This is a genomic window from Cytobacillus oceanisediminis 2691 (assembly GCF_000294775.2).
Taxonomy (GTDB): Bacteria; Bacillota; Bacilli; order Bacillales; family Cytobacillaceae; genus Cytobacillus; species Cytobacillus pseudoceanisediminis.
In genome coordinates this window covers 498,872-960,244 of record NZ_CP015506.1, presented here as the reverse complement: position 1 = coordinate 960,244, position 461,373 = coordinate 498,872, and the positions used below count along the sequence as shown (strand labels likewise).

General features: G+C 41.4%; 480 protein-coding genes, 13 pseudogenes, 4 riboswitches and 4 other annotated features (1 of these 501 running past the window's edge). Of the genes and pseudogenes, 114 read left to right on the top strand and 379 right to left on the bottom strand.

Annotated features, from left to right (window positions below; genetic code table 11):
* The 4 genes from A361_RS04995 to A361_RS04980 all read right to left on the bottom strand — a co-directional run.
* Nucleotides 1-1,050: the 5' portion of a cbb3-type cytochrome c oxidase subunit I gene (locus A361_RS04995; protein ID WP_019382619.1), read on the bottom strand. The gene continues 417 nt to the left of window position 1, outside the view; 1,050 of the gene's 1,467 nt are visible here — the first part of the coding sequence; its start codon is at nt 1,048-1,050; its stop codon lies off the left edge, out of view.
* Complete coding sequence (locus tag A361_RS04990; protein ID WP_019382620.1) at nt 1,043-1,594, bottom strand: hypothetical protein; 552 nt, start codon at nt 1,592-1,594, stop codon at nt 1,043-1,045. The genes A361_RS04995 and A361_RS04990 overlap by 8 nt, the downstream gene beginning before the upstream one ends.
* Nucleotides 1,595-1,723: 129 nt before the next feature.
* Complete coding sequence (locus A361_RS04985) at nt 1,724-2,524, bottom strand: GNAT family N-acetyltransferase (RefSeq protein WP_019382621.1); 801 nt, start codon at nt 2,522-2,524, stop codon at nt 1,724-1,726.
* On the bottom strand, nt 2,505-3,002 hold the full coding sequence (locus A361_RS04980; RefSeq protein ID WP_019382622.1) for a DinB family protein: 498 nt from the start codon (nt 3,000-3,002) through the stop codon (nt 2,505-2,507). The genes A361_RS04985 and A361_RS04980 overlap by 20 nt, the downstream gene beginning before the upstream one ends.
* A 141-nt stretch (nt 3,003-3,143) precedes the next feature.
* On the opposite strand from A361_RS04980, the gene A361_RS04975 reads away from it, so the two are divergent.
* Entirely contained in the window at nt 3,144-4,658 is a 1,515-nt protein-coding gene (locus A361_RS04975; RefSeq protein ID WP_019382623.1) for a glycine betaine uptake BCCT transporter, read from the top strand.
* A 39-nt stretch (nt 4,659-4,697) separates the two neighbouring features.
* On the opposite strand, the gene A361_RS04970 is transcribed toward A361_RS04975, so the two are convergent.
* The 4 genes from A361_RS04970 to A361_RS04955 all read right to left on the bottom strand — a co-directional run bounded on the left by A361_RS04970 (nt 4,698) and on the right by A361_RS04955 (nt 9,917).
* A complete protein-coding gene (locus A361_RS04970) occupies nt 4,698-5,561 on the bottom strand; it encodes an AraC family transcriptional regulator (RefSeq protein WP_019382624.1) in 864 nt (287 codons plus the stop codon).
* Between the two features lie 381 nt (nt 5,562-5,942).
* Nucleotides 5,943-8,030, bottom strand: coding sequence for a catalase (locus A361_RS04965; RefSeq protein WP_019382626.1), 2,088 nt, complete (start codon nt 8,028-8,030; stop codon nt 5,943-5,945).
* 135 nt (nt 8,031-8,165) lie between these two features.
* On the bottom strand, nt 8,166-9,443 hold the full coding sequence (locus A361_RS04960) for an MFS transporter (protein ID WP_019382627.1): 1,278 nt from the start codon (nt 9,441-9,443) through the stop codon (nt 8,166-8,168).
* On the bottom strand, nt 9,444-9,917 hold the full coding sequence (locus tag A361_RS04955) for an ArsR/SmtB family transcription factor (RefSeq protein WP_019382628.1): 474 nt from the start codon (nt 9,915-9,917) through the stop codon (nt 9,444-9,446). It abuts the gene before it with no gap.
* Nucleotides 9,918-10,178: 261 nt separating this feature from the next.
* Between A361_RS04955 and A361_RS04950 the strand changes: the two genes are divergently transcribed.
* Nucleotides 10,179-11,438: a sensor histidine kinase gene (locus A361_RS04950; protein ID WP_019382629.1), complete on the top strand. Its 1,260-nt coding sequence runs from the start codon at nt 10,179-10,181 to the stop codon at nt 11,436-11,438.
* 37 nt (nt 11,439-11,475) lie between these two features.
* Here the strand turns inward: A361_RS04950 and A361_RS04945 are convergent, their stop codons facing one another.
* The 7 genes from A361_RS04945 to A361_RS04915 form a co-directional block, all read right to left on the bottom strand.
* Nucleotides 11,476-12,072, bottom strand: a complete 597-nt coding sequence (locus A361_RS04945; RefSeq protein ID WP_019382630.1) for a histidine phosphatase family protein — start codon at nt 12,070-12,072, stop codon at nt 11,476-11,478.
* A gap of 88 nt (nt 12,073-12,160) precedes the next feature.
* Complete coding sequence (locus tag A361_RS04940) at nt 12,161-12,394, bottom strand: hypothetical protein (RefSeq protein ID WP_019382631.1); 234 nt, start codon at nt 12,392-12,394, stop codon at nt 12,161-12,163.
* A 48-nt stretch (nt 12,395-12,442) separates the two neighbouring features.
* A complete protein-coding gene (gene lepB, locus A361_RS04935) occupies nt 12,443-12,964 on the bottom strand; it encodes a signal peptidase I (protein WP_019382632.1) in 522 nt (173 codons plus the stop codon).
* On the bottom strand, nt 12,961-13,500 hold the full coding sequence (locus A361_RS04930) for a DinB family protein (RefSeq protein WP_019382633.1): 540 nt from the start codon (nt 13,498-13,500) through the stop codon (nt 12,961-12,963). Before A361_RS04930 ends, lepB begins: the two co-directional genes overlap by 4 nt.
* Before the next feature lie 58 nt (nt 13,501-13,558).
* The gene (locus tag A361_RS04925; RefSeq protein ID WP_019382634.1) at nt 13,559-14,383 is read right to left on the bottom strand and encodes an MBL fold metallo-hydrolase; all 825 of its coding nucleotides are present in this window, start codon (nt 14,381-14,383) and stop codon (nt 13,559-13,561) included.
* Between the two features lie 94 nt (nt 14,384-14,477).
* A complete protein-coding gene (locus A361_RS04920; protein ID WP_019382635.1) occupies nt 14,478-14,876 on the bottom strand; it encodes a GNAT family N-acetyltransferase in 399 nt (132 codons plus the stop codon).
* 66 nt (nt 14,877-14,942) lie between these two features.
* Nucleotides 14,943-15,335 (bottom strand): DUF3139 domain-containing protein, encoded by a 393-nt coding sequence (locus A361_RS04915; RefSeq protein ID WP_019382636.1) that lies wholly within the window; start codon nt 15,333-15,335, stop codon nt 14,943-14,945.
* Between the two features lie 137 nt (nt 15,336-15,472).
* Here A361_RS04915 and A361_RS04910 point away from each other — a divergent pair, with 137 nt between their 5' ends.
* A complete protein-coding gene (locus A361_RS04910) occupies nt 15,473-17,161 on the top strand; it encodes a membrane protein (RefSeq protein WP_019382637.1) in 1,689 nt (562 codons plus the stop codon).
* Between the two features lie 41 nt (nt 17,162-17,202).
* Here A361_RS04910 and A361_RS04905 read toward each other — a convergent pair whose 3' ends face one another.
* The 5 genes from A361_RS04905 to A361_RS04885 all read right to left on the bottom strand — a co-directional run bounded on the left by A361_RS04905 (nt 17,203) and on the right by A361_RS04885 (nt 23,412).
* Nucleotides 17,203-18,048, bottom strand: coding sequence for an STAS domain-containing protein (locus A361_RS04905; protein WP_019382638.1), 846 nt, complete (start codon nt 18,046-18,048; stop codon nt 17,203-17,205).
* A gap of 78 nt (nt 18,049-18,126) precedes the next feature.
* Nucleotides 18,127-19,434 (bottom strand): MFS transporter, encoded by a 1,308-nt coding sequence (locus A361_RS04900; protein ID WP_019382639.1) that lies wholly within the window; start codon nt 19,432-19,434, stop codon nt 18,127-18,129.
* Between the two features lie 296 nt (nt 19,435-19,730).
* Entirely contained in the window at nt 19,731-21,020 is a 1,290-nt protein-coding gene (gene dctP, locus A361_RS04895; protein WP_009335063.1) for a C4-dicarboxylate transporter DctP, read from the bottom strand.
* A 123-nt stretch (nt 21,021-21,143) separates the two neighbouring features.
* Nucleotides 21,144-21,830, bottom strand: coding sequence for a response regulator (locus A361_RS04890; protein ID WP_009335064.1), 687 nt, complete (start codon nt 21,828-21,830; stop codon nt 21,144-21,146).
* Nucleotides 21,820-23,412, bottom strand: coding sequence for an ATP-binding protein (locus A361_RS04885; RefSeq protein ID WP_285856349.1), 1,593 nt, complete (start codon nt 23,410-23,412; stop codon nt 21,820-21,822). The genes A361_RS04890 and A361_RS04885 overlap by 11 nt, the downstream gene beginning before the upstream one ends.
* Before the next feature lie 89 nt (nt 23,413-23,501).
* Between A361_RS04885 and A361_RS04880 the strand changes: the two genes are divergently transcribed.
* Nucleotides 23,502-24,557, top strand: coding sequence for a TRAP transporter substrate-binding protein (locus tag A361_RS04880; protein ID WP_019382641.1), 1,056 nt, complete (start codon nt 23,502-23,504; stop codon nt 24,555-24,557).
* A gap of 51 nt (nt 24,558-24,608) precedes the next feature.
* Here the strand turns inward: A361_RS04880 and A361_RS04875 are convergent, their stop codons facing one another.
* The 3 genes from A361_RS04875 to A361_RS04865 form a co-directional block, all read right to left on the bottom strand.
* A complete protein-coding gene (locus A361_RS04875; protein ID WP_019382642.1) occupies nt 24,609-25,802 on the bottom strand; it encodes a class I SAM-dependent rRNA methyltransferase in 1,194 nt (397 codons plus the stop codon).
* A 105-nt stretch (nt 25,803-25,907) separates the two neighbouring features.
* Nucleotides 25,908-27,440 carry an acetyl-CoA hydrolase/transferase family protein gene (locus A361_RS04870; RefSeq protein WP_019382643.1) on the bottom strand — a complete coding sequence of 511 codons (1,533 nt, stop codon included), beginning with the start codon at nt 27,438-27,440 and terminating at the stop codon, nt 25,908-25,910.
* 132 nt (nt 27,441-27,572) lie between these two features.
* A complete protein-coding gene (locus A361_RS04865; RefSeq protein WP_019382644.1) occupies nt 27,573-28,217 on the bottom strand; it encodes a LytTR family DNA-binding domain-containing protein in 645 nt (214 codons plus the stop codon).
* Nucleotides 28,218-28,356: 139 nt separating this feature from the next.
* On the opposite strand from A361_RS04865, the gene cbpA reads away from it, so the two are divergent.
* The gene (cbpA, locus tag A361_RS04860; protein WP_009335070.1) at nt 28,357-29,001 is read left to right on the top strand and encodes a cyclic di-AMP binding protein CbpA; all 645 of its coding nucleotides are present in this window, start codon (nt 28,357-28,359) and stop codon (nt 28,999-29,001) included.
* Between the two features lie 36 nt (nt 29,002-29,037).
* Here the strand turns inward: cbpA and A361_RS04855 are convergent, their stop codons facing one another.
* The 20 genes from A361_RS04855 to A361_RS04760 all read right to left on the bottom strand — a co-directional run bounded on the left by A361_RS04855 (nt 29,038) and on the right by A361_RS04760 (nt 48,675).
* The gene (locus A361_RS04855) at nt 29,038-29,493 is read right to left on the bottom strand and encodes a hypothetical protein (protein WP_009335071.1); all 456 of its coding nucleotides are present in this window, start codon (nt 29,491-29,493) and stop codon (nt 29,038-29,040) included.
* 60 nt (nt 29,494-29,553) lie between these two features.
* Entirely contained in the window at nt 29,554-30,762 is a 1,209-nt protein-coding gene (gene lhgO, locus A361_RS04850) for an L-2-hydroxyglutarate oxidase (protein WP_019382645.1), read from the bottom strand.
* Nucleotides 30,763-30,780: 18 nt separating this feature from the next.
* Nucleotides 30,781-32,046 carry a (Fe-S)-binding protein gene (locus A361_RS04845; RefSeq protein WP_019382646.1) on the bottom strand — a complete coding sequence of 422 codons (1,266 nt, stop codon included), beginning with the start codon at nt 32,044-32,046 and terminating at the stop codon, nt 30,781-30,783.
* Nucleotides 32,039-33,454: an FAD-binding oxidoreductase gene (locus A361_RS04840; RefSeq protein ID WP_019382647.1), complete on the bottom strand. Its 1,416-nt coding sequence runs from the start codon at nt 33,452-33,454 to the stop codon at nt 32,039-32,041. Before A361_RS04840 ends, A361_RS04845 begins: the two co-directional genes overlap by 8 nt.
* Nucleotides 33,451-34,170 carry a FadR/GntR family transcriptional regulator gene (locus A361_RS04835; RefSeq protein WP_019382648.1) on the bottom strand — a complete coding sequence of 240 codons (720 nt, stop codon included), beginning with the start codon at nt 34,168-34,170 and terminating at the stop codon, nt 33,451-33,453. Before A361_RS04835 ends, A361_RS04840 begins: the two co-directional genes overlap by 4 nt.
* Before the next feature lie 13 nt (nt 34,171-34,183).
* Entirely contained in the window at nt 34,184-36,148 is a 1,965-nt protein-coding gene (locus A361_RS04830) for a TRAP transporter permease (protein ID WP_019382649.1), read from the bottom strand.
* Between the two features lie 13 nt (nt 36,149-36,161).
* Nucleotides 36,162-37,178 carry a TAXI family TRAP transporter solute-binding subunit gene (locus A361_RS04825; protein ID WP_009335077.1) on the bottom strand — a complete coding sequence of 339 codons (1,017 nt, stop codon included), beginning with the start codon at nt 37,176-37,178 and terminating at the stop codon, nt 36,162-36,164.
* Nucleotides 37,179-37,415: 237 nt separating this feature from the next.
* Nucleotides 37,416-37,913, bottom strand: coding sequence for a GNAT family N-acetyltransferase (locus A361_RS04820; RefSeq protein WP_009335078.1), 498 nt, complete (start codon nt 37,911-37,913; stop codon nt 37,416-37,418).
* Between the two features lie 18 nt (nt 37,914-37,931).
* Nucleotides 37,932-39,215, bottom strand: coding sequence for a M20 family metallo-hydrolase (locus tag A361_RS04815; RefSeq protein ID WP_019382650.1), 1,284 nt, complete (start codon nt 39,213-39,215; stop codon nt 37,932-37,934).
* Between the two features lie 194 nt (nt 39,216-39,409).
* A complete protein-coding gene (locus A361_RS04810) occupies nt 39,410-39,862 on the bottom strand; it encodes a hypothetical protein (protein WP_009335080.1) in 453 nt (150 codons plus the stop codon).
* Entirely contained in the window at nt 39,855-40,676 is an 822-nt protein-coding gene (locus A361_RS04805; protein ID WP_009335081.1) for a DUF3100 domain-containing protein, read from the bottom strand. Before A361_RS04805 ends, A361_RS04810 begins: the two co-directional genes overlap by 8 nt.
* Nucleotides 40,677-40,702: 26 nt before the next feature.
* Nucleotides 40,703-41,563, bottom strand: coding sequence for an NAD(P)-dependent oxidoreductase (locus A361_RS04800; RefSeq protein ID WP_019382652.1), 861 nt, complete (start codon nt 41,561-41,563; stop codon nt 40,703-40,705).
* Between the two features lie 11 nt (nt 41,564-41,574).
* The gene (locus A361_RS04795) at nt 41,575-43,071 is read right to left on the bottom strand and encodes an aldehyde dehydrogenase family protein (RefSeq protein WP_019382653.1); all 1,497 of its coding nucleotides are present in this window, start codon (nt 43,069-43,071) and stop codon (nt 41,575-41,577) included.
* Between the two features lie 108 nt (nt 43,072-43,179).
* On the bottom strand, nt 43,180-44,766 hold the full coding sequence (locus tag A361_RS04790) for a helix-turn-helix domain-containing protein (protein WP_019382654.1): 1,587 nt from the start codon (nt 44,764-44,766) through the stop codon (nt 43,180-43,182).
* A 72-nt stretch (nt 44,767-44,838) separates the two neighbouring features.
* Nucleotides 44,839-45,222, bottom strand: coding sequence for a MazG nucleotide pyrophosphohydrolase domain-containing protein (locus A361_RS04785; RefSeq protein WP_009335085.1), 384 nt, complete (start codon nt 45,220-45,222; stop codon nt 44,839-44,841).
* 56 nt (nt 45,223-45,278) lie between these two features.
* Nucleotides 45,279-46,484: a benzoate/H(+) symporter BenE family transporter gene (locus A361_RS04780; RefSeq protein ID WP_019382655.1), complete on the bottom strand. Its 1,206-nt coding sequence runs from the start codon at nt 46,482-46,484 to the stop codon at nt 45,279-45,281.
* Nucleotides 46,485-46,589: 105 nt separating this feature from the next.
* Nucleotides 46,590-47,375, bottom strand: coding sequence for an STAS domain-containing protein (locus tag A361_RS04775; protein ID WP_019382656.1), 786 nt, complete (start codon nt 47,373-47,375; stop codon nt 46,590-46,592).
* Nucleotides 47,362-48,006: a cobalamin B12-binding domain-containing protein gene (locus A361_RS04770; protein ID WP_019382657.1), complete on the bottom strand. Its 645-nt coding sequence runs from the start codon at nt 48,004-48,006 to the stop codon at nt 47,362-47,364. Before A361_RS04770 ends, A361_RS04775 begins: the two co-directional genes overlap by 14 nt.
* Before the next feature lies 1 nt (nt 48,007).
* Nucleotides 48,008-48,373, bottom strand: coding sequence for a hypothetical protein (locus A361_RS04765; RefSeq protein ID WP_019382658.1), 366 nt, complete (start codon nt 48,371-48,373; stop codon nt 48,008-48,010).
* Nucleotides 48,370-48,675: an antibiotic biosynthesis monooxygenase family protein gene (locus A361_RS04760; RefSeq protein ID WP_009335090.1), complete on the bottom strand. Its 306-nt coding sequence runs from the start codon at nt 48,673-48,675 to the stop codon at nt 48,370-48,372. The genes A361_RS04765 and A361_RS04760 overlap by 4 nt, the downstream gene beginning before the upstream one ends.
* A 1,066-nt stretch (nt 48,676-49,741) precedes the next feature.
* Between A361_RS04760 and A361_RS04755 the strand changes: the two genes are divergently transcribed.
* Nucleotides 49,742-52,801 carry an efflux RND transporter permease subunit gene (locus A361_RS04755; RefSeq protein ID WP_019379349.1) on the top strand — a complete coding sequence of 1,020 codons (3,060 nt, stop codon included), beginning with the start codon at nt 49,742-49,744 and terminating at the stop codon, nt 52,799-52,801.
* Nucleotides 52,802-53,217: 416 nt separating this feature from the next.
* On the opposite strand, the gene A361_RS04750 is transcribed toward A361_RS04755, so the two are convergent.
* On the bottom strand, nt 53,218-53,772 hold the full coding sequence (locus A361_RS04750; protein ID WP_009335093.1) for a CBO0543 family protein: 555 nt from the start codon (nt 53,770-53,772) through the stop codon (nt 53,218-53,220).
* A gap of 169 nt (nt 53,773-53,941) precedes the next feature.
* Between A361_RS04750 and A361_RS04745 the strand changes: the two genes are divergently transcribed.
* The gene (locus A361_RS04745) at nt 53,942-54,115 is read left to right on the top strand and encodes a hypothetical protein (protein WP_157888524.1); all 174 of its coding nucleotides are present in this window, start codon (nt 53,942-53,944) and stop codon (nt 54,113-54,115) included.
* Nucleotides 54,108-54,251 carry a hypothetical protein gene (locus A361_RS30210; protein ID WP_019379352.1) on the top strand — a complete coding sequence of 48 codons (144 nt, stop codon included), beginning with the start codon at nt 54,108-54,110 and terminating at the stop codon, nt 54,249-54,251. The genes A361_RS04745 and A361_RS30210 overlap by 8 nt, the downstream gene beginning before the upstream one ends.
* A gap of 46 nt (nt 54,252-54,297) precedes the next feature.
* Here the strand turns inward: A361_RS30210 and A361_RS04740 are convergent, their stop codons facing one another.
* Both A361_RS04740 and A361_RS04735 read right to left on the bottom strand, forming a co-directional pair.
* Complete coding sequence (locus tag A361_RS04740) at nt 54,298-55,059, bottom strand: MerR family transcriptional regulator (protein ID WP_009335094.1); 762 nt, start codon at nt 55,057-55,059, stop codon at nt 54,298-54,300.
* Between the two features lie 163 nt (nt 55,060-55,222).
* Nucleotides 55,223-55,594, bottom strand: coding sequence for a hypothetical protein (locus A361_RS04735; RefSeq protein WP_019379353.1), 372 nt, complete (start codon nt 55,592-55,594; stop codon nt 55,223-55,225).
* A 134-nt stretch (nt 55,595-55,728) separates the two neighbouring features.
* Here A361_RS04735 and A361_RS04730 point away from each other — a divergent pair, with 134 nt between their 5' ends.
* The gene (locus A361_RS04730; protein WP_009335096.1) at nt 55,729-55,986 is read left to right on the top strand and encodes a DUF3949 domain-containing protein; all 258 of its coding nucleotides are present in this window, start codon (nt 55,729-55,731) and stop codon (nt 55,984-55,986) included.
* 97 nt (nt 55,987-56,083) lie between these two features.
* On the opposite strand, the gene A361_RS04725 is transcribed toward A361_RS04730, so the two are convergent.
* Entirely contained in the window at nt 56,084-57,697 is a 1,614-nt protein-coding gene (locus A361_RS04725) for an acyl-CoA dehydrogenase family protein (RefSeq protein ID WP_019379355.1), read from the bottom strand.
* Between the two features lie 92 nt (nt 57,698-57,789).
* Here A361_RS04725 and A361_RS04720 point away from each other — a divergent pair, with 92 nt between their 5' ends.
* The 4 genes from A361_RS04720 (at nt 57,790) to A361_RS04705 (ending at nt 61,630) form a co-directional block, all read left to right on the top strand.
* A complete protein-coding gene (locus tag A361_RS04720) occupies nt 57,790-58,179 on the top strand; it encodes a MerR family DNA-binding protein (RefSeq protein ID WP_009335098.1) in 390 nt (129 codons plus the stop codon).
* 29 nt (nt 58,180-58,208) lie between these two features.
* Nucleotides 58,209-59,693 carry a class I adenylate-forming enzyme family protein gene (locus A361_RS04715; protein WP_019379356.1) on the top strand — a complete coding sequence of 495 codons (1,485 nt, stop codon included), beginning with the start codon at nt 58,209-58,211 and terminating at the stop codon, nt 59,691-59,693.
* Between the two features lie 49 nt (nt 59,694-59,742).
* Complete coding sequence (locus A361_RS30205) at nt 59,743-60,006, top strand: hypothetical protein (RefSeq protein WP_162271999.1); 264 nt, start codon at nt 59,743-59,745, stop codon at nt 60,004-60,006.
* A gap of 745 nt (nt 60,007-60,751) precedes the next feature.
* Nucleotides 60,752-61,630, top strand: a complete 879-nt coding sequence (locus A361_RS04705) for an aminoglycoside 6-adenylyltransferase (RefSeq protein ID WP_019379358.1) — start codon at nt 60,752-60,754, stop codon at nt 61,628-61,630.
* Between the two features lie 26 nt (nt 61,631-61,656).
* Here the strand turns inward: A361_RS04705 and A361_RS04700 are convergent, their stop codons facing one another.
* Nucleotides 61,657-62,964 (bottom strand): uracil/xanthine transporter, encoded by a 1,308-nt coding sequence (locus A361_RS04700; protein WP_019379359.1) that lies wholly within the window; start codon nt 62,962-62,964, stop codon nt 61,657-61,659.
* A 285-nt stretch (nt 62,965-63,249) separates the two neighbouring features.
* The gene (locus A361_RS04695; protein WP_019379361.1) at nt 63,250-64,476 is read right to left on the bottom strand and encodes a DUF819 domain-containing protein; all 1,227 of its coding nucleotides are present in this window, start codon (nt 64,474-64,476) and stop codon (nt 63,250-63,252) included.
* A 206-nt stretch (nt 64,477-64,682) separates the two neighbouring features.
* Between A361_RS04695 and A361_RS04690 the strand changes: the two genes are divergently transcribed.
* Together A361_RS04690 and A361_RS04685 are read left to right on the top strand one after the other, a co-directional pair.
* Nucleotides 64,683-65,372 carry an ABC transporter ATP-binding protein gene (locus tag A361_RS04690; protein WP_019379362.1) on the top strand — a complete coding sequence of 230 codons (690 nt, stop codon included), beginning with the start codon at nt 64,683-64,685 and terminating at the stop codon, nt 65,370-65,372.
* Nucleotides 65,369-66,706 carry an ABC transporter permease gene (locus tag A361_RS04685; RefSeq protein WP_009335104.1) on the top strand — a complete coding sequence of 446 codons (1,338 nt, stop codon included), beginning with the start codon at nt 65,369-65,371 and terminating at the stop codon, nt 66,704-66,706. The genes A361_RS04690 and A361_RS04685 overlap by 4 nt, the downstream gene beginning before the upstream one ends.
* Before the next feature lie 40 nt (nt 66,707-66,746).
* On the opposite strand, the gene A361_RS04680 is transcribed toward A361_RS04685, so the two are convergent.
* From A361_RS04680 to A361_RS04655, 6 genes are all read right to left on the bottom strand, one after another.
* On the bottom strand, nt 66,747-67,199 hold the full coding sequence (locus tag A361_RS04680; RefSeq protein WP_019379363.1) for an SRPBCC family protein: 453 nt from the start codon (nt 67,197-67,199) through the stop codon (nt 66,747-66,749).
* On the bottom strand, nt 67,196-67,540 hold the full coding sequence (locus A361_RS04675; protein WP_019379364.1) for a MerR family transcriptional regulator: 345 nt from the start codon (nt 67,538-67,540) through the stop codon (nt 67,196-67,198). The genes A361_RS04680 and A361_RS04675 overlap by 4 nt, the downstream gene beginning before the upstream one ends.
* 244 nt (nt 67,541-67,784) lie before the next feature.
* Nucleotides 67,785-68,714 (bottom strand): iron-hydroxamate ABC transporter substrate-binding protein, encoded by a 930-nt coding sequence (locus tag A361_RS04670; RefSeq protein ID WP_019379365.1) that lies wholly within the window; start codon nt 68,712-68,714, stop codon nt 67,785-67,787.
* Between the two features lie 198 nt (nt 68,715-68,912).
* Nucleotides 68,913-69,161, bottom strand: a complete 249-nt coding sequence (locus A361_RS04665) for a hypothetical protein (RefSeq protein WP_019379367.1) — start codon at nt 69,159-69,161, stop codon at nt 68,913-68,915.
* An 86-nt stretch (nt 69,162-69,247) separates the two neighbouring features.
* Nucleotides 69,248-69,427 (bottom strand): hypothetical protein, encoded by a 180-nt coding sequence (locus A361_RS04660; RefSeq protein ID WP_019379368.1) that lies wholly within the window; start codon nt 69,425-69,427, stop codon nt 69,248-69,250.
* A gap of 292 nt (nt 69,428-69,719) precedes the next feature.
* Entirely contained in the window at nt 69,720-70,451 is a 732-nt protein-coding gene (locus tag A361_RS04655; RefSeq protein ID WP_019379369.1) for a DUF1836 domain-containing protein, read from the bottom strand.
* 175 nt (nt 70,452-70,626) lie between these two features.
* Between A361_RS04655 and htpX the strand changes: the two genes are divergently transcribed.
* Complete coding sequence (gene htpX / locus A361_RS04650) at nt 70,627-71,508, top strand: protease HtpX (protein WP_009335112.1); 882 nt, start codon at nt 70,627-70,629, stop codon at nt 71,506-71,508.
* 255 nt (nt 71,509-71,763) lie between these two features.
* Nucleotides 71,764-71,997, top strand: a complete 234-nt coding sequence (locus A361_RS04645) for a DUF378 domain-containing protein (protein WP_009335113.1) — start codon at nt 71,764-71,766, stop codon at nt 71,995-71,997.
* 32 nt (nt 71,998-72,029) lie between these two features.
* On the opposite strand, the gene A361_RS04640 is transcribed toward A361_RS04645, so the two are convergent.
* The 6 genes from A361_RS04640 to kynU form a co-directional block, all read right to left on the bottom strand.
* Nucleotides 72,030-72,617 carry a class I SAM-dependent methyltransferase gene (locus A361_RS04640; RefSeq protein WP_009335114.1) on the bottom strand — a complete coding sequence of 196 codons (588 nt, stop codon included), beginning with the start codon at nt 72,615-72,617 and terminating at the stop codon, nt 72,030-72,032.
* 73 nt (nt 72,618-72,690) lie between these two features.
* Nucleotides 72,691-73,527, bottom strand: a complete 837-nt coding sequence (locus tag A361_RS04635) for an STAS domain-containing protein (RefSeq protein WP_019379370.1) — start codon at nt 73,525-73,527, stop codon at nt 72,691-72,693.
* Between the two features lie 203 nt (nt 73,528-73,730).
* Nucleotides 73,731-75,074: a sodium-dependent transporter gene (locus A361_RS04630; protein ID WP_019379371.1), complete on the bottom strand. Its 1,344-nt coding sequence runs from the start codon at nt 75,072-75,074 to the stop codon at nt 73,731-73,733.
* 80 nt (nt 75,075-75,154) lie between these two features.
* Entirely contained in the window at nt 75,155-76,006 is an 852-nt protein-coding gene (gene kynA / locus A361_RS04625) for a tryptophan 2,3-dioxygenase (RefSeq protein WP_019379372.1), read from the bottom strand.
* A 306-nt stretch (nt 76,007-76,312) separates the two neighbouring features.
* A complete protein-coding gene (kynB, locus tag A361_RS04620) occupies nt 76,313-76,942 on the bottom strand; it encodes an arylformamidase (protein ID WP_019379373.1) in 630 nt (209 codons plus the stop codon).
* Nucleotides 76,939-78,207 carry a kynureninase gene (gene kynU / locus A361_RS04615; protein ID WP_019379374.1) on the bottom strand — a complete coding sequence of 423 codons (1,269 nt, stop codon included), beginning with the start codon at nt 78,205-78,207 and terminating at the stop codon, nt 76,939-76,941. Before kynU ends, kynB begins: the two co-directional genes overlap by 4 nt.
* Before the next feature lie 117 nt (nt 78,208-78,324).
* Here kynU and A361_RS04610 point away from each other — a divergent pair, with 117 nt between their 5' ends.
* Nucleotides 78,325-78,942 (top strand): TetR/AcrR family transcriptional regulator, encoded by a 618-nt coding sequence (locus tag A361_RS04610; RefSeq protein WP_019379375.1) that lies wholly within the window; start codon nt 78,325-78,327, stop codon nt 78,940-78,942.
* 144 nt (nt 78,943-79,086) lie between these two features.
* Here the strand turns inward: A361_RS04610 and A361_RS04605 are convergent, their stop codons facing one another.
* The 6 genes from A361_RS04605 to A361_RS04575 form a co-directional block, all read right to left on the bottom strand.
* On the bottom strand, nt 79,087-79,785 hold the full coding sequence (locus tag A361_RS04605; RefSeq protein ID WP_019379376.1) for an ABC transporter ATP-binding protein: 699 nt from the start codon (nt 79,783-79,785) through the stop codon (nt 79,087-79,089).
* Nucleotides 79,786-79,799: 14 nt separating this feature from the next.
* Nucleotides 79,800-81,260, bottom strand: a complete 1,461-nt coding sequence (locus A361_RS04600) for an ABC transporter permease (RefSeq protein ID WP_019379377.1) — start codon at nt 81,258-81,260, stop codon at nt 79,800-79,802.
* A gap of 13 nt (nt 81,261-81,273) precedes the next feature.
* Nucleotides 81,274-82,152, bottom strand: a complete 879-nt coding sequence (locus A361_RS04595) for a peptidylprolyl isomerase (protein ID WP_009335123.1) — start codon at nt 82,150-82,152, stop codon at nt 81,274-81,276.
* 14 nt (nt 82,153-82,166) lie between these two features.
* Nucleotides 82,167-83,366, bottom strand: coding sequence for a S1C family serine protease (locus tag A361_RS04590; RefSeq protein ID WP_019379378.1), 1,200 nt, complete (start codon nt 83,364-83,366; stop codon nt 82,167-82,169).
* 300 nt (nt 83,367-83,666) lie between these two features.
* The gene (locus A361_RS04580) at nt 83,667-85,220 is read right to left on the bottom strand and encodes a vanadium-dependent haloperoxidase (RefSeq protein WP_019379380.1); all 1,554 of its coding nucleotides are present in this window, start codon (nt 85,218-85,220) and stop codon (nt 83,667-83,669) included.
* 422 nt (nt 85,221-85,642) lie between these two features.
* A complete protein-coding gene (locus tag A361_RS04575; protein ID WP_019379381.1) occupies nt 85,643-86,038 on the bottom strand; it encodes an MmcQ/YjbR family DNA-binding protein in 396 nt (131 codons plus the stop codon).
* Nucleotides 86,039-86,229: 191 nt separating this feature from the next.
* Between A361_RS04575 and A361_RS04570 the strand changes: the two genes are divergently transcribed.
* From A361_RS04570 to A361_RS30785, 3 genes are read left to right on the top strand one after another with little or no spacing between them, the layout of a single operon-like run.
* Complete coding sequence (locus A361_RS04570) at nt 86,230-87,603, top strand: PepSY-associated TM helix domain-containing protein (protein ID WP_019379382.1); 1,374 nt, start codon at nt 86,230-86,232, stop codon at nt 87,601-87,603.
* On the top strand, nt 87,596-87,829 hold the full coding sequence (locus tag A361_RS30790; protein WP_236887990.1) for a hypothetical protein: 234 nt from the start codon (nt 87,596-87,598) through the stop codon (nt 87,827-87,829). Before A361_RS04570 ends, A361_RS30790 begins: the two co-directional genes overlap by 8 nt.
* Nucleotides 87,830-87,878: 49 nt before the next feature.
* Complete coding sequence (locus A361_RS30785; protein WP_236887988.1) at nt 87,879-88,094, top strand: FixH family protein; 216 nt, start codon at nt 87,879-87,881, stop codon at nt 88,092-88,094.
* Between the two features lie 35 nt (nt 88,095-88,129).
* On the opposite strand, the gene A361_RS04560 is transcribed toward A361_RS30785, so the two are convergent.
* From A361_RS04560 to A361_RS04550, 3 genes are all read right to left on the bottom strand, one after another.
* Complete coding sequence (locus A361_RS04560) at nt 88,130-88,369, bottom strand: DUF3951 domain-containing protein (protein WP_019379383.1); 240 nt, start codon at nt 88,367-88,369, stop codon at nt 88,130-88,132.
* A 232-nt stretch (nt 88,370-88,601) separates the two neighbouring features.
* A complete protein-coding gene (locus tag A361_RS04555) occupies nt 88,602-89,723 on the bottom strand; it encodes an NADH-dependent flavin oxidoreductase (RefSeq protein ID WP_019379384.1) in 1,122 nt (373 codons plus the stop codon).
* A gap of 222 nt (nt 89,724-89,945) precedes the next feature.
* On the bottom strand, nt 89,946-90,395 hold the full coding sequence (locus tag A361_RS04550) for a GreA/GreB family elongation factor (protein ID WP_019379385.1): 450 nt from the start codon (nt 90,393-90,395) through the stop codon (nt 89,946-89,948).
* 695 nt (nt 90,396-91,090) lie between these two features.
* Here A361_RS04550 and A361_RS29835 point away from each other — a divergent pair.
* Nucleotides 91,091-91,240 carry a hypothetical protein gene (locus tag A361_RS29835; RefSeq protein ID WP_019379387.1) on the top strand — a complete coding sequence of 50 codons (150 nt, stop codon included), beginning with the start codon at nt 91,091-91,093 and terminating at the stop codon, nt 91,238-91,240.
* Nucleotides 91,241-91,346: 106 nt separating this feature from the next.
* On the opposite strand, the gene A361_RS04540 is transcribed toward A361_RS29835, so the two are convergent.
* Nucleotides 91,347-91,790 (bottom strand): SRPBCC family protein, encoded by a 444-nt coding sequence (locus A361_RS04540; protein ID WP_019379388.1) that lies wholly within the window; start codon nt 91,788-91,790, stop codon nt 91,347-91,349.
* An 89-nt stretch (nt 91,791-91,879) separates the two neighbouring features.
* Nucleotides 91,880-93,067 carry a multidrug efflux MFS transporter NorA gene (norA, locus tag A361_RS04535; protein WP_019379389.1) on the bottom strand — a complete coding sequence of 396 codons (1,188 nt, stop codon included), beginning with the start codon at nt 93,065-93,067 and terminating at the stop codon, nt 91,880-91,882.
* 99 nt (nt 93,068-93,166) lie between these two features.
* Between norA and A361_RS04530 the strand changes: the two genes are divergently transcribed.
* Nucleotides 93,167-93,994 carry a MerR family transcriptional regulator gene (locus A361_RS04530; RefSeq protein WP_019379390.1) on the top strand — a complete coding sequence of 276 codons (828 nt, stop codon included), beginning with the start codon at nt 93,167-93,169 and terminating at the stop codon, nt 93,992-93,994.
* A gap of 247 nt (nt 93,995-94,241) precedes the next feature.
* Here the strand turns inward: A361_RS04530 and A361_RS04525 are convergent, their stop codons facing one another.
* Complete coding sequence (locus tag A361_RS04525; protein WP_009335135.1) at nt 94,242-94,442, bottom strand: cold-shock protein; 201 nt, start codon at nt 94,440-94,442, stop codon at nt 94,242-94,244.
* 573 nt (nt 94,443-95,015) lie between these two features.
* Here A361_RS04525 and A361_RS04520 point away from each other — a divergent pair.
* Nucleotides 95,016-95,549, top strand: coding sequence for an MEDS domain-containing protein (locus tag A361_RS04520; RefSeq protein WP_009335137.1), 534 nt, complete (start codon nt 95,016-95,018; stop codon nt 95,547-95,549).
* A gap of 91 nt (nt 95,550-95,640) precedes the next feature.
* On the opposite strand, the gene A361_RS04515 is transcribed toward A361_RS04520, so the two are convergent.
* The 3 genes from A361_RS04515 to A361_RS04505 are packed head-to-tail and all read right to left on the bottom strand — an operon-like array spanning nt 95,641 to nt 98,765.
* Nucleotides 95,641-96,009, bottom strand: coding sequence for a GtrA family protein (locus tag A361_RS04515; protein WP_236888057.1), 369 nt, complete (start codon nt 96,007-96,009; stop codon nt 95,641-95,643).
* 22 nt (nt 96,010-96,031) lie between these two features.
* Entirely contained in the window at nt 96,032-97,069 is a 1,038-nt protein-coding gene (locus A361_RS04510) for a glycosyltransferase family 2 protein (protein WP_019379392.1), read from the bottom strand.
* 16 nt (nt 97,070-97,085) lie between these two features.
* Nucleotides 97,086-98,765 carry a DUF6044 family protein gene (locus tag A361_RS04505; protein ID WP_026041525.1) on the bottom strand — a complete coding sequence of 560 codons (1,680 nt, stop codon included), beginning with the start codon at nt 98,763-98,765 and terminating at the stop codon, nt 97,086-97,088.
* A gap of 123 nt (nt 98,766-98,888) precedes the next feature.
* Between A361_RS04505 and galU the strand changes: the two genes are divergently transcribed.
* Entirely contained in the window at nt 98,889-99,749 is an 861-nt protein-coding gene (gene galU, locus A361_RS04500) for a UTP--glucose-1-phosphate uridylyltransferase GalU (RefSeq protein WP_019379395.1), read from the top strand.
* Here galU and galE read toward each other — a convergent pair.
* The 6 genes from galE to A361_RS04470 form a co-directional block, all read right to left on the bottom strand.
* The gene (gene galE, locus A361_RS04495) at nt 99,744-100,736 is read right to left on the bottom strand and encodes a UDP-glucose 4-epimerase GalE (protein WP_019379396.1); all 993 of its coding nucleotides are present in this window, start codon (nt 100,734-100,736) and stop codon (nt 99,744-99,746) included. The genes galU and galE overlap by 6 nt on opposite strands.
* Nucleotides 100,737-101,325: 589 nt before the next feature.
* On the bottom strand, nt 101,326-103,188 hold the full coding sequence (locus A361_RS04490; protein ID WP_019379398.1) for an FtsX-like permease family protein: 1,863 nt from the start codon (nt 103,186-103,188) through the stop codon (nt 101,326-101,328).
* Nucleotides 103,163-103,927: an ABC transporter ATP-binding protein gene (locus A361_RS04485; protein WP_009335144.1), complete on the bottom strand. Its 765-nt coding sequence runs from the start codon at nt 103,925-103,927 to the stop codon at nt 103,163-103,165. The genes A361_RS04490 and A361_RS04485 overlap by 26 nt, the downstream gene beginning before the upstream one ends.
* An 87-nt stretch (nt 103,928-104,014) precedes the next feature.
* Nucleotides 104,015-105,016 (bottom strand): sensor histidine kinase, encoded by a 1,002-nt coding sequence (locus A361_RS04480; RefSeq protein WP_009335145.1) that lies wholly within the window; start codon nt 105,014-105,016, stop codon nt 104,015-104,017.
* Nucleotides 105,017-105,030: 14 nt separating this feature from the next.
* Nucleotides 105,031-105,720 carry a response regulator transcription factor gene (locus tag A361_RS04475; RefSeq protein ID WP_009335146.1) on the bottom strand — a complete coding sequence of 230 codons (690 nt, stop codon included), beginning with the start codon at nt 105,718-105,720 and terminating at the stop codon, nt 105,031-105,033.
* A 74-nt stretch (nt 105,721-105,794) separates the two neighbouring features.
* Nucleotides 105,795-106,262 (bottom strand): hypothetical protein, encoded by a 468-nt coding sequence (locus A361_RS04470; RefSeq protein ID WP_019379399.1) that lies wholly within the window; start codon nt 106,260-106,262, stop codon nt 105,795-105,797.
* A 189-nt stretch (nt 106,263-106,451) separates the two neighbouring features.
* Here A361_RS04470 and A361_RS31180 point away from each other — a divergent pair, with 189 nt between their 5' ends.
* From A361_RS31180 to A361_RS04455, 4 genes are all read left to right on the top strand, one after another.
* Nucleotides 106,452-106,610 carry an aspartyl-phosphate phosphatase Spo0E family protein gene (locus A361_RS31180; RefSeq protein ID WP_019379400.1) on the top strand — a complete coding sequence of 53 codons (159 nt, stop codon included), beginning with the start codon at nt 106,452-106,454 and terminating at the stop codon, nt 106,608-106,610.
* A 123-nt stretch (nt 106,611-106,733) separates the two neighbouring features.
* Nucleotides 106,734-107,186 (top strand): hypothetical protein, encoded by a 453-nt coding sequence (locus tag A361_RS04465; RefSeq protein WP_019379401.1) that lies wholly within the window; start codon nt 106,734-106,736, stop codon nt 107,184-107,186.
* Between the two features lie 492 nt (nt 107,187-107,678).
* The gene (locus A361_RS04460; RefSeq protein WP_019379402.1) at nt 107,679-108,425 is read left to right on the top strand and encodes an ABC transporter ATP-binding protein; all 747 of its coding nucleotides are present in this window, start codon (nt 107,679-107,681) and stop codon (nt 108,423-108,425) included.
* A complete protein-coding gene (locus A361_RS04455) occupies nt 108,422-110,377 on the top strand; it encodes an ABC transporter permease (protein ID WP_019379403.1) in 1,956 nt (651 codons plus the stop codon). The genes A361_RS04460 and A361_RS04455 overlap by 4 nt, the downstream gene beginning before the upstream one ends.
* 6 nt (nt 110,378-110,383) lie before the next feature.
* On the opposite strand, the gene A361_RS04450 is transcribed toward A361_RS04455, so the two are convergent.
* The 17 genes from A361_RS04450 to A361_RS04375 form a co-directional block, all read right to left on the bottom strand.
* Complete coding sequence (locus tag A361_RS04450) at nt 110,384-111,379, bottom strand: sensor histidine kinase (protein ID WP_009335151.1); 996 nt, start codon at nt 111,377-111,379, stop codon at nt 110,384-110,386.
* Nucleotides 111,376-112,050: a response regulator transcription factor gene (locus A361_RS04445; protein ID WP_019379404.1), complete on the bottom strand. Its 675-nt coding sequence runs from the start codon at nt 112,048-112,050 to the stop codon at nt 111,376-111,378. Before A361_RS04445 ends, A361_RS04450 begins: the two co-directional genes overlap by 4 nt.
* A gap of 122 nt (nt 112,051-112,172) precedes the next feature.
* Nucleotides 112,173-112,652 carry a hypothetical protein gene (locus tag A361_RS04440; RefSeq protein ID WP_236887986.1) on the bottom strand — a complete coding sequence of 160 codons (480 nt, stop codon included), beginning with the start codon at nt 112,650-112,652 and terminating at the stop codon, nt 112,173-112,175.
* Nucleotides 112,653-112,715: 63 nt separating this feature from the next.
* Nucleotides 112,716-113,057 carry a hypothetical protein gene (locus tag A361_RS04435; protein WP_019379405.1) on the bottom strand — a complete coding sequence of 114 codons (342 nt, stop codon included), beginning with the start codon at nt 113,055-113,057 and terminating at the stop codon, nt 112,716-112,718.
* Nucleotides 113,058-113,163: 106 nt separating this feature from the next.
* Entirely contained in the window at nt 113,164-113,649 is a 486-nt protein-coding gene (locus A361_RS04430; protein ID WP_019379406.1) for a nitroreductase family protein, read from the bottom strand.
* A gap of 51 nt (nt 113,650-113,700) precedes the next feature.
* The gene (locus tag A361_RS04425; protein WP_019379407.1) at nt 113,701-114,954 is read right to left on the bottom strand and encodes a multidrug effflux MFS transporter; all 1,254 of its coding nucleotides are present in this window, start codon (nt 114,952-114,954) and stop codon (nt 113,701-113,703) included.
* 40 nt (nt 114,955-114,994) lie between these two features.
* On the bottom strand, nt 114,995-115,384 hold the full coding sequence (locus A361_RS04420) for a hypothetical protein (RefSeq protein ID WP_009335157.1): 390 nt from the start codon (nt 115,382-115,384) through the stop codon (nt 114,995-114,997).
* Nucleotides 115,385-115,544: 160 nt separating this feature from the next.
* Nucleotides 115,545-116,192 (bottom strand): DUF3231 family protein, encoded by a 648-nt coding sequence (locus A361_RS04415; protein ID WP_335582805.1) that lies wholly within the window; start codon nt 116,190-116,192, stop codon nt 115,545-115,547.
* A 56-nt stretch (nt 116,193-116,248) separates the two neighbouring features.
* Nucleotides 116,249-116,590 carry a DUF3231 family protein gene (locus A361_RS31370; protein WP_335582804.1) on the bottom strand — a complete coding sequence of 114 codons (342 nt, stop codon included), beginning with the start codon at nt 116,588-116,590 and terminating at the stop codon, nt 116,249-116,251.
* Nucleotides 116,590-117,480, bottom strand: a complete 891-nt coding sequence (locus tag A361_RS04410) for an EamA family transporter (protein ID WP_009335159.1) — start codon at nt 117,478-117,480, stop codon at nt 116,590-116,592. Before A361_RS04410 ends, A361_RS31370 begins: the two co-directional genes overlap by 1 nt.
* Nucleotides 117,481-117,572: 92 nt before the next feature.
* A complete protein-coding gene (locus A361_RS04405; protein ID WP_009335160.1) occupies nt 117,573-118,265 on the bottom strand; it encodes an AraC family transcriptional regulator in 693 nt (230 codons plus the stop codon).
* A 195-nt stretch (nt 118,266-118,460) separates the two neighbouring features.
* Nucleotides 118,461-119,339, bottom strand: a complete 879-nt coding sequence (gene vanY / locus A361_RS04400) for a VanY-A/VanY-F/VanY-M family D-Ala-D-Ala carboxypeptidase (RefSeq protein ID WP_019379408.1) — start codon at nt 119,337-119,339, stop codon at nt 118,461-118,463.
* 89 nt (nt 119,340-119,428) lie between these two features.
* Entirely contained in the window at nt 119,429-120,559 is a 1,131-nt protein-coding gene (locus A361_RS04395; RefSeq protein ID WP_026041526.1) for a sensor histidine kinase, read from the bottom strand.
* On the bottom strand, nt 120,552-121,247 hold the full coding sequence (gene vanR, locus A361_RS04390) for a vancomycin resistance response regulator transcription factor, VanR-F/VanR-M family (protein ID WP_019379410.1): 696 nt from the start codon (nt 121,245-121,247) through the stop codon (nt 120,552-120,554). The genes A361_RS04395 and vanR overlap by 8 nt, the downstream gene beginning before the upstream one ends.
* A gap of 107 nt (nt 121,248-121,354) precedes the next feature.
* Nucleotides 121,355-121,783, bottom strand: coding sequence for a DUF4181 domain-containing protein (locus A361_RS04385; protein ID WP_019379411.1), 429 nt, complete (start codon nt 121,781-121,783; stop codon nt 121,355-121,357).
* 156 nt (nt 121,784-121,939) lie between these two features.
* Complete coding sequence (locus A361_RS04380; protein WP_019379412.1) at nt 121,940-122,437, bottom strand: methylated-DNA--[protein]-cysteine S-methyltransferase; 498 nt, start codon at nt 122,435-122,437, stop codon at nt 121,940-121,942.
* Nucleotides 122,427-123,002 (bottom strand): bifunctional transcriptional activator/DNA repair enzyme AdaA, encoded by a 576-nt coding sequence (locus A361_RS04375; protein WP_009335166.1) that lies wholly within the window; start codon nt 123,000-123,002, stop codon nt 122,427-122,429. Before A361_RS04375 ends, A361_RS04380 begins: the two co-directional genes overlap by 11 nt.
* Before the next feature lie 119 nt (nt 123,003-123,121).
* On the opposite strand from A361_RS04375, the gene A361_RS04370 reads away from it, so the two are divergent.
* On the top strand, nt 123,122-124,042 hold the full coding sequence (locus tag A361_RS04370; RefSeq protein ID WP_019379413.1) for a DNA-3-methyladenine glycosylase 2: 921 nt from the start codon (nt 123,122-123,124) through the stop codon (nt 124,040-124,042).
* Between the two features lie 127 nt (nt 124,043-124,169).
* Here A361_RS04370 and A361_RS04365 read toward each other — a convergent pair whose 3' ends face one another.
* Nucleotides 124,170-124,364 carry a hypothetical protein gene (locus A361_RS04365; RefSeq protein WP_019379414.1) on the bottom strand — a complete coding sequence of 65 codons (195 nt, stop codon included), beginning with the start codon at nt 124,362-124,364 and terminating at the stop codon, nt 124,170-124,172.
* 88 nt (nt 124,365-124,452) lie between these two features.
* Nucleotides 124,453-125,061 carry a YitT family protein gene (locus A361_RS04360; RefSeq protein ID WP_019379415.1) on the bottom strand — a complete coding sequence of 203 codons (609 nt, stop codon included), beginning with the start codon at nt 125,059-125,061 and terminating at the stop codon, nt 124,453-124,455.
* A 78-nt stretch (nt 125,062-125,139) separates the two neighbouring features.
* Here A361_RS04360 and A361_RS04355 point away from each other — a divergent pair, with 78 nt between their 5' ends.
* Complete coding sequence (locus A361_RS04355) at nt 125,140-125,649, top strand: GNAT family N-acetyltransferase (protein WP_019379416.1); 510 nt, start codon at nt 125,140-125,142, stop codon at nt 125,647-125,649.
* Nucleotides 125,650-125,723: 74 nt separating this feature from the next.
* Here the strand turns inward: A361_RS04355 and A361_RS04350 are convergent, their stop codons facing one another.
* Both A361_RS04350 and A361_RS04345 read right to left on the bottom strand, forming a co-directional pair.
* Nucleotides 125,724-127,613 (bottom strand): Xaa-Pro dipeptidyl-peptidase, encoded by a 1,890-nt coding sequence (locus A361_RS04350; RefSeq protein ID WP_009335172.1) that lies wholly within the window; start codon nt 127,611-127,613, stop codon nt 125,724-125,726.
* A gap of 272 nt (nt 127,614-127,885) precedes the next feature.
* Nucleotides 127,886-129,148 carry a YeeE/YedE family protein gene (locus tag A361_RS04345; protein WP_033196442.1) on the bottom strand — a complete coding sequence of 421 codons (1,263 nt, stop codon included), beginning with the start codon at nt 129,146-129,148 and terminating at the stop codon, nt 127,886-127,888.
* Between the two features lie 169 nt (nt 129,149-129,317).
* Here A361_RS04345 and A361_RS04340 point away from each other — a divergent pair, with 169 nt between their 5' ends.
* Complete coding sequence (locus A361_RS04340; protein WP_019379418.1) at nt 129,318-130,748, top strand: polysaccharide deacetylase family protein; 1,431 nt, start codon at nt 129,318-129,320, stop codon at nt 130,746-130,748.
* Nucleotides 130,749-130,783: 35 nt separating this feature from the next.
* On the opposite strand, the gene A361_RS04335 is transcribed toward A361_RS04340, so the two are convergent.
* Nucleotides 130,784-131,266 (bottom strand): GNAT family N-acetyltransferase, encoded by a 483-nt coding sequence (locus A361_RS04335; protein ID WP_009335178.1) that lies wholly within the window; start codon nt 131,264-131,266, stop codon nt 130,784-130,786.
* Nucleotides 131,267-131,452: 186 nt separating this feature from the next.
* Between A361_RS04335 and A361_RS04330 the strand changes: the two genes are divergently transcribed.
* From A361_RS04330 to A361_RS04320, 3 genes are read left to right on the top strand one after another with little or no spacing between them, the layout of a single operon-like run.
* Nucleotides 131,453-132,787, top strand: coding sequence for a spore germination protein (locus A361_RS04330; protein WP_019379419.1), 1,335 nt, complete (start codon nt 131,453-131,455; stop codon nt 132,785-132,787).
* Nucleotides 132,777-133,856: a GerAB/ArcD/ProY family transporter gene (locus tag A361_RS04325; protein ID WP_019379420.1), complete on the top strand. Its 1,080-nt coding sequence runs from the start codon at nt 132,777-132,779 to the stop codon at nt 133,854-133,856. The genes A361_RS04330 and A361_RS04325 overlap by 11 nt, the downstream gene beginning before the upstream one ends.
* Nucleotides 133,843-134,925 (top strand): Ger(x)C family spore germination protein, encoded by a 1,083-nt coding sequence (locus tag A361_RS04320; RefSeq protein WP_019379421.1) that lies wholly within the window; start codon nt 133,843-133,845, stop codon nt 134,923-134,925. Before A361_RS04325 ends, A361_RS04320 begins: the two co-directional genes overlap by 14 nt.
* 289 nt (nt 134,926-135,214) lie before the next feature.
* Here A361_RS04320 and dnaB read toward each other — a convergent pair whose 3' ends face one another.
* The 4 genes from dnaB to A361_RS04300 form a co-directional block, all read right to left on the bottom strand.
* Complete coding sequence (gene dnaB / locus A361_RS04315; RefSeq protein WP_019379422.1) at nt 135,215-136,525, bottom strand: replicative DNA helicase; 1,311 nt, start codon at nt 136,523-136,525, stop codon at nt 135,215-135,217.
* A complete protein-coding gene (locus A361_RS04310; RefSeq protein WP_033196444.1) occupies nt 136,525-136,866 on the bottom strand; it encodes a hypothetical protein in 342 nt (113 codons plus the stop codon). Before A361_RS04310 ends, dnaB begins: the two co-directional genes overlap by 1 nt.
* On the bottom strand, nt 136,859-137,611 hold the full coding sequence (locus A361_RS04305) for a conserved phage C-terminal domain-containing protein (protein ID WP_019379424.1): 753 nt from the start codon (nt 137,609-137,611) through the stop codon (nt 136,859-136,861). Before A361_RS04305 ends, A361_RS04310 begins: the two co-directional genes overlap by 8 nt.
* A gap of 180 nt (nt 137,612-137,791) precedes the next feature.
* Nucleotides 137,792-138,232 carry a GNAT family N-acetyltransferase gene (locus A361_RS04300; RefSeq protein WP_019379425.1) on the bottom strand — a complete coding sequence of 147 codons (441 nt, stop codon included), beginning with the start codon at nt 138,230-138,232 and terminating at the stop codon, nt 137,792-137,794.
* Nucleotides 138,233-138,529: 297 nt separating this feature from the next.
* Here A361_RS04300 and A361_RS04295 point away from each other — a divergent pair, with 297 nt between their 5' ends.
* Entirely contained in the window at nt 138,530-140,497 is a 1,968-nt protein-coding gene (locus tag A361_RS04295; RefSeq protein ID WP_019379426.1) for a M6 family metalloprotease domain-containing protein, read from the top strand.
* A 74-nt stretch (nt 140,498-140,571) separates the two neighbouring features.
* Here the strand turns inward: A361_RS04295 and A361_RS04290 are convergent, their stop codons facing one another.
* The 9 genes from A361_RS04290 to A361_RS04250 all read right to left on the bottom strand — a co-directional run bounded on the left by A361_RS04290 (nt 140,572) and on the right by A361_RS04250 (nt 149,021).
* Nucleotides 140,572-141,072 carry a hypothetical protein gene (locus A361_RS04290; RefSeq protein WP_019379427.1) on the bottom strand — a complete coding sequence of 167 codons (501 nt, stop codon included), beginning with the start codon at nt 141,070-141,072 and terminating at the stop codon, nt 140,572-140,574.
* On the bottom strand, nt 141,069-141,695 hold the full coding sequence (locus A361_RS04285) for a DUF5957 family protein (RefSeq protein ID WP_019379428.1): 627 nt from the start codon (nt 141,693-141,695) through the stop codon (nt 141,069-141,071). Before A361_RS04285 ends, A361_RS04290 begins: the two co-directional genes overlap by 4 nt.
* A gap of 225 nt (nt 141,696-141,920) precedes the next feature.
* Nucleotides 141,921-142,610, bottom strand: coding sequence for a response regulator transcription factor (locus A361_RS04280; protein ID WP_009335192.1), 690 nt, complete (start codon nt 142,608-142,610; stop codon nt 141,921-141,923).
* The gene (locus tag A361_RS04275; RefSeq protein ID WP_019379429.1) at nt 142,595-143,701 is read right to left on the bottom strand and encodes a sensor histidine kinase; all 1,107 of its coding nucleotides are present in this window, start codon (nt 143,699-143,701) and stop codon (nt 142,595-142,597) included. Before A361_RS04275 ends, A361_RS04280 begins: the two co-directional genes overlap by 16 nt.
* A gap of 249 nt (nt 143,702-143,950) precedes the next feature.
* Nucleotides 143,951-144,151, bottom strand: a complete 201-nt coding sequence (locus A361_RS04270) for a hypothetical protein (RefSeq protein ID WP_019379430.1) — start codon at nt 144,149-144,151, stop codon at nt 143,951-143,953.
* Nucleotides 144,148-144,348 carry a hypothetical protein gene (locus A361_RS04265; protein WP_019379431.1) on the bottom strand — a complete coding sequence of 67 codons (201 nt, stop codon included), beginning with the start codon at nt 144,346-144,348 and terminating at the stop codon, nt 144,148-144,150. The genes A361_RS04270 and A361_RS04265 overlap by 4 nt, the downstream gene beginning before the upstream one ends.
* A 93-nt stretch (nt 144,349-144,441) precedes the next feature.
* A complete protein-coding gene (locus tag A361_RS30200) occupies nt 144,442-144,621 on the bottom strand; it encodes a hypothetical protein (protein WP_019379432.1) in 180 nt (59 codons plus the stop codon).
* 6 nt (nt 144,622-144,627) lie between these two features.
* The gene (locus tag A361_RS04255; protein ID WP_019379433.1) at nt 144,628-148,458 is read right to left on the bottom strand and encodes a S8 family serine peptidase; all 3,831 of its coding nucleotides are present in this window, start codon (nt 148,456-148,458) and stop codon (nt 144,628-144,630) included.
* A 341-nt stretch (nt 148,459-148,799) separates the two neighbouring features.
* On the bottom strand, nt 148,800-149,021 hold the full coding sequence (locus tag A361_RS04250) for a hypothetical protein (RefSeq protein WP_019379434.1): 222 nt from the start codon (nt 149,019-149,021) through the stop codon (nt 148,800-148,802).
* 195 nt (nt 149,022-149,216) lie between these two features.
* Here A361_RS04250 and A361_RS04245 point away from each other — a divergent pair, with 195 nt between their 5' ends.
* The 4 genes from A361_RS04245 to A361_RS04230 all read left to right on the top strand — a co-directional run bounded on the left by A361_RS04245 (nt 149,217) and on the right by A361_RS04230 (nt 152,632).
* The gene (locus A361_RS04245) at nt 149,217-149,402 is read left to right on the top strand and encodes a hypothetical protein (RefSeq protein WP_019379435.1); all 186 of its coding nucleotides are present in this window, start codon (nt 149,217-149,219) and stop codon (nt 149,400-149,402) included.
* Nucleotides 149,403-149,426: 24 nt separating this feature from the next.
* A complete protein-coding gene (locus A361_RS04240; protein ID WP_420480831.1) occupies nt 149,427-150,077 on the top strand; it encodes a pyridoxamine 5'-phosphate oxidase family protein in 651 nt (216 codons plus the stop codon).
* A 162-nt stretch (nt 150,078-150,239) separates the two neighbouring features.
* Nucleotides 150,240-151,802 carry a histidine kinase N-terminal 7TM domain-containing protein gene (locus tag A361_RS04235; RefSeq protein ID WP_019379437.1) on the top strand — a complete coding sequence of 521 codons (1,563 nt, stop codon included), beginning with the start codon at nt 150,240-150,242 and terminating at the stop codon, nt 151,800-151,802.
* On the top strand, nt 151,799-152,632 hold the full coding sequence (locus A361_RS04230) for an MBL fold metallo-hydrolase (protein WP_019379438.1): 834 nt from the start codon (nt 151,799-151,801) through the stop codon (nt 152,630-152,632). Before A361_RS04235 ends, A361_RS04230 begins: the two co-directional genes overlap by 4 nt.
* A 54-nt stretch (nt 152,633-152,686) precedes the next feature.
* On the opposite strand, the gene A361_RS04225 is transcribed toward A361_RS04230, so the two are convergent.
* The 3 genes from A361_RS04225 to A361_RS04215 form a co-directional block, all read right to left on the bottom strand.
* Nucleotides 152,687-153,289, bottom strand: coding sequence for a hypothetical protein (locus A361_RS04225; protein ID WP_019379439.1), 603 nt, complete (start codon nt 153,287-153,289; stop codon nt 152,687-152,689).
* 176 nt (nt 153,290-153,465) lie between these two features.
* Nucleotides 153,466-154,125: an NAD(P)H-binding protein gene (locus A361_RS04220; RefSeq protein WP_019379440.1), complete on the bottom strand. Its 660-nt coding sequence runs from the start codon at nt 154,123-154,125 to the stop codon at nt 153,466-153,468.
* A gap of 56 nt (nt 154,126-154,181) precedes the next feature.
* Nucleotides 154,182-154,367: a hypothetical protein gene (locus A361_RS04215; protein WP_019379441.1), complete on the bottom strand. Its 186-nt coding sequence runs from the start codon at nt 154,365-154,367 to the stop codon at nt 154,182-154,184.
* Between the two features lie 250 nt (nt 154,368-154,617).
* Here A361_RS04215 and A361_RS04210 point away from each other — a divergent pair, with 250 nt between their 5' ends.
* On the top strand, nt 154,618-155,106 hold the full coding sequence (locus tag A361_RS04210) for a pyridoxamine 5'-phosphate oxidase family protein (protein ID WP_019379442.1): 489 nt from the start codon (nt 154,618-154,620) through the stop codon (nt 155,104-155,106).
* A 517-nt stretch (nt 155,107-155,623) separates the two neighbouring features.
* Here A361_RS04210 and A361_RS04205 read toward each other — a convergent pair.
* Together A361_RS04205 and plsY are read right to left on the bottom strand one after the other, a co-directional pair.
* Nucleotides 155,624-156,103, bottom strand: a complete 480-nt coding sequence (locus tag A361_RS04205; protein ID WP_019379443.1) for a DinB family protein — start codon at nt 156,101-156,103, stop codon at nt 155,624-155,626.
* 95 nt (nt 156,104-156,198) lie between these two features.
* Complete coding sequence (gene plsY / locus A361_RS04200; protein WP_019379444.1) at nt 156,199-156,774, bottom strand: glycerol-3-phosphate 1-O-acyltransferase PlsY; 576 nt, start codon at nt 156,772-156,774, stop codon at nt 156,199-156,201.
* Nucleotides 156,775-157,057: 283 nt separating this feature from the next.
* Between plsY and A361_RS04195 the strand changes: the two genes are divergently transcribed.
* Nucleotides 157,058-158,194: a Ger(x)C family spore germination protein gene (locus tag A361_RS04195; protein ID WP_236887984.1), complete on the top strand. Its 1,137-nt coding sequence runs from the start codon at nt 157,058-157,060 to the stop codon at nt 158,192-158,194.
* Between the two features lie 253 nt (nt 158,195-158,447).
* Here the strand turns inward: A361_RS04195 and A361_RS04190 are convergent, their stop codons facing one another.
* The 3 genes from A361_RS04190 to A361_RS04180 form a co-directional block, all read right to left on the bottom strand.
* Nucleotides 158,448-158,714 carry a hypothetical protein gene (locus A361_RS04190; RefSeq protein WP_019379445.1) on the bottom strand — a complete coding sequence of 89 codons (267 nt, stop codon included), beginning with the start codon at nt 158,712-158,714 and terminating at the stop codon, nt 158,448-158,450.
* Nucleotides 158,711-159,586, bottom strand: coding sequence for a helix-turn-helix transcriptional regulator (locus A361_RS04185; RefSeq protein ID WP_019379446.1), 876 nt, complete (start codon nt 159,584-159,586; stop codon nt 158,711-158,713). The genes A361_RS04190 and A361_RS04185 overlap by 4 nt, the downstream gene beginning before the upstream one ends.
* Nucleotides 159,587-159,836: 250 nt before the next feature.
* A complete protein-coding gene (locus A361_RS04180) occupies nt 159,837-160,283 on the bottom strand; it encodes an Lrp/AsnC family transcriptional regulator (protein WP_019379447.1) in 447 nt (148 codons plus the stop codon).
* Nucleotides 160,284-160,401: 118 nt separating this feature from the next.
* On the opposite strand from A361_RS04180, the gene A361_RS04175 reads away from it, so the two are divergent.
* Entirely contained in the window at nt 160,402-160,956 is a 555-nt protein-coding gene (locus tag A361_RS04175; protein WP_019379448.1) for a cysteine hydrolase family protein, read from the top strand.
* A 107-nt stretch (nt 160,957-161,063) separates the two neighbouring features.
* Here the strand turns inward: A361_RS04175 and A361_RS04170 are convergent, their stop codons facing one another.
* The 11 genes and pseudogenes from A361_RS04170 to A361_RS31440 all read right to left on the bottom strand — a co-directional run.
* A complete protein-coding gene (locus A361_RS04170) occupies nt 161,064-161,591 on the bottom strand; it encodes an AAA family ATPase (protein WP_019379449.1) in 528 nt (175 codons plus the stop codon).
* A 307-nt stretch (nt 161,592-161,898) separates the two neighbouring features.
* Complete coding sequence (locus A361_RS04165; RefSeq protein WP_019379450.1) at nt 161,899-162,414, bottom strand: DinB family protein; 516 nt, start codon at nt 162,412-162,414, stop codon at nt 161,899-161,901.
* A gap of 1,150 nt (nt 162,415-163,564) precedes the next feature.
* Nucleotides 163,565-163,759, bottom strand: coding sequence for a hypothetical protein (locus A361_RS04160; protein WP_019379451.1), 195 nt, complete (start codon nt 163,757-163,759; stop codon nt 163,565-163,567).
* A 153-nt stretch (nt 163,760-163,912) separates the two neighbouring features.
* A complete protein-coding gene (locus A361_RS04155) occupies nt 163,913-164,644 on the bottom strand; it encodes a class I SAM-dependent methyltransferase (RefSeq protein ID WP_019379452.1) in 732 nt (243 codons plus the stop codon).
* Between the two features lie 225 nt (nt 164,645-164,869).
* Nucleotides 164,870-165,282 (bottom strand): annotated as a pseudogene (locus tag A361_RS04150) (NUDIX hydrolase).
* 143 nt (nt 165,283-165,425) lie between these two features.
* Nucleotides 165,426-165,766 (bottom strand): annotated as a pseudogene (locus A361_RS04145) (HAD hydrolase family protein); the annotation flags it as partial.
* Between the two features lie 13 nt (nt 165,767-165,779).
* Nucleotides 165,780-166,291: pseudogene (locus A361_RS04140) on the bottom strand (DinB family protein).
* Between the two features lie 239 nt (nt 166,292-166,530).
* Nucleotides 166,531-166,926: a DinB family protein gene (locus tag A361_RS04135; RefSeq protein ID WP_306576524.1), complete on the bottom strand. Its 396-nt coding sequence runs from the start codon at nt 166,924-166,926 to the stop codon at nt 166,531-166,533.
* 9 nt (nt 166,927-166,935) lie between these two features.
* The gene (locus tag A361_RS30780) at nt 166,936-167,088 is read right to left on the bottom strand and encodes a hypothetical protein (RefSeq protein WP_019379455.1); all 153 of its coding nucleotides are present in this window, start codon (nt 167,086-167,088) and stop codon (nt 166,936-166,938) included.
* A 75-nt stretch (nt 167,089-167,163) separates the two neighbouring features.
* Nucleotides 167,164-167,295, bottom strand: a complete 132-nt coding sequence (locus A361_RS29260; RefSeq protein WP_019379456.1) for a VOC family protein — start codon at nt 167,293-167,295, stop codon at nt 167,164-167,166.
* 215 nt (nt 167,296-167,510) lie between these two features.
* Nucleotides 167,511-167,576, bottom strand: a pseudogene (locus A361_RS31440) (ABC transporter ATP-binding protein); the annotation flags it as partial.
* A 199-nt stretch (nt 167,577-167,775) separates the two neighbouring features.
* Here A361_RS31440 and A361_RS29830 point away from each other — a divergent pair.
* Nucleotides 167,776-167,937, top strand: a complete 162-nt coding sequence (locus A361_RS29830; protein ID WP_019379457.1) for a hypothetical protein — start codon at nt 167,776-167,778, stop codon at nt 167,935-167,937.
* A 210-nt stretch (nt 167,938-168,147) separates the two neighbouring features.
* On the opposite strand, the gene A361_RS04130 is transcribed toward A361_RS29830, so the two are convergent.
* The 4 genes from A361_RS04130 to A361_RS04115 all read right to left on the bottom strand — a co-directional run bounded on the left by A361_RS04130 (nt 168,148) and on the right by A361_RS04115 (nt 174,167).
* A complete protein-coding gene (locus tag A361_RS04130; protein ID WP_019379458.1) occupies nt 168,148-169,308 on the bottom strand; it encodes a hypothetical protein in 1,161 nt (386 codons plus the stop codon).
* Nucleotides 169,309-169,385: 77 nt separating this feature from the next.
* Nucleotides 169,386-170,144 carry a YiiX/YebB-like N1pC/P60 family cysteine hydrolase gene (locus tag A361_RS04125; RefSeq protein ID WP_019379459.1) on the bottom strand — a complete coding sequence of 253 codons (759 nt, stop codon included), beginning with the start codon at nt 170,142-170,144 and terminating at the stop codon, nt 169,386-169,388.
* 447 nt (nt 170,145-170,591) lie between these two features.
* Complete coding sequence (locus A361_RS31435; RefSeq protein ID WP_157888569.1) at nt 170,592-170,834, bottom strand: condensation domain-containing protein; 243 nt, start codon at nt 170,832-170,834, stop codon at nt 170,592-170,594.
* A 285-nt stretch (nt 170,835-171,119) separates the two neighbouring features.
* The gene (locus tag A361_RS04115; RefSeq protein ID WP_019379461.1) at nt 171,120-174,167 is read right to left on the bottom strand and encodes an efflux RND transporter permease subunit; all 3,048 of its coding nucleotides are present in this window, start codon (nt 174,165-174,167) and stop codon (nt 171,120-171,122) included.
* A 130-nt stretch (nt 174,168-174,297) separates the two neighbouring features.
* Here A361_RS04115 and A361_RS04110 point away from each other — a divergent pair, with 130 nt between their 5' ends.
* Together A361_RS04110 and A361_RS04105 are read left to right on the top strand one after the other, a co-directional pair.
* Complete coding sequence (locus A361_RS04110) at nt 174,298-174,642, top strand: PadR family transcriptional regulator (protein WP_019379462.1); 345 nt, start codon at nt 174,298-174,300, stop codon at nt 174,640-174,642.
* Nucleotides 174,643-174,646: 4 nt separating this feature from the next.
* On the top strand, nt 174,647-175,162 hold the full coding sequence (locus tag A361_RS04105) for a hypothetical protein (protein WP_019379463.1): 516 nt from the start codon (nt 174,647-174,649) through the stop codon (nt 175,160-175,162).
* 48 nt (nt 175,163-175,210) lie between these two features.
* On the opposite strand, the gene A361_RS04100 is transcribed toward A361_RS04105, so the two are convergent.
* The 9 genes from A361_RS04100 to A361_RS04060 all read right to left on the bottom strand — a co-directional run bounded on the left by A361_RS04100 (nt 175,211) and on the right by A361_RS04060 (nt 202,200).
* Entirely contained in the window at nt 175,211-176,707 is a 1,497-nt protein-coding gene (locus A361_RS04100) for an aldehyde dehydrogenase family protein (protein WP_019379464.1), read from the bottom strand.
* Between the two features lie 2 nt (nt 176,708-176,709).
* Nucleotides 176,710-178,077: a 4-aminobutyrate--2-oxoglutarate transaminase gene (gene gabT / locus A361_RS04095; RefSeq protein WP_019379465.1), complete on the bottom strand. Its 1,368-nt coding sequence runs from the start codon at nt 178,075-178,077 to the stop codon at nt 176,710-176,712.
* Nucleotides 178,078-178,256: 179 nt separating this feature from the next.
* A complete protein-coding gene (locus A361_RS04090) occupies nt 178,257-178,469 on the bottom strand; it encodes an MbtH family protein (RefSeq protein WP_019379466.1) in 213 nt (70 codons plus the stop codon).
* Nucleotides 178,470-178,491: 22 nt separating this feature from the next.
* Nucleotides 178,492-180,141, bottom strand: coding sequence for a cyclic peptide export ABC transporter (locus tag A361_RS04085; RefSeq protein WP_019379467.1), 1,650 nt, complete (start codon nt 180,139-180,141; stop codon nt 178,492-178,494).
* Nucleotides 180,138-187,457, bottom strand: coding sequence for a non-ribosomal peptide synthetase (locus tag A361_RS04080; RefSeq protein ID WP_019379468.1), 7,320 nt, complete (start codon nt 187,455-187,457; stop codon nt 180,138-180,140). Before A361_RS04080 ends, A361_RS04085 begins: the two co-directional genes overlap by 4 nt.
* Before the next feature lie 14 nt (nt 187,458-187,471).
* On the bottom strand, nt 187,472-190,594 hold the full coding sequence (locus tag A361_RS04075) for an amino acid adenylation domain-containing protein (protein ID WP_019379469.1): 3,123 nt from the start codon (nt 190,592-190,594) through the stop codon (nt 187,472-187,474).
* Nucleotides 190,595-190,609: 15 nt separating this feature from the next.
* Complete coding sequence (locus tag A361_RS04070) at nt 190,610-191,632, bottom strand: TauD/TfdA family dioxygenase (RefSeq protein ID WP_019379470.1); 1,023 nt, start codon at nt 191,630-191,632, stop codon at nt 190,610-190,612.
* Between the two features lie 15 nt (nt 191,633-191,647).
* A complete protein-coding gene (locus A361_RS04065; protein ID WP_019379471.1) occupies nt 191,648-197,629 on the bottom strand; it encodes a non-ribosomal peptide synthetase in 5,982 nt (1,993 codons plus the stop codon).
* A gap of 14 nt (nt 197,630-197,643) precedes the next feature.
* Entirely contained in the window at nt 197,644-202,200 is a 4,557-nt protein-coding gene (locus A361_RS04060) for a non-ribosomal peptide synthetase (protein WP_019379472.1), read from the bottom strand.
* 553 nt (nt 202,201-202,753) lie between these two features.
* Here A361_RS04060 and A361_RS04055 point away from each other — a divergent pair.
* Both A361_RS04055 and A361_RS29820 read left to right on the top strand, forming a co-directional pair.
* Complete coding sequence (locus A361_RS04055) at nt 202,754-204,028, top strand: helix-turn-helix domain-containing protein (protein WP_019379473.1); 1,275 nt, start codon at nt 202,754-202,756, stop codon at nt 204,026-204,028.
* An 8-nt stretch (nt 204,029-204,036) separates the two neighbouring features.
* Nucleotides 204,037-204,192, top strand: coding sequence for a hypothetical protein (locus A361_RS29820; protein ID WP_157888523.1), 156 nt, complete (start codon nt 204,037-204,039; stop codon nt 204,190-204,192).
* A gap of 50 nt (nt 204,193-204,242) precedes the next feature.
* Here the strand turns inward: A361_RS29820 and A361_RS04050 are convergent, their stop codons facing one another.
* Entirely contained in the window at nt 204,243-204,965 is a 723-nt protein-coding gene (locus tag A361_RS04050; RefSeq protein WP_019379475.1) for a thioesterase II family protein, read from the bottom strand.
* 50 nt (nt 204,966-205,015) lie between these two features.
* Nucleotides 205,016-205,735, bottom strand: coding sequence for a 4'-phosphopantetheinyl transferase family protein (locus A361_RS04045; protein ID WP_157888522.1), 720 nt, complete (start codon nt 205,733-205,735; stop codon nt 205,016-205,018).
* A gap of 296 nt (nt 205,736-206,031) precedes the next feature.
* On the opposite strand from A361_RS04045, the gene A361_RS04040 reads away from it, so the two are divergent.
* Entirely contained in the window at nt 206,032-206,964 is a 933-nt protein-coding gene (locus A361_RS04040) for an arginine deiminase family protein (protein WP_019379477.1), read from the top strand.
* A 387-nt stretch (nt 206,965-207,351) separates the two neighbouring features.
* The gene (locus A361_RS29255; protein WP_236887982.1) at nt 207,352-207,582 is read left to right on the top strand and encodes a tyrosine-type recombinase/integrase; all 231 of its coding nucleotides are present in this window, start codon (nt 207,352-207,354) and stop codon (nt 207,580-207,582) included.
* Nucleotides 207,583-207,942: 360 nt separating this feature from the next.
* Here A361_RS29255 and A361_RS04035 read toward each other — a convergent pair whose 3' ends face one another.
* From A361_RS04035 to A361_RS04005, 7 genes and pseudogenes are all read right to left on the bottom strand, one after another.
* Nucleotides 207,943-208,401: a DinB family protein gene (locus tag A361_RS04035; protein WP_236887980.1), complete on the bottom strand. Its 459-nt coding sequence runs from the start codon at nt 208,399-208,401 to the stop codon at nt 207,943-207,945.
* Between the two features lie 505 nt (nt 208,402-208,906).
* Nucleotides 208,907-209,305: a GyrI-like domain-containing protein gene (locus A361_RS04030; RefSeq protein WP_026041533.1), complete on the bottom strand. Its 399-nt coding sequence runs from the start codon at nt 209,303-209,305 to the stop codon at nt 208,907-208,909.
* 164 nt (nt 209,306-209,469) lie between these two features.
* Complete coding sequence (locus A361_RS04025; RefSeq protein WP_019379480.1) at nt 209,470-210,147, bottom strand: GNAT family N-acetyltransferase; 678 nt, start codon at nt 210,145-210,147, stop codon at nt 209,470-209,472.
* A gap of 331 nt (nt 210,148-210,478) precedes the next feature.
* Nucleotides 210,479-211,435, bottom strand: coding sequence for an ATP-grasp domain-containing protein (locus A361_RS04020; RefSeq protein WP_019379481.1), 957 nt, complete (start codon nt 211,433-211,435; stop codon nt 210,479-210,481).
* Nucleotides 211,436-211,450: 15 nt separating this feature from the next.
* Nucleotides 211,451-212,500 (bottom strand): LLM class flavin-dependent oxidoreductase, encoded by a 1,050-nt coding sequence (locus A361_RS04015; protein WP_019379482.1) that lies wholly within the window; start codon nt 212,498-212,500, stop codon nt 211,451-211,453.
* A 110-nt stretch (nt 212,501-212,610) separates the two neighbouring features.
* Nucleotides 212,611-212,714: riboswitch (SAM riboswitch) on the bottom strand.
* A 117-nt stretch (nt 212,715-212,831) separates the two neighbouring features.
* Nucleotides 212,832-213,815, bottom strand: coding sequence for an ABC transporter permease (locus A361_RS04010; protein WP_026041534.1), 984 nt, complete (start codon nt 213,813-213,815; stop codon nt 212,832-212,834).
* Nucleotides 213,816-213,822: 7 nt separating this feature from the next.
* A pseudogene (locus tag A361_RS04005) lies at nt 213,823-214,750 on the bottom strand (ABC transporter ATP-binding protein).
* 107 nt (nt 214,751-214,857) lie between these two features.
* Between A361_RS04005 and A361_RS04000 the strand changes: the two are divergent.
* Nucleotides 214,858-215,628, top strand: a complete 771-nt coding sequence (locus A361_RS04000) for an SGNH/GDSL hydrolase family protein (protein WP_009335226.1) — start codon at nt 214,858-214,860, stop codon at nt 215,626-215,628.
* A gap of 111 nt (nt 215,629-215,739) precedes the next feature.
* On the opposite strand, the gene A361_RS03995 is transcribed toward A361_RS04000, so the two are convergent.
* The 12 genes and pseudogenes from A361_RS03995 to A361_RS03930 all read right to left on the bottom strand — a co-directional run bounded on the left by A361_RS03995 (nt 215,740) and on the right by A361_RS03930 (nt 225,971).
* Nucleotides 215,740-216,489 (bottom strand): ABC transporter permease, encoded by a 750-nt coding sequence (locus A361_RS03995; RefSeq protein ID WP_009335227.1) that lies wholly within the window; start codon nt 216,487-216,489, stop codon nt 215,740-215,742.
* A complete protein-coding gene (locus A361_RS03990) occupies nt 216,490-217,251 on the bottom strand; it encodes an ABC transporter ATP-binding protein (RefSeq protein ID WP_009335228.1) in 762 nt (253 codons plus the stop codon).
* Nucleotides 217,252-217,423: 172 nt separating this feature from the next.
* Nucleotides 217,424-217,765: a DUF1048 domain-containing protein gene (locus A361_RS03985; RefSeq protein WP_009335229.1), complete on the bottom strand. Its 342-nt coding sequence runs from the start codon at nt 217,763-217,765 to the stop codon at nt 217,424-217,426.
* A 72-nt stretch (nt 217,766-217,837) separates the two neighbouring features.
* Nucleotides 217,838-218,158 (bottom strand): PadR family transcriptional regulator, encoded by a 321-nt coding sequence (locus A361_RS03980; protein WP_019379484.1) that lies wholly within the window; start codon nt 218,156-218,158, stop codon nt 217,838-217,840.
* Between the two features lie 245 nt (nt 218,159-218,403).
* A pseudogene (locus A361_RS03975) lies at nt 218,404-218,747 on the bottom strand (VOC family protein).
* Nucleotides 218,748-218,846: 99 nt separating this feature from the next.
* Nucleotides 218,847-219,494 carry a type A chloramphenicol O-acetyltransferase gene (catA, locus tag A361_RS03970; protein ID WP_009335232.1) on the bottom strand — a complete coding sequence of 216 codons (648 nt, stop codon included), beginning with the start codon at nt 219,492-219,494 and terminating at the stop codon, nt 218,847-218,849.
* A gap of 478 nt (nt 219,495-219,972) precedes the next feature.
* On the bottom strand, nt 219,973-220,590 hold the full coding sequence (locus tag A361_RS03960) for an alpha/beta hydrolase (RefSeq protein WP_009335233.1): 618 nt from the start codon (nt 220,588-220,590) through the stop codon (nt 219,973-219,975).
* 173 nt (nt 220,591-220,763) lie between these two features.
* On the bottom strand, nt 220,764-221,840 hold the full coding sequence (locus A361_RS03955; RefSeq protein ID WP_019379485.1) for a copper resistance D family protein: 1,077 nt from the start codon (nt 221,838-221,840) through the stop codon (nt 220,764-220,766).
* A gap of 1 nt (nt 221,841) precedes the next feature.
* Nucleotides 221,842-222,372 (bottom strand): copper resistance CopC family protein, encoded by a 531-nt coding sequence (locus tag A361_RS03950; protein WP_236887978.1) that lies wholly within the window; start codon nt 222,370-222,372, stop codon nt 221,842-221,844.
* A gap of 538 nt (nt 222,373-222,910) precedes the next feature.
* Complete coding sequence (locus A361_RS03940) at nt 222,911-225,046, bottom strand: heavy metal translocating P-type ATPase (RefSeq protein ID WP_082919362.1); 2,136 nt, start codon at nt 225,044-225,046, stop codon at nt 222,911-222,913.
* Nucleotides 225,039-225,407, bottom strand: a complete 369-nt coding sequence (locus A361_RS03935; RefSeq protein WP_019379488.1) for an ArsR/SmtB family transcription factor — start codon at nt 225,405-225,407, stop codon at nt 225,039-225,041. The genes A361_RS03940 and A361_RS03935 overlap by 8 nt, the downstream gene beginning before the upstream one ends.
* 183 nt (nt 225,408-225,590) lie before the next feature.
* Nucleotides 225,591-225,971 carry a FixH family protein gene (locus A361_RS03930; RefSeq protein ID WP_019379489.1) on the bottom strand — a complete coding sequence of 127 codons (381 nt, stop codon included), beginning with the start codon at nt 225,969-225,971 and terminating at the stop codon, nt 225,591-225,593.
* Between the two features lie 201 nt (nt 225,972-226,172).
* On the opposite strand from A361_RS03930, the gene A361_RS03925 reads away from it, so the two are divergent.
* Both A361_RS03925 and trmL read left to right on the top strand, forming a co-directional pair.
* Nucleotides 226,173-226,670, top strand: a complete 498-nt coding sequence (locus A361_RS03925) for a PCYCGC motif-containing (lipo)protein (protein ID WP_269465762.1) — start codon at nt 226,173-226,175, stop codon at nt 226,668-226,670.
* Nucleotides 226,671-226,813: 143 nt separating this feature from the next.
* On the top strand, nt 226,814-227,284 hold the full coding sequence (gene trmL, locus A361_RS03920; RefSeq protein ID WP_009335240.1) for a tRNA (uridine(34)/cytosine(34)/5-carboxymethylaminomethyluridine(34)-2'-O)-methyltransferase TrmL: 471 nt from the start codon (nt 226,814-226,816) through the stop codon (nt 227,282-227,284).
* Between the two features lie 393 nt (nt 227,285-227,677).
* On the opposite strand, the gene A361_RS03910 is transcribed toward trmL, so the two are convergent.
* From A361_RS03910 to A361_RS03895, 4 genes are all read right to left on the bottom strand, one after another.
* A complete protein-coding gene (locus A361_RS03910; protein ID WP_009335242.1) occupies nt 227,678-227,965 on the bottom strand; it encodes a hypothetical protein in 288 nt (95 codons plus the stop codon).
* Nucleotides 227,966-228,124: 159 nt separating this feature from the next.
* Nucleotides 228,125-228,748 carry an FMN-binding negative transcriptional regulator gene (locus A361_RS03905; protein ID WP_009335243.1) on the bottom strand — a complete coding sequence of 208 codons (624 nt, stop codon included), beginning with the start codon at nt 228,746-228,748 and terminating at the stop codon, nt 228,125-228,127.
* Nucleotides 228,749-228,769: 21 nt separating this feature from the next.
* The gene (locus tag A361_RS03900) at nt 228,770-229,288 is read right to left on the bottom strand and encodes a GNAT family N-acetyltransferase (RefSeq protein ID WP_019379492.1); all 519 of its coding nucleotides are present in this window, start codon (nt 229,286-229,288) and stop codon (nt 228,770-228,772) included.
* Nucleotides 229,289-229,300: 12 nt separating this feature from the next.
* Nucleotides 229,301-229,726 carry a MarR family winged helix-turn-helix transcriptional regulator gene (locus A361_RS03895; RefSeq protein WP_009335245.1) on the bottom strand — a complete coding sequence of 142 codons (426 nt, stop codon included), beginning with the start codon at nt 229,724-229,726 and terminating at the stop codon, nt 229,301-229,303.
* Nucleotides 229,727-230,005: 279 nt separating this feature from the next.
* Between A361_RS03895 and A361_RS03890 the strand changes: the two genes are divergently transcribed.
* Nucleotides 230,006-231,781, top strand: a complete 1,776-nt coding sequence (locus A361_RS03890) for a dihydroorotate dehydrogenase (protein WP_019379493.1) — start codon at nt 230,006-230,008, stop codon at nt 231,779-231,781.
* Nucleotides 231,782-231,842: 61 nt separating this feature from the next.
* Here A361_RS03890 and A361_RS03885 read toward each other — a convergent pair whose 3' ends face one another.
* Complete coding sequence (locus A361_RS03885; protein WP_009335247.1) at nt 231,843-233,363, bottom strand: DHA2 family efflux MFS transporter permease subunit; 1,521 nt, start codon at nt 233,361-233,363, stop codon at nt 231,843-231,845.
* Between the two features lie 61 nt (nt 233,364-233,424).
* On the bottom strand, nt 233,425-235,761 hold the full coding sequence (helD, locus tag A361_RS03880; RefSeq protein WP_009335248.1) for an RNA polymerase recycling motor HelD: 2,337 nt from the start codon (nt 235,759-235,761) through the stop codon (nt 233,425-233,427).
* 465 nt (nt 235,762-236,226) lie between these two features.
* On the opposite strand from helD, the gene A361_RS03875 reads away from it, so the two are divergent.
* The 3 genes from A361_RS03875 (at nt 236,227) to A361_RS03865 (ending at nt 240,147) form a co-directional block, all read left to right on the top strand.
* Nucleotides 236,227-237,849 (top strand): ATP-binding protein, encoded by a 1,623-nt coding sequence (locus A361_RS03875; RefSeq protein ID WP_009335249.1) that lies wholly within the window; start codon nt 236,227-236,229, stop codon nt 237,847-237,849.
* Nucleotides 237,846-238,541 (top strand): response regulator, encoded by a 696-nt coding sequence (locus tag A361_RS03870; protein ID WP_009335250.1) that lies wholly within the window; start codon nt 237,846-237,848, stop codon nt 238,539-238,541. Before A361_RS03875 ends, A361_RS03870 begins: the two co-directional genes overlap by 4 nt.
* A gap of 280 nt (nt 238,542-238,821) precedes the next feature.
* Nucleotides 238,822-240,147: a CitMHS family transporter gene (locus A361_RS03865; protein WP_009335251.1), complete on the top strand. Its 1,326-nt coding sequence runs from the start codon at nt 238,822-238,824 to the stop codon at nt 240,145-240,147.
* A 128-nt stretch (nt 240,148-240,275) separates the two neighbouring features.
* Here the strand turns inward: A361_RS03865 and A361_RS03860 are convergent, their stop codons facing one another.
* The 7 genes from A361_RS03860 to A361_RS30690 form a co-directional block, all read right to left on the bottom strand.
* Nucleotides 240,276-240,602 carry an antibiotic biosynthesis monooxygenase family protein gene (locus A361_RS03860; protein ID WP_009335252.1) on the bottom strand — a complete coding sequence of 109 codons (327 nt, stop codon included), beginning with the start codon at nt 240,600-240,602 and terminating at the stop codon, nt 240,276-240,278.
* Nucleotides 240,603-241,050: 448 nt separating this feature from the next.
* Nucleotides 241,051-241,614, bottom strand: a complete 564-nt coding sequence (locus A361_RS03855; protein ID WP_180321091.1) for a DUF402 domain-containing protein — start codon at nt 241,612-241,614, stop codon at nt 241,051-241,053.
* Between the two features lie 38 nt (nt 241,615-241,652).
* The gene (locus tag A361_RS03850; protein WP_019379494.1) at nt 241,653-242,129 is read right to left on the bottom strand and encodes a GNAT family N-acetyltransferase; all 477 of its coding nucleotides are present in this window, start codon (nt 242,127-242,129) and stop codon (nt 241,653-241,655) included.
* A gap of 107 nt (nt 242,130-242,236) precedes the next feature.
* Nucleotides 242,237-242,860: a class I SAM-dependent methyltransferase gene (locus A361_RS03845; protein ID WP_009335255.1), complete on the bottom strand. Its 624-nt coding sequence runs from the start codon at nt 242,858-242,860 to the stop codon at nt 242,237-242,239.
* A 258-nt stretch (nt 242,861-243,118) separates the two neighbouring features.
* Nucleotides 243,119-243,535, bottom strand: coding sequence for an NUDIX hydrolase (locus A361_RS03840; protein WP_019379495.1), 417 nt, complete (start codon nt 243,533-243,535; stop codon nt 243,119-243,121).
* A 293-nt stretch (nt 243,536-243,828) separates the two neighbouring features.
* A complete protein-coding gene (locus A361_RS03835) occupies nt 243,829-244,899 on the bottom strand; it encodes a flavin-containing monooxygenase (protein WP_157888568.1) in 1,071 nt (356 codons plus the stop codon).
* A gap of 160 nt (nt 244,900-245,059) precedes the next feature.
* Complete coding sequence (locus A361_RS30690) at nt 245,060-245,587, bottom strand: CueP family metal-binding protein (protein ID WP_180321086.1); 528 nt, start codon at nt 245,585-245,587, stop codon at nt 245,060-245,062.
* Between the two features lie 182 nt (nt 245,588-245,769).
* On the opposite strand from A361_RS30690, the gene A361_RS03820 reads away from it, so the two are divergent.
* A complete protein-coding gene (locus tag A361_RS03820; RefSeq protein WP_019379499.1) occupies nt 245,770-246,723 on the top strand; it encodes an arsenic resistance protein in 954 nt (317 codons plus the stop codon).
* Between the two features lie 115 nt (nt 246,724-246,838).
* On the opposite strand, the gene A361_RS03815 is transcribed toward A361_RS03820, so the two are convergent.
* On the bottom strand, nt 246,839-247,378 hold the full coding sequence (locus tag A361_RS03815; RefSeq protein ID WP_019379500.1) for a PadR family transcriptional regulator: 540 nt from the start codon (nt 247,376-247,378) through the stop codon (nt 246,839-246,841).
* A gap of 135 nt (nt 247,379-247,513) precedes the next feature.
* Nucleotides 247,514-248,746, bottom strand: a complete 1,233-nt coding sequence (locus A361_RS03810) for a cytochrome P450 (RefSeq protein WP_019379501.1) — start codon at nt 248,744-248,746, stop codon at nt 247,514-247,516.
* A gap of 547 nt (nt 248,747-249,293) precedes the next feature.
* Between A361_RS03810 and A361_RS03805 the strand changes: the two genes are divergently transcribed.
* The gene (locus A361_RS03805) at nt 249,294-250,136 is read left to right on the top strand and encodes an alpha/beta fold hydrolase (protein WP_019379502.1); all 843 of its coding nucleotides are present in this window, start codon (nt 249,294-249,296) and stop codon (nt 250,134-250,136) included.
* A gap of 364 nt (nt 250,137-250,500) precedes the next feature.
* Here the strand turns inward: A361_RS03805 and A361_RS03800 are convergent, their stop codons facing one another.
* The 12 genes from A361_RS03800 to A361_RS30395 all read right to left on the bottom strand — a co-directional run bounded on the left by A361_RS03800 (nt 250,501) and on the right by A361_RS30395 (nt 258,225).
* Nucleotides 250,501-251,073 carry a hypothetical protein gene (locus tag A361_RS03800; RefSeq protein ID WP_019379503.1) on the bottom strand — a complete coding sequence of 191 codons (573 nt, stop codon included), beginning with the start codon at nt 251,071-251,073 and terminating at the stop codon, nt 250,501-250,503.
* A gap of 120 nt (nt 251,074-251,193) precedes the next feature.
* The gene (locus A361_RS03795) at nt 251,194-251,640 is read right to left on the bottom strand and encodes a 3-deoxy-8-phosphooctulonate synthase (protein ID WP_236887976.1); all 447 of its coding nucleotides are present in this window, start codon (nt 251,638-251,640) and stop codon (nt 251,194-251,196) included.
* 22 nt (nt 251,641-251,662) lie between these two features.
* A complete protein-coding gene (locus A361_RS03790) occupies nt 251,663-252,001 on the bottom strand; it encodes a hypothetical protein (RefSeq protein WP_019379505.1) in 339 nt (112 codons plus the stop codon).
* A 42-nt stretch (nt 252,002-252,043) separates the two neighbouring features.
* Nucleotides 252,044-252,250 carry a hypothetical protein gene (locus A361_RS03785; RefSeq protein WP_019379506.1) on the bottom strand — a complete coding sequence of 69 codons (207 nt, stop codon included), beginning with the start codon at nt 252,248-252,250 and terminating at the stop codon, nt 252,044-252,046.
* A 186-nt stretch (nt 252,251-252,436) separates the two neighbouring features.
* Nucleotides 252,437-252,799, bottom strand: coding sequence for a hypothetical protein (locus A361_RS03780; protein ID WP_019379507.1), 363 nt, complete (start codon nt 252,797-252,799; stop codon nt 252,437-252,439).
* 250 nt (nt 252,800-253,049) lie between these two features.
* Nucleotides 253,050-253,355, bottom strand: coding sequence for a TIGR04104 family putative zinc finger protein (locus A361_RS31430; RefSeq protein ID WP_157888521.1), 306 nt, complete (start codon nt 253,353-253,355; stop codon nt 253,050-253,052).
* Between the two features lie 538 nt (nt 253,356-253,893).
* Nucleotides 253,894-254,190 (bottom strand): hypothetical protein, encoded by a 297-nt coding sequence (locus A361_RS03770; RefSeq protein ID WP_019379509.1) that lies wholly within the window; start codon nt 254,188-254,190, stop codon nt 253,894-253,896.
* 332 nt (nt 254,191-254,522) lie between these two features.
* Nucleotides 254,523-255,254, bottom strand: coding sequence for a hypothetical protein (locus A361_RS03765; RefSeq protein ID WP_019379510.1), 732 nt, complete (start codon nt 255,252-255,254; stop codon nt 254,523-254,525).
* Between the two features lie 70 nt (nt 255,255-255,324).
* Nucleotides 255,325-255,813: a hypothetical protein gene (locus A361_RS03760; RefSeq protein ID WP_019379511.1), complete on the bottom strand. Its 489-nt coding sequence runs from the start codon at nt 255,811-255,813 to the stop codon at nt 255,325-255,327.
* A gap of 511 nt (nt 255,814-256,324) precedes the next feature.
* The gene (locus A361_RS03755) at nt 256,325-257,206 is read right to left on the bottom strand and encodes a PhzF family phenazine biosynthesis protein (RefSeq protein WP_019379512.1); all 882 of its coding nucleotides are present in this window, start codon (nt 257,204-257,206) and stop codon (nt 256,325-256,327) included.
* Nucleotides 257,207-257,385: 179 nt separating this feature from the next.
* Nucleotides 257,386-257,622 (bottom strand): hypothetical protein, encoded by a 237-nt coding sequence (locus A361_RS03750; RefSeq protein ID WP_019379513.1) that lies wholly within the window; start codon nt 257,620-257,622, stop codon nt 257,386-257,388.
* Between the two features lie 456 nt (nt 257,623-258,078).
* Nucleotides 258,079-258,225, bottom strand: a complete 147-nt coding sequence (locus tag A361_RS30395) for a hypothetical protein (RefSeq protein WP_019379514.1) — start codon at nt 258,223-258,225, stop codon at nt 258,079-258,081.
* A 169-nt stretch (nt 258,226-258,394) separates the two neighbouring features.
* On the opposite strand from A361_RS30395, the gene A361_RS30195 reads away from it, so the two are divergent.
* Nucleotides 258,395-258,556 carry a hypothetical protein gene (locus tag A361_RS30195; RefSeq protein WP_162271998.1) on the top strand — a complete coding sequence of 54 codons (162 nt, stop codon included), beginning with the start codon at nt 258,395-258,397 and terminating at the stop codon, nt 258,554-258,556.
* A gap of 1,277 nt (nt 258,557-259,833) precedes the next feature.
* Here A361_RS30195 and A361_RS03735 read toward each other — a convergent pair.
* The 3 genes from A361_RS03735 to A361_RS03725 form a co-directional block, all read right to left on the bottom strand.
* Complete coding sequence (locus tag A361_RS03735) at nt 259,834-260,046, bottom strand: hypothetical protein (protein ID WP_019379518.1); 213 nt, start codon at nt 260,044-260,046, stop codon at nt 259,834-259,836.
* A 287-nt stretch (nt 260,047-260,333) separates the two neighbouring features.
* A complete protein-coding gene (locus tag A361_RS03730; protein WP_009335291.1) occupies nt 260,334-261,362 on the bottom strand; it encodes a DUF3231 family protein in 1,029 nt (342 codons plus the stop codon).
* 201 nt (nt 261,363-261,563) lie between these two features.
* The gene (locus tag A361_RS03725; RefSeq protein WP_019379519.1) at nt 261,564-262,496 is read right to left on the bottom strand and encodes a D-2-hydroxyacid dehydrogenase; all 933 of its coding nucleotides are present in this window, start codon (nt 262,494-262,496) and stop codon (nt 261,564-261,566) included.
* A 444-nt stretch (nt 262,497-262,940) separates the two neighbouring features.
* On the opposite strand from A361_RS03725, the gene A361_RS03720 reads away from it, so the two are divergent.
* On the top strand, nt 262,941-264,353 hold the full coding sequence (locus A361_RS03720; RefSeq protein ID WP_019379520.1) for a PQQ-dependent sugar dehydrogenase: 1,413 nt from the start codon (nt 262,941-262,943) through the stop codon (nt 264,351-264,353).
* Nucleotides 264,354-264,420: 67 nt separating this feature from the next.
* Here the strand turns inward: A361_RS03720 and A361_RS03715 are convergent, their stop codons facing one another.
* From A361_RS03715 to A361_RS03645, 16 genes are all read right to left on the bottom strand, one after another.
* Nucleotides 264,421-264,981, bottom strand: coding sequence for a hypothetical protein (locus A361_RS03715; protein WP_009335295.1), 561 nt, complete (start codon nt 264,979-264,981; stop codon nt 264,421-264,423).
* A gap of 179 nt (nt 264,982-265,160) precedes the next feature.
* Nucleotides 265,161-265,538 (bottom strand): cupredoxin domain-containing protein, encoded by a 378-nt coding sequence (locus A361_RS03710; protein WP_009335296.1) that lies wholly within the window; start codon nt 265,536-265,538, stop codon nt 265,161-265,163.
* Nucleotides 265,539-265,718: 180 nt separating this feature from the next.
* The gene (locus A361_RS03705) at nt 265,719-266,609 is read right to left on the bottom strand and encodes a mechanosensitive ion channel family protein (protein ID WP_019379521.1); all 891 of its coding nucleotides are present in this window, start codon (nt 266,607-266,609) and stop codon (nt 265,719-265,721) included.
* A 579-nt stretch (nt 266,610-267,188) separates the two neighbouring features.
* Entirely contained in the window at nt 267,189-267,668 is a 480-nt protein-coding gene (locus A361_RS03700; protein ID WP_019379523.1) for an SRPBCC family protein, read from the bottom strand.
* 231 nt (nt 267,669-267,899) lie between these two features.
* Nucleotides 267,900-268,226 carry an RNA polymerase alpha subunit C-terminal domain-containing protein gene (locus tag A361_RS03695; RefSeq protein WP_420480830.1) on the bottom strand — a complete coding sequence of 109 codons (327 nt, stop codon included), beginning with the start codon at nt 268,224-268,226 and terminating at the stop codon, nt 267,900-267,902.
* A gap of 360 nt (nt 268,227-268,586) precedes the next feature.
* Complete coding sequence (locus A361_RS03690; RefSeq protein ID WP_009335300.1) at nt 268,587-268,880, bottom strand: antibiotic biosynthesis monooxygenase family protein; 294 nt, start codon at nt 268,878-268,880, stop codon at nt 268,587-268,589.
* Nucleotides 268,881-269,069: 189 nt separating this feature from the next.
* Nucleotides 269,070-269,582 carry a DinB family protein gene (locus A361_RS03685; RefSeq protein WP_019379525.1) on the bottom strand — a complete coding sequence of 171 codons (513 nt, stop codon included), beginning with the start codon at nt 269,580-269,582 and terminating at the stop codon, nt 269,070-269,072.
* Between the two features lie 208 nt (nt 269,583-269,790).
* Nucleotides 269,791-271,338: a glycine betaine uptake BCCT transporter gene (locus A361_RS03680; RefSeq protein ID WP_019379526.1), complete on the bottom strand. Its 1,548-nt coding sequence runs from the start codon at nt 271,336-271,338 to the stop codon at nt 269,791-269,793.
* A 722-nt stretch (nt 271,339-272,060) separates the two neighbouring features.
* The gene (locus A361_RS31175; protein WP_019379528.1) at nt 272,061-272,186 is read right to left on the bottom strand and encodes a hypothetical protein; all 126 of its coding nucleotides are present in this window, start codon (nt 272,184-272,186) and stop codon (nt 272,061-272,063) included.
* Nucleotides 272,187-272,305: 119 nt separating this feature from the next.
* Nucleotides 272,306-273,511: a PLP-dependent aminotransferase family protein gene (locus tag A361_RS03675; protein ID WP_019379529.1), complete on the bottom strand. Its 1,206-nt coding sequence runs from the start codon at nt 273,509-273,511 to the stop codon at nt 272,306-272,308.
* 50 nt (nt 273,512-273,561) lie between these two features.
* Nucleotides 273,562-274,878 carry an MFS transporter gene (locus tag A361_RS03670; protein WP_019379530.1) on the bottom strand — a complete coding sequence of 439 codons (1,317 nt, stop codon included), beginning with the start codon at nt 274,876-274,878 and terminating at the stop codon, nt 273,562-273,564.
* 100 nt (nt 274,879-274,978) lie between these two features.
* Nucleotides 274,979-276,367, bottom strand: a complete 1,389-nt coding sequence (locus tag A361_RS03665; protein ID WP_019379531.1) for a PLP-dependent aminotransferase family protein — start codon at nt 276,365-276,367, stop codon at nt 274,979-274,981.
* Nucleotides 276,368-276,465: 98 nt separating this feature from the next.
* Nucleotides 276,466-276,921 carry a VOC family protein gene (locus A361_RS03660; protein ID WP_019379532.1) on the bottom strand — a complete coding sequence of 152 codons (456 nt, stop codon included), beginning with the start codon at nt 276,919-276,921 and terminating at the stop codon, nt 276,466-276,468.
* A 166-nt stretch (nt 276,922-277,087) separates the two neighbouring features.
* The gene (locus A361_RS03655) at nt 277,088-277,888 is read right to left on the bottom strand and encodes a peptidoglycan-binding protein (RefSeq protein WP_019379533.1); all 801 of its coding nucleotides are present in this window, start codon (nt 277,886-277,888) and stop codon (nt 277,088-277,090) included.
* A 193-nt stretch (nt 277,889-278,081) separates the two neighbouring features.
* Nucleotides 278,082-278,465, bottom strand: a complete 384-nt coding sequence (locus tag A361_RS03650; RefSeq protein ID WP_026041539.1) for a VOC family protein — start codon at nt 278,463-278,465, stop codon at nt 278,082-278,084.
* Between the two features lie 111 nt (nt 278,466-278,576).
* Nucleotides 278,577-278,855 carry an ArsR/SmtB family transcription factor gene (locus A361_RS03645; protein WP_019379534.1) on the bottom strand — a complete coding sequence of 93 codons (279 nt, stop codon included), beginning with the start codon at nt 278,853-278,855 and terminating at the stop codon, nt 278,577-278,579.
* A gap of 96 nt (nt 278,856-278,951) precedes the next feature.
* Between A361_RS03645 and A361_RS03640 the strand changes: the two genes are divergently transcribed.
* Nucleotides 278,952-279,170 (top strand): DUF3231 family protein, encoded by a 219-nt coding sequence (locus tag A361_RS03640; RefSeq protein ID WP_009335311.1) that lies wholly within the window; start codon nt 278,952-278,954, stop codon nt 279,168-279,170.
* Between the two features lie 98 nt (nt 279,171-279,268).
* Here A361_RS03640 and A361_RS03635 read toward each other — a convergent pair whose 3' ends face one another.
* Nucleotides 279,269-279,967 carry a hypothetical protein gene (locus tag A361_RS03635; RefSeq protein ID WP_019379535.1) on the bottom strand — a complete coding sequence of 233 codons (699 nt, stop codon included), beginning with the start codon at nt 279,965-279,967 and terminating at the stop codon, nt 279,269-279,271.
* A 6-nt stretch (nt 279,968-279,973) separates the two neighbouring features.
* Nucleotides 279,974-280,156, bottom strand: a complete 183-nt coding sequence (locus tag A361_RS30770; RefSeq protein ID WP_019379536.1) for a hypothetical protein — start codon at nt 280,154-280,156, stop codon at nt 279,974-279,976.
* Between the two features lie 211 nt (nt 280,157-280,367).
* Between A361_RS30770 and A361_RS30390 the strand changes: the two genes are divergently transcribed.
* Nucleotides 280,368-280,520 (top strand): hypothetical protein, encoded by a 153-nt coding sequence (locus A361_RS30390; RefSeq protein WP_009335315.1) that lies wholly within the window; start codon nt 280,368-280,370, stop codon nt 280,518-280,520.
* Nucleotides 280,521-280,933: 413 nt separating this feature from the next.
* On the opposite strand, the gene tatA is transcribed toward A361_RS30390, so the two are convergent.
* From tatA to A361_RS03620, 3 genes are all read right to left on the bottom strand, one after another.
* Nucleotides 280,934-281,170, bottom strand: a complete 237-nt coding sequence (gene tatA / locus A361_RS03630; protein WP_009335316.1) for a twin-arginine translocase TatA/TatE family subunit — start codon at nt 281,168-281,170, stop codon at nt 280,934-280,936.
* Between the two features lie 72 nt (nt 281,171-281,242).
* Entirely contained in the window at nt 281,243-282,691 is a 1,449-nt protein-coding gene (locus tag A361_RS03625; protein ID WP_033196443.1) for an alkaline phosphatase PhoX, read from the bottom strand.
* Between the two features lie 422 nt (nt 282,692-283,113).
* On the bottom strand, nt 283,114-284,154 hold the full coding sequence (locus A361_RS03620; RefSeq protein ID WP_019379539.1) for an NAD(P)-dependent alcohol dehydrogenase: 1,041 nt from the start codon (nt 284,152-284,154) through the stop codon (nt 283,114-283,116).
* Between the two features lie 244 nt (nt 284,155-284,398).
* Here A361_RS03620 and A361_RS03615 point away from each other — a divergent pair, with 244 nt between their 5' ends.
* Nucleotides 284,399-284,809 carry a MerR family transcriptional regulator gene (locus tag A361_RS03615; protein ID WP_019379540.1) on the top strand — a complete coding sequence of 137 codons (411 nt, stop codon included), beginning with the start codon at nt 284,399-284,401 and terminating at the stop codon, nt 284,807-284,809.
* On the opposite strand, the gene A361_RS30190 is transcribed toward A361_RS03615, so the two are convergent.
* The 12 genes and pseudogenes from A361_RS30190 to A361_RS03560 all read right to left on the bottom strand — a co-directional run bounded on the left by A361_RS30190 (nt 284,799) and on the right by A361_RS03560 (nt 293,463).
* Nucleotides 284,799-285,026, bottom strand: coding sequence for a hypothetical protein (locus tag A361_RS30190; RefSeq protein ID WP_026041540.1), 228 nt, complete (start codon nt 285,024-285,026; stop codon nt 284,799-284,801). The genes A361_RS03615 and A361_RS30190 overlap by 11 nt on opposite strands.
* Before the next feature lie 61 nt (nt 285,027-285,087).
* Nucleotides 285,088-285,705 carry a nitrite and sulphite reductase 4Fe-4S domain protein gene (locus A361_RS03605; RefSeq protein ID WP_019379541.1) on the bottom strand — a complete coding sequence of 206 codons (618 nt, stop codon included), beginning with the start codon at nt 285,703-285,705 and terminating at the stop codon, nt 285,088-285,090.
* Nucleotides 285,706-285,810: 105 nt separating this feature from the next.
* A pseudogene (locus A361_RS29240) lies at nt 285,811-286,029 on the bottom strand (glutaredoxin family protein); the annotation flags it as partial.
* A gap of 80 nt (nt 286,030-286,109) precedes the next feature.
* Entirely contained in the window at nt 286,110-286,925 is an 816-nt protein-coding gene (locus A361_RS03600; RefSeq protein ID WP_019379542.1) for a hypothetical protein, read from the bottom strand.
* Between the two features lie 22 nt (nt 286,926-286,947).
* Nucleotides 286,948-289,365, bottom strand: coding sequence for a heavy metal translocating P-type ATPase (locus tag A361_RS03595; RefSeq protein ID WP_019379543.1), 2,418 nt, complete (start codon nt 289,363-289,365; stop codon nt 286,948-286,950).
* 112 nt (nt 289,366-289,477) lie between these two features.
* Entirely contained in the window at nt 289,478-289,693 is a 216-nt protein-coding gene (gene copZ / locus A361_RS03590; RefSeq protein WP_019379544.1) for a copper chaperone CopZ, read from the bottom strand.
* Between the two features lie 65 nt (nt 289,694-289,758).
* Nucleotides 289,759-289,932, bottom strand: coding sequence for a metal-sensing transcriptional repressor (locus A361_RS30765; RefSeq protein WP_236888053.1), 174 nt, complete (start codon nt 289,930-289,932; stop codon nt 289,759-289,761).
* Between the two features lie 266 nt (nt 289,933-290,198).
* Entirely contained in the window at nt 290,199-290,504 is a 306-nt protein-coding gene (locus tag A361_RS03580; protein WP_009335325.1) for a metal-sensing transcriptional repressor, read from the bottom strand.
* 243 nt (nt 290,505-290,747) lie between these two features.
* Nucleotides 290,748-291,497, bottom strand: coding sequence for a phosphotransferase family protein (locus A361_RS03575; protein ID WP_019379546.1), 750 nt, complete (start codon nt 291,495-291,497; stop codon nt 290,748-290,750).
* A 152-nt stretch (nt 291,498-291,649) separates the two neighbouring features.
* Entirely contained in the window at nt 291,650-292,129 is a 480-nt protein-coding gene (locus tag A361_RS03570; protein ID WP_019379547.1) for a GNAT family N-acetyltransferase, read from the bottom strand.
* Between the two features lie 84 nt (nt 292,130-292,213).
* A complete protein-coding gene (locus tag A361_RS03565; protein WP_019379548.1) occupies nt 292,214-292,771 on the bottom strand; it encodes a GNAT family N-acetyltransferase in 558 nt (185 codons plus the stop codon).
* Nucleotides 292,768-293,463, bottom strand: a complete 696-nt coding sequence (locus A361_RS03560) for an RNA polymerase sigma factor (protein ID WP_019379549.1) — start codon at nt 293,461-293,463, stop codon at nt 292,768-292,770. The genes A361_RS03565 and A361_RS03560 overlap by 4 nt, the downstream gene beginning before the upstream one ends.
* Nucleotides 293,464-293,552: 89 nt before the next feature.
* Between A361_RS03560 and A361_RS03555 the strand changes: the two genes are divergently transcribed.
* Complete coding sequence (locus A361_RS03555; RefSeq protein ID WP_019379550.1) at nt 293,553-293,963, top strand: VOC family protein; 411 nt, start codon at nt 293,553-293,555, stop codon at nt 293,961-293,963.
* 77 nt (nt 293,964-294,040) lie between these two features.
* Here the strand turns inward: A361_RS03555 and A361_RS03550 are convergent, their stop codons facing one another.
* The gene (locus A361_RS03550) at nt 294,041-294,550 is read right to left on the bottom strand and encodes a hypothetical protein (RefSeq protein WP_019379551.1); all 510 of its coding nucleotides are present in this window, start codon (nt 294,548-294,550) and stop codon (nt 294,041-294,043) included.
* Between the two features lie 198 nt (nt 294,551-294,748).
* On the opposite strand from A361_RS03550, the gene A361_RS03545 reads away from it, so the two are divergent.
* Complete coding sequence (locus tag A361_RS03545) at nt 294,749-295,528, top strand: ABC transporter ATP-binding protein (RefSeq protein ID WP_019379552.1); 780 nt, start codon at nt 294,749-294,751, stop codon at nt 295,526-295,528.
* 2 nt (nt 295,529-295,530) lie between these two features.
* On the top strand, nt 295,531-297,174 hold the full coding sequence (locus A361_RS03540) for a hypothetical protein (RefSeq protein ID WP_019379553.1): 1,644 nt from the start codon (nt 295,531-295,533) through the stop codon (nt 297,172-297,174).
* Nucleotides 297,175-297,590: 416 nt separating this feature from the next.
* On the opposite strand, the gene modA is transcribed toward A361_RS03540, so the two are convergent.
* Nucleotides 297,591-298,400: a molybdate ABC transporter substrate-binding protein gene (modA, locus tag A361_RS03535; protein WP_019379555.1), complete on the bottom strand. Its 810-nt coding sequence runs from the start codon at nt 298,398-298,400 to the stop codon at nt 297,591-297,593.
* A gap of 637 nt (nt 298,401-299,037) precedes the next feature.
* Between modA and A361_RS03530 the strand changes: the two genes are divergently transcribed.
* A complete protein-coding gene (locus A361_RS03530) occupies nt 299,038-299,415 on the top strand; it encodes a hypothetical protein (protein WP_236887974.1) in 378 nt (125 codons plus the stop codon).
* Between the two features lie 545 nt (nt 299,416-299,960).
* Here the strand turns inward: A361_RS03530 and A361_RS03520 are convergent.
* The 10 genes from A361_RS03520 to A361_RS03480 form a co-directional block, all read right to left on the bottom strand.
* Entirely contained in the window at nt 299,961-300,737 is a 777-nt protein-coding gene (locus A361_RS03520; RefSeq protein WP_236888051.1) for an SDR family oxidoreductase, read from the bottom strand.
* A 174-nt stretch (nt 300,738-300,911) separates the two neighbouring features.
* A complete protein-coding gene (locus A361_RS03515; RefSeq protein WP_033196451.1) occupies nt 300,912-301,472 on the bottom strand; it encodes a DUF4256 domain-containing protein in 561 nt (186 codons plus the stop codon).
* Nucleotides 301,473-301,690: 218 nt separating this feature from the next.
* The gene (locus A361_RS29810) at nt 301,691-301,834 is read right to left on the bottom strand and encodes a hypothetical protein (RefSeq protein WP_157888520.1); all 144 of its coding nucleotides are present in this window, start codon (nt 301,832-301,834) and stop codon (nt 301,691-301,693) included.
* A 291-nt stretch (nt 301,835-302,125) separates the two neighbouring features.
* Entirely contained in the window at nt 302,126-303,388 is a 1,263-nt protein-coding gene (locus A361_RS03510) for a cation:dicarboxylate symporter family transporter (RefSeq protein WP_009335337.1), read from the bottom strand.
* 128 nt (nt 303,389-303,516) lie between these two features.
* Nucleotides 303,517-303,666, bottom strand: a riboswitch (cyclic di-AMP (ydaO/yuaA leader).
* 269 nt (nt 303,667-303,935) lie between these two features.
* Nucleotides 303,936-304,184 carry a hypothetical protein gene (locus tag A361_RS03505; RefSeq protein ID WP_051005523.1) on the bottom strand — a complete coding sequence of 83 codons (249 nt, stop codon included), beginning with the start codon at nt 304,182-304,184 and terminating at the stop codon, nt 303,936-303,938.
* 233 nt (nt 304,185-304,417) lie between these two features.
* Nucleotides 304,418-305,047, bottom strand: coding sequence for a dienelactone hydrolase family protein (locus tag A361_RS03500; RefSeq protein WP_019379563.1), 630 nt, complete (start codon nt 305,045-305,047; stop codon nt 304,418-304,420).
* A 141-nt stretch (nt 305,048-305,188) separates the two neighbouring features.
* A complete protein-coding gene (locus tag A361_RS03495; RefSeq protein ID WP_026041542.1) occupies nt 305,189-306,160 on the bottom strand; it encodes an NAD(P)H-dependent flavin oxidoreductase in 972 nt (323 codons plus the stop codon).
* Between the two features lie 173 nt (nt 306,161-306,333).
* Nucleotides 306,334-306,546, bottom strand: coding sequence for a hypothetical protein (locus A361_RS03490; RefSeq protein WP_019379565.1), 213 nt, complete (start codon nt 306,544-306,546; stop codon nt 306,334-306,336).
* Between the two features lie 307 nt (nt 306,547-306,853).
* Complete coding sequence (locus A361_RS03485) at nt 306,854-307,453, bottom strand: hypothetical protein (RefSeq protein ID WP_019379566.1); 600 nt, start codon at nt 307,451-307,453, stop codon at nt 306,854-306,856.
* Nucleotides 307,454-307,574: 121 nt separating this feature from the next.
* Nucleotides 307,575-308,300 (bottom strand): DUF421 domain-containing protein, encoded by a 726-nt coding sequence (locus A361_RS03480; protein WP_009335343.1) that lies wholly within the window; start codon nt 308,298-308,300, stop codon nt 307,575-307,577.
* A gap of 256 nt (nt 308,301-308,556) precedes the next feature.
* Between A361_RS03480 and A361_RS03475 the strand changes: the two genes are divergently transcribed.
* Entirely contained in the window at nt 308,557-309,090 is a 534-nt protein-coding gene (locus tag A361_RS03475; RefSeq protein WP_009335344.1) for a GNAT family N-acetyltransferase, read from the top strand.
* A gap of 88 nt (nt 309,091-309,178) precedes the next feature.
* Here A361_RS03475 and A361_RS03470 read toward each other — a convergent pair whose 3' ends face one another.
* The 10 genes from A361_RS03470 to A361_RS03430 all read right to left on the bottom strand — a co-directional run bounded on the left by A361_RS03470 (nt 309,179) and on the right by A361_RS03430 (nt 315,129).
* A complete protein-coding gene (locus A361_RS03470; protein WP_009335345.1) occupies nt 309,179-309,601 on the bottom strand; it encodes a VOC family protein in 423 nt (140 codons plus the stop codon).
* A gap of 71 nt (nt 309,602-309,672) precedes the next feature.
* Nucleotides 309,673-310,695, bottom strand: coding sequence for a hypothetical protein (locus tag A361_RS03465; RefSeq protein ID WP_009335346.1), 1,023 nt, complete (start codon nt 310,693-310,695; stop codon nt 309,673-309,675).
* The gene (locus A361_RS03460) at nt 310,679-311,233 is read right to left on the bottom strand and encodes a sigma-70 family RNA polymerase sigma factor (protein WP_009335347.1); all 555 of its coding nucleotides are present in this window, start codon (nt 311,231-311,233) and stop codon (nt 310,679-310,681) included. Before A361_RS03460 ends, A361_RS03465 begins: the two co-directional genes overlap by 17 nt.
* Before the next feature lie 244 nt (nt 311,234-311,477).
* The gene (locus tag A361_RS03455) at nt 311,478-311,927 is read right to left on the bottom strand and encodes a hypothetical protein (protein ID WP_009335348.1); all 450 of its coding nucleotides are present in this window, start codon (nt 311,925-311,927) and stop codon (nt 311,478-311,480) included.
* 128 nt (nt 311,928-312,055) lie between these two features.
* Complete coding sequence (locus A361_RS03450; RefSeq protein ID WP_019379568.1) at nt 312,056-312,289, bottom strand: hypothetical protein; 234 nt, start codon at nt 312,287-312,289, stop codon at nt 312,056-312,058.
* 77 nt (nt 312,290-312,366) lie between these two features.
* Nucleotides 312,367-312,540 carry a hypothetical protein gene (locus tag A361_RS30385; protein ID WP_009335350.1) on the bottom strand — a complete coding sequence of 58 codons (174 nt, stop codon included), beginning with the start codon at nt 312,538-312,540 and terminating at the stop codon, nt 312,367-312,369.
* A 46-nt stretch (nt 312,541-312,586) separates the two neighbouring features.
* A complete protein-coding gene (locus tag A361_RS03445) occupies nt 312,587-312,883 on the bottom strand; it encodes a DUF5316 family protein (protein WP_009335351.1) in 297 nt (98 codons plus the stop codon).
* A 323-nt stretch (nt 312,884-313,206) separates the two neighbouring features.
* Nucleotides 313,207-313,506, bottom strand: coding sequence for a hypothetical protein (locus A361_RS03440; protein WP_236887970.1), 300 nt, complete (start codon nt 313,504-313,506; stop codon nt 313,207-313,209).
* Nucleotides 313,507-313,799: 293 nt separating this feature from the next.
* Complete coding sequence (locus A361_RS03435; RefSeq protein ID WP_019379570.1) at nt 313,800-314,453, bottom strand: lysozyme inhibitor LprI family protein; 654 nt, start codon at nt 314,451-314,453, stop codon at nt 313,800-313,802.
* A 226-nt stretch (nt 314,454-314,679) separates the two neighbouring features.
* On the bottom strand, nt 314,680-315,129 hold the full coding sequence (locus A361_RS03430) for an NUDIX hydrolase (protein WP_009335354.1): 450 nt from the start codon (nt 315,127-315,129) through the stop codon (nt 314,680-314,682).
* Nucleotides 315,130-315,280: 151 nt separating this feature from the next.
* Between A361_RS03430 and A361_RS03425 the strand changes: the two genes are divergently transcribed.
* Nucleotides 315,281-315,490: a hypothetical protein gene (locus A361_RS03425; RefSeq protein WP_019379571.1), complete on the top strand. Its 210-nt coding sequence runs from the start codon at nt 315,281-315,283 to the stop codon at nt 315,488-315,490.
* A gap of 48 nt (nt 315,491-315,538) precedes the next feature.
* Here the strand turns inward: A361_RS03425 and A361_RS03420 are convergent, their stop codons facing one another.
* Together A361_RS03420 and A361_RS03415 are read right to left on the bottom strand one after the other, a co-directional pair.
* Nucleotides 315,539-316,069 (bottom strand): GrpB family protein, encoded by a 531-nt coding sequence (locus A361_RS03420; RefSeq protein ID WP_009335355.1) that lies wholly within the window; start codon nt 316,067-316,069, stop codon nt 315,539-315,541.
* Nucleotides 316,070-316,224: 155 nt separating this feature from the next.
* A pseudogene (locus A361_RS03415) lies at nt 316,225-316,785 on the bottom strand (DUF6434 domain-containing protein).
* Between the two features lie 174 nt (nt 316,786-316,959).
* Between A361_RS03415 and A361_RS03410 the strand changes: the two are divergent.
* Entirely contained in the window at nt 316,960-317,523 is a 564-nt protein-coding gene (locus A361_RS03410) for a restriction endonuclease (RefSeq protein WP_019379573.1), read from the top strand.
* Between the two features lie 130 nt (nt 317,524-317,653).
* On the opposite strand, the gene A361_RS03405 is transcribed toward A361_RS03410, so the two are convergent.
* Together A361_RS03405 and proS are read right to left on the bottom strand one after the other, a co-directional pair.
* Complete coding sequence (locus tag A361_RS03405) at nt 317,654-318,211, bottom strand: cysteine hydrolase family protein (RefSeq protein ID WP_009335358.1); 558 nt, start codon at nt 318,209-318,211, stop codon at nt 317,654-317,656.
* Between the two features lie 296 nt (nt 318,212-318,507).
* A complete protein-coding gene (gene proS, locus A361_RS03400; RefSeq protein WP_009335359.1) occupies nt 318,508-319,947 on the bottom strand; it encodes a proline--tRNA ligase in 1,440 nt (479 codons plus the stop codon).
* Nucleotides 319,948-320,008: 61 nt separating this feature from the next.
* Nucleotides 320,009-320,225, bottom strand: a binding site (T-box leader).
* A 198-nt stretch (nt 320,226-320,423) separates the two neighbouring features.
* On the opposite strand from proS, the gene A361_RS03395 reads away from it, so the two are divergent.
* Nucleotides 320,424-320,840: a DUF1284 domain-containing protein gene (locus tag A361_RS03395; RefSeq protein WP_009335360.1), complete on the top strand. Its 417-nt coding sequence runs from the start codon at nt 320,424-320,426 to the stop codon at nt 320,838-320,840.
* Between the two features lie 145 nt (nt 320,841-320,985).
* Nucleotides 320,986-321,453, top strand: coding sequence for a DUF3291 domain-containing protein (locus A361_RS03390; protein ID WP_009335361.1), 468 nt, complete (start codon nt 320,986-320,988; stop codon nt 321,451-321,453).
* A gap of 42 nt (nt 321,454-321,495) precedes the next feature.
* On the opposite strand, the gene A361_RS03385 is transcribed toward A361_RS03390, so the two are convergent.
* Nucleotides 321,496-322,050 (bottom strand): TetR/AcrR family transcriptional regulator, encoded by a 555-nt coding sequence (locus A361_RS03385; RefSeq protein ID WP_009335362.1) that lies wholly within the window; start codon nt 322,048-322,050, stop codon nt 321,496-321,498.
* 172 nt (nt 322,051-322,222) lie between these two features.
* On the opposite strand from A361_RS03385, the gene A361_RS03380 reads away from it, so the two are divergent.
* Nucleotides 322,223-323,683, top strand: a complete 1,461-nt coding sequence (locus tag A361_RS03380) for a DHA2 family efflux MFS transporter permease subunit (RefSeq protein ID WP_009335363.1) — start codon at nt 322,223-322,225, stop codon at nt 323,681-323,683.
* A gap of 86 nt (nt 323,684-323,769) precedes the next feature.
* On the opposite strand, the gene A361_RS03375 is transcribed toward A361_RS03380, so the two are convergent.
* From A361_RS03375 to A361_RS03345, 7 genes are all read right to left on the bottom strand, one after another.
* Nucleotides 323,770-324,252 carry a DUF523 domain-containing protein gene (locus A361_RS03375; protein ID WP_009335364.1) on the bottom strand — a complete coding sequence of 161 codons (483 nt, stop codon included), beginning with the start codon at nt 324,250-324,252 and terminating at the stop codon, nt 323,770-323,772.
* A gap of 131 nt (nt 324,253-324,383) precedes the next feature.
* Nucleotides 324,384-324,584, bottom strand: a complete 201-nt coding sequence (locus tag A361_RS03370) for a hypothetical protein (protein WP_009335365.1) — start codon at nt 324,582-324,584, stop codon at nt 324,384-324,386.
* A 203-nt stretch (nt 324,585-324,787) separates the two neighbouring features.
* Entirely contained in the window at nt 324,788-325,756 is a 969-nt protein-coding gene (locus tag A361_RS03365) for a DUF4822 domain-containing protein (RefSeq protein WP_009335366.1), read from the bottom strand.
* Nucleotides 325,757-325,785: 29 nt separating this feature from the next.
* Complete coding sequence (locus A361_RS03360; protein ID WP_009335367.1) at nt 325,786-326,493, bottom strand: ankyrin repeat domain-containing protein; 708 nt, start codon at nt 326,491-326,493, stop codon at nt 325,786-325,788.
* A gap of 190 nt (nt 326,494-326,683) precedes the next feature.
* A complete protein-coding gene (locus A361_RS03355; RefSeq protein ID WP_009335368.1) occupies nt 326,684-327,370 on the bottom strand; it encodes a response regulator transcription factor in 687 nt (228 codons plus the stop codon).
* The gene (locus A361_RS03350) at nt 327,367-328,815 is read right to left on the bottom strand and encodes a sensor histidine kinase (RefSeq protein ID WP_019379575.1); all 1,449 of its coding nucleotides are present in this window, start codon (nt 328,813-328,815) and stop codon (nt 327,367-327,369) included. Before A361_RS03350 ends, A361_RS03355 begins: the two co-directional genes overlap by 4 nt.
* A gap of 187 nt (nt 328,816-329,002) precedes the next feature.
* Nucleotides 329,003-329,617 carry a flavin reductase family protein gene (locus A361_RS03345; RefSeq protein ID WP_009335370.1) on the bottom strand — a complete coding sequence of 205 codons (615 nt, stop codon included), beginning with the start codon at nt 329,615-329,617 and terminating at the stop codon, nt 329,003-329,005.
* 93 nt (nt 329,618-329,710) lie between these two features.
* Between A361_RS03345 and A361_RS03340 the strand changes: the two genes are divergently transcribed.
* A complete protein-coding gene (locus A361_RS03340) occupies nt 329,711-330,406 on the top strand; it encodes an ArsR/SmtB family transcription factor (RefSeq protein WP_019379576.1) in 696 nt (231 codons plus the stop codon).
* A gap of 300 nt (nt 330,407-330,706) precedes the next feature.
* Here A361_RS03340 and A361_RS03335 read toward each other — a convergent pair whose 3' ends face one another.
* From A361_RS03335 to A361_RS03310, 6 genes are all read right to left on the bottom strand, one after another.
* The gene (locus tag A361_RS03335) at nt 330,707-331,468 is read right to left on the bottom strand and encodes a class I SAM-dependent methyltransferase (protein WP_019379578.1); all 762 of its coding nucleotides are present in this window, start codon (nt 331,466-331,468) and stop codon (nt 330,707-330,709) included.
* A 258-nt stretch (nt 331,469-331,726) separates the two neighbouring features.
* A complete protein-coding gene (locus A361_RS03330; protein WP_019379579.1) occupies nt 331,727-332,125 on the bottom strand; it encodes a cytidine deaminase in 399 nt (132 codons plus the stop codon).
* Nucleotides 332,126-332,276: 151 nt separating this feature from the next.
* Nucleotides 332,277-332,573, bottom strand: a complete 297-nt coding sequence (locus tag A361_RS30185) for a short-chain dehydrogenase (RefSeq protein ID WP_236888049.1) — start codon at nt 332,571-332,573, stop codon at nt 332,277-332,279.
* 108 nt (nt 332,574-332,681) lie between these two features.
* Complete coding sequence (locus A361_RS03320; RefSeq protein ID WP_019379581.1) at nt 332,682-332,906, bottom strand: hypothetical protein; 225 nt, start codon at nt 332,904-332,906, stop codon at nt 332,682-332,684.
* Nucleotides 332,907-333,148: 242 nt separating this feature from the next.
* Nucleotides 333,149-333,352, bottom strand: a complete 204-nt coding sequence (locus A361_RS03315) for a hypothetical protein (protein WP_019379583.1) — start codon at nt 333,350-333,352, stop codon at nt 333,149-333,151.
* Between the two features lie 148 nt (nt 333,353-333,500).
* On the bottom strand, nt 333,501-333,962 hold the full coding sequence (locus A361_RS03310) for a GNAT family N-acetyltransferase (protein ID WP_019379584.1): 462 nt from the start codon (nt 333,960-333,962) through the stop codon (nt 333,501-333,503).
* A 220-nt stretch (nt 333,963-334,182) separates the two neighbouring features.
* On the opposite strand from A361_RS03310, the gene A361_RS03305 reads away from it, so the two are divergent.
* The 4 genes from A361_RS03305 to A361_RS03285 all read left to right on the top strand — a co-directional run bounded on the left by A361_RS03305 (nt 334,183) and on the right by A361_RS03285 (nt 339,607).
* Complete coding sequence (locus A361_RS03305) at nt 334,183-336,342, top strand: YhgE/Pip domain-containing protein (protein WP_019379585.1); 2,160 nt, start codon at nt 334,183-334,185, stop codon at nt 336,340-336,342.
* A gap of 67 nt (nt 336,343-336,409) precedes the next feature.
* Nucleotides 336,410-336,644, top strand: a binding site (T-box leader).
* Nucleotides 336,645-336,684: 40 nt separating this feature from the next.
* Nucleotides 336,685-336,918, top strand: a binding site (T-box leader).
* Nucleotides 336,919-337,243: 325 nt separating this feature from the next.
* Nucleotides 337,244-338,443 carry a threonine--tRNA ligase gene (gene thrS, locus A361_RS03295; protein ID WP_019380255.1) on the top strand — a complete coding sequence of 400 codons (1,200 nt, stop codon included), beginning with the start codon at nt 337,244-337,246 and terminating at the stop codon, nt 338,441-338,443.
* Nucleotides 338,444-338,596: 153 nt separating this feature from the next.
* The gene (locus tag A361_RS03290; protein WP_009335375.1) at nt 338,597-339,085 is read left to right on the top strand and encodes an SRPBCC family protein; all 489 of its coding nucleotides are present in this window, start codon (nt 338,597-338,599) and stop codon (nt 339,083-339,085) included.
* A 165-nt stretch (nt 339,086-339,250) separates the two neighbouring features.
* Nucleotides 339,251-339,607, top strand: a complete 357-nt coding sequence (locus tag A361_RS03285) for a cyclic-phosphate processing receiver domain-containing protein (protein ID WP_019380254.1) — start codon at nt 339,251-339,253, stop codon at nt 339,605-339,607.
* Nucleotides 339,608-339,792: 185 nt separating this feature from the next.
* Here the strand turns inward: A361_RS03285 and A361_RS03280 are convergent, their stop codons facing one another.
* The 5 genes from A361_RS03280 to A361_RS03260 all read right to left on the bottom strand — a co-directional run bounded on the left by A361_RS03280 (nt 339,793) and on the right by A361_RS03260 (nt 345,168).
* A complete protein-coding gene (locus A361_RS03280) occupies nt 339,793-340,968 on the bottom strand; it encodes a M20 family metallopeptidase (RefSeq protein WP_019380252.1) in 1,176 nt (391 codons plus the stop codon).
* 3 nt (nt 340,969-340,971) lie between these two features.
* On the bottom strand, nt 340,972-342,234 hold the full coding sequence (locus A361_RS03275; protein ID WP_019380251.1) for a Zn-dependent hydrolase: 1,263 nt from the start codon (nt 342,232-342,234) through the stop codon (nt 340,972-340,974).
* Nucleotides 342,235-342,252: 18 nt separating this feature from the next.
* The gene (locus A361_RS03270) at nt 342,253-343,461 is read right to left on the bottom strand and encodes a hypothetical protein (protein ID WP_019380250.1); all 1,209 of its coding nucleotides are present in this window, start codon (nt 343,459-343,461) and stop codon (nt 342,253-342,255) included.
* A gap of 247 nt (nt 343,462-343,708) precedes the next feature.
* Nucleotides 343,709-344,230, bottom strand: a complete 522-nt coding sequence (locus A361_RS03265; protein WP_026041589.1) for a GNAT family N-acetyltransferase — start codon at nt 344,228-344,230, stop codon at nt 343,709-343,711.
* A 107-nt stretch (nt 344,231-344,337) separates the two neighbouring features.
* Complete coding sequence (locus tag A361_RS03260) at nt 344,338-345,168, bottom strand: glycerophosphodiester phosphodiesterase (RefSeq protein WP_019380248.1); 831 nt, start codon at nt 345,166-345,168, stop codon at nt 344,338-344,340.
* Between the two features lie 609 nt (nt 345,169-345,777).
* Here A361_RS03260 and asnA point away from each other — a divergent pair.
* Nucleotides 345,778-346,740 (top strand): aspartate--ammonia ligase, encoded by a 963-nt coding sequence (gene asnA / locus A361_RS03255; RefSeq protein ID WP_019380246.1) that lies wholly within the window; start codon nt 345,778-345,780, stop codon nt 346,738-346,740.
* 161 nt (nt 346,741-346,901) lie between these two features.
* Here the strand turns inward: asnA and A361_RS03250 are convergent, their stop codons facing one another.
* Both A361_RS03250 and bla read right to left on the bottom strand, forming a co-directional pair.
* Complete coding sequence (locus A361_RS03250) at nt 346,902-347,756, bottom strand: manganese catalase family protein (RefSeq protein ID WP_019380245.1); 855 nt, start codon at nt 347,754-347,756, stop codon at nt 346,902-346,904.
* A gap of 529 nt (nt 347,757-348,285) precedes the next feature.
* Nucleotides 348,286-349,227, bottom strand: a complete 942-nt coding sequence (gene bla, locus A361_RS03240) for a class A beta-lactamase (protein WP_019380243.1) — start codon at nt 349,225-349,227, stop codon at nt 348,286-348,288.
* 245 nt (nt 349,228-349,472) lie between these two features.
* Here bla and A361_RS03235 point away from each other — a divergent pair, with 245 nt between their 5' ends.
* Together A361_RS03235 and blaI are read left to right on the top strand one after the other, a co-directional pair.
* Nucleotides 349,473-351,254 (top strand): BlaR1 family beta-lactam sensor/signal transducer, encoded by a 1,782-nt coding sequence (locus A361_RS03235; protein ID WP_019380242.1) that lies wholly within the window; start codon nt 349,473-349,475, stop codon nt 351,252-351,254.
* A gap of 34 nt (nt 351,255-351,288) precedes the next feature.
* The gene (blaI, locus tag A361_RS03230; RefSeq protein ID WP_019380241.1) at nt 351,289-351,675 is read left to right on the top strand and encodes a penicillinase repressor BlaI; all 387 of its coding nucleotides are present in this window, start codon (nt 351,289-351,291) and stop codon (nt 351,673-351,675) included.
* Between the two features lie 267 nt (nt 351,676-351,942).
* On the opposite strand, the gene A361_RS30380 is transcribed toward blaI, so the two are convergent.
* The 4 genes from A361_RS30380 to A361_RS03215 all read right to left on the bottom strand — a co-directional run bounded on the left by A361_RS30380 (nt 351,943) and on the right by A361_RS03215 (nt 355,205).
* Nucleotides 351,943-352,101 carry a hypothetical protein gene (locus tag A361_RS30380; protein ID WP_009335387.1) on the bottom strand — a complete coding sequence of 53 codons (159 nt, stop codon included), beginning with the start codon at nt 352,099-352,101 and terminating at the stop codon, nt 351,943-351,945.
* Between the two features lie 244 nt (nt 352,102-352,345).
* The gene (locus A361_RS03225; RefSeq protein WP_019380240.1) at nt 352,346-352,906 is read right to left on the bottom strand and encodes a sugar O-acetyltransferase; all 561 of its coding nucleotides are present in this window, start codon (nt 352,904-352,906) and stop codon (nt 352,346-352,348) included.
* Between the two features lie 21 nt (nt 352,907-352,927).
* Nucleotides 352,928-354,154, bottom strand: coding sequence for an MFS transporter (locus A361_RS03220; RefSeq protein WP_019380239.1), 1,227 nt, complete (start codon nt 354,152-354,154; stop codon nt 352,928-352,930).
* A 13-nt stretch (nt 354,155-354,167) separates the two neighbouring features.
* Nucleotides 354,168-355,205, bottom strand: coding sequence for an ROK family transcriptional regulator (locus tag A361_RS03215; RefSeq protein WP_019380238.1), 1,038 nt, complete (start codon nt 355,203-355,205; stop codon nt 354,168-354,170).
* A 319-nt stretch (nt 355,206-355,524) separates the two neighbouring features.
* Between A361_RS03215 and A361_RS03210 the strand changes: the two genes are divergently transcribed.
* Nucleotides 355,525-356,040, top strand: coding sequence for a hypothetical protein (locus A361_RS03210; RefSeq protein WP_009335391.1), 516 nt, complete (start codon nt 355,525-355,527; stop codon nt 356,038-356,040).
* A gap of 298 nt (nt 356,041-356,338) precedes the next feature.
* Here the strand turns inward: A361_RS03210 and A361_RS03205 are convergent, their stop codons facing one another.
* From A361_RS03205 to A361_RS03135, 15 genes are all read right to left on the bottom strand, one after another.
* Nucleotides 356,339-357,268, bottom strand: coding sequence for a bifunctional helix-turn-helix transcriptional regulator/GNAT family N-acetyltransferase (locus tag A361_RS03205; protein WP_026041587.1), 930 nt, complete (start codon nt 357,266-357,268; stop codon nt 356,339-356,341).
* A gap of 166 nt (nt 357,269-357,434) precedes the next feature.
* Nucleotides 357,435-357,644 (bottom strand): hypothetical protein, encoded by a 210-nt coding sequence (locus tag A361_RS03200; RefSeq protein ID WP_009335393.1) that lies wholly within the window; start codon nt 357,642-357,644, stop codon nt 357,435-357,437.
* Between the two features lie 156 nt (nt 357,645-357,800).
* On the bottom strand, nt 357,801-358,508 hold the full coding sequence (locus A361_RS03195; RefSeq protein ID WP_019380236.1) for a DNA alkylation repair protein: 708 nt from the start codon (nt 358,506-358,508) through the stop codon (nt 357,801-357,803).
* Between the two features lie 49 nt (nt 358,509-358,557).
* Nucleotides 358,558-359,253 carry a peptidase E gene (locus A361_RS03190; protein ID WP_019380235.1) on the bottom strand — a complete coding sequence of 232 codons (696 nt, stop codon included), beginning with the start codon at nt 359,251-359,253 and terminating at the stop codon, nt 358,558-358,560.
* A gap of 118 nt (nt 359,254-359,371) precedes the next feature.
* Nucleotides 359,372-360,616: an MFS transporter gene (locus tag A361_RS03185; RefSeq protein ID WP_009335396.1), complete on the bottom strand. Its 1,245-nt coding sequence runs from the start codon at nt 360,614-360,616 to the stop codon at nt 359,372-359,374.
* A gap of 384 nt (nt 360,617-361,000) precedes the next feature.
* A complete protein-coding gene (gene xylF / locus A361_RS03180; protein ID WP_019380234.1) occupies nt 361,001-362,104 on the bottom strand; it encodes a D-xylose ABC transporter substrate-binding protein in 1,104 nt (367 codons plus the stop codon).
* Nucleotides 362,101-363,642, bottom strand: coding sequence for a response regulator (locus A361_RS03175; protein WP_019380233.1), 1,542 nt, complete (start codon nt 363,640-363,642; stop codon nt 362,101-362,103). The genes xylF and A361_RS03175 overlap by 4 nt, the downstream gene beginning before the upstream one ends.
* Nucleotides 363,639-365,078, bottom strand: a complete 1,440-nt coding sequence (locus A361_RS03170; RefSeq protein ID WP_019380232.1) for a sensor histidine kinase — start codon at nt 365,076-365,078, stop codon at nt 363,639-363,641. The genes A361_RS03175 and A361_RS03170 overlap by 4 nt, the downstream gene beginning before the upstream one ends.
* On the bottom strand, nt 365,075-366,052 hold the full coding sequence (locus A361_RS03165) for a sugar ABC transporter substrate-binding protein (protein WP_019380231.1): 978 nt from the start codon (nt 366,050-366,052) through the stop codon (nt 365,075-365,077). Before A361_RS03165 ends, A361_RS03170 begins: the two co-directional genes overlap by 4 nt.
* Before the next feature lie 212 nt (nt 366,053-366,264).
* Nucleotides 366,265-367,440 carry a sugar ABC transporter permease gene (locus tag A361_RS03160; protein ID WP_019380230.1) on the bottom strand — a complete coding sequence of 392 codons (1,176 nt, stop codon included), beginning with the start codon at nt 367,438-367,440 and terminating at the stop codon, nt 366,265-366,267.
* 12 nt (nt 367,441-367,452) lie between these two features.
* Nucleotides 367,453-368,973: a sugar ABC transporter ATP-binding protein gene (locus A361_RS03155; protein WP_019380229.1), complete on the bottom strand. Its 1,521-nt coding sequence runs from the start codon at nt 368,971-368,973 to the stop codon at nt 367,453-367,455.
* 81 nt (nt 368,974-369,054) lie between these two features.
* Entirely contained in the window at nt 369,055-370,167 is a 1,113-nt protein-coding gene (locus A361_RS03150; RefSeq protein WP_019380228.1) for a sugar ABC transporter substrate-binding protein, read from the bottom strand.
* Nucleotides 370,168-370,399: 232 nt separating this feature from the next.
* Nucleotides 370,400-371,173 (bottom strand): TerC family protein, encoded by a 774-nt coding sequence (locus A361_RS03145; protein WP_019380227.1) that lies wholly within the window; start codon nt 371,171-371,173, stop codon nt 370,400-370,402.
* Nucleotides 371,174-371,308: 135 nt separating this feature from the next.
* Nucleotides 371,309-372,166, bottom strand: coding sequence for a manganese catalase family protein (locus A361_RS03140; protein WP_009335405.1), 858 nt, complete (start codon nt 372,164-372,166; stop codon nt 371,309-371,311).
* Between the two features lie 46 nt (nt 372,167-372,212).
* A complete protein-coding gene (locus tag A361_RS03135; RefSeq protein WP_019380226.1) occupies nt 372,213-373,421 on the bottom strand; it encodes an erythromycin esterase family protein in 1,209 nt (402 codons plus the stop codon).
* 168 nt (nt 373,422-373,589) lie between these two features.
* Here A361_RS03135 and A361_RS03130 point away from each other — a divergent pair, with 168 nt between their 5' ends.
* Both A361_RS03130 and A361_RS03125 read left to right on the top strand, forming a co-directional pair.
* The gene (locus A361_RS03130) at nt 373,590-373,913 is read left to right on the top strand and encodes a DMT family transporter (protein WP_019380225.1); all 324 of its coding nucleotides are present in this window, start codon (nt 373,590-373,592) and stop codon (nt 373,911-373,913) included.
* Between the two features lies 1 nt (nt 373,914).
* Nucleotides 373,915-374,262 carry a DMT family transporter gene (locus A361_RS03125; protein WP_019380224.1) on the top strand — a complete coding sequence of 116 codons (348 nt, stop codon included), beginning with the start codon at nt 373,915-373,917 and terminating at the stop codon, nt 374,260-374,262.
* 49 nt (nt 374,263-374,311) lie between these two features.
* On the opposite strand, the gene A361_RS03120 is transcribed toward A361_RS03125, so the two are convergent.
* From A361_RS03120 to A361_RS03090, 7 genes and pseudogenes are all read right to left on the bottom strand, one after another.
* Nucleotides 374,312-375,151 (bottom strand): MurR/RpiR family transcriptional regulator, encoded by an 840-nt coding sequence (locus A361_RS03120; RefSeq protein WP_019380223.1) that lies wholly within the window; start codon nt 375,149-375,151, stop codon nt 374,312-374,314.
* 158 nt (nt 375,152-375,309) lie between these two features.
* Nucleotides 375,310-376,002, bottom strand: a complete 693-nt coding sequence (locus tag A361_RS03115; protein WP_009335410.1) for an N-acetylmannosamine-6-phosphate 2-epimerase — start codon at nt 376,000-376,002, stop codon at nt 375,310-375,312.
* Between the two features lie 24 nt (nt 376,003-376,026).
* Nucleotides 376,027-377,557, bottom strand: a pseudogene (locus A361_RS31120) (PTS transporter subunit EIIC).
* Between the two features lie 408 nt (nt 377,558-377,965).
* Nucleotides 377,966-378,508 carry a GNAT family N-acetyltransferase gene (locus A361_RS03105; RefSeq protein WP_026041585.1) on the bottom strand — a complete coding sequence of 181 codons (543 nt, stop codon included), beginning with the start codon at nt 378,506-378,508 and terminating at the stop codon, nt 377,966-377,968.
* Nucleotides 378,509-378,693: 185 nt separating this feature from the next.
* Entirely contained in the window at nt 378,694-379,812 is a 1,119-nt protein-coding gene (locus A361_RS03100) for a sensor histidine kinase (RefSeq protein WP_019380221.1), read from the bottom strand.
* Entirely contained in the window at nt 379,802-380,485 is a 684-nt protein-coding gene (locus A361_RS03095) for a response regulator transcription factor (RefSeq protein ID WP_019380220.1), read from the bottom strand. The genes A361_RS03100 and A361_RS03095 overlap by 11 nt, the downstream gene beginning before the upstream one ends.
* A gap of 20 nt (nt 380,486-380,505) precedes the next feature.
* Complete coding sequence (locus A361_RS03090; RefSeq protein ID WP_019380219.1) at nt 380,506-381,069, bottom strand: VanZ family protein; 564 nt, start codon at nt 381,067-381,069, stop codon at nt 380,506-380,508.
* 261 nt (nt 381,070-381,330) lie between these two features.
* Here A361_RS03090 and A361_RS31425 point away from each other — a divergent pair, with 261 nt between their 5' ends.
* Nucleotides 381,331-381,603: a hypothetical protein gene (locus A361_RS31425; RefSeq protein WP_026041584.1), complete on the top strand. Its 273-nt coding sequence runs from the start codon at nt 381,331-381,333 to the stop codon at nt 381,601-381,603.
* Entirely contained in the window at nt 381,543-382,445 is a 903-nt protein-coding gene (locus A361_RS30680) for an IS3 family transposase (RefSeq protein WP_420480833.1), read from the top strand. Before A361_RS31425 ends, A361_RS30680 begins: the two co-directional genes overlap by 61 nt.
* Before the next feature lie 109 nt (nt 382,446-382,554).
* Here A361_RS30680 and A361_RS03075 read toward each other — a convergent pair whose 3' ends face one another.
* Nucleotides 382,555-382,755 carry a hypothetical protein gene (locus tag A361_RS03075; RefSeq protein ID WP_009335416.1) on the bottom strand — a complete coding sequence of 67 codons (201 nt, stop codon included), beginning with the start codon at nt 382,753-382,755 and terminating at the stop codon, nt 382,555-382,557.
* A gap of 159 nt (nt 382,756-382,914) precedes the next feature.
* Here A361_RS03075 and A361_RS03070 point away from each other — a divergent pair, with 159 nt between their 5' ends.
* Nucleotides 382,915-383,385: an SRPBCC domain-containing protein gene (locus A361_RS03070; protein WP_009335417.1), complete on the top strand. Its 471-nt coding sequence runs from the start codon at nt 382,915-382,917 to the stop codon at nt 383,383-383,385.
* A 45-nt stretch (nt 383,386-383,430) separates the two neighbouring features.
* Here A361_RS03070 and A361_RS03065 read toward each other — a convergent pair whose 3' ends face one another.
* From A361_RS03065 to A361_RS03050, 4 genes are all read right to left on the bottom strand, one after another.
* Nucleotides 383,431-383,634 carry a ChaB family protein gene (locus A361_RS03065; protein WP_009335418.1) on the bottom strand — a complete coding sequence of 68 codons (204 nt, stop codon included), beginning with the start codon at nt 383,632-383,634 and terminating at the stop codon, nt 383,431-383,433.
* A 112-nt stretch (nt 383,635-383,746) separates the two neighbouring features.
* Nucleotides 383,747-384,073 (bottom strand): hypothetical protein, encoded by a 327-nt coding sequence (locus A361_RS03060; protein ID WP_019381061.1) that lies wholly within the window; start codon nt 384,071-384,073, stop codon nt 383,747-383,749.
* A gap of 12 nt (nt 384,074-384,085) precedes the next feature.
* Nucleotides 384,086-384,904 carry a hypothetical protein gene (locus A361_RS03055; RefSeq protein ID WP_033196542.1) on the bottom strand — a complete coding sequence of 273 codons (819 nt, stop codon included), beginning with the start codon at nt 384,902-384,904 and terminating at the stop codon, nt 384,086-384,088.
* Nucleotides 384,905-385,119: 215 nt separating this feature from the next.
* Complete coding sequence (locus A361_RS03050; RefSeq protein ID WP_009335421.1) at nt 385,120-385,596, bottom strand: Lrp/AsnC family transcriptional regulator; 477 nt, start codon at nt 385,594-385,596, stop codon at nt 385,120-385,122.
* A gap of 208 nt (nt 385,597-385,804) precedes the next feature.
* On the opposite strand from A361_RS03050, the gene A361_RS03045 reads away from it, so the two are divergent.
* Entirely contained in the window at nt 385,805-386,734 is a 930-nt protein-coding gene (locus A361_RS03045; RefSeq protein ID WP_019381064.1) for a DMT family transporter, read from the top strand.
* A 95-nt stretch (nt 386,735-386,829) separates the two neighbouring features.
* On the opposite strand, the gene A361_RS03040 is transcribed toward A361_RS03045, so the two are convergent.
* The 5 genes from A361_RS03040 to A361_RS03020 form a co-directional block, all read right to left on the bottom strand.
* Nucleotides 386,830-388,383 carry a BCCT family transporter gene (locus tag A361_RS03040; protein ID WP_019381065.1) on the bottom strand — a complete coding sequence of 518 codons (1,554 nt, stop codon included), beginning with the start codon at nt 388,381-388,383 and terminating at the stop codon, nt 386,830-386,832.
* Nucleotides 388,384-388,734: 351 nt separating this feature from the next.
* The gene (locus tag A361_RS03035) at nt 388,735-389,826 is read right to left on the bottom strand and encodes a tartrate dehydrogenase (RefSeq protein ID WP_019381066.1); all 1,092 of its coding nucleotides are present in this window, start codon (nt 389,824-389,826) and stop codon (nt 388,735-388,737) included.
* Nucleotides 389,827-389,844: 18 nt separating this feature from the next.
* Nucleotides 389,845-391,293, bottom strand: coding sequence for an aldehyde dehydrogenase family protein (locus A361_RS03030; RefSeq protein ID WP_019381067.1), 1,449 nt, complete (start codon nt 391,291-391,293; stop codon nt 389,845-389,847).
* The gene (locus A361_RS03025; RefSeq protein WP_019381068.1) at nt 391,286-392,371 is read right to left on the bottom strand and encodes an aromatic ring-hydroxylating oxygenase subunit alpha; all 1,086 of its coding nucleotides are present in this window, start codon (nt 392,369-392,371) and stop codon (nt 391,286-391,288) included. The genes A361_RS03030 and A361_RS03025 overlap by 8 nt, the downstream gene beginning before the upstream one ends.
* A 31-nt stretch (nt 392,372-392,402) precedes the next feature.
* Nucleotides 392,403-393,422 (bottom strand): NAD(P)/FAD-dependent oxidoreductase, encoded by a 1,020-nt coding sequence (locus A361_RS03020; RefSeq protein ID WP_019381069.1) that lies wholly within the window; start codon nt 393,420-393,422, stop codon nt 392,403-392,405.
* Nucleotides 393,423-393,602: 180 nt separating this feature from the next.
* Between A361_RS03020 and A361_RS03015 the strand changes: the two genes are divergently transcribed.
* Complete coding sequence (locus A361_RS03015) at nt 393,603-394,988, top strand: sigma-54 interaction domain-containing protein (protein ID WP_019381070.1); 1,386 nt, start codon at nt 393,603-393,605, stop codon at nt 394,986-394,988.
* Nucleotides 394,989-395,021: 33 nt separating this feature from the next.
* Here the strand turns inward: A361_RS03015 and A361_RS03010 are convergent, their stop codons facing one another.
* The gene (locus A361_RS03010) at nt 395,022-395,897 is read right to left on the bottom strand and encodes a hypothetical protein (RefSeq protein ID WP_019381071.1); all 876 of its coding nucleotides are present in this window, start codon (nt 395,895-395,897) and stop codon (nt 395,022-395,024) included.
* Between the two features lie 595 nt (nt 395,898-396,492).
* On the opposite strand from A361_RS03010, the gene A361_RS03000 reads away from it, so the two are divergent.
* Nucleotides 396,493-396,930, top strand: coding sequence for a cell wall hydrolase (locus A361_RS03000; RefSeq protein WP_009335446.1), 438 nt, complete (start codon nt 396,493-396,495; stop codon nt 396,928-396,930).
* Nucleotides 396,931-396,999: 69 nt separating this feature from the next.
* Here the strand turns inward: A361_RS03000 and A361_RS02995 are convergent, their stop codons facing one another.
* From A361_RS02995 to A361_RS29670, 4 genes and pseudogenes are all read right to left on the bottom strand, one after another.
* Nucleotides 397,000-397,596 carry a hypothetical protein gene (locus tag A361_RS02995; RefSeq protein ID WP_157888519.1) on the bottom strand — a complete coding sequence of 199 codons (597 nt, stop codon included), beginning with the start codon at nt 397,594-397,596 and terminating at the stop codon, nt 397,000-397,002.
* A 331-nt stretch (nt 397,597-397,927) separates the two neighbouring features.
* Nucleotides 397,928-398,410, bottom strand: a complete 483-nt coding sequence (locus tag A361_RS02990; protein ID WP_019381074.1) for a hypothetical protein — start codon at nt 398,408-398,410, stop codon at nt 397,928-397,930.
* Nucleotides 398,411-398,456: 46 nt separating this feature from the next.
* A complete protein-coding gene (locus A361_RS30180; protein WP_236887968.1) occupies nt 398,457-398,798 on the bottom strand; it encodes a hypothetical protein in 342 nt (113 codons plus the stop codon).
* A 102-nt stretch (nt 398,799-398,900) separates the two neighbouring features.
* A pseudogene (locus A361_RS29670) lies at nt 398,901-398,987 on the bottom strand (ATP-binding protein); the annotation flags it as partial.
* A 181-nt stretch (nt 398,988-399,168) separates the two neighbouring features.
* Between A361_RS29670 and A361_RS02980 the strand changes: the two are divergent.
* The 3 genes from A361_RS02980 to A361_RS02970 are packed head-to-tail and all read left to right on the top strand — an operon-like array spanning nt 399,169 to nt 401,109.
* Nucleotides 399,169-399,489, top strand: coding sequence for a PadR family transcriptional regulator (locus tag A361_RS02980; protein ID WP_009335451.1), 321 nt, complete (start codon nt 399,169-399,171; stop codon nt 399,487-399,489).
* Complete coding sequence (locus tag A361_RS02975; RefSeq protein ID WP_019381076.1) at nt 399,486-400,022, top strand: DUF2812 domain-containing protein; 537 nt, start codon at nt 399,486-399,488, stop codon at nt 400,020-400,022. The genes A361_RS02980 and A361_RS02975 overlap by 4 nt, the downstream gene beginning before the upstream one ends.
* 13 nt (nt 400,023-400,035) lie before the next feature.
* Entirely contained in the window at nt 400,036-401,109 is a 1,074-nt protein-coding gene (locus A361_RS02970) for a hypothetical protein (RefSeq protein WP_019381077.1), read from the top strand.
* Between the two features lie 59 nt (nt 401,110-401,168).
* On the opposite strand, the gene A361_RS02965 is transcribed toward A361_RS02970, so the two are convergent.
* The 3 genes from A361_RS02965 to spxA form a co-directional block, all read right to left on the bottom strand.
* Nucleotides 401,169-401,498 carry an IDEAL domain-containing protein gene (locus A361_RS02965; RefSeq protein WP_009335454.1) on the bottom strand — a complete coding sequence of 110 codons (330 nt, stop codon included), beginning with the start codon at nt 401,496-401,498 and terminating at the stop codon, nt 401,169-401,171.
* An 83-nt stretch (nt 401,499-401,581) separates the two neighbouring features.
* Entirely contained in the window at nt 401,582-401,995 is a 414-nt protein-coding gene (locus A361_RS02960; protein ID WP_009335455.1) for an RrF2 family transcriptional regulator, read from the bottom strand.
* 79 nt (nt 401,996-402,074) lie between these two features.
* Complete coding sequence (spxA, locus tag A361_RS02955) at nt 402,075-402,470, bottom strand: transcriptional regulator SpxA (protein ID WP_009335456.1); 396 nt, start codon at nt 402,468-402,470, stop codon at nt 402,075-402,077.
* A gap of 767 nt (nt 402,471-403,237) precedes the next feature.
* Here spxA and A361_RS02945 point away from each other — a divergent pair.
* A complete protein-coding gene (locus A361_RS02945) occupies nt 403,238-404,671 on the top strand; it encodes a PLP-dependent aminotransferase family protein (RefSeq protein ID WP_019381081.1) in 1,434 nt (477 codons plus the stop codon).
* A gap of 317 nt (nt 404,672-404,988) precedes the next feature.
* Here A361_RS02945 and A361_RS02940 read toward each other — a convergent pair whose 3' ends face one another.
* The 10 genes from A361_RS02940 to A361_RS02895 all read right to left on the bottom strand — a co-directional run bounded on the left by A361_RS02940 (nt 404,989) and on the right by A361_RS02895 (nt 410,126).
* Nucleotides 404,989-405,429, bottom strand: coding sequence for a GNAT family N-acetyltransferase (locus tag A361_RS02940; RefSeq protein ID WP_009335459.1), 441 nt, complete (start codon nt 405,427-405,429; stop codon nt 404,989-404,991).
* A 108-nt stretch (nt 405,430-405,537) separates the two neighbouring features.
* Nucleotides 405,538-406,278: an ABC transporter permease gene (locus A361_RS02935; RefSeq protein WP_019381082.1), complete on the bottom strand. Its 741-nt coding sequence runs from the start codon at nt 406,276-406,278 to the stop codon at nt 405,538-405,540.
* Nucleotides 406,275-407,186, bottom strand: a complete 912-nt coding sequence (locus A361_RS02930) for an ABC transporter ATP-binding protein (RefSeq protein WP_019381083.1) — start codon at nt 407,184-407,186, stop codon at nt 406,275-406,277. Before A361_RS02930 ends, A361_RS02935 begins: the two co-directional genes overlap by 4 nt.
* Before the next feature lie 18 nt (nt 407,187-407,204).
* On the bottom strand, nt 407,205-407,618 hold the full coding sequence (locus A361_RS02925) for a DUF3021 domain-containing protein (protein WP_019381084.1): 414 nt from the start codon (nt 407,616-407,618) through the stop codon (nt 407,205-407,207).
* On the bottom strand, nt 407,615-408,073 hold the full coding sequence (locus A361_RS02920; RefSeq protein ID WP_019381085.1) for a LytTR family DNA-binding domain-containing protein: 459 nt from the start codon (nt 408,071-408,073) through the stop codon (nt 407,615-407,617). The genes A361_RS02925 and A361_RS02920 overlap by 4 nt, the downstream gene beginning before the upstream one ends.
* 183 nt (nt 408,074-408,256) lie before the next feature.
* A complete protein-coding gene (locus A361_RS02915; RefSeq protein WP_009335463.1) occupies nt 408,257-408,694 on the bottom strand; it encodes a YfmQ family protein in 438 nt (145 codons plus the stop codon).
* A 22-nt stretch (nt 408,695-408,716) separates the two neighbouring features.
* Nucleotides 408,717-408,908 carry a hypothetical protein gene (locus A361_RS02910; protein WP_009335464.1) on the bottom strand — a complete coding sequence of 64 codons (192 nt, stop codon included), beginning with the start codon at nt 408,906-408,908 and terminating at the stop codon, nt 408,717-408,719.
* A gap of 163 nt (nt 408,909-409,071) precedes the next feature.
* Nucleotides 409,072-409,302 carry a hypothetical protein gene (locus A361_RS02905; protein ID WP_019381087.1) on the bottom strand — a complete coding sequence of 77 codons (231 nt, stop codon included), beginning with the start codon at nt 409,300-409,302 and terminating at the stop codon, nt 409,072-409,074.
* 10 nt (nt 409,303-409,312) lie between these two features.
* A complete protein-coding gene (locus tag A361_RS02900; RefSeq protein WP_019381088.1) occupies nt 409,313-409,705 on the bottom strand; it encodes a hypothetical protein in 393 nt (130 codons plus the stop codon).
* Nucleotides 409,706-409,853: 148 nt separating this feature from the next.
* On the bottom strand, nt 409,854-410,126 hold the full coding sequence (locus A361_RS02895; RefSeq protein WP_019381090.1) for a hypothetical protein: 273 nt from the start codon (nt 410,124-410,126) through the stop codon (nt 409,854-409,856).
* A 119-nt stretch (nt 410,127-410,245) separates the two neighbouring features.
* On the opposite strand from A361_RS02895, the gene A361_RS02890 reads away from it, so the two are divergent.
* Entirely contained in the window at nt 410,246-410,722 is a 477-nt protein-coding gene (locus A361_RS02890) for a VanZ family protein (RefSeq protein WP_019381091.1), read from the top strand.
* A 38-nt stretch (nt 410,723-410,760) separates the two neighbouring features.
* On the opposite strand, the gene A361_RS02885 is transcribed toward A361_RS02890, so the two are convergent.
* Nucleotides 410,761-412,215 carry a serine hydrolase domain-containing protein gene (locus tag A361_RS02885; RefSeq protein WP_019381092.1) on the bottom strand — a complete coding sequence of 485 codons (1,455 nt, stop codon included), beginning with the start codon at nt 412,213-412,215 and terminating at the stop codon, nt 410,761-410,763.
* Nucleotides 412,216-412,698: 483 nt separating this feature from the next.
* Here A361_RS02885 and A361_RS02880 point away from each other — a divergent pair, with 483 nt between their 5' ends.
* The gene (locus A361_RS02880; protein ID WP_019381093.1) at nt 412,699-413,310 is read left to right on the top strand and encodes a cupin domain-containing protein; all 612 of its coding nucleotides are present in this window, start codon (nt 412,699-412,701) and stop codon (nt 413,308-413,310) included.
* A 47-nt stretch (nt 413,311-413,357) separates the two neighbouring features.
* Here A361_RS02880 and A361_RS02875 read toward each other — a convergent pair whose 3' ends face one another.
* The 5 genes from A361_RS02875 to A361_RS02855 form a co-directional block, all read right to left on the bottom strand.
* Nucleotides 413,358-414,065 (bottom strand): DNA alkylation repair protein, encoded by a 708-nt coding sequence (locus A361_RS02875; protein WP_019381094.1) that lies wholly within the window; start codon nt 414,063-414,065, stop codon nt 413,358-413,360.
* A gap of 297 nt (nt 414,066-414,362) precedes the next feature.
* A complete protein-coding gene (locus A361_RS02870) occupies nt 414,363-414,965 on the bottom strand; it encodes a hypothetical protein (protein WP_019381095.1) in 603 nt (200 codons plus the stop codon).
* Between the two features lie 15 nt (nt 414,966-414,980).
* The gene (locus A361_RS02865; RefSeq protein ID WP_019381096.1) at nt 414,981-415,934 is read right to left on the bottom strand and encodes a DUF2268 domain-containing putative Zn-dependent protease; all 954 of its coding nucleotides are present in this window, start codon (nt 415,932-415,934) and stop codon (nt 414,981-414,983) included.
* 120 nt (nt 415,935-416,054) lie between these two features.
* Nucleotides 416,055-416,825, bottom strand: a complete 771-nt coding sequence (locus tag A361_RS02860) for a class I SAM-dependent methyltransferase (protein WP_019381097.1) — start codon at nt 416,823-416,825, stop codon at nt 416,055-416,057.
* Nucleotides 416,826-416,836: 11 nt separating this feature from the next.
* Complete coding sequence (locus A361_RS02855) at nt 416,837-417,040, bottom strand: hypothetical protein (RefSeq protein ID WP_019381098.1); 204 nt, start codon at nt 417,038-417,040, stop codon at nt 416,837-416,839.
* Between the two features lie 392 nt (nt 417,041-417,432).
* On the opposite strand from A361_RS02855, the gene A361_RS02850 reads away from it, so the two are divergent.
* The 3 genes from A361_RS02850 to A361_RS02840 all read left to right on the top strand — a co-directional run bounded on the left by A361_RS02850 (nt 417,433) and on the right by A361_RS02840 (nt 420,113).
* Nucleotides 417,433-417,687 (top strand): YiaA/YiaB family inner membrane protein, encoded by a 255-nt coding sequence (locus A361_RS02850; RefSeq protein ID WP_009335475.1) that lies wholly within the window; start codon nt 417,433-417,435, stop codon nt 417,685-417,687.
* Between the two features lie 100 nt (nt 417,688-417,787).
* Nucleotides 417,788-417,995: a binding site (T-box leader), on the top strand.
* Nucleotides 417,996-418,086: 91 nt separating this feature from the next.
* Entirely contained in the window at nt 418,087-419,820 is a 1,734-nt protein-coding gene (locus A361_RS02845) for an aromatic amino acid hydroxylase (RefSeq protein ID WP_019381099.1), read from the top strand.
* Nucleotides 419,817-420,113 (top strand): 4a-hydroxytetrahydrobiopterin dehydratase, encoded by a 297-nt coding sequence (locus A361_RS02840; RefSeq protein ID WP_019381100.1) that lies wholly within the window; start codon nt 419,817-419,819, stop codon nt 420,111-420,113. The genes A361_RS02845 and A361_RS02840 overlap by 4 nt, the downstream gene beginning before the upstream one ends.
* Nucleotides 420,114-420,144: 31 nt before the next feature.
* Here the strand turns inward: A361_RS02840 and A361_RS30175 are convergent, their stop codons facing one another.
* Nucleotides 420,145-420,309 carry a hypothetical protein gene (locus A361_RS30175; RefSeq protein ID WP_019381101.1) on the bottom strand — a complete coding sequence of 55 codons (165 nt, stop codon included), beginning with the start codon at nt 420,307-420,309 and terminating at the stop codon, nt 420,145-420,147.
* Here A361_RS30175 and A361_RS29220 point away from each other — a divergent pair.
* Nucleotides 420,262-420,414 (top strand): annotated as a pseudogene (locus A361_RS29220) (DUF1259 domain-containing protein); the annotation flags it as partial. The gene A361_RS30175 and the pseudogene A361_RS29220 sit on opposite strands and share 48 nt — an antisense overlap.
* 61 nt (nt 420,415-420,475) lie before the next feature.
* On the opposite strand, the gene A361_RS02835 reads toward A361_RS29220, so the two are convergent.
* On the bottom strand, nt 420,476-421,603 hold the full coding sequence (locus tag A361_RS02835) for a bifunctional cystathionine gamma-lyase/homocysteine desulfhydrase (protein ID WP_019381102.1): 1,128 nt from the start codon (nt 421,601-421,603) through the stop codon (nt 420,476-420,478).
* Nucleotides 421,600-422,527 (bottom strand): annotated as a pseudogene (locus A361_RS02830) (PLP-dependent cysteine synthase family protein). The gene A361_RS02835 and the pseudogene A361_RS02830 overlap by 4 nt, the downstream one beginning before the upstream one ends.
* A 248-nt stretch (nt 422,528-422,775) precedes the next feature.
* Between A361_RS02830 and A361_RS02825 the strand changes: the two are divergent.
* The 4 genes from A361_RS02825 (at nt 422,776) to A361_RS02810 (ending at nt 424,991) form a co-directional block, all read left to right on the top strand.
* A complete protein-coding gene (locus A361_RS02825) occupies nt 422,776-423,411 on the top strand; it encodes a class I SAM-dependent DNA methyltransferase (RefSeq protein ID WP_019381103.1) in 636 nt (211 codons plus the stop codon).
* A 158-nt stretch (nt 423,412-423,569) separates the two neighbouring features.
* Nucleotides 423,570-423,998 (top strand): MarR family winged helix-turn-helix transcriptional regulator, encoded by a 429-nt coding sequence (locus tag A361_RS02820; RefSeq protein ID WP_019381104.1) that lies wholly within the window; start codon nt 423,570-423,572, stop codon nt 423,996-423,998.
* Nucleotides 423,999-424,034: 36 nt separating this feature from the next.
* Complete coding sequence (locus tag A361_RS02815; protein ID WP_019381105.1) at nt 424,035-424,670, top strand: nitroreductase family protein; 636 nt, start codon at nt 424,035-424,037, stop codon at nt 424,668-424,670.
* A 21-nt stretch (nt 424,671-424,691) separates the two neighbouring features.
* A complete protein-coding gene (locus A361_RS02810) occupies nt 424,692-424,991 on the top strand; it encodes a putative quinol monooxygenase (RefSeq protein WP_009335484.1) in 300 nt (99 codons plus the stop codon).
* 241 nt (nt 424,992-425,232) lie between these two features.
* Here the strand turns inward: A361_RS02810 and A361_RS31365 are convergent, their stop codons facing one another.
* The 5 genes from A361_RS31365 to A361_RS02800 form a co-directional block, all read right to left on the bottom strand.
* A complete protein-coding gene (locus tag A361_RS31365; protein WP_335582803.1) occupies nt 425,233-425,409 on the bottom strand; it encodes a hypothetical protein in 177 nt (58 codons plus the stop codon).
* Between the two features lie 249 nt (nt 425,410-425,658).
* Entirely contained in the window at nt 425,659-425,799 is a 141-nt protein-coding gene (locus A361_RS30375; RefSeq protein WP_019381106.1) for a hypothetical protein, read from the bottom strand.
* An 82-nt stretch (nt 425,800-425,881) separates the two neighbouring features.
* Nucleotides 425,882-426,043, bottom strand: a complete 162-nt coding sequence (locus tag A361_RS29800; RefSeq protein WP_019381107.1) for a hypothetical protein — start codon at nt 426,041-426,043, stop codon at nt 425,882-425,884.
* Nucleotides 426,044-426,049: 6 nt separating this feature from the next.
* Nucleotides 426,050-426,217, bottom strand: coding sequence for a hypothetical protein (locus A361_RS30370; protein ID WP_009335485.1), 168 nt, complete (start codon nt 426,215-426,217; stop codon nt 426,050-426,052).
* Nucleotides 426,218-426,240: 23 nt separating this feature from the next.
* On the bottom strand, nt 426,241-426,693 hold the full coding sequence (locus tag A361_RS02800) for a GNAT family N-acetyltransferase (protein WP_019381108.1): 453 nt from the start codon (nt 426,691-426,693) through the stop codon (nt 426,241-426,243).
* A gap of 254 nt (nt 426,694-426,947) precedes the next feature.
* Between A361_RS02800 and A361_RS02795 the strand changes: the two genes are divergently transcribed.
* Nucleotides 426,948-427,217 carry a hypothetical protein gene (locus tag A361_RS02795; protein WP_009335487.1) on the top strand — a complete coding sequence of 90 codons (270 nt, stop codon included), beginning with the start codon at nt 426,948-426,950 and terminating at the stop codon, nt 427,215-427,217.
* Nucleotides 427,218-427,291: 74 nt separating this feature from the next.
* On the opposite strand, the gene A361_RS29120 is transcribed toward A361_RS02795, so the two are convergent.
* The 11 genes from A361_RS29120 to A361_RS02740 all read right to left on the bottom strand — a co-directional run bounded on the left by A361_RS29120 (nt 427,292) and on the right by A361_RS02740 (nt 436,977).
* A complete protein-coding gene (locus tag A361_RS29120) occupies nt 427,292-427,447 on the bottom strand; it encodes a DUF1540 domain-containing protein (protein WP_019381109.1) in 156 nt (51 codons plus the stop codon).
* Between the two features lie 58 nt (nt 427,448-427,505).
* Nucleotides 427,506-428,024, bottom strand: coding sequence for a GNAT family N-acetyltransferase (locus A361_RS02790; protein WP_009335489.1), 519 nt, complete (start codon nt 428,022-428,024; stop codon nt 427,506-427,508).
* Nucleotides 428,025-428,477: 453 nt separating this feature from the next.
* Nucleotides 428,478-429,671, bottom strand: a complete 1,194-nt coding sequence (locus tag A361_RS02780) for an ABC transporter permease (protein WP_019381111.1) — start codon at nt 429,669-429,671, stop codon at nt 428,478-428,480.
* On the bottom strand, nt 429,668-430,360 hold the full coding sequence (locus tag A361_RS02775) for an ABC transporter ATP-binding protein (protein ID WP_019381112.1): 693 nt from the start codon (nt 430,358-430,360) through the stop codon (nt 429,668-429,670). The genes A361_RS02780 and A361_RS02775 overlap by 4 nt, the downstream gene beginning before the upstream one ends.
* Nucleotides 430,357-431,475, bottom strand: a complete 1,119-nt coding sequence (locus tag A361_RS02770; RefSeq protein ID WP_019381113.1) for an efflux RND transporter periplasmic adaptor subunit — start codon at nt 431,473-431,475, stop codon at nt 430,357-430,359. The genes A361_RS02775 and A361_RS02770 overlap by 4 nt, the downstream gene beginning before the upstream one ends.
* Complete coding sequence (locus A361_RS02765; protein WP_019381114.1) at nt 431,476-432,141, bottom strand: Yip1 family protein; 666 nt, start codon at nt 432,139-432,141, stop codon at nt 431,476-431,478.
* A 125-nt stretch (nt 432,142-432,266) separates the two neighbouring features.
* Nucleotides 432,267-432,998, bottom strand: a complete 732-nt coding sequence (locus A361_RS02760; RefSeq protein WP_009335494.1) for an ABC transporter permease — start codon at nt 432,996-432,998, stop codon at nt 432,267-432,269.
* Nucleotides 432,999-433,709, bottom strand: a complete 711-nt coding sequence (locus A361_RS02755) for an ABC transporter permease (protein ID WP_009335495.1) — start codon at nt 433,707-433,709, stop codon at nt 432,999-433,001.
* The gene (locus tag A361_RS02750; RefSeq protein WP_009335496.1) at nt 433,706-434,617 is read right to left on the bottom strand and encodes an ABC transporter ATP-binding protein; all 912 of its coding nucleotides are present in this window, start codon (nt 434,615-434,617) and stop codon (nt 433,706-433,708) included. The genes A361_RS02755 and A361_RS02750 overlap by 4 nt, the downstream gene beginning before the upstream one ends.
* A 333-nt stretch (nt 434,618-434,950) precedes the next feature.
* On the bottom strand, nt 434,951-436,312 hold the full coding sequence (locus A361_RS02745) for a sensor histidine kinase (RefSeq protein ID WP_019381116.1): 1,362 nt from the start codon (nt 436,310-436,312) through the stop codon (nt 434,951-434,953).
* Nucleotides 436,309-436,977, bottom strand: a complete 669-nt coding sequence (locus A361_RS02740; RefSeq protein WP_019381117.1) for a response regulator transcription factor — start codon at nt 436,975-436,977, stop codon at nt 436,309-436,311. Before A361_RS02740 ends, A361_RS02745 begins: the two co-directional genes overlap by 4 nt.
* 233 nt (nt 436,978-437,210) lie before the next feature.
* Between A361_RS02740 and A361_RS02735 the strand changes: the two genes are divergently transcribed.
* A complete protein-coding gene (locus tag A361_RS02735) occupies nt 437,211-437,393 on the top strand; it encodes a hypothetical protein (RefSeq protein WP_019381118.1) in 183 nt (60 codons plus the stop codon).
* An 86-nt stretch (nt 437,394-437,479) separates the two neighbouring features.
* Here the strand turns inward: A361_RS02735 and A361_RS02730 are convergent, their stop codons facing one another.
* The 5 genes and pseudogenes from A361_RS02730 to A361_RS02710 all read right to left on the bottom strand — a co-directional run bounded on the left by A361_RS02730 (nt 437,480) and on the right by A361_RS02710 (nt 442,222).
* Entirely contained in the window at nt 437,480-438,586 is a 1,107-nt protein-coding gene (locus A361_RS02730; protein ID WP_019381119.1) for a serine hydrolase, read from the bottom strand.
* Between the two features lie 80 nt (nt 438,587-438,666).
* Nucleotides 438,667-440,121: a PH domain-containing protein gene (locus A361_RS02725; RefSeq protein WP_019381120.1), complete on the bottom strand. Its 1,455-nt coding sequence runs from the start codon at nt 440,119-440,121 to the stop codon at nt 438,667-438,669.
* On the bottom strand, nt 440,118-440,612 hold the full coding sequence (locus tag A361_RS02720) for a PH domain-containing protein (RefSeq protein WP_019381121.1): 495 nt from the start codon (nt 440,610-440,612) through the stop codon (nt 440,118-440,120). The genes A361_RS02725 and A361_RS02720 overlap by 4 nt, the downstream gene beginning before the upstream one ends.
* A 16-nt stretch (nt 440,613-440,628) precedes the next feature.
* Nucleotides 440,629-441,533 (bottom strand): annotated as a pseudogene (locus A361_RS02715) (ATP-binding cassette domain-containing protein).
* Nucleotides 441,533-442,222 carry an ABC transporter permease gene (locus A361_RS02710; RefSeq protein ID WP_019381122.1) on the bottom strand — a complete coding sequence of 230 codons (690 nt, stop codon included), beginning with the start codon at nt 442,220-442,222 and terminating at the stop codon, nt 441,533-441,535. The pseudogene A361_RS02715 and the gene A361_RS02710 overlap by 1 nt, the downstream one beginning before the upstream one ends.
* Before the next feature lie 151 nt (nt 442,223-442,373).
* Between A361_RS02710 and A361_RS02705 the strand changes: the two genes are divergently transcribed.
* The 3 genes from A361_RS02705 to A361_RS31170 all read left to right on the top strand — a co-directional run bounded on the left by A361_RS02705 (nt 442,374) and on the right by A361_RS31170 (nt 445,396).
* Nucleotides 442,374-443,090, top strand: coding sequence for a response regulator transcription factor (locus A361_RS02705; protein WP_009335504.1), 717 nt, complete (start codon nt 442,374-442,376; stop codon nt 443,088-443,090).
* On the top strand, nt 443,077-444,795 hold the full coding sequence (locus A361_RS02700; protein WP_019381123.1) for a sensor histidine kinase: 1,719 nt from the start codon (nt 443,077-443,079) through the stop codon (nt 444,793-444,795). Before A361_RS02705 ends, A361_RS02700 begins: the two co-directional genes overlap by 14 nt.
* Nucleotides 444,796-445,264: 469 nt before the next feature.
* Complete coding sequence (locus A361_RS31170; protein ID WP_019381124.1) at nt 445,265-445,396, top strand: hypothetical protein; 132 nt, start codon at nt 445,265-445,267, stop codon at nt 445,394-445,396.
* Between the two features lie 26 nt (nt 445,397-445,422).
* Here the strand turns inward: A361_RS31170 and A361_RS02695 are convergent, their stop codons facing one another.
* Nucleotides 445,423-445,782 (bottom strand): hypothetical protein, encoded by a 360-nt coding sequence (locus tag A361_RS02695; RefSeq protein ID WP_009335507.1) that lies wholly within the window; start codon nt 445,780-445,782, stop codon nt 445,423-445,425.
* A gap of 141 nt (nt 445,783-445,923) precedes the next feature.
* On the opposite strand from A361_RS02695, the gene A361_RS02690 reads away from it, so the two are divergent.
* Nucleotides 445,924-446,301 carry a VOC family protein gene (locus A361_RS02690; RefSeq protein WP_019381125.1) on the top strand — a complete coding sequence of 126 codons (378 nt, stop codon included), beginning with the start codon at nt 445,924-445,926 and terminating at the stop codon, nt 446,299-446,301.
* 50 nt (nt 446,302-446,351) lie between these two features.
* Here A361_RS02690 and A361_RS02685 read toward each other — a convergent pair whose 3' ends face one another.
* From A361_RS02685 to A361_RS02650, 8 genes are all read right to left on the bottom strand, one after another.
* Nucleotides 446,352-446,855, bottom strand: a complete 504-nt coding sequence (locus A361_RS02685) for a VOC family protein (RefSeq protein ID WP_019381126.1) — start codon at nt 446,853-446,855, stop codon at nt 446,352-446,354.
* Between the two features lie 127 nt (nt 446,856-446,982).
* A complete protein-coding gene (locus A361_RS02680; RefSeq protein ID WP_019381127.1) occupies nt 446,983-448,002 on the bottom strand; it encodes a MoeB/ThiF family adenylyltransferase in 1,020 nt (339 codons plus the stop codon).
* Nucleotides 447,999-448,766, bottom strand: coding sequence for a thiazole synthase (locus A361_RS02675; RefSeq protein ID WP_019381128.1), 768 nt, complete (start codon nt 448,764-448,766; stop codon nt 447,999-448,001). Before A361_RS02675 ends, A361_RS02680 begins: the two co-directional genes overlap by 4 nt.
* Before the next feature lies 1 nt (nt 448,767).
* Nucleotides 448,768-448,971, bottom strand: a complete 204-nt coding sequence (thiS, locus tag A361_RS02670; RefSeq protein WP_019381129.1) for a sulfur carrier protein ThiS — start codon at nt 448,969-448,971, stop codon at nt 448,768-448,770.
* The gene (thiO, locus tag A361_RS02665; RefSeq protein ID WP_019381130.1) at nt 448,968-450,107 is read right to left on the bottom strand and encodes a glycine oxidase ThiO; all 1,140 of its coding nucleotides are present in this window, start codon (nt 450,105-450,107) and stop codon (nt 448,968-448,970) included. Before thiO ends, thiS begins: the two co-directional genes overlap by 4 nt.
* Nucleotides 450,104-450,715, bottom strand: a complete 612-nt coding sequence (tenI, locus tag A361_RS02660) for a thiazole tautomerase TenI (RefSeq protein ID WP_009335526.1) — start codon at nt 450,713-450,715, stop codon at nt 450,104-450,106. The genes thiO and tenI overlap by 4 nt, the downstream gene beginning before the upstream one ends.
* An 87-nt stretch (nt 450,716-450,802) precedes the next feature.
* Nucleotides 450,803-450,908: riboswitch (TPP riboswitch) on the bottom strand.
* A 29-nt stretch (nt 450,909-450,937) separates the two neighbouring features.
* Nucleotides 450,938-452,722: a phosphomethylpyrimidine synthase ThiC gene (gene thiC / locus A361_RS02655; RefSeq protein ID WP_009335527.1), complete on the bottom strand. Its 1,785-nt coding sequence runs from the start codon at nt 452,720-452,722 to the stop codon at nt 450,938-450,940.
* Between the two features lie 126 nt (nt 452,723-452,848).
* A riboswitch (TPP riboswitch) is annotated at nt 452,849-452,963 on the bottom strand.
* Between the two features lie 187 nt (nt 452,964-453,150).
* Nucleotides 453,151-453,435 (bottom strand): hypothetical protein, encoded by a 285-nt coding sequence (locus A361_RS02650; RefSeq protein WP_009335528.1) that lies wholly within the window; start codon nt 453,433-453,435, stop codon nt 453,151-453,153.
* Nucleotides 453,436-453,588: 153 nt separating this feature from the next.
* Between A361_RS02650 and A361_RS02645 the strand changes: the two genes are divergently transcribed.
* Together A361_RS02645 and A361_RS02640 are read left to right on the top strand one after the other, a co-directional pair.
* Nucleotides 453,589-455,223 (top strand): bifunctional metallophosphatase/5'-nucleotidase, encoded by a 1,635-nt coding sequence (locus A361_RS02645; protein ID WP_019381132.1) that lies wholly within the window; start codon nt 453,589-453,591, stop codon nt 455,221-455,223.
* 104 nt (nt 455,224-455,327) lie between these two features.
* The gene (locus A361_RS02640; protein ID WP_019381133.1) at nt 455,328-455,564 is read left to right on the top strand and encodes a hypothetical protein; all 237 of its coding nucleotides are present in this window, start codon (nt 455,328-455,330) and stop codon (nt 455,562-455,564) included.
* A 16-nt stretch (nt 455,565-455,580) separates the two neighbouring features.
* Here the strand turns inward: A361_RS02640 and A361_RS02635 are convergent, their stop codons facing one another.
* The gene (locus tag A361_RS02635) at nt 455,581-456,117 is read right to left on the bottom strand and encodes a DUF3267 domain-containing protein (protein ID WP_019381134.1); all 537 of its coding nucleotides are present in this window, start codon (nt 456,115-456,117) and stop codon (nt 455,581-455,583) included.
* A 98-nt stretch (nt 456,118-456,215) separates the two neighbouring features.
* Nucleotides 456,216-457,433 (bottom strand): MFS transporter, encoded by a 1,218-nt coding sequence (locus A361_RS02630; protein ID WP_009335531.1) that lies wholly within the window; start codon nt 457,431-457,433, stop codon nt 456,216-456,218.
* Nucleotides 457,434-457,684: 251 nt separating this feature from the next.
* On the opposite strand from A361_RS02630, the gene A361_RS02625 reads away from it, so the two are divergent.
* On the top strand, nt 457,685-458,104 hold the full coding sequence (locus A361_RS02625; protein ID WP_019381135.1) for a hypothetical protein: 420 nt from the start codon (nt 457,685-457,687) through the stop codon (nt 458,102-458,104).
* Between the two features lie 38 nt (nt 458,105-458,142).
* On the opposite strand, the gene A361_RS02620 is transcribed toward A361_RS02625, so the two are convergent.
* From A361_RS02620 to A361_RS02605, 4 genes are all read right to left on the bottom strand, one after another.
* Nucleotides 458,143-459,012: a cation diffusion facilitator family transporter gene (locus A361_RS02620; RefSeq protein ID WP_009335533.1), complete on the bottom strand. Its 870-nt coding sequence runs from the start codon at nt 459,010-459,012 to the stop codon at nt 458,143-458,145.
* Between the two features lie 231 nt (nt 459,013-459,243).
* Nucleotides 459,244-460,032 (bottom strand): DUF2935 domain-containing protein, encoded by a 789-nt coding sequence (locus A361_RS02615; protein ID WP_009335534.1) that lies wholly within the window; start codon nt 460,030-460,032, stop codon nt 459,244-459,246.
* A gap of 133 nt (nt 460,033-460,165) precedes the next feature.
* Nucleotides 460,166-460,726 (bottom strand): hypothetical protein, encoded by a 561-nt coding sequence (locus A361_RS02610; protein WP_009335535.1) that lies wholly within the window; start codon nt 460,724-460,726, stop codon nt 460,166-460,168.
* Complete coding sequence (locus A361_RS02605) at nt 460,723-461,355, bottom strand: SCO family protein (protein ID WP_009335536.1); 633 nt, start codon at nt 461,353-461,355, stop codon at nt 460,723-460,725. The genes A361_RS02610 and A361_RS02605 overlap by 4 nt, the downstream gene beginning before the upstream one ends.
* Between the last annotated feature and the right edge of the window lie 18 nt (nt 461,356-461,373).

Genomic DNA, 461,373 nt, shown 5'->3' with positions numbered 1-461,373 from the left:
GATTGCTCCTGCCACCCATCCGAACATGGAAAGGAAAAACAGGCTTGATGTAAAGTCCCATTTCATCCGCGAGCGGTAGACAATCATCAGCGCTCCGTAGGCTGTAACGACCATAACGGGCAAGCCGTTTGCATAGGAAAACACCTGCCCGATGATGAGCATCCATTTTGGCACCGCAAAGTCCATCAGTAAATGGTGCGTATAGATCATTAAGGTAAAGAGTGTCGAGCAGTTCCACGCAATTAAAAAAACCTTGTTAGCTTTCCACGGTCGTTTTGTATATTCTGAGAGGACCTCATAGACGGCAATAACAGCCATATAGATGGTGCAATTGGCAAAGATATGGCCGAACGCATACGTAAGATGCTTGGCAAGCAGGGGGTCCATCGTGACGGCCGGGTTGATAATATTTACGAGGGATGCCGCCAGCACCGTGGCTCCTGCCAGCAGTGCAGTCGAATTGGTTATGATGACCATGGCAGTCGCCACGACAGCAGCAGGCGGACCATATCCTTTTTTCCCCCTGAAAATGATATCCCATCCGAGTGCCTTTCCAAGGCCCCCATAAACTGCTGTCAGTCTCGCAGCCAGGTACATGTAAAGAATTAAAAAACCAAAGCCAAGAACCAGCATGCCCGATAAGAAGAATACCGCACCTGCCGCCCCATACATTTTGGCTGACTGAGCAGGAAGCGGATATAAAAATGTCCAGCCATCGGAAAAGTCAAAGACAAAAATGGCGATGAGAACCATCGAGACTCCGGTTAAAAAAAGGACAAAGTTTACAATGAGGATGGAAGGGTTCAGTTTTACGTATTTAGACAGGAAGTACCATAAGATGGCCGTTCCTCCCAATGCAGCGATGCCGACCATGCCTGTTCCGTGCGCAGTCATGATTTTATAAAACCACTGCGGCGTGATGCTGATCATTTCACCCTGATTCATCAGCATAATAACACCAAAGATCATCATAAGAATTAAGACAAGTGAAGTTACAGCCAGATGCCAGACCACTGTTTTCCTGGCTAATGGGTGAATCGCTTCATTCATCAGAAGCTCCCCCTTCCGGTTCGACAACAATTTCTTTAACCATCACATGATGTCCGGCTGAACAGTATTCAAGGCATAATATTTGATAAGTTCCAGGTTCTTTAAAAGTATAATAAACTGTATTCGTATATCCAGGCATTGCCTGAGTTTGTGCAACAAGCTCCATATTCTCATTGTATAAGCCAAAACCATGGGTAACATCCGAAGCCGTCACATCAAATTGGACCTTGTCCCCTGCTTTAAATGTTTCCTCACTCATCTCCCACGCATATTGTATTCCAGTTACCTTCACTACTATCCCTTCATTTAAGCCTTCCGCTTCGGCCTGATTGCTGTCGTACGGCAGCCTGCCAAGCGTCATGACAGTGGCAAAAGCCATAATGGCAATTAGCCCGAGAAAATAGAATTTCCTGATTTTATATCCTTTTTCCTGGATGGTGCTATACTCTCCGCTGCGCTTGGATTCTCCGTAGACAAACGCAAATGCCAGCGCCAGCAGGAACACAAAGAAAACAGTCGCATACATGGCGATTTGCTGATACATTCCTACCCCTCCAATAAAATTTTCAAATCCCCCCAAACTTTATTTTATGGAAGCTCATTATTTAATTCGGTGATATATGTCCTATTTGACGATTTTTTTGAAATATTCCCGCAAAAAAAATGCCCTGGATCAGGACATTTCCTTTTCTATCGTGTACATCATCCAAAAACCGATATCTTCAAACCCGATGCGTTTATAGATGGTGCCGGCAGCCGGATTATCATAAAACAGACATAGTTCTTTATGCTCCGAAAGAAGCTGGCGGCAGAGCTTGACCATGCATTGGGTGGCATAGCCTTTCTTTTTGTAATTACGATCTGTTGCGACGCCGACGACCATGGCAGAAAGGGAATTTTCGGCTGCAGTTGAAGCGGTGCTGACCATTTTTCCCTCCTCTGTAATAAAAAAGGAACGGGATGAGCCATCCTTTAGACCCCTGCGTTTTCGTTCAACAGTAATGGCTGAATCGCTGAATTCAGGAATGCTGTTCAGAAGCTCCACCAGCTGTTCAGCATCTTCAGGGCCAGCCTGGCAAACTGCTGATGCATCAATACCTTCGTCCGTTATTTCCACGCACTTTGCATAATAAGTTTCCCGTTTTCTTTTTATGCGATTTGAAAGATGAGGTTCAATTTTTGCAGTTACAGCTTTTAGGCCAGACATCATCCCAAGATTCGGGTCCCCGAGCATGATCTCCGCAAACCCCCTGGCATTAAAATCTCCTGCTGCAAAGGGGATGTAATTTTCTTCATATTTTAATAAAACTGCGATTAAATTTCCGCTATCATCGAACTCTCCCCACACCTTTTGGAATTCCTGCTCATAGCCGTATGCTTCAATATCTCCAATAATAAACAGATTCTCAGCCGGCTGCTGCTTTAAAAAGCTGAAGCAAATTTCATCGTCTAGTTCAGTTAGCCTTCTGATCATTTTCCATTCCCCTTATTTGATTTAAATCTCTTCCTATCAGATTGGCTGATATCGGCGTTAGATTCATCTCTCTTGCCCATACGGACAGCTGGCCGATATGATGGATTTCATGGGCAATGACATGGTTCAGGATATCTCCCTTTTTATATTGCCTCTCCATCCATGGCGGTGTAACAAACTCATTATATGGAACCGGCCATTCCTCCTGAAAAAAACTTTCTAATTCCCTGCGGTATTCTTCAGAAAGTGCCCTTACTTTTTCCAGTTCATCATAGTCGGAAAACAGGGGGTCTTTCACTTCCTTGCCCTGAATGGCACAAATCCAGCTGTATTCTACATCCACGATATGAAAAAGGGTTTCCAGAATGCCCCCAACTCCTCCAGTCCGATTGGCATTCAGCTCTTCGGCTGAGAGCTGGCGGCACCATTCAAACCACTCATCGCGCACTTGCCAGTTATAGCGAAATAATGTCAGCATATTCTCTTACCTCCTTGTCCAGATACCTATGGAATTTCGTCAGCATATGGGAATTTCCTGCAAATTTCTTTTTCCTCCGCATAATTACTTGCCATATATTTAATCCTAATGGAAGCGGCATGAGAAGAAAGGGGATTGTATGTGAAGAAGAACTTAATGGTTTTCTATATATCGGTGGGCATATTATTATTGCTTGTTTTATTCGGTGTTTTTGTCCCGGATTCGCTGGAGAGAGTGACCGCAAATGTACAGGCTTTTATCACCGATAAATTCGGCTGGTATTATTTAATTCTTGTATCATTTATCGTTATTGTTAATTTGTACTTTTTAATAAGTCCATTAGGCAGAATTAAGCTTGGGAAGCCGGATGACAAACCCGAATTTTCCCGCCCTACTTGGTTTGCGATGCTGTTTAGTGCGGGAATGGGGATCGGCCTGGTTTTCTGGGGTGCAGCTGAACCGATTTATCACTATGCAGTTGGGTCTCCAACTGGCGGAGAGGTAGGGACTGACCAGGCCATTAGGCATGCCATGAGATATACTTACTTCCATTGGGGAATCCATGCATGGGCGATTTATGGAATTGTGGCGCTTGTTTTGGCTTACTTTATTTTCCGCCACGGGGAACCCGGTTTGATCAGTGCCACTTTAAAGCCGATTTTAGGCGACCATACACAGAAAGCAACAGGGAAGACCATTGATATTCTTTCAGTGGTTGCGACTGTGATTGGTGTGGCAACGACACTTGGGTTTGGGGCTGTGCAGATTAACGGAGGGTTGTCTTATCTTTTTGGCATACCGGTTAGCATTACAGTCCAGTTCATTATTGTGGCTATTGTTACGGTTCTTTTCATGATATCCGCATGGTCTGGACTTGGCAAGGGCATCAAAATCTTGAGCAATGCCAATATGATTTTAGCAGTGATTCTATTTTTGCTCACTTTTTTCCTGGGACCTTCTTTGTTCATCTTAAACCTGTTCACCAATACACTTGGGTCTTATCTGCAGAATTTGCCTGGCATGAGCCTCAGAATTGCGCCGTTAAATCCAGAAGTCAGGGAATGGATTAATGCCTGGACGATTTTTTACTGGGCCTGGTGGATTGCCTGGGCACCCTTCGTAGGGATTTTTATCGCCCGTGTTTCAAAAGGGAGAACCATCCGGGAATTTGTTTTTGGGGTCCTCCTTGTGCCATCGCTAATAGGCTTCATATGGTTTGCAACTTTTGGCGGGACAGCAATGATGCAAGAGCATAACGGTGTTGCCAAAATTTCCGAATTGGCTACTGAGGTAGCTTTATTTGGTGTATTTTCCAACTTGCCGATGGGAACGATCCTTTCAGTCATCGCCATTCTGCTCATTTGTACATTCTTTATTACCTCTGCCGACTCCGGCACATATGTCTTAGGAATGATGACCACAAATGGCTCACACCATCCTGGCAATAAGATAAAAATGGTCTGGGGAATATTGCTTGCTGCCATCTCATTGGTTCTGCTTTATTCCGGCGGGCTTCAAGCACTGCAGAATACGATGATTGCAGCAGCTCTTCCTTTCTCCGTCATCATGGCATTAATGACCTTCAGTCTGATCAAGGCTCTGCAGAAAGAAGCGAAGGAGCTGGGGATAGGAAAAATCCCGAAGAAGAAAGTGTAAAACAAAACCTGCAGATATGGCGTCTGCAGGTTTTCCTGTTTATTTTACCGGGATCCAGATCTCTGAATAATAATCAGAATTGGAAGCATCACCTGCCGTATAGACTTCCAGCTCCGGTGCAGCAGCATGTTCATAGCCGCTGGATGGAAACCATTCTGAGAAGATTTTTTTCCAGGTGTTTTGCATGGCATGCGGCATGGCGCCATGTACTTCAAATACCGCCCATTTGGAGGCCGGAACTTCCAGGCACTCGAAGCTGTCAGGCTTTTCGCCTTTAAAGCTTGCCCCGATCCAATAATCCATGCTGTCAGGCTTCTTGCTGCGGTTATCGACACACACACCGAGAACTCCTTTAATTTCGCCATTATTCAGCATAAATAGCTTGTCAGCAGTCCCGTTGCTATTCACTTCATCCCACATTTTCGGGATGCCGGCCAGATTCTCTTCATTGCACAATGAGAACTCCTTTTTGATTCCTGCTACTTGGAAAGCTTCTTTTTTGACAATTGCATATTGCATTGGTTCTGCCCCTTTCAGACTCACCTGAATTACCAGGCGGTTATATGATTTCAGCTTTCCGGAGAAATTTCTTGCTTCAGTCGGGGTCATGCCATGCTGCCTGCGGAAAGCCTTAGTAAAAGCCTCGGGAGTGTCATAGCCGTATTTATAGGCAAGATCAATCACTTTGCGGTCTGTTCGGACCAGTTCCTGTGCTGCGAGGGTCAGTCTTCTTCCCCGTATATATTCGCCCACCGGCATATCCGTCAAAATGGCGAATGTACGCTGAAAATGAAATACGGAGGAGTTGGCTTCACCCGCGGCTTTCCCGATGGAAAGATCCTCATCCAGCAAATGCTCCTCTATATAATCAATCGCCTTCTGCAGCGATACGATCCATGACATTACTGATCACTCCCTTGATTATATCCTACCTTTTTCTCTTTTTGTCTTCCTGTCATTTTTTGCTTTGTTTTGGCAGGTTTGTATTAAAGAATTCTTATTTTAGAAGGGGAATACCTGCATGTTGGGAAAATTTTATGCGGCTGCTGGCAGACCGGAGCAGAATTATGAAAATAGCGGCCAAAATGGGGGATTTACCGGCCTATTTTGCCGTTTCACCGGCCAAGTTTAGGAAAATACCGGCCAAAGTGGGGAATTTACCGGCCAAAATCACTTCATCATATTTATGGCTCAGTTTCCAACTATATCGGTCAGTCCTTTATCTATCAAGAAATCAGAAAAAAGCCAGCCTCCCCATAACGGGCAGCTGGCTTCGATGGCACCTTATATGGCACGTCCCCAGTGCCGGTGCATGGCAATGTTATTAATTAAATTTTCGCTTGCGGATGCATCGCCGGCTTTGATTTCGACGATTCCCATTTCCGATAGGGTTTGTGATTGCCCCAGCGTGTTCATTGCTTCTGGAGGCAGCAGTTCGGCTCCTTCGCCGCCAAACGCAATGGTTTTAAAATGCTTGTAGGCTTCGCTGACGAATTCCTTGGCCTGCGGCACCTTCTTCAGGGCTTCAGCACTTTCTTTTCCTCCTGCCACATAGATGCCGTCATACATTACTGAGTGAGAGGTCAGGAATGTTTTCACTGCTTCCAATTCTCCGCCGTCTCCTTTGATCATGCCCAGGTTTTTGCTGACAATCTCCGGCATGATTCCAGCACCTTTCAAAGCTTCCATCACGCTTTTGACTTCAGAATAGTTGAATCCATTATCAGCGAGAATGGCGACTTTCCGGGTCTTAGGTGATTTAGCTGTGTTCATTTGGCTAAGAGCAGGAGAAGAGAGCGTCACTTTGGATTCATTCGCAGCATCCGGCACTTTTACGCCAACTCCGAGGGCAATTTGCTCGGCAAGGAAGCTATCCACATTGCTGAACATGTCTACAACCTGCTGCTTCACATCCTTGTTCATCACCTTGCCCACTTCAAAGCGGAACGCCTCGATCATATGCTGCTTTTCCACTTCAGACATGCTGTTCCAGAACATTTTCGCCTGGCTGTAATGGTCTTTGAAGCTGTCGCTGCGCTCGCGCACCTTGCGTCCTTCGACTTTTTCCTGGTAATGAACATAGCCGCCCTCTTCTGCTGTGGCAGGGCTTGGATCATTATTCTGCATCGAGTTTTTATGATAGGCAACCGGCCCTTTATTAATCGTCATGCGATGGTAGCCGTCATACTGATTATTGTGGAACGGGCAGACCGGACGATTGATCGGGATCTCATGGAAGTTCGGACCGCCAAGGCGGATCAGCTGGGTGTCGGTATAGGAAAATAAACGTCCCTGCAGCAGCGGGTCATTTGAAAAATCAATGCCAGGTACGACATGTCCCGGGTGGAACGCGGCCTGCTCTGTTTCAGCAAATACATTATCCTGGTTACGGTTCAGGGTCATTTTCCCGATGATCTTAACCGGGACCATTTCCTCCGGCCATAGCTTTGTTGCATCCAGAATATCAAAGTCAAAGGAGAATTCATCTTCCTCCTCAATCATCTGAACTCCAAGCTCAAATTCAGGGTAATTCCCCATTTCGATGGCTTCCCAAAGATCACGTCGGTGGAAATCCGGATCCTTTCCGGCAAGTTTTTGGGCTTCATCAAAAACCAGGGAATGTGTGCCCAGAACAGGCTTCCAGTGAAATTTCACAAAACGTGCCTTGCCCTGCTCGTTCACAAATCGGAACGTGTGAACGCCAAAGCCCTCCATCATGCGGAAGCTGCGCGGGATGGCACGGTCTGACATTGTCCACATGATCATATGGGCTGTTTCAGTATTGTTGGCGGCAAAATCCCAGAACGTATCATGGGCCGTTGAAGCCTGCGGCATTTCGTTATGCGGCTCCGGCTTGAATGAATGAACCAGATCAGGGAATTTGATGGCATCCTGAATGAAAAACACCGGAATATTATTGCCGACTAAGTCGTAGTTGCCTTCTTCGGTATAAAACTTCGTTGCAAAGCCGCGGGCATCACGTACAGAGTCTGCCGAGCCGCGGGAGCCTGCAACTGTGGAGAAGCGAACAAAGACCGGGGTTTTCACAGATGGATCCTGCAAAAACTTTGCCCGGGTATATTCTGCCATGGGTTCATACACCTGGAAGTAGCCATGTGCGCCAAAACCGCGGGCATGGACAACCCGTTCCGGGATGCGCTCATGGTCAAAATGCGTCATTTTTTCCCTGAAGTGAAAGTCCTCCATCAAGGTCGGGCCGCGGGAACCAGCTTTTAACGAATGCTCATCCTCCGAAACCTTGACTCCCTGGTTCGTCGTAAGCTTCTTTCCTGTATTATCCATGCGAAACTCTTCAAGCTGCCTGTCCTTGCTGTGCTCATTTACACCTTTGTTTTCCGGATCTTGTTTCAAATGATTTTCCTCCTTATATATAAGAAGCAATTGCTTCTGGGCTACGATTCAAACTATGTATCTATATGTTGAAATACCCCAGAACTTAGGCGATAAACGGCAAAATAAAAGAAAGCAGCGGAAAACTGCTTTCTCTCAGGCTTGTGGGCTAATCTCTGTTTTAGGCTGATCTGCATCTCTCAGCAGCTGGATAAAGGTTCTTTTTTGCAGATGATACAGGATGAGCACCAGAATACAGCCTCCGCATGCAGCCATCAGGATCCAGACAGGCATTTTTTCAAGCAGGAAGCCAAAAAAGATAAAGCCGAGTGGTGTCATGGCACTTGCTCCTGTTTCAAGGAGTGACATAACCCTGCCCCGATAGGCATCAGGCGTGCCTTTTTGCAGTAAAACCATCACCGGAATATTGATTACCATGATAACTGATGATAACAGCAGGACCATACCAATTAAAAAAGGAAACATGATGCTGTTTGAAATGCCCATTAAGCCAGGAAAATTCGGGATGCCAAGCAGTGCAATGATGAGGGACATGGCCATTACGCCCCCAAAGATGGTTACTTCTTTTCTCTTTACCTCGGGACGGGCAGATAGAACGACCGACATAATCAGCATCCCGACGGAAAAGGCCCCTTCAATAATACCCAGCTGAAGGGAACTCATTTCCCGCACAGTCAGAACCAGATAAGGCATCGCAACGGGAAAAACCGCGAACCAAAAATTCAGCCAGATGCTAATGATAATGAGATTTTTAATGAACGGCTGATTTTTCACATATGAAACGCCCATTTTCAGATCGTAGATCATACTCTTTTCTTCTAGTCTTTCTTTTTTCTCTGCAAATAGATTGTATTGAATTAGTAAACTGGTGATGCCGGAGACTGTGAAGGCGATGATGTTGATAAGCATGAAGAATGATAAATGAAAGATGCCAAAGAAGACGCCCCCAAGAACAGGTCCCAAGATGGCGGATGATGAAGCTGCGGCCTGATTGAGTGACATCGCTTTTTGCAGAGTATCAGGACCGACCATGTTGTAAATCGCTGAAGTGACTGCCGCTGAATAAAAGGTATTCAAAATGCTTAGAACAGCTGTGGCTGTGTAGAGGAGCCAGATTTCCTGTGTGACAAAAAGATACAGCAGCAAAATGGCAAGCAGCCAGACTGCACAGGCAAAATCGGAAATAATGATGATTTTTTTGCGGTCCCACCTGTCACTGAGGGCGCCCGCAACAGGGGAAAGCAGAATTCTTGGCAGTGCACTAAGAATGAGGGTTATGGCAAAGTTCAGACTGGATCCAGTTTCTGCAAGGATATATAAGCCAATGGCAAAACCGTAAATGGAGGAACCGAGCACTGCTGTCATTTTCCCTGTCAGAAAAAGTGTTATATTTTTTTTAATCTGGGTTTCCATCTAATCTTCCTCCTCGGAATTAAGCAATTTGAAGCTGCAGGAGATTTCATATGAATTGCGCTTTATAGCCCCCTTTACGCTTTTTTCCATGTATTTAACCATCAGATCATACAAATCGTCCTGAAAATCCTTTAATTCATCATCTGTGAGGGAGATGCTTATTCCCATTGATCTGCTGGATCCTTTTTCCTGCCCTTTCTCTTCTTTCAAGTTGAATTGCGTCGCTTTTGAACGGTAATACTTCTCGATAATTCCCCTGTTTTCTTTCGTTTCCTCAATCTCCAGTATTTCGCCTTTATAAAGCTGCTGAATATGGTAATGAATGCTTCCTGCAGACTTCCCTAGCTCTTCAGCAACCTGTTTGGCTGTCATGGCTTTTTTAGCGAGGAGGTAAATAATTTTTATCCTTAGCGGGCTGGATATCAGCTTCTGCTGTTCCAGATTAATCTCCATCGTTTTTTTGATTAAATCCAAAGAGGATTTCACCCTTTCTAATCTATTTATTTATTTTAATTTTATTATATGTTCTAAAAATTTAGAATGATACATCTTTTTAAAATAAATAACAAAGAGGTTTCGGCAAACCATATTTCACTCGCATTGAAATATTAATCTTCACCCTCGACAATTTTGTATTTTCTGACAATATTATATAAAAAAAGCAAATGAGTATTGTCATAAATAGTAAAACAATATAGAATTTTCTTATAACCTCACAAAGAGGCAGGTGAAACGGTGGAAATCACAAAGCATTTTTTCTTTAATCTATCGCTCTTGATCGTCATCTTGTTTATTGTGCTGGTATGGGCGGAAAAAAGCTCTAAATTCCGGTTTTCCAAAGGCTGCTCTTTTATATGGCTTTTGTTCATGATCTGGATATGCTTTCAGTTTTCCTATCAGCCAAGCCCGCATTACTTTTTTGATTTACGATTGATACCTGTCATCATCGGCGGTTTATATGCGGGAATCGGCCCCGCATTGGCCGGGTCTGTGATTTTGATGAGAAGTTTTTATGGAGTAGAACCTGGGTTTTATTCTAATATTCTTTTATATTTGCCCCTCGGGATTATTCTTTGGAGACTCTATCCTTGGTTTTGGAAGCAGGTGCCGCGAAAAAGGATTCGCCTTTCGATTATCATAACCCTGATTTTAAGTGTGCTGACCGTTGTCGTTATGGAACTATCGGTGCCGCCACAGAACCGGTTTGATGCCTGGTTTGCCTACCTGGTGATTCCGCCATTGGGTGTCTTCATGATTTCATATGTATTCGAGTTTGCCAAAAGAAATCTGGATATCCGTGAAAATCTCGTAAGGGCAGAAAAGCTTGAAGCTGTGGAGCAAATGGGAGCAGCCATCTCACATGAAATCCGCAACCCCCTGACGGCTGCAATTGGATTTGTACAGCTATTACAGGAACAGCGGCTGCCGCCGCGAAAAAGGGTTGAGTATTTGGGCATCGTGAAAGCAGAACTCGAATCGGCGGAACAGGTCATTCAAAATTATTTAACCTTTTCCAAGCCTTCCTTAGATAAGATCGAAGAAATTAATGTAAAAAAAGAACTAATGCAAGTCATGAATATATTAAAACCGACCGCCAATCAGAATTCCGTAGAGATTAATGCCCATTTTGCCCTCCTCGGATCGATTAAAGGTGATCGGCAAAAATTCCACCAATGCTTTCTGAATGTAATTAAAAATTCAATCGAGGCCATGCCGCGCGGCGGGCAATTATACATAGAAACACACTATAGCAGCAGCCAGATCACCATCGAAATAAAAGACACCGGTGTCGGCATGACGTCCGATCAGCTTCAGCGTTTAGGTGAACCCTACTATTCTACAAAAGGCTCCAAAGGGACCGGTCTCGGTATGATGGTCGTGTTCAGTATTGTAAGGGCCATGGATGGCAGTGTTCGCGTCAAAAGCGAAGTGGGTAAAGGCACTGTTTTCAGGTTTACATTTCCGAACTTTAAGTCGAAGATACATAATGGATAAAAAAACAGCAGCGGCAGCCTGCTGTTTTTTTACTGGCTTAACATGATTCTATCTGCTTCACCTCAAGATGCTTCGTGCAGTTATACAGCTCACAGATCCACTGGCTATCTTTGATCAAAAGCTTTGTGATGGATGTGTTTTTCAGCGGGGAGGACAGATCCGTGTGCGGCACAAGTTCCCTTAACAGATGGCGGATGAAGGAACCGTGGCTTACGATCAGCACGTTTTCGCCCGGGTGCTTATCTGTGATTTCCTGGAGGAACTCAAGTCCTCTATGAATGATGCTTTCTTTCGGCTCAAAACCGAGGTCCATTTCCCGCCAGTCTTTGCCCCATTTTTCAAGACGCTCTGCTTCGGTTGTGCCTTCAATCATCCCGCCGCCGACTTCCCTTATTCGGGGATCGAGGTGAAGGGGAATGGAACCGGTTTTCTTCTGGATGGCTTCCGCAGTCTGCTTTGCCCTCAGGAGATTGCTTGAATAAATCACATCCCAGCTTTCTCGGCCAAGCCGTTCTGCCAGGCGTTCCGCCTCAGCCAATCCTTCTTCATGGAGAGGAATATCCGAGCTTCCCTGTGCCCGTCCCTCCTTATTCCAGGCTGTAATTCCGTGCCTGATCAATCCGATTTTTGTCATCTATAACACGTCCTTTCTTTTCACTTGTTTCGGTATTTAATTAAAATAGGCAATTTCCTTTTGGAGGATGCAAATAGAAGGGCAGCTTTCATAAATAGAATGTCGAAATCTGCAAATAGAATAGTGGCTCCAGCATACAGGCTTCACCCTCATCATCTGCCGAACAGAAATATCCGCTCAGTATTAAGAAGCTGATCAAAAAGATAAAGCTCTTGTGCCTTAGCGCGTATTTTCCAGCCGGTTTTCTTACTCCGCCGAAAAAGAAATAAAAAGACCCGGCAGCAAAGATAAAATAGGCAGCTACCTGAAGAAACAATTCCACAAGATCCCCCCTATTATGTAAAAGGAGCGGTGCCTGCCGCTCCTGAAGCTAATCTACTTTTCTTACGTTTGAAAAAGGATACCAGACAAATTCGCTGACGCCGATAATCCGCTCCTTCTCGATGTATCCGAGTCCATTACGGCTGTCCAGGCTGACAAGGCGGTTGTCGCCCATCACAAAATAGTGATCTTCCGGAACAGTTAGGGGGCCGAAGTCACCGGTCAGTTTGTTGACAATTCCTTCTGCTGCTTTGCGATTTTCTGAGAGATAGTCTTCATCCCACTGCTTGCCATTTATATACAGATGGTCATCTTTCATCTCCAATTCATCGCCGGGGAATCCTATTAATCTTTTAACATAGTTTTTTTCTTCGTCCTTGATGATGACAATATCGCCTCTGTCCAGTTCTTCAAATTTATTTACGAATATTTTTTCCTCGTCATGAAGGGTCGGATCCATGGAGGCTCCTTCCACATAGTAAGGTGAAAAAAGGAAGACCCTGATCACCATAGCGATTCCAAAGGCAATCAGAAGGGATTTCAGCCAGCTCACTATTTCATGCTTATTCAATGTGTTCCACCAAAGCCTTCTGCACCCATATACCTGTCTTTAATGAAGGTGCGGTGATGAAGTTCATGGCCGGCAATAATATAGGCGATGGCCCGGGCGGTTACTTCCGTGCCGTTTGCATTCCCTCTCCTTAGCAGTGACTCATCATCCATGCTTTTTAGTAGAGCAATCGTGTTTTGGCGTACATAGGACAGCTGCTCTACCAGTTCCCGGATGCTGAAACGGTTGAATTGCCCATTCTTCACATACTCATTATCATCATAGCCAGGCAGCTTGGCCATCTCCCCTCTGCCAATGCAAAGCAGGCGGTAGCTCATGATGCGTTCGGTATCTGTGATATGGCCGATAACTTCTTTAATGGTCCATTTTTCCGGAGCATAACGGAATTGAGCCTGATCTTCATTCAGGTCTTTTACCAGATTCATCGTTTCCTTTATTTGCACATCGAGGATCTGCAGCAGGTCCCCTTCCGGTACGGAGCTGACATATTTCTCATAATAGGGTGCATATTCATTGGATTTAGGTTTTTTTAACATCGCGTTCCCTCCCATTCTATTACCTTATTTTACTAAATATCTATTTACAGAGCCAATATTAGGTTTGAAAAAGCTCGCCCCGGACTGCTTTTATATAGCGTTTAGCTGACCGCTGCACTGCAAGGTCTGCCTCTTTTTCTATAACTCTGTGAAACGCGTTGTAGATCCGGTCAAATGATAGCGTTTTTATTCTGCCAGCCATTCGTTCTACCGTTTCAGCCGGAAGAGGGATGAGATTCGGGTAGCTGTACATGAAGCTGACCCACCCACTATCTGCGACAACCTGAATGATGTCGCCGGTGAGCAGAACGCCTTTGCCCTGGCTCCCATTTTCCCAATGAAGGACAGCACCGCCTTTAAAATGTCCGCCAAGGCGGTGGATGACCAGGCCATCTTGAACTTTGAGCGATTCTCCGCTCCAGAAAATAATGTGTTCACTGTCCCTCATCACCCATTCCCTGTCGTCTTCGTGTATATAGATCGGCACATTGAATGTTTCCGCCCATTCCGCCTGAGCTGAATAGTAATGAGGATGGGACAGTGCGATTGCGTCTAATCCGCCTAGATCTTTTATGGTGTCAATCGTGTGCTCATCGAGATAGGTAATACAGTCCCACATCAGATTAAAACCGTTATGCTGAATAAGATAAGCTGTCTGGTCGATGGCAAACTCCGGCACTGTTTTCATGCTGTAAAGATTGGATTCCTCCTTCTGTATTTCATTTATATAAATTTGGCTTTCCGTCATTTCATGTAATGTTGTCCATTCCTGGCCACGGGGTCCAACGTACTGGCGCTCTTCCATGCAGATCGGGCAGCTTTCAGGCTGATGGACCGAAGGCGGAAATTGCGTTCCGCACGTTTTGCATATATATTTTTCCATTAGAATTGCCTCCGTTTCTCATATTTTACATTACCCATTTTAATGCTGGAAACTTTATGCTAAATCGCCGTTCTGACTGAAAATGACTACAACTTTAGCCTGAAAACTTATACTTCAAGCCTAAGGTAAAAACCTCAAAGTCCAGCTTTTCATAATAGCCCGCTTTCTCTTCCTCAGCCATCAATTGCACATGCAGCCGTGCCTTCGAGCACTCCACTGCCAGCCTGCGCACCATTTCCTTTCCGATGCCCTGGCTGCGATAACCTGGATCAACGATTAATCCGCAAAGATAGGCATTAATCACTCCGTCTGAAATAATGCGCCCTGTCCCGATCAGGCAATCTCCATCATAGGCACTGATCACCAGCCAGCTCTGCTCCATCGCCTTATGCAGTTTTTCTTTCGGCAGCTTCAAAAATTCATTCCAGCCGTCATTTTCATATAACTGAAATAATTGATCCTGATCCGGTAAGGCAAATTCATATTTGATCATAAAAAATCTCCTTAAGTATGTAATGCTAAACCTATTCTGGTTCAAGGCGGAAGAATCCTTTTTCTTTTAACGGTTATCCAGCATCGATACACAGACTTCTTCACTATGTTCCGTATTCCCCGTTACAAACTCATATGTGGAAGCGTCCTCTTTTTCACAAAACTGAACAACATCCCCAAACCACTTCTTTTTGCCATAGTAATAGATTATGTTCGGTTCATCTTTGAAAATGACATAATAATGGGTATGGTAAAAATCATGATTGATGTCCATCTTAGGTATGCTATAGCTGTGTTCCTGAAAATCACTTTCGTCATAGTCTGTTCCATCCAGATGCTTCTTCACCTCATGGGTTATCCACTTGTTCATGATGGGATTGCCATTATTTAATACATAAAGAAAAAAGACGGGTGTAGCCAGAATTAACAAGCCTGCTATAATCAACAGTAATTTTTTCATGTATTTGTCACTCCCAACCGTTTATATAGTGTAATTTTACACTACAAGTAACTTGGAGTGGTAGTTTTTTCTATATGAAACTTTTTTGTCTGCCGTCCGTATTAAATAGTAAAGAACTTACTTTAGGAGAGATTCTTATGGGAAATATTTTTATTTTTTCACTGATTGCCGGACTGGCGGTTGCTATCCTGCTGATTCCGTTCAGCTATAAACCGAAGGCAAAGGCAAAGGAAAAAGAAGGCAGGAAACTGGGGACCGGAATTATGGCCGGCACCGCCGCTGTATCTGTGCTGCTTGTTTTTGCCGTGTATTATTTCACCAATCTGGACCGGAACTTGACCAGCTTATGGCTGTTTGCGGTTATCGCTTCATTAATTGGAGCTGTTCTTGCGACAGGCAGGGAACGAATGATAAAAACAGGTGTGTTTGCCGTCAGTCTGATTGCAGGGATTTTCTTTCTGACAGCTTTTCTATTCAACGCAGATGATAAATATGAAAGTGCCAAAATGAATGAAAAAACGGAGATTGAGACGTTTGATGAAAAAGAAACACCGGCAAGCGTGCCGCCGCAGTTTGCACGCAATAAGATGAAGAAGGCTTTCGGGCAGGTTCCGAATACGAGCTATTATGAGCTTGGCAGCCTGCAGATCCAGAAAGTCAATGGAGAATATGTTTATATAGCGCCTGTAGAGTTTTCGGGCTTTTTCAAATGGTGGAATGGAGATAAAACACCTGGCTATTTTACAATCAGCGCAACTGACTCCTCTGCCAATCCAAAGTTTGTGAAAAGTGATATGGTGTATACACCATCCTCTTATTTTAATAAAAATATTGAGCGCCATATTCGGATGCAGTATCCGCAGGCCATTTTTTACGGAGATGTGCAGCTGGAGGTGGATGACGACGGAAAGCCGTTTTATATCCGTTCATATGGAGAGTTTATTTCGGCGAGAAATGGCTTTGATGTTCAAGGGGTGGTCATGGTTGACCCGCTGAACGGACAGACGGAGTCCTATAAACTTGCGGATGTGCCGGCCTTTGTGGATGGAGCTGTTTCCCCTGAAACTGTCAGTCTGCAGAACAGCTATTTCGGGAATTATGTCCACGGCTTCTGGAACAGCAAATTCGGAAAGTCAGATGTTAGGCTTCCATCGGATGAAGGAACAGAAGCCAATGTGAGTCCGATTTTTGATGAAAATGGCGATATGTATTACTTCACAGATTTTACAAGTCCCAAAGAAGGCGTCGATTCGATGCTTGGCTATTCTCTGACAAATTCAAGGACGGGCGAAGCGACCTTCTTTACAGGTAATCTTGAGGAATCTTATATGGATTCGCAGGGTGCCCTCCAGATTATCGAGAAGAAATTCATCGAGAAAAAATGGAGCGGTGAAATGCCTGTTCTGTATAACTTCTACGGGGAAGCGAGCTGGCTGACGCCTGTGCTTGATGCCAACGGATTCCTGCAGAACTACTTTATTGTATCAGCTGCCAATCCGGAAATATCTGCTTACGGGACAACGCCAAATGAAGCATTGCGTTTATATAAAACCGCATTGCAGCGAGGCGGAGGCACGGTAGACGGAAGCTCAAAAGCAGAGGAGAAACAGGTGAGCGGCACTGTACTGCGGGTGTACAAGGAGAAATCCGGCGAATTCACCGTCGTATCATTCCTCCTGGATAACCGCCAGAGCTATGTGGTTTCATCTGAAACCGTGCCGATGGCCATTTATCTGAAGGAAGGCGATCAGGTGGACGTGAACTATCTGGATACAGGTGAGGCATTCCTGCCTGTGAAGGAAATGACCATTAAAGGATTGGAATAGACGCAAAAACACGATGAAGGCATCCTTCATCGTGTTTTTTATTACCCTGCTATTATGTTTGCTGATTTAATGGCACTGGATAGTGTGGATTTGATGCTGACATGATCAAATGTCAAACCGAGCTGTACTGCAGTCTGGGCAATTTCCGGCCTTAAGCCGGAGATTGTCGTCTTTACGCCGATCAGGCTTAGCGCTTCTATCAGCTGGAAAAGCTGATGGGCTACCATAGTATCAATCATGACTACGCCTGAAAGGTCAAGGAACAGCTGGCTGACACCTATTTTATTGCACTGCTGAAGTGTATTTTCAAGCATGATTTTCGCTCGTGCTGTATCAATATCCCCGACAAGAGGAAGAAGTGCGATATCTTCTGTCAGGGAAATGACCGGGGAACTTAGTTCAAGGATTAAAGCCTGCTGTGCCTGCAGCCTCTTCTGGGAATGGTTATTATACTCCTCCGTGAACCAGGTAACCACCTCACCGATGGTTCTAATGATCATCCTGCGCCATAAGGCAATTTGTTTTTCATCATATTGACCCTGGCTGATTTCAACAAACTGCTCAAGCAGGTTCAAATACTGTTCCTGGGTGTTAAAGAACTCCTGCAGGATCATCTCCAGAGGCGTACGGAGGTGTTCATCATCCTGCGCCACTTTGACAATCCAGCTTTCCAGCTCACGAAAGAAAGCTTCTTCTTCTTTATGGAAGACTTCGGAGAACTGCTTGTGGAATTCGTAATTTTGCTTCTTTACTCGTTCAATCACAGCGGGATCTTCTGATGTATATATCCCGCCGCTCTCTTCTTTGTCCACATTTTTATACCATTCTTCTGTTAAGTCCCAGGTTTTTTCAAGGAAAAATTGATATAGATCATGATTACGATGCATGCCTGTCTCCCCTAACCGAACTGTTATTTCAATATTAATATTTTAACCGATGAGAAATAAAGTGTCGATTTTAAGCTCCTAACGATTTTCCGCTAATTCCCTGCTGTTCGCATACTGATAGTCTGCTCCTGGTCTCGGAAGCATTATGCTTAAGGCGGATGCCAGAACAAGAAGAATGATGGATGCAATGAAAGAACTGTCATAGCTCCCTGTCAGATCAAATATGACACCAGGGACGAAGGAACCAAGAGCAGAACCCAGCTGATGGCTCAAATAAATCCAGCCAATCACCGCTCCGGCGGACAGATGCCTGAAATATTCCGCAGCCAGTTTCATGGTCGGTGCGACAGTGGCAAAATTGACAATCCCAAAGCTGATGGCAAACAGAATCAACAAATGGGATTGAGTGACGAAAAAGCCAAACAGGGAAGCATCATTTACGATGATGAGCAGAAGAACAATGGTCAGGGCCCGTACTCCGTAGAGAAAGGCAAGGATCCTTCTGCAATTCCACCTATCTGCAAGAAACCCGGATACGACTGTGCCGAGAATGTTGAAGCCGGCCAGCAGACTGACAGCGGCTCCGGTAACGCCAGGCGTAAATCCGCAATACTGGGCAAAGGGAATAAGATGGGTATCCATCAGGCCTGTAGTGGTGACGCCGCACACGAAAAACGGGAGCATGAGAAACAGGAATTCTTTTCGCTTTAAGAGCTGGAATATAGATAGCGTTCCTTTTGGTGCTTCCTTTTGCCTTCCCTTCTCATTATCACTCACCCTCGCTCCATAAGCCTCGATATGGAGATCAGCCGGGTTCGAACGGATAAAGAGCAGAAGAAGCGGAAAAATGAATACAATCAAAAAGCAGCCGAGCACGAGCACAGTTGTCTTCCACCCGAGCTGGTCAATTAGGAATAAGGACAGCGGGACAAGAATAAGCTGTCCTGCTGCAGTGCCTGCAGACATCAGTCCCATGGCCATACCCTTTTTATCGGCAAACCAGGTCGCCACCGCCATCGTTCCCGCAACATTGGATGCACCTCCAAAACCAACCGAGGCGATTACACCATAGATGATAATCAGCTGGACGGCATTAGTGGTGAAAAAGGTGAGAAGTGTTGAAAAACCGATCACCAAAATGCTGCAGGATAGAATATAGCGGATGCCATATTTGTCAATCAGCCTGCCAACATACGGCTGTGAAATGGCAAAAACAATATAGCTGACGAAGGCAATGAAGGATATGACACTGCGATTCGCAGAAAACTCATGCTCCCATGGCGCCATGAACGCCCCGAACGACAAACGTACACCCTGTGCAGCCAGCAACGCCAAGAACGTCAATATTAAAATAATCCACGCATAATGAACCTTAAGGCGCTTCACGATGTGAACCTTCTTTCGGGTGACAGGCACCTATACCAGTTAGCTTAAGTGGTATAGGCGCCTATCACTTTTTTAAGAATAATCATATCATATAATTTTTATAACTTTCTAAATTTTGTCTGTTTTTCGCGGTAATTCAACAATTTACTTTTCAATCAAACGTTTGATTGAAAAGGCAGACAACCCTTCTTATACTTGATTTTTTCCCGGGAAATAGGTGCAGGAAATGTCGTCAGCTTAGGAAAGTTTTCGACAATGAATAAAGCCATTTCCTTGTTGGAAATGGCCTTTACCTTTTATACTGCCTGTTTTTGCTGTTCCTGCTTCATTAATTTCATTTCACTAATGGCTTTTTTAGCCTTATTTTCATCAAATTCATTTTCGCTCTTTGCTACAACCATCGTTGCGATTCCGTTTCCGATCAGGTTCACTATTGCTCTTCCTTCACTCATGAAGCGATCTACACCAAGAAGAAGCGCCAATCCTTCAAGAGGAATAACCTGCAGGGCGGCAAGCGTCGATGCCAATACAATAAATCCGCTGCCAGTTACTCCCGCGGCACCTTTTGAAGTCAGCATGAGTACTAATAGAATGGTAACCTGCTGGCCGATTGTCAGATCCACTCCGAACACTTGTGCAAGGAAGACAACTGCCATGGACAGGTAAATGGATGTACCGTCCAGGTTAAAGGAGTACCCTGTTGGAATGACCAGACCCACAACCGATTTGGAGCAGCCGATGCGCTCCATTTTATCCATCATTCTCGGAAGCACTGATTCTGATGAACTTGTGCCTAATACGATTAAAATTTCATCTTTGATGAACTTCAAATAATTCCATAAGCTGAATCCGTACATTTTGCATATAATATTTAAAACAACAAAGATAAATAAGAACATCGTCACGTACACAGAAATCATCAGTTTGCCAAGCGGAACAAGTGATGCCAGTCCGAAATGCCCGATTGTATAGGCCATGGCTCCAAATGCTCCAAGCGGGGCTGCCTTCATTACATAGCCGATGATTTTAAAGAAGACCAATGATAGCTTATCCAAAAATTCAATGACGATTTTGCCCTTTTCACCAAGAGCAGCCAAACCGACACCAAATAAAATAGAGAAGAATAAAACCTGCAGGATATCCCCTTTTGCAAAGGCATCCACCATGTTGGAAGGAACAATATGTGTTACAAACTCAATCCAATTGATGCCCTCTCCGCCATTGGCTGTATACTGTGAAACATCTCCTTTTTCCAATTCATTAAAGTTCAGGCCTGCACCTGGTTTAATGACATTAACGACGATCAGACCGATCATTAAAGCAAGTGTAGTAACAACCTCAAAATAGATAAACGCTTTGCCGCCAACCTTGCCGACTTTTTTCATATCACCCATTTTGGCGATTCCAAGGACGATAGTCAGGAAAATAATCGGGGCGATGACCATTTTAACTGCGTTGATGAAGGTATCGCCTACCGGCTTCATCTCTTTTCCGACTTCCGGCCAAATCAGTCCGACCATAACACCGATAAAAATAGCCGTTAACACCTGAAAGGTTAAATTTTTATAAATCCGCTGCTTCTTCACTTTGATCTCATCTCCTTTTTTCTAACTATTCATTCTATTAGGAATGATAGCGTTTTCAGATAAAAGCGAGAAGTTTATGGTCATAACGGATGTTTTGTTCATTTTGGTCTCGAAATATAATAACTAAACTATGACATACCGATTGACAGGCCTGCCCACTCCTCCGTACTGCACATCCAGCCGGATTGCTCCGCTTTTTTCAAGGTAATCAAGATAGCGGCGGGCGGTTACTCTGGCAATGCCGATGCCGTTGGCAACTTCTTCGGCAGAGCGGGGTTCGGTCTGCTGCTGCATAAATGCAGTAATTTCATTTAAGGTGAATTCATTCAGCCCTTTTGGCAGACTGTTTGCTTCTTTCTTCGCCTGCTTTGCATAAATCAGGGCATCCAGCTGCTCCTGTGACAGTGTGCCTGATTCCTTCAGGCTCTCTCTGTAATGGCGGTATTTTTCAAGAGCCTGCTGAATTCTGTTCAGCTTAAAAGGTTTAATGATATAATCTCTTGCGCCATTTTGAAGCATCAGCTTGATGGTTTCCTTATCCTTTGCAGCGGAAACGACGATGACATCAGAATCGAGGTGCTGCTTTCTAAATTCCTGAAGGGTTTGAATGCCATCTTTTTTCGGCATAAAAATATCCAAAATAACCAGGTCAGGCTTCAGTTTTTTCGCAAGGCTGATTCCTTCCTCACCATTTCCGGCTGCCGCAATGATCGTGAATCCTTCCACACTTGCAATGAATTCTCTATTCACTTCCTGGACCATTGGGTCATCTTCAATCAGCAGCACATTGATTTCTTCTTTAACCGCCATATGCCTCTCCCTCCGCTTCCATTGGAAAAGTGATCGTAAAGGAAGCTCCTTCATCCCGGCCTGTTGAAACCTCGATCGCTCCTCCGCCTTTTTCTGTAATTTGTTTGACAAGGTAAAGCCCATAGCCTGTCCCGCCTGATTTATTGGCAGTAAATCCTTTTTCATATAGCTTCGGCAAAATCGCTTCCTCTATCCCGCTGCCGTTATCTTCCACCAGCACCGCACAAATCTCATCAGTCTGCTCAATACTGATATCTATTTTTCGATCTTCACGTTCACTATGCTCAAAAGCCCCAAACGCATTTTCAATCAGATTGCCCAGCAGCAAAACAAAGTCATGGTGGTCCAGGCGGCTTGGAAACTCCTCCAGATTGCTGTTTGGGTCGATGACCACTGTGATGCCCAATTCCTTTCCGCGCCGCACTTTGCTTAATAATAGGCCTGCAATGGCATCGTTCCTGATTTTATCGCTGAGGAAATTCGAGAGGTTTTCCTGCTCTTCAGACGCATCGAACGTCAGCTTTAAAGCTTTGTCTGCTTTCCCGAGCTGAATCAATCCGGCAATGGTGTGAAGCTTGTTCATATGTTCATGGTTCTGCACTCTCAGCGCCTCAACAAAGCTTTTTACACCGGTCAGCTCTTCGGCTAGCTTCGTGACTTCCGTGCGGTCCTGGAAAATAGCTACCGCTCCGATCATTTCGCTGTCTTTCCGGATGGGAATTCTGGTGCTTAAGATGACCTTGCCGCTTACAATGATTTGTTCATTATAAACTGCACGGCTGCGCTCCACTATTTCAGGGAGCCTGGTGTCTTTTAAAACAGATCTGATTTTTTTGCCGGCGACATCGCCAGTTACGTTAAAAATTTTCTTTGCCTTTTCATTGAAAATCGTAATGTTTTCCTGGTTATCGATCGCGATTACGCCTTCATTGATCGAATGAAAGGTGGCTGTCCTTTCCTCCAGCATCCGTTTGATTTCATGGGGCTCCAGCTGGAACATCTGCTTTTTAATATGATTGGCAAGCATCAAAGAACCGATCAGTCCAAATATGAGCGTCAGCAGGACAATAATGCTGATTTCGCCGGCCAGATCAGCGATAATTTCCGTAATCGAAGGGATCTTATTGCCGACAACGACCACACCGATTTGATTGAGGCTTTCATCTTTAATCGGGATGAATGCGCGGATAAAGGTACCGACGTCTCCCTCTGCCTTGGAAAAATAAATATGTTCGGCAAAAGCCGGTTTCTCATCCTCACCTGCAGATGGCTGGCCGATCAGTTCCCTGACCGGATGGGAATAGCGGATACGCTCCATATTCATGATTACGATATAGTCTGTTTCATTAATGATCCGGATTTCCTCTGTGACTTTATTAACCGTCTTCCAGCCCTGCGGCTGGAGGATTCCTTTTTTTACATCTGACAGCTCTGCCACCGTTCTGGCTGTATTCATCGAGCGTATCCTCAGCTCTTTTTCTTCCTGCTCCTGGATGTTTGCAATAACCACCATTCCGCCAATCAATAAAGAAAAAATAACGACTGCATAAGACAGGATGGTAATCTTCCAGCGGATGGGCATCTGATTCACAAGGGACCCTCCCTTCTGTCTTTACGGATAGAATTCTTGTAAGTATGATAACATTAATAGTTTTAAAAAGGAGGATTCAAATGAAAAGCGCCACAGGCTATATTCTCCTTGCCGGTATGGTTTTGCTGCTGGCTGCCTTCTTTGGCTATCAAAGCTTTTTTCCAAGGGATGCGGTTCCCTACGATGATGACCAGGAAGGGCTCAAGGATCAAATTGTCTTCAAGTTCAGCCATGTGGTGGCTGAAAATACCCCGAAGGGCCTTGCAGCCCAAAAGTTTGCAGAGCTTGTCGCCGAAAAGTCGAATGGCCATATTAAAATAGAAGTGTTTCCAAACGGCAGTCTCTATTCCGATATTGAAGAAATTAATGCTCTTAAAGAAGGACAGGTTCACTTTATTGCCCCCTCCACATCCAAGCTTGGCATGCTTTCACCGCAATGGGGAGTGCTGGATCTGCCTTTTGCGTTCCCTTCGCGTGAAGCTGCTATGAAAGGCCTGAACGGGAAAATCGGCGAGCAGCTGCTGAGATCCCTGCAGGGGGACGGCATTAAAGGGCTCGCCCACTGGCCAAATGGATTTAAGCAGATCACTTCAAATCAGGGTCCCATCCAAAAACCAGGGGATCTGAAAGGGCAATCCTTCCGGATTATGCAAAGTGATGTGATATCTGCCCAATTCAGCCGCCTGAAGGCAAAGGCAGTTCAGGATTCATTCAATTCCACTTATAAACTCCTGGAAGAAGGCGATGTGGATGGTGAAGAAAACACCATTTCCAACATCTACTCAAAGAAATTTTATAACCTGCAAAAGCATATGACAATCAGCAATCATGGCTATCTTGGATATGCAGTGATGATGAGCGAGAAGGTCTGGAATGAGCAGACAGAGGAAACAAAGAAGATTCTGCTCGAGGCAATGGAAGAAACAACCGCCTGGAACAGCCGGATGGCTTTTGAAATGAACGAAGAACTGCTTGAAAAAATCAGGCAGAATTCCTCCATTCAAATTCATGAGCTTACATCTGAAGAAAAACAGAAATGGCAGTCTAAGCTGGATCCTGTCTATGAAGACTTTTCACAGGAAATCGGGAAGAAACTTGTAGAAGAGATGAAGGAACTGCGGGCTAAATATCAATAAAAGGTGACAGGCACCTATACCAATTGGTATAGGTGCCTGTCATTCTTTTATTTACAGCTTCTGTATGAATGCTACTTTAAGATAGTCTCCTTCTTTGAATTCCTTAATGGTGCGGAAGTCTTCAGGAAGGGTGAATTCCTCAAGGATTTTGTAGCGGTCCCCTGTTTGTGCGAATGCTTTTTTGATAAAGTCTTTGAATTTTTTCATGTTGAATGTGCTGCAGTTTGATGATGCCACAATGATTCCATTCTTTTCTGTGATTTGAATGGCCTGTGCGAGCAGTTCCGGGTAATCTTTTCTGGCGCTGAATGTATGCTTTTTGGAACGGGCAAAGCTTGGAGGGTCAAGGATGACCATATCAAATTTCAGCTGCTTCCGAACGGCGTATTTGAAGTAGTTGAACACATCTTCCACAATAATATCCTGTGCCTCAAAATCAATGCCATTGACGCTGAACATTTCGATGGTTTTGCTTTTGCTGCGGTTGGCAAGGTCGACACTGGTTGTTTTCACTGCTCCCCCTAATGCGGCTGCCGCTGAAAAAGCGCCCGTATAAGAGAACGTGTTCAGTACCGTTTTTCCTTTAGCATACTTATCCCTGATTGTCTTCCGGACATGCCTCTGATCAAGAAATACACCTACCATGGCGCCATCATTGAGATAAATGGGAAAGCTGATTCCATTCTCCTTCACCATCAGCGGAAAAGATGCCCGTTCCCCTGCTGCGAAATCATCATCCTCTATATAGGTGCCTTTTACAGCAAACCGTTTCTTTTCATACAGGCCTTTGACATCAGCACTGTTCATCAATGCCTGAATTACTGTATTTCTGAAGCTGTAAACCCCTTCACTGTACCAGCTGATCACGTAAAAGCCATCGTAATAATCAATCGTGATGCCTCCGATTCCATCTCCTTCTCCATTGAAAACCCGAAAAGCGGTTGTTTCTGGGTCATGGAATAGAGCTTCCCGCCTTTTTAAAGCTTCTTTAAATTTATTTGCAAAAAACGCTTCGTCGAAGGTTTCCTGAGGATTACGCGAGAGAATCCAGCCTCTGCCTTTATTCTGCTTTCCAAAATACCCTTTGCCGATAAACCGCCCGCTCTCATCAGTCAGTTCAATGACCGCACCCTCTTCAATCCCCTTCGGAATCCGCTGCACCGATTCCTCCGTTACCAGGGGATAGCCATCCTTAAACCCATTCTTATATTTAGAAGCCGCAATTAATTTGATAGCTTTACTCATATTTCCACCCAATCATTTTGTTAGTATAGCATCATTGTAACATTAAAAGTGCCAGGCACCTATACCAGCTGGGTGAAGTGGTATGGGTACCTGGCACTGCCTGCTTTAGCAGAAGCTCCACTGAGTAGCAGCTGCTGCTGTTTCTTTTAGCATGGTTCCATTCCTGGTGAAGTCTGTGTGCCAGGAAAGGGCTTTTTCCAGTACGTGCGGAGTCTGTCCCCCTCTTGTGAGGGCTTCCCGGTAATATTCGCGAAGCTGGTCGCGGTACAGAGGGTGTGCGCAATTCTCGATGATCAGTTCGACGCGCTGCCTTGGAGCCAGCCCTCGCAGGTCTGCATAGCCTTGTTCTGTCACAATGACATCGACATCATGCTCAGTGTGGTCGACATGGGAAACGAATGGGACGATGCTTGAAATCTTGCCGTCTTTGGCAATTGATTTTGTCACGAAGATCGCAAGGCGCGCATTTCTGGCAAAATCACCGGATCCGCCGATGCCGTTCATCATTTTCGTTCCAAGCACATGGGTGGAGTTCACATTTCCATAGATATCAAGCTCCAATGCTGTATTGATCGAAATCAAGCCGAGGCGGCGGATGATTTCAGGATGGTTGGATATCTCCTGCGGACGCATGATTAAACGGTCCCTGTATCGGTCAAAGTTCTTGAAAACCTGTTTCATTTTTTCATCTGATAGAGTGATAGAACAGCAGGAAGCGAAGTCCACTTTTCCGGCATCCATCAAATCAAATACCGCATCCTGCAGCACTTCTGAATAGACTTCCAGATTCTCAAACTCAGAGTCGAGCATTCCATGAAGCACGGCATTCGCTACGGACCCAATACCCGACTGCAGCGGTGCCAGGCTATTTGCCAGCCTGCCTGCTTCAATTTCCCCGCGGAGAAATCGAAGCAGATGCTGTGCCATGATGGCAGTTTCTTCATCCGGCGGCACGATCGTCGACGGAGAGTCCTGCTGATTCGTGAATACGATACCCCTCACCTTATCCAAATCCACTTTAATTCCCGGAATGCCGATCCGGTCGCCGGCTTTCGTCAGCGGAATCGGATTCCGTTCCCCCTGCCTGCCAGGTTCATATAAATCATGCAGGCCTTCCAGCTGCGTGGATTGGGCAAGATTGATTTCAATGATGATATGTCTGGCATTTTCAGCGAAAGATAACGAGTTTCCTATTGAAGTAGACGGAATGATCAGCCCATCCTCCGCAATAGAAACCGCTTCCAAAATAGCGAAATCAATAGGATCCATGACCTTCGCGCGCACAAGCTCTGCCGTGTGGGATAAATGCTGATCGATAAATAAGAAATCCCCCTGGTTAATCCCTTTTCTCATGGTCGGATCGGCCTGAAATGGCAGCCTTTTTCCCAAAATTCCTGCTTCCGCAAAAAGCTTATCCACATCAGATCCCAAAGAAGCCCCAGTATACACATTCACTTTAAAACTCTCATGCCTGGCACGGTCAGCCAGCGCGAATGGCACCGCCTTCACATCGCCCGCACGTGTAAAGCCGCTTAGCCCCAGAGTCATACCATCCTGAATCCAGGATGCTGCTTCTTCAGGTGTAACTACCCGGTCATGCAGGCGGCTGTCGCGAATCCGATCTAAATTTTTCTCCATGTTGCTCCTCCCCTTTGCCATGATATATATAATCATTTTACCCGGATAAAGAGGGAGCCAGGACTTTTCCGATAATCTTACGGAAAATTCGGATAAAACAGCAAATTATAAAGCTGAAACAGAAAGAATTTTCTAAAAACCAAGCAATTTCCGGAAATAGCTGGAGTAAGACTGGCTGACAGGCACCCGGTCCCCATTTTTCATGACGAGGAGAAAGGTGGAATGCGTGTCAGGAAAGATTTCCTTGATATGATTGACATTTACAATGTAGGAGCGGTGACAGCGGATAAAACTGTCCTTCGGCAGCGAATACTCAAAATCCTGAAGCGAGTATTTATGGGTGCCTGAATTGCCGCCAGTATGTACATAGGTCTTCTTATCCTTTGCCTCAAGGTAGACAACCTCGGAAAAAGGAATCGGAATCCAGCCATCATTCGTTTTCATTGTCACAACCGATTTGCCGTCCGTCAAAGCCGGAAAAATAGCGGTTACGCAGCCTTCAAGCTTTCCTTCATGCAAAAATGGAACCGCCATGCCGTGGTACGGAACACCGAATACATCGCGATCAATAAACTCCGACACTCTTTGCTGTGTCCCTAAAGCCTTATAGGCGATGGTTCCTTCCTTCACCCTGTCACCCGGCCTGATTTTCAAATCGATGCGCTTGCTCGGCCGGTAATAAATATATTCACTTGTATTGGAAACCGCTATGGAAATCTCATCGGAAAACAGTTCTCCAATCACATCCAGCAGCGACACAACTGTAATGCTTTCCACGTTCTTTTCAGCACCTTTCCTGATGATGGCTTTTTCTTATTTTACAAGTTTTCGCAGGGGGATTCACTTAATTTCTTATCATTGCCAAAAAGGCACCGGCATAGAATAGAGAAGGTTAGGGGTAAAGGAGGATGCTGGAATGCTGATTCGCCATCAGATGGTAGAGAAAAGAGATGTCCGGTTTTGTGATGAAACCTTTAATTTGGAACAGGCGCTGCAGTTTCTAAACGAAACTGGTTACCGCTGTGTCCCTATTCTGGATGCCACACATACAAAGTTTGCCGGCAACATCTATAAGGTTGATATTTTAGAATATAAGGAGAATCATTCTTTGGATGAACCCATTACGGCTCTGGCTAAAGACCAGCAGACCGTAATTGATGAGGATGACTCTTTCATGAAAGCCTTTTTCACGCTGAAGAGATATCCTTATCTGCCGGTTGAAAATGAAAATGGGCAGTTTGTCGGTTTGCTGACACATGCGGCCGTACTGGAACTGCTGGAGGAAGCGTGGGGACTGAACCGCGGAAGCTATACCCTGACTGTGGGAAGCTATGGCACACAGGGAACACTGAAAAAGATAAGCAGCATCATCAGTAAATATAGCGATATACAGGGAGTCATTTCACTGGACTCATCCAACTTCCATGTCAGCCTGATCCGCCGTATCCTTTTTACATTGCCGAAGGATACGACAGAAGAAACCTTGGATAAAATCAAGAAAGAACTGGATGCAAATGGCTTCCGTGTGATCGGGGTCGAGTGTCATAATGGAGAATGCTAACGAGAAAAGCCGTTCCATGATGGAGCGGCTTTTTTCTTATCTGTGGTTCCGATGAAAAAATTCCTGGTATCCATAAATAATCCATGCGTAGGTGGTGAAGAACAGGAAAATATAGATGGGCTTAAATTTGACCAGCTTATATAAGTTAAATTTTTCATACAAATAATTAAGCGGATAGGCGAATAGAAAATCCATGATAGCGTTGACAGCCAGATAACGCTTAAAGTTTCCGAAGGTAAAATGAAAAATCCATAAGGTCCCGATAAAAAACGGGCCCAGTATGAAGGTTAAATCATTGAGCAATTTCTTGAAGTGTCCTCCCTCCACTGTCCACCATTTAAAAGGAATGGCCAGGATGCTCATAATGAACACTAAAATTCCGGCAAAAACCGAGACGGTGGAAAATTTATTGAAGGACTTTTTAGGCAGAAAAAATATGGTCAGCCAAGGAATGACCAAATGAAGCAGCCTGATCACTGTAGTAGCTTTCATGTAAAAATCCCCTTTCTTCCATATTATGGTTCAGGGGATTTTGAATTATTCTCCAATTACTTAAACAGCTGATTCCATCTTAAACATTCCGTCCATCTTCCTGACGATTTCTTTTCCAATTTCAATGGATGCCGTAGCGGCCGGAGATGGTGCATTTAGAACATGAATGGAGCGTTTGCTCGGCACAATGAAAAAGTCATCGACTAATGAGCCATCATCCTTCAAGGCTTGCGCTCTGACACCGGCCGGCCCGGGAACAATGTCATCCTTCTGGATGTCCGGCATGAGCTTCTGGACATTTTTCATGAAGAGCTCCTTGGATGCTGAGCGGATCATTTCTTCCACTCCCTCTTTCATATATTTCTTTGCCAGCTTCCAGAATCCTTTATAAGCCACAACTTCCATAAGGTCTGCCACATTGAGATCCGTCTTTTTATAGCCCTCCCGCTTAAAGCTTAGAACGGCATTTGGGCCAACATCAATGGCTCCGTTAATCATGCGGGTAAAATGGACCCCAAGGAACGGGAAGTTGGGATTTGGCACAGGATAGATCAGATTTTTGACGAGGCTGCTTTTCTCCGGTTTGAGCATGAAATACTCGCCCCTGAATGGCACTATTTTGACATCCGTTTTCAATCCGGCAAGCTTGGCGATCCGGTCTGACTGCAGGCCGCCGCAGTTTACATAGTATGCTCCCCTTACCTCTCCCATGCTGGTCTGGACGATTACTTCCTGAGCCGTTTCGTCAATGGCTAGTACTTTATGATTCAGCAGGATGTCCCCGCCTTTTGCTGTGATGATCTCAGCCATTTTTTCCGAAACCTGCTTATAGTTGACAATGCCAGCCATTGGCACATGAATTGCCTTTTTTCCATTCACGTGCGGCTCGATTTCATGGAGCTCGCCATGGTCAATCATCCGGATGCCAAGACCATTGTCTAAACCGCGCTGATATAGATCGTCCAATAGCGGGAGCTCGAAATCTTCGCTCGCGACAATGACTTTTCCGCAGATATCCACTTCAAGACCATGCTCCCGGCAAAATTCCGTCATGGATTCACTGCCTTTTTTGGCAAGCCTGGCTTTATAGCTTCCGGGTTTATAGTATATTCCGGAATGGATGACGCCGCTGTTATGGCCCGTCTGGTGGGCCGCTACATGGCTTTCCTTTTCCAGGATGGCCACTTTTGCTGAAGGAAACCGGCTCAGCAGCTCCATTCCTGTTGACAAGCCAACAATGCCCCCGCCAATAATGATGTAATCATACATGATCCTCCACCCTTTCTCTTATTTATGATCAATCCCGCAGGCTTCTGCCAGTAATTCAATAATATGGACAACACGGACCTTGTCTTCAAGCCCTTCGCGTTTAACCCCGAGGCCCATCTGCAAATGGCATCCAGGGTTGGACGTGACGATGATGTCCGGCGAGATCTTTTGGACATGTTCCATTTTGGCATCAAGGATTTCCATGGATTCTTCGTAGTGGACAATATTATAAATCCCCGCCGATCCGCAGCACATATCCCCTTTCGGAAGCGGAACATATGTAATGCCTGGTATGCTTTCGAGGAGCTGAACGGGATCGTCCGCCACCTTCTGCACATTTAACAGATGGCAGGATGGCTGATAGGTCACAGCACCTGAGAGTTCCCGGCTGAAACTGATTCCGAGTTTGTTCAGTATTACACTTACATCCTTATTCTTTTGTGCGAACACCTTGGCACGCTCTGTCCATTCCGGATCATTTGCGAGAAGGTGATCATATTCAACGAGCATCGCACCGCAGCCGCCAATCGCATTAACCACATAATCAAAGTTCCCTTTTTCAAAAGCCGCAATATTTTCCTTCGCCAGTTTCCTGGATGTTCCCGTATCTCCGCTATGGTTCTGCAGCGCGCCGCAGCAGGTCTGTTCCTTGATCACAGTGACTTCACAGCCAGCATGCCTCAGCAGCTTGATGCTGAGGTCATTGATCTTGGCAAAAAACACATCCATAATGCACCCTGTAAAAAAAGCGACGCGGGCTTTCGGCTCACGCCGAAGGCTATGGCTGCCTGTTCTCAGCTGTTTATTTGGCATTTCCACAGGAGGTGCTATTTCTTCAAAAGCACGAAGCTGTTCGGGAAGAATGCCTAGCACCTTGCTTTTGCGGGCCAACGTGTCCATACCCGTTTTTTGATAGGCCCGAAGTGAAGCTCTCATGGCTGACAGCAATTTTTTATTCGGCAATGCCTTCTGCAGAGCCAAGTTCTCCATGAATGGAGCTGGTGCTTCGGCAGCCTTTACTTCCTTAAATGATTCGAGAATTTTTCCATATTGCACATTCGTTGGGCATGCCGTCTCACAGGCGCGGCAGCCAAGGCAGAGCTCCATCGATTCTGTCATTTCATCGATGGTTATTTTCCCTTCCGCCGCCATTTGCACAAGATTGATCCGGCCCCGTGGAGAATGACTTTCTTTCCCCATGCTGGCGTATGTGGGACATGCTGGAAGACAATAGCCGCATTGGACACAGTCGAACGTTTCTTTATAGGCAAGCTGGCTAGTCATGGACTAACACCAGCTTTTGTCCTTTTGTCTCGGGAAAAATCTTGCCCGGATTCATAATGTTGTTCGGATCCCACGCTTTTTTCATTCGTTTCATCATGTCCAGTCCCGCTTCCCCAAGCTCCATCTCCATAAACGGCGCCTTCATGGTCCCGATTCCATGCTCGCCTGAGAGGGTTCCACCCAATTCAATCGCTGCTGTAAAAATCTCCTCTACTGCTTTTTCCACACGCTTCATCTCTTCTTTATCCTGCTTATCTGCAATGATATTCGGATGCAGATTTCCATCACCCGCATGGCCGAATACGACTAAGTCAATTTCATATTTTGCTTTGATTTCCTGAAGCCTTCTGAACATTTCAGGAATCTTGCTTCTTGGAATGGTAGCATCCTCGGAAATTTTCGTTGGCTTTTTCCTGACAATCGCAGGGGAAACGAGCTTTCTCGCTTTCCACAGGTTCTCGGCAGATTCCTCATCCCTAGCAATGATGGCTTCCCTTGCCCCGACGTCCAGGCACACCTGCTTCACCTGTTCGCTTTCATCCCTTATGGCAATTGGATGGCCATCAAGCTCAATCAGGATAATGGCATCCACATCTATTGGAAGACCGATCGGCTGAAACTCTTCCACCGCCCGGATGGAAGCCTGATCCATGATTTCCATTTTGGAAGGCAGGATGCCGGAAGTGAGCACAGCCGAGATCGCTTTTCCGGCATCAATAATGTCATCAAATATGACCATCATCGTCTGGGTGGCCTGCGGCCTTGGAATCAGCTGAAGGGTGGCCTCTGTGATGATGCCCAGCGTCCCCTCCGACCCAACGATCAGCTTCGTCAGGTCATAGCCTGTGACGTTTTTGACCGTCCGCCCGCCTGTTCGGATAACGTCCCCTTCTGGCGTGACGATCTCGAGGCCCAATACATAATCCTTCGTAACTCCGTACTTTAAACCGCGCGGCCCGCCGGCATTCTCGGCAAGGTTCCCTCCAATTGTAGAAACATGGGAACTGCTTGGGTCTGGCGGATACATCAGCCCATGCCGCTGCGCTTCACGGTCAATATCAGCTGTGATGACTCCGGGAGATACAATCGCAACGGTATCCTCCGGATCAATGATCAGCTTCTGGGCCCACCTGGAAAAATCAAGGACCATCCCGCCATGGACAGGGAGCGGGCCTCCACTTAGACTTGTTCCCCTGCCTCTTGGATAGACTGGTATTTTCATGTCATTGGCGAGCTTTACTATGCCTGCCACTTCCTCAGTCGAAACTGGCTGCAGGATGATCTCCGGAATATAGGCTCCAAATGAGCCATCGTATGAATAAGAAACCAGGTCTGCTTTTTCAAGCAAAACGCGATTTTCTGATCCCATGATGCTTTTCAGCCGCTCAACAATTTGTTCGGTGATCACAATGGCACCTTCTTTCCTTCCCCTTCGTTCACCTTCAATTTCTTTGTAACATTCTCAAGATGCACTCGCATCGCCTTTGCCGCTCTTTCTTCATCCTGTTCTTTAATAGCTGTAAAAATGCTCATATGCTCCTGAAAAACCTGTTCGCGCTTTGCCGGAAGACCCACATTCTTCTTAAGGGAAAAGGCAATTGCTTTTCGGTACAGATCATCGATATTTTCCATTACCTGTATCATGAAACGATTTTTCGTTGCTTCGATCAGGTGTTTATGAAAATTAACGTCTGCCAGATCGCCTACCGCTTCAGGATTCGTCAGCGTAATCTCAAATTGATCGAGCGCCAGTTTCATTTTTTCCAGATCGGCCTCATCACGACGCAAGGCAGCAATAGCTGCTGCCTGTGTCTCCATAATCCTCCGCATTTCCAATAGCTCAAAAATCTGTTCCACGGGGATATATTCAATCGCTAACGAACCAAGCATGTCTGCCATATTAACTTCTTTGACGAAGCTGCGGCCGCCTTGCCTGGATTCAATAATCCCGCTGGCAGATAATACGCTCAATGCTTCTCGAACAGGCGCACGGCTGACGCCAAACAGTTTGGCCAGCTCATTCTCGGATGGCATCGGCTCATTTGGCGGGAACTTGCCGTCTTTTATCATTTCCTTCAGCTGATCCAGCACCTGGGCCGAGATTTTTTTTCGTTCGATTTTCATGGATGTTAGCTCCTTATATGGTGATTTCGACTGAACTGCTTTTCTTTACTCTGATGATGTGGAAGAGAATCGCAAACACACAAAGCCCAAGTCCGGCAATATCTGTGATCATGCCTGGTTTAATCAGCATTAATGCCCCTGCAAACATTAGGAATCTTTCAAGTATCGTCAGCTTAGCATTCAGGTAATTTCCAAGCGAACTTGCTAGGGCGTAAATGCCCAGTGTGCTTGTGATGACCACTAATGCGACTGATAATATGGATACCGTTTCTCCCTCTGCTGCCTGAAGCAGAATAATAGGGTTATAGGCAATCATGAACGGGATGATAAAGCCCGGAAGTGAAATTCTAAGCGCCTCCCATGATGTCTGCATCGCATTGGCGCCGGCCAGTCCCGCTGCGGTATATGATGCCAGAGCCACAGGCGGCGTAATGTTGGACAATGCACCAAACCAGAACACAAAGAAATGGGCAGCGATTGGATTAACGCCAGCCTCCACAAGTGCAGGAGCTGCCGTAACCGCAACGACGATATAAAGAGCTGTGGATGGGAGCCCCATACTTAAAACGATGCAGGTGAGCATGACGACGATTAAAATCAGCCAAAGCTGACCACCCGTTAATTCAACAATATTATAAGCTAATGTAGATCCAATTCCTGTCATGGTGACAACGCAGATGATGATTCCGATGGCGGCGCAGGCAATCCCGACTTGAATCGTCCCTCTTCCGCCTTCAATGAAAGCTTCAATTGTTTTAGAGATCGTGATTCTTGAAGATTTATCCTTTGCCAGCCAGCTCGCCACAATGACTGCACCGATTCCGGCAAATCCGGCAAATAGAGCTGTCTTTCCCATTAATAGTGTTGTGATGACAACGATGATTGGAATAAGCAGGACACCGCGTTCCTTCAGGATTTGGACGACATCCGGGATATTTTCTTTACTGATGCCTTTCAGGCCTTGCTTTTTCGCTTCAATATCAATGGCAAAAATCAGTGCGATATAGTAGAGAAAGCTTGGAATGATCGCTGCCAGGATGACCGTTGTATAAGAGATTCCAAGGAAACCGGCCATAATGAATGCGGCAGCGCCCATAATCGGCGGCATGATCATTCCGCCTGTTGAAGCAGCCGCTTCTACGGCACCGGCAAACTTAGGCTTAAGACCAATGGATTTCATCAATGGAATCGTAAAAGCTCCTGTTGTCGCGACGTTGGCCACTGCACTTCCGCTCAATGATCCTGTCAGTGCACTGGAGATGACCGCCACTTGGGCAGGGCCTCCACGCTTTCTGCCTGCAATGGAAAGAGCGAGATCATTGAAAAGCTGGGTGGCACCGCTGACAGACAGGAAGGCACCAAACAGGACGAACATGACGATGAACGTGGAGGCCGTCGATAGTGTTAACCCCAGCACGCCCTCCGTCGTCATATAAAGACGGTACAGCAGGCGTTCCAGTGAAAAGCCGGCATGCCCGAAAATCCATGGGAAGTAGGTGCCAAACAGGGCGTATACAATAGCGCCTCCACACAGGATCGGGATAAAGATCCCAACTGCCCGTCTTGAAGCTTCCAGGAGGACGATGATCGTTATGGCTCCAAAGATATAATCAATCATAATCGGCTGGGAGCCCCGGTCCACATGAATCGTTGTGTAATTCAGGAGCAGGTAGCCAAGACCTGCAATGGCAAGCGCCGCAAATACGTAATCAGGGGCTGTAAACCTTTTTTGATTGGAAGATTTTCCGGCCGGATAATAGAAAAAAGTCATAACCAGCAGGATGCCCAGGAAAATCAGGTTTCTATAAATCTCTTGAATATTGGATAATCCATTCGAATAAATAGCAAAAACAGAAAACAGAACAGCAATGATGGCAGCCGCTTTTTTGTATGGACCCTCCAGCAGCCGCATGCCGCCGCCTGCTTCTTTATCCAGATCGGCTGGCTGTACAATGGGTTCGGTTGTTGATTTTGTCATCGATTTCCCTCCTTTATTTCGCTTCCGGCGGAATTAGATTTTCAGGTATATCAAGACCTGCTTCTTTAAAATATCTGTAAGCTCCGGCATGCAATGGAACAGATACTCCATCAAGGGCGGTTTCCAGTGTCATTTCCTTGGCAGAGCTATGTACCTCATACATTTCATCCAGATTTTCATAGAGCGTTTTGGTTAAAACATAGATTGTTTCTTCGTCCATTTCTTTTGTTGTGGATAAAAGGTTCGGCTGGGCAATGGTGTTGATATCTTCGTCAATACGCGGATATGTTCCTCCAGGAATCACATAGCGGTACCAGCTGTCAGATACTGCATTAATGGCATCCAGCTGCTCGTCAGTTACTTCCAAAATCGATGCTTTCACATTACTTGCATACATATCTGTTACAGCGGAAATCGGAATACCTGCCGGAAGGGAACCTCCATCCAATCTCCCGTCGCGCATCGCGGAAACCGTGTCACTGTAGCCAAGATACTCAGGAGAAATATCCTTTTTCGTGAGCGCAAGGCCTTCCATCATCACGACTGTAGATTGCTCCGTACCGCTTGCCTGCGGCCCTACAGAAAATTGCGTTCCTTTTATATCGTCGATAGTTCCGCTTTCGATCTTGCTGTTCATCAGCACAAAATGCTCCACATTTGGCCAGAGCATGGAGATCGTGCGCAAATCCTCATAGCGCTTACCTTCAAAGGAGCCATCACCGGCATAGGCCTGGGACGAAATTAACCCCTGAAGAATGGCGAGCTGTGCTTCCCCTTCACGAAGCAGTTCAATATTTTCAATGGAGCCGGCTGAAGACTGGCCGCTCGCCTGGATTTTCTCTCCTTTTAAATGGCTGCTCCAAATATTAGCCATTCCAACCCCAATCGGATAATATGTACCTCCTGTTGAAGCGGTGGCAACGGATACGAACTTTTTATCCTTGTTCTCGGCCGCTGTCCGCACGCCAACAATGGCAATGAAAACAAGTGTCAGAACCGATATGATAATCTTCCACTTTTTTTGAATCATAAAATCCTCCCTTTCCATTAGAAATGTAAGCGCTTTTTCAAACTTGTATTACAAGTATACAAGATTACAGGATTAGAATTCAATTAAAATTCTGATTTTTTGTTTTATTCCGTGAAATTTTATGGGCCCTTCCCTTGATATTTCAGGGTTTTTAAATGTTAAAATAGGATATTTTACCTGGCAGAAGTACAAAAAAAAGAAAGGCCCATTTTCTGTGTTCAGAAAATGGCCTTTCTTTTATAACAGCTTACCCATATAGTATTCATCGACAAATTCACCGTTTATCAAAAGCGAATGTTTCTTAGTGCCTTCAATCTGGAATCCCGCCTTTTTGTAAAGGGCGACTCCTGCCTGATTACGGATAACAACTGTAAGTTCCAGCCTGTGGATATCGTGTTTACGCGCCCAGCGGTCAAGCTCTTCAAACAGCTTGGTGCCGATGCCCTGGCCTCTGTGTTCGCTGAGGATACCGGCAACGAGATAGGCTGAGTGCTTATTTCTCCTTGCCGCACCGCCAATTGCCATTACAAAGCCGATCAATCGGCTATCTTTTTCCGCGACGATGATGGTCGAATGATCTTCTTTTTGAATGGCTTCAATTCTTTTTCCTTGTGCCTCGGCTGAGGTCTTCCTTTCACCTGGCTCGAAAAGCATGTAGTCTGATTCGTTTTCTGCTTGTGTGATCAGGCCGGCCAGCGCCTCGGCGTCTGCTGGTTTTATATGGCGGATAATCATGGGGATTTCTCCTTTTTACTATTTTTTCATAAGCCCTTCAACAAAATCTTTCAAAACATGTACACCATGTACACAGTCATTTAATGATGTCCATTCCCGCGGATTGTGACTGATGCCATCCCTGCTGCGGACGAACAGCATGGCGGCTGGCATTTCCGTGCCGACGATCATCGTGTCATGGCCGGCTCCGCTCGGAATATAAACAGGATTAATATTGAACTTAGTCAGGGATTCTGCTATACCTGCCTGCAGACTTTCATGAATTGGAAGAGGTTTGATTTTGGCATTCAGCTTCATTTGCACATCAATACTTCGTTCCTCTGCTATTTTCACCGCTTTGGCCTTAATTTGATCAAGCAGCTGATCCCGGGTTTCTTCAAAAATATCCCTGATATCAACGGTTAGTATTACTTTCTGGGCAATGACATTGAAACCATTTGGATGCACGTTCAGCTTGCCGACAGTGGCAACAGCTGTATCACTGACCTGCTTTGGAAATTTCTCAATGGCAGCTACAAACAATGAGGCAGCCACCAGCGGATCTTTTCGTCCAGCCATCGGCGTATTTCCTGCATGTCCAGCTTCTCCTGTAAAGGTAACCTCCAGCGAGGCTGGCCCTGCAATGCCTTTTACCACTCCAACTGGCTGATTCTCTCTTTCCAGCACCTTCCCTTGCTCAATATGGACTTCCACAAAGGTTTCGATTTCACGTCTGTTTTCTCCTGCCTTTAAGCACGCTTCCGCACTGCTTCCATATTCGTTCAATACGTCGCGAAACGATTTGCCATTCTCATCCCGCAGGCTATCCATTTCTTCCGGCTTCAGTTGACCCATAAATGCCCGGCTGCCTGTTAAGCTGCTCTTGAATCTCGAACCCTCTTCATCTGAGAAAATCACAATCTCATACGGCTTCTCTAGTATGTATCCTGTTTCTTTCCATGACTCTACGACCTCCAAAGCCGAAAGAACACCCAATGGCCCATCAAAGTGCCCTCCATTTGGAACACTGTCAACATGGGAACCCGAAGCGATTGAAGGTCCTTCCGTGTTTCCTTCCAATCTGCCGAATACATTTCCTGCTCCATCTGCCGTCACAGTAAGACCAGCGTTTTTCATCCACTTGATTACTAGCTCTTTTGCTTCTTTCTCTTCGGCAGAATAGCCTGGGCGTGTCACCCCGCCGCTATCCAAGAGGCCTATCCTTGAAAGCTCATCAAGTCTTGAGGCCAATCTTTCACCGTTTACACCTGAGTGGGTTAGTTCCTGGTCATAATCTTTTATTAACTGTCCATAAAGGTTCATGCTATTCACTCTTTCTTATTTGTTTTTTTCTCTGTGAGATTAATAGATTGTTGATGGAACGCGAAGTAACCGATATATCGGAAAACCGGCCGATAAAATGGCATTTTTGACCGATATATTTTGAGGCAGTGCTAAAAAATGACAGATGCAGAGCAAAAAGCCCGGCAGATATCCGCCTGCCAGGCCGCAATTCATTAAATAATTCCCTGCATACGTAAAATAATCTCGGCAATAACTGCAGATCCGATGAAGGTTCCGAAAAACACGAAGACTGCAACAATAATGCTTCTCCAGCCCAGCTTGGAAAAATCAGCCCAGTTCTTTCCGATTGAGATGCCTGCATAAGCCAGAATTGGGGTAGCAAGAGCCAAAATATTGACCTGGGTTGTCCATTCGACAACATATTCAGATCCTGGTACTCCTGGAATGGAAACGATGATTCCGATAATCCCGATATATCCGACGCTCGGGATATTGCCTGGCAGCACTTTTTCAAGAATCAGCCCGAGCACACTGATGACAATTAATACAAGCATGCCTGGAATGGCTGCAGACGGCAGGATATCGTAGCCTACCCAGTTGCCTATCAGCGCCGAAAGACCGAATATGCCTAAAATCAGGAACCACTCTGTTATGTTTTTAAGCATGGATATCTCCCCCTTTTTCCGCAGCCTTTTTCTCTTTACGCTTCATCATGATGCTGTACAGCTTTTCAGTAAGAGGCAATCCAATGAAAATACTTGCATACAGCCCTGTAGAAAGTGAAAGCAGGTTACTGGCGCCTGCGAAGGCAACAATCTGCGCCTCCATTTCAGGGAAGGCAGCGACAAGCGATCCACTGGCAGCAGCCATCATGCTGCCGCTTCCCACCCCTGATGCCATCGCGAAAGACAGCGGATGGAGCGGGGTAATGGTGGCCAGAAATCCGGAAATCAATCCCAGGAAGGCAGCACCAAACACAGTACCGAAAATATAAATTGCCATTACTCCTCTGCCTTCTGGCGAATCAAATCCGTATTTATTCATAATCAGCCCGACGTTCGGCTCCCGGCCAATCGAGTGGGTCATGCCAATGGCTTCTCTTTTAAAGCCAAGAAAAATGGCCACTGGCAGTGCAAATAAGATCGTTCCCAAGTTACCAAGTTCCTGCAGCAATAATGATGGCCCTGCCGCAATGATTGCCTCGATTTGCGGCCCAATTGTTACGCCAATTTTCGCAATTAAAAGAGTAACCCCAAGCACGATGAGGGGCTCTGCATTTTTAGCCTGTTTTTCCTTAATAAGCGGAGTGAAATAAAGACCCAGCCCCAGGAAAAAAGCATAAAGCATAGGCAGCAGCAGAATAACCCCTGCGCCAACTTTAAAGCTGATCTGTCCAATCGCTTCGGTGGCCGCAACCAGAACCAGCACAACGGCATGCAAGCGCCAATCTTTTAAAATTTCTGTCTTTTCGTTTTTCATGTTCTCCCCCCTGGATTAAAAGATTACTAGATAGATCCGCACACGGCGGAAGAATCAAGCTTGCCCTTCCCTTGCTCCATCGCCTTTTCATAGATATCGCACACCAGCTGGCCCAAAGGAGAATCTTCGCTATAAAATTCAGCTGTGTCTTTGTATAAGTGAATATCCTTATTCATGTGCTCCAGGCTGAACAGCACATTCTCGTATGTATGCTGAAGGATATTTTCACCGAATACGGTCAGCACGCGATTATGCGCAGACCCGCTTTGAATAACTTCCGCCAGCTGAGACCGGCTGACACCTGCTTTCTCCCCCACTGCAAGGACCTCACCCAGGCCTGCAGTCGTTAAAGCAACCAGCATATTATGGCACAGCTTTGCCACCTGGCCTGATCCTGAAGGGCCGAGCAGAAAGATATCCTTTCCTACGCTCTCCAGGACTGGGCGAATGTCCGGCAAATATCTATCGTCTCCCCCAACCATTATGGTCAGCGTACCGGCATCAGCACCCTTAGGTCCCCCGCTTAACGGACAGTCATAAAAATGGATGCCTTGCTCCTTTGCAGCCTGATTCAACTCTTGGGCTGTTTTTGGGTCAATGGTGCTCATATCCAGCACGAAACTGTGAGGCTTTAAAGCAGGAAAGACTCCGCTTCCACCCATCATAACATCTCTCACAATACTTGGTCCAGGCAATGAAGAAATTACTAGATCCGCCTGTCTTGCTGCCTCGAATGGAGAAGGCTGGGGAATGGCCCCCAGCGTCTCACATTTCGCCAGTGCATCCTGACTTGGATCATAAGCAAACACCTTATACCCGTTTTTGATTAAATTTTTCACAATACCCTTTCCCATGGCCCCGCAGCCAATTACTCCTATGTTTTTCATCCTCTCCCTCCTTAAGGTTTTATATAAACTGTTTTTGTATCAAGCCAGAAATCCAATGCGGTGCTGCCCTGTTCACGCGGCCCAATGCTGGATGTTTTTTTGCCGCCAAACGGGAGCTGGTTTTCATAATGGTTGGATGGGATATTCACATGCGTGACCCCTGTTTCAATTTTCCGGACAAAATCGAATGCCTTCTGAAGGTCATTTGTAAAAATGGCGGATGACAAGCCAAATTCCGTATCATTTGCAAGCTCAATCGCCTCTTCGTAAGAATCCACTTCCATCACAGCCACAACCGGCCCGAAAATCTCTTCCTGGGCGATTGTAAAATCCTTCGTAACCTTACTGAAAACAGTCGGAGCGACGAAATAGCCATTCGCCATATCGCCATCTGTCAGCTGCTTTCCGCCATATTCGAGCACCGCTCCTTCTTCGATGGCGCTATTCACATAATGGAGATACGTATTCAATTGATGCTTATTCGCAACCGCACCGTTGTCATTTCCTTCCCGAACCCCATCGCCAACCTTTACTTGCTTCGCTTTTTCAACCAGCAGCTCAATGACCTTTCGGGAAATGGACCGGGGCACAATCACGCGGCTGGTTCCCGTACAGCTTTGGCCGTTATTATAAAACCCGCTGATGACCACGCTCTGGACAGCCTCTTCCAGATTGGCATCCTCCAGAATAATTGTCGCATTCTTCCCGCCCATTTCAGCCTGCATTTTTCCGGCATGGGCTGTCACAAGCTTGCCAAGATGGATGCCGACATCGGAGGAGCCTGTAAACGAGACTGCCTTAATTTCCGGATTGGTTCCAAGCTCTTCTCCCACGACAGAACCCGGGCCCGTGATCATATTCAGCACGCCCGCTGGCATTCCAGCCTTTTCAAACAGCTCGACTACCTTCACTGCGATTAGAGACGTATCGCTTGCAGCCTTATAGATGATCGTATTTCCAGCCAGCATGGAAGGTGCAATTTTATAAATGGCGATTCCGAGCGGAAAATTAAATGGCGTAACAACAGCCACCACTCCCAGCGGCTCCTGTATCGTGCAGGCAAAGGTTTTCGGATCAATCGCAGGCACGGTTTCACCTGAAATCCGATTCGCCTCGCCGCTGAAATGCTTCAGAGCCTGAACCGTTGCATCCACTTCCTTTCGGGCTGCCCCGATCGTTTTGCCGACTTCCTTCGTAATGATTTCTGCTAATTCCTCTTTTTCCTGCTGGATGAGAAAAATCAGTTTAAAAAGGATGTCCCCCCGGCTGATTGGAGATGTATTTTTCCATTCGGGAAAAGCCCTCTTTGCACTCTCGATTGCTTTTTGCACATCAATCTCATTCGATTTCTGAAAGTAACCCAGTACCTCATCTGTATTGGCTGGATTCACACTCGGATACGTTTCCCCTGTCACTGAAGGAACCCATTCCCCGCCAATATAATTGTAAAAAGTTTCTGCACCGGCATTGACGGCCACTGTTTTCTGGCTATTAACCTCTGTACTCATCCAATCTCTCCTTATCATAAAAAGTTTAGGTTATTATAATATTTTGAATATTCGATGTACATGTGCCAACAGCCAAATAATCCTTCTTTTCTTTGTGACTAGCACCAATTATGGGTTTAAAAAATCAAAGATCTGGAATGCCAGGACCACTGTAATCCAATCTTCTTTCCGGGAAAAATCCAGCTGCAGTTCACTCTCGATTTTTTTAAGCCGGTAGGCAAGGGTATTGGGATGAATATGCATCTCTTCTGCTGTTTGTTTATGGCTTTGATTATTTGCCAGAAAGGCTTGCATCGTTTTTAAGTATTCAGGCTCCATTTTTAAAAGAGAGCCTATTTTATCGGAGACAAATTTATTCAGCAAGCTGCGGTCGGTGTTGAGCCACAGTCTTTCAGCACCAAGCTCAGAATAAGTGATGTAGGTTTTGTGCTGATGGTTTTTGGCAAATGATAAAGCCTCGGCAGCTTCCTGATAAGTATCTGTCATATCTGTTAAAGCAACCTCTCTGCCCAAACCAATGACAGCTCTGCTCACTTTTCTCTGAATATCATCAGCTAGAGACTGGTCATACCGTTTTCGACCATTCACTAGAAGTGCAATGATTTGGTTTGATTTCGTAAAAACGATTGAGGTTTCACAGTATTTCATGATGATCTGCTCAATCGAGCGGATGAGTTTTTCTTTTTGAAGGATGGAGGCTGCATCCCATAAAAAACCAGACTTGCAGTCCACCATCATACAAGCGATGCTGCTTTTCTCATTCATGCGGAACTTTTCCAGAATCCTTGCATTCAGGCGTCCGCCATTGATCAAATCATGAAAGGCCTCTTCCCTTAGGTGCATTTCCTTTTCAAAAAGCGTATTCTGCCTGACAAACTCCAGTGACAAAGCCGTTGAAGCATGCTCAAGAGCAGCCTTCTGGATATTCGTCAAACGTTCAACCGGCCCATCAAGAAGGAAATATCCGAAAAGCTCGTTGGAGTTTATAATCGGAAAAGAACTGGATGGATTTATTGGTGACTCTGCAAAGATGACAGTGGAGCCCAAAATGTGACTGATGGTATCCAGGATATACGAAGTCCCCCTTCCCTCCAGCAGAATCTTCGTAAATTTCCGGTGGATATCAAGGGATTGGCTCAGTTCCTCATTTTTCCGCCTTACTTCTTCGTAAAGCTTCGAGTTCATGATGGCAATAGCCGCCTGGTCTGCCACCACCTCCAGCACTTGAAAGTCAGCTTCAGTAAACTGTACATCCTTGTCGAAGTTATCCACCACAAGCACACCGATGCAATTCTCCTTATAAACCAATGGGACAACGATACCGCTCTTTACTTCACGCCGGTAGACTCCATTAAAAAAATGAACATAATTTGTCTCAGACATACGGCTCATATGCTCCCTGAACTCAGGTCCTGATGCAATGACGCCCTTTTTAGTCAGAAATACCTGTCCCGTCAAGGATTCACCAGACTCAAACTTCACCTGGCTCATAAAGCCTGTCTCCACCCCAACCCCGCTGGAAAAATGCAATAATCCATCTTCCTTTAACGTGTATAGAATGGTCGTGTCAGCATGGTCTACTAAATCAAAGGCAGCTTGCACCAGCCTCTTTAGAATCTCTTCCAGGTCAAGAGACTGGGTTAAACTGCGGTTTATTTCCAGAAGGCTTGTGATTTTGTCCTGCATGATGGTCATGGCTGTTCTCCTATCTAATAAGTTTCGTGAAATTCACTCAAGGACATTACAATCTATATTGCTGCAAACTATCTATTTTTCAGCCAAACTCCCATCCTTATTCCTTCTTTTCCTGACTTCATCCATTTTCCCGTAAAAACTCTCCTCCAAGTCAATGCCAAAGAAGTTATAGAATTTAATCAGATAGGCCAGGCAGTCTGCGAGTTCTTTGCCAAGTTCTTCTTTTACTTGATCACTAGCTAATTGAAAGGCCAGTTCTTCATCCATTCCTTCTTCGGCATATTCGCGGACAAGGTTAAAGGCCTTGCGCAGCTCTTCAGCAACCTCCGCTACTTCGGTTGTCAGCAGCATATAGTTATTTAATAGGGAATCGCGGCTCCTGGCATAATTCTCATCGCTGATCTCCCAGCCCATCTCTTTTTGATACTCTCTCATAAAGCTTTGCAATTCTTTCAATCTATTAACACCTCTTCGATATATTCGCCAGATTTCGGGTGGTGCCTGTCAACCACTTATCTTTCTATTGTCCGGGCCAATACCGCCCCGGCAATGAGTCCCCAAACGGGTGCGCTGATATGGAGAAAGCTTATGCCTGACAAAGTGACGATGAAGGCTGCGAGCGCGCTTAGCCGGTAGCGGTTTTCGGAGAAGCCCATTTGCAGGCTGGAATGCAGGACGCCGATCAGAGCGAACCCGGCCAGCAATGAAACGAAGGCCTGCGGAAGCGATTGGATAAAGGGCACGATTTTCCAGGCAAATATGCCGAAAACAATCGTAATAGCACCTGAAACAACAGCTCCCATATACCGCTTTTCCTTAGGCCCTGAATCCGGCCCGGCACAGATGGCGCTCATCATGCCGGCGATATTGGCACACTGGCCGCCAAAGAAGCTGGTGATTATGGAGAAGGCGCCGCTTGACGAGACGATTTTACGAATAGGCGGCTTGAAATCCTCACTTTCCAGTGCCCCAATTCCTGGCGCAGCGTCATTGCTCAATATCAGCATCGCAAGCGGCAGGGCAATCGTCACAAACCCCATCCAGCTGAATTCCGGTACTTGAATAGATGGCAGGAAATAAGCAATCTCCTTAGCCGGATTTAAATCAGCTGTCAAATACAATACCGCAAAGGCAATCGCGACGGCCGCGAGCACAGGCGGGAACTTCTTCACATATCTCGTAAAAAGCAGAAAACTGATTAAAGCCGCTCCCCCGATAACAGGCATTTCCTGGATGGCCGGTACGAGCTTCACGACATAGCCGGCAACCAATCCGCCAAGCATGGATGCGATGACTTCTTTCGGCACCCAGCCAATGATTTTTGTAAACAGCCCTGAAATGCCAACCAGAAAAATCAGCAGCCCGGACATCACATACCCGCCTATCAGTTCCGGATACGAATATTGGGCAGTCACAGTCGCCAAAAAGGCCGCTCCAGTAATCGAATGCCCTCCTGTAATGGGAATCCTATATAGAAGCGGCAGGAGGATGCTGTATACACCCCCGAAAAAATAAACCGCAAACATCCAGTTAATCGTCTGCTGATCAGTAAATCCCCCTGCTGACGCAGCCTGTAAAATGATCAGGGCCGGCCCCGTCATAACCAGTGTGCTTGCAATGATTCCAGATGAAATGTTTTCCGCTGTCAGATCCCTTAAGAACGAACCCTTCTGTACTTCTTGACTGTATCCGCTATGCCTTTCCTTCGGCAAACCCATTTTTCCTGCCCCCGACTTCCGATTATTTTACTTACTATCATGATTTTAAATAAGGTAATTGTCAAACTATTTCGCATTCAGAAGTGTTGACAAAAAAAGGACCTCCTAAGTGGCCCCTAACTCATTCCGATTAAAATAAACATTTAAGACTTGCTTCAGGGATTGATCGATCTGCACCCATTCATCCAGCTTATAGGTATTCAGCACTTTTGCCAGGTTTGGCTTAATGCCAATCAATTTGATGATGCTGCCTGTCATGAAGTTGAGCGTTTTAAGCAGCTGGGTGAATTTCTCAATGCCTTTTCCTTCAATTTCCCCAACCGCCGTCAGATCAAAGAGAATTTCTTCATATTCGCCGGCAAAAACGGCTTTGAGACAGCTTTCGGAAATAACGTTTATTTTTTCTGCTGTAATATCCCCAAATAAAGGAATCATGCAGAGCGTTTCCGACAGCGGAATAAACGGCCCGGACAGCTGATTTAAGCGGATCAGCACCTGCTCCAGCTCTTCTTTTTTCTCCAGAAGTTCAAAGTCAGTTGAGGACAGGCGCTGCTGCAGCTGCATCAGCTTATCCATCAAGTTTTCATTAGAGCTGTCTTTTGGCAAGAATAGCATATTGGCATAACCCTCGCTGTCCCATTGAATATGGACCTCAAATAAAGATAGCGGTGTTTCCCTGGTCTTCATATTCAGTTCCAGCTTCACAGGATCCAGCCCAGGCTCCCAGCTGTACTGAATCAGCTTTTCTATGCTTTCCTCATCGATGATTCCTTTTAAATGCCCCTCGCTCAGGTCAAAGCTTTCCCGTGCTATGCCAGAGTAGCTTACTATTTTTCCGTTCCTGTCAGCTTTTAAAAACGCAAGCGGAAGCGGCTGATCAAAATATTGCATTTTGCTGTCCTCCCGCTTCATTGTTTTGCAGCCATTCCTTTGTTTCCGGCAAATCCTTTAGAATGACCGTATGATCGGAGCAATAAGGAAGCAGGTCATACTTCCCGGCTAAGCGCCCGCCAAGAAGAACAGCCGGCTTATGCGTCAGCTTGGCAAAGGCTTCGGCATATTCCTTCAGCTTCGGCAGGTGATAGACGATGCTGACCGATAGACCGATTACACTCGGCTTCCAGTCCTTTGCCGTTTTCAGTGCATATTCCAAAGGAAGGCTCGGGCCAAAGTACTTTGTCTCCCAGCCGTGCTCTTCAAAAAGGCTGTTGACCATTTTCAGGCCAATATAATGCTGTTCCCCATCCAGGCAGAGAAACATGGCTTTTTGGTTTGATTGTCTTTTTTCCTGCCGGTATGCGAGCTTTGAGAGGACAAAATCACATGTTGCTGTTGCCAGATGTTCATCTGCCACAGTGATTTGATTCGTCTCCCATAGGTGGCCGATGTGCTGCATCGCAGGTGTAATCAGATTTTGATAAACTTCAAGGCGCGATAGCTGCGGTTGCTTTTGAATGTTCTCCCAAACTTTCGCAGAATCACCTTGAAGCAATAAGGAAGCGAGTGTTTCAGCGTGGTTCATCTTACACTCCTCCCTTAACAGGTTCACCTTTCAAAACAGCAATGGCTTCCGCCAGATAAAGATGGAATCTCTCTGCCTTTTCAGGAGAATCGTTATCTTCAGCCAGCACAGCCTGAATGATTTCGAAATTGTCGATCAGATGCCGGGTATTCATCCCATGCTTCTTTAAAATGCCATCAAGCCATACGGCATAATCAGTGAAAAAAGCAGATTGGTTCAGCTCATACGCTGTCTCGAGATGCTTCATATGATGATGGTTATCTTCGCGGCACTTCTCTTTTCCTTGTTCGCCAAACCGCTCCAGCAGGAAAGGCTCGCGTTCATAGATCTTTTCGGTTACATGGTTTACGATCTTTTCAAAGCTCACTTAGCCACCACCTTGAATTGCGAAACTTTTGGAACCACTGCTGCCAGTTCCTGATCCGGATACTTTTTCTCTAAATCATGGATTCTCTTAAAATCCTCGCTGCGAACCCAATTTAAATAATTTTCCTTTGTATCAAAGATGAGCTGCACCGTCAGTTCGCCAGGGCGCTTATCATTCTGCAGCAGCAGAAAATCGATAAACCCCTCCGCCTGATCGACCGACCGCGAGCGATTTTTATATATGCTAATGACTTCCTCCGACTTTTCGTCGGGTACGTCAAATGTTGAAAAGACTGTATACATTAACTCTCCTCCAAACTTGGGAGTTTTCTGTTTTTTTTTCAGTATAACATACTGATTGGGATTGTCATTTTGGAAGGGTTATAGGGAATGGCTGAAGTTTTTTGTTTGCTGGAGGAATAACTGAAGCTTTTTCGTCGTTATTTTGGATGATTAACTAGCATTTTCTCGCTGCTCTCCACGTTTTCGTCGTTAATCCGGTTGATTAGCTACCATTTTTCTACCTCTCTCCACGTTTTCGTCGTTAATCCGGTTGATTAGCTACCATTTTTCTACCTCTCTCCACGTTTTCGTCGTTGATCCGGTTGATTAGCTACCATTTTCTCTACTCTCTCCACGTTTTCGTCGTTAATCCGGATGATTAACTACCATCTTCTCTCCTCTCCCCACTTTTCGTCCTTAATCCGGATGATTAACTACCATTTTCTCTACTCTCTCCACGTTTTCGTCGTTAATCCGGATTATTAGCTACCATTTCTCCTACTCTCTCCACGTTTTCGTCGTTAATCCGGTTGATTAGCTACCATTTTTCTACCTCTCTTCACGTTTTCGTCGTTAATCCGGATGATTAACTACCATCTTCTCTCCTCTCCCCACTTTTCGTCGTTAATCCGGTTGATTAGCTACCATTTTTCTACCTCTCTCCACGTTTTCGTCGTTAATCCGGTTGATTAGCTACCATTTTCTCTACTCTCTCCACGTTTTCGTCGTTGATCCGGTTGATTAGCTACCATTTTCTCTACTCTCTCCACGTTTTCGTCGTTAATCCGGATGATTAACTACCATCTTCTCTCCTCTCCCCACTTTTCGTCCTTAATCCCCCTTCTTCTCAGCCTCAAGCCCGATGCCAAGATATGTCTCTGGCTCGTTATGACTCGAGTTAATCCCGGTTAAGATAGTATTTGTAAGAATTGTTAAGTTTTTCCTGCAAACAAGATCATATTTTGCCGAATTAGGTCGGTCGAATTATTGGAAAATTAAAGAAAGAGCAGTTATTAATACCTATTTTCCTCTGTATAAATAGGTCTTGGGTGCAAATTTTCACTATTAGGGAGTAAGGAGACTGTTTATGAAATTATTAAAAATGATTGTGCAGAGAAAGATTTTGGTTGCCCTTATGACGGTGCTGATTTTGGCCATCGGCAGCTTTTCCATTATCGAATTGGATAAAGAGCTGATGCCGCCGGTAACGATGGATGGCGCTTATGTGGAGGTCAATGCCGGTGAAATGGCAGCTATTGAAGTGGAGCGATCGATAACCAACCCCCTGGAGCAGCAAATCAGGGGGATTGAGGGAGTAGAATCGGTTGACTCCACATCGGCGATTGGACGGAGCTCACTTCAAATTACGTTTGAACAGGGTCGGGGCGATGAACTTTTTAAAGAAGTAGAAACGGCTGCAAACGCCGCTAAAGGTGAGAATGCCGCGATCACGGATGTTACTTCAGGGCAGTATGGGACCACGCAAAGCTATGAATTCTATATGGATGTATCCGGCGGCAGCATGGAGGATATGACCGCTTTTGCCAAAAAGGTTCTTGAACCGCGCCTGGAAGCATTGCCGGAAGTCCGCGACGTATCGCTTGCAGGAGTTCAGGAGCACGAGGTAATCATTGAACTGGACCGCAGCAAATTGGCTGAAAAAGGGCTGGATTCTACAGCTGTGATTGGTGCGATTCAGCAGGTTAACAGCGAAGCCACACTGGGAGAACTCAGCAGGGATGCCAGCTCTCCTTCCCTCCGCTGGAATACGAAGCTCGAAAATGTGGAGGATGTACAGAATATTAAAATCCCATCACCAAATGGATTTGTTGATTTGAAAGATGTTGCAGATGTTCAATTTCAGCCGATTGAAAGCTCATCGTTCGTCTGGAAAAACGGAACAAAGGATTTCATCTTTGTCCAGGTTGGCCGTGCTGCTAATGCCACGCAAATTGAAATGGCAGCTGCGGTCCGCGATGAAGTGAAAAACATCCGCGAAGACGGGCTGGTAAAAGGCTTTGAGCTGAACGAAATGGTGGCACAGGCAGATTATGTGCAGGAATCAATTGATGGCGTGACCGGCAACATTTTAACCGGCGGCGTCATTGCCATTGCCATTCTTTTAATCTTTTTGAGGAATGTAAGGGCCACCTTTATCATCGGACTGTCGATCCCCACTTCCATCCTTCTGACGTTTACGGCGATGTGGGTTTTTGATTACAGCTTTAATATCCTGACCCTGATTGGGCTTGGCCTGGGGATCGGGATGATGGTGGATTCTTCGATTGTCATCATTGAATCCATCTATCGAAAAAAGGAACAGGGACTTGGCAGGCTTGAGTCCGTTTTGGAAGGAACGAAAGAGGTTTCATCAGCAGTTATTGCTTCGATGCTCACTACGATCGTGGTATTCCTGCCGATCGGCCTCATTGGCGGCGATGTGGGCACATTCATGATCATGCTGTCTGCAGTTGTAGCCATTACACTCATCAGTTCGGTTATAGTCTCGTTTACTTTGATCCCTTCGCTTTCAGAAAAATTGCTGAAACTGCGCAAGCCGAAGAAGGAGCGCAAAGAAGGGCCGATTATGCGCCTTTATAGCCGGATTGTGGCCTGGACCATCCGGAAAAAGCGATACAGTTTTGCAGTCATTGCGATTATCTTCCTGATGTTTGCCGGTTCATTAACGCTTGTGACGAAAATTCCGATGACGATTATGCCGGATATGTTTAACCGCTACACAGAGCTGATGGTTGATCTGGAAACAGGTATATCTGTTGAAGATAAAGAAGATATCGCTCAAGGAATCAATCAGAAACTGCAGTCGATTGAAGATGTAGAGTCCAATTATGTCATGGACAGCGGCGGCATGTTCTATACGATCATCAATATGACAAAAGGCGATGACATTTCAAGAGAGCAAAAAGATGTCAATGAAGATATTATGAAGCAACTTCGCAGCCTATCGGATTCCCTTCCGGTTAAAAATGTCCAGAGTGCGATGTCGGCTGGCGGCGGATCACCGGTCCAGGTGAATATTACGGGCGAAAATTTTGCAGATCTGCAGAAGCTTACCGGTGATTTTTCTGAGGAGCTCGAAAAGATTGACGGCATCGTCGGTGTGACCAACTCAATGGAGCGTACGTCTGAGGAGCAGGTTGTTGTATTAAAAGAAGAAGCGATTGAAACGGCAGGCTTAACCCAGCTGCAAATCAGGCAGTTTATTGAGCAGGCGTTCATGGAAATGCCTGTCGGGGAAATGTCCATGAATGAAGAAAATGTGCCGCTTGCCTTGAAATGGGCTGAGAAGACAGATTCCAGGTCAGATCTTCTGGATTTAAAGGTTCCAACTGCCCAGGGCGAGAAAGCATTATCTTCCTTTATTGAATTGAAGAGTGTAGATACACCAAATGAAATTTCCCATCATGACGGGGAGCGCTTCATCTCCATTTCTGCTGATATTGAAGGCAAGGACCTTGGTGCCGTGAACCGGGATGTCCAAAAGCTGATCAATGATTTTGATGCACCTGCTGGCTATAGCGTGGCAGCTGCCGGGGATCTTGAACAGCAGCAGGAATTAATCATGGATATGGTGTTTGTTTTAGCAATTGCGATTTTCCTTGTGTACCTGGTGATGGCTGTCCAATTTAACCACCTTGGCCATCCGTTGATCGTCATGTCTGTCATTCCGATGACCATCGTCGGCGTCATTCTCGGTTTGTTTCTGACACAGATGGAGCTTAGCGTAATGTCAGGAATGGGAATTGTGATGCTGATTGGGATTGTGCTCAATAACGCCATCCTGCTGATCGACCGTACGAATCAGCTCCGCCTGGAAGGCTTCTCTGTTGAAGTGGCCCTTCTGGAAGCAGGCAAAAACCGGATCCGGCCGATATTCATGACTACCCTGACAACGGTTGGCGGAATGCTGCCCCTTGCCCTTGCATCGGGAACTTCCGGCAACTATCAGGCGCCAATGGCAACGGTCATTATTTCCGGCCTGCTGTTTGCGACCTTTATCACGCTGCTGCTGATCCCGGCGGTTTACCGCTTGTTCACCACATCCAGCCTCCGCTTTGGCTGGCTGAAGAAAAAGCAAGAAAAGAAAAGCAGCGATGTTAAAGTGATTCCTGAGACCGTTAATTAACTTACTTCCGCCCCCTCAATACTTAGGGGGCTTTTGCGGATTTTTAAGCACTATGGACAAGGGCTCTTTCCTTCTGTTTTTTCCTTCATATATTAGTAGGAGAGAAAGGAGTGAATCCCATGTGCCAATATTGTGTTGAAGAATATTATTATAAGAAGAAAGTCTGCTGCAAAAAGAAGGACAAACATGAACATCACGGCTGTAAGAAATGCACGAGTGATTTTAAACCTCACTGTCCCTGTAAAAAATGCTCTGATGAGCATAAAAGATGTTCCTGCCAAAAATGTTCACCGGAAATTCATCATTGCCCTTGCAAGAAATGCTCATTCGAACACCTGCATTTTTGCTGCTGTAAAAAATGTTCCCATAGATATGACTATTAATCCAGTAAAACAGCGGCCAGCTTTGCTGACCGCTTACTTTATTTTTTCTGCCGCACGCTTTAAGGAAACCATTAAGAGGCGGACGCCAAGAAAAAAGATGATAAAACCGATGAAGGAATAGGTGTGCTTCCAATTGATAAGGACAAACATATTCAAAAAGCTGAATAACGGTTCAAAGATATAAGCAAACAGGATTCCAAGGCCTACCGCTGCAGCTGCATAGCTTTTCCACGTATTAAAATACTGATAAATCAGCATTCCCGATATGGGTATCACCACAAAATCTGCAGGCACTAACGGCGGAATAAAATGGAACAGCTTATCCGGATATCCCCACAAAATAAAGTTCAATCCTACAACATCAAGAAAACAGGCGAAGATTGCACATAGCAGCCCGAAAGCAAGTATTTCAAAGAACCGGCCCTTATCCACCAGCCTCCACCAAATAAAAAACGGCAAAATGCTCGCAGCCAGCAGCAGCCACCAATTAAAGCTGAACAAATCCTCATTCAGCCAATGCTCAAAAGAAACATCTCTTAACTTTTCCCTTAGGTTTTGCTCATCTTTATATGAAGGAATGCGGCTCATCTCATCACCTGCCTGCCCGAGTTGGTATCATGTTATTCATCTTTCCCCATGCAGTGAGTTACATACAGTAAGCCGATGGTTTTAGTGAAATATTGGCGGGTTAGTGGGATTCCACAAATATTCTGCTGGCGGGCGCAATTGTTGATTGAATCGGCATATATTTGGTGTGATGGCACAATTACAGGTGATGCATACGCATTTAATTTGGCGGAAGTTCGGATCGGCGCATTTATTGGATGAAGCGGCGCATATCTGGCATGATGGCGCATTTAATGGTGATGTTGACGCATTTTACTGGGCGAACGGCACTATCACGTTGCGGGTCGGCGCACATATTGGATGAAGCGGCGCATATCTGGTATGATGGCGCATTTAATGGTGATGTTGATGCATTTTACTGGGCGAACGGCGCAATCATAATGCAGAATAGCGCAATGATCCACCAAAACAACGCAATAATCAGCAGCAGCGGCGCATAAAGTTTTCACACAAAAAAGCAGCTGGCAGAGCCAGCCGCTTTCATTTCTATTGCTGTCCAGTATAAATGTTAATCGCATCTCTTAAAAACTCGGCCGCACCTGGGCGAATTTTATCATAATAGGCTTTAAACCTTTCATCTGCCACATACATTTCCGCAAGACCGGCGTGGGCCTCTTTGCTGTATTCACTCCAGTAGAAAGTGATCCACTGCTTGTGCAGATCGGCTGCTTTTTGTGCAAGCTCGCCTGCCGGATCGCCAGTTTGCATGGCTTCGGCTAGAGCAGTGTTCACCTCTTCAGCCAGTTTCGTTACGGCCTCATGCTCCTCCTGGGTCATGTTCATGAGTTTGGCATTGGATTTATCAACCGTCTCATCACCATATTTCTCACGGATTTCTTTTCCGTATTGTTCCTCATTATCTTCAATCATTTTCTTTTTAAATCCTTCAAACTTCTCTTTGTCTGACATGGTCGTTCTCCCTTCAGCTGACGCTATGGTTTTTTCTACATTCGTAATAAGCAGATCGAGCTGCTTTCTTTTCTCAAGGAGTTTCTCGCGGTGCTCCTTCAGTGCATCGGCAGCATCGAAAGCGGGTGCTGAGATAATTTCCTTAATTTGATCAAGGCTGATGCCAAGTTCTCTGTAAAACAGAATCTGCTGCAGTCTGTCAACTTCCTGCTGGCCATAAATCCGGTATCCTGACGAATTGGTTCTTGCCGGCTTAAGAATGCCAATTTCATCATAATACCTGAGGGTTCTCGAGCTGACCCCGGCCATCTGCGCAAGCTTCTGCACTGTGTATTCCATGCGATTGCCTCCTTTCAAGAAAAGCGGAAGCGCCTTGCACAGTAAGACGAAAATACTGGTTAGGCGCTGCAGCTAGACATTGAAAAATCTAGAAAGTACTTTCTGTTTATTACGATACACCTTTACGCAGCGTGAAGGTCAAACACTTTTTATAAAAAAATGATTAATCCAGCTTTTTAATCAGGAGAGCTGCGGTCGTCTTGGAAATTCTGCATCCTTCCAGGTCTGACTCCTTAATCAATCCCAGATCCACAGCGGATTTTATTTTCCCTTCATCAGGTCGCTTTTGAATCAGGTCGAGAAGATTCAGCTCCTCCAGTTTGCTGACAGTTGGAGCGGGGTCGAATTTTTCTGTCCTTCTAATCTGCCTCTGCAATTTGTAGCTGTCAATCTTCACTTCTCCTTTTTCATTCTGTCCCACTGCTGTATCGAAATACTGGTGGAACATGTCTTTAAGTTTATCGAGTTCGGCTTCCAAATCTTTCTTCCTGCGGTTCAGCTCATCAAAACGGACCAGCATCTCTTTTGTAATCATGTGGATCGCCTCTTTTCTTGGATGATATTTCATCTTATTTTGGAAGAGGGAAATTTATGCATAAACAAAGAACATACGTTCCTGAATACAAACACAAAAGATTTGGTGTAAAATGGAATTAAATAGGAGGGGACATGATGCTTTTAAACATTTTTTGGGGAATACTCGGACTTTATGTATTGCTATCTCTCCTGATCCTGCCGATGCAATACCGCTATTTAACCGCTATAAAAAAAGAAGAAGCTAAAAATAAGGCGAAGGGGAAAAGACAGGGAGAAATGTATGACAATATGAGAGCGGGCGAACTGGTTCTGCATGAAAACATTCAGGGAAACCCGGTCTTTTTTCTGGCTAATTTCCTGGCATCGGTTATCTATCGGATTAAGCATTGACCGGTTTCCCGGATAAGATTTAGATTTCGCGTTTATATTGAAAATTTCGCGATTAAGTACTCAAATAGCCTGGCGGGCTTCCGCCAGGCTTCTCTTTTTACTGCAATTCTTCCAGCGCAATTTTCTGATACGCTTTAAAAATGGAATCACAGAACACATCCCATTCTTCAGCCGCTTCCATGGAAGCTTCGCTGACTCCCCCGCACACCGGTCGCTGGAGCAGATCTGTCAGCTGCTCGGCAAATCGATCAATCGTTGCCTGAGATGCACCTTCCAGCACGTTCGCAACAAAATCAGCTGGCGGATACCAGTCTGTCACTCTCTGAATATCGCGGTAAATTTGCGTCAGCAGCAGATTGCGCGGGCCTTCCCACTGTTCATTGACAACAATATCGCGGAAAATGCGCGGCAGTGAGGAGAATTCCTCCATGACGCCATGGCCGGCAAAGACGGAGATGGCATCGCGCAGCACCTCTGCTCCTTCGTTTGTTGCACAGATTTTCTGCAGAAGCACAAGCTCCCTCAGGTTAAACAGCTGTTTTCTCAGTTCAATTGGCTGATCAACCGGAATACCGGCATTCAGCGGCTGATCAAGAAGCAGGAATTGATCATAGATTTTAAAAGCGCCTGCCGCTGTGCGGTGTGCAGCGTTTTCAATTTTCTTCAGTGTTCTCGCTGATAGCGGATAATCTTTTACCTTTTTGCCAAAAACAGTCCGGAAATTTCCATACAGACTGGCTTCACGTGCTGCCCGGAGCATGAATCCTGCGCAGGCAATGCCAATTTCAAGGCGGGATAGTGTCAGGACGATACCGACCGCAACGGCCACCCCTTTTCCTGCCGGGCCAACCGGATAAGCAAGAGCCCCATTATACTGGAATTCCCCTGTCGGAAGCTCGGCCGTTCCCATTTTCCACTTGATCCGGTTGATTTCATACCCATTGCGTTTTTCTTTTTCTTTATCTCCCGGAAGCCAGGACGGAACAATAAATGTCGATACTTTATCAGTGCCGGAAATTTTCGCAGTGACCACCGAATAGTCGGCATGGGCAACCGAACAGAAAAATTTATTGCCGTAGAGGCGATAGATTTTTCCATCTGGAACAGCCTCAAGTACATTGGCAGGCAAATCCGATCCTCCCTGGATTTCTGTCATGAATTGGGCACCTATCGCAAAGTCCCCACCCAGCCCCTCTTTCGTATGCTGTAAAATTTGCTCCAGCTCTGGAATATCTTCATTCGGATATTGTTCAAGGAGTGCAATTAATCCAATCGTGCATGTCAGCGGGCAGGCGACACCGGCTTCCCCCAGCTGATGTATCAGCATCCGCTTGGCAAAACTTTCCCAGGCTGGCATTTTGCTTGAAAAGAGACCTGTACTGAACACTTCTTTTTCCAGCTGATGTGTTTCCATTGGACGGATGACACGGTCAATGCGGTGATTGAAGGCATCAAAATGAAGCAAATACGGACGGACTTCCGGCCTTGCCGCTCTTTCTGCAAGGGTGCTCCATCTGGAAGAAACAGCAGGAGAAAAATGCTGCAGCTCAATATGTATCTGTTCATATTGTGAGCCTGCATATTTCTTTAAGGCCTTTTGCAAAAATGGATCATCCTTATACCAATCCAGATTGTTGCGCTTCTCTAAAAATTCATCAAATGTGTATGAATTCTTTCCTCTTATCTGCTGGTCCTGGGAAGTTATCGTCATGGAAAAATCACTCCTTTTTTGATTGACAAATACTAATTTTCAGAATTATTATAAAACTAAGCTAACGTTAACGTCAACTAGGAGGATACATAATGACAGTAGAAAAGATTTTCACCATCAGCGAGCTTGCGACGATGTTTGACATCAGCTCAAGGACGATCCGCTATTACGAGGAAATTGGCATGCTGACTTCGGAAAACCGTGACAGCATGACTAAACAGCGCAGCTATACGAATCGTGAGCGCCGGCGGCTGAAGATGATTCTGCGCGGAAAAAAACTAGGCTTCAGCCTTCAGGAAATCAAGGAAATGATTGATCTTTATGAATTAAATCCGGAAGGTGAAGCGGAAAAAAGCAGGATTATTGCATTCGCTGACAGCAAGCTAAAGGAAATTGAAGAGCAGATCATGCAGCTGCAGATGCTGCGGGAAGACATTCTGACTTACAAAGAAAAGTATGAAAACAGCCGGGTGAAAACATAAAATTATTCATTTAAAAGGGGCTGAGCTAAGTGGGAGCAACGATTCACGGAGTATTGGAGAGAAATGCAAGGAAGTTTCCTGAAAAGGACGCCTTTATTACGGCGTCGAACCGCCTTACTTACGCAGACATGAACCGTACATGCAACAGACTGGCACGATATCTTCAGGGTGAAGGTATCCGGCGGGGTGACCCGATTGCAGTGATGTCCCGCAATAATGAGCACTTCTTTTATGCTTTTTTTGCCTGCATGAAGATCGGCGCCATTCCAATGCCGATGAATGTCCGTCTGACACCGAAGGAATTGGGGGCTATTTTTCAAAACGCGAGTGCTGCAGGGGTTCTGTATGAGGATGAGCTTACTGAAACGGTGACGGCGTTAAAAGAGAATTTGAATTTCTATGTTTCGATCCAGGATGCGGTTGAGGCTTCAGCTCATCTTTCTGACGGCAATCTCAATGTGCCGATTGATTCACGGGATGTCTGCGAGATTCTTTTTACATCCGGAACAACCGGTACGCCAAAGGGAGTTGTGTTTAACCATGAACGCATACTTTCGATTGCCGCCGCGGTTTCGGTTAATTTCAGCTTATCGCATAGTGATTCCCTGCTTACCCTAATGCCGCTCTCCCACTCTGCTCCTTTGAATACTTTTTTCATGAGCGGGTTTTACTGCGGCGCCTCTCATGTAATTGGGGACTTTACGCCTAAAGGGTTCCTGAACTGGATTCAGCAGGAAAAGACGACCTTCTCATTTGCGGCTCCGGTTGCCTATTTGCTTGCGGCAAAGGATCCGGATTTGGCTTCTTATGATTTATCCAGCATGCGTGTTTTTGCATATGGCGGCGGTCCGCTGGCACTTGCCTCCTATCATCATGTAAAAAAAGCATTTCAGAACGAAAACTTTTATCAGGTTTACGGGTTGACGGAAGCGGGCCCGAATGGAATTTTATTATATCCGGAAGAGCATCTGGAAAAGGCGGGAAGCATCGGCAAAAATCCGACGGTTAATATGGAAATCCGGGTCGTCCGTCCGGATGGCACCGATACGGCTCCCAATGAATACGGCGAGATTCTTCTGACAGGTGACAGCCTCATGCTGGGGTATGACAATAACCCGGATGAAACAAATGCCGCGATGAAGGATGGCTGGCTCTATACTGGCGATATTGCCTATCGGGATAAGGATGGCTACTTTTACATCGTCGACCGTAAAAAGGATGTCATCATCTCGGGCGGCGTCAACATTTATCCGCGTGAAGTCGAAGAAGTACTCGCGAAGCATGACGCGGTTTTGGAATCCTGTGTGGTCGGTGTGCCGCATGAAGAATGGGGCGAAACCGTTAAGGCTGTTGTCGTGCTGAAGGGAGATGCTTCAGAAGAGGAATTGCGCGCATTTGCTGCTGAACATCTGGCTGAGTTTAAATGTCCGCGGATATATTCCTTTGTGGATGAATTGCCGCGGAATGCGAGCGGGAAGATTTTGAAGCAGCAGGTGAAATTGGTGCATGCTTAATTGTATTGGGGATCAGGAGCTTAGGAAGGCGCCTGGTTCTTTTTTGTTTATGGAGGATTTATGGCGGCTGTTTTTCTGGCTCTGGCTCCTTTTTCGGCTTCATGAGAGCTTCATGGCGACCATTTTTCTGGCTCAGATGCCTTTTTCGGCTTCATCGGCGATTCATGGAGACCATTCTTCTGCCTCTGGCTCCTTTTTCGGCTTCATGAGAGCTTCATGGCGACCATTTTTCTGGCTCAGATGCCTTTTTCGGCTTCATGAAGGCTTCATGACTACCATTCTTCTGGCTCTGGCTCCTTTTTCGGCTTCATGAGAGCTTCATGGCGACCATTCTTCTGCCTCTGGCTCTTTTTTCGGCTTCATGAGAGCTTCATAGCGACCATTTTTCTGCCTCTCGTGCCTTTTTCGGCTTCATCGGCGATCCATGGCGACCATTCTTCTGCTTTTGGTGCCTTTTCGGCTTCACGAAGGCTTCAAATTATTTAATCTCAAGGTATAACGACAAAAAGGGAAATCCATCCATGAGGAATGATCGTTAGTCCATGCTATTAACGACCAAACAAGAGATACACCATGAAATATGGGAGTTAATCCTAATCATTATCGACCAAACAAGAGGTGCCACATGAAAAATGGGAGTTATTCCGAATCATTATCGACCAAACAAGGGTGCCACATGAAATATGGGAGTTAATCCTAATCATTATCGACCAAACAAGAGGTGCCACATGAAATATGGGAGTTAATTCTAATCATTAACGACCAAACAAGAGATGCCACATGAAATATGGGAGTTAATTCTAATCATTAACGACCAAACAAGAGATGCCACATGAAATATGGGAGTTATTCCTAATCATTATCGTCCAAATGAGAGATACACCATGAAATATGGGAGTTATTCCGAATCATTATCGGCCAAATGAGGGATTCAGCAGAAATACTGAAGCCCTTCCCTCCCACTCAGTTGCCCTTTTTCGGGTTTATGATGAAAACAGGAGGAATTCCCCCATAAAGAAAGTATCTTAATAGTATAACCAAACAATCCAGGAGGCCACATGAAATCAAGAACCGAAACCGAGATGATGAATCTGATTTTATCAACAGCCCGGGAAGATGAACGGGTGCGCGCGGTTATTCTGAATGGCTCGCGCGCGAATCCGAATGTGAGGAAGGATATTTTCCAGGATTACGATATTGTGTACATAGTTAGGGAAATGGAGTCCTTTACCTGTGATCATAGCTGGGTGGATGTATTTGGCGAGCGGGTTATGATGCAGATGCCGGAGGAGAAGGTGCTGCCGCCTGCCGATGGGCACGGACGCTTCCCCTATTTGATGCAGTTTATGGACGGGAACCGGATTGATCTGACTTTGATTCCGGCTGACGAGATGGATGAGCTGCTGGAGCCCGACAGTCTGAGTGTGCTGCTTCTTGATAAGGATGGACTGATTGGGTACCTGCCGCCAGCCAGTGACCGGGATTATCTGATCAAGAAACCGGATGCCCAGGAATTTGCAGATCTCTGCAATGAATTTTGGTGGATCACGATGAATATCAGCAAAGGGCTTTGGCGCAGGGAGCTTACTTATGCGATGTTTATGCATGAGCAGATCAACCGCAATGTGCTAATTACCATGCTCGAATGGAAGGTTGGCATCACAGACGATTTTACAAAGAGCGCAGGCAAAGCCGGCAAGTATCTGCCCGATTTTCTTCCTGACGAGGTATGGGAGCAGTTCGAATCCACCTATTCAGACGCCGATTTTCATCACATATGGGAAGCCCTTTTTACAATGTGCTCCCTTTTCAGAGAAACGGCCGTCGAGGTCGCAGAAAAGCTGGGCTTCGAATACCCGTTTGAAGATGATAAGCGTGTAACTGCTTTTTTAAAGCATGTCCGCATCCTGCCTGCCAATGCATCATCCATCTATTAAAAAAATCCCCTTCACAGGGGATTTTTCTAGTTATTCTTCAATTCCAGCTGTTCGAACGCAGACCAGTTCACCATTTTTTCAAGAAGAATGGAGATCAGGACGCCCATCAAAAGCCCGTTGGATAGGAATGGCTGAATCAAAACCGGCAATTCTGCGAATACCGCGGCCGGTGTATTCATCAAACTGATTCCGATCAGGACGGGTGCGGCTAAACGGAATATTGTGTCTGAGTTGAACACTTTTCCGCTTAAGCTGTTGAAAGCTGTCCCGAATAACTGCAGATATGCTACAAACAGCACGGCGTTCCCGACTGTTACCGGCATGCCCGCCAGCCATGACCCGAGATGCGGAATCAGGCCAATGACCGTCAGGAGCGCGCCGCCGATGAAGAATGGTGTTCTCATCAATATTCTCGTGCTTTGCAGAAATCCGATCGATGAGGTGAATGGCGTATACGGCACGAGACCAAACCCGCTTCCCATCACTGTGAAAACTGCGGTGATAAAAATCGATCCGCGGTATTCGCGTTTCCCGGATTCTTTTTTAAATAAACGGTCACTGGAGCTGATGGAAGCGACTGTGTTGCTCAGGTTCATCAGACTGGCAAAAAAGGCGACGGCCACAATTCCGATTTCGAGGTTAGGCTGTCCCAGCGGAAACAGTGTAAAGCTCACATCTCCGGACGCTGTCCCCTGCATCGCTTGACCGGCAAACAGGAGATCATAGCCTATCCATCCTGCCAGCAATCCTATTAAGATGGAAAAATTGCTGATGACGGCGTTCCCTTTTAATTTTAATAAACTCACAAAAATGACGAGTGCAAAGGAATAAAGGGTGATGGGAACATCAATGGTGCCCTGTTCACTGACCTTCATCATGCCTTTGAAAAAGATGAAAATCAGCTGGAAGGTTAATAGGAACAGGTAAACGGACATCACCATCGGGCTGAATATCGATTTTAGCAGAGAGATGCCGTTGAAGGCTGCTAGAATTAGAGTGACAGCCGAAGCGAGCAGTACGCCTGTCGCAATTCCGCCCCCGATTTCCGTATAGCTCATGCCAAGGGACGATGCCGACAGTCCAAGGTTTAAGATGACTCCCCACAATAAGCCGGAATGGCCTTCCATGAGCGGATACCGATGCCCTTTCCAGCCTTGAAAAATGGTTGCCAGCCCCGTAAAGATAAGCGAGGCTCTCAGCATCATCGCAATCGTTTCTCCCGGCAGCCCGAAGACTGTTCCAATCGAAATTGGGACCATCACTGTATTAGCAAAAATAAAAAATAGCCATTGAACAGAAGAAAATATCGTTACGGTACCAAACCGTTTATCCAAGGTATCAACACCGCTTTCTATTATTTCGTTTCTCTAAAAATAAACCAGCTATTATTATAGTACAAATCGCGAAAAATTTCTTTGGATTTTTCTTGCAGAAGGATGGAATTTGGAAGAAAGCGGAGCTGGAGCCTGGAATATCGGCGGCTGAGCGACATATTGAAAAGCTGACCGATAAAGTGAAATTTTAACCGTTATCCATTAATTGACCGAAATACTAGAGATGTTAACGGCCATGCAAAATAGAAAAAACCCGCAAAATCCATTGCGGGCGCTTCTCCATTTTTACATAAACCCCGAAAACCACAGTCCGAGCGCGGTTCCAACGTAGTTGCCGATGATATAGCCCAGCGTTCCGACGACGAGTATGGGTCCGATCAGATCCTTCCAGCCTTTGGCGATGGCCATGGCGGCAGCGGTAGTCGGGCCGCCGACATTGGCATTGCTGGCCAAAAGGATTTCTTCGAGGTCATATTTTAGCAGTTTGCCTGCTGTTAAAGATACAGTCAGGTTCACTACGACGATAATGAACACAAACACCAGCAGCAGCGGGGCATTTTCGATAATCAGCGGAATCGATGCCGGGATGCCGATCACGACAAAGAACAGGTAAATCAGGAATGTGCCGATTTCCTGGCTTCCGTTAATAGACTCGAAGTACCTCGGAAACATGGCCAATACCAGGAACGTCAGAGTGGTCAGCATCAAATACTTGTCTCCAAACAGCCCGTTTACGAGATTGATAAAGAAAGAAACGTCATCCCCGGAAGGAATGGCTGAGTCCAGGAATTCAGCGACTTTAAATGAAACAATCACCAGCAAAAAAGCTGTTCCGACGGATAACGCGATATCCTTTAAGGAGATGTCCTTTCGCTTCCAAAAGCTTTCCGCAAGTGTCTTCCCCTCTTCTCCTATACTGCCGCTTTCCACCTGGTCTACATGCGGCGTTTTAAACCGGCGCCGGAAAAAGCCAATGGCCGGTACCATCATCAGAACGACGAAGTAAATGGCCATCATTAAATTATCGGCGACAACTGCGGCTGATACCATTTCTCCAGGCGTCTTGAACTTTGCTGCCATGGCCGCGAAGTTTACCCCCCCGCCAATATAGGACGCGCTGAGCATCGCGCCTAGTTTATCAAGGACAGGTATATGATCTTTCAGCAAGAAGAAGCTGATGATCACCCCTGCCACTGTCCCGATGGAGCTGATCAGAAAGATAATCAGCAGACGGCCGCTTTCCTGCCAGATTCTTTTAATCTTCACATGAAAAAGAAGCAATGGGATCGCAAGCGGAATGATAAAAGTCCAGACTGCATCGTATACAGGCGATGCTGTCGGAATAATGCCGGTATTGGATAGAATGATGGCGCCAATCAGGGCAACAATCGCCCCTGAAATTTTTGCTGCCCAGCTGTAACGCTGCTCCAGATAGATGCTTGCCGAGGCCCATACCACAATAATTCCCCATAGTGTTACATAATCATCAGCTTTAATAAGTGTCTGCTCCAATAACATTTCCTCCTTTTTTACAGTGTCACTACTACTCATAGTAGCTCTATCTCTTTTAAAATTCAAAATATTCAAACCGGACGGAATTGATTCAACAAAATTCGGGTGGTGCCTGTCACCAAAAATTATTTTATATTTTTTTGAAGCCGAAAGTGCCCTTTCGTACGTCTAGATTGCAGACACTTTTTTAGAAGGAAGGTTATTGCGTGATAGAAGTTAGAGAATTAAGCCATGCGTTTGAGATTGGCAAAAAAGAAAAGAAGACGGTAATTCCGGTATTGGAGGATGTTTCTTTTTCAGTGGAAAAAGGCGAGATTGTCACGATTGTGGGCAGGAGCGGATCCGGGAAGTCGACGCTCTTGAATATCATCAGCGGTTTTATTAAGCCAAAGCATGGGGAGGTCTGGATACAGGGGGAAAAGGTCAGTGACTATAACGAAGGCAAATTCGCTGATTTCCGCCTGGCGAATCTCGGATTCATTTTCCAGAGCTTTCAGCTGATTCCGAGCATGACGGCTTACCAAAATGTCGAGCTCCCTCTCATTCTCAAAGGGATGACTGAAAAGGAAAGACAGCAGAAGACGGAAGAGACGTTAAAGCGGGTAGGCCTTATCGAATATAAAGATCATTATCCAAGTGAGCTTTCCGGCGGACAGCAGCAGCGCGTCAGCATCGCCCGGGCGCTTGTGGTAAATCCTCCCCTCATTTTGGCAGATGAACCGACAGGCAGCCTGGACAGTGAAACAGAAAACGAGCTGCTGCAGTTCATTCAAGAGCTGAACCGGGATCTGGGCATCACGTTTCTGATTATTACGCACGACGAAAAAGTGGCAGCCATCGGCCATAAGACAATTGAAATCACAGATGGAAGGGTTATGGAGGGTGTATTGGCATGAATTTAAAAGATCAATTCAGATTTGTAAGGCAAAATATGAAAAAGAATAAAACAAGGCTGTTTATGACGATTTTAGCCACAGCGATTGGATGTACCTTTCTGATTGTGCTGGCATCGGTCGGATTCGGGCTTCATAAATCGATCATCCAGGATGTAATGGAAGACAGCCTTGTTACGGAAGTCCAGGTTCACGGCAAGGAAGCGGGCGAAGGAAATTTCCAGGGCATCAAAGATGAAGATATCAAACATTTTCAAGAAATCACCGGGGTAAAAGCAGTTACCCGCAGGCAATCTCTGCAGCAAAGCCCGATCTTTAAAACAGGGGATTATACCTCTCAATCAGAAGCTGTTTCGGCCTATTTCCCGGAAGAAGTGAAAGCAGGATTCGAGCTTTCTGAAGGAAGACTCCCGGAAAAAGGGAATGAAGTGGTGGTTGGCTCCTCCTTTGCGGATGGTCTGTCTCTGGAGCCGAAAGAAGGAGAGAATGCCTTTAATGAGGATGGAACGATAAAAGAAGAATACGCCTACAAGGGTGAGTTAGTCGGAAAGACGATTGAAATGGAAGTTATCAAAATGGAGGATGGCAAGGAAATCAAAAAGTCCATTCCCCTAACCATAACCGGGGTCACGAAAAAGCCTTCTAAAGAATGGATGCAGATCCGCACGGTCTTCATTTCCGAAGATATTTTTAAGGAAGTGGAAGCATTCACCGGTACACCTGCCGGCAGTCCGGAGCAAGTGGAGGGAGCTTCCGAGGATACTGGCCGAATATACGATACTGTCAGCCTTTACGCTAAAGATGTCGAGGCTGTCACAGGCATCAATGACCAATTGAAAGACGGCAATTATATGGTTTATTCCATCGTGAACGAGATGAAGCAGATTAATATGGTTTTTACGATTTTAAAAATCGGTCTTCTCTTCATCGGTACCATTGCTTTGATCATTGCCTCCATCGGCATTTATAATACGATGACGATGGCCGTTACGGAGCGCGCCCCCGATATCGGGATCATGAAAGCGATCGGCGCCCATCCGAAAACGATTAAGCGGATCTTTGTCCTTGAAAGCAGCTATATCGGCCTGCTTGGCGCCCTGTTTGGGACGATTGTTGCTTATGGAATCAGCTATGCGGTCAACCTGGCCCTTCCGCTCGTGCTGGAAAGAGTATTTGAGGAAGCCCCGCCTGAGGGCCTCATGCTTTCCTACATTCCGTGGTCCCTGACATTGATCAGTGTGGCGATTTGTCTGACAGTTACCATCTTCTCAGGCTGGCGTCCGGCCAAGCGCGCGACACAAGTGGATGTGCTGAAGGCAATGAGACGGGAAGTTTAATAGATAAAACATCGCTGGTATGAGCCGGCGATGTTTTTTATTATAACTTGAATGCTTCTTCGCGAACCTTCTGCAAAAATTCTTCAACCACTTTCAGGTTGTTTTTATCGCCGCCAAGCTTCAGCATGGCCCTTCCTACGAAGTTAACCCCTTTATTTTCCCCTTCATAAATAAACCTGGTATGGGAGTCATCGATTTTGACCAGCGTAAATGAGAGGGTGATTTCAAAGGCCTTTCCCAATACAAAATGGATCTGCTTATGCTTTTTATCCTCTGCATTCTCATATGCCAGCGTTTCGACAATATAAGTTTCCTGGCGCTTGCCTTCTCTGTAGGTTTGCCTGTGCTTTGCCCCTGCTTCATGTTCCCTTTTTTCGATCAGGGTGTGCTCTTCGACCTTGGGCATGATTTTCTTTATGTGCTGGTCGGAAAACAACCTCCACACCTTTTCAATATTCCTTTCAATCATGATTTCTTCTTTCCATTGAATCACGATTCTTCCTCCTTCCCCGATTCCAAAAAGGCATCGATTTCATCTATTTGGCCTTGAAGCTCTTCCATTTGTTTCTCGATCAGTTTTCTTTTTTGCAGCAGCAATGCTTCCAGATTGGCGAATGATTCATCCTCCATCACGGAAATCATTTCCTGAATGGTGAAACCTAGTCTTCTTAGTTTTATTAACAGAATAGCCAAAAAATAGCTGCCGTCATCGTAATACCGGTAATTGTTTTTTGAGTCAATAAAAGCAGGCTCCAGCAGCTTCACTTCTGCGTAATATCGCAATGTTTCCTTCGTTAACCCGGTCATTTCCGAAAACTCGCTGATCTTGTACATCGCTTCCTCCCATTTATCTTAAACTGTGGGGTGCACCACACGGTCAATGCTTTTTTAAATAATATTTTGTATTATGTATATCACAATGCACATCCGATAGAAAGAGATAGAAGAAGCCTCAGGCGGCATGAACCGCTGAGGCTTTATTCCGTTATAGATTTCAACCAGGGAGCGAATCGCTTCCTCTTCCTATTCTTATTTTGCATACTCGCCAATATAGGATTAATCGATTGGAATGCCGCTATTATTTTCCTTTAGTTAATTCATTCACTATAAATTCCAGCTGATTTTCAAGGGAAATGGCATCGTTAAACCAAAATGATTCGGAATCAAATTCTATCACCTTGTTGTTTTGTACAGCAGGTATTTCCTGCCATACGCTTGTATCCATAAAGGATCCCTTCCCTGTTTCATCTCCTGTTCCAACAAACATAATGTCACCGGCGTATTCTGGGATTAACTCAGTCGATATGGATTTATAGCCGGGTCCAAACACATCCTTTTCTACCTTATCAGGTGCCTGAATTCCAAGGGCCTGATAAATGATTTCCGTTCCCCGTCCCCAATTCTTTCCGTAAATATATGTTTCTTTTCCCATTGTTTCGAGTACTGTTACAGTTACATCCTCACCAATGGCAGCTCTTACCTTTTCCTTTTCTTCTTTAGCTTTTTCAGTCCATTCTTCTACCCATTTTTCTGCTTCATTTTCTTTCCCTACAATTTTCCCAATTTCAATATGCTGCTGTAAATAATCGTACTCTGTATTTGTCAGGGCAACAGTTGGAGCAATTTCCGAGTATTTCTTTAGATTCTTATCAGAGGAAAAAGCAATAATTAAATCTGGCTCCAATTCTATTAACTTTTCGATGGACCCTTCCGCAACAACTTCTGTATTTTCTAGTTTATCCCCGAAAAATTTGTTTCCTTTTACCCATTCATTCACGGCAACAGGGGTAATTCCAAGCTTCAATACATTCCCCACATAGATATGTGCCAATACCGCCACCCTTTTAGGCTTGGCAGGAACCTGGACATCTCCATCTTCTCCATGGTATGTCCTTGTGCCAGAGTCAGCGCTTGCCCCTGATGTTTTGCCTGAGCTTTCTCCGCAGGCAGATAAAGTACACGCTAACAACAGTGTGATGACAATTAATATAAACTTTGTTTTTTTCACTGGTTTTCATCTCCATCATATTTTTCTATCAACATCAAGTGTAAATGATTATCATTATCAATAAGAATAAAACAGTTCAGCTCGTTTTTCAATTCATTTTTATCATATATTTTATTTTTGATAGAATTTGAACCGCATCTATTCTCCATTTAAATATAAAAAACCTCAAAAGCAACAACCGTTAAGGTACTTGTACTTTTATGGTTTTAACACAAATCTCAAAGACCTGCTTAAAGCGGCAGGCACTACAGAGATATGGTTTTTTTCCCCCTCGGCGATATCCAGCATAATATCAAGCCGTGAATCCTTCAAGAGGGTTAAGCGCTCTGCCAATTCCTTTACATCCTCCACCATGAATCGTTTTTCCTGAGCTCCGGCTGAAAAATAGATTTTAAGATTGCCATCTCTCAATCGGTCTATGAATTCGGTTCCAGCTCCAAAATACATTGCTGATTCCACCAAATGGTTGGGCTGCTAATCATATAGCTATGAAAAGCTTCCGGCTTTGTAAAAAGCGCATACAGACCAAACAGTCACCCTAAGGAATGGCCAAAGAAGATGTGCCTCGCAGGATCAGCCTCAAACATTTCATTCACCTTCGGCTTCAGTTCCTGTTCAATAAATTGCAGGAATTTCCCGCTCCCCCGCTCCTTGGCCATGGCTTCCGGAGAATCTTCTGTGATTTCAAAAGTGAACTCCGGCGGGGAATCCAATATCCCTTATTCTCCTTAAACCGGAAGCGGTCCTTTTCGATCGTTAAATCTCCCGCTCCGTTCACAACGGCGAGCAATATATGCTGATTGGTAAACTGATCCTCCAGCTGCCACTGCATTTCTTCTTTTATATTTCTATTTTTCTCAGCCTGAATATGAGGTCTTCTAACGCAAAGCAATCAGTATTTATTTCTAACACTCCTGTTCTTTCTATCAATAATGATCATCAATATCACTTTATAAAACAAGAGCACAAAAAAACATCGCCCTCTAGTTGCGATGTTTTCTTGGCTTACCCATTTAAAAATAAGGTAGCTGTTACATATTTCTTTGTCAGCGACTTGTAGTAGGCCGATAAAACTGTCAGTGAAGCCGTTACAAGAATATTGGAAACGATGTCTTTCTGGTTTTCAGTAAAATCCTGGAAACTCTCCATTGTTTTCAATGCTTCTTTTTTGATGCACTGTTCTGTCTGATCGTATATGCTTTTTTCGGCACCATTGTGCTGATGGACTTTTTCAAAAATGGCCGCGTAAGCAGAATAAAAAGGGATCGGCCCAATCAGGTCGTCTGTGCGGTCATCCAGATCATTAAAAAGGAGGGCAAGAATTTTTCGGATCGAATCGAAATCAAGCGTCGCTTTCAGATCCTCCACGATAAAAAGCATGGCAGCCTGGTCGGCCGAATATTTCTTGCCGAGCTGCGGACTGCCTATCAGGTCCTTAACATCCCGCTTCACCCAGTTTTGCACAGCAGTCGAAGATAGATGGGTAAATTCAATCTGGTTTCCCAGTGCGACAATTTCATTGATGGAAAAGCCGATTTTCTGCAAATCTGCCCGCAGCAACTTTTCAAATATAGCCGGCATTTTGGTATCCAGAAAAGCTTCCGTTGATATTCCTTTCTTTTCATGAGCGGCCCCCCATGCCTGCTGGAGAATTTGTTTGGGTGAATGCCCCCCTTCCCCCTTCAGCGACAGAAGGAAATCAGCCATGCTTTTCCTCGATAGCTGGAATAATTCCAAGATAATCAGCCCCTGCGTTCTCTTTTCGATGCTTTCATCCTAATGGTTTACATGATAACAGTCAACGTCTATTTCCTTACCGCCTAGTTTTTACTTGTCATTTTAATCGAAAAATTGTATTATATAGTCAGATGACAAGTTCATATGAACTCAAAATAGATTAAAGGGTGAGGAAATGGGTAAACGTATTTTTTACTTTTTATTGACGAACGTGCTGGTTCTATTGACCATCAGTATTATTTTCTCGCTGATTGGCGGAGGTAATTACATCAATGCCCAGGGCGGCATTGATTTCGGCGCATTGCTTGTGGTCAGTGCCGTAATTGGTTTCACTGGCTCCTTCATTTCCCTGTGGATGTCCCGCTGGATGGCCAAGAGAATGATGAATGTTCAGGTGCTGGATCCGAATAGTTCCCTTTCAGCAGCTGAACGCGACATCGTGGAAAAAGTTCATCGCCTATCAAGAGCAGCAGGCTTAACACATATGCCTGAAGTGGGAATCTACCATTCCCCTGAAGTGAACGCTTTTGCAACAGGTCCTACGAAAAAACGCTCTCTTGTGGCGGTTTCAACTGGATTGCTCCAGGAAATGGATGACGATGCCATTGAAGGTGTCATCGCCCATGAGGTCGCACACATCGCGAACGGAGACATGGTCACCATGACCCTTCTCCAGGGGGTTGTCAACACATTCGTTGTCTTCCTTGCTCGAATCGCAGCCTGGGTGGCATCCCGTTTTGTCAGAGAAGAAATGGCGCCGATTGTACACTTTATAGCTGTAATCGTGTTCCAAATCGCCTTTTCAATCCTTGGAAGCCTTGTGGTCTTCGCCTACTCCCGCCACCGTGAGTTCCATGCGGACCGCGGGGGTGCTGACCTTGCCGGCAAAGACAAAATGACACATGCCCTGCAGATGCTGAAGGCCTACTCCAGCCGCATCAAGGGTGAAGAGCAGACAGCGATCTCCACTTTGAAAATTAATAACAGAAGCAAAGCTTCACTGTTCTCGACGCATCCGGATTTGGATGAGCGTATCAGACGTTTGAGTGCGAAGTAAGCAGAAAAGCGCACGCGCCTTGTCCACCCCGACACTCGAGGGGGAGGCTGCTTGTGTTAGACATATGAAAAGGGTGCCCTGGATGGGGCACCCTTTTCATATTCTTTCATCTCTAACTCTCTGAAAATTGTTTGTCCCCTCAATATCCGGGTAATCTCCTAATAGACAGCAGGAAAAGCATCGGGACTAAAGCTGTGACGGTTTGTCCCGATGCAGCACCCTGGAAAATTTTTTTTACACGAGGAGGCTATGAACATGAACGGTTTCCAGCGCATTGCACTTGTACTGACGATTATTGGAGCCATCAATTGGGGGCTGATTGGGTTTTTCCAATTTGATTTAGTTGCCAGCTTATTCGGAGGACAGGATGCAGTTTTATCAAGAATAATCTATGGTTTAGTGGGAATTGCCGGATTGATCAATCTGGGACTCCTCTTTAAACCGAGCCGTGAATATGAAAGAGAACCGGAATCAAGGCCTGTTCGATAAAAGAAATTCCCCCTCCAATATGGCTGGGGGGTTCAATCAAACGTTTGATTAAACCGATAGACCAAAAAACGCTCATTTTCATCGCCCTCGAGGACCACCTCTTTTATCAGCTCAAACGGGGTGCTGTTTTCCAGATAAAAAATATAATCTTCTGAAGGGTAGTATAAGATGATGTCCATTTTGCGCGGGTTCTCTTCGGCTGAGAGCAGGATGCTGTTGACGACTTTCATAAAGATCTTCACCGAAAACGGATTGAAAAAGTAAAAGTGGCTGTCCTGCGGTGTTATTTCATACTCCTGAGCCAGGATGCACTGAAAGCTGATTCTGGCTTTTTCTCCTTTGTAAGTCTGCAGGTTTTCCAGTGCCTCACGGTAAAAGTCCTCACTCATCTCCACGCCGGCAGCAGATGCCCGAAATGTATGGTGAATATAAAAAGGCAGCCTGCCTTTGCCGCAGCCGAAATCCACCAGGCGGTCGCTGCTTCTTAACCCGTATTCACTGAACAGTTTTTCCAGGCCTTGATATGGAGTTGGCTCGTAGCGGTGGTAGTGGAAAGATTTATGGAATCCTATTTGGTCACCGCTTGTATGGATGTTAAGTATTTCATCAAAATTTTTCATGCTGGATTCCTCCGCTAAAAAATGCCTGCCGCCATCCCAATTGGACAGCACCAGGCATTGTGATATGTTGTATTTATTTCGATTCATTCCCTAGATATTCTTTTAAAGTCTGCTGCAATGTTCCCTTTGTTTCCGCCTGATTTTCGAATGAAACGCCGGCATGGATCATTTTTCGGACAAGTTCAGCACGAAGGCCTGTAAGAACCGCCTCGCATCCCATCATTTTGATGCCGCTGAGGATCTTTTTGAAGTGTACAATGACATCGATTTCCATATCGGCAATTCCGGAGAGATCCATGATTAAGGTCTGGATTTTAATGGATGAGATATCCATCAGAACTTTCTCTTCAATCGTCTGAATCCGGTAAGAATCAATCATGCCAATCAGCGGCAGAACAGCAACAGAAGTGCTGACTGGGATAATCGGCACTGACAAATGCTCAACCAGTTTGCGCTGTGATTTAAGCATCTCATCTTTATAATCAGAGTAGCTGATGAAGAAGTTATTTAAAAATTGGTCAACATGGTCATTTACATTCTTTTCCAGATTATAAAAGTCCTCTCCTACTCTATTCCTCCCTTTAATTTTGTCGTATTGGAATAAGAAGTGCCACAAAGTACGCCGGATCGCCTGTACCCATTCCAGCTTAAATGAAAGTGTCAGGGAATGCTCGGCCCAGGCAACACCTTCCTGCCTGGCAAAGGCAATCAGCTCTTCTTCTACATTTTCGACAACATATAAAGCCAGCCTCTCGGCATTTTTTAAAAGATCGATATTGCCTCTTTGCAGGATTTCATTGATTTTAGAGGCAACATTTACAGCCTCGGACAGTAATTTCGCCTGAAAATTCTCACGATTCACAACAATAAATTCTGCTATATCCTTAGTTTCTTTGTAAGTTGCTTCCATTTTAAGCATACGCCCCTTTGTTTTATATACTATACACTTTCGGTTTAATCACGGAAAATCCTTCTTGAACTTAATATGGAAGATAATAGCACCCTTTTATCAGACCCCAAAATTTTAATACCCTTTCTAATTTGCCCATAAACCTTTAATTTGATTTTTTTTTAAAATTACTGAAAAAAAGCGCCAGGACTTGGCGCTTCTTTTTAAAAAATTCCGGATGTGCTGATAAACACAACAACAATAGTAGCAGGAACCAATACTTTCATAAGGATGTTCCACGCTGTGTACATGGCTGGAGAAATATCGCTGCCGAGCAGAAATTCCTCTTTTACTAGCTGTTTGTCCATTCTTAAAGAAATAAAGAGGGCAATCAGCAGGCAGCCGAGAGGAAGAAGGATGTTGCTGACAAGGTAGTCGGTTGCATCAAATATATTTTTCCCGAAAATGGTGAAGTCCCCAAGCAGGCTGAACGACAGCGCAGCAGGAATCCCGGCGGCGAACATGACAATGCCGGAGATCCAGGAGATTTTTTTCCGGGAATGCTTTCCGTTCTCGATGAATGCAGAGACGATGATTTCCAGCATGCTGAACGATGATGTCAAAGTGGCAAATAAGAAAAGCAGCAGAAAGATTGCCAGAAACATTTCCCCTAATGGGATCTGTGAAAAGACGGCCGGCAGGACCATGAAAAGAAGCCCCGGGCCTTCCGCCGGTTCAAAACCGAATGCAAACACAACCGGGAAAATCGCCAATCCTGCCAAAACAGAGATAATAATGTTCATGATGACAACAGAGCCCGCTGAATTTGGGATGCTTACTTTTTTATCCAGATACGAACTGTAAGTGACCATGCATGAGAAGCCGACTGCCAGTGCAAAGAACGACTGTCCCAATGCATAAAGAGCCGATTCCCCAGTGATTTTGCTGAAGTCCGGGTTCAGGAAGAACTTGACTCCTTCCATCGCACCATCCAGTGTCAGTGCGCGTACCACAAGCACGATAAAAAAGATGAATAATAGCGGCATCATATATTTGCTTGCAGCTTCAATCCCATTTTGGATTCCGAATGTGATGACCACAATGTTAATAAGCAGAAAAGCTGCCAGCCCCATTAGAGTCCAGCTTGGCGTGGATGTAATCATGCCAAACAGTTCCGGATAGGCTGCGCCCGGCGTAATGATTTGGCCGCCAATCGACAGGACTGTATAAATCAGCACCCAGCCCCCAACAACCGAATAAAAACTCAGCAGCAGGAAGCAGCCGACAACGCCAAGCTTGCCGGTAATGGTCCACGGACTGTTTGGAGCCAATTTATAATAGGCAGACACTGCTTCTTTCTGTGCCCCGCGTCCGATAATAAACTCTGAAATGAGCATCGGAAGACCAATCAAAATCGTAAACGCGATAAACATCAGCAAAAAGGCGCCTCCTCCGCTCGTTCCGGCTACATACGGGAACTTCCAGATCGCTCCCAGGCCAATCGCGGCACCGGCCGAGGACATGATAAAGCCGAATTTAGAAGACCATTGCTCTCGATTTGTACTCATAGTACCCCCCTGTTCTCTATTTTTATGCAAGGCCCGATTCAGGAAGACTTTCGGGCCCCGATTCCCCTTTAAATCCTAGATTATAACTCTGTGCGGATATCCCAAAGTTCAGGGAAGAAGCGCTGATCCAATACTTTTTTCAAATAACCGACACCGGATGAACCGCCTGTTCCCATCTTGAAGCCGATGATTCTTTCCACCGTTTTCATATGGCGGAAGCGCCACTGCTGAAGCCAATCTTCGATATCCACAAGTTTTTCCGCAAGCTCGTATAACTCCCAGTACTTTTCAGGATTTTTATACACCGTCATCCAGGCTGCGCGGACCGAATCATTTTCTTTATATGTTCTGGTTACGTCTCTGTTCAGAATGTCTTCATCAACTGGCAGGCCTGCTTTATGAAGCGCGCGGATGGCTACATCGTATAGGCCCGGCTTTTCGAACGCTTCCGTTAACTTTGCATGCAGATCCGGGTCTTTTTGATAGATTTTCAGAACATGCTCGGTTTTATAGCCTAACGCAAATTCTACCATACGATACTGGTAGGATTGGAAGCCAGATGCCTGGCCAAGTGAATCGCGGAACTCCATATACTCGGATGGCGTCAATGTGGACAGCACATCCCATGCCTGAATAATCTGCGATTGTGTCTTCGAAACGCGCGCCAATCGCTTCTGTGCTGTGGATAAATCATTGTTTTCAATCGATTCAATGGCTGCACCCATTTCATGAAGAATCAGCTTCATCCACAGCTCGCTCACCTGGTGGATGACGATAAACAGCATCTCATCATGATGTCCGGAAAGCCTGTTTTGCGCGGATAGGATTTTGTCGAGCTGCAGGTATTCACCGTATGTCATGTTGTTGGTGAAATCTGTATGGATGCTCTTTTCAGAGGTTGTCGCGTTTACGTCCTGGTGTGTTTCTTTCATGTTATGTCCTCCTTGAGATTTGTTCTTGTAGTTCCCGATTCGGGCCGTGCCTGTTATTTCAGCGACTGACCGATATATTGGGAAAGTGACCGATATATCTGATGCGGATTGCAGCCGGACTTCATTTGGCCGGTAAACCCGCATTTTGGCCGGTATTTTATCGAAATTGGCCGGTGATTGTACGTTTTTGGCCGGTATTTCCTTCAAATTGGCCGGTAAAGGCTATTTCTGCTGGCTGCTGCACTTCCAGCAAGGCAGAAGTTTAGCGTTTGGCCGATAAATTCGAGGTTTTGGCCGTTCCCCCGCTTAAATTGGCCGAATAACCGCCCGCACCGGGCTGCCATCTCCGTCTTTTATTGGGAGCGGCAAGGCAATTAGCTCGTAATTTCCTTCTTCTATCTCATCCAGCATGATATTTTCCAGAATATGAATGCCATTTCGATATAAAGCATGGTGTGTTTCCATCTCTTTGCTGTCGAGCGCATCGACGGATGGCACATCCACTCCGAGCAGGCGCACCCCTTTACTGCCGAGGTAGTCTGCCATATCCTCGGTCAGTTCAGGGATCTGATTCGGAAACACTTCCGAATGATTCGGAACCGAGGTCCTGAGCAGAACACGTTCCACACCTTCGAGATCAAATCCTTTCAGAACTTCCGAATCCACCGTTTCATAGGCTGATACATCTATCACACACGCCGGCCCGATATACAGCTCGATATCCAGGTCCAAGATCTTTTCGCCTTCGTCATTAAAATGGAACGGTGCATCGACATGGGTGCCGGTATGCAGGCTGGTCGTAATCCTGCCAATATTGACAGAGCCGGTTTGTTCTTTTGTAAAAGCTGTTTCATAGCTGAATGGCGTATCTCCGGGCCAGTGGGCAATGGCATTAGTCAGCGGCTGTGAAATATCGATCCATCCCTTTTTCATCATGCTACGACTCCCCGCTTATTTTCGAATTGCTTGTATTTTTCTTGATCCATAATACCTTTAAGGATCTGAACTGTTTTCCAGACATCTTCAAACGTATTGTACAGCGCTACCGGAGCCAGACGGATTCCGTTCGGGGCACGGAAATCCGGGATAACTCCCTCTGCCTTCAGCGCCTTGCAGATCCTTGCTGCTTCCGGGTGCTCCAGATAAATATGGCCGCCGCGCCTCTTTTCATCAAGCGGGTTGCGCAGGATAAATCCGTGTCCGTCAAGCTCATGCTGAATCAGCTTAATCATATAGCCAGTCAGTTTAAGTGATTTTTCGCGGATTCTTTCCATGCCAGCTTCATTAAACATGCTGAGTGATCCAATAATTGGCGCCATGCTAAAGATATTCGGAGTTCCAATCTGATATGCGCCTGCATCTTCAGCAGCAGTCAGCACATGTTCCATATCAAACTGCTTATCCTTGCGGGAGCTGAACCAGCCGGCAAGTCCCGGCACTTGGCCAAAATGGCGCTTGTTCACAAACAATCCGCCCGTCGAGCCAGGTCCGCCATTCAGATGCTTATAGTTGCACCAGAACGCGAAATCCACATCCCAATCACTTAGGGAATGCGGGACAGATCCAACCGAATGGCATAGGTCAAAGCCAATCTCAATCCCGCGCTTATGTGCTTCTGCAGTCAGATACTCCATATCCAGCACCTGGCCGCTTCGGTATAAAACACCCGGCAGGACAATCAGCGCGATTTCATCTGTCATCTCAGCGACAATGTCTTCTTCCTTCAGCGTATGGCCATCCGCGCTTTTTACCTGGACAAGATGCTCATCAGGATCATAGCCCTTCAGCTTTACCTGGCTTTGCAGCGCATAAATATCGCTCGGAAAATTCAATTCATCCGCCAGTATCTTCGTTCTTTTTCCTTGCGGCTTATAAAAAGTCGAGACAAGCTGATGCAGATTAACGGTTGTGGAACCGCTTACAATAACTTCCTCCGGATGTGCTCCCACGATTGGCGCCAATTCTTTTCCTAGTTTTTCAGATAAATAGAACCAGGGATTGTCCCCTTCTGTCCAGCCATCAATAGCATGGTGCTTCCAGGAATCCAGCAGGTCAAGGAGTGACTTTTCCGCACGCTTTGAAAGCAGTCCAAGTGAATTGCCATCCAGATAAATTCCGTCTTCTTTTATATAAAACTCTTCCCGGTAGGACAGCTCATTCCCAGCATCCAGTCCGATTGCATACTCTCTTGTAAAATCCATAGATTTCCAACCTTTCAGAATATTAATTATTTACGAAAATTATATGGTTTGATTGACACTATGTCAATGATATAATGTCAGTATAGTTGCCAGAAACTGAACGAAGGAATGAAATAAATGAAGAATCCGATCGATCAATTGCCGGCAAGGCAGCAGCAGGCCCTGAAAACACGCCATAAGCTTCTCGAGGCCGGAAAAGAAGTTTTTCTCGAAAATGGCTTCCAAAAAGCAACCATCTCCCAAGTGATCAAAAAAGCAAATACAGGCTACGGCACGGCGTACGTCTATTTTAAGAATAAAGATGAGCTTTTCATTACCTTAATGGAAGATCTCATGAACCAATTTTACGAAGTGGCAGAGATGCCCTTTAAGCCGCAGGCCAAAGAAGAGGCCTATGAAAATATTAAGAAGCAGGTCAGGCTGTTCCTGCGGCTGGCTTTGGATGAGCGGGACATGATGAAGGTCGTAAAAGAGGCAATCGGCGTCTCACCTGAGATAGAGGAAAAATGGTACGGAATCCGCGAACGCTTCATCGAGCGGATTTCAGTCGATATCCGCTACGCACAGGCGCAAAAGCTTGCCAAAAAGCAACTCGATCCGGCCCTTACCGCGAGAGGCTGGTTTTATTCAAATGAGATGTTCATGTGGGAGCTGGTGATGAATGAGGAAAAGTATCAGATGGATGACGTGATTGTGAATCTGACCAGAATGTATACGGGCGGGCTGTATGATTAAAGACTCATGTCCCACTTGTCATGATTTGTGTGCCCCTCTTCCATTTTACAATCAAATTTTGCTCATTAATGCGCCACTTCCCATTCCACCGTCTGTTTTAAAATTTAAAAAAGGTGCCTCCTCCCTCAGGAAAAGGCACCTTTTTCAATTCGAAACCAGCTCGGGGTCATTCGCTGTAACCGTAATACTCCCTTTTGAAAGCTTCACAACCACATCCGAATCTCTCGCAATGTCGGGATCATGCGTAACGACGATCACGCATTTCCCTTCTTCATGTGCCAGTGCCCGTAAAAGACCGACAATCTCCTGGGCCGTGTCTTCGTCCAGGTTGCCGGTCGGCTCGTCCGCGACAATCAGTTCGGCGTCACAGCACAAAGCCCGGGCAATGGACACACGCTGCTGCTGGCCGCCGCTTAAAGTAAGCACTTTTTGCCGGGCCTGGATTTCAGAAATCCCGACCCGCTTCAGCATCTCCACAGCAATCACCTTTTTATTTTTCGCAGAGGATCCGGTAATCTCCATTGCGGTCAATACATTCTGCAGAGCCGTCATATACGGAAGCAGATTATAAGATTGAAAGACAATGGAGACAAACTTATTTCGGAATCTCGTCAGCCCAATTTTCCGGATATCCTTTCCTTCGTACAGCACTTCTCCGTCCTTCGGAACATCCAGGGCACTGGCCAGAGCAAGGAATGTCGTTTTCCCGGATCCGGACGGCCCGATTATGCTGTAAAAATTCCCTTTTTCAAAACTCACATTAATATTATTCAAGATATCGTGTTTTTTATTTTCATGTTTATACCAGTAGCTGATATTTTTGAATTCCAGCAATGAACTCATTTTTCCATCTCCTTTTAATCCTGCTTGCTTAGAATGGCTTTTGGCTGAAGGCGCAATACGGTTAACGAAGGCAATAGTGCCGACAATGCCGCAATCAAGAGGCCAATTAGTGCAAGGAAGCCAAGATCTTCTCGTGTCACCTGAACATTCATTTCATCTACCGTCTCCACTGTTTCCTGAGTCTGCATCATACCCGGACCGAAGCCGCCCATGCCCCTTCCTCTGAAGGACTCCGGTGCATTCGTCTGTTCTGCTGATGCCAATTCCTGATTCAGGAGCTGGTCGCCAAGCTGGCCCGCCACCACATTGCCGCTTGCTGTGGCAATGCCGAGCGATAACACAGCCACTACTAAAATTTCCGCCATAAACTGGCCTGCAAGCTTCCACCTTGTTTCCCCGATCGCCAGCAGGACGCCCATTTCATACTTCCGCTCACGGATTAACATCATGACGATCAGACCCAATATGACTGCTCCGGCAATGGATACCAGGTACACAATATTTTTCGAAAATCCGGCTACATTCTCAATCGGGCCGACCATCTGCTGATAAAGCTGGTCATCGGCATCAAGCTTGAACGTTTCGAAATCGATGCTGCTCTCTGCTTTTGCCTGATCGATAAAGTCCTGCATATCGGCAGGATCCTCTATGTAGTAGATGGCGCTATCGATTGTATTTTCATAGTCAGACCCCTTTAGTGCTGCAGCAGCAGTGTATGGAACATACAGCTTGTTATAAGGATTCAGTGCTGTAAAATCCATTGCCTGATCAGATCCGGCAGAAGCTGTCTGATAGATTCCGATCACTTCAAGCTCCATTTCAGCCGTTTCATCACGCGGGTTGATGACGGTAATCTTATCGCCAACTCCCAGCTCGTTTTCTTCCGCCAATGTCTGTTCAATCAGCGTGACATTTTTACCGATATGCTCCTCTGTGATCCCGGTTCCTTCAACCATCGATGAGGTCCCATCCATAAACTCCGCAACCGCGTCTGTAAATGCAACCCCCTGCAGGCTCACATCCCCCTGCATCATTCCGCCCGGCATGCCTCTCCCAGGCTCCTGCCCTTCACCGCTTTCCTCAGATGTGTCAGAGGCAGCCGAGTCGCTTTCAATCGGATCAAAACCGAAGGCCAGCCCAGTGGTGGATGAGTAGAAATTATAGCCTTTAATCTGGTCATAAGAAGCCAGTTCCTCTGCGGCATCAAGCGGGACAGGAACTGACTGGAAACGCATCCGCTCCCCTCTGCTCTGCTGCCGGGACATCGCCTGCTCTCTCAGTTTTTCCATATCAGCCTGCAGGGTGACATCTGCCCCCAGCTTTTGGCGGGCGAGATCTCCCGACTTTTCGGCAGCTGTCTGGATCGATAAACCTGCCAGCACTAATACACAAATCACGGTAAATACGAAGATCTGCAGAATGCTTTTCCCTTTTCTGGCCTTCACGCTTAAAAACGCTCGTTTTAAAAAATTCATCTCAAGTTTCCCCTCAGCCCTCTAAATAGTTCTTAATCTCATATTCTTCAAATTTTTCTTCCAGCCAAGCCGTATATTCTGTTTGCATCTCTGTTTCAAATAATGTATTTTTAACCTCTTCTTTCACATCTTCATAGGCTGCTTCTTTGGCTTCCTGCTTTTCTGCCACTTTGATTACGTGATAGCCATATTCGGTTTTAACAGGATCGCTGATTTTTCCCGGTTCCAGCGAGAAGGCGACCTCTTCAAATTCCTCGACCATATCTCCCTTTCCGAAAAAGCCGAGGTCCCCGCCAGCATCTTTGTTGCTTTCATCGGTCGAGTATTCAGCCGCAAGCTTCGCAAAATCACCGCCATCATTCAGTTTTCCGATGACTTCCTTTGCCGTTTCCTCATCCTCTACTAAAATATGGCTCGCTGATACCTGTTCCTCCTGGGCAAAACTTTCTTTGTTTTCGTCAAAATAGGTTTTCATAGCTTCTTCTGAAATCTCAATCCTTGGTTCCAGCAGCTTCTTGGTTGCCAGGTAGGATTCGATATCCTCCTCAAAATCAGCCATTGAGAGGCCGCTTGATTCGAGCGTCTGCTTTAAAGCATCCTCACCGCCGTATGACTCCGCATATACAGCCTTTTCCTCATCAATTTCTTCCTGTGTCACTTTCACATTTTCTTTCTTCGCTTCCTGATCAATCACTTTCTCGGTGATCAGCGAATCCAGAAGCTCCTGCCCATACTGGGCAACGAGACGCTCATGCAGCTCATCCCTGCTGATTTCTTCCCCGTTTACGGTCGCAGCAGCATCATCCTCCTTTATTGTAAAAAAGATGGCTGCCGCTGCCCCGATCGTTACTACACTGCCTAAAATCCAATAGATAACTTTCTTATTCTTCATCCTGTTCCCCTCTCCTAATTCGCTTTCTGGTTGCTTGTCAGCGTGACTTCCGCCGTTTTCAATTCGCCGCCGCGGTAAAATTCGATTTTCACCTTATCGCCAATCGAAAAACCGCTGTATAAATGCTTGCGCAAATCTCCGGAATTCGTGATTTGCTTTCCGCCAATGCTGACGAGAATATCCTCTACCTTAAGTCCGGCTTTGGCAGCGGCCGAATCCGGATCAACATTCGCCACTATTGCCCCGCTAGTCACGCCATCAGGGAGATTTCTTAAATATTGAGGCGGCACTTCTTCAAAGCTCGCCAGGCCAACACCAAGATACGGGCGGACCACTTGTCCATTTTCAATCAGCTGATCAATCAGTGTTTTCACTTCATTGCTTGGGATGGCAAATCCAAGGCCTTCCACCCCGCTATCCGCGATCTTCAGGCTGTTGATCCCGACCAGCTGGCCGGATGTATTCATCAATGCGCCGCCGCTGTTGCCCGGGTTGATCGCTGCATCTGTCTGAATGACATTTAAGTTCCATTCCCCTGCAGACGTGCTGACTTGAATCGAGCGGTCGACCGCACTCACGATTCCCTGAGTCACTGTTCTGGATAAATCCAGGCCAAGCGGATTGCCGATCGCCAGCACCTGATCACCAGCTCTCAGCTTGGAAGAATCGCCAAACGTCATGGCTTGAGCGTCTACATCCCCTTTGATTTTCAGCACCGCAATATCTGTCAGCGCATCGGTTCCAATCAATTCTGCCGTTGCCTTCTCACCATCATGCAATGTCACCTGAATCTCACTCGCATTTTCAATCACATGGTTATTGGTCACAATGTATGCCGCATCATCTGTCTTTTTAAAAATTACACCCGAGCCCGTACCGCTTTCTGAAGCTTCACTCGACTGGCTGAACGGATTATTGTTTTGCTGCTGCATATTCACAACGCCAACAATCGCTTTCGATGCCTGCTCAATTGTATCCGCCAGGGATTTGGATGAAGAAGATACTGGCTTCACATCGAGATTGGATGAGCTTTCAGCTTGTCCAGTTTCTTCCGGAACGCTTGCCTGCGGCGTATCCTCCTGGAAATAAGGAACGGCTGTCAGCGTAAGCGCCGAACCCAGCACACCAGCCGCCACGGTTGACAGGAACCCTTTCCAGACCGGTTTTTTGGCCGCCCGATTTTCCGTTCTGCTTTCTTCGTTAAACTCTGTCATGATTAAACACTTCCTTCTTATCTATTTTGAATTTGAATAGTTTTCGTTTGCCTTACAAGTCATACTTTAAAGGCCCAATGTGTCAGGAAAATGTCAAAGGAACTTTTTTCGAAAAAAACTTGTCCCACTCTTGATAAATAGGGATTGGGCTCTACAAGACGCTTCTGAGAATTTCCGCTCCCATCAAATAAATGACGAGCCGGAATGGCAGATGCCAGGATCAGGATTTTTATCCAGATCCCCTTTCTTATTGCACAAAAAAACACATGGCGCTGAGGCTCGCACATGTGTATATAATGCTTAGATAATCGTTACTTTTTTTCCGTCAAATTTGGTTAGCGTAAAACCGTTAAAATGCTCATTAAAGGATGAGCTGTAATCCCGCAGGAGCCCAATGGCCACTGCTTCACCAAGCTTTAGCCCTTCTATGCCATCAGAGCGCCAATGAACACCTGCTGTGTCTCTGCCCAGGGAAATATTCACACCAAGCTTATTAAGCTCCCCTCCTGCTGTCAGAGGTTTGCCCGGATAAGGAAGCAGTGAGAGTCCATCCAAACTTGCTTCCACCGGATCCGGAATCACAAAAGATTCGTTGAAAAATGCTTTAAGGATCGTAACCCCTGCACCGGCTATGCACGCATGACCTGCAGGATAGGCAGGATGGGTCGGGCATCCTTCCGGATAGGCCATAGGCAGAAGATAAGAGCCATATTTGCTGAATACTTTAGAAAGGGCTTCAGATTCAAGAAGCTCTGAGTGGATCGGGTATTTAGCCGCTCCATTCATATGGTTATGAACACGCCCGCCAAATTCTTCTGGACGGAGCCTGCGGTGGACGAGAAACTTTTGGAACCAGGAAGCTTCCAGTGCCATCCTCCCTGCTTTTGTGACCATGTCCAATATATGAGCAGCCCCGAAGGTAATGAAACCTCCCTGGGTAGCCGACTTAAGATAAGGGTTGTTCCGATCGAGAGCCTCAGGCCCATAACTAAGCAAAATTAAGCAGGCCGATAACGGACATTGAAATGAAAAATCATAATGTACATACTCACCTAAGTCACGCCCGTTGCGGATATAACGGGGCACCGGATCTTTTATCGATTCTCGGGGTAATGAACCATTTTGGATGTCCAGCCATTCTTCATAAGAAGTCATATAATCAGACCCAGCCAAAGCGGTGCGGTATTTCTGGGGAATGACTGCAGAACCAAATGGAATGTCCTTCCAGAGGAACTGTGAAAGATAGGGACCTGTAAGATTACCTGGAAACTCACTGCGGAACAAGGTTTCAGGAGTGACCTTTCCGTTATCTTTCGGTCCCCGAAAATCAGAAAATCCTGATAGGTCACCAGCAGCCTCGGCAATCAGGGGATCACTTTCATAAGCCCGGAAAGGAATATCCCTGGTAAGCGCCTGCCAGTATAACTCTGCCATTTCTCCCGCCTCCAAGGCGCTGCTGAAAGCTGGAGGCTTGGACAGATTCAATTGATGGCAATCAGGACCTATTAAATCATACACATAGGAAGCCTGGGGATTTGAAAGCTTCACCTTCCCACCCATTGGGATCGATTCAAAATCTTCTGGATTTCCGGACTTTAAAGCTTCCATATACTGTTCATACGCCTCGGATACAACTTCTCCAAGAGAATTATGGGGAAGCCCCTTAGAGTAGCTGCCTATTTTCCCGGGAAGCTGTTCATCTCCATTGCATGAATGTTCTTTTGGCGGCACAAGCAGGTGAGAAGCAGCAGACATAAGACGGATGCAAAAGGCTGCCTTCATTCGCTTCCACCCTGTTTTAGGTGCTATTAAGCAGCCCTTTTCCTTATGATAGTAAATTTTCTTTTCTTCCATATTAGCTCCTCTGTAACTTCTATTTGTTATTTCATGATGATTATTTCATTATATTCACAGGCTAGTTGTAAGCTTGGGCATCAAACTAGTAACTCCTAACCATTTTATTCGTCCTCCTCCTAACTAGCCGGAAAAAAAGAGTTTGGGAATGCTATGCCGGATGAAGGAGAGAATGGGAATCTCTTTCCATAAAAAAATGCGCAGAGAAACTTTCTCTGCGCATGACATTTTTTCAATCCCAAATCGTACTATAAATATAACTAACTAAAAGTGAGGTGTGAAAATGTTTATTAGACTTTTTCATAAATCAGACCGCACAGGCAAAATCGCCATTCTATCAAGTACCATTCTTTTATTAATAGGCGGATTGACTGCGCTTTTCCTTTAGCTGAATCATGACGGTTTGTGTCGGTTTTATGCTACTAGGATGGACTCCCCCCTATTTTCAAGTTTTTCAGGATGGATTTAGGCGCCGTCCGCAAATAAGCTTCTTTTATCAAGCCTTCAACCTCAACCCACTCTAGTTCATGATCACCTAAAATCGAGGTCCAGCCATGCTGTCCAATATAGGGTGTCTTGAAAAAACGGCTGCCTTCCTGCACTAAAAATTCCTGTGTTTCTTTCGATGTTTTCATGGCAATGGACGGAATGCCCTCTTCGTTCTCTCCCAAAATAACAAAAGGCTTATCTTTTACTCTAAATGAAGTATGTCCAAATTTATCAGCCTGTTCGGCGGTTTCAGGAAAACCAATGGCAATCTCCCTTACCTTTGTCAGAATCTCTATGCTTTTTTGTGATTTTAATTGTTTATGGATCATCTTAACACTCCCTTGCCAGTTCTTTCATGATAATATTCAACACTATATTTAGAAACCCTTGTCTAAAAAAGAGAGTTTCTGGCTGTTATGACAGCTTTTTGCCAAAAAACTTTTTTCAAAACTTCATTCATTTCTCACATTCCCCTTTTAAGATATGAAAAGAAGATTAACGAAGAGGAGTTTTTGATGACATGGAAACGGTTAAAGAAACGGCTGATATACAGAAACCACCGCAGACTAACACCTCTCTATACAGAACGGTTTGGAGATGGCACTTTTATGCGGGCATAATTTTTGCGCCATTTCTTTTTATTCTGGCGGTAACCGGAGCAATCTATTTGTTTAAGCCGCAAATCGAGGGTGTCCTCTATCAGGATTATTATGAAGTCACCCCTCAGGATGAAAAAATTTCAGCTTCACAGCAGATTGAAGAAGTGAAGAAGCAATATCCGGTTGCAGCAGTGACGGTGTACCGTCCCGGGGAAAGCGCCGATCGTTCAAGTGAAGTCGGCATTGTGAATAACGATGAATCGCTTACTGTTTTTATCAATCCTTATACAGGTGAGTCCCTCGGGGCCTTAAACAGCGAGGACCGGATTATGGATAAGATAGAAGAGTTTCACGGGGAACTGATGGCCGGCACGCTGGGAGACCGGATCGTAGAGCTGGCGGCCTGCTGGGCAGTTGTGCTCATTGTAACAGGACTGTATTTATGGTTTCCGAAGAAAAGGCCTGGCATGGGCGGCGTCCTTTTTCCCCGGCTGAATAGAGGGAAAAAGACTTTCAGAAGAGATTTGCATGCAGTGCCTGCCTTCTGGGTCACTGCTGGGATGCTCTTTTTAATCATGACAGGATTGCCTTGGTCCGGATTCTGGGGCACAAACTTTCAATCGATGGCAACCAATACCGGGGAAGGATATCCCCCTAGTGTCTGGGTTGGAAGCGGACCCCAGTCAACCATCCAGACGAAAGACATTGCCGATGTTCCATGGGCTGCCGAAAATCTGGACGTGCCTGTGTCAGACCTTCAGGGATTTATTCCGCTTTCGATTGATGATGTGGTTTCTGCTGCAGAACGTGAAGGCGTCCATCCCAGCTATTCCATTTATATTCCACAGGATAAATCGGGAGTGTACACAATTTCAGCCTTCCCGCCAAAAGCGCAGGATGAAATTACGATGCATGTCGATCAGTATACAGGTGCGGTTTTAACAGATTACCGCTATGACCATTACGGGTGGATCGGGAAACTAGTCGCATGGGGAATTACGCTTCATAAAGGGACACAATTTGGCCTGATTAACCAATTAATCAGTTTATTCATCTGCCTTGGCATCATCCTTGTGGCGGTAAGCGGCTATTATTTGTGGCTCAAACGCAAGCCGAAAAAAGACATGGGCGCACCAAAAACAGCTGGGTTTAACAACACAAAGGGATTCTTCCTTCTGTTAATTGCCATGGGAGTCCTCTTCCCATTAGTCGGCTTAACGATCATCGCTGTTTTGATAATTGACTTTTTCTTAATCCGGAGAATACCAGCGTTGAAGAGGTTTTTAAATGCGTAAGTTTATGATAGGGGAGTCTAATGCCGTGAAAAAATATGTCTTTATGATCCTGCTGCTGTCTTTTCTGAGTGCATGTTCACTTAATGAGAATGCAGCAGAGCTTTACAAACAGGAAACTCCGCTGAAACTGGAAATACAAACACCGGACACTTTTACAGCCGGAGAACAGGAAACAGTTAAAGCCACTCTCACACAGGACGGCAAACCGGCTGATCATACTGATTGATTTTGTTCATTTCGAAATTTGGAAGCAGGACGGCACTGTCCACTATGGGATGGAGGAAGCAGACAATGAGGGAGGGGGCGTCTACAGCATCAGCAAGGATTTTGACAAGGATGGCCTTTACTTTGTAAAAGTGCACGCCCAGCAAGGCGGCAGCCTGATCATGCCGCAAAAGCAGTTTATTGTGGGAGAGCTGTCGAAAAGCGACGTGGAATTCCTGCAAAAAGGAACAGGCAAGCAGGAAGCGGGGCAGGGTCATCATCATTAATTTAGAACAAAAAGGATAGAGTTTGTCAGGAGAGGTTACCTGCTATCTATCCTTTTTCTTCTCTCCTGCTTCTTTTTATTTCCCTGAATTTCATCTTCAGCCAGGATTTCTTGTTCTTCGTGAAACTCCACTTCAGATTGACCTGTAATTTCATCAAATGGGGTATAGAAAGGCTGAACACTTTTCTTTTTTACAAACACTTTATAAAACCCTATAAGCACTAGTATGACTATGGCTGCTGGGAAACCGGCTGCCATAAAATCAATCAGGTTCATTTGCCCTCCCCTTTTCATATGGATATCTGGTATATGTTTATAGGTTTCGTTTGCAGCTAACCTGCCCTGTTAACTTCAATAAAGAAGGCGTTTATTCCTGCTTGAGCTCGAAGCACTAATGACTGCTGCTCTCCAACAATTTATGGCCACCACTGATAAATAAAGAAAAGGGACTTCAGCAGTCCCTTTTCAAATATTTTCTTAATATAAGCGCTCAATCCTGAAGACATCCTCAATCTACAACCGGAAACCACCCCGGAGTGTTTACAATTGCCTGCCAGAGCGGATCAGGGATGACCAGCTTTTCCTGATCCTTCTTGGATAAAGTGGTGGCAATTTCAGACTCTTTTCCTTCCTGCACCTTCTGCACCCAATCCGGCTCCATAATCAGTTCCCGGCCAAGGGCGACCATGGCCACTCCCGTTTCCAGTGCTTTTACAGCTTCATCAGGAGTATGAATGGACCCTACTCCGATAAGCGGCAGGCGGTTATTCATTTTTTCTAACAGATGCTGAATTCTTGGCTTAGCATCATCAGCCCCGCGTCTCGGTTTGGACCAGAAGTCCATCAGGGAGACATGAAGATAGTCCAGCCCTTTATCTGACAGTACATCGACCAATTGAAGAGTATCTTCCATGGTGATTCCTGGCTCAGTAGGCTCTTCCGGTGAAAAACGGTACCCCACAATGAATGGCTCTTTCGCATGTTCTTTTACCGCTTCTTGGACTGCGTCCACCACAGCAAGAGGGAACGTCATGCGCTTTTCAAGGCTTCCTCCGAATCGGTCCTCACGGCGATTTGAATGCGGAGAAAAGAATTGCTGAATTAAATAGCCATTGGCTCCATGGATTTCAACGCCATCATAGCCTGCCTGGATGGCCCGGCGGGTTGTTTCGCCGAAAGCGGCAATGATGTCCTCCACTTCCTTTTCCGTCAGTGCTCTTGGAGTGTTCCCGCTTCCTTCAGAAGCAACCGCACTGGCACTGACTGTTTCGCCATTTGGAACGAGCTCTGGAGGGCATTCCCTTCCGCCATGAAAGATCTGGAGTATTGCTTTGGCACCCTGCTCTTTAATGCTGGCTGCCAGCCTCGAAAGACTTGGAATCATCCCATCGTGATCGCCGCCAAATTCACCATGGAATCCTTTTCCGTTTGCTGTCACATTTGTACAAGCCGTAATCACCATTCCTACCCCTTTGGAGCGGTGTACGTAATAATCAATCTCGGCATCTGACACGGTTCCATCCGCATGGGATGAGAAATTGGTCATCGGAGCCAGAACCACTCTGTTTTTTAACTCCACATTATTCTTTATCTTAAGAGATTCTAATAGCGGTTTATAGCTTGGATTCACAAAAAAACACTCCTTTTTATAACCTTTCAAACCTAGTTTGTTATTTATTTCTTCTGTTTACGCATAGTAAACTGCGCAAATTGAGAATTACCCTGCAAGAAGGCAGCGAAAGATTACTGTAATGTTATATGTTACAGTTTAAGAAGTCAATTATTTGAATCGGAAGCTCTCTCCGCCTGGGACAAAGGGACAAATTTGTCCCTCCGCTCCAAATAATATCCGTTAACCTATCTCCTTGTCCCAGTATGATATTTTTTCGATAACTACATCCAGCTGGCCGCTTGGGATAATCAGGGATGTTTGTTCACCCATATTTTTTAACAGAAGCTGCCTGCCAACCGGGGATAAGAATGAAATGCAGCCATTATCAGGGTCAGACTGATCGGGCAGACAGATATGATAATCCTCCCTGTCATCCTCCCCGTCGAATAACACAGTTACCTTTGTTCCAATCAATACTTTTCGCAAAGGGGGTTCTGCTGGAGCTTGATTACAAAGTGTAATGTATTTCTCCACTTCACTTACATAATTACTAAGGAAGTCCTTTTTCCTCTCCTTGAGCGGAGTGGAAGATAAATAAAGGCTATTCAGATCCTGATAGTTATCATCAATAAACGTCAGCTGCTTAATAAAGTACTCTTTTTCAGTGAGGGCGGGGATACTATGGTTCATAGTAGATAACCCCCCTGCTGGGATCAAACACCTTGCAAAACTTCATTTCTACTGTCATTTCCATGCACCATCCTTCTTTTGAATATATAAAAAGCAGACCTTTCCCGTTTATAAAGAAAGGTCTACTATATATTTACAACATAGCATATATGTACCTGAAAAGCCAGCTAACTTGTGGGTCATTGGCAGGCTTTCGGAGGATTTTATTGTCGAATTGAACATTTGTACATCCGCCAAAAAAACCACTCCTTCTCCCAAATAATTCTCTTTTTGTATCATTTTTCCTTTTTATCTAAGCCGCCTTAGGCAAAAAAAGCCCTCCTGCTTTTGCAGGAACGCTTTTTTGCACATGCCAGAATTTATGTGTCGGGTTCGGACTCCTTTACTCGGATTTGTCCTTCTTGTGTCCGAAGGTCCACTAACTTCAGACTCATCCATTTGGTTTTCCATCTATCTTGTCCGAAGGTCCGCCAACTTCGGACTCTTCCCCTAGGATTTCTACCTAATCCGTCCGAAGGAAAACCCGCTTCGGACTCCTCCAACCGGATTCCCTCCGGTCTTGTCCGAACAGTAAAAAGAGGGACAGATGTCCGGTCCCTCTTATCAAATATCGCTCCAGCTACACTTCTCCTCATCCCACTTGAATAGTTTCACAATTATTAAGCAATCTAAACTGTGTATGGGAGGTGAAGATATTGTCACATCAGAACGGCAAGTCAGAGAAGCAAGCAGCGAAACCCTCAATTGAAAATCGTCAAGGTTCAGGTTCAGAATACGAAAGAGAGCGTGCTGGGAAAGTAGAAGGGTACGGTCAGCCATACCCGGATAATGGTGCTAAAAGTTAATAATAGGCTAAGAGTGAATTAGACGTTAATTCACTCTTTTTGCTTTAAGCATGCAAGCCTCCCAATCATTACGCCTGGTACAGTCGATAACAGAATCGAAATCTTATTAATGGATTAAAGCTGCTCTCAAATCACTAATGCCATGTTCCAAATAGCCCTTAAGGCAAGTCAGCATGTAGATCCAGCCTTCTTTTTGTCCCAGCATTTTGCTTACGGCTTCAGGGTCATTTTCGTCAAGACCGGATTCGTTCACCTCAATGATGGTACTCAAATGATTCGTCTCATTCAGTGTAATGGCAACAACTGTTTCTTCATTCGTTTCTACGCCCCATGAAAACACGATTTTCTTATTTTCCTCAAAATCTAATACATTTAAAATGCCTTCTGCGCCATATTCATCATATTTCACAGTAATGGACTTGCCTTGTGCCCATCTTTCTGAACTCGATGAGAACCAGAAATGACCGATTTTAACTGGGTCAACGATGGCATCAAACACCTCGCTGGCTGGCTTATTTATTTTTAATTTCGCAGTTATTTGAGTATCCACAATAAATCAACTCTCTTTCAGGTAATCAATATTCTTTTATTATATCCTGAACTCTTTTATTTTTGTGGAATGAGTATGTTAATTAGCTGCTATACTGCTTTCACCACTTTGGATGCCTTCTCTGCAGGCTTTTTCCAGAGCAGGGTCAGCCCAATCCCCAATGCCATTATGACCGTCGCAAAATAGTATGGGTAGTTAATATCGATATCAAACAGCATCCCTCCTATAATAGGTCCGCTGATATTCGCCAGACTTGTAAACATCGAGTTCATGCCGCCCACGAAGCCTTGTTCATTGCCGGCGATATTGGAAAGATAGGAAGTGACAGCCGGACGGAATAAGTCGAATCCTACAAACACAATGAATGTTACAAGTAAAATCGCGAAGTAGGAATGAACTACAGTCATTAAAAACACAAGCAGTCCGGATAGTATTAGGCTGTAGCGGATCAGTTTGATTTCTCCCCAAATACGGGTCAGGCGGTCAAACAGCAGAATTTGCGATACAGCTCCGAAAATGGCTCCGCCTGTAATCACAATGGCGATATCTGATGGTTTGAAAGCAAACTTGTGATCCACAAATAAGCTAAAGAATGACTCAAACGCAGCCAGCCCAAATGAGGCAATGAAAATCAGAATAAAGGCCAGGAAATATTTTGGCTCCATTACGCGTCTGAAGCCGCTTCTGCCCTCTGCAGCCCCTTCTTGATTTTCTTCTTCACTTCGTTCAGGCTCAGATAATAAAATCATCGAAAGCACAGCTGCCAGTGCACCCATTGCTCCTGCAAAGAAGAATGGCACACGCGTTCCAAATTCCGCTAAAAATCCGCCGATGCCGGGACCGATAATAAATCCCGTACTAATGGCCGCTGACATATACCCGAGTGCCTTTGGACGGGTATCCGTCGTCGTGATATCCGCGATAAAGGCTGTCACGGCCGGCATAATAAAGGCCGCACTAATTCCGCCCAAGATCCGGGAAACGAATAGCACCTCGATCTCTTGGCCGATCCCGAATAAAAACTCCGATAAACCGAAAATAAATAGGCCCGTGACAATCATGATTTTCCTGCCCCATTTATCGGCTGCTCTCCCTGCAAACGGGGAAACAATAAGCTGAGCCAATGCAAATGCGGCTGTTAAATACCCGATCGTTGTGCCCGTTATGCCCAATTCATTCATCAATGTAGGCAGAACAGGAATGACCAGGCCAATTCCCAGAAAGGCTATGAATAAATTCGTCAATAATAAACCTAAAGTGATTTTTTGTGTCTTCATCTATATCATGCTCCTTACAAAACAGTCAAACTTGATTTATTTATACGTTTTATCCTAGTGTATATAGTAACTATATAGTCAAGGGCGGTGATGTAAAAAATGAGTAAAAAAGATGGCAAATATTTAACGACTGGCGAATTCGCAAAGCTTTGCAAGGTTAACAAGCAGACAATCTTTTATTACGATCAAATCGGGATTTTGTCCCCTGTAAAGAAAAGTGAAAAAGGCTATCGCTATTATTCCATTCATCAATTAGAGTTATTTTTTGTGATTGATTTATTAAAGGATCTTGGCATGTCGCTTAACGATATTCAGCAGTATATGCAAAACAAATCGCCCGAAAGCTTTTTATCCATCATGTACCGGAAAAAAGAAGAGATTATAAAAAAACGGCAGGAGATCGAAATGAAGGAGAAAATGATCGAGGCCAAAATCGGATTAATGGAAGAAGCTTCCAAGCTTGATTTTAATCGAATTGCGCTTCAGCCATTGCCGGAAGCAACCCTCTATCTAAGCAGGAACATCCAAAATATATCTGATGAAGAATTTGGGGAGGTCATCTCGGATTTCATTAATGAATTGCAGATCTCACAGCTTGATTCAGGGTATCCGATTGGAACTATAACGAAGCGGGAACAGGTGCTGAAAGGGGAATTCTCCAATTACAGTTACTTGTATATCGAGCAGCCAAATCCAAAGGAAGGACATCCGTATTTTCGGGCTGTAAAAGGTGATTTTCTCATCGGCTATCATGTTGGGAGCGAAAAAACCATCAGCCATACATATAAGCGGTTTTTCTCAGAGATGGAGCGGCTGCATTTAACCTTAGGGGAGCATGTTTTTGAAGAGTACATTTATGATACCGTTGTACAGAATAATAAGGAGCAGTTTGTCACTAAAATTATGATGCAGGTTATCAGGGGATAGGATTTCCGTCCATCTTTATCAAAGGTGTTAGGAAAATTCACAATAATATGATACACTTTGTTTACCATTTGATTTACTGTGTACATGTGCCCTGCTCATTCGTGAGCGGGGTTCCTTATTAGAAAAGCGTAACGCCTTGTCCACCAGCTGGAGCTAGACAGTTATCAACGTTCAAAATTAATACTTCCTTATTTTCACATACAAAAAAACAGGCCCATAAAGAGCCTGCCCTGAGTTTTGGTTTTAATTAAGCTTTACGCACGTTAGCTGCTTGAGCTCCACGCTGACCTTGCTCAACATCGAAAGTCACTTCTTGACCTTCTTCTAAAGATTTATAACCTTCGCCTTGGATAGCTGAGAAATGAACGAATACGTCTTCTCCACCTTCGCGTTCGATGAATCCGAAGCCTTTTTCACTGTTAAACCATTTTACTTTACCATTTTCCATTTTTGTTGCCTCCTTGTGCGTATAAACACACATTGTGTTACTATCCTTGCTCTCAGTGATCATCAAGACGTAAAGTTTTACTCAAACTATCCTTTACACCGAACAAAAATAATTCATATTTAGTTTAACACTTTTCTGAATTATATGCAAGAAAACACAAAAAGGAAAACATTATTTCTCCATGCGGGCATGCAAAAGCTTCGAAATTAACCATAAAAAAGACTGCTATTTCATAGCAGTCATGGATAGTGCCTTAAGAAGTAATAGAATATCCTGATGAATGCTGTTGCGTACTTGATCATCGCTACAGTTCTCAAAATCAGCCTGTAAACGTCCAAGTTCTCTAATGAATAGTAAGTTTTCTTCCTTACTAAGCATAGTGTATTCGCTCCTTTTTACATAGGGAAAAACACTATGTCGTTTCAGGGTAACACTATTGCATTTGATTTACAATCAATCAACAGGGCTCTTAATAAGCAGAGTTTCTCCTTTCGCTGGTGAACCCTTTCAATATCAAAGTATGATAAACTAAATTTGCAGGCATAAAATGACAAAATTCAATGGGGTGCAAATTTGGAAAGTTTACATTTAAAAGAAGTCCATGAAATTCAAGACCTTACTAAGGGACATGTATTATATTTTTTCAAGAATCCGGACCACTATATTTCAAATGTCATTGAATTTGTTCTTTCGGGCTTAGAACGAAATGAATACTGCATCATTATAGAAAATGACCGAATGACTCCATTGATTAAGAAAAGTCTCACAGAGAAATTGAATAATAACTGTCTGAAAAAAGTAATGTTCGTCAATAATTATGACTTCTATTATGCCAAGGGGGACTTTAGAGTTAATTCTATTTTCGATTATCTTCCGAACTTAATTGAAGGTTATTCAGAACAGGATTTAGCTGTCAGAAGCTGGGCTCATGTCGAATGGCGTGAAGAACCGGAAGTCTGTAAAAAATTATCGGTATCTGAAAAAGAAGCGGATCTAATCGTTGCCAAAACAAAACTTCTATCCGTTTGTGCCTACGATTCAGAAAGGGTTAGTAATGAATTAAAAGAAAGTCTCCTATCTTGCCACAATTTTCTTGTAAATGAATGATAAAATTAGTCTCACCTTTAATAAGTGAGACTAATTTAGCTCCCCTGTGAACCTTCTCCTAAGAACCTGCTCTACTGGCAGTTCACTTTCTCTATTTAGTAAAAACGAGGTATTTTTGTCCGATATAGTTAGTTAATGTGTAAATGCCAGCTCCTAAAAGAACCGCAAGCTCTTCAGGTGAAACATCATGCCTGAGAATCGTAACAGTCTGCATAAATTCTGCAGCCATGCCGCTTATGGAATAAGAAAGAATATAGCACAGAAACAAAATAAGAATGAAGCGCACCGCACTGCTTTGAAGGCTGTCCCTGCTCCTGAAGGTGAACGTTCTGTTAAGGAAATAACTGACCGCTGCCCCCATACTGTTCCCCAGAAATGTTGCAGTCCAATACGTCAGCCCCGCTAAATCCAGCAGCATAAATATCATGGATAGCCCGACAATTGTATTGACTGTTCCCACAAGCAAAAATCGAATAAAGGTATTAGTTCGTTTCAGATAATGTTCCAAAATGAATGTCCGCGTGCTCATCATCATGGTCTCCGTCCGTAATCAAATGGCGGGAAATCGGCAGATTAAACGCATCTACTTCAATAGAGAATTTAGGTCTGCGTTTCGTTTCTTTATAGATCTTCCCTATATATTCCCCCACCAGGCCAATGGCTGTCAGCTGAAGTCCCCCCAGCATCCAAATCGAGGTGATTAACGAGGTCCAGCCGGTTTCGGTTTCACCATAATAACGCAATCCAAGAAAGTAGAGGCCAAAAAGAAAGCTTATACAAAAAGAGCCGATGCCCAATGCCAATACCATTCGAATCGGTGTAACGGAAAAAGAAGTAATGCCTTCAAAGGAAAAGGCCAGCATCTTTTTCAGCGGATACTTTGTTTCCCCGGCAAGACGCTCTTTGCGGTCATAATAAACATTGGCCGTTTTAAAGCCCAGCAAAGGCACAATTCCGCGCAAAAAAAGATTGGTTTCCTCATAGCGCTGCAGTTCTTCCAACGCACGCTTGCTCATCAGGCGAAAATCAGCATGATTATAGATAAGATCAACACCCATTTTCTTCATTATTTTATAAAATCCCTGTGCCGTGTTTCTTTTAAAAAACGTATCACGGTCCCTCTTTTTTCTTACTCCATAGACAATGTCATATCCTTCGCGGAATTTCAGGATAAACTCCCGGATCACGGCAATATCATCCTGAAGATCGGCATCGATGGACACCGTGCAATCCGAAGCCTTCCCTGCAGCTGTTAAGCCCGCAAGCAGAGCATTCTGATGTCCCGCATTTCTGGCAAGCTTCAGCCCTCGCACTTTGGGGTTATTCAGGCTCTGCTTATAAATGATCTGCCAGGTCCGGTCCCTGCTGCCATCATCTACAAACAAAATTTTGCTTTTATCAGAAACAAGTTCATCATCCAGCAATTCTTCAAGCAGCCCATTCAGCTGATTAATTGTATCCGGCAGTACCTCCTCTTCGTTATAGCAAGGAACTACGATGGTGAGTACTGGGTTGGTCATTCTTAATTCCTCCTGCTTATATGGCTTTATAAAGGTAGATTTTCCACACAGAGCTTTTTGATTCAAAAACCTTCTCCAGCCGAAGCAGATTCTCTTCCGCATTATCGATCGGTACAGATGAAAAAAGATAGGAACCGCCCATGGCCTTAAAGGCTTCTGTATTTAACTCAAGATTCTTCAGCCTTTTTTTCGTCCGCTTTTTAAACATATAATGCTTGCCAAGCTCGTCCGTGAAGAGATAGCATCTTCCGCCCCATTCATCAAAATAAATTCGGAGTGTTTTATTTTTTTCCAGCTCTTTCTCAATGATTTTCCTAAACTGATATTTGTATGTTAAGGGGTAGAAATTATTATACGAATCCAGCGTGTAAAAGCCATTATACTGGGCAATGGCCGGATGAAGCCCAATGCTTGCCACCCGGTAATCCTCCTGCGGAAGTCCAATGTATTCTTTAATAGCCGAGAATTGTTCTTCTGCGTAAAATTGCTTGACCGTTGGCTTATCCTGAAAAAGAATTTCCTCGTTGAAAAAGGAAACGGTCATGATCTGTGCAAGCACAAAAACCGGAACAAGGCGCCTCCAGAACGGTCCATGAGACCAAATGATTTTCAGGGTCAGCGCGAAAAGCAAATAGATAACCAGCGGCCTCAAAAAGTGATACCTGGCAAAGTTGAAGGTATCAAGAACATGAAAACGCTCTGTCAGAGGCAGCCAGCCTTTATAAAACCAGAAGGCATACCATGCTGATAGGGCAAAGTTAAGAAGAAACAGGAACAAAAACACCTTGTCCTTCTTCCCCTTTTTCTGCCTTAGCGTCATAAAAAGAGCTACAAACATCAGCGGAAGAATGACCAGAGTATGCATCGAGGCAGCATGGTGGTGCCCCAAAGCAAAGTTCTTGAATGTCAGCCTGACGCAATGCCAGAAAGTGAGCCTCGCATGGAAGTACTCATCCCGGCTGTTTGGCTCATCGTCAAAAAGAAAGGAATAAACCAGCCTGTATTCCACGATGAAAAAAATTCCGGTCATATACACAATCGATAAAAGAAATGGCCAATTCCATGCTTTTTTCCTGATGACGTCCGTCAGCCAGAAGATCCCCATCGCGCTCAAAAAAAAGAAAAACCCAAGGACAATGCTCGCATAAAAAGGCAATAGGGTTAATACAAGGACATTTTTCCACGACCTTTCCCCCTGCCTGATATTTAAGAAGGCCCACAGAGCAAGCGGCATCCCAAGCGTGCTCAGCATACCGGAGGGCCAGAATGGCGTGAAGGCAAAAGCAAGGGCTGTCCCAATCGTAATGGGAGCCCACTTTTCTTCTTTAAGAAAGTGCTTTTTCAAAAGCAAATACATACCGATAAAAGCAAACACCCTTGTGATCGTCTGGCTGAGTGCATAAGCAATCATCGGCGGAAAAAGGGCATACAGCCAAACAATTAATGTGAATTCCGAGCCAAACGCATTGCGGGACAAATTTCCGTTCATAACTTGTGGAATGACAGCGTCAATCGGTCCTCTCAGCTGTCCGCTTTCAGCAAGGACTTTATACCATGCCAGATTGCTGTCAAGATTATCATGAACGCGGATATGCGCGTCTTCACCTAATATGTATAGGGGGGATACAAACAGGACCAGGGCAATAATGGCCAGAATAAGGAGATTTTTCTCGGCTTTATTTTTTTTCAAAAGCAATCTCTACACCTCTGGGTTCAAGATTATTTACAATTTTAGGGTTCACGAACAGGGGCAAAATATTCAGGAAGGGATAATACAACCCTCCACCTACATAAAAATAGAGTGGAAAGGGGGATTTTTATGATTAAAAAAGCGGTCATTCCCGCCGCAGGCCTCGGAACCCGTTTCCTGCCTGCCACAAAGGCACAGCCAAAGGAAATGCTCCCCATTGTCGATAAGCCCGCCATTCAATATATTGTGGAGGAAGCTATTGCTTCAGGGATTGAGGATATTATCATCATAACGGGGAGAAACAAACGGGCCATTGAAGACCATTTTGATAAATCGGTTGAAATGGAGCTGCTCCTACAGAAAAGCGGAAAGCTTGAAATGCTTGAGGAAGTGCGCGAAATAACCAATCTGGCTGATATCCATTATGTCAGGCAAAAGGAGCCGCTCGGATTGGGGCATGCCATTTTATGCGCGAGAAAGTTCATTGGCAGGGAGCCGTTTGCCGTCCTCCTTGGCGATGATATTATTGATGGGGAACCTCCTGCCATGCTGCAAATGATTGAGCAGTATAACCAAACGGGGGCAAGCATCCTCGGATGCAGTGAGGTCCCCCTGTCTGAAGTCAATAAGTATGGAATTGTCGGCTATTTAGAACAGAGGGGCCCATTATATAAAGTGGATAGCCTCGTTGAAAAACCTCCTGCTGAAAAGGCACCTTCTGCGCATGCAATTATTGGCCGGTATATCTTAACACCTGCAATCTTTGACATGCTTGAAAACGGAAGCCCGGACAGCAAAGGAGAGCTGCAGCTGACAGATGCCCTCGATGCTTTGCTTCGCCGGGAAAGAATTTATTCGTACCTGATCCAGGGAAAGCGTTATGATATTGGAGATAAATTCGGCTTTCTTAAAGCTTCGATTGATTATGCCCTGCAAAGACCTGAACTGAAGGAAAAGCTTTCACTATACTTAAGGCAAGCTCGCTTATGATTTACGATATCCGTCAGGATGGGACCTGTGCCAGCTCCAGGCATCCTCGACGATCTGGCGGATACTTGTTTTTTTCGGCTTCCAGTTCAGCAGTGACCTTGCTTTTTCTGATGAAGCAACCAGTTCTGCCGGGTCTCCAGACCGGCGGGGAGCAATCGTCACTTTAAAGCATCTGTTTGTTACCTCTGCAGCGGTTTCAATCACTTCTTTTACAGAGATCCCTTTGCTGCCTCCAAGATTAAAGACATTGCTTTCCCCTCCAGCTTCCAGGTAGCGGAGTGCCAGCAGATGGGCTTCAGCCAAATCCTCTACATGAATATAGTCCCTTATGCAGGTACCATCCTTTGTTGGATAGTCATCTCCAAAAATGGAGACAGATTCTCTTTTTCCAAGTGCCGCCTGCAGGATAATCGGGATCAGGTGGGTCTCGTTCTGATGGTCTTCGCCAATTTCCCCTGAAGCTTTTGCCCCTGCAGCATTAAAATAACGGAGCGACACGAACCTTGCCCCTGATGCCTGCGCCCACCAATGGAGCATTCGTTCAATGGCAAGCTTCGTCTCGCCATACGGGCTTGCCGGTTTGAGGGGCGCGTCTTCCTGTATAGGCTGGCTGTTTGCCTCACCATATACGGCTGCAGTTGACGAAAACACGAGCTGTTTCACCTTATGCGTGTCCAAAGCCTTTAGAAGGTTAAGAGAACCAAGTACATTATTATCATAGTAATGTAACGGATTTTTCATCGATTCCCCTACCAGGGATGAGGCCGCAAAATGAAAGACTGCCTCTATTCGCTCGCCTGAAAGGACACTATTCAGAAAATCCTGTGATCTGATATCCCCCTCATAGAAAGCTGCCTTTGGATGGACCGCCTGCCTGTGGCCCGCAGCCAAATGATCAACTACCACTGTTTCATACCCTTTTCGAATGAGAAGATCTACTATATGTGAACCAATATAACCTGCTCCTCCTGTAACCAAGATTGCCATTCCATCACTCCTGCATAGATTTACTTTCCCTTTTCTATATGCAGGTGTGAGGTTGAGTATGATAAAACTGCGGAGTCCCTCCTTCCCCGAATGAGTATCAGGTTCGGCTCTTCTGTTCGGATTCTCCTTCTCCTGTCCGAAGTGGGTCTAGGTTCGGACTGCTCCGCGCGGGTTTCTCCATCTCCTATCCGAAGTTGCATCAGGTTCGGACTGCTCCGACCGGCTTTCCTCTTCTCCTGTCCGAAGTTGCTCTAGGTTCGGACTGCTCTGAACGGGTTTCCTCTTCTCCTGTCCGAAGTTGCATCAAGTTCGGACTGCTCTGAACGGATTTCTCCTTCTCCTGTCCGAAGTTGCATCAGGTTCGGACTGCTCTGAACGGGTTTCCTCTCCTCCTGTCCGAAGTTGCTCTAGGTTTGGACTGCTCTGACCGGATTTCTCCTTTTCTTGTCCGAAGTTACATCAGGTTCGAACTACACTGACCGGGTTTTCTCTTCTCCTGTCCGAATCAGCACCAGGTTTATTCTATTCCCCTCTCCCCTGTCATTAAAAAAGGGCCAGATTCATCTGGCCCCCACAATTCTAATTAAATTTAAATCGATGCCTTTATCTGCTTCGTATAGAAAAAGCGCACTATAAAGAAGTAAACAACCTGGATGGCCAGGAAAACACTCAGAACAGCAACTGATTCCTTAAACAGGTTAAAGTAGAACAGGTTCGATAACGCTGTCAGGGCTACAGCACCATGGATAAGAGCGACGAGGATCGGTGCGAAAAACAGAATCATGGTCTGTCTGTTTAAAACCTTTTTCAGCTCTTTCTCGGTTAACCCCATCTTGGAAATCGATCTGAATTTTTGTTTATCTTCATCCAGGTCCATGTAGAGCCTGAAGTACAGGAAGCTGCCGGCTGATACAAAAAAGACAATCCCGATAAACAGACCGACAAATAAAATGGGCCCGTAGCCTTTCATAATCTCATATATTTCGTAGTCTACTGATGTAATTTCATATCTTGGCAGTTCCTTGTACAGCTTTTCAGAGGCAGCCATTACCCTTTCCTCTCCATCTGTTGCCTGCCAGGCGTAATAGCTTTCCTGAAACTCTGGTTCAGGAAGCTTTTGATAGTCTTCATCTGACACGATAAAATAGGAATCTGTTGCCGGCAGTGCTTTCGAATGAATGACTTCCTTTGGCTTTAAAACAGTGCCGGACTTCAGTGTAATCGTTTCATTCAGGAGTTCCTTCGTTTGCCCGAAGTTGGTCCCTTCAAACTCAACTGTCATTACTTGCCCGTCTTTTAAGTCAATCGGATCTTCGTCAATGAGCGCGGCAAAGCGGTTAAAATCGGATTGACCCGCAATCAGAATGGAATCCCCGCCAACTTCAAAGTAGCGTAAAATAGTATGCTCCGAATCCGCTTCAATCTTTTCTTCCTTTAACGTTTGATTGATAAACTCAACATTCTTCACTTCATTTTCTTCAGAAGTTTTATAGGAAAACGTTGTGGAATTGACATTTTTTATGTTTGAGGTCAGCACGGTTTGAAAACCGAATAAAGAACCAATTGCACTGAACGCAACTGTTGAAACCATCGCAACCATGAAGAAGGTTCGCGCATTATCCTTCATGCGAAAGGCCAGATCTGAAAACAGCAGCATATTGGTCTTAAACCAAAAAACACGTTCATTCTTCTTTAATCTTCTAATAATATAAACACTTAATTGCGTAAATAACAGGTAGGTGCCAATGCAGACAACGATGATCACCGGCACCATTGCCGCTACAACGACTAACCCTTTTGCGATTAGTGCAACAGCATACCCCGCACCTAATAATAGGACAGCCAGCATCGTTAAGAAAAGATTCGCTTTTGGCTCACCCTTTGACATTTTATTTCCCTTAATTAATTCAATCAGCTTTTTGCTGCGCAGAACATACGTCACAAATAAGGAGATAAAGAAAAATAAAATAATAAAAGAAATGAAGGTGATCAGGATGGCCTTCACTGGAAAATAAAAAGACAGTGCCCGCTCAATAATCAGCACATTTTCAGCCAGCAGCAAAATCGCCTTTGCAAATACAACACCGAGGAGGATTCCGCTTAGGGTTGCCAGGAAGCCAATCAGCATATTTTCCAAAAACACCATGAGACGAATCTGTTTCATGGACATGCCCTGCATCATTAATAACCCAAACTCTTTTTTCCGGGACTGCAGAAAAGAACTCATAGAATATAAAACAAAAAAGAACGAAAACACATAGATAATGCCTGCTGCTGCATTCATTCCCTTCGTTACAGTTGAGTTCATGCCATCCCCGCTTAATGCTGGATGATTCGCAAAAATCGAGAAGGTAAAGAAGACCATGACTGTAAATAAACTGCTGAGGAAGTAGGCTGCATATAAGCGTTTGTTCCGTATGACGTTATTAAACGCGAACTGACGAAAGGTCATGTGCATCCCCTCCAAGCAAAGAAAGTGTATCGATGATCTTCTGGAAAAAGGCCTGGCGGTTATCACCGCGGTGAATCTCCGAATAGAATTTTCCGTCGCGGATAAAAATGACCCTGTTGCAATAGCTCGCGGCCTGCGCATCATGTGTGACGAGCATCATGGTTGTCTTCTCAGTCTTATTAATCGACTCAAGCATTTCCATTACATCTTTGGAAGACTTGGAATCCAAATTCCCTGTAGGTTCATCCGCCAGCAGCAGCTTCGGCGTATGAATCATCGCTCTAGCCACAGCGGCTCTTTGCGCCTGTCCGCCTGATATTTCATACGTCCGCTTTTTCATAATGCCTGTAATTCCCAGTTTTTCAGCGATTTCGTATGCCTTGTCTTTCATTTCCTTCACTTTTTTCCCGTCCAATGTTAGCGGCAGGACTATATTTTCTTCAACCGTCAAGGTATGAAGAAGGTTGAAGTCCTGGAAGACAAATCCTAATTCACGGCGGCGGAATTGGGCCAATGCCTCTTTTTTTAAGACATGGGGATTTCTTTCATTGATCAGGATTTCCCCTGTTGTCGGTTCATCAATGGTGGCAATCATGTTCAGCAGTGTCGTTTTTCCGCTTCCCGAAGGACCCATGATTCCGACGAACTCACCTTCATCAATGGTTAAGTTAATATCTGTTAACGCACGATAGGCGATCTTTCCTTCATAAATCTTGCTTACTTGCTTCACTTTTAGCATCACAAGTTCTCCTTTCACATTCAGTTGACTTGTGATCAGTATATCTACTATACCCATTTCAAAAAATCGATTTCTCTTTCACTTACCTTACAAGGCTGTAAGGTTCTGTGTTTTTCCAAAGATCAGCCGGAAAAGAGACCCTTCCCCCATCTTGGATTCCAGCTCAATGCGATGGCCAAGGTGATCGGCTGCCTCCTTCGTCAAGTACAGCCCCATACCTGTGGATTCTCTGAATTTCCTTCCATTTTCACCCGTATAAAAAGGTTCAAACACACGGCGCTTGTCTGCTTCCGGAATCCCGGCGCCAAAGTCCTTCACTTCTAAAACAGCTTCTCCGTTTTTTTCAAAAATGGAAATATCAATTCGATTGCTCTTCCCTCTGGAATACTTGACCGCATTATTGATCAGCTGAGAAAGCATAAAGAAAAGCCATTTCTCATCTGTCTCCACGATCATGTCCTGCTTCTCCTGCAGGAGATTTGGATACACCCCGTTCCGGATATAAAGCCGTTTGTTTTCTCCATTCACTTCATGAATGATTTGGGATAAGTGTACAGGTTTGATATGAAAATCCTGTTCGATCGTCCGGAGTCTCGCCATATAGAGGATGGTGTTCAAGCCCGTTTTCATCCGGTCCGTCTCTTCTCGAATACTGGAGGAATCAGGTTCATCCAAGTTTTGCGCAATCAGTTCAATGACAGAAAGCGGGGTTTTCATCTGGTGGACCCATTGATCCATAAACTTAAGATGCTCCTCCTGCCTGGATTCCAGCTCTTTAATTCTCGTCTGGTAATGTCTGTACTGTTCCTTAAGCAGATGATCCAGCGCCTGTGAAATCGGTGAGTTCTCTGTTGTTTGAAAGGAATCGTCAAGGGAAGCAAGTTCCTCCGTCAGCCTCTTATAAAACTTGCGGCGGCTAAAATAGTGGTATGTCAGATAGGCCGTGAGAAAGAATAACCCGAGAAAGATGCCATAGAGGGCTGGCAATAGATGACGATAGCCATCCAGCCAGTAAATGGCCAGAATTATAAAAAATTGAACGACCTGTACAGCGATTAGTAACGCATGCTCTTTAAGGAATAATTTCATGTTTCTCCAGCCTTTCACCAGGTAACGATCAAACGGTAGCCTGCGCCTCTCACTGTTTCGACCGCTCCTGAAAGCCCGATTGCCTCAAATTTTTTTCTTACCCTCGCCATATTCACATTCAGCGTATTTTCATCCACATAGACCTGTTCATCCCACAGCTTTTCCAGCAAGTCTTCACGACCGGCCACACGCGGGTACCGCTCCAGTAAATTCTCAATAATATCAGCTTCTTTTTTGGACAGCGGAACGGTTTTATCACGGAAACACAATTCCAGCCTTTCCGGAAACAGCTTCAATCCCTCTGCCTCGAGAACTCGTTCCTGGGCCTGCGTGGCATATTCCCCGTAAGCCCGCCGAAGCTGGCTGCGGATTTTCGCCATCACAATTTCCGGATGGAACGGCTTGGTGATGAAGTCATCGCCGCCATTCTCAAGCGCCATCACCTGGTCCATCTCCCCTACCCGTGCGGAAATGAAGATAACCGGACAAATCGACTCCTTCCGGATTTGCCTGCACCAGTAATAGCCGTCAAAGCTCGGGAGATTAATATCCAGGAGCACAAGATCCGGTTTATGCTTATGAAATTCCCCCATCACATTATCGAACTGTTTCGCAGCCGCAGCTTCATAGCCATATTTCACTAAGTGTGACTGCAGGTGCTCCGCGATTTTCGGATCATCCTCAATAATGAATACTTTCTGCATCCTCTCACTCCTTTGTCTTAGAAAATTATGCCATAAGGAGAATAGGAAAAAAAGAGCTGCCTCAGCAGCCCTTTTTAGACACAAGCTTTCTTTTCTAATGCACTAATCCATTTGTAATACACTATTAGTATCGTTAATAAAATCGGATTAACAATGGCAGAATGCCATATACTCCACCATCCATAATGAAAGAAACCAAATGGATGAGGCAGCATGGCAGCAGCTTCATAGCTCAGGAAAAAGATTTCCCAAATAATAAAGTAACGTATCTTTTTCATAAAAGAACCCGTAAAAGGATACCAATTGATAAACATCAAATTTACTGGCGGGACTAAGATTGTGTAAGCAGGAAATGCTACCCAATCTATCTCTTGTGTAAAGTACCAGTATCCTTTGTATTTCAAATCGATAAAAATATCAAATAATAATTGGAATGCAATAGTAAAAATCCAAATATGGACAATTTTATTGGCTGATATCCCCTTAATGGTCTTATATATAATAAAATTAAACAGAACAACTGAGGTAATTTGTAAGATCATTTTCCACTCCGGAAAGTTTTTTAGATATTATTTGCATTTATTGGGAATTTAATCCTTCTAAATCACTCTCTGACCTTTTATTCATAATTTTTTTGTCAGTTAGAGACTAGTTTTGTCGAAATGATTCAATGTTTTTCCTTTGTTTGCAATAATAGTTCCTGGACTTTTATTATTTAAAGGAGTAAATCAATGTGTCATTTTTGCAGTGAACTTAGAAAAAAGATTCAACTTTTTAGAAAAACACTTATTGAAACTGGAATAAAGAAAGGATTAGAGCATCCTGAGACTATAAAAAACAGTCAGATATTGGATCAACTTATCTTTAGGTTCCAGTCCAAATGTAAATAGGACTCATTATCGTAAAAGATATACTTTTAATAGAAGCTCACTTCACCGCCAAATAAGCAGATAAAATTCTAAAAGAGGGCAAGATAGATAAGACATAAATATATAAAAACCCGGAGAATCTGTATGGTCTATATCTATACAATTACAACACTTGCTATCAACTCCATATTGCTGTTCATTATTCCGTTAAAATTAACCCGGCAGGAGCTTTACACAACCTGGCTGGCTGTCACTGTAAATGTGCTTCTTGCAGATTTAATTTTTGGCCACGTTTTAGACCTATACGACTTAATGGATTCAGGCCCCCAGCCATTTGATTTGTTTATTGAAATCACCTTGCCAGCAACATTTGGAATCCTATATGTAAACTTCATGCCTAAACCCAGGAAGAAATTTTTGCTTTACCTTTTGTTTTGGGTCGGTTTTTCTGTATGTTACGAAGTCCTCTCCAGTTACTTTGGCTACGTAGTTTATAAGGGCTGGCATGTATGGTGGTCAGCCCTCTATTATATTGGTGCCTGCCTTTATATGCGCTGGCATTTTCGTTTTATGAGGAAAGAAAAAAAGCCACTATAAACAAGGAGTGGTACACAGTCAAAGTTACGCAGAGAAACAGTATCTCAAAAAAATGCATATAAAGATCAATGCAAAAACAAGCAGTACACACTAATGTGAACCGCTTGTTTTTCTTCATTTTAGGCTGTTTCGCAAGATGTGTTACATTTTGTATATTATATGCTGAGTTGATTGTAGCGAAAGGTACGAGATCCTCGAAATGCTATCGCATACTCCTCGTGCGGTGTTTTTCCGAGGAAGCTTATTCAATGTCCTGCGGGAGTAGCGGGGACAAGTGAGACCCCGCGGAAAGCGGGCAGCCTAGAGGAAATCAACGGACAACATTGATAGGCGCAAAATACCATTATGTAAGCAAAGAGCCTTATTTTATATTGGACACGTTTATGCCGATTCTTCCCCCAACATGACAAAATTGTCACTTTAGATCCTGTTACATCGATGGTTCGCGGGAAAAATAGCCGATATAGTATGGTAGTGAAGGAGGTCGAAACCATGACTAAAATGATACAAACCAAGAACTTATCGAAATCTTATGGAAAAACACAGGTCTTGAAAAATATTGATTTGACTGTTGAACGAGGGGAATTCACTGCCATTATGGGTCCCTCCGGCTCTGGAAAAACGACGTTAATGAATACCCTATCAACCATTGATGCCTTTAGCGGGGGGAATGTTTGGATTGAGGGAAATTCCCTTTTAGATATGAAAAAGAAAGCCCTGCGGGAGTTCCGCCAAAAAAGAATGGGATTTATTTTTCAAGACTATAACTTACTGGATACCTTAACGGTGAAGGAGAATATCCTCCTCCCGCTCTCGCTGCAAAAAACACCTGTTGCAGAAATGGAAAAGCGATTAGCGAAATTGATTGATGCCTTAAATATTGAATCAATTTTACATCAATATCCTTCTGAAATTTCCGGCGGACAGAAACAGCGCACGGCTGCCGCGCGGGCGATTATTACCAGCCCCGCAATTGTATTTGCTGATGAACCAACGGGTGCACTCGATTCCCGATCTGCTACTCAGCTGCTGGAACAAATTCAATTGCTCAATGAAACCTTCAAGACAACCGTTCTGATGATTACGCATGATCCGTATGCAGCCAGCTACTGTCAGCGCGTAGTTTTTCTCCGTGACGGAAAAATCGTCAATGAGATGTTTAAAGGCGAGCAGACGGAAAAGGAATTCTTTGACCGCATCCTGACGATCCAAAGTGCTATAGGAAGTGACTGGCGATGAACTTAGTAGATTTATCATGGAGGAACATGAAGCGGAACTTCCGGCTGTATACCATTTATTTCATTTCCATGTTTGTCGGGGTTGTCATTTACTTTACTTTTTCTGGTCTAATGTTTAACAAAGATGTAGTCGCAGCCATTCAAAATAAAGAAAACTACAAAATGGTCATTTCCCTTGCTTCGGTAATTGTCTTTTTGTTTATAGTATTTTTTATTTTGTACGCGAACTCCTTTTTCATGAAGCAGCGAAAAAAAGAATTCGGCATGTATTTACTTTACGGAATGAAGGAAAGACAAGTTGCTGCAATGGTCTTCTTTGAAACATTATTCTTGAGCGCCATTTCGGTCTTCAGCGGTATATTAATCGGTGGCTTGCTATCGAAATTTTTCGGTGCGGTATTAATGAACTTAATGCGCTACAATGAGGACATTTCTTTTGCTTTTCCACTGGAAGCCATTGTATCAACAGTTCTGTTATTCGCCTTATTAATCATCATTATTACAATTCAAAGTTATTTTAACGTCCGGCGTGTCCAGTTAGTGGAATTGTTTCATGCAAAGGAAAAAAGGGATAAACCGTTTACATTTTCTTTTGGCCTGGCGTTATTGTCCATTATATTGATTGCCGGGTCTTACTATATGATTACCATAGGAGATACGGACATCTGGAAAGATCATTTTAAAGAAACATTAGCAGCTGTAACAGTGGCTCTGATTGCCGGGACGTATTTATTTTTCCGCCAGTTTTCCGGCTGGATGTTACAAAAGCTGAGTCAAAGGAAAAACTATTTTATTGGCAGTAAGATGTTATGGATCTCCTCTCTCCGTTTTTCTATTCGAGGAAATACAGTCAATTTTACATTCAATTCACTGATTAGTGCGATTGTCATCTTTACAGTCGGATTTATTGCTGTAGATTACGCTGTGAAAGGCGAGGTTGTGAAAAAAGAATTTCCAAATCATATTGCCTTTTCGACCCAGGATGATGCAACTCAAAGACAAATTGAACAGCTGATGAATGACTCACATCCAATCATTGATCATGAAACCATTACAGGGATTCAAACAGAAAAAATCCAGAATAGAAACGCATTTTTTAGCCATCCCGAATATTACACCGAAGAGTTTTACCTTTTTCCGGAGTCCCAATTAAATGCAATTGTTGATTTGCGCAAAGCTGGTGAAAAAGCAGATTTAGAAGGTGAAGAGGCAATTGTATTAACAAGAGGAATTGATGAACCGGAAAAATATAAAAGTTCTCAGCCTGAAATGACCGTATTGGAAGACAATACATTTCGTGTAGTCGAAAAAATACGATACCCGCTGTTAAGCATCCCAACGAGCCCTGGCGGAAATACCCAGCCCCAGCCTTCTGTACTCATTATTTCAAACGAAGCTTTTGAGAACTTAAGAGAACATCACACCCTTTCTTCATTTGAAATTTATCAAATCGAAGATCCTAAAACATCCAATGATGTATCACGGGAAATATACGGCCTCGTTATGAAAACAGAAGGAGCCTATTATTCGGCCTATATTGATATGTATTCCCTTGATACGGAGTCTTCTTCTTTAATCTTGTTCTCCGTTGCCTTTTTTGCCGTTATTGCATTGTTTGCATTAGGGAGTGTCATTTACTTTAAACAGCTGCGAGAAGCTACAGAAGAGCGGGAGCACTACGCCATTTTACGAAAAATCGGTGTGGACGACAAAGAAATGAAAAAGATTATCCGAAAACAATTGCTGTTCGTATTTTTGCCGCCGCTCCTGCTGGGGTTGCTGCACAGCTGGTTCCTTTTATATTACACAGTCATCCTGGTGATAAAAGATTTGCCTTCTTTAACGGCGATTATTTTTTCAGTCATGGGACTATATGTGTTAACGTATCTAATCTTTTACATTTCATCCGTATCTATTTACTACAAAATTGTCAGCGAAAAAAACACACGATGAGTTACATTACTCATCGTGTGTTTTTTGCATTATCAAAAACGGATCGCTATCGAGCGGGAAGTGAACGATAAATTGGGTGTACTCTCTCACATTCGACGTACAGCTAATGTAATGCCCTAACTTGTTGCTTAACTGCTGGGCTAAATATAATCCCATTCCGGTCGACTTCGAATACAATCGCCCCGTTTCTCCGGTAAAACCGCGATTAAATACCCTCGGAAGATCTTTCTGGCTGATGCCAATCCCATTATCCCGAATCAAGAGCTGTTTTTCTTGTGGGGTTTCCGATATGGAAATGGTGATCTCTCCGCCAGGTTCTGTATATTTCAAACTGTTTGTCAGAAGCTGATTGACGATGAACTGGAGCCATTTAGGATCACTTTGAACCTCCAGCATATCTGCCTGAATGTGGATGCGGATATTTTTTGAAATAAAGGTTTTGGAGTGAGACTTTACAATATCCTTAAGAATCTTGATAATATCACATTTCTGGATATCGTAATCCTGATTAAAGCTGTCTAGTTTAGCGTAATAGAGTGCTTGATCAACATAATTCTCAATTTTTGTGATTTCTTCTCTTAAACTGCCTGCGTCCATATCGGTTTGCTGCAGCAGGCGAAGAACAGCAATCGGTGTTTTTATTTCATGGAACCAGGAGACGATAAAATCGTAATGTTCCTTCTGCCTGTCCTGAATCCTATTCATTTCACGTATATGTTCACGCTTCAGCTCATCGATGTGGGTTTTAGCGAACTCTCCTTCCAGAGACAGGCTGTCATAATCCGCCCTTTCCAATTGCCTAATCACGCGCAGGTTTTGCTGGTACCGATATAATAAAAACCCGATCAATACAATCGAAGATAAGGCGAAGGCATAAAGGAATGTCCCCCATGCCAGGCTGCCATTGATATCAGTAAAAAAGATCGCTGCTGAAATCAGGAAACTGATCAGATAGAGGACTATATAAGGTTTTTCATAGGATAGAAAACTAAGGAAGTTCATTCAATTAAATACCCTAACCCTTTCCGAGTGACAATGAAGTCCTCTAGTCCAATTGCTGCAATTTTCCTGCGCATCCGATTCACATTCACGGTAAGTGTATTATCATCGACAAACTGTTCCTCATTCCATAGTGCCTGCATTAAGTCATCCCTCGAGACAATTTTCCCGATATTCCGCATCATCAATTGCAAAAGGATGAATTCATTCCGGCTTAGCTCATTGCTTTGTCCATTAAATTCAATCGTTGAATTGGTCACATTTAATTTCAGGCCGCGATGGATAAAACGGATATTCTCATCTTCCTGATAAGTATACTTCCTGCGGATGAGCGCACTGATCCTCGCGAGAAGGATATCCAAATCAAAGGGCTTCTGGATAAAATCATCCCCGCCCATATTAATGGCCATTATTATATCCATATTTTGATTTCTGGAGGAAAGGAAAATGATCGGCACTTTTGAAACAGAGCGTATTTGCTGGCACCAGTAGTATCCATCAAAAACGGGAAGATTGATATCTAATAAAATGAGGTGTGGACTTGTCTGCTCAAATTCCGTCAGCACCTGGTCAAATTGGGTTACCTCCACCACATCATATTGCCATTTTTTTAGCGTATCAGCGACAATCCGTCTTATTTTAAGATCGTCTTCTATCATCATGATTCTATACATAAATATCCCTCTTTACTGGAATAATGGTCACGTCATTCATTCTGGCACAATTTTTTTAAGTCTTAGGCTAGGGCAGTCTCTATTATTCCACAAGCAGTATATTTGAAATGATCTTTTTTCCATTAGTGATTAAACTCATCAATGGTCTTAAAAATTCTCGAATACACATCATGAATAGATTCATCAGTCATTTCGTCATTATACAACCCATACCCCCAACTATGAAATGAATCATTTTCTTTGGATTTAAGAACTCCCACAGCATAGCTTTTACCGGCTTCCCATTTCCATGAATCATTATATTCTGGGTCTTTAACAGTAAACGGGATATAACTGCTGGCTGATATAAAAAAGAATGGAATGGATGAATCTGAATATGTATCTGCATATTTGGCTTCAGCTGCTTTAGGAAGATTTTCTTCCGTCATTATAACTGCATCATAAGAGCTCAATTCCTCATTTGTAAGTTCATCAAAAGAAATTTCATGAAACTTCACTTGTTCTTCATTTTCTTCTGGCGGTTCTCCAACTACCGCAATCCTTAATGCCCTTCCATCATACGGCTCGAAGTCAGGGGTTTGAGTACAAGCTGTTAGTAACATGGGTAGAATTAGCAATATATAAGAAATCTCTCTCGTCATTCTTGTCATACTCATCACCTCTGCCTAGATACTATAAACAATTGTGCCAATTATCCCAACAATCATTAAGGCCAGGCCCTTTATAACCTTCCTCTGTCTGAAAGCAGCCATACATCCTGAAACAAAGCCGATGAACACTAAGCCTGCACCTATATGCTGAATGATTTTGATTTCTGAAATGCTGCCGGTAATAAAGACTTGAAAACCAATGCAGCCGCCTACAAAAATCAGGAGAAATGAAGGGTTTTTCAACTCGTCTCTAGCATCCTGCTGTTCTTCTTTTTCCATTTTTTTATAAGTTTTTATAAAAAGGAAAATCGGAATCGCCCATATTAAAATGATTATAATAGCCTGAAAGATCATCATATGAACCCCTCCGGTAAGATATAAATCTATTACTTCAAAATCATACCATATTCTAACAAAAACAAAAAAGAGCACCATCCATTGGATAGGCGCCCTATAAAAATACTTATGATAAATGCCTTATTTTCCTTTCAATCGGTGTACGCTCCTTCGCTTCAGGTACCTCCTCAGGAAAGCCTACTCCTAAAATACCAACTACATCATAATCATCCGGGACATTTAAAGCAGTTCTTGCTGCAGCTGAAACCCCCAGGGAAGACCAGAATGTCCCTACTCCTGAGTCCCACGCCATCAGCATGAAGTTCTGAATAAAGCATGATACTGCAGCCATATTCTCAGTTCGTTCCAGGTCGGTTGCTCCATGCCTGGACAGGATGGCCAGCACGACTGGCGCCTGGCAAAAATCGGTTTTGTGATTCAGCTTTGCCCTTGTTTCCGGACCAACAAATAATATCTCCCATGGCTCCGTCATTTTATGGTTGGGTGCCATGCTCGCAGCCTCTAGCCAGGAGGTGATTAAACTATGCTCCACTTTATCAGATTTGAACTTTTTTATGTTGCGGCGAGTCGTGATTATTTTCTGTATATCCACTGTTAATTTCCCCTTTCATTTATAACTCATTTTACTAGATTAATAGGTTATTTACATGGCAGCTTTCTCATTATCAATGGATTTCCCACTGGGCCGGGCTGCCAGGAACATATAGGACAGTACAGCCCCGGTACTTGCACATGCTATGACAATCCCCATCGATATCGCCGGTCTGTCTCCTAAGCCAACAAGGGGAGCCACACCTCCTCCAAAGATTAAGGATAGTACTCCCAGTAATGCGGAGGCACTCCCTGCCGACTTGCCCTGATTTTGCATGGCAAGCGAGAAGCCTGAAGTACTCACCACCCCAATACTTGCAACCACAAAGAATAACGGCGGCAAAATAGCGTACAAGCCTGCATCTAAAAGAAGCATGATTAATAGAGCAATAGCTCCAATGAAAGAGATGCATATGCCAGCCGTAAAAAGCTTCCTTTCGCTGATCCGCCCCGCCAGCCTTCCCGTGATTTGACTGGAAATGATGATTCCTAGACCGTTGATGGCAAATATCAGGCTGAACATCTGCGGGGAGGCCCCATACATATTCTGAAGGACGAAAGGTGAGCCGGATATATACGCAAACATGGCAGCAAACACCAGTCCTTGAGACAATGCATACCCTATGAAACTTCGATCAGATAAGAGCTGCTGAAAGGTGGTTAATGTGTTTTTTATACCGCCCTGTGAACGGGAATCTTCAGACAGCGTCTCTGGCAGACCGAATAGTACGACAAGAAACATCACCAAGCCGATTACACTCAAAACGATAAACACTCCCTGCCAGGGAGCAATCCGCAATAACTGGCCGCCAAGTATAGGAGCAAGGATGGGGGCCACACCATTCACTAAAGCCAGCAGAGAGAAAAATTTAGTCAGCTCAGTGCCTGAGTAAAGATCCCGGACAATCGCACGGGAGATGACAATTCCTGCTGCCCCGGCCAGACCCTGAATAAACCTCAGCCCAATCAAGCCCCAGATGGACTGGCTAAAGGCGCACAAGAGAGAAACAGCAAAATAAATCAATAGCCCTATAAGAAGCGGCTTCCGGCGTCCGCGCACATCACTGAGCGGCCCTGCAAGCAGCTGGCCTAGGGATAGACCGAGCAGGAAAAAGGTTAAACTAAGCTGGACCAGGGACGGCTTGGTATGCAAATCATTAGCTATATCAGGCAGAGCCGGCAAATACATGTCGATGGATAACGGGGCAAACGCAGCTAAAGTACCAAGTACGATCGCCATCCATAATCGCCTTGACTTTGAAGGTGCACCCGGGGCATTTCTTATATTTCCTAAAGAATCATTCATTGATTGTCCTGCCTTTTCTTATGATTTTTGGACTTTAAGCTCAAAGGTTATGGATAAGAATCCGTATGGCTTCTGAAACATCCACCTTTTTTTCCTGGCAGAAATGATTCAGCTTTTTGAACATTTCTTCATCCAGCCGGACATGGATGGAATGCTTAAGCTTTTGGCCTTCAGGCTTCTTGGGCCGGCCCCTTCCAATTTTCCGCTGCCCTGTTTCGTCCCTCCAGACGGCTATGGTCACATACCCGTCTTTTTCCAGCCATTTCTGAAGATCGTTTTCCTTCCAAATACGCGCTGCATCATTCTCATGTTTTTTCAGATATTCTGCAAGACCCTCACCTTCCAGACCTTTCCTTTTTGCTTTATAAATCATCTTATTTCTAAGATACTCTTCATATTGTTCGAATGATGTAAAGGTTTGTTCTTTCATAAACCCTCCGGATTATTTTTTGTTCTACAAAAAATAATAAAGAATATTAATTCACAATGCAATCTTTTTTGTAGAACAAAAAATACTATGGAGAAATAAGCATAAAAAAAGCCTAACTCTCTCCGGCACATCAGGAAGAAATTAGGCTTTCATTATATTTTTATACATCCATCCGCGGTGCTTCCTCAAGCCACCCATTGGAAATCATGATCTTTACACCTTCACGTATATACTCAAAAACCTCAATTCCAAATTTACCAAAATTCATATTTAGATCATTGCGAAGGCTGAAGCCGATGCCAAATCCCTGTCCGCCAATACTAAACCCGCATAAAAGATAGGTGCAAAATATCATTAGCTTATCCGAAAATGGAGCCTCTGTTGAATTTGTCACTGTTCCCCCTGAAGTGGCAGGCGGCTGGATATCGTTTTGAAGGAGCTTTTCCCCAAACTCTTTAATAATTTCTTTCGAAAGCTCTTTCCCTTTTAAAAAATATTTTCTAACTTCTTCTCCTTCTGCACATTGAGCAAATCCAGCCATCAGCTGCATGCCGGTGATGTTTGTTTCAATCCCGTGATACAGCAGCCCAAATTCCACCGTATTAATGGGGCGCTTCTGACCAAGAATATTAGTTCCTTTTAAATAGTTATTACTGGTTACAAAATCAGCTGATTTAGGGAAGTTTATAAAGGTGGGACTTGGAAGCAGCCCTTCATCCAAAAGAAATTGGGTAAATTTACCATAATATTCCTGAGTTAAATCGGTCATGTCCCTATAAAGCTTAATAATATCCTTTCGATAAGCCATGGTTAAATGGAGGACATACATGCCCATGCTAATTTCCTTTAAGATCCGGCAAAACATTATATCAAATCCGTTCTCAAACAATTTAAATTAACGTCCTGATCCGTAAAGCCGTTAGGGACAGCCGCCCCCTCATTTTGCAGCAGTTTTTTTATTTCAACAACTTTAGGATGAAGTTTTTCCCTCAATCCTGACATCAAATTTTTCGCTTTTGGGTTTTTCGATTTCTCAATAAAATATTCTAATATACGAAGAATCATCGTTTTTTTTTGATACGTCATCCATAATGCACCCAGTTCGGATGAACTGATTTTAGATTTTTCAGGCATAAGAACACCTCCATTTTGACTAAATAATAGTATGTGTTCTTTTGGAGTTTTTATACGATGAATGGTTTCCATTAAGACTCTGCTGCTCTTATTTTGCGGCCCGAATTTTGAGATGAACCGATTAATACCCCTATCCCCATCATTATGAGGAATATCCCTAGCCAGGAAACTGCGGTTAACGATTCTCCCAATAGGAAAACTCCTAATAATGCTGCAGTTAAAGGCTCCGCCAGCGCAAGTGTGACAGCCGTTGAAGAGGAAACATGGACAAGCCCTTTTGAAAAAAGAAAATAGGCAATTCCCGTAGCCAGAATCCCCAGGTGCAGGCTGACAGTCAAACCCCGAACACTCCCAAGCCAGGACATGTCAAAAATAAATAAGAATGGCGAAAGAAAGATGGCACTTAAGGTGAAAACAACGGCCACTACTGACAAGGATGAATAGTTTTCAACCAGGTCCCTGCTGACAAGCGTATAGCCTGCAAATGTTAAACCAGCCCCCAATGCCAGTAATAGGCCAGCCGGGTCCATATGAACCGAGTTTTTGTTCATGAATAGCAGGACACAGCCCAAAATGGACAGGAAGGTAGAACACCACCAAATGGCAGAGGGGCGTTTTTTCAAATAGAGCCATTCAAGAAGACCCGATAAGACCGGTGCACTCCCGATCGCTGTCACAGTCCCAATGGCTACCCCTGTAAGAGTGACCGCTGAAAAGAACAATGGCTGGTACAGGGCCATACAAAGTGATGCCATCAAGGTGTTCTTAATAGGCCAATTTTTCAGGTCCAGTTTCCCCGCCAGAAAAACCATGCATAATAAAAATAAACCGCCTGCCGCCAGACGGGCAGCCCCAATGGCAATCGGGTGTGCGCTTTCCGGCGCAAATGCCTGCGTGGTACCCGTAGTCCCCCAGAGCACTCCGGCAAGCAATATGAAAAATGGAGCCGTTTTCCCGTTCATGTTATCACCTCAATAAAAAAAGATAAAAGGAATCATTAAACTTATCTTAGAAAATTCCCTGAGAATTTTCTTTACCAAGTTTAATATCCCTTTTATCCATTCTTAAGGATTCTGTATTTTTGTGGTGCTATTCCTTCACAGCGGGTAAACCACCGTGTAAAGGAGGAAGAATTTTCGAAGCCTAATTCCCCGCTGATCACCGACATAGACCAGGAGGTTGACATTAATAAATGCTTCGCCTCTTTCAAGCGCAGATCAGATATATAGCCTTTTGGGCTTTTCCCGGTTTTCTTCTTAAACCATGCGGAATAATAGGCAGGATGATAATGTTCGATTTTCGCTAGACCCTCCAATCGGATCGACTCCTTATAATGCTTATGAATATAATCAATCGACGGAGGCTTGGCGATTTGCAGTTTGCCGGCCACAAACCTGGTCAAATCAGCCAGGGAGGATGCATTCCCCTGATTCCCCGCCTCTTCCAGCAGCAAATAACGGATCGAAGACCATTGCTGATCCAGCTGAATGTACATACTGCTGGACTCCTCCGGCAAATAGGCCGTCGGGATATCCAGGATCAAAAACTCATTCCGGTCCATCGACCGATAGTTATGATCAGACCCTGGCGGAAGATAAAAACAATAGTCGGGGTCAAGCTTGATATCCTGCCACTTCGTCTTGATATCCAGGGAGCCCTGCAAGGGGAAAAGAAACTGGCCAAACTCATGCTGGTGCGAATGAAACTCTCTGGAATAGGATCTTTTTTCGCAGGTGATGCTTTGCATTTTACTCCCCCCTCATCATGCTTTGAGTATATTATCATTCTAATGAAATAAAGGTGAAAGATGAAGCTAAATGATAAAAATAACTCCCATTAAGATGTTTATTTTAGCCTGGGATTTCCAGCGAAAAAAAGGTTATTTCCACATTCTTGCCTCTCGCACCCCTGTCGGCAACTGCTCCGAATCAGACATTAATTTTCATTCTTTCACGGTCACTATGACTCCATCCATATTGTTTCCTGAAATTTCAACATGACTATGAGCCGGTACGTTAATCGTCTTGCTTTGAGAAATTGGATAATAGGCAATATTGTATTTTTCGCCATTCATACTCATGGAAATGTGTGTTTCTTTCTTTAGGTAATCCAAATATTCTTCTAAAGCAAAATTCTTTTCCTTCATAATTGCACTATGCGGAAAACCAACATAGCGAATATGCCAAGGTTCATATTGAATTCCTGTTACATCCGTTTTATCCTTTGGATAGCGTAAAATAAACCCGTATTTCCAGGCGTTTTGTTCGATCCACTTTCCTTCGGGTGCTTCAGCCATTCTCATTTGAGTGGAGCCTACGTCAAGCGATAGACCCAGATTATGTTCGCTATAGCCGGCTGGCAAGGCATAGTCAGAACCCATTTCCTGATAAAGTGCATTCTGCTCGTCAAAGTCCCGAAATCCACTCGTAATAGAGAAATTGCGAACTTCTTCTTCTTCTGCAGCAGCCATCATCTCTGAAAATCTGTGTGCTATATCCTCTGATAAATAAATTTCACTGCCCAGCAATCCGTAACCCTGTGTCAATTCACCGTGAGCAGACAGATTGATGATATCCGATTTAACACTTTCCGGCTGTACCGGATAGCTGCTGTTGACCAAAAGCAGATTTCCCAAATAGATTTGATCTTCTGTTATCTCTTTTTTTGAGCTGTTACTTTCAGTCCTCTCATCTTCTTCCTGATCAGGTTCATATTGATTATATTGTTGTATCTCTATTTTTGGCTCAAAAAGAGAATCCATATTTATATAAGATAATCCCAAGCACAAAACTAGCAGCAATAAAAATCCCCACTTCTTCATTTTCAGTTTCCTCCTAAATCTTATTTGATTAAAAGAATAGGAAAAACTATTAAAATAAAGAGTAGGGAAAAGATTAAATTTTTCTTAAATCATGTAATGGAAGTTACTAGTTCTTTCGTATCCAGTTCATTGTCTTTTGGTAAACGGACTTCAAAAACGGTCTGAATGACGCTGCTCTCAGCCGCAATCGATCCATCATGCTGTTCCACAATATTTTTCGCAATGAACAATCCAAGACCTGTGCTATCTTCTTGATGAGTTCGCGCTTTGTCACCGGTATAGAACATATCAAATAGATAAGGCAGTTCATTCGAAGGAATGCTATCTCCATAATTCACAATTTGGACGACTACTTCCTCCGCCTCTATATACCCGTTAATATCAACATACTGTCCTTCATACCCATAGCGGATTGCATTCGTCATAAGATTTTCAAAAACGCGTGCGATCAAATCTCCATCACCAAAAATCGGCAAGTGGGGCTCACTATTCATCCGTGCAATCAAATGATTTTTTTCGAATACAGGGTACAATTCTTCCTTTAATTGATTAAGCAGATCTGTTAAATTGATTCTCTTTTTTTCTAGAGGCAGCATTCCATAGTTCATCCTGGTAATCTCGAATAATTCATCAATCAGCCTTTCTAATCGTTGAGATTTAGTAAAGGCAATGGTTAAGAAATGTCTGACTTGTTCTTTTGTCAGGCTTTCATCCTTAAGGATCAAATCCAAATATCCTAAAACGGATGTAAGAGGGGTCCGCAAATCATGAGCTAAATTAACAACCAATTGATCCTTGCTGCTTTCCGAAAAGTCCCCCCGCTTAATTGCTTCCTGCAATTTTTCACTTGCCAAATTAATGTCCAGCGCAATATCCCTGAATTCATCATTTGACTGGATATGCACCTTGTGTTGAAAATCACCCCGAGCAAGATAACGAATGCCGCTGGAAATCTCATTAAAATAAGCAGAATAGGGCTTCGTAAGGAAAAAGAAAAAAAGGAAAGATAGTAAAATGAATAAGATGAAAAAAAGATTAAAATCCCCGAATCTCCCCAAAAAGATGCGGAACTGAGCCATAGGATCCTCATACTGCACCATCGTGTGATAATAGTATTGCAGTCCTTTGAAGATTAGATAAGTTACGAGCCCTGAGAGGAGCATACTCAAACTGAATAACAGCACCATTTTTGATCGAAAACTGCGCATTATCTTACCCATTGAAGGTATACCCTACTCCCCATACAGTCTTGATCCATTTGTCTTTTCGTTTGTCTTCCTCAAGCTTTTTTCGAAGCGTCCGTATATGGACCATAACGGTATTTCCGCCTTCAAAATAAGCTTCGCCCCACACCTGCTGAAAGATATTTTCCACATTAAACACCTTCTTTGGATGGCTCGCCAGTAAATACAGAATATCAAATTCTTTCGGTGTCAGGTCGATGGTTTTTCCATAAAGAGTGACTGTACGCTGATCAGGAGTAATCACTAATCCGCCATATTCCAGGCTGGTTTTAATATCTGCTTTGGGCTGATTCAGCTTTATAAAACGCCGGAGCTGGGCATTTACACGAGCAACCAATTCTATGGGGGTGAATGGTTTCGTCATATAATCATCTGCTCCAATCACGAGGCCCTGCACTTTATCAAAATCAGATGTTTTCGCACTCAAAAATATGATCGGCATATTATGCTGTTCGCGAATGCGGCGGGTTACTTCATATCCATCCATCTTCGGCATCATAATATCCAAAACCAGCAAATCAATCGACCGAGTCTCAACAATACGTACGGCCTCTTGTCCATCCGATGCTTTAATAACATGGTACCCTTCTTTTTCTAAATGAATGGCAATCAGATCAGCAATCTCCTCCTCATCGTCCGCAATCAATATCGAAATATCTCTCATCATTCCACTCCTAAATAAAGTTAACCAAAAGCAATAGACTGGGTCCTATTCATTTTCTATTATTTCCTATTCTTTTTCAAAAATTTGCTGACGCCTGTTTAGCAGCTCTACAGCAGCCAGAAAAAGTCAGTCTTAATAACAATGAATAACAAAAATAAAACAAAGGCCAGGTGTATAATCGTTACAAGATAAGCCTTGCGATTTTCTGCATATTTCCACTCCATAAAAGCTCGGGCCGTTTCGGAAAGAACAATAAAAACAATCAGCAGAACCGCTGGCTCCAAATACCATATAAATTCCATCGGGTACCGCTTCATGTTAATAACATATCCGGCCAAAAGGGTAACTAAAAAGCCAATCCGAATGGTCCAATCCACCTTTTTATGTTTATCATTGATATGGTTATAAGAAAAAAACTTCTTCTTCTCCACTTTCAGCCATTTTCTTAAACCCAATTCGAAAGAATAGATTAATACTCCAACAATCGTTATTAAAAGTAAAAGCTTTGGCCAGAACATGGGATCAATTACATACATCTTTTTCTCCTCCTCTGCCTTTACGCGTACGCTGCGTTCACTTACCTTTTTCTACGGTTACTGGAGGAAAAAGTTCCCTTTACTGTCATTGCAGAATCCAATTAAACGCCCAAGCTGGTTAAAGCAAATTAAAAATAGCCGAAGAGGACCATCTCTTCAGCCTTGTTTCTCCAATTCAAGTAAATGATGCTTCATTTCTATGCCCCCGCGATAGCCGGTTATCGCTCCATTTTTTCCAATGACACGATGGCATGGGACCGCGATTAACAGCGGATTGGCACCGATTGCTTTCCCTGCTGCCCGGACTGCCTGCGGCCTGTTTATTTTCTCTGCGATGTCCGAATAGGAGACAGTTTTACCGTAAGGAATCTGAGTTAATGCCTCCCAGACTTCCTCTTGAAACGGAGTGCCTTTCACATCCAGGTCCATTGAAAAAATTTGTCTTTTCCCGAGAAGAAATTCCTGTAATTCCATCATGTATGGCTGCAGTGCTGCTTTATTTTCTACAAGCACTGCAGCTGGAATATATTTTTTCAGTGACCTTTCAAAATCCTTAAACTCCGGGTCAGAGCCTATATAGCAGAGACCCTTTTCTGTTCTAGCGAGATACAGGCTCCACTCACCTTCCTGCATGTTCGCCCATTCAATGTTCATTCTTCCGCTCCTCCCTTGTTTTGTTTCGATATGCTGCAGGTGTTGTGCCCAGCTTCTTTTTAAATAAAGAGATAAAATAAGGGGTGCTGGGGAATCCTGCTGATGCACCGACATCGGCTATCGATTGCTCACCTGCCTCCAGCATATGAACGGCTTTTTCAAGCCGGATATCCTGAATATACTCTGTGGGCGACTTCCCGGTAACCCGTTTGAACACCCGCTGCAGATGATAGGGACTTCCATGAAACAGGTCCCCCAATTGATGCAATGTAATCGGGGCGCAATAATGCTGATCGATCCACACAGTTATTTGCTTAATCCATTCTTCTGCAGGCAGGCTGAGCCCTTCCGGTTTGCAGCGCTTGCACGGTCTGAAATTTTCCGCCAGTGCTTGAGCGGCATTTTGAAAAATAGCGACATTGCCGATATTCGGGACTTTCGACCGGCACGATGGCCTGCAGAATATCCCTGTCGTTTTAACACCATAAAGAAAAAGATCATCATAGGATTTGTCGCAATCCTTTATCGCGTTCCAATATTCTTCCGGAATCTGTTCATAAGCCACCTGCGCTCACCTCTGCTAAAAAGTATACACAAAAAATGTTCATCATCAGCGATTTCCTAAATATAAACGCAAGATAACGTAATCCTGAGGATTTACAATAAAGAAAAGGAGGAATCCAAATGAGCTCTCATACTGTTAATTGGAAAGAGGATGAAAATGGCCTGGTCCTTTTCACTCCGCATGAATTCAGCTTTTCCGAAAACCTGCGATACTTATCAAGATCGGCAAACGAATGCCTTTATGAGATTTCCGGCGAGACCATTAGACGTGCCCTTTCCTTTGGGAAGGATAAGCTGCTGCTTGAAATAAGTGGTGAGTCAGATCAGTTCCTATCCGTCAGTATTCATAAGCCTGTCACGCATCAATTGAAAGCAGAAATTGCGGCATATGTTCATGATTGGTTCGACCTTGGAGCAAATCTGAACCCATTTTATGAGATGGCACAAACAGATCCCTTGCTGCAAAAGCCCGCGGAGCAATTTTTCGGGCTCAGAGTGATGGGAATTCCCGACTTATTCGAGGCTCTTGCGTGGGGAATCCTGGGGCAGCAGATCAACCTTACATACGCATATACACTAAAACGGCGGCTCGTTGAAAAATATGGGGAGTGCCTGGAATACGGCGGGAGCAGATACTGGCTCTTTCCCGCAGCGAAAACGATTGCCGGGTTTACTATCGAAGATCTGGCCGACTTAAAAATGACCGTTAAAAAATGCGAATATCTCATTGATGTGGCAAGCTTAATTGCAAATGGCAAGCTTTCAAAAGAGGACTTGCTGAAAGAGGGAAATGTAAAAGCTGCAGAAAAAAAGCTAACGAGAATACGCGGGATCGGCCCATGGACCGCCCATTATGTCCTCATGCGGTGCCTGCGCTTCCCGAATGCTTTTCCAATCGATGATGTCGGCCTTCATAACGCAATCAAAGGGATCACAGGCTCTGAAAGAAAACCGGCCAAATCGGAAATCTTGAATTATTCGGCTGCATGGAAGAATTGGGAAGCGTATGCTACTTTTTATTTGTGGAGAGTATTATATTAAATTATTTTCACCATGACATCTTTGAAAAGCTAATGTGGAGCGGAGTGGCCGATAAAATGAAAATCCGTCCAATATCCATAACATCTTGGCCGATAGATCTGGTAGAGGACAGGTTCCCCTGTCCTTTCTATGTCAGAAAAAAATATAGTGGTGTCATCACAAGAAATAAAGCCTGAAAAAGGCATCCGCCGGCACAGCCAAGACAGCCCTCATCCGCCAGCTGCTCCCCTGCTTCATACGTATTCTCGCCTACATCCCAGCCATTATCCTCTTCTTCATTATTCTTCTTGCTATTCTCCTTATCTTCTTGCAGCTGAATCATTGTATCCCCGCTTTCCTGTTATTAACCTGGAATAGTAGTAAATTATTTTTTTTCCATTAAAAAGAAAAGGCCTGCACGGCCCTTTCTTTTAGTAATGAATTTTATATTTCTCCGCAAGGATTTTTATATCAACCTTGTAAATAAGATCAATCATCCGCGTCCCAATCATCTGGCAGATCACCGCATAAACAATAACCTTCCAGTCCACGACAACCCCTGTAAGCAAAAGCAGACTGCCATTTATGTAAAATAACGTCCGTCCCGGCGCACTTCCCCTTGCTTTGGAAATGATTAACGCGAGGATATCCATGCCTCCTGACGAAGCGCCCATCCGGAATAAAATGCCGACTCCTGCTCCAAAGACTACCGCTCCAAGCAAAAGATCCAGGAGAACCGAATTCAGCGGTTCCGTTATGTATGGTGTCAGAGAATCAATCGTAACCGAAGTAACCGAAACACAAAACAGCGTCCAAATCACACTGCTTTTCCCGAGCCATTTGGCCGCTGCCAGCAGCAGGCCCGCATTCAAAACCCACAATGTCACCGAATAGGGCGTGTCCAATAGATAATTGAATAAAACCGCCAGACTTGCCGCACCGCCGGACGGGATAAAATGCGGAAACAAGAAAAAGGTCATCGCGATCCCCTGGATGCTGGCGGCCATTCCCAAAATCAAAGATTTATAGAGTACATGCATGACAAAAACTCCTAACGTTTTTCCTTACTCTATCTTATAATATTTTCATAGAAGAGAAAACCGCACGAGGTGAATAGAATGACCATTCCTTTTGAAACGGATCGGCTCCTGCTCCGGACCATGCAGGCCGATGACCTGGATGCAGTTTATGAGATTTGGGGCAGCCCGGAGGTAATGAAATACTGCGGCGGCGCCAGCACAAAAAGCCAAATCCAGCGCTCCATCAAATTTTACCGGCGGCTGCAGAATGAAAAAGGCTACTCTGTTTATACTGTTTTGCTAAAAGAAAACTCCTCCATCATCGGGGTTTGCGGGTTTAATCCGGCAGAAAATGAACACGAAGCCGAGCTCCTCTATCATTTTAATCAGCTTTGCTGGGGAAAGGGATATGCAGCTGAAGCTGCCGCTGCATGCGTGGCCGCTTTAAGGAAAAATGGCCCGAACGTCCGGAAAATAATCGCGGCTGTGGATCCGGCCAACCCTGCATCCGGAAAAGTGCTCAGGAAAATCGGCATGACTGCGGCCGGAATGAAATGGTTTGAAGATACACAGCAGGAAGAACTTTGTTATGAAATGGAACTTGCGTAAACAATTATCCTTCTTATTTTGCTGAGAAAAAAAAACGAGTCTGCTCTTGCTGCAGACCCGCCTCTTCTATTCTATTAAAATCCAACTGCCTTTTTTCCGCCCACAACAGGCAGGCTGATATAACTTTGCCCAAGCTTTACTTCAAACGTGGCCCCTGTTGTTGATGGAATCGTACGTCTTCGATCGCTTCCAGCGATAATGATGCCGATTCGGTGACCTTCCTTAAATACGTAGTCTTCAGGCAATACATCCCATTCAAACTTATAGCTCTTGCCTACTTTTAAAGGGTCATCCTTCTCAATCGTTTTCCAGTTCTGCGGATCAAACCATCCTCTTGTCACGACTTCATATGGTGCTGTGTGAGTGGTTTTTTCTGTTTCTTTGTAACATCCATCATCTGTTGAAATACTTTCTCCCCAACAGCTTTCTGTATTCAGAGTTCGGACTCCCTCTCCCGGGCCTTCATGATGAATGCGGGTATCCTCTCCATAATCGACAATGAGAACTGTCAAATTAGAGTCTTCTTTATTGACCTTTGCCCGAAGTGAAATTTCAGGTATGCCGCTCAAACGGACATCTTCTTCAAGCTGTGGAGATAAAAATGCCAGGCGGTCGCTTTTGACAGCCGTTTCATTGGTTACCATCTGCTGCTCGGTTTGTGTTGGGTTATCTGTAAAGGATTGCTGAAAATTCCCCTTTACAGGCCCTGTGGTCAGCATGCCATTTGTCTGATCATTCTCGCCTGGCGCTAATCGTATTTTAACATTTGCCGCATTTTGATCCGGCCATGAGGACTGGGTTTCCCAATTATCCGCACCTCTTTCAATATCAACAGCAGGCTCGTCCATAATGCCATTCTCGATATCCATCAGCCAGTAGTCGAACCAGCGATGCAGTGTATCAACCCACTCTGCTCTGCGGAAGTCAAATGGATCGACATGGCCAGTTTGGGTGAGCCAAAGTTTTCTCGGAACCTCTTCTTTGGATAGGGCTAACCACCAATCCGCGAGGTGATTCATTTTCACATTGAAATCATTTAATCCATGGACAGCAAACACACTTGCTTTTACATTTTTTACGTCCTTAACGTAATTTCTTTCATCCCAGAACTCATTATAATCTCCTGATGGATCATCCGCTTCCGCATTCAAGCGATCGAACACGGGCTTACAGACATCTTTGCGGGAGCTGCTGGCAACTCTGCTGGCCAAGCCTCCTGGTCCGTTGTTGTAATATGTAAGTCCCTCATAGCGGTAATAATTGTACCAGCTGCTAATGGCTCCAATTGGAACAATTGTCTTTAAGCCTTCTACGCCTGTAGCCGCTACCCCATTAGCCAGCGTGCCATCATAGGACTTTCCGATCATTCCGACATTCCCGGTTGTCCAGTCTGCTTTCACTTCATTATTATCTTGATCCCAAGCTTTTGCCCTGCCATTCATCCAGTCAATCACGACCCGGATGCTTTCAATTTCCTCATATCCGCCTGTTGTCGGGCAGCCATCCGAATTGTTCGTTCCAACCATCTCTGGCAAAGCGACTGCATACCCTCTTGGAACAAAATAATTATCATAAAATAGAGGAAACTTCTCATTAATGCCATCCTTGTCCCGGTCTTTCACTTCACTTTCATTTCCACGCCCCATGCTTTCATAATATGGACTCGCATCCATGATTACGGGAACCTTCAGGCCTTCTTCTGTTTCCTTCGGACGGATGATATCCACAGCAATCCTATCTGCTTTTCCGTTTTCATCCGAATCAAGTGTGGATTCGACATACACAGTCTCACGAATCGCCTCCTCATATGAATAGATTGGCTGAGACTTTACATCCTCAATTTGTGCTGTCTGTACCGGTTTTTCTTTCGCTGCTGCATTTCCGGGTGTGTAGGCAAGTGATGATAGAGTCATAGAAATGACAGCTAACACAGCTGCAGGTCTGAGAAGTTTTTTCTTTTTCATATAATCCCTCCTCTACTATTTGCCACTCATTATATTTCGAGTATGGAAATATTAATAGATTACTTTTTCCTAAAATTCAATATTTTTCAAAAAATGTTACTCGGTTACTAATAGTAGGAAAGTCTGGGGAATAGCGGGATTCCTATCAACGGAACGGTAAAAGACTAGTCGGGGATTTCCAGGTGCAGCTGGAGAGTAATCATTTATGGCAGCAGAAACTAATTACTTTGCAAAAAAAAAACTGGCACTCATTGAGAGTGCCAGGCTTTCCATTAACAAACCGAATCAGTAGATTTCGGGTTCTTCAATCCAAACAGCGGACGGATGAACAGCGCCACGCCCGTTCCAAGCATGGCCATGATGGCCCATACCCAGCCGTGCAGGCTGAAAGATGCGATTCCGCCGAAGTAAGCGCCGATGTTGCAGCCGAATGCAAGGCGGGAACCATATCCCATCAGCAGTCCGCCGACAATCGCAGCACCGGCAACACCAGGCTTGATTTTCCCAGGCTTGAACGTTCCCTGTAATGCCGCTGAAATAAAGGCACCCAGGATGATACCGAAGTTCAGAACGCTTGTAGAATCAGCCAGAACGGTATTTTTTAATGCGGCTAAGTTCGGTTCAGTCGCAAAATAACCCCATGATGTTACGTCAATGCCCATTGCCATCAATGTTTTACCGCCCCATAATGCGAATGCGGATGTGATGCCCCAAGGCGTTCCACGTACAGTCAGAGTCAGTGCATTCAGCAATGCCAACACAATCGCTGCTGCAAACAATGGCCAGGATCCTCTCAGGATTTTTTTCCATCCGGCTGTTGTAGGCAAAGCTTTCATCATTGGTGCTTTTCGCTTTTTCGCGATTTGCAGAGTTACCCAATAGATTAATGCAAATAGAGCAAGCTGCAGAACCAATGCTCCGCCATAGCCGAGTCCCGTAGATGTAGCCAGGGAGATTGGCGGCAATGCCGGTGTTTCTTCCATCCAGAATGAGAAGTGGTACGCCCCGATCGTGGAACCAGCGATGAAAGAAATCAGTGTCAGAATCATCGAGGATTGTCCTCCGCCTACCGAATACAAAGTACCGGACGCACAGCCATTCCCAAGCTGCATCCCGATCCCAAAAATAAATGAACCAAACAGGACGCTAACTCCTACAGGAGACACATATCCTTTAGGCTCGATTCCTGTAAAACTAAAGCCAGTGCTTAAAATAACCGCAAATAGGGCTGAAGCAACTGCCAGCATCAGCATATGCGCCTGCAGCCCCTGCCCGTTTCCGACGCTTGCGAAGCGCCTGAATGCAGATGTGAAGCCGAAGCGGGCATGAAGCAAGGTCATGCCGAGTGCAATTCCAATAATAAATAGAACTCCCTGTGTCATGTTCGCTGCATTTATAATGGAAATGAACAAAATGATAGCTGCAAGAACGCCAGCTGCAACAAAAGGCTTTTGAATTGGATTTAAGTTTGAAACAACTGTTGTTGGTGCTGAAACCCATGATTTGCTTTTAACTTCTACTTGAGCCAACCTCATTCACTCCTTTTCTTATCTTTTTAGTCGGATTAAAGTGTTATTTTATACTATATTTTTTTAAAAGTAAATGGTGAATTTTTCACAAGACCGATGATTTTCCCTTTTTCACCTGATATAATTATATATTTGGAGAGTCATAATTTTACAGACAGGAAAGGAAAGGATATCATTGCTTAAGCGGTTAAAATGGCCATCATGGGCATTATTTTGCATCTTCATTGCAGGCATCTATTATTTCATCAGCTCTGGAGCTGACACCAGCCTGCAGGCTTTTTCCAGAACAGAAACCACTTCCCCGGCAGCTTTCCCCGGATTAAACCTTGAAACCCGGACAAAGGAAACGAAATCTTATACCCTTGCGATCAGTACTCCGATCACTGAAATTGAGAATTTGAACAAACCCATGAAAGAATGGATTCAGGCGCAGGAAATGGAATTCCTGGAACTTGTGAAGGCAAACCGGCAGGTGCTGGACAGTGAAGAATTCCGTGCCCATCTTAATATCAAGGCGGAGCCGAAAAAAGTCTCCGATACCATGTACACCCTAGTATTTGAAGCCTACCAGTACACAGGCGGCGCAAATGGGCAGGCTGCGGTCAAAACGTTCACTATCGACCTTGCGAATCAGAAAATGGTACATCTTGCCGATGTGATTCGTATGGATGAGGAGTCCCTGGCGACTCTCAGGCCGTTGATAAAAAAACAAATCGGCGAGAAAGAAGAACTCCAGGACTATCTGTTTGAGGACCTGCTTGACGAAGCGCTGGAAAATCCGTCGAGCTGGAAATGGGCACTGAGCGGCAAGAATTTCACCCTTTATTTTAACGAATATGAAATTGCGGCCGGTGCAGCCGGAGCGGTCAAAGTGAAAATTCCAATCGAACAGATCCGTCCCCTCTTAAAGGATGAAATCGCCCAGCACTTGAAGCTTCCTGACATTCAGCTTCCTGAACCGGAAGTCAAGGAACCAGAAGCGGCTCCGCTGGATCCAAACGGCAAGTATATTGCCCTTACCTTTGATGATGGGCCACACCCGAAAGTCACACCGCTTATTCTGGATATTCTAAAAAAACATAACGCAAAGGCTACCTTTTATATGCTTGGCAGCCAGGCACAATTCTATCCTGCCCTCGCAAGCCAAGTGGCTGAAGAAGGTCATGAAATCGGAAATCACAGTGACAGCCATGCGGACCTTTCATCCCTCGGTGAAATCGAAATCCGCAAAGAAATGGAAGAAGCCAGCACCAAAATCAAAGAAGCAAGCGGCCAGCTTCCAGCAACCGTCCGCCCGCCTTATGGGGCCATGAATGAAGATGTGAAAAAAGTTGCCGGAATGGCCCATACACCGCTTATTCTATGGTCGGTCGATTCACTGGACTGGAAAACACTTAATGCCGCGGCTATTCAAAAAATCGTGAAGGCCAATGCAGTGCCAGGCGCAATCGTTTTGATGCACGATATCCATAAGCCAACTGCTGAAGCACTTCCAGACCTGCTGACCTATCTTGAAAAAGAAGGCTACGAATTCATTACCGTCTCCCAGCTTCTCTCCTTGCAGGAGCAGGAAGTGACCGGTACGTTCTTTGGAAAACGGCAATAATCATTCAACAAGACGCTCAGGAAATTCCTGGGCGTTTAGTTTTTGTCGTTCCTGCTCGAAGATGCGCCAGTATCCTTTTCATATAACTTAATGGAATCCCCGCTCGCCCCGTACACCTCTCCGCTATGTGTCCAGCCGTATTTTTCATAATACCCTTGCAAATCCGTCTGGAGATGGAGCTTCTTAAATCCAAGCTTCGCCGCTTCTTCAATAGCATGATCAAGCAGCCGGGCGCCAAGCTTCTTTCCCCTGCTGCTGGGATCAACGTACAGACATGCCAGCCACGGATGCAAATCCTGCCGGCTATTGAGGTCATTGCGGATTAACGCATACGTGCCTATGATTTCTTCATTCTCGATCCCAACATAAAACCTCGGGATGCCGTCCCCCGATTTCCCTGAATGGATCATGCAATCCTCATAAAAGCGGAAGTTTTGCTCATTCCCCCACTGTTCCCAGAAAAATTGGACTGCGCCCTCAACTAAATGCGGATGTTCGTGAACTGCGATAATTTTCATTTAACTTCCCCCCCACATTAACTATTCCTCTCGAGTTTTTTGATAATTCCTGGCTGAACTCTTGTTCAAAGACGAAAGATACCTCTTTAGCCGAGGTTTAAAACGCCAGATAAAGTTTATAGGAATAAAATTTTCCAGCAAGCGAAACTTAATAATATTTATGTCTTTATAAAGGGGTAACCCGCAATGGATCGATTTGTTATTGAAATAAAAGCAGAGCTTGGAAACAATGGCGATTTTCATCTTCAAAGGGACTATCTTGCGGATGCTGCCGTGATGCTGATGGGATTTAATACACTCATTGATTTTATCAAAACGAGAACGGTGCTTCACAAGCATGCGGAGAGCATCCTTTCGCAGAATCAGCCTTCTGAGGATTTATGGCGGGCCATAGGGGAAGTGATTGAAGGCGATGTCCGGAAAGCCATTTCATCCATATATGAAGGCAAACTGATTATCCATTTTGAAAACACCTCCCGTTTTATCATTATGGAGCCTGTACCTGCTATGCTCGATCGTTCGATTGATACGCCAACAAATGAAAATGTTATTAAAGGAGCATTGGATTCGTTTACAGAAGGTATTGATGCCAATATCGGCATCGTCCGAAAACTGGTGAACTCGGAGGAAATTAGAATCGATTCTTTTTCGGCCGGACACAGCCGCAAAAACAAACTTTCCTTGCTTTATATAGACGGCCAAGCGGATATGGATCTAGTTAATAGCATACGTGATAATATTAAAAAAAATATCCAAATGGAAGCATGTGATCTTCAGGGGCTGGCTAAAATGCTGGGGTTTCCATCATGGAATGCTATTTCAAAGTTTAATACGACCGAGCTGCCCCATCATGCGGTTCAGAATCTGAGAAAGGGAAAAGTGGTTCTATTCGTGGATCGCTTGCCTTTTGCGCTCATTCTTCCAAGTCTGTTCTGGGATATGTTTGCTATTGAAAATGACCGGAATTTTCCCCTGCCCCTCATGTTAGCCATTCGGTTAATTAGAATCATCGGCATTTTAATCACGCTGATAACACCAGGGCTGTATGTGGCTCTGGTTTCCGTAAACCCTGAAGTCTTGCAGCTCCAGCTTGCTTTATCAGTTGCCCAAAGCCGTGAAGGAGTTCCCTACCCGGCATTGGTGGAAATTTTCTTCATGCTGCTTATTCTGGAATTAATCCTGGAAGCCAGTGTAAGGCTGCCTAAATCCATTGGCCCCACCATTACCATGGTCGGGGGAATTATCCTGGGACAGGCTGCCGTGGAAGCGAAATTAGTCAGCAACCTGCTGATCATCATTCTAGCCGCCACTACCATTGCCAACTCAACCATCGTCGGCTTTCAAAATTCTGTTTCCATTCGGCTGTTCAAATATGCCATTGTGGTCCTGGCAGCAATTTTTGGCATTTTAGGACTGGTTGCCGGTTTGGTTTTCGTAGGCGCTTACCTGGCAAGCCTCAATACTTATGGCAAGTCCTATCTCTACTTAAATTTAAAAGGGAATGAGAGCAATGGCGGATAAAAGTTTGCATGTCATGCTGATGTACGTCATCAGTCATTTAGGCCTTATTTTCTTTATGTATCCCGGCAATGTTATTTCAAGCACAGAGCAGGGCCATTGGCTTCCTGTTCTGGTCGGTGTGGTCATTCATTTCATTTTTATTACTATTTATATGAAGGGGCTAAGCTATTTTCCGAAAAAAGACATCATTCGCATCTATGCAGGAATCGGAAAAGGGACAGCTATCCTTTTTATTGCCCCTGTTTTCTTATATTTCTGCATGATTTTATTGATAACACTCCGGGCTTATTCAGAAATTATTACGATTGTCTTTTTATCAAACACACCATTATGGGCCATCATGCTATTATTGATATCCATTTCGACCTATATAGCAGCCAAAGGAGCCGAAACCATTTTTCGCACCGGTCTTCTTCTATCCCTTTTATTTCTTCCCATCATTATCTTTATTTTCTTCACTTCTTTTCAAAACGTGGATTGGAGGTACGTGGTTCCTTTAGATGCAGATTTCGGATTTATTATAAAACGAACATATTTGGAAAGCTTTTTTGCTTTCTCCGGAGGCTTTTTGTTTCTGGGTTTTGTTCAGCCTTATTTCTCCTATAACAGAAAATATATATTATGGGCCGCTGCCTTCCTTATTCCCTTTTTCCTTTTTTCAGTCTATATTCCCGTGCTGACTTTTGGGCAGGCCACCTCAGCCACAACCTTCCTTCCATATGTTGTGGCCGTGGACGCCATCAATATTAATTGGCTGATGTTCGACAGGGTCACGATGTTTTTTCTATTGAGCCTCATCTCCTTTATCATGCTTTACCTTGCCCTTGTGTCCTGGAAGACAATCCGTATCTTAACTCATTACCTTCCTTCCATTAAACCGGTAAAATTGTTGCTAGCCCTATCTGCCGCAGTCTATCTTTCATGTTTCTTCATCCAGGACTGGAAGGATGTCGAGAAATTATTTTGGTGGAATACGTTTCTGAGGTTTTACATTTTGATTGCAGTCCCATTTTCAATCTTTTTCTTTGGACGCCGCATAAAGAGGAAGGGTAAAAATGAAACCAATTAATCTAAAATCTAAAGCCCCTATTACGGTCTGTCTGCTTCTGGCAATGATGACTTTAACCGGCTGCTGGGACATTAGGGATATCAATCACCGGACACTCCCCGTTGTCCTTGGCATTTCTACAGATGAAGATGGCAAATATAAGGTTTTCTTGAAAATCGTTGAGCCCATCGAAGATAATTTGGAAGTGAAAGTCGTTACGGGAACTGGAGAAACTATCTCCCACGCCGTCGATGTGATCAGCCGAAACATGGAGACCAGCGTAGACCTCCTTCATGTAAAGGTAATTATGATTGAGCGGAAAACGGCTGAGGAAGGCATGAAGGACATTATTGCCGGTTTCATGAGATCCCGGGAAGTTTCACCCAAAGTGCTAATCGCCATTTGTGACCAGAACATGGATGAGTTTTTTTCAATACTTACAGAATCAAAGGAGCTTCACGGAACCAACATGTTCGATTACTTCGAAAAAAATGCAGGCTGGAATCCGGAAATTGCCCTTACAAGGATATGGGAAGTCTACCGAAGCATTCATTCCTATACACGCGATGTAGCCATCCCCCTGTTAATGACGGGAGAAACGACAACTTACAAGCAAGTTGGCTCTGCTGTTATCAAAAACGGAAAGATGGTAGAGCAGATCAGCAATGACGAAACCCTGCTATTCAATGCATTTAATAATGAAAGCACCCATGGACAAATCGAAGTCCTGGATCACGCAAGTGTCATGATCATCGGCAACTCCATGGACCAGCATATTGAATTGACTGATAAACAGCCGTTTTTGGAAAGCCGAATCAACCTGAAGGTTGTCGTCCTCGAAACACGGGGCAAAACATCCAGTGCCATGATCAAGAAAGAATTAAGCCATCTCCTGTCAGGCCGATTCAGCAGCATGTTAGCCAAACTCCAGGAAAGCGAAGCAGATATTCTGGGCTTGGGACAATTGTATCGCACTAAAATCGATCGAAACGAGCTAAAAAACTGGAGATCCATTTACTATCCAAATTTGAAATCTGATATCCAATTTCAGATAGACATTCAAAATGAAGGGTATTTAAAAACAACCTGATGGGACAGTGAACCTGTCCCTTTTCCGGTTACGCGTTTAATAAGTGTGACAATTAATTGTGCTTGATGCCGGTTTGCTTTATTTGAGGGTACTTTTCAGCTCGATTAGTTCCGTTCATTATCAATTTTTCATTGCGAAGGGAACGATTTCACCCAATTCGTGCGCTCCATTTTTCCGCACAAGGGGTATGATTCCACCTCATTCGTGCCCCTCATCAACAACTTCCCCACCCAAAGGACGATTCCCTTATTCGTCCCGCTCACAACTCTCTTCCCTAAAAAGCAGCAGCTCACCCAAACTCCCCCGGCGGCAAATCCCCAAATTTCCCTATTTCCTTCATAAAAGCCAATCTTACTGTCCCAATCGGTCCATTCCGCTGTTTGGCGAGAATGATCTCAATTGTATCCTTGCGGTCGGATTCCTTATGGTAATAATCATCTCGGTACAAAAACGCAATCACATCCGCATCCTGCTCAATCTGCCCGCTTTCCCGCAAATCTGAAAGCATCGGCCGCTTGTCCTGCCTGCTTTCCACACCCCTGCTAAGCTGAGACAAGGCAATGACTGCTACATTCAAATCCCTTGCCATTGTCTTCAGCTTCCGGCTGATCTCGCTTATTTCCGCCTGGCGGTTCTGATGCCTGGGATCACCCGCAATCAGCTGCAGATAATCAATCACCACCAGTATCCGTTTACCCTCGCCGTACTTCCTGCGAGCTTTCCGGACCTTGGACCAGATGTACTGAATATCCATTCCCGCCTGATCGAAAATATGCAGATTCACCTCGCCGAACGCTCCCATCACACCGGATAAATGAGCCCAGTCTCCATCATTAAAATACCGCTTCGGGTTCCTCATTTTAATCGAACTGATCTCCCCTTTGCAGCTGATCATCCTTTTCAGGAGCTGCTTTTTGGACATTTCCAGTGAAAATATAAGGGCCGCTTCCTGATCAGCCGCGTTCAAGGCCATATTCAGAGCAAAGGCTGTTTTCCCGACACTTGGCCTCGCTCCGACAATGACCAAATCAGACTCCTGAAACCCGCCGGTCAGCCTGTCCAGGTTCCTAAAACCAGACGGAATCCCAGTCATTTCGCCAAGATCCATTTCCGCCTCCCCGTAAAGCTCAACCAAAGCAGGCATGATCTCGCAAAAGTCATCATCCCCAAGATGATCCTCAACCTGCATGAGATCATGGATGCCATCCCTCAAAGTGGAGGCAATGTCGCCATTCTGTGCATGTTCCTGAATCCGCCCCGCAATTTCTACCGCCTTGCGCTTCTGGTAATATTCAAGAACCGTGTCCTGATAAAATGTAAAGTTCGCCACAGTCGGCACACTTCCGGCAAGCTGGGTGATATAGCTGCTTCCACCAATGCTCTCAAGATTGTGCTGGCCCGCTTCCTCCACAACCGAAATCACGTCAACAGGCTTCCCCTTCGCATCAAGCTGCAGAATAAGCGACATCAGCCGTTTTAGTCTGGCCAAATAAAAGTGTTCCGGCCGCAGCGTGCAATCTTTAATAAGCCCATCCTCCAAAAACAGCGCTCCCACTGTCGCCTCTTCTGCTTCCTGGCTGTAAAGCCCGTACCCCTGCATCAGACTTCCCCCCTGACTATGCCGAGAATCTGCCGCATTTTCGCCAGTTCAGCCTGAACCACTTCCTCGCTTGCCGGCTTCCAGGAAATCGGAACAATAAAGGCCGAATCCCTACAATCTGGAATCGCTCTCGAAACAGCCGCAGACTTTCGCATCAGATCCGAAATCTTCGGAGGATAAGGTGACACCTCCACATGCTGAAGCAAATTCTGCCGCAGGTCTTCAACCTCATGATGCCGCAGCACCTCATGCCAGTAATCAATTTTTTGCTGATTCACCTCAAACTGCTCGTAATAAACGGCAATCAGCGCAAGCAGCGTATACGTCTCCCGTTTAGTCATCAAGGTTAAAATCCTCCTCCCGCATCCGCTTACCAAGCGGCTTTTGATTCAGGTACGATTCAAAGCGGGTGCCAAACAGCGTCTCCGGTCTCAGGAACTTCCTCCAATACGGATCATGCAGCCATTCCTCCGACTTCAGGTCGATCACTTTTTTAAAATCCTCGAGCCTGAATCCCTCCAGCCACCGTGCCCGGATCAGCTTCTTCGTTTTCTTCGAGCCTGTCCGGTATGCTGAATGGGTTTGGCTGTTCAGGTATTCGATAACCGCAGCATAAGCAATATCTTTTTTCTCTGTTGCAGTCTCTGCAGTAGTCTCTGATATTGGTTGTTCCGACCCGGCATCCTCCATAGGGCGTTCTGGCTGGCTCGACAGTTCCATCTGACTGGTTCCAGATGCCAGAAAGTAATCTTGGCAGCCCTCCACCTCAGCAGCAAGCTTCTCATAATCAATCGTGTACCATTTTGTCTTATCCATCTTTGAAAAATTAAAATTCCCCGATATCAAAAAGCCTTGATCTTCAAGCGAGCGAATCGTCCGCTTAATGGTCGTCTCAGACCAAAATGTCATTTGCTTTTTCCAATCTTTATATGTATTAAAAATCCAGGTTCGTTCTTCTATTACATGCTTGCTGTTCAACAGCCAATAATGGATCTGCTGAAGCATCACAGCTTCATTGAAACCAATCTTTTCTGCCAGAGAAGGCAGAATCATAATTGGATTCTCCTTCACCAAAAGTTTGCTCATCTTAACCCCTCCACCCGTTTTTTGTTTTTGCACCGTCCGCAAATTCTTTTTGGAATTACGATTAGATCACACTTATAAAATCGAAATTAACCATTAAAAAAGGCAGGGTTTATAAATATTTTTAATTAATTATGAAGATTTCGTGAACAAACAAATAAAGGCTGCCCATTTTCGGCAGCCTCAAGTATGTAATCGTTTCTCCAGCACTATCTTATGCAATCCTTTTACATCCGTATAAGTTTCAATCACATCAAATCCATGCTTAATATTTAAAATCAGCATGCTTCGCCATTTGTTCATCGTCTTCGTCCTGACCACTTTATAGCCCTTTTCTTTTAGGTATCCGTGCTGCTTTTCCATCAGCATGGAAGCAATCCCACTTTTCCTGTAATTAGGGGCCACCCCGCCAAGCCAGCTATAAAACGTATCCTCATCAATGGCATACCCCATTTTATACCCGATCACCTTTTCTCCATCCATAGCCGTCAGCACCAGTAATTGGGGTTTGCTTTTCATTTTGCTCACCAAATCATCAGAATCACCGAATATGTTTTTATGAAGTTCTAAGATTCCATTTAATATGCCAGCATCTGGCATCGTGCAAAAGATAGTTATTTTCATTTGTGCCTCCAGCTTTTATCAATGATATATATATTTTTTCAACCAAATTCTCACCAGACCTTCTTTCTATGTAAAATTTCTCAAATTCTTCCCCGCTATTTTTTTAGGTTAGCAACTCTATTAACTAAAGAATACCCCTGCTTCCAGCAGGACCTTTTCGACAAATTTCGGGAGGTGACAAGCACCAATTTTAGGACTTCTCTATCATTTTGAATATTTTAAATATTTTATATTTTTAAAAACGAAATAAAATTGTATAATTTACCAGAATGCTAGAATTAAGGGAGGCGAATTAAGTTGAGGCAATTGAAAAGGTCCTTTATCATGCTAGTTACATTTCTTTTACTGACAGTCTCTTCTGCAGCATATGCAGAAAAGCCAGGTCTCGAAGACTTCCCGGATCCTGCAGATGCGCAGTCATGGGAACTTCCTGAAAATATGACCTGGGAAGATTACCGGCCAGTTCCGGGAATTGACTGGCGCACGGCTGATATTGAACCTGAAAGAGTATTAAGGGGAGCACTTGTTATTGTCGATTTTCCTGACAGGGAGTTTATTTTAAGTCAGCCTGAAGGTTCTGAAGTAGCAGGCAACCCCATTGGCACCGGCAATATCCCACGGGATGAAATCGGCCAGTTCTGGGTGGATTTCCTGAACAAACCGCAGCCATTGAATAATTACCGGACCATAAATGAATATTGGAGAGAAAATTCGTATGGCAAATGGGCTGTAGAACTGGATTCATTTGGAACTTATCGGATGGATCACAATGAATTCCAATACGGACTTAACGAGTTTGGACAGCAAGGCAATATGCCAGGAGAGTACGAAGCAAAAAATTTAAGAACTGAAGCTATGGAGAAGGCGAAAGCTGATATTGCAGCTTCAGGAAAGAATTATGATTTTACCTTCATCCTGCATGCCGGATATGATGAGTCAGGTGTCTGGCAGGAGTTTGGGGAAATGATGTTCCAAACCGCAGAGGATGTAGCAAAGGAATTCGGCCCGCCTTTTGAAGGGTTCCCTAATTCCGCCAATACACGCTATGTTCCCTGGACTTCATGGCTTGCTGCGAAAAGCATCTGGTCAAGTGCCAGCCGAGGGGTTTCGATCCAAGGCGAAAATGATGGAATGGGCACCTTCGCTCATGAATTTGGCCATATTATGAATTTAGGGGATAACTACAACAATCCATATGGAGAGCCTGTATCCCGCTCCTATTCCGGACCTTGGGAATTAATGAGCCGCGGAAGCTTTAATGGGCCTGCAGGGCCGCATACGCGCTGGATGGTACTCCCTACTCTAGGCGGGTCAGCGCCGTCCCATCATATGCTCCGGAACAAGATCAAGCAAGGCTTCTTATCGGAAGACCAATACCTGAACATCAGCCGGGAAGAATTGGCTGAATCCGGACCTGTGTTTGCGGATATCCTTGCACGTGCCGTACCCGCTGGTGAAGAATTTGGCCGTAGTGCCCTTCACGGCATTAACATCAGCATGGAGGATCTGACTCCGAAAAACTCGCTTGAGGACGACTGGCGTGCTGATATGCAGCGCGGGGAAAAATGGTATAACAACTATACTGTTGAAGTTGTTGACCGAGTAGGATTCGACTCTTTCACTCCAGATTCCGGCGTTCTTCTTGCAAAGACAAAAAATTCTGAATCAGCACCGAACATTTGGGTCATTGACTCGCATGCGGAAGATATTAACCAGGTTGACTTTAAACGTCCTGACGGAACAGAAGCCATGTATTCCAAAGGGGATTACAGGCAGCTTTCCGATTCCCTCTTTAAGGCAGGTACTGCAGATGGTGTTGTCAGCGAATATAAGGACGAGCATAACCGGCTTCACTTTTACATTTTAGATAAAAAGCTCGATAATCAAGGGGCACTCTCCTATCGAATCGCTGTACGACATATGGATGACTCCGGCTCGTCTATGAGGGGAGTTGCTGCAGAGAACAGCAAAGTCCAATTTGCCGCTCCTGGCAGGGTTGCAGCCTATTATTTCAAGGTAACCAATACGGGCAATGCAGCGGATCTTATCCGCCTGGATGCAAAGACAGAAGCTGGATGGGAGCTCATGCTCGAGCATAATGTCATTGAAGTGCAAGCCGGCGAAACCGTGGAAGTTCCCGTTTACGTGAAAATTCCAAAAACCAAGCCTGTTCCGACAAACCTTACATTTACAAGTACATCTGAAACAGATCCCGCCAAAAAAGATACTGCTGCACGACGGGTTGGTCCAGGGGCAGGGAAATAATCTATGGGGGGACACTCTTTAGTGTCTCCATCTAAATGAAAAGGGACAGGCCCCGCCTGTCCCTTTTCATTTGCCTACTCACTATAACGCAATCTGCACTGATAGAATTTCAAAAATCCGACAAACACCATGATTGCCCCGAACGAGTTGCATGCAACCCTTATCCAATTGATCATCAGAAATTCACGCGCTGTCTGTTTCAGAAATTGAACTGAATGGACAGTCTGCCCCTCAATAAACATAATTTCGTTTCTCGGCCATTCAAACACCATGGATATGACACCTAGCAGAATCATGACAAGGATACTTCCCAGAACCCAGTTACGGGCAGATTTCATTTTCCAAACCAGGAGCAGCGCCCCGGCTCCAGTGACCCAGCTCGCAAAACCGAGCGGCGGGAAAAAGGTATGGGGACTTGCGGCCTCCATAAAATCCATCGATACTTCAAACGATTTCGGGATGTTATGAAAGATATTCGGATAAACCATGAACACCTCCAATATAAAGGCACCCAGCATAATGAACGTGATCCATAAATACGCAGCCATAAAGAAAAATGTCAGTTTTTGTTTCATTCCTTTTCCTCCTCCATTTTGCGTCTCTTTTTTAACTGCAAAACCGGCAGAAGCACTGCGGAGCATGCAGCCAGATAGAACGGCAGAAATTTAATGCCCATTGGTTTATCGAATAAAATCAAGCCAAAAATCCCGATTAAATTGGACAAAATGACGCCCGCCGTTAATCCGCCGGCTGCACCTGCCAATGCCCAAATCAGCATCCCTTTGTTCTTTTCTTTTGAGTGGCCTGCCTCCCGATGCCCCTTCAAGACCTTCCAAACCGCTGCCGCGCCTGCCCCCAGCAGCAGAACCCCCGCAATCGGGTGAAAAGCACCCAGCCAGCCGACTCTCCAGCCCATGTTTGCCGTGAAATACATGGCAAACAGCAGCAGGAAAATGACCATGATCTCCTTATAGATCAGCGTGAAAAACCCTCCTGCCAGCGCAGTTATGATCATCAGCACTGGAATGGCATAGCCAAACATATGCACAAAAAGTTTATGGGCGGCCCACTTGGATGGATCCTCAAAAATCGACATGCCCGCCAGAAAAAATTGAATCAGCAGGCAGCCCAGATAAATCATACCCAGTCCTATATAACTATTTTCAGCCAATGTTCTTTTTGGCAATTTCTCCTTCATTTCGTTCCCTCCCCGCTCTTTTCTTGAAAGTTGAACTTTATGAAACACTCATGGCGACCATTTTCGGCCTTCTCCTCGAATTTTCGGCTTCAAGAAGCTTCATGGCGACCAGATTTCCTTTACAAAACCTATTCTAAGCGGGGGTTCTAACATCACTCTTATCAATTTCTTACAAAAATATTAAATCCGGGAATATAAAAAGAACGCATAGAAATCTATACGCTCTTACCGCTTAAATCGATAGCCCACACCCCAAACGGTTTCAATATAATCAGGATCGGACGGGTCTTTTTCAATTTTCTCCCTCAGTCTTCTGATATGAACTGTAACGGTTGTCACATCCCCATAGAAATCAAATCCCCACACCTGCTCCAGCAGATGCTCTTTGCTGAAAACCTGGTTCGGTGATGAAGCCATAAACAGCAGCAGGTCAAACTCTTTGGCCGTAAGCACTTTTTCCTGGCTGTTCACAAAAACTTTCCGGGTCACCGGCTGAATATGCAAACCCCTGATCCTCATGTCTTCTTCTTTGTTTTGTCCGCGGGAAACCAGCCGGTCAAACCTTGCTATGTGGGCCTTCACCCTGGCAATTAATTGATTGGGATTAAAGGGTTTTGCGATATAATCGTCCGCTCCGCGGCCCAATCCCCGAATCATATCAATTTCCTCATTCTTGGCCGTTACCATAATAATCGGGATCTCTGAAATCTCCCTGATTTGCCTGCAGATTTCATACCCGTCCATATCCGGAAGCATCAGATCCAATAGAACCAGCCGGTAGGAGCTCTGCTTTAATCGCTCCAGCCCTTCCTGTCCTGTTGCAGCAATGTCGGCTTCATAATGATTCAATTCGAGGTAATCCCGTTCCAGCTCGGCAATATTAAGCTCGTCTTCTATAATTAAGATTCTTTCCAATCGTTACCCCCCTTTTTTAACGTGAACCATATACTCAGTCCATGTCCGGTGCCTCCTCTTGCCCAAATGGTCCCCCCATGGCCTTCAATGATCTTTTTCACGATCGAAAGCCCCAGCCCGGTGCCTCCTGTAGCAGAGTTTCGGGATACATCTGTACGGTAAAAACGGTCAAATAAATAGGGCAGCTCGTCCTTTGAAACACCTGCTCCATTATCCCGAATTTCAACTATGACTTCCTCCGCTTTTGACGACAGCCTGAACATTAATTCTTTCTTTTCCTCATTCATGTATTTCAAGCTGTTTTGAACAATATTGGCAACGACGCGATTCAATTTCCCCCTGTCCGCATGCACCCGATAGGATTGATTTGGCTGACACTCAAGGCTTAGACTGACATTTTGTCCCGCAAGATTAAAACGCAGCTCCTCCAGATAATGATCAAAATAGGACACTAAATCCATCTCCCTCATATCATAAGGCACATTTGGCAAGTCAAGCTTAGAATATAATAAAAGCTCAGAGATTAAGGATTCCATTTCATCCGATGTTTTTTCAATCGTGCGGATATATCGATCCATTTTCTCTGGTGTATTGGCCACACCATCTGATATTCCTCTGATATAGCCTTTAATGCTCGTTAACGGCGTTTTTAAATCATGGGAGATGCTCGCAATCAATTCCTTCTGATTTTTTTCATATTGCATTTGTATGTCAGCGGCTTCCTTCAATCTCCCGCGCATGATATCAAATGCCATCGCCAATTCGTTCAGCTCATCCTTTTTCCCGGAAACCTCTATTTTTGTATCCAAATTTCCTCTGCTGATATCGTTAGCAGCTTCTTTCAGCCTGAGGAGCGGCTTAATAATGCTTTTTGAAACAAGGTATGTTAATAGCCCGTTTGTTAAGACCAGCACCCCAACTAACAAATAAATCCGTATTGACCGAAAAAAAATGAGATCCTCCTGATCCACCTCGCCTTTCACAGGATAAAACAATAGATATCCAATAAACATTTCCAGTACTAAAAATAAGACAACAGGAAGCAGAACCATCCCTATATTCGATAAAAGCAAACGTCTTTTTATGGACACTCTGTCACCCCAATTTTTATAAAAATTGACTATCGCTCCCAGCCAGGCACTCTTTATTCTTTACATCATAGTCTAGGAATAATAAGTGTAACCAAAGGTTCTAACCAAATCATTATGTAGTTATTACATTTTTCTTAACAAAAAGCTGATATAAAAAGATTGATGATCGGGCTGCTTTCAACTAAAAAAGTGTACAGATTTCTTTCTGCACACGAACATTCGGAAAGCCATTTTTCATTTAATTACCTTCTACCCATTCTTCTCTTCCATTTTCAAAAGGAGATGATCGATTTTTTCCTCCATACGCTTCAGTCTGTCGTTTCTTCTCTTGAAAATGAAAAATAAAATAACGAGAATCGCCGGAATCGTCAGTAAAAAGACAAAAGCCATCAGCTGAAATAAAATATCGCCAGCATTAAATCCAGCCTGAGCCAGTATTAAGAAATTCATGAAGATTCCCCTTTCTGAGATGCCATTGTCAAATTATATAAATGCCTGAGGGATACAACGAGAGCAAAAACAGCCAGAGCATTAGTCACGGAAAAGAATTCTATACCCGTTATCATGTTTCTAATCATCAATAATATGGCTATTACAGAAATGATGATGGCCGAGTAAAAATCAAACCTGCCGCTATTTTCTTTCAAAACTACTCCCCCTTTTATGATAGTTTACGATTTTACTGAAGGGAAAGTTTCATGACCAGTTCTAAAAATGCCCGGCAAGCTGCAAAATCTTATTTACAAAACTACTATTTCAGGATCGGGGACTCTATTTGCAGGTTCAACGTTTCTAATTGCAGGTTTCCCCATCCTATTCGCAAAAACAGTCGATCTATTTGCAGGCTGCCCCTTCCTATTTGCAAACCACTCCCCAAAAAGAAAACCCGGCTCCTCTGAAAGGAATCCGGGTTTCTCCAAACCTATTTATTTATCTTTCTTCCCATTCCCTTTCCCAGGCTTTGCCGGGCCATCAGGGGTTTCATGATTCTGGGGTGGCTGCTCGCCTTTTTTCAGCTTATACAGTTCGACTGTTTTGGTCGTTTTATTTCCTGCCAGGTCCTCAGCTTCGAAAGTAAAGACATTTAAGCCTTCTTTCAATGAGAGTTTAATGTTATTGAATTCTTTTTCAATTCCCCTCATTGCATACGGTTCCTGGAATTCCTGGTAGAATAGCTCGCTGCCGTCCTGGTAGAAGCGAAGCTGGTCAAAGTTATCTGTCACGGTGATATTGATGACAGGGTCTTTTTTGTTGTGCTTAATGTACTTGCTTGAAGGAAGTCCATCGATTTCGACAGTTGGGCCAGTCGCATCGACGATGATTGTGCGCTTGAAGGAAATCGCATTATTCGCAGTATCCACCGCTTTCACTTCCAGGCTGTGAACGCCATCTTCAAACGTCATCGTTGTTTCAAATTCATATTCCCCTTTTGCTTCATTGTAAGTAGTCTCAATAGGAGTTCCGGCAATGGTGAATTCCTTCATGCCAGACTCTTCTTTGATCGTGCCGCTGACATTCAGTTCATTTGTGTTGTACACTTCAAGCGCTTCAGGCTCTACGAGGTACACGTATGGAACTGTCTTGTCATTGCTCACTTCTCCCACTTCTACAGTTGCTTCTGAAGAGTTTCCGGCAAAGTCATAGGCTACAACCTTAACATTTGTGCCAGCTTCTAATTCTTCCGGAAGTGTAAATTCTTCTGTATCGCCGCTTAGCGCTTCATCCAAAATAGACTCTTCATCTACGAAAATATCAATATACGAAATGCCCGAACCTTCAGGGTTATCAGCAGCTTCCAGCTTTAAGGCTGTGTTTCCTTTGATAAGTTCAGCCTGAACACTTGGCGCTGCCGTGTCCACTTTCACAGGGATTTTCACGGACTGCCATTCAGCCCCTGCATAGTCGATAACAGATTTGATCTCAAAATAGTACTGTCCATCCTGTGCAAGCTGATTGCTGATTTTTCCATCCCAGCCCCAATTCGGGTTAAGCGTATAGTTCGGACCAAGTCCTCCATCGTAATAATGCTTGCGAAGACTGTTTTCCGTGCGAAGCTTTCTTAGTGTTTTTCCATCTTCATCTGTAATCGCGAATTCTATCTGTTTAGCATTTCTCAGGAATGAAAGAACCGGGATCAATTGATCCTGAACTTTGTCTCCGTTCGGAGAAATGGCAATCGCGTCACCGCTGAATGTGTCATTTACCGGATCATATCCTAAATAAGAATAGCCCTCGGCCGTTTCAGAAACAGCTCCTGCCATTCCGTAGAATGAACTGTCATCATATTTCATGCCGTCAAGGATCGGAGCTTTATCCCAATCACCCTTGAAGCCTACATAAGGAACCGTTAATTCCGGGTTCACATCAGAAGAATCTGTCAAAGTGACATACCCTTCAACAAAGTATCCGTTCGGGAATACATCGTTAATGTTGACAGGTGTTTCCCAGTTTCCTGTTTTCGAAGGATCTACCACTTTTGCATTGCTGACATCCACACTTACTTTAAAGCTTACAGATCCATTCGCAGGAACGGTTACCTCTGCTGCATCCTGGCCATCCACTTTTACAGAAGCATCTAAAATCTTCTGAGCTTCAAGCTCATCTGCTGCCCAGCCCATCTCTCCATAGGCTGCAAAATCAGTCTGCAGATTTGCTGCCACATCATAATCCACATCTTCATCACTGAAGTTTTGTGCTTTTAACGTGAATTCAAACGTATTGCCAACCTCTTTTAAAGCCACTTTCCCTTCATTCGTTGAAGCCTCCGTTACGATAACAGGAGAAGATAATGCCGAATGAAGCTGCATGATGCCGGAACCCTGGCGGCGTGGAGAATAAGGGATATTCCATTCAAATGCACTGTTTACGGTTCCTTTATCCATGACCGGCGCCGCTGTATTCATCATCAGGTTCTTCGCAACGTTAACACGGTCAAAGCCGGTTACGCCAAATTCTGTATCCACTCGCTCAAGAACAAGTGCCGCACCCCCGGAAACATGAGGAGCTGCCATGGATGTACCGCTCATCATTCCGTACTGGTTATTCTCAAGAGTTGAGTAAATTTGTCCGCCCGGAGCTGTAATTTCAGGCTTAAAGTCCAGGTTAGGCGTTAATCCCCAAGAAGTGAAGGCGCTCATTTTGCCTGCTTCAGGGTTTGCTGATTTTGTCTTTTCCCCGTTAAAAGAAAGCGTGACTGTCTGGCCACCCTGTATCGCTGCTGCCAGCTTGTCTCCGTCTGTCTTCAGCATGAACAGCTGCGGGATTGTAATGGACGGATCGCTCGCCATGTTGACATATCCGTCAGCATTATTGTAAATTATGACCCCAAGGGCTCCAGCTGCCTGGGCATTAATGGCTTTATCAACAAATGCCAATTCCCCCCGCTGAATTAATGCATATTTTCCAGCAACACCGGACAGCTCTTCAGGCTTGCCCAATCCGCCGTAGGCCACTTCAAATGTTTTCGTCTCAACATCGTTCGGGTGTACATTTCCAGCTGACAAGAATGCAGCTTTTCCAGACTCTTCACCGAATTGGTAGTTGACTGCATCCAGATCCATGAAAGTATTCTCAATGGACGCTACCTGAAGAGAATCATAGGAAACACCAGGTGATCCGGAAACACCGATATCCGGGTTTTCACTGCTTGGATTTGCAAAACCATTTCCAAAGTGAGCAGAGTTCCCTGCAGAAATAGACATTAAAATACCATTTTCCACAGCTCTGGCAATTGCTTTTTGCTCAGCTGATTCAGGGCTGACAAACCCGGCTGTAGAACCAAGGCTCATGTTCAGCACGTCTGCACCAAGGATAATCGCATCATCAATCGCCTTTACATAAATATCACTGTATGTAGAAGGCATATTCGGATCATTTCCGAATACTTTAAGCGCAAGGATCTGGGCTTCAGGAGCTACCCCTTTAATGCCTCCATTCTCCTCATCGCCATTCGCTCCGACAGTACCGGCAACGTGCATTCCATGCATAGAGGCATCCGGACCGATATCGCCGATGGTGTCATTTTCATCCATATAGTTGTATCCATATGGCACTTTTTCAGAATAATATTTCCCAAGAAGGCCATTGTCTTTCTTAAATTTGGAGATTTCAGCCTTCGTTAATTCCTTTTCCGTTTCCTCTGCTAATACCATGTCGCGATGGGAAGGATCCATACCGGTATCGATGACACCAACTACCATTCCTTCACCTTTAAAGCCGTAATCACGCCATGCTTCCTGAGCTTGTACGAGCTCTTTGCTGTAAAGCATATCCGGTTTTTCCTGTGGCTTTTCGTACTCGTTCACCACTTGTACTTCGGCCACTTCCGGCATTTCTTTTACAAGCTCAATGTCTCCATACATCATCTCAGCACTGAAACCATTTACTATTGTAGTAAAGCTTTCACGCTCAATCATCTTAACTTTATTCTTTTTAGCGCGATCCTTTACCTTCTGCTGTTCAGACAGCTTTTCAGTTTTCAGCTTCTGCTTCGTTGCTTCCGGAAGTTCTTTATACTTCTTTTTCTGCTTTTGGGCATAAAGGACAGACGGCTCTGTCTTCATCTCCACTATGACCCTGACTATATCTGTTTTGCTGTACTGCTTGTCCAATTCACTTTTCTTTATTTCCTGGATGGTCTTGCGGTTTTCTTCTCCCTTGGTGCTCGGTGACTTTTCGGGTAAAACGGCCCCTGACACCGAACTGGAGAACATTAGCATGAACATTAATAAGGCCACTGCTGATCTTTTAAACCTCATCCCCTACCTCCTAGTTATATTATTCAGAATTTTTCTAATACACTATAAAGGTATCAAATCCAAATTTTTCATATAAGGATCAAAAGACCTAATTAATACTTCGACCAACGGTGAAAAAGTCCTATTTTTAACGAAAAATGCTGTTGAAAAATTTCATATTTTAACAGAATATGAGATTTAACGGGACAGGTGAACAGGTTCTTTGTCCCACTAAAGGATCCAGTCATGAACAAAGAAAAAAAGGCATAACCAGACAGCAGCCCTGCCTGACCATACCTCAGCCAGATTGATTCTAGTTCCGATATTCCGTTTCAATATCCGGTTTCGTCTGGCGGTCTTTGTCAGCTTTCAAAGGCATACAATATAATCTCAATCCCGCTATGTGTCTTACACCAATCATAAACGACCAGTACGCTCTTATCTGTCCTGTTTTCCACTTCAGCCTTAAATCCGTTTTTAATCTCCTCGATAATGATTCTCTTATCCTCATACTTTCCTGAGATTACTTGCCTTCGATCATCATAAACAATTGCATAGTCTAATAACTTGTTAGAAATATTCATTTACTCCCTCCTTTAAATATGGATATTTATGTTAAAATATAGTTTACAGCCTTTCTTTATTCTTTAATTCATCCAGAATCTCATGATTTAATTTTGTGATATATTCCTGCTCTTTCTTCATTTCATGCTGCCTATAGGCAACGAATATGAAAAAACGCACACACAGATTTTTATAGATTTGAAGGCGGTGAAAGTTTGACTAAATCGCAGCGATTTTTATTAACCCTATTAGCCATCATTTTGAGCTTTGCCCTATTTGTTGTTGGAATACTATTTGCTGAAAAAGTGCCTTTCCTGACTGTGCTGGGGATATTGGGGCTTAGCGGGGTTTATTACTTTGTTTTCCGTATTGTCAAAAGATCACCTAAGACAAAACATTAAAGATACCTATTCCAATAGAAAAAGGTGAAATTTATGAGGTCAAAATATACAGATATTATCACTACCAAGGAAGAATTTGCATCTTTTCGGGAAGAAATCGGCCAGCCCAGTGCGCGTGCCGCCAGCAAAGTCATTACTTTCATCGATGAGCATTGCAGTGATTTTATTTCCAAATCCCCTTTTTTAACCTTGTCCACTTCAGATTCTGACGGAAAATGTGATGTTTCTCCGAGGGGGGATTCCCCCGGATTTGTGACGGTTCTTGACGAGCAGCATCTTTTTATTCCGGAACGGCCGGGCAATCGAAGAATGGATTCCGCTCATAATATCATTGGAAATCCCAATATTGGACTCCTTTTTCTCATACCCGGGCTTGGAGAAACGCTAAGAATAAATGGCAAAGCTTATATTTGCCGTGACCCTGAGCTCTTAGAGAAGAGCAAGGTTAAAGGCCGAGCTCCTTTATTTGGAATTTTAGTAGAGGCAGAGGAATGCTTTATCCATTGTGCGAAAGCATTGATCCGATCGGGATTATGGAACGGGGAATCATGGCTTGCGAAAGAAGCCCTTCCTTCTGCCCCTGCAATGCTGGCAGCTCATGCAAAATTGCCGAATGATACATCCGAACAAGTGGCGAAGGACCTCAAGGATAGCTATAAAAATAGATTATATTAAGGCAGCCTCCAGAAAAGAGCGGCTGTCCTGGCACTTGGCGCTGCTGCTGCAATGAAATGACCTTTCCTGAAACGCAATGAGCCCCTATATCTAATAAAGCTAGTTTTATAGAAAAAGGAATTATATAATAGGAGAAAAATATTTTCATTGGAGAAAACTTATATGGGGCAAGAATTATGGATGTACATCCTCATTCTCACTTTTTCAGGGACACTCAGCTTATCGCTTTGTCTCTTTGCACATTTTAAACTAAGGAATGCACCGGGTGCCGGACCTTATAAGATCTTAACACTGCTGTCCGCAATTTTTGCCTTTTCTTATGCATTCGAACTGTCGGGCTCCACTTTAGCAGAAATTCAATTCTGGCTGGGCATTGAATATTTGTTCATGCCATTCATTCCTGTTTTCACTTTATTGATGTGTCTGGAATATGCCGGACACAAGCTGGGCAAGCGCCTGTATTTTTCCCTGTTCATCATCCCGATTTTAACCATCTTTATGCATCATACCAATAAGCTCCATCATTTCTACTACTCAGCAGTCAGGCTGAGAGAGAATACGCCATTTCCCGTGTTGGATCTGGAATATGGATTCTGGTTTTACGTGCACGCCATTTTCCTGTTCGTGTGCCTGATGTTCAGTATGATCATCCTGCTTCTGCGCTTAAGAAGACCCTTCTGGCGTTTCCGAATGCAAATCCTTTTGATGACCGCCGGACTGGCTGTTCCGATTGTCGCCAATCATTATTATCTGAATGACCTGAGTCCCTACGGCATTGATTTAGGCCCTGTATCCATGAGTATTTCCTTCATCCTGCATGGCATAGCGCTCTTCTCATTCCAGATGTTCAATCTCGCTCCAATAGCAAGGGACACGGTTTTTGAAAGCATGAAGGAGGGTGTCATCGTTCTCAATCAGAACGGGGCAATCGTGGATTATAACCAGGCGATGCTGCCTGTTATGCCTGATCTGAAGCAATCTGCCATCGGCAAGCATATTCATGATGTTCTGCATGGAAACAGCACGCTTAGAAAAGTTATCTGTTCTGGAAAGAATGGGGATTATGTATGGGAAAATGAGGGGGAGCAGGTCCATTTCCAAGTACAATTTTCACCCGTCTATTCCCTGAACAAAGACCCCATTGGACGAATTATCTCATTGGCTGATGTAACTGAAAAAGTAAATATGCAGAAAACCCTTAAACGTTTGGCCAGCATTGACAGCTTAACCCAGATTTATAATCGGGCCTATTTTTTAAGTGAGATGGAAAGCTCCCTGAGCACCCTATCTCCAGGTTCGGATGTTTCACTTATTATGTTTGATATTGACCACTTTAAACATGTCAATGATACATATGGCCACGAAGCTGGCGATCTCGTGCTGGTTCAGATTGCAGGCCTCGTGAAAAACAGCCTTCGAAAAAGGGATATCATCGGGAGATATGGCGGAGAAGAATTCATGATTTATTTGCCTGACACGCCTGCACACGATGCACACCTGCTGATCGAAGCGATCCGCCTGGATATTGCCGGGAGCCCGATCATTGTGGATGATAACAGAATTTCCATCACCTCAAGCTTCGGCCTGTCACATACAAACGTCTCAGCGGATAATCTGGATAATCCATCCAAAACCCTATTGAAGCACGCCGATCTCGCACTTTATGATGCAAAAAGGAATGGCAGAAACAATGTACAGCGTTATGGCGAAATACTTCATGCATGACCCTGATATCAGGAAAGGAGCTGAATGTTTTGTTTGTTAAGAAAAAGGCATCCACGGGAGAGAAACACGGTGTTTCCTACCTGAATGGCCAAATTAAGTTTCAGGGTGTTTCCTTAAATGTCTATAGCTATTTAACGGATGGAATCTTAATTGACACTGGCGCCCAGTCCTTACATACATTTTTCCAGCCATTTATGGATGAAGGCGATTTTGACCAGGTCATGATCACCCATTTTCATGAAGATCATACAGGCTGCGCGGCATATGCTGAAAAAACAAAGAAACTGCCTATCTTTTTAAACGAAAAATCTATCATTTCCTGTGCTAAAAGGGCAGATTACCCTTTATACAGGCAGCTCTTTTGGGGAAGAAGAAAGCCATTCAATGCCCAGGCCATGCCTGACTCATTTTCATCCCGTAAAGCACAGTGGGATGTCATCGACACCCCCGGCCACGCTTCCGATCATAAAGCCTTCTTAAACAGGGAAACAGGCCAGCTGTTTACTGGCGATTTATTCGTCAGCGAAAAGACCAAGGTCGTTTTAGCGGAAGAAAGCATACCGGAAATTATCCGATCACTTGAACGCGTTCTCACTTACGACTTTGAAGATGTATTCTGCAGCCATGCAGGCTATGTAGAAGATGGACGCGCAGCACTCAAGCGAAAGCGGGATTATCTGTTATCTATCCAGGATGACGTAGCCGACGCGATTCAGCAAAAGCTTTTTCCGAAAAGATATCCGATCGTCAAGTTTTCAGGCGGGGAATGGGATTCACGGCATATTGTCACATCAATACTGGAGGAAAGCAGCACACGACACCGTAAGTGAACTCGCCAGGGGGCGAGTTTCTTATTTGTTTGATCCACTGAGTCACACTTTTTCTTAATGAGGAACCTTTTCCACCAGTGTAATTTCTTCAACCCTCCACTTTTCCTCACTGTCATATTGTCCCGGCGCCTTGGCCATAACAAATTGGTAATCCTGTGTAACTTCTTCTGCTGTTTGATAGGTGAGGCGGATTTTATCTTGTTCGATTCTAAACTCTTTAAGATCAAGAACGGAATTGGGTATCCATTCAAACCCCTCACCATTGAATATAAACCCGCAATGGCACTTGCCGGATCTTTCTCCTGCATAGTATCCCAATCCATCTATTCTGGCTATAAACGCATTCGCCTCCTTAAATGATTGTGCTGCCTTGTAGGATTCAATCGTCTTTATCGCTGCTAAAAATTCCCTATATTCAATAGCAGACCTTAAAGATTCGATTTCCTTCTTCAATTCAGCAGTCTCCTTCCTTGCCACATCCAGCATTTTAGCATTATTTTCATATTCTTCTTCGAAACTTGCGGCTTTCTCAGCTAATCTATCTCTTTCTTTTCTCAGCTCCTCAGCCGCATTTGAATTATTTAAACCGTCCATGATAGCCAAAATGGCAATCATCAATAGAACGGCAAAAGCATAAGTTATGTAGTTTTTTTTCAATCAAATCCCTCCTATCCCAGCCAGAAATTCTGGCTTGCACCGCCATCCCGCATCATAACTATATTCCCAAATATCACCTAAAACACCATATAAATCCCCTGTTCACTTTATAAAAAAATAACTTTGACCTTTTTGTCCAAAGTTATTAGTATCTTACTCTATGAGGTACATATTGATTACTCGATATTATTTAGCCCTGCACATTCCCAAATCGCTTTGCCTTCTAGTGTGAAAAATCCGTTATCCATTGTTTTAGCGGAATGGATCATGGCTTCCGCCAATATTTCTGTCGGCAGAGGCTTTTGAGAACGAAGTATTCCAAATTTATTAAAAAACTGTATGGCTTTCAATCCGGCAACTTCCATTGTTCTATCACTATTTTTTCGTATCAATACAGGCGGCTTGAAGATTGATAGCTTTGGGAATCCTAAAGCCTTTACAGCCTCTTCTAACTGCCCCTTCATCCTTGTATAAAAAATGGGAGAATCAGGCGAGGAAGAACCTGATGATACTAATACATAATGACTCACATTATTTTCTCTGGCAGCTTCCGCAAACTGGTATTGATAATCGTAATCAATTTTCCATTGAGCTTCTTTACTTCCCGCAGCTTTTAGTGTAGTTCCCAAACAAGAAAACAAAACATCCCCCTTCACCAAATGCTTCCATTGTTCCGAGTTGTCAAAGTCAATCACATGCACCTTTAATTTTTCATGCTGGATATGAAGATCACGCCTGGCAAAAATATCAACCCGATGAAAAGAATCATCCTCCAGCAATATATCCAGCAAGTCCTTGCCAGTTGCTCCCGTTGCTCCTATTAATAATGCGTGCATTTTTTTCTCCTTATATTTTATATAGTCTATTTGAAATTATATACCACGTTCGTTCTTTATTTGTCATTATCTAAATCACGATCAAGAAATGAATCCCTTTTCTTATTAATCCCATACTTTGTTTCGATCAATTGACCCGCCACAGACTTGTTAATACCATCCCTGACTGCTGCGGAAATGACTATATACAGAATAAATATTCCAGCAATCCAAAGAATGATAGAAAATAAGAATGAACCCAAACCATTTATACCTCCTCCTGACTTTTAAGCAATTCGCTTTCAATCCGCTTTCTTTCCTTAAGTATGTAATGCTATTTATTTGACTTCCTTGTTCGATTACCCTGCCTCTATGTTCAAAAAGAAAAAAAGTTGCCAAGCAGTGGTCTGAACACGGTTTTTCGGTTTCACTTTGAATATAGTTAGGCTACACCTGAATAATAGCAGGAATGAAGGGTAATATACCTCTATATAACTTTAACGAGGTGATGGAATGTCTAATATGATAAATCAAGAAGAAATAGAAACATTAAGAGAGTTAATCAAAGACATAGACACGGCCATGCTGACAACGGTAACTGAAGAAGGGCTTGTGTCTCGGCCCATGAAAACACAAGAAGTAGAATTTGATGGTGACTTATGGTTTTTCACTAAAAAAGAGACTAATAAATATGATGAAATTTTACATGATCAAGATGTTAATGTAGCCTATGCGGGTAAATCCTATGTTTCCGTCCGTGGAAAAGCGGAAATAGTTGAAGATTTAGATAAGAAAAAAGAATTGTGGAGCAAAGCATATGAGGAAATTATGCAAACTTCTTATGATGATCCAAACGTTGTCCTGATAAAAATAAAAGCAGAAGCAGTCGAATATTGGGAAACCGGTAACTTTACGAAGAAAGTAGCCTTTCTCTTTAAACGCATGACAGGGCAAAGTTCTAAATCGACAGATGTAAATGAAACGGTTGAATTGAATAAATAACAGCAAAAATGGGTTGTCTAATTATAGGACAACTCATTTTTGTTGTGTAATTGCTGATCCATTTGTTTCTATATTAATCTCTGGGTTTTCTTTAGCTGATTTTTAATTTAGTACTTTTAAATACTGAAAAGTAGACTGCCTTTGTCATTCCTTATCAGACTAAGCCTAGCCCCATCTATTTAACAAGCACTATTTTCACTTGAAACCTTTCGCAATAGTTCATCTTGTAAAAAAGACCCCTGCTATGACGACCCAGGTTTAATTTAATAAAAGTATATAGAAGAATGAATTGGAATCAACGCCTCAGCATGTTTAATGCTTTCGTTTTAAGTTCCTAGGTGTTTACTAATTCCTCTGTAGTTAACCATAACACCTCAAAACAAGCTGCCTTGTTGGCAATTGCTCATAAATTTACTTTACATCTATTTCGCTAACCTGCCCTAATCTTGAATAAAAATGATTGGCTTAGCTGCTGAATATTTTTTCTTTTGATACTTTCGAAACCTCATTAATTATCTTACTTATTTTCCCAACTCCTTTGCAGTTTCCGGACGTAAATGATTTGTCCTATATGGTAGGCGTTATGAGTGGATAGATTCCCAAGTATTGCCCACCACTCTGCAGCTTCGGGGAAACCCTCAATTTCACTTTCCAGTTTTTCTTGGGAGAGCAGTTCCTGCCACTGCAAGAGTACCTCTAATAGCTGTTCTTTTAAGTCAGTAAACTTTGCATTTTCCGGAATTATAAAGCTTTCATTATTATCAGCTAGGGGTGGAACAGCATTTACGTGAGATTTTTGATACCTCTTTTGCCAGGTTTCATTCCAATAAAGCAGATGCTGAACAATTTCTGCGATGCTATTGCTCTCCTCATTGGGTTTCCAAAACGCATCTTCCTCTGATAAGTCTGCAACTGATTCTGAAAATGGAATGTACCAGCTAGGGTCATTTGCATTTGCTGACAATTGATCGGCCAAAACATCGATAGCATGAGACATATTCGCCACGCTCCCTTTGATTAGTTACTATTCAGCAATCTCTAAATCCAATTATTTTTTGCCTTTGCCGAATACCTTGTGTTTTTTGAATATCATTACCATAGTTTGTTTTCAGTTCCTGTTATCAATCTTTTGATATTTTGTCTATGCAAAATGATCACTAATACACTAATAAATAATGAAAGAGCAATAATGACTTTATCCTCAAATATAAGGCTGTAAATAAATATGGCTATTCCAGCTAACATTGAACTTAATGAAACATACTTAGATAGTATCAAAGTTAATAGAAATACAACAAAGCCAGTTAAAGTACCGAAGGGTGTCAAAAATAATAAGACACCGGTTGCTGTCGCAACAGCTTTCCCGCCTTTAAACCCTGCAAAAATAGGGAATACGTGGCCCAATATGGCCAATAAACCACAGATAATGGGATTAACCGCAGAATTAAGGATTTGAGGAAGTAAACAAGCAAATGTACCTTTTAATAAATCAGCAATTGCAACAATTAGTCCTGCTTTCTTTCCAAGAACCCTATAAACATTGGTTGCACCAAGGTTCCCGCTGCCGTAACCTCGAATATCGGTTTTATAGAAAAGTTTACCGATAACTAAAGCAAATGAAAATGAACCAATCAAATAACTTAAAAATAGAGTTAAAATATTGAGCATGCTATTCCTTTCTTACTTAGCTTATGTATATGGGTATTCCAGTTAATAGCCTTATTTTCCTTCCTTCATGTTCAACTATTTCTGCCCCTTTCGCACAAAAAGCTGTAACCGATCTGCTAAACCTTTATAGAGAAGCCAGCCCCCTAAAGCGTCTACTTTCATCTTAATAACTAAAACCCCTTATTCAGGAATCCCCTTATTACGAATATTCTTCCACACAAAGATTCATACTAATTTTGTACTTATTTTCATTGAAGGCAGTAACCATGACATAGTTATGATCATGCCAATAGCAATTGGCATAGCGATTCTAATTATGTTGAATGGAATCCGTATTGCCAATATTAAAGGTGAAGCAGAAATGAAAAAGCTTATACTAATATGCCTGTTCTTGCTGCTTTCGGGCTGTGTTGATAAAGAAATCATTGATGATATAAATATTGAAGTAGGTGTCGGCTACGATTTAGCAGAGGATGAGAAAGATAAGTTTAGAGGAACTGTATTATTCCAGGAATTCCAGCCAGATCAAAGTGTAATTAACAGAACATTTTCTGGAAATGGAAAACTTGGGCAGGACGTACGTCTCGATGTTTCTAAACAAACATCAGAACCAGTAGTCACAGGTGGATTAAAGCTGGCTATATTTGGACCTGAAATTTCCAAAAAAGGAATTTTCGACTTGATAGATTCTTTTCAGAGAGATGCAAGTATGGGGGCACGCGTATTTGTTGCAACCGCAGAGGGAAAATCAGAAGAATTGTTAAACGGCGATTATGGAACCAGGGGAAACGCTACGTATATCTCTAATTTGATTCAGCATAATATTGAACATCGCGATATTCCAATAACCAATTTACATATTTTTTCCCGTGATTACTATCAGGATGGTAAGGATCCCTTCTTGCCCCGACTAAAGAAAGCCGGGAATGATAAGGTGAAGATAACTGGAATTAGTCTTTTCCAAAAGGATAAAGAAGTGGCCATCCTCCCTGTGAAGGACATGTTCTTTTTTAAATTGCTGGTAGATAAATATAGCGAAGGAAACTTCGATGTTAAGTTAAAAAAAGAAGCATATGCTGCTGTAAAGAGCATTAAATCAAAGAATAAAACAAGGGTGACTAATAATCATGCCGCCATAACCATTAATCTTGAAGGTATTATTGATGAATATACGGGAGATATTTTAACCCCACAGATTGTTGGAGAGGTTGAAAAGAAACTGGAGAAAAAAATTGAAAAGGAATGCTTAAGATTATTACTGCAATTTCAGGATCTCGGAATAGATCCTGTTGGCCTCGGTCAAAAGAAAAAAAACCGGAATCGGAACTTTGACTTTAAAAAGTGGGAAGACGATTACAAAATGTTAAGCTTCGATGTTAAATGCAATGTAGTAATTGAAGAAACAGGCGTTCTTGAATAAGAGCGGACCATAAGTCTGTATTCCCAGCTTTCCAGGTTGAAAAAATGGTTTTTTAAAATAGATAGAAATAAAATTGAAATGGTCGAAAGAATGTTGTTGAAATACAATCTAACACTCTTTTTTATCGATCTGTTATTTAATCCATCCCCTCAACCTCTTTTAAATGACAACTTAATGGAAGGCGCTTCCTTTATTTCAGAAAAGCGCCTGATTGCTGACGTCTGTTACATGCCATACTCTTGCACCTGATTGTTTAAGTGTAATCTTTAAAACGCTGATTAACTAACGAGACAAATTTCTTCTTTTCTACTACGCTTTTTAAATTTAGACTTAGAACTAACTCTGCCAGGTTATCGTCAGTTTCAAAAATTCGTTGATTGTGCTGATAGCATTGCAGCATATTAGGATACTCTTCACCTAGTTTTTCCATTTTCGTTTGAATTTTATATTCCTTTGTCCCAAAGCCTAGTGATGAATAGAGTGTAAAAAATAAATCAATAACTAAATCAAAAATAATCAATCTTCATCAAATCCTAAATTAATCGGCTCTAATGGTAATTTATCCTGTGTAAGCATATTTGATGATGCAACGGATAAATCTGCTTCTTCAAACTTAAATCCATCAACCCAAACCTTGCCTGTTCCCGTTAATAGGATACCAAAGTGAATAGAAGCACTTTCTTTTGGAACATCTAATACAATCGAATAATAGTTCCAGTCCGTTGTACCGTGAATCGGACGATTATCCATATTATCAAACTGAATCACATCGCTTGAAGCATTATCTACTCGACACCAAACTCCACATTTTACGACTTCCTCTGTCTTTAAGAAACAAGACACTTTAATGCGTTTTCCTTTCCAGTTATTTGCTGAAAAGCTTTGCATCATTGTCCCGAAATGTTCTTCACCTGCATCCGTTTTTGAAGTCAGTAAACCTGATTTCGTACCCGTATGAAATACTTGTCCATCCGTTTTCATTTCATAAAAAGCTGGGTGATAACCACTCAAAATCCAGCCTTTGATTGCTTCAAAATCACTCATGTTTTTTTCCTCCATCCCTTGAAGAGTTCGCATTTGTTTGCGATATTTTCCAGGCGGCATATTATATAGCTCTTTAAAAGAACGTGTAAAAGCTTCTTGTGATTGAAAATGTAATTTAAACGCAATGTGAATAATCGATTCATCTGAATGTAATAAATACATTGCTGCTGTGGCCAGTCTTCGTTTTCGAATATATTCGCTTATCGTCAATCCAGTTTCCTGTTTGAAAATACGTGATAAATGGTATTTCGAATAACCAATTTGCGATGAATAATCATCTAAATGCCAATCATCTAATAAACTTTGTTCTAAAAAATAAATTACATCTTGAGTTACTTCGCTATACATATTGCTCACCTCACTTACTAATTTTAGAGGAATTATAAACGATTTTTTTGATATCATTTGCTATTTTTACTAATATTCTCATAATATCTAATCTCAAAGGCAGCTATGGTGTAAAATTAAATTCCTTATTCCACTAACCTGCTCATTTGTAAGAAAATAAAAAGCCGCCTAGTTTGGCAGCTGATCTTGAGCATATGGACCCGTTAGCTTAAGTACAAATCATCACAATCTGTGTTTTTCATTAAGATTCCTATTGTATTGCAGCAGTCAATGGGTGAAGCTGTTTTATCTCTTGTATTGATAGGTGTAAACTATAGTTTCCATGTTCGAGAAGTTTATTAAGAAAAAGATTTAATTGTTCTTGGGATTTAACTTTTATTTTTAAATGGTAACAGCCTTCTCCAGATACTCGGTGAGCTTCAACTACCTCTATTCGACCTTGAATAAAACGGATAAACGCATCATGATTAGCTGTTTTCATATGAACAATGACAAACGCTGTATAAGAAAGCCCTAGTTTCAGTTCATCGATTATAAGGGAGTAGGCTTTAATTACACCACTTTCCTCAAGCTTTTTAATACGATTCCCTACTGCCTGGCCAGTCATATGAATTTGTTCTCCTAAGTCCTTCCATTGAATACGTGAATTTTCAGTTAGTAACCGGAGGATCTGAAAATCAATTTGATCAATATCCATAATAAAATCCTTTCACCGTGAAATTATTTGATATAAAAGTCTTTCATCAAAGTATCGATAAAAATGAAGATATTATTTATCATTTTATTATACTGAATCTTTAAATGAGGTGGAAAAAATGAGCACAGCTTTAATCATTGTCGATATTCAAAATGACTATTTTCCTAATGGAAAGATGGAATTAATCAATCCTGAAAAAGCAGCCGCTAATGCTGCTAAAGTTCTCAATTGGTTTAGACAGAATAACAAAGATAATATTTTCCATGTGCAGCATATCGCAAGTGATCCAGGGTTAGGCTTCTTCCTTCCGAATACGGAGGGAGTTAAACTAAATGAAGCTGTTCTGCCATTAGAAAACGAAAGCATTATTATTAAAAATTTCGCTAACAGCTTTTTAAAGACACAATTAGAAAGCAAATTAAAAGAAAAAGGAATAACCAAGTTAGTGATCACAGGTATGATGACACATATGTGTATTGATGCAACAGTAAGAGCTGCTGTGGATCTAGGCTTTGAAACTACATTGATAGAAGATGCGTGTGCGACAAGAGACTTATCTTATCAAGACAAGGTCGTGCCAGCTGAACAGGTTCATTATGCGTTTATCAGCGCACTTAACGGTATGTATGCCAATGTAATTTCGACCGAGGATTTCCTGCAGCAGAACAACTAATTAAATTGAAATGGGAGTTTGTTTAAAAACAAATTCCCTTTTTGGCTGTTGTTTATAGAGTACAAACCTGCTCAGTTAATTGAATAATTTTTTCCTTTTTGATAGGTCTAATTATCAATCACCATTTCTCCTTCACCATTTGGTATTTCAAAACCATTAAGGTAAGAAGTTAAGATTTCTTCTGAAATAGGGAACGCGTTTGCATCAAATCGTTTGTTGCGTAACTTAAGCCGTTCACGTAAATCATTAGGCTGAACTTTTAAATAAATAAGTTTCCATTTACCCCCTGAATCCTCAATAAGTTTTTTATATTGGTACCTTCTTGCCCGATCCCAAAAACTGAAGTCGATTACCACCTGTTGTTTATCGTGTATTAACTTTATTAAACGATTGCGTAAATTTTTTTCTGCATCTTTCTTGTATTCCTCAATTTTTTCAATTGGGAAATCAATCCCATAACGACCATTAACAGCCCATATTTCTTCATCAATAGAAAGACGTACAAAACCTTCTTTTTCCAATTTTTTTGAGAAAGTAGTTTTCCCAGAACCAGCCACGCCACACATCATCACCACTAATGGGGTTAAATTATTTCGTTCACCATAAATCAAGTCAAAATTAAATTTTCCAAACACCTTTATATCCCCCATTCAATTAGGAATTCCTTCCTTACCTTTATGGTAAATGCCCCTTGCTATATTTAATGAATCGAATCAAGAACCAGCAGGATTATTTTTTAATCGTTCTCTTTTATCTTCAGGCGTTTCAGTAACAATAGTTTCTACAGTGAATATATTCTATATTTTATCGTCTATACCTTTTAAAGCTAACCTGCCCCTGTAGTTAAAAATAAAAAGCCGCCTAGTTTGGCTGCTGGATCTTAAATCGGTTATTATGTCTTTCTATATTGATTAAACCTACTTACAATAGTGGCTCTAGAGTTTAATTAAATAAAGTTTGTCTAGGTTCAGCCATTCCAAATTGTGCCCATTCTTCTTTTGAGGGACCATAAATCCCTGGAACACTAAGTCCTGCTTGTCTCATTAGTATAGTCATTTGTCCCCGGTGATGAGTTTGATGTTGGTTTAAAAATAACAACAGACTTCCCTTTGTCATTTTCATGCCAAAGAAATCAATTTGTTCCAACAGGGTCTCATCGGCCCATTGAGTTTCCAACGCCTCAATTAGGTTATTTGAAGCATTAGTATAGCTCTCAGCAATGAAATTAGCTGAAGATGGAACAGACCAGTCTTCACTAGGAGCTGCAAACCTTAAACCTGCCTGTGAACTAATCACTTTAATAGCAGTGACGGTATGCCACGCTATACGCCCTAAAGACCATTGATTTGAAGTGACTTCCTGCTTTAATGATTCATCTGTGAGATTCTTAAGAACCCTGCTTGTAGCCCCAGCCTCAAATTCCCAGGATTTAAAAAAATCGCTTAAGCTATGATACATTTTCAGACTCCTCTCAATTTATACTCATATTAACATTCTCTCTCATACTTAAATTACCTCCTCTTTTTTCATGGCTGCACCCCAGAAGTTTGGGATTTCCAATCATTAATTGCCTCGTATTTTTAATTAACTTAAAAAGTAAAGTACATAATTTTTATACCTGCTAATTAAACTAAGAAAAAAAGTGGTGAATCCGAATGGCTAATTCAAGAACTAACCGACTGCTTATTGGAAGTACAATTTTATCTAGTGCTCTTAGTATCACAATTATTGCTTTAACAATATATCACCATTTTACAATTCAAGATAAAATCGATGAACTGAAGAAGGCTTAGGAAACTAAGCCTTCTTTAACTACTTGCCCCTTTTTAACCAGCAGCAATCATAGTTAATCGGGATGTATTACGACGAAAAGGACGGGGATCGAGGGGAAAATGTAGTTAATCGAGAGGAATAACGACGAGAATAACATGGAGCCAGGGAAAATGGTAGTTAATCGGGATGTTTAACGACCAAAAGGACGAGGGTCAAAGGAAAATGGTAGTTAATCGAGAGGAATAACGACGAAAATGACATGGGTCCAGGGAAAATGGTAGTTAATCGGGATGTTTAACGACGAAAATAACATGGGTCCAGGGAAAATGGTTGTTAATCGGGAGGTTTAACGACCAAAAGGACGAAGGTCCAGGGAAAATGGTAGTTAATCGAGAGGTTTAACGACGAAAATAACATGGGTCCAGGGAAAATGGTTGTTAATCGGGATGTTTAACGACCAAAAGGACGAAGGTCAAAGGAAAATGGTAGTTAATCGAGAGGTTTAACGACCAAAAGGACGAGGGCCAAAGGAAAATGGTAGTTAATCGGGATGTTTAACGACGAAAATAACATGGGTCGAGGAAAAATGGTAGTTAATCGAGATGTTTAACGACGAAAATGACATGGAGCCAGGAAAAATGGTAGTTAATCGGGATGTTTAACGACCAAAATAACATGGGTCGAGGGAAAATGATAGTTAATCGGGAGGTTTAACGACCAAAAGGACGAGGGCCAAAGGAAAATGTAGTTAATCGAGAGGTTTAACGACGAAAATAACATGGGTCGAGGGAAAATGATAGTTAATCGGGAGGTTTAACGACCAAAAGGACGAAGGTCAAAGGAAAATGGTAGTTAATCGAAATGAATTACCAGATTGATTAGTAAAAGAACAAATTAAAACCCCGGATTTTTTCAATTGCTGTATTGACTCTGCAACATCGGAAAACAATTTAAAGTCTCCTGGATAAATAACACTGCCACTTCCACCGATAGTTCCATCCCTATCCATAAAAACTGCTTGTAAAAACATAAAATAATTCCTCCGAAATACCTGTAATTTTTAATAAATTATTCTGTATTAATTAAAGGAATTCCTGTATTTTGGAAAATACTGCTTTAACTAACCTGCATCGCCTGTTAAATAAGAAAAACGTCCTGCATTTGCGCAGGAACGTTTAAACAATTACTTTTCTGCTGAGATAATTAAGAACATAGGTCTACGGAGTTCATCTTTCATTTCAGGAATACTGATTAACATTTCCTCAGAGGGAATAGGTTCCTTAATTGTCCTTATATTAAATCCAGCATTAACTAAGGCATTGATATAAGTTGAAAATGTGCGATGGTATTTTATAACGTTTTCAGTTAGAAATGTTGTTTCACGTAATCCTTCCAATTGGTAATTGTCAACTGCCCAATGCAAACGATACCCTTTGTCATCATGATGCCAATCTTGTTCGTTCCGAGAAGTGAAGATTGGATGTTCAACTGAAAAGACAAAAGAACCTCCAGGCTTTAAACAATCATAGACCTTCTTACAAATTGCTTCAAAGGACTTAATATAATGAAAAGCCAATGAGCTGATGACAACATCAAATGGAGAGTCTGAAAAATCAATGTCTTCAATTGGCATTTTAATGTATGAAATGAAGGAATCATGAGTCATTTCACGAGCTTGGTCAAGCATTTTTTCAGATATATCTACTCCAATAACAGACCTTGCCTGCTGTTCACGAGCATAACGGCAATGCCAACCGAAACCGCATCCCAAATCTAGTACACTTTTGTTTCGGAGCTCGGGTAAAAGTTCTTTTAATACATGCCATTCTCCAGCAGCTTCAAGTCCTTTGACTGAACGTGCCATTTTTTTATATTCAGAAAAGAAATTCACATCATCATACTTGTTTTGCTTCAATTTATACAACTCCTAAAATATTCGTTAGCCTCCTAAAATTAAAACAGCATCTAATTCAGGAGGCTATCTTTCTCCTTCTAATCATTTCTTTCACCTCATTAAAAATTTCACCTAATATAACACAATGCTTCTTAAACAAACCTGCCCTGTTTATTTAAGAAAACAAGCGGCCCCGTATGCTGCTGAGCCTAGCCAAAACACCCTTTTGCAAAGAAAATCAAGTGACTATGATTGAATAGTGTAGGCAGAAGACGATTTAAGCAGACCTTCTACACCGTTTGGAAAGTAGGGCATTAATTTATTTGCCCTTTGTAAATCAACCCATTTTATTTCTGTGATTTCCTCTTCATATCTAAATTCACATTCTCCCTCCAATATATTTGCTTCAAATGTAATAAATAAAGCGTGATGACCTTTCTCCTGAAAAAATGCTTCATTAACTGCTAAAACATTTCCTGCCTTAATAGTTAGTCCTGTCTCCTCTTCGACTTCACGAACAACAGCTTGTTCTAAGCTTTCATTTTTTTCAACTGCACCACCAGGAAGTGACCAACCTTGTCCTTTATTATTAACCATTAAAATTTGTTCACTATCTTTGTTGTAAATTTAAGGGCGTAAACGACATCAACTCTTACCATATTATCCTCTTCACCTCTATCTATTGGTTTAGATAGCACTATTAGTAAAAACATATACCTTCTTAAACAAACCCCTTTTGCCTAATAAGAAAAACAGCGATATTCTAAATTGAACGATCGCTGTCCGGTCCAGGGCTTAATAATTAAATAATTCCATACTTTTTTAATACATAGCCAATTCCATCTTCACTTGATTGTTTAGTGACAAAATCGGCAGCCTTTTTCAAATTTTCGTTTCCATTCCTCATTGCTATATCTAACCCCGCCAATTCCAACATATCAATATCGTTTTCACCATCACAAAAACGATAGCTTCCGATTTATCGATTTCAAAGAAATCTAAAGTTTTCATAATAGCTAAAGACTTTGAAACATCCTCATGCAAAACATTTAACACATAAGGATGCCATCTTTTAAATGTTAGATGTGGAATCTTTAGTTCATACTTCTCAACTGTTTCATCATTTGCAAACAAACACAACAAGAATATATCTTCATCATGAAGTCTCGGGCATGAATAGGTAAAGTCCATAATCCTGCATCACGGAGGTGTGTCCCATTTGCCGTAACATGGTAGCTATATTGCCACGATGATAGGATCCGTGAGTAACAACATGCAGCACCGTTTCAGAAACAGAAGTTTCAAGTAATCCAGCATAGGGGTTATCAACCACTATCACCTTTTCAATATTTTCCTGGCTGTTCAAAAGTTCTTTGTAACGTTCAGATAACTCTAAAATGGTCTTTTTCATTTCTTCAATACTTTTTGTTTCTACCTGCTCTTTTAATTGTTCTGCATACGCCAATGCTTCTTTCATATTTTCTCCTGAGATAATATTGAACCATGTGTAATCTGTGGTATAAATGTGAGTCAGCACCTTTGATATTGAAGAAAAACCTGTTTGAATTTCCTTATGATAAATGTCTTGGGAAGTTCTTTTAAACGGTCAATTATAACTCCATTTGCCCATACGTGGTAATCGTACATTTTTAATACGGGATGCGTCATTTTAAACCCCTCCTTTTTTCGATCATGCTTTATTTTCAATTGATTTTCTAAGGTAAATTGCCTGATGTTTTTTAAACACCTTTATTAGTGAACAGTTTCTGTTTTTGTATTTCAATTATCTATGCTTTTCTCCTGCTAACCTGCCCTATGCTCAACAGAAAAAAACTCCTCGATTGCCAGTTGAATCTTTAGCACTTGTTCTTTAACCGTGCTTCTCCCTAAAAGCCTTTTTTACTCTTTCAATTTGACCGATATGTCCTTGTATATGGTTCGACTCGGAGTTCCAGTAATTCTTTGAATGTAAATCGCAAAGCATCAGCATACACTCCAACTCTTTCAAGTTGTTCAGCTTTCAAATTATGGAGGATAGGAAGCATACTGGAGAGAAGCATTTTAAACAGAAGAAGGTATTGTTCACGGTCTAATTGATCATAATTCAATGAATTCACCAAAGCGTCTTGGTCAGGCGATGTTAAAAGCGGTTCAGGTTCTGACATAACTTTTTTCAGTCTATGTGTAGACACCAATTCAGAATCTGTTATATGAATAATAATTTGGTGTATACTCCATTTATCCTTTCCTGGCTTGAACCTAATCTCTTCCCCAGACAACTCTCTAATGGATCCTCTTAACATCTTATGTCCTTAACTGTACTCTTCAATTAACTCCTCCATTTGTTCCTCCTTGATATAAATGTAATATAATTCATTTACTTTGTAAGTGATCCCATTTAATTGGTATTTCACTGCTTCAATGAATTTTCTCCAATTCTTCTTTACTTGTCTTATAGACTTCATCTTGTCTACAAAACCTATTTCATTGCCATCTAAATCTAGTGTTCCATTATTGCAAACATTGCTTCTCCTTCATGCTCAAAATGTATATATTTGGATTTCCCGGGGCCAGGAGTCTCCAACAGAAAAGCCTAAAACATCTTTATACCACTCCAAAGCTCTGCTTAACTCTTTAACATTTGCTCGAACATGTAATAGTCTTGTTTTCATTTTCGCTGCCTCCCTAACCACTATCAATATTAAAATGGTTATGTAGATTTAATTCATCAAATATATAGAAAATCCTTGTTCACCTATGTTTGTCCTGTAACATAAAATTTAGTTTAATTGTCTGCTTTCCCATTGTTTAATTCCATTACTGAATAAAAAAGGACCGGCTGCAATTACAGCCGGTCTTAAAAAAAGAAAGAATTTCTCCATATTTTCTACATAGATATTATTTTTGTAGCAACTGTTTGTTGAAATGCCTGATCATGCTCAACAATAACCATTTCTTTCTTAAGATGTTTTTTAGGCGCAAGGCGATGCTGACTCGAATGAATTAAATAAATTTTTTAATAAGCGCAATTTTTCACTGTTTGATAACTATGTGAAACTGGGTATCAATATAAATTTAAAGTATGTTGTATTTTCTGGAAATTAGATTTAGTCTATTAATATATAGTAAATCTTTAAAGAGGAGCTGTCAGGATGGAAAATTGGAATAAATTAATCGAAGATATCAAAGACCAATATTCCCCAGAGGAAGTAAGAAGAATATTGTACGTATACAGTGTTTATAAAATAATTGATGAAGAATCTAAGGACGTATTTGGAAAAAGGATTATGGAAAGTGTAGAGATGAAAAACTGAAAAGAATAATATAGGATTAACATAATAAAAGCCCGCTAGCTTATAAAACTTCTTTATAATTTTTTAGACTGCCTGAGAATAATAAATTCCACTTAAGAAAGTCCTTCTTATTGCTGGCAATGTTTTTTCTTATTAAAAATTCATTAGTCTCCTATTTTACTTAAACTTACTTTGATAAACAATTAATTTAACAGAAGACCTGAAACCGGTTCATTTCAGGTCTTGTAACATAACAAAATCATACAGATACACCTTTTTATTAAAAGTATTCAGCTCTGGAAAATGCTTTATCAGCATTTCTCCTGATTTCCTTCCTTCAGGAAGACTGTACTGCTCAATTTTAGCAGAGTTATCTTCATGATTAATAGAAAAAACATAAAGATTGCCGTCCCGATAAAAAGTTTCTAAGCTTCCTGCCATACTATCTTCCGATAGAGAAAAGACTTTAACGCTTTCTCCAGACCCTGTTTGAATTCGATATACATCACCAAAACCGTCTATAAAATAAAGATCTTCATTATGAAGAAAAACGCATCGTTTAAAGCTAAAAGGTGTCTGTTTATACAGGGTTTCCTCATCGTTGGAATAGGAAGCTACTTTTGTAAAGGTTTTCTCCCCTGTCTTTCGGTCAACTTTCACCATTTCAGTTATATTTCCTGTCTGTCTGATGAAATACAGATTTTTCTCATCTGCCTGTAGCTGGCCGAAAGTTGTACTATTCTCATTCTTTTTTATCTCAAAAAGTGTCTTTGGAGGCGTTTCTTCTCCAATTTTCACCTCGCTGATCTTATACGTTTTTTCATCTTCTGAAGATGAGAGTGTATAAAGAGTACCTTTATGCATAACAGATGCTTCTATAAAAAATGGAATAACACCTTTTTTAAACTCTCCATCCTCTTCCCAGTAATAATCAGAGCGGTATCCGCCTGACTCTTTATCATAACCGGAATTATAAAGAGCATAGAAACCATTCTTTTGGTCTAGATAGCCAATATGGTCTCCTGTATGCTGATATTCCTCTTTCCGAATCTTCCTAAAGCCATTAGCAATACTATAAAAATTCTCTTTGTCTTCTAGAAGGACTTTCCCATCTTTCACACCAATGCTACCCAGTTCAAGCCCCTTCATCTCAAAAGTATTTGGGGTTCCCATCTTATCGAAAAACACGGCAAAACTTTTCCCCTTGCCATCCATATCCTGATCAGCAGTAGTCGAGAAATACACAGCAGCTTTCTTATCTTCTAGAAAATCCTTCTGATCCATATCGTTTTCGCTTGTCTGCCCAAAAGAGTCAGAAAAAGCGAAGAACAAACCGATCAACAGCGTTAGTACAAAAAGGCACCCTGCAAGTACCATCCAACTTTTCCTCATAATAATCCCTTCTCACTTTATAGTAAGAACAAGAAATACACTTATGAATATCCTATCCATAAGTGTATTACGGTTCTTTAATTGATTGTAGCAATCGTACTAGTGTAGGATGAGGCAGTAATATCGCGCGGATATACTCCAAGACCACCATTGTTGTCAATATCTATGTTTGCTTTAAGTGTAAACGCGGACCAAAGCAGCTTTGAGCAGTTTTTGTCTCCATCATGGCCTGTTAACCTATTTGTTGCAAAGTTAAAAGAATAAGAGTCTCCTACCTGGCTAACCGCCCAATCCGCTGCATTGCTTTTTTGGGTGGAGGTTACATTAACTTTTTGAATAATGCTGTTTTTTTCAACATTACGTCCATTATATTTAATCTGCCGAACTCCATCACCCGGAACTGCCTCTACAATTTTATCGGAAGTAGAATACATACCAACATGCCCATGGTTATAATAAGCTGTATAGGAATCTGTATAATAGATGTTTCCTTTACTACTCATCGGCAGAGTATAAGAGCCAGCAGATCCTCCAAAAATGACAATATTCTCTTTGTCGTTGCCATTTTCCTTGGCAACTTTGTCGCCTTCTTCTTTATCTCGTATCAGCTCGGAGTGGACCATTTTTATAACCTCATCTTTTGATAGTTTTTGAGATTTGGCATACTCAGTGACAGATTCAAGAATTTCTTTTTCTGTGGTACCTGGCTGAAGTTTAACTATTTCTTTGAGGTAAGTACTGATCTCTGAGGATTTAGCAAAGCTTGAAGGTGAGAACGAAAGTGAAAGTCCTAAAGTTACTGCAAGTGCTACTAAGGCTTTTTTACTTTTTTTCATACCTTTCTTTCCTCCTTTTTAGGAATATTATGATAAAAATGGAATTTTTATCTATTTATATTGTAGTCTAGAGTAACCTTACCTGTGTATTGAGAAATAACATGTAAATAACCACACCTATACCTGTATTTTTTTTCTCTTTTTTCAATAAGATGTTGTTATTTCTTAATGCCATTTTCTATAGGAAAAGATCAAGTTCCTTAAGTTCCTTAGTTGCAATTATTAAGTTTAATTCCATATATAAATAACAGAAGGCTTCATGCCATCTGCTATTCTAGTTAATCTTTAGATTATTAATAAATCGAATTCAGTTTCAGAATCTTGAGTATTTTGAATAATAACAACGGACTCGAATTAAACTTAAAAGCCAATTGAGTAGTCTCTTCAATCCATGCTTCCGCCGTATCTTTAGGGTCTAATTGGCTACAGAAATCCAAGAGAGGGATATCAATAGGAACATTTTTTGAATGTAGTTTTTGGTAGACTCCTTTCTCTTTTTGTATATGTTGCACAATTTGAATCATTCTCTTCAATAAATTGGTGAACAGCTCTTTTTAATAAGGCAGGGTAAACTTTGGATGAAAATCTTACAGATCCAGCTAAGTTCATAAGCCCTGAACCAGGATACATTTTTTCAATAAACCAGACCCTTTTTTGAGCATTAGTTAAAGGGTAAAGTGTTTGATTAATCTTGGATTATAATCAAAAAGGAAATAAAAAGCATTAGTTGTGACTATATGGTTTCCCTTAGTTAAAAGTCACAACTCATTTAGGTGACTTTATTAAATGCAGGGAATTAAATTGTGTAAGACTAATTAAATCTTATAGGACCTTTACTGTACTTTGTAAAAAAAAAATCCATACATTTAATCAGTGTTCATCAAATGGGGAATATTCCATTATTTCAACTTAAATATTTGTTTTAAGTCAATAACAAAACCCCTATACTTTTAGCAGTACAGGGGCTTTTGCATATTAGATAGATGTTTTTTCATCCTCTATATCTTCTGATACAGAGTGACTTTTCTTACTTATAGTTTTTTTAATTTTGTTAACAGCATCTTCAAACAATACGTACACAACTGGTACAAACATGAGTGTCACGAACACTGAGAAAGATAATCCAAAAATTAAAGCGATTGCCATTGGTTTCTGATATTGTCCAGCATGACCTGTTGTAATTGCAAGTGGAATGGCACCAAAGACTGTTGTAATAAAAGTGATTAAGATAGGTCGAATCCTTTCTTTACATGCTGTTTTAATACTCTCATAGCGCGGCATATCTTTTAGCCTCAGCTGCTTTATGCGGTCTATCAATAGAATGCCGTTGTTGACTACAATACCGATTAGAATTAGCATACCCATAGCCGATAGGAGGTTTAGCTCTGTCTGGGTGATAAATAGTCCGATTAAGACCCCTGTCAGAGTCATTGGTATCACAAACATTACAACTATAGGATGAATCAGGCTATTAAACTGAATAGACATTATCGCAAACACTAGTAGCAGTGCTAAAGCTAGAACCAGATACATCTCGTTAGAGCTTTCCTGTTGCTGCTGAATACCGCCACCTAATTCAATAGAGTATCCAGGGGAAAGCTGAAATTGGCTCACAACTTTTTCGATTTCGTTGCTAACGGCACCCATGTCCCTACCTTCAATGTCACCTACAACCTGAATGGTTCTTTCGCCATTTTGATGCTTAATTTCATAAGGAGAAGAAACACTTTCATAACTAACGTATTTACTTAATGGCTCATCACCATTTATTGTAGTGATGGTTACATCCTCTAGTACAGCGGGATCCTCTAAATCTGTACCAAAAGACAGATATACCGGCAACTCATTTCCTTCAGTCGTAATACTTCCAAGCTGTTTATTAACAGAGAGGAGCTCCAGCTCTTCCTTTATATCCGCTGGTGATAGTCCATCCCCCAGAAGATTAGACCTATTAACTCTTACAATTTTTTCTTCCTGGCTGTTTTCCAGTGTGCTCGTAAGCCCCTGCACCCCATCAATTTTGGAAAGCTCCGTTATAACGTTTTCGGTGATTGATTGAATCTGATTAAACTCCAAGCCTTTGATACTTATTTGTATCGGATAGGTGACAGATCCAGAAGACGTAACAGGGTACTCGTCGGACATCCTTTTTAAATTTTCATGAATACTTTGGTTTATTTCATCTTGGGACTTCGTTGCTTGTTCTTCTGGGGTCATTTTCACATAGATGTACATGCGGTTTCGGTCAAGTTTACGAACATTATAACCCTCAACATCAGGCGTATCAGTTAAAAAATCTGATATTCCCTGCGCTACTCTTTCGCGTTCTTCAGGTGTTGTATTCTGTTCAAGCCCTACATAAAACTCGGCCTGTCGGTTGTAGAAATCTGGGACGAGGGTAACTGGTACTGCAAAAGTCAGCAAAAGTGAACTGGCTGCTACAAGAATGAACAGAAACATTACGCCCAACTTTCTCTTGGCATTCTTGCTTATCCAGTCAATATACTGATTATATTTAGTAAAAAGTTTGTTTTCCTTTTCCTTTTTTTCCTTCTTTTTCACTTTCAAGAGCTTTTCAGACAGCACCGGGATAAGTGTAAAAGAAATAATTACAGAAGTTATCTGGCTAAACACAATGACGATTGATAAGATTTTAGCAAATTCCCCAATCTCTCCACTTATCAAGCCAATTGGCAGGAAGACGGTCATAGTTGTCATTGTAGAAGCGAGAACAGGTGTGAATACTTCCTTTGTTCCCTGTAGAGTAGCTGTTCTGTCATCTAGCCCCAACTCTTTTTTCTTGTATATAGACTCAAGTATTACAATGGATGAGTCTACAATCATTCCGAGCGCAATCCCCAACGCAAGAATACTTATCAAGTTCACACTGAGATCAAACAGAGCCATCAATAAGAATGTCAAAAGAACCGTAACCGGAATACTCATTCCGATAATAGCAGTTGCTCCGAAGTTGCGAAGAAGGAGCAGGAGAACCACCACAACTAACACGCCCCCGAAAATCACGTTTGTTTGGAGGCTACCAATAGAATCTTTGACAAAATCGGACTGTACAATTGTCTCTTCTATTATGAAGTCTTCCGCTTGGCCTTCTCCTTTGATCTTGTCCAATTCAGCACGGACGGCCTCAGTCATTTCTGCTTGTGTAACATCATTCGTGCGGCCAATGGATACCCAAACATAATTTGCATTTCCGTCCCGCCATAGTTCCTGGCTGTTTCTGCTCTCCTCCAATGTGACTTCTGCGATATTATCCAGATAGACGATTCCCCGTCCAGCCGGTATGATTATGTCCTCAATTTCTTCCACTGTCTTTAGCCTAGTATCCCATCTTAAAGTAGGGAGGCTACCGTTATCATCACTTTTTCCTAAAGAAACGTTGGTATTCTGCTGTGTTAATACTTTCTCGACAACATTGAAATCTAGATTGTACCTTTTCATCTGCTCATGATCTAATTTAATTTGAACTCTTGTTTCATTTTGTCCTACAATTCGCACCTTCAGGACTTCAGGCAATGCTTCTAGTCTTGGTTTTAAGGTATTTTCTGCAAATGCTGTCATCGAGCTAAGTTTCCCGCCATGTAAATCCATGAACATCTCATAGAATTGGGCAGTGGTGCTTCGAGTAGTCTCCAGTTCACTCACCTTTGGAAGATCCCTTTGAATTTCGCTCATGGCCTCTTTTAATTGGTCATATGCTTCATCCCCACTGTTTTCCTGGAAGGATACTTCTATAGTACTTAGACCTTCTGAAGATATAGACTCGTAGCTTTTAATCCCTTCAAGCCCTTCAATCTTCTCTTCAATAGCAAAAGTAATCTGTTCCTCCACATCGAGTGCCGGCATATTATCGGCATATGCAGAGATTGTGGCTGTGTCATAATTGATTTCTGGATAGAACTGGTTCTCAAGCTTATCAATAAAGACAAAGCTTAAAATAACAAGGAGCAGGAGAGAAAATCCCACAATTAATTTTCTTTCTAATAACAGCTTTAGCCAACCCATAGTGTCCCTTCTTTCATGAAATAATTTTAAAATATGTAAATAGTTTACAACACACAACTACTTAAAACAATTATATTTTTTAAAAAGATATATATTTGACTGAAGTATATAGTTTGGTTATAATGAGATCATGGATAGAATAACGATTATAAAAGGCAGCCTAGAAATTTGTGTTTTAAGTATTCTTTACAAAAAAAGGAGCTATGGTTATGAAATCATGAAAGAATTAGAACAATTCAACATCAAATTGAAAGGAGTAGGAAGTATTTATCCCATACTCACCCGTATTAAAGAAAAACAGCTTGTAAATGTTTACAAAGAATTTGGTGATGACGAAAGACCGCGTATTTATTATGAGCTTAACGACTTAGGAGTTGAGTTTCTCAGGCGGGAATTGAATGAATGGTTCGAAATCCAGCATGACATACAAGCTCTACTAGCTAAGAATGCAAGTAATCTTAAGGAGGAAAAGTAAAATAATGAAATCTGACCTAACTGTCCAGGAACAGCAATATGTAAATCAAATCCTTGATATTTTAAAATCCAGCGGAGTCAGTCCATCTTATCGAGAGGATGCCAAGATTCAATTAATCGAGCATATCCGCGAAGCCCGATTACATAATGAAGACTTCCGTAAGGATCTCGGCTCCCCCGAAGATTTTGCTCTTCATTTTATGGATACTGCAATCACAAAAGAGGAACTTCCAGGACATCGGATAGAATACCCATCTTCTTCTTACAAAAAGCCCGTCTCCTTTAAGACTCCTTTTGCTTTCATTCTGCTTGCTGGCTTCTATTATTTTGGACTTCAGTTTATAACTGTTTTGGCTTTTACACCTGTATTGGCTCCAGGAATTGGCTCTGAGTTTCATTTGTTCAAAGTCTCAGATTATCTTTGGTGGAATCTTTTGGTAATTGGTATAAATGCGCTCCTTGCTTTAGGACTTAGCGGCATGACTATGAAACTTCTAGGCAGGCGTTACCGTTTTTCCTGAGTATCACCTGAAAGGGGTGTCCGCCCCCGGCACCCCTTTCATATGCTACTAGTTTTTAATCATACTGCTTAACAAATTCTCTGTATCAATCTGGGCTCGCTGCAGCCGGTCACTGTAGTCAACATAAATGCTTTTCCATTCGCTGAATGCATCCAACGCAGCCTGCCCGGCTTCTCTTAATCCGTTCCCAGTATCTTTTGTACCGCCAAACGGCAACTGAATTTCTGCTCCCGTCGTTCCATGATTTATATAAACAATTCCAGTATCTATTCCGCGAATACCCATAAATGACTTATTTACATTTCCTGTGAATAGAGCTGCTGAAAGACCATAGCGACTGCTATTATTAATTTGGATTGCATGCTCAAAGTTATCAGCTTCAATAACACATAGTATTGGGCCAAAAATTTCCTCTCTTGCTAGCTTATGCTCAGCACTAATGGGTCCGAGAATTGTGGGCTTGAAGAAGTATCCTGTTTTGTCTTCAAATCTTTCTCCCCCATACAAAACCGGAATTCCAGATTCTTTTGCCTGATTCACATAGGACTCCATTTTCTGAACAGATGCCTCATTTATAAGAGGACCAACGTTAACATCGTTGTGACTTCCATTACCAACTTTTAAATTACTTGTCCTTAAAATAATCTTTTCCAATAGTTCATTATAAATTTCTTTTTCTACTATTACGCGGCTAGCAGATGTGCATCTTTGTCCGCTTGTTCCAAATGCAGCCCATACTACACCTTCTGCAGCCAGATCCAGGTTTGCATCTTTCAATACAATGACGGCATTCTTTCCGCCAAGTTCAAGCGAGACTCGTTTTAAGTTTCGTGCTGCCTGCTCATATACATTTCTTCCGCTTTCAGTTGAACCCGTAAAAGAAATATGAGCAACTCTCGGATCTTCAACAATTATCTCTCCGATTTCTTTGCATCCAAGAATAAGATTTACAACTCCTGGTGGTAATCCTGCTTCTTCAAAACAGCGGATAAACTCATTTGCAATAGCTCCTGTTTCAGGTGAAGGCTTCCATACTATAGTATTTCCAAGTATTATAGCCGGTAATATTTTCCACGAAGGGACAGCTACAGGAAAGTTAAATGCGCTAATTGCCCCTATGACTCCCACAGGTTCCCGAATAGTCATTGCCCATTTATTCGGCAACTCAGAAGGAATTGTATTGCCATACATTCGCCGTCCTTCTCCGGCCATATAATAAGCCATATCAATAGCTTCCTGGACCTCTCCTTCAGCCTCGATATTCGTTTTGCCAATTTCTTGAACAATGATATTAGCAAGCTCTTTTTTTCTTTTTTTGATAACATCTCCAATTTTGTAGAGAATCTCACCTCTTCTTGGAGCAGGAATCTCTTTCCACTTGTAGAAAGCGCTTTGCGCCTTTTCAATTGCCTCTAATACATCTTCCCTAGAAGAAATTTCTCCTGTAGATATTTGTTCTAATGTAGCTGGATTGCTGTTGATGAACTGACTTCCTCCAGTTCCACTTTTCCATTTCCCGCCTATATAATTCTCACACTCTTTCATTCCTACACACCTGCCATACTAAGCCTGTTTGAATAGAAATTCTCGGTAACTTCCATTACTGATTCTTCAATAATATCTAAAGCCTCTTCCAGTTCCTTTTCGGATATAACCAAAGGGACAAGAAAGCGGATTACGTTATTATAAAGACCTGCTTTAAAGAGAATGACTCCTTTTCGCAGACATTTCTGAATAATTTCCGAGGTTTCAGTATCAGCCGGCTCAAGAGTGTCGTGATCTCTTACTAGCTCAAATGCTAACATTGCCCCAGCTCCCCGAATATCCCCAATGAGAGTGGATTTATCTTTCATAGCCCTTACTTTTTCGAATATCTGATTACCTATTTGCTGAGCCTTTTCTCCTAGCTTTTCTTCTTCATAAATATCCAGAACTGCAAGCCCAGCAGCACATGAAATCGGATTACCAACAAATGTTCCACCAACGGCTCCATCACCTGCTGTGTCCATTATGCTTTTCCTACCGATAACAGCCGATAATGGAAGTCCTCCAGCAATAGATTTCCCGAGTGTAATGATATCTGGCTCAATGCCAAAATAATGTGAGCCTAGGAATTCACCTGTCCGACCATAGCCCGTTTGAACCTCATCAGCAATAAATATTATTCCAGTTTCATTGCATATTTTCTGTAAAGCCTTCAGGTAGCTAGCCGGCGGAGTAATAAAACCAGCCTCTCCCTGGATAGGTTCAATAATTAGGGCGGCCACTTCACTAGGAGGTATCTGTGTTATAAAGAGATTTAACAAAGCTTCTATCGCTTGTTCTGAAACTTCCTCCGGGTCATTTGTACCCATCCAGCGGTAGGGATTCGGATAAGGAATACGGTATATATCATTAAAAAACGGACCCATTTTCTCCTTATAAGGTTTTACTTTGCTTGTCAGTGAAAGTGAAAGCATTGTTCTTCCGTGAAATGCCCCTTCAAAGCAGATAATACCTCTTTTTCCGGTTGCCTTTCGTGCAATTTTTATGGCGTTCTCAACCGCTTCTGTTCCTGAGTTGAAAAAGGCAGCTCTTTTTCTTTCTTCACCCGGCATCATTCTACATAACCGGTCTGCAAGCTCAATGTAAGATTCATAGGGTATAACAGTAAAATCAGTGTGTGTAAAACGCTCGGCTTCTCTCTGAATGGTCTGAACCACTTTTGGATGGCTGTGACCGACATTGAGGCATCCAACTCCACCTGCCATATCCAGAAATACATTTCCATCCAAATCCCACACACGGGCTCCTTTGGCATAATCAACAATGGAAGGGACAAAAGTTCCGAATGCACGTGCCACAGAACCTTGTTTTTCCAATATTTTTACGGATTTTGGTCCTGGTAGATCTGTATGAATCTTCGCAAAAGCCATATTATCGCTCCTCTTAAACTGTATTCTTTTTCTAACGATTTTCCCTATTGTATTTTGAGATTTGTTTTTGAAAATCATATTCCGCTCTGCATATACATCCTCGGTGCCGGTGGCTTTACTGATTATACAGGTCCGTTTACTAATACTTAAAACGTGTTATGGTTTTACAGATATTTAATTTATTTAACTGCATAAACAGAAGAAATAGCGTTACGCAAACTAAGAGGTCTCATGTCAGTCCAAACTTTCTCAATGTGCTGCAGGCAAACCTCCTTCTCTCCTACTGTGCCTTCTTCCGTCCAGCCTGGTGGTGTATTTTTGTGCGCTGGCCAGATGGAATATTGTTCTTCATGGTTAAAAACAACTTTGTATAAAAGCGATTCCTGAGTCATCTTTCTCACCTCCTTAAAAAATTTAATATTCAGCCACTAAGTGGCGGTATTTACTTGATTCCATCCGTTCATCACTGACAATCCGTCCGTAATCGACATTAATAACTCTTTCGGCCAAGTGAAAATACTGGTCATCATGCGAAATAACTAGAATTGTTTTCCCACGTTCTTTAAGATCCTGGAGAAGATGCGTGTAAAAAATCTCCTTAAATACCGGGTCCTGATCTGCAGCCCACTCGTCGAACACATAAAATGGCCTGTCTTCAAGATAAGCTGTCAAAAGAGCTAGTCTTTTTCTTTGCCCTTGAGACAGCCTCGTAGTCGATAGCTTCCCATTTCGGATAGTAACTTTGTGGTCCAACTGTAACAGTTCCAGATAATGTTGAGCCTCTTCCTGTTGTTTTTCTAAGTCTATTCCCAGAAGATTATCAAATAGATAAAAATCACTAAACACGACGGAGAAGAGTTGACGGTAATGGTCTATACTATCTTTTGTCACTTCTTCGCCATCAAGAATAATAGACCCAGAGTCTGGCAGATAGAGGCCGGTAAGCATTTTCGCAAGTGTGGTCTTACCGCTTCCGTTCCCACCGACAAGAAAAACAATCTCTCCTGGTGTAAAAGTTAAGTTATCTATTTTCAAAGTGAAATTCAGGTCTTCTTTTTCTCTGTAATACTGATGAGTGAGCCCTTTAAATTCCAACTTCTCATAACCTCTTTTTTCCAGGTTGTTTTCTGTCAGTACATCGTCTCCAAGGGATAGGCCAAGGCTGTCTATTTTCTTCAGTGAGATATTTGCCCGTCCAAAGTTTGGCATAATGTTTAAAATAGTTATAAGCGGAGTCATCATATATAAAATCGCCAATGTATACCCCACCAAAATTTCTGAACTGACCGAACTGAAGACAGGACCCAGAAAGAGTACGAATCCTATGAAGAAGAGAAATAGCAGCTGCCCCCAATTTCCAGCAAATGTATACAGTGTCATCCCACGGACTGTACTTTGGTAAACTCCATGTACCGTTGGCTCTAGTTCATCCTGAAAGAAACTCAGTCTTCTTTTTTTATTGGTTTTGAGCTCTTTTGTACCCTGGGTAAGGGCATTAAAATGATTAAACAGCTCATCTTGTTTCTCCCTAGCCTGAATCAAATACTTATTGGCGAATTTCATCAATAGCTGGTAGCTTAGAAAAGCTGCCAGCATAAAACCGAGACCAATGCCTAAAACAGGCAGGGAGAGAAAACCCATATACCCAAGACATCCAAGGACAATTACCAAATTGGTTATGAGCATAGGGCTAACACTAACTGCATTCATAATCGCTGCTACGTCATCCGTAAGACTAGCCAAGAGTCTATGAGGACCTTTTTCTTCCAGAACGCGAAGAGGTGTAGAAAGAATCCTTTTGCTTAAATCTAGTCTTAACTCGATGATCGAACCTTGTGCAAGACGTATTAGGAGGTAGCCAGACACAAAACTAGTCAGCAACATAGCTAGGCATAGACCCGCGAACCCCAAAATAATACGGAGCATACCAGGATTCTCTAGTGTCAGAATATGATTGACCAGAGCAATTACCAGAGTACCGCTGCCTCCAGAGATAATGCCAGCAACAATGGCAAGTACTACATTTACCTTTGAGGTGCTAAATAAGAATTTAAATATTTTCATAGTTCGTTTCTCACCTGTTCCTGGTAGGAATTCTTTGGTTTGACCAGCTTTGTCTTTAATCCCTCAAGATGTAGAGGAGAAAATCTAATAGTATCTTTTGGCAATTCTTCATACATAACCTTTCCTTCTGTTAAACTTGTCCAGAAGTTTCCTTCCTTGGCACCAGAAGTAAGGATAAGAAGATTAGAGCGTACTTTCCCAGGAAAACCACTATTCCACAATTGTTTTTTTATCTGTCTATTGAAATGGTCAAGCTGGAATATAGTATAAATATCCTGGTATTGGACTTCTTCACTAATCAAATCCTGGTCAACAAGAAGCTCCCTTGTTTTTTCCCATATTTCATCTTCCGGTAATTCCTTTAAGGATTGAGGATAGCTTTCATCCCCTCCTGTCTTGCTGATTGCCCTCCGGAGGAATTCTTCCTTCACTAAGGGATCGTCTGTTTCTCTCTTTAACGGTTCCGAAATAGCGTTATCTTCTATTAAAAACAGTGTCTCTATCTCTTCTCCTTCAATCTCCAGAATCTTCACAACCTCTAATGCAAGCAAGCATCCTGTTGATTGCGCACCGATTATAAATGGCCCTTGCGGTTTAAATTTCCTGATTCCATTTACCGTTAGTTGCGCTATTTCTTTTAGGTTTATATATGGTTCAGCCAATTCAACTTTTAAGGTTCCCACTTTTCTTAAGTCTGCCTCTTCAAGATCTTTCAGAAATGGAGGTGGCTGGATAGCAATTATCCGGTAATCTGACCCAATTGCCTCTGCGAGATCTGTTGCTTGAGGAATCATTGAAGACGGGTATATGGCTTCCATCTCTGATATAAAGAATAGCGTTGGACCCAAATCTGTCACTTCAGTAAACAATTCACCATGCCTACTAGTAAGTTCATTCTTAGTAAATGCATTAATTCGGCCGACAATGGAGTTTCTTCCAGTCGCTTCTTCCAAAATCTCATGAATAGTCGGCTTTTCATAAATCACATCTAATGGAATTTTTTGACCAAGCAGCTTTTCAATCTGCCCCATTAAGTGAACAACATTTAGGGAATTTCCCCCTAGTTCAAAGAAGTCGTCGTGTATTCCGATTTGGTCCACTCCGAGAATTTGCTGAAAGATTTTCACCATTTTTCTTTCCATAACAGTAGTAGCAGGTGTTATGTCTCTCTCACTTACAGTTCCAAGCATCGGTTCTGGCAGCTTACTTCTGTCCAACTTTCCATTTGGGTTTACTGGAAGCTCTTCCATCAAAATGATCCTCTCTGGCACCATAAAGCGTGGAAGACCTTTTCTCAGAACTCTTTTGGCTTCTTTTTCGTTTAGTTGCTCTCCATTTTCAGGTATTACATAAGCAACCAACATTCCATAAGGAGATAAATCATCTTTACGGTAGATAACCACACCTTCTTTAAACTCAGGCTGTTCTCTTATGATAGATTCAATCTCACTTAACTCTATTCGCAGGCCTCTCATCTTCACCTGACTGTCTTTACGGCCGATATATTCAATTTCTCCTTCGGGGCTATACTGAGCAAGGTCGCCAGTTTTATACAAACGTTCTCCTAATGAAGAGAAAGGATTTGGGATAAAACTCTCAGCTGTTAAACTTGGTTTTCCGTGATAAGCAGCAGCCAAGCCAAGTCCTCCGATATAGATTTCTCCAGGTACTCCAATTCCAGAAGGATGTAAGTTATCATCCAATATATATATTTTTGTATTGGACATCGGTCGTCCAATCCGAACAACTGCATCCTCTCTCCTACAAGCAAAAGATGTCACTTCAACTGAAGCCTCAGTTGGTCCATATTGGTTGTAAAGTTCAGCATCAAACATTCTAAAAAATGAATCTTTTATTTGTGAAGTTAAAGGTTCCCCGCTGCACATTACTCTTTTAATCGTAGTAATAGAACCAGCTTCCAGTGCCTTCAGGAACTCCTGTTGCATTGTTGGAACAAAAAACAGTGTAGTTATTTGGTGCTCTTTAATCAGGCCGGCAAGATAGCTGCTGTCTTTGTGGCCTTCAGGCTTCGCAAGTACAAGAGCTCCTCCTGTGCAAAGTGTACTGAAGATTTCAAATACGGAATAATCAAAGCTTAATGGCGTTTTGTGAAGTCCCCGTTCTTCCTGTGAAATCCCGTAGTGCTTTTGCATCCAGAGAATCCGGTTAACAACCCCTTTGTGGGCAACCATTGTCCCTTTAGGCCTTCCTGTTGATCCCGATGTATAAATCATATAAGCAAGCTTTGGCGCTGATTTTTGAATAGGAAGCGAGCGAGATGCATGCAGTATATTTTCTATATCGATAAGGCTGTCAGTGATTCCTTCAAGCTCTGCTGAGCGTTTTTCTGTAGTAAGGGTGCACTTTACTTTTGAATCCTTCAGCATATATTTGATTCGGTCTTCGGGATAAGAAGTGTCCAAAGGTACATAAGCACAACCAGATTTCAATATCCCAACCAAACCTGCGATCATTTCAGCTGAACGATCCATATAGATACCGATAAAATCATTGGTCATTCCCCTACTTTGCAAGTAAGCAGCTACTTTATCACTTTCTCGGTCAAGCCATTGATAAGTGTACTCCTTGTTCCTTTCAATCAGTGCCACCCTGCCTCCATCCTGTTTTTGAATAAGCTCATGAAGGGAAAGGTGTTCATCATTAAATGTTTCTTCATTTGAGTTCCAACCAAACACTACTTTTTCATAAATATCATCAGGCAGAAAAGGTCGATCATTATGCGGTTCTTCTGGGCATTCCGCAATGGACTTCAGAATAGTATGATAAATCCCTGCGATCAAATCCATTTGGCTTTCTGTAAATGTACTCTCATCGTAGGCCAGCGTTAGACGAATTTCATAGTCTGGCGGATGGTTCGAGAATGTGACCATTAATTTAAAATGGGTATCATTAGCTGAATGGCTGTTATATCCTTCAACCTGTATTTTGTCAGAAGTCAGCAGTGGCTCCATTGAATGAAAATACACATAATTAAAAGCTGTATCAAAGAGCGTAGACTGGTTAATATGACGTTGTATCTCCGGCAGAGGAAGTCTCCTGAATGGTAAGATCTTTTGCTCTGTTTCAAAAATCATCTTCATATGATCAATCCAGCTTCCTGAAAATACCTGCTGCCTGAATGGCAGTGTATTTATAAAAAGACCTTTGACCTTTTCCCCGTCTTTTTCCTCCATTCTGCCGTTAGAGACCATTCCTGTTACTATATCGCTTTGGCCCGTGATAGACTGCAGAGCTTTGATATGCGATCCAAGCAACATACTTTTTACAGGGATTCGATATTCCTCTGAAACTTGCTTTAGTTTTCTGGATGTTTCCTTTGACAGTTCTACAATCCTTCTTCTCACTCTAAAAGTGCCTTTTTGCTTCCGTTTTTCTTCATAAACCGGGAGCTTAAGAACTTGACACTCCGCTAAAAATTCTTTCCAAAATTCAATGTGCTCTGCACTATTAATAGCTTCCTGCTCAAGATAAATAAAATCCCTGTAGTCAATGGCCAGTTCTTCCCTGTTGGCTATTTCTTCCCCTTCCAGCAAATTGAAGTACACCTCAAAGATCTCAGCAAGTGTTGAAGTCAGGCTCCAACCATCAAAGATAAGATGGCACTCAGTTAAGCTGAACTGAAAAGTTTCCTCTGAACGCTGATGAATAAAAAAACGGAGCAGGCTTGGCTTTGTCAGGTCAAAAGTGTTCTTCTTCTCTTCCTGCACATATTCATCAATAATATTTTCCTGATCCGGATGGTCTAAATGTCTTATATCCATAAAGCCAACAGGCAGAAGTGCATTCTCGTGAACCATCTGCATGGGAATGCTAAAATTCTTAAGATCAAACGATGTACGAAGCATCACATTCCCAGCAACCACTTTCTGTACCGCTTTTGAAAATAAGGAGTAATCAAACTTCCCTTTAAGCAGCACGCTGTCAATATTATGATAAAGAGGCTGTTCAGGATATTGTTCCATGTGAAAGAACATTCCTTCTTGAACTTTTGCGAGAGGATACACATCCTTGACTCCTTCAGGAATAAGAGTCTTTTCTTCTTCAGGAACAAGAGCAAATGGTTCAAGAGAAGCTTTTCGGTTCACTTGGCGACCGGGCTCATTCAACAACTGGACAAGCTCTTCTATGGTTTGATTTTGAAACAGATCCTCTAGAGTGAAGAGGTATCCGACCTCTTCCGCTTTTGATATCACTTTTAGGCAGCGGATACTGTCACCACCTAGAGAGAAAAAATTATCATCGAGGTATACCTGTTTTTTGTTTAATATTTCCTGCCAAATGCCTGCAAGTGTTTTTTCCTTGTTAGTTTCCGGCAACCTGGCCGTTCTTCCAGGATGTTGGCCGCAGAGTTTTAGCAGCGCTGCCTTATCCGCTTTTCCGTTAGTCGTTAAAGGAATTGAATCAACAGAATGTAAATGTGCAGGGAACATGTACTTCGGTAAATCGTGAAGAAGCCTTTGCCTCAGTCCTTTAATTGCTATGTCATTAGCAAGTTCTTTAAAAACAACAAAAGCCGCTATTTCTTTTTCATTATTTTCATTGATCCTTACAGTTACTTCACAATCCTTTATCGAAGGATCGTTAGATATATAGCTTTTGATTTCTCCTAACTCAATCCGGTGTCCCTTGATCTTTACCTGGTCATCCGCCCTCCCGATATACTCAATATCACCACTCGGGAGTATCCTGCCAACGTCCCCTGTACGGTAAAGACGCCCGCCCTTATTAGAAAATGGATCCGGGATAAACCGCTCTGCAGTCAGAGCAAATCGGTTATTGTAACCTCGGGCAACGCCATCTCCGCTAACAAATATTTCTCCTTGTACTCCAATTGGAACAGGCTGAAAATCCTCATTAAGAATATAAATCTTAAGGTCGTTTAGTGGGCGGCCAATCAAACTTTTAGATCCCTCATGCGTTTCTTCTAATCGTACCTCCCGCCAAGTCACATGCACTGTAGTCTCCGTAATGCCGTACATATTGATTAGGTGAGTCCTGTCTCCGTACTTTTCAAACCAACGTGAGAGGTCATCAAAATGAAGCGCTTCGCCGCCAAAGATAATATATTTTAAGTTGAGGTTTGCAGGTACCTTTTCCATCTCATGTAACAGCTCTTTGAATGCTGAAGGAGTTTGATTCAATACGGTGATGTTTTGCTGAAGCAACAAGTTTAAAAATTCATTTGGGCTTCTTCTCACTTCGGATGGAACAATCACAAGTTTCCCTCCGTAAAACAAGGCTCCCCATATCTCCCAAATTGTAAAGTCAAAAGCCAGTGAATGAAAAAGTGTCCAAGCATCATTTTCAGAAAATGCAAAATGTTCCTCGGCGCTCCAAAAAAGTCTTCTGACGTTATGGTGCGTATTTAAGACTCCCTTTGGTTTTCCTGTCGAACCAGAAGTGTATATAATATATGCCACCTGTTCCGGATAAACGTCCATGGAATTTCCACCACTGCCCTCTAAATTCCAAGGATCTTCCTCGTAAATGATTGATTTGTAATTCCCACCCAGGCTAAAAGTATTTTTGAATTTTGCATGAGAAATTACAATGTTACACCGAGAATCTTCTATTATATCTAGCAATCTGCTCTCAGGCTGTTCAGGGTCGAGAGGTATATAGGTACCGCCTGCTTTCAGAACACCAAGAATGCTGATGATATATGAAATTGAACGGTCCTGCAGGATAGCTACCCTTGTCTCTCTTCCAACCCCGTTTTTTCTTAGGTAGTTCGCCATCCTGTTACTTTCTTGGTCCAACTCAGCATATGTAATTTCTTCTGTTCCATAGACGATAGCTGTCCGATTTGGAAATTTTTTAACTTGTTCAGCAAATCGTTCATGTATATTACCTTCTTTTGGATATTTGCAGCTCTTTTCTCCAAGCAGATAACTCTCTTCAATAGGAGTAATGGCTTTAATCTCTCCTAATCGTTCATTTGGAGAAAGGATCATTTCTGATAGAATCTGAAGATAACTATTAATCATTCTATTGATAGTTTCTTCTTCAAAAATTGTGCTATATTCAAAGAAACCTTCTATTCTCTCTGGTGTATCCAATAACGATAGTGACAAGTCAAATTTGCTAGTTCCCGTTTCTACTTCATAAGGTTGAAGAAGGCATTTATCCAGCCGGAGTGTGGACTGCTCTTTCCGCTGGTAAACAAACATAGACTGAAACACGGGATTATTAGTTAGGCTTCTTGTCACATTTAAGAGGTCAACCAGTTTATCGAATGGAAGCTCCTCATGATCCTGTGCCTCCCGTACTATTTCGGATATTTTCCTCATAAAGGCAACGGATGTCTCTTGGTGATCAATATCTGCTTTAAGAGGTAGAGTATTGGCAATACATCCTATCAGTCTTTCAGTGTCCATCTGCTGGCGATTGGCAACCGGAACCCCAAGTATAAGCTCTTTTTGATTAGTGTATTTGTATAAAAAAACATAATAGGCTGCTATGAAAATAACAAAAGGAGAAACCTTATACTCCACGCTCGCATCTCTAATAGCACTTACAATGACGCTGTCTACTTCAAATCTTTTAATGCTTCCTGCAGATTTCCCTTCTTTGTTCATGCCAGAATCTGCTGGAAGCATAAGGGGAGGAGGATTCTCCCCGATCTTTTTTTTCCAATAAGCAGACTGTCTGTCTAAATCCCCATTTTCAAATCTTCCACGTTGCCATTGTGCATAATCGGCATATTGTATGTTCAGTTCCTCAGACTTTTTCCCTGTAAAGAGGTCTGTTATCTCCTGCATCAGGACTCCTGTAGACCATCCATCAAATACTATATGGTGAAAAACCAATAACAGGATATGATCTTCTTCAGTAAGCTTGTAAATTTCTATTTTGTACAGAGGGCCGGAAGAAAGACTGAATGGGACAGATGCTGATTTTTTTATCTGTTCATTTGCTTTTTTTTCCTTTTCCTGCAATGTTTCCCCATTGATTTTAATTACAGGGATTTTCACCTCTTGATAAGGATTGATGTGCTGAGTTGGTGTACCCTTAGAATTTTCGAATCCCGCCCTCAGAACTTCATGTTTTTGTATAATCCTGTTAAAAACTTGTTCCAATTTATTAAAATCTGCCGGTCCAGTCATTCTCATGGCAAGCGGAATATTATAAGCTGCACTTGAACTTTTAAGTTCGGAAGCAAACCACATTCTTTCCTGCGCATAAGATAAAGGATATTCATTTTGATTCTCCCGCTTAGGAATGGTGTTTGCCGTTCTTAGTCCCATTTGCTTTTTCAATTGCTTTAATATCTCAAGTTCTTTTTCCAGACTCAAAGGTTACCCTCCTTTCATATCTTTGCTTCTTCGGAAGCCATTTTTTCGGCTTTTAGATAAGCTTCGGAAACCAGTCGAATATACTTATCTTCATGCGGGTATAGTTCTTGAATACCCTTTGCCAGATTTTCAACTGTCTCTGATTCAAATAACAGACTGACCGGTACATCGAGCTCATAAATTTTCCTTATACGGGAAATGATTTGCGTAGCGTTCAATGAATGCCCGCCCAGTTCGAAAAAATTGTCTCTGATTCCTACTTGCTCTTTTTTAATGACACTTTTCCATATCCCTGTTATTACTTGTTCCAATTCAGTTTTCGGAGAAACATACCTTCCTTTCTCAAGCCTATTGTATAAGGCCAGCAGTGAACTTCTATCTGTCTTGCCGTTATTATTAAGCGGAAACTCGGCTAAAGCGATAATTTTGGCTGGCACCATATACACCGGCAGCCACTTTCTTAAGTACTCTTTTATCTCCTCTTCTTCTGCATTCCCAGTGCAGAAAGCAAGGATCGTTGTTCCTTCTTGGACAAGTGGAAAGACGATTGCTTCTTTCACAGAAGGATGTGTCCTCAACACCGCTTCCACTTCATTTAAATCAGCCCGTTTGCCATTAATTTTTATCTGTTCGTCAATGCGTCCGACAAATTCAAGCTCACCGTTTACCATGAGGCGGGCAAGATCTCCAGTTTTATAAAGCCTTTTTCCGTGTTCGAATGGATCAGGCAAGAATTGAGTTGCGGTCAGGCTCCGGTTTTCAAAATAGCCGCGGGAAACAGATGTCCCTCCTATATAGAGCTCTCCAGTCTCCCCTACAGCTGTTCTTTCCATTTCCTTGTTCAGCACCAACACCTTCGTATTTCTAACTGGTTTTCCCATTGGCACAAACAATTCATTTTTGATAGAGGAGAACGTTGAATTCGAAGTAGTTTCTGTAGGGCCATATAGATTAATAACCTGTATATTCGGAAACAGCTCCCATGTATCTTTGAGCAGAACACTGCTGATTTTTTCTCCACCTACCAACAGATGAGTTATTCCTGTTTTTACTTTTTCTGCTAGGATATCATCTTTAAGTATTTCCCCCACTAGAACATTCCATAGAGAAGGAACTAGGTTCAAAGTATTCAGTTCATATTCTAAAAATTTCTCAAGAAAGCGAACTGGCTCAAGAACATCTTCTTCTGAAAAGAGTGTTACCTTTTTTCCCCTCATCAACGGATAAAACAGTTGTTTTAAAAAGGCGTCAAATCCAAGTTCTGAAATAAAAGGTAGCTTTAAGTCCTCGTTTTTGAACTGCTGATCCACCCATAAAATATAATTTAGCAGGCTGTCATGCTGAACTGAAACGCCTTTAGGCATACCGGTTGAACCTGAAGTGAAAAGTACATAAGCTAGTTGTTCAGGAAGAACGGAAGATACGAAAGGCACTTCATCTTCCTGCTGAATTTTTAATCGCTCTGCTTCCAAGTCCAGGACTTTAATGCCTAAGTTAATATCTTTCAAACCAGCTTGTTCTTTTGTAATCGCTAAGGATGCGCCACTGTTCTTAATAGCGTATTGTACTCGGTTAACAGGCCACTTCACGTCAATTGGAACAAAGCAGCCTCCCGCCTTTAAAACTGCTAATATACTAATGACAGCCTCTTCAGATCTTGGAAGAAAGATAGCTACACGGTCCTCTGGATTGATATATTGTTTAATATATCTTGCCAAACGGTTCACTTTGCTGTTAAGTTCCCTGTAAGAAAGCGTTTTGCTATCCACAACTAGAGCTGGTAGATCACTATGGGCTTGAAAGCTTTCCTCCAATAGCTCTAAGATAGAACTCCTTTCTCGAACAGAATCTAGACTATATGTTCTGTTTAGTTGGTCTTGTAGGAAATTCTCTTCTGTCTCAGTTAAGAAAGACAGGCATTTAAGTTTTTTCTCTGGGGAATCAGCACAAACCTTAAGATGATGGATAAATTCATTTAGCAATTTTTCTGCATCATCTCTTCTGTAGTTGCATGCATTAAATTGAAGAATCATTTTATATCCTTCTTCAGCAGGAAAAATTGTCAGAAAGAGTTTATGCTTTTCAGAATAGGTGGCCAAATCTTCGATAGATACAGAAAATGGTTCTGGCCAGTCAATCTTATCGATATAACGCGCCTGGTACGGAATAAAGTCTTCAGACTTTGACATAAGTGTCAGTGGATTCACATATTCTGCTTTATCAAACAGAGCCTTTGTATGCTTTTGCCACTTCTCCGCATATTCGATATACGTATAGTCGTTATAATCAAGCTGTACAGGCAACACTTTCTCAAACTGACCAACACTTTCTTTCAACTCTTCATATTCCCTTCCCTCTGCTACAACCCCGACCGGCATGTCTAAACAAGACAGTTTGGATAAGAACACTTTCCACCCGGAAAGAAGAAGAGAGGAAACAGAAAGGTTATACCGCATTCCTAAATTTTTTATTTCAGAGGATAGAGTCTGGTCTATCTGTTTTTTAATTCTTTGGAGACTAAGGTTTTTTGACTGCTCATTAAGTCTTTCGTAAGGAAGCACCGCTTGCCGCGGGATTTCTATTTGGACCTCTTCACTTTCATATATGTCATTCTGCCACTGGCTAAAATCTACATACTGAATAATTTCTTCTTCTGGTAACTGAGTGTTCCCAACATAAAGGCTGATAGCCTGATGGATAATCATTTTTAAAGAAGCTAGATCTGTACATAAACTTAATCCATAAAGATTAATTTCATATTCTTTATCTTTTAATTTTATTATCTCAATATGAACGTTTTTGCCTGCCCCAACATCTAATCTATTGCTTACAATCTGCTGGATGGACAAGTTATGGTCTTCCTCTTTATTTGAACTAGGAGAATATGAAAAACTAAAAGGCACTTTTTCATCAATTATTTGAAGAGGGTACTCCATTCCCTCAACCTCCTGGAACCTTGTTCGCAGGATTTCATAGCGGTTCATGCATTCTATTAAGCACTCTTTTATTCTTGGGATAGAAAGGATCCCATTCATTTTGACAGATAGAAAACTATAAAACGGAGCTTCATAGACACCTTGCAATTTCCAGATCCTTTTCTGATGGTTTGACAAAGAGTAGCCTTCCATCGTTTTCATAAACGTCCCCCCTTATTATTTATTCCAACTGCATGTTTCTGTCATTCCCACCAGTGTTCTTCGGTTTCCGGTATATGGTGAACGACCATGTGCCGTAAGCATGTTATCGAGCATCAGAATATCGCCTTCTTGCCAGGAGAACATCACTGTTTCTTCTTCGTACACTTTTCGGATATGCTCCAGTACTTCTGGCTCAATCTCTGTTCCATCTCCATAAAAAGAATTTTTGGGAACATCCTGGACATCATATTGCCTTAAAATTTCTTCCCTAATTTCCTTGTTAAGTGTAGTAAGGTTAAAAGCGGTTATTTGATTGAACCAGAGAGGTGCTCCGGTCACAGGATGATCTGTTATAGCGGGACGTATCTGTTCTATCCTCAAGTGATCATCCGTTTTCCAGATACAATCCATTGCGTTTTGTCTGCAAATCTCCTCTACTTCCTCCTTAAGTTCCGTTTGAAATACATCTTGCCATTTCATTCCTAGGGTAAGTCCAAGATTTCTTACATACATTACTTGTTTGTCTTCAAACTTTTTTCTTATCTGCGGATCAATCTTTTGATAGATTCTCCGGCTATCAGCTATTGGTGTTTCCCCACCTGAAACAGCTGCGATGTTACAGTAAAAAAAGATTTTCATTGGCCATTCGTTGCTGTAGGCCATTTCATTATGCAGCTCTATCCACTGATCTGAATCAAAATCAGTTGAAGTGTAAATTTGATTCTTTACTGCGCTTCTTGGAGTAGCATGATCTTTGTATTCAAGGAGGTCCCCTGCTATTTCACGAATAAAGGTATGAAAATCCCTAATACCCTCTACCTTAAAGCCTCTAAAAAGTATTCCTCCATGCTTTAGCAGGAAAGCATTTAGTTCTTCACGACTCTTACTGGCCCATTTGAATAAGTCTACTTCCTCAGAGTTCGGAGTGATTACAATAGGTAAGAACTTTCCTTCCTTTAGAAGATTCTTGGTAACAAGTGGCTTATTCATCTGTACAGTCTGCCTTGTTCTCCGTTCCACTTTTAGTGTTTTTGTCATTGTTTGGGCTCCCTTTTAACTTAATATTGATATAGATGTTCTTTTCCGGCTGCTTAATCTGCTCCGATTCCGTTCCTTTTTTTGGGACTCTTGTGATTGATTATGATAAAGCAGAAGCTTTTCCATTTCTGCCATCAGCATTCCTACTTCACACCCTGAATCAGTTCCCATTTGTGAAAGGACTGCTACAAGAAGATCCAGGTACAAATTAATGTCATCTTCATTAAAGTGAGAGCAACTGTAGTTAATATCCAACGAGAGGCTATCTTCAGGCACGATGGAAACTGTTAATGGAAAATTCGTTTGCTCAGCAATCTCCACATCCTGCACGCTGACACCTTCAAGAAGCTGCTGTTTTCCATCCGATGACAACATATTAGGGAAATTGGCAAAAATAAGACATGTCTCGAATAAGGGATCTTTTGATTTATATCCGATTATTTCCTTAATTTCTGTTAACGGCATATGCTCAATCTGACTTATTTTTCCTTGCAGGTTTTGAACTTCGGACAAAAGGCTCCTTACAGACTTCCTTTTAGTGACTTTAACCCCGATTGGAAGGGTATTAATGAACATCCCAACCATTTCTTCAATCCCCTTTACAGGGGCTGATCGACCAGAAAATACTGAACCGAATATTACCTGCTCCTTTTTCCCGAGAAAGCTAAGTAATAGTGACCATCCGCATTGAACAATAGTATTCAACGTAGCTTTTTCTCTAGAAGCTAAAGTCTTTAAGTTACCAGTGAGATCCAGTGAAAGCTTCCTCTTTATTTCCCTATGCCCACTGCTCGCCAAGTTTGATTTAGTTGCAGTTCCAACAAGTATCGCCCTTTGATCGTAATTTAATAAATTCTCTTTCCAGAACTCGTCTGTGTTTGAACGATCCTGTGTGCTTTGCCAGAAAGAAAACTCGCCAAAAGAAAGGGATGCCATTCTTCTTAGCTCTATGCCTGAAATGATATTTCTGTATGCTTCTGATAGCTGGTTAATTACCATAGGCATTGACCACCCATCAAGAAGGAGATGATGATAGGTCCAGATGAAATAATGGGTTTCTTCATTTAAGCAAATCAGTTTAAGCTTTAGCATCTGATCCCTACCTGGAATAAACCCTGTCAATCGCTGCATTCTTCTTAAATCTTCTAAATCAGTCTCGGCACTCAAACTAGATTTTCCTGACCAGTCTTCATACTCCACCTGCACTTTAGGTTCTGAATTTATTACATGAATCGGCTTGGTGAAGCCTTCCCATAAAAAGTCCGCCCTGAGAATACTGTTAGAAGCCAATACATGATCCCATGCTTTTGAGAACGCCTGTACAGAGAACTCCCCGCAGATTCTAAACGCCATCTGTTCTACATAGACGCCTGAATTCGGGTGCATAAGTGTATGAAAAAGCATTCCTTCCTGGACCGGCGATAAAGGAAAAATGTCTTCTATATCAGTAGAATGACTACTAACAAGTTCCCATTCATCCTCTCTGAGGCTGATTTTTGGAAAAGATTTTGGCAATAGCAGCTTATATTCAAATTGCTTGGCGAGGGCAATAATGTCCTTCACAGTTGAAACAAAAGTGGAAATAAGTATTTCAATCGTTTCATCTTTATGGACATAACTACTGTACATCCAATCTAAAGAAAGCTTTCCTCCTATGACTGCCCCCTCGACATCAATTAGATATGCTCTTCTGGACTCTTTACTTCTGATCGGTTCCGCACTCCTGTTGGAAATTTCAAAGAAATCATTTTCCCTAGAGTGCATTACTTGGCCTAGATAATTAAAACTGACATCAGATGCATTGTCTTTAAGCTCTTTATCTGTTAAATATTTCAATATTCCAAACCCGATACCATTTTGCGGTATACTTCGGATTTGTCTTACGGTACTTGTCAGGCTTTCGAGAAGTGATTGATTTTTACCTGTGTCAGACAAAAAAGGGAAAAGTGCTGTAAACCATCCAACAGTCCTGCTGAGTTGAACGCCTTTATTTATTTCTTCTCTACCGTGTCCCTCTAGGTCTACTTTGACTTGTTTATTTCCGGTCCATTTTCTTAAAGTAAGGATTAAACTTGTAATAAGTATCTCCTGAATCTTGGCATCCAAAGTTTGATTGACACCGGTTAATAGATATTGTGTTTCTTTTTCAGTAAAACTGATCGTTTTCTTGACCTTGCTTCCCTCTGTGTTTCGAATATCCGAGTTAATGAAATCTCTAGGTATCTTGGTACTGAATGCCGCTGTTTTTTTCCAATAGGGATACTCTTTCGCCAGTTTTTCACTTTTTGCATAATTCTGGAGAAAATGACCCCACTCTTTGAAAGACATTCCTTCATTAGGCAATTTCACTTGCTCATTCTTTAATATCTGATTGTACGCTGATTGCAGGTCCTCTAGTAATATTCTCCAGGAAACACCATCTACGATTAGATGATGGGCAGTAAAGAAAACTTCATATTTCTTTTCTTTTTCATTTCTGAAATATAGAACCTTCATCAATGGACCATTACTAAAGTCAATAGATGACTGGGCTTCCTGAATTCTTTTATTCTGGGAATCTAACGCAGCTTCACCATTTATGTCTATCACTTCCAATGTAAAACCAGGACTATCATCCGGAATCTGTACCCACTCATCACCGTTATGGATGAACCTTGTTTGGAAAGCTTGGTGGGCTTCAACCATACACGTTAGAGCCTGCTTAAATTCACGAACAGCAAGATCTTCTTTTGAATTGATAAAGACAGATTGGTTCCAGTGATGTGGATTTGCAAGTTCCTTTTCAAAGAACCATTTCATTATTGGTGTAAACGGCTGGCCATTTGCTCCTCCCAAATCTGTTAAATTAGAATTCAAGTATTCGTCGCTCTCGTTCTCCAGAGCAAGTGAAATATTTTCAATGGTCTGGTGTTCAAACAAGTCTTTAGTTGTTAGATGAATGTTTACTTCCTGACACTTTGCAGCAATTTGAAGTGCTAGAATGGAATCTCCGCCAAGCTCAAAATAATTATCATGGATCCCTACTTTATCAACCCTAAGTACTTCTTCCCATATGCAGGCCATTTTTTCCTGAAGAGAGTTCACCGGAACAGCAATAGAAGTACGTGTATTTTCAAGAACTTCAGGCAACGGAAGAGCTTTACGGTCAACCTTTCCATTTGTAAGCATTGGCAGTTCATCCAGTACTATAATCGATCTAGGGATCATATATTCCGGGAGCACGCTTTTGAGTGATGCTTTTAATTCCTCATTAGATATTGCTTTGTCCAAAGTTACATAAGCGTAAAGTGTTTTTCTTCCTGAAACTGATTCTGCTTTTACAATGGACTGCCTTACTCCAGGGATAGTTAACAGTGCTTTTTCTATTTCTCCTGTCTCGACCCTGTAGCCACGTATTTTTAGCTGGTCATCGTTTCTTCCAAGAAAATCGATTTCCCCTGTAGGAGAAGATGCTACTATATCCCCCGTGCGATACATCCTCCCTCCTGGAACTGTGCTGAATGGGTCCGGCAAAAATCGTTCGGCGGTCTGCGCTGGTTTCAAATGATAACCGCTTGAGAGGATAGGTCCTCCAATGTAAAGTTCCCCCGGCTTCCCATCGGGCACTAGTCTGTCCATGTTGTCCAGAATATAGGTTTTTCTGTTTGGGAATGGGATACCTATACTCACAATTGGTGTATCAGGCAGTTCTTTGCTAATTTTATAGTAAGTACAGGTTGTCACAATTTCTGTTGGTCCATAAAAGTTATAAAGTTCTGTTTTCCCTTTATTTACCAGGTTCCATGCTTCAGCGTGAGCTTTGGAAAGCTTGTCCCCTCCAATTGCCAGCATCCTTAACGAAGGCATTTCCAGCTGTCTATTGGTTAGACGGTAATACTGTACAACTTCAGTCCAATATGGGGTTGGAAGATTCCCAATAGTTATTTCATATTCATTCACTTTGTCTACAAATTCTTGAGCATCCCACAAATGTTCCCCCCGGATAAATACTTCTCCCCCACTAAATAATGTCGGGAAAATTTGTTCCGTTGAAGGATCAAATGTTATAGTGCCAAATTGAAGCACTTTATCCGATTCTTTCAATTGAAAAGTTTCCTTGAAAGATTGATAGTGAAGTAGAGCAGCATTATGGGTGACCGTCACTCCTTTAGGCTCACCTGTAGAGCCCGAGGTATACATCAGGTATGCGGAATGCAAACTGCTTACCTCCGCTTTTGCTGTTCTACCACCAATGTCTTGTTTAACCGAGACTGGGATACAAGTAATACCAGTGAAACTAGCAGTCTGCCCTTTTTTTCCTACAATCATGAAACGAGCCTCTGAATCATGAAGAATATATCTTATCCGTTCTTCTGGCATATGCTTGTCAATAGGAACATAAACTCCGCCTGCCTTTAAGATACCCAATATGGCAATTACAAGATCGGCCGACCTTTCCATCATGACAGCAACGTGCTGTCCTGTAGTTAGCCCTTTTTCCACCAGATGTGCTGCTAACTGATTGGAACGGCGGTTAAGCTCTTTATATGTATAAGCATCATTTTCACTTCTCACAGCAATCTTGTTCCCGTAGATAAGAACCTGTTTCTCAAATTGTTCATGTAATGTAAATGGTCCCGTTATCTTCTGTTTTAAAGTTCTTCCATGTATTACTGTTTTTTTCGTTTCTTTTTCATCCTTTAGCTGAAGGCTATCCACTGTTTTGTTTACATCATCAAGAACCTGATTCATAAATAAAGTTAATCTGTTCAAGATAGCCTCGGCATCATCATTATTGATTGCAGAGGAAGAAAAATGGAGGCGGAGAAGGAGTTTCCCTTCATATGGAATTACCGCTAAACTAACAGGAAAATTGGACTTTTCCTCTACCTGGAAACGAGTAATGGCTAGGCCTGCTTTTTCATCTGTAAAAAGCTTGGGATCAAATGGATAGTTCTCGAAAACAATGATGCTGTCAAATAGCGGTTTATCTGCGCTTAGCCCACTGACTTTTTGCACTTCGAACAATGGGGTATATTCATACTGAAGCAATTCAGTCTGCTCTTTTTGAACCTGCTGGATTACTTCCAGCATTGTATCTTCCCTTTTAAGTCGAATTCTTAAGGGGAGTGTATTTATGAATGGACCGACAATTCTATCGGAGTTTCTCACTTCAGGCCTGCGACCGGACATTACTGTCCCCATTACCACATCCGTAAAGTCAGTCCTGCTGTTTATCAATAAAGCCCATAGGCTCTGTAAAACCGTAAACAGAGTTACGTTATGATCACGGGCAAGTGATTCAAGTCTTGTTCTTTCCTGTTCAGATATAAAGCAATCCCTGTACTGATCCTGAACGGAGTGCATACTATTACCCCGTTTTGTTTTGAGATAACTGGGTTCTTCCAATCCTTCCAGCTTTCTTCGGAAAAATTCAAGAGCTTCACTAAGCTCTTGTTTGTTAAGCCAAGAAATATATTCTCCGTACTGTGGAGTATTTTCTAAACTAAGTGGCTCATCTCTTATTGTTGAATGGTAAAAGTCCAGAACATCCTTTAGTACAAGGGGCATAGACCAGCCATCCATCAAAAGGTGATGAAAGGTCCAGATGAACTCATATCCATCAGTTAGCTTTATTAAACAAAACTTCATCAAAGGTCCCTTCTCAAGGTCAAAAGGTTCTACTCGTATATCCTCAGCAGTTTTGTTAAGCTTTTCATCGGCTTCATATAGCGGGCAATCCCATGACTTTTCCTCCCACGGAACTTTTATTTTTTTTTGTACTACCTGAAGTTGGCTGTTAATCCCTTTCCAATGAAAAGTGGTCCTTAGAGCATCGTGCCGCTCGACGGTCTTTTCCCAAGCCCGACGGAAAACTTCCTTTTCAAGAGCATCTGATAATGAGAACCGAATCTGCTCAATATATAAGCCTGTTTCTGGCTGATGTACAGCATGAAACAGCATACCTTTTTGCAAGGGAGAGCATTCATAAATATTTGCAATATTTTTTATATCCATAAAGGGACTCCTTACTAGTTACTTTGTTTAAGAGAAAGCAAAAATTTATCCAAAGCTCCTTGGTCCAGGTTTGCTTCAGGAAAATCACTTGCTACCAGGCCAATTTCTTCCGTTACTGTACAAAAACGTATCAACTCACGGATATTAGTTAGAATATCTGTACAAAGGCGACCAATATCTTCTTCAGAAAAACTTGGACTATAATGTATTCGCACACATAGTTGCTCATTGAAGATATATGGTTCAAATTCTAGGAGATAGACTCTCTTTTCAGAAGGGTTTTTTACAGACTCGCTTAGGTAGCTGTGAAAAGAAAAGTGTTTTGAACGGAAAAAAGTCTGATCCACTTTTCCAAGATAGTTGTAGCTGAAGAGGCTATTACTAAGCTGCGGCCCCTCCATTTCTTTTAGCCACCGTGCGACACCATAGGTAATTCCTCCATTTGGAAATCTTCTCAAGCTGTTTTTCGCATGTTTTAACAACACATTATCTTGAGCCTTTAAAAGGCTACCTTCCAGAAAGACTGGATAAACACTTGTAAACCACCCTACAGTCCTTGAAAGATCCATATCAGATGTAAAAGGATCACGCCCATGGCCTTCGAGATCAATCACTAAATTTTTGTCACCTGTAAAAGTTTTCAAAGACGAAGCAACCGCTGCAAATATGACTTCATTGGCTTTTGTTTCAAAATATTTCGGAACCTCTTTTAGAAGGGAAAGGGTCAAATCTTTTTCGAGCCACCCTTCTGCTTGCTTTTTACTGCCTTCAGTCCCTTTATCCACGTTAGCCAAGACGCTTTCATCCGCCTTAAAAGACCTTGTTACAAGCCATTGATTCTCTTTCTTTAATTCGTCTTCATCCAATTCTCTTAAATAACGAGACCATTCAGAGTAGGTGAAATTTTCAGGCGGCAGTGCCAGTCGATCACCTTTCAGTTTCTGTTCTAATAGTAAATCCAGATCTTGCAACAGGACCTGCCAGGAAATCATATCAACGATCAGGTGGTGGGCAATTATTATGAGTTCATTTTCCCGTTTACCATCACAATCAATATACGCAGCTATTAATAGAGGGCCTTCTGTTATGTTTAAAGATGCTTGAAGTTCTTTAGCAAACCTGCTGACTTCACTTTCAATGTCCGCAGACATATCCATTTTTTTATATAGAATCTGAAAAGAAGATTTATCGTCTTTGTATTTTTGTACCCAGCTACCATTCTGTTGGAAGAACCTCAGTTTCAAAGATGGATGTACTTTCATCAAATAATCGAAAGCATCCTGTAATAGGCCGTATTCGATATCTTTTTGAACCTCTAACCGAAGTGCTTGGTTCCAGTGATTCTGATATAAGAACCCCTGAGCAAAAAACCACTGCTGAATCGGTGTTAACGGAACTGTTCCATGATCTACTGCATTTATTGACTTCTGCTTTACTTTCTTCATTGCTCTTGCCATATTGACAATTGTTTTCTTTTCAAAAATATCCTTGGGCTTTAATGTCCACCCTTTTTCTAGGAGTTTTGAGGATATCTGAATAGCGAAAATCGAGTCTCCTCCTATTTCGAAAAAGCTGTCATTCATGCTTATTTCTTCTCCGAGCAACTCGGTAACTACGTTACTAAGAACTCTTTCTTCTTGAGTCTCCGGGAGAAGAATATCCTCACGCTCTTCCTTAGCGGATATTTTAATTTTCAATAGTTTCTTTTTATCAACTTTTCCATTTTGAGTTAATGGAAGTTCATCCATCACTATAAACTGTGAAGGTACCATATAATGAGGCAGGCGGGCAGCAAGTTTTCTTTTTAGCTTACTAAGCGATATGCCCAAAGGAGCAACAATAAAGGCTGCTATTCTTGATAGATTATTTTCTTTTTTTAAGAGCACGACCGCTTTATCAACATCCACTTGTTCTTCAATTGCTGCTTCAATTTCCCCTACCTCAATGCGGAATCCATTCACTTTAACCTGTCCGTCAATCCTTCCAAGAAAATGAATGCTTCCATCTTCGTTATAACGAGCCAAATCACCGGTTTGGTACAGACGTTCCCCTAACCCGAAGGGATTTGGAATAAATTTATCTGCAGTTTGAGATGGCCGATTATTATAACCCCTAGTGATGCCACGCCCGCAAATATATATTTCGCCTTCAGTGCCTTGAGGAACCATATTAAGATGTTTATCGAGAATATATATTCTTGCATGTGCAGGAGGATATCCAATTGGAACCGCAGGATGATTGCATGTTTCACCGAGTCTGTAATAGCTGGACCACACTGAAGCTTCCGTGGGACCGTATTCGTTATAAAGGTCTATATTCGGGAATTTTTCCTTCTGAGATGTATGTAGACTCTTAGGAAAAGGTTCTCCTGCGACAATTACACATTCAAGGCTTCTCAATTGTGCTGTTCCTGCCTGGTTTAGCATTAACTGAACAAACGAGGGGACACTTAACATATGAGTTACTTTTTCTTTTTGAATTTTACCAAGCAGCTCCGGTACATCAAGCTGATTGTTCAAGTCTGTCAGGATAATTTCCCCGCCGACCGTCAGTGTCCAGAAAATACCTACCATTGAGCTGTCAAAGGATATCGAGGACAGCAGCAGAAAGCGGCAAGCTTTGTTCAATTTATATACTTGCTCTCTTGACTTGGTAGAATAATAAATGTTTTCATGGCTCACCATAACGCCCTTAGGTCTTCCAGTTGAGCCTGACGTATAGATGATGTATGCCAGCTGCTTTGGATTTAGTTCCATTAGTGGTTCTTCCGCTGTATGAAACAAATCGCCCAATAATAGAAAATTTATATTAGGTACAGATAAGTCCATTATTCCGTCTGTGATGATTTTCGAAATGCCTGCATCCATTATCATGTATTCGAGTCGTTCTCTGGGATACTTAAGGTCTAGAGGAATATAGACTCCACCGGCCTTTAGAATTCCGATGATCCCAACAATGGCTTCTACACTTTGGGAAACTGCAAGCCCTATCCTCTCCTCCTGACAGATTCCAAGTTTTTTCAATCCTCCAGCCAATTTGCTGGATTTCTCAGAAAGTTCACGGTATGTAAGGGTATCTCCTCCCATAGTTACAGCAGGAGAATCGGGATTTAAACGGGCCTGCTTTTCAATTTCAAGTATAAGATTTGGCTGATTGGTGTTTTTAAGAAGTTGGGGGTGATTAAGGGAATTCAACTGGTGTTTTTTTTCACTCTCCAGCAGTAGGGGATATTCCTCCAGTACTGCGTATGGATTTTTAGCAATCCCTCTAAGTAGCTGGATAAAGTGGCCGGTGAAGCGTTTCATTAAGTTCCCATCATATTTTTCCGGATCAAATAATAAGCGGAAAGTAATCCCCCCATTAAACTCAATACCATCAAACTCAATTTCAAATTGTGTAATATTTCTTTTAAGTGGATAAACTTCGAATTCAAGTGATCCGAACTTCCCTTTTGCCCCGCCTATACCTAGAAAAGCTGGCCCCAGATTGTTCTTCGTAACACTTCTCATATTTGGAAAATTAAACATTACGTTCGCACGACCCTGTTCTTCTGCCAGTCCATTATCCTGCATCAGTCTCATAAGGCTGGAATAGGTAATCTCTTTATGCTCCTTGCTTCCTTCGAATTTCTCAGAGATTTGTTTGAGTAACTCTGAGAAGGTTAAGCCCTCTGTAAAAGCTCCATCTATATAAAGTGTGTTAGCGTAGAAACCTACGGATTTTAATGTTTTTCTGGTTCTATTAAAGAAGGGAGTGCCAACCCAGATATGCTTTTGCTGACTGTATCTGTGAAGTAAAACTTGAAAAGCAGAAAGAAGTATTATATATAAGCTCGAATCATTCATTTTTGCTGTTTCTTTTAATGCGTTTGCAAGCTTTTCATCAATTGAAAAGAATAAACAATCCCCCTTAAACGAATGATGATCAGAATTTTTTGCAGGGAGATTAACAGGATGTATACCCTTACCTCCTTGAAGCCTTTTCTTCCAATATTCTAGACTCTCTGTACTAGGGTATGCTTGTCCTTCTTTATTTGCTGAAAATTCAAAATATTTTAAGTCTACTTCCCGCTCTTCCGGTTCCTTTCCCTGAGAATACAAATCATAGAACCTGCCAAATTCCTTCATTATAACCATCATAGAAATTCCATCTATTGCAATGTGGTGTATATTGATCAAAAGAACTTTCTGAAAAATACAATTCTCCAAGATCCTGACTTTCATCGTGCATTTTTTTAGATCAAAAGGTGTATGAGCTTCCTCGCTTAGACTCTTGTTAAATTCTTCAAGACTTAAGTGAGAAAGGTTCTTTTGCTGGAAATCAAGTGTTTGATTTTCCATTATTTTCATAACAGGTATTCCATCTACCATTTCGTAAATCGTCCGTAATGAAGCATATCGATCTAAAACGCTCTGAAAAGAAAGTTTCAAAGCAGATATGTCTGCATCCGCAGGTAACAGCCAAGATGTAAACATATTTAAATGGTTCTGCTCTGAGGACAGATAGTGAGAACGCCAGAGATTTTCCTGATTTGGAGACAAGGAATAACTTTTTCCTGCGGTTATAGTCATATTAACGCTCCTTTAAAGATAAATGCCTTCTTTTAGAGTTAAGGCAGATAATGTATGGGAAACCAGTAAAGTAATATAGGTATCAAAATGTAACTTAGTTTCTAGAGGCTTAATAAAGTACTTAAAAGAAATCTTGGCAATGAATACTATCAAAAACTGTAGAAATTTCGCTTACATACTAAAAGTTTCACCATTATTTCAACACCAACGAAATTTTGTCTTGATTTCTTTTAGTTCATTTAACCTAACTTACTATCACAATATAAGTAATGATTCTATATACACACTTTCCCTTTTAATCATTAATTTTTAAATTTACAAAGCACCCATATCTCCTTTATAAGCTGAAACATTAATCCTCTCCAATATAGTTCAGATAGCCTACCTATAAGATAATCCTGTAACCTTTTACACTTTTTATATTAATTGAATTGTAATTGGTTGACTATTGAGAAAATGCACGGTTAGAATTAATAGGAAATGGAAAAATTTCCATTAATTTTCTCAATATGGAAATTTTCTAAAATCCTATAAAATACATACGGGAGGAATTATGCAAATAAGGAACTCCGAAATAGACTTTGGAAAGCTGGTGTTTTACACAAGGACAAAAAAAGAGATGACTCAGCAGGAATTATCCTTGGGGATCTGTTCCATCACTTATTTAAGCAAACTAGAAAATTCTAAGATTGATCCAAATGAAGAGACCTTGGCCTTGCTGCTAAAGAGGCTGGATATTGATATCCACGATATCCATCATAATAATCTTGACATCATCCAAAACCTTGAATTATGGTACCTTTCGATTATAAAAAGGGATGAGCCAGAATTAATTGAGCAACTGAAAGAGATTAATGATTCAGTGATCAAGAACGTATATTCAACAGATCTCATTTTTTATTCTTACCTGGTGAAGTTACGCTACTATATTCATAGGAAAAAGAAAAATGAGGCAACCACTGTACTAGAGACACTAACCAAAAGCAAGGAGAAGTTAAATCAGCACCAAAGCGCTTACTTCACCTACTTACATGGTCTTTATTTATGTACTATTCTGTTGGATTTTCCAAAAGGCCTCGAGTACTTTGAAAACATAATTTACTTCTTTAATGACCCTCAGCACGAAGATCCTGAGTTTTTCTATCATCTGTCTTTGACCTACACAAAAACGTACAATACAAGAATGGCAGTGACTTATGTGGAAAAAGCTCTAACTATCTTTAACAGCAAATTGTTTTTTAAACGAAGCTTGGAGTGCCAGCTGCTTTTAGGAGTAAACCTAGGTCGGCTTAAAGAGTATAATAGGGCTATTGAAATTCTAACCCAGATTACCGAAGTCGCTCCAGGCTTAGACGAAAAGTTAACTTTTGCCAAGGCTCTCCATAATCTCGGCTATTTGTATAGTAAGATTGGAAGATTTAATGAAGCTATTGATTACTATCTGAAAACTCTTAAATACACCGATTCACAAACAGATTTTTATCTCAATACAATAATTGAACTTTCGACTGTTTTAAAAGAAAATAACCGACTTAAAGAAGCAAAAGAGTGGATAGAACTAGCCTTTAAAGAGTACAAACCATCCAATGAACAATCTAGTAAGCTAATCCAATTAAAAGTATTGGAATTCCAAATCTCAAAAAACACTGATGAGCTCATTGATTTTTTAGAAAACACCGCAATTCCTTGTTTTTTAGAAATAAATGAATTTGGTTTGCTTTCAAAGTACTATGAACTTTTGGGGAACATCTATAAGAGACTGCATCAATACAAAAAAAGTAGCTATTATTTTGAATCCTGTTTGCACCTTCAGAAAAAAATGTCCTAGGAGGAACAATGATGAAAAAAATATTAGGTTTAATTATACTCTCTTCTCTTTTTACTTTTGGTGCTAGTGCTTCTGCAGATACAGCTGGACTTCCGGCTGATAAGATTTACCTAAAATACGGAGAAGAACTTCCTGAGTACGGAGAAGAACTTCCTGAATACTGAGAACATAATATGACAAGCAAAAACCCCTCCATTTAGAGGGGTTTATTATTTCAATTTAAAAGAACTTTAGTAGGCAATAAAATAGATACTATTTTCTTGAGAACTTCTGCTTCATTTTCCCTAATAAAAAAGTGGCCTCCTTCAAATACGTGATCCTCAAAAGACCCTTGTGTATGGCATGACCATTCCTTCCTCAGTTGATAGACTTTTAAGTCATTGTTTCCAGTAAAAATATGTAGATTATTTTTCATTATTGACGCCTTCGGTTTATAGATATACTGAAACACCAATTTATAATCTGCATACAAAATTGGAATAAATAAATTATACAAATCCTTGTCTTGAAAAATAGTTTCAGGAATATTGCCGCTTTTTCTCATTTTCTCTGCAAAATCATTCATTGGCAGCAAGTGGATATCTCCCTCCAGCTTGATATGAGGAGGCTGAAAAGCAGAGACAAACAGATTCTCAGGTAAAGATAGTCCTTCTTCATTTATCCTCTGACATAATTCATATGCCAGGAGCCCTCCCATACTATGTCCAAATATACTGTAAGGTTTCCCCTCTTGCAGAACGTCAATATTTTTTTCCATTAGGTCATCTACGGCTTCGTCAACGCTTTGAAATAATGGCTCCCGGATTCTCTTTCCTCTTCCAGCGAGCTCCAAAGGTATTACCTCAACATACTCTTCAAGCTTTTTTTTCCATGATAAATAAATAGATGCAGCAGACCCTCCCGCATAGGGCAAACAAATTAATCTGGTCTTTTCCACAAATTCACCTTCCCTCAAATTATTTCTTATAATTTTGAAATTATATGTGCTTACTTGCCGTTTATTAGGGCTGGGGTCTTAAGAGAAACCATAAACAAGGTGTATAGTTCTTCGAGGGTAAGTACTTTAAGATTTTCGAAGCAACCAGAATCGGAGCTGACTGCCAGCTTGTAGGATGAATCAAGGTGATATAACTTAAGATAGATTTCCTTTTCTTTTAGATAAGATTTGTAAATACTGCTATCGATCCTTTCTAGAATAATAGAATCCAGCGACAGAGACAGGCCTTTTCCTGCTGTTTTTATGTAGCATTCCTTTAAGGTCCACAAGTCATAAAATAAATGCGCTCTTTGGTTTCCTTTCATTCCCAACAGTTCTATATATTCTCTTTTACTATAAAATCGCTCAGCCAATGCAAGATCTACATCACCCATTTCTTGAACATCTATGCCATTTTCATTAGTGTCCAGCACAGCTACTACCCAGTATCCTGAATGAGATAAATTAAAGTATAAAGGGTATTCTTTTAAATATGGCTTACCGAACTCATTATGAGAAAAATTTATTTCTTGTGGGCAAATTCGCAGATAGCTGGCAAGCATATAGCGGACTAAAATATCGCCAATCAGGCATCTCTCTTTATCTTCATATCGATAAAAGGATTTTATCCGCGATTGTTTTTCACTATCAATATAATTTAATAAGGTTTGCATCTTAGCTACTTGCAAAGATTGATCCAGTTTAACAGCTATAACCTCCAGAATATTCACCTCCATCTTCATGGGTTTAAGATTAAAAAGAAAATAGATTGACGAAAGCAAATTGAAACTCTAGAATCTAACATATACACTACTTTCCCCTTTAATTGGTTATTATGGCAAATTTTTTCAATAATTAAAAGAGTTTTTTAAAGAACCTGTTTCTTTATTAAGTCCTATGAGGTTTTCACTGCCCTTCTCATCCTTTAGGGAACACGATATTCTCTCTGTATTTATATATAATTTAGCCTATTCCTGCCTTATACACTTTAGTTTTTACTATTGCTTTGTGAAGGAGAGAAGGATACTTGTTAAAACAGAAGCTTAAACCTTATTGTTATTCTGAGAATGGGACTTTAAAAGAGGTTTTTGTTTGTTCCCCTGCGAATCATAATGTATTAGGATCTGAAGTTTCAGCAGTTGGGTTTGCGGAGGAATTTATTGCCGAAAAAGCATATGATCAACATTATCAAATGAAAATGAAACTAAAAAATTTCGGCTGTACCGTCCATGATCTTAGTACAGAAGTGATATCTCCTCTCTGGGATCGGTTAGTAAACCGCATTTTCATTAGAGATGTTGGCGCTGTATTCGGAGAAAATATGATTCTAGGTACTCCTGGCAACGAGTTAAGACAGCCGGATTTTTACTTTTCTCAAATTTTTTTAAAGAGTTTTACAGAAAATAGGGCTCTACTGTCAATACCTTCTTCGAGTTCACTTGAGTTTGGAGATTTCCTGATAATTAGCCCTGAATGTGTCTTAATTAATACTGGACATCGGTCAAAAAACCGAATTGAGCTTGCAAATTTTTTATTCTCAATAGGTGTGGAAGAAGTTGGGTTTGTTTCACTCCCAAAAACTATAGAGTCTCTTCATTTGGATGTTGTCTGTAATATCCTGGGCAAAGATATTTTCATAGCAGCTTCTTTTTTAAGATTTTCAGCCGTCTCTATTTTTAAATCATCATCAGTTAGTTATGAACCTGAATACAGCACAATTGACAATTTTATAGAACGTCATGGTTATTCTGTATTTTGGCTTCCAAACAAAGATTACCTGCTTGATTATACAAACTTTATTAATCTTAATAAGCAAACGGTACTGATCAGCAATGAATCAGTCTCTTATTATCAGGAAATTTTCCCACATATAGAGTATATAGGTGTAGACGTGAAACAACTTCAGCATGGCGCTGGTAGCATTCGCTGTCTAACTATGCCGTTTGTTAGAGAGCAATAGTAACAAGCAAATGTAAAAGAGTTAAAGTTGCTAAAAAAAGGAGTAATAATCCTAAAAGAAATTACTCCTTTTTCTATTAAACTGTTAATAAATCACATATTAGAAAATCAAGCTTTTAAAAGCTTGTTTCCCTGGGTCTTTTTCGACTGAACTATAAAAAAAAGAAAGCACCTTTAACGATCATACTTAAGGTAGCAACTTTTCTCCTTTTCTCTTAAATCTAATCCTCTGATAAAGACCTTTCTTAAATATAGATTCTTGTGTTTACAAGACAGAGTAAATGATCAAATTTAGTTCATCTGAAAGAAATAAACGTAATCGAGGTTTTTTTAGGAAAAGCATATGGATATAAGTATCTATCGAATTATTTAATCAAAAAAATAAATAGTGCTGATCTGGACTTTATTAAAATGCGTAAAAAATTATATTACACCACATAGCTTCAGACATGTTTTTGCTCTTATTAGTGCTGAACAGGGTGCGGATTTGTTGACCATAAAAGAGAGTCTTGGTCATTCTGATATCAAGACGACCCAGATTTTCTTACAAAGAAAAATGCTACGTAAAAATAATACAGCTCACTCATGGAAGGACTCTGATATTATTAATAAGATATAATTTAAAAGACCACATAATCGATATTATGTGGTCTTTATTAGTATTAGCTTATTCAACAAAAGCACCTTTTACTTTAAGTACAGGACTTCACAATTTTTTTTACACATCAATAAACTCAATCCCTAAATGTGCTGTACACGCAAAAAGACCCCTTCTTATTTAAGAAAAGCGCCCGACTGTTAAACAATGAAATAGGAGAAAGATCCCTCTGCAAATACATTCTATTTATTTGACTAACACACCCATTTAGCCATCCATAAAGCAGGAATATCACCCGCTTCACCATAGAGAATGAAAAGAGCTTCACACCGTCAATACTGCTTCTACCGCTGGGCGAGGAAGTCGCTGAATTATGGTGCTTTACGACCAATCAACGCCACCCCAAGAGGATTGCAACTTTCGCAACAGAACAATTTGGCCGAGATGATACGCATCGTGCATCATGATATTGCTGAGTAAACGCTCAATAGAGTACCTGTTAGCTGCATACGGAGCTTTTAACTTTTCATCGTCAAGGTCCGCCATGACCGTTTTTAATTTATTCATGACTTTATTAAGGCGCTGCACTGTCTGAGCCCACCCAATCTCGTCTTCTGGATCCCCCGGATTTCCAAAGGTTTCTTCATTGTCTTCTGCCTTATGCGGATTCTCTGTGCCCTTAATTCGATGGATTACGTCCTCATTCCAAAGTATCAAGTGGTTGACAATCTGCCAAATCGAATTGCTGATTCCCGAACTTGTCCATGCTGGGTCAGCTGCGGTCACTCCATGAATCGCCTGATCCATAGATGCAAACCAATCATTCTCATGGCAATGCATCTCGAGTTGTTCTAAAAACATTTTGGTTACAACTTGCATACAACCAATCTCCTCACTGTTTAGTGTAATTTTTCATTTTCGACTGTCGGCCATAACGAAAAAATAATCTTAATTAAATACTATCATGACAAATAAAGTACCCTATAGGGCAGACCTTATTAATTGTCTACTCAACTAAACAGTGAGGAATAGGGTACATTTTATTTTTCTGGTTGACTGTTGGCTAAACGAAATACCTGGCCTTTGATTTTAAAATTGGCTTAATTCAAATAATCTTTGGCATAGATGGCTGTCGATTTGATTAAATCATCGATTTCTATAAATTCACCAATTTGGTGAGAGCTATTTACCTTACCAGGGAAAAGCGCACCTTAAGCCACTCCGTTTTTCATTTACGCTGCATATGTTCTCCCCCCCAAACCCGTTTCTTAAGAAAAAGGAAAAAGCCACCTGGAATGGCAGCTAGATCTAAAAGCAAGGCAAAAGTTCAATAAAAAATTGTCAACTACTTTATTGCTATGTGAATTTCAACTTCCCCATTCGAGTAGTATTTTTCAAAATCATATGAGTAAGCTCTTTTTAACGAACCTGTTTCTTCCTGATCCCATATTTCTCTCCAAGTATTATAAATACCTTGTTCTTTAGATGAATCCACTTTATAGATTTCGTATTTCTCGTTTTTCGGTATGTCTATAATAGTTTCCCCATTTTTGTCTTCAATAGCAACGCTTAATGAATAATCACCTTTGTAGTCACTCTCATATTCATAATACACACCGTATGTAATGCTTTCATTTTTAGTTAGACGTTCAGAAGCTTCCTTCCACAATTCCGTGATTTTTTGCATTATACGTTCATCATTAAAATTATTCGTTCTCATGCTATTTATAATTGATAACTTCAATAATCTCACCCTTTCAATATAGTTATTTCTTATGATTTCAAGAAATAAAAACAAATTCCTTCTTCAACCAGCCTCCCCCGTTTGTCCAATAGTGACTTTAACAAAAGCAGCACTAATCCCTCCTGGATTAATGCCCTATTAGATGCAAAAGCAGTCATGTGTAATCAGCTTATATGAATGTCTGTTCCATACTGAGCTAATTGCAGCTTCCTTGCCACAGATTGAGATGCTAAGTTGTCCTTAGAAGTGCTATATAGAGCAATGCGTCCTTGTATCTGAACTTCTGCAGCCCAGGCCTTTGCAACATCTGCACCGTATGCTCTTCCACGGTAGTCTTCATTTGTAAACAAACTTGCTTCGTCGGCTTTTGAAGTCTTCCTTGCACTACAGCAAATTGAAACTGGTATATTGTCTTCAATTATTACAAAACAGGGTTGCTTGTATTCAAAGTCTTCATAGGTATATGGAAACTGAGACTTTAAAATTTCTTTGTTTTCATGAGTTATTTTAATTGCTCTTGAATAAGTCCTGTCCCTTACATCAGGAAATACATACGCGGGCCCAGTCCATACATTGCTTAAAAGATGGTCAATGCTTAATGCCTTTATTATTTTCCCTGGATGAGCACCAGGGTTAGCTCCTATAACTTGGTCTAACTTCTCTATAGTACTCTTATCCAGTGAGTTTGAATACCTTACTATACTACCCATTCTAGTGGCACCAATGAAAATTCGTGGCGCTGCACCGTAAGGGGGTTCATTCACAGCTATCAGTCGATTTTCACTATCATGTCTAAATAACACATTCACATGAAGCTCCATCAATTCTAAATCAGAGATCATACTATTCCTCCGCAATCTTCATTTCTGTCTAATATTCAAGATTACACTGTCATCTCCTGCAGCGTTTTCATTTATAGTCCAATCCTATGTATGGATAATTCCTTTATCTCTTAACAACCATATCTATATTTTTAAAGCTAAATCAATAAAATCCCCCCCTATTTTTCCAATTTATAACCTGCCCAGTTTGTAAAAAAAGCTGCCTGGTTTAGGCAGCTCTCTTAAGCACTAAAGAAGCAATCCCTCTCATCGCAAGATGATTGGGATTGCTTCTTTATAAAACATGCTGCAGTAAAAGACAATAGGACCTGCTATAGCAGGTCCTCACAAATTAAGCCGTTGCAGTTGCAGCGTATTTTTCTTCCAATGTCTTCTTTAATAATGAAGCTAACTCAAGCATTCCATATTTTCCGGCTTTCGCTTCTGCTTCAGAGTTATAGTTTGTGTTTGTATTAATATCATAAGTAAAAATGTCACCTTCAGCATTTCTGATAAATTCAATGCCAGCGACTTGAATATGATTCCTGGCCAGAACGTCTTTATATTTTTCTAAAATTTCGTCCTCAAAACATTCAATAATCTTGAACTTTGGCCTCTCTTCTGCTTCTTCTCCAACAGGGCAGAATAAGTCGCCAATCTGGCATGCGTCCGCAGGGCATAGTTCAAATCCTTCCGATGTATCAACCCTGACGGCATAAACAAAGTTGCCTCCGACAAATTCACAGCGGGTGATATAGCTTTCAGGAGATTGAATATATTCCTGAATAAGGGTAATGCCATCAACAGGCTCTTCGAAGGAAGGTCCCTCCACATAAGCTTTTAGAGCTTCAATACTATGGAATAATTGAACACCCAGGCCTTTGCCGGCACGGTTATGCTTCGTGATAAACGGCTGTCCGGCAAATGCTTCGGCCGCCTTAATAATATGTTGTTTTCCAACCGCTGCAATCGTTTTGGGAGTCCTGACACCAGATTTGTTTAATTCCAAGTACTGCAAAACCTTACTAACTTCAAGCTCCAGAGCGCTCGTTCCATTCAACACTGTACGGCCATGTGCTTCAAGCCAGGCCAATACTTGTCCCGAAAATTCAGCTGCAAAGCGATGATCACGGGTATGAGAAGAAGCACTCATCCGGCTATAGAAGATTCCTTCTGGAGGTTCTGCCGATAAATCTACCGTTCCTTCGTCTAAATGCCATTCTTCATAAGGAACACCCAGTTCCTCCAGCCTTTTTGTCAAATGGACTGTCCACTCACTATTTTCATGAATTACATATACCTTGCTCATTATTATGGCCCCTTTCTAGCTCTTTATTAAACTGCGTTTTTGTTCCACTAATGGCATAACCGTCTTTGCAAAGCGTTCCATTTCCTCCAGCTGAGGTGAAAATTGCAATAATAATAAGTCTAGGCCAGCTTCTTCATATTGTAAAATCCGATCAGCAATTTGCTCTGGTGTTCCTACTAAGTTTGGCCGCAGACCTCTGTTAGAGACAGAGTAATCCTGCAGCTGAATCTGCTGCTCTAATTGTGACTTTGTAGTGAAATCCTTAAAACCGGCGTAACCGCTGGAATCCTTCACAGCCGTGATTTTTTCAAGCTCAGCAAGAGCTTCTTCTTCTGTATCACGGCAAATAACATAAGCAGCCATTCCGAAAGAACTGAATGGCGCATTGCCCGTTTGTTCACGCCGTGCCTTCATTTCTCCTATTTTCAGATCAATCTCCTCAGCCGTTCCGCCGTGCATAACATAAGCATCACATTTTTCTGCAATGGTCTGCTTGCCTTTTTCGCTTTCACCGCCTGCATAAAGAATCGGGTTAGGTCTTTGAACTGGCTTTGGAGCAAGCTTCGTGTCCCTTAAGTCGTAAAATTGACCGGAATAATGGAAGGTTTCTTCCGTCCATAACCCTTTTAGAACATCAATGAACTCCTCAGTGCGGGCATAACGCTCATTATGTTCTGTAAAAATACCGCCATATTGACGCGCTTCTTCGGCCCACCAGGCAGAAACCACATTTAGAGTAAAACGGCCGTTGCTGATTTGATCAATATTGGCTGCCATTTTTGTTGCTACAGCAGGATTATGAAAACCAGGGCGGATCGCGGTCATAATTTCAATTTTTTCCGTCACGGCTGCAAGTGCGGCTGCCGTGGACCAGGCTTCAAGAGAATCATGGTCCGGTCCTTTAATATCATTTAAATATAATTCAGCTATTAACGTAGTCGAGTATCCCCATTTTTCAGCCGACTGAATGACGTTTTTAGCATATTCAAAGGTTGGCGGCATATTTTCGTCTTCTACATTTCGCAGCCAGCCTCCAAAAATCGGCAACCAGAAACCATATTTCATTTTTCTTCTCTCCTCTTGCATTTTTAAATATCTACTTTTCGCATAACTTAAGTTGGATTTATAAACAATTAAAAAACTCTCCTCCTAAGAAGAGAGTTTTATCAACCCTCTTCTCATCTTTCAAGCGATGCGCTTGCTGGAATTGGCACAGTATTCATCAGAACCTGCTGCCGAGGCTTCAAAGGGCCAGTCCCTCCACCTCTCTGGATAAGAAGAAAATATTCAATTTTTTAATTAATTAAAGCGATAATAATTTAAATTCACCCAATTGTCAATCAATTATTTCTGAACTCTAAATACTAATAAGGATTATCCTTATATAATGACACTCTTAATACATATCCTTCTGAGTAAAATTCCAAAACGCAACAGCAAGACAGGCGGCAGCCCAAATCCCAAGCATGGTTAATGAAAATGGCAGTGACATCCCTTCAATCGGCGGAGCTTGACCTTCTAAGTAGTTAATCAGATCAAAGTTCAAGTTCACTAAATACTTGGAGCTCGTCCAGCTCGAACCGATAGAAGATAACAGGGTGCCTGCGATTAACACGGCCATCATCGCCCCAATTCCAGTCGCTGTATTTTTCACCAGAACCGATATCATGAGGCTTATGGTTCCAACAACCGCTGTTACCACCCAGGCAAGCCCAACTGACATCAGCAGGTATTCCCACATCGACAGGGTATGGATGTATTCCGTTGAAAACTCACCAGATGCAGAAGCTTGAAATCCGGTCAAAATAGGTGCAGTCCAGCCATCATAACCGAGTACGATTCCTGAAACCCCATAACAGACAATCACGGTTGCCGCCATCAGCATGGAGGTATAAAGCAAAACCGTCAGCCATTTAGCCATCAGGATTCTCCATCGTTTAACCGGCCGGGACAGCAATGTTTTGATGGTGCCATCATTATATTCCCCGCTCACAATATCAGCCATTATAATAATAATGAATAAAGGCAGGACAAGCGTGATTCCCTGTGAGAAAAAGATGCGGATAAACGTAGGGGCTCCAGGATAGTTTGGATTAATATCGTTGTCCAGATAATACTGCTTTTGCTTCAGATCAAATTCAAGGAACTGTCTGAACTCGTCCTGGATTCCGCTCGATGCCAGCCGATTTTGCCGATCGACAATCTCCTGCTGAAGCTCCACTCTCCAGTCCAGAGTGCCCTGTTTTTCGATTTTCTCCTGTATCTCCCGGTATTGTGCGTATGTAAACATAGAGACTAGAATGACTAAAATGACGGTGACAACCGCCATGCGTTTTTTGGAAGCAATCTTCATCACTTCATTATGAATCAGGCCAATCATATTTGGATTAGACAATATGATCGCCTCCTGTCAAACTAATAAATAGATCCTCCAATGTCTGCACTTTCCTTTCGATCGTCCATACATCAATACCCGCCTTCATTAAAGCTTCATTCAGGAGCGAGGTTTTGCTATCATCCATAAGAGTGTGTATAGTATGGTCATCATATAGTTCTGCAGCCTGGACATATGGGGATTCTTTAAGAATAGCAAGTGCACGAAAAGAATCACTGACTCTCCAATCCACACCAGATGACAGTGCACCAACTAAATCGCTGACGCTGCCGACCTTCACGATCTTCCCATGGCTCATAATAGCCACACGGTCCGCCAGCAACTCGATTTCACTTAAAATATGACTGGATACGAGCACCGTTAGGCCCGTATCATCGACCAGCTTCCTGATAAATGTCCGCAGATCTTTGATTCCCATCGGGTCCAGTCCATTTGTAGGTTCATCCAGTATCAGCACATCCGGACGGCCTAACAATGCTTGTGCAATACCAAGGCGCTGACGCATTCCCAATGAATAGGTCCGAACCTGATCATCAATTCTTACAGTCAGATCAACCAAATCAATGACCTCTTGGATCCGTTCTTCATCCACATCAGGCAGCATCCGTGCAAAGATTTGCAGGTTTTCGCGGCCGCTCAAATACTTATACAGCTCTGGATTTTCGACGGATAGAACCGAGGCGCTGCATCGCTTGAACAAATTGCTTTCTTACATCAAAACCACATATTTCAACCTTCCCGGACGTTGGCTTAATGAGCCCAACGAGCATCCGGATCGTGGTGGTTTTACCGGCACCATTAGGACCCAGGAACCCAAATACTTCTCCTGGATAAATGTCAAATGATATATTATCAATAATCGTTTTCTTTCCAATGATTTTCGTTACATTTTCCAATTGAACTGTCGGCTTTAAGCTCATAGCATCACCCTTGTTCTATTCTAACTAAATTTTCGAACAATGACTCTTTTAAATACTCAATTTGAGAAAAATTTAGATACAATTACATTAAAAGGAGAAGTCAAACGATGAAAAAATGGATGTGGCAGTTATTTTTAACATTGTCCCTTGCGCTGACAGTTCTTTTTGGGTATGGCCTAGTCAGTGCCTACATGGATGTTACCAGTCCGCCTCGAGCAGGGATACTAGCGAAAACAGAAGAAGTTCCTGTCACACCTGGTGATACATATGTTGCACTTGGCGATTCATTGACCAGGGGTGTCGGCTCATCAAAGGGAGAAGGCTTTGTCCAGCCGGTTGGAAATGAACTTAAAGAAAATAATACTATAGAACGTTTCCAAAACCTGGGTGTAAGAGGTGCCAGAATTGAAGATTTGCTGGCCCAGTTAGAACAAAAGGAAGTCAAGAGATCTCTTAAAGACGCCAAAATCATTACCATTACAATAGGGGGAAATAACCTTTTTAATAGCGGGGAGATCCTCGAAAAATATTCAGAAGAAACCGCCCTTGGCATCCTGGAGACCGAAATTCCGAATTTGGAAAAGACGTTTAAAAACATTCGTGAAAGTAATCCCAATGCAGTCATACTCTATATGGGGCTATATAATCCATTCAAGCAATCGCCAAACGGGGATTCATTTGATTCCATCATCCAAAAATGGAATGAGTCTGCCCGTACACTAGGCTTGAAATACAAAGTTCAAGTAGTGGATACTTTCAATCTGGTCACAGACGCCAAACGCGATCTTTCCAGTGATGTCTTTCATCCGAATGATGCTACTTATCAGCAAATAGCTGAAAGCATGTCACTTGTCATTGAAAAAAGTATCATCCAATAAGAAAAAGGTGAATCCACGGCAGATTCACCTTTTTCATTATTTGTATGCTTCATTAACCTTTAGCCAAAAGGCCCTATAGGGCTATGAATCCGTTATCCTATAATGGTGTGCTTACCCTAACTGGCGTTTGAATTCTTTAACAGCGAAGAAGTAAGAGATGAGCATGATGCCGACGCACCAGGCAAGCGCGATCCAGATGCCGCTGCCAACAGACCCTTCATACAAGAGGGCACGGATCGCATCCACGATTGAAGTCACGGGCTGGTTTTCAGCGAACGCACGGACTATTTTAGGCATGGTGTCGGTGGGAACAAAGGCCGAACTGATAAACGGCAGGAAAATCAGCGGGTATGAGTAGGCTGTCGCCCCTTCCATAGACCCCGCTTTCAATCCGGGAATGACCGCCAGCCATGTCAGCGCCAGTGTAAACATCCCGAGTATTCCAGCTACCGCAAGCCACTCCAGGACATCAGCGCTGGAACGAAAACCCATCAAGAGAGCAACGAGGATAACCACCAAGATAGTAAGCGCATTGGAAACAAGCGAGGTCAGCACGTGAGCCCACAATACCGACGAGCGCTTGATGGGCATCGTAATGAAACGCGACATCAGCCCGCTCTTTACATCCGTAAACAGCCGGACGGAAGTGTAAGCAACGCCGGACGCGATAGCCATCAGCAGAATTCCCGGCAATAAATAATTGACGTAGTTGTCCGTTCCTGTCTCTATGGCGCCGCCAAATACGTAGACAAACAGCAGCATCATCATAATCGGCGTAATCGCCACCGTGATAATCGTATCCGGACTGCGCATAATGTTGCGCATTAAACGACCTAGTAATACCCCTGTTTTACTTTTCATTTACATTTCCTCCTTTTTGCCGATGATTGCGAGGAAAATTTCCTCCAATGTCGGCTGCTTCTCGATATACTCCACCTTCGCTGGCGGGAACATCTCCTTGAGTTCGGTTAGAGTACCGGTCGTGATGATTTTTCCGCCATGCAGAATGGCGATTCGGTCTGCCAGTTGTTCGGCTTCCTCCAGATACTGGGTCGTCAGCAGGATGGTCGTGCCGCCGCCGGCAAGCTCCTTGACGGTATCCCAGACTTCAATCCGCGCTTCCGGGTCAAGCCCTGTCGTTGGTTCATCGAGAAAAATGACTGCCGGCGTCCCAATCAGGCTCATGGCGATGTCAAGCCGGCGCTTCATCCCGCCGGAATAATTGTCAGCCCGGCGGTTAGCCGCATCGGCCAGGCTGAATCTTGCAAGCAGATTGTCAGCGACTTCTGCGGGATTAGAAACTCCCCTCAGCCTGGCGATCATCATCAGGTTTTCCCGCCCGGTGAGCATGCCGTCTAAGCTTGAGAACTGCCCTGTCAGACTGATGCTCTGGCGAACCTGATCCGGTAGCCGCTGGACGTCAAAGCCGCAAATACTAGCTTCTCCGCCATCAGACTTCATCAGCGTCGAGAGGATGTTGACGGTCGTCGTCTTGCCCGCTCCATTTGAACCCAGCAGGGCGAAAATTTCGCCACGCCTCACCTCAAAATCCACCCCCTTTAAGACTTCCTTATCTTTAAAGGATTTTTTTAACCCTTTTACAAAAATCGCTGCATTGCTCATACTTTTTTCCTCCTTATAATTAGCGCCTTGCGGAGCTGGATTGCCTACAAACCCCTACTTAGTCTGACAGATATTCTGTATAACTTAGTACCGAGGTAAAAATGAAACTGAATAGTGCAGGTGATAAACCACATTTGTAAAACACCTATTCAGTCGGTATTATATATAGAATTTATTTTTTTCCCAATCGCTTCATGATACTCTCATTCAAATCCTCACGATACTTGGCAACATAGGTTTTAGCATTTGCCACTAGTTCGTCGGCAAAGGATGCCACGTCATCTCCGGTGATTTCCAGCACTTGTCTGCCTTCCGCCGCACCGGCTTCGAACAAATCGATTAATTCATACTGCATGTGCAGCATATCCATCCCGTTGCCCGCTGAGAAATTCCACATATAGTTTTGGATTTTCTTAAATACAAACTGGTAATCCTCTGGAAGGGCTTCAACCCTCGCCATCATCATCTTGTATTCTTTTTTATCACCAATCATTTTTTTAAACATATCAAACATGTTATTTTTCCTCCTTTTTTTATAAAGCTGAACAAGACACTCCAAAAATATCCGACAGAATATCTTATGAAACTAGGTTGACTTCAAGACGTTGATTTTTGAAGATACAAAATCCCATTTTTCCCAAAATAATTCAAGTTCCTGGCGGCCAGCATCATTTAGTGAGTAAAATTTGCGGGGCGGTCCCATATCTGAAGGTTTCTTTTCCACGTTCACCAGCTTTTTCTTTTCTAATCGCACGAGGATGGTGTACACCGTCCCTTCCACTACTTCGGTAAAACCAAGCTGGTTCAGCCGGCGGGTAATCTCGTAGCCATAGGTTTCATGTCGGCTGATGATTTCCAGTACACAGCCTTCAAGCGATCCCTTCAGCATTTCAGTTAAATTTTCCATATTCAGAGCCTCCTCTATTGTGTCTGACTTATATTCAGTGATACTTAGTACCAGGGAAAATTTTTTTACTGAACAGCACTTGTGAAACTCCGCTATTCAGTATTGCTTATTACAGGTATATCGTAACACCGAGTAGCGAAGAGTGTCAACTATTTTCATAAGAATAATTTAATTTGGTCAACTGCCCCACAAGCATAATAAGCTTATGAGCAACGATAGCTCAGTAACAAATATATGACAACTAGCTATTTCTCCCAAAGCTCGACCAGTCGGCCATCAGGGTCTTCGATCCAAATAAACTTTCCAAACTCACTAACCTCTTTTTCCTTAGCAAGAGGGACACCAATTTGTTCAAGATGCTTAATAGTTTCGTTTAAATCATCTACTTGAAAATTTTACATCACTTGTTGCTCTGCTGGAAAATAACTGTCATACTCGGCAAAGAAAAGATAATCTCATTGCCTAATGGGGGTTTAATCAAGTTCCCATTCCAATTTTCTATTTCAATCTTCAGCACTTCACTGTACCATTTTTTCACAGCATCAAGATTCCTAGTTCTCCAAAATATTCCGCCGAAACCTTTTATCATCGCAACTAACTCCTGTCTTTTTTATTTACAAACTTTAGTATTTCTATAAAAAAGGAACTGCTGCACACAGTTCCTTCGATATACTCCATCAATGACCAGTTAAATCCAATCTGCACTTTCGTCGGCAAGCCTTTGTAAATCATTCATAAAAACACCAGCATGATAGCCATCACAAACAGCATGGTGCATTTGTAAAGAGACAGGCAGGAAAAATTCATCATTTACTTGTGAATACTTCCCTCCAGTTATTATGGGTAAGAGAAAATCCCCGCCATTATTTATATTTAAATTAAATGCGGTAAAAGAACTCCAAGGAATCATAGAGATCGGAATAGTATTATCTGGTATAGGTATTTTTGGAAATAATCTCCCCGTACCATTGTATTCTTCTGCATCTTTTTCATATTGAGAATGAAACTCAGAAAAAATAGATAAGTTTGGTGACCAGATGCCAGAAAATGTGTGTGTCTTTTTATCAAAAATGGTATAGAGAGGGCATATCTCTGTCCAATAACCTAAATTACCTTCTGAGTTGAAATTTATTCTAAATTCTCTGTGGGCGTTAACGATTTTTGTCACCATAAAAATAAACGCAGGATATAACTTATAATTCTTTTTCTTTAAGTTCTTCATAAGCGTCGTAATATTTATTTCATTCGTCAGACTGAATGTTGTCTGCTGCTGTATATAGTGTTCAAAATATTCCTTTCGATCCCAATTGTCACGATTAATACTGTTAAATTTCATACTCAACGCCTCCTAATATAATCAAATTTATCTTAGGAGGCTATATTCACTGCTTTTTTCATGACAGTCATCCTTTTTTATTAAATATTTCTTTATATTAGGCTCTTTTCGTATAAATTGTTGTTTTTCACCTATCAATGTTGTCCGTTGATTTCCGCTCCAGGCTGCTCGCTTTCCGCGGGGCGGGCGGTGAGCCTCCTCGACGCTCCGCGTCTGCGGGCTCTCATCTGTCCCGCTACTCCCGCAGGACATTGAATATGCTTCCTCGAGCAAACACCGCACGAAGAAAATGCAAATGCATTTTCAAGGATCTCGCACCTTCCGCTGCAATCAACTCAGCAAATAATATACAAAAAGCAACAAACCTTGCGAAAACAGCCTTATATTATCAAGTATCCCTAACTAGTTTCAACCAGCTTTCTCCACTAACAAGCTCCTCAGTTCAAAAAGCAGTACTAAAGATTAGCCTATTCAGATATTAAAACTCATTAATATTTGATATGACACCTTTTAATATTTCAATTGATTTTATAGGTTCTTCATCAAGCTCTAGACTGTGATTTCCACCCTCAACCACTTTTAATATAAGATTTTGGTTCTTTTTCAATTTTTCAAAGCGCTCCTCAATGAAACAACTATCCCGATCTCCAATTATACAAAGTCCCTTATGATCACTATTACCCATTGCGTTAAATACGTCTTCTCTTTGCAGCAATGGCGTCAGCCATACGGCTTTTGCATCTTTCAACATAGTATTATTTAGCAGATAACTCAAAGCTATTGTTCCGATTGATTTAGCCACTACATAATAATTACTGTATTCCTTGTTCTTGATGGCGCTATCGATTGCATGTTGTACATCTCTCGAGAAATCCCCTTCACTTAGAACAGACATCTCTTCCCTGCTAAGTGTATAGTTAATGTGTAATACATCAAAACCCTTTGTGTAAAATAACCCTGTGGCAAAGTGCAGCAGCGGTGCTTTTGTTGTGTAGCCAGCCCCAGGCAAGACAATAACTAAACTGCTTGTTTCTCTCTTTTGTTCTATCAATCTAAAAGGAATACTTTTTGAACCAGCAATACTGCGATTAGTCACCGTTTACTCACTTCCTAAGTTTTTATTGGTATCTATTCTTGACTATTACCAAATATTCCTCCTTCATATGAACTGCACCGATAGCAGAAGAAATGCTGCCATAATGACAGCTCCGAACTTTAATTCAATGTTTGTTCCAGGGGTTTTGGCCACTTATCTTTTGACACCGCATATCATATAGATAGAGAAATCATCAAACCAAAATAAAGGGCAAAAACAAAACTCATTCCGAAAAGAATTGCAATATAAGGTTTTACTTTCTTAAAGCTGATCACAATTACAGCTAAGAAAAGCAGAGAGTTAGCCAATAGAAATAATGATAAAAAATTTGGTGTTAAATGAACATTATTTACAGAAGGAATGTCAGTTCCCAAAAGCCATTCCACCCAAATCGAAGCACCTTCCGACTGGACCGTAAATTCAACTTCGTGGGGTGGCGATAAAGTTCCCAATACACTTGTAAAACAAAAAACAAGGAAAATAATAATACTCTCCCCCTTAATCCATGGCCGAGGGTCAAAAGAGGAAACTATTAATGATTTTCTGGTTAGCACTCCATTTAAAAATGCGAATACCAATAAAGGAATAATGCTTAGATGTTTTAACAGAAGCATTTGCCCATATGGGAGGACCCATGAATTCACATAATCCTTTGGTTCAACCATATAGAACATTAGAGCAAAGCCGCTTATAAGCAAGATCATTAAATTTATCATGGCAAATGGGGTAAACCACCGCAGGAACAATGGCCACTTTTTTTCATCACTTGAAAACCAGGCGACGTGGATTAGAATCCCTGTCCAAAGTGTCACCATAAGAAAATGGATGGAATGTGCAATAAACCCGTTCCAAAAGGACAATGAGGCAACATGACTGGAGTACCCAATGGCAAAAACCATCAGCAGCAGCCAAAGCGCCTGCAGATATTTTGAACCATTTAATAACAATGTCATCCATAGGAATACCGACATAAACCCAATGAAGATCCAGGCTCTACCTACTTGAAAATCTGTCAGAACTGAATACGCTGCGAGTGTAAGACCTACGTCATCGCTAAAATAAGAAATCGTCTGTGCGACCGGTCCAAATGTAAAAATATAAATGCCTAACGTTGATAAAAGCAGCGTCTTTTTAGAGATATTTGTTTTGGGCTTTTTCTTTTCAGATATAAACTGAAGTACTGTGTTTCCGATTAAAATCGAAAATAAAAGATATGTTACGACTTCGGCTAACGGTACGGCTACACTCATTTTAACGCTTCCTTCTGAACAGAAGGAACAATCCCAACACTAATATAGCCAATGTTAAAATTGGAATAAAGATATTCATAATCCTATTTGGAGAGGATTCTTTTTCGCTCTCTGCCCTTTTCTCTGTTTCTTCTGTCTGCATCTTTTCTTCATCAGAAATTTGAGATTCTTCCATTTCTGATTCTTGACTTGTATTTTCTTCAGATTTTACAGTAAAGGGGATTTCCCCTGTAATCTGGTGCCCGTCTTCCCCGACTATCTTCCAGCGAATAACATAGGATCCGTTTTCAAGTGGTGATTCTAATGTTCCGCTCATTTGCTTGCCATTTGGTTCAACATCGGAAAAAGGGATTTCTTGTCCTTCCATGACTAGAGTCATTGTACTCAAAGATTCAATTTCACCAGCAAAGGTAAGAGTAATTTCATTTAGATGTTCCGTTACTATTTGTCCTGGTTTTGGAGTTGAAGATTCCAGCCCAGTGTGAGCAGTTGCCATTGATGGCAATATGATGAAAAAACATAGGAATGACATTAGGATCTTATTCATAGTAAAATTCCCTTCTCATTTACTTAATTCCCAACAGAAGTATACCATTATTATTTTGACTTTAATCATCACTGAGAGGCTGCAGGTTCTTAACCATTTCATGAACTAAATATCAGCAACCTCCCCACCCCCTTGGAGCAGCGCCGAACCCCTTCTATATTGCCAAGGGAGCCCTAAAAAGTATAACCCTTGACTATCAGTAACTCCTCCTTTATGTATTGGCATCTCTTTCTCCTTAAAGATTGCGGGAAGCTTTATCCTGCTATCACCCGATTTAAAGCCAGTGGACCAAATCAGATTTCCTACTTTCACTGTGCTTTGGTCCTTAAAGAAGGGGCTATGATCATTGGCAGATAAAGCCTTCGATTTCTGCTTTATTCCTCCGTCTTTGAGCAAATTTTTCTCTTTTTAGGATATTAGCCTGCAGAAAGGCTTGCTTGGCCTGCCCCAGTAACCAAAACGTCGTATCCCAAAGTATCCCCCTAGCAAAAGAGCTTCCCATGAAAAATGGGAAGCTCTTATCTTATTTATCTTTAATTCTGAGTAATCTCAAGCCGTTTAATGTGACAATAAGAGTCGCACCCATATCTGCAAAAATCGCAATCCAAAGCGTTAGCCAGCCTGGAATGACCAGAAGTAATGCGACTAGCTTTATCCCTAATGAAAACGTAATATTTTGCTTAATAATGCTAAGGGCTTTTCTGCTTAACTTTACGGTAAATGGCAGTTTGCCAAGATCATCTGCCATCAGGGCAATATCCGCTGTTTCAAGAGCCGTATCTGTTCCAGCTCCCCCCATGGCTATTCCAACAGCAGAAGCAGCCAATGCAGGGGCATCATTTACACCGTCGCCAACCATCGCCACACGGTCATATTTCTTTCTAAGATCTTTAATATACCTTAATTTATCCTGTGGCAATAATTCGGCTTTAATATCTGATACGCCGACTTGTTCACCAATCGCGTTTGCAGTTCCTTCGTTATCGCCAGTAAGCATAATGGTTTTTTGAATCCCCATAGAATGGAGATTTCCAATAACATTTTTGCTGTTTTCTCTTAACACATCCGCTACGGCAATCAGACCCAATACTTCCTTTGAGGTACCTGCTGCCATGACCGTTTTTCCTTGCTTTTGAAGGCGGGCAATGGTTGCTTTTAATTCAGAAGGAATGCCGTTTGATAATAATTCCTCAAACAAATTCGGGCTTCCAACATAATACATCTGATTTTGAAAGATTCCTTTAATACCTTTTCCCGTAATGGAAGAAAATTCTTCAATACTGATGTCCTGGTATGCCGCATTTTCTTCTTCCGCTTTTTTCATGATAGCTGAAGCCAGTGGATGCTGTGATCCTTTTTCCAATGCGGCAGCAATGGACAAAAGCTCATTAGAATTTGCATGGGATTGCGGAAGGTAATCTGTTACCATGGGAATCCCTTTTGTTAGTGTTCCCGTTTTGTCAAAGGCAATGGCTTTGATTGCGCCCATCTCTTCTAAATGAATACCGCCTTTAATCAGTACGCCATTTTTTGCCGCATTCCCAATCGCAGTAACAATTGCAACAGGGGTCGAGATCACGAGCGCACAAGGACAGCCAACCACAAGTGCAGCTAATCCCTGGTAAATCCATGTATCCCAATCAGCTCCAAAAAACAGCGGAGGAACAACGGCCACACCTAAGGCAATAAGCATGATAAGCGGCGTATAGTATTTAGCAAATTTGTCGACAAAGGCTTGTGAAGGTGCTCGCTCAGCCTGAGCCTCTTCCACTAAGTGGATGATCTTCGCAATTGTCGTATCATCTACATGCTTTGTTACTTTAACCTCAAGCAGTCCCTCTTCATTCAAGGTTCCTGCAAAGACTTCATCTTCAGCCGTTTTGGCAACAGGGACCGACTCACCCGTAATAGCCGCTTGGTTAACGGATGACACCCCTTTTACTACGATGCCATCCATCGCTATCTTTTGCCCGGGCTTGACAATCATAATGTCGCCAAGCTGAATATCATCCACCTCAACCATCATTTCTTGATTTCCTCTTCGGATTAAGGCTTCCTTTGGAGCAATATCCATTAAAGAGCGAATGGATTGACGCGCTTTATCCATGGAATATGTTTCAAGTGCTTCACTGATGGCAAAGAGGATGACGACAGTCGCTCCTTCGCCCCATTCCCCTATAAAGGCGGCACCAATGACAGCAATAGTCATCAGTGTTTTCATATCAAACTGAAGGCGGATTAGATTTTTTAACCCTGTTGTGAACAAGCGGTATCCGCCAATAACCATCGATGCGCCATACGCTAAAACGGAGAAAATGCTCCCTTCCCCATTCAGTTCCCCCGCAGCCCATCCAATAACGAGGAGGACAAAGGAAGCGATGACAGTCGCATGCTTTTTCAGAAAAGGTTCTTCCTTCTCTTCAAACCGCTCCTTCTCAGGGATAATTTTTATATTCTCAAAAGCTCCGGCCTTTTCCAGTTCTTCAATGGTTGCATCTCCATAAACGGTCAGCTTTGAAGCACCAAAATTTACACTTGCATCAGAAACACCATCCAGGTGTTTTACGTTCTTTTCGAACTTTGTGGCGCAGCCTGCTCAGGTGAATCCCTGCACACGATAGACCGTTTTTTCATCTGACTTCGCTAAAGCCTCACTCATAGTGCGCCACCTCCTTTTGATGTGTAAAGGCAATTTGAATCAGCTGTTTGACATGATCATCATCCAGTGAATAAAAGACCAATTTGCCCTCCTTACGATACTTCGCCAATCCCATATTCCGAAGAAGCCGTAAATGGTGAGAAGCCGTAGCCGTTGTGCACCCCACAATATTGGCTACATCACAGACGCACAGTTCTTCTTCCTCACATAGGGAAAAGGCAATCTTAACCCTAGTTTCATCAGATAATGCTTTAAATATTTGGGCAACAGCAGAGGTATTGTGGTGTGAGGCAGATTCTTTAACACGTCTTACTTTTTCTTCATCTACGCAGGTTACTTCACAAACATCTTCATGCTTCAAGGAAGCCACCTCCTTAATCAAACGATTATTTGATTATTAGTATATGCATCTATTACCAAACAGTCAAACATTCATTTGATTATTAGGAAGATATTTTTATGTCATAAGAAAATGAGTATCCAACAGCACAAATGGTTCATCCAAATTGAAGGATGAACCATTAACTGAAAATTATTATTTGCTTTATTCTATCTTAAATTCTTTTGTTGGCATATTATGCATACCTCTTGCCGTTATATGTGCTGTTACTGAATAGATTCCCGCCTCTTGAAACGTTGTTGTAATAGAATAAACACCTTTGCCTTGATGCTCCCCAATCATTTCTTCTGATGTATCTTGACCTGCTTTTTTCACTTCAAACTTAACCTCATTGGCATCTTCAACCTTTTCCTCCCCCTGTGTGACGGCGGCCTGGATGACAGCCTCTTGATTTACCTGTATCACTTCTGGAATGTTAACCGAAACCTCCAATAATTCAGGAACTTTTTCGGCAGCGTCATTCTCCTTTGAACACCCTGCCAGCAAAAATAAAACACAGGCAAAAAGAAAAATGGCTTTCCTCATATATAGCACGTCTCCTTTGTTTACATGTTCAAAATATTGTATGTACCTTTTCATTATAGCGATGGCTGGTGTTTTATTTATGACTATTCTATGAATTCATTGTGCCCTTGGTAATTATTAATAGGCATAGAATCATTGAATCAGTAATTAGAATTAGGTATTCTTACATTAAAATAGCAATTTGATAGAAAGGAAGGTTTAATGAAGAATTTCATTTTCCCTATACTAACAGCCATTGTGCTAGTTTCTGGCTGTTCGCCGGCAGAAGATCAGGCATCAGAGGATAGCCATTCACATAGCGGCCATCAAGAACAGGCTGCTCCTGTCTTAACGTATGAAATCGGCAGCAATGACTGGTCAGCCGTCACCACATACAGCGACAGCCCTAAAGTTTTAGAAGCATATCAGTTCGCTATCGCACATCCAGAGGTATTGGATTACATGCCATGTTATTGCGGCTGTTATGAAGAAGATGGTCACACCAGCAATACGAATTGCTTCGTTGATAACGTAAAAGGGACCACGGTAACACTTGATACCATGGGCTTTGGCTGAGGGGTTTGTGTGGACATAGCCCGTGAGGCTAAATCAGAGTTTGAAAAAGGCACAAGCTTAAAAGATATTCGTCATATGATTGATAAAAAATACGAAAGCATGGGGACAGAATCTACTCCAACACCTATGCCTGAAGAAGTATAAAACACGCTAATCATCAGCGTGTTTTTTAATCGTCAGCAGATCCTATTATTTAACTAACGTCCCTGTCCCGTTAGCATATTACTAATACGCCCAATCAATATGCTATAATTTGGAGGGTAAATTGAAGATAGAGGTGACAATCCTTGGCCATACATGTCGTACTATATCAGCCGGATATTCCGGCCAATACCGGAAATATTGCTCTAACTTGTGCTGCAACGGATACATCCTTGCATTTAATTCGGCCGCTTGGCTTTTCAACAGATGAAGAAATGATCAAACGGGCAGGCTTTGATTTCTGGAACTCTGTGAACATAACGTATTATGATTCAATGGATGACTTTTTTTCAAAAAACCAAGGCGAGTTCTACTATATTGAAACCTTTGGTGAACAGGCACATTCATCCTTTGATTTCAGCGATGCTTCAAAGGAGCATTATTTCATGTTTGGAAAAGAAACAACGGGCTTGCCAAAAGACTTACTGGAAGAAAATAAGGATCACTTTTTAAGAATACCCATGAATGATAATGTCCGTTCACTCAACCTTTCAAGCACAGCTGCTATATTGGTGTATGAGGCTCTGCGCCAGCAGGGATTTCCCCATCTGAAATAAAACATCTTCCTCGCTGGAAGATGTTTTGTTTGTTTTCATTCCAATTAGCACTTTAGTAGGTCACGCTAATTAAATTATGTTCTGCTTAAACGGAATGCTGTTTTTCTTTCTTGTTCCTCGCAATAATAACAGCTAATAAATTTATCCCAGCCCCAATTAAATTCATAATAAAGCTACCTATCTTACCAAAGTTATCGATGGTTAAACCAATTAAAAAACTCCCAAAAAGAATTAGTAAAATAACAATAAATAACCTCAAGTCCCTTCCTATCCCCCTATTAAACTCATTAACTTATATTGTCCAAATATCCCGCTATCTCCATAAGAAAAAGCTGCCGAATGACAGTCCAGAATCCAGCTATCGAATTGATTAACTGAGCACCTTCAGGTCAGTCACTTTTCCGGTTTCAGAATAGTTCTTTGCAGGGGAACGCCTCCCATCGAAACATTGCGTTCTATGAAAATATAGGTCTGGCCATCAATAATAAATTTTCGATTCCCCATATAACTGACCTCTCGCCCTTGTTTGATAAGTTCACTCTGAATCGCTTCAACATACTCTTTAAAGTCCACGTACCTCTCATCCAAATCAATGGTGATATGATTTTTTCTATAGCCCATAAGCCAATTAAAACCAATCAAGCATAAACCGAGTATGGCCAAAAATAAAATGATTTTCATATTCGATGCTTCACTCCCTTTTTAATAACTACTGTATGAGAATGATATTAATTCGTTTCATGAAAAATAAGATCAACGTCCTCGCCTCTATACTAACATAATATTCCAGATGCCAAAAAACAGAGGGACATCCTGGTTCCTCTGTTTTTTCCTATAAACTTACAATCTCTTTTTTACCTTACCCTCCATCAGTTGGGCCATTTGCTTAGAATTAAGATCATTCTCTTCATGGAGTTTATGAATTATATTTTGATAGTCTCTTTCATTGCGGTTCTGGCTTAGTTTATCGGCAGCTTGAATTTCCTCTACCCTAATCTTGAATCCAACAATTCCTTTTAGCTGCTGTTCTAAAAGCTCCGGAGAAAGCTTATCCCATAAAACTGGATTCCTGCGATGCTTTTCATATTTTTGAAGCAGCATGGCCAGGTCCTGCTTTAATTCCTCTTCACTCAGAATATTGGCTCGACCATATACATGGACAGCCTGATAGTTCCAAGTCGGGACATTTTCTTCCTCATACCATGAGGATGAAATGTAAGCATGTGGTCCCTGGAACATCACCAGTACATCTTCAGAGGCTTCGAATGTTCTCCATTGCGGGTTTCCATAAGCCATATGCCCTGTTAAATAGCACGTATCTCCTTCTTTTATTAACTGCAATGGCAGATGAGTGGCTATGGGTCTTCCATGTTTGGTCGTGACCATCGTGCCAAACGAATTACTTTGAACAAACTCCCATATTTCATCCGCATTTGTGACTTTATAATATTTAGGAATATACATGATCATCCGCCCTTCAAAATATTATTTGAGAATCTTGGCCATTATAAAATCCGTTTGTTCTTCATCACCCATATAAAAGGAATGGGCTCCCGTTTGGACAAATCCCATTTTCTTATAAAAGGCAATTGCCTTTTCATTTTTTTCCCATACACCCAGCCAAATTTTCTTTTTATTTTGTTCCATCGCAACTTCCAGGGCTTTATTGTACAGATATTTACCAAGCCCCTGTTTCTGAAATGGGCTTCTGATATATATCCTCTCAATTTCGAGTGCTTCATCGCCCATTTCTTCAGTCTGAGCCTCATCGGTATTCACCTTTAAATACCCGGCAGTCTCGCCATCAATTTCAACAAAGTAGAACTGTGATGAACGTTGAGATAGTTCAGTCTCTAATTGCTTTAGGTTAAACGCCTTTTCCAAATAGGCTTCCATGTTTTCGGGAGAATTCTGTTCCTTAAACGTTTCATTAAAGGTTTCATAACTAATTTCCTGAAGTCTGCTTAAATCTTCAAGTGTACATTTTTTCATATTAATAGTCATTATGCCTCTCCTTTAATAATTTCTCTTGTTCCCCTTTTTCACATATTCCCAGTCTTTCTCTACATTTTTTCTAACTCTTTGAAGCAGCTTGAAAATGGTTTCTGCTTCTTTCTCGGAAAGCCCCTCTAAGCAAATCGCATTGGAATATTCATGTTCTCTCTTTATAAGAGGAAAAACTTTTTTCCCTTTCTCTGTTGGGAAGAGCTTCCTGATTTTCTTGTTCTGTTCATCATCTTTCTTTTCTATAAAGCCATTCATTTCAAGCTTTTTAATCGCACGGGCTGCCGTTGTCCGATCAACTTTTATCATCTCAGCTAACTTTTCCTGAATAATTCCTGGATTTTCACATATTCGCACAAGGTACAGGTACTGCCCTTTTGTAAGGTCAAGCTCTTTAAATTCGATATTGCTTATGGAATCCAGTGCCCTAGCGATCATGCCAATTTCACGGAGAATTTCCAGTGTACTCAGCTCCTCAACATGAATTTTTGTTGTAAATGCAATAATAATACCATATATTCAATCTACCTTAATTTTGTTGCATTTGCAATAAAAATAATATAATTTGTATTCCTTGCTATGAATTTCAATGATCCAATTGTCATTAGTCCTTTATTGACGGTCTGTTTAAATAGAAGGAGCACTCTTTCACCACAATAAACTGCCTATCCATCCAAACTCGTATGCTAAAATAGATAAAAATGGGAGGTGTTTTATTTGCCGGATTGGTCGTATCATCCTATTTTTAAGCCCATACTTCAGAAGCTCCCGCCTTCCTTCAGCCGGGAGTTTATCCATCGCGGAATGAGCATGATTTCATCCAGCCGTATAGGGGAAGGATTAATCGAATTTCTTGGTCATATGGAACCCTCCGGCAAGCATGCGAAAAATTTATTTGGTGTTCATTTTTCCACTCCAGTCGGACTTACCGGCAGGATTGATCCTCACTTATCAGGGATGAAGGCTTTTCAGAATCTGGGCTTTGGTTTTATTGAAGTTGGACCTGTTTCCATTCGAGGGTCATCAGGAGAACTATTTATGGACCCGAAACTAGAGAAGATACATAGATTAACTGACGCTTCAATGGAGTTAATGGGAGCTAAGGAACAGCTGCTTTCCTTAAAGAAAAAGAAGATTCCGCTTCTTATAAACGTTGAAGGAACTTATCAGGAAGCCTTGCAAATTTGTGAAGAATTGCTTCCTTTTAGCGACGGATTTATTTTGGGCAGCCATATTTTTCAATCAGCGAGTCAATTTAACCAATTTAAATATGAATTAAATAAACCTATCATCCTTTCTATTTCACAGGATGATACTCTCAGCCTGGACTATGGCCCGGACGGAATTCTTCTTACAGGCAATGCTTCACCGGAAGAACTCATTCATAAGCTGTCAGCTCTCAGGAAGCTGTACTGCGAAGAATTGCCCATCATTACTTCAGGCTGTGTAAAAGAGCCTTCAGATGCTATTAAACTGCTGGAAAGCGGAGCTTCTTTAATCATGTTAGGCGATGAGTACATTTTCACTGGACCTGGATTGCCGAAGAGGATTAACGAGGCTTATACCAGCACATTTACGAAGGAGCCTGTCGAAGTGAAAGGATGGCGCTGGTACTGGCTGTTCGGCTTAGCTATTGCCGTTGCAGGGCTCATAGCCCTGTTTTTCAGCATGACTTCGGTGATCCTTCCCTATGACGAGAGCTTTCTGGGGATCTTTAGGAAAGATATTATTTCCTTTAACCCTGCCATTTTATACTTTATGGCTCATGACAGAATGACGCTGTCAGGAACAATGATTTCAGGCGGAATCATCTATATGCAGCTTGCCAGGCATGGAATAAGAAATGGCCTCCACTGGGCAAGAAAAGCGGTAAATATAGCAGGAGCTATCGGCTTCCTGGGCATTGTCCTGTTTATTGGCTACGGTTATTTCGATTGGCTCCATGGGCTGTTTTGGCTTATATTACTGCCCTTGTTTATATTGGGATATGCAAAATCAAGAACAGCAAGTGCATCTCCCTCCAGTTCAAATCTTTTCAACAGTCCGCAGTGGAAGCTGAGCTTATTCGGCCAGCTTTGCTTTGTGATTCTGGGGTTTTCATTAGCTATTGGCGGGATGATCATTTCCGTCATTGGGGCTTCACATGTATTTGTACCAACTGATCTTACTTATCTTTGCATGACTCCTGAAGCTCTGAACGAGTTTAACGATCGGTTAATTCCTGTGATCGCACATGACCGTGCAGGATTTGGGAGCGCACTTTTAAGTGTAGGCTTGCTCGTCTTGATGCTGGCTTTATGGGGGATCCGCGAGGGGGAAAGATGGGTGTGGTGGACCTTCACCATTGGGGCGATTCCGGCATTCGCCGCCGGGATCTTAACTCATTTTTTTATTAACTATACGGATTTTATCCACCTGCTTCCTGCTTATTTCGCATTGGTTTTATATGTGATTGGCGTTATCGCAACCGCCCCTTTTTTATTTAAAAAATAGTGGGTAAATAAAAAACCGGACGGTATCAGAACTGGATACCGCCCGGGTTTCGGCCTTTTGATCAATCTTTAACTGCCGCTTCTTCACCTGTTTGATTTTCATAATGGGGTTTCACTCTTTTAATAAAGAAAGCAAGTATGAGTGCAATCACCGCAATCAATGCAGAAATGAAGAAAGTGAAATTAATGCCATGCAGCATCGCTTCATTCATGATTTGCTGCTGCATGTCAGCTGCGGCCTGTGCAGATGGCTGAGCTGCACTGGCACTCATATTGGCCAGTGAGTCAGCAGACAGTTCCTCTGCTTTTTCTTTCGTGCGGTTGTTCATGACGGTAATCAGCAGCGCGGATCCAATGGCGCCGGATACCTGCTGCAGCGTATTATTCATAGCGGTTCCGTGCGGATTATTTATCGCCGGCAGCTGATTCAATCCATTTGTCATGACAGGCATCATGACCATTGACATCCCGAACATCCGAAAGGTATACAGCAGAACAAGAGTAGAATAGGCTGTATTCATGCCGATTCTGCTGAAGTAATAAGATGTTACAACGGTAATGGTCAGCCCAATTACCGCCAAAACTCTTGCCCCATACTTATCAAAGAGTTTCCCTGTAATGGGAGACATGACCCCCATGACAATCGCTCCCGGAAGCATCAATAGACCCGACTCCATTGGTGAAATTCCCCGGATGGTCTGTACATAGATGGGCATCAAAATCATCGCTGAAAACATGGCGACGGATATCACGATTGAAATGGCCGATGACAGGGCAAACATCGGATATTTGTAGATGCGAAATTCAAGCATAGGGTCATCCATCCGAAGCTGACGGAGTACAAAGGTAATTAAAGCAAGTGCCCCAATCACAATCGTGCCGTACACGAGGGGGCTATCCCATCCTTTTTCCCCTGCTGAACTAAAGCCATAAAGCAAGCCGCCAAATCCGATGCTTGATAAAACCAGCGAGATGAAATCAAGCTTAATAGCTCTCTGGGGTGTGATATCTTTTAATTTAAAGACTGCCAAAACTACGGTTAACAGGGCAATTGGCAGAACAAGGTCAAATAACATCCTCCAGCTGTAATGTTCAATCAGCCATCCTGAAAGAGTCGGCCCAATCGCTGGAGCAGTAATCATGACAAGACCAAACATCCCCATTGCCGCCCCTCTTTTTTCGACCGGAAATGCGGTAAGCATGACATTCATTAATAATGGCATCATAATCGCCGATCCTGAAGCTTGAATCATCCGAGCCCCTAATAACACACCAAATGCAGGCGCAATACTGGCCAGGAATGTTCCCAAAGTAAATAATGCCATGGCTGTAATGAATAATTTCTTATCAGAAAATCGCTGAATGAAGAATGCACTCGCCGGTATTAAAATCCCGTTAATAAGCATATAGCCTGTAGACAGCCATTGTACGGCTGTTGCATTCACACCGAATTCTTCCATGATGGATGGGAGGGCAACGTTCAGTAATGTTTCATTCAATATCGCAACAAAAGCCCCGATAAATAAAATGGCGATCATGCCATATGGCGGTTTGTTTTGACCCGTATTGGTTTCCTGCGGCATATAGAATCAATCCTTCTTTCTATGTTAAATATAGATTTGTTTATCGGATAACCCGACCGAGTCAGACCTGGATGAAACCTTCACGCAAAACGTCTTGCAAAAACGGGCTCGGTGCCCCTACGCTGTAAAGCTGCAAATCATGCATTGCTCTCGTGCAGGCGGTGTAGAATACACGGCGCAGGCTTTCATCACCATAGACATGCTCTGATGCATCATAAATAATGACGGCATCAAATTCGATGCCCTTGGATAAATACGACGGTACGACAACCACTCCTTGTTCATATTCAGTCGAGTTGCTTTTCAAGAGTTTAATTCCATCGATGCCGGACAGAGCCTCATATGCACGCAAACTTTCTTCAGCCGATTTGCATATGATCGCAATAGTTTTTAACCCTTGGCTTCGTAAATCCGCGACTTTAGAGGCGATGCAGCTGTGCAGCTGTGCGTGATCGGTTATTTGTTTCAGCTCGGGCCGCTTGCCGCTGCGATCAAAAGGGATGATCCTTTCGCCGTTTGGAACGAGTCTTCGCGTAAATTCAATGATCGGCTTTGTGGAGCGGTAGCTTCGTGCTATATTGATCACTTCTGTTTCATCCGGTCCGTACAGGCCAGCAAGCGGTTGAAAATCAGCCATTTCGCTGGCATGGGCAAAGATCGCCTGATTAAAGTCGCCGAGGACCGTCATCTTGGACGCAGGAAACAGGCGCTTTAGAAACTCAAATTGAAATGGCGAATAATCCTGTGCCTCATCAACGACGATGTGCTTAATCGAGCTGTTCGTCTGAAAGCCTTGAATCTGCTCCTTCAGATATAAAAACGGGGTAGCATCTTCATAAAGCAGGTGACCTTCATCCAGCATTTTCAGCGTCGCCTGACAAATATCCGTCCATTCTGCTGGTATCTCCCCTTCTATCCACTGTTTGATCTTTATGGGATCAGTAAAAATCTGTTTGTATATCCCCTTAAAATCGACAAAACGCAACGCCCGGATTCGTTTTCGCAGCGGCTTCAGCTTTTTCCGGACAATCAAGCGGGCTAACGCTTCAGGCTCGATTTCATAATCATGAATCGAATCTTCTTTAAAGCCGCGTTTTTTCGCGAGATAGGCATGTGCCTTATGATATTCCTCATTGCTGAGCAGCTCGATTTCCTCCTGTACCCACGGCTTATTCCGTTCCGCCTTTTCAGCTTCATTAATTTGCTTAATAAGCCATTCCATCAGCTTTTCAAGTCTGTTATGAAAGCGAAGTGAAGTGTCGCTGCTATAAAACCTGTCTGCCATTTGCTGCGCGGAGACAATCGGCTTTCCTCTGAAGACTATGTCCTTAAATAGCATTCCGGATAACTCCAGCGACTTCATGTATGCATGGATCGCTTCAAAAAAGCGGACAGATGCTTTGAATTGAATGCCCGTAACCCTTGCCCTGTAGGAAGAGGTATGGTCTGCAGTTAACACGTATTCCAGCTGCCCGTATGGATTTTCAACTTCAAACTCTTTACTCAGCCGGTGGTCCAAATATTCCTGGAAGGTGACCTGCTGCATATTCTCTTCACCGAGTTCCGGGAGCACATTGGACACATAACTGTTAAACATTGAGTTAGGCGAAAACAAAATAATTTGCTCCGCATTTAAATTATCCCGATCTTTGTACAGCAAATAAGCAATCCGCTGCAGGGCAGCCGATGTCTTGCCGCTCCCAGCCGCACCGTGAACAATGAGCAGCCTTCCGCGATCATGACGGATGATCCGGTTTTGATCCTGTTGAATGGTAGCTACAATATTGTGCATATGTTTGTCAGTACCCTTGCCCAGAACCTCCTGCAGGATCTCATCCCCAATGGTGAGACTTGTATCGAACATGGACTGCAAAACGCCGCCGCGGATAAGATATTGCCACTTCTTCTCCAATGTGCCCTGGATTGTGCCTCCCGGTGTTTCATACTTGGCGGGACCGGGCTGGTAATCATAGTAGACACTGGAGATCGGTGCCCTCCAATCGTAAATAAGGAAATTTTCGCCGCTGGCATCCCTTAGCGAGCTGATCCCAATATAGATTTGATCCTGATCTGATGAACCTTCTTCCATAAAATCAATACGGCCGAAGTAGGGAACCTCCTCCATCCTTCGCAGCGTGGACAAGCGCTTGGATGCATGTCTGTGGGTGCTTTGGCTGACCGAAAGAGCTTGAGCCTCCTGCCTCAACCCGATGATGGTCTCCAGGTAATCATCAAAGGTATCAATATTCACCTTGACTTCATCCCAAAAGTGTTTGCGGATATGAACCACTTCGTTTTTACGCCTGGAGGTTTCCTCTTCCAATCTGCTGACTTCCTCCGCAATTGTCCCCATGACACTGTCCAATCGTACTTGCTCCTGCTGAAGTTTCGAATTCATAGCAAACACTCCTTAAAAAAATTTATAAAAGGGTTGACAAACGAATTGATTGCATTATATAATTAAGATAGGGAAAATATATTTATTTTTTATTACATAATGCACATCTATATAAATTTACCACAGGGTTTCACTTTTTTCAATGGTTTTTACTTAATTCTTTGATTGTCGATTTTCGACAGAGCCGTATTTAACGTTCCCCAATGTTAAGTACGGCTCTTTTAATTTTATTTATCCCCTATCTTTATTTGTACTGATCCCCTCCCCGTTAACCATCAGGACAATTTCTTAATAGCTTCCCCATCCGTTACATTGTTAACGAATAGTATGGCCTTTTAAGGAGAGATCACCAGTCTTGTCCTGCATCCAAAGCTTTATTCATTTAAAGTAAGTGAACTTTACCTTGCCGAAAGCATTTGCCTCCTTTAATCTAGTAGTAAAATAAAATTGCTAGAGGTGGCCATTTTGTCGAAACCTTTTAAATTTAAGCAGCCTGGGCTTTTCGGGCAAATGGTTCTGCTCGTGCTTACTGTACTCTTAATTTGCATCTTGTTAATTATCATTTCCTTTTCATCCATTATTGACCAAATGATTGAGAAAACCACCGGACAGCAGGCGCTGACAGTTGCGGAATTGGTTGCCGAAAACGATTCCATCATCGATGCGTTTAATACAGATCATCCAGCACAAATGATTCAGCCTATTGCCGAGAAGCTTAGAGAGCGGACAGGCGCTGATTATATTGTAATAGCGAACGGGGATGGTATTCGTTATTCCCATCCCTATCCGAATCAAATTGGCAGGGCTACAGAAACAAGCAATAAAGCCCCGCTGGCAGGAGATTCTATTGTTTTTATTGGAAATGGCGTTTTAGGAGAAGCAGTTAAAGCGAAAACACCCATTTATGATGAGTCAGGTAAGATTATCGGTGTTTCTTCCGTTGGCTTCTTGACGAATGAAGTAGAAGGAAAAATTTTTGTCTATCAATTGCGGGTAGCCGGTTTCGGAGGACTTGCCCTTCTCATTGGCATACCAGGAGCCTTTTATATCGCCCGCCGTGTCAAGAAGCTTATATTTAATCTGGAGCCAGAGGAAATTTCTCACGCCTTCTCTGAAAAGCAGGCAATTCTGGAATCAATCGGGGATGCCACGCTTGCTATCAGCCCTGATCTAAAAATTTTATCAGCCAATAAAAAAGCGCGCAGCATTTTAGGTGAGCATGCAAAAGATACGCTGACTGAGCTGCATTTGAAAGCGCTTATACAAAATGCATTGGAGAATCCCAACCTTTTCATCCAAAAACAAGTGCTCATAAACAACTCGATATACATTGTAGACATATCGCCCATCCAGGCTGAAGAAACGGCAATAACAGGATTCGTCCTGACTATTCGACCCTTCTCTGAAGTTGAAGATTTGGCGAATGAACTTATTGAAATCCGGCAGCATGCCAACCATATTCGGGCGCAGACCCATGAGTATTTAAATAAACTGAACACATTAAACGGGCTCCTGCTATTGGAGCGTTACGAAGAAGCAAAAGCGCTTATGAAGATGGAAGTGCAAGAACTGCAGCAAACTGTCACCTTTTTAATGTCTACAATTAAAGATCCTTTGATTGTTGCCCTTCTTCTAGGGAAAGTGAACCGTGCCAAAGAAATGAAAGTATTGATCACATTTGACGAAAACAGCCAGTGGTTAGACTTCCCTGACACCATACAGAGCGAACATGTCGTGACAGTGGTTGGTAATTTGATTGATAATGCTCTAGAAGCATCTTCTGCATGGAAAGGAAAAAGCGCCACTGTCCACCTGTCCTTTACAGACTACGGAGACGAGCTGATTATGGATATTGAAGACAATGGCAAAGGCATGACATCTGAAGAAGAAGCTTACTTTTTTACAGAAGGAGCGACAACCAAAAATGACCCCCAGCATGGTCTGGGCCTGACCATTATGCAGCATGCATTGAGCCAGCTTGGCGGGGAATGGTATCGTACAGATCGTTCAGAAGGAACATGTATGACAATCGCCATTCCAAAAGCTAATCCTGATTTCACAACTGCGAAGGAGAGAGAAAAATCATGACTAACCCATCCATCGGGGTGCTGATCGTTGAAGATGACCCTGTCGCTTCGTCTGTATATGAACAGCTTATTCAAAACAGAAAAGATTTCACTGTCATCGGAAAAGCACAAACAGCTTCAGAAACCATTCAATTGCTAAACGTTATCACTCCCGACCTGATCCTGCTCGATGTTCATCTGCCAGATGCAAATGGAATTGATTTGCTATTTCAAATCAAACACGCACACCGTCATGTAGATATCATTATGATAACCGCTTCCAATGATGCCAAAACAGTAAGAGACGCCATGCGTGGAGGAGCATATAGCTATCTGCTGAAACCGATTATGGTTGACAGCTTTTTTTCAACATTTGAAGAGTACAGCCAAACGAGGCATGCCCGGCAAACAAATGCCCATATCAAACAAGATGAAATACAGCGGCTCTTTCAAAAAAACACTCCAGCTGCCGAGACAAAGCACGAGGCCGAGAATTTGCCAAAAGGCATCGACAAACACACACTCCGCAAAGTTACACAAGCAATGAAAGCTGCATCCACAAGCCTAAACGCTGAAGAAGTAGGGTTGCAAATCGGAGCAAGCCACTCCACGGCAAGGCGCTATTTAGAGTATCTGGTTTCTATTAACTTGGTGGAAGTCGATATTGTCTATGGCAGCGTGGGCCGTCCGGAACGCCGATACAAACAACCTTAGCAAGCCCTCTTATAAAGGGGCTTGCTTTTTTTAGCTATGTCTTAAAGAAAGCTTCTATAGGATAAACATTGCCTGACCAAGAAGTTCAGTTTAAGAAGAAAGCTCCTAGTGAATGATAGATATCTAACATATTACGGTATTTCTCTTATTTTCATAAAAAGTATGAAAATTATGAAACTATTGCTTTTTATTCAAATAAAACAACTAATCTATTCTTACGAGAGCAGCCCTGTTAAAGTAATTCGAAAGGAAGCGCTTACAACTATTTAGGAGGGTTCATATGCTCGCGTTGCTTGGATATATTATGGTTGCTGTTTTTATGGCTTTAATTATGACAAAACGAATGTCTGCACTACTGGCATTAATTATTGTACCAATTGTCTTTGCTTTAATTGGAGGTTTTTATACCGGAATCGGGGATATGATGCTCGAAGGGATAAAGCAAGTTGCTCCTACAGGCGTTATGCTTGTGTTTGCTATCCTTTATTTCGGTATCATGATTGATGCCGGCTTATTTGAACCAATTGTGAATACGATTTTGCGGATTGTAAAAGGGGATCCGCTAAAGATTGCCCTCGGAACAGTTGCTCTCGCGTCACTTGTTGCCCTGGACGGAGATGGGACAACAACATTTATTATTACTGTCACAGCCATGCTGCCTCTATACAAAAAGCTAAATATGAATTTATACATGCTCTCAACACTCGCACTTCTCTCCATCGGCGTCATGAACATGACACCATGGGGCGGACCGACAGCCCGAGTCATCAGTTCTTTGCAGCTCACAACCGAGGAAGTATTCCTTCCGCTTATTCCTGTAATGGCAGCTGGAATAGCCTTTGCCTTTCTCGTTGCTTGGCATTTTGGATTAAAGGAACGGAAACGGATTGGGATCTTCAAAATGGATGATCCAATTGCCAGTGAGATTCAAGCGGCAAAGGAACAAACCGCTGCCGCTATAGATCATGGAGAAAAGTCCGCAGAGCTGCAGCGTCCAAAGTTAATTTGGGTTAACGCCGGACTGACAATAGGCCTGCTGATTGCCTTAATTGCCGGATTGCTGCCTCTCCCTGTTCTATTTATGTTAGGGTTCGCGATTGCGGCGATGATCAACTATCCAAACCTGGTACAGCAAAAAGAACGCATTGCCGCCCATGCTGGAAATGTTCTCGCAGTGGTCGCATTAGTCTTTGCCTCTGGTATATTCACAGGAATCATGAACGGGACTGGAATGGTAGATGCAATGGCGACAGCACTTGTTCAAGTCATTCCAGAACAATTGGGAACCCAGCTGCCTTTAATTACAGCTATCACGAGCATGCCATTTACGTATTTCATGGCAAACGATCCCTATTACTATGGAATTATCCCGATCATTGGAGAAACTGCTGCCAGCTACAATATTCCTATGGCTGAAATTGCCCGTGCATCAGTACTCGGCCAGCCCGCTCACGTGTTAAGCCCGCTCTATGCCGCAGGTTACCTTCTAGTCGGCATGATCGGAATTGACTATGGCCAGAATCAGCGTTTTGCTTTAAAATGGGCAGTTGGCTCTTCAGTATTTATGATTATTGCTGCCATTGCATTTGGCGTTATTTCGATTTAATAGTTAGGGTGATGCATATTATTTGTATCACCCTATAAATCTGCAAAAAATTTCCTGAACAACAGCATCCTATATTTAATTCTGCTGATCTCGAACATTAGCATCCACCATTGTATAAGACAAGAATATTATATTTCGAAAAAGTTATCCCTTTCTACTTTACACACTCTTAGTGCGAAGCTCTTATACCATTCATTTTTACCTCTATCCTGTGCAACTTGATGTGCCGAGTATTCCTTCCAATTCTTTATTGCATCCAATGAAGCCCAATATGAAACTGTAATTCCCAACCCTTCATCACGAGCACTTTCCAGGCCTAAGAATCCCTTTTGCTGAGAAGCTAACTCTGCCATTTTTTCCGCCATTTTTCCGTAACCTCTATCTCCCTCAGTTCTCTGTGATGAAAATATTACTGCGTAATAAGGTGGTTCAGGAGTTTTTACAATTCCATTCATACATTGTTTCCTCCAGTTTAATATTTTTATAATTCCCACTATTCTATTATAAATATTTTTAAACAAGAAAAGCGACTGCCTTATTGAGCAATCGCACACTATTTAATAAGATATTTACTTATGGTTTCATTTGGTCATTTGCATCCATTTATAATCTGCCTGGGGTCGCAGTCATTATCAAGACATGCTCGGCTACTTTTCATTAACTTGAATATTTTTATCAAACGCATAAATGCTGACAAGCTTCGGCCTGAACTAATTCCTCCAATTTTTTTACTTTAGCAGAATCCTCATAAATTCTTTTCACTAATGTGGTCCTTGCCGTGATTCTCCAGGATGAGGTCAGCGAAAAAGACACACAGTCAGGCAATTTTACATTACATAACATCCATGAACTTTTATTTATATAAATATCACTTAAATCCCCTATGATTTCGGGATAATGACTTTACGTATGCTTTTTCACAAACTGCTCCAACAAAGGAATAAATTTCTCATGCGCATAAATGCCTTCAGATTCTGAAATCGTTTGAAGAAGAACATGATGAATAGATTTTGTTAATAAGTTTAAAGCCTGCTGGACAGAACCATTCTCAAATTTCTCCAATGACTCAGGCAATTCATCCTCGTCTAGAATAAAATATTCTCCATTCGGAAGTACTAAAATATCGATTATTAAATCTTCAAAACATACCATTCTATCGCTTATCAATGTATTTTTTACAATGTTAAAATATGAGCCCAAATACTTTCCTTTATGGTCTCTCCAGAAATATAGATTATATGGGCGATTTTCCCAGTAATAAGCAATTGTATAGCTGCCTTTCGGTATTGTTAATTGAGCTTGATTGGCTTTCATTGTAAAAGTGTCTTCAATAATATGAAAAAGCACCGCACTTTGATTTTGCACTGTCAACAGCATACAATTATATTCCACGACTTCGGAATCATACCTTATTTTTCTTTCTATTATTTCAGCCCCATTGAATTGATGAGTTCTTAAATTTGTTATAGTTGAAACCTCCCAATGGCAAATAAGAAAAGATGTATTTACATCATTAAATTCATAATGTACTGTTCGCCAATTGGCCCCATTTTTCTGCGTCCTGTATCCTGAAATCCAACTTTTACATACAGTTTTTGAGCAGCAATGTTTTTGTGATTAACAGCTAACACGATTTCATTACAGTCAGGGAATTCGTCAGCAGCAAATTTTCTTAATAATAACATAGCCTGCTTTGCATATCCTCGTCCTTGCTTAGCCTGGTTAATGGATAATGATGTTAGCAGCATCGCCTGCGGATTGTCCGAATACTCCTTTACTCTTTCAGTTGAATGCAATAAAAAGAAGCCTACTGGTTCTCCATCAAAAAGGATAACGATCCGATGCTGGCCTTCTGTTACTTCTTTATAATTGCTTGGCAGTGAAGTGAATTGAACCTGCTCTTTAGGAAGCTCAAAAGAATTCAAGATATCCATATGTTCATTAGAGAAATGTTTCAATTCCAAATAATTTGTCTTTTTCATTTATTCTCCCCCTCGGTACAATAGTATGATAAGAACAAATGTTTGTACAGTTAAAATTTAGTTATTAAACCAAAACAAACAATAAGCTGCCGTGATGGCAGCTGGCACTATTTTTTCTTGCATTTTATCATGAAGAAATTTATTGATGGTTTATTTTTCATATCCTTATTTGGCTCGTCAATTTCTGAAATCTCTATCAGGCCGTAATGTCCAAATTCTTGTTTTATGGTGTGAGAATCATAAAAAAACATTTTCACACCTTCCATGATCTCAAAATAATCTTTATCCAATTGTTTGCCCTTGCCAAACATGGGGGCTTTTTTTGAAACAGCTGTAAAAATCATATAGCCATTTGGCTTTAATTGATCATAGCAATCTTTAATAAACTTCTCTCTCTCATCCTTATTCAATAAGTGAATAAGGGCATGGGAGAATACACCAGTGTAAAGCTGGTCATCAAAAGGCATGTCAGTTACTGAGCCATGAAAAATTCTGCTGTCAATCCCATGTTGGCTTGCCAGATCAATGGCTGTTTTTGAAATCTCAATGCCTGTCACATTTATGCCATTTTCAATAAAAACCTTCGCATTTCTTCCATATCCAAAACCCGGCAACAGTATATCCTTAACATTCTCTTCAAGGAAAAAGTCCTTTGTTAAGATAGCGGAATCTGCAGCCTCAAATCCCCACATCGTTTGTTTTTCTATAAAACTGGATTCCCAGAATTCCATTAGATCTCTATCTCCTTTATGTTTTATTTTCATTGCAGCACTAGCGGCTTAACACTTATATATTTTTTAATAATAGACATAATGACTCTTTAATAACTATAATTGTTTTTTATTTTTTTGTAAATGTAATTCCTTAACAATTAACAGAATGTATTCTTTACTACAATTAAGTTAAGCCAGCCTGCTCCTTTAAGTAAACAAAAAGCTGCCTGATTTGGCAGCTGCTATGAAAAAGCACATGATAATTAAGGAGCGATATTATGTACCTTCAACCCAATAAGTAGTTTTCCTCAAGATAAGATCGTTTTTAAATAATTCTTCATATACAGCCGATAACTCATCCGGAAATTTCACTATCCCAGCATCACTTACAAATCGGATTCCCTTTATCTTATTTAATTCATTCATACAAGGTACACCGCTGACAGAATCTGCAAAGTAGAAGTAACCCGTCCACTGGATATCTCTGAAATAGAAATTTCCCTGATACACCTCAGTAAGTGCATGAACGGTTAATCCGATTTCCTCTTTTACTTCCCGTTTTGCACACTTTGATGGAGTTTCGCCTAATTCCTGTTTTCCCCCTGGAAAATTCCACAGATCCCCTCTATCTTGTACTACTAAAATATGATGGTCCTCATCTTTTATCAGGACACGGGTGAAAATATTTTGCATATACGCTTTTTCCTCTCCACTAAAAGAAACAATTTTATGGCATAGAAGATACAGCCAAATCAATAAAAACGATTGCAAAAACTAAAAAACCATGAAAAAGCTAGAATACAATACCAATTTTGGCTCTCTTATTTGTTTATAAAGGGTAAGTCCCGACACGATCGAAATAATCCATGTAATCATGCCCCATAGGGAAAATAAAAACCAAAATTTGCAATCAATAACAATCAAATGAAAAAATAATAAAGACTAGGATACCGTTTAAATTCTTTCAATCTCATCACAGGAGTTACTCAACAAAGGCACTCTGACTTTTGGGATCTAATAGAAAGAATTGCCGAAAGCAAATATTCAGCGTCCAATCCTACTCCGCAAATCAAAGCCGAGCCTCGCTGATATTGCCAGGGTAAGCCTATAAAATACAGGCCCTTAACTTCAGTGATCCCCCTTTTATGTATTGGTTTTCCTTCATTGGAGATGACACCTTTTATATTAATCCAGTCGTATGAAGGAACGAAACCAGTGGACCAGATAATACTATCGAATTTCCTCCGAGTCTGATCTTCAAATAGAACTTCTGTATCATTGATGTGTAAAACTTTAGGTTTTACATCAACCTTTTTGATTTTTATGAGTTCTTTCAGTTCCTTTCCAAAAATCGGGTCCTTCTGTTTTTGAAACCAGCTGCCTTTTCCTGTATCTTTTCCTGCAAACAGCAGACCGAGTTTATCCAGCCAATAAAAAACACTTCTTCCAAGTATCGTTAATGGCAAAAATTTCATGCTGTGACCAACAGCTATTGTGACGCTCTTATCTTTTGCTAATTCCACGGCGATTTGTGCCCCGGAATTGCCGCCGCCCACAACCAATATCTTACTTCCTGGCACTTCACCTGGGGAATGATATTCAGAAGAGTGAAGCTGAAAAGTATTTGCCCCCTTTTTTATGGCATTAGGTATATATGGTTTTTGAAATGCTCCAGTTGCAATGATTACTTGCTTAGCTATCATCTTCCCGCTATTAGTTTCTAAGAGAAATGAACCATCAGGCTGCTTATTTAACTTAATTACATTAGTGTTAAGCATGACTGGAAGATCAAAATGCTTAACATAATCAATCAAATAGTCCGCCATCTCATCTTTCGCTGGAAGTTCATTTGATGAACCTCCCATTTGTAATCCAGGCAAACTGCTATATCGGCGTGGGGTAAATAAAACCAGGGAATGGTATCTTTTCCTCCAGGGATACCCCACGTCCCCATTTTTTTCTAATATGACAAAGGATACATATTCTTTTTTTAAATAATATCCCATTGCTAATCCTGCCTGAACTCCACCAATAATGGCCACTTCATAATTTATTATGGTTCTCACTCCTCTCACACAAAAGTTATTCAAATATTGATTTGAATATTATTATATAATAACCAGAAAAAGGAATACACATTTTAAAAATAAAAACAGCTGCCTCTTGGCAGCTGTTCATAAAAAATGGACCTTCTTTGTCAATGAACCGAAGGCCCCTTTAAGTTAATTGCATGGTTGTAATACAAGTACCCTCATTCTCAAAAGTTGAAATTTCTGATTCCGATGTTTTTCCATCATACTTAATCTTTATTTGATATGTTTCATCTCTTGGGAGCCATAAATCAAAAAATCCATTTGCTTGGGACTTTACTTTTTCGTTCAAAATGACATTGCCTTCCGTATCTTCGATATATACATCAAACTCTTTATCAGCTAATTCACCTTGACAACCTGTCAAGCTATGATTAGTTCAAGGGTGGGTTTCATTAACGTAAGGTGCAATTGAAACGAAAAACTCTTCTTTCGGCAGATCATAGACTAATTCTTCACCATCCGCTTTTTTTACCAGTAGCTGCTGTGAGGTAATCGAAGCAGACTCGCTCTTAACGTTTCCTGCACTATAATCATTCACCAATTCCTTGATGTTATCAGCCTTCAAAGCGGCCTCATCATTTGAATCGGCTTGTCCACAGCCAGCTAATACTATTGAAATGAGTAAGACAGACAGAAATAGTTTTACCTTCATCTTTGTTCACATCCTTATTCAGTTTCATGCTTAAATAACTATTGCCAAAGTAAACAATAGCAAATAAATATGGAGAAATTATGGAGAAATGATTTGCAGCACCCGCTGCTTAAATAAGCAATTCGAATGTAACTATGCTAAAGTTATCTATGCATAGATATTTTCAGAGGCTGTGAGTCAAATTGAACTTAATTGAAAAATTATATACTGTTATAATATTTTTAGCAGTGATTTTTGGTATTAGTATAGGGCAAGCAGAGTTAATAAGGGCTAATGCGGAAAGTTTTATTGTGCCTTTATTAGTAGCAATGCTATATATTACTTTCTTACAAATTCCTATTGAAGATATCAAGATAGCTTTTAAGAACATAAAATTTACATACACTTCAATCCTCATAAACTTTGTCTGGACACCCATCCTGGCATGGCTGCTGGCAATGGTATTTTTAGGCGATAATCCATCACTATATATTGGATTTATTATGCTGATGGTTACACCATGCACTGATTGGTACCTAATCTTTACAGGCATAGCAAAAGGAAATGTTGCCTTATCAACTGCTATCCTGCCTCTAAACTTAATCTTACAGGTCATATTGCTGCCTATCTGCCTTCTGATCTTTGGCGGAACGACAGGAGTAATAGAACTGGGGTTTTTAGTTGAAAGTATTCTGGTTGCATTAATCATACCGTTAGTTCTGGCTGTTTTAACAAAGATACTCTTAAAAAACAAGGATCAGTTAAGAGAAAGCCTTGTATCCAGCCTTAGCGTGCTGCCAATTATTTTTCTAAACTTTGCCATCGTGGCAATGTTTGCGTCACAGGGACAATTATTGCTTAACCATTTAGATTTACTGTGGAAAATAACAATACCTATTCTTTTATTTTTTATGATTAATCTTTTTGTCAGTCAAAAAGCTGGACAGCTTATGAGATTCCCGAACTCCGACAGAGCCAGTTTAAGCTTGACCACTTTAGCCAGAAATTCCCCGATTGCTTTAGCCATTGCTATGACTGCATTTCCAGACCAGCCTTTGATTGCGTTGACCTTAGTAGTAGGCCCTCTGCTGGAATTGCCTATCCTGGCCGTCATCACCCAGATTTTATTATTTATCACTAAAGAGAAAAGAACATAAGAATGAAAGCACATATCCTTTTTATTTATGAATATGTGCTTTCTTAACTTGTCTCAATAGCACAAAAAAGGTTGTTAATCTAACATTCATGTGAATACATTAGTTATAACACCCCTCATATCTTCCCTTCTCTAATCTGCCCAATCAGCTTATCCAGCCAATAAATAGCGTGCTCTGCTTTGGTCGACACATACCCGCCAAGAAACTCGATCAGTTTCTCATTATCTTTGTCTTTTTCAACCAGCTGTTCAAAACTTTTATAATACTCCCACTTAGCCTTGGAGCTCTTTAATTTCTCTTCAAGGATAGCGACTGCTTTATCTTGATCTACATATTTGATGTTGGCTAAACCCACCAACATTTCACCGATCGAATCGGCCGTTTCAAACAATTTGTAGATTTTTTTCGGCAGCTCTTCCCGGCCTTTAGCTGTGATTTCAAATATTTGTTTATCCGGCCGATGTTCTTCTTTAATTATTTCGACTGTTGCAATTAAGCCCTGTTTCGCTAATGAATCGAAATGGTAGTACAGCTTGCTTTCTGTCAATCCAGCTAGCTGATCAAATGGAATAGGCTCTGAAAGCTGCTTTTTTATTTTATAAGGATAATTCTTACCCTCCATCAGTTTGGTTAATATAAATATTTGAATGGTCATTCTTTATGCTCCTTCAAGAGAATTACCCTTATTTTAGCAAAATGAAGCTGGCATTTCAGCCTCATCCTTTACCTCTCCAATATTAAAACTCCCTTAAAGCAGTCAGTGTGCCTGCTTTAAGGGAGCCTTTATTCCTTACTTATACACGTTCATCGGCAGATTCGTTAAAGACTGGCCAGTGGCTGATGCCGTTAAATTCTTTTCTAATTCAAACCCTTCCACTGGTTCGATGCTGGAGAACTTCTTCACGAAGGTCTCCAGTGCTATTTTCATTTCCAGGCGTGCCAGAGGTGCACCCAAACAGAAATGCGGGCCATTTCCGAATGTTAGATGCTTTTTATTGTTAGGACGATGTATGTTTATAGAAAAAGGATCTTCAAACATCCGATGGTCCATATTGCATGCACTCATCCAGGCAATAACGACATCCCCTTCTTTTAACTCAACGCCCAATAAATTGTTATCTTTTTTCACAGTTCGGTCTCTTCTCGACATATGAAAACGATAGCGGAGCATTTCTTCAACTGCGTTTGGCACTAATTCCAGGTCATTACGCAGTTCTCCATATAAAGACTCATCATCATAAAGCAATGAATAAAACGTATTGGCAATCGCATGACTGGTTGTTTCCACTCCTGCGCCTAAAAGCAGCATGGTCACCTGCACAATTTCATTATCGGTAAACTTTTCACCATCTACTTCAGCTTGAATTAAATCAGAGATAATATCATCCGAAAGGTTCGACCGCTTTTGAACAACAATCGGATAGAGATATTGGAAATATTCTTTCGCAGCATTCTGTTTTTGAAGCTCTATGTCTTCCAGTCTCTCTTTATCGTAAGGCTGGAAAAGGATATCCACCCATTCTTTGAATTGAGCTCTGTCCTGTATCGGCACGCCGAATAAATCTGCAATAACCATACTTGGCAGCGGGGCTGCTAAAGCCTCAACAATATTAATTTCATTATTATCCTGGATGTTTTCTACTAGCTCCTCGGCAATCTGCTTGATGCGCGGCTCCCAATTCTTTAAACTGCGGGGAGTAAAAGCTGCTGCTAACAAGGAACGCCCTTTCCGATGATCCGGCGGATCTACAAGTGTAAGATTTGTTAAAGGCGACGCTTTCTCATGCTTGTCATTTGCCCCAACAAATATCGTTGTTCTCGGTCCGGCACTTGAAAAAAATTCATAGTTGCCCAGCACCTGTTTCACACCCTCATAGGTAAACACATTCCATGTATTCGTTTGTTCATGATAATACACGGGATGATGGTGAAGCATGTCCTTATACCACTCAATAGGAAAAAACTCTTCTGCACGTGACTTAAAATTAGTAATCTCATTTACGGGAATGACTTCTTTCAACATACTATTTCTTTTCCTCCTTTAAGATGATGTGGATTCACTGGGCTGCAGCAAAATAAGATTTAATAATCTACTAAGGTAAATGTACCTTCCGTTATTACATTACTCTAAACAAAGTAGTTTAAAAAGAGTAATTTTGGCTAAAGATTTCCATTTTTTATTTGAGGGGAAATTTATATATAGTCCATGTAACCTACATATAGGGAGAGGTTTTTTCAGAAAACATACGTATAAGCAGCCTCCCTATGCTGTTTATACGAAGTCTGCAACTCATAGATAGGTACCTATTTAATTCACTGCCTAAATATAGTATGACAAGTGGCATATCCAGAAAAAAAACACATGGGAATTTTGGTTTTTTAGTGATTAGTCATATGTTAAGGAATAAATATAGAGATGAGTCCCTTGTTAAATAAGATTTAAAAGGAGGCCACGTCATGATTATCAAGGGGATTCGGCACAGATAATTAACAGGGGCAGGGCAACCATGCTCCGGAAAGAATTTGATCTTCGACATAGTAACGATGACTAGATAATACGGAGGTAAAAAATGACTGAACGAATTCTGAAAATAAATAATGTGGATATATGTACAGAAAGCTTTGGAAATGCTAAGGATCCAGCTATCCTTTTGATTATGGGCGCAATGACTTCACTGGACTGGTGGGATGAGGAATTCTGTCTCCGCCTTGCTGATAAGGGTAGATTTGTGATTCGATACGATCACCGGGATCTGGGACGATCGACCATTTATGAACCTGGTACTTCAAATTATACAATAACGGACTTGGCTGACGATGCGGCCGGTGTACTGGATGCTTATCATATAGAGCAGGCACATATCGTTGGCATGTCCATGGGCGGCCTAACTGGCCAAATTCTTGCCTTAAGATATCCGGACCGTGTACTGACGCTTACGCTGATTGCATCAAGTGTGTTCGGGACTGAGATGGAAAAGCTGCCTCCAATGGATCAGAACATACTGGATTACCACGCGAAGAGTGCTTCCGTCGATTGGTTGAATCGGGATGCTGCAATTGCTTATCTCGCGGGCGGCTGGAAAACTTTAGCCGGCTCCAAACCTTTCGAGCAGGAAAGAATATATAAACTTGCTGCAAGAGAAGCAAACCGCGCCAAACATCTGCCGAGCAGATTTAACCATGCCATGCTGCAAGGTGGAGACGTATATTTCGATAGAATGGATGAGATCAGTGTACCGGTGCTCATTATTCATGGCACAGAAGACCCAGCTCTCCCATACGAGCACGGGCTTGCTCTTAAGAAAGCCATCCCTCATTCTGAATTAGTGACACTTGATGGAACTGGGCATGAGATTCATAGTGAAGACTGGAATCAGATTATAGATTCTGTTATAAAGCTTAGTTCGAGATAAGAAGAATAAGTGGAAAGAAAATACACCTTCACGCAAGAAGTCTTGGTTTAGATTGAATTGTTTTTTTAAGGAAAGTTCAAAGCCCAATTTCTCAATGTTATGAGCGGGAAATTGGGCTGCTTTTACTTCAGAATTACGGCATTAAAATAAAACAGCCATTGTGATAAGTGCATTTGTTTAAAAATTTTAGATTACACTATACCAGAAAAGGGCTAAAGCCTATCCAGCAATTTTGCTCCTTCACAAAGAAAAAACGTATTTCTTATTTCAAAAAGCGCCCGATTGTTGAAGTTCTTAATTACTATGTCTTATTGAACTAACGCACCCTATAGTTGAATAATGATAGCGACTTTCCTGAGGAAAATCATTCTATCTGAATTTCATACGAAATACCTCTCAGTTGTACTGGCAGTTCAGCACCCTTAGTAGCTAAAAGATTTTCTAACTCAGCTTTTAAATCTTTACTGGATCGTTCACTTGTTTCATTAATAATTACTTTTAATACTTGTTCTGGTTTACCATTAGGATAATAAACTTTGACATCATTATAATTTTTTTCCTTTATGTAATCAATTGCAATACCTTCACGCAACAGCATCGCATGCTCTGTCTGCACTTCTTGTAAGTTTCTTTTTGAAATGTCTATATTGTAATGGTTTAAATCTGCTTTAGATACATTTTTTTCTAAATATTTCTGTAGCTCTTTTTCACTATTGGCTTCGTCCATTACAATCCAGATGGTTGGGTTTGTTTCACCTATTTCAAAGCTGAATAAGCCATATTCTTCAAATCCAATATTTAGGGCAGATGCGATACGATCGGCTCGAGCTTTACTATCATCTTTGGTAACAACGTCTTTTTTGTTGATATACACATCAGATAGTAGAAGAACTAAGAAAGTTATAATTAAAATAGAAATAAATTTTAATTTTTTCATTGTATTCCCCCCCTTTAAATTCATTTTACCAAATTACCCCAATCTCTTGTTGAACTATCCTGCCCCTTTTGTGCAAACAGCAGCCAGTCCTTAAGCTCTTACACCCTTTAGATCAAGTAGTTACTTTCTGGCATTGTTATATACTTCTTTTATCAATGGATATATGGTTTTAAAATTGTATACTAAGTCATCTACTGTTTTTATTGGTCTAACGAACCCGACATTGTATACTCCCCATCTCTCGTTGTCAGCTTCAATACACGTAGATATATATGGCTTTTCAGCCAGTTCCCATATAATACCTGCCCTGCTACCATTAGGTGCTTGAACAAAACCATCACCAAACGTACAGCCTACTTCTTCATCAAAATCAAAGTGATCAGTTATTTCACCATATGTAAACCCATCTGTTTCTGTCTCCCAAATTAGGGGATGCCTGTAATACACCCTACTGGCAATCATTTGCCTTATTCGGTTCCAAATATTTATTTTCATCACGATTCCCCCATTCGGAACTTCCTTTTGATTTAATATTGCCTGCCCCGTTTCTACAATGAGAAAATTCAAGATAGAAAGGCATCAATCGTTCTTATGTCAATGCCCCCGCTCTCGGTTGAAGCACCTTGATCTCTAAATCAATTTCGTACTCTTTAGGAATATGGTTTAACAATTTTATTGTGCTATTGATTTTATTATCGTTTGTAATTACGGTGTATCCAACTTCACGTATTTCAATTAACGCTGCTACCTTATCCCAATTAAGATTAGGGAACTCAGTTGGATGATCCCAATGCACATCTGGATATAAGTCATCATAAAGGATGTTTTCACCTTGGAACATAAACGAACCAAAACCATTACAAGCAAACCACTCACAATATTCGGTTATTAGTTTTAATTGAGCATTAGAATCTACTTTAAGAATCACCCACTTACTTTTTTTATAAATATGATATTCGATTTGAAGCTGTTACATCTTTCCTGTTTCTTCATCATCAATAAACACCGTTGGTAAAACAAAGAATAAAGGAAACTTGAAAGTACCTTTTATAAAGTTATAAGTAAACCCTTCAAAATCTCTTAACATAACTCCAATACTCAAAACTGCGAAATCTTTCTCTCTATACTTAATTGAGTTAATTATACTTTTATGACTATATTGAATGAATACCGACATTTACATCACTTCCTACCATTACGTTAATCACTCTTGCTATTTTTTCATTTATTGAATTATCCTGCACCGTATTATTCAATAACTACAAAAAAGACGTTAATCCTTCATGGATCAACGCACCTATTTTCAATAAGAGAATCCCTGAGAGGTTTTTATCTGCTCGGTATCCTCTTCCAATACTCGACATCACGCGAAAGCATATTTGAACAACCCGTAGTACAGAGGTCCGACCATGACAATAAATGTAACTAACATCCAGATTCTCCTCACCAAAACCGGCATTTCCTCCAGGAGTTCTTCCCCTTCATAACCTTTTAGAAGCATCGTGAACGATAAATCCCAAACAAAGGCTGCCACGGATACAAACTTCCAGACAGTAGGACTCAGGATAGCTGTTTCCGTTACGTATCCGAAAAGACCAATCCAAGTTATGATGGATACGACGAAATCTATTTTGGAAAGCTTTGTCTTATATTGTCCTCTTATTAAAAAAGTGAGAGATGCTGTCGCTAGCAACCCCAAATAAATTGTCCATAAAACGTCAACCATATATACTCCTCATTTTTTCATATTATTTTGATATTTGTTTGCCTTGCTGTCACGTCCCTCCGCTATTATAGCTAATCAGGCTCATAAACAATATATTAAATTTTATCCATATTCTAAGCATGTCTAGAGAGGGAATGGATATCACAATAAGGATTATTGGGTTGTCCTTATTCAACTAAATGCCCTGTTAGTTTATAAAGAAAAAAAACTGCTCGATTAGCAGTTAATTTTGACAAAAGTACCCTTTAGCTTACGGTGAAACCTTCGCAACTTTCTTATATTTTACTAAAAAAGGCGAGAACAAAGAACCAATAATCGCAGTGGCGATACATATAACAATTGTAGTAAAAACATTACTGAAAGGAGATGCAAACAAACCATATATCCACATTGGTATTATTGTAAAAGAGACGCAAATAAACCTAGAAGGAAATGCTATCTTATATTCTGTGCCGCATCTGTCGCAGTTTATTGTGCTGTAAAACCAATTAGCTCTAAAAATTTTAATCCACTTAAATGGATTGTTGCAAGTATCGCATTTTTGTATTGTAATCACCCCTATATTTCTTTTTAAAAATATATATTCTCAAGTCTTATTCCAATGTCCTACCTTATTTCACTAACCTGCCCCTGTAGTTCAACAAAAAAATAGCCGCCTAGTTCGGCAGCAGTCCTTGTACATAGGGCATTCCATAGCTCAATAAAATCTCAGATTAACTTTGGTGAAGTAGATATTGGTGATTTTTGTTTTTGCCATTCGGTCGGTCCCTCATTAGGTTCAATATATTTCGAAAAATAGTCTCCACTTTGTTTATCAAAAATAATGATGTTACTATCATTTGGGGAAATTAATTCATACCGAAATTGTTCTTTCTGTGATGTTTTAAATTGATTGGATTGTATAGATTGTAAAATAAACCAAGAACCTACAAGAATACATAATCCTAAGAAGATAATAGAATAAGACATAAGATTTTTATTCCTATGCTGCCCCTTTAAAAAAATAATAAATTCATTATAACATTTTACTTTTATTCTTCTTGCACTAAACTGCCCCGTTTATTGAATAAGGGATTCAATCAAAAAATAAATAATTAATCGTCTTTTTTGTGTTTATCTGGTGGTTTTAAAAATACATCTTCTCCTGGATCATATCCTTCTGGGTCCCAATAATCCTCTAAGTATTTCTCTTTTTCAAAAATACTTCTTAAAAAGGTAATTGCTTCTCGCCAAGTTGAGAAAAGGTGAAATGAATATGGAGGTTCACCTATGTCATTCCAAACTGCCCAAGTTCTATTTGGCAGCTCAGTGACACTCCATTGAGCATCTTCAGGAATATGGAAGACAAAATATGTATATTCACAAGCTGATTTCCAATCAGGAAAGCCCATTTCAGAAGCAAACTCTTCATATTTTAAAGAATAACTTTCTAAAAATTGTGCCCCACTCCTTTATTAAAATACCTGATTGTTTTATAACCTGCCATTAATTAATTTGCTAATATAAGAATCCTCCACTAATAAATATGCAATGTTATAACAAGTTCTTATTCGACAAAACTGCCCCGTTAGTTAAGTAAGAATAGGCCACCATTGTGCAGCTTGATGTTAAAGTAATGCCTACATTTACCTTTTGTATAACATCCTCTATTGGAACTAGCTGTTTTTTCGAATTATTTAAACACAAAAGGGTGTCCTTATCAAGACACCCTTTTGTTCAGCTATTAATAATGTACAAAGTAGTAATAACCATCTGCTTCACCAGATGAGGTTTTTCTCGGAGAATAAGCATAAGCTGATTTACTAGATAGTAAACCATCCCAATTTGAATATCTTTTTAAAGTTCCAGAAGTTTTCTTTAAGTATGGCTTGAATCCAATATAGCCAGAGTCACCTTTTGATAGTGTGAAAGAATATGTGCTAGAGTCAGATGCGCTACTAGTCCATGAAAAGCCTGCATTAGCCTTAATCGCATCTTTTTCTGCTGTTAGAGAAACACTATACGTAGCGGATACTGTTACACTAACTGCTTTATCAATTCTACAAGTAGATGTAGTACAACCGATGTCTGCAGTTACCTTTTTAGTACCACCAGTCACATTGGTAGTTGAAGAAGGAGTGTATCTGTAGTATTCGTAATAATCCCTTAAGATTGATACATCACCATCACCAGTTGCATCCTCATCAGTAAACATACCCTCAGTGTCAACTTCTTCAGAATTTTCAATCTCATTTACATATTCTTCTTTTGAAACTGGAACTAATTGTCCATCTACTTCCTTAAGAGGTGTTACATACTTTCCTAGAGATTCATCATAAATGGCATTTCTCTTCTCGATTTTTACAGGTTTATTAGCATCCTTCGACCCTGCAGCGAATGTAGATCCTCCAAATCCCCCTAAAAAAACAACACTCAAACTTAAGACAGCAAAAACATTTTTAATACTTCTTCTCATACTTTTCCTCCTTTACCAGAATTATCTAAATTATCCAATTTTGTTAAAATTTGGTAAAGGGTCTTTGGGCCTATTTAGTTGGTTGGATATAAAAATAAATTCCTGTTTTGTTGTCAATTGTGGGACTTACTTCGCCAGTTTTTGTTTTAACGACAGGAGCTTCTGCTTCACTTACTCCGGTATAAATTGTAAAAGTTTTTCCTGACTGTGTTTCTGTTCCCCAACTTATTTGAGAAGAATATTGTTTGACCTCATCATTCTTAACAAGTACATCTTGATCAGGATCATACCAGGCATATTGCCCTTCATTTTCACTTATGCTTGATACACCTACGCCTAAGCCTCCCTCTAATTGTTTCTTATAAATAATAAATGTTTCTCCGTTTTCACTAACTTTCCCAATAATGTCTTCTTTTTTAATCTTTTCTTCTTTAATGCCATAATCAATTGTTTCTTCTTTGGTTTCAAACCATTTCGTTTCAGTAGATTCATCACTTGCTAATGCAGAACATCCTGTTAGTGCAAGCAGGGCTATTGCAAAAGGCAATATTACTTTCATTTAAAATCCCCCTTTAAGAAAAGATGTAATATCTCCATGATACATTTCTGACGATATAAATTACAATATTTAGAAATTTTTCATGAAATATCGAAGTATCTTTTCGAATTGTACTTCTTATTAGTTAAAGTTGATACGATTATTTCCCCATTTTACGAGTTGCTGTTGCCCGGGCCAAACCCTTCTGCCACAACCAACCATATAATTTCTTTTTAGTATGACCTTCCTATCCCCTCCTCGCTTCTGAATTTTTTACACTTTATAGGGATCTTACCTATGGTAAACATAATAAGTAATGTAAAAAAGCCACTTATAAACAAATTAACAATATTTACTCCTTACGATTAATTAGACGATTAAGACGATAGAAGGTATCATCATTGCACCAAACCTGTAAAATTTAAATTTTTCCCTCCTTAAACAAACCTGCCCCTTTTGTTTAATAAGAAAAGACCACCAAATTTGGCAGCCGTATCTTAAATTAATGCACTCGTTGTTGAAGAAGGAGAAATTATAGAAACCATTCACCCTGGGCAATTTTTTCTACCTTTCCACCTACATATATAATGATTTCCCCGTTATCTTCACTTGCTTTCAAAAACAATAAGGATGGTCTTTTTATTTCATATCCCTGTTCTACGCGAATATTTATTTCACTTTTTTCAAAATATCGATACTTAACTAAGTAAGAAGCTAAACATCCATTAGAACTTCCAGTAGCTGCATCTTCAGGAACACCATAATAATCTGCAAAGTCTCGAACATTTAAATCATTTTCGGATTTATACGCTTCAGGAGAAAACACCATTATGGCTTTTGCATCAGTATCTTCAATTAATTCAAAGTATTTTTCTTTATTTACGCTTACTTTTTTAACTCCTTCTAAAGATGTTAAAGGCACAACAATCACTGGAAGTCCAGTTGAAACCTCTTGGATAGGAAATCTATTATCTATGTATTCTTTATCTATACTTAAAACATCAGAAACTTTATTTGCATCTAAAATCTGACCAAAAGTTGGTTTGCTTTGTTTCATCCATAGTATTTCTTCTTGATTATCAAACGAGACGGGAATCTGTCCGCCTTTAAAATTTAATATAAGTTTATCGGAGGGGTCGGTTAATACTTCGCTTTGAATGATATAGGCGGTTCCTAAAGTTGGATGCCCAGCAAAAGGGACTTCTTCGTTAGGCGTAAAGATACGAACGTCGTAACCGCCAGCTTTTTCTTTGTCAGATAAAATAAAAGTAGTCTCTGAAAAATTAATTTCCTTAGCTATTTGTTGCATCTCATCATCGGGAATGTTTCCAGCATTTTTAAAAACAGCAAGTTGATTCCCTGTATATTTTCCTTGTGAAAAAACATCAACAATGGAATAATTTATTTTCCCCATAATTTCTCTCCTTTTTTGCATTTGTAATATTTTATATAAGGTACTATATATTGCATTTAAATTTAAGGGAAAAACATTACGATAACCGCACTAGCCTGCCCCGTTTGTTAAACAAGAAAAAACCCAACTGTATTGGCGCATGTTACTTCACCATTGCATCGTTAGCTAAATAAGTAAATTTATGTTTTTCTTATTTTTTCTAAGACTGTCAAGAGTATATAAATAACTAAAATTGAAATAAGCACTATTAAAAAGCAATTAGTTATTAAATCAAAATCCAACTCATTTATTGTATTAATAACTTCACCATTTTCCCCTATTCGTTGCATTTTCCAGCCATTATAATCAAGAGTAAAGAACGAAATTATTAAACCTAAAATTAAGCCACTAATAAGCGAAACCCAACCTTTTTTCATAATAAAACTTTGCCCCCCTTTATAATTTATTTTACCATAATAATCCAATTTCTTACCGAATAAACCTGCCCCTTTAGTGCAATAGAAAAGCCGCCTGCGATGGCACCAAGATATTAAACGTTTATTATGGTCTTTATATAAAATAGCGGATGATTAAGCTGCGGGAAAAAAAGCTGAGAGTATAAAGGGATTCCGGGCAGCTAGGCCATTGCCTTTCCAGCCTTCTTTTCCCCGCTCTTTCCCAGCAGTAAAAGGAAATTATGTGAAAGATTTAGTTAAATAAGAAAAAGCTGCCTTGCTTGGCAGCTGATCTTGAGCATAAGCACCCTTAGCTTAAGTACAAGTATTGACAAAGTCGTTAAAGAGATAAAAAAAAGGCAGCTTCGCTGCATCTATCTATATTCTCAAAAACCATTGCTGCAGTGGCCGGTTCTTTTTTAACGGGTTTTCTTTGTCTTAGGAATTAGGAGAGGAGTTTGCCGCTATAGAGTCAGAACTTCCATTTTTCAGAATTTCATTGATTTCGCCAACATCGCCTTTGGCATTTATTATTTCAAATATCTGATTCAGTCCTTCGCTAGTTTCCTGCTCATTGTCTTTCATTCGAATCCCTCCTTTTAGAATTCATTATAGGTTTTCCAACTTTCCCTTTAATATCCAGAGCAAATACTATTTTTCAACTCACTTCACCATAGAAACCCATAATTGTTATGAAAGTTACCTGCCCATTTATAAATAAGAATGAAGATGTTTGTCTCTATTGCTGCACTCTTTGTATTTAATTATCAATAATGAAAATGCTCCTACTACTAAGGAAGATAAAAGCAGCCTTATCATACCGGGTCTAGGTACATATCATAATGAATTTGATTTATTTTTCTGTATTTTTATGGATGCAGCAAAGAGGGAAAATGCTATCAAAGCAAATTGCTAACAAAGATTTGGAACAATATAGATATGTCATAACTAAAAGAACTTTGGAGGAAGTTGCGGCAGAATTGTTCTATTTCAAAATATGATTAGCTTAAGAATACCTTTTCTATAAATAATTCCTGACAATTCCCAAACATCTCCATTCCATTTAAAATTGTTTTTCTCCATATACTTTAATAATCCTGTAAAATATCACCCATAAACTTTGGACCACTAAATAAATAACAAAAGAATAATAGCTGTTATATCCATGTTGATAGTGAAAGATCCCTATGTACTCAGTGAATCGCTCTATCCCAACACTTATAAACGCCCATATCAAAATGAATAACAGAGAAAGATTTGGCTTTATATTAAAGAAGTCATATATATAAAAGAATAGATAGCTGAATGGTGCATACATCACATGGGATAAAAAATCCATCAATTGAAAGGAAGAATTATCATTTATATCATAATAACTAACTGGCAGCACACTTAAAATGTGATCGAAAAAGAAACCAGTAAACACGCCACATAGGAGGTATAAGAAGGTTTTCTTATTTGAAAAACGTTTTGGCATAAACCACTCATTAGCATTAAAATTATGATCGTAATAACGAATTTCATTCATGTTTTTTTGAATTCTCCTTTTTCCAGGCAAACAAACCAGCGGGCTATCAACCATACTAAGGCTATAGATACCACATACATAAGAGCAGAGTACAATTCATTCCACCTTTGGAAAGTAATGAGGCCAGTCCACAAATATATCCGGTCTCCCAAGCATAGGGAGATTACGATTGTAGCTGATAAAACCCATCGCCATTTTGCTTTCATGTGCGAATTCAGTATGCATACTGACAAAAGAATTTGAAAAGGTATCACAATAAAGCGGCAAATATAAATCGCGAAAGACCCTTCCACACTTCGGGTGACTGGAACCCAGTGCAGATTGACATCAAGTATGGTGAATTGGGTAATAGTTAATATTCCGATAATGAAGTACAAAAAAACCATCTCAGTAAGAGTTAATCCTTTGGGAACAATAGCGAATACAATCATTACTAACCAGGCAAACATTGCTAAAACAGCGATTGACATAGTGATCATCCTTTAAATTGCTGTCAGATACATGTATTATTCCCAAAAGCCATACCAACATTTACAAATATAAGAAAGGCGAGAGCGAAACAACTCTATTCCCTCCTTTACTAGCCTGCCCCATTAATTAGACAAGAAAAATAGCCGCCTATTGGCAGCTTGATGTAAAAGTTTAATTCCATGTCTTGTAAGTTGTTATGATTTACGTTTGTGTTTTTCAATAATTATTTTTTTGTTAAGTATTCTAACTTCTCCAACCATAAGCAACCTCATATCCTCTACAATATAATTCGCTAATTCTTCATCAGTAATGTCGTCACCATCAATATCAAGACGGAAATCCTGTCCTTGTAATCCACCGCCGTTAGTAAATTCAATTTCAAAATCGAATATCACTCTTTTATCCATTTTTAATCCACCTCATATTAGTCTCGGACTATTATATATATTCTTGTTTAATGAAACCATTACCTTCTTGAACTGCCTGCACCTTTTATGCAATAAAAAGACCGCCAATTGGCAGCTGGAACTCTATATTAATGCACCCGTTCGTAATATACGAGGCGAATAGGGGTCGTGGAGAGAAAGGATTTCTGACGGACTTTATTAGGAGAAGACCTTTTTAACTATACTGCACCATTTAATGCGAAGAAAGCCCCTCTCCGGCGAGGGGGCTCTCAAAATCATAGCAGTAATTAGGATAACTTGTCTCTATCAGCTGCAGCTGGAGGTTGTTCAAACCATCCTTTCTCAATCATAATTCTTGCAGCATTCTCAACAAAATATGAATTTTTCATAATTGCCTTCAAATAAACCATCCCGATATCATGCCGGCCATTTACAGCCACAGAATTTCCGAAGGATCTAACTTTTATTGAAAACATATCCATCTTATGAAAGAGCATTAACTTATCAGAAAAAGGTGAAAAAATGGTATTAGTTATTAAGTCATCCAGATAAGGTGGGGAAGGCAAATCTTCATCATGCAGTTTTTGCTTATAATTCTCAATATTATTTGTGGTAAGATCTTTTCCTCGTTCGAACAATTTGCGTATCTTTTCATCCTTTGCTACTTGTGCGAATGCCATAATGAGTGCTTTACTTGTTACATTATTTTCTATGTTATCGTAAAGATGTGTGATTTCCATAGCATGCAAAGGGCGTTTATTTCCAAGATAGCCGTTTAAAAAATCCTTATGAACAAATTCCACTTTTTCTGGAACTGGAATCAATGGGGGTTTACTTATTAGCCCTTTATGCATTAATATTTCTTTGATTTGCTCCATCAAATCCATGGTGGAATCCATACAATGCCTAAAAAATTCTTTTACGTCCTCTCTAAACACAAGAGGTATTGCAATACTGTAAATACTCAATCCAGCTTTTGATGCATACTTCAAGTAGTGGACATAGAATTCATCCAAAAACAGTCTGGGAGCACCTAAATTCACATCCTCTTCCGTAAAACCCTTAGGGATGGGAAATCCATCTTTCTCGAAAATACCTTTAATGGTTTTCATGAATTCTTCTGATAGTTGTAAGGCATTTTCTAATAAGGTCTTAATATGTTTATCATCAACATGCTGCAGAAAGTATTTTAAAATAAATGATGCCATGCTATTTCCCATATAAGTAGCCCAAAGCTTTCCCATTTCTGCTGATGTTAGTTTTTCGGAGGTGTTTGTTTTGTAAGAACTTAATTTAATGGGTTTAATCTTTTTCATGTGAACACCTCCTTTTTTATTTAATATTTCCTCCCTTTAAATTCATATACTTACTAATGTCCATTTCGTTTTTTTAGACATAAAAAGCCCTTCTCAAATGAGAAGGGCTTCCTCCTTTTATTTTTATAACAGTTATTAATTCACCTTACCTTTATTATCTGCTTCGTTTTTTCAGTTTCCAATCGGCATACTTGCCTTTTATTAGTACCCCTTCAAAAAATCCACCCTATTAGGTATGGCATCATTATTTTCGATTCTCTTTAATGTATCCCAAAAGCATGAGATCGCTTCATTCAGCTCTGTCACAGCCGATATATGAGGAGTGATGATGATATCGTCTCTTCCCCATAACTCGGAAGTCTCTGGCAGCGGTTCTGTTTCAAGAACATCTAACACAGCATAACGGACTTTTTTGGAATTGAGCGCTTCAATAAGGGATTGCTCGTCCACTGTTTGGCCTCTGCCGACATTGATAAAGACCGCTCCGTTTAAATGACTGAAAAACTCACGATTAAATAGCTTACTTGTTTCTTTTGTCAAAGGCAATGTGCTAATAATCCAATCTGCCTCTGCAGCCAGCGTGCTTCCAGTACTGGTTTTTGCCACCTTTTCGAAATACTCCTTTGGTTGCCCGCTTTGCGAGACACCATAGACGGCGGATCCAAAGCTTGAAAATACTCTGGCAGTCTCCTGCCCAATCTCCCCTGTACCATAGATAACAATCGTTTGATCCTTCATCATTTTCGGAGTTTTTGGAGCCCATTCCTTCTCCCTTTGTTTTCCTTCAAAGTAGTGGTGAGCTTGAAGATCTCTTAAAATATAGCTTAAACAATACTCGCTTATTCTTTGTCCAAACGAGCAAACAGTTCTGGTTAGAAGAATCTCATGTTCCTTCCATCCATCAATTTCCAAATAATTATTTACACCCGCATTAAAGGAATGTACCCATTTCATATCGGCCAAGCGGAAGCCACGACACGGCTTGGAACCGACATAGGCATCTGCCCATGATAAATCCTCTTCTGTAATATCAGCAACCTGCTTAAAACGAAAGCTCTGAGATGTATTAACTGGCAGCTGTTCCTGGAATTCCTTTTCATAGCTTCCTGCAACCAATATATTATGTATGTTCATTCGACTTCCCCCACCCTCTATGTTATTTGCCCCCTGCGATTTTAAGTCAATAGACATTATTTTTCACGCTAAATAGTTAAAGACTTTCCCATGATTAACAGATAGTGCAGTGCAATTATAGTGTTCGGATTATCTCAATACTTCCTTACTCGTTCTGTTGAAGGTAAATAGAAGAAGCCTGCAGGCTCATCCTCACTTAAAATGACAATCCGATGCTTGCCTTCTGTCACTTAAACGCAGCGTGGCCATGCAATGAACTGTTCTTTTAAACTTATGTAATCCTTTTTCGTAAACATTGCTGCTCCTTGATTTTTTTATTTCATTTTAACACGAGAACTTACATCCGTTATCTTGTTCCGATTTGTTCCCTGCCTAATTTGGTACTAATAGCCAGTTCTAATCATATTCTTATAAAAGAAAAAAAATGAAGGGGTGCAAAGTCAGTTGATAAAAGTTAAGGTTGGTTTACGGCCCATTGCCAGTAAGATAAATTTACCTACTGTTTTGAAAACAGCTATACTTCCTGGTGATTCCAAGGAAAGGCTATTTATTGCAACCCAGGTAGGAGAGATCTTTTACATAAGAGACTCAAGCATCAGGACTTTTTTAGATATTCGCCCTAGAATCCTAAAACTAGGTGCTTCTGGTGGCGGATATGATGAACGGGGATTGCTGGGACTAGCCTTTCATCCCGAATTTTATTATAACGGTCTGTTTTATCTTCATTATTCAGCAGCCGGAGCACAAGGACCGGGTGCACTTTCTGAATCGTTTAATCCTGACCCTTGTGATCCTAAAACTTTTAACCTAAGATGGATGAATAGGGAAACACAATATGACCATATTGATACAATCGAAGAATGGATTATACAATCCAATGGCGGGCCCCAAAAACGAAGGACTTTACTTAACTTAAGAAGGCCATTTTCAAATCATAATGGGGTCAATAGTTTAAATTTTTCACCAGAAACAGGCAGACTTGTTTTAACAACCGGAGATGGCGGATCAGGCTATGATCCATTTAACTTAAGCCAGGATGATCTGGAGATTGCCGGTAAAATAATTGAAATTGATGTAGATAAGAATACTTATATCCTAGATCCCCCTATTGTCACACGCTTTAATGAACTTCCCGCAGCGATTCAGGAAACCCTCACGGTAATGGCCAAAGGGGTTCGCAATATTCCAGGTATTTCATTTCAAAGGTTTTATAATCAGTATATTAAATATGCAGGAAATGTCGGCCAGGATTTGGTCGAGTCGATTTATTCATTTGTTCATTATAAACCCATACCGGTTACTCAGCTTATTCAAGCATCTTTGATGAATTCTGAACCTGACAAGGAAGGATTTATAAACTTTGGCTGGCGGGGCTGGGAAGGTGATTTTCCTGCTTCGATTATAAGAGACTGCACTAATAATCAGAATTTGGATGAGAAGACAATGGCTTTTTACAATGAAGCAGCAGCACTTTCAGCGAGTCGTCTTCAGCCTTTAACTAGTTATTTTCATAAAGATCCCAGACCCGATAAGTTTGGAGGAACTGCACTGACAGGAGTGCAAGTCTATATGGGGAAAAGAATCCCTGCTTTAACAGGAAGCGTTGTGTTTACCGATCTTGCCCGGAAAGAATCACAGCCTCAGGTTAGAGGGGCTTTAGCTTATACCATCATTAGACCTAATGGTAAACAAAATGACTTTAGTGTGATACAAACCGATTATGATTTTGGGTCGCAATCAGCCTATTATGTTAATTTGGGGACGAATCTGAAACAGACCAGATTATATTTAGGGGTTTATGGCTCTATGAAAGTGACTGATTTACATCAAGGCACTGTTTTTGAAATAGTTCCATAAGTATAATGATAGAATTCTGCTTAATCTGATAAATATCTTATATGGATTGCCATCTAAATGAAAACCACTACATGATCATCATTTTTAATCTTTTAATAATGATTAAAGCAATCTCAACCCATAACCAGCTATAAAGGAAAACAAATAAAAAGATACCTCCCGCTGAAAGAAATGAAAAGGAATCAGAGACGGCTGGACCTAAAACTGGAAAGTGAAAAATAAATAGTAAACCCATAATTCCTAGCATTAAAAGGATTGCACCAGCAGCAATAATACTTATTCTCATCCTGAAAAAGGAAAAAGATGCCCCGATGCCAAGCCCTAACAATCCTGTAGTAAAAGGAAAAATAATTAGTTCAGATGGCTGCAGGATCAATAACAACATAATTGTCAGAGAATAGGACATTACTCCAAATGGAATGGAAAACATGGAACATAACAGAATAGGTGCAGTGGCAAGCGGACTTAAAAAATATCCTATACCTGGCAAGAGGCCGCCAGCAGCCTGCAGAATAGCAGCAATACAGGTAAAAATAGACACTAGAATGAGCTTCATTGTTTTTTTATATTTATTCAATATTTTTTGAAATAGATAAACCTCATCCGTGATAGGCTTTAAAAAATACACCTGTTCACCTCTTCTATAATGGTTATATGTTACCCTACATTATATTTGCATTTTATAGAGGCGGAACAACTTTTTATGATCCATTTGCAGAGGAAAGTTAGCTGTTATGGTGCTATCTGGATAATACTATGCAAATACCTGCAACCATAAAAAAACAAGGGCCTTATTGGCCCCGGTTATTATTTGACTATTACGTTTCCAACCATTCCTTCCTGGAAATGGTACCGGCATATCAGTTCATATGTACCGGGCTGTTTTGGCTTCACGGAAATACTCGTTTCTTTTCCTGGCTGAATCTCGGCGTCAATTCCGAGCTTTTCTACTGTAAAGGTGTGCTCCTTCTTACCTTTATTTTTCAATATTAATGTTGTGGATGTTCCATTCGGAATAGTGATGACCTTCGGATTAAAGTAATCATCGTTCAACTCGACCTCAATCGATTTCCCCTTAGTTGAAACATCGGATTCGGCAAATACGCCGAATGAGCCTGGAGTTGACAAAACCACAAGCATTGCAAACACAAAGGCCAATCCTGTTACCCGCTTTTTCACAGACATTCGCAATCCCTCCTTTCCTAAACCTATTTTTTCTGATTCACAAAATTTTATCACCATAAATTATGTTCAAAAGTGCTTTCTAAAACTGTGAATAGACCAAGATCACTGCAGAAATCCACACTTTAAATAATTTGCTGCCGCTCCTCATAAACGGCTGGGCTCCCAAATCAGCTGGTTCTTTTACGTGCTGGGTGAAGGCTGCTCAAGAGTGTCCTGTGAATTCTCAGTTTGAATGAACATGTTCGCGGTTGGCATTTGTACTTGACTCTTATGAAATAAAGACATTAGTTCAAATCTTACCTGCCTGGACGTTTCAAAATACTCTTCAGGCTTAACCAGGCCAACAATACAAAATTCGTACCCGACATGTTTATGGTTTGGATTTAAGTCTGTAATCCCGATATATTGAAAGGGTTCAACAGCCTCGTCCCCTAACCGATACAGGCTATGAACTAATTTTTCATTGCAGATCACACTTGCTTTCTCTAACAATTCCTTTATTCTTGCTGGATCTTCCTGATAACTTACCGTAATCCGTTCAATAACCCGCATCCAGCCTTTATTAAAATTTTGTATCGCTCTAATCTCTCCATGCGGGATCGTAAGGAGTTTTCCCGACCATTCCCGAATTTGCATAAAGCGAATACTTATCTCCTCAATGGTACCTGAACTTGTCCCGTTGAAAGTAACAAAATCACCGACACGAAACTCTTTATCCGTTAATCTTGCGAACCCCAAAATAACGTCCTTTAACATCTGCTGTGCAGCAAAACCGATGACCACACCGGCAATTCCTGCACCTGCAAGAATACCTTTTATATCTACAAATTGACTAATTAGATAAATAACAAGGCTAATCGCAATTCCATACCTAAAAATAGATCGGGTTACACCTTGTATCGTCTGTTCTACCTCTTCATCAAAGAAATTAGACTTCCTAAAGAACCAATCAATCATACGGTTTATGACAAATGAAAAGGTGATGAGAATCAAAGCAAATAGAGTAAATCTTAAAAGTAAAAACTCCCTTATATAATTAAAAAATTCCTCTGTAAAAGTTAGCAGGTCCATCCCAGCCACTCCTTAAAAAGGAACATATCAAGGATCATCTGTTACCTTCTCCTTAAATATCGTTTCCTTAACATATATTTTCTTTATCATTCCCCATTCATCTTCAATAATTTGGCCCAAATAAAAAAGACACGTCCTGTGGAAACGTGACCGTAATGTCAATAATACAGTTAAGCTGCTTAATGTCAGCACAATAGAAAATCGGCCTAAGCTGGCAGCTGGATCTGTTTTTTATAGTCATTGCAAATAATGTAGTAGTTAATATCTATATATAATACTGGCTCAAGAATTAATTATTGTTTCAGCCCTTCATTCAACAAAGACAGCTTAAGTATCCTAATAAACCTGCCCCTTTTAACAGGAAAACACCTTAAGACCTTTTTATGATTCATCTATGAATACCGCTCACCCTTGTTCATCTTATCTGCCCTGAAGCTTAATGGTGTCTCCACTCTTGCAGAAACGCCACTGTTTGATTAAGTGAGATACTCACTATATCGCCCTCCCGTAATAATAACTAAACTCTTAATGTATAGGGGACACCGAAATACGCCTTCTTTATAAGAAAGGCGCACTATATTAATTTCCCATATTAAATGCTTCACTATAGATTTTACGCAGCTTAATTGAGTTATCGTCCCACTTAATTGGTTCACCATTGACGATTAGGACCAATACATCCAGACACCTATGCCATCCTGCCGCTGTATTAACTGCCCATGAATCATCTTTAAAAGTATGGGTAAAGATCATTCGACATCCTTTCCCCTCTTCCTGCAATGAAATGTTTATCAGATCATCAACTTCACGGAAACCAAATAAATATGGCTTTTCTAATTCTGTAATGATACCCTCATATGTCGTTCCTTCCCCATCATCGAAGGCAATTTTTCCACCCAGTCTGAGATCCATCTCCCCTTTTGCAAAAGGGTACCATTGAGAGAAGGAATTGGGATTTGTAATGACAAGGAAAACATCTTCTGGATTATGGGAAAAAAATCGCTCAAATCTTAAAGCATAACTGCCATTTGACTCATGTAATGCACCAATTTCATTCATCCCTTCATCCTCCTTCTTCTAATCCTTGAGGTGTTGCTAAAACAAATAAAATTAAAAATTTGTATAGGTTCAGAAAAAACATCACTATATTCAGAATTGTTTCTTTTACAAAACATTTTTTTAACTAAAAAAACAATAATCTTAAAGTGTTCAACAATCTTGCCCTTTAGTATAAAAAGAACAAAACTGCCTGATCAGCAGCAGTTCTTGAAAAACCTGCCAGTGAAGCTTTTATTCTTTAAATGAAAGCCCTTCCTCTTTTAAGGAAGTTCTCATAATAGGTAAGGAAGCTGGTCCAATACCATGAATTTTTAATATTTCTTTTTCAGTGAACTTTGACAGTTTTTTCAAAGTGTCTATTCCTTCGTGAACCAATGCATTCCTTGCAGGAGCGCTGAGCTTCGAAAGGAAGCCACCTTTAGGCTTATTCTCTTTATCACAGATAGGACAGCTTTTACACTCACTGCTTTTGTAAAACTTATGTCCCTTTTCACAAACCCTTAAACTTTTATCTGCTGTCAAAATAATTCCTCCAAACAGTTTCTGATCCAGTATCATATATTATTAATTGTATATTAGATATATAAACTCGACAAAAACTATGAATGGCACTTTTCAACAAACCTGGCCAAGAAAATGATGGATAACCTTTGTACCTTTACGGCCACTTCTTCGGGTCGTAAGCAAGACTGGAAAACCAGTAGAGAAATCTCCAATCATGGAGACGATGAATTTTACCCAAGTTTTACACCTGACCCAAAATAATAAACCAGAATAGCAGGACCTCCTATATGATCTCAGACAATGATGAGGTTTCCTTCATACGAGAGAAACTGGATGATCCGCCAATGGGGTTAGCTAAATATTAAAATGATAGCCTCCTTATGTCTGTATGGAGGCTGTTTAATTAAAAACCAATTAAAGAGGAACGTTTTCAAAATGTTCAACTGCAGGAAACGGATCATAAAAATGATGCAGCTGTCTTTTCCATTCCTGATACTCTTTCGATTGTCTAAACCCAACTGTATGGGCCTCTAATGATTCCCACTTCACAAGTAATAGATATTTCCCCTTAATTTCCATACATCTCTGCAGCTCGTGAGATATGTACCCTTTCATGGAAGCAATAATTTTTGATGCCTCACGGAATGCTTGTTCATATTCTTCCTCCATCCCTTCTTTTACTTGTAGCATTACTGCTTCTAAAATCATGTAAATTATCCCCTTTCCCTGATTGTTCATTTACTGTATAGTTCCGATTTCTGATTAATGATTACAAGAGAATGTTCTAATTATTTTCCATACTTCATTTATTAAAGGAATGCAGCCCATTAGGATAATAATACAGGTGATTCCTCCATTATAGAAGACTCACCCCTTATGTTGATCAAAGTGAAAATTTCAACTTTCATTAAACCATTTGCGTAATTGATTTATATGAGCCTGATGATACCTGCTATGGTCTGCTATATGCCATATACCCCATTGGATTGTTGCTTGGTTTCCATTTTCATATTCAATTATTCGAGTTAATTGCAAATCTGTTAACTGCTGACATAACGTCTTAATCATATCCATAACATCATCGTATTCTTTAAGCAGCACATCCAAGGGGATTCCATCAAACTGTGGTAATCGGTTGTCTTCATCCAATATTGGTCCATATTTATTCTCCAGATTTAACGGCATTATCTCACCCTTTATTCTAAACACCCAGTTCAGGTCGACCAAAGCTAGATGTCTAAGCAATTGGGCTGTGCTGTTATAATTCTGTTTAGGGCCTTTATAATCCAACTCCCTTTGGGACATACCTCCCACGATAGATTTCAGCCGTCGATAATTCCCATCCACCATAGAATAGAGCAGCCCTACAATAGGTTCCATTGTTAGCTCGCCTTTTAAATCTAAAATCATTCAATAATACACCTCTCGTTCTGTTTTTCATAATTTGTTAATATTGGAAATTAATAGACTCACGTATTATATTAACCAACCTGTCCCGGTTGTACAAAAGAGAAGGCAATTTGGAAACAGATTACGATATACGATCAAATTATTGATTTACTAAAAAAAAGCAACATCCCAACCGAAGTTGACATGTTGCCAGTTTAATAAATATTGTTTATCCAGCTTCCTGAACATCCTCTTTGCTTTGCTTTTCCTTCCGATTCATTCTAATCTGACCTAGTCCGAGCTGTTTTGCTTCCTGTTTTAAAGATTTTAGCAAGCTGACTGTCATTAACACTAAAATGACTGAGAATGGAAGAGCTGCGATGATCATGGTGTTTTGAAGAGCCTGCAGGCCCCCAGAATAAAGGAGAGCAATCGCAATAATCGAGAGAAGAACTCCCCAAGTTACTTTTATGGGTGTACTTGGATTTTGCGATCCATTCGTTGTCATCATCCCTAGAACAAATGTACCAGAGTCAGCTGATGTCACAAAGAACGTAACAATGATCAAAATGGCTAACAGAGATATTGCCATGCTGAGCGGAAACCCTTCTAACACGCCAAAAAGAGATTCCTCGGGAGATAATGACGAAATCGAAAGCAGCCCTGTAGATTCAGTGAAAATGGCTGTCCCCCCAAAAGTTGTAAACCAAAGGAATCCTATTAGTGACGGAACGAGAAGGACACCTACAACAAACTCACGAATTGTTCGGCCCTTTGAGACTCTGGCAATAAACACACCAACAAATGGAGACCAGGCAATCCACCATGCCCAATAAAAAATCGTCCATCCATTAATCCAGCTGCGTCCCTCTTCATTCAGGGGTGCTATCCTAAAACTCATGTCAATGAAGTTTTGCATATAAGTCCCGATCGTATCGGTGAATAAATTAAGGATAAAAAGTGTCGGTCCAAAGCTAAAGACAATCAAGAAAAGGACAGCCGCAAGCCCCATATTCAAATTGCTTAGCACTTTAATTCCCTTACTTAGACCTGTTAAAGCCGAAATCATAAATAAGACTGTCACAATGAGGATAATAATGGTTTGGTTTGTTATCGTACTAGGTACATCAAAAAGGTAGGACAGTCCCCCGTTGATTTGCATGGCACCAAATCCCAAAGAGGTAGATACCCCTAAAACCGTAGCAATAACCGCAATGACATCAATTGCCTTCCCGACTGCCCCATCCGCATGTTTTCCAATCAGCGGCCGTAAGGTTCGGCTTATTAAACTCAGCTCCCCTTTTCTGAAAGTAAAATAAGCCAGAGCCATCGCAATCGAACCATAGATAGCCCATGCATGGACCCCATAATGAAAGAAGGTAAATCTCATTGCATCCTTAATTCCCTGATCAGTACCCTCTTGGCCTGTAGGAGAACTTATCATGTAATGGCTAATGGGTTCAAATGTTCCATAGAAAATTAACCCAATCCCGATACCTGCACTAAAAAGCATCGCAAGCCAAGTTGGACGGGAAAACTCAGGCTTATCCTCCTGCTTCCCGAGCTTTATCCGGCCAACTGGACTTACTAATAAATAGAAGCAGACGAACACAAATAGCGAAACAATCACTAGGTAATACCACCCAAACGAATCCGTAATCACGCCTTGTGTACTGCTCGTGACCTTTTCTAACGACGCTGGCATTGTAATTCCCATAAGAACAAGACCAGCCATTATTGCTAATGATACATAAAAAACAGTTGAAGCATTTCTCATATAAAGTTTTAACTCCCATCTTTGATATATTCGCAGTGGGTTACTTCGAATGGTGAACAAATAAAAATGCAAAACAAACAAAAATATTTTTTGTGAAGTATTACGAAACGCACCCTTAAAAAATTTGCGAAAATTCATTTATTATTATCTTCGTCATTCTTACTAACATAAAATCACCATTGTCCATCTTTTGGGTATTGGAAAAATAGATAGATAGATAAATACGGCAGAGGTATTTTGGTTGTGAAATATTTTTACTGGCTTGTTGGGGAATATTTAAATTTTAACAAAATGCGCTAAACCAATCACATACAAAAAAGAGGCTTATTTGGGATTCTAGACTTTCATTCCCTGCTCAGAAAGATTCTATAGGACATAATCTTAATATAACTCCCGAATCCTCTAAAAGAGTCCATATTTCAAGAGAGAACAGTTTTCAGCGGTTTAAAATCCTGATTTCACACGGCTTAAAACCCTCCTGTCTCCTTCAATACTTTCAAAAGTGATTTTATTGGGAGCACTATAAATAATGTTTGAAGTATTTTTTGCAGATAAGGAAATAATGGATATCGGAATTTCACTATCATTTCCAACTGCCGCTTTTTAACTTAATTAAGAAAAGCCCGCTTTTATGAAAAAATTGGGCTCTTCTTTTCTTATCATTATTTAACAATATACCGGCACCTTACCTTTAATGATGGCCAGTTATTGGGTGAGGAAACTTATGGGTCTTCCAGGATTTTTTTACATTCCTCTTTCTTGCAGTGTCTATGCTGTATGAATGCACGTGTGAAAGATGGGCCTCTTTCTGATTGAGTATTCCCGCTCATCCAAATTTCAAACTCCATGATATACCCCCAATTTTGTCAATATTGTTGAGGTTCAGATTGAATGCAGGCAATGCAGTAATTATTGAGGCTCACAGACAATAAACTTTACAGGATTGTGACACAGCATCTTGTTTCCGTCAGACTGTCATCATTGAATCATTTGCTAATTCCCGATGCAATACTTCTCCCATGCGCTTCATCCCTTCAATGATTTTCTCTTTAGGCATATTAGAGTAATTTAAACGCAATGTATTTGTTTGTGTGCCATTTGGGAAAAAGGGAGCACCAGGTACACAAGCAACATTGTTTTTCAGGCACTCTGTAAATATATGTGCTGAATCAATGCCCTCTGGAAGCTCAACCCAAATAAATAATCCGCCTTCCGGCTTACTGTAAGATATATTATTGGGGAAAAATTCTTCAATGCAAGATAACATAGCTGTGCATCTTTCTTTATAAACAGCTTTTATTTTATGAATGTGCTCTTCGATATCGTAAAGCTCCATATACTTTGCCGTAATTCTTTGAGCAAAACTATCAGTGTGCAAGTCAGCTGTTTGCTTGAAAGCAACATACTTATCAATGAAAAATGGGTGTGCACAAATCCATCCAAGCCGAAGACCGGGAGTGAAAATCTTCGAGAAAGTGCTTAAATAAATGACTCTGCCTTCTGTGTCATAATGTTTTACTGGAGGGAGTTCCTTTCCAGCAAATCTTACAGCACCGTAGGGATTATCCTCAACAATCAGCACATCATATTGATTAGCAAGCTCAATCATTCTTTTTCGCCTTTCGAGTTTTAAGGTCCGGCCAGTAGGGTTTTGGAAATCAGGAATCGTATAAATAAATTTTGCATTGGGATGCTCCTGCAGCCTTTTCTCCAGCTCTTCCATCAGCATTCCATCATCATCCATTGCCACTTCAATAAATTGGGCCTTATATGACTTGAATACATTAATGGCAGCTAGATAAGTCGGACTTTCGCAAATAATAGTATCTCCCTCATTGATAAATAATCTTCCAGTAAGGTCGATTGCCTGCTGGGATCCTGATGTAATAAGAACATTTTCAAGGCTAGAGTCAATCCCAGCCATTTTCATTCTCTGACAAATAGCTTCTCTCAAAGGAATATATCCTTCAGTCGTACTATATTGAAGGGCAGCCGCACCTTCTTCGTTCAATACAGCACTGCAAGCATCCTTTAAAGGGTCTACAGGAAACAGCTCTGGAGCTGGCAGTCCTCCCGCAAAAGAGATTACTTCTGGTCTTTCTGTTACTTTTAATATCTCACGTGTCTCAGAAGATGTTACAAATCGAGCTCTCTCAGCAAATTTATGTTCCATTTATAAACATTCCTTTTATATTTTTTGGAGTTGATGATCATACTGAAAATTCAGTCACTTACACTTATACTTTTCTCTTTTTGATGGATACCTGCCCAAAAAACAATGGGAATCAACAGTAATGAAAGAATAGCACCAGAAATTGAAAGGGCTGCATAGCTGGAATATGCTACAACTATTCCGGACACACCTCCTCCTAATGCTCCTGATAAAGCAATCCATACATCGATAGAACCCTGCGTCTTAGCCCGAGTAGAAGCGTGAGTTGAATCTACAAGAATGGCCGTTCCGCTAATTAAGCCAAAATTCCAGCCAAGCCCGAGTAAAACAAGGGCTAAATTGAGTGCGGCCATTGAATCAGCAGGTCCCGCTGCAGCCAGAATGCCAGAAGCAAGCAGCGTAATAGCAGAAGCAATAGCCATAGGAGCACGGCCAATTTTATCAACAAGGAAACCAGTAAGTAACGAAGGCAAAAACATCGCACCTATATGAAATCCAATGACAAGCCCAACTTCATTCAAAGCATGGCCATGGTGTCCCATATGAATGGGTGTCATCGTCATAATGGCCATCATCACAAATTGAGTTAAAACCATTATGCCAGCTCCTGCAAAAATGCCTCGCCTTTTTATCGATGCCAAATTAGAACTTTTCTCTAAATGATTCGTTTTATTTCGTGCATCTGATATTGCTTTTGCCACAATAAAGGGATCAGGACGGAGGAACATAAATAGAACGAAACCAGCAAGTATATACGCTGCAGCCGCTAATATAAAGGGACCTGCTAAAGCAGGAACTCCTATGGATATAGCAAAATCCCCCATTACACCCACCAGGTTTGGCCCGGCAACAGCTCCGAATGTGGTGGAGACCATGGCCATGCTAATAGCCTTTGCCCTTTGTGCCGGGTTTGCCATGTCAGTTCCAGCGTAGCGTGCTTGTAAGTTTGTAGCCGTTCCAGCCCCGTAGATGAGCAGTGAAATAAATAATAGCAGAATGCTGTTTGTTAATGATGAAACCACTACCCCAATGGCACCGATGCCTCCAGCCAAAAATCCGGCGGCAAGTCCAGGACGGCGGCCAAACCGCTGAGAAAGCCGTCCTACCAGCAGCGCAGTCCCTGCTGACCCTAAAGTAAATAACGCCGTTGGAATTCCAGTTACACTATCTGTCCCCATCATGTTTTGCGCCAAAAGTGCCCCTACTGTTATCCCGGCTGCAAGTCCTGCTCCACCAAAAATCTGGGATATGACAATGACAATTAATGTTCTTTTGTATAGTTGCTGCTGTTTTTCTGAAGAATTTATGCAGCTCTGCAGCCAAGCAGATTGGGGGGCTAAAACTTTTTCACTATTTTTAACCGGCAAAATCTAACCTCCCTTATTTTCATAATATTCCAACTAGATTTCAATCATCTTAACACGTGCAAAAAAGCCATACAATATTATAATTGTATGGCAAACAATATTAGATAAGACTGTCTAACAGTCGTTTAAGGATAATCAATCCTCTCTCAAGCTCTTCAAGCGTTTCCGGGGCACAAACAGAAACTCTTACTGCCCTCTCCGGACAACTGTTTCCTACTACAAACCGTTCTGCTGCAAATACCTGAATTCCTTGCTGTTTAGCTAACGCTTCAAATTCAGCCCCTGTAATCTTGCCTGGCAATAGCAGCCAGCGAAAGATGCCTGTTTCAGCACCTAAGCACGTAAAGTCTGCCAGGTACCTGTTTACAAGTTGATTTCTGCGAATCGTCTGCTCCTGATGGCCCTCAATCAAGGCTTCAAATTGATTTGATACAATTGTACGTGCTGCCAGTTCTGCCAATAATGGCGAAACGGAAACATTCAAATTATAAAGTGCCCTTGAAATTGGCTCCTTGAATTGACTCGGCACTGCAGCATAGGCCAGCCGCAGACCCGGTGCAAACGATTTGGATAAACTTGCAATATAGATGACCTGTTCAGGTGCAAATGATGCGACTGCCGGCAGTGGTTCTTTGCTGAGAAGATGGTATGAAGCATCTTCGATAATGAACTGATTATACTTTTTGGCAATGACTGCGATCATTTTTCGAGTCTCAACCGACATAAAGGAAGCTGTTGGATTATGATAATCCGGAATCAAGTAAATGCCTTTAATATTTTCAGTTTTACACGCATATTCAAAAGACGCTGGACACATTTCATAGTTCTCTGTTTTTATTGGCACCAGCTGCACACTAAGCATTGCTGCAGCCGTTTTTAAGCCAGGGTATGTATGCTGGTCTACTCCAATGCGGTCTCCGGGCATACATAGACTTGCCAGTGCAGCAGCAATGGCATTTTGACCCCCATTCGCAAATAAAATGTGATCAGCGGTAGTTTCTAACCCGCCTCTGCGGATTAGCTTTACCGCTGCATCCTTTTGCCAATGGCTTTCTCCTCCCCTGCCATAACCAAACCATTTTTCATAATCTGTCTCCTGCAGCATACTTTTCAGCTGGAGCATCAGCGGCTCGAAAGAAGCATTATCCGGAAGTGTTGCCCCCATTTCAATTAAGTGCTTCGGCTTTGTATCTTCTAGTAAATACGCATTCGATAACGCACCATACGATACAAAAGTGCCGCTTCCGACCGTTGCACTTAATAAGCCCTTTAACTCACAAACTTTAAATGCTTTTGAAATAGTGCTCAAATTTAAATCTAAATAATCAGCCAATTCCCGCTGTGGAGGGAGCTTGGTTCCGGGCAATAGCACTCCGTTTAAAATATCCTGTTCCAATTGCCCTGCCAGCGCTTGATAAATGGGCTTTTCTGTTTTATCAATGGATGGCTTCCAGGTCATAGGATAGTTTTCAAAAGAATTAGTCGGCATGGTACGCACCCTTTTTTGTACAAGTTTTCAATGAGCTGTTTCTCCAATTATAACCCTTGTTCCACTCCACTGCCCATTTCATTGAAAAAAGAAAAATTTTAGTTTTTATTCTTCAAATACCTTTCCCAATCGCTTAGATACATCATAGATTTATCTTCAGGCTTAGATGGTAATTTACAGATAAACTCCAATGAGTTTCCATCTGGGTCATGAAAATAAACCATTGCGTGTGTCTGGTCTGGCATTACAATGGGTTCAAGAGGTTTAAAGCCGAATTCTTCACGCATTTCAATGCCGCGCTTTTCCAGCCACGTTTTGGCATTCTTTAGATCTTCTAAATCTACTCTAAATGCAATATGTCTGATGGATGGATGATAAGAAAATTGTGCTTGTTCACATTCCCATAACCCAAGCCAGCTTTCATTCTTAACGATCCAAAAAAATGCAGTTTTCTCATATTTTATGGCTAATTCCATTCCCAAGCCCCTGTAAAACTCAATTGACTTGCTGATATTACTTACCGGTAAATGTGCTTCGTACAGTCCTTTAATCATTTTTTCACTCCTGTCCTTCATTTTCTTAGCATTAATATACCAGTAACGGATCCATATTTCGTCCACAATATGGATGATAATTTCTACTGCTTTAAACGTATTGACCTCTTAAGGACTTTCCAAAACAAAAAAGCTGCCCCGCATGATTGTGCAGGACAGCCCATACCTATTCGATTACTTCCACACGCACGCTTTTTCGCCCCCATTGGAGGGCATCGCTGCGGTTAGGAATAAACACATCTATTGAACTTCCGTTTATGCCGCCGCCTATGTCCGCTGCTATCGCAACTCCATAGCCTTCAACTTTTACGATAGATCCTAGCGGAATAACACTGGGATCGACAGCAATCACTTTCGCATCAGGGTACTTATTTAAATCCAGACCCATCCGTGTCACACCTGAACAGCCCTCACAATCTGCCGTGTACGCTGTGCTTTCCACAGTCAATGTTTTACCGGCTGCTGAACCGCGCTTGGCCTTTCGGTCCAGCTCTGCTCTTGTTCTCGGGCCGGCAATTCCGTCTGCAGTTAGACCTCGCTGTTTTTGAAAGCTCTTGACGGCGCTCACTGTGCCATTTCCATAAATTCCATCTAAATTAGATTTATAGTGACCTGTTTGTTTCAATTGATATTGAATTTGGATGACCTGCTTCCCAATGTCTCCATATCTCAGCACTTTTAACGCATGGCTTGTTTGCGATCCTGCAATTCCATCAACCTTCAGATGGCGCTTACGCTGAAAATCCTTGACGGCTTCCACTGTGATAGATCCATAGTATCCTGTCGATGTATGGTACGGGAAAACCCCTTTTGTCATCAGGTAATCCTGCAATTCGGTCACATCTGACCCTGATGATCCATTGGCAAGTGTCCGATCTCCAAGCGCCGCTTCTGTAAATGAAGGAGCGGCAAGCATGAGAACTCCAGCCGCAAAAACCATTAGCATGTTTCTAAATCTCTTTAACATAAAAAATCCTCCCCAATTTCTTTTTACATAAAAGAATTCGGGAGGAGATGACATTATTCGTGTATAGAAAGCAGAATCACAACGTTCGGCCCTGTATAATCCATTAATTTGAAATAATGTGTTCTATTTTGTCTGAGTAAATATTACGCGACATAATGAGAAAAAAGATCACAAAAAGTGCCTTTTTTTCAAGCTAATTCTGCGCTATTTGAATAAGGTTGCCGCATGTATCATCGAAGACAGCCAATGTGACATCGCCCATTACTGTCGGCTCAATCGTAAACTTCACTCCCAGTTTTATTAATCGGTTATATTCTTCGTGAACATCAGCAACGCCAAACATTGTTGCCGGAATTCCTTCTGCAAATATCTTCTTTTGGTATTCTTTGGCGGCCGGATGTGCATTCGGTTCCAGCAATAGTTCCGTACCTTCTTGATCTTCTGGAGAAACAAGGGCGATCCACCTGTGTTCCCCGACTGGAATGTCATGCTTTTTTACAAACCCCAGCGTTTCTGTATAAAATTTTAATGCCTTATCCTGATCCTGGACGAAAATACTGGTAACAATTACTTTCATCATGTTTTTGCCTCCTTTGATATTTGTGAAGGATGATTCTGTACTAACAATCTGAGCCCCAGCAAAACAAGCCCGCACATTAGTTAGAATCCCTATTCCGCCTTTAGTAAATTACTCTAGCCATCCTTTCAGCAAATTTTTAAGTGGCTGGTTATTGAAAATAATTACGCGATATTTACCCTTTCGTTCGGATTTTATAAGCTCTGCATCTTCCAATACAGAAAGATGTTTAGCTATTCCCTGCCGCGAAATGGAAAGATCGTGCTTCATAATGAGACGAGCCGTTAATTCATACAGCGTCATCTCTTTACGTTCGGACAGTTCGTCCAATATAAGCCGCCGAGTCGAATCACCAAGTGCTTTGAATATAGCGTCTTTGTCCCAATTCATATTTCGATTATAAGCAACCTTGCGGTTACTTGTCAACACAAGCAACTTAAGGGTTGCGTAATGGTGATGCCGTATCAAACTCGACGGTAAGCACCAATGTTGTACCATATGGGTTTTCTGGCTCAAACTGCTCAAGGATATTACGGAACAGGCCTAGCCGAATCCAAGCGAACAGACTTGGCCTTAGCTTATGAAGAAGCCAATCTAAAGACATTGGGAATCACCAGAAAATGGTTCGGTATCATGGCGAAAAACAAGTGGTTTGAACAGCCGCCACTTGCTCCCAATAGAAAAGAGCTTGCTCAGGATAAATAAGTTTTCCCCCTCATTTGTGTGAGCGATGTTCCCCCAGTCAATGTTTTACCGGCAGCTGAGCCGGGCTTGACCTTTCGACCAGCTCGGCTCTCTTTTTATTAATCTCCGCCCCCGCCGCAGCTTGAACAGGAACTGCAGGATGAGCAGGAACTGCAGGAGCTGCCCGACCCGCAGCTTGTACTGCTTGATAAAAGCTTGCTGCTGATTTTCATGTAACTGGAAAAATCATCATAATGAAAATAGGACACAGATAAAAAAGGAACAAGCATTGCGTTATAATTTTGCTGATTTTTTCTTTTTCTCATCATTTCTTGTATAGCGCTTTTTTCGTAATTTTTTACTTTCTTTGCTGTTTTTTTCATGGCAGAAATAAGTGAGATCACAGTAGCCATATACTTGCTATCACTCTTAAAATAGAGCTCTATTAGTTCATTTTCCGGCAAACGTTTAAACTCATCAATTATATTTGGAGGTACAGGGAATCTGTAAAATCCCTTATAAAGATGGATATTTTCATTTCTTATGAAAAAGAGCTCACCATACACCCAATCAAAAAATCCGCGTAAATCAGGTTCAGGCGACTTTTTTAGATTCGGACTATGATGAAGAGTGCTTCCTAAATATTCTTTTGAAAAATCATCATATTCACGGGTAAACATGAGCATCTGATGCCACAAATCATCAACCTTTTCGCTGAACATAGGGGACTCTTTTAAAAGAGAAGTCAAAATAAAGTAGCGTTTTAAATCCAGCAAACGCCAGCTGTACTCATTTTCTTTTAGTTTAATTTCTTTCATTACCCTCTATTCTACGTTCCCCATATAAGTTTTACTAAGAGATCTCTCCAGGTGATCACTTAGCTTTTTTAACCCTTTAATCGGCTTTATATCTAATGATTTTGGAGATAAACCAAATTTAAATGAGACCTTTTTTCGCAAAAATAAAATAAACCAGATAACCACTGGAAGCATGAGTAACCAGACCATGTAATCCCCCCTTATACATTTCTTTATTACTATTACGAATTTCATTGTCGAGGGTTCCATATTTTTCAATTTTTATATTCATTAGTCCAAAAGAAAAGCCGCCTTCACGGCAGCGCCCAATATAAGAACTATTTAAGATAATATTACACCCGCATAATCCCCTCTTAGTACTTGTTTCTCATTCTGGTTCGAACAAAGGAAAGAGGCCGCAATGGCCATTCTGTTATGGACATTAAATCGCACCTTCAAGAGTATGTCGAACTCTCTGATTGCCAATGTAAAAGTTGTTCCTGGCGTATATGGATTTGTGAAGAAGGCAGGTCAAATGATACTTGAAGGGAAGGGACTAAGGGAAGTTGAATAAGTCCTGCCTTTTCTATCTTTCGTACAGGCCCGAAAACAACTATTGGTTCTCCATCGAATATTCAAATGATTTTGGTTCTATATCGTATAGGTTTTAAAAAAAATTAAAGGCTGTCCATAAAAGACCGTAACTTAACGATCTTCAGGGACAGCCTCCATCACTTTTGCTATATTCTTTCCTGTTTTGGAACAAAGACGGCAGGTGAAGCACTTATTGCAATGAATCTCTTTTACGGAAGTCTCCTTGCTTTCTTCTTTTAATTTGAGTGGACTAGTGGCAGTCATTAAAAGAACACCCTTTCTATTGGACACAGGTTGAAATTTTTCAATTCATTTGATAAACAGGGAGAGAAATTGTCTCTATCCCCCTCCCTGTTCTTTAAAAAAAGCGAGAATTCCGGTAAAAAGCAGGCTTTAATTCACAGTCTTACTTTCCTTTGTCTCTATTGCCTTTAGATGGGCTTTCTCTTTCACATTTTTCGTTTCTTCATTCTCTTCAGCACCATTTGCTAAGTCACGGGTCGCTTTCTTGAATTCCTTCAACGTATTGCCAAAAGCTCGTCCAATTTCCGGAAGCTTTGAAGGTCCAAATATAATTAACGCAATCACCAGGATTAAAATGAGCCCGGGTATCCCGATATTCTGCAGCATCCTGCACCTCCGTAATCTGGATGGCTATTATCCTCCAGAGAATTCCCATTAAAACTCATATAAATTTAGCACTTATAGAATTGGCATTCCATGACGCTCTAATGCAGCTGCTTCCAGTATGCTCATTCCTTGCTCTTCGGCAAGTGATGCGACTTTGCCGGACACAATCGGGCCGAGGCCGGCAGGCGGAGCAGCATGTCCCATGGCCCTTTGGCGGGCAGAGTTTCGCCTCGCAAATGGTCCCCAAATCGCAAATGTGATACCTGGGGTTTGAATATTTACAAAGAACGTATTTCCATCAGGGGAGAATGCCGGTCCGGCAAATTCAGAGCCATTCAATGTGTTCTCAGCAAAGGTATAAACCTTTCCCTCAGGTGTCAGGCCAATGATTCTGTCATTCCCGCCGCCATCTTCAGCAATCCAAAGGTCACCCCAGGGACTCATACAAATATTGTCTGGCATTTCCAAATCATTTTTATCATTGGATTCATAAAAAAGTTCTAATGTATTTGTGGCAGGATAGTAGCGGTAAACACGGCCAAGGCTGCCATCCCCGGCACTCGTATCGTCAAACCAGAACACACCAGCAGAAAAGAACGCACCTTCTAAGCGGCTAAACTGAATACAGCCTTTGTCTTTGGCATCCTGCTGTGCGCGTTCTGGATTGATTTCCTTCCACACGACGCCAAATTTTTGTCCTTTTTCAAACGAACTTGCTTTAGATGCCGGAAGTTCATCGATTGCCAATGCCTCCAATTTCCCTCCTTTTTGAAGGGAGCCGAGAGTCTGGGTACGGTCATTTGGAGTAAACCGATAAAGGAAGCTTGGGCTCGCATCTTCTGTCAGATACCATATCCCTGTTGCAGGGTCGACTGCACAGGCTTCATGAGAGAAGTAACCCATATCACGGATTGGGGTTTTCGACATTTCGTTTTCCGGATCAAGCGGGTTGACTTCAAAAACAAAGCCATGTCCCAATTCCCGTGTCTCTTCACATGTTAACCAAGTCCCCCAGGTTGTGGAGCCACCGGCACAGTTGCGGATTGTACCAGAACTTGTCACATACTCCTGAATAACCTCTCGGTTCGAACCAACGACTAATGCGGTTGTACCTCCTGCAGCACCTTTGCTCCAAGGATTTTTTCCGTTTACAGGGTATTGAGAATTTGTGCTGTTTTCATGATTCCGTACAAGAATGGTCGTGTTTTTCTCTCCTCTATAAGCAGCCATTCCATCTAGCATGGCAGGCACGAGGTCCCCGTTTGACATTTTATCGCCCGTTTTGGATATAATTTTGTAATGGAACCCTCTAGGAAGATCTAATATTCCGTTTGGATCTTTTACTAATGGGCCATATCCGCCAAAACCACTAGTTGGATTGTTGCCTGGTGCTGCAGCTAATGTCTTTGTGATGCCGCCTAAAGAATAGACACCCGACGCTCCTAAAGCAACTGCTAACGTACCTGCTCCTCCAGCTTTTAAAAAGTCCCGTCTGTTCATGCCGCTATTGTTCAATCTCATCCGCCTCCTGATAAATAATTTGATGACTTATGATCCTTTGCTTCCGTGTCCACTATCATAAGTTATCAGACTATTCTTAAATGAATATTAAATATATGTAAGGCTTTAGTAAAAACCTATTAAAAATATCGATTAATTTTTCATTGATGAACTGGTTAGGATCTTGAAATAGGCGTTAAAAAGATTCTCATTTTCATAGATTTAGGATCTAATTTAAAAGACTTATAAATAAAAAAGGACAGCGAAACTTTGACCTGCTTTTGTCAGCACTTTATTCATATGGGATCTATCTGTAGTTTGGGGGATTATTGGAGAATGGCTTCAAAACTATAAGCTACTTTTTGTACGATCATTCGAAAAAAAAGTGTCTTGAAAGCCAGCCTTTCAAGACACCTTACAATGATTAACTTATCATTCACACATCACATTGTACTAATATCAATTACAAATCGATACTTCACATCTGAAGCTAATACTCGTTCGTAAGCATCATCTATTTGATCAGCTGTAATGACTTCAATCTTTGGAACGATGTTATGTTTTGCACAGAAATTCAGCATTTCCTGAGTCTCACGGATGCCTCCAATCATTGAACCCGCAAAGGAACGGCGATGGCCGATGAGTGAGAACACATTGACTGACAATGGCTCTGCAGGAGCACCCACGTTAACCAATGTTCCGTCAAGCGTGAGCAGTGAGAAGTAAGCATCTATGTCGATTTTCGCACTTACCGTGTTAATAATTAAGTCAAACGTTCCGGCAAGTTTTTTGAAAGTTCCCGGGTCGCTTGTGGCAAAGTAATGATCTGCTCCGAATTTCAGGCCGTCTTCTTTTTTATTCAATGTTTGCGAAAGGACTGTCACTTCTGCACCCATGGCATGTGCAATTTTGACAGCCACATGGCCAAGGCCGCCCATACCGACAACCGCTACTTTCTTGCCCGGCCCAGCTTCCCAATGATTTAACGGCGAATAAGTAGTAATACCCGCACAAAGCAGCGGGGCTGCCGCATCAAGCTCAATGCTATCAGGAATTCTGAGTACGAACTCTTCCTGTACTACAATGTGCGTAGAATAGCCGCCTTGAGTAGGCTCGCCGTATTTGTCCACACCCGCATAGGTTTGGATATTTCCTTTGAGGCAGTATTGTTCTTCTCCTTTACGGCAGTTTTCACACTCACCGCAGGAGTCAACCATACATCCGACTCCTACCCGGTCTCCTGCCTTGTACTTTGTCACCTCAGCTCCTACTTCCGCAACAATTCCTGCAATCTCATGCCCGGGTACGAGCGGATAGTTCACAGGCCCCCACTCCCCGTGAGCAGTATGAATATCGGAGTGGCAAATGCCGGCATATTTAATTTCAATCAGAACATCATGCAAATCCAGATCACGCCTTTTAATTTCAGCCGCTCTAAACGGCTTGTCGGGACCATCAACAGCCCGCGCTTTAGCAGTTATCATAAATAAGACCTCCTGTATTTTTTAAGAGAATGATAGATTTAAAATAGTACTCAATTATGTCCCATCATTTATCTCTTTTCACAACCATGTTAAGGCTTATAGTTAACTCTAGGTCAAGCGATAAATTTAAAATTTTTTTCATGCTCATTAAAGTGACTTTGACATTTACAAAATACCATGGTAATCTCACGTCATACCTTATAGTTAACTCTAGGTCTACATCCATAAGAATAGGAGATAAGTAATGAAGACATACACGATCAGTGAAGTGGCAAAGGAATTGAATCTGACAGTATATACCCTCCGCTACTATGATAAGGAAGGTCTGATGCCTTTTGTAGGACGTACCCCCAGCGGAAACCGCTTGTTTAAAGAATCCGACCTTAGCGCTCTAAAAGTAATAGAATGCCTGAAAGCCACCGGGATGCCTATTAAGGAGATAAAAAATTTCATTGATTGGTGTTCTGAAGGGGATGCCACACTGCAGCAAAGATATGACATGTTTCTGGAGCGAAGAGCAAATGTAGAAGCACAAATGGAAGAACTAAGAAAAACAATGGAAGTCATCGAGCATAAATGCCTATACTACAAGACTGCACTGGAAGCCGGAACGGAAGATATTCATAAAGAAGATAAAATAGAGATTAATAGCTGACAGAAAGCCGCCTGTATTTAATACAGATGGCTTTCTTTTTAACTAAAAAAGGGCTAATAAAAATCACAGGACACAATCCAGTCATGTTTTTCTTGATATAACTGTCTGCAATGTTAAAATAGGCCTTTTCATTAGAACTTAATTGAAATACAAAGGGGTACTCTTCTCCAAAAGAAATTCCATCTTGAGCAAAAGCAGGATACTTTTGATCTTTCATCACTATAGAGATTGAATGAAAATTCCTGTTAGGTTAATTGACAGCTATATTTCAGTTTTTATTAACTGATTAATTGACCTCTGCCAATCCGTTTCAAAAATTTATAGAATGTCTCCCGCTTTTTCCCCATTTGTGAGTAGACAGATATAATCTTTTCTACAACAGCGTACAGTTCTTCTGGCGTAAGATTCTCCACCAACAAGGAACCAACCTCAGCGTCTTTGCCTTTTGCTTTGCCTCCAACATATAAATTGTAATGCTCTCTAATTTTCATAATACCTATATCGCTTAACAGGGGCTCACCGCAGCCAATAGGGCAGCCAGTATACGCAACCTTTAATGTAAAGGGAACAGGCTTGCCGGCTATACGGCGATTTATCTCTTTTGCTACTGGCATTCCCTCTTCCTCTTCCCCTTTGCAAAAATTACAGGTCCTTAAGCTTTTAATAAAGGATCCAACTGGATAACATGCTAACCCGACATGCTGGAATTCCGCTATAATCTCTTCCTTTTTATTTTCTGGTATCTCTATATAGAGTTGTTGAAAAGTTGTTAGCTCAAGTTCTTCATCTTCATCCATATACTTTGAAATCATCAATAGTTGTTTAGAGGAGAGTTTTGCACCAAATCCAATTCCTCCGTTTATAGCTAGTTTTATTTTTTTTGAATCATTCTCCATTTTTTTCTCCCCTTTACACTCCTTTATTTACCCTACCAACGGAGGGTATAATAAATGGTTAAAAGTATAACTTCCTCAGTATCTAGCTGCAGGAAATATCTAATTTTATATTTTTAGTATCTTCTTTATTTCACCTATATTTTGTTCAAACCCAATAAGGACCTTAGGCTTACTCATCCAACCTAATAAGGATTTATTTTTAAACACAAAAGCTGGAACAATTCTAGTACCCGTAATTTTAATTAGATCTTCCTCTTTATGCGGTTGTTTTGTTAAATTGTATTCAATATAGGATATTTTATTTTGGGAAAGAAACTCTTTCCCCGCCTGGCAGTCTGTTCATGTAGGTCTTGTATAAAGCTCAAGCTGAACTTTTGTCATAATAATCACTTCTCCTTTTTTGTTTATTTAACTTCTATAACGAATGGGTAGACATTCACTTGTCCTTCAAATTTGAATTCAGCCCAAATCTTATAAATGCCCGGCTTATCAAATTTCGTGTCAAATACTGTTTTATCATCTGCCACAGGATGAACATGGATATATTTTTCTCCATCTTCATCCAAGACAACAACATGGCCTAAGGCGCCTAAATGAGGCTCAGGTTTTGCATCCTTCAAATCAAAATTAAGAGTAACCTCTTTGCTGATCTCAAATGATTCAGCAGTTAATTCAACCGTTTTACCATTGATTGTCTTTGTAAAATCCGTATCGGCAGCGAGATCGTTATTACCGTGTTCATGATGCGCTTCACCAGCATGGAATTCAATAGGCATTACTGAATATTGAAGACCTTTTGGTTTTATATCAACGAAAGCTTTATATGAATTACCCTCTAAACTTACTTTCTGTTTGTAGATTCCATCTCCCATTTTCTCTGGATGTAAATGATGGTACTCTTGTAAGTCTGAACCTACGACAATAAAGTGCATGTATTTTTCATGGGAAACTTCCAGTTCCGGAACATGGTTATTTTTATCTTTTAACTCAATGGTGATTTCTCCGTTAGCGTAGGATACTTTTGGTGTAACTTCGCTAATAGTATTTGTACTATGGTCCCCGTGGTCGTGGTTCATATTTTCTCCCTCCTGATTAGTAGTTTTTTGATTAGCGTGTTCCTCAGTTTTTGGATTTATACTTGCATACACATTGTAGCCTGCGATAACTGCCCCAAGGTACACGATAGCCGAAAGCGTCCAAATCAAAATACCTTTTTTCAAAATAGGTCCCTCCTTTCTACATTTAAGCTTTTAACTTAATCCTTTGAAGCCTTAGTGCGTTAAGAACAACCGATACAGAACTAAACGCCATCGCTGCCCCCGCTAACCAAGGAGCTAAGAAACCAGCTGCTGCGATTGGAATTCCTATGACGTTATAGGCAAGTGCCCAGAATAGATTTTGTTTAATATTCGTGATTGTTTTCTTACTCATGAAAATCGCATCTGCAATACTCGATAAATCACCTCGGATGAGGGTGATGTCGGCTGCTTCCATTGCCACATCGGTACCTGTACCAATCGCCATACCGATATCAGCTGTCGCAAGTGCAGGGGCATCGTTGATTCCATCCCCAACCATGGCCACTTTTTTACCAGCTTGCTGAAGCTTTTTTACTTCTTCAGCCTTGCCTTCTGGTAAAACCTCCGCAATGACTTTCTTAATTCCAACTTGGTCCGCAATAGCTTTTGCTGTTTGGGTATTATCCCCTGTGATCATTACTACTTCTAAGCCCATTTTGTTTAAGCGGGCAATGGCTTCTTTAGATGTATCCTTAATGGTATCAGCAACGGCAACCATACCTGCATAGCTGCCATCAATTGCTACTAACATAGCTGTCTTCCCTTGCTTCTCCAAGTTCTCCATTTTGGACAATACTTCATGAACATTGACACTATATTTAGCCATGAGTCTTCGTGTCCCGATTAATAACTGCTTACCTTTCACCGTTGACTGGATACCGAAACCAGGGATAGCTTCAAATGCCTCCGATGACCCAAGATTAATTCCTTTTTCTTTGATACCTTCCACAATGGCTTCTGCAAGTGGATGTTCGGAGTTTCTTTCAGCTGTGCCAACCAGCGTAAGAAATTCGATTTCATCTATTCCTTCTGCTAAAATGACATCCGTTAAGGACGGCTTACCGTTTGTAACTGTCCCTGTTTTATCCAGGATAATCGTATCTAAACGATGTGTTGTTTCAAGGTGTTCCCCACCTTTAAATAAAATCCCAAATTCAGCTGAACGGCCTGAACCGGCCATAATCGAAGTTGGTGTTGCAAGACCAAGGGCACAAGGGCAAGCAATAACTAGAACCGCAATGAATTTTTCAAGAGCATCTGCAAAATCTCCAGGATTGATATAGAAAAACCACACAAGGAAAGCAATAATCGCTATACCAACTACAATCGGTACAAAAATACCTGAAATTACGTCTGCCAATCGCTGGATTGGTGCTTTAGAGCCTTGGGCTTCTTCAACTACCTTAATGATTTGAGCTAAAGCTGTATCTTTTCCAACCTTTGTTGCTTTAATTTTCAAGAATCCATTTTTATTAATTGTTGAACCAATAACGCTATCTCCAATCGTTTTATCAATTGGAATACTTTCACCCGTTAACATTGATTCATCAAGGGCTGATCTTCCTTCCACAATCTCACCATCTACCGGTACCTTTTCACCAGGTTTCACATAAACAATATCCCCTTCTAAAACTTCTTGGATTGGGATAATCATTTCTTGGCCATCACGAACGACTGTTGCATTTTTCGCCTGAAGTCCCATTAACTTCTTAATCGCCTCAGATGAGCGGCCTTTCGCCTTCGCCTCAAACAGTTTACCTAATAGAATTAAGGTAATAAGAACAGCACTCGTTTCATAATAGAGCTCAACCATGTGGCCATCGGAGCCTATCGATGCAAAGCTTAGATACAAACTATAGAAATATGCAGCTGATGTACCAAGAGCAACTAGCACATCCATATTTGCACTCTTGTTTCTTAACGCCTTATAGGCCCCAACATAAAACTGTTTACCAACCACAAATTGAACTGGTGTCGCCAGGGCTAGCTGTACCCAAGGATTCATAAACATGTCGGGCAGCCAAACGAATGACGTAAATTCAAAATGACTAACCATTGCCCACAATAGCGGGAATGATAAAATGGCAGAGAAAAGAAACTTTCCTTGCTGCTTTTCTATCTCTTTTTGTCGATGGTCAACCTGTTCCCCTGCATTTTCTTTCTTTTGTTCAAGGTTATAGCCTAACTTTTTAATTGCCTCTTTCATTTCAGGGATAGAAACTTGCTCAGGATTATATTCAACCAGAACAGTTTCTATTGCATAGTTAACCCCTGCTTTTTCAACTCCATCCAACTTATTTAAGCGTTTTTCAATTTTATTGGCACAGGCTGCACAGGTCATTCCTGTAATATCAAACTCCACTTTCTCGCTTACAACGTTATACCCTAAAGATTCGACTTTCTCCTTAAATTTTGCTGTGCCAGTTTTATCTGGATCATATTTGATGTTTGTTTTCTCAAGGGCAAAGTTCACGTTGGCGTCTTCGACTCCATCGATTTTCTTCAATCCTTTTTCAATTCTTGTTGCACAAGCAGCACAAGTCATTCCAGCAATTTGAAGGGTTGCTTCCTTCTGGCTCATATTTTTCACTCCTATCGCCCCCATACTCCAGTGGGGTATGTTTTTATTCCGAAAACAGATCGCGCTGAAAAGGGCACGATCTGTTTCATTTTTATTTAACAAATACATAAACTTAGGCTGGTTGTTCGATATCATATCCTTGTTCTTCAATAACATCTGTAATTTCGTTCAAGCTTACTGTATTTGAATCAAATGTCACATCCACCTTACCTTCTGAAAGATGAACCTTGACAGACTTAACACCCCTTAACTTCCCTACATTACCTTCAATTGAATTGACACAATGCCCACAAGACATTCCTTGAACGTTAAGTGTTACTTGTTCCAAAAAAATTCCTCCTTAACATTGTTTTTATACTATACCTACGCTGGGTATAAAATAAACAAAAAATTTTATTTAGTAATTTTAGAAATGGTCGTTAAAAACTCCTTCACAATGTCTGGATCTTCTTCCTTCAACATTGTTACACACGTGTTTATATGACTCTCTAACAAAACTCGGGAAATATAATGCAGCCTGAGCATTTGATGCAAAATATTATCACAATAAGTTTGCTTAATCATCATATTTTTTATTCCTTTAATTTGCCCTTCTATTCTGTTCATCCTTTTAATGAGCTTTTCCTGTAAATTATTCAGATAATTACCTGTGCCTTTTTCTTGACTTGCTACAACAGGATTCCTTAGAAAGCAAAAGTAGATATGCCAATCATTCCACCCCTTTCATTTTTTTGTTTATGTGATTAATTTTTATTACGCTTTTAATTTACCATACCCATGATGGGTATGTCAATAAGTAAAAAATAAAGCCAGCAATCGCGTGCTGGCTTTTGTTATTGTGACTTAGAAAATCGTTTAAATACATCCATTAATTCCTGAATCGCTTCTTCTCCATTACCATCTTTAATAGCATCTGAAACACAATGTCTTGTATGATTTTCCAGCAGATGAAGCCCAACATTATTCATGGCTGAATTAATTGCAGATATTTGAGTTAGGATATCTACACAATACCGGTCATTTTCAATCATATTTTGAATGCCGCGTACTTGCCCTTCAATCCTTTTTAATCGAGTGACTAACTTATCCTTTTCTTTTGTTGACCTATGGGTCAACTTTTCTTCTTCAGAATTATGCATAAACTCTCTCCTTCTTATACATTAAAGTATACTCAACTGGGGTATGATATATTGTACCATATTATTTTAAGGTCTATTTAAGAGAAATTTTAAGTCTGTGTTTTTCATTTGAAGATATCTCGACTGTCGGTGCAAAAGAATAGTACCAAGTAATGGGGAAGGGTTATCATTTTTTTTATTCGTAATTGAACAATAAGAAAATGCCGCCATGTTAGAACCCTTATGCCCAGTTATCACTTTCATCTATAAAGGACAGTATTGATTTACTATTTTTAAAAGACGTTCTGGGTTCTCAGAAGGTACAATTTCCGCCAGCCTTGCCGCCGCAATAATTGGTGCCCATTGTAACACTTCATCTTTTACCAAACCACTTTTCTCACAATAAATCTGCAAATACATCTCAGCTAATTCATGTGAAAAATGGGAATATAAAAGATATGTACGGTAAACGTCAGCGCGAATATCCCCTGCACTGGAATCCACCCAATCAATTATTGCCACATTGTTATCCGACATAATCAAATTAAACAAATGATAGTCTCCATGACAGAGCCTACTCTTAAATGTCATCCTATTTAAACTTTTTATTAAAGCTGACTTATGCTTATTATTCAAACTGTTAGCTGATTCAATCTGACGGCTTAATTTTTCAGTCATGTTTTCAATTGAATGAGCCTCAATCTTATGAATTTCTTGTTGAATGGCAACTGAAATATTCATGTAATATTCTGCTTGCTCCATGTTTTCGGAAAGAATATCGCCTATTGATCTACCCTTGATGTATTCCATTATTATAGCTTGTTTCCCATCTATTTTCGTAACATCTATTATTTTGGGTACAGAAAGTCCGCGCGAATAAGCATATTTTTGCTTTTCGCATTCAATAAGAGATTCCGTTTCGGACAGGTAGTCATTAAATACTTTGTAAATATTGTTTTTATATAGATAGATTTTTGCTGTATTTCCTATTGCTATTGGAGTACCTAATTTCATTAGTTTCTCTCCTTAACTTTCCTAACCTGCAACAACTGTTAATATTATATTCGCCTCCCTATCTTTAGAATCCTTGTTCAACTAAACTTCCCGCTTAGTTTAAAAAGAAAAAAGCTGCTCGATTCGCAGCTAATTTTGTATATAAGCACCCATTAATTCAATACCTTTACCAATTCAATTTCATCTCTGATCGGAATACCATCATTTCCAATTAAGGGTATCTCGGGTTTTAACTTTCTTGCTCTCTCCACCGCATTATTAATAATTTTGGACAGGATAAATCCTCGTTTCTGATAAAACTTTAATGCTAATAAATTATCGTTTGTTGTTATGAGTTTAAGGATTTTGCAATTATTCTTTATTGCAAGACTTTCTACTTCTTGAACTAACGATGTACCTATCCCCTTACCTTCTTCCATACTATCTAATGATATAATTTCGCATTCCTTATCTTTAATTATGTATGTGATTAAGCCAATGATATTGTCTTCTTCATTTACAACAGTAATACCATCTAATGCACTACAATCATAAATTCCACTGGATGTAACCATTTCTGGGCTTCCCCATTGCAACTTAAAAAACTCTGTTATTTTATTTCTCGGTAAATCCTCAACTGCGCAAGTGTTCATTATAAGCCACCTCAAATGTTATAAAATCTTTTTCCCCGCTTGTGTAAAATGAAAAAAACACCTGGCTGGCAGCTCTTGAATCTTTCACATAAATTCATCATGTAGAGCCTGCCTATTATCTTTTAGAATAGAATATACATAGGTATCGTGTGCTTCCCCATTTTGCTGCATATAACCTCTTAGAATACCCTCTTTTTGAAACCCGGCTTTAGTCAGCAATTTATTAGATGCCTCATTATCCATAAATACAACTGCCCCAATACGAGTAAGATCCAATTCTTGAAATCCATATTGAATAACTTTCGACACAGCTTCGAAAGTATACCCTTTTCTCCAATGTTCAGGATGTATTTCATATCCTATTTCTGCACGCTTATGTTTATGGGACAATGCATTGAAGCCAACAGTCCCGATTATTCCTTTCTTTCCTTTTAATTCAATTCCCCAGCGCATTCCTTTTTTCTCCCTGTAGCTATTTGCAAAAAAGTCAACAAGTGCTTCAGCTTGTTCCCTCTTTTCTAATGTTTCCTGCCCATAGTAACGAGTTACATTGTCATTAGAAAAACAAGCGTATATACTCTCGGCATCTTCTTTCACTATTTCTCTCAGCTTTAATCTTCTAGTCTCTAATGTCGGTATCACTTTTCTCTCCCCTTAACTCCTATAGCTATACTCTTTCTTGAAAATATCTGAAGAATATTTCCATCAGGATCTGATATAAAAATGGCATGGAAACCCTTCTCCCTATTGGTCATCACCTTGAAATTTTCTGTTTGCAGCAGTCGATAATAGTAAAATATCTTTAAAGGCTGATGGTTTTTAACTGCTGATGAAAATTCATTTATTATATTGTCATTGTATGGCTGTTTATTAGTATCTGGAGAAGTATTTTTCTTTAATGAAGTTCTTGCTCGGTGAAGGGCTGTTTTAATTGATTCATTACTGACTCTCAGCATTGCGGCGATTTCCTCAGAAGTATATTGGAACACATCTTTTAACGTTATTAGCATAGCCTGACGGAGTGGAAGTGTACTATATAAGATTTCTAATAGACTGTCCCACTCCGTAAAATCCCAACTTTTCTCAAATAACTCATGAGGATCGATCAGCATTTCACTTTTCTTGCGCTTTTCATCAATAAAAATATTTTTGGCAATGGTGTACAAAAAGGTTATGTTAATCACCCGGTCTGGCTCTTTTTCTTTTATTTTGAAAAATTTAATCAGTGTCTCCTGGGTTAAATCCTCGGCCAGCCATTCTGAGGATGATAAGGATAAACAATATTTATACAGCCTCAAAGAAATCTCCTCAATAGTTAAAGACTCTGTAATCATTATATCCCCCAAAAATTTTCATTATTTTGTAACTTTTCTTTCATTATAATCGTTTGTATAGGAACAAAAAATAAGGAGTGTGATTTTGCATGTTTAAGGTAGGCAGTATTTTTATTCCGGTTACAGATTTGGAAAGATCTAAAAAATGGTATGAAGTAAACCTTGGTCTAACGAAGGTCGATGAGTGGCAAGAAAATGGGGCTGATCATGGTGTGGGTTATGTTTTTGAGAATGACGTCACAGGTCTTGCTTTAATAAAAACAGAAAAACCTCAGCCAACAGAATTTACTGTCAAAGGAAAAAATAAAAACGTATATTATAATTTCGAAGTAGATAATATCCAGCAAGCTTACAATCGGTTAAAACAAAATGGAGTGGAAACAACAGACATTCATGATTATGGGATTATGAAAGGGTTTGATTTCTTTGACCCTGATGGGAATACCTTCAGTGTGGTAAGCGAAGAAATGAATTCGCCCTATCATAAAGACAATTTGTAAACTTAAATAGTGGAAGCAGCGAATGGTATGCTTCCACTAACCTGGCCTTTTAGCATGCAAGGATACCTCCTGCTCCATTAACCATGAAGTCTTATACCTTCAGCTTTACATCGCAATGTATAAAAGAACTGGACGATTTCTTTCTCGCAAAGAATAGACTGCTTCATTTTTTCTAAAGTCCTTTTCCCCACCCGCCTATCTATCAAGGCAAATATTTTAATCAGCATGTTGTTGGATTTTAATGATTCTTCAATAGGCAGCAGAAAGTATTCCTCTACGGCATCAAAGAAATCATACTGAGCAAAAATCCCTTCGTCTAATACCCATTCATGTGCTTCATCCCAATCGTTATAAGGGATATGTTTCTCTCTTTTTATTTCATAAGTTCTTCTGTTTAGAGCGGTCTCAGAAGTAATGGTACACATATTGATGACTTCCTTTTTATCAACCGTAATATAGGCTCTCCCCAATTGATCGTGAGCCCTCCTGTAATTGGTCACTGTAAACTGCAGCCTTTCTTTCAGAGAATCACATTTAAAACTGTCTAATCTTTTCTTTACCTTGCTCCATTGCTGATTCCGCAACATTTAATCCCCCTAAATATTTTCCATTATCAAAATCCCTTCAGATTAATTATCTTAAAGGGTCATTCAATTAACAACCTTTTTATTCCATCTCCAGTAAGCAGGACAAAACCAAAAAGAATTCCCAAATCCCCTTTAGCCAACAACAATTCTAATGTTACACTAGAATTAATGGAATAATTTTGAAATGGGGTTAAGGTGATGGAGGAAGTTATTTTAGAAATTAGTGATTTGAGAAAGAACTATGGTCCGAAGTCCGTGCTGAATGGTGTATCTTTTCAGGTGAAAAGCGGGGAAATCATCGGGTATATCGGCCCGAACGGCGCTGGGAAAAGCACCACTGTCAAAATCATGCTTGGCATTGAAGATGATTATTCAGGACAAGTCAAAATCTTTGGCCAGGATATTTCAGATGGGAATATTGAATATAAAAGAAAGATCGGATATGTGCCGGAAATCGCTGAAGTATACGATAATTTGACCGGCCAGGAATACTTAACCTTTGTTGGCGAATTGTATGGCCTTGATACGGACCTCGCCAGTGATAAGGCAAAAAGCCTGATGGAACTATTCGGCATAGGGGAAGTCTACCATTCCCGGATAGCCTCCTATTCAAAAGGAATGCGTCAAAAGCTCCTCATTATCTCTAGCTTACTGCATAATCCGGAACTTCTGTTCTTTGATGAACCCATCAATGGTCTGGATGCGAACAGTGTTATGATATTCAAAGAAATCATGGCGCAGCTTGCCGAACAGGGAAAAACGATCTTTTATTCTTCTCATATTATGGATGTGGTTGAAAAGATAAGCAGCCGCATTATTCTTCTGCATGACGGCAGAATTGCTGCTGATGGCACCTTTGAAGAGTTAAGGCAGCAAAATACGGAAGGTTCACTTGAACAGATCTTCAACCAGCTTACGGGATTCAGTGAACATAAGGAACTTGGTGCCAGATTTGTTTCAGTAGTAAGGGAGATGTAGGGATGCAGGACTATCGCACTCTTAAACTATTGGATCGTTTTGAGCGGATTTTCAGCGGCTTTGGCGTAGACTACAAGATAATGAGAAGACTCCTGCAAGTAAAGCTGACGATGGATGGACGGCGTGTGCCCACCATTTTCTCGCAGAATGCCAAAAATGAAAACAAGGAAAAAAACAATCAGTACATAAAATCTTTATGGATTTATGTATTGTTTGGGCTGTTTTTGATTCCATTTGTACTTATGGGGGACAATTACCTATTCCAGATGAGCCTCTTTTATGGGATTTTCACCTTTTTCGTTATGACCTCCATGATTTCCGATTTCTCTTCGGTTTTACTGGATATTCGTGATCGAAACATCCTGTTTCCAAAGCCAGTCGACCGAAAAACGATCAGCACGGCAAAAATGGTGCATGTTACGATTTATCTTTCTTTCCTTACCATTGCGCTTGCTGGAATCCCTTTGATAGTGGGACTTATCAAAAATGGGCTCTTATTTTTCCTTATTGCTGCGGTAAACATCTTCCTGATTGACCTATTGGTTGTTGGTTTAACCGCACTGATCTATTTATCGATTTTGCGATTTTTTGATGGGGAAAAATTAAAAGATATCATCAACTATGTCCAAATTGGGCTTTCCCTTATGATCATGGTTGGCTATCAATTGCTAATTCGCTCTTTTGAGTTAATTGACTTAACGGTCTCGCTTCAGCCAAAGTGGTGGCAGGTGTTCATCTTTCCAATGTGGTTTGGGGCAAATATCGAAATGATGATGAAGGGCAGCTTCCAGCCGTTTTATCTCATTTTTTCAGCATTAGGACTCATTGTTCCGATCCTGTCCATCTGGATTTATATGAAATTTACCAGCACCTTCGAGCAAAACCTGCAAAAGCTTGCTTATCATGGAAAATCCAAAGAAAAGAAACGAAGTATAGTAGGGCAATTCCTTCTCAACATCATTTGCTGCTCACCTGAAGAAAGAGCAGTTTTCAGATTTGCCGGCAGCATGATGAGAAATGAACGGGATTTTAAGCTGAAAGCCTATCCGTCTCTTGGTTTTTCCATCGTGATTCCGTTTATTATTATAATGAATACTGTTCGTGAAGATTTTGTACAGCTATCTGACAGCAAGTCGTATTTAACGATTTACTTTAGCTTAATCATCATTCCGACCATCATGATTCTTCTAAAGTATTCAGGGAAATATAAGGGTGCCTTTATTTACCGGGTTGCCCCCCTCAAACAGCTAAAGCCGGTTTTCAGCGGTACCATCAAGGCATTTATCTTTAAGTTATATTTGCCAGTTTACTTGCTTTTAAGTGCACTATTCCTTTTCCTGTTCGGGGCAAAAATTCTGCCTGATCTTGTCGCTGTATTTATCAGTGCCTGTCTATATGCGGTCATTTGTTTTATGGTCCTAAAGAAAGCTCTTCCCTTTTCGGAGTCTTTTGATGAGTACAATCAAAACGGCAATAGTGCCATTATATTCGGATTAATGCTGATTGTAGCCTTATTTGCCGGACTTCATTTCGCCAGCACATTATTGCCATATGGAATCTATCTGTATTTGGGGATTTCGATTATTTGCCTGGGTATTTTTTGGAAGCTGGCTTTCAATATTAGTTGGGAACAGATTGTTGAATAACCCGATTGGCGTTTAACAAAGGATGGTCATTTTGATATCGGGATAACCGCATAAATTCTCCTTCGCAGATTTTAATCTGCATATGTTATATGCTTTAGCTGCCAATATTGGCAGCTCTTTTTTTGCCTCTTTTAGTAGTGTCACCTGATGTTTTTTACGAATTCCAGTCTTCTTGCAATAAAATAGACATCCCCAAAAGGATGCCTGTTATAAATAGAATTTTTATTTATTATCTGGACTAAAACTAACTTGATAAACGACATCCCAATCATGCTCGCCCCCATAACCAGGCCACCTCCATATTGCCTAAGTTAATAGCTGCAAATATAGCTGTTGGGATCGTTTGTGTTTTTTCTGGGATATTTCCAGTAACTAAATGGCTGATGATTTTTGGGCACCAGTTGTTATGAATTAATTTATTTGAGGCCTTTAAACCCATACTCTTCAAAAATACTCATTGATTTTTCATTCTGAAGATAATCATAGAATAACTTGGCTTCCTTTGGATGACTTGTATCCTTAACAACGCCCAAAGGATAAATAATGGCATCGTGAGTGTTTTCATCTGCCGTGTCCACGATGTTAACTTTTTCAGATACTAATGCATCCGTTTTATAAACAATTCCAGCATCCACATTATTTGTCTCTACATATGTAAGTACTTGCCGAACATCTTTGGCATACACCACTTTTTCTTCTGCGTTTTTCCAAATACCCGTATTTTCTAAAGACTCCTTCGCATATTTCCCTGCAGGAACAGATTCTGGAGTGCCGATAGACACTTTATCTGCTTCAGCAAGATCATTAAATGATTTGATTCCAAATGCTGAATCTTTCGGCACCACTAGTACAAGTTCATTCCCAACTAAATCGATCCCATTCTTTTCCTCGATGAGCCCGTCCTGTACTAACTTATCAAATTTATCCTCTGCAGCTGAAAAGAAAAGATCAACAGGTGCTCCCTGCGAAATTTGCTGCTGAAGAGAGCCTGATGCTCCAAAGTTAAAGTTTACAAGTACATTCGGATGTTCTTTTTCGAAGCTTGCTTCAATATCTATTAAGGCATCCTGCAGGCTTGCTGCTGCCGAAATAGTCAATTCCACTTTCTCTTCGGTTCCTTCCTGCTTCTCCTCTCCTGATTTTTTAGTTTGGTCATTATTTGAACATCCAGCCAATGATAAAAAAAGGACTATTAATAAAAAAAATAACAGGTACTGCTTTTTCATTATAAATCTCCCTTCCCAATTTGTTATTTCCGATTATAACTAATTATAACTGCTAATGCCCTGGTTATCGTCAGATACTCTGGGCAAATACAGTGAAAAAATCAGCCTGCAAGGCGATAAGATCTTTTTACCGGAAGCTTCAACAGCTATATTCTATAAACAGCTGAAAGAAACCAGCTAGTGTCCATTATGAAAGAAATTCAATCTTCCACACAGTTTCAGTCAGAAGTAAGTCATTAAGGGATTATAATACTTCCAAGACAGGAGTATGAAACATACTAAAAAGGGAAGGCACAATGCCTTCCTTTTAATATTTTTGAACCAGCAGTGCATGCTTAAATGAATCCCGCTAATACAGCTTATTACTGTCCTCTGCAGCTCCTATCGCCTCAGATAATTCCGTTAATGAATGGTATAAAACATTGCTGTTTTTCGTTAATATAATGAAATTCATATTATTATAGAATCGGAATCCAACACCCGTTAGCTAAATCAAGAAAAAGCTGGCTCCTTCAGCCAAGATTTCATTAGCACAACAAGCTCATACATAACTTAATAATCGATGGTGATAATAACAAACGAGGTGAAATTTGTGGTTCATAAAATATTGCTTTCATTCATTCACATATTTTTGCTAATGAATCTAATCGTAGTAAATGCACAAACCAGGCCGAATATTGAACTTCTTGATATTGAAAAAAATGAGATAACAAAGACAGTCCCAACAAATCCTAAGATACAATTCGAAGCTGAAAAAATAATTAAAGAAATTGATAATGTTGTTAAAAAGTTAAAACCAATTCCAGACAAAGGCTACATGATTAAAATCCCCTTAGAGCCGTCTCATCGAGTAGAAAACAAATGGATATATGCTTTGATTGATGAAATGATCATTATCATTCCAAAAAACGAAAAGCCATATTTACTCTTATTTGATGATGAAAATAAATCTTACTTTTTCACCTTTGACTCAAAAATTGATCCGTTACTAAAAACATTAGATTTTTCTCTTTAACAACCCCTTATCGGTCTTTGTAACATTTTCAACAAATCTGCCTATTTAGTTAAAAAAAGCAGGTCGCAGAAATAGCTCTCTTTAACAAAATTAATAATTCGTCTATTTTATTTAAAAATAAATGATTTCGATGTTAAAAATCCATCTAGAAGAACAGTTGTCCCAGAAACCCTGCAAATAGGACTGATATGATAAAAACAGGTATTGAAATGAATATTTTATTTCGTAATTTAATAACCTCGAATCGTCTATATAACTTACTTACAGCGGTAAAAAGAATAAACAGGATAGGCAAACTTATACATATGGCGATTAAATCAACACGAGTAAATGGTTTACTGATATATTTATCAAAGTTGATGTTAATAACAAAGAGTGTGGAAAATAAAAAGAATTGATAAAAACAAAATCTAAAATAAATCATAGGTTATTACCTCTATTATGTATTTTTTAATCTGGATCCTTATTAACCTGTATATTAAGGCAGTTCCAAAAAAATAGCGTTAATCCCCTCCTGGATCAACGCCTCAATCATTAAGAGCGCACTACTGCCCCTTTATCTTTTCACTTAGATATTCACCGAAAGTGATTTTTCCCATTTTTCGAGCAGGATTGGTATTTTTCCCATCACAGAAAGATTTATATAGTTTTCCAGTTAGAGATAAGCTTAAAACTTTATTTGGTTCATTATTTAGTTTGATTTTCAGTTCAGCCATTTCTCTTAATGTCATTACATCTGGTCCGCCAAAATCCTCCGCTCTTCCTTGTGGTTCTTTATCCACTAAACCTATTAGATGCTCAGCGAATTCACCCGCATCTACACTTTGGCACTTAAATTTATCCGGGACAATATATCTTTTAAGAAAGGATTTGGATAGGAATAAATGATCAATAAAATGGTGGAACTGAGTTGCGCGTACAATTGTATGAGAGATAGAGCTGTTTTTCAGCAATTCTTCTGCTTCTAATTTTAGCTTATAATAGTTAAATGGTATTTCATCAATCCCAACAATTGACGGATAAATAAAATGTTTTACGTGCTGTGCTTTTTTTAATAGCTCCTTAAAGCCTGAAACCTCAACACTTTTTGAATTCTTCATTGGACTTGTTGCTGCGTGAAGGATGACATCTGCATCTTTTACTGCTTCTTCTAACCCTTCACCTGACGATAAATCGCTATAAATCCACTTGAAATCTTCAATTCCATCAGGTTTTCTTCTAGAAGTTAATTTTACTTTATAACCAGACTCCTTTAGTTGATTAAGTAAAGCTGAACCTAGTTGGCCTGTGGAACCGGTGACCAGTATTTTCAAGTACAACACTCCCATTCTAATGGGTTTCCTTTATATTGTATTATTCAGATATTTGGTGCTATATTCAACTAAACTGCCAGTTTTTATATAAAGAAAAAGCCGCCGTAATGGCAGCGAAATACAAAACCTGTTCATTAAACTGTAGTCTTCAGGAAGTCAGGCCCCCAAATTTCTGCAATGAATCTAAACCCTCAGCGAGCCCCGGAAACCCCTTGCACCATAGTACGAATCGGCTCCATTGTGATACACAAAAACAGTGTCGTAGCGCCGGTCACAAAAGATCGCCCCGCCAAGTTTTCTTATATTCTCAGGCGTTTGCACCCAGCTAGAGGTTTTCTTATCGACATGTTCAAGCTCCTGAAGCTCCCGGTATTGCTCTTCGGTTAAAAGCTCAATGCCCATGGCAGCTGCCATATCCATAGCACTGTTTTCCGGCTTGTGTTTCTTCCGTGCCTCCAGCGCTTCACGATCGTAACAAACACTTCTCCTGCCTTTTGGACTTTCAGCTGAACAATCATAAAATATGTATTCGCCGGTCTCTTGATCATGGCGTACAACATCCGGTTCGCCTTCAGTTGCTTCCATTTCATTGAGTGACCACAATTTTTCAGGATTAGCCTCGAGCTTAGCTTGTACATCAGCCCACTCCACACCTTCATGACGGTGCATGTTTTTCTCAAAACGCGCTTTCAGAGTTTCCAGCAGTTCTTCACGCTGTTCTGGTGACAGCTCCATATTTCCCATTGTCAAATTAACTCCTCCTAGTTTGTACTCCATTATAATATAATTATGACCCTTAAGGGCGATTTGATAAAAGTGGAACAGCATTAACTTTTCATAAGCCACCTTCGGACTCGCTCAAGTTGATTTCCCGCTTCTCTGTCCGAACCTCCTTCACCTTCGGACTCGCTCACGTTGATTTCTCCCTTTTCTGTCCGAACCTGCTCCACCTTCGGACTCGCTCAAGTTGATTTCTCCCTTTTCTGTCCGAACCTCCTCCACCTTCGGACTCCTTCACGTTGATTTCCCGCTTTACTGTCCGAACCTGCTTCACCTTCGGACTCGCTCACGTTGATTTCTCCCCTTTCTGTCCGAATCTTCTCCACCTTCGGACTCCTTCACGTTGGTTTCCAGCTTCTCTGTCCGAGCCTCCTTCACCTTCGGACTCGCTCACGTTGATTTCTTCCCTTTCTGTCCGAACCTCCTCCACCTTCGGACTCGCTCACGTTGATTTCTCCCCTTTCTGTCCGAGCCTGCTCCACCTTCGGACTCCTTCACGTTGGTTTCCCGCTTCTCTGTCCGAACCTGCTCCATCATCCTCTCTTTATGGAATAACACAAAGATACAAAAAAAAACACTAACAAATATGCTGCCATTTGTTAGTGTTTTCCAATCTATTATGAAGCTTGTTGCTCAAATCTTTCTTCTGCTGGAGGGTTAAATTGCCCTTCCCACTTGGCAATAACAATAGCCGCAAGTGAGTTCCCCACCACGTTAACAGCTGTTCGGCCCATATCAAGGATACGGTCGATGCCGGCAATAAAGGCAAGGCCTTCTGCAGGTAATCCAATTGTGCTGAAAGTAGCCAGCAGCACGACAAAGGATACGCCTGGCACGCCCGCCATTCCTTTGGATGTCACCATCAGTACTAACATTAACGTAATTTGCTGTCCTATGCTTAATTCTATGCCAAACATCTGTGCAATAAATAAAGAGGCAATTGCCTGGTATAAAACGGATCCATCCAGGTTAAAAGAATAGCCTGTCGGAATAACGAATGACGAAATATGTTTCGGGCTTCCCGCTTTCTCCATTTTGTCCATGATTCTCGGAAGCACTGTTTCAGAACTTGCAGTTGAGAATGCCAAAATCAATTCTTCTTTAATCATCTTCAATAATTTAAAGATGCTGAACCCGACAACTTTGGCCATTATCCCCAACACAACAAGAACAAAGAAGATCATGGCTCCATATACAGTAAGTGCCAGCTTGCCCAATGGAATCAATGAGGCAAAACCATACTTGGAAATCGTTACACCAATTAAGGCAAATACTCCGATTGGTGCATACTTCATAAATAGGTTTGTCACATAGAACATGGCCTTTGCCGTGCCTTCGAAAAATCTCAGTACTGGCTTTCCCTTTTCCCCAATTGCTGCAATTCCAAGGCCAAATACAACAGCAAAGAAGATAATCGCCAGCATATCGCCTTCAACCATGGCTTGTACAGGATTAGTAGGTACGATATGCAAAAATGTATCTGCTATCGACTTGCCTTCCTGCTCTTTATTGGTTTCAACATAGCTCGAAATGTCACTTTGCTGCAGGCTGTCCATATTCAGGCCGGCACCAGGCTGAATAACATTACCTGCAATGAGGCCCACCACAATAGCAACCAAAGTCATGCCAATAAAGTAAGTCAATGATTTACCGCCAAGCTTCCCGACGGCTTTTAAATCACCCACACCAGCAATGGCAACAATAATTGTTGATAGTACAATAGGAACAACAATCATTTTAATTAAGCGGATAAAAAGATCGCCAAAGGGCTGCAGCACACTTTGCGCCGTTTCACTTCCATAGAAAATACCGCCAATAGCGATTCCTAAAATAAGACCGATGAAAATTTGAGTGGCTAAACTTAATTTAATTTTTTTCATCAATTACCCTACCTTCTTGTTTAGTTTTATACGTGCTGCGCAGGCAAGGGAAACAAAGATGAGATCCTGATAAAAAAGAAAATCGACAAAAATGCTGGTTTTGTCAATTCACACTATTTCATATTCTCTTATGTTTCCTTAAACGCTGACGAGGTTAGCTTTCGGGTTAGGACTGCGGAAACAGTAAGCCCTTCCATAGTAGGATTCACCCCAAGCGGAAACTCCGCTGTAAATAATGGGTCCCCCGTTCTTAAAATAAGATTAAGCATAAATCACTATATCATTATATTATTTCAAGATATTTTTTGTAAATAGTTAAGTTTTCCCGGCAGTAAACTAAATGGCCTCTTTAACACACCAAAAAAAGCTGAAATTCAATGAATTTTCAGCTCTAGGACTTGTTATGGGAAATCAATATTAATAGCAATAATAAATATAAGGACTATCACGGATAATGCTGTATTTACTGACCACCACCTTATTTCTGCTTTTGTCAGTACACGGTCAATGATGAAAAAAGAGACAGCAGAAACAAGACTAAGTTCTTTTAATACTGAACCAAATAGAATAAAAAGGAGGCAATTTCACGATTAGTGTTTGCAATGAAAATCTTCTTGCTCAACCAATCACTGAACATCGAAGTGATTACTCCATAGGCAGCGACAAACATAAGATTTAAATAATATAAATTAACAAATGCATTCATATCAAAGACTGTTGGCACTGAAAAAATCAGTACAAATAACACACTGCTAAGAATGGATGTTAAGATCTTTCTCCTCAAAATAATGGACATTTCCCACTTGATCCTTTATAGAGGCTAAATAATAGACAGTAAATTTTATAAATTGAATATAAGCAAAACAAAAAAGGCATTTGGCTCCGCCTGCGCCAAATACAATGATAGCCACACATGCTATCCCCGCTAAATCTAAATTAGCATCCTTGTATTAAGAAAATTGAACGGGCTTGTAAACTTTTATTAAAATTCAAGGTGATAACACTCACGGTTAGCTTCATAATAATACCTCAATCAATATGCAATAAAAAATCCATGGCTTTGCTAAATGCTTCTTGTTCTGATTCTGCATCATATCTGGAGGAATATGGATCACTGAATCCATGTTTCCCTTTAAATTTATGTACTTTAATTTTCTTTTTTTCTAAAGCTAATAGTAACTCATCAACATTAAAAGACTGCTCTTCTTGTGGAAAGAATAGCATTATGGGACACTGGGGTGTTAACTCTAAATAGTCCCTGATCCTTGAGCCGTAGTATCCCACTATACCATCAACACAATCTCCCTCACTGCACAGCCAGGCAACAGTTGCACCTATACTAAATCCAATGATATATATTTTTTCGTATTCATCTTTAACATCCAATAATAGATCTTTTATTTTTTGGGCAGCTCTGTCGAAACCTGCATGTTCCATAAAATGGCGATAAGCGGCTTCCTCATGAGAATATTCAAAAGGTATCTCTCGCTCTAATAAATGGGGGCATGTCACATCAAAACCCTGCTTTGATAATAATTCGCAAAAACTCTTTATATGTTGATTAATTCCATAGATTTCGTGGATTACGAGGATTAAAGAATTAGAATTACTCTGTCTTATCATGATTATGACCCTTTTTCTCCATATTTCTTCTCCCATTCACCGATCCATTTTTACACCTTATTCCATAAGAAAAATTATTCTATATTTAAATGTTTTATTCCTTCACATCTAACACCCCTATTAATCAGAAAAGCCGCCTATACGGCAGCTAGACTTTAAAAATGCACCATTATGAAATTAAACAAAAGCTTCATATTCAGCTTTAAGGTTATTGATGATCGTCTGAACAGGCAGTATTTCTTTAATTTCATGGACTCTTGCCCCCGCAAATACAAGGCCATTCTCGCAGTCCCCATCCATGGAAGTTATCAAGGAATCCATTGTACAAAAGCGATAAGAGCAGTTTTTCAGGCAATCGATACAGTTCTTTATTTTCACCTTTTTATTGTCAGCTATCTGCTCTGTAAAGTGGTTCTTAATGGCACGGCCTTCCAGCCCTACGGTGGTTTTCACCATGACGATATCTTCCTGTTTGGCCCGGACGTACTTTTCTTTAAAAGATAATGGTGCATCACATTCGCGGCTTGCAACAAATCTTGTTCCCATCTGAACACCCGAGGCACCGATACGAATGGCATGAGCGATATCTCTTCCTGTCATGATTCCTCCAGCAGCAATGACAGGAATCTTAACTGCTTCCACGACTTCCTGTAAAATATTGAATAGTGGTCTTTTGGTCCCTAAATGTCCTCCCGCTTCATTGCCCTCTACAACAACGGCAGAAGCACCAAGCCGTTCTGACATTTTGGCGAGCCTTGCAGATGACACAATCGAGATGACCGGTATACCAGATTCTCTGCCCCAGCTGTACATATCTCTTGATATTCCAGCACCTGAAATAATGAAATCAACCTTTTCCTCAATAGCTGTTTTCATTTTTTCAGCAAAATCATTCATGGCAAAAAGAACATTCACCCCAATATAGCCCTCACCCTTGATAGATGCCTTAGCCTTTCTTATATGCAATCTTAAATCTTCGATGCTAATTCCTGTTCCAGAAATAGTTCCAATCCCCCCGGCATTCGCAACAGCTGACGACAGACCACTTAAAGAAATACCTACGCCCATACCACCTTGCATGATTGGAAATTCAGGCTTCATATGACCAATTCTTAATTGCGGAAATCTCAAAAGAATACCCCATTTCATCGTCGAATTATTTCTTCTCCATTATTGTGTGAATGGGGTTAATTGAATAGTGATAAATATAATACCTGATACTAAAATCAGGTGGTAATTTAGCGATCGTCACACAAAGTTCAAGAAAGAACAAAGATGGGGGCTTAATTCTTTTTATCGTATAACTGATATACCAGAAATCATCACAACCTATCTTTTTCTTTTGCAGTTACTATACTATAAGAAATATTGAGTTTATCCCAAACCCAAGCATGAAAGATTTCGTCTAATTCTTTTTCCAAGGCCATATCATCCAGACTCGCTTCAAGGCCTAATTTCTCAAAAGTGAATGTCTCTGTCGCCTTAGCCCCCTCATACCGGGCACTGCTAAATGAGAAAGTAACTGTTCTGCCCATCGTGTTTCCCCCTATATTAAATCATCAAGTATTCTTTTTATCAGCACTTACTCGCATGAAAAGCTTTTACCTGCGTTTTTGAAATATAAAAGCAATAGGTAAGCTAATCCTAAGAAAGTAATAATGAAAAATACTTTAACTATAGAAAATTGCTCTATTAAAAGGGCGTGCGTTGAACGATCCGATGAGAAGATAGACCACCAGCTTGGTTCGGGAAATAGAAAAGATACTATAACCCAGGTGCAAAATAACACTAGAAACCAATGGAATCTCATAAATTCTCCCTCTTACACAGTTAATCCAAAAACTAATTCAAAATCCTTACACCATTAGGATCCACTAATGGGTTTGATGAGAAATCCTTTATAACAGCTTCCCTGATTGTAACTGTCTCACCAATTATTGACTTAATAGAATTGACAGGCTTCCCAAACAAAATGGAAAGGTCACCTTCTAACCCTTTTTTCATTATTTCTAATCTTAATTCCCCTATTTTTATGTTATCAGTCACCGAATCTACTAAATCTTTGTTTGTCTGAAGTTCGATCCTAAAAGAATAAGGGGTTGTAATAAACGTTCTTCGTTCCCCCCTATCAACATTCCAATTCAAATTAACTGCATTTTGACATATAAACTCTTGTTCTTTTTCATTTACCCAAAAGCCTATATGGTCAAATATACTCTTCTTTCCATATCCAAAAGTGACATTTATGCACCCTTTTCTTGCTTCAATTATCCGAAAAAGGATATCTTTTTCCCGAAAGTCATCCCATACCAATGGAGGATCAAAGTTCTGGAAATCCCCCTGGTATTTTCCGATACGCTGATATATCCGAAATCCATTATTTGTATAAAACCTCTCTGTCTCTTCTACATGCGGAGTCCAAAAATGATAATGAAAAAGCACCGAAGTCACCTCTTTATTAAGCTCACTCCCTTACATATTCAATACAAAAGAAAATATTTCCTTTATAGGAGGTTCCCTGACTTTTCACGGTGTGCTGAAACAGGTTTTCCAAGATGGATAGTTAATGATTCAAAGGTGGTATGGATTCTGCTTGTTCATTTTTCATGGAAATATGAAGCTCTTTCTTAGAGTTGATGGAGGCAAAAAATATATCCCCGAACATAGAGACGCCCATTCTGGCCAATTCCCGTTCAAGCCAGGCTCTATCCAAGCCCAACTGATTAAGGACCGTGGTGTAAACTTCTCCTTCAACGACTACTGGAAAGGCAATTTGATCGGAGTGTTCAGTAATTTTTAAATCTCCCAGGGTAACAGGCATCATTGAAGGTTTCAATTGAACACTTAGCATACCGCTCCCTTCCAGTACTCCCAATTCTACATTTTGGACATCGAAAATATTTTTCTCCCTCAGCATTTGAAGAATGTTGTCGATTGAATAATTAGTCCGCTTTAAATTGGCACGAAGCAATTTACCCTTATTAATTACAATCACCGGTTCGAAAGTAATCATTTTTCCAATCTTTCTGTTCGATATTTTTACTTTCCCAATGATTCGCTGAAAGACGCCTATGGCAATAATGGCAAAGCCTGTTTCCAGATGCCTGATAGACGGATCTGCTATATCCGCCCCAGCCACTGCACCCAGTGTAAGAATCACCAGGTAGTCGAAGATTGGAAGCTCCCCAATCGAACGTCTCCCCATATAAAGAGTAATAAAAAGAAATAGAGGCAGAATGGTAATAATTCTTCCTAAAATAAGAAGACAATGATAAAAAAATTCTCCCATATTTTACTCCTCCCGTTGGTTGGTTGGTTGTTCTTATCTTTTCGGTCTCAGGTGGAGATTATACGGCAGATAGGCGCATTCGAAAGGAAGTTGACCACTGCAGCATAACTTTATAAAATGAAATCATCCCAAATTGGAGGTTTTTTGTTTGTTGAACTTATGTTTAGAGCTGGAGGAGTAACACGTTCTTCATGGCTGCATGCATGAGAAAGTGCCATTTATATCGAACTATATAAATAAGAACGGGAGATTATAAATGGATATTTTAATTCGGCAGGAATTCCCTGCAGACTATCATTCGACGGAAGAAATGATCAGAGAAGCTTTTTTAAATGAAGAATACAGCGACAAGACAGAACATTTCCTTGTTAAAAGGATTAGAAATTCAGATGCTTTTATTCCGGAGCTTTCTTTAGTAGCTTTAACTCAGGCTAAGGAGGTTGTGGGTCACATACTTTTATCAAAAATCACCATAGCTGATGGCGAGAAGGCTGCAGATTCTCTGGCACTTGCCCCCGTTTCGGTTGCTCCCGGTTATCAAGGAAAAGGCATCGGCAGTCAATTGATTCGTTCTGCACTTAACAAGGCAAAAGAGGGCGGATTTCAATCCGTAATCGTTCTAGGTCATAAAGATTACTATCCAAAGTTCGGCTTTAAGCCAGCCAGCCTTTGGAATATCCAGGCCCCGTTTGAAGTTCCTGACGAAGTGTTCATGGCTCTGGAATTGACGGAGAATGCTCTTGAAAAAGCTGCCGGTGTTGTCCATTATTCAAAAGCTTTTTCAGAATAAGAGGCCTGGATGAAAAAAAGAGCAGCCGATCCACATACTGGATCTTCAGCTCTTGTACCTATTTGTTGATAAAGACATTGCAATGGACTTATTCTGTAAGTTCCCAAGCAGGATTCCAAACTACTTCCCACAAATGTCCATCTGGGTCTTGGAAGTATCCAGAATATCCACCCCAAAAGGTGTCGTGAGCTTGAACCGCAATAACAGCCCCTGCACTCTCAGCCTGTTTCATTACCGTATCTACCTCTTCTTTACTCCCAACATTATGCCCAATCGTAAATTCAGTTGGGCTAATCGCTGTCTGGTTCATGCTTGTATCATGAGCAATATCTTTACGTTTCCAAAGTGCCAGTTTTAACCCTGATTGCAAATCAAAAAACGCCACAGCACCATGCTCGAATTCTCTCCCTACTATCCCCTGTGTTGGAAGTCCAAGACCCTTTTCATAGAAATGTAAGGACCTTTCTAGATCATCTACACCTAATGTAATAACTGAAATCCGCGGTTTCATATAAGACCTCCAATAAACTCGTATAAAATAAAACTTTCAAATCTTTGCGAAGAAAAGATCATAAAGCATAATCATTCCTTTATATCGTAAATCAATTGATCGAATAACTCCCCATCCACATAAAGCAAAATGGCCCATTCTCCCTTTTTAGGAATTTTAACAGATGATGGTGTATGCGCATCTGCCCCGTTGTTTGGACCGTAAGCATGGATGGTCCATCCCATTCCATTCGTTAAAATTTGATGGACAGTTTGCGATTCTTTATGAAATCCAACAATCGTCAGATCTGCATCTTCAACTCCCCAAAGATGCCACATCCACTTTTGGCCGTTTAGACTTGGCATGCCAGCGCCTATCACACCGGACTTGTTTTCATTTCCGATAATGCCCCTGTCACCGAACTCCACAGCTTTTCTCTCCCAATCAATAGTGTCAAAATCGCTCTCTTGAACAAAATCTGGTATGTCCTCTGGGAAAGTAATAGGGGCGTCTTTTGCTTTTTCAGCCACACTGACAACTACATCCCCATAGGCTTTGCCATCCAGGTACACTTCATACTTCCACAAGCCTTCGTAAGGAACTGTAAATGTGGTTGTAAAACGCTGCAAACTTGGGTAGCCGGATGATGGTTCTGTTATTTCTTGATGAGGCAAAACTTGTATTCTTTCACCAGTTTCTTTATGAAGGGCAGAAATGGAAAGTTCTTTTCCTTTATAAGTATCAAAAGGCTCTGCGAAACTAAAAATATAGCCATAAGGCGTTCCTGCTTTCAGATTAGGATCGGGTAATATGCTAAATTTTATATTTTGATTCACCTTATATTCATGCCGTATTTCCCATTCATTATTCATGCCTCCATTTATCTTTTCGGGATCGTTCCTGACAAAAAACTCGGTTGAAACGAAGAAGGCCAAGAGACAGATGGCAAAAGTGGAAATAGTGAATATAACGAATTTATTGGGTTTGGCTGGCTTCACTATTCTATCTGTATGGACTGCTTTTCTAATATTCATTTTTTGAAATTCCGTAAAGTGGCCACCTTTGTGAGTCGTCGAGTCCATCGCCCTCCGCAGCTGCTTAAGCTTGCTCTCCATTATATCCCCACCTCTCCATCATTTTTTTCAGCTTCATCCTGCCTCTGCTCAATCTCGTTTTGATCGTATTGTGGTTCACGCCTAATATTCCTTGGATCTCTTCAATTGAGCATTCTTCATAGTAATAAAGCGTAACGACTTCCCGGTACTTCACAGGCAAAGACAATACACACAAGGAAAGAAATTCTTCCTCGCTGCGCTTCAGCAGATCTTTTTCCGGCGACATTTCCTTAGATGAAAAAAGAGCAAACATGCTTGAATTCATCAACACTTTTCGAAACGCATAACTCTTCAAGACATCCTTTGATTTATTAATAGCCAATCGATAAATCCATGATTTAAAGGAGATCACTTCATCGATTTTGTCATAATTTCTGTAGCACGCGATGAATACATCCTGAACAATATCTTCCGCCAGCTTCCAGTCCTTCACATAGTTATAAGCCAGCTTTGTGAGCCGTTCACCATACTCATCCATAATAAACTCCAGCCAAGCATCACGATTTTCTAATGGGCCTTCATCCCTGACCTTTCTCACACACTTCCCACCCCATTTTCACTTTAATGCTAAGACGAATGAGTTAGATATAGGTTTCATTTTTTCCATATCTTTTAGAAAAAGGGCCCTTACCCTTTTGCGGATAAGTGCCGGTTTCGTTCCTGTCTATAATAACAATTGCCCGTATTTTTCCCGTCCTCATCTAATAACTTCCTTTCATTCTTCCGCCAAATTTCCATATGATAAAACCTTTTTGATTAACAAGGCCGAATAACATGGAGGACTATTCTTTAATGACTGATTTGTATCTTCTCACCTTACCAATCCAATCACTTGCATCCCGCCATTTAACCTTTTTAGCTGAAATCCAAGTAACTTCTCCATTATAGTCATTAGGTGTCCAATCAGAAGTGTCTGCCCAATATAAGGTACCGTCTTTCAGTATTAGGGTGGCATCATAGATGATTGAATCATAATTTTCCGGACTTGGTTTAAGTTGAAAATGTGTTACTTGTTCAAACAATATTTCTATTGCCGACGGATTATTAAATTGTCTATGAAAAAGCATTTGCATTTTGGTATCAAGCCCTAGTCCAACACTCATTGACCGGTTATGATCTACATAACTGTCAGTCCACATCATCAGCTCTTTCAAACAGCTATCGTGGAAATAACCAAATAACTCTAGAAGTCCTTTGATATCATCATTTCCTTTTATTTCAACCCACTCCATATTTGCCTCCTTTAAGACAAATTCATAAATATAAGAAAGGTTCGTCATATTATTTTCAATTCCTTCTTTAGCTCACTGCCCTGTTTATTCAAAAAGAAAAAGCCACCTGGATTGGCAGCTTTCGTTTGCTACTCATTTTTCATCATTGAAGCCAAATAAGCAATTGCAATGAGAACTGCAATGATTGAAGTGATTACAGAATATCGGAAAATAGTAAAAAAGAACTCAGGAAAAGGTGTTATAACACTTGAAGTCATACCATCAACATCAGTTGTGCTTTCTATCCGCTTCATAAAGGCCACTAATAAGAAAAAGGAGACAATAAATGAATATATCCCTGTTTTCACTATTATTTTCTCCATAAAATCCCTCCTAATTTTCCATGACTTACTTTTTCAATTACAGTTACCTGGAAGCAAGGAATCACGAGTTCATAAAATTATTGAAATCCTCCTGAGTCTTTATTTTCTCCCATCAAATAATTTGAGCTCTCTCCTGGTTTTGCATTAGGATTGATTGGGATATGAGGATTATTATTGTTTTTCTTGCGTTTCCAATCAATAAATAAAGCAAATAGTATAATTCCAACAATAAAAATCACTAACCACCACATGGAATCAATCCCCCTTGTTAGAAAGGCCGCCTTTATTGATATACACTTATTTAGCTAAGAAAAGATAAAGAAGCAGCGCAGTCATAATATTTGGCAGACCAATTAAAACGGAGCCGATGCTTGTTCTTTTTCGTTTCTGTCTTTCGTCTGGAGAATCAGGTGCTTCTAGGCCTGCCCTTATTCGGTGGGGGCCAGGTATTGAACCTGACATAAGAACAGACATGGCCATAAAAAATAAGCCAATTGCTCCTGTCACTAAGTAAGCCTTACTTAATTCCCCAAAACCAAATGATAGTAAAACACCAGTTATTGACAAAACCATTCCGATAATTAGATACTTCAAACCAAACCTCCTTTTTCCTAACTATATACGGTTGAAGTCTTTAATTGTTTCAATTTTAATTTTATTCAGTCTTTTTTGCCAAGGACAATATAGACAGTTGCAAATGATAAAACATATGTAACATGCCCGCTTCGGCTCCCTCTGAAAAAAAACTTGACCACATTTGATCAAGTTTATGTCAACACACACCTAGACGATGTTTGTTCAACATTTTATTGGCTTATTCCAGCATACTACGCGACAGTCATCTTTGCATGGTATTTTCTCCTTATGCCAAACAATTTTGCGTCCATCGTTACAGCATTTTTCTTCTTTACGCCAAACTATTCGGTAGCCATTTTTGCATTTTTCATTATGCTTATGCTGGCAAATGGTTTTGCAGTGCTTCTCGAAACATTCTTTCTTTTTGCAGCAGCAATCATGATGGCAAGTATGATGTTTACACTTGTCATATCTGCATCCACAATCATGATGGCAAGCATGATGATTGCATCTGTTCTGTTTATTTCTGCAATCATAATGGCAATCATGGGGTTTGCACTTATCCTGTCTACATCGATCATAATAGTAACCATGATGATCATACTGGTCCTGCATATATCCATCATGATGATAGTAGTCATTCTGATTATAGCTATAACCACTATGATAAATTGTTCTTCCTTCAGAATGCCAAGATGAACTCAACATAATCCACTCCTTTCTTGATAGATTACTATATCTTTATTCAAATTTATTATCTTTGCTTGTGTAATTATCTATTAAACATATTTATTATTTAATGACCAAATACAAATCTGCCCCGTCTGGCCGAAGAAGAAAAAGGAGGTGCTATCCCTACTGGATCTGCAACTCTTTCACTCGTTTAAAATAAGTACAAAGGAGATGGAGGCAACCTGCTCGTTAGTGCCAAAAATTACTTCATATACTTTGCAACCAACAAATAACACCTTTCTCTTGTAAGACTTGCTTGTGTAGCCACATATTCCAATGGCTCCATCGAACCGCCTTTGTATTTCAGAGAAGACTTTTTCGCAGCTTCATCTCTTTGTTGGATCCAGATCCGCTGTTCTTCTCTTAACTGGTCCATCTGCCCTTTATCAAGCTGATCTTCTAGCAGACCATAAATTTTGTTTAATTCCTCATCCCAATTTCTATATCTTTCCGCCTCTTGCTCCACCAATTCTGCCGTGGTTGTTTTGGCTTCTGCGTATCTGTCCGCTTCTTCCATTTTGTTTAGTTTCTTGAGATATTCATCCTTATTACTTTCATGATTTTCATTTTGATTACTGGACTCCACTGACTCTCCATCATTTGAGGCTGCAGATGAATTGTCTGTATTTTCTTGTTCATTGAGCTGTGTGTTGTCACTGCTGCCAGAAGAGTTTTCTTCCTCATTTTCCTCTGAATCTGCAGAATCCCTATCAGTTGAGCCGCCATCTTCATTTTGAGCCGAGCTGTTATTAGCTGGCTGGCTGCTCGATTCTTCAGATGAGTCTCCACAAGCAGCCAGTACACCTGATAATGCTACTGTTATCAGTACCGTCAAAAACTTCTTGTTTTTTTCCATATTCCAACTTCCTTTTTATATTTAGTAACGAAATTTATACTATTAAATTTTTGAACAAATCCTTCAGTATCGAGCATAATTAGATGATCTATGTCTTCGAAAATGATTATTTCTGCCCTCCCTCCTTCTAAATTAATCTTATCATTTTCTTCATAGAAAATTATCCCAATTCCATTATTTTCTGTTTTTCAGCGAAGAAAAAAGAGCTCCGGTTGGGAACTCCTTTTTAAATAGAATTAATATAATCCTCAATCACTTTACGATCTGGAGGGCTTATATTTGAGGGAATATCATGAACATGATAAAAGCGTAAATCATTAACCTCTTCGTTATCGATTGTAAGTTCTCCATCATAGTCGGTGCAGATATAGGAGGCAATGACATTATATACTTCATCACCGTGAGGATATTTATAGTAAAATTCATCTCCTGAATAGATATTAAACAACCGCAGATCATTTGCTGTTAACCCAGTTTCTTCAAGCAGCTCTCTCTTAGCCACCTCTTCCAATGTCTCTCCGGGCTCCAGAGAACCTCCCGCCAATCCCCAGCAGTTATTATCCTTCCTTAATTGTAATAACAGCCTATTATTCTTATCTAAAACGATTACACTCGCTCCAGTAATAACAAGAGGACGGCTTCCAACTATTTTTCTTAACTCCATTACATACCCCATAGTAATCTCCTAAATATAAGATTTCCCTATATAATTCGATATTTGGAAGATAAATCCTTTTGAAAGATATTAATGGGATTTTATGTTAATATGTAGATATATGTTATTTAACTAACAGACAGTTATTAAGATTAATCGAAAGGAGGATTTTATGAACACTCAAAATAAACACACCACAAAAGCAATAGGAATTTCATTGTTAATAACTATATTTGCCTTTTTCAATGTGGATATTCCTAAACCTTATACAGTAATTTATTTACTCTTCGTATCTGTTGCTTCATTCATAAGCATTTATTTAATTTCAATGATTACTGCAAAAGCATACCAAAAGTTTGTTAAGCACATTGGCTGTAATTAAAATCCTTTTAACCTAATGCCATAATTGTGAAGGAATGAGAGCATATTGCTATTCCTCTGCATTTAATTTCCTTGCTTCCCCAGACCAAACAAGTGCTTTTTTCTCCATTTCCTTCACAAATGCCTTTTTTGCTTGGCTATACTCACTTGTGTCATCAAACCTTTTTGCTAATTCTTCCTTGAATTTAGTGTACCTTGCTGCTTCAGCAGGATGGGACCGCAGATAATCTCTAAATATTAGGTGCCGTTCTATTTGGGGGTTATCAAATTGATAGAAATGCAAATGATGAGATCGGTTTTCCCCGCCTTTTCGAAATAATCGTCTTCCTGTAATTCCCCATTCACCAGCAGCCTCATATCCTAGGTTTTTCATTTCTTCATTAAAACTGTCTATCTTTTCGATGTCCTTCACAATAAATATCATATCGATTACAGGCTTTGCCTTCATCCCCTGGACCGCAGTACTGCCAAAATGTTCACATTTTATGATGTCATCTTTAAAGATGGTTTTGAGAAACTGTGCCTCTACTTCATACATTAAAGCCCAATTATCGCTAAATTCCGTAAGCCGAATCTTCATTTGGAGACCTCCATTATAAAACTTACATTGGGTAATTCATCCACAATTAGTTGTTGCTCCAAACCCTTTCAACCACACCCATTCCTGCCCATTAAATTCCATTCTGCATCTATTCTAATTAATTGATTAACTTCAAACCTGCTTTCATATGTAAATCAGCCTCTGTATTTGTTGCTTCCTGGCAGTTTTTTTAATACATTCCAGGCTTTAATGGCCTCTTCTCGATTACTGCCTTTGTTTTTTGGGTCTGCAAAATAATCTCTGGTGAACTGATTATATTAGAATTGAGACCCTATTTGTTTTTTATAAGACGGATTCTTTTTTCTTTCTTCCTCTTCATACCAAGCATGAACCACATCACGATATGTTTTGCCTGCATTTTCTTTAAAATAATTTTGAATATAAGTCGAAAAATGAAATTTAGGGATAATTGATTTGAAGAAGGCTCTTACGGTCTGGCTGCAGCGGTGATTTTCTGTGATGACAGTATCTAAATTTAATTCTGACAAAACATCTTTAGAAGGGGACTTTTTTTTCTTTGCTGGCTTGTTTATATCTCCTGTCTGAAGAAATGCTGCTATTCTATCCGTAATCTCCATTTTAGAGCCAGCAGCACTCATTCCATTCTCTCTGCAAAAAACTTGCAGTTCTTCTTTTAACCAATAATAGCTGAGGAAATCTTTTACTTCCAAATCCTTTCTTAGTTCCGGCCTCAAGTATTCTACCTCCATTTTAAGATAATAATATTATAAAACACATGTTCGTAAATGTAAATTTTACCAATATATTTTGGCGATTCCAATCTTTTTAGATATTCCTATTCTTGCCGCCCAAATGATTTGTGATATAACAAGATTAGAAGACTTTTAGAATGAAGGATGTGTTACAGGTTGAATGAACGTCATCATCTAATACTTTGGTTTATGATCATCCTGGTGCCGATTATTGTCTTTATGAATACGAACAATTGGGAAAATGCATTTCTGACTTTTTTGGGAGAGGTGATTTTCTATCTCGTTTACGGATTGTTTTGGTTTCGCCGTGATCAGAAAAGTCAGGCGGATTCCGAAATCTGGCTGATCAGCAAACTTTCAGATGAGCAATTAGAGGATTTCTCCATCTCTCTATTATCCAAACTTGGTTATATAGTTACAAAACCGATTGATGAGAATCCGGATATAAGTTTTTTACTTGCCTCTCCATCGGGGTATCAAGTGATTGTTAAAGTCAAAAGCCATAAAAGAGAAGTCGGAATACGCCTAGTCCAAAAAACTTTAAGGCAAATGGATATTTTTGATGCTGCTGAATGCTGGGTCATCACAAATGAGCGTTTCACCCGTCAAGCAATTGAATTTGCCGAAGCAAACAATATGCGTTTATATGACAGGCAACAGTTTATAAAATGGATTCTAAAAGCGAAAAAAGGGGAAAAAATACGGGGGCAGCATTCTTGATGTTCAGGAAATTCCTGTATACCTCTACTTTCATGAATGCCTATCTTTCACAAATTAAATATCCCAATTTCACAGTAAGAAATTGGGAATCTATTGTTAATAAGGAATATCTCTATACTATAATTTCAATTCACCTATATGAATCATGTATCGGATGAAACAAGTCTTCCGCTGCATTTCTGACAACTGAAAAATGTTCCACATTGTAATGGCCGTGAAGAGTATCATTATGATGCTTGATAATTTGTTCTGCACTTAAAGCATCGCTGTCCGTTGTTGAATGTCCATCACCTACTAATGTGACATCCAATCCACTAATAGTTGCGGTTCTAACTGCACTGTCTATACAGTGCTGGGTTTTACACCCCATTATAACAACATGCTTGACCTTTTGAGATTTAAGGTGATCCAGCAGTCCTGTTCCATGGAAGGAATTCGTCGCAGCTTTATCAAAGAACTTCGTTTCCGCAGGCACATTAATTTCTTCGTGAACCTGAAATCCTTTGCCTTTCCCTTCAGCAACATCTAAATCCCTAACAAAGACAACTGGAATACTGGATTGCTTTGCCTTTTCGATCACTAAATTGATATTCCCAATAAGCCGCTCTTTATTAAAAACTTTACTTTCTTTTATATTCCCATCAATTAACTCCTGTTGGGCATCAATAATTAATAATGTTTGATTCAAATGATTTTCCCCTTTCAATACCTATAAAGTTATTTGAGATCTGTTCCCCATAGTATTTTCATGCCAATATATTGATTGTCATAATAACATTGTCCGAAAATGTTATCTAAATTTTTAGACATTTTTGATTTTAACATATTAATCAGTACAATAAAATATGTTTAAGTTCCTTATTCGAATGCTTTACTGTGAAACCTGGACGTTCATTCAATCATCTTTAAGAAAAAAGTCCGCCTGAGTGAGGCGGACCTAAATAATTGACCCTGAAAGATCACGTAATATTTCACACTCACAGCTTAATAAGCTCGCGCAAACCAAACCGTATGCTTCGCTTCTTTACCACAATGGATGCATGTGTCCTTAGTTGCCGGCGGATTGAACGGAATGTTCCTTGTTGTGAATTTTGTTTTTTCTTTGACACTTTCTTCACAGGCGTCTTCACCGCACCAGCCAGCCAATATCCAGCCAGGAATGGTTTCATTTAATTCGGATTCTGCTATGTGCTGTTCTAACTGGTCCATTGTATCAATATGTGTGTGTGAATTCTCCGAGCGGAACGCTTTTGCATTTTCGAATAGACGATTCTGCATGGTTTCAAGCTCTTTTTTAATGCTGTCAATAATGGCTTCAAGCGGTACCGCAACTTTGTCTCCAAGATCACGGGCCTTCATTAAGCATTGATTTTGGTCTAAATCACGTGGACCGAGTTCTATGCGGACAGGTACACCTTTCAGTTCCCACTCATTAAATTTATATCCTGGTGATTGATCAGAATCATCTAAGCGGACGCGGATTCCTTCTGCCTTTAATGCTGCAAAGATTTCATCTAACTTCTCCATAATGGCCGGGTTCTTTTTCCATGGCCCGACTGGAATCAGCACAACTTGAGTCGGTGCTATTTTTGGAGGCAGCACAAGGCCTTGCTCATCTCCATGAACCATGATAACGGAGCCAATTAACCGTGTAGACGTACCCCAGGATGTTGTATGGACAAAGGTGTGTTTATTTTCTTTATTCAAATATTTGATATCGAAAGCTTCGGCAAATTTTGTACCTAAGTAATGGGAGGTACCTGCCTGCACAGCTTTTCCATCTTTCATCATCGCTTCAATGGAAAAAGTATCAACCGCACCGGCAAAGCGTTCTGATGGTGTTTTTTGGCCATCATAAACCGGAATCGCAAGTAATCCTTCTACAACCTCTTTATAAATGGAAAGCATTTGCATTGTTTCCTTACGCGCATCTTCTTCATCCACATGAGCCGTATGGCCTTCCTGCCATAAAAATTCAGAAGTGCGGATAAATGGAAGAGTCTTCTTCTCCCACCGGAATACATTTGCCCATTGATTTATTAATACAGGCAGATCCCGATAACTCTTAATCCAATCTGAATACAAATGTCCAATCATTGTTTCAGAAGTTGGGCGCAGTGCCAGACGTTCCTCCAGTTTCTCACCTGCCGCTTCTGTTATCCATGGAAGCTCTGGCGAGAATCCTTCAATATGATCCTTTTCCTTCTGAAAGAAGGATTCTGGAATTAACATGGGGAAATATGCATTGCGATGACCGGTTTCTTTAAAACGCCTATCCATCTCTTCCTGAATATGTTCCCATATTTCATAGCCATCCGGCTTAAAGGCAATACAGCCGCGAACTGGGGTGTAATCAAATAAATCGGCTTTTTGAATCGTATCAAGATACCATTTTGAAAAGTTGTTTGGCTTTTGTTGAGACATCTTCTTTTCCTCCTTGGAAAATGAAATTTGTTTAAAAAATAAAAAAGCATAAAGAGTCCTTCAAAAGGACGTCTTTACGCTAATAGACGTGGTACCACCTTAGTTCGACTTTAATTTAAAATCTAAAGTCCTCCAAACGTTTGTAACGAAACGACCCGGTTAGCTTTACTAACAATCTCCGTGGCAGGGTTCAATAAGGAGGGGTGATATAGCTTTCAGCCCAGGCTATATTTTCTGTTTCACAATCCTTATTTACTTGATCACATCATTGATTCCATATATATAAGTTAATATATCAACTTGTCACAGGCAATTCAATATTTACAGGAGTTTATTTTCCATTTTAAACAGCCTGCCCCAAAAGACTTTAAAAAAGACCCTCAGCTGATCAATGTTATGATAAACAAGTATGTTAACTATACATTTTTTAAGTTAACATTTAAACGTAAACGAACCATTTCAATTGGGGGGATTTTATGTATAAGCTGCGAGGCCATCATCTTTTTTGCCTTCTGGGATATCGGGGAATGGGCTACTCTCAGGAATACGTGGAAAATATGACACGTTTGCACCAAGCCTTGAGAGACAACCCCAGGACATGGATACAGCTTGTAAAAGGGCCAGATCAACTGTGTGAAAAGTATCCCAACTCAGGTGAATACCACTGTGAACACAACGATATTTATGAAAGAGATGCCGTTATTTTAGAAAAACTTGGACTTAAGATCGGGCAAATCCTGTATTGGAAGGACATTGAGTCGAACATTCAAAAATATGCCCTTCCCTCAGATATTCAAACTGTTTGCGAAACGTGTTCCTGGCGTTCATACGGCGTTTGTGAAGAAGGTATTCAAGATATTCTTGAAGGGAAGGGCTTAAGGGAAGTAAAGTGACCCTCCCTTGTTAAATACCCATTCTTAAACTTGCTTGAGAACTGTTTTAGATTTGCAACAACCATTAAATTATTATCCTGTTTATACAGGAATTAGTCGAGTCCTTTCAGAATATATGTAAAAAAAAGGTAATGGAGGGATTAACATGGCATTTGTGGCTATTTTGACGGTTGGACGGCTGAAGCACTCAGAAGAACATCCTGCCTCCCGGGAGTTTTTTGAAGCGGGAATTGAAGTCATGCGAGAGGCTGCTAAAACAGGGCACCTCATAAAAGAATTCTCACCAACTAGAGCTAAGTTCCCTGAAGAAACGATTAAAGGAGAGGGTACCCCCATTCTCACCTTAACAGTATGGACAAACCTTCAATCTTTATATCAGTTTACCTATTCTGGCCTGCATAGGCAGGCATTGCAGGACAGGAATAAGTGGTTTGGGCCTCTTCCAGAGAGACAGCCAAATTATGTGGTGTGGTGGACGGATATGTTATCGGATGTATCCTGGAAGGAAGCTTTTAATAGATATGATTTTTATATCCAGCATGGACCTGATTCTTTTGCATTTGACTTTAGACATGCATTTGATCAATTTGGGAAACCGATCCTGCTTAAATAGCTGGGGTTAATTCTCCTGCACAGCGTTTTTCCTATCAGCACTTTACTGCGGCCTCACCTTATACATTAAATGAATTTCATTAGCCATATAATCGGAACTAAAATGAAGTCCCTTCTTTAGCCACCACATGATGATGCCTACCAATGAGGCTGTTTTAATATCTATAGAAACATATTCGCCGGGCAATTCCTTCTGTGTATTCTTTCTTCTTATTTCTACTAACTGTTTTAATAATACGAATAGTTTTTCCTCGAATTGATTCATCTTGAATAAGATCAGCAAATACTTTCTGTGGATATATAAATAATCAAGCAATTGGGTCAGCTGCTGCTTTTCTGATAGATCTTCCGATTGTATCAATGCTGCAATTTTATCAGATAGCCCGCTTAAAATTTCTCCGGTAATTTGCGTTAGAAAATCTTGAATATCCTGATAGTGCAAGTAAAATGTTGTCCGGTTTAATCCTGCTTCGGCCGCAACTTTCTGAACGGTCAGTTTTGAAATATCGGATTCCTCTGATAGCAGGGAAAAAGCTGCTGTTTTGAACATTTCCTTTGAACGGATTGTACGGGGATCTTCCTTTTTCGGCGCAGACATTCTAACCCTCCTTTATAGATTTTCATGGACTTTCTCAACAGCCCCTATTCATGCTGTCGATTAGTGAACACACACAAGAAAACTGTTCATGGTCAAGAATAGATGGTTTTGTTACTATGAATTTTATCGACAACATGTTGAGAATACAAGTTCAGAACGAAGGAGTTTATGAATGAGCAATGAAATAACAGAAAGCAATAAAAAAATATTATTAATCGTTCTGATTGCCGGCTGTTTCTTATCCACCTTGAATCAGACTTTATTAAATGTGGCATTGAGCAGTTTCATGGAGGAATTCAACGTAAAAGCAGCAACGGTCCAATGGTTATCAACCGGATTTATGCTTGTAAATGGGGTATTAGTCCCCATCACAGCATTTCTGATGCAGCGGTTTACAACAAGGCAGCTGTTCATTAGTTCAATGTTCTTTTTACTCATCGGATCTGTCATTAGCGCCTGTGCACTGAACTTTGGCATGCTGCTGGCAGGGAGAATGATTCAGGCAATCGGCGCCGGAATTATCATGCCCCTGATGATGACCGTCATTTTATATTTATACCCCGCCGAGCATCGCGGAAGTGTAATGGGGAAAATTGGCTTTGCAGTAATCTTTGCACCGGCCATTGCTCCTACCCTATCCGGTTTTATTATTGAATTTGTTTCATGGAGATGGCTGTTTATTGGGTTAATTCCCTTTTTAATCATCGTCATCGTTCTGGCTTTCAAATATTTGATGAATGTATCGGAAACATCAAAAGCGAGATTGGATCTCCCAAGTGTTATTTTGTCCACGATTGGCTTTGGATGCATTTTATTCGGATTTAGTACCGCGGGAAGCAAAGGATGGCAAAATCCTATAGTCCTTACAACGATCATTGCAGGAATATTCTTTACAGCTCTATTCTGCTTGCGGCAGATGAAATCAAAGGAGCCTTTACTGAATTTATCTGTATTTAAGTATAAAATCTTCACTCTCACATCGCTTATCAATGTCCTAATAACGATGATTATGTATGCGGATTTAATCCTTTTGCCCATTTACCTGCAGGACGGGCGCGGATTCACGGCTTTCGAAGCAGGATTGCTTTTATTGCCCGGGGCTATCATCAACGCTTTCTTATCTCCAGTTACTGGAAAAATGTATGATAAATACGGTGCAAAACCACTCTTTATTACAGGATTAGTATTTGTCAGTATTTCCATGTGGGGAGTAATCGATTTGAACGAATCGACTACTTATATGTATTTAATGGTCCGCACCATTATTTTGAGAATAGGATTAAGCTTTATTACTATGCCTTTAAATACAGCAGGATTGAATGCTCTGCCAAGAGAGCTGGGATCTCACGGCTCAGCCGTTAACAACACCATTCGCCAATTGTCAGGTGCGATTGGAACTGCAGTTGTCATCACTTTATATACGATCCAGGCAACTTCATATGCTTCGGAGTTGTCCAAAGAAAACATGACAGGAGGCAAACTGGAGAGCTTAGCTTCGATCTTTGGTTCAAGTTCTGCCTATGTCTTTATGTTAGTCCTATCCCTTGCAACACTGATTTTAGTTTTCTTTGTGCCTAAAAAATCGCCAAAAAACACCCATGATAAAGGATTGGCTCAACAAAGCCAAAGTTAATAACACGAGCATACCTAAGATTTCTTGGGTATGCTTTGCTATTTCTCGATTTTAAAAATGGGTGCTTAAGCGCAGTCTCTTGATTTTTAGTCTGTATAATTGGATCCTTCTTCCAAAAGTAAATCTGCCAGCCCCTCTTCTGATACTACATTAATGCCATTCCTTTTAAGCAAGGCCGACGTGACTCCATCTCCAGGAATTTTGTTGCCCTTAAACTCGCCGTTATAAATCATTGAACTTCCACAGGAGGGACTATATTCTTTTAGCACGACTGCAGTAACTTGCAGCTCTTGGGCCTTTCTTAACGTGATATAGGCTCCTTCTATGTAAAAATCGGTAACATCTCTGCCTGATTTTTCAATTACTTTAGCTTTGCCATCAAGAACATCTGCTCCGTCACCGTCTATTATCTCAGCAGGTTCTCTTGGTGTTGAAAAACCTCCAAGCAACTCAGGACAAACAGTAATTGCCTTCTTCTGCTCCAGCATTTGACGGATTTTTTGATTTAAGCAATGAGTGCCGTTATATCTTACTTCCAACCCTGCTAAACAAGAACTGACTAATATCATTAGTGACACCTCAATCTAATAGTTATTCTTCCACTAAGCGAAAATAAAAAAGAGTCCTTAATTGTCTAACCGGACTTTACTGCAATTATTGTTAGTAACTATACACATCGAATCGCCATAAAGGCAGGGAATTACCGGTTCTTCCTAAACAAATCTATTAAATAGTAAAGCTGTGAAATTATAAATGATAGCAGTAATACAATTATGGTTCCAAATATATAAACCGCTTCTTCTGCCGGATTGCCTCCACCCATAAATACGGATCCAAACATAAAAAAGAGTAAGACACTTACGATTGCAAATAAGAAAAAAATACTAATATACTTTGACATAGACTCCCCCATAAATCCATTCTTTCTTTAATTTCATTCGTTTCTTCTTTAGTATTTCCTTCTTTCATTGCCTTGTTATGCTTTTTATTTGTTCTTAAACATACTATTCATTTCCAATAAGAAAAGTTTAAGTTAAAGAAAACAAAAAAGGAACGGAAAAAATCCATTCCTTCATGAAAAGATGCTGCTCTTATTTAATGTTTTTATTTAGTGAATTTCGGTTTAAAATCACCCTTATAAGGTTCATGTTCAACAAACACAGTTATATCTTTGCCATCTTTGTCTTTACCCGTTCTTTTATAAGTAAATTTATTCTTATTAAGTTCGGTAAGTTCAAGCGCTGCACCATACTTATTAGCCCCAATTGAAACATGGGCTCTTATTTTATTTTCGTTCACAATATCGAAGTAGCCAAAATCACCGCGGCTTTTCCCTGTTTCAAGATTGAAAAATTCGTATTGATTCGTTTTGTCATCAAACTTTGCCAGACTTATAAACATCGTATTATACTTTGTTACATCATTGCCGTCTTCATCTAATACCTTTGTTCCGTTCCAGAGGGTACTGCCTAAAATTTTATCTCCATCTATATCTTTAACGATATCCCCCGTAACAGCGTCCAGCTGCTTGTTGGGATCAGTAAAAGAAAGCTCATTTTCTTTATAGGGAATATGTTCAACAAATACCTCTACGTCGTTGCCTTTAGCATCTTTCCCTATTCTTTTATAAGTAAAAATATCTTTATTTAGTTTTGTCATTTCGACAACAGCTTGATAATTCATTGATTCTGAAATTAATATTCTTTTCTTCCCATCATTGGTAATAAAGAAGGTTCCCTTGTCGCCACGGCTTTCGCCTGTCTCCGCATCGAAAAATTCATATCTTCCTGATTTCACATCATATTTCGCAAGACCTATGAAGTTTGCATTCTCTTTTGTTAAGTCGTTCTTATTTTTGTCATACACTCTTGTACCTTGCCAATTTGTGCCGCTGAGAATGTTAGCCATTTCCTGTCCTTTGGTTAATTTATGATCCTTTTTAGTCTCTTTAACCACTTGTTCTTGCTTCTGCTTACTATGATTTTCCTGGGCATTTGCACCAGCGCTGCACCCCGTTGCTACTAATGTAAATCCAAGAAGTATGGATGTTATTGCTTTTGCTTTTTTGTTCATTTATATCGTCTCCTCATTCTCATTTTTGCCTATTTTGCTCCTGCTCTTAACAAAATCTGTTCAATCTCTTTAAACCCTTTCTCACGTGCATGCTGCAGAGGAGTAACATTCTTTCTATCCGGAGTATTCACATCCGCCCCGTGATCGATTAGTAATTGCACAGTTTGCTGCTGTTTTACATTTCCATTATTCAAAATAATTGCTTCTAATAAAGCTGTCCAGCCGAGATCATTTACATGATTTACATCAATATCAGTCTTGTTGAGAAGTTCCTTGATGGCATCTATATGGCCATGTTCTGCAGCAGGGATCAATGCAGTTCCACCATACCGGTTAATTATCACCGGATCCGCACCTGCTTCGATCGTAAGCTTAAGAATTTCAACGTATCCTTCTGCGCCTGCATATAAGAAAGGGTTGTTTTTCATATTATCCTGAATATTGACGTCAGCCCCCGCTTTAATCAGGATTTTGGCGGTTTCGACATCATTATTGTAAGTTGCAATCATAGTAGCAGTTCGTCCGTCTGAGTCCTTTTTATTTAGATCAGCACCTTCCTCAATCAATCTCTTTATTGTTTCTGTTTCCCTGCGCTCTGCAGCTTGAAGCAATGGTTCACTCATATCCATATCTTCCCGTACCTCTTTTTCCTGTGTTTTTGTATCTGCATTATTATCTGAGACACAGCCTTGAAGGAGAATAACGCCTCCAATCACTATTGTTAGCCACCTCCTCATCTACTTCACCTGCCTATCTTCTTTAAATAAAATGACTCAGACTAGTTACTGCTTCTATTATGTTAGTATCAAAATGTGAACTCCCTCTAAAAAAATTCTTAAAGAAAGATAAACTTAATCTTAAAATTTCTTCATATATAAAAAAAATAGCCGTCACCTTTGTGACGGATCAAATTAAACACAGATTAATTTAAACATTGAATCGATAACCGGCTCCCCAAACGGTTTCCAGGAATTTCGGCTGTGCAGGGTCTCCTTCAATTTTCCCTCGTATTTTTCTAATATGAACGGTGACTGTTGAAACATCTGCAGCTGACTCCAGCCCCCAAATCTTTTCATAAAGCTGTTCTTTGCTCAATACTTGATTTGGATGCATTAGAAGAAATACTAATAAATCAAATTCCTTTGTTGTAAACGGAGTTTCTTCTCCGTCAATATAAACTTTACGTGCTGACTTATCAATTGTTATCCCATGTACGAAAATTGTATTTGTTTGAGTCTGTTTTCCTGCTAAACGTTCATATCGCTCTAAATGTGCTTTCACTCTGGCTACCAGTTCACTCGGACTAAAAGGCTTGGTAATATAATCGTCTGCCCCTAAGCCGAGACCCCGAATTTTATCGATATCTTCCTTTTTGGCTGACACAAACAAGATAGGAATGTTTTTAACTGCGCGTATTTGTTTACATATTTCAAACCCATTTACTCCTGGAAGCATGATGTCCAAAATAATTAAATCATAGTGTTCTTGAAGAGCCTTTTGGAGTCCTTCCTCACCAGAATGTTGAATATCGACACGAAACTTATTTATTTCTAAATAATCTCTTTGCAATTCTGCAATACTAATGTCATCTTCAATAAGCAATATTTTTTTCATATTTTTTCACCTTTCTTTAGGGAAAAGAATACACTTGTACCTTTACCCATCTCGCTTGAAGCCCAGATTTCCCCTCTATGCTCCAAAATTATTTGTTTCGCGATCGCAAGTCCTAAGCCGCTTCCGCCTGTCTCGGAACTTCTTGATTGTTCTGCACGGTAAAAACGTTCAAAAATATTTGGCAAGGCAGAAGGTTCTATCCCTTGCCCATTGTCTTCGACTTTAACAATTACATCGCCTAATCGATCATGAAGAGAAATAGAAATCTTCTTCCTGTCTTTATTCATATATTTAACACAATTACTTATTAAGTTGGCCAATACTCGTTTCAATTTCTCTCTATCCACTTTCACGAAGATTGGTTTATTCAAAAGATGAAGCTCCAAATGGATTCCTTGCTGAAGTAAATCCAAATAAAGTTCTTCTGCATAGTCTTTCATATATTTATCCAGTTCGACAGTTTCGAAATGGAATGGTTCTTTTTTCAAATCCAGCTTGGAAAATAAGAAAAGCTCATCAATTAATGAATCCATGTCTTTTGCTTTAAAGTGAACAGTCGACAAATACTTTTCCATCTTCTGAGGGGTATTGGCTACACCATCTTTTATCCCCTCAACATATCCAATAATCGATGTGATAGGTGTCTTCAAATCATGCGAAATATTGGCCAGAAGCTCTTTTCGATTTTCTTCATACCGAAGCTGGAGGTCTATCGATTCTTTTAGTTTAATTCTCATTTCCTCAAATGCTCTATTTAATTGTCCGATTTCATCATTTGAAACAGCTCCGATTTCAAAATTTAAATCTCCTGATTTTATTCTTTCAGCACCTTCTTTAAGAACTGAGATAGGTTTAATAATGCTTCGTGAGACTAAATAATTTAATATACCAATAATCATAATAAACAGAAACAGTAAAAGTCCTGATAAAATAGGAAACAATTCTCTAATGACCTCAGCATAGGAACTGGCCTTCCTTAATACGAAAACACTTCCTTCACTTTTATCCGGGAAATAAAAATCAAACTTTACATAGGTAAAAAAATAGTCGTTGAGTTTAATCGTATCTCGAGTATTGATGTTTGTTTCTTCAAAACCTGGAAGGGATTTAACCAATGCCTGTTTGTCAAGAGCATGGGAAGCGTACTCAACTTTTGTGCCTTTTCTAACAACAATGTCGATATCCTCTTTCTCAATCTTTTTAAGCTCCTTTTCATTTAGGAGCTGTTTCGGATTATTTTTAGCCAAAAGCTTTAAATCGAGAAACACACTTTCTTCAACTGTTGTCAAAGGTTTTTGTATATATGTTTTTTTGTAAAGATGCTCTATAGATCTTACATCACCTGTTATGGCAAAAATAATTAAAAAACCTGCTGCCAATAATAAAGTGATCGAAAAAAGAATCACTCCAATATAAGACAGCAGAAACCTCATTTTAATGGACATCTGTTTCACTCACTCTGTTATAAAAATTTTCATTAGATCATACCTTATTCTTAGCATTCAAGATAATTTTATAAACCCTATTATCCAGATTAAGAAATTAAAAGAACTATATCACATAAATCTTAAAACTTTCTAAAATATGTATGAAATATTTCTAAACAGCTGAGCAAAAGTGATTTCCATAGAACTATGCCCGAAATGTTTTCCCCAGATGTTCGCCTAGTCCATAGTAGTGCCTGAAATTATAAATGAGGGGACTCCATTCATGAGGGTTCACATGATGATCATCCTTAAGGATGGATGTATGCGCATGGACCTTTAATGCCGTTACTTCCACAATGGCAAAGTGAGAGTCATGTTCCGGAACTCGAATGTGCTCCACCCTGCTCTCGATCTGAAGTGGACATTCCAGGATTCTAAAGGGCTTTACAATTTCTGCTTCCTTCTTCGTAAGGGAGGCTGCAGAGAATTTATCTTTTTCAAAGCGGAATGAATTAACCCGTTTGTATTCCGGTACTGGGTACTTGCCTGTCAGTGGCGCTAATGCCTCTACTTTCTCCCAAAGGCCAGGGCCAGGAACGTTTACGACACATTCGGGATGATTGCGAAGATTTTCCAAAGCCTTTCCCCCCTCCCCGATTCCAAGGACAATGCATTCCCCTAATGCCCATGACGAGGATAAGGGGCTGATGTTGGATGTCCCATCCTCATTAAGTGTTGTTAACAATATCACCGGAGTTCCATAGTATAAGATTTTAGGCTGAATCGACTTGGTGATTATTTGGTTTTCTTCCTTTTTCATTGCAGTTTCCTCCTGAACTTTTTTACAAATATCATTGTAAGGGGTAGATATTTCAATTATCATCGAAATATGGATTACATGGAGGAATAAGATATGAATATGAATTCAAATGTAGCAAAAGTCGCTTCTCTGGTCAGTGAACCAAGTCGGGCAGCCATACTGACCGCCTTATTGGATGGCCGGTATCACACTGTAAATGAACTGGCCCATATGGCACGGATTAAACCGCAAACGGCCAGCTTTCATCTCAAAAAAATGCTGGATGCTCAAGTGGTTTCAGCAGAAAAACAAGGAAGGCACCGGTATTATGGCATCATGAATCAAGAAGTTGCCCAAGTGATGGAATCCTTTCTATCTATTGCGCCTGCTGCAGAAATTAAATCTTTTAAACATGCCTCTGAAGATAAAGCGATCCGCTTTGCCAGGACGTGCTATGATCATCTCGCTGGAAATTTAGGAGTGCAAATAACTGAATCACTAAAAAGAAAAGGATTTATTGCTGAAGAAAATGACACATTCAGTGTTACGGAAGATGGAATAGCATTCTTTCACTCTATGCAAATCGACCTGACCTCTTTGAAAAAGAAGCGTCGTTCTTTTTCCCACAAATGTCTCGACTGGAGCGAAAGACGCCATCATCTTGCAGGCGCACTGGGGAATGCCATCCTGGAAAAATTCCTAGAGCGAAATTGGATACAGCGCATCCCCAAAACACGTGCCATCAAAATAACCCCTCAGGGAATGAAGGGCTTCAAGGAAAACTTTGCTATTGATTTGGATAGAAAATAAGAATGGTTCTCACACATTCTAGGTGTGAGAACCATTAGCAGTCCTATTGTCACACTTAATTTACAGCAGCAACGTTCTTTTTTAGCCGGACTATGATTTCAACCAAGCCACTGAAAATTGTAAGCAACAATTCCTAAGAATGCCATACACCTGCACCAAATGCTAACCCAAACATTGCCCATATTGCTTTTGTATTCACTTGATTTTTATCCTTTTCACCCAAGATCAGCACCTCCTATAAAATGGACAGTATGAAAATAATAAGCCAAGGTCCTCTCTAACAAGAGGACCTTATTTCTTTTATATCGCTCTGGCTTTCATAACAAAACGATGCTGCTTCACATCAATAAAGCCTTTATAGAGAATTGTTTTGTGTATTTCATACAAACTCTCTTCATACTTTTCAATACTAAACCCTGGAACTTGCCAAGGTATCGCTTTTAGATAATATACTAATGCACCTATATCGTAAAATCGCTGAATGGGGAATTCTTCATTTCCATACAATACTTCAAACTGGTTTTCTTCTAGTTGCTGTACGGCTCTCGCCAGATTCCAATTTTCAAATTCATGATTCACTGCTGCACCTAACGATTTATTGACTGCTATACAATCTAAGCCCCCGACCTGCTGTGTCAGGAATATGCCATTTTCTTGAATGATCCTTCTGACTTCGTTGGGTGAGTAGGATTCATGCTGATTTAAAATCAGGCTGAACTGATCGTCAGCAAAAGGCAGGTCCTTATCTTCCTCAATCGGAACAACCGTTACACCCAGAGGTTCAAGCTTTTTTCTTGCCAATGCAATGTTTGGCCTGTAGCCTTCTGTTGCAAAAACAAAGCCAGGAAATGGCCGTAGCATCGATAAGAATTCACCACCGCCTGTACCCATGTCCAGCACTGATTCGGCATCTTGAATGAGAGAACGCGCCATACTGCCATAGGACCATGAAAGCAAACCGCTACTCATGCGTCCTGTTCCAGTAATCAATGAAAAATCCCATCCTAAAAACTCTTTATTTACGTCTTTTAAAAAACTAGAAAATTGACTATCTTTTATCATCACTTTGCCTCCCGGGAGTTCCTTATTTTTATAAGGATAGGAAGGCGGTCCTCTAATATAATTAGCGGATTGTTATATTTCATGCTCCAATAAATTCATTTCAAATCCCCCTGCCAAACATTGTCTGAACATCATTTCAATATTCTTTATCTAATTGGAAATTCCTTCTTTCCCATTTTATATAAGCATATTACTGCAAAAAAAAATAAAGAGGGCAAGCTTTGATTAATATCTCTCAAAACTCGCCCTCCATTTATGCTACATCTCTAAATCCGTAAATGCATACGGCAATAAATCCTTTAATGTCAATTCTAATATTTCTTTTTTCTCATTTGTTAAATAAACCGGCATTTCCGGCAAACAGAATTCGGCTAAAACTTGTCTGCAGATGCTGCAAGGCGGAAGAAAATCTGCCGTATCTCCTGCTACAGCTATAGCCTGGAAATCACCTTTTTTGTAACCATTCGCAATTGCAGTGAAAATTGCTGTTCTCTCGGCACAGTTCGTCGCACCAAACGATACATTCTCCACATTCACTCCATTAATGACAGTGCCGTCTTTCAGTAATAAAGCGGCTCCAACCGGAAATTTTGAATACGGAGCATAAGCTCTTTCCCTCATACTGCGTGCACTTTCCATCAATTGCTCTTTATTCATAGTTACCCATCCTTTTCAAAGAAGAATGAACTTTTCACAGTCCCTTAGGCCAATGTAAAATTGGCAGGATTTTTAATATATATTTTTTTGAAATGTTTGTCAATAAAGACTTGATATTTTCATACATGAATAGAGGAAGGGGCTCAATATATCATATTCCATAATGAATCATATATTTTCTGCCTTCATATGCCTCTTTAATCTTTTGTGCTAGTTCATAAAGTTCAAGGGAGTTTTCATACAAGTTCAATGAAATAACCACATCATAGAATAATGATAATGATTCTGGCGGAATGATCGTGATGCCGCTAAATGCCAATCCAAACTCTGGGCGGTCAAGTGAATGAAAATAGGTTTTTACAATAAGTAATCTCTCATATATAGTATCAACTATTTCATCATCAACAGAAATACAATCATATTTTACCGGTTCATACGCAATTCCAATTTAACTATTATTTATATCTTCAATTATGCCAAATTCGTGGACAGGCACTGTGTTTAACTCCTAAAGCAAAGGGTGCCCCATCTAATTCCTTGGATTCCCGAATGTAGCTTATTTTATTTTTACCAATTCCTTATCAACAGAAATAACCTCTTCTTCAGCATAAATCACATATGCACACCCGCTCTCATATTTCTGTGAACTGAATTCACCCAGTATCTGGACAGGGCCTTTTTTCAAATGGTAAATAAGCTGATGATCATTCTCTTCACTATCAAATGCTGTTAAATTATTTACCAAAAAGCCGTTCATGGCTTGTTTATATATGTTAATCATATTTATTCTCCTATGCATATAAATCTATTTGACAAGCACCAAGGGGGGGATGGATATGCACTGGAGAAAATACTTTATTCTGTTTATTCCAGCCCTTTTGATATTTATAACCTCCATTATTGTGGTTCCAGATTATAAATTTTATCTCGTATCAATAGTTCCCTTCGTTTTTGGATGAGCTACTACTCATGGGTTTATTTAGAGGAAAGGCAAAAGAAGCAGTAATTTCTTTTTCTTCCGCTTTACAGCCCATCATCAACATATTTCACTTCTATAATTCTTACATCTCTTTCCATGAACAGCGAGCCAGAATTAAATAAAAAAATGAAAATGATTAAAATGAAAATAAAAAAGATTCCACCCTTATATTCCTGGGATTCATTTATGCTGCTCATTTTTTCCCGATATTTTCGCTGGACTTTTCTTCTTTTCTCTTCAGCGTTCACTTTGAATCCCCTCACAAAGTTGTTCCAATCTAACACAAAACACGGACATCCTTTAATTTCCATTTTAACACAAAAAAGAAATACCTTTAATTGAGGATTCTGAAATTTTTTTGCATATAAAAAAAGCCGCCTGCACTGGCAGCTGATTTCATAATAGTAACTCCATCTCAGAATCCTTATCAATAAAACCCATTTTCTTATAAAGATGATAGCCATCCTGTGAAGAATGCAGCCAAATACGTCCTACCCCCAAACTCCTGCAATTATTAATACATTCGTTTAAAAGTGAACGACCTAGCCCATATCCTCTATATTCCGGTTTAGTATACATATTCATTATATATGCTTCTAATCCGCTTATATTTTCCCCATGCGGTGGTCTTTCAAAAAACACTAAGCCGCTTATGGCAACAACTGTCCTCCTAACATCAGCTACCCAAGCAGAATAACCGCCATTAGACAACTTTTCTTGAAAATATCTCCCGTTTGCATCAAATACTATTGCTCTGTTTCCTTCACTAACGTCTCCTACCGCCTTTAGGAGCTCTATTCTTAATCCAGTAATTGCATCAACATCCTTAAGTGCAGCTTTTCTGATATTCCAATCCATTTTACCCTCTCCCAGCTTTTTATTCTTCTCATCCAGAACAGTTTACCAAATCAATCCATAATGTCTTCTCCTCCTTTAGACCCAAAAGTAATTACTCACGCCTTTTTGGTTTTACACATTTTTTTTATAGGGGTAGAATTGTTGTGCACTGAGATTCTGAATATATTTAACCGATTATTCACAAAATCTATAGGAAGACAAGCAGATTGGACTGAACAGCATGTGGAAAATTTACAAAATGGATATTAGAAGTATTTTTACTAATTGGGTTGCGGCAGTATTAATCGGAGGCTTGACGTTACTGCCTTCTTTATATGCCTGGTTTAACATCGAGGCTTCTTGGGATCCCTATAGTCAAACGGATCAGCTTCCAGTAGGAATCGTGAATGAAGATGCCGGAGCAGTGGTTCGTGATAAGGACATACATATTGGAGATGACATCGTCAAGGAATTAAAGAAGAACGATGATATGGACTGGCACTTTGATGACCGTAAAGACGCGATGGATAAGGTGGAATACGGCGACTATTTTGCTGTCATTGTGATTCCGGATAATTTCTCCCAGAAGCTAGGAACCGTCATTGAAGACCAGCCCGAAAAAGCGAAAATCGAGTATTATGTGAATGAAAAAATCAATGCCATTGCACCTAAAATCACAGAAAAAGGTGCAGGCGGGATTGTCGATACGGTTACAAGCAATTTCATCTCAACCGTTAACGGCACTATTTTTGAGAAGTTTAATGAATTGGGTCTGGAGATTGAAAAAGACCTTCCGGATATAAAGCGGTTCGAAGAGTATGTTTTTCAAATGGAGGAAAAGCTTCCTGAAATCCATTCCTTATTAAGCAGCTCCCTGTCAGATGCAGAAAATGCCCAAAAAATGATTGATAAGGCACAAGCACTCGTTCCTGATGCCAAACGCGCAACAGGAAACGGTCTGCAGACCATTAATGAAACGATGAAATTTATAAATGAGGCTGAGAATCGCCTGAATGCAATGGAGCCCCAGATTCAGGAGAATCTGGAGAAGGTCCAGAATATGGCGGTAAAGGTGAACGATTTTATCTCCTCGGTTCAATCCTCTGATTTGAACCTGGACCAGGGAAAGGAAATAGGCAATCAAATCAATGAGCAGATAGCAGGTTCGCTTCAGAATATCGAGACTATCGAAACAGCGCTAAAGCAGCTGCAGGAATCCAATAAGGAACAAGGCACAAGCCAAAATCAGGAACAAATCAATCAGGCTCTGGAACAAATAGCCTTATTAAAACAGGAACTGCAGACTATCCAGGAAAACGGACAAAAGATCAATGCCTTTCTTTCAGACAAGCAGAAGGAAGCAGATGATTTAATCACCCGGCTTCAGGAAAATTCAGCTGTAACCGCAGGCAGGATCGACGCATTCGTTAAAGAATATAATGAAAACATCCGGCCAGCCATCAAACAGGAAGTGGCCAGCGCCAAGGAAACATTGAGTAATGCCCGGAATATCCTGACTGAAATACAATCCGCCATGCCTGAGATCGAAAAAATCCTTGCGAATACAGAGGGGAACTTAGGTGAAGGAGAAAAAACGCTTAAGCACATTATCGGAGAGTTTCCATATATAAGCGAAAAGATTAATCAATTAGCCGATCGGATTCGGGACATCAAGGGCGAGACAGACATCAACGAGATCATTGAGCTGCTGCAAAATGATCCCGAAGCAGAGAAGGGTTTCTTCGAGGAACCTGTTCAGCTTAATAAAAACAGCCTATTCCCAATCCAAAATTACGGAACAGGAATGACTCCCTTTTATACCGTACTTGCGATATGGGTAGGTGCCCTTCTATTAATTTCCCTTTTGGCTACAGATGTTCATCATCATGAAGAATTTACGGGAAAACAAATCTATTTCGGCAAACTGCTGACCTTCCTAAGCATTGGATTTGCACAGACCCTCGTAGTGACAATAGGGAATATCTTAATTCTCGGAGTGGATGCAACTGAACCAGTATGGTTTATCCTGTTTGGACTGATAAGCAGTTTAGTGTTTATATTAATTGTTTATACATTAGTATCTGTATTTGGCGATGTAGGAAAAGCCATGGCGATTGTCTTGCTGGTGCTTCAGATTGCAGGTGCTGGCGGAACCTATCCGACCGCCTTGCTTCCTGAATTTTTCCAAACCATCCACCCCTTCCTGCCCTTCTCTTATGCCATTGATTTAATGAGAGAAGCTGTTGGAGGCATTGTTTGGGAAAGAGTTTACAGAGACCTTCTGGTCCTGACGCTATTCGGTTTCATTGCACTATTAATTGGAACCTTCCTGAAAGAGCCATTAAGCAGAAAAACAAAAGCGCTAATGAAAAAATCAAAGGAATCGGGGTTGTTTCATTAGGATTTAAAAGTTTTATTAACCCTCTTGACCTTTTCCAAAATGTGTAATAAAATCAGTAAAAATATAAATATGAGCTATGATAAGGATACGAATCTTTCTTTGTTTTCTTTCCAGAGATCAGGGCCATTTGGCTGCAAGCCCTGAAGAAAAGGGAATGATTTACCGCCTTGGAGCTATTATGGGGAATTGATCTATACCAGAGTATCCATAATCGGGGAATCCGTTATCTTTTTGAGCATAAAGCAGTCTTTCGGCATGCTTTATGGAATTAGGGTGGAACCACGGCCGCACTCGTCCCTTTTGCTGGGATGAGTGCGGCTTTTTATTTTAATTAAAACTATATAATTAGCGTTGATAAGGACATGAATCATTCTTTATTTTCTTTCCAGAGATCAGGGTCACCGGCTGCAAGCCCTGAAGAAAAGGGAATGATTTACCGCCTTGGAGCTATTATGGGGAAATGATCTATATCAGAGTATCCATAATCGGGGAATCCGTTATCTTTTTGAGCATAAAGCAGTCTTTCGGCATGCTTTATGGAATTAGGGTGGAACCACGGCCGCACTCGTCCCTTTTGCTGGGATGAGTGCGGCTTTTTATTTTAATTAAAACTATATAATTAGCGTTGATAAGGACATGAATCATTCTTTATTTTCTTTCCAGAGATCAGGGTCACCGGCTGCAAGCCCTGAAGAAAAGGGAATGATTTACCGCCTTGGAGCTATTATGGGGAAATGATCTATATCAGAGTATCCATAATCGGGGAATCCGTTATCTTTTTGAGCATAAAACAGTCTTTCGATTGCTTTATGGAATTAGGGTGGCACCACGACCACACTCGTCCCTATGTTTGGGAGGAGTGTGGTCTTTTTTTTATAACTAAAAATCAGGAGGAATTGAAATGGAAGCAGAAAAAATAAATCATAGAAAGTTAGGTCAAGAGCTGGAGCTTTTCACATCCATGGAGGAAGCCCCAGGAATGCCTTTTTTCCTGCCAAATGGAATGGTGATGCGAAATGAACTTGAAAGTTATTGGAGACGAAAACACCAGCGGGCAGGCTATCAGGAAATTAAGACACCGATTATGATGAAACAGGAACTTTGGGAACAATCCGGCCATTGGAATCATTATCATGAAAATATGTATTTCTCAAATGTGGATGAGCAAAATTATGCGATAAAGCCCATGAACTGCCCGGGTGCGATATTGGTTTTCAATAGCAAACGGAGAAGCTACCGGGAATTGCCTCTCCGCTATGCGGAGCTGGGATTAGTCCACAGACACGAACTCTCGGGTTCTTTGAATGGACTGTTAAGAGTCCGGTCGTTCACTCAAGATGACGCCCATTTATTTGTGATGGCTGATCAGATTGAGGCCGAGATTGATAAAATACTTGTCCTAATTGATGAGTTCTACTCCCATTTCGGTTTTGACTATAAAGTTGAACTTTCAACACGCCCGGAGGAATACATGGGATCACAAGAAATGTGGGAACGTGCTGAAGGAGCTTTGGAATCTGTTTTGAAAAACAAAGGAGTAAACTATCAGATTAATCCTGGTGATGGGGCGTTTTACGGGCCGAAAATTGACTTTCATATATTGGATTCGCTCGGCAGAAGCTGGCAATGCGGTACTGTCCAGCTGGATTTTCAAATGCCGCAAAAGTTTAATTGTGCATATGTTGGTGAAGATAACAAACTTCACCTTCCCATTATGATTCACAGGGCAATTTTTGGTTCAGTTGAACGTTTCATGGCTATTCTAATTGAACATTTTGCAGGCGATTTCCCACTGTGGCTGTCACCCGTTCAAGCAAAGATCATTCCAATCTCTGACTCGCATGCTGAATATGCAGACTATGTGAAATCACAATTGGAAGAAGCAGGCATCCGTGCTGAAGCCGACTTTAGAACAGAGAAAATGGGACTCAAGATCAGGGAAGCCGCAAAACAGAAAGTTCCCTACATGCTGGTGATTGGTGATAAAGAAATGGAGCAGCAATCCCTGTCACTGAGAAAACGTAAAGAGGGAAATATCGGTGTGATGAGCATTGAGGAAGTAATTGAGCGGTTTATTAATGAAACAAACGGCGGCAGATAAATCTTTCAAGCTCAGAAGGAATTTATTCCTTTTGGGCTTTCCTCTTTTACAAATAATCTATCTCTCCGAATTTTCTCCAGTTAACAATATCTTAATTTTCAAAATAATGTTATTATTTAAATGTAATAATTTTACACTTAGGGGAGGATTATTTTGAAAACCACTGCAATTGAGAAAGCCATTATTAATGAGACAACAATCAATTCACCACTCAATCTGGTATGGCTCGCTTGGACAATCTCTGATAGGGTATCTGAATGGTTTGCACCTGAAGCGAAAGTAGAAGCTAAGGAAGGCGGAGCTTATGAGCTTTATTTTATTCCCGGAAATAGTACGGGCATGAATACGAAGGGATGTAAAATTACTAAGCTTATTACTGAAAATGAGCTTGAGTTCACATGGAAAGGCCCAGACCAATTTGAGGATTTAATGAATAATGAGGATGAATTAACAACTGTTCATGTAAGTTTCCAGGCAATCCATGAAAATTCATCAAAGGTGATTGTTGAACATAGAGGATTTAAGAATCATGAAGATTGGATTGAAGCAATAAACTGGCATCAAATGGCCTGGTCAGGTGTACTGGACAGTTTAAAATCAGCTCTTGAAAAGGGCGAAGGAAACCTCTGCTGCCAGCCTTGAAAGCAAATACCTGCGGACACTCTTTTTTAAAACCGCAGCCAATTTTCTTCCAATTAATCCCTCTTCGGTATCTTTACTTACATATGTATGTTACAATGAAAGGTGAATCAAACCCTTAGGGTCAACTTGACTTTTCTTAGTCACCCCTTCGAAAGGGGGATAAAATTGGAGAAAATAAGCGTATTCCTGGATGATTATCGGAAAGCGCCTGATGGTCATGTATTAGTTGAGACCATTGATGAGTGTATCCATTTGCTTCAGACCTTTGAAATTGACCACTTGTCTTTAGACCATGATTTAGTAAGTAAATCGAGAAATGGTCTTATGCTTGTTCATTTAATGGTTCAAAAACAGTTATTTGCGGATCGCATAACTGTTCACTCTGCCAATTCCACAGGCGGGAAAGCTATGTATCATTATTTAAAACAAGCACAGCAGGATTTTGAAATGCCCACTGATATTAAAGTAATCTTAAGGCCACTGCCCCTAAACTTCATTCCGCCAAATCATCTGCAAAAATAGTAGAATTCACCATACCTATTCCCCTTGATCACAGGATATATATATATGTCACCAGTATATGGGAAGCAGAGTTTTTAACTGCTTCTTTTTTCATGACTTTAAAAATGATATGAATAACTGGAACCAGGCAAAAATAAATCCGCTTCTCCATATAGAGGAGCGGATTTAGCTTTAAGATTTTACTCCTATACGTTCAAATATGCCCAGGCATATTGTGCATATAGCTCTGCGCCTGTCGATAAGGCGTCTTCGTCAATATTGAATTTGCCGTGGTGATGAGCCCATTCGGTGTCTTTCTCTGGATTGCCGCTGCCGACTAGGGCGAAGCTGCCAGGTGCTTTGTCCAGGTAAAAACTGAAATCCTCCGCCCCCATTGTTGGATTTTCATTATAAAGAAAATCTTCCCCGAAAGCTTCAGAAGCAACTTTTTGCACAAGGTTTGCACTGTATTCCTCATTAATTACCGCTTGGGAACCCCGAATGTATTCCACTTTTGCACCAGCACCATAGATCGATGCCGTCTTCTCAGCATAATTCTCAAGCTGTCTTTCAATATGATCCCTTGTTTCAGGATCGAAGCAGCGGACTGTTCCCTCGATGACTGCATTTTCAGCGATGATGTTAAACCTTGTGCCCACCATCATTTTTCCAATGGTGAGTACGGCAGGCTGCTGGGCATCAATGGTTCTGGACACAACACTCTGGACATTCATGACAAAGGATGAGGCCACTATAGCAGCATCAATGCAGTCATGCGGCATCGCCCCGTGCCCGCCTTTTCCTTTGAATGTCACCTTGAATATATCAGCTGATGCGAAGGATGGCCCAGGTGTACAGGACACTTTATGCGTCGGCATTTGCGACCAGATGTGGATGCCAAAGACATTGTCCACACCTTCCATCGCTCCCTGTTCCACCATCATCTTCGCCCCTTCCGCTACTTCTTCGGCTGGCTGGAACAGCAGGCGGACATTCCCCGGCAATTCTTCTTTTATCTCATTTAATGCCTTGGCGGCAATCAGCAGCATCGCGGTATGGGCATCATGTCCGCATGCATGCATTTTTCCATTTTCCAGGGAGGCATAAGGCAGATCCTTATTCAATTCCTCCACCTGCAGCGCATCCATGTCTCCCCTTAAAGCTACCGTCTTTCCGGGCTTCCCGCCTGCTATTTCAGCAATAACACCTGTTGGTTCCGTTCTTTTAAAGGGAATGCCCAGACCATCTAGGTACTCACAAATAAATTGGGTGGTTTTAAATTCCTCCCATGACACCTCTGGTTCACGATGCAATTTTCTTCGCAGCTTCGTTAATTCATCACTATATGCTCCAATTAATTCTTTTAGCCCATTATGAATCATCTCTTACTCCGCCTCCGTTAACTCTATTGCTGCCTCAAATAGGATTTGAACAGCTTCGGCAATATGCCTGGAATCCGACCATTCTTCCGGACAATGGCTCAGGCCATTTTTACTTGGAATAAACAGCATCCCAGTACTTGTGTAATCAGCGAAAACCATTGCATCGTGCCCGGCGCCGCTATTCATGGGGCATGAAGTGAAACCCAGTTCACTGCTTTTCTTCTTTAACAGACTCACAATCTCTTTATTCATCTCTTTTGGCTGAATATATAAAAGCTGTTCAACCGTTATTTCTACTCCGCTATCACGATAGATCCCTGCTAATTCTTTTACTTTTTGAATAACATTCTGGACATGTTCTTCCTTGCCGGAGCGAATGTCTACAGAAAAGACCGTTTGATCCGGAATTACATTGGCTCCATTTGGATAGACCTGCATTTGCCCAGTGGTTACTACCGTTCCTTCTCCTTCGGCAGCAGCCAGCTCCGGGAATTGGGCTATCATCCCGGCGGCCGCAACCAGCGCATCAGACCGCCTGTCCATTGGAGTGGTCCCGGCATGCCCGGCCTGTCCTTTTACGGTTACTTCCAATTGCGTTAAGCCGACAATCGCTTCGACTACCCCTATTGGGATATTCTTTTCTTCTAAGATAGGTCCCTGTTCAATGTGCAATTCCAGATAAGCCTTTACTGACTGCTGGTCTCTTGTTTTCGGAAGAGACGGATCGAGCCCGATTTTCTTCATGGCTTCAACGGTCGTAATGCCATCGTTATCCTTCAATGATTTAAAGTCTTCCTCAGCCAGCAAACCGACCATTCCGCGTGAACCCATTAAGCCGCCGCCAAATCTGGAGCCTTCCTCTTCGATAAGGGCGATAACCTCCAGAGGATATTTTGGCGTTAATCCGTTCTCAGTGAAAAGTGCAGCGACTTCAAGTCCTGCTACAACTCCGGCAGGACCATCATAGGATCCCCCATTCGGGACGGAATCAAAGTGAGAACCGATCAGAACACTTGGTGCATCTTTTAGGGACCCTTCAAGCTTTCCAAAGATATTTCCCAATCCATCTTCACGGACAGCCAAGCCCGCTTCCTTCATTTTCCCCTTAATATACTGTCGCGCAAGCAGATCCTCCTGACTATACGTCAGCCGGGTTGTTCCTTTGCCTGGAGTCGCTGTATAAGTGCTTAATGTGTCAATATGGTTTTTGATTCGCCCCTGTACTTTCTCCAGATTCACATTTTTCCCTGTTTGAACTTCACTCATTTCGATCCAATCCCTTTCTTATAATAGTCCGACAAAAATTCCGGCTAATACCACCGACACAATCGTCACCGTGATGAATCCCCCGACAAGCATAGGCGGAAGCATGTTGCTGGTCAGCATTTCCCTCTCTTTTTCATCTTCTGTCAATGATTTAATCACTTCATTTGTAATAATGTAGTCAGCCGGGAAACCATATAGTGCCGTCAGCGAAACCGCGAAAGCCATTTCCTTGCTCACCTTTAAAATTTTCCCTGCGATGAATGAGAAGATATACATTCCTATTACGCCTAGAATAATGCTTCCTGCCAGCGGATAAATAATCTCAAGCATCATCCCGGGTGTAGCCTGCTTTAAGCCGTCAAAAATAAAGAGCATCAGGGCCATGATCGCAAAGCCAAAACCATTTGCTTTCTGCAGTACCTGCTTCTCAAGAAAGCCAATACTTGTGGCAATAACCCCGAACAATAGACAAAGTACAAATGGACTGACACTCGCAACTGGAGCCAGCAGTGTTGATGTCAGATAAGCAAGGTAGGATACTGCCGCCAATCTTAAAAATTTGAAGAAATCTGTATTATATTTCTCCGGCATATTTCGAAAAAGCTTAAGCTCAGGTTTTGGAGCTCCCTCTGCTGCTGCAGCCGTCTCTTCACTCGCCATGCCCTGTGTCTTATAAGCAAGCTTTCCGCTTCGGTACTGCTGTAAAAGCCGCTTTCCTTCTTTTTTCAGGACAATGGAGGTGAGCGGATATCCAGCAAATCCCTGCATAACATAAATCACGATTGCAAAGACAGATAAAGAAGCCAGTCCCGCTTCTTTCGCTCCTTCGGACATAATCAGGGCAGATACAACGCCTCCAACCAATGGCGGAATGGCGACAACCACCGTTTTAAATCCAAAGATAAAGGTACCGATTCCAAGTAATATCGCGATAATTCCCAAAATCCCTGACAAAGCAATCACAATCGTCTTCCACTGATTTTTCAATTCCTGAATCGATAGCAAAGTCCCCATATTGGTAATCAATAAGTACATCATCATCGTAGCCACAACCGGCGGAACTCCTGCCAAAGCTACGATGTCCTGCGGAAAAAAAGTCCAATAGCCGGCAAGGAACAGTACGGCACAGACGAAAATGGACGGCACCCATGCCTTCGTGCGAACCGCAACCAAATCTCCAATAAATAAAATAAGCAAAAGAATTACTAACGCTAACAGCTGTGACATAAACCCTTCCCCCTCTATGTTGAATACCTATTCATTCGTGTTGCGAAAAATATATATTGTTAGAATAATAATACAATTATACTTTTCAGTCAATTTAAATTATTGAAAATTTTATGTAAGCGATGTCATTCCACTTTTTGTATGGAGCTTAATTCTTTATATAGTTTGGTAAAATAATATTATTATTTTATAAGTTCATGAGAGCTGGAGAAAAATAAAAACTCGTCAATATGACGAGTTTTCTGGATTAGAATTTAATTAATACATCCCCAATGTTATTCCATTCATATATAAGAAGATTCAATTCAGCACCTGCAATAGTAATCTTTTCTATTTTATATAATTCTGCACCATAATACTCATAGAAATGGCGGGTTTTATTATCTTCAAGTACCTCAACAAAAATTCTATTAAAGCTAAGTTCTTCAAATTGCAGGAAAACCTTCCTTAATAGCCTCTTGCCAACTCCCTTACCTTGATATTCCTCTAGGAGGTAAATGGCAGTTAAGTCACCGGATTCCGGAACATGATTACTTTCTCTCTTGCCGCAATCAGCAAATCCGATGATTTTACCATCGCTATTTTCCGCAACAAATACATAATTTCCCTTTTTTATAATATTTTCATTCCATAATTCCGTACGCCTGTCATAGGATAGCTTCTTCAAAAATTCATCAGGAATGATATTTTTATAGGTTGTTCTCCAGCTATCAACATGTACCTTCGCAATACCCTTTGAATCAGCTAAAACAGCTTTTCTTATGTTCATGAGCTTCACCTCTGAAAAAGGATAAGGTTTATATTCCATAGAAACACAAATAATCCCTTTCCCAATTCAGCAAAAAAAAGGAGCAGCAGCTGCTCCCTTTCCTGATATTAGTTTCTAGGATCAACATAATCCGGATAATCGGTAATAATGGCGTCAACATCCATTTCGAACAGGAAGTCGGCGGCATCCTGGCTGCGCACTGTCCATGATCCAATTTGCATGCCAAGAGAGTGAACCTGATTCACTAATTCTTTTGTGACAATTCCATAGCTTGGATTAAACCAATCTGCATAGGCTGAAAATTCCTGTAAAGCTTCCGCTGTAGTATCCGCACGATTAGATGTCAGTACACCAATGGGAACATTAGGCAGAAGCTGATCCATTGTTTTCATGGATTCAAAGTTAAAAGATTGGATAATGATTTTTTCATTTTGCGGTTTATCAAGATTTCGTTCTTTTATTTTATCCGCCACTTGTTCTTCAATGCCAGGGTAAAGCTCTGGAGCCTTCAATTCTATTAATATTCCAACCTTACCATGGTAGCGATCCAGAATCTCTTCAAATGTCGGGATTGGTTCCCCGGCAAATTGTTCCCCTTTCCAGCTGCCGGCATCGAGACTTCTTAAATAGTCAAACGTTAAATCCCCCACTTTTCCGGTTCCATCTGTTGTACGATCCACAGATGTATCGTGAATTACCACTAATTCGCCATCCTTGCTTCTTTGAACATCAATTTCGATATAATCAGCTTTCATGTCTACAGCCAGATCAAAGCCGGCTACTGTATTCTCCGGTGCATACCCTGTGGCACCGCGATGCGCTATATTATCCACTTGTTTCCTTTCTCCTGTTGTCGGTTCTGCTGCGAACGCCTGGCTGATTGGGCTGAACAGCAGTGACAAAGCCACCCCTGTACCAATTAATAATTTTTTGTTCATGCTCTCCATCTCCTATCTAAATATGTATTCAACCATATTCTAAAAAAGAGATGTTGATCTAGTGTGTTGATGTCTTTATAGATAAATAAAGATAGTATGAAAAAAAACCAGCCTTTCTCCCTAGTTTTTTTTACAATTACACTTATACAATTTAGTGAAAATGCTTTATCAGTCAATTTTACCTGTATCCAGGAAATAGTATTTGATGTTTGGGGATGGTTGAAAACCAGCATGGCTATTATCAGCATCCAATGTTTAATACACAGCAAACTGCAAAAATGGAAAACATTTCTTCCAGAAAAGGAACGACGTGCATCATACATTATCCATATACAGGGCAGCCTGCAATATAGTCAAGGCGGAGGGAAATGTCCTCCACTCACTTTTTGCTGCTTATTCCCCATAAAAATTAACAGTAACGATTCGAAAAAGAATACATAACATAATTTAGTTTTTAATATTAAATGGTTAAGACTCATCCATTCATAAAAATAGCCTGAAAATTATCAGTTAGGGTTTCAGTCTTGTTTTCCAAAAAATTTGGAGGTGATTAAAATACCTAAGACATTAGTCATTCCAAGAGGTGGATACAAACCTTTACTTAATCTAATGAATACAGAAATTGCTGTTAATGAATTAAAAAAGCATTTTGAAGCCAGGCTTTCAGAGAACTTAAACCTGATAAAGGTATCACCACCTTTATTAGTAAGTGAAGGCAATGGAATAAACGATAACTTAAGCGGAAGCGAACGAGTTGTTTCATTTGATGCTTTAGATATTAAAGATCATCAAATTGAAATCGTTCAATCTTTAGCAAAGTGGAAAAGAGTCGCTTTAGGCAGATATGGGTTTACTATTGGTGAGGGACTTTACACAAATATGAATGCCGTTAGAAGAGATGAGGTATTAGACAACCTTCACTCAATGTATGTGGATCAATGGGACTGGGAAAAAATAATCTCAAAAGATCAGCGAAATCTGAAAACACTCAAAGCCGAGGTAAGGAATATCTATCAGGCAATGAAGTCGACGGAAAAACACATGTATGAGTTTCACCCCGCCCTTAAGCCGGTATTGCCAGAGGATATTTATTTTATCACAGCACAGGAGCTGGAGGACCTCTATCCCCACCTGACCCCAAAGGAGCGAGAGGATTCCGTTTCAAAGGAATACGGCGCTGTTTTTCTAATGCAAATCGGTGGAGCTCTGCGGTCTGGAACAAAGCACGACAGCCGTTCTCCAGACTATGATGACTGGTCATTTAACGGAGATATTTTATTTTGGAGCCCACTGCTGGAAAGGTCTATTGAAATCTCTTCTATGGGTATCCGGGTAGATGAAAATACGCTGCTAAAACAATTAAAGCTTGAAAATAATGAGGAACGAATCTTACTGAAGTTTCATAAATCTCTTCTTAATGGAGAACTTCCTTATACACTTGGAGGAGGTATAGGGCAGTCCAGATTATGCATGTTTTTATTAAAGAAAGCACATATTGGGGAAGTCCAGGCTTCAGTTTGGAATGTAGAAATACTAAGATACTGCCAAGAAAATAATATTAACCTGCTGTGAATTACCCCTTTTTGATTTATAAACAATACTGCTGATAGCTTCCTGCCAAGTTATCAGCTCTTTATTTTCCTCTAAATGTCTAGTGTAGGCTTGACTACACAGTATCCCATATTAAAAGATGAAAATTCCCTGCTTTTCATACGAAAAGTCAGGGAGTAGTTTTATGAAAGACTGGGGGGAATTTGATCCTGCCTCATAACTGAAGGCGGTGTATTATATATATATGGAGGAGCTGGCGTAAGCTTAGGTTTTTTTGCAAATGGCTGCGGATTTTTAACATATTGGAATGTTCCCTGGCCATCCATGCTTGGCCCGCTTGCCCAGCGCCCCTTGGCACTTTGATCGCCATCTGAAAAATTGAATAAAACATATGAGACTTCCTGTTTTTCTAAGTGTTTAGGGAATGTACTCGGAACCACGATATTTTCTTTTGATTCCAATTCCCGAATCGCTGCGATCCACTGATTTTGGTGCATAGTGTCCCTTGCAAGGAGCCAGGCCAGCATGTCTCTTACACCTGGATCAGTAGTTTCATTATAAAGTCTGGCTACCTGAAGACGCCCTTGGGATTCTGCTGTAAGATTCGCCCGGAAATCAGCTAATAGGTTTCCGCTCGCAATAATATAATCCGCTGTCCACCTATTGCCGACACTATCAGCAGGCATTGCCCCCAATCCAGAAACGATTACATGCTGAGGGTTCATCCCTCCTAAAATTGCTTCCAAAACAGGATCTTTGGCTGCCTCCTCCTGTGCCCCCACCGGTGCTCCATCAAGCAATCTTGCTATCATCGTTGAAAGCATTTCGATATGTGCCAATTCTTCTGTCCCTGTGTCCATTAAAAGATCGCGGTATTTCCCATCCCCCCGGGTATTCCAGCCTTGAAACAGATATTGCATCGCTACAGAAATTTCGCCGAATTGGCCACCAAGTACCTCTTGAAGTTTCTTCGCATAAACAGGATCAGGTCTTTCAGGTTTGGCATGATATTGTAATTCTTTGATGTGATAAAACATATAAGCCCTCCCTAATTTTTCTCATACCATATAACTTTATGAATGCCTGCTTTCGTTTATGCTCAGTACCTTGGATTAATGAAAAAGGAATATATAGAGACGCGCAGTGGTTACTACATGGTGATGCTTAACTTTAGAGCTAGTTATGAAAGCAGCGCTAAAGTGAACTCATAAATTGCTTGGCTGCCTATTTATATACAAAATAATGAAAATGCTTGGTAAGACTCAATTGAGTCAAATAGTACCTTTCGCTATAAACCGATGAAAATTCGGATTTAATATCCATCATCCTAACACCATGAAGATACTCCTCCCCCATAACTCTTTCCACTCAAGGACTTTCCATTCATCTAGTTTAAGTCCCGCTGTTGAAACAGTAGAACTCCTCCAATAGTGCCCCCATCATATTTATCAATTCGGATATGTTCTAAATCGAAACTATCAATTTCATGTCTATTTTTCTCAGATTTCGAATATAAAATCTGGCGGGAGGAGGAGGAAAACATAATCTTTGTCCTTCCCCAGTCATTCAAGCTTCATCATCCAAAGCCTTTATTGCCATCTCCGCAGCCTCTGCAATCAGAGCGTTATCATATTCGGCATCCTTTGAATCCCGGCTGGAAAGGATCGTCATGATAATCGGCTCCCTGTTCGGCGGCCAGACAATCGCAATGTCATTACGTGTTCCGAAGCCTGCTGCACCGCTCTTATCAGCTACTTCCCAGCCGCTTGGCACACCAGCACGGATTAATGGATCCCCAGTAACGTTACCCCGCATCCACTCGGTTAAAATGTTCCGCTTTTCTTCAGTCAGAAAATGGCCAATTAAAACTTTCTGAAGGCTTGCTGCAAGTGCTTCAGGTGTACTTGTATCCCGAATGTCCCCTGGCTCTGCCTCGTTCAAATCCGTCTCGAACCGCTCAGGCTTTGTAACAGTATCCCCCATTTCTTTCAAAGCTGCTTCGAATCCTTCAGGCCCTCCTAATTCCTCTAAAATTAAGTTGCCTGCTGTATTGTCGCTAAACCGGATTGCCGCTTCACAGAGTTCCCTTAAAGTCATGCCAGTCTTTACATGCTTTTCTGTAACAGGAGAATATGTCACCAGGTCATCACTTGTGTATGTAATGATTTCATTCATTTCCTCCAGTGATTTTCTCTGCAGCAATATTGCAGCTGCCAGCGGCTTGAATGTAGATGCGTAGGCAAATCTCTCGTTAGACCTGTAAGTAATTGTCTTTTTCGTTCCTGTGTCATATGCATACACACCAAGCCGTGCGTCAAATTCCTTCTCCAGCTTTTTGAATTTTTGTTTTGTATTTACAGAAGTTTCTTTGGAGTTTTCTGCCGCACTGACATCTGATTGATAACTGCCATTTGCACAGCCAGTCAGGGCAAGAAGCAGAACCAAACTGACTAGCCGGACTGCTTTTAACCTATTCTTACTAAAAACAGAATGATATTGTTTCCTCATATTTATTACCTCTCTCCATAAAAATTTTAAGCTTTTTACTTTTAAACAACGCATAGAGACTACGAGTGTAATACAATACTACATTTGTAATCTTTTTTTGTCAACCGCTAGAAACCCATGATATTATGGTGTTTCACAAGATCACCATGATTTGATAAAGTAAAAATAGAATGCTAGCAGGATTGGTATTCATTTTATCCAGGGAATTAAAACTAGATGTGAAATTTTAGAAGGAAGGTCTGAGGATGATAACAAGCTCACAGTTCTTATCTATTTTTTTGGAATGTCTGCTGGTGTCTTCTTTTACAATCGGAGTCATTCTTCTGTTAAAAAGACTTTTAAAGAAACATTTAACAGCCCAAGCTCACTATAATCTTTGGTTTCTAGTATTGCTTGCTCTGCCACTGCCTCTTATTCCATTACAATTCATGCCATTTGCGGATTCATTATCCTTTTGGAATAGCAATAGCAGCCTTCAATCCCAAACTGCGCCATCTGCAGAGGTTCCATTAAGGCAAAATAATTGGATGGAGGACATAACCGTCTCGGTGGAACGCTATGATTTAACATTATTAAATAATGCTTTATTCTTTATTTGGATTTCCGGAGTGGCTATTTTAACTGTATTTACGCTGCTCGCAATGCTTAAGATCAGTAAAATAAAGAAACACACAAACAGCCTGAGAAATAACGGGCTTTTATCATTATTCGAGGACTGCAAACACAAACTGAAGATTACTGGATGTATTATTGTCGGAGAGTCATCTCTCGTTAAAACCCCAATGACGTTTGGCCTTTTAAAGACTTATGTGGTGCTTCCCCGCCATTTTGACGAGTGGCTTTCTGAAAAGGATATAGAATATATCTTTTTACATGAACTGAGCCACTATAAAAATAAAGATTTTGCAGTCAATTATTTTATGGTGATTCTTCAAGTTTTATATTGGTTTAATCCTTTAGTTTGGCTTGCTTTTAGGAGAATGAGGCTGGATCGCGAAATCGCCTGTGATGCTAAGGTTTTAAATTCTTTGGATGAGAAGGCTTATATGGAGTATGGAAACAGCATTATTCATTTTGCCCATAATGCCTCAAGGGCAGTGACTGTCGATTTGGCAAACCATTTAAACGGGTCAAAGAAACAGATCAAAACGAGAATCGAAAAAATTGCCTGTTTTAAACCGGAATCAAAACTGCTGAGATGGAAAAGTGCGGCAGTACTCCTTTTTGCGGGGATTTTTATTGCAGGCCAAGCTCCATTTATCTCTGTAATGGCTCATGAAAATAGCAGCTATAAATTTAAGGATGATAACATTATTTATGAGGATTTAGGCAATTATTTTGCAGGGTTTGATGGAAGCTTTGTGTTGTATGATAAAGAAGCAGACCAATATCTTATTCATAATCGGAATAAAAGCACATTAAGGGTTTCACCAAATTCCACTTATAAGATTTATAGTGCTCTGCTTGGTTTAGAATCAGGCACCATAACGGTTGAAAACTCGTCGGCCAAATGGAACGGACTTAAGTATCCTATTGATTCCTGGAATGCGGATCAGGATTTAACTTCTGCAATAAGAAATTCTGTTACATGGTATTTTCAATCGTTAGACCAGCAGGTGCAGCCCGGTACTATTCAAACCTTCTTAGACCGAATCAAGTACGGGAATCGTGATCTAACTGGTGGAATAGACGAATATTGGCTGGAATCTTCCCTTAAAATTTCTCCAGTGGAACAAGTTCAGCTGCTTAAAAAATTTTATGCAAATCAATTTGGATTTAAAGAAAAGAATATCCAAACAGTGAAGGATTCCATTAAACTAGAGAGAAAAGAGGGAGCCCTCCTTTCAGGAAAAACAGGTACAGGCACTGTAAATGGAAAAAACATCAATGGATGGTTCATTGGATATGTTGAGTCAGGGCAGGACACATACTTTTTTGCAACGAATATACAGAATGAAGATGACTCTAATGGAAGTAAAGCAGCTGAAATTACATTATCCATTTTGAAGCAGAAAGGCATTTATTAATTGCTTCATCTCATTAAAGAAGGAGGGCGGTAATATGACTGATAGGATTCCCAGCATCTCAGAATCCGAGTGGGAAGTCATGACTGTTCTTTGGCACGGCGCACCCAAAACGGCTAATGAAGTCATTCTATCCTTACAAGAGAGTACAGACTGGAAGCCCAAAACAATCCGTACTCTTCTGGATAGGCTTGTCCATAAGAATGTAGTCGGCGTAAATAAAAACCAGAGAATCTATACCTTTTTCCCGCTCTATTCACAGGATGAATGCCAGCGGGCTGAAGCTCAATCCTTTATCAAGCGAATCTATGGCGGAACGGTGAAATCCATGCTAGTCCAATTCATCCAGGAAGACTCCCTGTCTGATGAGGAAATTAACGAACTGCAGACGATTTTGGCAAAGAAACAAGAGAAGGATCAATAACCTACATGCGTGGCCCTCTACAATGGCTGGGGTTTTTAGCTTCTGCTATCCTTGCTGGAGCCTAAGCCGGGATTACCTTAACAATAATACTAAAAAAGAAGAAGAGCATTGTGCAAATCCATTGCTCTCCTTCTTCTTTATACTTTGTAATTCATGCTTACTATTTTCATTCGGTCTTTACCTGTTCACTTTGTATGTTTATTGCTAAATCGCAGCCTTCCTTTTGAATGCCTGTTTCAGATCAATCCCAAACACTAGGCCATTACCCTATAACTCTCCACAATTGGGCGGTGTATCCTTTTCCCCCTCAGCGAAATCACAGCCTTCAGCAACTGATTCAAGTCCGTATTCAGTATTGCTTATTTCATATAAATCCTGAGCATTTTTTTGGATATTCCCGAGCTGCTTTTCTTTCTTTTCTCTCATGTCTTTCCTCCAATGTTTTTATTTAAAAGTTTTATCTTAGATGAGCAATATTATTCGTGTTGAGGAGATTCATGGGAGCAGCACTTCTAATGAGCAATAACGCCATATTCATGCAAAAACCACTGTAGTTAAGAATTAACGGAAGCTTGAAAAATAAAGTCAGTTTCCCTGCACCTTGAAACATAAGAAAAGCCAATTCCGCAATGGGAATTGGCTTTTCTTTTTATTGATGCTTTAGGAGAATTCAAAGCTCAATTTGTTTAATTATCTTAGCTGGATTTCCGCCAACTACTACATTATCAGGCACATCTTTCGTAACAACTGCACCTGAAGCGATAACAACATTGTCCCCAATTGTTACACCTGGATTGATTACGGCACTTCCGCCAATCCATACATTGTTTCCAAACATGATCGGCTTTGCGTATTCTCTGCCTGAATTGCGATCAGCAGGATGAAGCGGGTGTGTTGCCGTATAAATTTGCACTCCGGGTGCAAGCATGCAATTATCTCCAAAACGAACTTCACTGACATCTAAAATAGTGCAGTCGAAGTTCGCGAAAAAGTTTTCTCCTACATGCGTATTATAACCGTAATCAAATCTGATATTTGGCTCCATATAAACGTTTTTCCCGGTTGAACCGAGCAGTTCCTTTAATAATTTTGTCCTTTTTTCTCCTTCAGTCTCCAGAGTTTGATTATAAATTCTGACCTTTCGCCTTGCTTCTTCGCGCTCCTTTAGTAATACCGGATCGGCAGGATCATACATTTCTCCAGCCAGCATTTTCTCTTTTTCTGTTTTCATTTTAATGGCCTACTTTCAAATTTATCTATTTGTGCTAAAGGTAACATCCTCAGAGCTATTAATCTCTTTCTTATTCAGCAGGCGGTTCAGTTTTTCAGAACTTAAGAACATTGCTGCAGCAAGAAGAACAATACATAACGGGAAAATCCCAATTGTTGAATGAGAGGCAATGAAGCCTAGAACAGGCGGCAGAAAGGTACTGCCTGTATATGCAACAGCCATTTGATAACCCATGATGGTCTGGGAATGCTTCTTCCCAAAACGCGCTGGCGTTTCGTGCAGCATACACGGAAAGATTGGTGCCAATCCTAATCCAACCAAAACAAAGCCTGCAAGCGCGAAAACGGATGTAAATGGCAGGAAAAGAAGGATGGCACCAGCAAGTGCAAGAATTTGCCCCATCCGAATGAGAGTACCATTATTCACTTTAAACGTAATGAAACCAGTAATAAATCTGCCAATTGTAATGCCTGCGAAATAAAAGGAAACCCATTGGGCAGCCTCCGCTGCCGGCAGGCCCTTCATACTTACCAGAAAGCTGCTTCCCCAGAGCCCCATCGTGGCTTCTGCCCCGCAATAAAACAAGAAGGATAATAAAGCTAATTTAACTCCTCTGATTTGGAGCGGTTTTACAATTTCAGCATGATCCACTCTTTCTCCTGATTCCTCCGCCTCTCCAACTAAAGCTTTATTATTTTTCTTTCCTTTATTCCATAAAGGCAAAGTCAGCAAAAGGATGATTGCCAGCACAAATTGTATTCCTGCAATGGCAAAATACCCATTGCTCCAGGAGTTCCCCCCTGCAATATACTGGGCCATGATGATCGGGCCAATGGTGGCTCCGACTCCCCAGAAACTGTGCAGCCAGCTCATATGATGTGCTTTATAATGCGCAGCAACATAATCGTTTAATCCTGCATCAATTGCACCTGCCCCCAATCCGAGAGGTATGGCACATAGAAATAGCCAATAAACCGATGGAGCAAAATAAAAGCCAAGTAACGCGGCAGCAGTCATTAACGTACTGAAAAAAGATACCTTCCCAGTTCCAAACCGTTTGAGTATTCTTCCGCTAACTAAGCTCGAGATGATTGTACCGCCAGCTATTGTCATAAAAAGCCATCCGGCAGTCTCCAGCGGGGCGCCTAAGTCTGCCTGCATGACAGGCCATGCCGCCCCTAACACTGAATCCGGAAGACCCAGACTAATAAAAGCCAAATATATGATCACCAAAAGGATTGTTGCCATGCTTCAGCCTCACCTATTTTCTGATATATTTTTCAGGCGACTCAAGCATAAGCGCCAGCCCCAGACTCTGCAATCCGTATAAATAGTCCTGTTTCCAATCACTTATTGCCAGAATGGGCAGATGTTCTGCCGGGATGTATTCTGAGCTTGCTGCTGCAATTTTTTCTACCAGGGTCTCTTCCACTTCATCTTTGCAGAAGATGAACGTATGAGGATTAATGATAGCCGTAATTGAGGCTACTAATCTGCTGATAGCATCAACCTGATTATCTCTGGATATCAGCACCTCTTTATGACTGAATCCATTTTCCAAGGCTTCGCGGAAGTTTCGGTCATCATATTGAGGAACAAATGAAACTTCCCCGGCAAAAAAAGTGTTTCCCCGCACAACATCCCCGTTGATCATAAATCCCGCACCAGGACCATTTTGACCGGAATATAAATACACAAGGGATTGATGATCTTTTATCCCATTAGAATGGTGATATCCAAGAACAGCAGCATTCATGTCGTTCTCTACAACAACTGGCATCGAAAAGAGATTCTCAAAATATCCTTTAATATCGAAGTCTTGAAACTGTTCATAGCCGGGTATATAAAAGATCCGCCCATTCTTAACGGAACCCGGCACCCCAATGGCAAGCGACCGGATTGCTTGTTTATCCGCCAATAATTTTTCAATCGAGCCCGTTAATAAATTCAGCCCGCCGTCAGTCAATACACTTTGAACGGTTCCTTGTTCCTTCACTTCTCCCGCACAATTAAAAATGGCATAATTCGTCTCTGTCTTCTCTAAGAAAATTGCCAGGCCCAGCATATAGTCAGGATTGTATGTATATCTTTTCGCTCTTCTCCCGCCGCTGGATTCATCCAGTCCCGACGACAGAATTTCCCCATCCTTCTCCATCTGTGAAAGGAACTTGCTTATCGTCGGAAAACTGATTCCCAATTTATCACTTAGTTCAACTTTGGTTGCACTTCCCAGGTCTAAAAGCGATCTGCGAATACCAGAAAGGATGCCCAGGCTTAAAGCTTTTGGAGCAGTCTTCATTATTCTCACCACCTGCAAATCATACTTATTAAACAGATTTAAAAAGTATTCAATAATAAACTTATTAAAGATCTTTAATAAGTTTATTATTGGAAATATATCATTAAAATTAACCGAAAACAACCTTCCCTTTATCAGAGATGTATTTTTCCAGCAGACTGTCTTTACAAGGTTCCTCGTTGAGCTTGAATACTAATTTTTTTTACCTTTCTAGGCGCCCCTGAGAGTCAAGGAGAAAGCTATTCCTTCCAATATATTACTCCCGACTATATAATAATATAATACTAAGAACGAATCTATTAAAGGAGCAGATTCAGGCATGCAAAAACTTACCCTGGCTGAAGCAGTAAAATTAAAAAGTGTTCTGGCTAAACGAATTCACGAGTTAGAAGAAGAAATGGACCGTGTAGCATTTGCCGATATTGAAAAAGGCAGCAAGCTTCCTGAAATGCCAAGATCGCTTGGTATGGTGGAAAAAGAGATGGATGAAGTCCGTAAAGACATGAGACTGCTGGATAAGCTTGTATATAAAGCCAATATTGAAAATGACATCACCTTTAACAATGAATCATTGCCAATCGTAGAAGCAATTGAGCTTGCCACCCAATATCGGGCAAAGGCCCGCAAATTCAAGGAATATGGCACAGCAGCCAGAGAGGAATTCCTTTATACAGTGTCGGAAAACGTGTCGATGGTGAAAATGGCGCTATTTGATCCGGAGCAGTACCGATTAAAGGGCCTGGAAGCCGAACGCCAGGCGAATCGTCTGTCCAACTTAATCAATAACAAGAATTATTTGATAGAATTAGAGTTTGACAGCGAAAAGTATTTCTAGACCTTGAAGTGGTGAGACTCTGCTTCAAGGCATAGAAGGAACACCCTCCTATTGTGTACAAAGGTACCTTGTAATGGCAATGGCAAACCGATTATCCATGACTCATTACAACTTCATCCGTAACCAATAACCAACCATGGCTACTGGAGGCCGACGGCCATTCATCCGTAATCCCGGTTCCTTCTATGAGTCTCCATTCAATTTGAATGGAGGCTTTTTATTAATCCAATGACCTAAGGGGGGACACAATTTCTCTGAAAGAACAGCAAAAGGGACAGTGTACCTGTCCCCGTGTCCCTTAAAGCAGCAGTTCCCACGTTTCTCCAACTAATTCGTGCCCAAAGCTATGATGTTTTTCCTCCTTAACAAGCTGAAATCCCTTTTTCTGATAGATATGCCGCGCTTCTTTAAGAACACTGTTTGTCCATAGAACGAGTTTCTTATATCCTGCTTGTTTGGAAAAGTTTATGCATTCTTCAACCAATTGTGAACCAAGGCCCATTCCTCTCGCCTTTGGGTCTACTATTAATAGACGAAGCTTAGCTGTATCCTCACTTCCTTCTACAACAAAAATAGAACCCACTATTTCTCCGTTCATTTCGGCAATCCAGCAGCGTTCCCGCTTAGGATTATAGTTGATTATAAAGTCCGCTGCAATTTGAGATACAAGAGCTTCAAATCTCTCATCCCATCCAAATTCTTGTGAATACAAAAGACCATGCTTGTGTACAACCCACCCCATATCACCAGGTTCATGCTGACGAAGAAAATACGGGCCTGAAAATTTTAGGCATTCATTCTTACTGATCAGTCCTTCAACGGTTTTCATAGCGTTAATTAATTGCTGCTGTTCACTTTCCGATAATTTCCCAAGAAGATCCGCTATTTCATTGTATGAACGTTCATTTAGTTTAGAAAAAGCTTTTTCTCCCTCTGGCGTAAGCTTTAAAATGCGCTGCCTGGCATCTTTAGCAGAACGTTCTTTCTTTATAAGGCCTTTCTCTTCAAATCGGGCTAATATTCGACTTAAATAGCCTGCATCTAAACCCAGCTCTTGAGTTAAATTTGATGCTGCAGGGTCCTCGTTAGTGGCGATTTCAAACAGGATTCTGGATTCTGTCAGTGAATAGGGGCTATGCAGTAACCCTTCCCGCAAAGCTCCTATTTGTCTGGTCATAAAACGGTTAAAATGGCGAACAGCACTGATTCTTTCCTCAAACGAGATCATGGACAAAGAAATCACTCCTCAGAATATAGTTGCCTTTGTCAAATATAATAATTAATTTATTTGCTTCAGTCAACTTCTTTCCGGAACAAAGAGGAAGCTTGTTAAAAGAAAAAGCGCCAATTTCTTTAAATTGAAATCGGCACTTCGTTTATTTCCTTATATTCGTTTAGCGTGATGCTTTAGGCGGCTGGCACACATCACATTTACGCTGGTGATTATTTTTAAATTTCGTAAATGTTTTTTCAAACTCACTGCCGCATGCACATTTAAAAAGCAGTTTTTGAGAAAAACCATGATATTCCGTCGATAACAGCTTACTATCTGAATTTTTCTCAACAAATTCATTAATTTTACTGATTGTCCATCGTTTATTCATACTACACACCTCCATATTTAATCACTAGGCGGAGGCTTTTCTGGGCATCCGTTCCACCATGAGCACTACTCATAATTCCTAAGTTCCTCATTATAACATGGTCTGGGGACAAAGGAACAGGTTCATTGCCCCATCCATTCCAGTATCTCTGATTGTTTAACATCTTACATATTTTCGTTTAAAGCCAAGCTTCCCTCTATCTACTTCCTTCTGGATATTCTCTGAGGCGTGCAGGAAACTGCTTTTTTTCTTGTCCCGCTTCATTTCAACCGGCCCGATGGCTTTTGCTGTCTCAACTGCTTTTTCATGGAGCGGCAAATAAGAAACACCCACTGTATAGACAAAATTATTCATGGCGGATTTTGTACGCTCCGGAGAATCGTGGATGGTGTCTTTCACTTTATCAAGCATTTTGGCCAGTTTTTCTTCGGAAAATTCAGCGTCCGGACGATTCCCCAAAAGCCAGCAGTAGCAGCTCCAGCCCCCTGACATCCGCAGCTCTTCCCCGCTTTCGATCCATTTATCGGCAACAGCCTGTGCAATATCTGCTTCAGCTAATGTAACGGCCACCACATAATCGGACAGCATATAAAAATATGCATCATCCATCCAGCGGTCAAAATCCGCTTCGGTCATGGCTTCTGGATCTGCAATGATGCCTGCAAAGTACATAGCATCGTAGTTCCCTGTAGCGTATAGCTCCTCTGCCAAAGACTGATTTCTTTTAATTTTTTTGGCGATTGGCTTCATTGCACCTGTTGCCACTCCAAAAAGCGGCTCGTGCGCGCCGTTTGATATGTACATTTTCTTGGTCCGTTCCTTGCTGAGAGCTTCGAGCTCCTGCATAACCGTTTGTAAATCCATCTTTAAGCACTTCCTTCCATTTTAATAATGTTAACTTCACTTGTGCGCCTCAAGACCCCAAGTATTCTGTTTTCAGTTCAATCTCTTTTACTTCTTTATCGTAATAGACCTTATAGGCCCTGGCGTTGGGTCTTGAACTTACGATTCGGCTGACCTCTTCCTCAATAAAGTGGATAGCCACTCCATCATCCGCTGCAATTCCAGGCTTTATTTTATCAGAAGCCAAAAGCTCATGATAGGCAGGCCTTCTTTCCGCTTCCCCATCGTAATGAGGGCAATTGCTTCCTTTTAAGAAGCCCAGGCATGTTAAGGGCTCCAGTTTATCGCCATATGAATCCGTAACCCCTTCTTCAAACCAGCAAATAGATCCTGCGCTGATGCCGGCTAATACGATCCCTTGGCCCCATGCCTTTCTTAAAATCTTATCTAGTCCCCATTCTTTCCATAAAGCCAATAAATTCTTCGTATTTCCGCCTCCAACATAGATGATATCTTTATCCAGTATAAACCCCTCTATATCTCTTGTTGGCGGCTTAAATAAAGATAAGTGGGACGGCTGGCACTTCTGATTTTCAAAAAAGTCATAAAACCACTTGATGCAAATGTCGGAATCTCCTGTAGCCGTAGGAATATAACAGATTTTAGGATTTTCTTTTCCTGACTGCCGCAAAATATATTCATCTAATAATGGATTCTCCGGTTCCATAGAGAATCCCCCGCCTCCAAGAGCGATTATTTGTCTCATATTCCAGCTCCCCCCAAACATGTTTAGTATAAATATTCTCCTTCATGACTGACGTTCCTTGTTCAACTAACTAAAAAAATGGAGCTGCCCATATGACAGCTCCATTATAAAAGATATCTTACGATTCACTCAGCACTGGCTTCCCCGCTTCAAGAAGCACCTGATCCCGCCCTAATATGAATGCTAATAGGATAATGAATGCCCCTGTTCCAGCAAGAAGCCATTCGACGGCAATAATATCTGCAATTGGTCCAAATATCAGCATGCCGATCGGCATCATGGAGGTGGAGATCATCCCCATGACTCCAAACACCCTGCCTAAATAGTTCTCTTCAATTTTTTCCTGCAGCATGACAGTAGTTGGCGTGTTGAATATTGGCATCGCCACACCGAACAAGGCCATAAACACTAAATAGATCCAGAAGACCGGGACAATGCCAAGCGCCAAAGTGCATATTCCCATGATGAGACTGGCGAGGGTCATCGTTTTAATTTTATTTGGATAGCCTCCCCAGGAAGCAATGATTCCTCCGCCAATCATCATGCCGACTGAAAAAGCAATTTCAATGGCTGTCAGCTTCCATACATCTCCGCCAAAGGTGCGGGTAACCTGCAGCGGCGTCAAAAAGGCGGCAGGCGCCATTAGCACGAAGAAGACAGCAAAGAACAGGAAGAACTTTTTCAGAAATGGATTGCTGTTTACATATTGCAGACCTTCTTTAAAGTCGCTGAAGTAGCTTGTAGTCTGTTTGGCCGTGGCCTTTTCGTGCACAGCAATTTTGACAAAAGTCATCAGTGTAACAATGGCAATCGCTGCTGTGATGACATCGATGAAAAAGATGATTTCAAGTGATGACATTGCCAGCAGAGCAGCACTGACCATTGGCGAGACAAACATGATAACGGCTTGAATGCTTCCGTTTGCTCCGTTTACCTTTGTGAGCTTATCCTTCGGGACAATCTGAGGCAGAATCGCCCCGACAGCAGGAGTCTGAATCCCTGTTCCAAGGGCACGGATCGCTGCCATGACAAATAGAAGCCAAATGGATTCATAACCCATAAAAAAGAGGATAGCGAGAATCAGAGTTGAAAAGGCAATAAGACCATCTGCTAAAATAATCAGCATTTTCCGGTTATACCGGTCTGCCCAGACACCCGCGACCGGTGATAAAAAGAAGGTCGGAATAAAACCGCATATGATGTAGAGCGTCATCATCAAACCAGATTCTGTCGTTAAGGTAATATGCCACATAATGGCGTATTGAACAAGGGACGATCCAAACAGCGAGATCGTCTGACTGCTTAAAAAGAGAATAATATTCTTAAGCCAATTCTCCTGCAGATTAGGATTTTTTGTACTCATTGTCTAATCACTCATTTCTATATTAGTTAATAAAAACAAGCTTTGCCTATATTCAGTTGATTAATCCGCTCTATACATTCTATTTCTAAAGACAGCAAAAAAGAGGAGAAATTCATCTCCTCTTTAAAAATAACCGTTAAATTTAGGTTTCCTTAAATAGACAGACCAATCCCGTCGCTCTGAACATAGGCAGAGCCTTCAAACGTATTCAATTAACGATTGAAAAGCGGGTTTCTTAATCTCATTGATGCTGTCAACAGGAAAACCTCCATTTCATTTTAATTATATCAATCATACCAGCGCAGACCTGTTCATGCAATAGGGACTTAGGACAGGTTCCTCGTTCCAGTCGGGGGCCGGGAATGTGTACATGTCCTTTCGTCCCTACTTATAAACTTCTTCTCTGGAATGAAACCCATCTGCAATAATGGTACGATCCATATTGTGTTTATCGACAGCAATTGGCGAAAGAAGGACCGAGGGCACCTCGATTTTTCCATTATTAATTTTTCGGCTTGCTTCTATATTTTCTCCCTTCGCCATCCTGACCGCTAGTTCAGCAGCTTCTTTGGTGAGCGTGCCGATAGGTTTGTATACCGTCATCGTCTGGGTACCTCTGATGATCCGCTGGGCAGCGGCAAGCTCAGCATCCTGTCCTGCTACAGGAATTTTCCCTGCCAGCCCTTGCACTGCCAGTGCCTGGATGGCTCCGCCTGCGGTAGCATCGTTGGCTGCGATCACGGCATCTATTTGATTTTGGTTGGCTTTAAGAGCCTCTTCCATATTTACAAATGCATTCGCAGGCGTCCAATCTCTGGACCACTGATCATATACAATCTGTATATCGCCTTTTTCAATTAAGGGCTGAAGCACGTTAAAGACTCCTCGTTTAAATAAATGGGCGTTATGGTCAGTGATTGCTCCGCCAATGTACACATACTTCCCTTTAGGAACCAGTTTGGTGATGGCCCTTGCCTGCAGCTCTCCAACCTTTTCATTATCAAAGGATATATATAAGTCGATATCGGCATTTTTCACTAGCCGGTCATATGAGATGACTTTGATGCCTGCCTCGTGAGCTTTTTTGACGATCGAAGCGGTGGCTTCAGCATTATGGGGAACGACAACCAGCAGGTCGACCCCCTGTTTAATCAATGTTTCTGCCTGTGATATTTGGACCGCATCATCCCCATTCGCAGCCATGATCTCCACTTCGGCTCCGAGTTCTTCTACGGCCTCTTTGAACAAATCTCTATCCTTCAGCCAGCGCTCTTCCAATAAAGTATCCATTGAAAAGCCGATCTTAACGGCCTTCTCCCCATCCCCTCCTACTTGCACTTCGCCTGCAGAAGGAATTGCTTTCCTGGGATTTTTTTTGAGTGCTGTTTCCGTTTGGCAGGCTGACAGGAGGCAAACCAGAAACAGCGCAGCCAGAGTCAGCTTCCATTGAATCCTATCCATCTGTTTTGCCCCTTTTTCTTCCATCATTCTTTTTTTCCCAGAAGGGTTTTGCGGAATTCCGTCGGTGACTGGCCGCACATTTTTTTGAAAACCTTGCTGAAATAGTTCGGTTCATGATAGCCCACTTCAAAGGTGATTTCTTTCAGGCTTTTTCCGTGATCCGCCATCAGCTTCTTTGCTTTTTCAATACGGCATTCAGTCAGGAAATCGATATAATTTATCCCGAGTTTCTCCTTGAACATTTTACTGATATAGATCGGGCTTAGCTCCACTTTCCTACCCAATGCTTCAAGAGAAATATCCTCGTGGGAATGTTCGGTAATATATTGTTTCAGCTGGTGGATAGTATCCGCTTCCAGCCTGTCGTAATGCTCCATATACGCCTTCTTCATTTGCTTTACCAATTGATTCGTTTCAGCGCGCAGCTGCCGGAAATCCTGGGTTTGATACGCAAAAAATGGCGCAGGAGCTTCAACCCCAATCTCACTCATTACACGTGAAGCAATCCAGAGCAGCTGCAGCACCCGCTGCTGCGCTTGAATCACCCCTTTCCTTTCTGTTTCACATCGCTGGATCATTTCCATTACACTTAAGCTGATTTGCTGCCATTTACCAAGCCTGACTTGATCGAAAAACTGTTTTTCCCGCTCTTTGGTCAGCTGCAGATCTTCCCCTGCGCTAAGCACTGGCACATCGGAATAAAATCGGTATTTAACAGGGAGGGTTGAATCCAGGGTGGCAATAAGAGATTCCTGATAGGACTGACGGATGGACTGCATTGATCCACAAGCGTTCCCAATCCCGACGAACCAGCCTTCTGATAAGCCTTTTTTCGCAAGAGACAGAATTTCTCCGGCTATAAATATGGCCTGTGAACGGAATGATTGCTGTTTTTTCCTAAAAACGATGATGGGAAGCTGGCGGCCATATAGTGCACCTACCCATGCACTGCCTGCTTGCCTGACCTTCTCTTTGACCGAGGTATAGAGGTGTTCTTGTCCATCAGGGAGCAGGATGCTCATGACAAACTGTTCATCTGTTGAGCGAATATCGAGCATTTCCACCAGCATATCCAGATGAACTTCATGGACATGATCGAACAGCAGCTGTGTCACTACATCCGTCTCAATGACCGGAAGAGCCTTTTGCAGCGCATCCTGCTGAAGCTTCGTCATTTCACGGAATCTCCGCTCTTCCTCAATCTGTTCAAGCACCTTCCCGACTGTTGCTTCAATTTCCGTTATCTTGCTTGGCTTCAGTAAATAATCCTTGACCCCAAGCTTTATCGCCTGCCGGGCATAATCGAATGTATCGAATGCTGTAATCATAATAAATTTAATATGCGGATCGGCTTCACTGATTTGCTTAATAGCTTCCAGGCCATTCAGCCCTGGCATCTGAATGTCCATCAGGATTAAATCAGGGTTAAACGCTTTAGCCAATTGAACGGCCATCTTTCCATTTTTGGCCTGGCTGATTTCAACGCCAGGAAAGGCCTTTTGCAGAATCACTTCCAGTCCTTCCCGTTCAATTTGTTCATCATCCGCGATCAGGAGTCTTGTCATGCTGCCCCCCTCCTATCTTTCGGTATTGTTATTACTACTTTTGTGCCGGCAGCACTGCTCTCAATGTTCATGACATCTTCATTGCCGTAAAAAAGGCGCAAACGCCTGACAACATTGGTAAACCCTATGCCCGTAGAGTTTCCATCTTTTTGAATGAACTGCCCTTGAAGAATCTGTTTAATTTTAAATTCCTCAATACCTGGACCATCGTCTTCCACTTCTATAATCACACAGTCATTTCCGTCCTGAATGCGAAACCAGATAATTCCCCCATCTTCTCTTGGCTCGACTGCATAGTTGACGGCATTCTCGATGATCGGCTGCAGTGTGAGACCCGGAATGTCCACATTCAGACACGTTTCATCTATTGACATTTTCAAATGCAGGCGATCTGTAAATCTGGCTTTTTGAATATCCATGTATTGCTGCAGGACCATCACTTCTTCTCTAAGTGTTACTGGCCTATCAAGCCTTTTTAAGTTATAGCGCAGCAGGCCGGCAACACTAACAAGCAGGTCGCTGGTTTCATGAGAGCCTTCCAGATAGGCTTTCTTGGAAAGGGTATTTAATGTGTTAAATAAAAAATGAGGATTAATCTGGCTTTGCAGGTTCAAGAGCTGGCTTTCCTTCAGCAATAACTTGCTTTCCTGCAGCTCATGCTCCAGCTGCGCCTTATGCTGGATCTCTGAAATTAGGTTATTGATATTAATCCGCATCCGGTCAAAGGTCTGGGCAAGAAAAGCAATTTCATCATTCGAATCAACCTTTATCGGCAAGTGAAATCTGCCCCTCGATAACTCATTGGCTGCCTGGGTCAGCTTCTGTACAGGCTTCGTAATGCTTAAGGAAAAGCCATAGGTCAAGAACATTAAGAGGCAGGTGATTATCAGCATCAGCCAAATCCCCAGTTTTTTGATTTCTTCGGACTGGTCAATAATCCCCCGGTAAAGCCGTTCATACGTATTCAGTTCACTATCAATCAGCGTCAGCGTCATCTCGGAGATATACATCGAGATGCGCGTCGCTTCTGAGAATTCCTTTGCCGAATCCTCTGTCTCCTTTTCATTAAAATAAAGAAGGGAGCGGTCAGTTGTCTCAACCAGGCTGTCAATCAAATTCATATAATTTGTCAAAGCGAAATCATTTTCTGAATTTCGAAGATATGAAACTTCCCTTTTTGCATTTTCTATTTTTCCCCTACTTTTGTTCAGTTTGTCCAGATTTTCGGGAATAGGCGTGATGAAGTAGTTATTCAAGTCTGCAATCATCTGCTGGCTTGTTCTTGTAACTTCATTCATTCGAAGGTACCGCTGAAGAATTTCATTATATTGATTCTGAGTTTTCTGATTATAATAGGTGAGTGTGATCCATATGGCTGCCATAATCAATAGAATCACAGTCGTGAGTGTCCAGATTTTCTTATGAATTTTGTTCATTGCTTTTCCATCGCCTTTAATATCCTGATATCGGTGAGATAGCCTTCAGATTTCAGCGGCACTTCTTCATCCCTAAGCCATTTCAAAATCAGCTCTACACTGAGGCTTCCCATCTTTTCAGGAGACTGTTCAATGATTCCATCAAGTTTCCCCTGAGTAAGCAAAGATATTGAATCCGGACCATCGTCAAAAGAATAGATATAATAAGGTTCTACCTGTGATCGCCTTCCAATTTCCTGAATCATCGCTCCGGCTATATTTGCCTTAATAGCTATAAAACTATCAGTATCCGGATTTTGATTCAGCATGTTCTGAGTGGCAGCGATAATTTCCTCCCTAACATCAGTCGTTTCCGCATAGACTGTCTGGATATTTGGATAATCCTTCAGTACTTCATGAATGCCATCAAGGCGCTGCCGCTGATAAAACTCTTTATGCTTGTCACCCATGAGAATGACTTTTCCTTTATGGCCCATATCGTCAAGAAGCTGTTTCGCAATTAACTGCCCGGCCAGATATTGATCCGAGCCGACGTACGTTTTTCTCAAACTTTCAGATTTGGCCACGTCATTGGCCACCGTAATAATCGGGATTCCATAAAAAGCTGCTTTTATCTTTGTTAAATCTTTGAATTCCTGAGTGTCCAGACCCTGAACAATGATGCCGTCCACTTTTGATTGAATGGCTATCTCTAACTTTTTCAAAAATTCCTCTTGATTCTTTCCATAACTTCCCCAGACTTCCAGGCTTGCCCCATCCTTCCGTGCTTGTTCCTGTGCAGCAATACCTGCCTTGTCCCAGAAAGGGGTCTCTAATTCCTGCGTTATCAGGACAAGCCGATATTTCGCTTCCTGGCCATCTGATGCAGCTGGGAGGTCCCATTCGGATGTAAACGCTTTCTTTGATAGCGTAAATGTAAAATAACCAAGGACGATACATGTAAGACAAAATACTAAAATACCCGTTTTACGCAAGGCTGTATCTCCGTTTCCTAAGTATGAACAGCTAAATAATTTTAATCATATCACCTTTTTAAGGCTTATAGAAGAGTTAGAAAGAGAGAGGATTTTCTGCTGTTAACAGGAGGATAATCGGTGCTTTAGGAAATGCTGCCCACCTGCATTTTAAGGGCATCCTTTTGCCGGATGCCCCATTTTCGAAACTGCTAATGCAGGAAACTGGTAATCTACCCTCTCTTCTTTCGGGTCATGACATCAAAAATCACAGCACCCGCCAATACGCCTCCGCGGATCATATACTGGAGGGAAACCCCTACCCCGAGCAGATTCATGCCGCTTGATAAAGAGGCCATGACTACAGCACCGATAATGGCACCAGTGATTTTGCCCACGCCCCCTGCAGAAGAAACCCCGCCGACATAAGCAGCTGCAATGGCATCGAGTTCAAATAATGTCCCAGCTGTTGTAGTCGCTGACTGAAGACGTGAGGTGAATAATATGCCGGAAAGAGCTGCCAGCATCCCCATTGAACCGAATACTATATACGTAATTTTATTTACATTGATTCCGCTCAGATGTGCCGCTTCCGGATTGCTTCCCACAGCATATATATGTCTGCCAAGAACGGTTTTCGTTGTCAGAAAGTGATAGATGACAACCACTAAAAGCATAATGACAACCGTCCAGGAAAATCCATTGTAGCCTGCCAGGATCCAGGTAATATAGGAAATGATAGCAGAAACAAAAACTAATTTGACAATAAAAATCCCTTTTGACACTACCTCGAATTGATAGTTGATCTTGTTTTTCCGCGTGGAAATTTCACTGTATATATACAGCAATATGGCCAGTACACCCAGAATCAGTGTCAGGAGATGCAGTCCATTCACTTGCATAATCGAAGGAATGAATCCGTTTCCGATTGCATTAAATCCATCATCCTTGACGATAATGGTCCCGGTCTTCTCTGTTACCTGAAGGAGTGCACCTCTAAAGATCAGCATTCCTGCAAGAGTAGCTACGAAGGATGGGATACCGAACTTTGCAACTAAAAGGCCATTGAATAGCCCGACAAAAATACCCATCACCAGGATAATCGGAATGGTGATATAAAACGCTACTCCCATTCCCGTCAGGAGAATCGCAGCAATCGCTCCCAAAAATCCAGCGACGAACCCGACTGAGAGGTCAATGTGCCGGATCACGATAACCAGCGTCATCCCCACTGCAAGGACAGCGATATATCCCGTTGAATCCAGCAGATTGCTTATATTTCGCGAAGACATAAACAGACCGTCAGTCATAATGGTGAAGGTGAGCATAATCACGAATAAGGCAATGTACATGCCATAGTCACGGATATTATCTTTAAATAGCGTTTTCGCTTCGTTAATAAATTCCATTAGTTTAACCTCCTATTGCGTAGCAAGCTGCATGATGCTTTCCTGATTTGCTTCTTCAATCGACAGCTCGCCTTTAATTTGGCCTTCCGCCATGACATAGACACGATCGCTCATCCCCAGAACCTCACCCAGTTCTGAAGAAATCATAATGATGCTCATACCTTCCTCGATCAATTGATTCATAATCGTATAAATCTCGAATTTAGCGCCAACGTCAATGCCCCGCGTCGGCTCGTCCAGGATCAGCAATTTCGGCCCGACAAATAGCCATTTGCCCAGGGACACTTTCTGCTGGTTCCCCCCGCTCAAATTGCCGACAACCTGTTCAAGGGAAGATGCTTTAATATACATGGACTTTTTATATTCCATTGTTTCCTTTACTTCTTCGTTATCATTAATCACTCCATTTACAGCAATCCGTTTGAGGTTTGCCGCAGAAATGTTGTTTTTAATATCCTGTATTAAAAACAGGCCGTCCCCTTTTCGGTCTTCCGTCACGTACGCAATCCCTGACCTGATGGCGTCACTCGGATGCTTCAGCGTTTTTGGAACGCCATCCACCAATAGTTCGCCGTGTAGTTTATAAGATTTTGGATTTCCGAAAATACTCAGGGCAAGTTCTGTCCTGCCTGACCCCATCAAGCCCGCAATCCCGACAATTTCTCCTTTCTTAACATGAAAATTAACATCTTTTACAACCTGCCTGCCCAAATGCACAGCATACGCGGACCAGCTGCGAAGCTCAAGAACAGGATCGCCAAATGTTTTGTTCGGCCTCTTTGGATAAATATCTTCAATCTCCCTGCCAACCATGTTTTTAATAATGACATTTTCAGAGATTTCTCCTTTTGAGGCGTCCAGGGTACAAATGGTTTGGCCGTCACGAAGCACAGTCGCTTTATCTGCAATCGAGATGACTTCTTTCAGCTTATGGGAGATCATGATGCAGGTAATTCCCTGCTCTTTCAGCTCCCCTAACAAATCTAGAAGATTTTCGCTGTCATCCTCATTAAGTGCTGCAGTCGGCTCATCCAGGATAAGCATTTTCACGTCCTTGCTTAAAGCTTTGGCAATTTCAACTAATTGCTGTTTTCCAACGCTCAGGTCTTTTACGAGCGTTTCTGGATTCACATCGAGCTTAACCTTATCCAGCATTTTTTTAGCTTCAGCAATGGTCCGGTTCCAATCGACGATTCCACCTTGCTTAATTTCATTGCCCGCGAAGATATTTTCATAGACTGTGAGATCCGGAAACAATGCAAGTTCCTGGTAGATAATGACGATTCCTGCTTTTACACTGTCACTGATCTTGTTGAATTGCTGCACACTGCCCTCAAATACAATGTCACCCTCATATGTGCCATATGGATATACGCCGCTGAGCACCTTCATCAGTGTGGATTTACCTGCTCCGTTTTCACCAATCAAGCAGTGGATCTCACCTTTCTCCACTTTGAAATTGACATTGCTGAGCGCTTTGACACCTGTAAATTCCTTGGAAATCCCGTGCATTTCCAAAATATTATCGTTCATTATGATTCCCCCTAGCCAAACAGCTATCAGAAGGAGAAATAGTGATAGAAGCATCTATCACTATTTCTCCTCCTTTATTGATTAAAGTCCTGTAAATTCATCCGCTTTATAGTATTCAGAATCAATCAGTTCTTTTTTCACGTTATCTTTGTCGACAACGATTACAGCTGTTTGCTTTGCTTTTACTTCAATCTTGCCGTTGTCGTAAGAACCAGTTGTCTCAGGGTCTTTGTCTTCAAGGATATCGATCGCCATGCCCATTGCATCTTTCACGAGAGTACGAACATCCTTGAATACTGTCATGGATTGCTTTTCATCAATAACGTATTGAATGGAAGCCTTCTCTGCATCCTGACCTGTTACAAGATAGCTGGATACTGCACTGTCAGTTCCAAAAACATCTGCAATGGAACGGGCCGTTCCGTCGTTCGGAGCAAGAATTGCCACATCGCCCTTCATATCGTCAGAAGCTGCAGTCAAATGCGTTTGTGCCTTGTTCTTCGCTTCGTTTGGATCCCAGTTCGTTGTCACCTGGCCAATGATTTTGCTTAGCTGGTCACGGGACAGATCAGCTGTCTCTTTCAAAGCTTCGGCTTCGCTTGAATTAGCAATCTTGAATGTGCCATCTGCAATCTTAGGCTGAAGCACACTCCATGCTCCCTGGAAGAATAGGAAAGCATTGTTATCAGAAGCAGCGCCTGCGTATAGATACAGAGGCACGTCCTTGCCCGTTGCGTTATCTGCCAGGTATTGTGCCTGTGCAGCTCCTACAGCAAGGCTGTCAAATGTTACATAATAATCAATTGCATCTGTATTGGTAATTAAACGGTCATAGGATATGACTTTTACCCCATCTTTCTTCGCAGCCTCAACCGCTGCAGCAGCTGCATCGCCATCTTGCGGACAGATAATCAGCACATCAATCCCTTTGTTCAGCAATGTCTCTACATTTTCTTTTTCCTTAGCCGAAGATCCCTGGCTAAACAAAATCTCAGTTGTATATTCCGTTCCTTTTAACGCATCTTTAAATCTTTGCTCATCCTGAACCCATCTGGGCTCATCTTTCGTTGGCAAAACGATACCGACACTTACCTCACTGCTTCCGCCGCCAGTGCCCTGGCTGCATCCTGCTGCAATAAACGCAAACATCATAACCGTCAGCATAAGAGAAATGACTTTCCACTTTCTTTTCATTCTTTTTCCCCCTTTATAATGGATAAAAATTACCTGCCTACAGGAAAAATTATAACTTTATTACCAGCCCGTGAAAGCGTTATCACTAGCACTCTTTTAATATCACCTGTAATTTTTTATACTTAATTCAATCTCAAATTTTTCTTCCACAATAAAAAAAAGACAGCTGCACTAGCTGCATTTTTTATGTCCATAAAAAAATGCGTTAATCCAAAGATCAACGCATTTCTCTTTATAAAGCTTCACCCTCAGTTTGCTTCTTACCCGGCGCAAACCAGCCAAACAGGGCAATGGCCACCAATACGCCATAAAAGACCAATGTCCAGCCTGTACTATGAGGAAAATGATGATCAAGGACACCGATATCCTCATGGGCAAGTGTAATAACAGCAAGCTTGACACCAACCCAGGCGACAATCGCATAAGCGGTTGTTTCTAATGCCGGCCGTTTAGCAAGGAGCTTAACAAACCAGGTAGCCGCGAACTTAATCAGGATCAGTCCGGCAATCCCGCCTAGCACCACTACAATAAACTGGCCGCCATCCATGCCGCCGAAATCGTCAAGCGGTGAATCCGGCAGACCTAGTGCCAGCGCAACAGCAGCAAGAATCGAATCGATGGCAAAGGCAAGATCGGCTAATGCAATCTTCCCTACGGTTGGCCAAAATCCTTTCCCTGCCGCTTCTTCCTTCACATCCTCACGAATATTTTCGTTTTCTTTTCCGAACTTGGCCTTAATTACATGTTTTAAGCCAAGGTACAATAGATATGCCGCTCCAATCGCCTGGATCTGCCAGACGTTTGCAATAAATGAAATGGCAAAAAGCGCACCAAACCGGAAAACGAAAGCCATAATGATTCCATAATTAATTGCCTTTTTCTTCTGATCTTCGGGTAAATGCTTCGCTATGACGGCTAAGACAAGAGCATTGTCAGCCGACAGCAATCCTTCCAGACCAATTAATATCAATAATGCCCAGGCATACTCGAGCCAAATGGACTCCATCCGCGACACTCCTTTCTGCAACAAAAATGTTCTTCATTGATTCGATAACTATAGATTCCCCAAAATTGCTGAAGGAAACCTTAAAAATATATAATAAAATGGCGTCCTATATTCAGGACGCCAGAAGAAAAAAAACTAATTATTCAAATCAAAAAGACCCGGGGCATGCTCATTTGGCATATCAGGCATTTCAGGAACAGGATAGCCTTTTGGCGGTTCTACAACGGCAAGATCTCCGCCATTTCTGCTTGGAGTGGTCCCCTGGAAAACCTCACCGATCCGGGTATCATCAAGCCTGAAATTAAACTGGGCATTGTGGAAGCCCATTTCCACATATTTTCGGCATTCAGGGTATTTATTTAGATCGTAATTAGGAATCGGGAATATTTTGCCCCAATCCACTCCTAACGTTTCCAGTGCTTTTGCGAATGCATTTTGATGGGCATTATCCCGGACAATCAGGAAGGCAATCGTCTCTCTTAGCGTCTTATTGCTGCTCATCTCGTAAATCCTTGATTTCTGGAGAACACCTGTCGATTCAAGAACGACATTATTCAGGAGGTTGGCCACCAGGTTGCCGTGGTCATATACCCAGGATCCGTTCCACGGGTTACCGCCAGCATCGACAGGAAGAGATGCCTTTGCCCCCATAATAAAATGATGAGGGTTAGCTCCTCCTTGAATCACATCGTCCAATGGAGCCCCATCTTCAGCCTGATTGCCTGGCATACTTCCGCCAGCATCATTTAGAAGCTGATTAATCGTAGTTTGAACGAGTTCAACATGACTTAGCTCTTCCAAAAACACACCTCTGATCAGATCACGATATTGCTTCGCTTTTCCTCTGAAATTTGCACTCTGGAATGAAAACTGCATCAGCGTCCTCATTTCACCAAACTGCCCGCCCAACGCCTCCTGCAGCACTTTCGCCGCATGCGGATCCGGCTTATCCGGCACAATCATATTAATTAAATCTTCTTTATAAAAGTACATGTTCATCATTCTCCTTTTTCCAGCATTCTTAATTAGAATGCCTTGCCTAAAGGAGCCTATTCATAAAATAAGCAGGAGGCTTAACCTTTCTGCAAAACATGATGCCGTCATAGTGCTTTTGCGGATATATGGCAATAGGCAACAGCCCTATCATGCCAGCTTCGAGGAGCCGCCACCTCCGATTCAGCCAGTTCCGCTTTGGAAGCCCCTTTTCACATAAAGGCACAAAACTGTCATGCCTACAGGCTTCCAGAAGTAAACTTTCTAACTGTTTTTTAGACAAATTAATGGGAAAGTTCACTCTAAGCAGGGAGGCAAGCTCACCTTCTCCGGCATAATAACCTATGGAGTAAACTTGATCGCCATAGCATTTTGATAGCTGCTGTCCGACATTCGTGATACCAAACAGCTTAGAAGTGACTGTTTTGCTTTTTCTAATATGAAAATTATGAGCCCACACAATGACCTTTTCACCCTTGTAATACTCTTCCAATAACCACTGCAGATTTCTGAACATATACGTTCCCCGAATGACTCCTGAAGCAATCCAGCTTTTTGTATTGATTTCCAGCCACTTCAAACGGTTCTTGAGTCCCTGCCCTATAACCTTAAGGTTCCTTTCTTTTTCTATATCATCTTCCTTCAATCTGCTCTCAAAAAGCTCCAGACTGGACTGATATAGATCCATACACATTTGAATCTTTTCTTTAGCCTTCTTAGCTATTTTCGTTTGTCCCCTTATCTCCTCATCAATATTGAAAAATACTGTTTCTGCCTGATGAATGGAAGCATATACTTCTTCATCTGTATTAAACTTGAGCCATTCCAGCATGTTTTGCGATATCAGCGGGTATGCGGGCTGTATATCCATACCGGCGATATGCAGGCGGTTCGCCCAGGATTCCTGAAATAAAGGGAGCATTTCTTCATTATGAAAAATATCCAGAAGGCCATGCTGAATTTTCTCCTCAGCAGGGAGGTCTTTCAGAAGCTTTCTGCAAAATACCGCTTCAAGCAGACCGCTCTCCATGACAACCACATTAAATCCATGGACACTATGCAAATACTTAATCATATTTATTTTGCCTGTGTAAAAATCCCCGACTCCATGGCTGCTCTCTCCCAGCATCACAACCCTTTTCCCCTCAACATATGGATCCATACAGGTAAAATCAGATGGAACCGTTATTTCACAGCTCTTGCTGGCTATTTGATCTATCCAAAGTGATCTTGTTTTTCTTGTTATGAAATTCATGAACAAACCTCCATCACAAAACCGGGGAGATCTCCCTATAAGATAACTATGATTACGAATTGGAAATTAATTGGTTTCACTTTTTCTTACATTCATATACTTGGCAAAGAGAACCTTCGAAAAGGTAAAATAAATTGAATCCATTCGGAGAAGAATTGGGGAGATATTATGAATGCCTATTTACTTTTAGCATTAGCCATTGTAAGTGAAGTGTTTGGCAGTTCCATGCTTAAAGCAACAAACGGGTTCAAAAAACTACTGCCATCCCTTGGTGTAATCATTGGATACGGTGTAGCTTTTTATTCGTTATCTTTATCGTTAAAAACACTGCCGCTTGGTGTGGCTTATGCGATTTGGGCTGGCCTCGGGACCGTGCTGACAGCCTTGGTCGGAATCACCATCTATAAAGAGAATGTAAATGACAAAAAGATTCTGGGACTGGCTTTAATAGTTGGAGGAGTTATTTTATTAAATAGCGGTGGAGGCCATTAATATGAGAGGATACTTTTATTTAACAGTCTCAATCGCAGGAGAGATTTTTGCCACCACCATGCTTAAGCTGTCGGATGGCTTTACGGTGCCGCTGCCATCTGCAGGAGTCTTGTTTGGCTATGCACTTTCATTTTATTGCCTATCATTATGTCTTAAAACCATTCCATTAAGTCTGGCTTATGCCATTTGGTCAGGAGCAGGAACAGCGTTAACTGCGTTAATCGGTGCCGTACTATGGGGAGAAGCATTCAGCAGCCTCAAGATACTGGGAATCATACTGATTATCGGCGGAATAATCGCATTGAATTCTTCCAGTAATGAAGAGACTGCAAAAGAGCCTTCACGTTAGGGCTCTTTTATGTTTCCATGACTTATCTTCATTTATGCCTTTTCCCTTATTAGATATTCTTCAAGGCCCTCAATGTCTTATCCCGAATCTGAACACGATTGATATAGTCCTTCGCAACAAGTTCTGTGTAAAGCAAGTCAAAGAGCAGGAAGAGCGGCAGTGTTGGAGAGATGTTCTGGCTCATATGCATACTGTTTTTACTAGTAACCAGAAGGGATAGATCTGCCAGCCGGGAGAGTTCGGATGTTTTATCACTTGAGATAGCAAGGACTGACGCACCTTGTCTCTTGGAAATTTTGACAGCATCGATTATTTCTTTTGTTTTCCCTGAAACAGAAATGCCAATGACAAGGCTTCTGTCTGAGCTTAATGCTGCATCCATCACAGCTTGATGAGGGTCTGTAATCGACTCAACCTGGATTCCGATCCGAAAAAACTTCCATTTAAACTCCTGTGCTGCAATCCCTGAGTTGCCGATGCCGTATACATGCACTCTCTCCGCTTTCGTTAACAGGGTAATAGCTTGCTGAATATCAAAATAAGTCATGTTCCGGAAAGTCGTTTCGATGATCTCTAAATGGTTTTGATAGAGATTGGAAAAATAATCAATCTCTTTGATGTCACTGGACGCTGCCGGCTTATTTCTTAAGTCGATATATCTCTTTAATTCGTGCTTGAATTCATTAAACCCTGAAAAAGAGATTTTCTGACAGAATCGGGTAATCGTAGCAGGAGAAATATGAATTTTTTTCGCGATTTGATTGATTGACAATTGGCTGATTTCATCAGGATTTCCGATTATATATTTTGCTAATTCCGACTCCGAGCTTGTGAACTTTTCCATCGAGCAGGCTATGCCATGAAGAAGGTTCTCACCGAGATATTCCATATTCCATCTCCTTTTTAGATATCCTTAGGTTCATTATACAAGATGATAACCATATTTTTGTTCAAAGGGCAGAAAACTATGAAATATCTATAACTAGCCTCACTAAAGCAAAAAGCTGAAAACAACAGTCAGAAGACTGAGTTGTTTTCAGCTGATCCTTATTTTTTAATAGCCTCTACAAATCTTTTCGTGATGATCTGCGGTCTTGTTATTGCACCGCCTACCACAACCGAGTGAACATGAAAGTCCAGTACTGAACGGGCAATCTCCGGAGTGGAGACATTTCCTTCAGCTATAACCTTTGCATGCTTCACTTCTTTGACGATTTGTTTGATCACGGAGTAGTCATGATCATCGATTTTCAATCCTTTTGTCTCTTCTGTATATCCGTATAATGTTGGTGCGACAATATCAAATCCAAGCTCATCGGCCAAAATGGCTTCTTCTACTGAAGAGACATCGCCCATCAGCAGTATATGAGGATACTTTGATCTTACCTCCTGATAAAACGATTCCAGATCGTTTCCATCCGGCCGGATCCGGGTCGTTGCATCTGTTGCTATGATTTCGGCACCCGTCTCAGCTAAGGCATCGATCTCTTTCATCGTTGGTGTAATAAAGACAGGATGGTCCTTGTATACTTGTTTGATGATGCCAATCACAGGAAGATCAACTTGTTCTTTTATTTCCTTAATATCAGGGACAGAGTTGGCACGAATGCCAACAGCCCCTCCCTCCTTTGCAGCCAATGCCATACGTCCCATAATGAACGAGCTGTGAAGCGGTTCTCCTTCTAAAGCCTGGCAGGAAACAATTAGCCCATTTTTGATTTGTTCCAGCACTTGATGCATTTAAAAACACGTCCTTATTATTTATTACTGACCCAGATACTCTTCTATCTCGTTTTTAACAATGGTGACTTGAGGTCCATAAATAATTTGAACTCCCGTTCCCTTTTTCACAATCCCTTTTGATCCGGTCTGTTTAATGATTTCATCTTTTACCATGGATTCATCCTTTACGGTTACCCGCAGACGAGTCGCACAGCAATCAACAATATCAATATTATTTGTTCCGCCTAATCCTTCTACAATCGTTTTAGCACGATCTGTAGCTGCAACTTGCTCCGCAGCCTGTTCTTCATCTTCACGTCCCAGAACTTTGAAATTCTTTTTTCTGATTAAGAATTTAAAAGTAAAGTAGTATAGGAAGAACCATGGAATACCTACCATCAATACATATGGCCAGTTTGTTTTATCTGTCCCTTGAAGAATTCCAAATAAAATAAAATCAATAAATCCGCCTGAGAAGGTTTGGCCGACAGTAATATTGAAAATGTCCGCCATCATAAAAGCAAAACCATCGAAAATGGCATGTACTAAATAAAGAAGAGGTGCCACGAACAAGAAACTAAATTCAAGCGGCTCTGTGATGCCTGTCAAAAATGAGGTTAATGCTGCGGATAACAAAATTCCAGCAACCACTTTTCTGTTTTTCTTTTTAGAGCAATGATAAATGGCCAATGCTGCACCCGGCAACCCAAACATCATCGTAATAAAACGGCCTGACATAAATCGTGATACCCCTTCGTAATATTGTTCAGTCGAAGGATCACCCAGCTGGGCAAAAAAGATATTTTGTGTACCGCTGATTAGCTTCCCGCCAATCTCCAGTGTTCCTCCAAGAGCCGTTTGCCAGAATGGAAGATAAAAAATATGGTGCAGACCAAGCGGTCCAAGCATACGTAAAATAAATCCGTAGAATAGAGTTCCGATTTCCCCGGTGCCAGTAACAACTGATCCAAGCCATTGATTACTGCCTGGAAATATGGCCAGATCACAAATAGAATGGCTCCAACAAAAATCGAAGCAAATGAAACGACAATAGGAATAAAGCGGGACCTCCAAAGAATCCTAACACTTGAGGCAGCTGAATTTTATTGTATTTATTATGCAGGGCAGCTGCCGCTATCCCGACGATAATCCCCCCAAAAACACCGGTTTCCAAAGTTTGAATCCCGACAGCCATCCCTTGGCCGGCTCCTGCCAGGTTATCCTTCGCCAGATCTCCGGTTAAAGAAAGCAGCGCACTAATGGTGCTGTTCATAACAAAATAACCAATCATGGCTGCTAAACCAGCCGTTGCTTTATCTGAACGGGCTAAACCGATCGCTACCCCTACCGCAAATATGATCGGCAAGTTGGCAAATACGATCGAACCTGCCGAACTCATAATCGTAAAAATGGCCTGCAGCCAGCTGATATCTAAAAATGAATAAGCTGAAACCGTATTCGGGTTAGACAGCGCTACGCCAATTCCTAATAATAAACCTGCAGCCGATAAAACGGCTATTGGCAGCATAAACGATTTACCAAATTGCTGTGCTTTTTCAAAAGCCTTTTTCATTGATACTGGCCCCCTTTATCTTGATGAGATGCTTTACTGCTTTAACCTTCTATCCGTATCATATATTCCCAGCTGCAGCAGTTCAATGGGATTGAAATCGTTTTCAATCCTTTTCATCATTCTGCCGGCAACGCTGAAAATACGTTCAGTTGCTAAGGTGCCTAAAAAAACATATAGCGAAATTTGGATGCCACTAAAATGAAAATAGTTAACAATAAACTTGGTTGATTACTATATTTACAGAAGTTCTATTCCGTTAAATCTTCATTTACAATACTGGACCAGCCAGAAAATATCTGGCTGGTCTTTTGAAATTGGAATATCGCTAACAGAGCATCCTTTTTAAGGAGAGAGTGACATTAGCCATTAACCTGCAAAAGGAGATGTCAACTAAACAGCTAGGCAAGATTATTTAATAGAATTAACCTTGATTCGCCAAATCATATGATGAGACCCTTCTCCCCAATAATCCTTTAATAAATAATCCGGTTCTCCAAACTTCCTTCTCCAGATCTTTTGTGAATGTTTATATCCTGAATCTAAACAGAATTCTTCTACTCCTTTATTCCTTAAGGTCAAATACATAGCTGCTAATAATTGATTGCCTATGCCCTTTTTCTGATAATCAGGATGTACAAAGACTGTACCCACTTCATAAAAGCCATTAAGTGCCTGATCCGAACCTCTAATTATCAGCTCATTGGCTGCTCCGTATTCTATTGAACCAACGATTTTATCGCCAAGTAGAGCGATTAGAAAATACCGTTCTCTACCGCCGCTTTTCATATCCATATTCAAATAGTTTTTCTTGGCTATAATTTCTTCTTCCATGTCTTCCAGCAAATCACCAATGCCTTCTTTAAGAAACGTATCGGTTATAACCATTCGAAAGAAATGGTTTAGATCTTTTGCATCCTCAGCAGCTGGCCTTCTTATCATGACATTATTCACTATTAATTTGCCCCTTTTATAGTTACTCCTTTGGATACTTCCTTCCATTTTGTTTCTCTCATTCTACTATACCCAGGAAAAGACTTAGTAAAAAAATGTATCCTTAAGGTTTCCTGCTTATTCATCGATCAGGCCGCAGTCAGCCATTAAAAAAGTGCGTTAATCGAGGATTAACGCACTTCTGCTCACTTACTTCGATATTTCTTGAATAACTTAATAGTAAAAGCCGTTTTCCCTGGTGCACTCTCCACATCTATGTACCCGCTATGAAGATCGACGATGCTTTTGGAAATCGCCAGTCCCAAACCCGAACCACCTGTATACTGGGATCGTGACTTCTCAACGCGGTAGAAGCGATCAAAGATATGTGGAAGATCAATGCGAGGTATGGCCTGGCCATAGTTAGCAATTTCGATCTCAATCATGTCTTTTCTATCATGTAGCGCAGCATCCAGATACCTGCCATCACTTCCATATCGGATTGCATTTTGGATAAGGTTTTCGAATACACGGGCCAGCTTTACACCATCCCCCTCTACAACAGGATCATCAACAGATGAAAATAATCGGAACTCCATTCCTGCTGCTTCCAATTGCACCTTTGTCTGTACGGCTATCTGATTAAGCATTTCCTCGATATTAATAGCTTCCTTATGCAGCTTGATCTGCTGGTTCTGCATATAAGTGAATTCAAAAATATCATTAATTAACGCATATAAGCTTGATGTCTTTGCATGAATGATTTGAACATAGTGGCGAAGCTCGACCTCATTACTGTACCGGTCATTATTAATAAGATCCAGGTATCCTATAATAGATGTAAGCGGAGACCTTAAGTCGTGCGCTACACTCGTTACAAGCTCATTTTTCAGCTGCTCTGTCCTTTTGACTTCCTTAATTGCCTCCTCCGATTTTTCAATTATCTTTTGTATGCCATCTGCGAGTGCCTGAAATTCCGGCTGCACGTAAAAACCTTCTGAAGCATTCTCCTGCCTTACCCATCGCTGAACATCCTCTGTCATTTTAATAAGATTAAGTGCAAGATATCGTTTCCGCTCAAACTGATAAAATATCAGCAAAAATAACCCGGTGGCCATAAGATAGAAAACAAGGAAGAAGAATTCACGAAAATAGGATAGGATGAAAAACAGGCTCTCAAAAAATCTGGAGTTGTCCTCTAAAAACCATACTGCCGGCAGGAGAACAGCTCCCATAACCACCGCCAGGAAAAGTGACAGCAGGATATACATCATGACTTTCCACTTAGGCAGATATCGGAGCAGATTCATAATATTATTTTTCAATTTTATACCCCACTCCCCAGACGGTCTGAATGACCGATTCACCTGGCAGCGCCGCTCCCAGCTTTTCGCGAATATTACTGATATGAACCATGACAGTCTTGTTTGACCCTTCACCAGGTTCATTCCAGACCTTTTCAAAAATCTCCTCCGATGCATACACACGGCCGCGATTCTTAGCCAGCAAATATAAAATCTCAAATTCCCGTGCTGTTAGCTTTATTTCGCTTCCCTCAGCGGTAACGCCATGGCTCCGCTTATCGATGGCGACAGATCCGATATATAATACATCATCAGCTTTTCCAGTTGTTTTATAATTTGCCCTGCGGAGCAATGCCTTTACTCTCGCAGCCAGCTCCAGGGGATTAAACGGCTTAATCATATAGTCATCGGCACCAGTCATTAAACCCATGATTTTGTCCATATCCTCTGCCTTGGCACTGACCATCAGGATCGGCACCTGATTGTTTTTTCTGACATATTTGCAAAACTCAAGTCCATCCATCTTCGGCATCATGATATCTAAAACAATCAGGTCAGGAGGATCCTGCTCCAGTTTCTTAAGTGCTTCCATTCCATCCCCGGCTTTATCAATGATATAGCCATCATTCTTCAGATATACTTCTATCAAATCAGCAATTTGCCGATCATCATCAACGATCAGGATTCTTGTCATTGCCTGTCTCCTCCCATCAGCTAAAGCTGAAACTGTTTGAGCATACTATTTAAAGGAGTTACCTTAAACATGCGCTTAACAATCAGATATCCAATAACTGCTCCCAGAGTATTCGCAAGCAAGTCATTGATATCTGTGCTTCTTCCGCTTCCCAGCGTCACTCGAATGATCAGCTGCAGAAGCTCAAAGGAAGCACTCAGCAGAAATCCAAGCTTTGCAGCTTTCTTAGAACTGTCTTTCGACTTCATTATAAACGGTAAATACATGCCAAAAGGAATCAGCATAATAATATTTAACAAAAACGTTTTCAGATCGATTGTCAAAATGGGAATAAAATTGATTGCCTTATACCAGGGCGTCCGATTTGCATACATCCCTATATTCACATCGATTGGGAAAAAGACCAGATGCAGGACGCAAAGCAAGTAGATCCCGAAGGAAATCAGAACGGCAATTTGTAACAGCCTTATCTTTTCCTTACGGTGCCTCATCCAGATCCAGAGCCCTATTAATCCCAGTAAAGCAGCTGGCAGAAGTACATACCATGATGGAATGGAAAACATTATCGACATTGTTTCTTTCAATTTAACTTCCTCCTTATCTTTCAATAAACATAGTATAGGAAGAAGTTCTAAAGAGTTTTTAAAGAAGAGATTAAGAATCAGTAAAAAGTTAGTACATAAATAAAACCCGCCCTGTTTGTTAATGTCCCCTTTAAGTAGACATTCAAAAAAACCTTCATGTTACCATGGAGGAAAGAATGCTACTTGGAGGGGATTTTTTCTATGGCAAAGAAATGACAAACTTTTAATAGCTATTCGGAGGAGTTTAAACATAATGCCGTCATGAGATACGTGAATGGGTCTAAGAGCTATAAAGTGTTGTCAGAAGAATTGGGAATTCGTCACTGCAGCCAGCTTAAAGTGTGGGTTAAGAAATGGAAAGATGGAGTACCATTTGATGAGCGTAAAGGAGTCTCTAACCCTTTAAAAGGCAGGCCTAGGACTAAATTTAAATCGGTTGAAGAGGAAAGAGATTATTTAAAAGCACAGGTTGAATTTCTAAAAAAGCAGTATCCAAATCTGGTAAAGGAGGAGGAAACATACCCAGAAGAATAAATTATGAACTGGTTGATGAGTTAAGGGGAACCTATCCGGTCTCCTGGCTGCTGGAGATTGCCTATATCAAACCGGCTAGCTATTACAAATGGAAAAAAACGAATGTTAAACGGGAAGAGAAGGCTAAGGATGAACAAGTCATCCGTGAGCACATTTTGGGGATCCATTTCATGCATCCTGAATTTGGCCGGCCTCGTATTACAGATGAATTAAATGAAAACAGGTATTTAATTAACCACAAGAAGGTCTGCAGGCTGATGATGGAAATGGACATACAATCAGTCATCCGAAAGAAGAGAAAATGGCACGGTCGTAGTCCTTCTATCCTCTTCCCTAATCGCCTTAAAAGGAATTTCAGGGCTGCAGGACCTAATCAAAAGATGGTAACGGATATAACATATGTGTCTGTTGGAGAAGAATTTTATTATGTATCGGTCATACAGGATCTCTTTAATAACGAAATAGTAAGTTGGGAGCTATCTAAGAGAAATGATCTGGAACTTGTGTTAAATACAGTAGAAAAATGGACAAAGAAAAAAGACGTAGCTGAAGCCGTTCTCCATTCAGATCAAGGCTTCCAGTATACGTCAAAGCTATACAGCAGCCGATTAGAGGATTATGGCATCAAGGGCAGCCACTCTCGAAAAGGAAACTGCCTGGACAATGCCAGTGTAGAATCGTTCTTCTCACACCTCAAAACCGAGAAGCTGTATATAAATAAGTGTAAGTCAGAAGAAGAACTAGAACAAGCTCTTGAGGATTACCTCTACCATTACAAACGAAGACAAAAGAAACTAAAGATACGCGCGCCGATTGAATATCGACACGCGCTCACTGCTTAGCTTTTTATGTTGTCTACTTGACAGGGACAAGACCAGATTGGCAGGTTTTGTATTATGGAATTTAACACAATCTTTAAATTTTGCATACAGATGTAAAAAAAACAAATGACTAATCGCCTCCCCCGCAGCCTCCGCCATCTCCGCCAAAGCCCCCTCCAAAACTATCACAATTATGCGAACTGCTATAATCTCCTGTATGGTGATAGGAAGAATGATTTTTTCCGCTGCCATAAGAACGATTCGATGGTCTGGAATCACCAATAGCGATCATGATAATAAGAAGTAAACCAATAATAATGAATCCTGACATTTCCATCACCCCTTATTTTTATATACGGATGATGGTTTATTTAGTTTCAGAAAATTAAAACAAAACAACCGATCCATTTATAAAGTTAATAACAGGCAAGTTCTGCCGAAAAAACTATTAAGATGCCTTTGAATAAATAGAAAGAAAGAGGACTTTAAAATGAAAGAAATGCTGGTTTACAGGTATGAAGATGTAATTCATGCCCCAATAGATTTGGTTTTTAAGTACGTCGATGATGATGAAAAAATAAAGCTCTGGAATACCATGCTGATCGAAAACATATATGACAATGAGGAAAATAAACCAGTCCCAGTGCCTGGCACTAAGTTTGTCACCGTTCAGAAACTTGATAAAAAAATCATCAAAATCGATTCCGAATTAATTGAATATAAAGCTCCCCATAAAGTTGTTATGCACTCTCATTCCAAAGAAGGCTTAAGCATTTCAAAGTATCTCTTATCAAGAGAACACAACGGCACGCGCCTGATCGTGGAAGCAAGCCTTGTACCAAGCAACTTCTTCTATAAACTGACAACCAGACTATTAGGATGGACGGCTAAATTTGTGTTTGAAGAGCAATATCAGAACTTGAAGAGATATGTGGAAAATGAAGCGGTTGATGATGAATAACAAAAGGTGTCCTGGAACGGGACACCTTTTACTGTAAAAGCATATTTACTCTTCCTTCTTCACCCATTTATCATCATCATTCTTCTCATATTTCTTCTTCACTGCACTCCAGGCAACCTTAAAGGCCGTTTCTTCCTCGTCATATTCTTCGCTTGCAGAATTAAACGCTTCCTTAAAGATCTCCTGTGCGTGATGCGGAAGATTATCTTTGACGGAATCAGGCAGATCGCTTAGTTTATCATAAGGCATTTTTGCTTCCTCCCCTGCACATGTTCTTTTATGTATTTTTCCTAATTATGTGTGTTTTAAACACATCCCCAGGAAGTCCCCATGTACAGAATAGCCACTCAGCTGCCCGTCATCACTCGGAAGGATTATTAATTAATTCATCATAATAAGCCTGCGGATTAGAAATATGGTTATCAATGAAAAACTTCGCCTGATCTTTGAACATATCAATGTAAGACTCTCTGCTAATGGCTAAATCCCCTAAATCAGCAGTGTCTCCTTGAACTTGTACTGTATCTGCCTTTACGTCAACAACAACAGTCATATATATTTTATCCTTGTAAAGAACAGTTCCCGTCACTTGTTGTTTCACCAAGTCGACAAGAGGAAATTCATGGCGTACACCTGTTGGTTTAAACAGTGTATACCCTGCATTAGGTTTATCTTTATGATCATTCATTCTTCCACCTCATCATGTCACAATCCCCTTTCCATCGAGCCAAACTTCAGCAGAGTCAATAAAGTCAGGTCTTTTCCATGCAGTGATGGCATGTCTTTCTTCCATCCGTTCAACAAGGCTTTGGAAAAACATATCCCCCAAAAAATATCCCAATCGGCTATATCCAAATCTTTCACCGCCACGGATGGAAAACCATTCAAGAAATATCGCATCCGCTGTTTTAGATACATAATCTTCAGCAAATTCCAGCTTGATATCATGCTGATTGGATATTGCGAATTCCAGCCACTCGTCCCCTCCATCATCGAAGGAAAAATAGACAGACGTGTTTAAACCAGGCTCTGTCATTCTGGAAAAGTGGGTAGCCGCTCCTTCCTGATAAAGCCAAGTAAGAGGGTTTTCCCACCTTATATTTGACCAAACTATATCCCTATTATTTGAAATGATATTGTGGCAGGCATGTCCAAATTCATGCGCCACTATAGCTTTTAGATGATCGGTTCCCGGTGACAGCTTTTCTAAAGCAAAGGTAATATTGGGGATGATCATCCGATGTGTAAAGGCATTTGAACCAAAGCCGCCCACGATCAAATTCACCTCAATTGGAAATGAAACTTGATATACGGCTGAATACCTACCAGCCACATCTTCGATTACAGGAATAATCTTTGCATGTACGTCATCAATGGCAGTCAGCGAATACTTTGCAATCGATTGCAAATGTCTTTCTTCGTTGTTCTTACAATGATAGGCAAAATACTCCTTAAATACTTCAGGATATTTATCATGGTAATTTCTTAAGCAATCTGGTGAAGCCTGATAGCTGCACATAAAAAACGGAATTTGTATCAATAATTTTCATCGATTAGATCCAATCTTTCACATAAGCCACTAATCCGATCACAGAACCAATTACAGCGCCAAAAAGCACATAATAACGTGTTTCGAGCTGCTCGAGCTTTTTTGTCAAACTAATCCCTCCTGACCTTTGTTCCTGCTTTCTACGATCATTATTGGAAAAGGTTTCAAGGCATTCGTTAAAGACTCTAATCCTGTATTGGCAGCACCGTCGAATCCTTAATCTCCCTCAATGCCAGGCTGGTCTGAATCTTCGTAATTCCCAATTCATTCAGCTTCCTGATAAACATCTCCAGCCCCTTGCGATCCTTGCAGGCTACTTTCAGCAGATAATCATACTCCCCTGTTAAACAATGACATTCTAAAACTTCCTTCATTGATTCCAGCGTTTTTTCAAGAGATTCCAGTTTTTCAGCCTGGTGCATATTGGTGCTCATGAACACGAAGCATAATAAATCAAAGCCCAGCTTCTCATGGCTTAAAATAGCCACATGCTTCTGGATATACCCTTCCGCTTCCAAACGCTTAATCCTTGCATGTACAGCTGGAGCAGAAAGATTCACCTTTTTCGACAGTTCCAGATTGCTAATCCGAGCATCCTTTTGAAGCAAATCCAGGATTTTTATATCCAGGTGATCTAATACCTTGCTTACAATTGATTCCACTATCCATCAGCCCTTTTCAATTATTCAAAATACGGATCAAATCACACACTCAAACTGAATATTCTACAATTATAATCTCATATACTTTTAATTATTTTGAATTAATTTCATTATACAAAATTATCTTTTGTTTTTTTAAATAAATGTTAAAATCATTCATATAAATAATGTCATTGTGCACAATGGCTCTGAAAAGGAGCTTAATGATGTGAACTATTATCTTCTCCTTCTTTTAACAAGTCTTCTCTGGGGCGGAAATTTCATTGTAGGAAAGACGCTTGTGGATCATGCATCTCCTATTACCTTAACCATTTTAAGATGGGCCATCGCCATTATCTGTCTCGTTCCTCTTGTCTGGCATAAAGAGAAACGGCTGCTGCCGCCGAAAAATGCAATCCTGCCATTACTGCTAATGGGCATCACGGGAGTAGCTTTGTTCCAGGCCCTGCAATTCATGGCACTGGAAAAAACATCGGCCACCAGCGTTGGCTTAATCTCTACATTAAATATGTTTTCCATTGCTGCCTTCTCTTTCATTTTTCTAAAAGAAAAAATAAACATACTGCAGCTCATGTCCATGTTCATTTCATTGTTTGGCGTACTGCTGGTCCTTTCAAAAGGTAGCCTGGAGTTGCTGGTCTCTCTTCAGTTTAATAATGGGGACCTTTATATGATGGCCGCGGTGGGCATGTGGGGAATCTATTCGGTCTGCAGCAAATGGGCCATGTCTTTCGTTACACCTATGATGTCCATCTTATACTCAGGCATATTTGGCCTTCTCGTGCTTTTGCCGTTCAACACTGCTGGTTTCACCGTTACAGATGTCAGTGCTTCCTTTCTTTTATCCATTCTGTATACGGGTCTGATTTCAACAGTCCTATGCATGGTACTCTGGAACATCGGGGTCAACCAGCTGGGACCAAGCACTTCCGGCCTGTTCCTAAACTTTAATCCCATTTTCACAGCCATCTTAGCTTTTATCTTCTTAGGAGAGGTCTTGAACTGGATACAAGCGGTCGGAAGCATCATTGTCATTGCGGGGTGTTTCTTATTCTCTGCACTTAAAACCAGGACTGGAAAAACAACAATGGGGATTCCTGCACCAGTATTTATAAGTGAGCCGGTTAAGGAGAGATAAAAAGCAGTGCCTGCCCCTTTATAGGGAGCAGGCACTATGATTCCTTCTAATCTTTTGAGTAATTAGGGACAGTGTACCTGTCCCATTGTCCCCGCTTATGCCTTTTTGGCAACGGCTTTCTTTCTTATACTTTTAACGATAGGCTCATCTTGATTCCGGCTTTCACTCATCGCTTTTAGCTCATCTTTTAAGCCCTTATAAGTGGAGTAACACATGAAAAGCATGAGAATGGCTAACGGGATGGATGTGGCAACCAGGGCTGACTGTAAGCCGGATAGGCCTCCTGTCATAATTAATACAGCAGAGACCCCAGCAATTACAATCCCCCATATGACTTTTGTTGAGTGAGATGGATTAGGGTTTCCATTTTCACTGATCATCCCTAATACAAAAACAGCAGAATTCGCAGAGGTTATAAAGAAAACAAGTACAAGTACCATAGCTAAAATACTTAAAAAGACACTCATTGGAAAATAATCAAAAAACTTAAATAAGGCAGAGGTTACATCGGTGGAAACCGCCGTTGCAATCGCTGTTTCGCCCATGTTCTGAATGAGATCAATGGCCGATCCGCCCATCACGGCAAACCAGAAGAATGCTCCTGCAACAGGGATAAAGATGGCCCCGATCATAAACTCTTTGATGGTTCTGCCCTTTGAAATTCTGGCTACGAAACTGCCGACAAGCGGAGCCCAGGCGATCCACCAGCCAAAATAAAACAGTGTCCAGCTTGCAATCCAGGTTCCATCACTATAGGGCTCAGTCCTAAACGACATCCCAATGAAATTCTGGGCGTAATCCCCTATCCCTTGAAAAAAGATCTTTAAGATGGATTGGGTTGGTCCAAGAAACAATACGAATGCCAATAGTGCAAATGCCAGCAGCATATTAAGGTTGGACAAATGCTTCATCGCTCCCTGAAGGCCTGAAACAGTGGAACCGACATAAATAAAACTTACAACGAGAATAATAGCAACTTGGGTATAAAAGCTTACCGGAAGACCCCACAGATAATTCATACCGCTATTCACTTGAAGCGTTCCAAATCCCAGCGATGTGGCTATGCCAATGACAATGGAAAGAATGACAACGACATCAATCAGTTTGCCAAAAGGGCCCCTAATTTTGTCTCCTATTAATGGATAAAAAACAGAACTCAGTGAGGCCGGCAGCTTTTTGCGGAATTGGAAAAATGCTAAGGAGACTCCTACAACTGCATAACACGCCCATGCAGAGACCCCCCAATGCAGGTAAACAAATTGCATTGCCAGCTTTGCGGATTCTTCTGAAGATCCTTTCCCAAAGGGAGGATCAATATAGTATGAAACTGGTTCTGCCACACCCCAAAATACAAGACTTATCCCAATAGAGGCACTGAACAGCATCCCTACCCATGTAGCTGTTTTGTATTCTGGCCGATCATGATCGTCCCCCAGCCTGATTTTCCCGAATCTTGAAAGCCCAATATACATACAAAAAGCAAAGAAGAAAAAGACACTGCCCAGAATAAACCAGCCCAGGTTATTATAGATAAATTCCAGTGAATGATTTGAAAAGGTTTCCATTTGCTTTGGGGCAAAGACCCCTATACTTATTAAAACCAAACTTATGGCTAACGAGGAAAAAAAGACAGTTTTTTTACCGTTCATGCCAACACTCCTCTTTCCAGAATATTGAATTTTCAGTATTTTAAATGTAAGCGGTTTCCTGTTATTCCAAAAAATAAATGAGAGAAAAGGGGAAATCGGACTAGCGCATAAAAAATAGTACTCTTCCTTTTCACCTTCACAATTATTTTGATCGTCAGCAGATTCCCTGACCCGTAACGGTCACTTTATCTATTTATCAGACTTTGCGGTGCATCAGTATTCTTCCCTTCTAAAAAGTGGAAACAGGTTTATAACGACCGCCGCTAATAAAAGTTTAGTATAAAAGAAATGGAAGAAAAATCAACCTATACCATAGGAAGAATCAATTCTTCCTATGATATCCGCTGACTTTTAAACATTTAGTTTACCAGATACAAGCCGGGTCTCCATGATGTCAATAATCCGATTACCCACTTCCGCGGTAGATGCGGTTCCTCCCATATCCGGTGTAAGTGTCTCATCCTCGATCAGCAAATCCTCAATGGCTCCAAGCACTTGTTTTCCATATTCCTCATAACCAAAAAAGTCAAGCATCTGACTGGCTGACCAAATGGAAGCAAGCGGATTGGCAATCCCCTTACCTGCAATATCAGGAGCAGAGCCATGAATAGGTTCAAACATGGAAGGATACTTTCTTTCAGGATTAATGTTGGCACCAGCGGCAAGCCCTATTCCTCCTGCAATAGCAGCACCCAGGTCTGTTAATATATCGCCAAATAAATTGGAAGTGACGACCACTTCAAACCTCTTTGGATCCTTAACCATCAGCATGGCAGCGGCATCTACAAGGTAGGAGGCTGTTTCCACATCAGGGTATTCAGAGCTTATTTCTTCAAAAACCTGATCCCAGAAAACCATTGAATAATTTAATGCGTTCGCCTTTGATATGCTTGTGAGAGACCTTCCTTCCTTACGAGCTGCTTCAAACGCATACCGGATGATTCTTTCCGTTCCTTTTCGGGAAAACACACTGTTTTGCAGGACAACTTCATTTTGCTGCCCCTTAAGCAGCCATTCACCAGCACCCGCATACTCTCCTTCGGTATTCTCACGGATAAAAAGCATATTTATGTCTTCCCGTTTTACATCCACTAAGGAAGTTTTTGCCCCTTTCAGTAAATGAACAGGCCGGATATTCACATATTGATCAAATTCTTTGCGGATTCTTAAAAGCAGATCCCATAAAGAGATATGGTCAGGGACGCCGGGAAACCCGACTGCCCCCAAATAAATGGCATCAAACTTCTTTAATTCTTCAATGCCATTTTCATCCATCATCTTTCCGTGTTTCGCATAAAATTCACAGCCCCAAGGGAAATAAGTAAAATTAAAGCGGAAACCTGAATCCATCGCCGCCACTTTATTTAGTACTTTGATTCCTTCGCCAATCACTTCAGGTCCAATTCCATCACCTGCTATAACCGCAACTTTATAAATTTTCACAAAAATCTCCCTTTACCTTTAGTTATTATTCCAGACAATTAATTTCATCTCGGTCATTTCTTCAACTGCATATTTGATGCCTTCCCGTCCGGTGCCGCTTTCCTTTACACCGCCATACGGCATCTGGTCAACACGGTAGGTTGGAACATCATTGATTATAACTCCGCCAACATGAAGTTCCTGCGAAGCAAAGAGGGCATGCTTCACATTATTTGTGTATATTCCCGCCTGCAGGCCAAACCGCGAGTTGTTGACATGCTTTATGGCATCCTCAATGGAACTGAATTTGTTTACGACGACAACGGGAGCAAAGGCTTCCTGGCAGGATACCTTTAAATCATGCTCCGCATTGATAATAATCGTAGGCTCAAGCACCCCATTTCGAAGGCTTCCTCCGGCTGCAATAGATGCATTCGTGCTTTTTGTTTCCTCAATCCATCCTAGTACTCTATCAGCCTCTCCTTTTGAAATTAGAGAAGAAATATACGTATCCGGTGCAAGCGGATCGCCAACTTTCAGCTGCTTTGCTGCCTGAATAAATTTTTCTGTGAATTCTTCATATACCTCTTCATGTGCATAGATGCGCTGAAGCGAAATACAAACCTGACCCTGATTCGAAAAAGCCCCCATTATGCAGCGGTCAATAATCTGATCGACATCTGTATCTTTATCAATGATTAAGGCTGAATTCGATCCCAGCTCCAATGTTGTTTTCTTTAAGCCTGCTCTGCTGCGTATCCCAATCCCAACTTCCGGACTTCCTGTAAAGGTGACCATGCTGACCAGGTCATTTCTGACAATTTCTTCCCCTACTACACTTCCAGGACCGGTTATAACGTTTAACACACCCGGCGGCAGGCCTGCCTCTTCAAATAATTCGGCTATAAACAGTGCCGAGAGCGGTGTCTGCGAGGCTGGCTTCAAGACAACTGTATTCCCTGCGGCAATTGCCGGTCCTACCTTATGAGCTACAAGATTCATAGGGAAATTAAAAGGAGTTATGGCTCCTATGACCCCAATCGGCTCTCTCAATGTATATCCAATACGGCCAACCCCGCCTGAAGCAGCATCAAAAGGAATCGTTTCCCCATGAATGCGCTTAGCTTCCTCAGCCGAAAATTTATACGTTTCGACCGTTCTGGCAACTTCCGCTTTTGAGAACATAATAGGTTTGGACGACTCTCGGGTAATGATCTCTGCAGCCTGATCCGCTTTTTCAATCAAAAGCGAAACGACTTTTTCTAAAATCTCAGCTCTCTTGTAAGCTGGCATTTTTGCCATCAAATGCCTGGATTCGTAAGCAGCTTCAATGGCCATTTCAGTCTGTTCTTTATTCGCCATCGCGATTTGGGCAATTTCTTCCCCGGAATAAGGTGAAAAAAGAGATGCGTATCGATCTGTTTCTACTTTTTTTCCATTAATCATTAAATACTTTTTTGCTGGCTGAACTCCGGTTATTTTACTCATTTAGGGCCTCCAATACCATTTCATGAAATTGAACAATTGCTTTTTCTGAGGATGAATATCTGCCTTTGCTGAAAGCTCGGGAGCAAAAACCAATTTGTTCCAATTCTACCAATTCAATATCTTCCGAGCGGACTTGCTCCGCAAACGTCATTAAATCCTTTTCCGCCTGGGACAGGTTCTCATCACGGAAATAATAGGTGTAGACAGCCATGGATGTTTCATGATCAATCGGAATAATTTGAATGGTCGCCATATTGCCTGGCCCCGGATAAATGGTCAGCATCAGATTTGGCCATAGCCAGTAGAATTGGCCGCCTTGCATTTCGGCATCATTTAAATCAACTGTTCCATATTTTTTATCTGGCTTAACAATTGTCCCTTGCATGGAATAATTCTCACACGTAATAATCTGATAATCATTCATATCAAGTGCAGCAACGAAGCTTGGATGTGCAACATGGCAGTGGTCACACTCCAGGTAGTTATCCATAAAAGCCTTCCAGTTCGCTTTGAATGTACGTGTTTTTTGGCTGGTTCTTTTTAGTTCGCTTAAAAAGGAATTCTTGCTCAACCTTTCAAAGAAATCTCCATATGACTCACTTAATGGCTTTGCATTGTCATCCAAATTTACAAAGATAAGTGATTCCAAAATTTCCATCCGCACCGAACGCAGACAGGCATCCTTTACACAAGCCTCGTCTTCCCCTCTAAAGTTAGGCGCTTTATTCAGCTGGCCATCAAGCTTAAATGTCCATCCATGATAAGAACATTGGAGAATCTTTTTATTCCCGGCTGCATTTTTTTCAAGCTTTGTTGCCCGATGTGGACAAACATTGTAAAAGGCACGGACTACTTCATCTTTACCGCGGTTTACGATAATAGGCTCGCCGGCCACTTCTGCAGTAAAGAAATCTCCAGCCTTTTCCACCTGACTAACATGTCCTACGAGCTGCCAGGACCTTGAAAACACAAGGTCCATCTCTTTTTCCAGAACTTTGGGATCTGTGTATTTGTCATAGGTTAAGGTTCTTTCAAATGTACGATTTGTTGCATTTTGCACTTTATTGTAAGCAGTCATGATTTGTCTCCTTCTTAAATGAATTTTTCCTTTAGATTGCTGAACCGGTTTTTTCCTTATCTGCCATAATGCTTGTACTATGGAGCGGCTGGACCTTTGAACCTGGATCAATATAAACCTTTGCATTGCTGACAGCTGCCGGCGCTTCCCCAAATCCGCTGGCTATAAGCTTTACTTTGCCTTCATAGGTACAGATGTCACCTGCCGCATAGATTCCTGGAATATTCGTTTCCATTTTGGAGTTTACCAGGATCGCATTTTTCTCTATTTCCAACCCCCACTCTTTAATGGGGCCTAATGAAGATACAAATCCAAAATTCACTAGTACATCATCTGCCGGGATGAGCATTGTCTCCCCGCTAGCCGTGTTTTCTACCATTACGTATTCAATTTCTTCTGCACCTGCCAGCTCCACTGGAATATAAGGTGTCAGCATTTCCACACTGGAATGTCTCAATCGTTCCACACTATGCTCATGCGCCCGGAACTTATCTCTCCTATGAATGAGCGTTACCTTGCCGGCAATCGGCTCAAGCATCAGAGCCCATTCAACCGCTGAATCCCCTCCACCAAAGATCACAACCTTTTTGCCGGCAAACTGATTTAAGTCTTGGACAAAATAATGAAGATTTTTATTTTCAAATTTGTCCTCGCTGCCGATATTTAATTTCCTTGGCTGGAAAGCACCGTTCCCTGCCGTAATAATCACTGCCTTCGTATAATGGGTCCCTTTATTCGTGTGAATCGCAAATGATTGATCAGACAGGCGGACGATGCCTTCCACTGATTCCCCTAAGCAGACAGATGGATTAAATTGATTCATTTGCTTTATCAAATTATCTATCAGTTCCTGAGCTCTTATCTTAGGAAAACCAGCTATGTCATAAATATATTTTTCCGGATATAGTGCTGATAATTGTCCGCCCAGCTGCGGAAGACTCTCAATAATTTTCACCGAAGCCTGGCGCATACCAGTGTAAAAAGCTGTAAAAAGACCAACTGGGCCTCCGCCTATAATGGTGATATCGAAAGCATCTGGATAATTGCCCATTCCTGAACCTCCTTTATATGTTCTATACACCTTTTTAATGCAAGTACTGTGCCAATAGTGAAAACCCTTAATAATTAAACAAACAATTGAAAATTTACTGAAAAATACCAGATATTGAGTTAAAATATACTCAATATCTGGTATTCTTGAATCAAAAATGACTCAGGAGGGCTTCACCGAATGAAAATGCCAACAAATACAGGCAATGTAGAAATGACATTGGAAACCCTGTTAAAAATTCTTGATTATTCTTCTGATGAAATCTTCGTTTTAGATGGTGAAATGCGGATTCTATATGTGAATAAAGTATGTGAGAGGCACTATGGACTTAAGCCAAGGGATGTAATTGGAAAGTACAATGTGGAACTTTTTGAAAAGGGCTACTGGAAGCCTTCTATTGTTCCTGAGGTATATCGGCGGAAAGAGCCGTGCTACTTAAGACAGCAGACATATATCGGGGCAGAGCTCATGACTACGGCCATCCCGATCTTAAATAACAAATACGAAATTGAACTGGTTGTCATCACCTCTACGGAAATACAAAAAATTAATATGGTGAATGCAAGGGAGGATAAAATCGAGTCAAAATCGACTCAGCATGAAGAAAAGGAAATAACAATTGTAACCAACAGCGGAGAGATTAAAGAAATATTGGAGTTTTGTAAAAAAGTAGCTCCAACAGATTCAAATATTCTTATTCTGGGAGAATCCGGAACCGGAAAGGGTGCCTTTTCTCAATATATTCACAAAGTCAGCAACCGGAATAAAGGGCCATTTCTTGCCATCAATTGCGCTGCCATTCCGGAAGAACTATTGGAGTCCGAACTATTTGGCTATTCAAAAGGCGCCTTCACCGGGGCAAATAAATTAGGAAAACAAGGATTAATTGAAGCAGCGGACGGCGGCACCCTCTTCCTGGACGAAATCGGAGAAATGCCCCTTTCCGTACAGGCAAAACTGCTTCAGCTCATACAGGAGAAACAGTTCATCCCTGTCGGAAGCAGCGAAATAAAGAAAGTGGATGTCCGCATCATAGCGGCAACTAATCAGAATCTGACCACTATGATTGAAAACAAATCATTTAGAGAAGACTTATTTTATCGTTTAAATGTAATTGATATTCATCTGCCGCCATTGCGGGAAAGAAGGGAAGATATCATTCCGCTCACCTATAATTTCCTGAATAAATTTAACCAAAAATATAAAGAGAATAAAGTCATTTCTGAAGAGTGCCTTAATGTTCTTACTCACTATTCCTGGCCGGGAAATGTGCGCCAGCTCGAAAACCTGATTGAAAGATTAGTCATTATCAGCAATTCCATTATTCAGGTCTCTGATCTCCCTGACATGATCAAGGAAAATACTCATCAAGCAGTATACCCATCTCATTCCACTAGCCTGGACAAAGCTCTGGATGAAACCAAAAGGATTCTGGTAAGAAGATCGTATCAGACCCATAAATCCTCCAGAAAAGTGGCAAACGACCTTGGCATCAGCCAAACGAAAGCAGCCAGGCTGATTAAAGAGTATTGCGGAGCAGAGGGACAGGTTCCTCATCCCTATTGAAAATTGGGGCAGTATTCCTGTCCCCTTCTCAAATTATAAAGGTTTTAATAACTCACTTTTATTCAGTTCTAAGTGATTAATAATCTCAGGAAGCTGAGAGTCATTGCGGTGAATTAATTCTTCATTTAGTACGGGTTTCTCTTGAACAAACTCTTTCCACTCATCCTCGAGCAGTTCTAATTTTTTCCCGTATACAGTATGTATTTCGTTGGTTAAATTCGGCTTACTATAGATTTTAAGGAAACTTTCAATACCATATTCATGAATAAGGAAGCTCGAAAATGAAGCAGATTCAATATAAGCCAGCCACCTTAAAGAATGAGAGTCTTTATTTGGGTTTAAATATGAAAAAATTTCATCCTTCTGCAGAGGCAGCATAACTTCTTGCATCATTAAATAGTTCATGATGCCATGGATATCTCCCTTATAATTAGGAAATACTTTTTCGTCCGAATAGGAATCCTGCATAAAAATCGCCAGACCTTCTTGTGTAACATGGTCATGATTATGGCCAAATAATACATGAGTAAGTTCGTGAACGAGAGGATAATCTCCATCTTTCACCCAATAAAGGTGTATAGTATTCCCGCTTGAATAACTTACCTTTTCCTCTTTATATAGATGTAAATATATTTTAGATGGGGAGAGAATTGAAATATTTTTCTTTTGCAGATGATTGTAGTAATCGAGGGTTTCTTCCTTAATTGCTTTTAATGCATCTTCGGAAAAATTTCCTTTATTAAAAGTAACAATTTCTATTTTTCCATCGTCTGTTTTAAAGTTTTTTAGATTACTCTCTTCAGTTGAAACTGCTTTTTCGGAAGTAACCGGATCTGAATCAGAGTGGCTGCAGCCAGTCATCAAAAACAGCAAAAATACAAAACAGCTGATTTTTATTGATCTGCTCAATTTATCTCCACCTTTCTAAATATTAGTGAGGTATTGAATGTGTTATCAAATAAAAAACCATTAATATACTAAACCCGCATAGCAAAATTAAAATCGCATAAAAAACTTTCCTCCATAATCCGCCTATGAAGTAGACACTTACTAAAAAATAATAGATTAGTACACACCCAAAAATAAACAAAAGAAATTCTTTGGTTGATTCCTTTAAAGGCAGCGGCGCCGTCACATTTGTTAAAGCCAATCCCCCGAAAATAAATAGGCCTATACCATATAAAAATTTTTTCAGGCTTACTGCACTTTTATCATTTTGAGTTTTCAAGATACCCACCCCTCATAAGTAATGGTACGAATTTCCATAGAAAAGGTTTCATTAAACCCCCTTTTTTTGCATATTTCAAACGGAGGCAGCATATAAATTAGGTAGCTTATTTAAATAGAGCTCGAAGCAGTTAAGCCACACTAACTGTTTATATATCCGTAATAAGGGGTGCTGAACACGCAATGCGGTTTGCACCCCCAATTAATATTTCTTCCTTTGAACCCGTTAGCATGTTTACAGGATTTCTTAATACAATTCTTTTAGAGGTGATAAAAAGTGCCAAGAGTACAATATACCGACAGTGACGTGGCTTTAATGGCAAGGATGATGAGGGCAGAAGCCGAAGGTGAAGGAAAACTTGGGATGCTTATGGTCGGAAATGTTATAGTCAATCGAAGAGCGGCTGATTGCCTCGATTTTGTAGGTCTCCGGACAATACCTCAAGTCATATTTCAAGTGCAGGGAGGAAATTACTCTTTTGAAGCCGTACAGAAAGGAAATGTTTTTTACAACAGGGCCAGAGGTGTAGAGAAACGATTGGCTAAACAAACCTTAGACTATTGGAGGCAGCATCCTTCCAAGTTTGCTCTCTGGTATTTCAATCCATATGCTCCATGTCCGCCAACATGGTACGATCAGCCTTTTTCAGGACAATTCAAACAGCATTGCTATTATGAACCCCAAGCTAATACATGTGAAAGTGTTTATAGGTGACCATACCCCCACGTTTAGTGGGGGATAATTTGCCTTCCTTTAGTGTATGTAAATCCCAAAAGAAAGCTCTTAGTTACTATCCACTTTCTCAAGGGCATCCGCATAATAATCATCTATTACCAGCATCGGTTCCTTTATAGATTCCAGGAGTCTTTCTACATTGACAGATTCCTTTTCCAGTTCTTCGCTAACACTGCTATAAACTGTAATAACCGCTTCTATTCTTTCTGTTTCTTCCTTACTCATACGATATGATTGATTTTCAAGAAACTTATCCGTCATGCCATTTATAAACCCATCAACACGAAATAAGCTATATTGAAGCAAGTTCCAATCAGGTGCATCCTCTCCCATATCAAAAACAGACATGGCAGACAAATAGGAATTGATACTTCTGCTCTCTCCGTTCACAACTCTCCATGAATTATATAACTCGTCTTTCCATTCATCCTCTTTCTCAATAGGTATCTGAACAAATTCCTCAAGCCAGTGAGCCGAATTATCGCCTACTGCAGCTATGGACCTCAAATGTGCATACTTCCTTTCCTGGCTTTGTTTTATAAAGTGCCTGTATCCGAGATTTATATAAATGCTATAAACAAAAGCTGACACCAATAATATAAATAACATTCTCTTAAAATACTTTTTCGCATTTGTCTTCTTCATCAAATCCCCCTTTGCATCCATCGTTCCAATAATAAAAAGCCGCCCTTCTGGCAGCTGACTAACTAGCAAAATTGATTAACATTGCTCCCCAATAAAGAAAACTCATAGTAAGAAAAACGAATGCAAATGTGGACATCGCTTTTGGCAATTTACCGTATGTATAAATGAATATACACCCAATTACAATGTGGATAATAGCAAAAAGGATTAGGTTCATTTTTCCGCCTCTTTACTGAATGGTATTAATAAAAATGGAACGTAACCCCAGATCGAATAAAAATAGCCGCCTTTTTCTCGAAGAACTACTTATCAAAACAATCCATTATTCTTACTATTTCAGTAAGGAAGCATCCATAACATACACGCCACCCATAAAGACAATCCAAACCAAAACAGGCAATCCTAAAGATTTCAAAGCATTTCTCCAGCTGCCGAATTGTTTGCGGCGCAAAATATAATCCGTTATAAAAAATAACACAGCCGCTGCTAAACTTACTCCATACAGAATTGACCCAAAAAGCAAGTGCAGGATTAATGAAATATATAATTCCAGTTTCCTGTTTGTATGGTTCGAAATAAAAAAGGCTAATAAGTCACTAACGGCAGAAGTTAATGTGCCATAAATCAAAATGACCGGGAAGCTGTATAAAAGATAGAAGGGAATGGATATAATAGCTCCCCGAAAGTATTCACCAGCCGAACCAGCTTCTCCAACAAACGGATCCGTTACAATCAGACCTAACACAACCGCGAACAGTGACCCTGAAATCGATGCAGCTATTACTTTTCTTGCAAACATTTGACTGATGCCCAACTTATTGCCGCTCCTTTTTCATACATACCATCCCTGCTCATTCTTCTTAACCAGACTGATCAACAAAATGTAAAACGGAAAAACAGCTAAAGCTCCAATTGCCATAAGGCCAGAAGCAGTGTTCGGAACATCCCCCTGGTAAGTAATTGGAAAAAGACAGCACAAAATAAGGCAGCCAGAGTATGACATTACAATACCGGGCCTTTGTTTCAGACAGCCAGCGTTTTGTTAAATTAATAAGGAAAACAGAGCAAAGGATAAATCCGCTGATGATAATAACAGACGATACAATATTAACGGTATCAATAGTCCATTCTGTCAGTCTGCTGATTCTGTAGACATTCAGCATAAACTGAATGGGAATTGCGATCATCAGAGCATACAGCATACTTACTATATTTACCTTTAAGAAAAACACCCCCATTCTTTTCAATAGTCTTCAGTCCAATCGCATCGAAATATCAGCTATAATACGGATAACCTCTGGCACGTTGGACAATTCTTTTTCTAAAGCCTTCGCAAATGTCGTTTTCCCGCTATGCGTTTTGCCTACAGTCATAATCGCTAACCTTTTCACACCTGCAGCTCCGTTTCAAAATCTGCTGTTAACATGAATTTATATTAATACCTTCCTGTACATATTCGAAACCAATATCCAACTTCCTTCAAATAAATTGGAAATTTTTATAGATTATTATATCACTTTCTGATATATTACTTTTAGATATATCGAAAAATGATACAAAGTTGGTGCTGGCATGAAATCTTTAGAACAATTAACAGATTCCGTCTTTTATATAATGGCGGCCTTTACAGAGCCCCGGCATGGCTATGCAGTGATGAGCCTGGTTGAAGAAATAACAAACGGCGAGGTGAATATTGGGCCGGCGTCCCTATATACCATTATCAAAAAGCTGATCAAACAGGAGTATGTTGAGCTATTCGACGATGCAAACTCGAGGAGGAAGGTTTATGTACTGACAGAAAGAGGCCGTGAAATTCTTCAAGCTGATATTGAAAGGAGAAAAACGATGGTGCAATTTGCGGAAGATGGATTGAATAAAGGGAGAGTACAATGAAGAAAACATATAAAATCTCGAATGGACTCGCTTTTTTTGAACAAAAGGATTTACAGATGCTGCGGGAAAAAGCTGCAGAGGGGTGGATGGTCGAATCCTTTAAAGGCGGCCTGTATACATTTACAAAGTCCGGCCCAGAAGATGTGATATTCAGTATCGACTATCATGAATTGACACCAGAAGACGAAGAAGAATACTGCGATTTATTTGCAGCTGCCGGCTGGACACATGTTTACTCACATACAGGAATTCACCTGTTTAAAGCGGTTCCCGGCACACCGCCTATTTATAGTGATGCTGCGTCCAAAACAGTTCAGGTAAAACGAACGGCTAAGCCAGTATACATAGTAACCATTGCTGCCCTCCTGTTCACAATTATTGCTCTAGCATTCATGAAATTAGCAGAGGGATTCCTTAATCAGGCAGGCAAAATAGGATTCTTCATCTCTATTGTTTTATTTATCCCGATGCTTATGACATCCATGGCGCTTTTCATACAGCTGTTAAAAGTAAATAAATCCAGCAAAAATTAAAGGAGATATCTCAATGAGTAAAATTTTTACCCCCTTCTATATATGCTTATTAGGCATTGCTCTCCTAATCGGCTTCTCTTTTACTTCCCATGCAGATAAAGCCTTCTCTATTGGGCTTGTGGCCGCATGTGCTTTCATCGTTCTCTTTATCCATGAACTCGGCCATGTCATCGGCGGAAAGCTTGCCGGCTACACGTTTTTATTTTTGACAGTCGGGCCTATCACAATCGAAAAGAGCCCTGCTTTAAAAATAGTGCCAAACCAAAGCTGGCTTGCCTTTGGCGGACTGGCCAGCTGCATGCCGGACGAAATAAACTTAACGAAGATGGTTAAGAAGCACAAATGGTTTGTGGCAGGCGGTCCTGTATTTACTTTAATTGCATTTGTAATCAGTTTATCCATTTGGGCTATGACAAAGGCCGAAATGGCTATGATGCTTACAGTACTGAACTTAGCCATTTTCTTTGCAACAGCTATTCCCTTTAAAGGAACCTTTAACTCAGATGGCAGTGTTTTTCTGCTTCTGCACAAAGGCGGCAAAGAAGCACAGACATATCTCGCCGGGCTTATCCTATTAAAAGAAATGATGTCACCGCGCACCCCAAGCGAGTGGGATGAACAGTTAATCCAGGAAGCTTATAAAACAGAAGCTTCCCCAGAGGCCATGACTACCGCATTCCTGCTATTCTACTATCACCTCATGAATAGCAATTATGAGCAAGCCTCGGAATCAATTGCTGCCTTCAAAAAACTTCCTATAACCAACAAAACGAAATTCCGTCTGCAGTTTGCTTCACATATCCGGCAAATCGACTCATTCCTGTCCTTAGAACCTGATCTGACTTTAATTAAAACCTTGCATAGCAATATGTATACAATAGATAAGGTCAGCTACAAAAGAAGCGAAGCCATTCTGGCTTATTTAAATAGAGATGCCGAAAAAGCATATTCCCTTCTTGATGAAGTGGAGAGGACCTGCAGAAAAGGAAGCACCCAATACGGTTATTTTCATGCAGAACTAAAGCTGACAGAAATAATAAGGAATCGTATGGACAGCCAGAATGCACAAGACTGTAAAGCAATATAAATCAAAGTGCCTGCATCTGACTGCTTATAAGCAGACGGACACAGGCACTTCCCCGGTTTTTATTTAATATCCTTCACAAGCTCTCTCATCGAATTCAGCTTCGAGGTCAATTCAAAAAACCATTCTTCATCTCCAGTGGAAAGGGCAAGGTCGATCAGGAAATGGATCTGTTCTTTATTGGCTACCTTTGCCGCCGGCATTTTCTTAACCTGTTTGCTAAGCAGGGGAATGATTTTGCCTTCAATAGTTTTATTATCACTTGAAATAACTTTTGTCTTAATAATTCCTTCTTCAAGAGCTTCGATATAGCCAACGATTAGTTCCCCTTCACGGGATTTCCCCTTAATCCAATCTCCCGCTTTTAAAATGGCCTTATTGTTGGACATCATTTTTTTCACCTTCTTAAATGAGATTTTCAAACTGTAATAATTTTCATTACATTTTAATGAATGGAAAGCTTATTAGCTCCCAATTAATTTTCTTTATAGATCAAATCAACAATATTCTTTAATGTATAGTGCTTTAAATATTCACCTAAATGTTCCTCTGCACCTAAAAAGATGTTGATCAGAACTCTTTGCATATTAGCCCCCACTACACAGGCTTCATTTGAATCCGGACACTTCGGCTGCAGTGCGCCTTCAGAAGTAATCTTATAAATATCCCAAAGATTCACTTCGCTTAAATCCCGGGCAAAAATAAATCCGCCGCCCGTTCCCTCTTTTGATTTAATAAATCCATGTTTTTTTAATAAACTCAGGACTTTTCGGATGCGGACCGGATGGACACCTGCACTTTCAGAAATCGCATCGCTCGTTGACATGCGATCCAGCTGCAGGGCGAGATAAGTTAGACTGTGAATGGCAAGAGTAAAATCGCTATTCATGGCCGGCCTCCTATATTTTCTCATACTGTACTGTAATACTAAGTGTTACAGATCGACTTGTCAACAATTTACAGACTGGTTAGTTAGCCAATCTTTGCAGTTCATTGTATGAAAACGTACGAAACTTCCGTGGAAGGAAGCTGCGAATTTCGTCCTCGTTAAAGCCGACCTGGAGTCTTTTTTCATCGAGAATAATCGGTCTGCGCAGCATTTGAGGATTATCGATAATCAATTGATATAACTCTTTTAGCGGCATGGAATCAATATTCACGTTTAACTCCTGGTAAGCTTTTGATTTAGTTGAAATAATCTCCTCAGTCCCATTTTCTGTAAGGCGCAGAATCGATTTAATTTCATCCACTGTAAGCGGATCTGTTACAATGTTCCGTTCAACATAATCTATTTGATGCTCCTCAAGCCATGCACGGGCTTTCCGGCAGGAACCGCAGCTTGATGATAAGAATAAATTCACCATTTAAAAACACTCCCTCTATTGTTTAGATATTTTTTATAAATGTAATATAATTTCTTACAGTTAACATTCAAAAGTAAATCCTTCTTTCCCCAATCGGGTATACTGTAATGATAATCATTACAGTTAAAAAAGTCAATATTTTCTTTTACTACTCGAATAATCGCCATACAATTCAACACCATAATAAAAAAGGAGGGTTACTCTTGAACGTAAATTTCTTTAGAGTTGTTAACGCAATCCTTTTATGGACCATAACAGTCATTTTCCTCCCAAAGTCGTCCTTTAAAAGATTTCTGCCGGTTACCTTATTTTGCTCATGCATTTTGTTAGTGCAAACCCTTTTAAACCTTCATTTTAAATGGTGGAAAGTAAAAGGTGGTACAAAATTTATTGTATTGGACGCATTAGCTTTTATTTTCGGTCCCTTTTTCGCAATAAATTTATGGGTATTTCATTTTACTTATGGTAAATACCTGCTATATTTTTTCGTTAATTTCGTGATGGACATCATTTTTGCTTTCCCGCTAAATGCACTATTCCAAAAGATTGGCCATTACAAGCTTAAAAAATTCAAACCCATTACTCTGTTCCTGATTTCCTTCGCACTTGCAAATGTTAATTACGGCTTTCAGAAGTTAATGGAAAAGAACAAACCTTAAAAGCCATATATCTGCTTTTTTTTACGCTTTTAAACCCTCTCCATCCATTATTTTAGAAAAAGGCTGTTATAATAATTTTAAAGTTTCACTTCGAAGAGGATGTTTCAATTGGATTGGAAACCTGATAGAAAATCAAAAACACCTATTTATAAGCAGCTGGCGATGTATATAGAAAACGGAATAGCAGATGGCACATTCCCTCCCGACAAACCGCTGCCTTCAGAAAGAGGGTTTGCAAAACAGTTTGATATCAATAGAAGCACGGTTGTTGCTGCATATGATGAACTGGAGTCAAACGGGATTGTTGAACGAAATCGGGGAAGCGGTACGATGGTCAGCAAAGATATTTGGGGAATGGCCAAAAGGCGCATTCCAAGCTGGAACCGGTATATAGAAGCAGGCTCCTTTTTGCCCAATTTGCCAGTCACACAAAGGATTCATAAAGAACTGGCAGAGACAAAACTGATCAACCTGGCCAGCGGGGAACTCTCTCAGGACCTCTTTCCTTTGGCTTCGCTAAGAGAGATTACTTCCAATCGCTCTTTTATCGGGACACTGGGGTACGATCACCCTCAGGGAAATGAAATCCTGAGAAAAACACTGACTGACCATGTAAAAAAGTTCCGGGACATCGAGACCAGCCCTTCTTCCATACTTATTACTTCCGGTGCCCAACAGGCCCTGCACCTTGTCGTCCAATGCCTCTTAAAGCCCGGGGACTCTGTTGCCATCGAGGATCCCTCTTACCACTACAGCCTGCCAATCTTTAAATCAGCCGGAGTCAAAACTTATTATTTAAAAACAGGCAAGGATGGAATAAATCCTGATGATATTATAGCTTTATATAAAAAGCATCGAATTAAGATGATCTTTTTAAATCCCATTTTTCAGAACCCAACAGGCACATTGCTTCCTGAAGACAGGCGCAGAAAAATCCTTGAATTGTCCTCTGAATACGGAATTCCGCTGGTGGAAGATGATCCTTACAGCCTGACACCCTTTACCTGCGGAAAAATGAAGACACTCAAATCCCTCGACCGTAACGGCATTGTTTTATATATAAGCTCCCTGACCAAAATTGTCGCTTCCGGCCTCAGAATCGGCTGGATCATCGGTCCGAGATCAGTAATTGAGCGGTTATCAGATGCTAAGCAGCAGGTGGATTTCGGTCATGGAAGCTATTCGCAATGGATTGCGAATGATTTTATTGAGTCTGCAGGCTTTGAGTCACATTTAAAATTTCTAACCAGACATTTGGAACAGCGGAGAAACTCCATTGTTTCAAGCCTGAATCATTTCCTGAAAGACCAAGTGGAATTCAGCACTCCGCAAGGCGGAATCCATCTTTGGTGCAGGATCAAAAAAGAGCATAATGAAAATCAGCTGCTTGAAGAATCAATTAAACGGGGTGTCATCTACGTTCCCGGAACCACCATGGGCTCTGAGAAGGGATTCGTGCGTTTTACGTTTGGCAGGGAAAATGAAGAAAGAATCCATGAAGGTATTAAGCGGTTTGCTGAGGCTCTGAAAACTCTAGAATAATGAAAAAACGCCTGGTTTTCAGGCGTTTTTTCATTAAGGTAATGCCAATTGAATCTTCCATCATTGAAAAATCAGCATATCTGCTTATCTAATTCACATATCCACAGGGTTATACATTACGATGTCACAGATCTAAAGAACTCAAAGAGTCTGTGGTATTGGGCCCCCTGCAAAGAGAGAGCATTCAGAACCTATTGCAAATTACTTAAATCCAGATAATACAAACAGAAAAATTTATAAAAAACCATAAATATTATTCATTTGATATTTAAATGGAACCAAGGGTATGGAAAATCCATTCCTTTTTAAAGAATCCATTAAATACTCAATTCATAATGGTAAAATTGCTCATCCCGCTTAAACCCGATTTTTTCATAGAGTCTTTGTGCAGAAAAATTATCAGGAGCCGTACTGAGGCTGATACTTACCGCACCTGTTTCAGCAGCGAGCTCTTTCGCTTTGTCTATGAGCTTTTCCCCTATTCCCTCTTTCCTTGCCTCTGCATCCACATACAAATCATTCAGGATCCAGGCTCTTTTCATAGATATAGATGAAAAAGTTGGATAAAGCTGAGTAAATCCAAGATACTTTCCTTCCTTCTTCACCACATATATGACAGAATCCTTCTTCTCTAATCGTTCTTTTACGTAATCGGCTGCTGCTTCCAAATCGGGTGCTTGTTTGTAAAATACGCGATATAAATTAAATAATGCAGAAACTCCTTCCAGATCCTCCATTGAAGCTTGATAGATTTCCATATTCATAACCACCTTTATAACATGAATTAAGTAATTATATAAATATTAACAAATATTTGTAAACTCAATATGTCTTTATGCAATGAAAAAGCCCCAATCTCTTAGGGCTTACTTTCCGCTCCACCGAAAGAATCGCACAGCAAGTACAACAGACACAATCGCAATCCCAATCAGAACAGCAGCTTCAAATCCATATTCCGTAATCGGCGCTTCAGTCCAGGTACCCCTCAGCAATTGAATCACATAATAAAGCGGAAGGATTTTAGCTGCGTATTGAAGGACTGATGGCATCATCTCAAGAGGAAAGGTCGCACCTGAGAGGAACAGCATCAGGTTCAGGAATAAGGAACTGATGGCTGTTGCAGACTGTGCATTTTTAGCTAAGGATGTCAGGAATAAAGCAAACGGGAAAAAGGCCAGGATGCTGATCAGCAGAGAAAGCAGCGTACTGCCAATATAAGCCGGCAGAGTCAGGTCATACAGAAGCATCCCAAAGATCATAAGCAGCAATGCAGATATGGCAAAGATTACGGTCCCTTGAAAGGTATGGGCGGCGAGGATTTTCCATGGCTGAAGCGGAGTTGACTGATACCTCCTTAAAACACCCGTTTCCCGGTAATTGGTTAAAACGGTTCCCAGTGTAAAAAAGGAAGTGGTTACTATGTTGACGCCAATCCATGAAGGAACAAAGTATTCTGCAAAAGCCTTTTGGCTCATGTTGTCTCCTACAAACATGGAACCGAACAGCCAAATCATGACAACTGGAAACAGGAACGTCCAGAACATGCTTAACCGGTCCCTAAAAAACATTTTCGTTTCAAGGCTGGCGAGCTTTACAATAGCATTCATCCGATTTTCTCCTTTTCTAAGTACTGGACAAATAAATCATCGAGTGAGCCCTTCTCAAACTTAAAGTCTGCCAGACGTATCCCCTTTTCCTGGCAATGAGTGAAAATGTGAAAAGCTGTTGTCTGCTGATCATCGCAGTACACTTTGAATTCGTCCAGGTTATTTTCCACTCGTTCAACACCAGGAAGGGAGAGTAAATATTCACGGCTAAGGCCGGCACTCGTAAAGGCCAGACAGTCAGCAGCCCCTTCATTCAACAATTCATGCGGTGTATTCAGTGCTTTCAATTGGCCGCTATAGATCATTGCCACCCGATCACAAAGCTGCTCAGCTTCTTCCATATAGTGCGTTGTCACGACAATGGTGCTGCCCCGGTCCCTTAACAGCCGTATTAATGACCACATTTCCCGCCTTGCAGAAGGGTCCAGCCCCATACTCGGTTCATCGAGGAAAAGAATTTCAGGTTCATGCAGGGTGGCTAAGGCGAGCGTTACCCGCTGTTTCCAGCCCCCGGATAGGTCATCAAACTTTACGTTCAATTTTTCTTTTAAGCCCAGCAAGTCTATTAAATAATCTTTTTGCGCCGGGCCTTCGTAAAAGGAAGAAAAGAGGTCCAGCGCTTCTTTTACTTTCATTTTCTTCTGAATGGATGTGGCTTGAAACTGCACGCCGATTTTTTTGTTTAATTCACGCAGCTGCTTGCTTGGAACAAGGCCAAGCACTTCAACCTCCCCTCCGCTCGGAACAGAGATCCCCTCAAGTATTTCAAGTGTTGTTGTTTTTCCTGCTCCGTTCGGCCCTATAATTCCGAAGATTTCCCCTTTATAAACAGTAAAGGAAAGATTGTTTACTGCCCGGGTGGCACCATAATTTTTAGATAAATTTTTTACAGAAATGACACTTTCCATCCGAATCCTCCTTCACTTCTATTCGATACATTCCAGATCCTCATTCATCTTCTTCGATTCGTTTTTAAAGTAAAGATAAAAGCCGATCCAGGCAATCGCGTAAACCAATAGTGAGATTGCAAGGTAGATGAAAAAGTTCTTTACTCCGATCGGAATCCAGCCAATCCAAAGCCCTAATGTGAAATAAACAATCGTGACGGTAAGATAGTGCAGGGCAGTCTGCATGGGCAGGCGAAGTGAGCGGATTTCAAAATAAAGCGGAGTAACCGTAAACAGCCAGCCGCTGATAATAAAGCCCAATGCATTTATGATAAATGTTTGCCCATCTAACGTGGGTTGACCGCCGAAATAAGTTAAGGCTATAGTTGCCGCTGTAGAAATGAATCCCCCAAAGAATATGCCGATCATGCTTCTGTACAAAAATGTCCTCACTTCGTCTCCCTCCTGTTCATTCTCAAAATTTCCTTTATCCGTCCGACATAATGGCGTGAAGCATACTCCTTCTCCCCCGATTTAAAGTGCACACAGAGTGTCCCGTTAAAGGATGGCTCAAAATGGCTCATGGCGTAAAGGTTCGCTATGACTGATTTGGATATCCTGATAAACCGGTGGGGAGGGAGGGATTGTTCAAGTTCATAAAGTTTTTGCTTTACTTTAAAAATTCCTTCAGGGGTGGCGGCTGTCACTGTGTCGCCTTCTGAACGGAAAAATTGAACTTCATCAGGCTTTATTAAGTGCTGGTTCTCTCCATCCTTTCCGACAATCAGGCCGGTTTCATTCTTCTTAAGGTACTCTAGGATTTCCTGGATATCCGGGGTGATTTCTTTGCAATGAATTGTCACGGAGGTTTCCTCGTTGCGCGGGTCGATGTTAAGCAGGATTTTCATGAAGGGCGCCCCTCCTTTCCATCAGCTTTATAGATTCAGTATAGATGGCTAATTTCCAATTTTCACCAGAATTAAGGCAACACGCATGATCAGCAGGGTAAGCTGCAGTAATTCCCCTCCCTCCTGCAGACATAAAAAAGCCTAAATCACGAAGGATCTAGGCGTCTATTTGATGTTCTTAGTTTAACTGGCCTTGATTGCCAGTGAACTGCTTTGCAGGCTATCAGAAATCAAGCTGTATGCGATGACCTTTTTTCTGCACTGTTTGACCACATCAATTCGGTCCTTATAGCTATATACGAACAGCTTGTCATCTCTTTCCAGAAACTCAATAACTATAGGTGTTCCACTGATCTCCGGCCGTAAAAAAAGCTGTTCGTTGCCCGGGTGGATATAGTGTTTCTTAATAAATATTCCTTCATTGAACTGATTGATAAACTGAAACTTCTCCTCATCTTTCAGCCTATTATCACCAATTGTGACTGTAACCTCTTTTTCATCAAGCTTGGAATGAGTTTCAAATTTACGGATCAGCCAATTAACCGTGCCGGTCGGCATACAGGTCAGCACGATTTTCAGCAGACTAACGAGAATAATAGGAACCACTACTGCCCATGTCATCTTTTTTCATCTCCATTTGTATTTAGAACCGCCAAATATAAACTCCAAGAGAAGCTAATCCGATAAAAATAATTACCACATATATTAAGGTTAAATTGGTTGTGTTCCGTTTTGTTGAACTTCCATAGTTTTCATCAGCCTTGCCTGTAAGCAGCAAAGTCGAAACCACAGCAAAAATTAAGATAATTAGAACCAGCCCAAGCATTATTCCCATGCTGCGCACCTCTTCTTTTACATTTTAATAAACTTCTATAACTAAATAATACCGTAAACCAGTCAATAGATAACCATCCAATTCGATATAAAATTAACCATCCACTTTTCACCAAAAAAAATGCCGCTCCCATCTTAATAGGTACCGCAAATATTATTGAACTCTACATATCAGGCATAGAAAAGGCCGTTGAACCTCTTGCTTCACCCTCTAATTTTTTATGAATCTGTTTGACCACATCCATTGCTCTTTCATGAGAGTCATATTCACCCAGGACCCTGCTCCAATATACAAAGAAACTCCTGCTGATTATTCCTTCCACTGTTTTTCCTTTAACAGTTACCTCTTTCACATTGACTAAGCTTCTCTTATTTTGCGTCAGTACCCACAGCATTAATTTCCTCCTATCGGCTCCTCTTTAAATCTATAAAACCCGCCTTTTCACCTGCTTTTCCTCTTTCCTCCCATACAATGAAAAAAAGAAGTTCATCTTTCTGGTCATAATAACCACAGTCACTGCATGCCCAATAATAGTTTCCTTTATTATCAAAATCCGGATATCCCCCTTCATAATCATCCGGGAAAATTCTATAATCTGCGCGCTCAACGGTACCTGACCCTTTATAGCGGATCTTTATGGAGTGACTTCCTTCAAGACCAGCCAGCTTAGCATTAATTTCAACTGACCAATCCCCGTTTTCACCCGTATAACGAACCTTTTTGGTTTTTAACATTACTTCATAAAACGTAAAAATCAAGACTATAACTATACACAGCCATATTAGTTTCTTTTTCAAAATAACACCTCTGTATAAAAGATGTCCCTATCTACTAAAATATGACTATTAATCTATTGAGGCAATTTCATAAAATACTCCCTCAATTCATCTGGCAGTTCTTCCACGGCAAGTACTTTTAACTTTTCAGTGCCCGGGGATGTCATGATCACAAAGGACTTGCCCTCATATTCCAATAGGTAAACTGGCTTATTCGATCAGGCAAGGTATCCCGTCTACTTATGTATTCAAAATCCTCTTCCTTGAAATTGCTTTCAAATCCCTCCAGAACAATTTTTCGAGCCTCTTTGTAGTTTTCTGCTAAGGCAATCTCCTGATACAGCTCAAGTGAATTCTTTGGAACAAAAAAGAATTCATAATAGGTTATTGCACTTATAATAATGAATGCCATAGCCATCATTCTAATCCAACCCTTTTTCATAACATCCCCCTTATGCATTGCATTAGTTTTATTATAATAGCAGGCAGTTAAGTTTATTGGGTGAAATTTGGAAAAATTATGTTATTATTATCAAAGACTATTTTTAAGCGGGGATAATAATGAAAAAGATCATAAGATTGATCATGGGAATTAGCTTTCTTTCTTACCTAGGTGCCTTAACAGTATTACTCTTCTTTATATCGAGAGGATTTTGGTCAGACATGCCGTTAATGGAATATATGAAGCTTTCCTCAAACTTTGTGCCTTTTAAAACAATTAATGGGTATGTACTGGCTATTTCAAATGGAAGTATGAATTTAATCATTCCTATAAAAAACCTTGCCGGCAATGTGGCTGCATTTTTGCCAATGGGAATTTTTCTGCCCTATTTTATAAGAACCCTAAACAGACTTAAATCATTTGCAGTTGCCATGACTTTCATGATTCTTAGTGTGGAAATTTTACAGCTGGTCACAGGAAGAGGAAGTTTAGATATTGATGACTTTATTCTAAATATCATTGGAGCGTTAATAGGGTTTGGATTATGGAAAGCGATGACCGCCCGGAAAATAATGAAAAATGCAGTGAACATATAAAAAATTGCCTGTCTAACGGATGTAGACAGGCATTTCCATTACCCTTCTTTATTGAAAATTAATCTAAACAGCAGCAGCCCATTTATTGCTAGTAGAATTACAGCCAAAATCGTTAAAAGGGCAATATCAGGTGCAAAGACAGAGATGGAATGCCAAGGTGAAGATGTACTAGCTGTGAAAACAGGGATTAGTCCAGCTGACAGGCCAATAAAAATCAGCCCTAAGAAAAGTCCCGTTCCCTTTTTTAGAAACTTCCGGGTTCTGAATCTTTTCCATAAATAGATTGAAAGTATTATTAGCAGCAGGACGCATCCCAGCAGAATGGATTGTATCGCCAAACTATGATTAGGTACTTGTTCTGTCTCATCGCCATTTAAAAGACTAATAATATGATTCTTAAGATAATAAAGCCCATCTTCCTCTAAAATATGATTCTTATTTGTCAGAATAACGCCGCCCCAGCCAGTTTCCGGGATATAAAAGACTTCTGCATGCGAATAAGGTGTAGAACCAGAATGCCAGATCATTTCTCTGGAAGTATCCGGGCCTGATATGCGTATTCCTAAACCATAATATCGGTCCTCACCTGTTTGAACCTGAGGAGTCATAAATAAATCCAATGTTTTGTCACTGATAAAATGATCTGGCCATGTCCCGCTCAATAATTTTACAAATTGGACCATATCTGCAGAACTGGCCGCAATGTATCCGTATGGTGCCCCGGCATTATCGTAGTCTACAGAACTTTTCACCGGAAGTCCAAACCAGGATTGATAACCGCTAAGGTATCCTCTTTTATAAGCTCCCTCTTTATCGGCTGCAGCATTTTTCATTCCTAAAGGCTCAAAAATCTGCTGTTCCATATACTCTGCATAAGGCATTCCTGTTAGTTCTTCAATCATTGCACCCAGAATTAAGAAATTGGCATTGCTGTATTGATGTTTCTCACCAGGTTCAGCAGTCAGTTCAACTTCTGACATTTTCTTGACTTGATTCTTAATAGCCTTACTGCCTGTTAACTCTTTATCAGATAGTGCAAGCCCTTCGTAGGTACTCAACCCGCTTGTCTGCGTGAGCAATTGCTTTACTGTTATTTCGGCAGCTTTCCCATTTTTCAGTGTAAACCAGGGAAGATATTCCTGAATGCTGGCTTCCAGGCGGATGGTTCCATTATCAGCTAATTTCATTATGGCCATTCCCGTTAATGATTTGCTTATGGAGCCAATCGTGAAAGGAGTTTGTTCTGTAACCTCCTCCTCTGATTCTCCAGTAACGCCCCATGACCGTGAAAAAAACAGCTCATTATTATGAACGATGGCAACTGAAGCTCCTGGAACTTGATATTCTTCCAGGTAATCCTTAATTGCCTTCTCTATTTTTGCTTCGATGTCTTCCTCAGCTGAAGCAGAATTTTCAAGCAAATCATGACTAAATGAAGTGAGCAAGAAAAGAACCAATATTATCTTTAAAGAACTGGACGGCAATACTGCCATATAACCTCTCCCTCTACCAATGTTCTTAATCAACGGTTTGTCCCGTTGTCGGGATGCTAAAAAATATCTATAGACACATTCCCTTTCTTGATTTCATCTTACCTGTATTTGGAAATATCTATAATGAGCCTCAGCTTTATTTTCAAATAGGACTTGAGACGCAGAAGAAGATCGGACTCTTTCATCAAGAAAGATAATATGGAAAAGAATGCAGGTTATATAGAATGATAGAGGTACACATGGGGCAGGCAAACAAATAATGAATACTGTAGCGATTAGTTTTCTTAAACCTATAGAACTTATGGTCTCTTTTAATAATGGTTATTTTACCATTTCATACCAGTTGTGAACCTTATGCCTTTTTTCTTCATTTATTGCTCTCCGTCTTTTTCAAACACAACCACGTTATTTAGGTACATGCACCGATTGTAGGCATATGCATACTTTATCTGAGAAATTCATTTCCCAAAGGACTGAGCAGAAATGGTTAAATATTTGGATTACACCTCTCCGTCTTTAAATTACTTTTTTGATGTGAACAAAAGCAACCTAATGAAAAAAGATAACAGAAATTTAATAAATGTATTGGGCATTCAGCAATTAAACACGCTGGAAGATGTCTCACTTCTGGATATCTATCTAAGCAAAAATAATGTGATAGAACCTCATTATCACCAAAATGCTGCTGAATTGGTTTACTGTATATCAGGCGCAGCGACTGTTTCATTGCTTAATCCATTTACAAAACAAATCCAGAACTATTACATTACACCTGGGCAAGTAGCCAATGTCCCTCAGGGCTGGTGGCATTATGAGATAGCCAACACCGACAGCACTCATCTGCTGGCCATCTTTAATGCTCCTACTCCGGAAGTCATCCTGGGATCAGACATTCTCAAATTAACTCCTTCAAATATAATGGCGCACACTTATTGTATGGATGAAAAGCAATGGAAAAAGGCGGTTGCACCTGTCCAGCCTTCAACCTTTATCGGCCCGACAAAAGACTGCAGCAGAAATACTCAAAGCCCGGAACCAAACCAGCAATATCAATACACCCAACAATATTTCCCTCAACATATGTATTATTATTGAGGGTTTCACAGGCATGGATATTACCATGCCTGTCTTCTTAGATTCTCTTAGCATATGCAAGTCTTCCGCTTAACCCCAATCCGGCCTTTCGACTCCAACTTTTCAATATATTCCTTTGCCAAAGGAACTTTACAGGCGGAGTTTCCGACATCCACATGCACTTTTCCGATGTGATCAGCGACATCCTTCGCTTCCACATTCAGCTCCGATACATATGACCCCACAGAGATGACAAAACCGTTCATCACATACCTTACTCGGTTTTTTTCTTCATGAATGGTATTTTTAACTTTAGTCAATAATGCTTTTATTTCACTGACATCCAGCTCATTATCCGATGTGATTGATACATAATTGGAGTAAGTGCTCCAGCCGCAGACTGAAACCATTTCTTCCTCCGATTTAATCCACTCCCGGGCCAATTCAAGAGCATAATCACTTTCAGCAGCCACCTGGGCAACTGTATATTCCGCAGGCATATACCAATAAGCCTTCTCAGCCCAATCCTGTAAAGTCTCCTTTGTCATTAGCTTCGGATTAACAGAAAGTCCTGCCAAATACATCGCATCATGATTTCCTGATTTATATAATTGCAGTGCCAGCTCATGATTCTTCTTTACATGCTTCACCAGCTTTTTCAAATCTCCAACCTTCACGCCAAAAAAAGGCTCCTTCGCCCCGTGATTCATAAAGATCCGCTTCGTCTGATCAGAGCCAAGCTCCTCAAGCCTTTTCATGATTTCTTCATAATTCAATCTCTCTCACCCCTTCAAACAACAGCCGCCATTACATTATCAGCCGTATTCATTTACTTTAAGTCAATTTCTCCTTAAAAAGCTCTTGTCACCAAGCTATATATTGTGGTTAAGCCGAGCTTTCCAGCAGCCGTCATCAATTTTCTTTTAACAAACGGATTAATTTCGTCACTTTCAAGAAGAGCAGGATGGTGAAGAACAGGGAAACCAATAGACTCCCGTATAAGTTATAAGAACAATACAACCGAAGAAGTGATGCTAATTAAGTTCATTAACGAGGAGACATCTCCTGATGCTTCATAAACGCATCCATATCTCCAGGTCTGTGGGCTTCTTCTTGAAAGGAGTTTTATACTCTTTGAAAAAAAACTCCAGCCCAGATATTTGTTCAGGCAGAGGCGGGGATACAACAAAATTGTGGTTAAGATGTCCGTCTGTTCCACTTCCACCCGTTATTCTTGTATCATATCCTTCACCAATCTCTAACTCCCAGAAACTATGCCGGTGAAGCCGATCTCTTCTATTTTCTTCGTCAGGTTCCCAATCGATATTAAAATTCACGACACTTGCATTTTCATATTGCCTAATAAAGTTCACTGAGTAAATAGCTTTTTCTTTCTCAACTGACTTCAAAATCGGTATATACTTTTGAAAATTAACGGGCTCGACCTGCGGGCGGAAATGCTCATCATTTTCCAGCAAGCCAAATAGTGACCTTAAATAATCCTCATAAAGGCCATTCACTTTTGCCCATTTCGAAATCACATCAAGGTGCGGATACCCTGGGTTATCAGATAATTCCTTCCGCCGCTTCAGCAAAGTGCATATCTGCTCATCAATGGATAACAGTCTTTCATCATAATGCTCTGCAGGTCTTTCAAACGGCATTCTTTTCACCATTACTCCTCCTCAGCGCTACTGATAATTTTTTAAATACTGCCCCTCTTGAAAAATCTCTTCCGTACTCAAGGCTGTCCACTCTTCCGGAGTAGTATCCGGATGCAGTTTGAGATAAGAATCTACCATTTTGTAGCCTTCACTGTAGCCATAGTGACGTGGAAGGGCCTGACCGCCCATTAAAATCTCCAGAGAACGATTTAGATCATATGTATCTAAATCTCCTTCAACTTTTGCCCAGAAGGTTTTATTAAAACTTGGGTCCACTTGAGAAAAGGTGATATTTGGATAAACGAGCTTTTCAAACATCACAGCTTTACCTTCAAAAATGAGGTTATCCAGCACAGAAAAAGATATATATTTTTCTAAGTGTTGTTCAGTCCATATACTGTGATGATATTCATGAGCTATGCCGGCCCTAATCATATCTTCTGTGTAAAATTCATTGTAAAAAACAATAATCTTTCCAGCTCCTGCTGCAACCATTGTATTCTCATTTCCGGGATGTGAAGGAAAAACGCAAACTGCTGTTTCTTCCTCCGAAGGTAAAAAATCTGAGGATTTTAGAAGTGCATCCTTAATGGCAACATTTGTTTTTTCTTCATCGATTTCGTTCAGAACTTTCTTAATTGAATCAGAGTTTTCAGGGGACCATTTCAGCAGGTTATCTACCATGTGGAGGTATTCCCCGCCCTCAAAGCATGTGTTGTAGACTTTTTTTATTATTTTATTCTGATAAACTTCACCGGCATCTTCTTGGTTTTTTTCGAGCTGATCAATCAGAGAAGTATATAGCTTATAAGCGTGTACGACTTTATATTTTTGTTTTGTCTCCGGATGTTCAAATGAATAAGCAATCTTTTCTTCAACTTGTTTTTCTTTGCTCGACTTTTCCTCTTCGGAACAGGCAGCCAATGTGAACAGTATCGTCAGCATCAGCATAATTTTTGAAAACCGCAAAACTCTCTTCATACCAACCATCCCTTGCCCAAATATATCTTTTAAATTAATATTACCATAATTTGGACATTCGCTAGGTAACACCCATAAAAAATCCTGCCCTCATTTTTAAGAGGACAGGCAGTAGAATCCCTAGATTTCTCTCATCTTTCTGCAAACATAAACCATCTCATAGCTATCAGATCTGACAGGTGTCTCCTGCCAATCACTAAATACATGGACAATCTCCATTCCGTTATTCAATAGAAGCCGCTCCATTTCTCTTGGAAAAACATACCGCAGGTTTATACTTGTTCTTTTTTCATTGGTCTGCATTCCTTCACTATCGTAAAATTTTCTTATAGTGATATAATGCTGAATCTGACTTAGTGAGTCGTACGTACTGATTGTATATACATCCACTTTGTTTTGACTGACAGGGTCTATATACGTTTTCCAATATTCTTCTTCTGCAGGCTGCAGCAGCTCTTCCACACTCGGAAACCTTGATCCAAAGACAAAGATGCCGCCGCGTTCCAGATGTTTATTAACAGATGATAAGAAATCATCCTGATCTTCATTCGTTAAAAAATGCTGAAAAGAATTTCCGACTGAGAACATGAACGGACTCTTCACATTCAGACTGAGACCTCGGCAATCCTGTTCCACCCATTCAATTTGCAGGCCCAGCCCAGCTGATTTCTCCCTTGCAAGGTTTAACATTCCGCTATGGGCATCTACTCCAATCAAACGATGCCCTTTACTTGCCAGCGGAATGGCCGCTCTCCCTGTCCCGCAGGCTAAATCAATAATTGGCCCACCCGTTTTTGAAGCCCATTTCAGCAGATAGGAAACATCCTCCTGGTAGGAGTCATTCTCTTTATCATATAAAATCGGATCATTGTATTCTTCTGTAAATTTCATAGTATCCAGATTTAATTCTCCTTTCTATCTTCAAATGAAGTTTCACTTCTAGCTTCAATTTTATGAGGTTCCTTGCTGCTTTTCCTGATCAGCCCATTATCCAAGTCATCAATTGGGGTAAAGTTATTGCCTGATACGTCTCTTCTGGACTTAAACATCCGAAAAAGAATATAAATCAGCAAACCTATTACTACGATTAATAAAATATAGCGCACTTTGCCACCTCATATCGGTTATTTCTTAAACAGCCGGTAAACAAAAAATATTCCACTTGCTATCAGCAGTAAAAGTAAAACAGAATCAGTCCCGGAACACTATATTCGCTAACAAATCTTTACCTCCTTTCAGCCAATAAAAAAATACCAGCTTTAGATTCTCTCTTTATTTAAACCTTTTTACACAAACATATCTTCTAAATAGGTGAATTTTCAACGAAAATTAAAAACAGTAGAAAACTCACATGATTTTATGTTGCATTTTTTTACAAAAAAGGATAATTTTAAGTCATAAAGAATAAAATGTTACATCTGCTGTATTAGATGTAAACCTTACAGCACTGCAAGGGGAAACCGAGAAAATTTGTTATGGAAAAAGGGGATTGAAACACATGCAAAAGTATAGAAGGAGAAACACGCCAGCTTTTACATTTTTAGCATACTTTACACTGATCGCCGGCGTTGGCCTGTTTCTGATTGGGCTTTACAATGCTGATATGGAGCTTAATGAAAAAGGGTATTATATTGCGGTCATGCTCCTGGTGGCAGTTGGATCCATTCTGACTCAGAAAGTAACACGGGACAATGCCGAAGATGCGGAAATCATGGCAGAGCAGGAGCGCAGATCAGCTAAAATTGAACAATAATACACAAGCTCAGAAATGCTTCTGGGCTTTTTCTTTTTATTAAATAAAATGTGTTGACTTTAACACTTAAAAGCGTTTAAGATATAAAGCATCCTAATACTTAAATGCTTTGAAGGAATTGAAGTAGTGGTATCCTCCCTGTTACAGAGAGCTGGTGGTGCTGAAAACCAGTACAAAGGAGATCATGAATTACGTTTCTGGAGCTTCTTATTTCTTTTCTGAAATAAGACGGTTTAGCCGTTATTTTGTGAAGTGGTAAGTTCTATACTTACAATCAGGGTGGTACCGCGAATACATTCGTCCCTGCTGAATGAAAATTCAGCAGGGACTTTTTATATCCATTTACTTTCGCACTCAAAAGCGTTTAAGCATGAAAACTAATAAAAGGAGACATACCAAATGAAGAAATCGATTCCCCTGCACTTGCGACCTTTTACAGCCCAGCAGCATTACAATGTTTACAGTCCCATTGACCATGCGGTTTGGAGATATGTGATGAGGCAAAATCATCATTTCCTTGAGGATATAGCCCATGATGCATTCACTTCAGGTCTGAAGTCATCCGGTATTTCCATCGACAGCATTCCACGGGTAAGTGAAATGAATTATCATTTAGATAAAATCGGCTGGGGTGCTGTCATTGTCGACGGATTAATTCCCGGCACAGCGTTTTTTGATTTTCAAGCGCATGGCATCCTTCCTATCGCAACGGATATACGCCAGAAGACCAATATCGAATACACGCCCGCTCCTGACATTCTCCATGAAGCGGCGGGGCATGCGCCGATTTTATTTGATGAAACCTACTCAGAGTTTGTTAAATTAATAGGGAATATCGGCGCCAACGCTTTTGCGACAAAAGAAGAACATGAGGTGTTTGAAGCAATCAGGCATTTATCGATTGTCATGGAAAGACCTGCTTCAACAGAAGAAGAAATTGAAGCAGCCAAACAGCGATTAAAGGAAAAGCAGCAACTCGTAAAAGGACTTTCTGAAGCTGAGCAAATCTCCCGGATTTTTTGGTGGACAGTTGAATTTGGACTGATTGGCGATCTGCAGAAGCCCAAGATCTTCGGTGCAGGACTGCTGTCATCTGTAGGAGAAAGTAAACATAGCCTGTCCGATCAGGTGAAGAAACGCCTGTTCACAATTGAAGATGCGATTAACACCAGCTATGACGTTACATCTATGCAGACTCAGCTATTTGTTTGCGAAAGCTTTGAACAATTGATTGAGGAAGTGACGAGGTTCGGCGAGTCGATGGCCTTCAGGCAAGGCGGTACAGTGGCTATCGAAAAAGCGATCGCTTCAAGCAAGGTTGCGCACATCGAGTTCAATTCCGGAATTCAGATTACTGGTCTTTTCACCGATATCATGAAGGATGCAGAAGGGGAAGCCATCTATGTCAAAACCTCAGGTCCAAGTGCCCTTTCGATTCAAAATGAACAAATTAATCATCATGGTCCTGATATTCACAATGACGGCTTTGGAGCGCCTATCGGAAAACTTGCTGGAGGCATTAAGCTGGAGAATCAATCTGAACAGAGCCTGAAAAAACTTGGCATCGAAATAAATAAAATGATGCAAATCACATTCGAAAGCGGAGTAGAAATTTCCGGCCATGTGACGAATCTATTATTTAATCATGATACCCTTGTTTTAATATCACTTGAAGAATGTCTCGTCAAAAAGGGAGAAGAAATCTTGTTCCATCCCACTTGGGGCACATATGATTTAGCTGTGGGCAGTCAGATTGTTTCTGCACGGCCCATCGCAGCAGATTACGCTGCATACCACGGGGAATCTGTTATAAACGAAGAAGAAAGTCCAAAAGAAGGAACAACCCTTACGCCTCTGGAAGAGCTATATGCGGAAGTAAGGCAAATCCGAGACACGAATTTCTCTCAGGATGTCCTTCTTCACAGTGTTATCGGAAAAATTCTCGATGAGTTCCCGGAAGAATGGCTGCTTCAGCTGGAAGTTTTGGAACTGCTTGAAAAGCATGACAAAGAATCCCCTTTGAAAAAACTGCTCCTGGACCAGCTTGAAAAGTTAAACAGGGAAGAACGCTATGTCCGGCTGATTCAAAACGGACTCGATGTCATTTTTGGCAGGAGGAATGTCAAAGTATGAAAAGATTAAGTGAAGAAGAAATAGCCCGGCAACTATCCACGCTGTCGGACTGGAAAAGAAAAGACAGCAAATGGATTGAACGACGTTACCGTTTCAAAGAATACCTCGATGGAATCGCATTCGTAAATAAAATAGCATCCCTTGCCGAAAAAGAAAACCATCATCCTTTTATCACCATTCAATACAAAATGGTGATCATCTCCCTCACTTCCTGGAGTGAGAATGGGCTGACAGGTCTGGATTTTAAGCTAGCCATGCAGATTGATGACCTTTATCTTGCAGACCATCATTAGGAAAATAAGTGCCTGTTGAGGTGACAGGCACTTATTTTTCCATTGTATCAAGCGGAATCTCATATTCCGGAAGCACTTCGTAAAACGCCCTTCTCTTTGCATACCAGTCTGAATGAAGATTCAGCAAAATCTTCTTGTCATCCTCTGATTTGCTTGTGCCATTATTAAACAGGTAATAACCGTTTCGTCCGTACACAATGAGTGGCTATTTGATCAGCCCAGCCTCATTTATGTGAATATCCAGGATGTTGATCATCCAATCAATTTTGCAAGGAAAGTCAGAAGAGCGTTAAGAAGTTAATCATTTTCAAATAAAAAATACGCAAGCCCCATTTAGAATTTGAACTAAATGGGGCTTTTCCTTATAGCGCTGACTCCAAATCCTCAATCAAGTCTTCGGCATCTTCCAGACCAACCGATATGCGGATCAGGCCGTCTGTTATTCCCAATTCCAGACGGCGATCTCTCGGTATCGATGCATGTGTCATTTTGGCTGGAAGGGAAATTAGACTTTCCACCGCGCCTAAACTTTCTGCCAGGGTAAAGTATTTTACTTTTTTAAGGACCTCTTCTGCCTTTTCACCGGTTCCGGCATCAAAGGAAATCATTCCGCCAAAGCCCCGTGCCTGCTGCAAGTGAATGTCATGGCCTTTATGATCTTTAAATCCTGGATAATAAATCTTTGAAACCTGTGGATGATTGGCAAGAAAATGTGCCACCCTTTTCGCATTTTCTTCAATTTCCTCCATCCGAATGGCCAGTGTCCGAATTCCCCTGATTAATAGCCAGCTGTCCTGCGGTCCCAGAACAGCACCGGTTGAATTTTGGATGAAGTGCATATCTCTAGCAAGCTGTTCGGAATTCACCACAACCAGCCCAGCAACCACATCACTATGTCCGCCTATATATTTGGTGGCACTATGGAGGACTATATCAGCACCCAGTTCTATCGGATTTTGCCAATATGGTGTACTGAAGGTGTTATCTACAATCATTAGCAGATTCTTTGATTTTGCCAGTTTGGAGATACCGGCCAAGTCTGTAATCTTCAGCAATGGATTTGTTGGCGTCTCAACATAAATGGCTTTTGTATTTTCCTGTATCGCCGCTTCCACAGCAGCCAAATCACTTGTATCCACAAAGGTTACATCTACATTATATTTCGTCAGAACAGTTGTCACTAATCGATAGGACCCGCCATATACATCATCTGTGAAAATAACATGATCTCCTGTTGAAAATAAGTGCATTACAGAAGAGATAGCCGCCATGCCGGAACCGAAAGCAAACCCGCGGTATCCGCCTTCCAAATCCTTTATTAATTCCTCCAGTGCATGCCTTGTCGGATTTCCGGTTCTTGCATACTCATAAACGAAATTGCCCACACCATCTTGTTTAAAGGTACTGGCATGGTGGACAGGAATGGAGACGGCACCTGTATGTTCATCCCTGGAGATGCCGCCGTGAATCATTTGTGTTTTCTTTCTCATTGTTTATCCTCCTCATAAATAGATTTACTTAAATACCGCTCACTGCTGTCAGGAAAAATCGTGAGAATATTCGTGCCAGGCGCAGCATTTTCAGCTTCTCTCAATACTGCTTCGAAAGCAGCTCCTGACGAACTTCCAACTAAGTATCCTTGCAATAACGCCAGCTCCTTCACTCGTTTAAAGGCATCTTTATCTGAAATGGTATGAATGGCGTCAAATAAACCTATTTCCATATACGGCGGCAAAAACTCCATCCCGATTCCCTCGGTTCGATGCGGCCCTGCCTTTCCGCCATTTAAAATGGATCCTTCAGGTTCAACAATAACTGTCTTTATCTTTGGATTCTTTTCTTTAAAATATCTGGCGCAGCCCATGAATGTACCGCCAGTCCCAGCTCCTGCTGCAAAAATATCGATCTTCCCATCTAACGCTTGGAAAATCTCAGGTCCCAATGTTTCATAATACGTTTGCGGGTTATTTTCATTGCTGAATTGCTGAGGACTATAGGAAATTAGGAATCTTTAGCAGCAGTTCCTCAGCCTTCTTAATAGCGCCTTCCATGCCCTCTTCAGTCGGCGTATTAATAACTTCTGCCCCTAACGCCTTCATTAGTTCCTGTTTTTCAACGCTGAATTTTTGAGGTACGACACAGATGATTTTGATCTTCGTTCCAATAGCAGCCAGCGCTAAGCCGATCCCAGTATTCCCTGCAGTCGGTTCAATTACAGCCCCATCTTCCGGAAGCAGCCCATCCTCAATCGCTGTCTGAATCAGCTTTTGTCCTAACCGATCCTTTACACTGCCGCCGGGGTTAAAATATTCAAGCTTAGCGAAAACATTTACTCCATGCGGAACAGCGTAGTGTTTGATTTTCACAAGAGGGGTATGCCCAATCAGTTCCTTCACACTGCTGTAATAATTCATCGTCAGCACCTCTGTTTTTCAGAAAGAATGGTTACTCTTCTCCATTGCGTTTTTTGGATGTTTCTTATGTTCCCTTTAATTCTTATTATTCCTACTTGTATAGTATGTTTTAAATATTTTTTTGTCAATTATCAGCTAAAAAATCAGCTGGCAACTGAAAATAAAGGCAAGTTACAAAGTTGCCAAGCGGGATACTTATTCATACTATACCAATAAGTATTATAAGAATTAAAAGGAGTGATTTTACAATGGGCCGTGAATTTGTAGATTTGTTTGACCACTGGGCAGATTCCTATGATCAGGCAGTAACGGGTAAAGACCTTGAATATCAAGAGGTGTTTTTGAATTATGAACACATTCTTAATGAAGTTGCCGATCTTGTTAATGGAAATGTGGTGGAATTCGGTACAGGTACGGGAAACTTAACTCAAAGACTCCTGGAGAAAGGCTGTTCAGTAGTCGGAGTGGAACCTTCTGCTGCCATGAGGAAAATAGCAAGCAATAAAATGCCTCATCTTACATTATTAGATGGTGATTTCTTAAACTTTCAATTGATTGGCCCCATAGATGCCTTCGTCAGCTCCTACGCATTCCATCATTTAGAAGACAGCGAAAAAGCCAATGCCATAACTAAATACAGCGCCCTCCTTTCAACTGGCGGGAAAGTTGTCTTTGCCGATACTGTCTTTGGTAGCGAGGACGAAAAACAGACTTTTATCAAGGAGGCTAAAAATAAACATTTCCTCAGCCTGGCTCAAGACCTGGAAACAGAATACTATACAACCATCCCTATATTAGAAAGCATGTTTCAATCCAATGGATTCTCTGTTAGGTTTAAGCAGCTGAATCGGTTTGTGTGGCTTATGGAAGCAGAGAAACTTTAGAAAAACGAAGCTCAATTACTGAAAACCCTGCTGACCCATAAATTATTCAGCAGGATTTTCTCTGCCTAAACATCCAGTTTGACTTCTAAAATATTTTGGGTTATATTAATTGACGTATCAATCATTGACCTATCAATTATACAAAAGGCGGGGATGCTGTGTTCAAATGTTCAAAGGAAGAAGAATTAATTGCCGCCCGGCTGTTTGAGCTCAGTAAGCAGACAATGCCGAAGTTTGAACGCTGTACAGGCATCAGCCAGTCACGGCTTGAGATTCTTCGGGAGCTTTTTGAAGCGGAAGAAATTACGCAGCGGGAGCTTCAGAAAAAAGTGAATATTGATCATGCTGCTGTCACAAGACACCTTAAGCAGCTTGAAGAAAAAGGCATGGTAATCCGCAGGAAAAATCCTGAAGATAACCGCTTTACTTATGTCAGCCTGACAGAGGAAGGCAAAACGAAGATTGCTGCTTACTGCGAAGAAAAGCAGCGATTTATTTCCAAAATCCTGAACGGCTTATCGGAACTTGAGCGAAGCACACTATTAAATATGCTCACACGCATCCAGGAAAATATAGATAAATTGTAATTTTCACATTCAGAAAAACATAAAGGAGAGTTCATCATGAATAAAACCGTTATCAATGACTTTAAGGAAATCATCACAGGACGCCGTTCCATCCGTAATTATGACCCAACGGTCAAAATAAGCAGAGAAGAAATGGCAGAAATCCTGGAAGAAGCGTCTTTGGCTCCTTCATCCGTTAACCTGCAGCCATGGCGCTTTGTGGTGATCGATTCAAAAGAAGGCAAAGAAACACTGGCACCGCTTGCAAAATTCAACCAAAGGCAAGTAGAGACATCAGCAGCTGTCATTGCCGTCTTTGTTGATATGAAGAGTGAAACATTCATTGAAAAAATTTATGATACAGCTGTTGAAAAAGGATATATGCCTGCTGATGTAAGAGACAAACAGGTGCCATCCATCAAGGGCTTAATGGAAAACATGACATTCGAGCAAAAGAAAGAAATGAACCTGATTGATGCTGGTCTCGTATCCATGCAGCTAATGCTTGCAGCACGTGCCCATGGCTATGATACAAATCCAATTGGAGGCTATGAAAAAGACCGCATAGCTGATGCATTCCATCTTGACAAGGAACGCTACTATCCTGTCATGCTTATCTCAATCGGCAAAGCCGCTGATCAGGGCTATAAATCTGTCCGCCTGCCTGTTGAAGATATCACGGAGTGGAAATAACTCATAAAGGAGAAATCAAACATGATCATTATTCATGCTGGCTTCCAAGTACAAACTGATAAAGAAAATGACTTTCTTGCCGAAATCCGTCCGCTTATCGATGCCTCTAGAGCAGAAGAAGGCAATATCTCTTATGACCTTTTAAAAGATACAGAAAAAGAGGGGTCCTATACGATGGTGGAATTATGGGAGGATATGGACGCTGTAAAGTTTCACAACCAGACGGAACATTTTACCTCCTTTACAGCGAAAGCCCCTCAATATTTTGCTGCACCTCCTCAGGTGAAATTGTTTAACGCACAGCCTGCAGATAAAAAGTAAATTATATGCAAGAAAACGCTTGAGATATAAAATCCCAAGCGTTTTTTAACGATTTTATTTACAATCCCTGCCTGGCTGGTTTGTCTGGCATGGATTTATTTCATTGCAAGTCTTGCAATAGGCCGGGCAATCAATAGCTCAATCCAGAATGCAACACCGAAATTCCGTAACCAGCTGTGGAAAAAATTTCGAAACGGCTCCAGGCTTATTTGTTTCGAACCAACCCAGGTGCCTAGTATGGTTAAAAAATAGAAAGAATGGTCACATTCAATGAAGTATTCAATAAAATCCGGGCATTAAATCCGTCCGTTTGCCCTGAAAATCTTTGCATAATTCTGCCAGCTAATGGTCCCGCCACTAACCTTACAAGCAAGACCACGATCACCCACATAAACGGAATAATCTTTAAGGTTTCCAAATAGTTTCTTTTCTGAAGCCGCGTTCCACTTCCACAATAATCGGTGCAATCGCGTTTACCGAAATGACAGAAATGATCAACAAAAATAATATGCCTTCTTTGCATTTTGAGGCAGCCTGTCCTCGTTATACATAATTCCCCTCCGAAAATAAAACTAAATTTCAGATGGCAGACGTATCTTTCGACATATATTTTTGGCCGATAAAAAACTTACCAATATCTCTACACACTGAGGATTTCTAATCTTTTTTATTTATTGTTCTCTTTTTGATCATGATAAGCAATAAGAATGACTTCTTCTCCCTTTTCCTCACTTAACTGCTTTTCCAGGTTATGCACCTGCTGCAGATCTCCGTCGGACAATTTGGCAAAATGATATTGTTTATCCATTTTCATCACCTTTTCGTATTAGGATACCTAAAGTTTGTGTTTTCCAAGCATTTTTATACACAAAAGTACCCGGTTTCAATCACTATTTAATCCCCAAAATGGCAATGGAAATGACAGCTAACACCAGGCTCAGCAGCAATGAAATGCCCCAATGCTTCTTTTCAGTCATCTTAAATAAAACATTCATTACTGAACTGATTGCCAAAAAAATAAAGAAAACAAATAAAAAAATCATAAGTTCCATTATCTCTTAACCTGCCTTCTGCCCTGTTTTCGCAAGGAAATAAGAAGAGCTTCCCATTATCATCCCTCCGAAGATCCCCATGAAACTGCCGGCAGCTGCCCAATAGGCCGACAGAAAGATGCCGGACATTAGCAAAATCAGCCCTCCTATAAACAGGGCCATTCCCAATTTCATTCTGCTTCTTCCCTCCTCTTTCTCTAGCCTAAATCTTTCACAACCGCCATTTCCTTCCCAAAACGGTGGCCATGATCCGCAAACCCCAAACTTGCATAAAGCTTGTGTGCCCCAAGATTCTCAGGATGGTAGCCTACTGCAAGTTTTTTCGCATTCGGCAGTTTCATCATCTCCGCTATCATCAGTTCAGTCGCTTTTTTGCCTATTCCCTTGCATTGGTGCGCCTTATCAACCATAATCCGATAAATCCAGTAAGCATCCAATTCCTCTATACATGCATTAAACATTAAGAAGCCGACAGCTTTATCCTCCAAGTAAATCACATACGGTTTCAGCGCTGTTTCAAATTTAGATTGCGCAATGGAAACAGCATTCGGCTCCATGTAGGCTTTTTGTTCCTCTGAAAGCTCCAATAAACAGCAATCATACCAATTGTCTGCTGTTACTTCTTCAATTCTCACTTTGCCGGTATTCATATAAATTTCCCCTTTTCACATTTTGGGGAAACGCTATTTTAATTAGGCGTTCTCCCCTTATTTTTATCCATGGTAACGAAAGTTTTATTTAGCATTATGAACGCCTCCTTTTACTAAATTGTCAGAAAAATAAACACCCACTCATTATACTATAATATTCCAGTAAATGCGCACTTGGGATTTCAGTTATTTTTTCTATGGAAAGGCCATATATAATATATTGATTCAGTAAAAAAAGGGGAGGATGCGATAATATGCCAGCGAAGCAAATTCGTTTACGAAGAATTCAAAGCCTTGCTCACGACATTATGGTAGAAATGAATTCAAAGGAAGACCATAAGAAGAATGAATCATACAGAACCGTGATTGATGACCTATCACGTGCGATTGGGGAACTATCTGATCCATCGGGTGATTATTCATTGGATTATGTAGAAGAAAAAGTAGGCACTGCCCATTATAAAATCTTTAAGAACATGAAAAAACTGACGCCTCTTCGAAAAACAAAAGAATCAGCATGGTAAAATTTTTTTGAATGAAACTGATAATTATTATCAATAATAGATAAAGAAGGTAACCAAATCGGTTACCCCTTGCCTTAAACTTCTGGTTCGAACGTTTTACAGTCTGTCTCTTTGCTGTTGGACGCCCGCTTGCCTTTATGGCTGACAACGTAAATAGCTTCTGCACCACACTTATTTCCCTTTTCCCAATAAGTACAGTTATTTACTTCACAAAGAACATCTTTAGCCATGTATATCACCTCCTGGACATTATTTTCTTCCAATCAGGATGGTGATATACTTGCTTGTTCAGTTATCTATGTTCCACTCTTCTTTCAAAATCGCATAATAATATTCATCCCACCACTCATCGCCATGAGGAATGCACTTTTTGAAGCAGCCTTCCCGCCTCATGCCAATTTTCTCCATCACCCGATAAGAAGCCGGATTCTCAGGCTGGCAGGTTGCAATAATCCGGTGAAGCCCAAGTTCTTCAAAGCCATATTTCAGCACGGCATATGCTGCTTCTGATGCATAGCCTTTATTATAAAACTTCGGATTGAACACCCAGCCAATTTCATATGTATGATCGCCAAAATATTTATGGAAAGCTAGATGGCCAATTAGAACATCTCCATTTTTTAAAAGAACGGGAAAATGCTCTGCTTTTTCGGTATTCTCGCAGATAAACTCTTTAGCAGCTTCTTCTGTAAAAATACCTCCTGGAATGTATTTCATTACTTCAGGATTTGAAGTGTACTCATAGACTGCCTGCCAGTCTTCTGACTTGAACTTACGGATTATTAGCCTCTCTGTTTTAAGCTCCATTTCATAACCCCTATTCAGCTGTTTTCATCCTAATGTATGTTCGCTGATTTCAGCCAGATTTCCTTTAAAAATGCTGAACGCACATAAATTTTTTTATCCGCACAGAAATAACGTCTATCCGCACATAAAAAATCTTATGCGCACATATTTCTCAGCTATCCAAATTGCCCGAGGCACCTTTATTTCGAAGAAAAGTGGTCCATTCCTACAAAATTCATCACGGAGACAGGACTTTTCTACCCTTTTCTGCAATTGGCGCAGGTTTTCCAAACAGATATCCCTAAAAAATCTGGTATCCCTTATCCTAGGAGCAGGTTCAAATGCGCCAAATATCATATATCGCGCTAGCAAAGTTAATAAAAACATAACAAAAATCATATTTAATTGAATCATTATGTTCACCTCATACAAAAAACTATCCCCGGCCTCAGCCGGAGATAGCTTTTTTAAAAATCACTCGTACCGCAAAGATTCAATCGGACTCAGCCTCGAAGCTTTATTGGCCGGCAGCAGTCCAAAAATAATGCCGATCGCCATTGAGAAGAAAAGGGCTCCTGCGACGACCTGCCAGGAAATGAGCGATGGCCATCCGGCAAAGAAAGAAATCAGGGATGCCGAACCCCAGCCAAGCAGGATTCCCAGCACTCCTCCAATTAAAGTCAGCGTGACAGATTCGATTAGAAACTGTCCCATGATTTGCCCCCTGGTCGCTCCGAGTGCTTTACGGATGCCGATTTCCCTCGTTCTTTCCGTTACAGATACGAGCATGATATTCATGACGCCAATTCCGCCGACAAACAGCGAGATGCCGGCGATACTGCCGATGATTAAAGTCATGACCTTTGTAATCTGGCCGATTCCTTCTGCCATTTCTTCCATGTTGATGACCATATAAGATTCTTCTGTATTATGCATCTTGTTAAGTAAGTTGGCGGCCTTCTTTCCGGCCGTCTGAAGCTGATCAGCGGATTCTGCCTGAAGCGTCACTTGGGTATAGTCACTCTTTCCATAAATAGTCTGCCATGTTTTAGTAGGCACATAGATCTCCAGAGCACCGAATGAAAAGAGTCCTGTCGGCTTTTCCATGACGCCAATGATCTCAATCGGCTGGTTCCCAATCCGGATCACTTCGCCAACCGGCGACTTGCCATCAAAGAGCTCCTCCTGCATGGAATAGCTGACAAGCCCCACCCTGCGTCCGCCAAGGAAATCTGCAGCCGTAAAGGACCGCCCTTTCTCCATATCAACATTGTTCAGCTCAAAATAGGCTGGACTTACTCCTGTTGTCGATGTTTCTGCCTTCTTTTCTCCAAAAGAAGCCTGTGAAAACTGTGAGCTTGAAGCAACTACTCTCTTAATCTCCGGAATCTGCTCCAATGCATTGATATCTTCCCCATCAAAAGGAGCTTCATTAAATATGTTTGGGTTTGCCTGAATTTCCTCGTCAGAAGGCTGATAAAACAGCTCCACTGTATTGCCGGGACCTGTCAGCTGCGTCTTCAGCATCGCTTCTCCGCCCTGGCCGATTGCGACTACAATAATGACAGCCCCAACACCAATAATGATCCCAATCATCGTTAAAATCGATCTCATTTTATGCGCCTTCAATGAACTAAGCGCCATTTTGATATTTTCTACAAAACTCATGTAGGCGCCCCCCTGCGGGAAGGTTCTGCTGACACAATCAGCCCATCCCTCACCATAATCGTGTGATGGGCATACTCTGCAACCTCAGGTTCATGTGTAACCATTACAATCGTTGACCCTTCATGGTTCAGCTCACTGAACAGTTCCATGATGGAGGCGCTTGTTTTCGTATCAAGAGCACCTGTTGGTTCATCCGCCAATATGATTTTCGGTTCGTTCACAATCGCTCTGGCAATGGCAACCCGCTGCTTCTGCCCTCCTGATAGGGCATTTGGCAGATGCTCCATCCGATCAGCAAGACCCACTTTGACCAGCGCGGCTTCCGCCCTTTCCAATCGTTCCTTTTTGGCAAGGCCGCTATAAATCATTGGCAGCTCTACATTTTGAATAGCCGTCAGTCTCGGAAGCAGGTGAAACTGCTGAAACACAAACCCGATCGATTGATTTCTGACCTTTGCCAGCTCTGCTTCCGAGTAATGGGATATGTCCTCACCATCCAGTTCATATATTCCTTCTGTCGGCAAATCGAGGCATCCAATAATATTCATAAGCGTCGACTTTCCCGATCCGGATGGCCCCATAATCGCCACAGAATCACCTTGCTCAATGCTAAGATTAATCCCTTTTAAAACTTCAATTCTTTCTTTTCCCGCCTGATAAGACTTGATTATGCCAGTAAGATCAATCATTTCGCATCCACTTCCATGCCATCTTTCAGCTGATCTGATGGATTAGTAATAATCAAATCCTTCTCATTGAGGCCGCTTGTTATCTCGATTTTATTCCCGGAAGCGACACCTGTCTCCACTTCCTGTTTATAGCTTTTCTGATCCCTGACCACGAATACATATACGCTGCTGTCTCCAGTTATAACCGAGTTTGCCGGAACAGTCAGTGCCTTCTTCTTATCCGTTTCGATTTCCATTATGAGCTGAAAGCCTGATCTCAGGGACAATTCCTTCACTGTAACCTCCACCCGATACTGTGGCGCACTTTTTTCGGCAGGGTTCATTCCCTGATTCTCTTCTGGCATATCAGCTACTTCGCTGACTTCGCCTTTCCATTCCTTTTCAGGAATTGCATCGGAACGGAGAGTCACCTTTTGTCCCTCCTTCACCTTTAATGAATCGAATTCTGAAAGTAAGCCTGATGCGCCGACTGCTTTTAAATCGCCAACATAAATGACAGGTTTTCCTGCCGTAGCCGGATCTGAGGTGGCTGCCTTGTTCACCTGAAGCACCACTCCATCTATTGTGCTTTTTACCTCTAATTCTCCAAGGCGTTTTTCAATATCTTTCTTCTGCAAAAGCACCTGGCTTAATTCCAGATTCGCCAATCGCTTTTCCAGTTTCAACTGATCCCTTTCAGGCTGTATCTGTTTATCTGCTTCCTTTTCACCAGCTTGTTTGCGCAGCTCTTTTTCCTTATCCCTCAGCTGGTCTTCCTCTTTTTCCAGCTGGTTGATTTTTATATAGCCTGATTCAGCCTGAAGCTTGACTTTTTCCAATTCAAGCTCCAATGCCTGGTCATCAAATTTGGCCAGCACCTCTCCTTTTTTAACAGAATCCCCTTCTTCCACCAGGAATTCCTTAATTTCGCCTTTTTCAGGAGATGCATATATTTTCTGCTCATTCACAAGCTTTGCCGTTCCCGGAATCATGATCTGCTCTTTAATTTCTTCCTGAACTGGATGGGAGGTTTTTACTTCCGGCCCTTTCGCAAACGCCTGCCTGTATACGCTAACGCCAGCCAGCAGCAAAAACACAGCCGTAACTCCGATTGCTATCCAAACTTTCTTTTTCATTTAGACACCAGTCATTCCTGAAAGGGTATTGCTGATTAAAGTGAAGACAATGCCGATGATGAAGAAGGCAATCGCAATGCCCCAAGCCCAGCCTTTTGATAATCCTCCAACCCGATGAAGGCCAATAGCCGTTACAACAGACTGCCAGATGCTGAATAACTCGATAGAACCCAGGACTCCTGGTTTCTCGCTGTTCATCAGTCCTGCTAAACTAGTAATAAATATTTCCGGATTTCCTCCGATAGCTGCTCTTAATGCCATATTGACCAAAAGGCCGATCCCGCCAATAACAAGAATATAGATATTCATGGAAAATATCTGTTTGAACGTTGCATCTGATCCAGCAATTTTAATGAAAATCATATAAATACCACCGGAAATGAGGGCAACCACTACAGGTGTGAAAATTCCTGTTATCGCCACACCCACCCTCGAAAACATCATTACCATCTCTGCCTCGGCCTCACTCATGCCCTCAAGCCCAAGGTAAGAAGCATCCATCGACACGGCCATCAAAAACATTCCTGCAGCATATAGAATACTGACCAAAATCAGCGGCACCCAAATCTTCGGGTTCTGGCGGATGCGGTCAAACTGCTCCCCAGGACTCCAAATCATCCCAAGCATACTTGGTTTTGCACTGCTTGTTTTTACTTCTTGTTCCATTAAGAACACTCCTATTCTATTTAAAATGATTCCACTATAGCTTTACGGAATAAAATAGAAAAAGTTTCAAATGGATACATTTTTACCCATATAAATACCAGGAGATCTCTCCCCTGGTATCCTGTCTACACAGCCTTCCGCTGAAAATAAAAATAGCCGCCCAGATAAAACAATAAAAAGAATCCGCCGATTACAGTCAAAAGCTGTTCCCATGGTATAAAGAAAATATCACCCGTACCTGCCGCAGGATACATCATTGCAAATGGCTGTGCCCATGGATAATAGGGACCCACTTTCTCGGAATTCATCGCCAGAATGGATGGCAGCGTAAAAACGACGTTGACCGCAAAAGGTGCCGCAAAGCTTTTGAACCAGACGGACATCCACAGCTGCAGAGCGACTAAGGGGAAAGTCGCCACCCAGCCTCCCAATATGCTTTTCCAGATAATCGCTGCCGGAAACGGATCGGGCACACCTTTATACAATCCTGCTCCAAAAATGGCAGCTAAATAAAATAACTGGATAAGCAAAACCAATAGCAGGATTAGCGCATACTTAGCTGCAAACACTTTTCCCCTTGTGACAGGCAGCGCCAAAAGCTGCTTCCAGCCTCCGGCCTGATGCTCATACCGGCAGACAAGGCTTGCCAGAACCCCTGTAACTAACGGCAAAAAGAGGATCGAATAAGGCAAATTCATATAAATCAAAAGCATGTACCATTCATTCATCACTCCCGCCGTTTCAGCTGTATTTGCCCCAATCCCGGCACCAAGCCCAATCAGCGGCCCCACTAAAAGAATGCCGAAGATCTTTGATTTTCGCAGTTTAAACCACTCCGACTTCAAAATAGACAGCATCTATTTCACATCCCTTCTCGCAAAATCAATCATGCCGGCTGTGTATAATAAAACGCCGGCTCCAATTCCAAGCAGGACGTTGATGAGCGGTTCATTCCACTCATTCAGCAGCAGCGGCCATTTCCAAATCAGCCAATCCGGCAAAGTAAAACCAGCATATGTCAGAATCACACCCAAAATCCCCATAGTTATGGGCACCCCCTGGTTTACACTCACAGTCGCTACCCAAAGCTGCAGCGCCAAAACAGGTAATGCCGCAAAAAAAGGGTAAAAGCTATATTTCAGCAGACCGGAATACGGAATCTCCCCGCCCAAATCCAGAAACAATCCAAAAGCGATTGTAAACAGCATCAAAAGCACAGAAGAAACCAGGAGCAGAACCATTAGCACCGTGAACTTCGATAAATACACGCTCATCTTTGAAACTGGCAATGCAATCAGCTGTTTCCAGGCGTTCGTTTCATTTTCAATGCTCGACATAAAAGAGGTCAGGATTACAATGCCCAGTACAATCGCAAGCGGTGTAAACGAATGGATATTGTCCAAATAATATCCCCACCGGTCATCATTCTGCCCGAACAAATAATCCTTGCGCACCCCGTAATTGACCATCTGCATGGCTACTACCCCAACTGGACCCAGTACGGTCAGGAACCAGATTCCTTTCCGCTTAATCTTCATAAATTCAGCTGCCAGCAATTTTCCCATCATCCGGCCTGCTCCTCCCTCGTCATCTGAAGGAAAATGTCTTCCAATGATCGCTTTTCTTCTTCAACCCGGTAAACGGAAAATCCATCTGCTACAAGTCCGCGAACAGCCTCAGCCACTTGCTCATCCGATTGCTGCGGCAGCGAAATGATACCACTATCCAAACCAGCCTTCATTCCTCTTCCCAGCAGGGAGCGCCAGGCTTTGTCGCTCTCGCTGACCTTTATTAAAACGGATTGCTTTGCATACATGCGCATCGCTTCAATTGAATCCTGAAAAATCATCTTCCCTTTCGTGACAATACCTACTGTTGTTGCCATCTGATCAATCTCTGAAAGTAAGTGACTGGAGATTAACACGGTCATCCCGCATTCAGATGGCAGGCTTTTTATCAGATTACGGATTTCAATAATCCCCGAAGGATCTAAACCGTTTGTCGGCTCATCCAGAATCAGCAATTCCGGGTTATTCAGCAGCGAAGCAGCGATTCCAAGCCGCTGCTTCATGCCGAGTGAGAAGCCCTTTACTTTCTTATCACCGGCATCTGTTAGCCGGACAATCTCCAGCACCTCAGCGATTCTCTGTTTCGGCACACCAAGTATTTTTCTCATTGCTTCCAGATTTTCTTTTGCCGTTAAATGCGGGTAATATGACGGTGATTCTACAAGCGAGCCTACCCGTCCTAATATATTTAGTCTTTCTTTCTTTAAATCTTTTTGAAAAATTTCAATTCTGCCGGAATCAGGCTTCATCAGCCCCAAAAGCATCCGGATCGTTGTCGTTTTCCCCGCACCATTCGGACCCAGAAATCCGTAGATTTCCCCTTTGGGTATTTTCATTTCCAGACCTGACACAGCTTTCTCCTGACCAAAATGCTTTGATAAATTTTCCGTTCTTACGATATACTCCATTCCCTCTCACCTCACTTTCCATCTTAGCCAGTCAAGGTTAAAACAAAGGTAGGGGGAAGTTTAAAATTTGTTTAAAGTTTAAAATGACACTTTTTTCCTCCTCAATCGTCTAATACAGTAAGCACCTTGGGGAGAAGATAACCTTATGACGTTTAAAAGGCTTTTTAACATTGGCTACGCTGTGTTCCTGCCTGCCTGCTTACTCGTATATTTCTTTATTCCACACATTTATGCCTGGATTATCCTCGTTATTCTGGCAGTTTTCTTTGGCATTTACCAATTGATCACATTATGGAATCTAAAACAAAAAGGGAGCTCCTGATAAGGCAGCTCCTAATGTTTTCTTAAGATTTTTATGCTTGTGCCCTCGTCACCGGAATCGATATCCCACTCCAGTTTCATGCCCTTCACCATCATATCAACGATGGATAACCCAATTCCGGCCCCTTTTTCATTGGAGCTGTTTTTAAGCCCCTTCCCATGATCGATAAAAACAATCGCATCATACTCATCGGTGGATTCAGTCGCCACTTCAAGGTAAAGCCCATCCTTCGCATGCCGCAGCACATTTTGCAGGATGTTATCAAAAATACGGCTCAGCCACACCGGGTCTGCCTGCCATTTCTCTTGAAATGGCTCTAACTCGATGATCACTTCAAAACTTTCTTTCTCAAAAACCGGATACCATGATGCCATACTTTCACGAACAAACCGGACAGCATCCAGCTCGGTCAGCTCCTGCTTATGCTTGCTCGCCATCAAAAGCGTGTAGCTCATTAGGTTCTCAATCAATCTATCAATATTAACAATCGAGGTTTCCAGCGCTTTGACCGCCTGTTTTCCTTCTGAAGACAGCTTCTCCTTTGCAATCGAGTATGTTTGCGCATTGATTTTCGTCAAAGGCGTCCGCAGGTCATGGGACAGATTGGCGATCAGCTCCCTCCGCAGCTGTTCTTCCTCCTGCTCGCGCTGCTTGCTTTCCTTGAGCTCTAAGATCATTTCATTAAAGGTCTGTTCCAGCTGGCCGATTTCATCATTCTTTTGCACATCAATGCCAATCGGGAGATTATCCATATCCCGTCTTTCCATCGCCTCCTGGAGATGAAGCAGTCTTTTGCGGATCCCACGGAAAAATAAAAAGGAGACGATGATAAACAGGGTAATGATCAAAAGCAGACCGGCTCCTAAGAGAAGTCCATATTTCTCTGTTACCTCCACTATCGGTGGAAGAAATAAATTCCTCGGTATTTCAAGAACGATAAAACCGTTCTTTTCATCCCCGCCAATAAAACTTATAACTGTAAACGGGTCTCCGCCATACCGTTCTTTAATAAACTTCGCTGTAAAGGCAGGAGTCCAATTAGCAGGCAGATCCCCCTTCACATCCAGCTGTTCCATCAGGTTTCCATGTTCATCTACCCAAAACATCGAAGCATCAGGATATTTCTTTTTCCATTTGGAGAAATGACTAAGAATGGCTTCCTGTGATGCCCTCTCCAGTTTTTTTGCATCCGCATGCCATTTTTCTTCAATATGATTGGGATCGGATTCATTCTTGCTTTTTTCTCCTGAGATGTCCTCTTGGAGACCCATAGCCAGCATAGCAATGAGTAAGTAAGCTGCCTGAAACAGAAATAAGGCAACCAGAATAATCGTCATATACTTCGCCTGCAGCGATTGGAAAAACCTTTTCATATCTTCACCCTGTAGCCGATTCCGCGGATAGTCTCAATAATCTCAGGACGGGAAGGGTTCTTCTCGAGTTTTTCACGAAGATAGCGAATATGAACCATCAGGGTTTTGTCGCCCTCCATATATTGCTCTCCCCAAACGCCTTCATAAAGCTGCTCTTTTGTCAGTATCTGATTCAGATGGCGAATGAAGTGCTGAAACAGCTGATACTGCTTGCCTGTCAATTGAATTTCATTGTCTGCATCCCGATTGATAATCCGCAAATCCTTTGTATGTACCTGTAAGTGGTGAAGCTCCAGCACCTGATCATTCTTTTGAAATCGCCTTAACAGCACTTCAATCCTCGCAGCAAGCTCATCCGGCTGGAAAGGCTTTGTCAGATAATCATCAGCAAAGCTCAGGCCCTCCAGCTTATCCTCCACCGCCGTCCTTGCCGATAGCATAAGTACTGGCATGTCATTCTTTACTTTCTTAATCCGCTTCCCGATTGAAAACCCGTCAAGCCCCGGAAGCATCACATCCAAAATGGCAATATCGGCATCAGAAAGATAATTTTCCATACCTTCTCCAGACTGCAGCCAGATCACCTCATATCCTCTTTCCCCTAAATCATTTTGCAGCCAGCTGCCAATATCGCTTTCGTCTTCTATGTATAAAATTCGAACCATACTCTCCACCCTTTAATTTATCTTTTACGAATCTGCTTTTGAACATCACCTTATAAGTTCCCGAATCTAACAGATACTTCCTGCTATTCTACGATACTTACTATTGATTGGATTCATTTTTCCCGCCATGATTACTTCTTAATAAACAGGGTACATACTAACTAAGCTTTTCAATACCTTATTGCCTGCCACTAAGAATTCTTCCAGAAAGAGTTTTAGCGGGAGGTGATGAAGTGAGAAAAGTTTACCGAATTGAGGAATTGCTCGCTTATTTAGCATCTATTGGCTATCCTCTCACAGAGGAGAAAATCCATCATCTGATTCAGAATAAAGACATCCCGCATCTCAGACCTTACGGCAATTTGTATGTCTTCAACCTGGATCACATCGACTGGTGGGTCAGCCAGAGGAGATAAAGCATTACCTAGCCCCGCTTTTTAGCGGGGCTTTTACTATGTAAAAAAACATTCGCCATTATCAGCGAATGCTTTTTTCTAAGCTCTTAATTCAGCTTCTCCTTTACATAGTTCCGGAATTCGCTGTTTGTCAGAAATTGAAGCTGAAAACTGTTCATATTCCTTGAAAGCTCCTTAAACTCCGTATTGCTCAGATCATTTGCAAGGAAAGCCATTTCTGTACGATTGCCCTCTTTATCGGTTGCATACATGCTGATGGTAAAAACAAAGGCTGTTGATCCTCCCTTTTGCCCTGCATGCTGAAGCCACTCCCGATTGCGGGGATTTTTCAGCAGCTGCTCCATAACTGGGTCCAGATAAGAATGGACTTCCTTGGAAAAATAGCTTTTACTGTTTAATAGACTCATAAGCTCTGCATAATCACCAGCAGAAGCACGCGGAAGCCTGTCGGACCATACTCTTTGAAAATCCATATCGAGAACCTTTAATATTTCCTTCTTACCCTTTTCGAGTGGCGGATGGCTTTCCCATTTCTGATGGATGTCTATAGCTCTGTTTCGATACTCCTCAAGACTCATGCCCTTCAATTCCTTAAGCGCCTCTTCTTTTGTGAATCCCTTTTCCTCCATCAGCTCCATTGGGATAAAAAGGGCACTGACAATCGGATACATCTTTTCATGACTGGCGAGCTTCAAATCATCAGCAAGTCTATTCACCTTTTCAACTCCCAGGACATTCAGCAGGTAATCGGTGTTTGCATTCGAACTGTAAGCGATCATCCCATTTGCTACTTCGCTTAGAGGAACACCCTCCTCATTTTCTGAAAGACCATTAATCCACGCCTGGTGGGCTCCGCCATCTGTATTAGGAACATAGTACGTTTCCAAAGTCTTTAAATCAACTTTTTCCTGGGGGTCAATTTCTCCCTCCGCCGCCTGACGCGCATATTCAATTGCCACCATAATTTTAACCGTGCTGGCTAAAGGAAGGGGCACATCCTCATTAATATTAACCCACTCCTCATCATTATGCCGAATAACCAAAGCCATACTGTCTGTGTGCCTGTGTTCCTGCACATACCCGATGACTGACTCAGGATCACCGCTGCTTTTCCCCTTTAGATACATGAATAAGGCCAAAGCTGCTGCTGCCAAAATAAGAACTATTCCAGTGATTACCCACATCATCTTCAAAAAGAAAACCTCCATGATTACGTTGTACTATTTAAATACGAAAGGTAATCACGGAGGTTTCATTGTAATGGTAAAAAGTTCTATTTAATTTGAACTTCCTCCCTGCGGCTCTTATACCAGGAATAGAAAGATGAAGCCACATCGGCTGGCACATTCTCCACACTGGCATACTGAACAGGCTTACCTCGATTCACTGTCTGTATGGAGGCAAGCCCAAACAGCTTTTGCCATCGTGTTGCCGTTACTTCTGCCTCAATAACCTTGCTTCTTTTAGAGATAAATAACCTCGTGCCAACAATGCCGGTTTTGAATTGAATAAAAGGGCCATTGATCAAATAACGGGCATTTGTATACCCAGCGATTCGTACAAAGACAATTAAGCAAAAGAGCAGGATAGAACCTGCCAGCCAGGTTTTTTCAATACCCAGAAATTCAGGCTTGAAATAAACCAGGGCGGCTGTTGATAAAATCCATAACAAGCTTGGCTTTAATAAGCTTGCCCATAGGGCCTTTTTCGGAAGCGGATGCATCTTCTGTAAAATTTCATAAGCCGGCAATATCTCCTCCGCTATCTTGCAGGCCCGATCAACTGGCAGAAAAGGAAATAGCGAATTTATGCCTTCCTTTTCATCTCCTTCCGCAACATCACCTGCTGTCACCAATTTCACTTCAGCTACCCCGGTCAAACGTTTCATCAAATTCTGCTTGATCTCAATTGCCTGGACTCGATCTTTTGAAATAGAAAAGGAAGTCTCTTCTAAGAATCCTTTGCGGATATAAATGCGGGTTTCGTCAGAAAATATTTCATATTTCCCATACTTGATAAAGGTCCGCAAGAAGCCTGCCAATACAGATATAATCAGAAAAAAGATGATTGCAGCAGCCTGCACCTGCCAGGAATGCAGGAATCCCTTCAAAAAGCCGACTCCTCTTTCTTCCAGATCAATAAAGTCAGATACCTTTGTATAAATAGAAGCTATTAAAGACAGCAGTACAAGAAAGCTTAGCGATGTAAAGGCCGCTTTTATAAGATCTTTTTTTCCAGGAGAAAAATGCAGTGTTTTTTCACTCTCTTCCGGCACTTCCGCTTCCGTTTTCCCTGAAACCGTCTCTTCCAGCCAGTTCGCTTCTTTTAAGGAAATTACCTTAAACTCCACCGCTGACTCACTTCCATCCAATCCTGTTTCAAAGGTAAGGGATGTGAATCCAAATAGCCGGTGAAGCAGAGACGTATGTCTCTGGATATTTTGGACTTTAGTAAATGGTACAGTTCTCTTGGAGCGGACAAAGATTCCCTTGGATAAATAGATATAAGCATCGTCCACTTCATACTTATTTGATAGCCAATCTATGAGAACATACAAAGCAGCCAAAGCAATAAAAGGAAGGAAAAGCTTCCGTCCCCATACAATCAGAAAGGATTGGGAGCCGGCTTTCATCACAAATAAAAAGAGGGCAATAAAGGCTGAATTTCTTAGTAATTGAATGAGTCCAAACAATATATGAAGCGGATGATATCTTCTAGCTTGCTTCATTCGTCCTCTTCCTTTACTTTGGCAAGTTGGGCTATCTTATTTCTTAATGAGACAGCCTCCTCTTTTGGCAATGCCGGGATTACATGAGACGACCCCATCGTCCCCATGCTTACGGAATACAGGCCGTATTTCCTCATAAGGGGACCCTGCAAAGTTTCAACCGATTGTATTTTCGTCATGGGGATCAGCAGATGCTTTTCCTTCCACACCCCTGACTTCAGCTGGACATATTCTTCATCCACATCGTAACGCCAGCTCTTGTAACGAATATATGGTGATATGAAAGACCAAATTGCCGCTGGTATCGATATAGCCAATAAAATGATCAGGATCCACCCGATCCATTCTTTCCAAGAAAATCGATCATCCAGATAAAACAACACACCGAGAACCGCAAATCCGATGATATTTTGGATCGCCTCACTGATGATCCATACCCGGATGGCGTTCCGTGATACCCTGTTTTGAGGTTCCTTTATATTTACTTGCATATAAATCTCCCATCTATTATTCATTTAAAAAGATTTCTTCGAGGGATGGCTCTTCAACTTCCACCCGCAGAACATCCGCCTTGCATTGTGTGAAAGCCCTTATCATTTCAGCAATCTTATTTTCATTGCTGAACGTGATCACTGTATAAGCATCCCCGTGTTCAAGAAGGCTTCCAGCTGACTCAAGCCATTGCTTCAGCTTAGCTTGTTCCTGCTTTGGCACGGTGGAGTGTTTTATTTTGACTGTTATGGTTGACCGGTAAAAGGCCCGCAGCTCTTCCATCGTTCCAATCTTATCTATGACTCCATCCCGCATAATGGCAATCCTTGAGCAAATCTTCTCCACTTCATCCAGATTATGCGATGTCATAAAACCGTCTTCCCCTGTTTTTGAAGCTCGTTAATGAGACGGTGAATGAGAATAACAGATTCCGCATCCATGCCTGATGTAGGCTCGTCAAGAAATATCAGTTCCGGATCATGAATAATAGCCTGAGCAATCCCCAGTTTCTTTTTCATGCCAAAGGAGAACTTGCCTGCTTTCTTATTGGCATGTGATAAAAGATCAACACTTCTCAGAACCTCCAGACATTTCTCTTTTGAAGCCCTGGTGCCTGATAGCTCTGAGAAAAAGCGCAAATGATCCAGAGCGGTCCATGACCCATAGAGAGATGAATAATCCGGCATAACCCCCACTCTTTTCATCACCTTGCTATCAGGACCCTCAACCCCAAGAAGTGAGTATGTTCCGCTGCTCGAGGAAATGATGCCTGTCAGCATATTAATAAAGGTGGATTTACCTGCACCGTTACGTCCGAGAAACCCAAATATCTCGCCTTTCCTTACGGCTAAATCCATTCCCATGACCACCTGATGGGCACCATAGGCTTTCGAAAGCTGTTTCGCTTCGATGGCATTCATCAGCATTCCCTCCTTCTAAAAACAGCATTTGCAGCCAGTAGCATAATACCTGCCAATCCCAGTATAACTAAGAAAGTAAAATCATCCCGCTCCAAATAGTAAAAAGGAATAAAATATTTCATCCAGTTTACCCAGCCATTTGGAGAAAAAGCTGCCCAAAATCCAAAAGCCGGAAGCATCAGCCCCAGAATGTTGCCTAAAAACATGGTATACCCAGGTCTGGGGATAAGCACGGATAATAGGACAGCTAAAGCTGTCTGGTAAGTCACCAGACTCATCGTCTGAGAAAAAATAAACAGATCAAACTTCTTGGAATAGATACTGATCAGCAAAAAAGACACCACAATGCAGAACAGCCAGAATAACCATATTCCAAGGAATTTACCGAATAATATAGTAGAGCGTGATGCCCTTGTCACCAGAAACCTCATTATACGCTCATGGATTTCTCTGTTTATTGTGTCGTGGGACAAACCGAACACAAATAATTGTCCAAGCAGCAAAATGACACTTAAAAGACCGATCGTGTGGATATCCTCAGCCTCACCTGCCGTCAGTTCCACCCCAGATGATAGTACACTGGAAAACTTCGCTGCATAATACGATACTGCAAATAATATGGCAATCATAATAATGGATTTAATTCCTTTAAAAAGACTTATAAACTCTCTCTTGCACATCACAAACATTTTCCATGCTCCCTTCAGCGTGATTCTGAGTAAAGTATATACCGTCAATCTTAACCACTCTGAAATACCACCTTAATTTTTCCTTAATTCCTATATTTTTGGAAATGGAGTGATATGATAGGTTTGAACAAACTAGATTAGGAGAATAACCATGCAAGATTCAAGATTACTGCTTGTTGATGACGAACAAGCCATTTTGCACATGCTATGCACGATTTTGCAGCGTGAACAATTCAGAAATATCGATACAGCCTCTACTGCTGCACAAGCATTAGAGCGCTGCAGGTCCTATACCTATGATCTTATTCTATTGGATGTGATGCTCCCTGATCGCAGCGGTTTTGATATTTGCCCTTTAATAAGGGAAACGACTGATGCTCCCATCTTCTTTCTTACTGCACGATCCACCGACCTTGATAAACTTTCAGGATTTGCCTTAGGAGCAGATGATTATATTACCAAGCCCTTTAATCCGCTTGAAGTGGCTGCGCGAATTAAAGCACACTTGCGCCGACATAAAGGAAGTCAGCCTGTTCCCGTACAGACAATCTATGATTTTGGCAGAATTAAGATCAATACTTCAGCAGGGGAAGTTACTGTTTCTGGAAAAAGGATAGACCTGCCAGCGCAAGTCTACCAGCTTCTCCTATTCTTAAGCAAACATCCCAATCAGCTTTTCAGCAAAAGCCAGCTATATGAGCATGTATGGGGAGAAGAAGGATTCGGAGAGGATAACACGGTCATGGTGCACATCCGAAAGCTCCGGGAGAAAATTGAAAGCAATCCAAGCAGTCCCTGCCACATTATTACAGTAAGGGGACTTGGCTATAAATTTGTTCCGGAAGGCAGTATTCATGAACATCCATAGACGATTCATCTTTCAATTTTTTGTCCAATTAATTACCGTTTTTGTGCTCTTTTTTATCATTCTGATTTCTTTTTGGGCTTTTCTTGGTTTTTCAATGATGGATTTCGAATCCAAACAGGATCTCTCCAAAGCTGAAGATTATTTTGTATCTGACCATGTTAGCTTTAAAGACGGGAAGGCCTTTTTTAAAGAGGAATTGAAAAGCCTGGCAAAGGAACAGAATGGATGGCTCCTTGCCATTAATGAAACCGGGGATGTTCTGGGCACTTTCAATATGCCGGATAAAGCTCCTAAAAAGTTAAAGAAAAGTGAAATCGCCGCCATTACTTATGGGGAAAGCAGTGAAGCCCATTACACATATTGGAAGGTCGGCACTAAACCGCATTTTGTCCTTTTTGGAAAAGCCAAGGCTGAGACTAAACTTCTGAATCAAATATCCCCGCGTGTGGATTGGAAAAAACAGAAGCTGAACCTTTCTGAAAACACAGAGGACGAACTATCCAGGAGAAATGCCTGGGTCCAGCTTATTGCTCCTGAAGGCAATGTAGTGGATGAGTATGGAGCCAAAAATCAGCCGAACAAATACTCAGTCAGAAAGCTATTCGCAGAGCAGGATACGGAAGGCAGCACACCAGCAGTATACTTTGACCAAAACACAGAAAGTGCCATCCTGTTAGGGATTCCTGCTGACAATAAGGCATCCACTCTGGAAAAAAGTTTATTTGAAAGCCTAAATAGAAGTCTCATTATCATTTTTGTCATGGCATTTCTGCTGCTTCTGGGCGGAACTCTCTGGTATGCACGCAAATTCGGTGTACCTCTGCTGACATTAATGAAATGGATTCAAAACCTGGGGAGCGGGCTGTATCAGGAGCCGGCAGATGTCCATGGCAATCCGGTAACACTCAGCAGAAAAGGAAAATTGAAAAGAAAGTTCCGTATTTATAAAGAATTGATTACAACCTTAACACAGCTTACCGAAACTCTTCAGCAAAATGAGAAGCAGCAGCGGATGATGGCCAATACTAGAGAAGAATGGATCAGCGGTCTTTCCCATGATTTAAAAACTCCGCTATCCTCTATTTCCGGATATGCTCAAATGCTTGCCTCCAATGATTACACATGGTCCGAAAAGGAAACAAAGGAGTTCGCCCTCATTATGGCTGAAAAATCGGATTACATGATGGACCTGCTGGAGGACTTAACTTTAACTTACCGTCTCAAGAACAATGCTCTCCCAATTGCCAAAATGCGGACCGACTTAAACGAATTCATTCGCCGAATCATCATTCATTACATTAATGATCCAGTCTATCAGGACAGAACATTCCATTACACTCCGCACCCTGAATCCATTACGGCTTCCATTGACCCCAAATGGTTTCAGCGGATTTTGGATAATATCATAGCCAACGCGATTAAATATAACCCGCCAGGCACAGCCATTTCCGTTAGCCTCTCTTCCATAGAAGAACATCTGATTGTCATTAACATTAAGGATGATGGCATCGGCATGGACAGCGTCACACTCGGAAAGCTCTTCAGCCGCTACTATAGAGGAACCCATACAGGAGAAACAGGAAGCGGATCGGGACTGGGCATGGCCATCACCAAACAGCTTGTCCACCTCCATGGAGGTACCATCAATGTTCAAAGCGAGCCGCAAAACGGCACCCTCATCCGGATTATGCTGCCAGTCAATTAACATAAGAAAAGCGGAAGCTCCTTGCCCATGAAGGAACGCAGACTAAGATCGGCACGTCCTTCCAAAAGCTTCCGCTTTCGGTCATGCTATGTTTATGCTTTCGAAGCCTTTCCTGTCCTGCGGGCCTCAGGCATAAGACGGTCCTGCAGGAAGGCGTTCTCCCTTTTGAAAGGAAACGGCTTCTTACCCCGAGTCCCTAGGAGCCGCAACAAATTCATGCTTGTGACCTCGAGGGGGCAGGCACTGGAGCTAGACTGTTATCGATGTTTAAAATTATATAAAAAGAATGCCAAAGTGCACTCTTTTTTCTTTCTAATTCAATTCAATCAAACGTTTGATTGAACTAGATAATGTCTCATTTTAGTCCCAGGCTAATACTAATAAAAATCCCAGCGCAAGGCATAGCCTCATAAAAAGAATGCAAACTAAAAACGCAGATGCCTTAATGAATATAAAGGGGGTGAAACTCATGGCAAAGAATAAGAAAAACCAATCAGATCATAAGAATAATGCACTTCCTAAGGATACAGAATTTGCGGATGACAGAGAAAATGGTCTTGAAAGAGTCGCTTTAAAAGCCCAAAGAGACAACACCAAGTAAGGACATATGGGACAGTTAAACTGTCCCTATTTATCCCTGTCATTACGGCCAAAATGCATGTGGTATACTTTTCGTGGTTTAGTTTCATCTTCAATATTGCTGATAAATCGTTCTTTAACCTCCTCCATAAGCAGACTCGCAAGCTTTTCAAGCCTTTTTGGCCCGAATCCGGTCAATTTTTCAGAGATTATTACCTTGAATTCACCAGATTGCTTATACACTCGAATACTTCCATGCCCAGTTCTTTTTGTTTTTCCTGCAGTAAAATCAAATTCATACTTTTGCTCAATAAAGGAAGAAACCTCGGGAAGACCCAAATTCTCATATAATGGCGGAAATTGATGATGGACAGGAGGATCGGTGAACCGTATGGAATCTATGTTCATAACCCCTCTCCTCTCAATGTTTACAGTAATTATCTCCAATTAGGGGTGAATTCACGCGAACCTTTCCAATACTGAAATTGTTTTTGCCGGCATGGACTGATAAAATCCTTATATAAGAATGGAAACAAAGGAGTTTTTTTTATGATCAATAAAATTGGAAAAATCACAGTATACGTTGAGGACCAGGAACAGGCAAAGGATTTTTGGCTGAGTAAAATGGGATTTGTTTTAAAGCTCGAGCAGCCTATGGGACCAAATGCTGCCTGGATTGAAGTTGGGCCAAGCAATGATGAATTTACAACTTTAGTTCTTTATTCTAAGGAAGCCATGGAACAGCAAAACCCTTCTGCAGTTGCCCACCCATCCATTCTTTTCAGCACATCTGATATTGAAGCTGCCTATGAACAAATGAAACAAAATGGCGTGGAAGTTGAAGATATGTTAAAAATGCCTTTTGGAACTATGTTTACGTTTAAAGACCAGGATGGAAATAACTACTTATTGAGAGAGGATAAGTAATTCTAAGAAGACCTGTCCTTCAAGTGCGGAGTGGACAGGTCTTTTTTCTCTTAGCCTTCAAATGCCTTCTTCAAAGTATTCAAATCAATCTTTTTCTCCATTTGGAGCAATGCCTTCATTACCCGTTCGTTTTTTTCAGAATCAGGGCTGCTGATCATTTCGCTTAACTCTGCAGGTACAATTTGCCAGGATACCCCAAACTGATCCTTAAGCCAGCCGCAAGCCTGTGCCTTTACATCCCCGCCTTCAGAAAGCTTTTCCCAATAGTAGTCTATTTCTTCTTGATTCTCACAATTGACTATAAATGAAATTGCCTCGTTAAACCTGAATTTTGGCCCGCCATTAAGAGCAGTAAACTCCTGTCCTTCCAGCTGAAATTTCACAGTCATAACCTTTCCCTCTGTCATGCCGCTAAGTTCGTGCCTTTCATTTCCATAGCGGGTTATCTTGCTGATAGCTGAGTTCTTAAAAATAGAAGTATAAAAGTTTGCTGCCTCTTCGGCTTCTGTATTGAACCATAAGTTTGGTGTGATTTTTTGGATTTTATGCTTCATGCCATCAACTCCTGTTTAGATGCTCTTCACATCCATTTTAGCCTAATTTTGAGTTTGATATTTAAAGTAATTACTATTTGCCTATTAGTCAATAAAGCCTGTCACTCTTAGCGACAGGCATAACTCATTATCCCAGGAAACGATGATACAGATTCTTCGCCTGGATAATGTCTCTTACCCCGTGAATCAGCACTCTTCCATCCTTAAATACAACCACTCTGGCCTGATCGATCGAAAATGAGAGCAAATAAGGATTGCTCTCTACATTGATACCTTGAGAGACCAGGGATTTTTCCAGATAAGCAACATCCATATCTTGAAGGGCTGAAGGCCGGATTTGAACGGTATCCCTCCCGCAAAGCAGGGCTGTTTTTGTCTGATTTCTGTAGTCCAGGAAGGGATAAACTGGATCAGTCCCGCACGATAAGCACTGCGGATTCTTTAATGTAGAAACATTAACAGAACTAAAATGATTTTTCCATACATCAAAAGAAACAAGTGTCCCGCGTAAGGATTCAAAGCCTTCTGCCAATATCTTTAATGCTTCAGCAGACTGGTGAGCCGCAGCCATTTGAATAGCAGGCTGAATAACACCAGCCGTATCGCAGGTAATTCCCCCCAATGGCAATTTGTCCATCAGGCAATTCAGGCACGGTGTCACCCCAGGCAAGATGGTATAGCTTAAACCATAGCTCCCCACACAGCCTCCATATATCCAGGGAATCCGGTGCTTTTGAGATATATCATTGATCAGAAAGCGAATGTCAAAATTATCTGTTGAGTCAACGATTAAATCAACACCCTTAACCAGCTCTTCAATTTCCTGTACTCCTACATCCATAACCCGGGGGATAACTTGCACCTCAGAATTGATGACTTTTAGGCGGTTAGCCGCCGCTATCGCCTTTGGCACTTTTCGTACAGCATCCTCTTCACAATAAAGCTGCTGGCGCTGCAGGTTGCTCCACTCCACATAATCCCGGTCGGCAATGGTTAATTTGCCGACACCTGCCCTTGTGAGGGTTTCTGCATTCGCAGCCCCTAATGCACCAGCCCCTACAATCAAAGCGTGTTTTTCCCTCAGCTTTTTCTGTCCTTCTTTGCCAATCGGAGGAAATAACATCTGGCGGGAGTATCGCTCATTCAACTAAAAATCATTCCTTCCGCCGGGCTGCTTGCTGACGCATAACGTTTTTGGGGCATCCGGCCTGCTTCATAGCCCAGCCTCCCTGCTTCAATGGCGAGTTTCATTGCTTGTGCCATTTTAACAGGATCATCGGCAGAGGAGACAGCCGTATTTAATAACACTCCATCTGCTCCCAGCCCCATTGCCAATGCCGCATCTGCCGGGCTTCCAATTCCAGCATCCACAATAATCGGCACAGTTGCCTGCTCTGTAATAAATTGAAGATTAATAGGATTAATGATTCCCTGCCCTGAACCAATTGGAGAAGCACATGGCATGACCGCATGGCAGCCTAGTTCTTCAAGTTTTCGAGCAAGGACGACATCATCAGAAGTGTAGGGCAGAACAATAAAACCCTCGTCTAATAGAATCTCCGCTGCTTTTATTGTTTCTATTGGATCAGGAAGAAGCGTTTTGCTGCATCCAATAACCTCAACTTTAATCATGTCGCAGAGCCCGGAAGCTTTGGATAACCTTGCTATTCGGACAGCCTCCTCAGCTGTACTTGCTCCTGCCGTATTAGGGAGTAATTTATATTTCTTTAAATCCAGCTTTTCCAAAAAGTTGGGCTGGCCCGCTTCAAAAATGTTCATACGGCGTACAGCAAAGGTAAGCACCTCTGTTGCCGAAGCTTCTACAGCTTCCCTTTGCACATCAAAGCTTGGATATTTCCCTGTTCCCAGCAGCAGCCTGGAGTTAAATTCATAAGGTCCAATTTTCAACAAATCATCCGCCTCCTACAAAGTGTACAATTTCGATTCGATCCCCATCTGTCAGAATGGTTTCAGCATGCGTGGATTTATCCAAAATACGCTGGTTTAGTTCGACAATGACTACCTTTTTCTCCAAATGAAAGTACTCGAGCAGGCGTGAAACAGAATTAACTGTTTCCGGCAGCACCATAGTATCTCCGTTAATGACAACATTCATAAAAGCACCCCTTTTGACGAATGGACTAAACCTTCAAGCCGGGACAGATCAAATGGGTTAGGCTGCTCCGTTTTTCCTTCGAGGATGTCTGCCATCAGTTCTCCTGTTGCCGGGGCAAGGAGGACCCCATTCCGAAAATGCCCAGCTGCAATGTATAACCCTTCACAGACTGGATGTTGTCCCAAAAAAGGCTGCCCATCAGCCGATTGCGGACGAATTCCTGTCCAGGCACGTTCCCATTCTGCATTCGCGATGTCCGGAACCAGGTTTTGAGCCTTTTCCATAAGCAAGGATATTCCCTCAAAGGTCACCTTCTCATCAAATGAATTTATCTTAACCGTCGCTCCAACTACCAGCCTCCCAGATTGCTTTGGAACAATATAGCATCCCTGCGAAAAGATCGTCCCCTGTACAAGCGGTTTTTCAATCGTGACTGAGAAGCACTCGCCTTTAACCGGAATAATGGGCAGCGAAAGGCCCGCTCTTTCAAGAACCTCCCTGCTCCAGGCCCCGGAAGCCACGATAACGGATTCTGCCAGGAATTCTCCCTGGCTGGTTTTGACCCCATGAACCTTTTCATCTTTTAAAATAAAATCTGATACGTGTGTATACTCATAAATTTCTGCACCGAGGGCCATTGAAGCTTTTGCAAAGGCAAGGGACAATTCATATGCCTGAACCTGTCCGTCATTCGGTATATACATGGCACCCAGCAATTTGTTTGATACGGATGGCTCACGTTTAATCAGGTCATCAATCGAAAACCATTCGGCCTGCTCACCCGCTTTTTGCTGGCTTTCTATCAATCTTTTTAATGTCTGCTCCTCCTCTTTATTAGCCGCCACTTTATATACACCCTTATTTTGATAGCCAATATGCACTTGTGATAAATCTTCCAGTTCAGGAATCAGGATCCGGTACATGGAGCGGCTTTTGCATGCCAGCTGAAATAGCGGGCCGTCTTCTGCCAGTTCCGTTTGGGCTCCTAAAATTCCAGCTGCCGCTCCGGAAGCCTTGCCGGCTATTTTACCCTTATCCAAAACGGCCACTTTATACCCTCTTTTAGCCAATTGAAAAGCAATGGAGCTTCCGTTAATGCCACCGCCAACTATAACGGCGTCATAAATTTTCCTCATTTTTCCCCCTCCTCATTTAACTTTTTTGAAAAGAGCTTCGCTGCCTCTGCAGGGTCCTTTGCCTGCAAAATCCCTGACATTACAGCAATGCCATCTGCCCCCGCCTCCAAGACCTCAGGGACTTTCTCTGGTTTAATGCCTCCAATTGCCATTACCGGAATTTCTACTGCCTTTTTAAGAGCCTCCAGTGACCCAGTGCCCCTTGGCGGGATTCCCTTCTTGGAGTCGGTTTCAAATATGTGCCCAAACAGGATATAATCAGCCCCCTGTTTTGCAGCCTCTTCTGCTTCTTCAGGAGAATGTACGGAACATCCGATGGGCATATCTAGAAAATGCGTTTTGACAACACGGACTGGAAGGCTGTGAAAAGCAAGATGGACACCTGTTTTACATGCCCATGCAACATCCACCCGATCATTTATAACAATTTTATGAATGGGGATTCCCTCATTACAAAGCAGCTTAACTCCTTCATATAGCTCCCTTGAGGTTCGATGCTTTTCCCTCAAGTGGAACCTGTCTGCAAAGGGTTCCACTTCACCTGCTATCTCAGCAAAAGCCTCTAGAGATAGCTTTCCATCTGATATAACATGCAGCTGTTTCCTCATAGCGATAACTCCCCTGTTTTTTTATGCTTTTAGCAAATTAAAAACCACCTTCTAAATAGAAAGTGGCTGTACGGGGCTTATGAATATAGCCCCGATACTCCACTTCCCTACGCTGGTATGCCAGATCAGGTTCCAAGGGTTTTAAAGCTTTTGCTTTAATCTCAGCCTGCAAACGGCACCCCCAGCAGATATAATTACTATTAAATTACTAAAATACTATTTTTACTGATAAATACTTCCCCCGGTTTTTTTAAATTCCTCAGCTTTTTCTTCCAAGCCCTTCTGTATCGCTTCGTCCGTGTCAAGCTTATTCTCTTTTGCATAATTCCGGATATCCTGCGAAATTCTCATGCTGCAGAATTTTGGCCCGCACATGGAACAGAAGTGAGCTGTTTTAGCCCCTTCAGCCGGCAATGTCTCATCATGGTATTCCAATGCGCGTTCAGGATCAAGCGACAGATTGAATTGATCCCTCCAGCGGAATTCAAACCGGGCTTTTGACAGGGCATCATCTCTTTTTTGTGCTCCCGGGTGGCCCTTTGCCAGATCTGCAGCATGCGCTGCAATTTTATAAGTAATGACACCCTCGCGTACATCATCTCTATTTGGCAAACCCAAATGTTCTTTAGGAGTAACATAGCAAAGCATTGCCGTACCATACCAGCCTATCATGGCAGCCCCGATTGCAGAGGTAATGTGGTCATATCCTGGAGCTATATCTGTTGTTAGGGGCCCAAGTGTATAAAATGGCGCTTCCTTGCAGATCTCCAATTGTTTATCCATATTCTCTTTAATTAAATGCATTGGAACATGGCCAGGTCCCTCCACCATTACCTGTACATCGTGTTCCCATGCAATTTTCGTCAACTCCCCAAGTGTCTCGAGCTCTGCAAATTGAGCCTCGTCATTGGCATCTGCAATCGATCCCGGGCGCAGCCCATCCCCGAGTGAGAAGGCCACATCATAGGCTTTCATGATCTCGCAGATTTCTTCAAAATGTGTATATAAAAAGTTTTCTTTATGATGATGCAAACACCATTGGGCCATAATGGATCCGCCCCTCGATACAATTCCGGTTAAGCGTTTTGCCGACAGCGGAACATACCTCAAAAGGACACCTGCATGAATGGTAAAGTAGTCAACCCCCTGCTCAGCTTGTTCGATTAAGGTATCTCTGTAAACTTCCCACGTAAGATCCTCGGCAATGCCATTAACTTTTTCAAGTGCCTGATAAATTGGCACGGTGCCGACCGGAACGGCAGAGTTCCTGATAATCCATTCACGTGTGGTATGAATATTTTTGCCTGTAGATAGATCCATGATCGTGTCTGCTCCCCATCGAGTAGCCCAGGTCATTTTTTCTACCTCTTCCTCAATAGAGGATGAAACAGCAGAATTTCCAATGTTCGCATTAATTTTTACGTGGAAATTCCTTCCGATGATCATCGGCTCTGTCTCAGGATGATTGATATTGGAAGGAATGATTGCCCGCCCTCTTGCTACTTCAGACCGCACAAATTCCGGATCCATATTTTCCCGAATGGCTATATACTCCATCTCAGGAGTAATGATCCCCTTTTTTGCATAATGAAGCTGGGTAACATTCTTTCCTTTTTTTGCTCTCAATGGCTTGCGGGATAAGCCAGGAAAAACTTTATGATTAGCACGCGGATCATGTTCATCGCGGTACCCATTATCCTCGGGCTTTATTTTCCGCCCATCATACTCTTCAACATCCCCGCGTTCATGAATCCACCGGCTTCTCAGAGCAGGAAGCCCTTTTTTTAGATCTGCCGTATATTGAGGATCCGTATAAGGTCCGCTCGTATCATATACTCGAACCGGCTCATTGATTTCCTCTCCAAAAGTTCCGGAAGTGGGACTTAACTCTATCTCACGCATTGGAACCTTTATATCAGGCCTGGATCCCTCCACATAGACTTTTTTGCTGCCAGTAAAGCACGACATAATGGAAATGCTCTTTTGATTTAATGAACTTGCCGTCATTGATCATCTCTCCCTTATAAAAATATAAGGACGAGACCTGGAACCAAGGAAGTGCCAGATATGTAAAAAAGCCGGTCCACATAAAGATGGACCGGCTTAACCGAAGATGTCTTTGCACAAAGAAACCTTTGCACATTCTAACTTCCCCACGCTGGTATGATCCAGATCAGGTCCAAAGAGTCAAGAAACTTTAGCGCGTTTCTTTCTCAGCCCAAGCTATTGGGCACCCCTAGTTATTGCTATTAAATTCAATTTTAGTATACAGAATTGCGGAAACAAATGAAAGGAATTATTTCAGAATTCTGTCAGATGAAAAATTTTGCCTTTATTCTGCTCCTTACCCCGTTTTCCTTAATTCAATTTTTTTACTTCTGAATGAATATCAAAAACGCCTGTCAGCGGCAGACGTTTTCCGTGAATTATGCGGGTTAGTTCCCGTCAGACTCCTCATCATTCATATCCATATCACTTTCATCCATACTCTCTTCATCTTGTGGTGATTCTTCATTCATGCCGGGCTCCTCCATATCAGATTCTTCTGATGTGCCAGGATCCTGCATTTCATTATCTTCATTATTGTTTTCTTCCATCTGATTATCTTCCAATTCCACATCTTCCGTTTCCGGCGGCGGATCTTGTTCATCCGTTCCGCATCCTGCCAACAATAATCCTGCACTCAATGGAACTGATAGCCATAGCTTCTTATAATTCATGTATTGTCATCTCCTTTTGCAGTATTATGTTTCTTTAAGACCTTACCCTTTTAGCAGGAGGCCAAACTTTTCTGATCCTTAATAGCCCACCATCCGATTAAATCCCTGATATCTGCAAATACTATCCCTGCCACAAATACTGGAGGATGAATGATGAGAGTACTTTTCACCCTTATTTTATTTAGCTTCCTGGGAATGCCTCTATTCAGCGGACAGCCCGCTGAAAAAGAACAAGGGGATCAGCAGGGTCTTTCGGAAGAATATCACGGCCATGTTGAAGAACGTACAGAAGCACCATACAAGCATATTCAATTGCTGGGCATTAATGATTTCCATGGGCAGCTGAATGTCACTCGGCAGGTTAACGGCAGACCGGCAGGACGCGCTGATTACCTCGCTGCCTATTTGCGGCAGCGTGCTTCTGAAAATAAAAACACCCTTTTGCTGCATGCAGGCGACATGATTGGAGCTAGCCCGCCAGTATCCGCCCTTCTGCGGGATGAACCGACTATTGAATTTTTGAATAAGATGGGGTTTGATATCGGAACTATCGGTAATCATGAATTTGATCGAGGATCTGATGAACTGCTTCGCCTGCTAAGTGGCAGCAGCCCTTCAGCAGCAAAAGTTTATTCCGGTTCCCATTTCCCATGGATTGCAGCCAATGTCATCAGTCAAAAGTCAGGCAAGCCCTTTCTTCCTCCATATAAAATAGTAAACGTTAGCGGGATCCCAATTGGATTTATCGGAGTCATCACGAAAGAAACATCGGCTATTACCGCGCCAAACAGTGTGAAAGATCTGATCTTCACCGATGAAGCTGAAGCCATCAACAAGTATGCCCGAGAACTTAAAAAACAAGGAGTAAGAGCCATTGTGGTACTAGCGCATGTTCCTGGAAAATCAGAACCAAATGGTGAGCATGCAAGAGGCCCGTTAATAGAGTTGGCCCATCAGGCGGATGACGAAGTGGACATTATTTTCGGAGGCCATAGTCATGCCTATCTGAACAGTGTGGTAGATGGAAAGCTTCTTGTGCAGGCCTACTCATATGGCACTGCTTTTTCTGATGTAGATATAGAAATAGATCCCCAGACAAAGGATATTGTCCGCAAACACGCTGAAATTGTGAATGTTTTTCAAGAGAATATCCAGCCCGCAAGCGACATAACCAGGATGATCGAGAGCTATGAAAGAAAAGTTGAATCCTCGGTGAACAGATATATTGGCACTGCTGCAATTCCAATCACAGCCGAACAAAACAGAAGCGGTGAATCAGCCCTGGGCAATCTTATTGCCGATTCCCAGCGGGCAGTGATGAACACAGATTTCGCTTTCATCAATCCGGGAGGAATCCGGGCAGACATTGACGCCGGCAGAGTTACATGGGGAAACTTATATGTCGTCCTCCCCTTCAGCAATCAACTTGTCAAAATGAACCTGACAGGCAGCCAAATTCGTGATGTCCTTAATCAGCAATGGCAGCCAAATTCAACAAGAATTCTTCAGATTTCCGGCTTCTCTTATTCCTGGTATGACAGCCAGCCTTCCGGTGAAAAAGTAAAAGATATTTATCTTCCTGACGGAACAAAATTGGATTCGGACAAGATCTATTCGGTCACTGTAAATACCTATCTCGCTGATGGCGGAGACAATTTTACAGTATTCCGAAAAGGGACGAACAGAGTGACCGGACCAAGTGATATAGATGCACTAGTGGACTATATACAGAATTCAGCACAGCCATTCAGCTCCGCGATTGATGGACGCATAAAAAGAATAGACTGAAAAAGGACAGCTCGGGGACTGTCCTTTTTTCTTGTTCATTTAATACTAACAGCAGGATCGACATCATATCCTTCTATTAGGATCAGAAAGAAAGGAATAGGATAATGAAAAAGTATATTTATTTTCTCATGCTGTTCGGCGTCTTTTTTCCATTTTTTCATAAGACAGCCATTGTTTTTGAAAACTGGAGATTGTGTACAAATACATCCAAATTGATAGGGATCCAGCTTTATGGACTGGATTCAATGAGAAACCTTCTAATATCATCACTGGCGGCCCTGGTTGCTTTCTTTTTCACCCAGCTATTTATTGTGTGGGACAAAAAACATAAAAGTTCTTAAACATATGAATTGAAGCCTATTCATAAACCGTAAATTGCGGTTTAGTCGGATGGTCAGTGACAAGAGCATCATTTGGAAATTTTAAGAGCTTTTTATACAAAACAAGGTCTCCAAAACATCCAACTGTCAATATCGCCCCTAATATCGATAATCCAGGCATATTCAGTACAATTCCAAGAACAAGGGGCAATAAGCCAGTCGGAATGAATGGCAGCATTAAAACCTTTTTCATTTGCTGAACCGTCACTGGCTGTTTAGCATGAGCATAGGCCACACCCAATTTCAAATTGACTCCCCAGGACATTTCGCTCCATGGGACACCGCCAATATAGCGGAAACCTGCCAAATGGATGGCTTCATGCAAGATAACGATAACGGCCATACCAGCTAAAAATAATAGCATACCTATAAGATCAAAAGACATTTCTCCTCCGCCATATATTACGGCATGTAAAAAGAGCACCCCAAATACCAGCGCAATCGTTGCTATGAATAAATAAACCTGCAATTTCATCATTGAAATGGAAACAACCGTTTGTTTTTTATTTTCCAAATTTTCACCCCGCGAGGAATTGGTCGATTACCTATATTTACGGATCACAAACAGCAAAGTTTCAAAAAATGGCTATTGCCGGCAGCTCCCCATTGCCTTTAGCCCTCCGCTTCTAATGCATTACCTTTACCTTGAAGCTTCAGCTGAATAAAACCAAAAATGGACGAAATGATTAATAATATTCCTGATAAAATGTAAATAAGCCGAACACCGATTAGATCAGTTAAGACCCCTATGCCCAAAATGGAGAAAACGAAAATCAATTCGTTTAAGACAGATTTAGCAGCAAGAATTTTCGTGAGCATTGTTTCATCTGCACTATTTTGATACATAGTGGTTTGCGCAAGATCCCGCAGCTGATAGGCAGGTCCCATCAATATTACAAATAGCAGCGCTAAGAAAGGATTCGAAATAAAACCATACCCCAAGGTAAGAATCCCGAAAGCACTGGATCCAATCAGCATAAAAATAATCAAACGGCCTTGCAGTAAATAAGAAAGCCGATAAATGAGGATTCCTCCAGCAATAGTGCCTAAGTAATATCCTCCGTTGATATAGCCCCACCAAGACTCCCCCTTTCCAAGGGCATCCTCCACATAGGTTAACGTAACTGCACCAATCCAAATCGTTCCTGCCCAAGCTTCTATTAAATCCATTAGGATCAGGACTCGAAGCCCTTTATCCTGGAAGAGTAATTTCCAGCCAGCCGTTAGACTGGACAGCATCCGGAAGTTTGAGTTCACAGCAGGTGATTCGCTTTTTTTTATCAAAAACAAGCTTAGAATAGAAATAACAAGCAGAATGATCGTAATGATCAATGTGGATTGTTTGCCAAGGAAAGCTAACAGGATACCGCCAAAGGTCCACCCTGCAAACAAGAAAGTCTGGTCAACACTTGAGAGCAGGCTATTCGCTTTGACTCTTTGCTTTTTAGGAACAACAGCTTTTACCATGGACATTTTAATAGGCGAGAAAAAGCCATTGAAAAAGGATATAAGGGCCAACACTAAGAAAATAGCCATTAACATAAAATCCTTCATTTGCTGCAAGAATAATATCATTAATCCAGCAATCAGAACGATCTGGCTTATCTGGGAAAACTTCAATAGATTTACTGGCTGAAATCTATCCGAAATGGATGGAAGCAGTATATTACTGATCATTCTCGATATTACACTAATCAATGTGACGGCTGCAGAAAGTGCTGTGCTCCCTGTTTCATTATACAAATGCAGCACAACAGCCATCGTGTACAGGGCAAACCCAAGATTCGTTGCTGTCTGGCTTACTAGAAGAGCGTAAAATGAACGATTCATCACTATCCCCCTATCTAAAGTCGTTGCAAACCGGCATGATTTCTATAAAGTTAAGCTCTTAATCTAATATTGAAAATCTATCATTTAGCTTAACATATTGAAAAATGCCTGCAGCAGCCAGCTCGGTAATATGTTCTAACAATATAGATTATGGTAGCTTGTTCCTATTTTTCAGAAAAACATATCACGATTTTCATGAATGTCTGTATAATCAACTTAAACTATTAATAGAAAGGAGCTCAACAGAAAACGTGCTTTACATATGGGATATCGAAAAGATTATAAAAAACACCTTGGATGGGTTCCAATTGGATATTAACTATGAGTTCTGCAATACACTTACTGCACCCATGAGCTACAATGTCTCAACGAATACAATTAAATTTAACTACCTGAAAGTGAACGGCTACATTGCAAAAATTAATTTTAAAATTAAAGAAACAGATGAGAACCTGGTTAAATTAATGCTATTCCATGAAATCGGGTATTATCTGGACTTCAAGAAAAACAAACATGACATAAGAACGCTACTGTACGGAGAAGATGACGAAAAAGAACAGCTCATGTCTGAAATAGAAAAAAACTCATGGGATTATGGAAGAAAAATAGTACCTGAACAACTGGTAAATTCCTATGATCATTTACGGGAATTGGATAAAATGTTCAGCTAGAAAAAGAAATGCGCCTCATTAAGAGACGCATTTCTTTATTAATTCGGTTCCACATGGACGTGAACATCATAAACCCCATAATCCCTCATCATCACTTTCTCCACATGTGTCGCAATATCATGGGCTTCCTTAATATCAAGCTTGGAATTAACCAAAATGACCACATCGATCACTTCATTGTTTCCATAGCTTCTGCCTTTAATATCTTTAATGCCTTTTACCCCGTCTACATTTTTGATGACATCCTGATAATGCTTAATCTTTTTTTCATCAAATCCATCAGAAAGCTCATGGGAGGCTTGTACAAAAATATCCCAAGCCGTTTTGCATATTAAAAACCCGACAACTATGGCTGTTAATGGATCAAGCCAAGGCATGTTCAGCTGCGAACCAAAAATTCCGACGGCAGTGCCTATACTCACCCATGCGTCTGAAATATTGTCCTTTGCCGCTGCCATTACGGCCTTGCTGTTAATTTTAATAGCTAATTTTTTATTATATCGGTATACAAAGTACATTGCAGCTCCAGAAAAAACTCCCGTATATGCCGCAATTATATCAGGAGATTCATTAACCCCATCAAACATGGATGAAACAGCATTAAGCAGAACTTGAAGACCTACTGCAGCCATAATGAAGGATGCTACCATGGAAGCAATGGTTTCACTCTTCCAATGGCCATACCCATGATTTTTATCCGGCGGACGCTGAGAAATCCTCAGCCCTATAAGCACTGCAATTGAAGCAATTATATCTGTTGTATTATTCAATCCATCCGCTTTCAAAGCAGCAGAGTCACTCACATATCCAATTGTTAATTTTAGTACAGAAAGACATATATAAGCTGCAATACTAATAAAAGCAGCACGCTCGCCTAACTTAAGGTTATGATACTTTTCCTCTTCCATGCCCCAGCCTCCTACTTTACCCTTGATTATATTACCAAGCGGAATTCGGGTGGGTCTAGAGCAATCTTTTTGTCTTTTATTAAATAAATAAGCAAAGTGCAATTAAGTTGTACTAGTGAAAATTTAAGCCAGCCCCATAAAAGGCTGGCTTGATTTGAATCATCTTAATGTGCATAAAGAAGAAACAGAATTTGTACAGCATGAAAGAAACAGCCCATCTTCCAAGCAAAACTATGCCTTCTTAAGACTCGCCTCAAACAAATCGATAATTTCCAAAAATCTCTCAGCTTCTCTAAACGTATGGTCAGCCAGAAGAGGATGAATATTGCTTTTGATCCGGCATGCCTCTATTAATTCTCTGGCTGTTTTCTTAAAGTCCCTTAACGAAGCAACTGATATTTTATTCTCATTTAAAAAATGGCTAAGTATTGGTTTCGTTTCTGATTCAGGCTGCATAGAGTCAAGATCAACAGCTTGAAAGACCAATTGGTCAAAATCATGGCTAAACTCTCTTGCCTGTTCTACCAGCTTTCTTTCCGAAGGATCTAGTAAATGGCCAATAAACTTAGCATGGTCAGCCATGATCCTTAGAAAGAAGACATTTTCTTCTATAATGGCTTCCGGTTTTGGTGCGAGTATCCCTGAGTTGAGGTCTTTTAATCGATTTGCAAAGTATGCAGCTTCTCTGCTGATATGGTCAATTAATAAAGGAAAATTATTTGAACGGATTTCGCATCTTAATGTCAGCCCCAGCACTTTCCTCTTATAGCTCCAGATGGCAGCAGCTGCTTGATAAACCTCGTTATTAAATGCTTGAACCTGTCTAAGTTCTGAGTTGATTGTAAATCTGGCCAGCTTTTCCTCGATTCTTTCAAATAGAGCGATAAATTGCTGTGCTTCGGCAATTAATTGTTTCTGTTCATAGGTAAACCCCAAACTTAAAAATAGTGCATGTTCTTTCATAATCCTGGACCAAAATTTAATCTCATCCAGCGATCTAACGACTATTGGATCCGCCATGTCATCCCCTCCCCAATTACTCACTCCTTCTCATATATATTTATGATTTCCTGCCATTATTCTATTTTATTGAAGCTGATAAACAAGCTGATAAATGTAAAAACTGCTCCCAAGAACGGCAGCAGTCATTCTTTTACTCATATTTTGAAAAATCCATAACATAGCTATAAATCAAGTATACAACCATTGCAAACGCGGTTGAAATAAAGCCCCAGCCCAGCGTAATCTGCTCGATGACCAAATAGTTATTGCAAAGCTGTACAGGGGACCAGATATATAGCCATCCCAGAGCTAAAAATAAGATAGTAAAGAAAATAATGAGAGCATGCTTCCAAAATGAACTTAGCTTTGGCCAGCTGTCCCGCAATGGCACACCGGCCAAAAATGGAAGGGAGATAAATTTAAAGACTTCTACACTCGTAAGCGTCAATGCTTCATCCATTGTCCTTGGCAGAGACCAATACACCATAATGATTGAAAACAGCAATATACCCGGCACTCCGTTTTCATTCCATTTTGAGAAAAATCCCGTGAAGCGATTCTGAAAGAACTTTGCCATGAATATGCCAGAGATCACCAGTAAAGGCATTTGCATATGCATATGGGTAATCATGATGGACTCCAGAAAATCAGCTGCAGGCGGGAGCATCAATCCAAGAAGCAGGAGTAATCCGTAAACCGATGACTTCATCATTCTTTCCCTCCGCTCTCGAGAATCTCCGTCACCCTTTCAGCCGCTGCTTCTATTAAGGTGTAATCCATGACTTCAACTAAGTGTCCTTTTGGATTCACCAGATAAAAGGCAGAGTTATGGGCAAAATTTCCGTATTCATCAGGAATGACTATGACACCAAATCGATCAAGCAAAGATTTAAGCTCCTGCTGTTTCGGTATCCTCGCCATTCTCCACGTTTCCCCGTCACTGCCAAAAGCCTTGCGGTAAGTATCCAATGTTTCCGGAGTATCCCGCTTTGGATCAAAACTAATGCTCAGGAATTGAATATCATGGCCAATATACTCTTCTGGAATCCGTTTATATACTTCAGACATATTAACCTCCAGTTCAGGACAAACAGTACCGCATGAAGTATATAAAAAGGTAATAAACACATACTTCCCTTCAAATTCTGTGAAAGAATAGGTCCTCCCGTTATTATCTTCAAGTGTTACATCCGGGAACTGAGGCTTTTCATCCATTAACTGATTAACCCTGGCTTTTTCAGCAGTGAAAGCCTGAAAGCCATCTGTGCCAATGTAAAAAAGGAGCACGCCAAACACCAGTACAGCCAAGCTGGAAAAAGCCGTTTTATTTTTTGGAAACATGATTCATCACTTCCTTTT

Bases quoted from the DNA above. Each gene is read 5' to 3' on its own strand.
- A361_RS30190 (WP_026041540.1), bottom strand. From the start codon at position 285,026: ATGAAAGATCAAAAGTATCCTGCTTTTGCTCAAGATGGAATTTCTTTT.
- A361_RS04270 (WP_019379430.1), bottom strand. From the start codon at position 144,151: ATGAATTTCTTAATACTGGCTCAGGCTGGATTTAATGCTGGCGATATT.
- A361_RS04455 (WP_019379403.1), top strand. From the start codon at position 108,422: ATGAACTTAGTAGATTTATCATGGAGGAACATGAAGCGGAACTTCCGG.
- A361_RS04235 (WP_019379437.1), top strand. From the start codon at position 150,240: ATGGGGCAAGAATTATGGATGTACATCCTCATTCTCACTTTTTCAGGG.
- A361_RS03615 (WP_019379540.1), top strand. From the start codon at position 284,399: ATGAAGACATACACGATCAGTGAAGTGGCAAAGGAATTGAATCTGACA.
- A361_RS02915 (WP_009335463.1), bottom strand. From the start codon at position 408,694: ATGACATGGGCAGTAGTGGTTCCTATTATTCTCGTTAGTCTGCTGAAA.
- A361_RS03995 (WP_009335227.1), bottom strand. From the start codon at position 216,489: ATGAAAAGTAAAACAGGGGTATTACTAGGTCGTTTAATGCGCAACATT.
- A361_RS03580 (WP_009335325.1), bottom strand. From the start codon at position 290,504: ATGCATAATTCTGAAGAAGAAAAGTTGACCCATAGGTCAACAAAAGAA.
- A361_RS02620 (WP_009335533.1), bottom strand. From the start codon at position 459,012: ATGGAAGAGGAAAAGTATCATAACCTTAAGTTAGGCGAGCGTGCTGCT.
- A361_RS04990 (WP_019382620.1), bottom strand. From the start codon at position 1,594: ATGTATCAGCAAATCGCCATGTATGCGACTGTTTTCTTTGTGTTCCTG.
- A361_RS04920 (WP_019382635.1), bottom strand. From the start codon at position 14,876: ATGATCAAATATGAATTTGCCTTACCGGATCAGGATCAATTATTTCAG.
- A361_RS04665 (WP_019379367.1), bottom strand. From the start codon at position 69,161: ATGTATTTTGGAGCTGGAACCGAATTCATAGACCGATTGAGAGATGGC.
- cbpA (WP_009335070.1), top strand. From the start codon at position 28,357: ATGCTGATTCGCCATCAGATGGTAGAGAAAAGAGATGTCCGGTTTTGT.
- A361_RS03250 (WP_019380245.1), bottom strand. From the start codon at position 347,756: ATGTTTTATCACATCAAAGAATTACAATATCATGCCAAACCTGAAAGA.
- A361_RS04110 (WP_019379462.1), top strand. From the start codon at position 174,298: ATGGATAGAATAACGATTATAAAAGGCAGCCTAGAAATTTGTGTTTTA.
- A361_RS03160 (WP_019380230.1), bottom strand. From the start codon at position 367,440: ATGGAATTTATTAACGAAGCGAAAACGCTATTTAAAGATAATATCCGT.
- tatA (WP_009335316.1), bottom strand. From the start codon at position 281,170: ATGCTGCAGAATATCGGGATACCCGGGCTCATTTTAATCCTGGTGATT.
- A361_RS03260 (WP_019380248.1), bottom strand. From the start codon at position 345,168: ATGAACAAAAAATTATTAATTGGTACAGGGGTGGCTTTGTCACTGCTG.
- A361_RS31180 (WP_019379400.1), top strand. From the start codon at position 106,452: ATGTGTCATTTTTGCAGTGAACTTAGAAAAAAGATTCAACTTTTTAGA.
- A361_RS02885 (WP_019381092.1), bottom strand. From the start codon at position 412,215: ATGGCAGTATTGCCGTCCAGTTCTTTAAAGATAATATTGGTTCTTTTC.
- A361_RS03385 (WP_009335362.1), bottom strand. From the start codon at position 322,050: ATGTCTGCGCCGAAAAAGGAAGATCCCCGTACAATCCGTTCAAAGGAA.
- A361_RS03200 (WP_009335393.1), bottom strand. From the start codon at position 357,644: ATGAATAAACGATGGACAATCAGTAAAATTAATGAATTTGTTGAGAAA.
- A361_RS02755 (WP_009335495.1), bottom strand. From the start codon at position 433,709: ATGATGGGAAAATTGCTGGCAGCTGAATTTATGAAGATTAAGCGGAAA.
- A361_RS04435 (WP_019379405.1), bottom strand. From the start codon at position 113,057: ATGATGATCTTTCAGGCTATTATAATCATTTTAATATGGGCGATTCCG.
- A361_RS04925 (WP_019382634.1), bottom strand. From the start codon at position 14,383: ATGGAAAAATATATATGCAAAACGTGCGGAACGCAATTTCCGCCTTCG.
- A361_RS30205 (WP_162271999.1), top strand. From the start codon at position 59,743: ATGGAGGATTTATGGCGGCTGTTTTTCTGGCTCTGGCTCCTTTTTCGG.
- A361_RS02930 (WP_019381083.1), bottom strand. From the start codon at position 407,186: ATGGAAAGTGTCATTTCTGTAAAAAATTTATCTAAAAATTATGGTGCC.
- A361_RS04570 (WP_019379382.1), top strand. From the start codon at position 86,230: ATGGAAACGGTTAAAGAAACGGCTGATATACAGAAACCACCGCAGACT.
- A361_RS04350 (WP_009335172.1), bottom strand. From the start codon at position 127,613: ATGAAAAAGAAAAAACTTCTCAGACCTGCAGCTGTGTTAGCTGTCATT.
- kynU (WP_019379374.1), bottom strand. From the start codon at position 78,207: ATGGATTTTACAAGAGAGTATGCAATCGGACTGGATGCTGGGAATGAG.
- A361_RS04055 (WP_019379473.1), top strand. From the start codon at position 202,754: ATGCAAATAAGGAACTCCGAAATAGACTTTGGAAAGCTGGTGTTTTAC.
- A361_RS04310 (WP_033196444.1), bottom strand. From the start codon at position 136,866: ATGACTAAACGGGAGACGTATACGCTGCTTGCGCTGATTGCCGTTTAT.
- A361_RS04640 (WP_009335114.1), bottom strand. From the start codon at position 72,617: ATGAAAAATTTTGATGAAATACTTAACATCCATACAAGCGGTGACCAA.
- A361_RS03495 (WP_026041542.1), bottom strand. From the start codon at position 306,160: ATGAAATGGGGTATTCTTTTGAGATTTCCGCAATTAAGAATTGGTCAT.
- A361_RS03270 (WP_019380250.1), bottom strand. From the start codon at position 343,461: ATGTCACAGCTGTTAGCGTTAGTAATTCTTTTGCTTATTTTATTTATT.
- A361_RS04915 (WP_019382636.1), bottom strand. From the start codon at position 15,335: ATGAAAAAATTACTGTTGATTATAGCAGGCTTGTTAATTCTGGCTACA.
- A361_RS02650 (WP_009335528.1), bottom strand. From the start codon at position 453,435: ATGAATTATAAGAAGCTATGGCTATCAGTTCCATTGAGTGCAGGATTA.
- A361_RS02815 (WP_019381105.1), top strand. From the start codon at position 424,035: ATGAATAAAACCGTTATCAATGACTTTAAGGAAATCATCACAGGACGC.
- A361_RS04970 (WP_019382624.1), bottom strand. From the start codon at position 5,561: ATGTCATGGATCGTATCGCTGCAGAAGGCGATTGATTATATAGAGGAG.
- A361_RS04210 (WP_019379442.1), top strand. From the start codon at position 154,618: ATGTCTAATATGATAAATCAAGAAGAAATAGAAACATTAAGAGAGTTA.
- A361_RS04085 (WP_019379467.1), bottom strand. From the start codon at position 180,141: ATGAAAATATTTAAATTCTTATTTAGCACCTCAAAGGTAAATGTAGTA.
- A361_RS04100 (WP_019379464.1), bottom strand. From the start codon at position 176,707: ATGAAAGAGTGTGAGAATTATATAGGCGGGAAATGGAAAAGTGGAACT.
- spxA (WP_009335456.1), bottom strand. From the start codon at position 402,470: ATGGTGAATTTATTCTTATCATCAAGCTGCGGTTCCTGCCGGAAAGCC.
- A361_RS04075 (WP_019379469.1), bottom strand. From the start codon at position 190,594: ATGAAAACGATGGAAGGCTACTCTTTGTCAAACCATCAGAAAAGGATC.
- asnA (WP_019380246.1), top strand. From the start codon at position 345,778: ATGAATACAGAAATTGCTGTTAATGAATTAAAAAAGCATTTTGAAGCC.
- A361_RS30765 (WP_236888053.1), bottom strand. From the start codon at position 289,932: ATGATGATTAAGCAAACTTATTGTGATAATATTTTGCATCAAATGCTC.
- proS (WP_009335359.1), bottom strand. From the start codon at position 319,947: ATGTCTCAACAAAAGCCAAACAACTTTTCAAAATGGTATCTTGATACG.
- A361_RS04135 (WP_306576524.1), bottom strand. From the start codon at position 166,926: ATGTTAAGAGGATCCATTAGAGAGTTGTCTGGGGAAGAGATTAGGTTC.
- A361_RS02960 (WP_009335455.1), bottom strand. From the start codon at position 401,995: ATGAATAGCGATTTTACTCTTGCCATTCACAGTCTAACTTATCTCGCC.
- A361_RS03870 (WP_009335250.1), top strand. From the start codon at position 237,846: ATGACTAACCCATCCATCGGGGTGCTGATCGTTGAAGATGACCCTGTC.
- A361_RS30370 (WP_009335485.1), bottom strand. From the start codon at position 426,217: ATGAAATTGGGAATGGCCCTGTTTATAGGAGGGCTGATTTTGCTAATG.
- A361_RS03280 (WP_019380252.1), bottom strand. From the start codon at position 340,968: ATGATTCATAATGGGCTAAAAGAATTAATTGGAGCATATAGTGATGAA.
- A361_RS04415 (WP_335582805.1), bottom strand. From the start codon at position 116,192: ATGGCTTATCGAAAGGATATTATTAAGCTTTATAGGGACATGACCGAT.
- A361_RS04960 (WP_019382627.1), bottom strand. From the start codon at position 9,443: ATGGAAACCCAGATTAAAAAAAATATAACACTTTTTCTGACAGGGAAA.
- A361_RS04910 (WP_019382637.1), top strand. From the start codon at position 15,473: ATGGGAAATATTTTTATTTTTTCACTGATTGCCGGACTGGCGGTTGCT.
- A361_RS03895 (WP_009335245.1), bottom strand. From the start codon at position 229,726: ATGATCGCTAGGGCACTGGATTCCATAAGCAATATCGAATTTAAAGAG.
- A361_RS03375 (WP_009335364.1), bottom strand. From the start codon at position 324,252: ATGATATTAGTCAGTTCTTGTTTAGCAGGGTTGGAAGTAAGATATAAC.
- A361_RS03505 (WP_051005523.1), bottom strand. From the start codon at position 304,184: ATGTCCATTATTTTGAGGAGAAAGATCTTAACATCCATTCTTAGCAGT.
- A361_RS03475 (WP_009335344.1), top strand. From the start codon at position 308,557: ATGGATATTTTAATTCGGCAGGAATTCCCTGCAGACTATCATTCGACG.
- A361_RS04730 (WP_009335096.1), top strand. From the start codon at position 55,729: ATGATGCTTTTAAACATTTTTTGGGGAATACTCGGACTTTATGTATTG.
- A361_RS30790 (WP_236887990.1), top strand. From the start codon at position 87,596: ATGCGTAAGTTTATGATAGGGGAGTCTAATGCCGTGAAAAAATATGTC.
- A361_RS04760 (WP_009335090.1), bottom strand. From the start codon at position 48,675: ATGTATACAGTCTTTTCAACATTTGACGTACCCGACGAAAAGTCGGAG.
- A361_RS03390 (WP_009335361.1), top strand. From the start codon at position 320,986: ATGGCATTTGTGGCTATTTTGACGGTTGGACGGCTGAAGCACTCAGAA.
- A361_RS03275 (WP_019380251.1), bottom strand. From the start codon at position 342,234: ATGAGTGAAGTTCAAACAGGGAAAAATGTGAATCTGGAGAAAGTACAG.
- A361_RS04380 (WP_019379412.1), bottom strand. From the start codon at position 122,437: ATGAACATTGAATGGGCGAACATGCAGGAAGGTGAGTGGAGCCTGTAT.
- A361_RS04845 (WP_019382646.1), bottom strand. From the start codon at position 32,046: ATGACTAGCCAGCTTGCCTATAAAGAAACGTTCGACTGTGTCCAATGC.
- A361_RS30770 (WP_019379536.1), bottom strand. From the start codon at position 280,156: ATGGTCTGGTTACTCATGCTTCCAGTGGTTATCTGGTTTATTTTATTT.
- A361_RS03190 (WP_019380235.1), bottom strand. From the start codon at position 359,253: ATGAGACAAATAATCGCTCTTGGAGGCGGGGGATTCTCTATGGAACCG.
- A361_RS04185 (WP_019379446.1), bottom strand. From the start codon at position 159,586: ATGTATAGCGAAGTAACTCAAGATGTAATTTATTTTTTAGAACAAAGT.
- A361_RS04685 (WP_009335104.1), top strand. From the start codon at position 65,369: ATGAATTTAAAAGATCAATTCAGATTTGTAAGGCAAAATATGAAAAAG.
- galE (WP_019379396.1), bottom strand. From the start codon at position 100,736: ATGGCAATCTTGGTTACAGGAGGAGCAGGTTATATTGGTTCACATATA.
- A361_RS03770 (WP_019379509.1), bottom strand. From the start codon at position 254,190: ATGGGCTTTCCTGATTGGAAATCAGCTTGTGAATATACATATTTTGTC.
- A361_RS04180 (WP_019379447.1), bottom strand. From the start codon at position 160,283: ATGGATATTGATCAAATTGATTTTCAGATCCTCCGGTTACTAACTGAA.
- A361_RS04060 (WP_019379472.1), bottom strand. From the start codon at position 202,200: ATGACTATAACCGCAGGAAAAAGTTATTCCTTGTCTCCAAATCAGGAA.
- A361_RS03540 (WP_019379553.1), top strand. From the start codon at position 295,531: ATGCAGGACTATCGCACTCTTAAACTATTGGATCGTTTTGAGCGGATT.
- A361_RS04175 (WP_019379448.1), top strand. From the start codon at position 160,402: ATGAGCACAGCTTTAATCATTGTCGATATTCAAAATGACTATTTTCCT.
- A361_RS02640 (WP_019381133.1), top strand. From the start codon at position 455,328: ATGAAAAAGTATATTTATTTTCTCATGCTGTTCGGCGTCTTTTTTCCA.
- kynA (WP_019379372.1), bottom strand. From the start codon at position 76,006: ATGAAAGAAACACACCAGGACGTAAACGCGACAACCTCTGAAAAGAGC.
- A361_RS03725 (WP_019379519.1), bottom strand. From the start codon at position 262,496: ATGAACATACATAATATATTGGTTGCAGGAAGCTATGAAAAGGAATTC.
- A361_RS04770 (WP_019382657.1), bottom strand. From the start codon at position 48,006: ATGAACCACGCTGAAACACTCGCTTCCTTATTGCTTCAAGGTGATTCT.
- A361_RS04335 (WP_009335178.1), bottom strand. From the start codon at position 131,266: ATGAAAATTATCGCAGTTCACGAACATCCGCATTTAGTTGAGGGCGCA.
- A361_RS04025 (WP_019379480.1), bottom strand. From the start codon at position 210,147: ATGATCTCTGATTTAGAATTGATGGAGCTTCATGTGAATGTGTTATTT.
- A361_RS04800 (WP_019382652.1), bottom strand. From the start codon at position 41,563: ATGAAAAACATAGGAGTAATTGGCTGCGGGGCCATGGGAAAGGGTATT.
- A361_RS03735 (WP_019379518.1), bottom strand. From the start codon at position 260,046: ATGGATAAAAGAGTGATATTCGATTTTGAAATTGAATTTACTAACGGC.
- A361_RS03175 (WP_019380233.1), bottom strand. From the start codon at position 363,642: ATGACAAGACTCCTGATCGCGGATGATGAACAAATTGAACGGGAAGGA.
- A361_RS03070 (WP_009335417.1), top strand. From the start codon at position 382,915: ATGAAAGAAATGCTGGTTTACAGGTATGAAGATGTAATTCATGCCCCA.
- A361_RS02970 (WP_019381077.1), top strand. From the start codon at position 400,036: ATGAGTAAAATTTTTACCCCCTTCTATATATGCTTATTAGGCATTGCT.
- modA (WP_019379555.1), bottom strand. From the start codon at position 298,400: ATGAAAAAGCAGTACCTGTTATTTTTTTTATTAATAGTCCTTTTTTTA.
- A361_RS03840 (WP_019379495.1), bottom strand. From the start codon at position 243,535: ATGCAAAATATTTTCACCCGTGTCCTGATAAAAGATGAGGACCATCAT.
- A361_RS03020 (WP_019381069.1), bottom strand. From the start codon at position 393,422: ATGGGCAATTATCCAGATGCTTTCGATATCACCATTATAGGCGGAGGC.
- A361_RS03435 (WP_019379570.1), bottom strand. From the start codon at position 314,453: ATGGAAAAAAACAAGAAGTTTTTGACGGTACTGATAACAGTAGCATTA.
- gabT (WP_019379465.1), bottom strand. From the start codon at position 178,077: ATGGCTTTTGCGAAGATTCATACAGATCTACCAGGACCAAAATCCGTA.
- A361_RS03555 (WP_019379550.1), top strand. From the start codon at position 293,553: ATGTTTAAGGTAGGCAGTATTTTTATTCCGGTTACAGATTTGGAAAGA.
- bla (WP_019380243.1), bottom strand. From the start codon at position 349,227: ATGAGGAAACAATATCATTCTGTTTTTAGTAAGAATAGGTTAAAAGCA.
- A361_RS03140 (WP_009335405.1), bottom strand. From the start codon at position 372,166: ATGTACTTTTATAAAGAAGATTTAATTAATATGATTGTGCCGGATAAG.
- A361_RS04885 (WP_285856349.1), bottom strand. From the start codon at position 23,412: ATGCCCATCCGCTGGAAGATTACCATCCTGTCTTATGCAGTCGTTATT.
- lhgO (WP_019382645.1), bottom strand. From the start codon at position 30,762: ATGTATGATTACATCATTATTGGCGGGGGCATTGTTGGCTTGTCAACA.
- A361_RS03320 (WP_019379581.1), bottom strand. From the start codon at position 332,906: ATGATTAACATATATAAACAAGCCATGAACGGCTTTTTGGTAAATAAT.
- A361_RS04825 (WP_009335077.1), bottom strand. From the start codon at position 37,178: ATGATTCAAAAAAAGTGGAAGATTATCATATCGGTTCTGACACTTGTT.
- tenI (WP_009335526.1), bottom strand. From the start codon at position 450,715: ATGAGGAAACAGCTGCATGTTATATCAGATGGAAAGCTATCTCTAGAG.
- A361_RS04385 (WP_019379411.1), bottom strand. From the start codon at position 121,783: ATGTATGTAATTGATCCCATGTTCTGGCCAAAGCTTTTACTTTTAATA.
- A361_RS02975 (WP_019381076.1), top strand. From the start codon at position 399,486: ATGAAGAAAACATATAAAATCTCGAATGGACTCGCTTTTTTTGAACAA.
- A361_RS04645 (WP_009335113.1), top strand. From the start codon at position 71,764: ATGAACGGTTTCCAGCGCATTGCACTTGTACTGACGATTATTGGAGCC.
- A361_RS04775 (WP_019382656.1), bottom strand. From the start codon at position 47,375: ATGCAATATTTTGATCAGCCGCTTCCGCTTGCGTTTTTAAAAGCTGAC.
- A361_RS02840 (WP_019381100.1), top strand. From the start codon at position 419,817: ATGAAAAGATTAAGTGAAGAAGAAATAGCCCGGCAACTATCCACGCTG.
- A361_RS03595 (WP_019379543.1), bottom strand. From the start codon at position 289,365: ATGAGCCAGAAGGAAGCAACCCTTCAAATTGCTGGAATGACTTGTGCT.
- A361_RS03685 (WP_019379525.1), bottom strand. From the start codon at position 269,582: ATGATTTTAGATTTAAAAGGCGAGCTAACAATGGAACCTATTGTAGGG.
- A361_RS04820 (WP_009335078.1), bottom strand. From the start codon at position 37,913: ATGATTATCCGCCATATAAAACCAGCAGACGCCGAGGCGCTGGCCGGC.
- A361_RS04365 (WP_019379414.1), bottom strand. From the start codon at position 124,364: ATGATTCAGCTGCAAGAAGATAAGGAGAATAGCAAGAAGAATAATGAA.
- A361_RS02880 (WP_019381093.1), top strand. From the start codon at position 412,699: ATGGTTAAATATTTGGATTACACCTCTCCGTCTTTAAATTACTTTTTT.
- A361_RS03420 (WP_009335355.1), bottom strand. From the start codon at position 316,069: ATGAAGATTCGGCTTACGGAATTTAGCGATAATTGGGCTTTAATGTAT.
- A361_RS03575 (WP_019379546.1), bottom strand. From the start codon at position 291,497: ATGAAATTAGGTACTCCAATAGCAATAGGAAATACAGCAAAAATCTAT.
- A361_RS04755 (WP_019379349.1), top strand. From the start codon at position 49,742: ATGAAATTATTAAAAATGATTGTGCAGAGAAAGATTTTGGTTGCCCTT.
- A361_RS03425 (WP_019379571.1), top strand. From the start codon at position 315,281: ATGAACACTCAAAATAAACACACCACAAAAGCAATAGGAATTTCATTG.
- A361_RS02765 (WP_019381114.1), bottom strand. From the start codon at position 432,141: ATGGAACAAGAAGTAAAAACAAGCAGTGCAAAACCAAGTATGCTTGGG.
- A361_RS04160 (WP_019379451.1), bottom strand. From the start codon at position 163,759: ATGTTTTTACAAGCAGTTTTTATGGATAGGGATGGAACTATCGGTGGA.
- A361_RS04290 (WP_019379427.1), bottom strand. From the start codon at position 141,072: ATGAAACAAAAACTGACATTTTTCTTTATGGCTGCGTATTTATGGATC.
- A361_RS04230 (WP_019379438.1), top strand. From the start codon at position 151,799: ATGACCCTGATATCAGGAAAGGAGCTGAATGTTTTGTTTGTTAAGAAA.
- A361_RS02775 (WP_019381112.1), bottom strand. From the start codon at position 430,360: ATGATTGATCTTACTGGCATAATCAAGTCTTATCAGGCGGGAAAAGAA.
- A361_RS02690 (WP_019381125.1), top strand. From the start codon at position 445,924: ATGATCAATAAAATTGGAAAAATCACAGTATACGTTGAGGACCAGGAA.
- A361_RS03730 (WP_009335291.1), bottom strand. From the start codon at position 261,362: ATGAAAAAGATTAAACCCATTAAATTAAGTTCTTACAAAACAAACACC.
- A361_RS04810 (WP_009335080.1), bottom strand. From the start codon at position 39,862: ATGCTTAAAAACATAACAGAGTGGTTCCTGATTTTAGGCATATTCGGT.
- A361_RS02710 (WP_019381122.1), bottom strand. From the start codon at position 442,222: ATGTTTGTGATGTGCAAGAGAGAGTTTATAAGTCTTTTTAAAGGAATT.
- A361_RS03815 (WP_019379500.1), bottom strand. From the start codon at position 247,378: ATGACCATTCAAATATTTATATTAACCAAACTGATGGAGGGTAAGAAT.
- A361_RS03150 (WP_019380228.1), bottom strand. From the start codon at position 370,167: ATGAAAAGAAAGTGGAAAGTCATTTCTCTTATGCTGACGGTTATGATG.
- A361_RS04205 (WP_019379443.1), bottom strand. From the start codon at position 156,103: ATGTCTCATGCTATCGATGTTTTGGCCGATCAATTGTCAGCAAATGCA.
- A361_RS04090 (WP_019379466.1), bottom strand. From the start codon at position 178,469: ATGACTCAGGAATCGCTTTTATACAAAGTTGTTTTTAACCATGAAGAA.
- A361_RS04360 (WP_019379415.1), bottom strand. From the start codon at position 125,061: ATGCATGTACTCTATAAATCTTTGATTTTGGGAATGGCCGCCAGCATC.
- A361_RS04250 (WP_019379434.1), bottom strand. From the start codon at position 149,021: ATGAATATTTCTAACAAGTTATTAGACTATGCAATTGTTTATGATGAT.
- A361_RS04905 (WP_019382638.1), bottom strand. From the start codon at position 18,048: ATGCATCGTAATCATGATCTATATCAATTTTTCCTTGAAAAAACCTGG.
- thiS (WP_019381129.1), bottom strand. From the start codon at position 448,971: ATGAATGTTGTCATTAACGGAGATACTATGGTGCTGCCGGAAACAGTT.
- A361_RS03205 (WP_026041587.1), bottom strand. From the start codon at position 357,268: ATGATCTCGTTTGAGGAAAGAATCAGTGCTGTTCGCCATTTTAACCGT.
- A361_RS03095 (WP_019380220.1), bottom strand. From the start codon at position 380,485: ATGACAAGAATCCTGATCGTTGATGATGATCGGCAAATTGCTGATTTG.
- A361_RS02965 (WP_009335454.1), bottom strand. From the start codon at position 401,498: ATGATGTCCAACAATAAGGCCATTTTAAAAGCGGGAGATTGGATTAAG.
- A361_RS03115 (WP_009335410.1), bottom strand. From the start codon at position 376,002: ATGCATCAAGTGCTGGAACAAATCAAAAATGGGCTAATTGTTTCCTGC.
- A361_RS03055 (WP_033196542.1), bottom strand. From the start codon at position 384,904: ATGTGCAGCTATCAGGCTTCACCAGATTGCTTAAGAAATTACCATGAT.
- A361_RS04445 (WP_019379404.1), bottom strand. From the start codon at position 112,050: ATGTATAGAATCATGATGATAGAAGACGATCTTAAAATAAGACGGATT.
- catA (WP_009335232.1), bottom strand. From the start codon at position 219,494: ATGAAATTTAACAGTATTAATCGTGACAATTGGGATCGAAAGGAATAT.
- A361_RS04835 (WP_019382648.1), bottom strand. From the start codon at position 34,170: ATGAAAATCGAACGAAAAAAAATCTCGGCCCAGGTGCTGGATCAGCTG.
- norA (WP_019379389.1), bottom strand. From the start codon at position 93,067: ATGAAGACACAAAAAATCACTTTAGGTTTATTATTGACGAATTTATTC.
- A361_RS04945 (WP_019382630.1), bottom strand. From the start codon at position 12,072: ATGACAAAAATCGGATTGATCAGGCACGGAATTACAGCCTGGAATAAG.
- A361_RS04575 (WP_019379381.1), bottom strand. From the start codon at position 86,038: ATGATCCATAAACAATTAAAATCACAAAAAAGCATAGAGATTCTGACA.
- A361_RS04740 (WP_009335094.1), bottom strand. From the start codon at position 55,059: ATGGAATACACAGTGCAGAAGCTTGCGCAGATGGCCGGGGTCAGCTCG.
- A361_RS04070 (WP_019379470.1), bottom strand. From the start codon at position 191,632: ATGACAAAAACACTAAAAGTGGAACGGAGAACAAGGCAGACTGTACAG.
- A361_RS30780 (WP_019379455.1), bottom strand. From the start codon at position 167,088: ATGAAGTCTATAAGACAAGTAAAGAAGAATTGGAGAAAATTCATTGAA.
- A361_RS02795 (WP_009335487.1), top strand. From the start codon at position 426,948: ATGCCAGCGAAGCAAATTCGTTTACGAAGAATTCAAAGCCTTGCTCAC.
- A361_RS30385 (WP_009335350.1), bottom strand. From the start codon at position 312,540: ATGTGGTGGTTAGTGATTTTTATTGTTGGAATTATACTATTTGCTTTA.
- A361_RS03120 (WP_019380223.1), bottom strand. From the start codon at position 375,151: ATGGAATATCTCGGTGAGAACCTTCTTCATGGCATAGCCTGCTCGATG.
- A361_RS03650 (WP_026041539.1), bottom strand. From the start codon at position 278,465: ATGAAAGTAATTGTTACCAGTATTTTCGTCCAGGATCAGGATAAGGCA.
- A361_RS02825 (WP_019381103.1), top strand. From the start codon at position 422,776: ATGGGCCGTGAATTTGTAGATTTGTTTGACCACTGGGCAGATTCCTAT.
- A361_RS03850 (WP_019379494.1), bottom strand. From the start codon at position 242,129: ATGAAAAAGACAAATTATTTGGAATTGAAACATTTCTCTAATGAACAT.
- A361_RS04630 (WP_019379371.1), bottom strand. From the start codon at position 75,074: ATGAGTACAAATCGAGAGCAATGGTCTTCTAAATTCGGCTTTATCATG.
- A361_RS03130 (WP_019380225.1), top strand. From the start codon at position 373,590: ATGAATGCCTATTTACTTTTAGCATTAGCCATTGTAAGTGAAGTGTTT.
- A361_RS02895 (WP_019381090.1), bottom strand. From the start codon at position 410,126: ATGAAAAAGGGTTGGATTAGAATGATGGCTATGGCATTCATTATTATA.
- A361_RS03135 (WP_019380226.1), bottom strand. From the start codon at position 373,421: ATGAATTTCATAACAAGAAAAACAAGATCACTTTGGATAGATCAAATA.
- A361_RS04745 (WP_157888524.1), top strand. From the start codon at position 53,942: ATGGCACAATTACAGGTGATGCATACGCATTTAATTTGGCGGAAGTTC.
- A361_RS30785 (WP_236887988.1), top strand. From the start codon at position 87,879: ATGGAGGAAGCAGACAATGAGGGAGGGGGCGTCTACAGCATCAGCAAG.
- A361_RS03210 (WP_009335391.1), top strand. From the start codon at position 355,525: ATGCAAAAACTTACCCTGGCTGAAGCAGTAAAATTAAAAAGTGTTCTG.
- A361_RS03500 (WP_019379563.1), bottom strand. From the start codon at position 305,047: ATGGGAGAAGAAATATGGAGAAAAAGGGTCATAATCATGATAAGACAG.
- A361_RS02685 (WP_019381126.1), bottom strand. From the start codon at position 446,855: ATGAAGCATAAAATCCAAAAAATCACACCAAACTTATGGTTCAATACA.
- A361_RS02910 (WP_009335464.1), bottom strand. From the start codon at position 408,908: ATGGGAATAATGCTTGGGCTGGTTCTAATTATCTTAATTTTTGCTGTG.
- A361_RS04580 (WP_019379380.1), bottom strand. From the start codon at position 85,220: ATGGAAGAAAAGAAAATTTACTATCATAAGGAAAAGGGCTGCTTAATA.
- A361_RS03545 (WP_019379552.1), top strand. From the start codon at position 294,749: ATGGAGGAAGTTATTTTAGAAATTAGTGATTTGAGAAAGAACTATGGT.
- A361_RS03365 (WP_009335366.1), bottom strand. From the start codon at position 325,756: ATGAACAAAAAAGCAAAAGCAATAACATCCATACTTCTTGGATTTACA.
- A361_RS03805 (WP_019379502.1), top strand. From the start codon at position 249,294: ATGACTGAACGAATTCTGAAAATAAATAATGTGGATATATGTACAGAA.
- A361_RS03480 (WP_009335343.1), bottom strand. From the start codon at position 308,300: ATGGGAGAATTTTTTTATCATTGTCTTCTTATTTTAGGAAGAATTATT.
- A361_RS02720 (WP_019381121.1), bottom strand. From the start codon at position 440,612: ATGCAAGTAAATATAAAGGAACCTCAAAACAGGGTATCACGGAACGCC.
- A361_RS03785 (WP_019379506.1), bottom strand. From the start codon at position 252,250: ATGTCGGTATTCATTCAATATAGTCATAAAAGTATAATTAACTCAATT.
- A361_RS04465 (WP_019379401.1), top strand. From the start codon at position 106,734: ATGGTCTATATCTATACAATTACAACACTTGCTATCAACTCCATATTG.
- A361_RS04635 (WP_019379370.1), bottom strand. From the start codon at position 73,527: ATGGAAGCAACTTACAAAGAAACTAAGGATATAGCAGAATTTATTGTT.
- A361_RS02700 (WP_019381123.1), top strand. From the start codon at position 443,077: ATGAACATCCATAGACGATTCATCTTTCAATTTTTTGTCCAATTAATT.
- A361_RS03865 (WP_009335251.1), top strand. From the start codon at position 238,822: ATGCTCGCGTTGCTTGGATATATTATGGTTGCTGTTTTTATGGCTTTA.
- A361_RS03030 (WP_019381067.1), bottom strand. From the start codon at position 391,293: ATGAGTAAAATAACCGGAGTTCAGCCAGCAAAAAAGTATTTAATGATT.
- A361_RS04610 (WP_019379375.1), top strand. From the start codon at position 78,325: ATGAAGAATCCGATCGATCAATTGCCGGCAAGGCAGCAGCAGGCCCTG.
- A361_RS04425 (WP_019379407.1), bottom strand. From the start codon at position 114,954: ATGAATGATTCTTTAGGAAATATAAGAAATGCCCCGGGTGCACCTTCA.
- A361_RS03665 (WP_019379531.1), bottom strand. From the start codon at position 276,367: ATGCCGACTAATTCTTTTGAAAACTATCCTATGACCTGGAAGCCATCC.
- A361_RS02995 (WP_157888519.1), bottom strand. From the start codon at position 397,596: ATGAAGAAGACAAATGCGAAAAAGTATTTTAAGAGAATGTTATTTATA.
- A361_RS04725 (WP_019379355.1), bottom strand. From the start codon at position 57,697: ATGACGATAACTTCCCAGGACCAGCAGATAAGAGGAAAGAATTCATAC.
- A361_RS04485 (WP_009335144.1), bottom strand. From the start codon at position 103,927: ATGCTAAAAGTGAAGCAAGTAAGCAAGATTTATGAAGGAAAGATCGCC.
- A361_RS04600 (WP_019379377.1), bottom strand. From the start codon at position 81,260: ATGAATTTTTTAAAACGAGCGTTTTTAAGCGTGAAGGCCAGAAAAGGG.
- A361_RS04475 (WP_009335146.1), bottom strand. From the start codon at position 105,720: ATGCAGAAAGTATTCATTATTGAGGATGATCCGAAAATCGCGGAGCAC.
- A361_RS04590 (WP_019379378.1), bottom strand. From the start codon at position 83,366: ATGACAGAGTTTAACGAAGAAAGCAGAACGGAAAATCGGGCGGCCAAA.
- A361_RS04015 (WP_019379482.1), bottom strand. From the start codon at position 212,500: ATGAAATATGGTTTCTGGTTGCCGATTTTTGGAGGCTGGCTGCGAAAT.
- A361_RS03345 (WP_009335370.1), bottom strand. From the start codon at position 329,617: ATGAAAAAGGAAGAAAACCAAATAATCACCAAGTCGATTCAGCCTAAA.
- A361_RS03640 (WP_009335311.1), top strand. From the start codon at position 278,952: ATGTTGTACCATATGGGTTTTCTGGCTCAAACTGCTCAAGGATATTAC.
- A361_RS03360 (WP_009335367.1), bottom strand. From the start codon at position 326,493: ATGAGGAGGTGGCTAACAATAGTGATTGGAGGCGTTATTCTCCTTCAA.
- A361_RS03810 (WP_019379501.1), bottom strand. From the start codon at position 248,746: ATGTTGAAAGAAGTCATTCCCGTAAATGAGATTACTAATTTTAAGTCA.
- A361_RS03985 (WP_009335229.1), bottom strand. From the start codon at position 217,765: ATGTTTGATATGTTTAAAAAAATGATTGGTGATAAAAAAGAATACAAG.
- A361_RS04370 (WP_019379413.1), top strand. From the start codon at position 123,122: ATGAGCTCTCATACTGTTAATTGGAAAGAGGATGAAAATGGCCTGGTC.
- thiO (WP_019381130.1), bottom strand. From the start codon at position 450,107: ATGAGGAAAATTTATGACGCCGTTATAGTTGGCGGTGGCATTAACGGA.
- A361_RS02865 (WP_019381096.1), bottom strand. From the start codon at position 415,934: ATGAAGAGAGTTTTGCGGTTTTCAAAAATTATGCTGATGCTGACGATA.
- A361_RS03950 (WP_236887978.1), bottom strand. From the start codon at position 222,372: ATGTCATTCCTATGTTTTTTCATCATATTGCCATCAATGGCAACTGCT.
- A361_RS04330 (WP_019379419.1), top strand. From the start codon at position 131,453: ATGGATCGATTTGTTATTGAAATAAAAGCAGAGCTTGGAAACAATGGC.
- A361_RS03455 (WP_009335348.1), bottom strand. From the start codon at position 311,927: ATGGAGTGGGTTGAAATAAAAGGAAATGATGATATCAAAGGACTTCTA.
- A361_RS03040 (WP_019381065.1), bottom strand. From the start codon at position 388,383: ATGAACGGTAAAAAAACTGTCTTTTTTTCCTCGTTAGCCATAAGTTTG.
- A361_RS02740 (WP_019381117.1), bottom strand. From the start codon at position 436,977: ATGGTTCGAATTTTATACATAGAAGACGAAAGCGATATTGGCAGCTGG.
- A361_RS03265 (WP_026041589.1), bottom strand. From the start codon at position 344,230: ATGAACATAAGAAAAGCTGTTTTAGCTGATTCAAAGGGTATTGCGAAG.
- A361_RS04470 (WP_019379399.1), bottom strand. From the start codon at position 106,262: ATGATCTTACAAATTACCTCAGTTGTTCTGTTTAATTTTATTATATAT.
- A361_RS03195 (WP_019380236.1), bottom strand. From the start codon at position 358,508: ATGGATTTACAAACGGTTATGCAGGAGCTCGAAGCTCTCAGCAAGGAA.
- A361_RS03075 (WP_009335416.1), bottom strand. From the start codon at position 382,755: ATGTCAGGATTCATTATTATTGGTTTACTTCTTATTATCATGATCGCT.
- A361_RS04395 (WP_026041526.1), bottom strand. From the start codon at position 120,559: ATGGGTAAGATAATGCGCAGTTTTCGATCAAAAATGGTGCTGTTATTC.
- A361_RS04855 (WP_009335071.1), bottom strand. From the start codon at position 29,493: ATGAAAGCTACTACAGTGATCAGGCTGCTTCATTTGGTCATTCCTTGG.
- A361_RS30395 (WP_019379514.1), bottom strand. From the start codon at position 258,225: ATGAAAGACAATGAGCAGGAAACTAGCGAAGGACTGAATCAGATATTT.
- A361_RS03955 (WP_019379485.1), bottom strand. From the start codon at position 221,840: ATGAGTGTAGCCGTACCGTTAGCCGAAGTCGTAACATATCTTTTATTT.
- A361_RS03660 (WP_019379532.1), bottom strand. From the start codon at position 276,921: ATGATTAAAGGACTGTACGAAGCACATTTACCGGTAAGTAATATCAGC.
- A361_RS04675 (WP_019379364.1), bottom strand. From the start codon at position 67,540: ATGTACAAGATCAGCGAGTTTTCGGAAATGACCGGGTTAACGAAGGAA.
- A361_RS02695 (WP_009335507.1), bottom strand. From the start codon at position 445,782: ATGAACATAGATTCCATACGGTTCACCGATCCTCCTGTCCATCATCAA.
- A361_RS02810 (WP_009335484.1), top strand. From the start codon at position 424,692: ATGATCATTATTCATGCTGGCTTCCAAGTACAAACTGATAAAGAAAAT.
- A361_RS02845 (WP_019381099.1), top strand. From the start codon at position 418,087: ATGAAGAAATCGATTCCCCTGCACTTGCGACCTTTTACAGCCCAGCAG.
- A361_RS02850 (WP_009335475.1), top strand. From the start codon at position 417,433: ATGCAAAAGTATAGAAGGAGAAACACGCCAGCTTTTACATTTTTAGCA.
- plsY (WP_019379444.1), bottom strand. From the start codon at position 156,774: ATGCTCAATATTTTAACTCTATTTTTAAGTTATTTGATTGGTTCATTT.
- xylF (WP_019380234.1), bottom strand. From the start codon at position 362,104: ATGATGGAAGAAAAAGGGGCAAAACAGATGGATAGGATTCAATGGAAG.
- A361_RS03990 (WP_009335228.1), bottom strand. From the start codon at position 217,251: ATGAGCAATGCAGCGATTTTTGTAAAAGGGTTAAAAAAATCCTTTAAA.
- A361_RS04510 (WP_019379392.1), bottom strand. From the start codon at position 97,069: ATGACCAACCCAGTACTCACCATCGTAGTTCCTTGCTATAACGAAGAG.
- A361_RS03395 (WP_009335360.1), top strand. From the start codon at position 320,424: ATGTATAAGCTGCGAGGCCATCATCTTTTTTGCCTTCTGGGATATCGG.
- A361_RS03655 (WP_019379533.1), bottom strand. From the start codon at position 277,888: ATGTTAAAGAGATTTAGAAACATGCTAATGGTTTTTGCGGCTGGAGTT.
- A361_RS03340 (WP_019379576.1), top strand. From the start codon at position 329,711: ATGAATATGAATTCAAATGTAGCAAAAGTCGCTTCTCTGGTCAGTGAA.
- A361_RS02705 (WP_009335504.1), top strand. From the start codon at position 442,374: ATGCAAGATTCAAGATTACTGCTTGTTGATGACGAACAAGCCATTTTG.
- A361_RS03760 (WP_019379511.1), bottom strand. From the start codon at position 255,813: ATGAAAGTAATATTGCCTTTTGCAATAGCCCTGCTTGCACTAACAGGA.
- A361_RS04125 (WP_019379459.1), bottom strand. From the start codon at position 170,144: ATGAAAAAAAGTAAAAAAGCCTTAGTAGCACTTGCAGTAACTTTAGGA.
- A361_RS03800 (WP_019379503.1), bottom strand. From the start codon at position 251,073: ATGAAAAAATTAAAATTTATTTCTATTTTAATTATAACTTTCTTAGTT.
- A361_RS03145 (WP_019380227.1), bottom strand. From the start codon at position 371,173: ATGGAGTCCATTTGGCTCGAGTATGCCTGGGCATTATTGATATTAATT.
- kynB (WP_019379373.1), bottom strand. From the start codon at position 76,942: ATGATGAAAAAGGGATGGATCGATATTTCACAGCCGCTGACTAATGCC.
- A361_RS04450 (WP_009335151.1), bottom strand. From the start codon at position 111,379: ATGAACTTCCTTAGTTTTCTATCCTATGAAAAACCTTATATAGTCCTC.
- A361_RS03980 (WP_019379484.1), bottom strand. From the start codon at position 218,158: ATGGAAAATTTAACTGAAATGCTGAAGGGATCGCTTGAAGGCTGTGTA.
- A361_RS03490 (WP_019379565.1), bottom strand. From the start codon at position 306,546: ATGGGCAGAACAGTTACTTTCTCATTTAGCAGTGCCCGGTATGAGGGG.
- helD (WP_009335248.1), bottom strand. From the start codon at position 235,761: ATGAATTCGAAACTTCAGCAGGAGCAAGTACGATTGGACAGTGTCATG.
- A361_RS04130 (WP_019379458.1), bottom strand. From the start codon at position 169,308: ATGAGGAAAAGTTGGATGGTACTTGCAGGGTGCCTTTTTGTACTAACG.
- A361_RS04220 (WP_019379440.1), bottom strand. From the start codon at position 154,125: ATGCACGCATTATTAATAGGAGCAACGGGAGCAACTGGCAAGGACTTG.
- A361_RS03680 (WP_019379526.1), bottom strand. From the start codon at position 271,338: ATGAGAAATGCTTCAACTGTTTTTTATGTATCATTAGCAATAATGGCT.
- A361_RS04115 (WP_019379461.1), bottom strand. From the start codon at position 174,167: ATGGGTTGGCTAAAGCTGTTATTAGAAAGAAAATTAATTGTGGGATTT.
- A361_RS04010 (WP_026041534.1), bottom strand. From the start codon at position 213,815: ATGATTGGCCTGATTCATAATGAAGTGATGAAGATTGCTTCCAAAAAA.
- A361_RS04480 (WP_009335145.1), bottom strand. From the start codon at position 105,016: ATGAAATTATTCCTTAAAGAGCATGCGTTACTAATCGCTGTACAGGTC.
- A361_RS03635 (WP_019379535.1), bottom strand. From the start codon at position 279,967: ATGAAAGAAATTAAACTAAAAGAAAATGAGTACAGCTGGCGTTTGCTG.
- A361_RS03430 (WP_009335354.1), bottom strand. From the start codon at position 315,129: ATGGGGTATGTAATGGAGTTAAGAAAAATAGTTGGAAGCCGTCCTCTT.
- A361_RS03900 (WP_019379492.1), bottom strand. From the start codon at position 229,288: ATGACTATTAATATGAAAAAATGTACACTTGAAGATTTAAGCAGACTT.
- A361_RS04790 (WP_019382654.1), bottom strand. From the start codon at position 44,766: ATGACCATCATGCAGGACAAAATCACAAGCCTTCTGGAAATAAACCGC.
- A361_RS03350 (WP_019379575.1), bottom strand. From the start codon at position 328,815: ATGTCCATTAAAATGAGGTTTCTGCTGTCTTATATTGGAGTGATTCTT.
- A361_RS04595 (WP_009335123.1), bottom strand. From the start codon at position 82,152: ATGAAGAATAAGAAAGTTATCTATTGGATTTTAGGCAGTGTAGTAACG.
- A361_RS03225 (WP_019380240.1), bottom strand. From the start codon at position 352,906: ATGAAAACAGAAAAAGAGAAAATGCTGGCTGGAGAAATGTATGATCCT.
- A361_RS03215 (WP_019380238.1), bottom strand. From the start codon at position 355,205: ATGAAGACTGCTCCAAAAGCTTTAAGCCTGGGCATCCTTTCTGGTATT.
- A361_RS04780 (WP_019382655.1), bottom strand. From the start codon at position 46,484: ATGGGTTTGCCGAAGGAAAGGCATAGCGGATACAGTCAAGAAGTACAG.
- A361_RS04815 (WP_019382650.1), bottom strand. From the start codon at position 39,215: ATGAACCTTTATGGACAGTTAATAAAAGATTATGACCAGGAACTAACC.
- A361_RS03465 (WP_009335346.1), bottom strand. From the start codon at position 310,695: ATGGAGAGCAAGCTTAAGCAGCTGCGGAGGGCGATGGACTCGACGACT.
- A361_RS29260 (WP_019379456.1), bottom strand. From the start codon at position 167,295: ATGAAAACAAGACTATTACATGTTCGAGCAAATGTTAAAGAGTTAAGC.
- blaI (WP_019380241.1), top strand. From the start codon at position 351,289: ATGACTGATAGGATTCCCAGCATCTCAGAATCCGAGTGGGAAGTCATG.
- A361_RS04870 (WP_019382643.1), bottom strand. From the start codon at position 27,440: ATGGAGAAAAATTTAGATCGGATTCGCGACAGCCGCCTGCATGACCGG.
- A361_RS04305 (WP_019379424.1), bottom strand. From the start codon at position 137,611: ATGAGCAAACTTTTGGTGAAGGAGAATCCAATTATGATTCTGCCTTCT.
- A361_RS04605 (WP_019379376.1), bottom strand. From the start codon at position 79,785: ATGAGTTCATTGCTGGAATTCAAAAATATCAGCTACTGGTATAAACAT.
- A361_RS04460 (WP_019379402.1), top strand. From the start codon at position 107,679: ATGACTAAAATGATACAAACCAAGAACTTATCGAAATCTTATGGAAAA.
- A361_RS03515 (WP_033196451.1), bottom strand. From the start codon at position 301,472: ATGGGAAATATGGAGCTGTCACCAGAACAGCGTGAAGAACTGCTGGAA.
- A361_RS03705 (WP_019379521.1), bottom strand. From the start codon at position 266,609: ATGGACCTGCTAACTTTTACAGAGGAATTTTTTAATTATATAAGGGAG.
- A361_RS02890 (WP_019381091.1), top strand. From the start codon at position 410,246: ATGAAAAAGATCATAAGATTGATCATGGGAATTAGCTTTCTTTCTTAC.
- A361_RS29820 (WP_157888523.1), top strand. From the start codon at position 204,037: ATGATGAAAAAAATATTAGGTTTAATTATACTCTCTTCTCTTTTTACT.
- A361_RS04000 (WP_009335226.1), top strand. From the start codon at position 214,858: ATGAAAAAATGGATGTGGCAGTTATTTTTAACATTGTCCCTTGCGCTG.
- A361_RS31170 (WP_019381124.1), top strand. From the start codon at position 445,265: ATGGCAAAGAATAAGAAAAACCAATCAGATCATAAGAATAATGCACTT.
- A361_RS04875 (WP_019382642.1), bottom strand. From the start codon at position 25,802: ATGAGTAAAGCTATCAAATTAATTGCGGCTTCTAAATATAAGAATGGG.
- A361_RS04795 (WP_019382653.1), bottom strand. From the start codon at position 43,071: ATGAGTACAGAGGTTAATAGCCAGAAAACAGTGGCCGTCAATGCCGGT.
- A361_RS03310 (WP_019379584.1), bottom strand. From the start codon at position 333,962: ATGGATTGGAATATCAGAAAAGCTGCACTTAAGGATGTTGATGCAATT.
- A361_RS04410 (WP_009335159.1), bottom strand. From the start codon at position 117,480: ATGAACGGGAAAACGGCTCCATTTTTCATATTGCTTGCCGGAGTGCTC.
- A361_RS02835 (WP_019381102.1), bottom strand. From the start codon at position 421,603: ATGAGAAAGAAAACACAAATGATTCACGGCGGCATCTCCAGGGATGAA.
- A361_RS03235 (WP_019380242.1), top strand. From the start codon at position 349,473: ATGATAACAAGCTCACAGTTCTTATCTATTTTTTTGGAATGTCTGCTG.
- A361_RS04420 (WP_009335157.1), bottom strand. From the start codon at position 115,384: ATGAAAGAACAAACCTTTACATCATTCGAACAATATGAAGAGTATCTT.
- A361_RS04440 (WP_236887986.1), bottom strand. From the start codon at position 112,652: ATGTTACTAACAGCTTGTACTCAAACCCCTGACTTCGAGCCGTATGAT.
- A361_RS02630 (WP_009335531.1), bottom strand. From the start codon at position 457,433: ATGAATCGTTCATTTTACGCTCTTCTAGTAAGCCAGACAGCAACGAAT.
- A361_RS03570 (WP_019379547.1), bottom strand. From the start codon at position 292,129: ATGAACACTTGCGCAGTTGAGGATTTACCGAGAAATAAAATAACAGAG.
- A361_RS03625 (WP_033196443.1), bottom strand. From the start codon at position 282,691: ATGAGATTGAACAATAGCGGCATGAACAGACGGGACTTTTTAAAAGCT.
- A361_RS04345 (WP_033196442.1), bottom strand. From the start codon at position 129,148: ATGAGGTTGGCTCAAGTAGAAGTTAAAAGCAAATCATGGGTTTCAGCA.
- A361_RS03930 (WP_019379489.1), bottom strand. From the start codon at position 225,971: ATGAGGAAAGCCATTTTTCTTTTTGCCTGTGTTTTATTTTTGCTGGCA.
- A361_RS04405 (WP_009335160.1), bottom strand. From the start codon at position 118,265: ATGCAAAGCATCACCTGCGAAAAAAGATCCTATTCCAGAGAGTTTCAT.
- A361_RS04550 (WP_019379385.1), bottom strand. From the start codon at position 90,395: ATGAACCATAGTATCCCCGCCCTCACTGAAAAAGAGTACTTTATTAAG.
- A361_RS02615 (WP_009335534.1), bottom strand. From the start codon at position 460,032: ATGGCGGATCCAATAGTCGTTAGATCGCTGGATGAGATTAAATTTTGG.
- A361_RS03355 (WP_009335368.1), bottom strand. From the start codon at position 327,370: ATGAAAAAAATATTGCTTATTGAAGATGACATTAGTATTGCAGAATTG.
- A361_RS03220 (WP_019380239.1), bottom strand. From the start codon at position 354,154: ATGGCAACAATCCTTTTGGTGATCATATATTTGGCTTTTATTAGTCTG.
- A361_RS03550 (WP_019379551.1), bottom strand. From the start codon at position 294,550: ATGTTGCGGAATCAGCAATGGAGCAAGGTAAAGAAAAGATTAGACAGT.
- A361_RS02790 (WP_009335489.1), bottom strand. From the start codon at position 428,024: ATGGAGCTTAAAACAGAGAGGCTAATAATCCGTAAGTTCAAGTCAGAA.
- A361_RS04285 (WP_019379428.1), bottom strand. From the start codon at position 141,695: ATGAAGGAGAAATTGCCAAAAAGAACATTGGCTGAAAATAGTTATATA.
- A361_RS03530 (WP_236887974.1), top strand. From the start codon at position 299,038: ATGAATCTAATCGTAGTAAATGCACAAACCAGGCCGAATATTGAACTT.
- A361_RS04890 (WP_009335064.1), bottom strand. From the start codon at position 21,830: ATGGCGGTTAAAGAAGAAATCAATGTGCTGCTGATTGAAGATGACCCA.
- A361_RS03860 (WP_009335252.1), bottom strand. From the start codon at position 240,602: ATGAATGGAATTGTAAAAACTCCTGAACCACCTTATTACGCAGTAATA.
- A361_RS03710 (WP_009335296.1), bottom strand. From the start codon at position 265,538: ATGTCTGTGAAAAAGCGGGTAACAGGATTGGCCTTTGTGTTTGCAATG.
- A361_RS29800 (WP_019381107.1), bottom strand. From the start codon at position 426,043: ATGGAACTTATGATTTTTTTATTTGTTTTCTTTATTTTTTTGGCAATC.
- A361_RS02940 (WP_009335459.1), bottom strand. From the start codon at position 405,429: ATGGAAATCTATCAAGCTTCAATGGAGGATCTGGAAGGAGTTTCTGCA.
- A361_RS04320 (WP_019379421.1), top strand. From the start codon at position 133,843: ATGAAACCAATTAATCTAAAATCTAAAGCCCCTATTACGGTCTGTCTG.
- A361_RS03910 (WP_009335242.1), bottom strand. From the start codon at position 227,965: ATGAAAATCATTTTATTTTTGGCCATACTCGGTTTATGCTTGATTGGT.
- A361_RS04035 (WP_236887980.1), bottom strand. From the start codon at position 208,401: ATGCATTGCCATGAGAATGATTGGTTTGCATCTATGGATCAGGCGATT.
- A361_RS04325 (WP_019379420.1), top strand. From the start codon at position 132,777: ATGGCGGATAAAAGTTTGCATGTCATGCTGATGTACGTCATCAGTCAT.
- A361_RS02760 (WP_009335494.1), bottom strand. From the start codon at position 432,998: ATGCTGTCTATTTTGAAGTCGGAGTGGTTTAAACTGCGAAAATCAAAG.
- A361_RS03695 (WP_420480830.1), bottom strand. From the start codon at position 268,226: ATGATACTGGATCAGAAACTGTTTGGAGGAATTATTTTGACAGCAGAT.
- A361_RS04530 (WP_019379390.1), top strand. From the start codon at position 93,167: ATGAGTAAAAAAGATGGCAAATATTTAACGACTGGCGAATTCGCAAAG.
- A361_RS31175 (WP_019379528.1), bottom strand. From the start codon at position 272,186: ATGGAGTTTGAAATTTGGATGAGCGGGAATACTCAATCAGAAAGAGGC.
- A361_RS02605 (WP_009335536.1), bottom strand. From the start codon at position 461,355: ATGTTTCCAAAAAATAAAACGGCTTTTTCCAGCTTGGCTGTACTGGTG.
- A361_RS03370 (WP_009335365.1), bottom strand. From the start codon at position 324,584: ATGTCAAAGTATATTAGTATTTTTTTCTTATTTGCAATCGTAAGTGTC.
- A361_RS02745 (WP_019381116.1), bottom strand. From the start codon at position 436,312: ATGAAAAGGTTTTTCCAATCGCTGCAGGCGAAGTATATGACGATTATT.
- A361_RS02780 (WP_019381111.1), bottom strand. From the start codon at position 429,671: ATGAGTTTTGTAGAAAATATCAAAATGGCGCTTAGTTCATTGAAGGCG.
- A361_RS03125 (WP_019380224.1), top strand. From the start codon at position 373,915: ATGAGAGGATACTTTTATTTAACAGTCTCAATCGCAGGAGAGATTTTT.
- A361_RS03675 (WP_019379529.1), bottom strand. From the start codon at position 273,511: ATGGAACATAAATTTGCTGAGAGAGCTCGATTTGTAACATCTTCTGAG.
- dnaB (WP_019379422.1), bottom strand. From the start codon at position 136,525: ATGCAGGGGTACGGGCTTTACAGCCAGGAAGCAGAAGAGGCGACAGTG.
- A361_RS02980 (WP_009335451.1), top strand. From the start codon at position 399,169: ATGAAATCTTTAGAACAATTAACAGATTCCGTCTTTTATATAATGGCG.
- A361_RS04355 (WP_019379416.1), top strand. From the start codon at position 125,140: ATGACCATTCCTTTTGAAACGGATCGGCTCCTGCTCCGGACCATGCAG.
- A361_RS03155 (WP_019380229.1), bottom strand. From the start codon at position 368,973: ATGAACGATAATATTTTGGAAATGCACGGGATTTCCAAGGAATTTACA.
- A361_RS02800 (WP_019381108.1), bottom strand. From the start codon at position 426,693: ATGAATACCGGCAAAGTGAGAATTGAAGAAGTAACAGCAGACAATTGG.
- A361_RS04980 (WP_019382622.1), bottom strand. From the start codon at position 3,002: ATGCTGACATTATTTCGCTATAACTGGCAAGTGCGCGATGAGTGGTTT.
- A361_RS04195 (WP_236887984.1), top strand. From the start codon at position 157,058: ATGCCAATAGCAATTGGCATAGCGATTCTAATTATGTTGAATGGAATC.
- A361_RS02645 (WP_019381132.1), top strand. From the start codon at position 453,589: ATGAGAGTACTTTTCACCCTTATTTTATTTAGCTTCCTGGGAATGCCT.
- galU (WP_019379395.1), top strand. From the start codon at position 98,889: ATGATTAAAAAAGCGGTCATTCCCGCCGCAGGCCTCGGAACCCGTTTC.
- thrS (WP_019380255.1), top strand. From the start codon at position 337,244: ATGGAAGCAGAAAAAATAAATCATAGAAAGTTAGGTCAAGAGCTGGAG.
- A361_RS04065 (WP_019379471.1), bottom strand. From the start codon at position 197,629: ATGGATATAAAAAATATTGCAAATATTTATGAATGCTCTCCCTTGCAA.
- A361_RS02770 (WP_019381113.1), bottom strand. From the start codon at position 431,475: ATGAAAAAGAAAGTTTGGATAGCAATCGGAGTTACGGCTGTGTTTTTG.
- A361_RS03440 (WP_236887970.1), bottom strand. From the start codon at position 313,506: ATGACTACTATCATCATGATGGATATATGCAGGACCAGTATGATCATC.
- A361_RS02610 (WP_009335535.1), bottom strand. From the start codon at position 460,726: ATGATGAAGTCATCGGTTTACGGATTACTCCTGCTTCTTGGATTGATG.
- A361_RS03060 (WP_019381061.1), bottom strand. From the start codon at position 384,073: ATGAATGATCATAAAGATAAACCTAATGCAGGGTATACACTGTTTAAA.
- A361_RS03885 (WP_009335247.1), bottom strand. From the start codon at position 233,363: ATGCCGCAGGAAACCAATACGGGTCAAAACAAACCGCCATATGGCATG.
- htpX (WP_009335112.1), top strand. From the start codon at position 70,627: ATGGGTAAACGTATTTTTTACTTTTTATTGACGAACGTGCTGGTTCTA.
- A361_RS03185 (WP_009335396.1), bottom strand. From the start codon at position 360,616: ATGAGTACAAAAAATCCTAATCTGCAGGAGAATTGGCTTAAGAATATT.
- A361_RS03750 (WP_019379513.1), bottom strand. From the start codon at position 257,622: ATGAAAAAAGGTTGGGTTTCGCTTATTAGTGGCTTAATTTTAGGTTTA.
- A361_RS29120 (WP_019381109.1), bottom strand. From the start codon at position 427,447: ATGGCTAAAGATGTTCTTTGTGAAGTAAATAACTGTACTTATTGGGAA.
- A361_RS04300 (WP_019379425.1), bottom strand. From the start codon at position 138,232: ATGAAAATAACTATCTTTTGCACGATGCCAGATGCTGGCATATTAAAT.
- A361_RS04525 (WP_009335135.1), bottom strand. From the start codon at position 94,442: ATGGAAAATGGTAAAGTAAAATGGTTTAACAGTGAAAAAGGCTTCGGA.
- A361_RS29830 (WP_019379457.1), top strand. From the start codon at position 167,776: ATGGAAAATTGGAATAAATTAATCGAAGATATCAAAGACCAATATTCC.
- A361_RS04560 (WP_019379383.1), bottom strand. From the start codon at position 88,369: ATGAACCTGATTGATTTTATGGCAGCCGGTTTCCCAGCAGCCATAGTC.
- A361_RS04985 (WP_019382621.1), bottom strand. From the start codon at position 2,524: ATGATCAGAAGGCTAACTGAACTAGACGATGAAATTTGCTTCAGCTTT.
- A361_RS03330 (WP_019379579.1), bottom strand. From the start codon at position 332,125: ATGAATAAAGAGCAATTGATGGAAAGTGCACGCAGTATGAGGGAAAGA.
- A361_RS02870 (WP_019381095.1), bottom strand. From the start codon at position 414,965: ATGGTGAAAAGAATGCCGTTTGAAAGACCTGCAGAGCATTATGATGAA.
- A361_RS04020 (WP_019379481.1), bottom strand. From the start codon at position 211,435: ATGAGCAAGGTATATGTAATTCATGAAAATAGTGAGTGGACAGTCCAT.
- A361_RS03780 (WP_019379507.1), bottom strand. From the start codon at position 252,799: ATGGTTGACGTTTTATGGACAATTTATTTGGGGTTGCTAGCGACAGCA.
- A361_RS30390 (WP_009335315.1), top strand. From the start codon at position 280,368: ATGGCCATTCTGTTATGGACATTAAATCGCACCTTCAAGAGTATGTCG.
- A361_RS02905 (WP_019381087.1), bottom strand. From the start codon at position 409,302: ATGCTGTGGGTACTGACGCAAAATAAGAGAAGCTTAGTCAATGTGAAA.
- A361_RS04105 (WP_019379463.1), top strand. From the start codon at position 174,647: ATGAAATCTGACCTAACTGTCCAGGAACAGCAATATGTAAATCAAATC.
- A361_RS04490 (WP_019379398.1), bottom strand. From the start codon at position 103,188: ATGACCTTTCGTCAGTTCGCGTTTAATAACGTCATACGGAACAAACGC.
- A361_RS30380 (WP_009335387.1), bottom strand. From the start codon at position 352,101: ATGAGAGAAAAGAAAGAAAAGCAGCTCGGGAATATCCAAAAAAATGCT.
- A361_RS03605 (WP_019379541.1), bottom strand. From the start codon at position 285,705: ATGGAGAATGATTCAAAAAAAATAAAACTAGCTATAAACGGAGGAATT.
- A361_RS02920 (WP_019381085.1), bottom strand. From the start codon at position 408,073: ATGAAAATCCTGCTTAACATCGACCCGCGCAACGAGGAAACCTCCGTG.
- A361_RS04705 (WP_019379358.1), top strand. From the start codon at position 60,752: ATGAAATCAAGAACCGAAACCGAGATGATGAATCTGATTTTATCAACA.
- A361_RS03470 (WP_009335345.1), bottom strand. From the start codon at position 309,601: ATGAAACCGCGGATTTCAGTTATTACATTAGGTGTAGATGATCTAGAA.
- vanR (WP_019379410.1), bottom strand. From the start codon at position 121,247: ATGAGAGATATTTCGATATTGATTGCGGACGATGAGGAGGAGATTGCT.
- A361_RS31370 (WP_335582804.1), bottom strand. From the start codon at position 116,590: ATGGAAACCATTCATCGTATAAAAACTCCAAAAGAACACATACTATTA.
- A361_RS04930 (WP_019382633.1), bottom strand. From the start codon at position 13,500: ATGTTAAAAAAACCTAAATCCAATGAATATGCACCCTATTATGAGAAA.
- A361_RS03755 (WP_019379512.1), bottom strand. From the start codon at position 257,206: ATGGGGAAAATAAATTATTCCATTGTTGATGTTTTTTCACAAGGAAAA.
- A361_RS02860 (WP_019381097.1), bottom strand. From the start codon at position 416,825: ATGAAATTTACAGAAGAATACAATGATCCGATTTTATATGATAAAGAG.
- A361_RS04880 (WP_019382641.1), top strand. From the start codon at position 23,502: ATGAAAAGCGCCACAGGCTATATTCTCCTTGCCGGTATGGTTTTGCTG.
- A361_RS03015 (WP_019381070.1), top strand. From the start codon at position 393,603: ATGAAAATGCCAACAAATACAGGCAATGTAGAAATGACATTGGAAACC.
- A361_RS02935 (WP_019381082.1), bottom strand. From the start codon at position 406,278: ATGAATGCTATTGTAAAGCTCGCCAGCCTTGAAACGAAAATGTTTTTT.
- A361_RS03510 (WP_009335337.1), bottom strand. From the start codon at position 303,388: ATGAAAAAAATTAAATTAAGTTTAGCCACTCAAATTTTCATCGGTCTT.
- A361_RS31425 (WP_026041584.1), top strand. From the start codon at position 381,331: ATGAGATACGTGAATGGGTCTAAGAGCTATAAAGTGTTGTCAGAAGAA.
- A361_RS03305 (WP_019379585.1), top strand. From the start codon at position 334,183: ATGTGGAAAATTTACAAAATGGATATTAGAAGTATTTTTACTAATTGG.
- vanY (WP_019379408.1), bottom strand. From the start codon at position 119,339: ATGAAGAAGTGGGGATTTTTATTGCTGCTAGTTTTGTGCTTGGGATTA.
- A361_RS03450 (WP_019379568.1), bottom strand. From the start codon at position 312,289: ATGGAGAAAATAATAGTGAAAACAGGGATATATTCATTTATTGTCTCC.
- A361_RS03335 (WP_019379578.1), bottom strand. From the start codon at position 331,468: ATGATAAAAGATAGTCAATTTTCTAGTTTTTTAAAAGACGTAAATAAA.
- A361_RS30180 (WP_236887968.1), bottom strand. From the start codon at position 398,798: ATGCTGTATGCTCTGATGATCGCAATTCCCATTCAGTTTATGCTGAAT.
- A361_RS03620 (WP_019379539.1), bottom strand. From the start codon at position 284,154: ATGATAACTGCTAAAGCGCGGGCTGTTGATGGTCCCGACAAGCCGTTT.
- A361_RS03065 (WP_009335418.1), bottom strand. From the start codon at position 383,634: ATGCCTTATGATAAACTAAGCGATCTGCCTGATTCCGTCAAAGATAAT.
- A361_RS04735 (WP_019379353.1), bottom strand. From the start codon at position 55,594: ATGATTACAAAAGAGATGCTGGTCCGTTTTGATGAGCTGAACCGCAGG.
- A361_RS02725 (WP_019381120.1), bottom strand. From the start codon at position 440,121: ATGAAGCAAGCTAGAAGATATCATCCGCTTCATATATTGTTTGGACTC.
- A361_RS03700 (WP_019379523.1), bottom strand. From the start codon at position 267,668: ATGAATGAAATTGGTGCATTACATGAGTCAAATGGCAGTTATGCTTTA.
- A361_RS03380 (WP_009335363.1), top strand. From the start codon at position 322,223: ATGAGCAATGAAATAACAGAAAGCAATAAAAAAATATTATTAATCGTT.
- A361_RS03765 (WP_019379510.1), bottom strand. From the start codon at position 255,254: ATGAGAAGAAGTATTAAAAATGTTTTTGCTGTCTTAAGTTTGAGTGTT.
- A361_RS04165 (WP_019379450.1), bottom strand. From the start codon at position 162,414: ATGTATCATAGCTTAAGCGATTTTTTTAAATCCTGGGAATTTGAGGCT.
- A361_RS03025 (WP_019381068.1), bottom strand. From the start codon at position 392,371: ATGACTGCTTACAATAAAGTGCAAAATGCAACAAATCGTACATTTGAA.
- A361_RS03560 (WP_019379549.1), bottom strand. From the start codon at position 293,463: ATGATTACAGAGTCTTTAACTATTGAGGAGATTTCTTTGAGGCTGTAT.
- A361_RS03170 (WP_019380232.1), bottom strand. From the start codon at position 365,078: ATGAACAAAATTCATAAGAAAATCTGGACACTCACGACTGTGATTCTA.
- A361_RS03645 (WP_019379534.1), bottom strand. From the start codon at position 278,855: ATGAATTGGGACAAAGACGCTATATTCAAAGCACTTGGTGATTCGACT.
- A361_RS02750 (WP_009335496.1), bottom strand. From the start codon at position 434,617: ATGGAGTATATCGTAAGAACGGAAAATTTATCAAAGCATTTTGGTCAG.
- A361_RS03845 (WP_009335255.1), bottom strand. From the start codon at position 242,860: ATGGAATTCTGGGAATCCAGTTTTATAGAAAAACAAACGATGTGGGGA.
- A361_RS30375 (WP_019381106.1), bottom strand. From the start codon at position 425,799: ATGGATAAACAATATCATTTTGCCAAATTGTCCGACGGAGATCTGCAG.
- A361_RS04830 (WP_019382649.1), bottom strand. From the start codon at position 36,148: ATGACAAAATCAACAACCGAACCCATTGTACAGCCAGCCGATCTGGAT.
- thiC (WP_009335527.1), bottom strand. From the start codon at position 452,722: ATGACGGCAAGTTCATTAAATCAAAAGAGCATTTCCATTATGTCGTGC.
- A361_RS04805 (WP_009335081.1), bottom strand. From the start codon at position 40,676: ATGAAAAACGAAAAGACAGAAATTTTAAAAGATTGGCGCTTGCATGCC.
- A361_RS04255 (WP_019379433.1), bottom strand. From the start codon at position 148,458: ATGAGGTTTAAAAGATCAGCAGTGGCCTTATTAATGTTCATGCTAATG.
- A361_RS03905 (WP_009335243.1), bottom strand. From the start codon at position 228,748: ATGTATATTCCTAAATATTATAAAGTCACAAATGCGGATGAAATATGG.
- A361_RS03690 (WP_009335300.1), bottom strand. From the start codon at position 268,880: ATGATTTTAGAAGCAGTAATGCTACAAGTAAAAGAAGGGATGGAGGAA.
- A361_RS04720 (WP_009335098.1), top strand. From the start codon at position 57,790: ATGACAGTAGAAAAGATTTTCACCATCAGCGAGCTTGCGACGATGTTT.
- A361_RS04750 (WP_009335093.1), bottom strand. From the start codon at position 53,772: ATGAGCCGCATTCCTTCATATAAAGATGAGCAAAACCTAAGGGAAAAG.